Here is a 446,170-nt window from a genome sequence, read left to right as displayed (position 1 = left end):
GACACGACGTCGTGTGTGGCTCTGTGAGTGTGCGTAACTGCTCCCGGATCTGGGCCTGTGAGTCCGCTTTCTCTGGGAGTATCTGTTCGCCGATCGCCTGTGACTCTGCGTTCTCGGGTGGTATCTGACTCATCACCAATCAGGTTGCTCCCTGTCGTTTCCAGCGCCTTTCTCGGGCAGCTCGCCAGCCCGGCCGATGCGCACGCGGACGCCGGCTCTGAACTTCGGGAGGAGGTGCGTGGCCGCGAAGAGCCGCCGCGACCGCTCGTGCTCCGGCCTGTCGCCGGTCAGCACGTCGACGGTCGCGCCCTCCTGGTAGACGCGCCTACCCCACTCTGCGCCGAGTTCGCCGTGCGTGGCGTCCAGCACGTCGCTACTCCAGTCGATAACTGCCGCACTGTCGTCGAGGCCATCGAGTAACTCGGCCAGCACCGACTGTTGCAGCTGGTCGAGTTCCGTCAGCCCGGGCCGCATCCCGATGTGCTTCTGCTGGCGTGGGTCGTGCGTGTCACCCTCGTCAGCAGATTCGACGTATTCGGTCACGTCGTTCCGGAGTTTCCGGAACGCGTTGCGGTGGGCCGGCTGGACGTGGGTGACGAGGATGCGCTCGCGAACGTCCTTCGCAACCGCTTCGTCGAGGTCGCGCATCGGTCCACGGCGTTCCGACGGTCGGAGCATCGCGGCCAGCAGGAGACCCTGTCGGCCGCGAAACTGACGAGCCATGTCAGCGTACATCCGCTGGTCGAGACGACCGAGCGTCCGGACCGTCATCTCCTGTAGCCACTCCAGCACGCGGTCTTCCGAGCGGAGGCCGGTCCGGAGTTCGTCGGCGCGGTCGCGTACGTTCGTCTTGAGCGTGACCAATGCGGGCGTGTACGACGAGTCCTGCGTGTCACTCATCGTCGTCACCCCCATCGGAAGCCAGCGAGCCGTTCGCCGCGTCGCGGCGGTGATCGGTCACGCTCTCGTCGGTGTCGTCGTTCCGGATCGCCGCCGGCACCTCGCCGTCGGGATCGTAAGACTCCTCGATGAGCGTGCGGTCGTGGTCGGCGACCTTCTCGTCGATTGCGCGTTGCTTGCGGACGCGTTCGCGGTCGAGTTGGTCTTTGACCTCTTCGAGGTGCTTCGCGTCGTCGACGTCTTCCGCGAACTGGACCATCGTCCCGAACGCCGAGCGGAGATGCATCGGTGCCGGACGGACCGCTGCCTTCCCGTCGACGGGCGTCGCCAGCCACACGAGGAGACCCGTGATCGTCACCGTAACGACCGGCCAGAACGACGCCAGCCCGTAGTGTACTGACCCGACAGCCAGGGCGACAGCACCCACGATAGCCAGCCACTCACCGCCGTGGTCGCGGTCCAGCGGCGGCCAGTCGAGTGTCCAGTGTTCTGGCTCGTAGAACAGCAGTTTCTCGCTCTCTGGGTCGACGACGAACATCTCGTCCCACTTCGAATCATCTTTCAGCGGCACGCGTGTCCGGAGTTGTTCGACGTTCGCGAGTCGAGCGCTCTTGCCGAAGACGCGGGCGAGGAAGGGGAACAGACCCGATTTCACGACTGCGACGCCGTGCTCGGTTCGGACGATCTTCTCCACATCCATCTCGCCATCGATGATGTCGTAGGAGTTCTGCCCCTCACGGGTCGGGCTCTCGGCGTGTTCGAGTGTGGGGCGGAAGAACACTGCCTTGCTGACGTTGCTCGTGTACGTTTCGAGGAGGATGATCGCAAACAGCCCCACGACGTACAGTGAGACGACATACTGGGCGTTCACGACGAGCGACGCCACGCCCTCGTAGAAGAGCAGGCCACCGAGGCCAGTCCCCAGCGAGAGGGCGATGATCCACGGCAGATAGCCGTAGCCTGGCCCACTGCCCGCTATGTCCAGCCCCTTCTTACAGAGCCAGCCGACGGCGAACCCGCCGATGACGATTATCAGCAGGAAATCGACGATGACGCTCGCGATGTAGTCACCGGCGCTGTTGATGTCCACTGACTGCGTGGTGGCGATGCTCTTGTGTCCGAAGTTGGCCCATCGCGCGTATTCCTTGCCCTCGATCCACATCGTCACGCGGACTGCCTCGTCGTGCTGGCGGAGCGGGATCTTGACGGTGGGCCTGCCTCTCTCGAACGTGACGTCGTGCGTGACGTGGGTGACGTTCTTCGCGATCGGGACCGTCGTGGTCGTATTGCCGCGCTGGACCGTCTTCTGGCCTTTCTCCCAGTACGCGACGTGGACTGTCTCCTGCTGGTCGCCGTAGGTCCAGGTGCGGAGATAGACGGCGTTCCGGCCGACCGTGTGACCCGGCGGCAGGTACTCGCCGCCGTCGGTCGAACCGGGGTCGGCGAACGGATTGTTAGCTGGCCAGTAGACGACCCAGAAGAACTGGTCCTGTCCCATCCGAACGCTCGGTGGGGAGTTGGCCTGTCGCGGGCCAGTCTTCGTGAGGTCGTCGAGTGTGAGGTCGGAGTCGTCGGTGGCGCTGGCGTTCCCGGCCGTCTCGTTCCCGACCTGTTGGGCGTCGACGGCACCGACGATCGGCGAGAGGACCAGCAGGCCGACCAGCGCCAGCAGCGCGATGGACGCTCGCTTCATCGCTTGCTGAGGTCCTCCACCATGCGGGCACGTCTGTCGACCCGTTTCAACGCCACCAGCAGGCCCAGCACTGCGAGGACAGCGAAGCCGGCCAGCGCATACTGGCCCGCCGACGCGGTCGCCGCGCCGATGTATGCCGCCGCTCCGAGACTGGTGAGTGTCGCGACCGCTTCCGGTGCGACCTGTGGGTGGGTGAGTGTCGCCAGCGAGTACGGCGCGGTCATGTCGCTGCCTCCTGTGTGTCGGCTGTGGAGTCGACGGTCGCCAGCCCGTACCGGGGCACGTCTCGCCACCAGTCCGAGAACGGCTGTGTCAGCATCATCGCAACGACATTCACCATCCCGATCCACGCGAGTCCGAGCGCCGCAACACCTGGCGTCGTGATTGGGGCGCTCATTTCCGACCCGATGACAGCTACCGGCAGCAGTGCGATGAGCGCCGTCGGGATGAACAGCGCTCGCCAGTGCCATTTCGGACGCGGGTCGCCCCGCTTGACGTCGCTGAACTCCGGAATCGGTGGTGTCCCGCCGTACTGCTGATAAGCACGGATGTAGGCCACCAACGAGCCGTATTTCCCCGTCATGCAACCACCACCCCGACGTCGAGAGCGGTCGACACGGACTGTGCCGTCACTTCGGCTCCGTGCTCGATGATGATCGCCGGGCCGCCACCGATATCCTGTGCGAGGCCGTTCACGAACTCGCCGAACGCCCGGCCAGCGTCGCCGCCCCAGTTGAAGATCCCGTCCAGCAGGTTCTGGACGCCGCTCGGGACGGCGTCGGGGAGTGTCGGCGCCCCGCCAGGGCCGCCCTTAGGTTGCATCGTCTACCTCCGCCGCACGCACGGCTTCGGTCTCGACGTGGCTGACGAGGACGCGGCTCTCGGCGTCGGCGGCGGCACACTTGCCCGAACAGTAGACCCATCTGCCCGTATTCCGCTCCGTGACGACCGACAGCGGACCGAGACGGGCGCGGCGTGGCGTCCCCGACGCGCGGACCTCGACGAACTCACTGAGCCCGTCACGGCTCGACTGCGACCGGATGTGCTCGCCGCACGCGTCGCACGTCTCGTCGCACTCCGGTCGGCCGTTTTCGTAGGCCATGAAGGCGCCGAAAACCGCGAGGAATCCGCCGACTGCGAGACCGGCTACCGGGTTGTCGCCGAACATGTCCCACTCGACAGCCGTCTGACCGATTACGACGAGGCCGACGGTGATGAGTCCGAGTCCGAACCAGCCCTCCAGCGACAGGTCCGACAGCCGGACGCTGTCGACGTCGACGAGGTCAGACATACTCGTCCACCTCCACGACGATGAACACGAGGCCGATGATCGCCAGCGCGATACCGACGTACTGCGACACGGTGAGCGTGAACACGCCGGAGATGGCACCAGCGCCGAGGCCACCGACGGCGAAGTTCGAGACGAAGTACGGGTGACTGACGATGAACTCGATAGCCATGCCGACGAGGTCGCCGAACTGGACGAGGCCCATCATCACGGCGCCGCCGACAGCCATCGCGATGGCCGTCACCCACTGCGTGGTTCGGTCCCACGAGACGCTGAGGTCCTCACTCCGGGCGTACGCGACTGCGAACCGGAGGAGGAACACTGTGCCGAGGATGGCGACGAACGCGCCGATGCCGGCCACCGGATCCATCGTTGGCACTATCGGTCACCTCCCGGTCTGCTGTTGGTTCGCCTGCTCGAAGCAGGGCGTCGAGACGACTGGTCAGTGTGTGGATTTCGTATCATCTGTTGTCGAGAAAGGTCTGCACCCGGTCGACGAGGCGGTCCACCTGGACGCCGACGAACACGATGGCGGCGGCGACCAGCAGCGTCGTGCCCTCCGACCCGTAGCCGATCTCGGGTAGGAGCGTCGTCGCCGTCGTCGCGATCGCCGGGAACCAGTACGGCGACGTCGTCGAGATGAGTGCCCACGCCGGCTCGATCCAGCCGATGCTGAGTTGGCCGACGGCACTCACGACGACGGCGAGCGTCGTCAGCGGGTGCAGCAGTAGGTTCTTGAGTCGTTTCATGGTCAGGTCCCGGGAATCAGCATGTACAGCTTCCAGGCGATCGACGGCAGCCGTTTCAGCAGCTCCCAGCCGAGGTACACGAGTACGGCAGTGAACCCGACTGCGAGTATCGGTGCGGCCCATCCAGCGCTGGCTATTACCCCCGTAACCGCCTGCTGGACCGCCGAGTACGCACCGAGGAGGTCGACACCGAGCGTGCCGAACACGTTGATGAGCGTCACTCGGATGACGTCGAACGTGCCGGCGACGACGCCGAACATCGCCAGAATCGTGTTCACGCCGAAGGCGCCGACGTTCAGCACCGCGTTGATGATGTACGCCGAGATGATCGACCCGACGAACGCCACCGGATTCGTGGCGAACCGAAACAGCGTCTGTGCGACGCTCTTCGGCACCCGGAGCGTGAACAGCGTCTCGCCGTCGTCAGCGGACACGAGACACCACCCACGCTATCGGATACAGCGTCGCCAGCACGATGGTCAGCGCCACGACGTACCCCGCGAGTCCGGCGTCGGCGACGTACGGAACAGCCGCCGCGAACCCGCGGTTGATGACGACCGCCGGCAGGTCGTAGACGACGCCGACCGCCGTCGCAGCGAACTCGGTGAGGCCGGACAGCAATTCTAACGGGACGTTGACCAGCGACAGGAACGCCGAGATGGTGCCTTGAAAGTACGCGAACACGCCCGCCCCGAAGATGACGGTCAGCAGACGCCCCCAGCGTATCGAGACGCCGTTCTCGGCGATGTAGTCGCTGATTTCGACCATGCTATCCCTCGTCTTCCTCCTCGCTGTCGGTCCAGCCCGGCGTCGGCACGTCCCAACCAGTCCCGATGAGTGGGAAGAAGTTCGTCGTGTCTTCCTCGCTGATGTACGCCAGCAGGACGTAGAACGCCAACAGGACGATGACGAACGCGAAGACGAACGACAGCGGGCTGGCGAACCGACCGCCCGGCCCGATCGAGAGTGCGCTGGCGATAGCCCCGAAGTTGATGATCTGGGCCGCGCCGCCGAAGACGGCGTTGATGAGGTCGCCCGCGGCGGCGATGAACGCCTGTGTCGGGACGATGAACACGTCCGCCAGCGTGAAGATGCCGCTGGCGAGCGCCGCGCCGAACGCGAACAACACCGCGCCGATCCCCTGGAAGAGGACGGCGCCGATGCTCCCCGCGTCGGCTGCCCGGTCGAACAGACTCCGGACTCGTGGCCCACCAGCCGACACGATCAGGACCCTCCGAACTTCCGTTTCAGGCCGACAGCGCTCAGAATGGCAACGCCGATGCCGGCGACTTGTGCCCAGATGCTGCTGAAGAACCCGCCGCCGGACGTCCCGGTCGGGCCGCCGATCCCGGTCGCCTGGATCGTGTCGATCTCCTCGTCCTGGTAGAGGATGACCATGTGGACACGGTAGTTCGTGTCAGCGGATGCCGACGCGACGAAGGTCGCCGTCGACCCCTGCGATCCGAGCGTGTCCGTCACGCTGGAGTAGCTACCGTCGTCGGTGAGGTTGCCGAACGCCTCGGTCGTGTCAGCGCCGGTCGCCACCTCAGCGATGGCGTAGCGCGACTCGACGAGGCCCTGTTCGAACTCCAGGGTGATCGAGCCGTGGATCAGGTCGATAGCCGACGGCACTTCCATGTCGGCGTACAGTTCGAGCTTCTGCGGGTAGTTGTAGTCGTCCGCCGACGAGAAGTTCGTCGAGTATTCGTCCTCGTCGGTGATGTCCGAGAGCTGGTACTGGACGTCGTAGACGTGCAGGTCATTGATGACTGCGTTGTCGTAGATGCTGCCGAGCGTGTCCAGGCCGGTGATGTTCGCGACGCCGCCCTCGTAGTAGTTCGTGACCGTCGTCGTTTCGAGGTCGCCGTCACCGTCAGTGTCACGCTCGATCTCCGCGAGGTTGGCCTCGCTCTTCTTGTCCAGATCGAGCCCGGCGACGGTGACCGTCACGTCGTTGTCGACGCCGACGATTTCGACCTTCTGGATGCCGTCGAAGCTGCCGTCACCACTGCCGGCCAGCGGGAGGTTCGAGAGCTTCTCGGCGAACACGATACCGTTGCCAGTGCCGTTGGCAGCGATATCGTCAGCGGACGCGTCGGCCGAGCCGTTGATTTCGGCGTACCGGTAATCGCCGTCACCGTCGACAGCGCGAATCTCGGCAGTCCCCGAGAGCGTGTCGACGTTGAGGACCGTCGTCAGCACGCGCTTGTTGGGGTCCGAATCGATGGACACGTTGTCGGCGTACGTCGCCGTGGCCGTTTCGCCACTCGCGACGGTAGCCGCGAACTGCAGCTTGTCCACGCCGTCGGCGTCAGCGTCAGAGACGGTCATCCCCGAGTTCGATCCGGAGGATGTGGTCCAGTCCGATGCGACGGTCCAGTTCGCGGAGTTCTCGCTCTCCCCGTCAATGCGCGGAAACAAGTGGTAGGCATCGGCGTCGATCTGGTCGAAGCGAACGCCGACGGGCGTGTCCTGGGACTGGTTGACCGTCGCCGGGAGTTCGGTTAACTCACCGGAGTCGTTGTAGTACTGTGTCGCTGAGGACATCTCCGAGTTATCCCACTCGTCGATGACGAGTTCGTCCTCGACGGCGGTCGGGTTCGGCGATTTGTCCGAGTTGAAGTTCAGGCCGGGCGCCGCGGTGGCGGTCCCAGCGATGGGCGATGCGATAACGGTCAGGGTGAGAAATACGGCGAGTATTGTGCGTCTCATTCGTGTTCTGGGCGGTTCCGGCCGCTACCCGTGGTTGTCTGGTCGGTGCCGCCATCGGTCGCCGTCGACGGCGACGGCGCTGGCTGGTCCATATCGGCTTTCGCTCGGTCGACGGCGCTTCGGGCGCCCTGTCGGCCGGCAAACCAGAGCGTCCCCAGCACGAGCGGGAGTGCCAGCAGCACCGCCGACAGGCCAGCCCAGTTCGCCGTCGCGAGGATCGAGGCGATCGTCGCGTAGCCGGCCAGATGGACCAGCGTGGCGCGGTCGTTCATGTGCCACCCTCCATCGCTGCAGGATGGTCTTCCTGGTCGCTGCTGTCCTCGCCGTGGACGGCGTCGGCGATGAACGCGCCACCGACACCCATCGCCATCAGGACGAGGCCGGCGGACATGGCAAGGACGCCCGGGTCGGTGGTCGAGATTGCTGAGGAGGCGAAGCCGGCACCTACTGCGACGAAGCCGGTGCCCACCAGCCCGTCGGCCACGCGGTTACCGAGGCTCATGTGCCACCCGCGAGGAGTTCGGCGGCGAGGTCGCGGCTGGCGCCGGCCGCCTCGCGGCGGGCTCGCTCGCGCCGTCGCTCGTCGACGTTTCGCCACTCGGTTCGGTACGGTCGATTCGCGGTCTCGGCCGCGCTGTCCGGCGGTTCGTCGCCGCCGGACGTGTGGTCGGTCATGGGTAGGGGTACAGGCCCGCGGTTCGACCGCGGGTTGCCCGCTAACCCGTGGCTCTACCCATATACCCGCCGTTGAGATGGGGATTAGTTACCTCGAAGTATACCGAAAGTGCACCAGCGATTGCCCAGCGTCCACACAGAAGCTAATGTTATTAATTTAGAGAGTTCTCACCCACTATGCAGCAACTCCAGAACCACAGTGGGTCCGGCATGGTGACGGTGCCGAAAGACTTTCTCGATCGTGACGAACTCCTCGACGACGACGGCGACCCAGTGGACGCGCATCTGACCGTCGACCGCCTGGGCGAGCGCGCCTACGTCGTTCGCGTGTGTGACGGCGACGTGCCCGAACTGTCCGAGTGTGAGTTCATCAAGCGCATCGCCGCCGAGCGCGTGCTCAACGAGGACGCGTTCGGGCGACAGCAGGGCGAATGATGACTGACCGAAAACCCTCTGCGAGCGAGGAATCTGGGCGCGGTGCTGCTGGGAAATACATGGCGTGGTGCCCGATCTGCGGGGAGACGATGCCCTCACCGGAGTTGGCCGAGCACGTGACCGGTCACGGTGCGGCGTCAGAGAACGACGAACAAGCGGACGGTTCTGCATGACCACGCTGACAGAGATATTCACGAGCGAGGACACTGGCGGTCTCGACGAGGATGAGCTCGGAATGCTGGTCGTTCATCTCGTGGAGATTCACGATCTCTCCCCTTACGACGTCGCTCAGTGTCTCCCGCGTCGATCCCGCTGGGTGCGAGAGACGTACCGCGAGTACAAAGACGAGGACTCCGAAACCGTCGGAAACTCGGAGGGTTCTGAATGACGGCCCCACCCTACGCATACCGCGAGTCAGATGATACGTGGTATCGAATTGAGGAAACAGCCCGAGCCGGGGATGGTGAACTCGTCGTCAAATCGAAAAGCCCGGTCGCAGACGAGAGCGAGGTGCCGGCAGATTGGCGGCCTAACCGAATCGTACAGGATGGCGATTTCGAGGTGCTACGGTAGTGTCCGAGAATCAGATGAGACGGCCGCTGACGAAACTCGCGGACGCCGTGTTTGGGGCTCTCGAAAGTACTGTCATGGGATACGAGTGTCCCGAGTGCGGCGAGCGGAGTCACATGGATGACTACGAGCGAGAGGTCTTCGGGACTGGGTTGGATCTGTGGCGCTGTCCGGAGTGCCAGGAGTTGATAGCATGACCAATTCTGGAACGAATCGGATGGATTCAATGACTCGAAAAGACTGGTATATCACGCTATCAGTCCTTTCTGCTGTGTTCATCGCCGGCGTGGTAGCTGTCAGCCTTCAACCGTGTATGTGGGGCTGGGAGTGTCGCGGTCAGGCAGCTGTCTACGCGACAGTGAGGGCCGCCGGTGTCGCGCTGACGGCGATCGTTGCGTCGTTCGTCGCACATAGGGTGATTCTATGACCGCCGGCTCTCGAACGGCGACGGACGAAATCATGATTGAGTACGACCCAGAGAAGACCGACCGAGACGAGATAGCCGAGTACATCTCGGAATCGTTCCATCACGTCGATTACATCGAGGTGGACCTGTGACCGGTAACAGCGATAGACCGTCCGATACTACAGCCCGACGTCGGCGAACGCGTCGTCGATGACCTCCTCACTCGGGGCGTTCAGATACGGCTCGATAGCGGCGAAGCTCTCCCAGCCGCCGACGGCCATCACCACGCGCGGGTTCATCTGCTGGTCGACGAGGAGCCGCTGGGCGAACCGGCGGCGGAGATCGTGCGTGCTCACCTTCTCGAAGTCGGCGTCGCCGGTCTCGTCCGCCGCCCGCTTCGCGGTCCGGCGGACCACGGCCCGGACGCCCGGCTGTGTCAGGTCGACGTAGGCGTCTTTCGGCGCGATGTTGTGTTCGTTCTGGTAGCGCTGGAGATCGCGCTCGACGCTGTCGGGGAGGTAGGCGTCGCGTGGCTTCCCGCCGTTGCCCGACGTGTCTTTCCCCGAGCGAACGCGGAGGCGGTACTGGTCGCTCTCGGTTGCTTTGACGTCGACGGGCCGAACCTGTGGGATTTCGAAGGCGCGCAGGCCGACGAACGCGCCGAGTTGGATAATGAGGTCGTCGCGCTGGCTGGTGGTCGCCCGGCGAAGGTCCTCGATCTCGCTGTCGGTGAGCCAGACTTTGTGTTCGTTCCCTGCGGTGGCTTCGATTCGCATTACGATTCCTTAAGTTTCCGTTACTATAGTGTCTGTGGTCGGCGTGATCGAGCCGGGGACACCCCGTGTACCGAGTGAAAATCTGTGTGTCTGTTACGACTTTTAGAACAAGTCGTTATTACTGAGTCATTCTCTGCGTCTCCTCTGTTGAGCGACTTACTACCGTTACTCCCTGGTTAGCCTATTGTCAATGAATAACTAATTTGGGAAAACCTTATTACTATACACTATATAGAATCGAGTATACTCAGATACACCCAATGTATTTGCGTGTAGTTGGTAAACTATGGCAGAAAAAACCATCAAAACAGATGAGCTCGTTCATGAGCAGTTACAGGCTCTCAAAAGCAAGTATGGTGTTGACACGTTCAACGATGTGCTTCGTCTTGAGTTGGAGATAGACCCCGGGACGGATATTGAAAAGCTTTCAGCCTTCCTGAACGAACAGCTTAGAGATGATTTAGATAAAGTACTGAGAGATATCGAAGACATTGCCAACTTCGAACGTGGGTATAACCGAAGAAACAAGAAAGACATTCTTACATTTGAGGTTGCTGACACCAGAAGAAAAATTGCAGAAATCCGGTTCAGAAAGGGAGAGTTTTTCCTTTATTACCGGGGTAATAACGGTGAAATGGAGCGGTGTGTGCGGTGCTACGAATCCGGTGATGATGGCGTCTCTTACTTTATCGCTGACCAAGATAGTGACTCCAATGAGCTGGAGGATGCCAGAGAATCCGTCATCAAGAACGTCCAGCAGGCGTATCAACGCTGGAAATGAGATAGTCATCTCGATTTAACCCCACCACACCGAGACCGATTCGCCCATCTGAATAGCACAGCACTGCGATCCCTCGCTCTCAGCAGGAGCCGCCAGGGTATTCACGTGCAGTGCTGGTGTACATAATGAATGAGAAAAAGTCACTCACCGATGAATTACGTGCTACAAAAGAAGAATTGATCCGCAAAAAACGCCAGCAAGAGGGGCGTGGAGGGGTCCACCCTCCGTTAGATCCAGAATATCGGTACCTCAGCACACTCTCCGCTGATGAGTTGGACACCCACATTGAACGGCTTGAACGCGATCTGCACCATCTCGAAGTGGGACCAGAGGTGTGGGCCGACGCTGAAGAAGCAGAAAGAGCTGAAAGCAACCAGGCTGACAAGTCGTACAATAAGGACTCCCCTGACGAATAGCGGCTTATTGGACAAACCGTTACTACAGAACCACTTTCGTTCCAGCGTGGTCTGAGTGCATACTCCACTCAGTAGATGTGCATACTTAGCGTTGAGTGTCCCGACCAGTGCCGTTCTCTACTCCGATCCTGTGTCAGTACTCCTGACCTGGCGAGTCTTTAATAGGTCGCCGGAAGCACTGGTATGTGGTATGATACCACTCCAACAAGGGGTCCCGCTCGACCCACAGCAGTACGTGCCACCACTCGTCAGTGCGGCCACGACGGTCGTGTTATTCATCGTCGTGTTCGTCGTCATTTACTTGCTCGGGAAGTATTTCATGACCCGAGCGGTGGAACGTAGTCTCAGGCATCGGGACTTCGACGAGACGCTTGTTGGTCTGGCGGTAAGCACGACCGGAGTGGTCGTCGCCGTCGTGGCGGTGGCGCTGGCCGCTACGGTTGCCGGTTTCGGGGTTGTTCTGGCTGCGTTTGCAACCCTTGCCGGTGCGCTTGCGCTCGCCGTTGGCTTCGCTGCCCAAGATCTCATCGCCAACTTTGTCGCCGGCGTGTTCATCATTCAGGATGAACCGTTCACGGTTGGTGACTGGATCGAGTGGGACGGGAACAGCGGCGTGGTTCGAGACATCGAACTGCGGGTGACGAAACTGGACACGTTCGACAATCAAATGATCACCGTTCCGAACAGCGATCTCGCTAATGCAGCGGTGATCAATAACGTGGAGAACGATCAACGCCGGGTATCGGTTGACTTCGGTATCGGGTACGACGACGATATCGACCAAGCACGGGATGCCATCATCGACGAGGGGACACACATTGACGACGTTCTTGAAGAGCCCGTACCCACGGCACCCGTCACAGGACTCGGTGACTCGGCTGTCGTGCTCCAGGGGCGGATCTGGATCGACCCGAACGAGAGTAGCTACGGGGCAATACGTGCACAGTTCGTCGAGGCGGTCAAGCAGCGCTTCGATAGCGAAGGGATTGATATGCCGTATCCCAATACAGAACTCTCAGGCGGGATAGAGATCGCGAACGCCAGTGAGGTCGAGGGGGTTACTGGCGACTGAAGATGCGCTAATTGTGATCTACTGAACAAAGGCTCCGTATTTAGCACGGAGCCCTTTTCAAAATTCAGGTTGATTGTGAACAGGAGTGTTAGGTCGTTCCCCTGTACTGACCAATTCATGACTTTTGGGACAAGTCGTTATTTACGATTCAGGAACGTGGTTCAAGAGATGTAATTACCATTCAATTAATTACCATTCGCACACAGAAATATCTGTGAATCGACGGGAAATCCTTCTCTCAGTCGGCGCGACGGCCTCAGTGGCCGGTTGTTCGACCGGTGCACTCTCCGACCAGAACAGTTCTGGAAGTGGTACTACACCTGTCTCGAAAGCATCGAAAGGTAGCCAGCCAGTCGGTTCGTCGTCGAAACTCGACGGGTTGAAGGTTACCGTCACCGACGCACGCCTCGCCAGCAGGTTCGTGACTGAGCCACGTACGTACCGGAGTGTCGACGGTACTGCCTACCTTCTCGCCCATTTCCGTGCCGAAACTGTCGGCGGTGAAGCGACGAGTCACCCAACCGCGACCGACATTGTCGCAATCGTTGGAGACCAGCAGCGGCAGCCGATGGTACTCGGCTCAGACATCACTGAGCCTGTCTCGGGTAAATCGTATAGTGGTACTTCGGATGCACGGCCGGGTGTCGTTTCCGAGGGATGGCTTGCCTACGAGGTCTCACGAGATACCAGCAGCGCAGTTGTCTCGTGGAGTTCGCCGAATACCGCCGCATCTTCATCGTGGTCGGCCAAACTGTCGCCTGAGGACCTCCCGAACGTCAGTATCGCTGGATTCAACGGCCCGTCAAAACCAGAGAAGTACCGCACAATATCTCTCAGCGTTCAGGCAGAGAACACAGGCGGACAGACAGGACAGGTGAACGCCAGAATCGTCTCGGATATCTTGCGTACGGACATCCCTGTGAATTTCGAGGTGCCAGCCGGTGAGACAGTCGCGGAAAACATCGACGTTGAGTATCCGTCCGACAGCCCCGACAGTGCTAACTTCCGGCTCGTTCGTGCCGGCACAGAGAATCAACTGGCGAAGACGACAGTCAACTATCTGATTCCAGTTCGATCCTTCGGCAAGTCTATCAAGACGCCAGAGGGTGCCTCAGTCACGATATCTCCTCCGAGGTTTAGTGACAGACTTGAATACGAGGGTCGGTATAGGGATGCTGACAGAGCTGGCAGTAACCAGCAGTTCGCGCTGGTCCGTATCGACGCCGAAGCCAGTACTGAGTCGAGTGCTGCCGTCCCAATCGCTGACGCACTACGGGCAGAGGTAAACTCCAGTAGCTATAGCGCGTTCGACACGCCGTTCGATGCAAGTATTCAGTACCCTGTTAGCGGGGGGACCTACGACCGTGGCTTCGCATCAATTGAGGCAGGGCAATCCGACAGCGGCTGGATTGTGTTTCAGGTCCCTGATTCTGCCAGCGCAAGCAGTCTCTCGGTCGTCTGGGACCACAATCCTATGGCTTCACAGCCTCTTACCGTTCGCTGGTCTGAGTAGCAGGCTCACTCCACTTTCACTTTCACTCCGGACGTGGCTCGCCTTTTTAGTCCGTATCTGATAACCAGTTGGACTGTAATGATTACCGACGCCAGAGCGCTTCGGCCGGAGTTCGTGCCTCGTGACCTCCATCACCGCGAGGGTCACATAGACCACCTCTCGTCGATACTTGCGCCCCCATCACTCGAATACGCTGAGGATATCTGTATCTTCGGTCCCTCCGGGGCTGGCAAGACGACCATCGCGAAGTACACGCTTGGCCAGCTCGAACGCGAGATGTTGGACCTCCGGTGGGGTTACGTCAACTGCCTCCGAGACAACTCCGCTGGAGCGGTCGTCCACGCCTTCGCCCGAGAGGTCGGCGTCGGCGCGGACCTCCGGTCGGAGGGGACACCGACGTCGACGGTCATCCGACGTCTTCGGGACCGCGACGAGCAGTTCATCGCTGTCCTCGATGAGGTTGCCGTGCTGGATGAAGAACCACTGCTGGCACTGTACGAAGTCCCGAACGTCTCACTCATCTGTATCACGACTGCTGAAACGGAGTGGCTGAACTCGCTGAACCAAGCCGCAGCATCACGGATGCAAAGCGCTGCGACCATCCGGCTAGAAAAGTACAGTCACTCAGAACTGGTCGACATTCTCGACGCCCGTATCGTCCACGGTCTGATATCTTCTCGCGTTGCAGACGGTGCTGTCGAACACATCGCCGACCTCGCAGCTGGTGACGCTCGCGAGGGTATTGCACTACTCCGGAGGGCAGCGGTCTACGTCGAACAAAACGAGATGCGTGAATTGACTTCAGAGGTTGTCAACGCAGTCGTAGATGATGCCGAACAGGACATCCACCAACGACGTGTCCGGTCCCTGGGGACACATCAACGGCTCCTGTTTCGAATCATCGACGAGGCAGGCGAAATCGACGGCGGAACGCTTCACGCTCGATACGAGAACCGGGCAGACTCACCGAAATCCCAATCGTCGCGGAGTCGGTATCTCCGGCACCTCGAACGCTACGAACTCATCGAGTCTGAGGGGTCGACCCGAAACCGGTGCTACCGGTCGGTCGCGACTTTTACCCACTCGTAGAATCGCCAGAGGGGGTTCTTTTACCCACTTTCACCCATCATTTACCCATCGGCTGAGGCACTGGAAATCTGGCTTGTCACACCGAATTACGTGTCTGGATAGTCGAAATGCGACTTTTACCCACGCGCCGCCTCAGCGCTTTAGTCAGCCGTATCATCGCGTCGGATATGGCACGCAGTCAGACCCCTGACCGCATCGAGCGCGAGAAAGTCGACGACAAAGAGGCGAAGGCGTATTTCTACCACGACGACCCGACCACGGCGCGGTTATTGAGGTCGAGCGCGAGGAGCGCTGGAGTTCGGCATCGACGACGAGGCCGTCGCGACGCTCATCGAGACGACGGACGTCGCCGACGACCTCGCGGCCGACCCGGACATCCCCGAGTGGTTGGTCGAATCGCTCCACGGATTCGGTATCGAGGAGGTGTCGGTCTGAGCATGCCGGATGCGGTGTTTCCGTTCCCCGGCGGCAAGAGCCGGCTGGCGTCGTGGATTCTGGACCTCGTGCCGGAGCATCGGTGTTTCGTCGAAGGGTTCGGCGGCGCGGCTGGCGTGCTCGCCAACAAGGACCCGGACACGAGCACGGTGGAAGTCTACAACGATCTCGACGAGGACCTCGTACACTTCTTCGAGGTACTGCGTGAACGACCCGGCGAACTGGTCGAGTGGTTATCCAGCGTCCCGTATTCGCGGGCGGTACACAGCGACTGGGCCAAAGCGTACTATCGTGGTTATCGGCCGAAAGACGACCTCAAGCGAGCCGGCCAGTTCTTCTACCTCCGATACACGCAGTGGGGCGGCGGCTACGACTCGTTCAACGGCTTCGCTACGAGTAAAGTGTCCAGTCGGGCGGTCAGTTTCTCGAACAAGCTCGACCGTCTCAGAACGTTCGCTGACCGATTCAGCGATGTCGTCGTCGAGAACCTGCACTGGCGCGACCTCGTCGACAAGTACGACGACGCGGAGACTGTGTTCTACTTCGACCCACCGTACGTCGGCACCGAGGACTACTACCCGGCGAGCGACATCACACACAGTGAGTTCGTCGACGCGCTGGCCGACCTCGACGGTCACGTTCTTTGTTCGTATCAGGACCTGCCCGACGGCGCCGACGAGCTACATGTTCTCGCTCGCGACGGGAAGAATCACATCAACAGCGGCAAATCGGGCTCAGCGAACGAGACGACCGAACACCTGCTGCTCAACTTCGAGCCGGAGGGCAACGCGTGAGCGTCATAGGAAAACGGCCGTCGGCAGGGTGGGGTTGTGAGGGTGTGGGTGGATGGCAAGTGAAGGGCCGACGGCCTGTTTCGATACCCACAGTCACTCTTGAAAAACGTAGCAGCCGGGTCAGACGCGGCGGAGCGCGGTCGCGAACTCGCGTCCCATCTGGCTTACGAGGACTTGACGAATTCCTTCCCGTCTTCCGTAATCCACCACGCCTTCCCCTGACCGAACTTTTTGGAATCAATGAGGCCCCTTTCATCGAGGTCGCGGAGTCGCTTGTAAACTGCCGTTTTACTGATAGGCAATTCATCTGCCAACTCTGGCGCCGAGACAACTGGGTCGTCGGCCTCGATGAACAGTTCGAGAATCTGTTTGTCAGACACCACGGGCTTTCGACCCCCGGAGTTCTCCGACTCGCCCGTGTCGTCCATACGCTTCCTCGTCCCGACTCGTGCTTAAAGCCTCATATCCCATACATTTGTTACTGTGGAAACCTTAGGGTCCCCACAATAACTAAGTTACTCCGGAATAACTTTGCAGTTACGGCTGACGCGACGCTCCCTCGGGGGTCCACTCGTTCGGAAAACGGGTGCGACGCCGTGTCTCCAGCACGGGCGTCGCGTCGGTCAGGAGTGACCGTATGAACACACACGCTACGCGGGTTGAAAAACGCCCCGCACGGTTCACGCAGGGAACGCGCAGTAAAGACAACGTTACTGGACATTATCTGGCCACTAAGGGTAGCTGTCCGACCTGTGGCGAGCCCATCGACGGGTTCGACGCCGACGGACGGACGACCATCACCTCGTGCGGCCACAGTGCCGCCGAGCGAACGCGAGACGCGATTTTGGAGCAAGCATGACTGAGACCACCAACACCGACGAGCGTAGCGACGAGGAACAGCACACCGACGACACCGATATCTACGAGGTGTCAGTCGAACTCCGAAAGACCGCCATGGTCGCAGTTGAGGCGGAGTCCTGCGAAGCCGCGTGGGATGCGCTACGGATGCCGCATAACCGCTACGTGTCCGAACAACTCCGTCAGATGCGCTTCACCGGGTCGGAGTACCAGCCCGTGGATGTCATCACGGTCAACGACGTGTCGGAGGCAGATATCTCGCTAACTGGCAGCGAGGGTGACGATGCCTGAGAACACTTCGATAGCGGTGAGTAGCGACGACGACCAGCCCGAGACGGTGCTGGCCTGCCCGGACTGTGACTCGACGGGTATCCGGTCGCGTGTCCAGAACGGCTACGGCGCACCGACGCACGACAAGGACTACTACTGTCGGGACTGTGGGCACAGTTTCGACGAGCCGGTCGAGCGCGAACCGTACGATCAGTCCGGGCTTCCCGGGCTCGCCGGCCGACTAGACCGGATGGACCCCGACGACGTCGACGACCAGCTCGTCACCGACGGCGGGCAGGACATGGTCACGTGTTGCCCGCACTGTCAGGCCACGCAGTTTTTCGCGGTCAACGGTTCGCACGTCGGCGAACCCGCACGGCACGACGATGATTACTGTTGCGGGCGCTGTGGTGAGACGTTCGACGATCCCGATGAACGGGCGCGCCGGAGTGACACGGACACTCGCCGCGGCCTTGCAGGCAAGCTGGCCCGGATGGGCGAGGAGAAACAGCCCATGACCGACGGCGGGGAAGCCGTCGTCTACTACGCGACTGGGCAGTACGACGTCTATCACGAGTGTCGCGACTGTCGATATCTCAAACAGGCCGATTCCATCCGGGAGATCGCGGTTTCGACGCTGAACGGCACGCGTGACCCGTGTGGTGCGTGTGTCGAGATGCCCGATGATGTCACCACCGGCGAGATCGTCACGGACGGCGGGACGCCGACCGCCGCCGAGTCCGAGTACTATGAGGACGGCTCGTTCGTCACGTGTCCGGACTGTGGCGGCGAGTTGCAGTACCAGAACCGGGCGGCGGTCCTGTGTCTGGACTGCGAGGCGAATTTCGGCCACTACTACTCCGACAACGGCAGGAACCAGCTCCTGTGGGCGCCCGGTAACGAGATCACCGCGTCGGTCTATGACCCGGCCGACGACGAACGGGACGAGCGGGTCGCGACGGACGGCGGGCAGTCACCCGGTGAACCGGTCGACATCGGACTGTTCGCTACGTGGCACCACAAGGCCGCCGAGAACGTCCAGCGGTGGGGCCTGCAAGACACCGAGACACTCCTCCTGGCGATGCAAGAGGAGATGGGCGAACTGACGCAGGCCCATCTCGAAGCCACCCACGAGGACGGCGACCACGAGCGCATCGAGGCGGAACTGGCCGACCTCGGGGCGTTGCTCCTCCAGTTGCACATGCGTCTCGTTCGGGACCAGCGTGACGAACCGGTCGCGACCGACGGCGGCCAGCCTACCGACGACGCGTTGCTCTCGCTGGCGTCCCGGCTTCGGTCGACGGCCGACCGCATCGAACAGACCATCGGTGACGACGTCGAGTACGAGGGCGCGACGGACGCCGAAGTTCGGGCGGCACTGGATGGTGAGTCGGCATGAGTGGGCGCTGTCGCATCTGTGGAGACAGCGACAAAGAGACTCGTGAGGCCAGTCCCGGCGAGATTGGACAGGGATTGCTCTGCACCCCGGTGTCGCTCTGTGAGTTCTGCGAGCAGCTCGTCGACGCGCCCCACCAGGACGGCTGTCTCGTCTGTGGCGACGACGACACGCACTTCTCGTTCGAAATCGAGGGCGTCTCCGGCGCCGACTCGCTGGACACGTACTACGGCGGTAGTCTCTGTACCGAGTGTTCACACGATCTCCTCCTCGAGGTCCAGACGCGGGCGATGGACTCGCAGGCTAGCGAGGATATCGACAAAGAGGAGGTGGTCAGTGCGTGAGGTCCGCGCACGACCGCGCCGAGCGCAAGCTCGATCGGCTCGTCGACCGCTACGCAGAGGACGTCGGTCTCGTGGAGTTCGAGTTGCTCCTCCAGCAGCACGCCCAGGACCTCCACGAGCGGGCCGCCGACGAGGGCGAGTTGCGGACCGTCGACGTCGACGATATCGAGGGGTGGTCGGCGTGACGGCGATCGACTGGCCCGCAAGGTTTGATCGGACTGACCCCGCCCGCCGTTCGAAGAACCGGAACTTCGAGGCGACGCTGGCGAAGACGACGAAGGACCTCGCGACGGAGATGGACCGCCTCGACCCCGAAGAGTGGCGCGCTTCGATCGGGAACAGTCACACGAAGACGAACACGTTGCCACGAAGCAACGCCAACCCCGATGATCCGGGATTCGTCCTCCGGTGGACCAAGGACGGCCAGCAGTTCGCGGTCGCCTGTGACGCCTATTCCCGACTGCGTGACAACGTGCGGGAGGTGTACCTGTGGGTCCACGAGACACGAATGCGCGGGAACCGCGCGGTCGTGACCGGCGAGAGTGAGTTCACGGCCGCCCGGCTCCCGAACGGGGACGGCGAGGCCGTGGTTGCGTCCCCGCCACCCCACGACGTGCTGGACGTCGCGCCGGACGCGCCCGACGGCGTCGTCGAGGCCGCCTATCGCGAGAAGACGAAGGAGATGCACCCGGACCACGGCGGGTCAACCGAGGCGTTTCAGCGACTGAAGCGGGCGAAGGAGGCGATGCTCGATGCGTGAGGTCACGCAGTATCAGGCTGGCGGTCCGCATCCAGCAGTCTCGTACGGTCCAACCGACGAGGGTGACGAGTGGCTCCTCGCGGTCACGACCGAGTCCGAGGGTCGCGTCGAGATCGTCCTCGACGAGGTGATGATGTACGACCTCTGGACGGAGGTCCGAAACGTTCCGTGGCCGAGCGCGGCTCACCACACCGAGGAGCGCGGTCGCCTGGTCCGACAGGTCGTCCACGCGGCGAACGGCGCCGACGAGGCGATGCTTCGGGACGCGCTTCGGGCGCTGGGGGTGCGCGATGACTGAGGACCGCGCCGCGCGGACGGCCGCCCAGTGTCTCGACGAGGCGCGGGACGTGCTGGGGAAGGATCGCCCGCACGACGCGCTCGAAGCCATCGGGAACGCCGCACACTTCGCGGCGCAGGCCGCTCGGAACGACGGGCCTGTGGCGACGGCGCGGGTCGAGCGAGCTAGTGACGCACAGGACTCCTGGACCGAACTCTACCCGGGCCAGACGAAGGAGATCGATATCCACGGCAAGGCGACGGTTCGCATCCAGTCGGAGGTTGGGGGCGGTGACGATGATGAGTAGCGCCGACAGCGGTGATGATCTCCCCGAGGCGATCGTCTACGCGCCGGACATCGACACAGTCCACAAGCCCAGCGATAGCGGTCTCGTCCCGGCCTGTGACGATCGCCTCCACAACTGCGACGCCGACTGGCGGCTGGCGACGGCGGCCCGTGCCGACGGTGAGCGCTGTCGGCATCCGGAGTGTTTCGGAGGTCGCGATGACTGAGAGCGAGATCGAGGTCGACCGGTCGGCGCCGTTGCGAACCCAACTTGTACAGGCGTACCTCCGGTCGTTCGAGGAGGTCGGCATCTGGGTCTTCGCGATACTCCTCCTCGCGCTGACGGTCGCACTCGGTGCGGTCGTTCCGCTCGCGACGGGCTACGCCGCCTACTTCTGGACGCTGGGGCAGGTCACTGGCTCTGGGCCAGTCGCTCAGGGGATCGCATGGATCGCTGCCGCGTTGTCGTTCGCGACGGTGTTCACGGTGAACGGGTCGGCTGGCCTCGCGCTATTGATACTGACCGATAGCGGCGACGCTGACGAGGAGTAGCGAGACGGCGGTTTCGGCGGTTCGGACCCACAGGTGGCAGCTCGGTTCGAGTCCGAGCGGGTCTCTCGACAGCGGGCGCGTCTAGCTTGGAACCCTGGTCGCGCTTGCTGTCATCAGGAGAGACCCATGCAAACGTACACAGAGACACGTGTTGGTTGTTTCGTATATAGATCGGGAGGTGTTGGCGTCGCGTGAGCTCGCCATCGAAGCCGGAGGAAATGCCGGTCAGCCACGCGGTCAACCGCTTCCTGCGGAAGCGTCAGACGGATGCGACCGACCGAACGCTACGGTCGTATCGGAATCGACTGGACCCGTTCGTTGAGTGGTGCGAAGACAACGGTATTGAGTGCCTCGGTGACTTGACGGCGTGGCACATCGACGAGTATGATCTCGCTCGGCGCGAGGCCGATCTCGCTCCGACGACGATCAAAGGGCATCTCTCGACACTGCGCGTGTTCTTGAAATACACTGCCAGCGTCGGTGCTGTCGACGACGACCTTCCCGAAGCGGTGGACGTGCCGCCCCTCGACGCTACCGAGGAACAGAGTGAGGAGCGTCTCTCGGCTGAGGACGCTACGAGTGCGCTGTCGTTCTTCCGGAGCTCGCGGAAGTACTTCGGAGTCTCTATGCACGCGTTTCTGGAGGTAGCGTGGCACACTGGCGCTCGGATGGGCGGCCTTCGCGGGCTTGACCTCGATGATTACAACGCCGATGACCAGTACCTTGAATTTCGGCACCGGCCGTCCTCCGGGACGCCGTTGAAGAACAAGGGGGACGGTGAACGCTACGTCGGAATCGCTGACCCGGTCTGCGAGGCACTGGAGACGTACATCGCTCGTGAGCGTTCGGACAAGCGCGACGAGTACGGCCGAGAACCGTTGTTCTGTGGGCGTCAGGGTCGCCCGTCGTTCACGACGTTGCGGGCGTGGAGTTACCAGGCAACTCAGCCGTGTCTGTGGACCGAATGTCCGCACGGACGACGGCGTTCCTCGTGCGACTGGACACAACGGAGTGAGGCTTCGAAGTGTCCGTCCTCACGGTCACCACACCGGATTCGCACTGGGAGCATCACGTGGCAACTCAATCGTAGTCTAAGCATCGAGGTCGTCGCTGAGCGAGTTAACGCGACGCCGTCGGTCATCCGTCGTTACTACGATCAGGCCACCGCTGAGGAAGAATTCGAGAAACGCCGCCGCGCTGCGGAGACAGCGCTCGATATTGACACGGAGTCAGATTCATGAGTACGCAATATCAGAAGCCGAGGAATCGCTACCAGGGAACCGGAAATTCGCAGTCGTTTCACTCCCTCCGACCCCACTCCGTATAAAAGTAAAGCGGCCTATTTCGCCGCTTTCGCTTCACCACTCCAGAGCGGGTAGTGTCGGTCTCCCCAGGTGGTCACGGTGAGCCTTGACCGCCGCTCCACGGAGAGGCTGCCACTCATCTGTGAGTTCTGCGGTGAGGTCATTGAGGACGCTGACCAGCGCTGTCCAGCAACCGACGACGGCCGGAGGTGCCGTCCATGACCATCACGCTGGAGACGCCGTGTCTCACCGACGGCAACTGGGTCCGCCGATCGGCCGACTCTCGAGGCGTCGACGGGCACGATCTCCTGAGACAACCTCCACTGGACTTCGACACATCCGCTCGGCCCGGGTGCGTCAGTTTGGCTGGTGTTCTGCATATCGTGAAGTTCGGTCGGCCACGAACCATCGCCGGGGCCGTTGGAGGAGTCGGATGCGAGGCCCTCGGCGCAGGAAATGTCACCGGGGCGTGGACCCTCGTTTGGATCGTCAACGATGTCGGAGCATCCGCCGAGTGATGGCGTCCCGCAGGCAGCCACGTATGCTCGCCGGTCCATACAAGGATGTATCACCGGACGCTCAAGATTAGTTGGCCCTTTCCGTATTTACCCTCTCGCAGTGATCAGAGTAATATTCAATAAGCAGGTCTACTGAACGGCGTATTCTCTTAATTGACCCTGAAACGAAATGACTTTGGCAGTTACGACTTTTTGAATACGCCGCAAAATCGATCAATACATAGGAGAGTGTTGTCAGACTGGTGTCAGCTGGACGTTAGACGGTTTGTAGGTGTTCGGTCTGAAGTTCGTCGTCAGTGTAGTCCTTTCCGTGAACTTCCTTCATGTGCTTCTGGGCCAATTCGATTGCTTCTGCTTTGTTTTCTGATTGGATAATGAACCGGCAATCGGCCTCAGCCGCTTCGCAATCGAGTTTGTGAGCTTCTGGCATGTGGAACCATTCCCTTTCGGGACATTACATTAGTGAAGAATCCAATTATAGGTTGGTACCAGATGATACTGAAAACGTCCCAGTTAGCATCGTACAGAACGGGAGCGGACGCTTTTCGTGATGAATACGCAGGTTTACTGAACGGCGTATTCTCTTAATTGACTCTGAAACGAAGTGATTGAGGCAGTAACGACTTGTTCTAAAGTCGTGAATCGGTCAGTATAGTGAGTGCATTCATCACTCTGGAACGCTCCGAATCCCTGCTTCCTCGGTAGTGCTTAAGCGGTGCTGACCTGTACAATACAATGTGGGCTGATATCATAGAACAAATCGGCCACTAGAACACCCATGGCACCAGATACACCGCAAGCGGTCACCCAGCAGGACCTTGAGGAAGCCGAAGGCACACCAGGTATCACCCGGAAGGTGGCCTTCCAAACGGACAATAACACGCTCGTCCAAGCGCATGCGGAGGCCGGCGTTTCGTCGGGCTGGCACCATCACGGTGACAGGCACGTCTATGCCTACCTCGTCGAGGGGGCGGCAGTCATCGAGTACGGCCCGGATGGGAGCGAACGACTCGAACTCGAGACGGGGAGTTCTTCCACCTGCCCCTGGGTAGTCCATCGCGATGTCAATCCCAGCAATGAGCCCCAGCAGTGGATAATCAGCTTCGTCGGCACTGGTCCCCTCGTCGAGAACGTCGACGGGCCAGATCCCGAGTAATGGTTTCGCCGGAGAGACTGTTGAGGAGCTACCATCCGCTTCAAGAGCCAGCCACTGCTCAACGCGGAACACTCACAGGGTACAGTGTCCCATAGGCAGGTCTACTGAACGTCGTCTTCTCTTAATTGACCCTGAAACGAGGTGACTGAGGTAGTAACGGCTTCATTTACTTATCGACAGACGGCGATACCGTCGGTGCGATGTTCTGGTTTAGGCGGAACAGGTTCTCTGCGTCGTACTCGTCTTTCAGCGTGACCAGCCGGTCGAAGTTCTCTCGGCCGGCCGCCGACCGCACTAATTCTTCGCCTTCCTCGCCGAAGCCGGGGAAGTTCAAGTACAGACTGCCGTCGGAGAAGCGGTGCATGTCTGCCCAGCGCTCGCGCGTCCACGCGACGATTTCCTCGGTGTCCGCAGGGTCTTTCCACGTCGAATCCAGGCTCAGCATATACTCCATACTCCGGTCCCCGTAGGCAGTCTCGGTTGCGTCCACTCGGCCCATTTTGCCGCCCTGATGCCAGATCGGAATGAGGATTCGTGGGTCGGGACGGTCCTCGGCGATCGTGACGACCGCCTCGATGATCTCGTCATCGAGGCGGTCGAGATTGATCGACTTCCAGTAGTGACACAGTTCGCCCTCGGGAAAGAACGGATCGAACATCGTCTGGACCTGCGTGTACGGCGCGGCGACGCTCAAATCCAGAAGTGGCTCGGCGAGTTCGCGCAGCGGCTGGAGCACGCGCCGTCCCTCCTCGACCGGGCCGCAGTGCATGGCGGCGACGGTGATGATGGGCTCACCGTGCGTCTCGTCGGGGAAATCGGGAACGGCAGGAACAGACCAGAAAATCACCTCCGAGGATACCTCCTCGGGGGCCTCCGCCATGAAGTCACGCCACGAAACCAGTACATCGTGGGCCGTCCCGAGCGGGTACATCGTCGCAACGAACATCACCTCGGGGCCGACCGGATGGAGCCGATACTCGAAGCTGGTGACGACCCCGAAGTTGCCACCCCCACCGCGAATACCCCAGAACAGCTCGGGGTTCTGGGTCTCGCTCGCGGTGAGGAACTCGCCATCGGCGGTCACGATGTCCACCGAGATGAGGTTGTCGATGGAGAGCCCGTACTTCCGGCGGAGCCACCCCATCCCGCCGTTAAGGGTCAGCCCCGCAATGCCAGTTATCGAAACGACCCCACCGGGCGTCGCCAGCCCGAAGACCTGCGTTTCCCTGTCGAGCTCGCCCCACGTTACGCCCCCTTCAGCTCGAACGGTACCGGCGTCGAGGTCAACGTGAATGCCCTTCATCTGGGAAAGGTCGATCACCAACCCGCCATCACAGACAGCCGTCCCGGCAACGTTGTGGCCACCGCCACGGACGGCAACCAGCAGGTCGTTCTCCCGTGCGAAGTCAACGGCATCGATGACGTCCGCCACGCCGGTACACCGGGCGATGAGGGCCGGATACTTGTCGATCACGCGGTTCCAGACGGCGCGTGCCTCGTCGTACTCGCCGTCGCCCGGGCGAATCACGTCGCCTTGAAACCCTTCGACGAAAGCGTCCACGGTGGCGTCGGAGAGTAGCGTCCCCGACCACTCCACGATGGACCCGTCCTCGAAGCTGAGGACTTCGAGGCCTGAGAACGTGACCGCTCCGTCCTTGCTGTCGGGATCACGGCCTAGGAAGTGACTCTCTGGGGTGGCGTTCCCGGATACCTGAATCGCTAGCGTTCCGTTTGCGACGGTAGTGTCGTCTATTGTAAGTTCCAGTTCAGATGCGGCGTTCGTGTGGCGCGTGACGTACCGTTCGTACGCGTCAGGGCCGGTTCCGGCGATGGGCTCTGACGGGTCGTTGATGACGCTGTCGTCGGCATACAGGTCGTCAATTCGGTCACGGTCGTTCTCGTTCCAGGCCGCATCAATGAGGGTGCGGCCGAGCGTTTCGTGGTCGGTCGGTGTGGTCGTGTCTCGGTGAGACATAATTGGGGCTACGGCTGGGGGAAACATGTAATCAATCAGTGATATTTTCGGCCGAGCTGAGACCGTCTCATTGCCTGAGACAGACCTATCGTAGAGGACGGTGAATTCATGAGTATGATGACGGCTGAGTCCGAGGAAACCGACCGGCTGATCGATCTGCTCCGGCGCTCGGCGCTGCTTGAGGAGCTCCAGCAGGAGGCACTCGACCGAGGCGACCTCCAAGATCGGCTGGGCGTATCGAGGGCCACCTGCCACCGCCATACGCGCACACTCGACGAGTTCGGCGTTATCGAACGAGTTGATGGTCGCTTTCAGCTTACCGAGGCGGGGCGACTCCTCACAGACGCGCTCACCACGTTCAAACGAGACGCCGGGTCGGCACTCCAGCTCGCACCCGTCTTGGACGCGGTGAAGGATGCACCAGTCGAGATCGACGCCGAGGCGTTCGCTGACGCGACCGTGACGAGCGCCAAACGTGGCGATCCCTACAGCCCAGTGGCAAGATTCGTTACCCTTGTGCAAGAGACGGAGACGCTCTATGGGTTCGACGTAGACGGGATCGCCCCGCTCTATATGGAGGAGATCAAGGACCGAATTGTCAGTGGGATGGAAACGGAGGATCTCGTTATGCCCGAAGTCGCCAAGAACACCCTCGACGAGTATCCGGAGAAGTGCAGAGAAGCGTGTATGAGCGGCTATCTCACGATCCAGCTGCACGACAGTCTCCCGTTTGGCCTTGCTGTGTTCGACGACCGCGTCGGGATAGGAGTCTGTGAACCTGACGCCAGGCAGCTTCGCGTCTTCGTCGATACGGGTTCACGGGAAGTGCGAGAATGGGCCGAGGCCGTCTATGGGGTGTATGAATCCGAAGCATTCCTGATGGAGGAGTTTACGCATCAGGGGTTCCATGAGGCCATGGAGCGGGGAGGGCTGGAGCTCACGATGTGAACCGAGGTCTGTACTCGGCTTCGTCGAACGACGCGTTCTCTCCCACGCTTACGACCTGTCAAGAGATTCTTTAGAAATTGAGCCAAGTTGCTGCAGACATCCTCAGTATTCAGCACGTGATTTCTAACGTAATGCGGATAGGTTCGAGACTGGAGCGCTATTTCGCCCCTCTATATCGGACAGAGCGTTCCGACAGGCAAGTCAACTCGGGAACGGGTTACCGAAAACGACGCCACTACGGTCTACACCCCATTTATGTCTACATTCCGAACATATAGCAATATCAAAGGCCACGTTTTCAGGACGTCACCCATACTCTGGGCATCGGATAATACCTTTGTCGTGGCCTATGTTAACTTGTTTAACGATAGTCATAATAAATATAATTATTTTATTCTAACACTATGATGGTGAGCTGAATCTCGAACAGACGCAATCCTCGCCCTCCCGAGCGCACCTGCCGCCGTTCCACCAGAACTCCGATATCGTGGGTATACATACATGTCGTGGATCTGATTTCACAAACCAGTGGTATCTCGCCGAAAGCACTGCAGTGCTCGATACACCCTTCTGTATTGAGCGATTTTGCGACCTATTTGAAAAGTCGTTACTGTAGTAGTTACTTTGTTTCAAACCTATGTGGGAGAATACACTGTTCAGTGTGCATGTGTATTCACCAGATTAGTACTGTTTGAAGGATATCTATTTACCACAATATGCAAAACCCTAAACTAATTCAACCATATGACTACCCTGAATGATACTCGGCGCGACCAGTTGAAAACGGTCTGTGGACTCAGTATTATCCTGGTTGCAGGCGCTCTAATGGGAGTTGTTGAATTCCGCCATATCCAGAAGATGTCGTCGTCCCTTGGTGTTGCCGTCTTCGCTCTCCTTCCGTTCATGATCAATCTCGGGCTCATTGGTGCCGGCATCGTCTTATGGCGCAGTCGTTTCAACGGAGATGACATTTTGCGAGTCGCTGGCTGGGTTGTTCTTGGGATGACGGTCATTGGCCTGTTGGCGACGTGGACCATTACCCACCAGAACATCCGTGGCCGACCGTTCGCCCACGCACCATTCGTGACGGTAAACAACCTCAGTGCTGGCGGCGTGATCGGGTTCGTGATCGGCTGGTACGACATCCTCCGTCGTCGACACTGGCAGCAGGTCGAGACGGAGCGAGCCCGGATCAAGTTCCTCCACAGTTCGTTGCGGCACAACGTCCTGAATGGATTGACCGTCATCCTCGGGAACGTCGAATTCCTCGAGGCGCATGTGGATGAAACCGCCACCGAGCTTGAATCGATTCGCAACCGAGGTCAGGAACTGAAGCGGTTCGCCGAGGCGACCAGCGCGTTGATGCAGAACTTCCACGAGGTATCCGATATCTCTCTCCGACCGCTCGTCCTGTCGGACACGCTCACTGAAGAGATCGAGAAGGCTAGGGAGCAATTCGACCACGCCGAGTTCACTGTGGAGTGCCCCGCTGACATATATATCGAAGGGGACGACTTCGTGGCCGAGTTAATCTCGAACCTCCTTTCGAATGCCGTTTTGCACAACGATAAGCCGACTCCGGAAGTCTCCGTAACGGCGCGCCGAGCTGATGACACAGTGGTCGTTCGCGTGGCTGATAATGGACAGGGGATACCCGACGAGGAAAAAGCTCGCATGCTAGAATGGAACGTAAAAGGGGTCGACAGTGCCGGAGCCGGACTGGGGTTAGCAATTGCGAACACAGTCGCAGAACGCTACGATGGAACACTTTGGATCGAGGACAACGATCCCGAGGGGACGGTCGTAAACGTCGAACTTCCTGTAGCATCTCACAATGCCTCCGCCGCCTCTCCAGAAGACATTCCGACAACGTGAGTGACCGATACACAACTTGCGCTCTATACTTTGCTCGTCCCGATGGTTTCGAGTAGGATACCGGTGTTTGTACGATCTATACTGACCGATTGACGACTTGTGGAAGAAGTCGTCACTACCTTAGCCACTGCGTTTCAGAGATAATTAAGAGAATACGACGTTCAGTAGATCTGCATATTATTCGGCGCTACCACTGTTGCGAAGGTGAACGGTATTCCCTCAGCCTTTGTGTGTAAATCTCTAGCAACCCTTTTGACTTCGTGTCCCCTCTACTCAAGAAGTAATTCCTATGACGACGCCGGAAGAGAACAAGAAGATTGTTTACCAACTAAACGATATATGGCAGGGTGATTTGGAAATTGTAAATGAGCTAGTCGCGGAAAGCTACAAAAACCATAATCCGATTGTGCCTGATGCTCCTCCCGGACCAGAAGGATTTAAGCAAAACGTCACTGCGCTCCTGACGGCGTTTCCGGACCTCAACTGGACTCTTGAGGATGTCATCGCAGAAGATGATAAGGTAGTGTTCCGTGCCATCGGTCACGGTACACACGAGGGAGAATTGATGGGGATTGAACCGACTGGCCGAGAGGTAACGCTTTCAGGCATCGTGATTTTCCGCATCGATGATGGACGAGTCGTCGAACGGTGGGCACAGTTCGATACGACGGGGATGCTCAGCCAGCTCGGTGTATCTACCTATCCCAGCGAACTATCCAGAAGTTCGTAATCGCCACGCGGACTTTTTCCGCGAGAAACTCAACTTCGATACCGGTGATTCGTAACTTCACCACCACGCTGAGTCGCATCGCAGATAACCTCACGAATTCTTCGAGTTCCGTTATCCCTCCGACCCAACCCCCTTACTCAAACACCTACAACCGCAAGACTGTGATGTGTCTCGCGCTTCCCGATGTTACCAGTGTCGCGGTTTCGAGGGGGTGTATTCAGATACCGAAGCACGTCATCAGCGTGGCAAGCCGAAGTACGTCGTCGCGCCGGAGACGGAACACGCCTTCCAGCGGCGGTCCCGGGCCGCTAGCTACGAGGACAAGACGGCTGAGTCGGTCCCAAATCGAAGGGGTGCTCCAGTCCCGAAATCGCTTTGGGCGTCTCGTGGCGACAGTGACCCGATGACCACTATCAGAGACTCACTCCCGGCGCGACCGCTGTCGACGGCGGAAGTCAAGGCTCTCGAAGCCCAGCACGACGAGTACGGCGTCGCGCCGGTCGGATTCTTCCCGGACCTCGACATCGTGACGGCGTTCGTCGTCATCGTCGAGGGCGAACGCGGCTACAGTCTCGGGTTCGACAGAACCGGGGAACAGTGGGTACTCGTCGAACAGTTCGAAGACGGCGACGACTTTGCAGGCGTCACCGACCGCCTCCGTAAGTGGATGGGCGACGACTGGGACGACGTCGACGAAGACACCGTCGAACTCGACGACGTCGTCTGATACGGCTCGCCACCTGTCACTCTGCCTGAGTAAGGTTGAAGTGCAATCGTGTGTAACGTTATCATGGAGCCCCCGAGCTCCCAGCGGGAACGACCGCTGTAGCTTCCGGGATTGGCATCGGCGGCCAACTGTCGTCGGCGGGCTAGGCCACCCCGCCGACTTCGCTTCGTTTTACTGCGACGACGACAGGTTGAGGTGACAGTCGCGTGTCCTCGTACGCATGAGTGTACTGGCCGCGGTTCTCAGAGTCGGCGAGACGCCGCCGATAGGGCCGGCATGGCCCGCGCGTCGAGGCACACCTGTACGACGGGGGCCTGCCCAGACTCGTCGCCTATCGAGTGAGGGAGGGCCCGGAACTGGAGCGCCACCCGGGCGCGTACGCACCAGATTTCGCGGCGGAGCCGGCCTACCCCGTGACCGACGTCCTACTGGCACTCCCAGACGCCCGTGGACTCTCGTCCATCGGCCAGCGACTCGACACGCTTTCTACGAAGGCCGAGGCGAACTACGGCCGCGATTTCGGCGCGATGGTGTTCAAGACCGACGTCGAGTGGGGGAGCGACGGCTACGGTCGTCTCTTCGAGGCCCGGAGCCAACTGGAGGCCCACCCGTTCGACGGGCAAGTTACGGTCACGCTGACGCCCGCAGTGACGGACGAACAGGCGGCGGCGCTTCGCGCGAACCTCGACCGGATCGCCGGGCCGACGCGCGTGTACGTCGCTGACTCTGACGCCGAGTGACCGCGACTCGTCGTCGGGCGGAGACGTTTTGGGCCCGCGTGTGTACCTTCAAACATGGACGCCGCGCGGCTTCCCGGGACCTCGGCGACCGACCAAGTGGTCGCACACGTCGACATGGACTGTTTCTACGCGGCCTGTGAACGCCGACGGGAACCCGCCCTCGAAGGCGAACCGCTCGTCGTCGGCATGGGCTACGAGAACGGGGAGGTCCACGGCGCCGTCGCGACGGCGAGTTACGAAGCCCGCGAGTACGGCGTCGAATCCGCGATGGCTATCTCCGAGGCACTGGAGCGCCTCCCTCGGAAAGTCGCGGCCGCCGACGACCCCGACCTGTCCGTCGACGAGGCGGGATTCTACCGCCCGGTCGACATGGACCACTACGAGGCCGTCGCGAGCGAGGTCAAAACTATCCTCCACGACGCCGCCGAGGTGGTCCGCGAGGTCAGCATCGACGAGGCGTATCTGGACGTCACCGACGACGTGGCGTGGGACGAGGCCGAGTCGTGGGCCGCCACGCTGAAGTCGACCATCGAGTCCGAAGTGGGCGTCGTCGCGAGCGTCGGCGTCGCCCCGACGATGAGCGCCGCGAAAGTCGCGAGCGACTACGACAAGCCCGACGGCCTCGTCGTCGTCCGGCCGGGGGACGTCCGGGAGTTCTTCGCGGACCTCCCCGTGGAAGAAGTCCACGGCGTCGGCCCGGTGACGGCCCGTGAACTCGCGGCGCTGGACATCGAGACGGCGGGGGACCTCGCCGCTGCGGACCCGGAGACGTTAGACGCTCGCTTCGGCGAGCGCGGATTGGAGATACGGCGCTACGCTCGCGGCGAGGACACACGCTCGGTCACGCCCAGAGGCGACCCGAAGAGCCTCTCACGCGAGTCCGCGTTCACCGAGGCCGTCGAAGACAGTGAGGAGAAGCGCCGGAAGGTCCGCACCCTCGCGTCGGCCGTCGCCGACCGTGCCCATCGCAAAGAGGCCCGCTACCAGACTATCGGCATCAAGGTCGTCGAACCGCCGTTCGACGTGAACACCCGCGCGCGGTCCCTGCCCGGTCCGGTCGACGACGCGGACCTCGTCGAGTCGGTGGCGCTGGACCTCTTGACGGAGTTCGAAGACGCCGCGGTCCGGAAGGTCGGCGTCCGCGTCTCGAACCTAGACTTCTCGGTGGGCGAACAGGCACGTCTCAGCGGCTTCGACGGGGCGGACGCGTCGACGGGCGACAGCGAGACGACGGCGGACGGAGCGGTACCCGAGAGCGACTCGGAGGGGCAGGTCTCTCTCACCGAATTCGAAGGTGCGGCGGCGGAACGAGAGCGAGCGGACGACGCGACGACACAAGAACGAGCGGGACAGGCGTCGCTGGGTGATTTCAACTGACGGCCGAGCGCTCAGGCGACGCCGTTCTCTAAGTTCTCCAGTAACTTGCCGACGAACAGTCCCGCGCGCGGCGATATCGTGTCTGCATCGGGTACCGTCGTCGGATGGGCCGCGAGCGTCTGGACGAACTGTTCGCTATGGGTCATCGCGTTGAGCATATCCACCACGTCGACGACCAGTCCCTCGTCGTCCGTCTCCATCTCGGGGTACCGATCTTTCTCGGCGTCGGTGTAGGTAATCGTCCACGCCGGGCCGCCGACGGCGGCAAGAACGTCCGAGAGCGGCGCCACCTCCAGTGGCCCGTCGCCCGTGCCGACGTAGACGATGCCGTCCTCGACGTGGGTGTCGTAGCGGGTCATGTGGTCGTTACTGCCACTCGGTGGCACGGAGGAGGGCCAGCACAATAGCCCTTGCTCACCTCTCACCGATACGACTGGTCGAATGACTGACTGGCGTCTGACGGAGAGTTATGGGCGGTGAGATGCTCAGTCCCGACAAGAACGCATGGCAGAGACTGAACACATCACCGTCGCGGACACGAGCGCGGGTCCCGGTGGCACCGAAGACCCGGGTCTGTCCGTCGACATTCCGGTGGTCGAACTGCTGACCGGGCGGGGGTTCATCACCGGCAAGTCCGGGTCGGGGAAGTCCAACACCGCGAGCGTCGTCGCCGAGAAGTTGCTGGACAACGGCTTTGGCCTCCTCATCGTCGATATCGACGGCGAGTACTACGGCCTGAAAGAGGAGTACGAGATTCTCCACGTCGGCGGCGACGAGGAGTGTGACATACAGGTCACCGAGGAACACGCGGGCAAGATAGCGTCGTTGGCCCTCGAACAGAACGTCCCCATCATCCTCGACGTCTCGTCGTTTCTAGACGAGGAGGAAGCAGAGGCCCTGCTGACGGCCGTCGCCAGACAACTGTTCGCCAAGGCGAAGAAGCAAAAGCAGCCGTTCCTGATGCTCGTCGAGGAATGCCACGAGTGGATTCCCGAGAAGGGTGGGATGGGCGAAGTCGGGAAGATGCTCATCAAAATCGGCAAGCGGGGTCGCAAACACGGCCTCGGTATCGTCGGCATCAGCCAGCGACCCGCCGACGTCAAGAAGGACTACATCACCCAGTGCGACTGGCTGGTATGGCACAGACTCACGTGGAACAACGACACCAAAGTCGTTGGGCGCATCCTCGACAACAACTACGCCGACGCCGTCGAGGACTTAGACGACGGCGAGGCGTTCATGATGACCGACTGGGCCGAACAGGTCCGCCGGGTCCAGTTCCACCGCAAGCAGACGTTCGACGCGGGTGCCACGCCCGGCCTCGACGACTTCGAGCGGCCCGAACTGAAGTCCGTCAGCGACGACCTCGTCTCGGAACTGGAGACCATCAGCGAAGAGAAGCAGGCCACGGAGAACCGCATCAAGGAACTCCGCGAGGAACTGGACAAGAAGAACTCACGCATCGCCGAACTGGAAACCGAACTGCAAGACGCCAGAGACCTCCAACGGATGGCCGAGCAGTTCACCGAGGCACTGGTGGGCCACGTCGAGGGCTACAACCCCGGTCGTACCGCACAGGAGGAGATGCGTCGGCAGCGAGAGCGGTTCTCGGAACCCTCGGAGGACGGAACCGACGGGGTACAGACCGACGCCACGTCGGGCGGCGGGTTCGGCGACGCGTTCAGCGCCTTCAGCGACGACGGCGTAGCGATGAACGGTGGGAGCGACGACGGCGTCGCCACGAACGGGTCCGCGCCGGCGGCGAACGGTGCGTCGGCGAACGGTGCGTCGGCGAACGGTGCGTCGACGAACGGCACAGCGACGAGCGGACACGCCGAGGACGACGGCGACGCCGACGCGGCCCTCGCGGCGGCGATGGCTGCAGTCGAGGACGAGGAGAGCGCCGACGACCCGGCAGACGGCGACGCGACCGACCGGCCCGCCGTCGTCGCCGACGTCGTCGCAGACCTCGCAGAGATGAGCGACAAGACGCTGCGGATGCTGGCCTACTACCGGGAACACGGCCCGGGCACGCCGCTGAACGCCCAGTTCTCCGCCGGCGGGGACGGGGACCGAACCGCCGCGTACGCCCGGAATCGAACCTTGCGCCTCCGCGGCCTCGTCGAACACGTCGGTCGCGGGAAGTACGACTACCGACTCCGTGCGCTGGTCAGCGAGGAGAGCGACGAGACGCTCGACGAGTCGACGGTAGAAGATTACGCCACGCGAATCGAACGCGACGTACTCGACGGTCACGGCGAGGCGTGACCGCGTTCGACGGTTAGTTCAGCGGTGCGACGAGGTCTTCGAGCGCGGCCCGCGGGTCGTCGGCCTTCGCGACGCCGCTCGCGAGGAGGACGCCGCTCGCGCCGAGGTCCGACGCGGAGACGAGGTCTTCGCCCGTCGAGATACCGGCGCCACAGAGGACGTCGACGTCACCGTCGACGCGTGCCGCGGCGTCGACAGCGCCGGTGACGATGTCGGGGTCGGCCTTGCTGACCGGGGTGCCGGTACCGATGAGTTCCGGCGGTTCGACGGCGACGGCATCGGGGCCAAGCGCCGCGGCGGCGCCGATCTGGTCGGGGTTGTTCGCACAGACGATGGTTTCGAGGTCGGCGCGCTCGGCCGCGTCCAGCGAGGCGTCGATGTCGGCGAGTTTGAGACGGTTCTCGGAGTGGTTCAGCATGGTCCCGACCGCGCCGGCGTCGGCGACGGCCTCGGCGAGCGTACTGCCGGTGTGGCTCCCGTGTTCGTTGGGGCTGACGTGCTGGGCCCACGTCTCGACGCCCGTCTCGGCCACCGTACTCAGGTGGGCGGCCTGCGGCGCGACGGCTATACGGACGCCGGAATCGTCGGCGACGTCGGCCGCGGCGGTCGCTACTTCGATTGGGTCGCACGGATACGCTTTCAGGTTGACGAGGACGAACATACACCATCCACCGGGGCCCGCCGGCAAATAGGTTGCGAGAGCGTACGCACCACAGGAACGACGGATGAGTGAGGATTAAGATACTGGACTGTAAACACCCGCAGAGACAAGTCGTGACCGCCGAGGACGAGACGCCGACCGTACTCATCGTCGAAGACGAACAGCACCTCGCCGACCTCTATACGGACTACCTCTCGGACCAGTTCGACGTCGAGACGGCCTACAGCGGTGAGGAGGGCATCGAGATGCTCTCACCTACCGTCGACGTCGTCTTGCTGGACCGTCGGATGCCGGTCGTCTCCGGCAACGAGGTGCTCGCCGAGATCGAGGAGCGGAGCCTCGACTGTCGGGTTGCCATGGTGACAGCGGTCAATCCCGACTTCGACATCATCGACATGGGCGTCGACGACTACCTCGTAAAGCCGGTCACGCGCGAGGACCTGACCGACGTCGTCGACCGGCTCGACAAAATCGCGACGTACAACGAAGAACTCCAGCGACTCACGTCCCGGAAACTGAAGCGAAACGTCCTGCAGGTAGAGAAGACCCGGACCGAACTCGACGGAAGCGAACAGTATCGACGGCTCCAGTCGGAGATCGCCGACATCGAAGAACGGGTCGATACGCTGGCCGCCGAGTTAGACGTCGAAGAGAAGGATCTGCGTCTCTAGTCTTTCCGTTCGACGACGTCGCCGAGGGTGTACTCGCCGCTACTGGACCCACCGGACCACTCGGCTTCGTCGGTGCTGCCGCCCGCGCTCAGGTCGATGCCGAGCGCGCGTTCCAGTTTCTTTCGCACGTCGTCGCTCGGGAGCGAGTTGCCCTGTTCGAGCTTTCGGATGAGGCTCGCCTTCTCGTTGAGTTGCTGGGCGAGGTCCTTCTGGCTCAGCCCCTTCGACTCGCGGGCCTGCCGAATCTGGTCGTCGAAGTCCTGGGCTATCTCGTCCATCTCGTCGAACATGTCCCGGCGTCGGCCGCCGCTCGACGAGGAAGACGACGAACTCGACGACGAGGACGACCCCTCGGAACTACTCGACGACGTCGAGTACTTCGTCGACGTAGACGACGAGGAGTCCTGCGTCTTCACCTCGGTCCCGAAGTCAGTACACTCGTCGCAGACGTCGAGTTCTGCCCCCTCGATTTTGACACGGTTGGGAGCGGAGACCTCCTTGCCGCACATCTCGCACTGTACCATAGCGCAGGGTTGGAGAGGGCGCGGTATAAATGGTGCGTTGCCCCTACTCCAGCGCCTGCATCGAGTAGTAAAACCGCTGGAGCGCGGTGAAGTGTCCGACGACGGCGAAGACGACGAGCAGCCACCCGACGAGCGTGACGTTCAGCGCCGTTGGGTTCGCGAACGCGGCGATACCGGTGACGATTCCCACGAGGGCGAGGCGGTCCGCGCGGCCCAGTAGGCCGCCGTAGACGCGGTCGAGGCCGACTGCTTGCGCCTGCGTGCCGAGGTACGAGGTCATCAGGACACCCGTGACGGCGGCGATGCCCAGCGCCCACCGACCGAGGCCGGCCGCGAGGCCGACGATGATGACGATGTCCGCATAGCGGTCCAGCACGTGATCGAGCAGGTCGCCCGCGTCGGAGGCGACGTTCATCTCGCGGGCCAGCGCCCCGTCGACGAGGTCCAGCCACCCGTTCAGGAACACGAGGACGGCCCCGGCGAGGTACAGCAGGGGGTCCTGCGAGGCGACGGCGTAGACGCCGCCGGCCGCCCCGGCGAGCAGGAACGCGAGGACGCTGACGCCGTTGGGCGAGAGACCGACGGTCTTTGCGGCCCCGACGAACGGCCCGAGCGCTCGGTCTGCGACCGAGCGGAACCTGTCCAGCGTCATAGCCAGTCGACGTAGGAGACGGTGCCAGCGCTCGGTTCGACCTCGCCGGCGACGACGGCCGAGATGGCGTCGGCCACCGCGTCCGGGTCCCGGTCGGTCGTGTCTATCTCGTAGACGCTGTCGGTGCCGTGATGGTGGACGGCCTCGGAGAGGACGACGTCGAGCGCTTCTGACTCCGCATTTTCGTACGCCTTCGAGTCCGAGTCGCCGCGCCCGCGCAGGCGGTCGACGACGGTGTCGGGATGGGCCCGCAGGACGGCCACGCGGTCGGCCTCGAAGTTGTGGGCCAGGTGTGACTCGAAGAGGACGTCGTCACGGCCGTCCAGCCACTCCGCGACGGCGTCCATGTCGGCGACCAGACTCCCGCGTTCCTCGTCGACGCCGGTCGAGAACCCCTCGGATTTGATTACGTCGTTGAGGTGGACGACGTCGAGGTCGGTGTCCAGTCGCGCTGTCGCGGTGGTCTTGCCCGTCCCGGGCGTCCCGGTGACTGCGACTCTCACGCCTCGACCACCTCGATGATGTCGTTCAGGACCGAGACGGCGTGCTCGGTGTCTTCCTCTGTGCCACAGGTGATGCGGATGCACTCGGGGAGTCCAAACGAAGAACAGTCGCGGACGATGACGCCCTGTTCCTGTGCGGCCTCGGCGACGGCGGCGGCGTCACCGACTTCGGCGAGCACGAAGTTGCCCGCGCTGTCCCACGTATCGGCCGCGAGTTCGTCGTGGATGTACTCGCGCGCCCACGCGGCTGTCTCGACGGAGCGTTCGACGTGGTCGTCGTCGGAGAGCGCCGCGAGGCCGGCCCGACAGGCCAGTTCGCTCGCCGAGAACGGGGTGTTGATGCGGGCGTAGGCGTCGGCCCACTCCTCGGGGACGAGGGCGTAGCCCAGACGGACTCCCGCGAGGCCGTAGGCTTTCGAGAACGTCCGCAGGAGCGCCACGTCGTCGCGCTCGGCGAGCAGGGGCCGCTTGCTCGGTGAGTCGGCGAACTCGCCGTAGGCCTCGTCTACGAGGACCAGCGTCTCCTCGTCCGTCTCCTCGGCGATGGTCCGCACGGCTTCGGTGGTGAACTCCGCGCCGGTCGGGTTGTGTGGGCTGGTGAGATAGACGATACGCTCGCCGTCGTAGTCTTTCAGCACCGTTTCTGCGGTCTGTGCGAAGTCGTCGGCCTTCGAGAGCGTGTACTCGTTGACCTCGCCGTGGTGGTAGCGGGCGCTCATCGCGTAGTAGGCGAAGCCGGGTTTCGGCACGAGCACCTCGTCGCCGGGTTCCAGCATCGCGCGAGCGAGACAGTCGAGGGCCCCGTCGCCGCCGTTGCCCAACCACACCTGTTCGGGGTCGGCGTCCCACATCGACGCCAGTTCCTCGACGAGGTCGGCGTGGGAGGACTTCGGATAGGAGTGCATGCGCGCGGCCGAGTCCCGGATGGCCTCGACGGCCAGCGGACTCGGGCCGAACATGTTCTCGTTCGACGCGAGCTTTACCATCTCGTCCGGGTCGAGACCGAGTTCCCGGGCGACTTCCTCGATACCGCGACCCGCCCTATAGACAGTGTGAGCGGAGAGGTCCCGTGGTTGCATGGATGTGCCAAGCGGGTGGGGCGGCTTAAGCGTGCCCACCTACAGAGGCCGGGAAGGCGGTCAGTCGGGCGCACACCGCCGCTGGGATTCGGTTCACTACCACCGAAAAGTAATAATACGGTGTGCTATGACGTGCCGGTAGGCGATGCCACTTCTCATCGACATCCGCAAACTGACGGTCATCAACCGGCTCATCAAGGAGGGGTCGGAGAGCGTCGCGGACTCGCTCTCGACGCTGGCCGGGGTCGACGCGTCCGTGGAAATAAAGAGCCTCTCGTTCGTGCAACCGGGCGACATCCCCACCGAGATGGGTACTGGCGAGATATACAGCGCTCGCGTCAGACTCGCCGAACCACCCTACGGCGTCTTCATGATGACGTTCTCGACGGAGACGGCCGCCGAGATCGCCCAGTTGATGACCGGGATGGACGTCGAGTCCGAGTTCACGCAACTCCACGAGTCGGCCTTACAGGAGATGTGTAACATCCTCACCTCCGGGTTCATCGACGGCATCGCGAACACGCTGGAGACGACTATCGATATGGGGACGCCAACCCTCGAGCAAGCCCAAGCGATGACCGTCGCCGACGACGCGCTCTCACACGTCCGCCGTGACTCGCTGACCATCGTCCTCGACTCGCTGGTCGACATCGCGGACAGCGACGTGGCCTTCTCGCTCCGTATCTTCCTCGTTCCAGACCCCGGGTCGTTCGTCCACCTCATCGACCAGTTAGACCGCGACGCCGAGACGGGCGACCCGACGAGCGCGGACGCCCCGGACGTCTCGGAACTGGACATGTCGAGCGAAGTGCAGGCGTTCGAGGACGCGTTCGACGGCTCCTGACGCACCGTCGCCTGCCTGTTTCGGGGCGTTCAAGAGGCCCGCGTCCAACCCACGGGCATGAGCACAGTCGATGCCGCGATTTTCGCGACACACCTTCTCTTCGCGGGCCTCTGGTCCGGCAGCGTCCTGTTCACCACCTACGCCGTCCTCCCGACGGCGATGGACGGCGACACCCGTCCCGGTCCGCTCTCGGCGATAACCGGGAAACTCCGAACCGTCTCGCGGGCGAGCGCACTGCTCCTGTTCGTCACGGGCGGGCACCTCGCGGCGACGCGGTACACCACCGAGTCGCTGACCGGGACCGGCCGCGGCCACCTCGTCGTCACGATGGTCGTCCTCTGGTTCGCGCTGGCCGGCCTCGTCGAAGTCGGGGCCTCGAAACTCGCCGACGGGTTCGCCCAGAAGAAGGTCCGCGAACCCGCCCGTAACGCCCGGCCGTTCCTGCTGGGCGCGTCGCTGGTCGCCGTCCTCCTGCTGGTCAACGCCGGCGCCATCCTCGGCCTCTACTACTAGAGCCGTTCGCCGACGTGGTCGGCACACTTCAGCGCGAGCGCCGCGATGGTCAGCGTCGGGTTCATCGACCCGGCGGTGACGAACACCGACGAGGACGCCACCGAGAGATTCTCGACGTCGTGGGTCCGTAACTGCGGGTTCACGACGCTCGCTTCCGGATCTATCCCCATTCGTGTCGTTCCCATGTGATGGTAGGCCGGGCCGGACCCCTCGCCGTCGGGGCCGGCGGTCCACGAGACGTCGACGCCCAACTCGCCGAGAATCGCGTGCTGGATGTCGTTGGCCCGCCGCATGGAGCGCTCGGCGCGTGGTCCCCACGACCACTGGACGTCGGGCACGGGGTTGCCGTGGTCGTCGGTGGTCGAGGTGTCGAGGGTCACCCGGTTCTCCTTTCGCGGTGGCTGGCCGACCAGTCCACCCATCGCGATGCTGTTGCCGTAGGCGTCTCTGAGACCGTCCAGCAGGGCATCGCCCCACTCGTCGGCCGACAGGGCGAGTTCCACCGGCGACGGGCCGGCGTAGTTGAGGAACTCCAGTTTGATGGGCGACAGTGGCTCGTCGGTGGCCGGAACGACCGTCTCGCCGTCGGCAACCCGTTCGACGGTCTGCCCCGGGTCGTCGTAGAACTGGTGGCACTCGCTGGTGAGAAAGCCGACGTGGTTCTGCCGGGTCCGGTCGTCCAGCGTGCCGCCCGCGCCGGCGAAGAGGTGATCCATGAAGTACCGCCCGACGAGGCCAGAGGCGTTCGCGAGGCCGTCGGGGTGGTGTTCGGACTGGGAGAGCAAGAGGAGGCGCGGAATCTCGACGCCGCCCGCCGCGAGGACGAACTCGCGGGCTTCCTGTGCGTGTTCGGTGCCCTCTGGCGTCGCGTAGACGGCCCTCGTCACCCGGCCGCCGCCGTCGGTTTCGAGGCGCTGGACCGGCACCCGGTCGAGGACCGTCGCGCCCTCGGCCTCGGCGGCCTCGACGTGGACGCTCGCGTCGTATTTCGCACCGGAGGGACAGACTGGCTGACAGGTACCGTAGCCGACACAGGGGCCGCGCCCGTCGTAGGACTCCGAGTTGCGAGCGTTGGGGACGCCGTGCATCGAGATGCCAAGCGACTCGCAGGCCTCGGCGAACAGCGAATCGCTGTACGAGGGCGGGAACCCGGGCAGCGGGTACGGGCCGTCCCGCGGCGGTGCGAACGGGTTGTCGGCGTCGCCGGCCACGCCCATCGCCCGTTCGGCGTCGGCGTAGTACGGCCGCAGGTCGTCGTAGTCGATGGGCCACGCCGGGTCGTCGTTGTCGTGGCCGCCGTCGAAGTCACTGGGGTGGAGTCGCATCACCATCCCCTGCCAGTGGAGCGTCGACCCGCCGACGCCCTTCACGCGAGCGGCGTTGAGCGGGTAGTATCGGTCACCGCTGGCGGAGAACGCGTCTCGCTCGCCGCCCATGTCCCAGACGGACCCGTCGTGGGCGGGCCGGATTGCCGCCTCCATCCGACGCTCTCGCTCCGCGAAGTCGAACCGTGGACCGGCCTCTAGAACGACCACGTCGTGGCCGTCGCTGGCGAGTCTGCTCGCGACGAGCGCGCCCGCCGGCCCCGCGCCGACGACGCAAACGTCCGCCCGTGATGCCGGCGTCCGGTCCATCTCGGCGTCGATTAGGTGACCCTAAACTTAGGCGTTGCCATCGACGTACGGCCGACAGGAGCAGGAAACCGCGGGTCAGGGAATCTTCACGGAGTGTTTCAGCGTCCCGATACCCTCTATCTCTATCTCCACCTCGTCGCCGTCTTCGAGCGGACCGACGCCCTCGGGGGTGCCGGTGGCGATGACGTCGCCGGGTTCCAGCGTCATGTACTCGGTGATCTCGGCGATGAGTTCCTCGACGGAGAAGATGAGGTGGTCCCGTGACGAGGACTGTTTGACCTCGCCGTTGACGCGACTTTCGATGGTGGCGTCGTCGGGGACGTGTTCCGGCGTCGCCACGAGGGGGCCGATGGGACAGGCGTTGTCGAACGCCTTCCCGCGGACCCAGTTCTGTTCTATCTCTTGATCGTCGCGGTTCGAGATGTCGTTGAGGCAGGTGTACCCCGCGACGACGTCCATCGCACCGGACTCGCTGACGTTCTTGCACTGTTCGCCGATGACGACGCCGAGTTCCGCCTCGAAGTCGATGCGTTCTTTCCCCGACGGCAGGGTGAGGTGGCTCCCGTGGGAGGCGACGGCGTTTGGCGCCTTCAGGAACAGCATCGGCCGGTCCGGCAGGTCGTTGCCCATCTCGTCGGCGTGGTCGGCGTAGTTGCGGCCGATGCAGACGATTTTGGTCGGTTCACACGGTGGAAGGATATCCACCTCGTCGGGAGCGTACGTCTCGTCGCCGAAGGCGATTCGCCCGTATGGACCGGCGGCCGCCGTGACGACCGGTTCCCCGTCCTCGACGGTCCATCGGCCGCCACGGACGTTCCCCGCGGTGTCGCGGAATCGAACGCGCTTCATGCCTCGGACGACTCGGGGCCGACGGATAAGCGTTTAGGAGGGATGAGTCGCCTGCCGGGTAGCGATTCGACGGCCGTCTACGCCACCTTCGTCAGTCGTCACATACGAGCGTGCCGGCAGTGACCGAACGGCTTTTGAGAGGCGCCGGGCTACGCTCGTCGCATGAACTGTCTCGTCGTCGGCGCCGGGTCTATGGGCCGTTGGTTCGGCCGGACCCTCCGGGACCACGCCGACGCGACACTTGCGTTCACGGACCTCGATACGGACGCGGCACGCCGGGCCGCCGACGCCGTCGGCGGCCGCGCCGTCCCCAGTGACACGGAGGACCGATTCGACGTGGTCTGCGTCGCCGTGCCGATGCCCGTCGCCGAGGAGGCCGTCGGCGAGTACGCGCCGCTGGCGACCGACGCCGTGGTCGACGTGACCGGGAGTATGGCCGGACCGCTCGCGGCGATGGAAACAGCGGCCCCCGACATCGGTCGGGCGAGCGTCCACCCCCTGTTCGCACCGGAGAACGCCCCCGGTAACGTCGCCGTCGTCACGGCCGCCGGCGGCGATGCCGTCGACGTGGTCCTCGGTGCCATCGCGGCGGCCGGCAACGACACCTTCGAGACGACGGCGGTCGAGCACGACGAAGCGATGGAGACGGTGCAGGCCGGCGCCCACGCGGCGGTCCTCGCCTACGCCATGGCTGCCGACGACGTGCCCGAACGCTTCCACACGCCGGTCTCGGGCGGACTCGCCGACCTCGTCGGACAGGTCACCGGCGGCGACGCCCACGTCTACGCCGACATACAGGCGACCTTCGAGGGGGCCGACAGCGTCGCCGAGGCCGCCCGAGAAATCGCGGACGCGGACGCGGAGACGTTCACCGCGCTGTACGAGGAGCTCTCATGAACCCCGAGACGCGCCAGCAGATACGCGAGAACGCCCAGTATCTCCGAAACGTCCGGCCGATAGACCCCGAAGAGATATTCGAGTACGTGGACGGCCAGCCACACCCGGCCGTCGTCCGACAGGTGCTCCGCGAGGAGGCCGTCGACCTCGCGCTCGTCGAACAGGACGACGGCACGTTCGTCCCGGCGCCGGAGGGACCGCTCTCCCCGACGGGTCCGTTCCACGGCGTCGAGCGCTTCCCCGAGGCGTACGGCCGGCGGGTCGAGAGCCTGCTCACCGACGCGTACGGCCCGGACTGGGAGCGTGGCGACAGCGGCGAGCAGTTGCGCGAGCGCATCCGCGACGTGAAAGAGCGCTACCTCCGGCGCGACGACGTGGCCTACGACGACCTGACGGCCCACGGCTACGCCGTCTACCACCTGCCCGACTACTACGCGGTCACGCAGTACGTCCTCTCGGACCTGTTGGCAGAGGGCTTGCTCCCCACCAGACTCCGCGTTCTCGACGTCGGCGCCGGCGTCGGGGGGCCGGCACTGGGACTGCTCGACCTCCTGCCGGACGAGGCGCTCGTGGACTACCACGCTCTCGAACCGAGCGCCGCCGCCGACGTACTCGAGACGATGCTCGACGACCCCGGGCCGAACGTCGACGTCTCGATACATCGGGAGACCGCGGAGGCGTTCGACCTCGACGCCGCCGTCGCGGACGGCGGCCCGTTCGACCTCGTGCTGTTCGGCAACGTCCTCAACGAACTCGACGACCCGGTGGCCGTCGTGGAACGCTATCTCGACGCGCTTGCCGACGACGGGACGGTGGTGGCGCTGGAACCCGCCGACCGGAACACCGCGACTGGCCTGCGCGAGATAGAGCGCGCCGTCACCGACGACGGTCCGGCGAACGTGTACGCGCCCACGGTCCGCCTGTGGCCCCACCAGACGCCCGAGAGCGAGTCGTGGTCGTTCGACCGCAAGCCCGACCTCGAAATCCCGTCGATGCAGAAACGGCTGGACGACGCCGCAGGCGGCACCCGCGAGTTCGTCAACGTCGACGTCCAGTACGCCTACAGCGTCCTCCGGAAAGACGGCAAACGGGCCATCGAGATGACGCCGGACCGTGGCACGCACGCGCCGATGGCCGACGCCGAGAACTACGTCACCGACCGGGTGAACCTGCTTGCAATCAAACTCAGTCACGACCTCTCCGAGGGAGACTCGAACCCGCTGTATCTGCTGGGTGACGGGAGCCAGCAGGTCGATCACTTCGCCGTCGTCACCGAACCCTCGCTGTTGAACGACGACCTGCGGGACGCCGACTACGGCGACCTGCTCTCGCTACAGAACGCGCTGGTCCTCTGGAACGACGACGAGGCGGCGTACAACGTCGTCGTCGACGGCGAGACGACCGTCGACCGGGCGCGATAACGAGGCGTACGCGAATCACGAGCAATCGGCAGGCGGGACGCCCGGGCAGTGGGTTTTTCTCGCCGACGGCCCCAGACGGCGTATGGACGAGCCGACCATCCTGCTGACGAACGACGACGGCATCGAGAGCGTCGGGTTGCGAGCGGTGTACGACGGACTCTCCGAGGTCGGCGACGTGACCGCGGTGGCGCCCGCAGAGGACCAGAGCGCCGTCGGACGCGCTATCTCCCACGAGGTCGACGTGCGGGACCACGAGATGGGCTACGTCGTCGACGGGACGCCGGCCGACTGCGTGGTCGCTGGACTGGAGGCGCTCATCCCCGAGACGGACCTCGTCGTCGCCGGCTGTAACCGCGGTGCGAATCTCGGCGCGTACGTGCTTGGTCGCTCGGGTACGGTGAGCGCCGCCGTCGAGGCGACGTTCTTCGACGTGCCCGCTATCGCCGTCTCGATGTACATTCCGGTCCGCGAAGACGCCGCGTTCTCGGACATCGAGGCCAACGGCGAGAGCTACGGCGAGGCGGTCAGGGCCACCTCGTATCTCGCGGATCACGCACTCGGTGCCGGCGTCTTCGAGCAGTGTGACTACCTCAACGTGAACGCGCCCGTCGCCGAGTGGGGGCCGGCCCCGCTCGAAGTCACGCGCCCCTCGCGACTGTACGAGATGGACGCCGTCCGCGAGGACGACGCCGTCACGCTCCACGACCGCATCTGGGAGCACATGGCCGACGGCGACATCCCCGATCCCGAGGGGACCGACCGCCGTGCCGTCGTCGACGGCAAGGTGAGCGTCTCGCCGCTTACCGCACCCCACACGACCGAACACCACGAGGCGCTGGACGCGCTGGCAGAGACCTACGAGAGCGAAGAGCGCCCGTAGATTGATACGGATCGGCGGCCCAACACAACGCGATGGCGACTGCCAGAGCCGAACGAGCGGGGTACGAACGCTTGGCGCTGGGCGCTGGTGTCGCACTCGCGTTGTTTGGCCTGCTGTTCCTGTCGCTCGACGTCTCCGCTACGGTCGCGGCCCTGGCCGGTGCCGACGTCCGATTCGTCGCGCTCGCGGGCCTGATGGCACTGCTCGCACAGTTCTGCTGGAGCCTGACCACCGTGGCCGTCATAGACGGCATCGACGGGTCGCTCCCGCGACGACGCGTCCAGTTGGGTTATCTCACGGGGACGTTCGGGAAGCAGGTGCTCCCGCTGGGCAACGTCGGTGGGTCGGCGATTCTGGCGTACGTCCTCGCCGAAGACCTCGATCGGCGGTTCCAAGAGGTGTTCGCGGCCGTCACAGCGAGTGAACTGCTCGTGTTCGCGGGGTCGCTCGGCGTCGCGACGCTTGGACTGGTGGCGCTGCTCGTCAGTCCGCTCCCCGGCCTCGATGGCCCCGTCGTCCTCGCGATGTTGGCGCTCGTCGCCTTCGCCCTCGTCGTCGGTGGGGCCGTTCTCGCGTACAGGCGTCACGTGGTCGCGACGCTCGTCGAACGGACGGCTGCACTCGTCAGGGCAACCGTCGGCCGCATCTCGATGCGCGTGCACCGCTCGTTGGCGCCCCGCCGCGTCACCAACGGCGTCGATTCCTTTCTCGTGTCCTTCGGTACCGCGACGGGTGACACGCGACGACTCGTCCTCGCGTCGGCGCTCGCCGTCGCGGGGTGGCTGGCGTTCTCGTCTGCGCTCTTACTCGGTTGTAGCGCCGTCGGCGTCGCGCTCCCGATCGGTCTCGCCCTGTTCCTGTCGCCGGCCAGCGGTCTCGCGACGCTTCTCCCGACGCCGGGTGGGCTGGGCGGAACCGAAATCGGACTCACCGCGGTGCTTTCCGTCCTGACTGGTGCGCCGCCGGAACTGGCCGCCGCTGGCGTCGTCGTCTACCGCCTCGCGACGTACTGGCTGGTCGTCTCGGTGGGCGCCCTCTCCTCGCTGTACCTCTCGGCGACGGTGTGGCACGCACTCGACTGAGGTGAGTGATGACCAGCGTTATACCCTCGCCGTCGTACACCTCGATATGAGCGAGCGACGGTCGGCACTCCTGTTTCTCTTGCTTGCCGCGGTGTGGGGCACGTCGTTCATGGCTATCAAGGCCGGACTGGAAGCGTTCCCGCCAGTGCTGTTTGCCGCCCTTCGATACGATCTCGCCGCCGTACTGATGCTCGGGTACGCCGCGGTCACCTGCGACTACTGGCTTCCGCGGACGCGCTCGGACTGGCTGACGCTGGTGGTCGAGGGGGTCCTCATCATCGCGCTGTACAACGCCTTCCTCTTCGTCGGCGAGACGGGCGTCACCAGCGGCGTCGCGGCCATCCTCGTCGGGATGAGCCCCATCCTCTCGACGGTGTTCTCCCGGCTGTTCCTCCCGGACCAGCGACTGACCGCCGTCGGCACTATCGGCCTGTTACTCGGGTTCGTCGGCGTCGCGATGGTCGCCCGTCCGAAGTCGTCGAACCTGCTGGGAAGCGAGGCGATCTGGCCGGGGCTGGTACTGCTCGCGGCGGCTTCGGTCGCCCTCGGGAGCGTCCTCGTCCAGCGCCTCGACGGCGACATCTCCCCCGAGGGGATGGTGGCGTGGTCGAATGTTCTCGGGGCCGCCCTGCTCCACGCCATCAGCCTCGGCCTGCCGTCCGAGTCGTTCGCGGACGCGCAGTTCTCCGTCGACGGCGTCGCCGCCCTCGTCTATCTGGCGGTGTTCGCGAGCGCCATCGGCTACGTCGTCTACTTCGACCTGCTGGCTCGCCTCGGCGCTATCGAGATAAACCTCGTCTCCTACGCCGCACCGATATTCGCGGCCGTCTCGGGGTGGCTGGTGCTGGACGAGACGCTCGAATTACTGGACGTGGCCGGTTTCGTGGTCATCTTCACCGGGTTCGTCCTGCTGAAGCGGCAGGCCCTCGCGACGGAGTTGTCGCCGGTCCTCGATCGGGTCGAGGGACTGCTCCCCGGCCGTTGAGTCGATCCCGCTTCCCGGCAAGCTATTTGTCCGCGTCCAGTGAACGAATAGCCGTGAACGCCGACATCCTCCGCGTCGTCCGACTCACCGTCCTGTTTCTCGTCGCCGGGACGCTGCTGGGGGCCGGCATCTGGACCTACTGGCGGCTGGGGCTGGTCGTCGGATTGGCCGGCATCCTCGCGAGCGTCTTTCTCGTCTCCTACGCCGGCTATGACACCTACCGGTTCGCGACGACGTAGTCAGAACAGCCCTGTCACGAACCCGAGTCCCATGGCACAGAGGACGACGGCCGAGAACACCGGGAGGTACCCCGTGTACTGCTCGACCGTCTCCTCGAAGTGCTGATAGCCGGCGAGCAAGAGCACGGTCAGGCCGACGATGCCGACGACGACGGTCACCGCGTACGCCGTCATCAGTTCGAGACAGTGTGCCGACCCGTAGCAGAGTGCGATTATCTCGAACTCCTCCTCGTGGGCGAACCCCAGTAGGAAGGCGAACCACGCGATACCGAGTAGGCCGCGGTCGGTCGCGTCCTCGAAGTCGTCGCGGTCGTGGCTGTGACCGCCGCGGAACGGGAGTCTGGCGGTCACCCTCCCGAGCAGACCACCGCCGCCGTGGGCGTGCCCGCCTGCGTGACTGTGGTCCTCGTCGACGTGCGCGTGCCCGTCGTCGAATTTCGAGAGGGCACCGTCACGGTCGTGCGTGTGACCCTCGTGGTCGTGGCCGTCCCCTCCGTGGCCGCGTGAGCGGCCGTGTCGGTACTCACGGACCCCCATGAGTAACAGGAGGACGCCGGCGACGATGCTCACCGGGCCGCCTATCTCGACGCCCGGTGCCACCACCACGGGTTCGTTGACCTGCGTCAGTCGGAAGTACGACTTCGCGTAGAAGAACACGGCCACCATCGCGATACTGCTGACGAGGTGGCCGACGCCGATGAGGACGCTCGCCGCGAGGCCGTAGAGCCACTTGTTCGACTGGTCGAGGGCGTAGGAGGCGGCGACTGGCCACCCGTGCCCCGGTTCGATACCGTGGACGGCACCGAGTGCGACCGCACCGAGGAACAACCCGAGGGCATCGCCGTGTAACGGCATCGTCTGGGGTTCGACGATGTGGCGCTTAGTGGTTGTTAATACTCGACCGGGTGCTCGCTCATACTGTCACCACCGGACAGACGGTTGCACGAGAGGGAACTACTATACAGACGGGCGTTGCGATGTTTTGTATGAACGACACGCTTCTCGACTTGCTCGAGGGGAACGCGGACCACGCCGCGAGGTTCGACGACCGCTTCGACGACGTACAGGACGCACAGCACCCCGAGGCAGTCACGGTCTGCTGTTCTGACTCCCGGGTGCTGCAGGACGCCATGTTCGGCAACGAGGATCCGGGCCACCTCTTTACGTGTGGTAACATCGGCAACCGCGTCGTCCAACGGACCGACGCGGGCGAAGTCGTCTCGGGCGACGTCCTCTATCCGCTCGCACACACCGGCACCGAGACGGCCGTCGTCGTCGGCCACACCGGGTGTGGCGCCGTCACGGCGACGTACGACGACCTGACCGACGGCATCTCGGAACCACCGGGCATCGAACACTGCATCGGTCTCCTGAAGCCACACCTCGAAGGCGGCGTCGAGTCGCTGCCGGACGACGTGGACAGGGCGGGGGCTATCAACCGCCTCGTCGAGTACAACGTCGACCGGCAGGTGGAGTTCCTCGTCGAGAGCGACGACGTGGGCGAGGACGTCGATGTGGTCGGCGCGGTCTACGACTTTCAGGACGTCTACGGCGGCAGCCGTGGGGAGCTCCACGTGGTCAACGTCGACGGCGAGACGAGCGTCGAGACCCTGCGGGCGGAGTACCCCGACGTCGCGGACCGAGTGCATCGCCTCTGGGAGTACTGAACGCGGTCCGAATCCCCCTTCAGAATCGCTGGACGCGTGTCTTCGAGAAGGATAGAGACCGAATACCCGGATAAGCGGGACGTACTGGTCCGCTGAATCGGTCGCTGCCGGACTACACCCCGATGCGTGTGCCCCTCGATTTTATACAGCTTCGCTGTCACGACGAGATGTGTTACGACGTGACTTCCTCCGAGCGGGCGCGACTGCCGGCGTGGTCGCCGGTGCTGGCTGTCTCGGCGGCGATAACGGTCCGGCATTCAGGGAGGGCTTCGAGGACGGCCTCGGTGACTGGGAGGCCGGGGCCGCCATCGGGCCGGAGGTGGACCTCGCGGCGTTCGAGTGGGAGGTCGACACCGGCAGCGACGAGGCGGTCGCCGGCGAGCGGTCCCTGCGTATCTGGAACGAGGGCGACTACGACGACGGCGTGACGTGGGTCGTCCATCCGGTTCCAGCGACCGCCGGGCAGGCCTACACCGCCACGGTGACGGCACAAATCTGGAGCGAGTCGGAGTCGTTCAACACGCTCCGAGACGCCGTGATGCGACTCGGCCCCGAGCCACCCGAGGTCGAGGCGGACTTCCCACATCCGGGCGTCAACACCAGCGCACTCGGTCAGACGCCCTACGGCGGCCTGCGAGAACCCCTCTGGCTCGCCGACGGCTGGCGCGAGTACACCTTCGAGTGGACGACGCCAGAACTGTCGTCGGAGACGCTGTATCTGGCCGTCGGGACAGCCGTCATCTGGGAGGGCGACGCGACGCACTACGTCGACGAACTGACGGTCACCCTCGAACCGCGATGACGACAGTTCTCAACGGGCTGCTCGGCGGTCTGGTCGTGGGGCTGGTCGCCACGACGGCCACGGCGGCAGCGTCAAATCAGGGGCTGGCAGACGCGATTGGGGTCCCACGGTGGGTCGTGCTCTCGGCCGAGGTGGTCTACGGGGCCGTCGCGGGTGGGGCGCTCGTCGCACTGGAGTTGTACGTCTTCGGGGTCCTCGGTGTCCCGCCGAGCGCCGTCGACGTGCTGGGCCTCACGCTCGGGTGGAGCGTGACCCTACTGCTCGCCACACTCGCGGGTGTCACTGTCCTCGCCGGGCGAGGGGTCGGCCGGTCGGCGGCCGTGCCACTGGCCGTGTACCATCTCGTCTACGCGCTCGGACTGTGGGTCTGGGTCCGGGCTACGTGGATAACCTGAGTCCCGGCCAGCGCTGGACCGTCAGCGTCGTCGGCTACCGGTTCTCGCGCTGTTCGACCTCGTTCAGGTAGCTGCAATCCAGCACGGATTGGTGTGAAACGGACTCGCTTTCGAGAACTCAAACCCCCGTAACCTCGCTATACAGGCCCACAGTCGAGGTCGGATATAAATTGACGAACGAGATCGAGGTCACGGCGGAAGAGTCATCCCTGTCATCTGCACCCGAGCGACGACAGCGATGAAACGAGGTGCATCCGTAACGAAGTGCTCACGACGAAACTGGCCGACTCAACCGGCTCGTATTTGCTTCTGTCACGGAGTGTCGGGTCAGTCACAGGACGACCTCCCTCGAAGATATTCGCCTCCCCATTCGTCCATCGCCTCGATTACGGGCTCTAGTGACGTCCCTTGCTCGGTCAAGGAGTACTCGACGCGAAACGGCTTCTCGCTCACGATTGCGCGATTCACAAGCCCGTTCTCTTCTAAATCTTCCAGACTATTCGAGAGGACGGTACTGGAGACGGCGTCGATCTCGGCTTTGAGTGCGTTGAACCCGAGCGGGCCGTGCTCGAGCAATCGGTGCACGATGACCGGATGCCATTTCTTCCCGATGATGTGGGCTGCACACGTTACTGAACACCAGTCATCGTCAGCACACCATGACGCGACGCATTCTTCCTCGGTTGCGTTGCTCATTTGTGTCTGCCAGTATTGGGTGCGGAGATGTTATTATCGGGCTGCTAAGTTGCCTATCCACAGTTGATGCTATACACTGAGTTGGTTAGTGAACAGTACTACCTCAGCACAGCCTTCGCTTACGCTTATTCGATTCCTCGGCCACCGATTACTATGGAAAACGCATCTGCGGATCGTGTTCGGTCGATTCGTCAGTCGATTCCGGATTGGGTCATGGTAGGTCTTCGTCTCGTAATCGCCGCCCTCGTCGCGAAGCCAGCGCTGAGCAAATTCCTCACCTACGGGGATTCCGTTGCCTTCTTCGACGCAATCGGGATGCCGGCTCCGACTTTCATGGTCGTCGTTGCTGGAGTCATCGAAGTGGGGGCGGTCGTGCTGCTACTCGTCGGGGTCGGCGAGCGACTCGCAGCACTTTCGCTCATCTCTGTGATGCTCGTTGCAATGCTGTACGTTGGACCGGACTGGAAGAATTTGACCGTTCTAGTCGGCGCTCTCGCGATAACGGTGTTAGGGACCGATTCGGATTCGTTCACGTGGTCGCCCAGGAAGTACCTGGGTTAGGTCGCCCTCACCCGGTCTGGTTCGCTGAGTCCGTCAGTCCCGCCTTGTCGTAGCCTTATTGGGTCGCTCGTGGTCGCTTCGGATGTGACACAACACAGACTGAGAAAGGGATTCGTCTACGGTGTCGCCGCAACGATCGCGATGTCCATCCTCATGCTGCTGGCACTGGTATCGGAGGTGTCGCCGGTGCCCCAACCGATTCCGAAAGCGGTCGTTACGCAGTTCTTCGGAAGTGGCATCCCGAAACCGCTGCTGATGGCGCTCGCGGTGGGCCTGCACCTCGGCTACGGTGGGCTGTTTGGCGCTGTCCTCGCACGAGTCGCTCGCCCCGTGACGATTCAGCAGGGCCTCGCTCTCAGCATCGGCCTCTGGGCAGTAATGCAAGTCACGTTCCTCCCGTTTCTCGGGTGGGGGGTGTTCGGGACGGCAATCACACCGAAGATTGCGGGTGCCACGCTCGTTCTGCACCTCGTCTACGGTGGTGTACTCGGGTGTGCGATGGACCGCGACACATCCTCCGCGGCTGGTGCGTCACCGACGACCACGGATTGATAGAGAGAGGATTAGGGCAGGCTAACCTGGTCAGGAATCTCTTGTCTTAGCTTTACACCGATATCACCCCAAGAGTGTGGTATGACGTCAGTCGAAATCGAATACTGTGTGCCGTGTGGTCTACTCGAACCAGCAGTCGAAGCCCAGACCCGCCTCCTCAACGAATTCGGCCAGGAGTTGGATGGTGTGACGCTTACTCCGGGCCACGGCGGGGTGTTCATCGTACGAGCCGATGGCGAGACGGTCTGGGACAAGGGCGTCCACGGTGCCGATCTCGACCTGGAACTACTCGTTGAGGCCGTTGGTGACCGTCTCCCCGCGGAAGTATAACCCCTCCTCACACTCGTACCCGAACTCTACCAGGCAGAGGGCTGTGGATACTCGCAGACGGTACGCGAAACGTTGACCGAACTGGGTGTGTCGTACGTCCTTCACAACCCACGTCCAGCAGAGGTGCTCTGGACGCTGGTCAGGGGGTCGATGGTACGGCGTACAACGGTGCAGGAACTCGATACGGACCTGTTCCGAGCCGAAGTCGACCGCGTCCTCCGTGCGCACCTCTTCACAGACGACTCGAAAGTCGAATCACCCGACGCGTTCTCAGGATCGGCAAGGCTCGATGTGCTGACTCTGCCCTACTGCCAGCAGGACGAACAACTACCGGAAGCGGATTCGACCGTCAGGACGGAGACAGAAGCCTTGAAACACCAGAATTCGGCTACCGACTCTCTCGCTGCTCGACCTTGTTCAACTCGATGAGGAGCCGGAACATCGCCTTCACGAGGTTGGCGTCGACGTCGAACTGCTCGGCGTTCTGGCCGGCGCGGTCCATCACGGCCTGTTCTTGCTCCTCGTCGGTGGTCGGCAGGCCCTTCTCGGCTTTGACCTCCGCGATGGTGTCGGCCACGTAGGTCCGCTGGGCTATCTTCTCGACTATCTCGCGGTCGATAGTGCGAATCTCGTCGCGCAGTTCATCTAGCGACATATCCTCCGGGCTCGTATTCGAGTTCGAACTCATACTGTGTGGGTTCCCTCCGTCTGTGTGGTGGTCAACAGCGTCGTGCCGGGTCGTTCCGCCCAGTACTCGCGTACCTGTTCGAGCGCGTCGCGGTCGCCGACGGCGGTGAACGAGGGGGCAGTCCCAGACAGCGAGACGCCCTCGACGTGTCGCAGCCCCTCGACGAGCGGTTCGGTGTCGAACTGCAGAGCCGCACAGAACGCGAGGCCGTTGACCGTCATCGCTCGCTCGTATGCCCCGTCCAGCGCGAGGTCCTCGACGAGGCGGGCCATGGGCGCTATCTGGCGACAGCGCTCCACGTCGGCGTCCGCCGAGAACGACTGTTCCGGCGGCGTCCAGACCAGCACGTCCCAGTCCACCTCGTCGCGGGCCAACAGGTCGTCGGCGTCGTTGTCGGTGACGGTGACGCCGCCGAGCATCGACGCCGAGGCGTCGTCGAACGCGCCGGTGATAGTCACGCCCGCGTCCCGGGCGGCCATCACGCCGAGTCGCGCCATGTCTTCCCGTGTCATCCGCTCGGTGGCGCCGAGGGCGTCGAGCGTCGCCATCACGGTGGCGTTGGCCGCCGCGCTCGAACTCTTGAGCCCGGAGGCCATCGGCACCTCGCTCTCCGTGCGGACGTGGCCGCCGACGGCCGGCGGGGTCCCGACTGCGCCGCCGTGGGCGTCGAGGACGTACTCGACGCAGCGCTCCACGAGGCGCGTATCGGCGTCCGGGGCACCGGCTACCTCGCCGGTCACGCTCTCGTCGTCCGTCGACACTTCGACGGTCGCCGTCGTGTACTCGTCGATGGCGAACGCCGACCCGCGGCCGGTCGCCAGCGCGTTGAGCACCGTCCCAGCGGCCGGTGCTGCTGCCGTGCCTTCCATCGCTCAGTTCTCCTGTCCGGGGCTATTTACCATCTGCGGAACCGGCCACGACAACGAGCCGTTTTTCCACCGGCGAGGGCAAGGGAGCGTATGAGCAACCGTTCCGACGTGCCGCCGGACACCCTCTCTGTCGAACTGAGCGAAGACGGCATCGCTGTCGAGTACCTCGACGGACGGACCGCCTTCTACCACGGCGTTCCCGCGAAAGCCGAGGAGCGCGTCCGGACGGCCCCGGGCAAAGACACGCACGTCCTCATCACCGACTCGACGGAGACGTCGGGCATCCTCGTCTACGTCAACGACCTGCGGACCCACGACGACATCATTGAGGAGAGCGGCGTCGGTCGAGTCATCTTGACGGACGGCGAAGAAGACGAACTGTTCCCCGGCGTGACGGTGCGAGACCACCAGATGCGCGTCGAGGTCGACGTCGACTTCTCGGTGGCCGACGGCCGCGTGTTCGTCTTCGAAGAGGACGAGATGGGCGAGCGGAGTTACGAAATCGTTCCGGAGGGTGCGTAACGCGAACGAACGCAACGTCTCCGGACACCGCTACTCGAACCGAAACAGCCCGTCAGGGCCTGCCCGCTGCAAAACCGACTCGGTCGCTATTGGATGTACGACGGGTCCTCGTCGTCGCAGTTGGCTTCGTGTTGTCGCGCGTCGTCTTGGTCGTCGAACATTAGCCCGCACGTCTCGCATTTGTACCATGTCATCTCGTCGCGCTCGGTAGTGACAACCATGTGAGTCTGTCCGACGGCCGAGCGTAAATTGTTTTCCCGCGACACAACGGGAACCCTCAAGAGGACCGGACGGCTAGCCGACGGCATGAGCGGGTCCAGCGACGGCGGTATCGAACTCACTGTCGAGGGAGCGCACAAACGCGACGCCGGCCGCGGCATCGCGCGCCTCCCCGAGTCCGTGCGGAGCGAACTCGGCGTGCTGAGCGGGTCGCCGGTCATCATCGAGGGCGAGCGGATGACCGTCGTCAAGGTGTGGCCCGGCGACGACGACGGATCGACGGTCCGCATCGACTCCGATACGCGGGCCAACGCCGGGGTCAACATCGGCGACACGGTGACAGTCCGCGTCGGATCCGTCACCGAAGCGAACACCATCAGCATCCAGCCCATGGAGCCGCTGCCGGGCACCGACGAGTACGAACACATGGTGCGGACGCGACTGGTCGACCAGATGGTGCAGGCCGACGAGCGGACCCACATCGACGGCCTCGGGACGTTCCGCGTCCTCTCGACCGACCCGGGCGGGCCGGTCCGCGTCACCGACCGGACCGACGTCTCTCTTCTCCCGCGCACCGAGGACTCCGGCGGTGACACGAGCGACCCCCAGACTGGCGCTACGGAGCCACAGAACGCCGGACCGGCGGCGACGGAGACCGGCGTGAGCTACGAGGACATCGGTGGCTTAGACGAGGAACTCGACCGCATCCGGGAGATGATAGAGATGCCCCTCTCGGAACCCGACGAGTTCCGACGGCTGGGTATCGACCCGCCCAGCGGCGTCCTCCTGCACGGCCCGCCGGGCACCGGGAAGACGCTCATCGCCCGCGCCGTCGCCAACGAGGTGGACGCGTACTTCGATACTATCTCCGGCCCGGAAATCGTCTCGAAGTACAAGGGCGAGAGCGAGGAGCGACTACGCGAGGCGTTCGACCGCGCCGAGGAGAACTCTCCCGCGATTCTGTTCGTCGACGAAATCGACTCCATCGCTGGCTCCCGGGACGACGACGCCGACATGGAGAACCGCGTCGTCGCCCAACTCCTGACGTTGATGGACGGCCTCGAAGACCGGGGCCGGGTAGTCGTCATCGGCGCGACCAACCGCGTCGACGCCGTCGACCCCGCCCTGCGCCGCGGCGGCCGCTTCGACCGCGAGATCGAAATCGGCGTCCCCGACGAGGGCGGCCGGCGGGAGATTCTCGACGTCCACACGCGGGATATGCCTATCGCCGACGGCGTTGATCTAGACCGCATCGCCGCCCAGACCCATGGCTTCGTCGGGGCCGACCTCGCGTCGTTGACGACGGAGGCCGCGATGTCGGCGCTGCGGGCCAAACGCGAGCGCGAACCGCGTGAGCGCTCGGACCGGGAGGGCGGTGACACCGAGCGCAGCGAGGACGCCAAGGTGACACAGAGCGACTTCGACGCGGCGTTGGCGACGGTCGAACCCAGCGCGATGCGGGAGTACGTCGCCGAGTCGCCGGCGGTGTCGTTCGACGACGTGGGCGGACTCGGCGAGGTCAAACAGACGCTCACCGAGGCCATCGAGTGGCCCCTCGAGTACGGCGACCTGTTCTCCGTGACGAAGACGGACCCGCCGAGCGGCATCCTGCTCTATGGCCCGCCGGGAACCGGGAAGACCCTGCTCGCGCGCGCCGTCGCGGGCGAAAGCGACGTGAACTTCATCCACGTCGCCGGGCCGGAGATAATGGACCGCTACGTCGGCGAGAGCGAGGAAGCGGTGCGAGAACTGTTCGAGCGCGCCCGTCAGACCGCACCGAGCATCATCTTCTTAGACGAAATCGACGCCATCGCCAGCCACCGCGGACAGGGCAACGAGGTGACCGAACGGGTCGTCTCCCAGTTGCTCGCAGAACTGGACGGCATCACCGAGAACCCGAACCTCGTCGTCCTCGCGGCGACGAACCGGCGGGACATGATAGACGACGCCCTCCTCCGGCCGGGCCGACTCGAACAGCACGTCGAAGTGCCGAATCCCGATCACGACGCCCGCGAGGCGATTCTCGCCGTGCACACGGACGGCAAACCGCTCGCCGACGGCATCTCCCTGTCTGCCCTCGCGGCCGAGACGGAGGGGTTCTCCGGGGCGGAACTGGAAGCGGTGGTCCGCGAAGCGTCGATGCTCGCCATCCGCGAGGCCGCCGAAGAGATGGGGCCAGCGGAAGCCAGCGAACGTGCCGACGACGTGACCATCACTGCCGAGCACTTCCAGCGAGCGCTAGCGCACAAAGCGGAGCGTTGAAAGACGGGACGTCTGTTGGACTCGTCGCTACTGTATCGAACACCCAGAGAGCGGAACGGTGGATTGGGCGCCGCCGGCGAGGAGTGACGTGAAAGGCTGTCCGGACAGCCTTTGGCGGACGAGCGACGCCATGTGGCCGAGCAGCGAGACGGACTGTTGTACCGGCATCGACGTGAAAAGCGCCTTGCCGGCGAACATACGTAGCGGAGCCACCGATAAAAAAGGCCCGGTGTCCGGCCCTTATCGCTCGTCGTCGGCCGCCGACTCCGTCTCGTCGTCCGACGCAGTGGCCGCTGTGCGTACGTCCTTCTCGTCACTCCCGCTATCGCCGTCGCCGCTGCTCTCGTGTTCGCTACTGTTCTCGCTCCCGCCGACGAACGGGAGTCGACGCCCACGGAGGACTCGACGCAGGCCGAACGCCGGAACGGCCAGCACGCCCAGCCACGGTGCCGCCGCGGCTAGCGTCACCAGGGTCGCCCGCCCGAAGACGTAGACGTCGTTCACTGACTGGAGGAAGACGGCCGCCAGCGACTGCTCGTGGTACTGGGTCCGAATCTGGCTGATGCCCGGTTCCGGTTCCTGCAGTTCCACCCGGATGGTGGAGTACGCCACGCGCTGTTCGAGCGAGCGCTGTTTGGCTTCGAGTTGTTCTATCTGGCCCTGCACCTCGGAGAGTTGTTCTTCGATGCGGAGCAGTTCCTCCGTGTCGTTGGCCTCGTCGTAGAACGTCCGGAGGCGGTCCCGGCGCTGTCGCAGGTTCTCCAGTCGCGCCTCCAAGTCGACCAACTGGTCGGTCACGTCGTCCGTCTGGGTCTCCTCGCTCAGGACCGTCCCTTCCGCGGCGATGTCGTCTTGCATCGCCCGATACTGCTCGTTGGGCACTCTGACGACGACGTAGCCGGAGATCCACGTCTCGTTGCCCGAGCGGTGAAGTCGCTGGTTCGACCCGCTCACGTACCCGCCGTACTGTCGGGCCTGTGACGCGATGGCTGTACGACTCTGCGAGAAGTTCTCCACCTCGACGACCATCCGGCCGGTCTTGATTATCGCCCGCTGCTGGACTGCCGCGTCGACCTGTGCGCTCCCCCCGCCGCTCGTATCGGCGCTCTGTTGGTTTGCACCCTCTGCGGCAGGCGCGGACCCGTCACCGCCGTCGGCAGACAGTTCGGCACCGTCGCCGCCGGCCGGGTTCCCGCCCATGCCCGCACACCCGGCGAGCAGGAGGGTCAGGGCCAGCGCGACGACGAGTGAGTTCCTCGACATGACGACTACGTATCGTCGTCGCCAGCGTATAGTGTCGCCGGACGCTCAAAGCGCGCTTTGTGTGAAAGAGCGACTGAACCTATCGGAACTCTGTCCGTCGGTCGTCGAGCGCCGGGAACTCCTCGCGGATGGCCGTGACTCGCTCCGGGTCGACGGTCGCACTCACGAGCGCCGGGTCGTCGGCGGAACTGGCCAGTGCCGTCCCCCACGGGTCGTACACCGTGGACCGGCCCAGCAGTTCCGCGTCCTCGAACGACCCGACGCCGTTGGCCGCCGCGACGTACAGCTGATTCTCGACGGCGCGGGCCTTCGGAAACAGCTTCCAGTGCTCGACGCGGGGGTAGGGCCACGCGCTCGGGACGAGCGTCAGCGTCACGCCGTCGTCGACGAGTCTACGGTACAGTTCCGGGAACCGGAGGTCGTAACACGTCGTCACGCCGACGGTGAACCCGGCGAAGTCGACGGTCGGGAGGTGTTGGCCCGGTTCGAGGAGGTCCGTCTCGGCGGACCCGTAGCCGAAGAGGTGGTGTTTCCGGTAGATGGCGCGACGCGTCCCGTCCCTGTCGAAGAACACCGCGGTGTTGGCGAGACCGTCCTCGACGGGCACGTCGATTCCGGCGGTGGCGCTCGCGGCGAGGTCCTCGACGACGCTCCCGGCGAGAACCGCCACGCCGTGTTCGGCGGCCGCCTCGCGCACGGCGGTCAGCGTCTCACCCTCGACCCCTTCCGCGTGCCGTGCGTAGCTATCGAACGCGAAGTACCCGACGTTGAACAACTCCGGCAGGACCACGAGGTCGGCTCCGTTCGCGGCCGCGCGGTCGATGGCGTCGATGGCCCGTCCGACGTTCGTGCTCACGGCCGCGGGTTCGACCGCAATCTGGGCGAGTGTGAGCCTCATGCTTCGACTTCGAGATAGTCACGCAGTGCCTGTTCGAGGTTCTCCATCTCACCGTCGAGATTCCGCTTGAAGAACCGTTCGACGCCGGGAAGTTTGCCGTCGACGACGAACCGGTTGGTCAGTTTCGTCCCGCCGCTCTCGGTCTGTTCGAGTTCGTGTTCGCCCTGTACCTGCATCACTTTCGACCGACCGACGAAACGGACGTACTCGGGCTCACGCCGCTCTACGTCCCGCGTCTCGATGCGGATCGTCCGATCGATGATCGGAATCGGCAACGAAATGTGCCATGTCGCTTCCTCGTCGTTCGTGACCTCCCAGTCCTTGACGACGCTAATCGGGCGTGCCCGCTGGTCCGGGTCGGCGATGAACGCCCAGACTCGCTCGGGAGGTGCCGACACAGTCATCGACCGCTCGACCCGGACAGTCATGCACGTAGCTCAGGTTTCCGCCGGAATGAATCCACCGACTAGCTCGTCGTCACGCGCCACGTCGTCGAGCGGGCGCGGCCCCATTTCTCGATGTCTACCTCGTCTGCCTCCTCTGCCAGACGGGGTAACCGAGCGCCGACCTGTTTCGAGGACAGGCCGAGCTGTGAGGCGATGTTCTTGGCGCGGAAGTAACTCTCACCCCGCGAGACGCTCTCCCGGAGGTACTCCAGAATGCGTCTGTCCTCCTCGCTGAAATCGACCATAGAAGAGGTACGTTCTGAACGGTTTTAATCGTTCCTTTCGGCACCCACCCGCGATCTTCAGGCGTCGTAGACGTGTATCGCTACGAGCGCCAGGCTCGCTGCGAGCATGGCCACGCCGAAGCCGACGCCGCTGTTCAACAACAGTCCGCTCGTATCGAGTTCCTGTGCGTGCCTGATGGCGTAGTTGTAGCTGTTGACGGCCGTCAACACTGCGGCGCCGACGGCGACCACCCCGAACAGGACGCCGAGCCCGATACCCATATCAGTCTGCGATTCCGTCGCCATGCGAGTGGGTTTCCGTGTTGCCCACTTAGTTCATTCGGGCCAGTCACCAGCCACAGGACATATAGCGACAGACGAGAGAGCGCCGTGTAATGTTTAGACTCGGACACCTGAAACTGCTCGTCGTCGTCGTGCTCGCCCTCGGCATCGCTGGCGGTGCCGCGTTCGCCCTCGGCGCCGTCGGCGCACCGACCGTCGAATCCGTAGACAACCACTTTGCGGGCGTCTCGAACGAGACGACGGCGGTCCACACGAACCTCACGGTGAACAACCCCAACCCCGTCGGGGTGCAACTCGGCGGGACGGCTGTCGACTACACTGTCGCGATGAACGGCGTCCCGATCGCCAGCGGTGACAAGAGCGGGCTGGCGCTGGCGAAGGGGAACTCGACGCTCGCGTTCGCCACCCAGATGCAGAACGGACAGATTCCGCCGTGGTGGCACACCCACATCGAGAACGGCGAGACCACCGAAGTGACCATCGACGCCGACGTCTCCTCGTCGATGCTCGGCGGTCGCTCTCTCTCGGTGACGCAGGACAAGACCATCGAGACGGACATCATCGGCCAGTTCAACTCCACCGAGACGCGGCCAGTGAACGCGAACCAGCCATTCGTTTCGGACCCGGTGCTGTACATCAACGAGACTCGCGGGTCGTGGGACCGGGCGAACCTCACGGAGTCCGAGACGCCGATGGACCTCGCCTTTACCGTCTACAATCCGAAACCCTACCCCTACACGGTCTCGAAAATCGGCTACGAGATATCGATGAACGACGTTACCGTCGGGGAGGGTGAGACAGAGCGCGGCTACACCATCGGGCCGGGCCAGACGGAGACTATCGAAGCGGACACTGCCATCCAGAACGGGAACCTCGACCGGTGGTGGGTCACCCACCTCGAACGCAATCAGGTGACGGACCTCTCCATCGACTTCTACGTCGTCCTCGAAGGGGGCGGCGAGCAGTTCCGCATCGACCTAGACGCCATCGACTACGAGACGACCATCGAGACGGACATCTTCGGCAACAAGGCACAGTACCCGACCGGCGAGAACGCGACGACGGCGTCCGACTCGGCGAACGAGTCCGAGTCTGCGACCGAGACGCCGACGCCTACCCCAACGGAAACTGACGACGGGATACTGGGCGGTGACGGCACCGAAACGACGACGGCTACCGAGACGGCGACGGACGACGGCGTCCTCGGTGGGAGCGACAGCACCGACACTGCGACGGCCACCGAGACGGAGACGACGACCGCCACTCCGACGGCGACCAGTACCGAGACGGCGACGGACGACGGCGGCATCCTCGCGCTCGGTCGCTGAGCGCCGCGGTCCCACTATTCGACCCAGACGGTCTTCCTGTCGACGAACTCCCGGATACCGGGACCCGAGAGTTCGCGGCCGTAGCCGGATTGTTTGATGCCGCCGAAGGGAGCCCGCGGGTCCGACTTGACGAGTTGGTTGACGTAGACACAGCCAGCGCCGACGCGGCGCGCCAGTCGCTCGCCACGTACTCTGTCCTCGGTCCAGATGCTGGCACCGAGGCCGAACGCCGTGTCGTTGGCTTTCCGAATCGCCGCGTCCTCGTCGTCGATTTCGTACACCGCGGCGACGGGGCCAAACACCTTCTCGGTGTCCACGGGACACCCCGCTGGAACGTCGGTCAAGACCGTCGGCGGGTAGAACGAGCCGTCGCCGTCCAGCGGTTCGCCGCCGGTCTGGACCGTTCGTTCTCCGGCGGCATAAGCGCCCGCGCCGTCGCGGCGAAAATCGGTCGATTCCGACGACCGTTACTGGATGGTCGTGTGTTCGGACTCCTCGTCCAGCGCGAGGTTGGTCGCTATCTCCGCGTTCCTGACGGCGTACTCGGCGGTCTGCTGGAGGCTGACGAGCACTTCGCGGACCTGCAGCAGTTTCTGGTTGTCCATCTCCGGCAGGTCGTTGAGGATATCGTGTTCCTTATCGCCGATATCGGAGTACGCCTCACTGACCTCGATGGCGGTGTCGTAGTTCCGGTTGACGGCGGCCTGTACGGCCATCGCGGTTATCTCGTTGACCTCGTCGGTGAAGTCACGGATGCGCCGCATCGTCGAACTGTCGACGTCGAGGGCGTGGTCGGGCGCTTCCAGCGCGATCTCCGCGATGTCCTCGGCGTTGTCGGCGGTCAGTTCGAGGTTCTTCGCGATAGAGCGGTACCCGATGAGCGGGAAGCCGTCTTCGAGCCCCACCGCCCGCGCGAGATTGGGGTTCTGATAGGAGGTGAAGATGAGGCGAAGCAACAGGACGAAAATCTTGTTGGCCTGCCGTTCCCGATTCAGCGCCCGCTGGGCGAGGTCGGGGTTGCCGTGGGCGAGCGCCTTGACCGCCTCGTTACGCATGGTCGACCCGGTCGACTCCAGTCGTTCCAGTAGGTTGTCGAGCGTGAAGTCCTCGGGGTCGACCGAACAGCGGATGGTGATGCGCTGGGGGGTCTCCTCGATGACACCCAGCCCCATCAACTGCGTCTCTGCGTTGTAGACGGCGTTGATGTGGGCCGAATCGAGCGTCTGCCCCTCGGGGGCTTCGACGTGGATGATGCGCCGACCGAGGACGTACTGGGCGACGATGGCCCGTTCGACGGCGTCGGCATCGAGGTTCTGGGCGTGGATTATCGCTTCTGACTCCTCGGTCTGGACGGACTCGGGCATCACAGTCAGCGTGCCTTTCCCGCCCATCCGGAGTGACACTTCGTCGCCTTTTTCGACGTCGTGTGCGCTCGCCCACTCCGCCGGTAACGTCATAGCGAGGGTGGAGGGGCCGAGGCGCTGGACTTTCCGCGTTTCCATATGACCTTTCTTATACGTCACCGACCTTAATCTTCACTATACACCAATTAATGCCGACAGTCGAATACAATCACTTGATGTGGCCGGCTGTCGATCCACGTCTGTCAGGCGACGACTTCGACGAGGCGCCGTTCGTACCGTCCGACGCGGACTTTGAGCCACCCCTCTAGTTCGGCGTCTAACGCCGAGTCGCCGGTGTCGACACGGAGCGTCCCGATGTCGTCGAGTTTTCGACGGGACGCGACGACTTCGACGTCGCATTGACGGATGACTGCCGGCGAGAGCTGCTGGTTGCCCCGTCCGAAGACGAACCCTTGCCCGCCGATGGGCGAGACGACGATGACGTTCTCCTCGCCGAGTGCGTCCAGAATGTCCGACTCGGCGGCGTCCGCGACGAGGAGGTCCCCGTCCCGCCAGACGTCGACGCCCAGCGTCGTTCCGTCGAACCCCAGTTTCTCTTTGATTGCCCCGACGGTACTCCCGGGCCCAAGCACGTACGTGACGCCCGGGCGAACGCCCTCGGCGACCCCCTCGGACAGCGTCTCGACGGTGCCGCCGCCCAACTGCTTGGCCGATTGGCGCTGGTCGGCGACCGGGACGGTGGCGACGGCCCGCAGTTCGGTCACCACCTCGCCCCCTCTGAACGCGTCCTCGTCGATGTCGTTGACCTCGGCGGGTTCCGTCTCTGAGAAGGAACCGAGGATGCGTCCGGCCGCGCGGGGCGAGACGCCGAACACCGACGAGTACACCTTGACGCCCGCCGGAACGCCGAGAATCGGCGTCTCGTCGTCCAGTTCGTCGAGCGTCTCTGCCACGTCGACGGCGGTGCCGTCCCCGCCCACGAACCCGATGACGTCGACGCCGTGGTCGACGAAGGCCCGGACCGCTGCTCTGGTGTCCGCACTCGAAGTCACGTCCGGGTTCTCGGGGTGGCCGACGACCACCGGGTCGAACCCCGCCTCGCGGGCGAGCGAGGCACCCATCGGGTCGCCGTAGGTGAGGAGTTCGACGTCCGCACCCGTGGCTGCAAGTGCTTCGAGCGCTTCGTGTGCCCGGTCCGGTGCGCGCTGCTCGGCCCCGCGCTCGCGTGCTTCGGCGACCTTGCCGTCGGTTCCCTTCAGTCCCACGCGGCCACCCATGCCGGCGATGGGGTTGACCACGACACCGATACGTCGCATAGCAGTCGGTTGGATACCCGGCGGCAAAAGGCACCCGGGAGCGTGTCTTTCAAGCCACCCGCCACTGAAGTGCCGGTATGCTCGAACTACTGCAGGCGAACGTCCAGACCGGCGTCATCAGTGCCGCCGGGGCGGTCATCACGCTCGGCGGGCTCTTGCTTACAGCACTCTGGCTCCAGTACCTCTACCGCTGAGGCTCGGTGCTCACTCGCTCTCGGGTGCGTCGACTCGCTCGTGTAGCCACGCCGCCGCTTCTTCGACGACGGCCTCGTCAGGCCCCTCGAACCGCACTGTGACGGTCTCGCCGGGATAGCTCCCGACCTTGACGGGGAACCGCTCTTGTACCGCCGCGAGTCTGTCGAGGAGCGCGCTCTCGGGTTCGGCGGCGTCGACGGTCCGGACGTACTGTTTCTGGCCGCTGAACTCCCCGGCCACCTCCTCGAACATCCGCTTCATCTCGTCGGGAACGCCGGGAAGCACGTAACACTGCTCGACTACACATCCGGGAGCGACTCCCTCGTGATTCGGGAGGACGCGGCTCCCCTCAGGCACCTCGCCCGTGCCGTCGGTGAGGTCGTCGCGGGTGTAGCCGCCGTGTTCTTCGAGCCACGCCAGAGCCTCCTCGCTCTCGACCACGTCACGACCGAACGCGGCCGCGACACCGTCTATCGTCACGTCGTCGTGGGTCGGACCGAGGCCGCCGGTCACGATGACCGCGTCGTACTCGGCGTGATACTCGTTGACGACCCGTGCGATGTCGGCGATTCGGTCCGGGACGACGGTCGTTCGCTCGACGGTGACGCCGCGGTCGGCTAGCTGTCGGCCCAGCCACGCCGCGTTCGTGTTGACCGTCTCTCCGGCGAGCAGTTCGTCCCCGACCGTGACCACCGCGACGCGCATACACCGGGGTACGGTGTGGCGATACAAATACTGTTTGTCGTCCGTCAGCGCATTCCCGGCGGCGGACCGCGGTCCCGCGGGTCGTCGTCCTCCTGCTCTTCTTCGAGGTCGATGCCAGCCTCCTTGCGCTTTCGTTTGACCGCCTGCAACTGTCGGTAGTAGTACAGCGTGCCGCCGCCACCGATCAGGATAGCCACGAGGGCGAGGCCACCGAAGATGAGCAGGTCGCGTTCGAGGTAGTACCTGACACTCACCTGTCGGGCGTCGACCGGTTGGGACCACCGCACGGTCATTCGGTTGGTCTCCTCGTCGACGCCAGTCTCGTAGCCGCCGGGGCTGACCTGCGAGAGCATCGGGATACCGACCCGAGCCCCCGGTGGCAGTGTCACCTGATAGGTCGCACCATCGAGGTGGGTCGGTGTCGCGTAGGACTTCCCGCTGCGCGGGGCGCTGTAGGCGACCTGTCCGGTGACGTTACCCGGGAACCGGATGGTCGTTTGACTCCCGCCGCGGGTCGCGTTGAGCGACGAGTTGGCCTCCGTGATGACGGTGCCGTTCGCGTAACGGAACTTCAGCGCCCGAATCGGGACGGCCTGTTCGCGCCCGAGGCCGTCGCGGTCGTACACCTCGAAGGTGTCGTTGTTTCGGACGTCGTAGACCGCTCTGTACGACGATCGGTCGAGGACGACAGACGCGTTTGACTGTGTGTCCCAGTCGTAGGTGGCGTTCTGGTTGAGTTGGTTCGGGTCGATGTTCTGTTGCCCGAATATACCACTACAGCCAGAGAGCGCGACCAGCGCGACGATACCGAGGAGAGCGAGGTGGCGGCGTTGCATAGCTCAGGGAACGACGGCGAGGAGTTCCGATTGCATGAACCGGCCGATGTCGGACAGGATGCCCGGCGCGTCGGTGTCGGGGTTACAGACGATGCTCTGTTCGAGGAGGCCGATGCGCTCGACGGTCACGATGTCCTGTGCGTGGCCGGCCCGGTTGACCGTCGCACGGGCGTTCGACCGGGTGACGCTGTTGGCGTTGACCCGACCGTTCCCGCGCGACCAGTCGTAGAGGCGGTCGACTTCCTCGTCGGCGAGTCGCGGGTCGTCGCCGGCGACGAAGCGAAGCGGCATGTGCTGGACGATGCCGAACCGCTTGCGAATCTGGGCGGGCGACCCCTGTCCGAGGTTCAGGTTGTCCGCGGGGATGCGGACCTCCTGTCCGAACCCGACGTCTAAGACGAACCCGTCGTCGTCCCACGAGTCGAGGGTCCCGACGTACGTCTCGCCGTCCTCGTGGGAGGTGACCATCTCGCCGAACTCCTCACGCAGGAGGTTCCGGGCGACGGTGGCGTCGGGGCCGTCGACGGTGACCGTCGGGAAGTCGTCCTCCCGGTGGCCGATGTCGAACGTCACGTCCAGGTCGCCGAGTTCGTTGGCGACCAGCGACCGCAGGCCGTCGAGCGCACGGTCACGGGTATCGCCCGTGACGTACACTTTGGTTCCGAGGACGACCATCAGGCCTCAGCTTCCGTCTCGACGTTCAGTTCGTCGCGCAGTTCGTCGATGCGCTCCTCCATGGCGGTCACGAGGCGGGTGTTCTCCATGGCGTCGATTTGGTTGCCACACTCGGGGCACTCGAAGCCGAACTCCATCGCTTCCCCGAACTCGAAGCGGATGCCGCAGTGCTCACAGAGATAGAACTCGTTGTCGCGCTCGTACTGACGGCGCTCTTCGAGGCCGTCGAGCAGGCGGTACATCTCCTCCTCTAGTTGTTCGGGTATCTTGTCGTACTCGAACGTCCAGAGGTAGGTGAGCCACCCCGAGTCCTCGTCGCGGAGGCGTCGATACGACGCCAGATCGTTCTCGTAGAGGATGAACAGCGCTCGGCGAACGTCGTTGAGTTCGAGTCCGAGCTCCTCGGCCAGTTCCTCGTCGGTCACTTCGCCGTCCGGCGGCGCGGCGGCAACCGGCATCCCTTTCGGTCCGACTAGCTCGTGGAGGTACTTCTGTATAACCGGGTCCTCCAGGAGATCCTCAAAAGCCATTATCCGTGTCTCGGTGGGTCACGTGGTTAAAACCTCCGGCTCGCTCGCTGGTGATCGCACCCGGGAATTCGTAAACGCGGTGCGTTTGCGCACCATCGGTCGCTCGCTACTCGTCGGCATCGGCCTCATCGGGGTCGACCACGCGCTTGCCCGTCTCCATCGGGACGACGACCCGGTCCGGGTCGTCCCACTCCCGGTCGAGTTCCCGCCCCTCGAACAGGCGGTCTAAGAACACCGCGAGCGAGGCCACTTCCGAGTGGGGTTGGTTCGTCACGCCGACGTTGTAGTCCGCGTTCTCGTACACCTCGAAGGGGACCTTCTCGGCGCCGACGACCAGCAAGAGCGGCCCCTCAGCGTGTGCCTCGCGGACGTCGTCTTCCACGTCCTGGACCGGTTCGCCGTACATCGTGAGGTGGACGACGGTGCCCTCGAAGTCGCGGATGAGCCGTTTGGGTTCCTGCGTGACGTCTACCTCGAAGGGGCCGCCGAACCGCTCGGTGATGTCGACGATGGTGTCGGTTCGGTCGCGGGCCGACCCCGCCATCACCACGCGGTCGGCGCCCAGCGCACGGGCGGTGAGGCCGACGTGGGTCGTCATGCGCTCGTCACGGCCGGGACGGTGGCCCAGTCGCAGCACCGTGACTTCGTGGTCGTCGCTCATCCGTTCAGCGCCGACTGGATGGCGTCCCGGACGGGTGCGTAGGCTATCTCCTGCCACTCGACCGGTTGGTCGTTCACGAGGACCGTCGGGGTGCCGCGCAGCCCCTTCTCGACGGCCCTGTCGCGGTCGGCCTGTACCGTCGGGTCGTAGGTCCGACCCGTAGCGGCCTTGCGGACGGCGTCGCCGCCGACGTCGAGGCCGTCGGTGAGTTCGGCGTACACGTCCGGACCGAGACGGCTCTGGTTCTCGAACAGTCGCTTCGAGTAGGTGAAGTAGGCGGCGTCGCCCGCCGCGTCCTGCACCTTGCGGGCGGCGTTTGCCGCCTGCCACGAGGCGGTCTCGTCGACCGGAATCGGGAAGTCGTGGAACTCGTAGCGAACCGTCCCGTCGGCGAGGAAGTTCTCTTGAACCTTCGGAAAGACCGTCTGAGAGTACGTCTTGCAGTGGGGACAGGCGTAGTCCTCGTAGGCGGCGACGGTCACGTCGGCGTCGGGGTTGCCGGCGACGGGTGCCGAGAGGGGTTGTCCGCTCGCAGTGGGGACCGAACGGCCGTCGGACCCGTCGTCTCCGGACTCCCCGGACCCTCCGGAGAGACAGCCAGCAGTCGCGCCGGTGAGGGCGACGCTTCCGGCGAGGAATCCGCGGCGGCTGAGTCGCGTCATATCCCCTACTCGCCCCGGCAGCTATAAAACGGCGTTCATCGCAGTACCGGAACGCTATTTGACTGCCCGCGTCGACTCCGAGTATGCACCTCGAAGGCCAGCACATCGTCGTCACGGGCGGTGCGGGCTTCATCGGCTCTCACCTCGTCGAACGCCTCGTCACGGACAACGACGTCCTCGTCGTCGACGACGGCTCGAACGGCCGGCGCGAGTGGGTCCACGACGACGCGACGTTCGTCGAGGGGGACCTGACCGACCCCGCCGTCGTCGCGGACACAGTCACGGCTGACACCGACCTCGTGGTCCACCTCGCCGCCTCGAAACTCGTCGACACCGACACGCCGCGCCGTCAGTTCACGGACAACAGCGAGATCACGTACAACCTCCTCGAACGGATGGACGAGGTGGGCGTCGAACGCCTCGTGTTTACGTCGTCTTCGACTGTGTACGGCGAGGCGCCGCGGCCGACGCCGGAGGACTACGCGCCGCTGGAACCCATTAGCGTCTACGGCGCGACGAAACTCGCAGAGGAGTCGCTCGTCTCCACGTACGCCCACAGTCACGACCTGCAGTCGTGGGTGTTCCGCTTTGCCAACATCGTCGGCCCGCGCCTGCGCGGTGCGGTCATCCCGGACTTCGTCGAGAAGTTGCGAGAGAACCCCGAGTCGCTGACCATCCTCGGCGACGGCCGCCAGCAGAAGTCCTACATGCACGTCTCGGAGTGTATCGAGGCCATGGAGTACGCCGTCGAACACGCCGACGCCGACCACAACGTGTTCAACCTCGGCACGCGCACGACGACTTCCGTCGACCGCATCGCCGACATCGTCGCCGACGAGATGGGCGTCGACCCCGACTACGAGTACACCGGTGGTGACCGTGGCTGGACCGGTGACGTTCCCCGGATGCGCCTCTCCATCGACAAACTCGCCGCGCTGGGCTGGGAGCCGTCCCAGTCGAGCGACGACGCGGTGCGGCAGTGCGCCCGCGAACTCCTCGACGAACTCTAGTTCGCGGGATAGGTCCCGGTCAGTTCGGCTTTCCCGACCATGTGGCCGCTGGCGGCGTCGTAGACGTCGTCCTTGCTCGCGCCGCGTTTGAGGTCAAGCGTCGTATCGAGTGCGTACAGGAGAAACCGGTAGGTGTGTTCGCGGTCCGGCGGGTTCGGCCCACCCCACCCGACTTCGCCGAAGTCGTTCTGCCCCTCTAGTGCGCCGCCGGGCGTCGTGCCCTCGGGAATCTCGCCGACGTCGGGTGGAATGTTCCAAACGACCCAGTGGTCCCACACTTTCCCGGCCGGTTCCTTCGCGTCGGGGTCGTCGACGACGAGGACCAGCGACTCGGCCCCGTCGGGGACGTTGTGTATCTCCAGTGGCGGACTCGTGTTCGCCGCCGCGTAGCCGTACTCCTCGGGGATGCGCTCGCCGTCGTCGAACACCGGACTGGTGAGTTCGAGGTCTGCCATAGCGTAGATTTCTCACTCGAACGACAAAAGCGTCATCCCGGTAGCCCTTTGCCGGTCGCTCGCCAACGCCCGGCCGTGCAGGTCGTCGGGTACCACTCTCGTATCGAAGACCACGCCGCACTGCTCCTCGCCGACGAGGGGGCGGTCACCGTCGAGCGACTGGAACCGGGGACCGAACTCATGTACGCACTGGGCGAGCGCCACTGTGCCGGTGCCGTCGACGGCGAGCGACACTACGCTTGCGACGGGGCGGACGCGCCGTACTGCCCGGAACACACGAGCAGGTGGCCCTGCGCCCGGTGTACCGGCGACTGCAACAAACCTATCGAGGCCTGCGACGAGGAACATGCCGTCTATCTGGCGGTGTTCGCGCCGGACACCGTCAAAGTGGGCGTCACGCGGTCGTGGCGCCTCGAAACCCGGTTGCGAGAGCAGGGGGCCGACCGAGCGGCCCACCTTCGGACCGTCGCCGACGGCCGCATCGCCCGCCAGATAGAGGCCGACGTCGCCACCGACCTCGGTGACCGGGTCCGCGTCCCGACGAAGATCGCCGGCCTCCACGAGTCCGTCGACGAACAGTTCTGGTCGACCCTCTTAGACGAGTACGAGACGCTTGCGACCTACGACTTCGACTACGGTCTCGCCCTCACCGAGCGACCGATGGCGGAGACGCTCGCCACGGGGACGGTCCGCGGGACGAAAGGTCGCGTCGCCGTCCTCGACAACAACGGGAGCACGTACGCCGTCGACTTGCGTGCCCTCGTCGGCTACGAGGTGACTGACGGCGGCACCGACCGGGACCTCCAGTCGAGTCTCGGCGCGTTCGGGTGAGTTCAATCCGCGCCAGTCGAGTCACACACAAAACATATACCGGGCGGTGTCGCGCTTCCACTCGTGCGACGCGAAGTACTACTCGCTGGGGCCATCGCCCTCCTCACGCTGACGATGGTCGCCAGTGCGACAGCGGTCCCCGGCATCCTCTCGGAACCCACCGAGGACGTACGTCCGAGTCACCTCGACCTCCGGGAGTCCTACGTCGATGCCCCAGACGTCTCCGGCGAGACGGTGACGCTCTCGCTCACGTCCAGCCTCGAACACCGAGGTGGGATGGCCGAGAACGTCACCGTCGTGACGCGGGCTATCGACACCGACACCGGACTGGTAGCGACGACGGAACGACAGTCACTCGGTAACGTCAGCGGCGACCGAGACGTCTCCTTCACCCGGAACCTCACCGTCGAGCGCGACGGTGACTACCGCATCGAGACGACGGTGTACGAGGACGGCCGCCGCGTATCCGTCCAGCGGCGGATGGTCAGGAACGTCGACGCCCTGACGCCGGCGTACGCTCGCTCGACGGTCTCGTTCCACCGGTTCGAGAACACCAACACGCCGCTCCGGGCCATCTCGTACCGTATCGCCGACGTCGAGAACAACGAGACGACGCTGAACGTGACGGCGTATCTCACCAACAGCGGCGACGATTCGGCCGGCGGCCTCTCGCTCCGGATGCGCGCCCGGCAGGCGGAGTCGAACGTCGTCGCCGACGCGTCGGCGCTCGAAGTGGGGCAGATTCGCCCCGGCCGGACTCGGACGGTCAGTACGGAGTTGACCGTCCCGGACGGCTACAACTACTGGCTGGACGGCATCCTCCAGTCGGACGGCGTCATCGTCGCCACGGAGAGCGCACCCGCGAACCTCGACCCGCAGGAGACGCTGACCGAAAACGAGACGCGCCGCGACGTCGGGTTCGACTCCGGCGACTTCGAGGAGGCGACGGAGGCACCGGAACGGATGACTGAACGAGCGGAGGCGACGACTGTCGGCGGGAGCGGTCCCGGATTCACCGCACTCGCCGCGCTGGTTGCACTCGTCGTCGCGACGCTCGGACTCGCACGGAGACACGCATGACCGAGGAACCCACCACCGACCCGACTGCACCGACCGACCAGAAACGGGGCGGCCCCTCTGCACCCTCTGGGTCGCCCGAGAACCGAAATCCGTCGGACGACGAGGGTCGCTCAGCCGTCGAGTACCTCGAGTGGGCGGCGCTGACCGTCCTCGTCGTCGTCGCCCTCATCGCCACGTTGCGGTTCTACTTTTCGGTGTCGGCGGCCGTCGATACGTTCGTCACCCACCGGTACCGACCGCTGTTCATGGCGGGATTCAACCTCGTCGTCCTGCTGGGCTGTGGTATCGGCCTCTCGGCGCTCGTGCGCCGGCTGGCCTGACACGACAACCCTTTTCAGCGGGCCAGCCGAACCCGGAGGCATGGCAGACGACGAACCCGAGAACGCCGACGAGACGGCCGAATCGAGCGAGAACGGCGACGAAGAGAAGTCCTTCCGCGAGCGCGTCGAGGAGATTCGCCAGAAGCGCGCCGAGGAGCGCGAAGAAGGCGAAGAGGGCGAGATGAGCCGCGAAGAGCGCATGGAAGAGATGATGGGCGGTGGCGGCGGCCCCGGCGGCATGGGCGGCGGGGGCAACCCCTTCGCACAGATGATGGGCGGCATGATGGGCGGCGGCCCAGGCGGCCCCGGCGGCATGGGCGGCGGGCCGCCCGGACGCGGCCGCGAGGAAGAGAGCGGGAGCGACAACGAGGAACTCACCCGCGAAATCCGGAAGCTCCGCGACGAGGTCCACGACGTTCGGCGCTCGCTGGACCGCATCGCCGACGCGCTCGAAGAGTAGTCGCGACGGCGTTTCTCTCTTTCACCGTTCGGATAGCCGCTGCTCGGCCTGTGGTCTCGTGTACCGAGGAAAACGGGAACCGGCCGGTCAGTTCTGGTACGCGAGGTTCATGACCCACTGGGAGAAGGCGTCGTCGTGTGGGTCGACCTCCTCGTCGCCGATGAACGGCGACAACTGGTCGCCGGCCATCAGCAGCGAGAAGTTGAGGTCGCGGGCCGCGGGCGTGAGATGGTACGTGTTGTGGCCCTCGTAGACCGTCTCCTCGCGCTGGATGAGCCCCTTCTCGAAGAGGGATTCGACGATACGACTGCCCTTCCGGGAGGAGACGTCTAACTCCTTCCAGAAGTCGCTCTGATGGATACCGCCGGACTCGCGGATGAGTTCTAACCCGGCTCGTTCGTCCTCAGAGAGGTCCGCCTCCGACGCTGCCGAACTCATTATGTTACCAACACCGACGGTCGGGCGCTTAAATCTGGCCTTCGACCGGGTGGTACTCGGTAGTGCAGGGCGGCCCCGCCGCGAACTCGTAGCGGCGGTGCTCCCCTAGCGTGATGAGCGACGACGAGCGGGTACCGAAGCCGTCGCCGTGGACGCAGACGCCGTAGTCGTGGTCGGCGATGGTCTCGCTCGTGCGGTCCAGCCACGCGGCGACCCCCTCGCCGGGGTCGACCTGTATCGCCTCGCGGAGGCGGTCGGCGTTGACGGCCTGCTGTTCGCCCACGTCGGGACGGTGGCCCGGGATACGGTAGTCGCCGTCGGCGCCGACGTTGACGACCACGTGGACGCCGGGCTGGAAGTTCCGCACCGCGAGTTGCCCGTCCCACTCCAGCAAGAGGGCGGCGTTCTCGTCGGCCAGCAGGAGGTTGAAGCCGTCGTACTCCGCCTCGCGGGTCGCCCGCTCGACGGCGCGGGCGGCGTCCTCGGCCGTCTCGTGGCTCAGGCAGTCCCGGACCAGCAGGCCGCGGGAGCGCTCACCGGCGAGGTCGGCGTCGACCCAGCGGTTGGTTACCGCGGCCAGCAGGCCGTGCTCGTTGTAGCCGACCCACGTTCCCCCCGCTTCGGCGTCGGCCGGCGCGACCACGCGGGTCCCCCACTGGCGCACCGCCGGCGGTTCGGCGGGTCGGTCGACGCGTTCGTCACGGTTGGCCGCGAAGGCCACGGGCGTTCCCTCGAACACCTGCCACGCGAGGACGATGGTGCACACGACCGTCTGTAGACGGTACGAGTAGAAAACGGCTTGGCCGGACCGGTGGCTACGCCTGCAACCGCTCACGCACTGCGTCCCGGTCGACCGTTCCGGAGGCCGTTCTCGGAAGCCCTTCGACCACTTCCACCGTCTTCGGCACCTCGTAGGGTGCAAGTTCGTCTCGGCAGTAGTCGCTGACGCGCTCGGCTGTCACGTCGCCGACCACCAGCGCCGCGACGCGTTGGCCCCACTCCTCGTCGGCCAGGCCGACGACGGCGGCGTCCTCGACGCCCGGACAGTCCCTGATAGCGTCGGCGACGACGCTGGCGTCGACGTTCTCCCCGCCCGTGACGATGCGGTCGTCCACGCGGCCGAGGACCCACAGCCGTCCGTCCTCGTCGCGATAGCCGATGTCCCCCGTGTGGAAGCCGTATTCGCCGAACGCCGCCTCGGTCCGGTCCGCGTCGAGGTAGCCCGGCGTGACTGTCGGTCCGTCGACGACGAGTTCGCCCCGTTCGCCGGGGCCGACCGGGTCGCCGTCGTCGACGACGGTCACGTCGGTACAGACGAGTGGCTGGCCGACGGTGTCCCGATGCTCGAACGCCGTCTCGGGGAGCGCGGTAGCTATCTGCGAGGCGGTTTCGGTCATGCCGTAGGTCGGACAGACCGGGACGCCGCGCTCGCGGCAGCGGTCTATCAACGCTGGACTCGCCGGACCGCCACCGAGCAACACGAACCGGAGTTCGGAAGCGGGCGTCCACCCGGAGTCGACTAACCGTCGGAGCATCGTCGGCACGAGCGAGACGCCGGTCACGCCGAACTCGGACAGCACGCGGGCCGTCTCGCTCGGGTCGAACTCGCGCTGGACGACCACCGTCGACCCGTAGAGCGCGGTCCGGACGAACGGTGCCAGCCCGCCCATGTGGTAGGTCGGCAGGCAGACGAGCCACCGGTCCGACGGCGTCACGCCGAGGCGGAACGCCGAGGCCGTGGCGCTGGCGACGAGGTTGCCGACGGTCAGCCGCACGCCCTTCGGGTCGCTCGTCGTCCCCGAGGTGAAGAGGACGAGTTGCGTCGTATCGCGGTCGACTTCGACCGGGTCGACTCCGCTAGTGTCCGACTGCATGGCGTTCACGCCGGTCCGTTCCGGGTCGTCGACGGAGACCACGGGGCAGTCTGCGACCCGAGCGGCCAGCTCTTCCGTCTCGCGTTCACAGACGAGGAGGTCGGCATCGAGTGTCGTCAGTTGCGCAGAGAGGCTGCTCGGGTCGAGGTCGACGTTCAGCGGCGCGAGGGTGGCACCGACCCGCATCGCGCCGAACAACAGGCGACCGACCGCGGGACGGGTGCCGACCAGCGTCGCGACCGTGTCGCCGGGGGTATCACAGCGCGCGGCGACCGCCGCGGCGGCGTCGCCCGCCCGGGCGTCCAGTTCGCGGTAGGTCGTCGCCTCGCCCGTATCGGCGTCGATCGTCGCGGTGCGCTCCGGCGTCGTCCGGACTCTGTGGGTCAGCAAGTCGCGAATCGGCCACTCGACCGGGTCACGCATCGGGACCCACCTCCGCGGGGTCGACGCCGAGTCCGATCGATTGTGGGACCGACATCCGGCCGTCCGACACCGTCGCGGGGTCGGGCGCGAGGTCCGTCGCCAACCGGTCGCCGGTGGCGAGGCCGCACGCGCTCACGTCGGGTATCGCGGCGGCGACGTGGAGCGCTGCGAGGCGGGCGACGACGCCGTCGATGGTCGTCGTGACGACGGGGTCGACGCCCCGTTCGCGGGCCCGCATCGCCAGCGTGTGGGCGTTGCCGGGTCCACCTAGCACCATCGGTTTGAGAACCAACACGTCGGCGGCGTCCGCATCGAGTATCGCGTGGACGCGCCGGTCGACCAGCGACTCGTCCAGCGCGACGCCGACCGACCCGCCGCGAAGGCTCGCGTGCCCTTCGATGTCGTCGGCAGCGAGTGGCTGTTCGACGTACTCGACGCCGAACGACGCTAACTCCTCGAAGGCCGTCTCGGCCTCGTCCCGGGACCACGCGCCGTTCGCGTCGGCCCGGAGCGTCACGTCGTCGCCGACGCAGTCCCTGACCGCCCGGATTCGCTCGACGTCGTCAGCGACCGGTCTGGCGCCGACCTTCACCTTACAGCAATCAAAGCCGGCGTCGACGGCGTCGGCGACGGCGTCGGCCGTCTCCTGTGGTCGGCCGTCCCCGACGGTGGCGTTGACTGGGACGGACTGGCAGCGCCTGTCGGGGTCGAACCACCGATACAGCGGCACCCCGTCGGCGCGGGCGTCGGCGTCAAGCAGTGCCGTGGCGAACCCGTGACGAGCAGCGGGCACCGCCGTAGCGTCGAGGGCCAGCAGCGCGGCGGTGTGGCCGCCGTCCGCTTCGGCCGCGGTGGCGTCCGCCAACCCCGAGCGACACGCGTTGAGCGACTCCGTCCACCCCGGGAGCGGCGTCGACTCCCCGACGCCCGTCTCCCCGCGGTGGTCGTAGCGGACGACGACACCCTCGCGTTCGGCGATGGTTCCGTCGGCGGTGGCAAGCGGCCGCTTCAACCGGAGCGAGAACGGGGTCGTCCTCATAGTAGCGTCGGGAGCGCGAGGCCGGCCGCAAAGAGGAGCGAGTGGAGAAACAGCGTCTGTCCGATTCGCTCTAGGGCCGGGTTGAGTGCGGTTCCGTCGGTGTTTGTCAGGACCGTCTTCCCCGTCTTCGCGGCCAGTGGCAACGAGAGCAGCGGTGCCAGTGCCGGTAGTCCGTAGGTCGGGTCGAGGGCGAAGACCACCGGGACGACGTAGGCCATGCCGACGAGAGCGAGGAACTCGACGCGGCTCCACCGATAGCCCATGTAGACGGCCAGGGTCTTCTTGCCGGCGGCCATGTCCGTCTCCCGGTCGCGGACGTTGTTGACCACGAGAATGGCTGTCGAAAGGCCGGCGGCGGGCAGACTTGCGACGACTGCGGCCACTGTGAGACTCCCGTCGGGAAGGGCCATCGGGAACACGCCGACGTCCGGTATACGCGACACCGCTTGCACGTAATACGTCCCAGTGACGGCGACGAGGCCGAAGTAGAGGAAGACGAACAAGTCGCCCAGACCGCGGTAGCCGTAGGGGAACGGGCCGCCGGTGTAGAGGATGCCGGCGGCGATGCCCGAGAGGCCGACGACGACGATGGGGAGGCCACCGATGGCGACGAGGTAGACGCCGACGACGACGGCCAGGGCGTACGTCAGTATCATCGCCCGCTTGACCGCGTCGGGTTCGATGAGACCGCCCGCCGTCACCCGGGTGAACCCCTCTCGCTCGTCCGTGTCGGCGCCTTTGATGGCGTCGTAGTAGTCGTTCGCGAAGTTCGTCCCCACCTGTATGAGGAGGGCCCCGACGAGCGCCGCAAGCGCCGGGAACAGTGCGAAGACGTCGGCGTGGACCGCGAGTCCGGTCCCGACGACGACCGGGGCGGCCCCGGCTGGGAGCGTCTGTGGCCGGGCGGCCATCAGCCACGCCTTCCGCTTCGAGACGTCGGCCGTCGCTGTACTCATTGTCGCGAACTCGGGACGCTATCCTCAAAGCGACTGTGGTTCACACCGTTTCGTCCGACGCCTCGAACCGTGTGCTTTCCGGAGGAATCGACAACCAAATGCTACAAAATGGCTACACTTTTGCCGCCTGCCCCGATATCGTAAGTGTGACCGACGCCGATACCGACTGCGTCTCGTCCGGCGTCCCCAGCCTCAGCGAGATACTGTCCCGCGGGCGATACGGTATCACGGTCGGCGAACTATCCGGCGACTGCCGCGGTAGCCTGACCGGGGCCCCGACCAATCGGATCGAGTAACAAACAGATGCCCTACCACCCGCTCACAGCGACGTTCGACCGGGGGCCGGTGCGGGTGGCGTTGCTCGTCGAGAACGACGAGGACCGGGAGTTACTCGCGGACCGACTCGAAGACCACGAGGTGGTGACACCGGAGTCGCTGGCGGACCTCCCCAGTTCGACGTCTGTCTGGTCGATACCGCGACGTATCCCGAATCGAGGACCAACTCGCCCGTCGGAAGGCCGACGCGGACCCGAAGTTCGTCCCAGTGTTGCTTGTGGTCGGGGCCGCTGTCCCCGAACACGCGGTCCAGACGCTGCCGGAGGCCGTCGACGAGGTGCTGGTGATGCCGGCGTCGAAGGCGGTGTTCCGGGGCCGTCTCGGGTCGCTGCTGCGTATCAGGCGCCAGTCGGAAGACCTGACGCTGTTCCGTCGAGCGATGGACGACGCGCTTACGGGCATCACTATCGCTTCGGCCCGAGACGACCAGCCATTGCGGTACGCCAACGACGCGTTCGTCGAGATGACTGGCTACGACCGCTCGGAGATACTCGGCCGGAACTGCCGGTTCTTGCAGGGGCCAGACACCGACCCGGACCCGGTCCGGGAGATGCGCGAGGCCATAGAGCGAGGAGAGGGCGTTACTGTCGAACTCCAAAACTACCGGCAGGACGGCACGCCGTTCTGGAACCACGTCGAGATAGTCCCGGTGTACGGTCCCTCGGGGCTGACACACTTCGTCGGCTTCCAGCAGGACATCACCGGCCGAGTCGAGCAAGCCCGGAACCTCCGCCAGTACGAACAGATAGTCCGTGCGGCGAGCGACCCGATATACTCGCTCGACGCCGACCTCCGGTTTACGCTGTTGAACGAGGCGACCGCAGAACTCTGTGGCCGCGCTCCGAACGAACTGACCGGCGAACACGTCCGGTCGGTGCTGGGACGGACACACGCCGCTGCGCTCTCCAGTGCCATCCTCAACTTGGGCGCGGAAGACACACCACAGACGACCATCGAAACGACGATACGGAACGCCGAGGGTCGAGACAGGCGGTTCCAGACGGCCGTCGCGATACGTCCGGCGTCCGAGTTCGACGGCGTCGTCTGCGTGAGTCGTGACGTGACCAGCCACCGCGAACGGGGGTACCGCCTGTCGGTGTTGGACCGCGTCCTCCGGCACAACCTGCGCAACAAACTCCACGTGGTCCTCGCACAGGTGGAGTTTATCAGAGAGGCCAGCGACGACGGGGTGGTCCGGACGTCGGCGGCGGCGATCGAGCGAGTGACCGCTGAACTGCTAGACCTCGGTGACACTGCCAGAGAGTTCCACGACACGCTCGACCCGAATTCGACCGACCACGTCGGGCCGATAGACGTCGTTCCACACGTCGACCACGTCGTCGAAGAGGCGGGGTTGAGTCACGCCAACGGCACTATCCTCGCGAACACGCCCGAGGAAGCGTGGGCACGGGCCCACGGCTCGCTGGAACTCGCACTCAGCGAACTGGTGGAAAACGCCTTCGAGTACGGCCACCCGGGCGTCACCGTCGTGGTCGACGTGACCGTCGAATCCGACACCGTCGTCGTCACCGTCACCGATGACGGACCGGGGATGCCCGACGAGGAGCGAGAGGTTCTCGCCGCCGGGATGGAGTCAGACCTCAAGCACACGTCGGGACTGGGTCTGTGGTTCGTCCGCTGGATGGTGATAAACAGCGAGGGCTCTTTCGACATCCGCGACAACGACCCGACCGGGACCGTCGTCGAACTCACGTTCCCGCGTACAGAGCCACCGACGTGACTCGCCGCCGGAACCGGCAACTGTTACACGTTCCCTGACACCTCTCACTGGACCGGCCGACAGACCCGGTGTGTCCCCGAACCGTACCGCCTCCTCCGACCTGACGCTGGACCTCGAACTCGGATTCACGCTCGGTCTCGGCCTCGACTTCGAGCGGGCAGTCGCCTGGGCCGCAGACGAGGGGTTCGACTTCGTCGAACTGTTACTGGACGGGCCGTACGCCCGCGAGCGAATCGTCGACCGGCGAGCGCAGATGGCCGAGACGCTCGCCGATCACGGCCTCGACGTCGTCGTTCACCTCCCGTTCGCCGTCGACCTCGGCTCCCCGTTTACTCCCGTCCGCGAGGGAGCCGTCACGGAACTGACCGCCGGCATGGACCTCGCTGCGGACCTCGGTGCCGAGCGGGTCGTCTTCCACCCGTCCTCGGACGCCTGGGACCTCGGCTGGACCGAGTCCGACTGTCGCGGGTTCGTCCACGAGAGCCTGAACGACCTCGTCCCTGCCGCCCAGAAGCGTGACCTGAACCCCTGTCTGGAGAACGTCGTGAACAGCTACTACGACGCCGCTTCCTTCCCGGAACTCCTCGAACGGTACCCCGACGCGTCGATGACGTTCGACACCAGCCACGCCATCCTGACCGGAATGGACGAATCCGAGATGGGTGAGTTCACAGAGCGATACGCCGACCGAATCGACCACCTCCACCTCGTCGACACGCGCGGCGGCAGCGACGAACACCTCCCGGTCGGGATGGGCAGACTCGACTTCACGAGAGCGCTGTCCGGGCTGGCCGACGCCGGGTGGTCTGGTACCGCCACGCTCGAAATCGGGACGGAGGACTACGGGGTTATCGCGCTCGGGAAATCCAACACCGAAGCGCTGCTGTCGACGCGGTAGCCGTTTGCGGCCCACGGACGCTGTCGCAGTCGGTGCGGCGGTCGCGACCGCTCGGGAACGGTGGGCTAGTAGTGCCAGGGTACGTCGCCGAAGTCCGGCCTCCGGCCTTCGTTGAACGCGTCCCGTCCCTCTCGGGCTTCGTCGGTCATGTAGGCCAGACGCGTCGCCTCACCGGCGAAGACCTGCTGACCGACCATCCCATCGGAGTCGAGGTTGAAAGCGTACTTCAGCATCCGCATCGCCGTCGGCGACTTCTCGTTCATCCGCTCGGCCCAGTCGATGGCCACGTCTTCTAGTTCCTCGTGGCGGACCACTTCGTTGACCATGCCCATGTCGGCGGCCTCCTCGGCGTCGTACGTCTTCCCGAGGAAGAACACCTCGCGGGCCTTCTTCTGGCCGACCTGTCTGGCGAGGTACGCGGAGCCGAACCCGCCGTCGAAACTCCCCACGTCGGGGTCAGTCTGGAGGAACTTCGCGTGCTCTTCGCTGGCGAGCGTGAGGTCACAGACGACGTGTAGCGAGTGGCCACCGCCGACGGCCCACCCCGGAACGACGGCGACGACGGGTTTGGGAATGTGTCGAATCTGGCGCTGGACTTCGAGGATGTGGAGGCGGCCGACGTTCTCCGGCGCATCTTCGTTCCCGATGTCTCGCGGGTCGCGCTGCTCCCCGCTCGCCTGTTCCGAGTCGCGTGGCGACTCGCTGTCCGCATCGGCCTCGTACTCGTACCCGCTCTCGCCCCTGATGCGCTGGTCGCCGCCGGAACAGAACGCCCACCCGCCGTCTTTCGGCGACGGGCCGTTCCCGGTGAGGAGGACACAGCCGACGTCGGTGAGTCGTTTGGCGTGGTCTAACGCCTCGGAGAGTTCGTCGACCGTCTCCGGTCGGAAGGCGTTGCGGACCTCGGGGCGGTCGAAGGCGATTCGGACCGCACCCGTCTCGGTAGAGCGGTGGTAGGTGATGTCGGTGAAGTCGAACCGCTCGATGGGTTCCCAGCGGTCCGGGTCGAATAGCTCTGAGACCATACCGGGCATGACGGTGGGCGGCGCAAAAAGATTCGTAGTGACGGCGAAACGCTTTCCTCACGGCCGTCCGTCACCGAACGTATGCCCTCCAGCATGAACGACCGGACCCTGAGAGCCGGCTTGACCGTGTTCTCGGTGCTGGTCCTCGCCTACAGTCTCGTCATCGTACAGCAGATACTGCTCGGCTTGGTCGTCATTGTGGCGCTGTGGTCCGTCTACCTGTTTTATCACTTCATCCTCGTGCTGGCCCGTATCGCGTCGTCGCTGGAGCAGTTGGCCTACCAGCGCGCCGACGGCGGCCGACAGACCCAGTCGACGGACCGGAGCAGCGAGCGCGAACCCGAACGTGAATACTGAGAACTGGGCACGAGGAGTTATACGTCACAGTAGCCGACTTACCGTTCGTCCAGCACCTGCATGACTGAGACGTTCTACGACGTCCTCGGCGTCCCGACGGACGCGACGACCGACGAGATTGAGGCCGCCTATCGGGAGCGTCTGAAAGAGACGCACCCGGACGTGAGCGACGCCGACGACGCCCGTGAGGTGACACAGGCACTCGTCGAGGCACGCGACGTTCTCGTCGACGAGGCCGCTCGCGAGCGCTACGACCGACTCGGTCACGAGGCGTACGTAAGGCACGAGTCCTCGGTGGCCGAGAGCGACGTCGCCGCGGCGGCGCGTCGGGCTGGCTACGCCGAGTCCGAGGGCGGCCAGACCGAGTCGTCGGACGCTTCGTCGACAGCGTCCGACGCCGGTGACCCACGCCAGCGAGCGCGCGAACGCGCCGAACGGGAGCGACGCGCCAGCGAACGGGTGCGAGCGGACCGTGAGGAGCGAACCGGGACGAAGCGCGGCGACGACGGCCGGACGGCACGGGCCGACAGCGACCCGACTGGTGGCTGGAGCGCCGACACAGACGCGCCCGGCGGATACGCCGGTGCCGGCGAGACAAGCGCGTGGACCGCCACCAGCAGCTACGCGGTCAGAGAGAACGTCCAGCCCGGGCCGAGATACGAGCGGCTGGTGCCGACCGGCCGGGAACTCACGCTGCTCGGTCTCACCTTCGCGCTCTATCCCGTCTTGCTGTTCAGCGCGCTCGTTCCGGCGTTCCCACTGTTCGTCAACCTCGTGCTCGGCGTCTGTCTGGTCCTCGTCGTCGGGTACCTCCAGTCAGTGCCCAACGTCGCGATACTGGTCTTTGGCATCTGGAGCCTCCTCACGCCGCTAGTGCTGCTGTGGGTGAACGTCAGTTTCTTCTCGCTCCTCGGGGTCGTCGCCCTGTGTGGGACGTGGCTCCCGTTCGGGTTCTCGATACTCACGTACTCGGTCCTGCGGCTGTAGATGCAGGTTTTTGTAGGGCGGACTAGTCCCAAGCGTATGGACCGTTCTCGCCGGTCGTTTCTCGCGTCGGTCGCCGCAACTGCCGGCCTGTCTGGGTGCAGTGGGGTCATCGACTCCGCGCCACCGTCGACGGATGGCTCGGCGGGGGCAGCGACAAACCCGCAGTCGGCCACAGAGCGGGCGGACTCGTCCCGGTCCCGACTCACCAGAACCGACGGCGAGCCGGTCGAGACGGAGTTTACGCGGGCCACCCGAGAGCGCGCGTCCGAGGTCGGAACGTCGGTGCGGGAGTCGGTAGTCGTGCTTCGGGACGGGAACCGCGGCGGCACGGGGTGGTTCGTCGGCGAGGGCGAAATCGTGACGAACGCACACGTCGCCGACGGGTCCCGAACGCTGTCGGTCGAGACGTTCGACGGAGCGACTGGGACAGGCGAGCGGGTCGGCTACCACGAAGAGCTACAACCGGACCTCGCGCTGCTGGAGACAGACCTGTCTGTGCCCCCGCTCTCGCTGGGGAGTCTTGACGACCTCTCACGGGGGGACCCGCTCGTCACTGTTGGCCACCCCGGCCGACTCGGCCAGTGGATACTCAGTCTCGGTCGCTATCTGCGGGTTCTGGACGGTATCGACTGGCTCCTCTCGACCGTTCCGACGCGAAACGGGAACAGCGGTGGCCCGCTGGTCACCCTCGATGGCGACGTCGTCGGCGTCGTCTCTGGGGCGACGACCGGGACCGCGGGCAATCGACCGGACTACAGTAGAAACGAGACGGCTTACACGGAGCTCCCGGAGATAGCAGAACAAACCACGTCCGTTCCGGTCGACACGCTGGAAGCGTCACTCAGCGACTGGCGATAGCGTCTCGCACGCGAGCGGTCAGGTCGTCTCTGACGGCGTGGCTCGCTTCGGCGTCGAAACACACTTCGACGACCTGCGTTCCGTCGCTCTCGACGGACTCCGTGAAGGCATCGACGAACGAATCACGGCCGTCGACGCGGCGATACGCCAGTCCGTAGAGGTCGCCGGTCGGCCCGAAGTCCAGTCCGTGTGGCGTCTTGAACTGTTCCTCGAACGCGTCGTGGTCCTCGATGGGGAGCACGTGGAAGATGCCGCCGCCGTCGTTGTTCAGGAGGACGATTGTCGCGTCGACGCCACACCGGGAGAGTGCCAGCAGTCCGTTCATGTCGTGGTAGTACGCGAGGTCGCCGGTGACGAGGACGAGCGGGTCCGTTGTCGCGCTGCCCGCCCCCAGCGCCGTCGAGGTGATACCGTCGATACCGCTCGCCCCACGGTTGCCGAGGACGGTGAGGTCGGCCGCACGCGGTTCCCCGAACCTGTCGAGGTCACGCACCGGCATACTGTTCGAGACGAACACCGTCGTCGGGTCCGGCGCGTGCGCTGTCACGTCCGCCAGTACGCCGCCCTCCCAGTAGCGGTCGGTGACGGCGTCGCTCACGCTGTCCCAGTGGACTCGCTCGGCAGTCTCGAAGCGGTCACGCCACGTCTGCGCCCCCGACCCAGTCACTCGCTCGGCGACTGCCCGGGCGACGGCGCCCTCGTCGGCGACGAGATGGTCCGTCGCGGTGAACTCCGCTTCGGACCACCCGCCAGACCGGTCGACGAGGATCTGCCGGCAGTCGGCGTCCCTGAGGTAGTGTCGGAGCGGTTTCGAGGTCGGTGACGCGCCGAACCGGAGGACGACCTCCGGGTCGGCCCACGACTCCGTCGCCTCGCTCCCGAGATAGGCGTCGTAGCCGCCACACACCGGCGGGTCGATGCGGTCGACGTGGGGGCCGTACCGGAGGTCCGAGAGCGGGTCCGCGAGCACCGGGAAGCCAGTCGCGTTCGCGAGCGACGTCAACGCCTCGGCCCCGAGGCCGTCGTCCGCCGGACCGGCGACGACGAGGCCACGGTCGGCCGATTCGACGGCCCGAGCGATTCGCGCCACGTCGCCAGAGGGCGGTTCGCTGGTCCCCTGACTCGTCCGGACGAACGGCCCGTCACGGCCCTCCGCGGCGAGTCGGTCGCCGTCGGCCCAGTCGTCCGGGACGCCGTCCGGGCCGTCCTCGGGGGCCGGCGTCGGTTCGAGCGGTTTCTGAAACCGGCAGTTGAGGTGGACCGGTCCGGGGTCGCTGCCGGTCGCTTCTGTGAGCGCACGGGCCATCGTCGTCCGGAGCATCCGGACCGTCCGTGGTCTGGCCGCCGGTTCCGGCATGTCCCGGTACCACCGGACCGCATCGCCGTACAGTTTCTCCTGGTCGACGGTCTGGTTCGCGCCGCTGTCTATGAGTTCTGGCGGGCGGTCGGCCGTCAGGAGGAGCATCGGGACGCCCGACTGGGCGGCTTCTATGACTGCGGGGTGGAAGTTCGCCGCGGCCGTACCGGAGGTACAGACCAGCGGCGTCGGCTCACCGGTCCGCTTCGCGCGGCCGAGCGCGAAAAACGCCGACGACCGCTCGTCGAGGTGGGAGTATACGGTCACGTCGGGGTGCTCCGCGAACGCGACGGTCAGCGGCGTCGACCGACTGCCCGGCGAGACACAGACCGCGTCGACGCCGCCTGCGACCAGTTCCGCCACGAGCGTCTCGGCCCACAGCGTGTTGACGTTGGGATAGCTCACGTCGGTCACTCCAGTTCGTCGAGCATCGGTCGGTACTTCAGTTGGACCTCGTCCCACTCCCTGTCGGGGTCGCTGTCGGCGACGATGCCCGCCCCGGCAAACAGCGTGGCGAGTCGTCCCTTCGCGACGGCCGAGCGGATGCCGACGGCGAACGTGCCGTTGCCGGCGGCGTCGACCCACCCGATAGGCGCGGCGTACCACCCGCGGTCGAACGCCTCCGTCTCGCGGATGGTCCGCAGTGCCTCGTCCGGCGGGAGGCCGCCCACGGCGGGCGTCGGGTGCAGGGCCTCGACGAGCGAGAGGACGTGTTCGTCCCGTTCGAGTTCGGCCGTGATAGACGTCCGGAGGTGCTGGACCGTCGCCAGCCGTCTCACAGTCCGGTCGCCGATGCGTACCGAACTCGCGAACGGTTCTAGCTGGTCGCGGATGGCGTCGGCGACGAGTGTGTGTTCGTGCGTGTCCTTCTCGCTGTCCAGTAGTTCGGCGGCCAGCCACTCGTCCTCGGCCGGCGTGTCACCGCGACCGGTCGACCCCGCGAGCGCCTCGGTTCGTACCGTTCGCCCTCGCAGGGAGACCAGTCGCTCCGGCGTCGCGCCGAAGAAGGTCCCGCCGTCTTCCGGCGAGAGCAGGAATCGGTAACAGTCCGGATACGTCACTGCCAACCGGTCCAGTACGTCCGGGACAGAGAGGTCCGCGCGCAGACGCACGTGGAGTGCCTGCGCGAGGACCACCTTCTGTAAGTTCCCGTCTTCGACGCTCTCCAGTGCGGCCCCCACTTGGTCGCGCCACGTCGCCTGTGACGGCGTCCGCTCTCGGGATTCGACGCCCGGCGGCCCCCTCGGAGCGGACTCTGGCACGTCGGCAAGCCGGTCGGCCCACTCGTCGAGCCGCTGATCGGCGTCGGCCGCCGCCGTCGGCCCGGTGCCGGTCGTCGTGAGCCACGTCCCGCCGTCCGTCCGGGTCACCTGCACCTCGGGGAGGAAGAACGCGGCCCCCGGAAACCCGTCCCACGGCGACTCTGTGCTCTCGGTGTCGCCCTCGTGGAATGCAAAGCCACCGAACAGGCGGGGGCGCGCGACACTCGGGAGGTCTGTCGGGACGTCACAGCGGTCGAACAGCGCCGTCGCGGCCGCCTGTACGTCCGCGAATCGGGACGCACCGGACGCGGTCACGGTGGCGGCGGCGCCGCTCGCCGCGATGGACTCAGAGCCCGTCGCCCACGCGAATCGTGGTCGCGTCCCGGTGTCGAGGACGGTTCGGGGTGTACCGCTCTCGACTCGACAGCCGCGTGTGACGACCGATGTCTCACCCACCGTCGACTCGTCGCCACGCAGTGGTTCCATCACCCCCGTCTTAGGATTCCGACCCTTTGAGCCTGACTATACCCACGACCGCTGTCCCCGCGGTGGGCGTGCCCAGCGCGCCACTTCCGATTTTCAAAAATTAATATCTGGTTTCGAGAAGTAGATGCCGCGTACTATGTACTATCGGTTTGCGAAATACGCAACTACCCCCGTCAAATTTAAATGTGACTTACTCAAAGGGGCCAACGTTGCGATGCCAAAGGTAGAGATCAACATCCCGGAACACCTCGAAATGCAGATCGCCCAGCTCGTCGAGCAAGGCGAGTTCCTCAATCGCGAAGAAGCCATCGAAGACCTCCTCTCGACCGGTCTGAAGGCGTACAAGACTTCAGGTCCCCAAGACGAGGACGAAGAGCCAGGGTTCGAAGACGACGGTATGATGGGACACGACGACGAGTACGTCTTCTGAATCTCGAACAGTGAGTCTGGTACCTGTTCTCAGGCAATTCTTATAGGAGTCCCGTCACATAGCACACGACAATGCACAAAGACGAGCTGTTAGAGCTACACGAACAGATGGTGACTATCATGGAGTTCTTCCGCGACGAGATGGACAGCGTCGACCCAGGCCTGTTCGATCCATACCAGGAACTGGACGTACGCCCCTCGGACGTTCACAAGTCAAAGAGCGAACACAAACACGCCGTCTTCGTCCTCGGGAACGCACTGGCGACGGCCATGAGCGAAGACGAGTTCTCCGATGCGGGTCGGGTCGGAAAGCGCATGAAGGAACTGGCCGAGGACGCCGAGCGGAAACTGTAACCGGGCGGTACTGCCGACACTCCCCTTTCTGTCTTCTCTATCTGTCGTCTGCGTGTAGCTCTGTGAATATCTCGGGGTCCGTCTGGAACTTCAACACGTTGTGGACGACGGAGTTGCGGACGTTCTGGACGACCCTGCCGTGTTCCTTGTAGAACTCGTGAATCCACCGCGATTCGGCGGCGCGCGTCTGGAACATCATCACGGACTTCCACTGGTACTCCCCGTCCGAGAGGAAGTAAAACAGGGTGTGTTCGTCGTCCCGGATGGAGACCATCGCCTCGTACCACTCGTCGGCGAAGTGTTCGGGGTTGAACTTGAACTCGAACAGCGCGAAGTTGAACAGCGATTCGTTGGGGACGATGGCCTCACGAAACACTTCCTCCTCGCGCATCTTCCGAATCGACTCGCTGACAGTGACGTGCGAGACGTCGATGTCGTACTCGCTTTCGAGGATACCGGCCAGTTGGCGGGAGGACCGCTGTGGCTCGTCGGCGAGTTCACGGAGGATGTGTACGTCTCGCTCTTTGAACTCCCAGTCCGGCGTCTCGTCTACCATATCGGTACTCATTTGCCTGCGGATTTGACAGTTTCGCCTCTCACAGTTATTTCTCCTGTACGGGAGTCGAATTACCGTCCGAAAACGTGGCGTCGACGAGCGTCCGGTCTTCGTGACGGTGTCTACTGGTACCGCTGGTGACACGTGCGCACGGTCAGCGCCCCTCGAACTCCGGGGAGCGGTGTTCCATGAACGCCGTCGCACCTTCCTCGTGGTCGGCCGTCGTGAACGCGAGGCCCTGTGCGGTCGCCTCGTCGTCGAGGGCTTGCTCGAACGTCGACTCGGTCCCCCGGTCCAGCAACCGTTTGGCCTGTGTCAGCGCGACGGTCGGTCCCTCCGCGATCGTCGTGACGATGTTCTCGACGCCGTCTTCGAACTGATCGGCTTCGAACAGTCGGGTGAAGATGCCCAGTTCGCGGGCCGTATCGGCGTCCAGCAGTTCGCCGGTGAAGACGAGTTCCTTGGCCTTGTTCGGGCCCACGAGACGTGGCAGGAAGTACGAGACGCCCGAATCGATGGCGAGGCCGACCCGCCGGAACCCGAACCCTATCTTCGCGTCGGGACTGGCCAACTGCACGTCACAGGCCAGGGCGAGTCCGGCCCCGGCGCCGAACGTCGCCCCGTCTATCTTCGCCACGACCGGGAGGCGACAGTCGTGGACCGCCTCGATAGCGCCGTGGATGGCGGCGACGACGAGTTCGACGCGTTCGGCCGGTGGCTGGTCGCCCGCGACGCCCTCTACCATCGCCTCGACGTCGCCGCCGGCACAGAACGCCGGGCCGGCCCCTTCGAGGACGACACAGCGAGCGCCGCTGTCGGCGATAGTGTCGAAGCGCTCCGTCAGTCGCTCCGCCGTGTCCGCGGCGAGCGCGTTTCGCACGTCGGGCCGGTTCAGCGTCACCGTCGCCACGTCGTCTTCGACGGTCAGGAGAACGGCATCGTCTGACATACCCGCGACCACCGGGCCCGCCGAGATAACTCTGCCGCCAGTCGGAGCCAAACCCTGTTGGGTACGGCTTTTTGCCTGCGGCGGGCGACCACCGGATATGCGCCTTCACTGGCACCGTCGAGACCTGCGGGCGGCCGACAACGCGGGCCTCGCCCGAGCGAGCGCCGGAGACCCCGCGGTCCCGGTGTTCGTCTTCGACTCGGACGCGCTCACGCACGCCGGCCCGCCGCGGGTGGCGTTCATGCTCGACGCACTCGACAGCCTCCGGTCGTGGTACCGAGAGAACGGGTCCGACCTTGTCGTCGCGCACGGTGACCCCCGAACGGTCCTCCCCGAACTCGCCGAGGAGTACGGTGCCGAGACGGTGACGTGGGGGAAAGACTACTCCGGCCTCGCCCGCGAACGGGACGCCGCCGTCCGTCGCGCACTGGACGACGCAGGGGTCGCCCGTGAGGCCGTCCAGAACGCCGTCCTCCACGAACCCGGCGAGATAACGACCAACGACGGCGACCCCTACAGCGTGTTCACCTACTTCGGCCGGAAGTGGCACGACCGGGAGAAGGCCGACCCGTACGATACCCCCGCCGCGGACGCACTGGCCGACGTCGACGGCGACGACCTGCCGACGCTCCCGGACCTCGGGTTCGATACCCCCGAGGCCGACGTGCCGCCTGCCGGCACCGACCACGCTCGCGAGTTGCTCGACGCGTTCCTCGACGAGAACGTCTACCGCTACGAGGACCGACGGGACTACCCGGCAGAGGACTGTACGTCTCGCCTCTCAGCCCACCTCAAGTTCGGCACCGTCGGCATCCGGGAGGTGTACGCGGCCACTGCCGAGGCCCGCGACGTCGTCGAACCGGGCAGTGCCGACGCGGAGTCCGTCGAGGAGTTCCTGTCCCAACTCGCGTGGCGCGAGTTCTACACGCAGGTACTGTTCGCGAACCCGAACGTCGTCACGGAGAACTACAAGACGTACGACCACGACATCGAGTGGAACTACGACGAGGACCACTTGCAGGCGTGGAAGGACGGCGAGACGGGCTATCCAATCGTCGACGCCGGGATGCGCCAGCTCCGCGAGGAGGCGTTCATGCACAACCGCGTCCGGATGATAGTGGCCTCGTTCCTCACGAAGGACCTCCTCATCGACTGGCGACACGGCTACGAGTGGTTCCGGGAGAAACTGGTCGACCACGACACGGCCAACGACAACGGCGGGTGGCAGTGGGCCGCATCGACGGGCACGGACGCCCAACCGTACTTCCGGGTGTTCAATCCCATGACGCAGGGCGAGCGCTACGACCCCGACGCCGAGTACATCAAGCGCTACGTCCCGGAATTCGAAGACGCCGCGCCCGAGATTATCCACGAGTGGCACGAGGCGTCGCTGACCCAGCGCCGGAACGCGGCCCCGGACTACCCGGACCCCATCGTGGACCACAGCGAGCGCCGGGAGGAAGCTATCGAGATGTTCGAGGTAGCGAGAGGCGACAGCTGAAACGCGACGCTGTCCCCTCTCGGCAGAGCGGGGAACGCGGTGACCAGCGAGTACCCGGCGTGCGAGGGTCGGCTCAGTGAGACATGGTGTGAACGATGAGTGACGACGGGTGACGGGGCTCGTCCTCGAACACGGCAGCTGACATCTCGCCGCGATATCATTGGATACGTGTCACAAACACTCGCCTCACGGCATATTACGCCGCCGGTGGCTGGTCCCTGCGGTGTGGTACCGTCCTGCTCCTAAACGTTTAACAGTCGCGCGCTCGACCGTTCATGTGGAGGCGATTTCATATGTCCGAACACTCCGAACCCGAACTGCCACCGCTTCCGTACGACTACGATGCCCTGGAGCCACACATCTCCGAACAGGTGCTCACGTGGCACCACGACACCCACCATCAGGGGTACGTAAACGGGCTGGAGTCGGCGGAGGAAACGCTGGCCGAGAACCGCGAGTCGGGGGACTTCTCCTCGTCCGCCGGTGCGCTGGGTAACGTGACCCACAACGGCTGTGGCCACTATCTCCACACGCTGTTCTGGAACAACATGGACCCCAACGGCGGCGGCGAACCCGACGGCGACCTTCGTGCCCGCATCGAGGAGGACTTCGGGTCCTACGAAGGCTGGAAGGGCGAGTTCGAGGCCGCCGCGTCCGCTGCCGGTGGCTGGGCGCTACTGGTCTACGACCCCGTTGCGAAGCAACTGCGCAACGTCAAGGTCGACAAGCACGACCAGGGCGCGCTCTGGGGCGCACACCCCATCCTGGCCCTCGACGTCTGGGAGCACTCGTACTACTACGACTACGGTCCGGCCCGCGGCGACTTCATCGACGCCTTCTTCGAGGTCGTCGACTGGAGCGAGGTCGCCGAGGAGTACCAGACCGCAGTCGGTCACTTCGAGTAACGCTCCCGAACCGCACATTTCTTCGAGCGCCTCCCCGTAGCGGCGGCTCTCTCCGGTCCGAGGGATTTACCCACTCCCTCGGCGTAGCCGCGGCTATGCCAGCCGACAAGGCCGAATTCGACGACGTTCGCTCCTTCGAGTTGCACGAACCGGCAGACATCCTCGACCCGGACCTGCTGTATACGATCCCCGAACTGGCCCGTCTCCTGCAAGGACTACCCGTCGACGCCGAGTTGAGCGACTTCAACGAGTCCGTCTTCATCGACTGGGCCATCCCGTGGATGATCTACAATCAGGACAGTCTGGTGTTCGCCGAACCCGACGCCGAAGACGTGGTCGGCCTCTACGGTCTCGACGACAGATGAACCTCCTCGTGGCCGGTGCCGACCGCGTCGACGCCGGGAAGACGACGTTCTCCGTCGGGTTGCTGGCCCACACCGGCGCTCGCGGGTTCAAGCCGCGGGCCGGCAACAACTACTGGTTCGACCACGACGACTTCCGCTATGCGACCGAACAGGGCCGGTTGTTCGGCAAGGACGCCAGGCGACTGGCCGACGCCTCGCCGGGCGACGTGCGGCCCGAGGCCATCAACCCGATTCATCGGCTCTGGCACCCCTCGCCGGGCGCGGGAACTGGGATCCTCGGAAGCGACCGCCGGCAGTTCGTCGTGGACCGCGTCGGCGGCCGAGACGGGGCCGGCGAGTTCGTCGTCAACGGCACCGTCGACCTGCCGCAGTCGGTCACCGACTCGCTCCCCGTCGCCGACGCGCCGCGTGTCACCTCGCTGCCTGACTTCAACGACCTCATGAGCGTGATGCACGCCGAGGCGCTGGGAGCAATCGCCGAGGATATCGCCGGCGCCGACCGCGCCGTCGTCGAGTCCTACGGCGACGTGGCCCGACCGTTAGACGGGTTCGAACCGGACGCCGTCGCCGTCGTCGAACCCGGCCGGGCCCGCTTCTACGACGGGCGTCGCTACGCGAAGGCCTGTGAGATCGCCACCGGGAGCCCCGGTGACGGACAGTTAGAGGAACGGGTCGGCAGCGTGGTCGACCTCATCGACCGGACGGGCGCGGTCAGATTGCCAGCCCTCGACACCGAGACGCGGGCCGACCCCGAGGCCGTCGCCGACGCCTACGACCACGCCTACGACGCACTGCTGGCGACGGCGTTCGACTGAACCGCTGTCTCACTCGACGCTGTCGAGGTTGCCGAACGCCTCGTCGACGAGTTCGCCGGTGTCGGCGACGATGTCGGCCATCACGTCGTCGTCGGGGGCCATCCCGAGGAGTCGAGCGGCGCGCATGATGCTGATGTGGTACACAGTCTGGACGCCCGGTTCCTCCTGCCAGACGACGACGTTACAGGGAAAGAGCGCGCCGATGCGGTTCTCGGAGGCGTCGAGCGCCCGGTCGGCCATGTTCGGGTTACAGGCCCCGAGCACGTAGTACGGGTCCCGGTCGGCGTCGACCTTCTCGTTGAGCAGCTCCGAGGGGGAGAACTCGGTCGGGACGCCGAACCCCGCCTCGGTGAACACCTCGCGGACGTGTTCGATGGCTTCCTCGTGGTCCATCTCCAGCGTGGCTCGTTTCTCACCGATGTCCGCTGCGTCGAGCGCCGATGGGTCTATGGGGAGCGTCATGCTCGAATCGACGCGCTGTCCGGACAAAGAGGTTTGGTCGAGACTCAGAACCGCGCGGCCTGCCACGCCAGTTCGACGTCGTGATAGGGGTCGTCCGTGACGCTGGGGCCGTGGCCCGTGTGCATCTCACCGAGGTCCTCGTCGACGACGTCGAGGACGCGGTCGATGCTCTCGACGAGCAACGCTCGGTCCCCCTCTTCGAGGTCCGTCCGGCCGAAACTCCCGTTGGCGAAGACGAGGTCGCCCGCAAAGAGAACGCTCGCCGCCGCCGAGTAAAAGCAGAGGTGGTCGTTCTTGTGGCCCGGCGTGTGGAGCGCCCGGTAGTCGTGGTCGCCAAGCGTCACCGTCTCGCCGTCGGCGACGGCACGGGTGACGCCCTCCTGATCCGTGTCGAACCCCCAGACGTCGACGTCGTAGGCCGAGACGACGTCGCCGAGGTTGCCGACGTGGTCGTAGTGGGTGTGGGTCAGGACGACGGCGTCGAGATCGTCCGCGTGGTCGGTGACTTTCGAGACGACGTCGAACTCGTTGCCGACGTCTACGAGCACGGTCCGGTCTCCCGTGACGAGGAAGGTGTTGCTGGTAAACGACTGGGCGCCGCGAGCCAGGTTCCGTATCATGCTCTCTCGTTGTCGGTGGCCGGCAATGTCGGTGTCGCTCTGTGGCGAAATGGACAGTCGATTGCCGGTACGAAACGCCCGCTCGCGCCCGCACCCACAGGGCTATGTAGGTGGGTACTAAAAACGGGGATAGTAAGTAAAGTATGTCCGAATCGGACCCGCCTGTCGTACTCATCGTCGAAGACGAACCGGACGTCGCAGAGACGTACAAACTGTGGCTGGAGGGTGATTACGAGGTCCGGATGGCCCAGAACGGGGACGAGGGGCTCGAACTGTTGGACGATACAGTCGACGTCGTCCTCTTAGACCGGATGATGCCCGGGCTCTCCGGAGACGAAGTCCTCAGCCGAATCCGCGAGCGCGAGTTGGGATGTCGCGTGGCGATGGTGACGGCCGTCGAACCGGACTTCGACATCCTCGAGATGGGATTCGACGCGTACCTCTCGAAGCCGATTCGGAGCGAGCAGCTCCACGACACGGTATCGAACCTCTTAGAACGGTCCGAGTACGACTCGTTACTGCAGGACTACTACGCATTGGTCGAGAAACAGGCGACACTGGAAGCGACGAAGTCGAACGCGGAACTCGCCGACAGCGAGGAGTACGCCGAACTCAAAGAGCAGGTGGCAGAGATGCGGGAGGGACTCTCCGATACGCTCGGCGGCATCGAAGACGATGACGACTTCATCGCGACACTGCGTGGACTGAGCAATGGCGAAGAGAACTGAGGTGATGGAAGATATGTACGACCTCTCATCTGTGCTCGATTTCGACGCTCTGTCCGAGGTCCGTCCCGGGTCCAGTATCCTCATCTCTGGCCCCGCGATGACCGGGAAACAACGGCTGGCCTACGATATCTTGGCCGACGGTGCTCGCGACGGGGACGGCACCGTCGTCGTGACGACGAGCGACGACGCGACAGACGTCGTCGCAGAGTTCCGCGAGAGAGTGCCGGAACTCGAAGAGTCCCAACTCGGCGTCGTCGACTGTCGCCGCGAAGGCGGGTCAGACAGCAGCTCGGTCGACGGTGCCTACGTCCATCAGGTGTCCTCGCCGGGCGACCTGACGGGTATCGGTATCGGCATCACCAAGACGCTCGAAGGGCTGCACAACTCCGGCCGCGACCGCGGGCGTCTCGCGCTCGTCTCCCTGTCGACGATGCTCACGTACACCGACAAAAAGACCGTCTTCAAGTTCTGTCACGTCCTCTCGTCCCGTCTCGACGCGGCGGACTACATCGGCGTGTTCACCATCGACTCCGGGGCGCACGACCAGCAGACGATTCAGGTCATCAAGCAGGCGTTCGACGGACTCATCGAGGTCCGCGACGCGGACGGTGGCGGGCGCGAATCGCGCGTCCTCGGTCTCTCCGGCGAACCGACGGACTGGAAGCGAATCTGAGTACTCTCGCGAACCGACGCGGCGGGTCCCGGTTCGTGCGGTGGGGAGGAAGTATTTTCACGCTCCGGTGTTCCCACCCGGTATGGAAGTCACGCTGCTGGAAGCCACTGAGGACCCCGAGGACCTCGTTTGTAAAGCCGCTCGCAACGACTACAGCGGAGATTTCGTCGGCGGGCAGTCCCTCGAAGCGACGATGGAGACAGTCGAGGGCGACACGCTCGAAGCGAAAAAGGAGACTCTCATCGGCCACCTGCTGGACCACGGCCACTTCGGTCCGTTCGAACATCCACAGATTACGTTCGCCATCGAGGGCGTCTCCCGGTCCTGTATGGCACAGATTACGCGCCATCGCCACGTCTCTTTCGACGTCCAGTCGATGCGGTACGTCTCTTTCGACGACGTGGACCCGGCCGACGTGCGCGAGGGCGAGATGGTGGTCATCCCGCCATCGGCGACGGACCCCGAGTGGGTGGGTCGCAACCAGAAGCAAGGGGCGGTCGACGAGGCGGACGTCGAGAAGCGTGCGGAGATCTTCCGCGACACCATCGAGGACGCCGTCGAGTCGTATCAGGAACTGCTCGACCTCGGGATGCCGCCCGAAGACGCCCGGTTCGTTCTCCCGATCGGGACGAAGGTCAACATCGTGATGTCGATGAACGCCCGGATGTTGATGCACGTCGCCGATATGCGGGCCGCCGCCGACGCACAGTGGGAGATTCGCGAGATGACCGAGGAACTGCTCGACATCGCGGGCGACTGGTGTCCGATTACCTTCGACCACTACGAACGTGAGATGAAAAACCGGAAGAACCGACTCGCACCCTGATAGGTCTGGTACTCGATAGAACCGTCACACCGTTTCTCCGTGTCACGCCGTCGTACAGCGTCCCACCACGGACAACATATTTCTACTAGTAGGTTCAATGAACGATAGGTATGAGTCGTGATAACAGCCGACGAACATTCCTCAAGCGTACCGGTGCGCTCAGTACACTGAGTCTGATCGGACTAGCAGGGTGTTCGACAGAACCGAGCGACGGCGGTGGGGACGGTGGCGGCGACGGCGGCGGTGACGGTGACGGTGGCGGCGACGGCGAGACCACCGGTGATGGCGGTGGCGGTGCGGACACGCCCGACGTCCTGATGGTCGTCGGGTACCCGCAGAGTGGCGTCCAGTTGTTCAAGGACTACTACTCGGACTACGGCGACGACACCGTCGACATCCTCGTAACAGACGGCCTACAAGACGGCAGCCTCCCGGGTGACGTTGGCAACGACATGTCAAACGTCCTCGGATCGGCACCGTCCGCCGCCGGTCCGGGCGTGGACACCTTCACGAACCTGTTCACCGAGGAGTTCGACTACGACGAGGCCGGCGTGTTCACCTCGCAGGCCTACGACGCCTCGGCGGTCCAGATTCTGGCCAACCTGATGGCCGGCGAGAACGACGGGGCCGCGATTCGCGACCACATGCGCGTCGTCGCCAACCCCGGTGGGACGACGTACACCCCGTCGGAACTGCCCGCGGCGGCCGAGGCCGCCGCGGCCGGCGAGAACATTCAGTACGAGGGGGCCTCCAGCAACGTCAACTTCGACGACGCAGGGGACATCACTTCCGCGCAGTATCAGGTGTTCGGGTTTACCCAGAGCGGCGTCGAGACCCAGCAGACCATCGACTTCGGCGGGAACGCAGACCTCGCGCAACCGGAACCCGCCGGGAGCGGCAGCGGCGCCGACCGGACGGTCCGACTCGGTGTCCTCCAGCCGGAGACAGGCGACCTCGGCCCGCTCGGAAAGCCGATTCGAGACGCCGCGCTCCTCCCGGCGATTCAGCTCCGAGACCAAATCGACCAGGGCATCGAGACGCAGGTCGGTGACACACAGTCGACGGCACAGGCCGCCGTCAACGCCGCCAACTCGCTCGTCAGCGCCGGGTACCCCTCCATCACGGGGGCGGCCTCGTCCGAAGCGACGATTCAGGTGGCGAACAACGTCCTCGTGGACAATCAGGTCGTCGGGTGTTCGCCTGCGTCCACTTCCCCTGCCATCACGGGTCTCGAAGACGACGACTTCGTGTTCCGGACCCCGCCGAGCGACGCCCTGCAGGGGCAGGTGCTCGCGCAGTTGGCGACCGAGGAACTCGGCGCGTCGACGGCCTCGACGCTGTACCTGAACAACAGCTACGGGCAGGCGCTCCAGCAGAGCTTCGTCGCCGCGTTCGAAGAGCAGGGCGGCACCGTCGTCAAGCAGGTGGGTTTCGAGTCCCAGCAGTCGTCTTACACCTCCCAAATCAACAGCGCGCTGAACCAGTAGGCCACCACGTCCCGTTTTAGCCGCCGAGGAAGTCCTGTCGGACCTGCTGGTCCGCGAGCAGGGTGTCGCCGGCGTCCTGATAGCGGTTCTGACCCTGTACGAGGACGTAGCCGCGGTCACAGCGCCGGAGGGCCTCCTTCGCGTTCTGTTCGACCATCAGGACGGCGGTGCCGTCGTCGTTGATGCTGTCGATGCGGTCGAACATCTCGTCGACGAGGTCCGGTGCCAGCCCCGCCGACGGTTCATCGAGCAAGAGCAAGTCGGGGTCTAACATCAACGCCCGGCCCATCGCCAGCATCTGTTGCTGGCCGCCCGAGAGCGTCCCGGCCTTCTGGGTCGAGCGCTCTTCGAGGATGGGAAACCGGTCGTAGATATCCCGAATCCGGTCTTCTGGCACTTCGTCGAGGATGTACGCCCCCATCTCAAGGTTCTCGCGAACCGTGAGCGACCCGAACACGTTGTCGTTCTGCGGGACGTAGCCGATGCCTTCGTGGATAATCTCGTCCGGGCGGCGTTGGCTGATGTCCTCGCCGTCGAAGACGACGGTCCCACCCATGTACGTCGTCAGACCGAAGACGGACTTCATCACCGTCGACTTCCCCGCGCCGTTCGGGCCGACGATGACGACGTACTCGCCGTCGGCGACGTCCATGTCGACGCCGTCGAGCACCTGCAGGTCGCCGTAGCCGGCGTCTAGATCGCGCACCGCGAGCAGGCTCTCCGAAGGGTCCGACAGCGTCGCGTCCGTGGACCGCTGGGCCTGCTTCATACGTCGCCTCCCAGATACGCTTCGAGAACGCGCTCGTCCGACTGAATCGTGTCGGCGTCCCCCTCGGCCAGCACCCGTCCCTGATGCATGACGATGATGTGTTCGCAGTGGTTCATGATGACGTCCATGTCGTGTTCGACCAGCAGGAAGGTCAGCCCGTCCCGCCGCAGTTCGTCGATTCTGTCCAGCAGTTTCTCTTCTAGCGTCGGATTGACGCCGGCCAGCGGTTCGTCCAACAGCACCATCTCTGGGTCGGTCATCAGGACACGCGCCATCTCCAACAGTTTGCGCTGGCCGCCCGAGAGGTTGCCGGCGTTCTCGTGTGCGAGGTGGTCGATCTCGAAGAACTCCAGCGTCTCCCATGCCTCCTCGACCACGTCGGCCTCGTCTCGCTGGACCTGTTCGCGCAGGCCCGGCAGGACCGACCGAAGCGCCGATTCCCCCATCTGGGCGGGCGGGGCGAGCATCACGTTCTCTAGCACCGTCATCTCGGAGAGTTCGCGGGCTATCTGGAACGTCCGGACGAGGCCGCGCTTCGCGAGCGTGTAGGGTGCCAGCCCGGTCACGTCGTGGCCGTCGAACCTGACCGTCCCGTCGGTGGGTTCGTGGATGCCGGTGATGCAGTTGAACGTCGTCGACTTCCCCGCGCCGTTCGGACCGATGAGCCCGGTGAGCGCGCCCGTCCCGACTTTGAACGAGGTTCCGTCGACGGCCGTGACGCCGCCGAACTCCTTCCTGAGTCCCTGTACTTCCAGAAGCGGGGAGTCGATGGCGTCGCTCGTCGTCGGCACCTCGCTCTCGGGCGTCCGTTCCGTACCGACGGGTTCGGCGTCACTCATCGGCCTCACCTCCGTCGGCGGCGTGCGGGCGTGTCAGGTCCACGCTCGTCGCCGGTTCGTTGCGGTGGCCCAGCAGTCCCTCCGGCTGATTCTGGATGATGTACACGAGGACCACTCCGATGAGGACGAACCGAAGCGTGCTGACGTTGCTGACCGTGTAGGCGACGAGCGGTGTCGGGTCCAGCGACCCGAGGGCGGCGACGGCCTCGAAGACGTTGCCCGGGGCGCTCTGGCCGAACGTCGGGACGTACTCGCCTAACCGCGCCGGCAGGTAGAACAGCAGGGCCGAGAACGTCGCGGCACCGAGGATGCTCCCGGTGTTGGACCCGGAGCCACCGATGATGAGCGCCGCGAAGACGTAGAAGGTGATGACGGGGCGGAACTGCGCGGGACTGATGTACCCCGCGCTACCGCGGAACAGCGCGCCGGCCAGCCCCATCAGCGCACAGCCGATCATGAACGCCTTGATCTTGAACAGGCGGGTGTCCTTGCCGAGTGACTGCGTGACCGTCTCGTCCTCGCGGATGGCCTTCAGCACGCGGCCGAACGGGGAGTTGACGAGGCGACTGAGCACCCAGTAGCTCCCGGCGGCGATAGCCAGCAGACTCAGGCCGTACGCCATGTTGACGACGTTCGGTCCGGAGATGCCGACGCTCTCGGCGGCCGTAACGAGCGGTTGGCCGGGACCGTTGACCAGCGTCGCGACGATTTCGTCCGGCGACTCGAACGAGATACCCGTCGCGCCGCCCGTGCCGAACCGCTTCCCGAACACCTGCACCTCGGCGACGCCGCCCCAGTTGACGAACAGGCGGATTATCTCCGAGAGGGCGACGGTGACGATGGCGAGGTAGTCCGCGCGAAGTCGCAGCGCGGGGAGGGCGGCGATGGCCCCAACGATGGCGGCCATCACCATCCCGCCCAGCAGGCCGACCCACAGCGGCAGCCCGAACCCCGGGACGCCGCCCGCCCCGGGGTCGATTGGCGCCGTCAGGATGGCCGTCGTGTACGCGCCGACGGCCATGAATCCCGCGATGCCGATGTTGAACAGGCCGGTGTACCCCCACTGGAGGTTCAGCGCGAGGGTGAGGATGGCATACGCCCCGACCAGCACCGTCACGCTACCGACGAACCCGGCGGCGAGGTTGGCCGACTGCGCGCCGCCGACGCTGAACGCGAGCGCGGTCAGTAGCAGCCAGATACCGACGAGGAAGGAAACGACGAGCGCGGCGTCCGGCAGTTCCTCCAGTCGGTCCCGTACGTCTTCGAAGCCCGTCATGCCGTACTTACCCCCCCGAAGATACCGGACGGGCGCAGGAGCAAGACGACGATGAGGACGGCGAAGGCGGCGGCCCGCGTCAGTCCCGACGGGAGCCAGATGAGCGCCAGACTGTCGACGAGGCCGATGAGAACCCCCCCGGCCATCGCCCCGTAGATAGAGCCGATGCCGCCGACGATGACGGCCGCGAAGATGAGCAAGAGGAGAATCCAGCCGAAGTTAAACGAGATGGTGCCACTCTCTAAGACGAGGAGATAGCCGCTCGTCCCGGCCAGCGCACCGCCCAGCACCCACGTGAGACGGACGACGCGTTCGGTCGGGATACCGGTGACGCGAGCGAGGTCTTCGTTGTCGGCCATCGCCCGCATCGCCTTCCCGAGTTTCGTCCGCTGGAGCAGGAGGTGAACCCCGAGCATCAGGACGACGGAGACGACCAGCAGCGCGATTTCGTTGTCGGTGATAGCGACGCCCGCAAACAGTTGGAGGCGGGCGCCGCTGGTGGCGACGCCGCTGGTCTGGGTGCTGAAGACGAAGGCGATGAGATAGCGGAGTGCCAGTGCTACACCGATAGAGGCGATGAGCAAGGAGATGTTCCCCGAGTTACGCATGGGCCGATAGACGAGACGGTCGACGACGAGGACGACGGCGACGGTTCCGAGGGCGGCGACGACGAGGCCGAACAGGACGAGCGCCCACGACGCGGACGCACTCAGTTGTGTGCCGCCGTTGAACAGGAACAGGTCGGTCAGGGGTACGCTGACGGCCAGATTCGCCGTGACGTACGCGGCGACCCAGCCGAGAAAGGCGCCGACAGTGACCGTATCGCCGTGGGCGAAGTTGGCGAAGTCGAGGATGCTGTAGGTCATCGAAAGGCCGATGCCGGCCAGTCCGACGGCGAGGCCCACGAGGAGGCCGTCTACCGCCATCGATGCCAGCGACCCGACGGTCAGCGACCCGCCCATGACCCTGAATCCGAGGGCGTACACTGTCGTTCCGAGCAGTTTCGTCGTGAGGTCTGCGACGAGGTAGAGGAGGACGGCGGCGACTGCGCCGGCGTCCGGCCGCTCTATCGCCAGTCGTCGGCCATCCGAGACGGTCTCAGCGATACCCATTGGTTAGCAATGGTTGGACACTGGAACGTAAATAACGCTCCGGTGGTTTTCGCCGATGAATTGGGAAGACGCGCTCGGAATGCCTTCGTGCGTCAGGTTAACGTCGAACCGCTCGAACGTCCGACTATGGATGCTACCGAACAGGGACCGAGCGAGGACCCGGCCGCCGACGCGCGGGCGGACTACGACTATCGGACCGACACCGTGGACCGGCCCGGGCTAGTCGCCGACATCGTCGACCGGGTCGACGGTGACGTACGGTTCGACGAGTACTCGCGACAACTCTACGCGACGGACGCGAGCGCGTACGAGGTGACGCCGGTCGGCGTCGTCTACCCCGAGTCGACGGCAGACGTCGCCGCCGTGATGGACTACTGCGCACGACGGGAGATACCCGTCCTGCCGCGGGGCGGCGGAACCAGTCTGGCCGGCCAGACGGTCAACGAGGCCGTCGTCCTCGACTTCACTCGTCACATGGACGCACTACTCGACGTCGACCCGGACGCTGCCCGCGCCACCGCGCAGGTCGGGACGACACTCGGTGACCTGAACGCCGAACTCGCGCCCCACGACCTGAAGTTCGCGCCGGACCCCGCGTGGGGCGAGAAGTCGGCGCTCGGCGGCGCCATCGGTAACAACTCGACCGGGGCCCACTCGCTGCAGTACGGCAAGACGGACCACTACGTCGAGGAGTGCGAAGTGGTCCTCGCCGACGGGACGGTGACGACGTTCGGCGACGTCGAGGTCGAGACGCTTCGCGAGAACGCCGACACGGACGGCGACCTCGAAGCCCGTATTCACGCCGCCGTCGTCCGCATACTCGACGAGGAGCGAGACGACGTCGCCGCCGCCTTCCCGGACCTAAAGCGGAACGTCTCCGGATACAACTTAGACCGGTTGGTCGCCGAGGCCGAGGGTGAGTACGGCGAGGCCGGGACGGTCAACCTCGCTCGACTGCTCGCGGGGAGCGAAGGGACGCTCGGTATCGTGACCGAGGCGACCGTCTCGCTGGAACCCATCCCCGAGACCAAGTCGCTCGCGCTGCTGGCCTACGACGACCTCATCTCGGCGATGGAGGACGTCTCGCCCATCCTCGAACACGACCCGGCGGCACTCGAAGTCTTAGACGACGTGTTGCTCGACCTCGCCGCAGGGACCGAGGAGTTCGGTGACCTCGTCGACGAGATCCTCCCCGAGGGGACGGGTGCCGTCCTCCTCGTGGAGTTCTACGCCGAGAACGACCCACAGGGCAAGCAGAAGGTGGCGGACCTCCTCACCGACCGCGTCGGTGACCTCTCGACAGAGGCCGTCCCACAGGAGAACGCCGAAGAACTGACCGCCGAGCCGATTCGGGCCTTCCACGGCCGCGAGGCCCACGAGGAAGCCGAGCGGGCACGGTTCTGGAAACTCAGGAAGTCCGGCCTCCCCATCCTGCTGGGACGGACCAGCGACGCAAAACACATCAGTTTCATCGAAGACACGGCCGTGCCCCCGGAGAACCTTCCGGAGTACGTCGCGGACTTTCAGGACCTTCTCGAACGGGAGGGGACGTTCGCTTCCTTCTACGCCCACGCTGGACCGGGATGTCTCCACATCCGACCGCTCGTCGACACGAAGACGCTGGAGGGCGTCGAGCAGATGGAAGCCATCGCCGACGGTGCGACGGACCTCATAACGGCGTACGGCGGGAGCGTCTCCGGCGAGCACGGCGACGGGCGCGCACGCACGCAGTGGAACCACAAGTTGTACGGCGACGACGTCTGGGCGGTCTTTCAGGACCTCAAGCGCTCGTTCGACCCGGACTGGTTGTTGAACCCGGGACAGGTCGTCGGCGTCGACGAGGCGGCCGTCGAGGCGGGCGAAGCCCCGCCCCGGGCCCGCACCGTCGACATGACGGAGAACCTGCGGTTCTCGCCGGAGTACGAGTTCGAGTTCGACTTCGACCCGCAACTCTCGTGGGACAACGAGAACGGGATGCAGGGGATGGTCGAACTCTGTCACGGCTGTGGCGGCTGTCGCGGCCCGCAGGAGACCACCGGCGGCGTGATGTGTCCGACCTACCGGGCGGCCGACGAGGAGATAACCGCCACGCGTGGCCGTGCGAACATGCTCCGGCAGGCGATGAGCGGCGACCTGCCCGACGACCCCACGGACGACGAGTTCGTCTCCGAGGTGATGGACCTCTGTATCGGCTGTAAGGGGTGTGCCAAGGACTGTCCGAGCGAGGTGGACATGGCGAAACTCAAGACGGAGGTCGAACACGCCCACCACCAGAAACACGGCGCGAGCCTTCGCGAGAAGGTGTTCGCGAACGTCGAGACGGTGAGCAAGGTCGGGAGCGCGCTCGCACCCGTCTCGAACTGGACACAGAAGCTTCCGGGGAGCGACTACCTCGGGGAGAAACTGCTCGGCATCGCCAGCGAACGCGACCTACCGACGTTCGAACGGGAGTCCTTCGAGGACTGGTGGGCCGACCGCGGACCGCAGGTGTCCGAACGGGACGCCGAACGGACGGCACTGCTGTTTCCCGACACCTACAACAACTACAGCCACCCCGAAGTCCTGCAGGCCGCCGTCGAGGTGCTGGAAGCCGCCAACGTCCACGTACAGGTTCCAGAGGACGTTGCCGACTCTGGACGGGCGCCCTACTCGAAGGGGTTCGTCGACGCCGCCCGCGACCGGGCAGCGACAAACGTCGAGGCCCTCGAACCGAAGGTAGCGGAGGGCTGGGACGTCGTCGTCGTGGAACCGTCTGACGCCGTGATGTTCCAGTCGGACTATCTGGATCTGCTGGGCCACGACCACGACGGGGCGAGGACGGTGGCGACCAACGCCTTCGGCGTCTGTGAGTACCTCGACCGGTTCGCGCTGGACGCGAACGTCGACTGGGCAGACTCGTCGGCGTCGCTGACCTACCACGGCCACTGCCACCAGAAGGCGACGAAGAAAGACCACCACGCGGTCGGCGTCCTCCGGCGTGCCGGCTACGCCGTCGACCCGTTGGACTCTAGCTGTTGTGGCATGGCCGGCAGTTTCGGCTACGAGGCCGAACATTACTCGATGAGTAAGGCTATCGCCGGTATCCTCTACGACCAGATAGCCGACAGCGACGGGGAGGAAGTCGTCGCGCCCGGCGCGTCCTGTCGGACACAGATAGGTGAGCGGCCGGCCGGCGAGGAACCCCCACATCCAGTGGAAAAACTCGCAGACGCCGTCGGTCCGACGAAGCGATAGCACCACTATTCATAGCGCTTTTATGCTGTCCTCGGGTCATACGACGTAGATGTCTCGCGCGGTCGCCGTCGTCGTCACTCTCCTGCTGACTACCAGCCTCGCCGCTGGCCCCGCACTCGGGTCGCAGCCGTCCACACTCGTCCAGACTCCCGACGGGTTCGAAGAGACCACGTTCCGGATCACCGTCTACGAGAACGGCTCTGCGACGTGGGCCATCGAACACCAGACGCCGCTGACCAACGAGACGGAGGAACAGCGCTTCGAGGACTTCGCTCGGAACTTCGAGCGGAACGAGACGGCGTTGTACGTCAACTTCGTCGAGCAGGCCGGCCTGCTCACCCAGTACGGAGCCAACGAGACTGGACGCCAGATGGACGCCCGGAACTTCCACCGCTCGGCGGCGGCGAATCCGGTTCAGAGCACTGGCACCGTCCGCATGGCGTTCCTGTGGACGAACTTCGCCAACGTCTCGGATGGCCGTGTCGTCGTCGGCGACGTGTTCGAAGGCGGGTTCTACATCGCCCAGAGCCAGTCGCTCGTCTTCGAGCGCGGGCCGTCGCTGGCGTTCGCACAGGTCCGTCCGACGCCGGATGCACGGAGTCAACCCGACTCGCTGGCCCGCAGCGAGAGCGTCAGTTGGATGGGCGAGCAGTCTTTCGGTGACCGCCGTCCGTACGTCGAACTCGGACAGCGGTCCGCCGTCCTCGACGGCGACACGACGGCCCAGACCGACGCGACGACGACCGTCGGACCCAGTTCCGAGAACGGGATGTGGCCACTGGCCGTCGTCGCGATAGTCGTCGCGCTCGGTGCCGTGGCCGCCGCTGCGTGGCGCTCCGGGGCCGCGGCGGCCGCACTGGGCGACGACAGTGGGGAGACGGCTGCCGAATCACCCACCGACCCAGAGCCCTCCACGGAGGAACGCGAGCAACCCGCCCCCGAACCCGCAGTCTCCGACGAGGAGTTGCTGAGCGACAGCGACCGCGTCATCAACCTCCTCGAAGAGAACGGGGGTCGGATGAAGCAAGTCGACATCGTCGATACGACCGACTGGTCGAAGTCCAAGGTCAGTATGCTCCTCTCAGACATGGAGGAGGACGGCGACATCAGCAAACTCCGAGTCGGCCGCGAGAACATAATCAGCCTCTCCGGACAGGAGCCAGACGCCGCCGGTTCGCCGTTCGACGAGGAGTGAGAAACCCACACAGGGCGCTCCCGAAACGCAATCATTATACGTTCCACCACCCTCCGATTCAATGTACGCTCCGTTGGTGTAGTCCGGCCAATCATATCACCCTCTCACGGTGATGACTAGGGTTCAAATCCCTGACGGAGCATTCTTCGACTCTCGTCTCGTCCAGCAGTGCGCCGGTTCTTTGCCGTCGGGGGTGCGAGGACGCGTATGTCCACACATCTCCTCCCGACGCTCGGAATCGTCGTCGCGCTGCTCGGGTGTAGTGCCTTCTTCTCCAGTAGCGAGACCGCGCTGTTCTCGCTCTCGCGGGAGTGGGTCGCCGAAGCGGCGGCTACGGACCCGCGTGCGGCGGCCGTCGAAGACCTACTGGCCGACCCACACCGACTGCTCGTGACGATTCTCGTCGGAAACAACGTCGTCAACATCGCTCTATCGAGTCTGCTGACGGCGCTGTTCGTCGACCGATTCCAGTCGGGGACCGCCGTGGTCGTCACGACAGTCGTCGCCACCAGCGTCATCCTCGTCGCCGGCGAGATAGTCCCGAAGTCCTACGGTCTCGGCCACGCGCAGTCGTTCGCACTCCGGGTCGTGCGTCCGCTACGATACGTCGAACTCCTCCTGTACCCGGTGGTCACCGTCTTCGATGTCCTCACCCGAACGGTGGCGGCTGGCCTCGGTGGCCAGCAGGCCATCGAGCAGGCGTACGACGACGAGCCACCGACGGAGACTATCGACGACGGATAGCCGCGAAGGCACGGCGACCCACGACTGTCGCTCGTCGTGCGAGTCCCGCCAGCGAGTACTGCGACCAGTAGAACTCCGAGACGCTCCAGACGATGCCGGTCGAGACGGCGGTGGTCGCGAACGCGAGGTCGCTGAACCGGACCCACGAGGGGGCGACGTACAGCGCACCGTTCGCGAGGAGACTCGGGACGAGCGTCTTGAGGCCGAGCCAGAACCGGTCGGCGAGCGACCGACGGGGTTCCGACCCCGAACCGACGCCAGACGCGTTCGTGACGTTCGCGACGACGCTGGCGGCGTCGCCGGGCCGCTCGCCCACGACGGCACGATACGGCGCGGCGGGGCCGCCCGAACTCTCGTCGCCGGTGCCCAGTCGCTCGACGTCGTAGGGCATCCCGACGTCGGCGCTCCAGACGACGGTGTCGTTTACGCCCACTTCGGCGACCCGGTCGCCGTGGGAGTCGACGACGAGCGTGTTCCCATCGGGGAGCCGGTCGGCGTCGCGGGGCCACTGGAGGCGGACGTCACGCCACTTCCAAGTCCGGTTCCACCCCTCGGCCGTGCGTTCGTACTCGACGATGCGGCCGTTCTCCGAGTCGGCGACGAGGACCGCCGGGCCGCCGCGGTCGGCGGGAATGTAATCGGGATTGTGCTGTTCGTAGAGGACATCGTGGTTTTCGGCCGTCCCGAGCGTCCGACTCTCGTTGACCGCCCATCCGTCGGGGCCGGGTTCGAGGAAGACGACTTCGTCCATGTTCCGGGGACTGACCACGACGCTCCCGTCCGCGAGGGCCTCCACGTCGTTGATGTGCGTCCAGTCGCCCTCGGAGCCACCCTGCTCGCGGTCGTAGTGGGCGGACGCGTTCCAGCGCCACGCGACGCTTCCGTCTCGCGTATCGACGGCGTAGACGCCGTCGTCGACGATGTCGGCCACGAGGAGGTGCGTCTCGTTGATTCGGTCGACGTCGTGCCAGCGGGCGGAGTAGACGCGCTCTGTCACCTCGCTGTAGACCTGCTCTTCCTCCCCGGTCGTGAGGTTGACCCGCGTGACGACGTTGCGGGTACAGGGCTCGCCACCGACCGGGCCGCAGGCGTCGCCCGTCAGGTGCTCGGCGGCGATGTACTCGACGGTGTAGCGTTCCGCTTCGACCGGGTCGACGTCGAAGTAGACGCGGTAACGGTCGTCGTAGTACACGACGGTTCCGTTGGCGAGGAACGCGGCCAGTTCGGCCCGTTCGTCACTGACGTAAAACCCCTGTGTCGCGACGACGGTGACGTTCCGGTCGAGCGTCGCGACGGCTTCGGTGACGCGCGGCGTCGACCAGTTCTCACCGCGCGTCGGTCGGTCGCTCGCCGATTCGAAACGCGACTCGACGTCGAGCGTCTGGCCGGTCGTCAATACTGTCGACACGTGGGCGGGGCTGTTCGAGTCGGTCTGTGCGGTCTCCGTTGCGTCGGCGACACCCGTCGTAGTCACGTAGGAATGTCCGACAGCGACCGTCGCGGAGAGGAGTATCGCCAGGAAGGCGACGCGGGCGACCGCACTACCTCGTCGGCACATATGTCATCTGGTCGCCAGAGCGAGCCACCGCACAAAAGGCCTTCTGTAGACGCTAGCCGGGATCGAAGTTATCTACGCACCGTCCCACTGTTGTCGACACTCGTCGTCACAGAAGTGTGCGGTCTGGACGCTGTCGTCCTCTATCCATGTGATGACGCGATGGGTCACTTCGTTCGCAATCGCCGCGCCACATACCTCACAGTTCGGTGCATCCGCCTCGTCGATGTCCTCGTGGTGATCTGAAGTCGGGTCGACCATCTTACCTGAGGGTCGTTTTCACCCTACTTAATCCCACATAATCGGCGCGCGCTCTCGGGTGTGCGTCAGCGGTCGCGCGTGACGCTCTCGCCCGGGGCCGTCGTCGCACCGGCCGAGAGGACGACGCCGGCGTTGAGGCTGGTATTGATGCCCGTGTGGACGCCGTCGCCGGCGACGATGCCGAACTTCCGCCGCCCGGTCGAGACGCGGTCGCCCTTGACGGTTATCTTCACGTCGCCGCCGTCGTGGCGGAGGTTCGCTACCTGCGTCCCCGCACCGAGGTTCACGTCGGTGCCGAGGACGCTGTCACCGAGATAGGAGACGTGCGGGACCGCCGAACCGGCCATGACGACGCTGTTCTTGACTTCGACGCCGTGACCCACGTGCGTGTCCTCTCCCAGCACCGTCGCGCCGCGAACGTAGGCGTTCGGGCCGACCTCGGCGCCAGAGCGGACGAGAACCGGACCCTCGATGGTGACGCCGGGTTCGACGACGGCGCCCTCTTCGACGACGACGGTCCCGCGCAGGTCGGCGTCGCCGCGAACCTCGCCGTCGACGCGGCGGGTCATCTGGTCGAGTTTCCACTCGTTGGCTTCGAGCAGTTCCCACGGGCGGCCCACGTCTAACCAGCGATCTACCTCGACGGCCGTGACCGACCGCTCCTCGATGACCCGGGCTAGCACGTCGGTGATCTCGTGCTCGCCGCGGTCGCTGAGCGGGACGTCGAGCCAGTTGCGCGCTTCGGCGGGGAAGACGTACGCGCCGGCATTGGCGAGTCGCGTCGGCGGGTCCGCGGGTTTCTCGACGATGCCGGTGACGCGGTCGCCGTCCGTCGAGAGGACGCCGTAGTTCGAGGGGTCGGGCACGCGGTACGCGGCGATGGAGGGGGCCGCATCGAACAGCGCCGTGAGGCTCGCCTCGTCGTAGAGGTTGTCCCCGTTCAACACGGCGAACGGACCGTCTATGTACTCGCTCGCGGCGTCGACGGCGTGGGCCGTCCCGAGTTGCTCCTCTTGGACGGCAAACGAGACCGGGCGCCCGCGATAGGAGTCGCCGAAGTACTCTCTGACGGCGTCGGCCTCGTACCCGACGACGAATATCAGTTCGTCCGCGCCGGCCTCGATGGCGGTGTCCGCAGTGTGTGCGACGAGGGGTCGGTCGGCGACAGGGAGCATCGGCTTCGGCGTGTTCACGGTCAGCGGCCGCATCCGTGTCCCTTCGCCGGCCGCGAGTACGATTGCTTGCATGGTTTAGCGCTGGCGCCCGCCGGAAAAATAGCTACTGGCATCCTAACCCGGCCGTGTCACTGGCCCTCTCGGGATATTATCCCACGTCTAAACTGGAGTCACGTGCGGCACCTTGACGAGCAAAAATGCCGGAATCAGTCGCGTATCCCTCCGCTACGCCGAATGAGAACCGTCTCCGACGCATATCCCAGCGTCGTCACTTCCGAACTCGTTCGCGGCAGGAATGTGCTCGGTATGGGATTTGAACCCATGTCCTCGGCTCGAAAGGCCAAGATGATTGGCCGGACTACACCAACCGAGCGCATTCCTGCGTTTCGGGTGCTCCAATTTAACCCCATCGAAATACGAGCTATCTGTGGCGCGGTCACACGGTACGTCCGGACCGCATAGCTGGTCACGCAGGAACCAAGCCCTGAATCGGAAGCAGAACGATCAGCGAGGTGGTCTGGGCTTACTTCCCTTGGAACTCGGGGTCGCCGTCACCCATGAACGCCGTGATGCCCTCCATTACGTCCTCGGTGCCGATGAGGTGGCCGAAGGCCTGTGACTCGACTTCGAGGCCGGCGTCTTTGTCGTCGCGGCCGGCGTGCATCGCACGTTTCGTGAACTTCTGGGCGACCGGCGGCCCGGCCGCGAGGTCCCGGGCCAGTTCGAAGGCCCGGTCCGCCAGTTCGTCGTTCTCGACGACTTCGTTGACGAAGCCGTAGTCGGCCATCTCCGCGGCGTCGTAGCGCTCGGCGGTGAAGATGATCTCCTTCGCGCGGCCTTCGCCGACGATGTTGGCGAGGCGGACGGTACCGCCCCATCCGGGCAGCAGACCGAGGTTGTGTTCTGGTTGGCCGAGCTCCGAGCGTTCAGAGGCGACCCGGAGGTCGGCACACGTCGCCAGTTCCATCCCGCCGCCGAGCGCGTAGCCGTCGATGCCGGCGACGACGGGCATCGAGCACTGCTCCAGTTTGCCGAACGTCTCTTGGCCCTTCTTCGAGAGTTCGACGGCTTCCAGCGGCGTCGCGTTCGAGGCCATCGACTGGACGTCGGCCCCGGCGGAGAACGCCTTCTCGCCAGCCCCCGTGATGAGAATGGACCGCACCTCGTCGTCGTCCTCTAGCAGGTCGATGGCCTCGCTCAGTTCGTCCATCAGGTCGGGACTGACCGTGTTCATCCGGTGTGGACGGTCCAGTACGATGTGCCCGACCATCTCGCCCGGATACTCGAGAGCGATGTTCTCGAACTCGGCGGCCGTCTCGTCGTCGCTGCCGTAGAATCCACCGGACTCGGCGGCCTCACGCAGGCCGTAAGAGACGGCGTAGCGGGCCTCGCCGGTCGCATCGTGGACCTCCTCCAGCGTCTCGACGAGCGTGTCGAGACCGGCTTTGTCGGCCAGTTTCGCCGGGCCTTCGGGGAAGCCACCGCCGAGCATCACGGCCTCGTCGATGTCGGCGACTGGCGCGACGTCGTTCTCGACGAGTTTGCCGACCTCGTTGGCCATCACGGCCAGCAGACGGCGCTCGACGTCCTCGCGGCCGGCGTCCGTCGGGATGTCGACGCCGCCGTCCTCGTAGTCGTAGAAGCCCTCGCCGGTCTTCTTGCCCAACTGTTCGTTCTCGACTTTCTCTTCTAAGAGCGGACACGGGGCGTACGGTTCGCCCAGCACCTCGTGCATGTATTCGAGGACGTGCAGGCCGACGTCGTTGCCAACCTGATCGGAGAGTTCGAACGACCCCATCGGGAGGCCCATGTCGAACTTCGCCGTCGAGTCGACTTCGGCGATGGTGGCGACGTCGTCGTGGACCAGCCAACAGGCCTCGTTCATCAGGGGGACGAGGATGCGGTTGACGATGAATCCGGGCGAGTCCTTGCGGACGCGGACGGGCGTCTTATCGAAGTCCTCGGCGAGTTGCTCGATCGTTTCGAGGGTCGCTTCGCTCGTGTGTTCCCCGGAGATGACCTCCACGAGTTGCATCCGCACCGGCGGGTTGAAAAAGTGCATCCCGCAGAACTGCTCGGGGCGCTCGGTGACTTCGGAGAGTTCCGTAATCGAGAGGCTGGAGGTGTTCGTCGCGAAGATGGCGTCTTCTGGGGCGTACTTCTCGACGTCGGTGTAGACGTCTTTCTTTATCTCCATCTTCTCGGGGACGGCCTCGATGACCACGTCGGCGTCGCCGACGGCCGCGTCGACGTCGACCAGTGCAGTGACGCGTTCGAGCGCTTCCTCGGCCGCCTCATCGGAGAGGTGGTCTTTCTCGGCGAGTTTGTTCAGCGACCACTCGATGTTGTCGTAGCCGTTCTGGACGAACTCCTCTTTGATGTCGCGCATCCGAACCTCGTAGCCCGCGAGGGCGGCCACCTCCGCGATACCGTGGCCCATGTTGCCCGCGCCGAGCACTGCCACCGTCTCGATGTCCTCGAAATCCATGACATGTATCCCCACTGTCGGCCCACGTTTCAACGTTTCTCTCGGTGAACAACATCTCTGCAGTTTATTTCGGATTACGAACCATTAATGCGTAGTCACGTCAACACGTCGCACATGGATTTCGAACTGTCCGACGAGCAACGCCAGATCCGAGACGAGGTCCAGCGCTTCGCCGAGAACGAGATCAGACCGGTTGCATCGGAGTACGACCGCGAGGAGAAGTTCCCACACGAGGTGGTCGAAAATGCCGCCGAGATGGGGCTGACGGGGGCGAACATCCCGCTTGAGTACGGCGGCGTCGGCTACGACACGCTGACCAACGCCATCATCGCGGAGGAACTGTTCGCGGCCGACCCCGGCATCGGCCTCTCCATCCAGTCGGCGGCCTTCGGCGCCGACGCCATCGTCGGCTTTGGGACAGCGGAACAGAAAGAGGAGTATCTGGAACCGGTGGCGGCGGGCGACGCCATCATGGGGACGGCCATCTCCGAACCGGACACCGGCTCGGACGTCTCCTCCGTATCCACACGGGCCCGCAAGGACGGCGACGAGTGGGTCATCGACGGCAACAAGATGTGGATCACCAACGGGACCGTCGGCGATTACTTCGTCGTCCTCTGTCAGACCGACCCCGACGCTGAGGGGCGATACAACGGGTTCTCACAGATTCTCGTCGAGGCCGACCGGGACGGCTTCGAAGCGGAGAAAATAACTGGCAAACTGGGTATCCGTGCCTCGGACACGGCCGAACTCGTCTTGCACGACGTGCGCGTGCCCGAGGAGAACCTCGTCGGGACGCGGGGCGCCGGGTTCCTCCAGATAATGCAGTTTTTCGACGAGACGCGGACCGGCGTCGCCGCTCAGGGGGTCGGCATCGCCCGCGGCGCGGCCGAGCGAGCGCTCGAGTACGCACAGGAGCGCGAGCAGTTCGGCCAGTCCATCTCCGAGTTTCAGGCCATCCAGCACAAACTCGCGGAGATGTTCACCGAAATCGAGGCCGCCCGGCAGTTGACCTACAAATCGGCGTGGAGCGTCGACAACGCCGACGACCAACTCACCCAACTGGCGTCGATGGCCAAGGAGAAAGCCTCCCGCGTCGCCGTCGAGACGGCCGACGAGGCGGTCCAGATTCACGGCGGCGCGGGCTACGTCGACGACTTCGACGTCGAGCGGTTCTACCGCGACGCGAAGATTACCCAGATCTACGAGGGGACTACCGAGATTCAGAAGAACATCATCGCACGCGAACTGCTCGGTAAGGGGATGGTCTGAGACTGGGGTCCGACAAAGGGCGGCTTACCGCTCGGACGGACGCGCCGAAACCCGGACGCAGCGAGCTTTCTCGGCGTACTGACTGGCTAACTAAGCACCAGTCACGAGACGATGCCACCGATGACTCGAAAGCTTCCGCTCGACAACATGGAATCGTGGTTCGACCAGATGAGCCGGCAGTTCGAGGAGGCCGCCGAGCGGTGGGGGACGGGGTTCGAATCGTGGACGCCGGAGATGGGGTCCCCCCGCGTCGACGTCGTAGACGAGGACGACGCGTTCGTGGTGACCGCCGACCTCCCCGGGTTCGACAAGGACGACCTCGAGGTGTACATCAGCGACCAGACGCTCGCCATCGAGGCCGACCACAGCCGCGAGGCCGAGGAGACAGACGTCAACTACGTCCGTCGTGAACGGTCACACCGGTCGATCTCACGTCGGGTTCGGCTTCCGGGAAGTGTCGACGAGGAGGACGTCTCGGCCTCGATGGACAACGGCGTCCTCACGGTCCGCATCGGGAAGGCCGAACCCACCACGGACGGCCACCACATCGACATCGAGTAGCGGTCCCAGTACTGGACTGCCCGTCCGAGGGCCGACAGACAGGTTCTTTCTCCGCCAGTCACTACCGTGGGCCGATGACGGACTCGCCACACGAGACGCTCCGCGAGGACCCGGACCTCGGACCGTTGGTCGACGCACACGGCGAACTCACGCTGGACCCTGCGGGCGACCTCTTCGAACGTCTGGTCGTCTCTATCCTCCGGCAACAGGTGTCCATGGCCTCCGCGGCCGCGACGCGAGAGCGCCTGTTCGACGCCGTCGAAGTGACGCCCACCGGTATCCGTACGGCCGACGACGAGGTGTTGCGCGACGCCGGTCTCTCCCGACAGAAGACGCGGTACGTCAACGAGGTGGCGGCGGCGTTCGAGGAGGAGGGGTACAGCATCGACTACTTCGAGGGGCTGACCGACGAGGCCGTCCGCGAGGAACTGACGGCCATCACCGGGGTCGGCGACTGGACCGCGAATATGCAACTGCTGTTCTCGCTGGGCCGCGAGGACGTGTTCCCGGTCGGTGACCTCGGGGTCCGGAAGGGGTTTGGCAACGTCGTCGGCGAGGGGTACGACCGGTCGGAGATGGTCGAGTACGCGAAACGATGGGCACCGTACCGGAGTTACGCCACGCTGTACCTCTGGCGGGCACAGGAGGACATCGCCGAGGGCGTCGCCGAAGTCACAGAAGAGTAGTCGGCCGACGGTGTACTTACTCCAGCGTCTGCTCCTCTTCCTCGGTGTCGGATTCGTACTCGTCGTCCGCCCGACGGTTGACGTTCACCTGATAGTGCTTGAGGATGTCCCGCCCGAGCAACAGCGGGTAGTCCATGTGTGAACGGTCCTCGACGCTGGCCGTGACGGTGTGCTGGGTGCCGCCGATACCGACGACGAGGTCGACGACGGGTCGCGAACGGCCGGATTTGACGCTGCCGGACTTGATCTTCACGATGTCGAGGATGGGGCCGGTCCCGATTTCGGCGGCCAGTTCGGCGTCGATGCTCGTTCGGGTGGCGCCGGTGTCGGATTTCGCGAGTACGGTCTTGTGGCCGCGGGTTCCCGAGACGACGACTTCCTCGATGTAGCCGATGGTGACGTTCTCGGGCATCGTCGAGGTCGGTTTGCGCGGCATCGCGGTTGGTTGGGAGTCGTCCAGTCGGTCGGAGAGGCGCTCGACTTCCGCGTCGTCGACGCTGCCGCCGGCCTTCTCGATAGCACGCTGTGCGATGTACGGCGCGGGGCTGATGCCACAGGCTTTGAACAGCCCTCGGAACCCTGCCGTCGGGTTCACTTCGAGGACGTAGTAGCCGTCTTCGCCCTGTACGATGTCGACGCCCGCGTAGTCGAGGCCGACGGCTTCGACGGAGTCGAGGGCCATCTCCCGAACTTCGGCGGGAAGGTCCTCGGTCATGTCTTCGACTTCCCCACCGAGGGCGACGTTCGTGCGCCACTCGCCTTCGGGCGCATAGCGGTTCATCGCCCCGATGATCTGACCTCCGACGACGTAGACGCGCAGGTCGTGGTGGCGCGTGTCGTCGTGTTCGAGGAACTCCTGTAAGAACGCGTGGCGCTCGCCGACCTGTGCGTTGACTGGTTCGTCTAACTCGACCATCCACGTCCCGCCGCCGTGGGTCCCGATAGCCGTCTTGTAGACGGCCCGGTCGCCGAACCGGCCGCGTTCCTTGTTGAGTTGCTCGGTCGACAGTGCGAGGACGGCGTCGGGGATGCTGATTCCGGCGTCCGCGAGGGCCGCAGCGGTGGCGAACTTGTGGAGTGCAGTCATCGCCGGCGTCGGTTCGTTCAACATCGGCGCCGCCTTGTTGAGCGTTAGCGCGAGCCCCGCACCCTCCATCGGATGCTCGTCACTGGAGAGCAAGAGTCGGTTGGCGATGACGTCCACGTCGGGGTAGAGATTCAGTTCGCCGTCTTCGGTCGTCACCGTGGTGTTCTCCTCTCGGAGCCACTCGGTGTCACAGCCCATCTCTTCGGCGGCGTTCAGAATCGCCTTCGTCTCCTTGCTAGAGTGGAGACTGAGAACACCGACCGTGATGTCTTCGGTACGCATACCGCGGTAGTTCTGAGGGCGTCAGCAAAACCCTGATGGGTCGCTGGCCTGCGAGTGTGTCTCTCCCGAGCGATGGCGTGGCAATCGTTCGCCAGACACCCTTTTACCGGCCGTCGTGTTTGTACGGGCATGGACGAGGCCGAACCGTTCACCTACGACGGTGGACGGGTAGACCCCGGCGAGACACAGAACGTCCGGTACACGGTCAGCGAGACGTACATGGGCGACCCGGTCCGGATTCCGGTCACCATCGTGAACGGCGAGCGCCCGGGTCCGACGGGCTTCCTCTCGGCGGCGGCCCACGGCGACGAACTGAACGGCATCGAAGTCGTCAGAGAAGTCGCACACGAGTGGAACCACGAGCATCTGGCGGGGACGCTGGTCTGTCTGCCAGTCCTCAACGTCCCGGCGTTTCTCGCACAGGAGCGGTACCTCCCCATCTACGACCGGGACCTCAACCGCTCGTTCCCGGGGAACCCCGACTCGACGAGCGCCAAGCGGATGGCCGACCGCATCTTCCGGAACTTCCTCGAACCCTGTGACTTCGGACTGGACTTTCATACGTCGACGCGTGGCCGGACCAACATGCTCCACGTTCGGGCCGACATGGACGACCCCGCGGTAGCGCGAGTGGCGAAGGCTTTCGCGTCGAACGTCATCATCTCCTCGGAGGGTCCGTCGGGGTCGCTCCGTCGGGAAGCCAGCGCCGTCGGTGCCTCCGCAATCACCATCGAGATGGGCGAAGCACACCGGTTCCAGCGACCGCTCATCGACAGCGCGCTGGAAAGCGTCCGCTCCGTGCTGGCCGAGTTCGGGATGCTCGCCTCGGAAGTCGTCCAGTGGCCGGGGTGGCGAACCGTCATCGAGAACAGTGGCGAAAAGACGTGGATACGCGCCGACGCCGGCGGACTGGTCGACATGCACCACCAACGCGGTGCCCTCGTGTACGAAGGCGACGTCATCTGTACCATCGCGAATCCGTTCAAGACCGAAGACACGACAGTCCGGGCGCCGTTCACCGGCCTCCTCGTCGGTATTCTCGAGAACCCACTGGTCTATCCCGGGAACCCGCTCTGTCACCTCGTCCGACTCGACGAACGGACCCGCCGGGCACTGGAGCGGACACGGGAGTTCCCAGACGAGAGCCTGTGACGGGGCCCGTATCGACACCGGACCCATCGGTTCGAGCCAGCGGTGTACACGCCGACGTCAGCCCACGCCGAGGCCGCCCGAGTCGGGCCGCGAAAACCGGTCAACGAGCGAAGATATTCGGCGATTCCGGCGATACACGCACGCGGTAGTAACTACTATTTGTCCCCGGACTAACCCCCCAGTGTATGAGTCAGTCTTACAATCGCGGCACCGTCGAGGACTTCGGACGGTGGCGGGAGTTCTCGGCCGGGATGTGGGCCTGGATATTCCACAAGTTCACCGGCTGGGTGCTCGTGGGCTATCTGTTCACCCACATCGCCGTCCTCAGTACCTCGCTCGGTGGCTCCGAACTCTATACGAACACACTGCAGGGGCTCGAAGCCCTGCTCGTCGTTCGCTTCCTCGAGGTCGGCCTGCTCGCCGTCGCCGTGTTCCACATCCTCAACGGCATCCGCCTGCTGATGGTCGACCTCGGTGTCGGCCTCGAAGCACAGGACAAGAGCTTCTACGCGTCGCTCGTCCTGACCGGCGCTATCGTCGTCGCAAGCATTCCGACGTTCCTCGGGGGGCCGCTCGCATAATGGCAGAACACTACTCCTCCTTCGAGCGGGGTGGCCGCCGCTGGCTCTTCCAGCGGTTGACGGCCGTGTTCCTCATCGGCGTCCTCGCGTTCCACTTCATGCTGTTGCACTTCGTCAACCACGCCGCCGACATCACCTTCGCCGGGACGCAGGCCCGTATGGGGCAGTGGAGCTACTTCGCCACGATGTGGCTGTTCCTCGTCACGGCGACGTTCCACGGCGTCAACGGCGTCTACAACGCCCTCATCAATCAGGGTATCAGCGGCTCACAGAAGACCGCAGTCAAGTACGTCCTCGTCATCGCGGGGCTCCTCCTCGTCGCACAGGGCACGCGGGTCGCACTCGCGATGAACGGGCTGATCTAACAATGAGTACACAGATCGAACAACAGGAGACGGAGACGGAGGCCGAGGAAGAAGAGACCGAACCGGCGGTCGAATCGCCCGGCGACCAGCGTCGGGCGACCAAACGCCAGCGGCAGGCCGAGCGGGAGGCCGAGCGGGAGACAGAGGAAGCGAGCCTCGACGACGAGGAGACGGTCTCACTGAAGGTGTTCCGCTACGACCCCGAAGTCGAGGGCAAGCAGGAACCCCGCTTTGACGACTTCACCGTGCCGTACCACAAGGGGATGACCGTCCTCGACGCGCTCATCTACGCGCGGGACCGCTACGACTCCTCGCTGACCTTCCGACACTCCTGTCGACAGGCCGTCTGTGGCTCCGACGCGCTGTTCGTCAACGGCCGGCAGCGACTCGGCTGTAAGACCCAGCTCTCGGAGCTCGACAACCCGGTTCGCATCGAACCGCTCCCCCATCAGGAGGTCGTCAAGGACCTCGTCGTGGACATGGAGCACTTCTACGACCAGATGGAGGCCGTCGAACCGTACTTCGACGCCGACGAACTACCGGCAGACGACTTAGAAGAACAGCGCCAGAGCCGAGAGAACCGCGAGAAGGTCAAGATGTCGACGCGGTGTATCTGGTGTGGCGCCTGCATGTCCTCGTGTAACATCGCCGCCGGGGACAACGAGTACCTCGGTCCCGCGGCCATCAACAAGGCCTACCGCTTTGCGATGGACGAACGCGAGGGGGAGAACCGCAAACAGGAACGCCTCCGCATCATCGAACAGGAACACGGCGTCTGGCGGTGCCAGACCATGTTCTCCTGTACCGAGGTGTGTCCGAAGGACATCCCCCTGACCGAGCACATCCAGGAACTCAAGCGCGAAGCAGTGAAGAACAACCTCAAGTTCTGGTAGTCCTAAGCGAAGCCAGACATACGTTACTACTTCCCACTATGTACGAACACGACGTTATCGTGGTCGGCGCGGGTGGCGCCGGCCTCCGAGCGGCTATCGCAGCGGACGAAGAGGGTGCAGACGTCGCCCTCGTCACAAAACTCCATCCTGTCCGCAGTCACACGGGCGCGGCAGAAGGGGGCATCAACGCCTCTCTCCGGGACGGCGACTCCTGGGACCTGCACGCCTACGATACAATGAAAGGCTCCGACTACCTCGGAGACGCGCCGGCTATCGACACGTTCGCAAAGACGGCGCCCGAAGAGGTCATCCAACTGGAACACTGGGGGATGCCGTTCTCTCGCGAGGACGACGGCCGCGTCTCCCAGCGTCCGTTCGGCGGAATGTCGTTCCCCCGGACCACCTACGCCGGTGCCGAGACGGGACACCACCTGCTGCACACGATGTACGAGCAGGCGGTCAAGCGCGGCATCGAGGTGTACGACGAGTGGTACGTCACCAACCTCGCGGTGACCGACCACGACGACCCCGAAGACCGGGAGTGTCACGGCTGTGTCGCCTACGACATCAAGTCCGGGAAGATAGAAGGGTTCCGCGCCACCGGCGGGGTCGTCCTCGCGACCGGCGGTCTGGGGCAGGCGTTCGACCACACCACCAACGCCGTCGCCAACACCGGCGACGGGTGTGCAATGGCCTATCGGGCCGGCGTCCCGATGGAGGACATGGAGATGATCCAGTTCCACCCGACGACGCTCCCGTCGACGGGCGTGCTCATCTCCGAAGGTGTCCGCGGCGAGGGTGGCATCCTCTACAACGACGAGGAGGAGCGGTTCATGTTCGAGTACGGCTACGCGAACAACGACGGCGAACTCGCCTCGCGTGACGTCGTCTCCCGTGCCGAACTCACGGAGGTCAACGAGGGCCGCGGCATCGAGGACGAGTACGTCGACCTCGACATGCGCCACCTCGGTGAGGAGCGCATCCTCGACCGACTGGAGAACATCCTCCACCTCGCGGAGGACTTCGAGGGCGTCGACGGCCTCGACGAACCGATGCCCGTCAAGCCCGGCCAACACTACGCGATGGGTGGCGTCGAGTGCGACGAGAACGGCGAGACGTGTATCGAGGGGCTGTACGCCGCCGGCGAGACGGCCTGTGTCTCGCTGCACGGCGCCAACCGACTCGGCGGGAACGCCCTGCCCGAACTGCTCGTCTTCGGTGCCCGCGCCGGCTACCACGCCGCAGGCAGGGACATGAAGACCGCGGAGATTCAGACCGGCCCCTCCGCGAAGAGCGAAGACGGGGACGTCGAACCGCCCGTCACTCCCGGGGCAATCGACAGCGGTAGCGAAGACGTCGCCGCCGACGGCGCCGCCGTCGAACCGACCGGCGTCATCGAGAACGCCGTCGAACGAGAGCGCGAACGCGTCGAGACGCTGCTCGAGGAAGACGGCATCAACCACGCCGAGGTCCGGGCAGACGTGCAAGTGACGATGACCGAGAACGTCAACGTCTTCCGCAAGGAGGAGGGCCTGAAGACGGCACTCCGAGACCTCCGAGAGGCACGCGAGGCCTACGAGGACGTCGCCGTCTCGGACCCCTCTCGCACGTACAACACGGACCTCATCCACACCATCGAGACGCGCAACATCCTCGACGTGGCCGAAGCCATCACGCTCGGTGCGCTGGCCCGCGAGGAGTTCCGCGGCGCTCACTGGCGTGCGGAGCATCAAGAGCGGAAAGACAACGAGTGGATCAAACACACCATGCTCGCGTGGAACGACGGCACGCCGGAACTGTACTACAAGCCGGTCATCCTCGAGGGCGACGAAGAGACCTACGAACCGAAAGAGCGCAGCTACTAGGGCGCTCCGACGAGGACGAACTGACTCTCTCCGTCTCCGTTCTGTATCTGTCGTTCCGATTCGGGGTCGATTCTGAGCGCGTCGCCGGCCGTCATCGCTACGTCCTCGCCGTCGACGGTCACGGTGGCCTCGCCCTCGACTAGCACGTACACTTCTTCGTGGTTCTGGTCGGCGTGGTTGTGAGGTTTGCCCGTCCAGCCCGGACCACAGTCGACGACGGTGACGCCCAGTTGCTCACACTCCAGCGGGTCTCGCAGGAAGTGCATCGCGTCGGCGACCGGGTCGGTGTCGGTGTAGTCGACTTTGGTGTAGCTCACGGTGTCACATTCGCGCTGCTCGCTTGAGTAAGTACGGCCGGCACGACCAGAGCGGCGTCGGGACGAACGCGGTCGGTAGGTCAGTCGGCGGCGGTGGGATCTGGGCCGATAAAGCCGACTTCGCGAGGCAATTTTCGCCGAGTCAGTGCCACTGCCGTCACATATTTGGGGAGCGGGGCCGTACCAAAGTCCGTCTGGAAGGGTGGCTCAGTGGTAGAGCGCTGCCAGCCAACGTGCCAGAACTCGGCCTGGCAGTTTCCCATGCAGGGCTCCGCGTGGTTCGAATCCCGCCCCTTCCATCTTGCGAGGAGTGGACACGACGAGCAGATGGCCGACTAGGGATTCGAGCACGCAAGACACAGTGACCGAGCGACGCGAGGTCGCCCGTCTTGCCTCGGTTCGAATCCCGCCCCTCCACTCTGTCGCGGACACTCCGTGAGCGACGCGTGGCGAAAGCGGGAATACGAACGCGGCAGGCGCATACGACGGACGTGCGTCTGACCTCGGCTCGAACTCTGGACGGCTAGTGTGCCGCGAACGAGGCGTCGAAAACGGTAGGAAAGTAGGGGGTGGGGGTGTGGATGGCACCGGAGCGGTGCCTATTTGTACTTTGGTTTGAGCACATATAAATTCTTGCGTCCGAGTTATCAGTGGTGATACCTGGCGGCCGAAACAGCGTCCAGTGTCCGTGTTCGGCGTTACGGATTGTGCGACTGCGGTCCGTGGTATATCGCTCGACGACGAAGCAGTGGCTCGTGAAGATTGCGTCGAAAGGATGTGCGTGGGTGCAGTCCCAAGGGAGTGCACCTGCATCGTCTTCGGCGGCATCGCCGCCTCGGTATCGGTGGACATCGTCCACCCGTGCGATGCGTGGGACCGGATTTGAACCGGCGGACCCCTACGGGACAGCGCCCTCAACGCTGCGCCGTTGGCCTGGCTTGGCTACCCACGCTCGCGCTGTCTTACTGCAATCAATCGTATCCCGCGGTCCAATAAAAGGGCTTTCGTTTGCGATGGCCCGCGGGACAGTGTGCCATTCGAGCGAACCGGACGTTTGAAATACGACGAAACCGCTACCGGGGGCATGGCCAAATACTCGACCGGCGGCGGGGGCGCCAGCGCCGGCGGGAGCTGCGAACTCTGCGGTGCCGACGGTGGCGACTTGCAGACCGCCGACGTCGCGGGCGCGACCCTTCAGGTCTGTGCTGACTGTGCGAAGAACCACGGCGAGAACGACCGGACGACGTCGTCGAACGACAGCTCGCGCGACGAGACGGACAGACGCCGTCGGGCCGCACAGAACACGGCGAGGCTACAGGACTCACAGACGCCCGACGCCTCCCACTGGGAGGAGGGAGCCGACTACGACACCGACCAACTGCCCTACCTCATCAGCGACTACGGGAGCACCGTGACGGAAGCCCGACAGGAGAAGGGACTCCAAACGAGCGAACTCGCCGACGAACTCGACCTCGACGAGAGCGACGTGCTGGCCGTAGAGCAGGGGCGCGCGACGCAGGCGGGCGTCGGCGGGTCCACTATCGCTGTCCTCGAAGAATTCCTCGACGTCGACCTGGTCGACGAACGCTGATATCGTCGCCCGCTGTTGCCGTCAGCAGGACTTTGGTAGTGCCATCCATACTGTCGGTATGGAGCGCTCGCCGGAACAGGAGGCCATCAGAGCGACCGTCAGGGAGTTCGCGACCGAACAGGTACGCCCGACCGCGCGCGAGGCCGACGAGACGGAGTCGTTCCCCGAGGACGTCTGGGACCGCCTCGCCGACATCGACCTCACTGGCCTGACGACGCCAGCCGAGTACGGCGGTTTCGACGCCGACCGTCGGACCTACGCCATCGTCAACGAGGAACTGGCCTACGGGTCGCTGGCCGTCGCGACGGCGCTTTCCGTCCACTGTCTCGCCACCGCCTGTATCGCGGCGTTCGGCGACGAACCCGTTCGTGACGAGTGGCTTCCCGAGATGGTCGACGGTCGGCCGGTCGGCGCGTTCGCCCTCTCTGAACCGCAGGCCGGGTCGAACCCGCGTGAGATGACGACCGTCGCGCGGAAAGACGGCGACGAGTACGTCGTCGACGGGGAGAAACAGTGGATAACGAACGGCGAGCGCTCGGGCGTCGTGGTCCTGTTTGCGAAGACGGCGCGTAACGACCCGGACTCCATCACACAGTTTCTCGTCCCGAAAGACAGCGATGGCCTCTCTGTCGGCGAGAAAGAGGACAAACTCGGCCTGCGCGCAAGCGACACCACGTCGCTGACCTTCGACGGGGTCAGGATTCCCGAACGGTACCGACTGACCGAGGAGGGGGCGGGACTGGCCGCCGCGCTGTCGATTCTGAACGGGGGGCGAGTCGCCATCGCCGCACAGGCCGTCGGACTCGCGCAGGCGGCGCTGGACGAGGCCATCGAGTACGCACAGGACCGCGACCAGTTCGACCAGCCGATATCGGCGTTCCAGACGATACGCCACAAACTCGCGGACATGGCGACGACCGTGCAGGCGGGTCGTCTCCTCACGTGGGACGCGGCGAGTCGGATGGACCGCGGCGAGGACGCCCGACAGGCCGCGAGCATGGCGAAGTACTTCGCGAGCGAGGGTGCCGTCGACGTGACCAACGAGGCGGTCCAGATTCACGGCGGCTACGGCTACACCACGGACTTCCCGGTCGAGCGCCTCTATCGCGACGCGAAGGTGACGACCATCTACGAGGGGACCAGCGAGATTCAGAAGAACGTCGTCGCCCGGTCGCTGTTGGACGGCCGCTGAGTGCCGACACACATTTTTGGCCCGCTGGCGTACGCTCTCGCGTGACGTACGACGCTGTGGTCTACGACCTCGACGGGACGCTCGTGCGGTTGGCTGTCGACTGGGACGCGGTCGCTAGCGACGTCGCAGACGTCCTCAGAGCGCGTGGCGTGGACCCCCAGAGCGCAGGCCTCTGGGGGATGTTGGAACTATCAGACGAGACCGGCCACCGCGACGCCGTCGAGGCGACGATAACCGACTACGAGCGCGAGGGCGCGCGGAACTCCGACCGCCTCACGCTCGCCGACGGGTTGCCCCACGACGTGCCCGTCGGCGTCTGCTCGCTGAACGCGGAGGTGGCCTGTCGCCTCGCGCTGGAGACGCACGACCTCACGCGGTCGGTGGGGCCGGTCGTCGGCCGGGACTCGGTCGGGTCCGCCAAGCCCGACCCCGAAGGGTTGTTGGCGGTCGTCGACGAGATGGACGCGACTCCCTCCGAGACGGTGTTCGTCGGCGATTCGGAGCGAGACGCAGAGACCGCCCGCCGTGCCGGCACCGACTTCGCGTGGGCGAGCGAGTTCGATCAGCGCCGATATCGGGCATAGAGGTAGACGCCGATAGCGGTGAGAAACCAGACGACGGCGCCCACCCGGACCGCGAAGAGGGCGCGACTCGTCCACGTCGGCAGCACCGTCCCGAACGACGCGAGGACGACGATGGGCGATCCGACGAGGATGGTCGTCACGAACGTAACCTGCATGACCCACCCGAAGTCGACGCCGTCGGGGTCGGTCTGTTCGACTGCTGGCACGGTCGGTGTTTCCCGGAGGACCGGCAAGCCGTTTCCGGTTTCGTCGGCGACCAGACGATATTTCCACCCCCGGTGCAAACCGGCTGTCGATGACAGAGGACGACGAACTGCCGGAGATTCCGGTCGTCTGTACGGCCTGTGACACCCGGACGCGCGTGCCGTTCGAAGACGTCGAGTCGGCCGTCGACCGCCACAACGAGCAACTCCACGACGGCGACCCCGTCGCGGAGGTCGACCCCGACGTCCTCGACCAACTCGTTGACCGGCTGGGCCGTGACCTCGGTCTGTTGGACGGGGAATGATACGGCCCTACGAGCCGAGTGACGCCGCGGGCCGGTAGGAGTCTAAGCAGGCCGTCGGCCCCGAACCGAGCGAGCGACGGTCTTCGACGACCGCTGGGGGGTCGAGTCGTGGAGCGAGATGGTGGCTCGTCCGCTGTAACCGGGACCCGAACACGTAATAGCACGGCGCACCCGGCCACGGATATGACTACCGTCCGGGACCTGCAGGCGATGGCAGGGGACGAACAGATAACGATGCTGACGGCCTACGACGCCGTGACGGCCGGTATTGCCGAGGGCGCGGGCGTCGACGTCATCCTCGTCGGTGACAGCATGGGCAACGCCGTCCTCGGCTACGACGATACGCTCCCGGTCACCGTAGACGAGATGGCCTCTCGCGTCGCCGCCGTCGCCCGCGGGACGGACGAGACGCTGGTCGTCGCGGACATGCCGTTCCTCTCTTTCGGCGCGGACGAGGGCGAGAGCGTGCGGAACTGCGGCCGGATGCTCAAGGAAGCCGGCGCGAACGCCGTCAAACTCGAATCCGGCCCGCACACCCTCTCGTTGACGGAGCGGCTCTCGGACCTCGGCATCCCGGTCATGGCCCACCTCGGCCTGACGCCACAGAGCGTCAACCAGACGGGATACACCCAGCAAGCCAACGACCGCGAGGAGGCCGAAGTGATTCTCGAACTCGCGCGGGCCCACGAGGACGCCGGTGCCTTCGCCCTCGTCGTAGAACACGTGCCGGCGAACCTCGCCGCGCAGGTCACCGAGGCCATCGACATCCCCACCATCGGTATCGGCGCCGGCGGCGATTGTGACGGGCAGGTGCTCGTCTTCACCGACGTCGTGGGACTGGCAGAGTCGAGTCCGCCCTTCGCCGAGCAGTTCGGCGACGTCCGAAGCGAGATGCACGGGGCTATCAGCGACTACGTCGACGCCGTGGAGTCCGGTGAGTTCCCCGGGGACGAACACGCGAGTACGAGCGAGGAACTGGACGACCTGTACTGACGGACGGACGGACGCGTCCACACACCGACCGCTGACACCGTCCGCGGCATGATTCGCGCTCTTTGACAGGAACCTGTGGCACGGAGTATCCGAAGCTACCGCCGGATAATTCCTGATTATGTGCGGTTAGCGGGTGAACAATCATACGGCGTTCTCGTGAACGATAGGTTATATGTCCGGGACGGGTACCGACACTGCTGACGAAGAGCAGATACCGAGCGAGGACATCCTCGACATCCAGATAGAGCGGGGGCTGAGTGAGCTTCGGCGCCCGGTCACGGGACTCTCGCTGTCGGCGCTGTCGGCCGGTCTCGACATCGGATTCGGACCGCTGTTGATGGCCGTCGTCTTGACCTCGGCCGGAGTCTCGGGGACCGGGGACCTCCCGAAAGAACTCCTGTTGGGGCTGGCGTACGGCGTCGGATTCATTCTGGTCGTCCTCGGCCGGTCGGAACTGTTCACCGAACACACGACGCTCGCGGTACTCCCGGTGCTTGACGACCAGGCCGGCGTCGCTCGACTCGGACGTCTGTGGGGGACCGTCTACGCTAGCAACATCGTCGGGGCCGTCCTCTTCGCGTGGTTCGCCGTGGCTATCGGGCCGGCGGTGGGCGTCGTCGAACCGGCAACGTTCGTCGAACTGGCGAAGACGTACACCGAGCAGTCACCGGCAGTGCTGGTCGGCGCGGGCGTCATGGCCGGATGGCTGATGGGGCTGCTCTCGTGGCTCGTCGCCGCGGCGGACAGTACCGTCTCGCGGATGCTGATCGTCTGGCTCATCGCGGCGTCTATTGGCTTTGCGCACCTGCCACACTGTATCGCCGGGTCTGTCGAAGTCGTCGCCGGCGTCATCGTGGCCCCGGAGATGACCGTCCTCGACTACGGTAGGTTCCTCGTGTTCTCGACGGTCGGAAACACCATCGGCGGCGTCGTCTTCGTCGCGCTTCTGAAGTACGGACACGTGGTCCGTAGTGGCCCTTCCCACACCGAGGTTCATCGAGAGTAGTCGAGGACCGGACGACGTGACCTACCACTCACCCGAAGTTTTATTCACTCGTCAACTGTCGTTGGTCGTGTGGTTTACGAGACGGGCAACCGCACGGTAGACGACGCCGTCACACGCGTGCTGGACGGCGAGCGCTTAGACCGCCGGGACGGTCTGGCGCTCATCGCACAGCCAGTCGACGCCCTCGCGGCGGGGGCCGACTACGTCCGCACGCAACTCGGGGACGGTACCGTCGACGCGTGTTCCATCGTGAACGCCAAGGCCGGTAACTGCGCGGAGGACTGTGGGTTCTGTGCCCAGTCAGTGCACTTCGACACCGGCATCGACAACTACGGCTTCCTCGGTCCGGAGAAGATTCTGGAGGCCGCGAAACGCGCCGAGCGCGACGGCGCCCAGCGCTTTGGCATCGTCGTCGCGGAGAAGGGCGTCTCGAAGGAACAGCGGCCCGACGAGTGGGAGGAAGTACTGGAGGCCATCCGTCTGGTCCGCGACGAGACGGACGTGGAAGTGGACGCCAGCCTCGGCATCCTCACGGACGAGGAGGCCGCTATCCTCGCCGAGGAGGGGCTGAACCACTACAACCACAACATCGAGACGTCGCCCCGGTACTTCCCGGAAATCGTCCAGACGCACTCCTTCGAGGACCGCGTCAAGACGCTGGAAGTAGCGAAGGAGGCCGGCATGGACCTCTGTGCCGGCGTCATCCTCGGTATGGGCGAGACGCCCACCGACCGCGTCGACGCGGCGATAGCCCTGCAAGACATCGGCATCTCCTCGCTCCCGGTCAACATCTTGAATCCGGTCGAAGGGACGCCGATGGCCGAGCGCGGCCTCCCCGACATCACGACCGAAGCGGTCGTCAAGACCATCGCGGTGTACCGCCTGCTCCACCCAGAGGCCCGCGTGCGCCTGACCGGCGGACGCGAGGTGAACCTCGACACGGACGGGCAGGTGGCCGCGTTGGAGGCCGGCGCGGACGGCATCCTCACTGGCGACTACCTCACCACGGAGGGCCAGTCGGCGGCCGACGACCTCGAAATCATGGAAGCGGCGGGCCTCGAACCCAACACCGAGGCCAACGCCTTCGACCCCGACGAGGTCAAGACGCGCGCCGACGACGGCACCGACCCCGAGACGGCGGCAGGCACCGCACAGAGCAAATCAGAACTTCAATCCGACGACTGACTATGGACGACGTACGATTCGCAGTACTAGGTACGGGCGGTATCGGCCGACGAACACTCGAAGTCTCCCAGCACAAGGACGGCCTGACCGCCGTCGCGGCGTGTGACCGCAACGGCGTCGCCGTCGACCACGGCGGCTTGGACGTCGAGGAACTGCTGGAGGCGACGGAGGGCAATATCGCAAGCGGGCCGCAAGACGACATGGCGACTGACGGTGGCGCGGCAGCCGCGACAGAGGGCGTCAAGCAACACGGCGACCAAGCCGGCGTCGTCGCCAGCGAACAGGGCCGACCGACGGAGACGCCCATCGACGACGTCATCGCCGAGAGCGACGCCATCGACGCCGTCCTCATCGCGCTCCCGAACCTCGAACACGACTTCATCCCGCGGGTCGCAGAGCGCTTCGCCGAGGCCGACTACGAGGGCGTCCTCGTCGACGTGCTCAAGCGCTCGCGGGTCATCGGGATGCTCGACGACCGCGAGGAGCAACTGACGGAGTCGGGCATCACCTTCGTCTGTGGCGCCGGCGCGACGCCCGGGTTCCTGACCGGCGCGGCGGCGCTCGCCGCCCAATCGTTCGTCGAGGTCGAGGAAGTCGAAATCTGGTGGGGCGTCGGCTTGAAAAGCGGCTACGAGGACAACCGCGGCACCGTCCGCGAGGACATCGCACACCTCGACGGCTACGACATCGAGACGGCCCGCGAGATGAGCGAAGCGGAGATAGAGGAACTCATCGACGAACACGACGGCGTGCTGGAGTTCCACGACATGGAGCACGCCGACGACGTCCTCCTCGAACGAGCGGGCATCTGTGACGCCGAGGACGTCCACGTCGGCGGCGTTCTGGACGTCCGCTCGGACGAGAAGCCGACCACGACGACAGTCTCGGTGACGGGGACGACCTTCGACGGCGAGACGGGCACCAACACCTTCCAGCTAGACGATGTGACGAGCATGGAAGCGAACGTCAACGGCCCGGCGCTGGGCTACCTGAAAGCCGGCGTCCGGAACAACCGCGCGGGCCACTACGGCGTCTTCGGTCCCGCGGACCTGATGCCTAGGTTCTGAGCCGCGAGGCGCCGATTCAGACGCGCTCAGCGACTCGCGGCCCGGCGGAACGCGTCGACGGCCTGCGTAATCTCGCGTTCCCGAACGTCCAGCGGCGGCAGTAGTCTGAGCGTCCGGTGTCCGCAGGCGAGCGTCAGCAATCCTTCCTGCAGACACGCCTCGACCATCTCGTCCCGCCGCTCTCGGGTCTCGAACTCGACGGCGACCAACAGCCCGAGGTTTCTGACGTCTATCGCGCCCTCGACGGGGGCCTCGGAGAGCCGTCGGTTCAACTGGTCGCCCCGTTTGGCGGCGTGGTCGAGCAGTCCTCGCTCCTCGATGACGTCGAGCGTGAGCGCCCCGACCAGCGAGGAGAGCAAGTCGCCCGACCCCCACGTCGATGAGAGGCGACCCTCCTCGTCGGGGAACACCTCGTCTCGGCCCACCGTGGCACCCACTCGGAGTCCCTTCCCGACGGCGAGGACGTCCGGGTCGATGGCGTAGTGGTCGGCACCCCACCACTCCCCGGTTCGGCCGACGCCGGACTGAATCTCGTCGGCGACGAGTGGGATGTCGTACTCCGCACAGACCGCCGCCACGTCGTCCATGAACGCCTCGCTCGGAATCCGATAGCCGCCCTCGCCCTGCACCGGTTCGAGGATGACGTAGGCCACCTCGTCGGGGTCGACGTTCCCGCCGTCCCCGAGTTTGCGCCGCAGTTGCGAGGTGTCGCCCGCTGGAAAGTAGCCACAGCGACACGTCCTCGGGTCGCAGGTCCGGTCGTCGCAGTACGGGAGCGAGGTGACCCCGGTCACCTCGGGAAAGTTCCGTCGGTGGACGGCCTTCGAGCGGTTGAGCGAGAGCGCTCCCAGCGTCCGGCCGTGGAACGCGCCCTCGAAGGTGAGGCCGTACTTCGCGCCGTCGCGGTAGTCGTAACAGATTTTGATGGCGTTCTCGACGGCCTCGGCCCCGGAGTTCGAGAGGAAGACGGTGTCCAGACCGTCGGGAGCGACATCGACGAGGCGGTGCATCAGTTCGGTCGGGCCGGGGAGGTCCCCCGTACTCGCGTAGAAGTCCTGACCGGCGAACTTCAGCGGGTCGACGAGGTCGAACTCGTCGAGACGGTCGAGCAGGGAGGGGTTGTTGTAGCCCAGCGGTGCGCTGGCGACGTGGGACGTAAAGTCCAACAGGAGGTTCCCGTCGACATCCCGGCAGTACGGCCCCCGGGCGTCGGCGGTCGCGTCCCAGACGAAGTCGTAGACGTGCGTGGCCGGCGCGGCCACTTCGTGATGGTGGTCGACGCGCTCTCGGGCGCGCGTGCCGGGGAACTGGTCGACGCTCGGTTCGGCGCTGTCCCGGTCCATGCTGTCATTTCACACGGGACCGTAGTAAAAGTAAGTGAGGTGACTGATCTGGGGGCTGTCAGGGTCCCGCGTCCGTCACTATCGACCACTCCGTCCATCACCAATCGCTAAGGGGCGCTGGCTCGACACCACGAACGATGACGTATGGGTTCGACCTCGGCGACCGCCTCCACGAGCGTGAACGGCAGGACTTACGCCGCCACCTCGACGTGACCGAGCGAGTCGCGCGACGCACGCGCTTTGCCGACGACCCGAAAAGTGGTGCGGCCGACTTCGGCGAGGAGATGGTCGTCTTCGCGGCGAACAACTACCTCGGACTGGCCGACGACGGGCGCGTCCAGCGCGCGGCCGAACAGGGGGCGCGAACCGTCGGGACAGGTGCGGGGGCGTCTCGCCTCGTCACGGGCGATACGCATCTCCACCGCGCGCTCGAACGCGACCTCGCAGACTGCAAAGGGACCGAACGTGCGCTCGTCTTCTCCTCCGGGTACGCCGCCAACGTCGGTACCATCGACGCCCTCGCGCCGGACGTCGTCTTCTCGGACGAACTGAACCACGCCTCCATCATCGACGGTTGTCGGGTCGGCGCGACCGAGACGGTCGTGTACGACCACTGTGACGCCGCCGACCTGCGCGAGCAGATGGCCGAGCGGGCGTCGAAGGCCGGCGACGGCGAGCAGTGGTTGGTCGTCACCGACTCCGTCTTCTCGATGGACGGGGACGTCGCGCCACTCGCGGCGCTCTGTGACGCCGTCGACGAATACGGCGCGTGGCTGATGGTCGACGAGGCCCACGCCACCGGCCTCTTCGGGAACGGCGGTGGCGTCGTCCAACGCGAGGGACTCAGCGACCGCGTCGACGTCCAACTCGGGACGCTCTCGAAGGCGCTGGCGAGTCAGGGCGGGTACGTCGCCGGCGACGAGGAACTTGTCGAGTACCTCCTGAACGCAGCGCGGTCGTTCGTCTTCTCGACGGGGCTGGCACCGCCCGCGGCCGGTGCGGCCCGCGAGGCGCTTCGAATCGCTCGGGAGACAGACCAGACAGACCGTCTCTGGGAGAACGTCGAGACCCTCAGAGAGGGGCTGGAAGGGATGGGTTACGAGGTGCTGGGCGAGACGCACATCCTCCCGGTGCTGGTCGGCGACCGGGTAGACGCCCTCCGACTCGACGAGCGACTCCGCGACCACGGCGTCGTCGCCCCGGCCATCCGCCCGCCGACGGTTCCCGAGGGAACGTCCCGAATCCGCGTCGCCCCGATGGCAACTCACACCGACGCCGATCTGATGCAGTGTCTCGACGCCTTCGAGACGGCCGGGAAGGAGGTCGGTGTGCTGTGACCGACGCGGACCCCGGTGGGTTGTTCGTCGTCGGGACGGGTACCGGCGTCGGCAAGACCGTCGTCACCGCCGGCCTGACCGGGTGGCTCCGTGACCGCGGCGTGGACGCCGTCGCGGTCAAACCCTGCCAGACCGGCTATCCGCCGGACGACGACGCGGCGTTCGTCGCCGAGGCCTGTGGGAACGAGACGGCGTCGACCTGCCTCCGCCGACTCGCACCTGCGCTGGCCCCCGAGGTGGCCGCCGACGTGGCCGAGGCCGATCTCTCCTACGACGAGATTCTGTCCGGCGTTCGAACGGCGGTCAACGCCCACGAGGTCGGCGTCGTCGAGGGTATCGGCGGTCTCCGGGTCCCGCTGGCAGACGGCGCGGAGGTTCTGGACCTCGTCGCCGCCCTCGGCCTGCCGGCGGTCGTCGTCGCTCGGTCGGGCCTCGGCACGCTGAACCACACCGGGTTGACCGTCGATGCCCTGCGCGCCCACGGCGTCTCGGTCCACGGTATCGTCCTCAACGAGTACGAGGGCGCGACCGTCGCCGAGCGGACGAACCCCGACGTGTTGGAGGGGATGACGGACGCCCCGGTGTGGACGCTACCGCCGCTGGATCTCGCGGCGCCGTCCGAGGCAGTGAGCGGCGTCCGCGAGCACCTCCCGGCGGCGGCTCTCTCGGCAGTAACAGAGTTCTGACGCCGACTCTCGCACAAAGGGGGGTCGAATCGGGGAAGGGGGTCCCCGAGCGTGTGACACTACGGAGCCTCTCGGCTCCACTTTCACTATGGCGTCAGACATCCAAAAACCCTGAGGTGCATTTCCACTGGAGATTTGCAAATAATACGGCCAGATGTTCGAGTATCTACGTTTAAAATCGCAGGCGAAAGGGACCTTACTCCTCTAGCTGGAGCAGCGAGTGCACGTCGACACCGTCGTCCAGCAGCGTCTGCATCCGTTCGACGGTACTCTGGTCCCGCGTTCGGCCCGACCGAAGCACGTCTTCGACCCGGTCGATAGTCGTCCGCGTGTCGGACTGGACGAGCAGGATGGGGACGTTCTCGTCTTCGGCCCGGCCGAGCACGGCGCTCGCCGGGCGCAACCCGCCGGTCAGCAGGAGCGCTTTGATGCCCGAGGCTTCGAGCGCCGCCGTCTGGACCTCCGAGCGGTCGCCGCCGGTGACCATCACCGCGTCGCGGGTGCGCCGGAACTGGTCGAGGGCGCTGTTGCCGCCCATCGCACCGACGGTGAATCGCTCGACGTGGACGTCCGTCGACGCCTCGTTGGTGAGTACGTCCGCCCCGAGACTGCGAGCGAGGTCTTCGACCGTGATGCCGGCGAGTTCCTGCACGCGCGGGAGCGACCCGAACACCGGGACGCCACGCCCTTCGAGGAAGGGCAGGACGTCGTCGGTCAGTTCGTCCATCGCGGCGTCGGTGACGCCGTTGAACAGGACGCCGGCGAGGCGGTCACCGAGCGACCGGGCCGCAGCGAGCACTTCGTCGGCGTCGCCGACGGTCGCGTACCCGCAGACGAGGAGGACGCGCGCGTCGAGCGCTTCGGCGATGTCGGCGTCGGTCAGGTCGACGATACTGCCCGTCTCGAGACGGTCGCTCCCTTCGACGACCATCAGGTCTTTGCCCTCGGAGATGGCCTGGAAGTTGTCGACGACGCGCCCACGGAGTTCGTCTGAGTCCTCACGGCCGCGGATGGCCTCCTGCACGAACGTCGGCGAGTAGACGATTGGCTCCATCTCGTGGACCTCCGCGTCTAACCCGAGCAGTTCTCGGGCCAGCATCGGGTCCTCGTCCCGGGTTTTGCCGACCGCACTCTGGAGTCGGGTGCCTTTCGGCTTCATGTAGCCGACCTCCTTGCCGGCCTCCTGGGCCTCCTTTGCGAGTGCGAGGGTGATTGCCGTCTTGCCGATACCTTCCTCCGTAGACGTGACGAGTAGCGTGTTCGAGTCGGTCATAGTTCCTCCTGGTCGATGGTGAGTCGCAGGTCGACCGCCTGCACCCCGTCGGGGGTCGCGACGAGCGGGTTGATGTCCAGTTCGACGATGGCCGGGAAGTCCGTGACGAGCTGTGAGAGCCGCTGGACGGTCTCGACGAGGGCGTCCTCGTCCACGGGGTCACGGCCGCGGGCTCCGCGCAAGAGCGGCGCGGAGTCGATGTCGTCCAGCATTGCTCTGGCCTCGGGTTCGCTCACGGGAGCGACTCTGACAGTGTTGTCTTCGAGGACCTCCACGAAAATACCTCCGAGGCCGAACAGCAGGAGCGGGCCGAACTGCGGGTCCCGGTTCATCCCGAGGATGGTCTCGGTGCCCGAGTCGAGGTCGACCATCTCCTGGACCTGCACGCCGAGGACGGTCGCGTCCTGCTGGTAGTTGCGCGCGCGGACGACGAGGTCCTCGTAGGTGTCCCGAACCTCTTCTGGCGGGACGCCAACCTCCACGCCGCCGATGTCTGACTTGTGGAGGATGTCCGGGCTGACGATCTTCATGACCACCTCGTCGCCGATCTCCTCCGCGAGGTCCTGTGCCTCGCTGGGCGAGGAGACGACGCCGCCTCGTGGCGTCGGGATGCCGTAGGCGTCGAGCAGTTCCATCGCTTCGACCCCGAGGCGGTTCGTGTTCCGCCGGGCGGCGGACTCCAGAATCTCGCGGGCGCGCTCGCGGTCGACGTCGAAGGCCGTCGGCGCTTCGTACTCGCGGGCCTGTATCTCCCCGTAGTCGCGGAGGGCGTCCAAGCTATCGACCGCACGCGCGGGGTCGAAGTAGTTCGGGATGCCGGCCTCGCTCAGGATGTCCTGCCCTTCGCCGACGGACTTGCCGCCCATCAGCGTCGTCGCGATGGGCATCTCGGCCTCCTGTTGCTTCTCGGTGACGACTTCGGCGAGTTCCTCGAAGGAGAGGACCGCCGTCGGACAGGCGACCACGACGGCCATCGAGACGTTGTCGTCTTCGAGAACCGTCTCTAGGGCAATCTCGAATCGCTTCGCCGGGGCGTCTCCGATGATGTCGACCGGGTTGTAGATGTTCGCCTCGTCGGGCATCGTCTCGCCGAGTCGGTCGAGCGTCTCGTCCTCGAACTCCGCGAGCGAGAGGTCCGAGTCGCCGACGGCGTCGGTCGTCATCACGCCGGGGCCGCCGGCGTTCGTGACGATGGCTATCTCCTCGCCGTCGGGGAGTGGCTGGCCCGAGAGAATCTGTGCGAAGTCGAACAGTTCCTGTACGGACTCGACCCGCAGCGTACCGGCCTGTTCGAGGCCGGCCTCGTAGGCCCGTTCGGACCCGGCCATGGCTCCGGTGTGTGAGGCGGCGGCCGACGCCCCGGCGTCCGTCCGCCCGGACTTTACGAGGACGATAGGTGTGTCTTGTGTCACCTCGCGGGCGGTCTGGATGAACTTCTCGCCGTCTTCGATATCTTCCAGATAGCCGAGGATGACGTCCGTCTCGGGGTCGTCTCCCCACTCCGCGACGAAGTCACCCTCGTCTAAGATGGCCTTGTTCCCCAGCGAGACGATGTCCTTGAACCCGACGTCGCGTTCGGCGGCCCAGTCCAGAACGGCGGTGACGAACGCCCCCGACTGACTCATGAACGAGATGTCCCCTTCGGTGGCCATCTCGTTGCCGAACGTGGCGTTCAGCCCCTTCGGCGTCGACATGACGCCGAGGCTGTTGGGGCCGACGAGGTTGAGGTCGTACTCCTCGGCGGCCGCACGGAGGTCACGCTCCCGGGCCGCACCCTCGCTTCCGGTCTCGCCGAACCCGGCAGTGATGACGACGACGTTCTCGATGCCGGCCGCACCGGCCTCCCGTATCGCCTCTACGGCGACGTTCGGCGGTACGACGACCACGGCGACGTCGATGGTCTCCGGCGCGTCGACGTCGTCTACCGCGTCGTAACACCGGAGACCCAACACCACCTCCTTGTACGGGTTGACTGCTACGACCTCCCCGTCGAACGATTCGAGCAGGTTCGACGTGATGGCGCGACCGACCGAACCCTCCGAGTCGGTCGCACCGATCACGGCGACCCGTTCCGGCGCAAACAGCGTCGATAGTCGTCCCATTCCTCTAGTCGCCGGTAACGGATACTCGGGGAAATAACTGCCGAGGTAATCCCACAAAACGGGAATATGGGTGTTTAATCGGGTGATTATGGGGTTTTTGAGATGACAGGAGCGGCGAGACGGGCGCGCCACAGCGGGGTATTTTTCCCCGTCGACTGCCAACTCCGAGCGATGACCGATTCGGTGTCGCTGACCGTGTTCGACGACGCGGTGATTCGGGCTATCGCAGACGAGAACGACGTGCCTGAAACGGAACTGCGGGAGGCACTCGCGGACCACCAGCAGACGATGGCAACGAATCCCGGCGTCGAGGACCTCGTCTACGAGTGGCGAAAACGCTTCGACGACCCGGTACTCCACCGAACGCCCGAGGTGTTCGTCCTCGGCGTCCCACCGACCGTCTGGGAGGAGTTCCGCGACCACTTGGGCTTCGAAGAACACGTCTTCACGGCCGTCACGGCCGTCCATCAGGAACAGACGCTCCGGACAGACGAAGTCGCCGTCGAGGAGATAGCGCCGGACCACGTCGCCATCGTCGTGGCTCGGTAGCCCGCCGGCGCTAAGCCGCCGTTATCGACCGACAGGGTGAGCGCGTGTCTCGAACTTTTGAGGACGATAAGGCGACCGTAGCACACGGCAGGCCCGCGGTATCAGTTCTCGACGTCTGGGGGCCGCCGATACCGACGTAATTACAAACAGGCTCTGCTCCCTCGGCGTAGGCGGAGGTCAGCAATGGTACCAGCAGACACACGGCCCTATCGAGGGACCGCGCTATGACCGACGGACCGACCCTGACCAGACGACGAGCGCTCGCCCTCGGTGGCGGGACGCTCGGAGCGCTCGCCCTCGGCAGTTCGACGGTGCTCGGACAGCGCGACGACGGACGTGACGGCAACCGTACGTACCGCGTCACGGTCGCTAACTTGACGCGCGGCCAACCGTTCACGCCGCCCGCCGTCGCCGCACACCGGTCGAGCGTCGAAGTGTTCGCGGTGGGTAACGAGGCCAACAGACCGACCAGACAACTCGCGGAGAACGGGAACCTCGACCCGCTCGTGGACCTCATCGACGACACGAACGCCATCCGTGGCGCCGCGGTCGGTGAGTCACCTCTCGTGCCGGAATCGGACCCCGGCGATACGGGCCTCCCGTACTACGCGGAACTCGAACTGTCGGCGGACGCGAGCGCCGAGTACCTCACGTTCGTCAGCATGCTCGTGGCGACGAACGACGGAATCGTCGGACTGGACACCGTTCCGTTGCCCGCCCGGGTCAACGAGTCCCGGACGTACTACGCCAACGGGTACGACGTCGGAACCGAGGAGAACACCGAACTGTTCGAGGACCTCGTCCCGCCTGCAAAGACGCTCATCATCGGAGGCGAACCGGAGGGGACCACGCGGAGCGACTCCGACATCTCCGAGGACGGCGTCATCCGGCCACATCCCGGTATCGACGGCGTCGGGAACCTCCCGCCGTCGGTGTACGACTGGCGCGAACCGGCCGGCTATCTGCAGGTCGAACGAGTAGAGTCCTGACCGGTCGGACGGGGCACGACTCCGACTCGGGTATCGGGTGTTCCTCGGAGCACGAAAACGAATTCGAGTGTCTTATCAAAGAAATAGTTTTTCGGCAAACCAAAATTCTCTTTTCAGTGAGGGAAGTTTTAAGTATCATCCGTGAGTATGTAGAGATGCCTATGGCCACTCAGGAACACGTCCGGAAGCAGTTCGGTGAAGTCGAAGAGAACGAACTCCGACTCGAGAAAGAGAAGTCCGAACAGATTATCGACGCGCTGAACCAAGACCTCGCAGACGCGTACACGCTGTACCATCAGTTGAAGAAGCACCACTGGAACGTCGAAGGTGCGGAGTTCCGTGACCTGCACCTCTTCCTCGGCGAGGCCGCGGGCAACGTCGAGGCCGCCGCCGACGAAATCGCAGAACGGGCGCAGGCACTCGGTGGCGCACCTATCGCCGGTGGGGCCGAACAGGCGGAACACGCGAGCGTCGAGTACGAGGGGCAGGACGTCTACGATATCCGCACGTCACTGCACAACGACCTCCAGATGTACGGCGACGTCATCGAGTCGCTCCGCGACCACATCGAACTCGCCGAGAACCTCGGGGACCACGCGACGGCCCAGATTCTCCGCGAGATTCTGGTCGAGACGGAAGAAGACGCCCACCACATCGAACACTACCTCGAAGACGACACGCTCGTGTTCGAGGGCGCGATGGACTGAGACGGACGGTTCTGTTGCGTAGCAGTCGTCCCCAGCATCGAAACGACACAAAACGCGTCGAGAACTGGTTTTTGCGGGAGAACTACCGGCGTAGGTCGACGGTGAGGTCGGTGGCTATCCACCCCTCTTGATTGCCGTCTTCGGTGAACACTGTCCTGTCTTTGACGCTCTCGTGGGTAGTGACGGTCGGGCGGTCCTCGTCGGCGTCCGCGACCTCGCCGTCGTCCGTCTGCGATGGCATTAGCAGAGATTAGGTCCCCCTAAAGCAAAAAGGGTTTTGGTTGGCCTAATCGTCGCGGCGAACTTTTGTACCTCTCCCCGCAAGGTGGGAGTATGAGTGCCAGTTCCGGCGACGACATCACTGCCCTCCTCACAGACCTCGTCCGGACGCTTCGAGACCTAGAGACGGAAATGGAACCGACCACGGAGAGCGGTCGGCCCCGACCACCGACGCCGAAGGAGTTGCTCCGGTTTACGAGCGACGTGACCATACCGGCCGCTATCCTCGTCCTGAAGACGAACGTCGAGGCGCTGAAACTCCTCCGGCGCGCCCTCCGGATGGCCGAAGGGCGCCCGACGTCGACCGGGTCTGGTGCGAGCGAGGTCCGTCGGCGCGCGACGACGTTGAGCAAAGCGACGCTCACGCGCCTGGACGACGCCCTCACCGACTTGCAGGACGCCGTGGAGGGGCGACCACAGGACGAGGACGCTCGGGAACTCCTCGAAGAGGCCCGTGAGTTACGCTCGGACCTCGCCGAGCAGTTGGCCGAGACGCAGGACGATGATACCCTCGAAGGTGGTATCGACGAAGTCCCCGTCGACGTCGACGCGGAACTCGAGTCTATCAAGGACGACCTCGAAGACGCCGAAAACGGACGCGACGACGACGGAGACGACGGAAACGGCGACGTGTGAAGAGCGACACTAATAGTTGCATAATAAACATAATGTTTTATTATTGTACAGCTGTACCTACAGGTACCGATGCAGAACACAGAGTGTCCAAGGACGCGTCGGGCGGAACTGTTCGTCAGGACTGAGCTACCGGGGCCGTCCCGGAAGCGGCGGACGGCCGTCGAGACACGGTTACAGGAGCTACAGTGCAACGGCGTCATCGACGGGTTCGAGACGACGACGTGGGCAAAGCGCATCCCCATCAGCGGCGCCGGCGACTGTCTGGAGCGGACCCGATACAACGAGTTCGCCGACTGGGCCAGAGCGACGGGCGCCTGTCTCAGCCCGTTTTTCGGCGTCCGGACCTGTTACAGCACCGAGACGGGCGAGCGACGGAAGGAACTCGTCCTCCCGGCCATGTGTCTCGTTATCTACGAGGACGGCGAACTGATACAGGTCGCACCGTTCAGCGAGGACGGCACGCCGAGGTCTATCGACGACTGTCTCGGCGAACTCGGTAACGCCGAGAATCCGGCTCCTACCGGCCCGACGACTGCGTCCACGGCTGACTGACGATGAGGGATACGTACACCGATACGGCTATCTCTGCAACCGACCTAGGACACTCATCCGGTGTACGATACCATGACTCATACCCGTCGGATGACCGTCTACCTTCGGTCACCCGTTCCTGACGAAACCGAACGGCGACAGGCGAGCGTACTCGGGCGAACCGACTCGCTTCGCCAGCAGGGCCTTCTCGACGACGTCTCCGTCAAGTACTGGCACCGGCTATCGACGGGAACCGACCCGCGTGAGACCGAGGACATCGCCGCGATGGCGGCGTGGGCCGAGGCCAACGACTGCTCGCTCACGCCGACGTTCGACCGCCACGACCGACACAGCGCGTTCACTGGTGACGATTCGGTGGTGACGCTCCCGGTCGTTTGTCTGTCCTACTGGGAAGACGGCGAACTCGTCGGCGTCTACCCCCACCGGGGGTCGTGTGGCCACTGTACCGTAGCCGACGGACTCGATAGAATCGAAGCGGCGTTACAGTCCGGTGAGGCGTTAGCTCACACTGGGTCCCAGCGGTAGCCGCCCCACTCCTGGCTCTCCGGGTTCTCGCTCTTGAGGCCGACGTCGGGGTCCCGCAACTCCTCGACGTAGACTGGCTCCACCTCCTCACCCGTCTCGATTTCCTCCGTCGTCACCTGTCCGAGCGCACGGACCACGTCGCCGTCCACCTCGAACTCGACGATGGCGAGCGTGTTCGGTTGGCGGACGCCCGGCGGCGTCGCCGTGGACTTCGTCCACGTGATGACTTCGCCGCGCTGGTTGGAGAAGTCGAACGTTTCTTCCTGCGGTTCGCCACACTCCGGACAGCGCGGGTGCGTGGGGTACGAGACGTGACCGTTCGGGCATTTGCCTGCAACGAGAGTCATTCTGCGGCCTCCATGATGGTCGTGATGACACAGTTCCCGAACCCGCCGACGTTACACGCAAGCGCCGTCTCCGCGTCGACCTGTCGCGGGCCGGCCTCGCCGACGAGTTGCTCGTAAATTTCGACGCCCTGTGCGACGCCGCTGGCACCCAGCGGGTGGCCCTTCGACTTCAGGCCGCCCGAGGTGTTGATCGGCAGGTCGCCGTCTTTCGCCGTGGTGCCGTCCATCGCCAGCTCCCACGCAGTCCCTTGGTCGGCGACGCCGATCCCCTCCAACTGGAGGAACTCGAGGATGGTGAACATATCGTGAAGTTCGGCCACGTCGAGGTCGGCTGGACCGAGACCGGCCATCTCGTAGGCCTGCTTACTCGACTCCACGACGCCGCCCATGACAGTGGGGTCGTCGCGTTCGTGGACCACGTGGGTGTCCGTCGCCCCGCCGATACCGGAGACGACGGCGTACTCGTCGGCGATCTCCTTCGCTCGCTCTTCCGTGGTGAACATCATCGCGGCGCTCCCGTCCGTGATGGGACAGAAGTCATAGAGCCGAAGCGGATCCGCGATGATTGGCGAGTCGAGTGCCTGCTCGACGGTGATCTCCTTCTGGAACTGCGCGTTCGGGTTGTCGACGCCGTTCTTGTGGTTCTTCACCGCCACGCGCGCGAGCGACTCCCTCGGGGCCTCGAACCGTTCGAGGTAGTGGCGGGCAGTCATCCCGGCGAACGACGGCAGAGTCACGCCGTGTTTGTACTCCGCTGGATGTGTGATGGAGGCGATGATGTCCGTCGCCTCACCCGTCGTCTTGTGGGTCATCTTCTCCCCACCGACGAGCAGCGTCATCTCGCTTGCGCCGGAGGCGACCGATTGCCACGCCTCGTAGATGCCCGCGCCGCCCGATGAGGACGTCTGGTCGACCCGTTCGCTGTACGCCGGCAAGACGCCGAGGTCGTGGGCCAGCGCGTTCATCACGCCCGTCTGGCCCTCGAACTCGCCACTCGCCATGTTCGAGACGTACAGATGCTCTACGTCGGTCGGTGTGACACCGGCATCGTCGAGGCACTCTTCGCCCGCTTGGGCGAGGAGTTCCTGTATCCAGGCGTCACGCTGCCCGAACTTCGTCATCGACGCACCGATTACTGCGACTCCCATGTGTGGCCACACTCAGGGGGGTAGTGTATTCGTTACGGTCCCACCAATTGAATGAGACGACGCTACGCCGAGGGCGCGACCGCGAGGCCGCTCCCAGACACCGTCGATACAGTCGACACGCGGAGTCGCCACCCGTCGCCGAAACGGCTGGCGGACACGATAGCTGGCGGAACGCCGGTCCGCCGGAGTAGTTCCACGGCCACGGGGAGGACTGGACACCGGTCACCGTCCAGCGACGGCCGATACCCGGCGAGCGTGATGCGGTACTGGCTTTCCCCGTGGTCTGGCGTCGGTTCGATGCTGAACGAGCGCACGAGGTCACAGGACCGGAGCGTGGTGAGCGCGCTCCGAAGCGGCCGGTCGGCGGTCGACCGCCGCGGCAACCGACCGGCGGCCGCCGAGAGGACCGTCGCCTGCTCGTCCGGCGGTAACGCCTCGTCGATGGCCGTCGCGGTGCTCTCTAGCATCGATAGACAGAGTCGGGTCCTGTTCTCGGTCGTCTCCGCGGCGTCGAGGTAGGTGTCCATGACCCGGCGCTCGATGCGTCCGTACCGGTTCGAGAGCGTCTCGAACAGCGCGCCGGCCACCCGGTGACAGTACGCCGGAAGGGACTGTGTCACCGTGGCCGTGGTCGACTCCGCAGTGGTCTGGGAGACGACAAGGCCGTGGACGGCGACGTACGGGTCGTACCGCCGGAGTGCGGTTCGGTAGGCGGTCGCGACGCTCGCGGCCTCCGCCGCCGTCTCTCTGTCCGGGAACTGCTTTCCGGTCACCGGCACCGGCGAGTCGCCGGTCCGAGCGCTGCGGACGCGGTAGGGACCGACGGCGACGCTCAGTTCGCCGATTCGCGCTCGGATGTCCGCGAGTGTCCGTCCGACCATGTCACAGTGAGTGTTTCGGCACTATCTCGGGGTCAGGCGTGTACCTGACGGCAGCCTCGACGTCGAACACGTCCCGGAGAAGTGCCTCGGTCACCACGTCGGTCGGCGGCCCCCAGTCGTACACGTCGCCGTCGTCGAGCGCGATGAGGTAGTCGGCGAACCGCGCGGCCTGCGCGATGTCGTGGAGGACGACGACGACGGTCACGTCTCGTTCCTCGTTCAGCCGCGTCACCGTCTCCATCACCCGTAGCTGGTGGTGTAGGTCGAGGAACGTCGTCGGTTCGTCGAGCAAGAGGACGTCGGTGTCTTGGGCCAGCACCATCGCGATGAAGACCAACTGCTTCTGGCCGCCCGAGAGGTTCCCGACGGGCTCTCCCCGGAGGTCCTCGACGCCAGCGAGGTCGATGGCGCGGGTGATGGCTTCGGCGTCGGATTCACCGAGCGATTCGAAGAAACCGCGATACGGGTAGCGACCGTGGGCGACGAGGTTCTCCACGGTGACCGTCTCGGGCGCGTCGTTCTCCTGTGAGAGATGCCCAAGCTCACGGGCGAGGGCCTTCTGGTCGTAGGTCTGGACGTCTTTGCCCTCCAACAAGACCTCGCCCTCGTCGGGACCGAGTTGCCGAGCGAGCGTCTTCAGGAGGGTGCTCTTGCCACTGCCGTTCGGGCCGACCAGCGCCGTTATCTCGCCACGTGGTACGTCGATGCGGTCGACGGTGACGACCGGTTCGTCGGTACTCGCGTAGCCGATTTCGAGGTCGGACCCGACCACGGCACTGTCGGCGGGCTGTTCCTCCGAAGCCGAGTTCGCCAACGGGTCGTTCGTATCGGGTGTCTGCATCAGAGTTCACCGAGTTGTCGTTGCTTTTGCATCAGGTAGAGGAAGTACGGGCCACCGAGCAACCCGGTGACGATACCGACCGGGAGCTGGATGGGCGAGAGCGCGAGGCGCGCGCCGACGTCGGCGGCGGTCACGAGCGCGGGGCCGGCGAAGACACAGCCGATGACGAGCCGTCGGTAGTCGGTCCCGACGATGTTGCGTACGAGGTGTGGCACGACGAGGCCGACGAAACCGACCAGCCCAGCCACGGCGACGGAGATGGCCGTCGCGGCGATAGCGAGCGCCGAGAGCCCAAACCGAACGCGCTCGACCCGCATCCCGAGCGAACTCGCGGCCTGTTCGCCGAGCAGGAGGACGTTCAGTTGGCGTGACCCCGCGACAGCCAGCGTGAGCGCGAGGACCGTCCACGGCAGTGCCAGCCGGACCTCGCTCCAACTCGTCCCCGTCAGCGACCCCGTTAGCCACGACAGCGCCGTCTGGACGACGCCGGTGTTGCCGGCAAAGAAGAACAGCCCGGTCTGTAACGACTGGCCGATGGTCGCGACGACGATGCCGGCGAGGATGAGGCGCACCGGGCTGGTCCCGTTCTGCCAGGCGATGGCGTACACGAGCAGAAACGCCGCCGTACCGCCCGCCGCGGCGACGAACGGGAGGTACGACGTGAGGACGGGCACGAGAATGAGGACGACGAGCACCGCGAGGCCCGCGCCTGCCGAGACGCCGAGGACGTAGGGGCTGGCGAGTTCGTTGCGCGTGACCGCCTGAAAGATGGCGCCGGCCACGGCGAGGTTCGCACCCACCATGACGCCCACGAGGACGCGCGGGAGCCGTATCTTCCAGAGGATGAGCGTCGTGTTCGCTACGTCCGGGAACTCGCCGCCGAGGAGGAGTCCTGCCAGAACCCGCGGGTCCGCCACGATAGCGGGGTCCGTCAGCCCGGCGATCACCTCTGCCGGGGTCATCGGGTACGAGCCGTACCGTAGTTGAACGAACGACGCGACGACGAACACGACGGTGCTCCCGAGAGCGAGGAGCCCGAGTTGGCGGTCGAGCAGGGCGTGCCAGCCGTCGGAGACGCCACTCAAGTTGTCGCGTCCGGGCCCGCTGTCGCCGTGGGACTCGTGGGTCATCTGGTGGTGCGTCTCGGTATCAGAAGTTCCCGTTTACGATTTCGGAGACGCGACCCCGGTCGAACAGCGTCTCGTCGCTCGTCACCTCGCCGAACGTCTCGGGGAACAGCTGTTGTGCCGCCCGTTCGGTGAGGAAGAGGTTCTGAATCGGCCCCTGATGGAGGAACCCGCCGCGGTAGACGCGCCCGTTCTGGACGCACGAGAGTTTGCTCGCGACGTCGTGGTCTCGCATGTGGGCGAGGACCGTGCTGCGGAACTCCTCGGGGGACTTCCGCTCGTGTCCTCTGACCAGTAGTACGTCGGGGTCGACGTCGAGCATCGATTCGTAGTCGATTTTGCCCCTGTCGGACGTGCTCAGGCCGTCGATACCCGTGCCGGCGAGCGCGTCCCCGACGCCGAGGTCGTGCCACTGCTTCTTGCTGGTTCCCTTGTCCGTGATGCGGTACGGCGAGAACTGCTCGGGTTGGTCCGCGCCGGCGTACGTCAACAGGACGTTCGGGCGCTCGCCGGCCGACGGGAGTTGCGTCTGTACCTTCGTGATGAACTCGTCGTGGAACGAGGCGAACTGCTCGTAGCGCTCGTTCTCCTTGAACAGGTTCGCCAGTTTCCCGAACGCCTCGTACATCGTGTAGTAGCGGTAGTCGTGCCACTTGTCCTCGCGTCGGAAGTTGAGGTTCCCGAAGAACGGCGCGACGTTCTCGCGAATCTCCTCGACGTCGCTCTCGGACCACCCGAACCAGTTGATGAGCATCTTCGGGTCCATCAGGTGGACGTCGTTCTCCAGCGCGTAGAACGGCTCTTTGGGGATGGTGTCGCCCAGTAGTTCGTTCTCGGTGAGCGTCGAGCGGTCGACGTTCACACCGTCCAGTTCGTCGTAGACGTAGGTGTAGTACCGGTCTGCGTACCCGATGCCGGTGATGCCGTCGGCCTGTCCGAGCGCGACGGCCATGTCGGCGTACGCGCCGTCGTAGGCGATCCACTTCTCGGGGACGGACTCGAACGTCACCTCGCCCATCGGTGCCATCGAAACCGAGTAGGAACTGCTTTCGGTGGTGGTCGTCGACCCTGCCGTTCCGTTCTCCGAGTTCGTTCCCTCCGTCTCGCTGCTACCCTGCGAACAGCCAGCGAGAAGTCCTGTGAGTGCGATGCCGCCAGTCTTCACGAAGTCGCGACGATCCATGCTTAGGTTTAGGCCGCCCTAATCGTGATAAAGGTTCCTATCTTTAGGCACCCCTAAACAGCCCCGGAGTACGTTGTCAGCTGGTGCCAACCCGCACAAAGTATATCACTGCGCCCTGTCCAGATTACCCTATGCAGGAGGCATGGGTCCAACTGCAGTGTCCCGACTGCGAGGAGAACTGGGAAGCGAACGTCACCGACCTCTCCAGCCCCGATACGACGTTCGCGTGCAAAGACTGCGGCCACGAACGGCGCCTCGCGGAGTTCATGAAGACGGCCCGTGACCTCGAAGTGTTAGAACAGTTCGAGTAATCAGTACCGCGCTCGCGCCGCTGCTTTCCACTCGTCGCCCCGTTCGACGTTCTCGGGGCGACGCCGTTTTCCGAAGCGCTCCAGTCGGCCGGCCAGTTTCCAGTCGTCGACGTACTCGACGGTCTGGCTACTGGCGGCCGCCGCGGCGGCCGCGCGCTGCCGGTCGGTGACGTGGGCGCCGACGGCGGCGGTGATGGCCGCAGCCTCCGATGCCGTCGCGTCGTCGGGTATCGAGACAGCCACTTCGCCGCCCTCGACGCCGACTGTCACCTCCTCGGGGGCCTCGTCGACGGATTGCTCGGCCGCTTCGGGTTGTTCGAGCGACGACATCAGAGTGGGATGTTACCGTGGTCTTTCGGCGGGGTGTCTTCACGCTTGCGCTGGAGGAGGTCGAGGTCGTCGATGAGGCGCTTGCGCGTGTCCTTCGGTTCGATGACGTCGTCGAGGTAGCCGCGCTTGGCCGGGCCGTAGGGGTGGGCGAACTCCTCGCGGAAGTCGTCCATCAGCGCCTGCCGTTTGGCGTCGGGGTCGTCGGCGTTGGCTATCTCCTTGCGGTAGAGAATGTTGACAGCCCCGCGCGGGCCGAGAACGGCCATCTCCGACCCCGGCCACGCGTAGTTGACGTCGCTGCCGAGGAACTTCGAGGACATCACGATGTAGGCGCCACCGTAGGCTTTGCGGACGACCACCGAGAGGAGTGGGACCGTCGCTTCGGCGTAGGCGTAGATGAGTTTCGCCCCCCGTCGAATGATGCCGTTGTGCTCTTGGTCGGTGCCGGGCATGAACCCGGGGACGTCGACGAAGGTGAGGATAGGGATGTTGAACGAGTCACAGAACCGGACGAAGCGAGCGGCCTTCTCGGCGGCGTCGATGTCCAGCGTTCCGGCGCTCACTCGTGGCTGGTTCGCGACGACGCCGACCGACTGGCCGTCCATCCGAGCGAACCCGGTGATGACGTTGCGCGCCCAGTTACCGTGGACCTCGAACAGCGACTCCTCGTCGACGATGCGCCCGAGGACCTGACTCATGTCGTAGGGCTTGCGCGGCGCCGAGGGGACGATGTCGGTTATTTCCGGCACTTCGCGGTCCGGTTCGTCCCACGGCTTGACCCGCGGCGGGTCCTCCATGTTGTTCTGTGGGAGATAGGAGAGGAGTCGGCGGATGTTCTCTAGTACCTCCTCCTCGGACGGATAGGAGAAGTGGGCGACGCCGGACTTCGTCGAGTGGGAACTGGCCCCGCCCAGTTCCTCTTTGGACACCTGCTCTCCGGTAACCGTCTCGATGACGTCCGGCCCGGTGATGAACATGTGGCTGGTGTCCTGCACCATGAAGGTAAAGTCCGTCAGCGCCGGGGAGTACGTCGCACCGCCGGCACACGGCCCCATGATGGCCGAAATCTGTGGAATGAGGCCGCTCGCCTTCGTGTTGCGCTCGAAAATCTTCGCGAACCCGACCAGCGAGTCGACGCCCTCCTGAATGCGTGCGCCACCGGAGTCGTTCAGGCCGATGACGGGGACGCCGTTCTCGATGGCCTTGTCCATCACCTTGCATATCTTATCGGCGACGACTTCGCCGACTGAGCCACCGAGGACGGTGAAGTCGTGCGCGAAGAGGAACACCTTCCGTCCGTCGACTTCGCCGTAGCCGGTGACGACGGCGTCGCCGGCGTAGCGCTTCTCCTCCATCCCGAAGTTCGTCGAGCGGTGTTCGACGAACGGGTCGACCTCGTTGAACGTCCCCTCGTCGACGAGGAAGTCGATACGCTCGCGGGCGGTCATCTTCCCCTTCTCGTGTTGGGCCTCGATGCGCGCCTCGCCGCCGCCGAGTTCGGCCTGCCGGCGCTTCTCGCGCAGTTCCTCGACTGGGTCGCTGGCCGATTCGCTCTCGTCTGCGTCCGGGTCTTCCTGTTTGCTCATGTTACCACTCCATCCCGCCGTTGACGCCGAGTACCTGTCCGGTCATGTAACTGGACTCCTCGCTGGCGACGAACCGCACGATGCCCGCGATGTCTTCGACAGTGGCAAAGCGGTCGAGCGGAATCTCGCGGAGGATCTTCTCCTGTACACGCTCTGGCACTTCCTCTAGCATGTCCGTCTCGACGAATCCCGGTGCGACGCAGTTGGCCGTCGCCCCGGTGTGTGCGAGTTCGAGAGCGAGCGTCCGCGTGAAACCGAACAGGCCTGATTTCGTCGTCGCGTAGTTGGCTTGCCCGATGTTACCCTGCTGACCGACGACGCTAGAGATGTTGATGAGACGGCCGTGTTCGGCCTGTTTGATGTCGTCGTAGAACGCGTCGGTACAGTTGAACACCCCGCCGAGGTTGACGTCGATGACCGTATCCCAGTCCTCGCGGGTCATGTTCTCGAACTTCTTATCGATGGTGATGCCCGCGTTGTTGACGAGGACGTCGGCCGGTCCGTACTCGTCGACCACCTTCTCTCGCATGGCCTGCACTTCGGTAGATTTGGCGACGTCTGCCTGTGCGGCGATGGCTTCGCCGCCCTCCTCTCGGATGCTCTCGACGACGGCCCGCGCTTCCGCCTCGGAAGACCGGTAGTTGACGACGACGTTGGCCCCGTTTCTGCCGAGGTCCTTCGCGATGCCACGTCCGATGCCTCGTGATGACCCTGTAACCACGCAGGTCTGGTTATCGAGGTTCATGGTTCTTCGATGTGACCCCCGTTGCTTGATGCACTCATCTCTCGACTAGGAGGGCAAAGCACAGCCAAATAATAGTTCGCCTTAGACGCCTTTAATCGTCGTCGCGTGAATATAATCACCTTGGGTGACAGTACCATCGTGATGCTGGAGTTACAGACTCACGAAGGAACCAAATCGTGAAGCCGGTGGCTCCTCCGTCTAAACGATAACGACACGCTCTTTAGGGCGGCCTAAAGATGTTCGGGCACGATGAGCGAGGACATCTGTGTCGTGGTGCCGACGATACGCAACCACGAGTGTATGCGCCAGTACTTCGAAAACGCCCGAGAACACGGCTTCGATCTGAACAGGCTGTTCGTCGTTCTGGTCACCGAGGACTTCTGTGACACCGACGCGATGGCGGAGATGCTCTCCGATGCGGGCGTCTCCGGTGCCGTCTTCGACGGCGAGGCCCGTGCCGAGTGGTTCGACCAACAGGGCATAGCCGAGTACGACCACCTCATTCCCGAGGCCAGTCACGCACAGACATCGTTCGGCCTCCTGTACCTCTGGGCCAACGACTTCGAGTACGGCGTGTTCATCGACGACGACACGCTCCCCCACGAGGACGTCGACTTCTTCGGGAGGCACATGGCGAACCTCGCTTTCGAGGGCGAGATCGAGACCGTCAGTTCCGACGAGGACTGGGTGAACGTCCTCTACCAGAACGAGGACGACCACGGCCTGTACCCCCGCGGGTACCCCTACGCGGCGATGGACGAGACGGTCGAGACGGCGACCACGTACGTCGACGACGTGGTCGCCTCGCAGGGCCTCTGGACGAACGTCCCCGACCTCGACGCCGTCCGCATCCTGATGGACGGCGACCTGCAGGGGCAGGCCCAGACCCGAACCGACGAGACGGACTTCGGCGAGGACTTCGTCGCCGCCGAAGGGAACTACCTCACGGTCTGTTCGATGAACCTCGCCTTCCGCCGGGAGGTCGTCCCGGCGTTCTACCAGTTGCCGATGGACGACAACGAGTGGGACGTCGGCCGCTTCGACGACATCTGGTCGGGCCTGTTCCTCAAGCGGGCCTGTGACGTCCTCGGCAAGCAGATTTACAACGGCGACCCGCTCTGTGAGCACAACAAGGCCCCGCGCTCGACGTTCTCGGACCTTACCAACGAGGTCCACGGCCTCGAACTCAACGAACACGTCTACGAGGAGATAGACGCCGTCGGCGACGACGCCGACTCCTACGCCGACGTGTTCGAGGCGATGGGCGAACGACTCACAGAGGGAGATTTCAGTGACTGGGAAAACGGTGCCTTCCTTAACTACTGTGGGGAGTTCATGCTCGACTGGCTGGACTGCCTCGACGAACTGGCGGCCAACGAGGCGGGCCGTGTCCCGGCGACGGCGGACGACTAGAAACGCAACTATTTAGGCAAACCTAAAACAATATTGACAACGATGACTGACTCTCACGACGACGCGTCCGGCCGGGCTGTCGCCCCCGCGTCTCGGCGGCGATTCCTCGCGCTCGGTGGCGCGTCGCTTGCCACTGCGCTCACTGGCTGTTCCGGTGTTCTCAACAACGACGGCGGAAGTTCGAGTGGTGCCGTCTCACTGGCCGACTTCCGCGGCTCCGGCCCGTTGGTCGAACAGCGGGAGTCGCCAAGTGGGACTTCTATCGAGGACCTTCCGGACCTGGAGGGCGAACTGACCCTGTACCTCGGCGGCGGCGAAGGCGGCCTCTATCTCGACCTCATCGAACTGCTGGAACGAAAGTACGAGAACTTCTCGGCGAGCCACCGCCTCGAACCCTCCAGCGACCTCGCGAACACTATCATCGAGGAGTACGAGGCAGACGCGACGCAGGCCGACGTGTTCATGGCCGTCGACGCCGGGTCGCTCGGCGCGGTTGCGAACGCCGGTGCGACCGCGCCCCTACCGGAGGAGGCGCTCTCTGCCGTCCCGGACGACTTCCAGGACGGGCAGGGCCGCTGGGTCGGTATCGCCGGCCGCGCCCGCTCGATTCCGTACAACACGGACCAGTTCTCGGCGTCGGAGATTCCGTCGACGGTCCAGCAGTTCCCCGAGACGGCGGCGTTACAGGGGACGGTGGGCTGGGCACCGACCTACAGCGCGTTCCAGTCGTTCGTCACCGCGATGCGTCTCCTCCGTGGCGACGACGAGACGAGGACGTGGCTGCAGGCGATGCTCGACCACGGCATCACGGAGTACAACAACGAGTTCGTCGTCTCGAACACCGTGGCCGACGGCACCATCGGGGCCGGCTTTGCCAACCACTACTACGCGCTTCGCGTACAGTCGGGCCGTCCCGACGCCCCCATCGCGCTGGCGTTCACCGAGGGCGACGCGGGCGCACTCGTCAACGTCTCCGGCCTCGAGATCGTACAAGGGACGGACAACAGCGAACTGGCCGCGAACTTCGTCAGGCACGTCCTCTCCGCGGAGGCACAGGAGTTCTTCGCCACCCGGACGTTCGCCTATCCGATGATACCCGGCGTCGCCCCGGTCGGCGATCTCCCGCGAATCGACGAGCTGAATCCGCCGGACATCGACCTCACGGAACTGGCCGACGTCTCGGGCACCGTCGACCTGATGCGGGACGCCGGCGTCCTCTAACATGGGCGCGAGTGACCGCTTCGAGCAACTACGGGAGCAGGCAAACGGGACGGCGAGCGACGCGTCGTCACAGACCCCGCCGGTGCTCACGGTGGTCACTATCGCACTCTCGTTGCTGTTGGTGTCGCCGCTGGTCTGGCTCGCTATCCACGCAAGCGAGATGCCGACGGCACGCATCGTCGGCCTCCTCACTGGTGAGACGGCCAGTAGCGTCACGATAAACACGCTCGTACTCGTCACGGCGGTCACTGGCGTCTCGATACTCGTCGGCGTCCCGCTGGCGATTCTCACGGTACAGACCGACCTCCCGTTCCGGCGGTTCTGGACAGTCACGTCGGCGCTCCCGCTGGTCGTCCCGAGTTACATCGGCGCGTTCGCCTTCGTCTCGGCGTTCGGCCCGCGCGGGGAACTCGCCGACCTGCTCGCACCGTTCGGCGTCGAGCAGATTCCGCCGATATTCGGGCTCCACGGGACGGTGCTGGTGCTGACGCTGTTTACGTACCCGTACGTGTTTCTCACGACGCGCGCGTCGTTGCTCTCGTTCGACGGCACCGTCGTCGAGGCGGCCCGGACGCTGAACCACACGCGCTGGGAGGCGTTCAAGCGTGTCACGTTCCCCCAGATTGCGCCGGGTATCGCGGCGGGGGCCCTGTTGGTGGCGCTGTACACGCTGTCTGACTTCGGGACGCCGGCCATCATGCAGTACGACGTGTTCACGCGGATGATATTCACGGAACAACAGGCGCGGAACCTAGACTCCGCCGCCGTGCTCTCGATACTGCTGCTCGTGATGGCGATGGGCATCCTCGGCGTCGAGTCGCGCATCAGCGCCGGCCGCGACGGCGCCTACGTCAGCAGCGGCGACCGCAGGCCCGGCACCATCCGGTTGGGCTACTGGAAACTGCCGGCGACGCTGTTCTGTGCGGCCATCGCCACGCTCTGTCTGGCGCTCCCGATCGGGATTCTCACGCAGTGGCTCCTCCGGTCCGAGTCGACGGCGCCGGGGCAGTTCACGTTCGGCCTGACTCCGATACTCAACTCCGTCGGACTGGCGGCCGCGGCGGCGGCCATCTGTGTCGTGGTCGCGCTCCCTATCGCGTACCTCGCTGCTCGCGGTGACAGCGGCCTGTCCTCGCTCCCCGAACGCATATCCTACGTCGGCTATGCCGTTCCGGGCGTGGTCATCGGTCTCTCGCTCATCTACCTCGCGCTCCGGTTCGTCCCGTTTCTCTATCAGAGCGTCATCGTGCTGGTGTTCGCGTACGTCGTCCGGTTCCTCCCGCAGGCCGTCGGGACGACGGAATCGTCGATCCTACAGGTCGACCCGAGCTACATCGAGGCCGCCCGGTCGCTGGGCTACGCGCCGCTCTCGGCGTTTCGCGAAGTAGTGTTGCCACTGGTCGCACCGGGTATCGCGGCCGGCGCGGCGCTGGTGTTCCTGACGACGATGAAGGAATTGCCGGCAACGCTGATGTTACGCCCCACGGGCTTCGAGACTATCGTCACGTACATCTGGCTCGTTCGGGGCGCGGCGTATCAGGGACAGGCGGCGGTCCCCGCCCTGATTCTGGTCGGCGTGTCGGGACTCTCGATGCTCATTATCCTCAGACAGGAGCGAAGGTAACATGGCAAAACAACAGACATCACAGCAACTCTCGGAGTTCGAAACGGTCGAAACGTCGGTATCTGACCCCGATCACACGGTCTTAGAGATGAGCGGCGTCAGTAAAGACTACGCACAGGAGGAGGCCGTCTCGGACCTCTCGCTCGAAGTCAAGGAGGGCGAACTCCTGACACTGCTTGGCCCCTCCGGCTGTGGGAAGACGACCACGCTCAGGATGATCGCGGGTCTTGAGGAACCGACGAGTGGCACCATCGCTATCGCCGACGAGAGGGTGGCCGGTGACCCCGACGGGACGTTCCGCAAGCCGGAGGAACGCGACGTCGGCATCGTCTTTCAGGACTACGCCCTCTTTCCGCACCTCTCGGTCGCCGAGAACATCGCCTTTGGCCTGACCGACATGGACGACGCCGACACCGACCAGCGGGTCGATGACCTCCTCGAACTCGTGGACCTCGAAGCCCACCACGACAAGATGCCGAGTCAGCTCTCGGGCGGCCAGCAACAGCGCGTCGCACTCGCGCGCTCGCTGGCCCCCGAACCGGACGTCCTCCTGCTGGACGAACCCTTCTCGAACCTCGACGTCCGCCTCCGGGTCGAGATGCGCGAAGAGGTTCGCAAGATTCTGAAGCGGGCGGGCGTCACCGCCATCTCGGTGACCCACGATCAGGAGGAGGCGCTGTCCATCAGCGACCGGGTGGCCATCATGAACGACGGCAACATCGCGCAGGTCGGCGACCCGGCGAAGGTGTTCGAGAACCCCGAGAGCCGCTTCGTCGCCAGTTTCCTCGGACAGGCGAGTTTCCTCTCCGCCCGCGTCACCGACGAGCAGTTGGAGACCGGACTGGGCTCGTTCGACCTCGAACTGCTGAACGGCCCCATCGAGGCCTACGACGGCGCGATGATAGACGTCCTCGTCCGCCCGGACGACTTACAGGCGGTCCCGACCAGTGAACCGAAAGCCGACGGCTACGTCGTCCACCGACAGTACAACGGCCCCTCGTTCATCTACCGGGTCGAACTCCACAGTGGCGACGTCGTCCACTGTATGCACAACCACGTCGAGACGTTCGAGGCCGGCCAGCCAGTCGAAGTCGACCTCGCCGCCGACCACGAACTGGCCTGGTACCCCGCGGAATGAACCGTCTGCGGCGGCCACGGGTCCAGGCTGCCGTCGTCGCCCTGCTGGGTGGCGCCCTCGTCTTCGCCGTCTCGCACCTCGTCTTTCCGTACCACACGAGCAACCACGACGAAGCGGTGTACCTCCAGCAAGCCGCGATGCTGCTGGAGGGGCGGTTGTTCCTCCAGCCACCCGTCGACGGCGTCTTCCGCCCGTGGTTCTTCGTCGAGAGCGAGCGCGGCCTCTACTCGAAGTACACGCCGGTTCCGGCCGCGATGTTCGCCGCTGGCAAACTGCTCGGGGGATACCGAGTCACGCTCGGACTCGTCGCCACGGGCGTCCTCGCGGGCACCTACCACACCGTCCGCGAGGCCTTCGACCAGCGGACGGGCGTCGTCGCCAGCGTCCTCATGCTCGCGTCGCCGCTGTTCCTCGTCGACGCCTCGGTGTTTCTCTCCTACGTCCCGACGACGTTCTGGAACCTCGGGTTCGCCGCGAGTTACCTCTACGCCGACCGGACCGGGAGTCGCCGGACCGGCGCGCTCGCCGGCGTCTGCGTCGGCATCGCGTTCTTCGCCCGACCGTTCACGGCAGTCCTGTTCGCGACGCCGTTCATCCTGCACGCGCTCTGGTCGCTCCGGTCGCTGGACCGCACGGTCGTCGAACGCGTCGGTCTCACTGCGGTGTTCGGCCTCGGGGGCGTCCTGTTAGCGCTGAGCTATAACACCCTCACCACCGGAGACCCGCTCGTCTTCCCGTATCAGGCGTTCGCCCCGAACGACGGCCTCGGGTTCGGTGAGCGGTCCATTCTGGGTTACTCCCGGGAGTTCACGCCCGCGCTCTCGATTACGGCCAACGTCGAACTGCTCTGGAAGTTCGCGACGCAGTGGGCCGTCGCTGGACCGCTCGGAACCCTCGCGGCCGCAATCGGCGTCGCTGTCGCACGTCGACGGGGGTTCGACGCCCGGCAGCTGGCGCTCGCCGGCGTGTTTCTGACAGTGCCGCTCGGGAACCTCTACTTCTGGGGGACGGTCAACATGCTCGGCGCCCTCTCGGACCCGACGGACGGTCTCGTTCGCTTCCTCGGCCCGTACTACCACGTCGACCTGCTCGTCCCGACGGTCGCGTTCGGTGCCGTCGGCGTCCTGTGGACCGCTGACCGCATTCGAACGGCAGTCGAAGGAGGCGTATCCGAAGACCGCGTCCGTCCGGCACTCGCGGCGCTCACGCTCGTCTGTGCGGCGGTCGGTGGCGGGGCGGCCGCCTTCGCACTCGGGGAACCCATACAGGACAACTACACCGTCACCCAGCAGTACGAGCAGGCCTACGACCCCTTCGAGGAGCGACCTCTCTCGAACAGCGTCGTGTTCCTCCCGACGCCGTACGGCGACTGGCTGAACCACCCGTTTCAGCCCCTTCGTAACGACCCGGGATTCGACGGCGACACCGTCTACGCCATGCAGGACCGACAGTTCGACGTCGTCGAGAGCTATCCGGACCGGCAGTACTACCGCTACGGCTATCGGGGCGAGTGGATACCGTACCTCGGCCAACCGGTCGAACCGACGCTCCAACGCGTCCGCCACGCCGAGGGCGAGTCGGTGACGACGAGGGTCGACGCCACGGTCCCGGACCAGGCACTTCTCACGTCGATTCGACTCACGAACGGCGAGCAGAACGCTTACACCACGATTAGCGGGACCGAACCGCTGGACCTCAGACTGGTGACCGACGGCAACAGCACGCGCCTTCGCGGCACGGGCGTAAACGGCACCGTCGCGGTCCCGACGCCCGAGCGCGGCACCGTGACGCTGGTCGCGTTCGTAGATTACGGCACCGGATCGGGGTTCAAGTATCGGGTGGTCCTCCCCGTCGACCAGCACAACGGTACGGTGCAGGCGCTCACGCCCCGACTCGAAGTGTGCTGGTCCGAACGACGGTGTGGTGGGCAGGCGGCCTACGTGCCCGGCAGTCACCGGTACGGCATCGAGATGAACGTGACGCTGGAGGCAACAGCATGACCGAGTACGAACTGACGAGGCGAGACGCATTGAAAGCCCTCGGTGCGGCGGGTATCACCGTCGCGGGCGGTGTTACCGCACTGTCGTGGAGCGACCGGAGTACCGACGCGGAGAGCGAGTTCGGGGACCACGAACGGCGGACGGTCTACGCCGTCGCCGCGACCGTCTATCCCAGCGAGTTAGCGGGCATCGAAGACTTCGTCGACGCCTACGTCGCGGGTCGGCTGAACGCCGATTCGACGCGCGCCGCGGCGATGGCCGACGCCGTCGCCGCCCTCGACGAGTACGCCAGCGAGTGGGAAGGCGACGAGTTCGTCGCGCTCGACCCGGCCACGCAGGACGAGACGCTCGGTGCGATGGGCGTCCGGATAGCGACGCCGGACCCCGACGGCGACCCGCGCCAGCGAGTTCGGTACTACCTCGTCAACGACCTCCTGTTCGCGCTGTACAGTTCGCCGACGGGCGGGCGACTCGTCGGCATCGAGAACCCGCAGGGCCACCCCGGCGGGACGCGAAGTTACCGCCGGCCGCCCGAGTAACGTTACCGGAACCGCTCTTCGAGCGCGACACGGACGATGGACCCGGCGATTTCGAGGCCGCCTGAGAACGGGTCGAGTTTCGTCTCCCCCTTTCGCTCATCGTACTCGATGGGTCGTTCCCGAACGTCGTAGCCGCGCATCAGCGGCCGCATCAGCAGTTCTGCCGAGAGGCCCGTGTTCTCCGTCCAGCGAATCTTCTGGACGACCTCGCGCCGGTAGGCACGCATCCCCGTCGTCGTGTCGTGGACGCGCTTGTTCATGAGGACGCTCGCGAGCAGTGCGAACAGTTCGTTGCCGAGTTTGTTGACGCCGGGCATCTCCTCGGCGCCGTAGTAGAGGCGGTCACCGCTGACCACGTCGGCACCGTCGTTTATCTCCGCGAGGAAGTCCGGCAGGCGCTCCATCGGGTACGTGTCGTCACAGTCCGTCGTGACCACGACCGACCGGTCGGGTGCCAAGATGGCCTCTCGGACGGCGACGCCGTAGCCTTGCGGTTCCTGTTCGATGACGGTCGCCCCGTGGTCGCGCGCTATCTCTGGCGTCCGGTCGCTCGACCCGTCGACGCAGACGACTTCCGCCCGACCGTCGGTCACGTCGTCGATATCCGAGAGCACCGTCCCGATAGCTTCCGCCTCGTTGTACGTGCCCATCACGACCGCCAGATCGTCGAACGTGTACTCGGACGCACTCGCCGTGACGCCCTGCTGTGTACTCATTACCGAGCACTCTCTGCTGGTCCCTCTTGAGCTTTTAGGTTCGCCAAAATCTACTCGTCCGACAGGTACGCGGGTAACGGCGTCCCGTCCTTCCAGACAGCGTCGAACAGCGCCCGTCCCCACTGGACGGCCGAGTCGGCCGTCGAGAACACCTTCGCGTCCGGCCAGTGTCCGTCGTGGTCCGGGAGCGTGAGGATGACCCACTCCTCTGAGACGCCCAGCGCGAACGGCACCGACGACACGCGGACGGGCGTCTCGTCGTACGTTCGCGGGAACGGACCCTCGTCCATCTCTAGCAGTACGTCGTCGACGACGTGTTGCCCGACGAGGAGTCGCGAGTCGGCGTTGTCGGGCATCACCTCCTGATACTCTCGGTGGTACATCGGCGAGATTATCTCACAGCTCTCGACAGCGTCGACTTTCGATACCACCCACGGGACGAGGCCTCTGAGGTCGTGCTCCGCCCGCTCTATGACCTCGTAGGCACCGAGCTGGGGGAGGCGACACCGAAACGCCTGTGGCAGGACGCTGGTGTCGTGACGCTCCCAGTAGCACGGGTTCGTGGCGAGCAGTCTGTCTGTCGCTCGCTGTCGTTCCAACGTATCTCCGACGAGACGCCCGGACCCGGTCAACCGCCACCCGTCGGGCGTCTCGGTCACCAGCCCCCGGGATTCGAGGTTCGACAGTGCATCGTACACTGCTGACTCACTCGCGTTCAGCGTCGATAACAGCGCGTCCGTCGGCCGGGGCTGTTCGTGGAGCGAGTCGACGACGTCGGACCGAACCGAGGACGAACCGACGTAGCTAACGAGAGAGTCAGTGCCCATACTTCCTACGGGCCGTTAGTGAAATCGAACACACATATCAGTTTCCATCACGCTCGGAAACTTCCGCGAGACGTGAGTCACTGACCACGCGGCGGAAATTTCCGCTCGGAGATACTCGCATCTTTTTGTTTCGGTGGCGAGGATACCACATGCTGTCTGTCCGGGTTGTGTCCCTGCTGACAGTGCCGTCGCGTACGGCATCACCACCGACAATGCCGGTCAGTGTTGCCGGAAAGCGACTTTCGACGCCGTCTGCCCGACGCCGTCCCGTCGTGGGCGACCGCCCACGACACTCATTGTCCTTCGACCCAGTCAGGCAGTCGGTGGTTCGTCCCGGCCGATCTGTATCTCGTAGGCCTCGATGTCCTCGTAGGTGGCCACCTGCCCACCGACGTCGACTAGCCCGTCGGCGGTTTCGACGACCAGCGTCGCTATCTCGCGGTTGGGACCGAACGAGGCTTCCTTGACCTTGCCCTGGGCGACCCAGTGGTCACCGGTCTCCACGTCACGACCCTCGATAGTGGCGTAGAACTCGCCGTCGAGCGCCGTCAAGTCCGATATACACCGCCGAATCGTCCCGTACCGGCGGGGGAACGGCAGTTCCATGCCGTCGGAGGCGATAACTTCCGCGGTGGTCCAGAGGACCGTGTTGAGGAACCCGGAGACGAGAAAGCCGAGTTCCGAGCGGTTGAAGATGACACCGTAGCGGTCGGTGTCACCGCGGATGGATTCGCGCGTGGCGTACATCGAGTAGTTCCCGTCGGCGACGGCGACCACCGGCGTCGTGATACCACGGCGCCCCTTCACCGTCGTCGCGACGGAGTTGTAGTCGAACTCGTCCGGGTTCGGTGCCGCCGAGGCAGGAGACAGGAGGATTTCGATGGCGATACCGGCGTCGCGTCGCTCGGCCAGTTGCGACTCGAACCGGTCTAACAGCGACGGTGTCAGCGAGAGAGTCAGTTCGTACTCCGCCGTCTCGATGATGTCGTCTAGGTACCGGAGGATAGTGGGACGGGACTTCACGAGAGAGACGGCTTCCGGTTCGCGGGCCGGTGCAGTGTACCGCGTCGAGAGGTCGTCGACCAAGTCGTCGAGAGAGTCCTGTATGTCGCCGAACGCTTCCCGGGGGTCGATGGCGAGGACCTTCATCGGCCGGGACTCCTTGAGTTCGACGAGGCCGACGTCGCTCAGACTCCTGACGGTGTCGTACACTCGTGGTTGCGGGATATCGGTATTCTCCGATATCTCAGAGGCTGTCAGTTCGCCGTGTTGGAGGACGGCCAGATACGCGGCAATCTCGTATTCGCCGAGATTGAAGCGTGTAATGACCTGCTCGAGTGACGCCTCCAGGTCGTCACTGGACATATCACGGCGTTCTCTAGACGACTACAAAGAAGTTCGGCTATCGCCGCGCTACCGTACAGGCGGCGACTCAGCCGCTTCCAGTTCGCGGTTGCGAAGCGCCTCGCCGGACTTCCGGTCGAAGAGGTGAATCGCCTCCTCGGGGAACTCTGCGACGAGGTTCTGCTTGGCGTCGACGCTTTTCATCCCGTCCAGCACTGCGGTAAAGAGGTCGTCCTCGCTGACCTCGTTCCCTTCGAAGACGAGGTGGACGACGTTCTCATCACCCATCGGTTCGACGACGTCGACCACGGTCCGATAGTCGTGGTTCGACTCGACAGCGGACTTGAGCGTGACGTCCTCCGGCCGGATACCGAACACGAGATCCGTCTCCCCACCGAGAGACGAGATGGTCTCCTCCGAGAGTTCGTACTCGAAATCGTCGGTGACCAGCATCGAACCCTGTCGTTCGGCGTCGAAGAAGTTCATCGACGGTTCGCCGATGAACCCGGCGACGAACAGGTTGTTCGGCTGATGGTAGCACTCCAGCGGCGTCGCACACTGCTGGAGGATGCCGTCGTTGAGGATCGCGACCCGGTCGGACATCGTCATCGCCTCCACCTGATTGTGCGTGACGTACACCGTGGTCACGCCGAGGTCCTCCTGTAGTTGCTGGAGTTCGGTGCGCATCTCCGCCCGGAGCTTGGCGTCTAAGTTCGCCAGTGGCTCGTCCATCAGGAACACTTCGGGGTCTCGGACGATAGCACGCCCGAGCGCGACGCGCTGTTGTTGCCCACCAGAGAGGTCACTCGGCGGCCGCTCCAGAAGCTCGGGAATGCCGAGGAGTTCTGCGGCCTCCTCGACTCGCATGTCGATTTCGTCGTCGGGCATATCCGTCGACTCCTCGAGCCCGAAGGCCATGTTCTCCCGCACGGTCATGTGCGGATAGAGGGCGTAGGACTGGAATACCATCGCCACGTCCCGTTTGGTCGGTGGGATGTCGTTCATCACCGTCTCACCGAGACGGATTTCGCCCTCTGAAATCTCTTCGAGACCCGCGATCATCCGGAGCGTCGTGGACTTCCCACAGCCGGACGGGCCGACCAATACGAGAAACTCGCCGTCGTCGATGTCGATGGAGACATCGTCGACGGCGACTATCTCCTCACCGTCGTCGTCGAATATTTTCGTTACGTTGTCGAGTGTCAGACCTGCCATCGCTTACTTCCCCATTGAGTTACTGCCGTATGTAATCTTTCGATGCTATCTGGGTACTTCCAGACCTGTACCGTCTGAAGCCCCCACAGGATAGCGTATGCCCATGCTATCCAACCGCGCCGAAAGAATCGTAGTTCGAGACGGCCTTACAGGTTGCTGTAGGCGTCCTTGAGCTGGCTGATGACTTTGTCGTTTGCGGAGCCAGTGATGAACGAGCTGAACGCCGACGAGACACCGGTCTTGACCGAGGGCTTGACAGCCAGGCCGTGCTGCAGGGACGGCGGCTGCGCGTCGGAGTCGCTGAAGTCCTCGATCTGGTCCTGTGAGAACGCCGAGAACGGCTCGGTGCTCGCGTCGGTGCGCGGCGGGATGGACCCTTTCTTGGGGTTGAACAGCTCCTGTCCCTCGGTGGTACCACAGTACCGACACCACTTCGTCGTCGCTTCGGGCGACGGGTTGGCGGTCGGGTACGGGAACGAGTCCATGTTCAGCATGTAGTTACCGGACGTACCCGGGAACGGGACGTAGTCCCAGTCTTCCTTGTACTTGAAGCCGTCCGTGCCGACGTAGGTCCCTGCCGCCCAGTCACCCTGGTGGAGGAAGCCGGTCTCCCCGTTGATGACGCCGGAGTTCGCCTCGGTCCACGAGATGGAACCGGAGTCGCTCGGGTAGAACTCGCTGTATTCTCGGACGACATCGAGCGCGGACGCGATAGCGTCGCGGTTGGCCTCGATGTTGCCCTCGACCCAGGTCGCGTTGTACGTCTCGGCGTCGGTCTGGCCGAGGAAGATGGTCGCGAACATCTGGACCGTCGACCACGCGGAGCCGGTCTGGTGCGCCATGCCCGTGTAGCCGGCGTCGGAGACGGCCTTGAGGGCGTCAGTCACGTCCGACGGCGTCTCGAGCGAGGTCGGGTCGACGCCCGCGTCCTCGACGACGCTGACGTTGTAGAACAGGTTGTTGATGCGGTGGATGTTTAGCGGGACGGTAACGTAGTTACCGGCCGGCTGTGCCGCGTCCTTGACGCCCTGCAGGTAGGCGTCTTTCATGCCGTTCTCGTTCCAGACGGAGTCCTCGATGTCTTCGAGGAGGTTCGCGTCCGTAAACGGAATGAGGTTCTTGCCCGGCCACGCCTGCCACGTGCTGGGGTGGCTGCCGTTCTGGATACGCGTCCGGATGTTCGTCCGGAGGTTGCTTCCCGCACCACCGGCGACGAGGTTGTCGTCGGTCGAGACGTTCGGGTACTTCTCCTTGAAGCCCTCGAAGAGGGCGTTGATGGCCGCGTTCCCGTCACCCTCGCCCCACCAGTGAGCGACTTCGAGAGTGCTGGTCGCGGTGGTCGTGTTGCTCCCACCGTCGCCGCTGCCGCTGCCGTCGCTGCCGTCGCTGCTGCCGTCGCCGCCATCGCCACCGTCACCACCACAGCCAGCGAGCGATGCGGCACCTGCCGCACCAGCGATCCGAAGAGCGTTACGCCTTGTCAGCCGTTTGTCAGAGTTGTCGTCAGTCATGGTTGCACCAATACCTCACCATTTCTTATTGAGGATTCGCACTTAATACTTCTGTATGACAACAGCGCTCGTTTCACCATCCGAAAGTGGCGGAAAATCCGCTCGCAGTCTGGCGATTATGACTTAATTCGGATGTGGATGAATTATTCAATCGGCCGGATATGTAAAATTATTGTCGGCTAATTACTCCGGTCAGAGTCCGGAATTTGTCGATTTCTGCCCTGATATTCCAAGTCGAAAATCGGCCGCGTCGGATTTCGAGAGCCAGTCCCGAACTACAGCGTGTCGAACTCGACGACCGCCTTTATCTGGTCGTCGTCGTCGACGAACGCCGGTGTGACGTTCTCCGGTTCGGCAACCGTCGTGATGAGGTCCTCCAGCAACCACTCGGGCATATCCTCCAGCGTATCGATGGCGTACTCGAAGTGCTTGACGTGGGAGTTGACCGTCCCGACGAGGCACTTGTTGTGGAGGACGAGTTCGTTGTGCAGCGATCCGCCGTCGACTTCGAAGTCCCACGGTTCCGGGATGCCAAGCAGGGCGCCGACGCCGTTGGGGGCGAGTGCGTGAACCGTCTCGATGGCGTGGGGGGCAAAGCCCGTGGCCTCGTACATGTAGTCGATGGCCTCGTGGGCCTCGGGTATCTCGTCGACGGACGTCTGTCGGGAGTCGACGTAGGTCGCACCGAGTTCCTCGATGACGTCTATCGTCGGGTCCGGTCGGTCGCGACGGCCGACGCAGTAGGTCCGGTCGAACTGCTGTCCGAGCATCCACAGCGTCAGCAGACCGAGCGACCCGTTGCCCAGCACGCAGGCCGTCTCGGGACGCCACTCGAAGGGTTCCCGCGTCGCGAAGGCGTGTTCGTTCGCCTTCTCCGTAATGGAGATGGGTTCGACGAACAGGCCGTACTCCGCGAGGTCCTCGGAGATGGGGACGAGATAGTCAGCCGGCGAGGTGAAGTACTCGGCCATGTAGCCGTGAGCGCCCACGATACCCCGCTCGAAGTACTCGCCGTCAGGTGCCATGTCCGGTTCGCCGCGCCGGAAGTACTCGTTCGTCTCGCCGTCAGGTTTCCGTCGGACAGTCGGGACGACGACCTGACCTTCCTCTAGCCCCGTGCCGTTCGGGTCCGCGACGACACCCACCGCCTCGTGACCCAGAATCATGTAGTCCTCGCCTTCGGGGTACCCACCATGTGCCCCGGCGATAACTTCGTGATCGGTCCCGTCGACGCCCACGCGGAGCGTTCTGACGAGCGCCTCTCCGTCGGCCGGTTCGGGTCGCTCTATCTCAAGTAACTCAGGTTCGTCACCGTCCCGTGTCACACCAATCGCTTTCATAACCTACCGGACTGTGAGAGTACTCGGGATTAAGTCTTTCTTCACCGTAATTCGACCACTAGTCTAGGGATACAGCGCGCTCCTGCTCGCTCGACCGATAGATGGCGTCCATCACTCGCTGGACGGTCAGGGCCTGTTCGACTGTGTTGGTCGCCGGGGGGTCTCCGGACGCGACTGCCTCGACGAACCGTTGCTGTTCGATGGCGTGTGGTGCCTCGTCGCGGGTCTCTATCTCGCTCGTTCGGTGGTGCATCACGCCCGTCGACGCCGTTTCGTACAGTTCGAGCGTTCCGTCGGCGAGATTCAGCCCCGCGCCGGCCTCGTTGCCGCGGACGTAGTACTGCTGGCTGTCCGGCCGGTTGGTCGCCCACGCCACTTCCAGATTGACCGTCGACCCGTCTGCACAGCGGATGAACGCGCTCGCGGAGTCGTCGACGCTGAACTCGTCGGCACCCCGATCTTCGCCCCACATCGTGACGTAGGCGTAGTCGTCTTCGGTCCCGAACTGGGCCCGCGTCTCGCCACACACCTCGACCACGTCTGGGTAGCCGAGGAGATACAGCGAGAGGTCGATGGCGTGTGCGCCGATGTCGATGAGCGATCCGCCGCCAGCGATTGGCTGACGGGTGAACCACGACCCTCTCCCCGGGACGCCGCGTCGGCGGATGTAGTCGGCCTCGACGTGCGATACGTCGCCGAGAGTCCCAGCCTCGCAGTAGCCGACGAGGGCCTGCACCGGATTCGCAAACCGGTTGTGGAACCCGACCATACAGAACCCCGGCGCGTCGGCGGCGGCCGCGGCGATACGTTCGGCACTTTCCAGTGAGTGTGCGAGCGGTTTCTCGACGAACACGTCCAGCCCCGCTTCGAGCGCTCCGACGACGTACTCCTCGTGGAACTTGTTCGGCGTGGTCACGAGGACGGCGTCGACGCTCGCGTACAGTTCTTCTGTGTCCTCGTACACTGTCGCGTCGTATTCTTCGGCGAACGACTGTCGAGCGTCGGGGTCTACGTCCATGCCCGCGGCCACGACGTCGCCGAGACCCGCGTCTTGGAGTCGGTCACAGTGGAGTTGTGCGATGTTGCCGAGGCCAACGAATCCGAGTTGGACTGTCGAGAAGTCGGTCATATGTCTGCTGTCACTGTTGTAGGACAGCGGGTGCGACGAGAAAAGGGTCCCGGGTTAGTACAGCTGCTTCTCGCGTTCTTCCCGCTCTTCTTCGCGCTCCTGCTTGGCCTTCTCGGCGCGGCGGCCGCGCCGGTACTCGATGATACCGGGGAGTATCTTGTTCTTCAGGTCCAGAACGAACGACCCGATGCCGTACGCCCAGAAGAAGAACAGGACCAGCATGAGGCTGAACCAGACGAGGCCGGGTAGCTGGTCTAGCATCGCTGTTCAGTCGTCTGATTCGGCTTCCTTGCCGGTCACGCCGGCATCACTGCCGATCGGTTCGAGTTTGTGGACGAGCGCGTCACCCGTCGCCGAATCGAATATGTGGACGTTGCGTCGGTCGATGGCGACCTCGATGTCCTCTTCCTCCTGAATCTCCGAGTCCGGCTCGATGCTCATCAGGAGTTGGTTGTTCGTCGTCTGCTTCTGGTCCATCGATGTCTCGCCCTCGGCCAACAACATGTAGGCAAATATCTCATCGCCCATCGGTTCGAGGATGTCCACGCGGGCGGAGATGAGCGAGGACGGGTCTCTGATCTCGTTTCGGAACTCGCCGGGATAGATGTCCTCCGGGCGGATACCGATGGTGACCTCGTCGCCGACGCCGAGGCCCTCGACCGTCGTAGGGTCGAACGCCAGCGAGAAGTTCGGCGTCTCGATGGCGCTCTCGCCGACGGTCCCCGAGACGAAGTTCATCGACGGCGATCCGATGAAGCCGGCGACGAACAGGTTGTCGGGCTCGTTGTAGCAGGTAAGCGGCGGGTCTATCTGCTGGAGGCTCCCGCTGTTGAGGACGGCGATGCGGTCCGAGAGGGTCATCGCCTCCTCTTGGTCGTGCGTGACGTAGATGATGGTGGTGTCCAGTTCCTTGTGCAGGCGCTGGAGTTCGGTCCGCATGTGGACTTTCAGCTTCGCGTCTAAGTTCGCCAGCGGTTCGTCCATCAGGAACACGTCCGGTTCACGGACGATTGCGCGTGCGATGGCGACGCGCTGGCGCTGGCCGCCGGACATCTCGTCGGGCATCCGGTCGAGCATCCCCTCTAGCTGGACGATTTCGGAGGCTCGCTCGACCCGACGGTCGATCTCGTCTTGCGGGTAGTCCCGCAGACGGAGGCCGAACGAGATGTTGTCGTAGACGTCCATGTGCGGGAACAGCGCGATGTTCTGGAACACCATCGCGATGCCGCGGTCCTTCGGCGGGAGGTTCGTCACCTCGCGGTCACCGATGTGGACTTCGCCCTCCGTCGGGATGGTGAGTCCGGCGATGGTCTCCATCGTCGTCGACTTCCCACAGCCGGAGGGGCCGACAAAGCAGATGAATTCGCCGTGGTCGATGTCTAAGTTCATGTCGTCGACCGCGGTGACAATCTCACCCTGGTCGTCGTAGCGTTTCGTGACGTGTTCGAGTCTTACTCGTGCCATTGTATTACTCCTTGAGTGCGCCTGAGGTCAGTCCGCTGACGATGCGTTCCTGTGCGACGATGACGAGGATGACGACGGGGAGGACCCCGACGATGCTCGCGGCCGCCATGAGGTTGTACTGCGTAGTGTACTGGGTCTGGTAGCTCAGAATCCCACCGACGATGGGCGACCACTTCGCCGCCTCGGGCGACGTCGCCATGATGGAACTGAAGAAGTACTCGTTGTACACTGCGATAAAGGTGAGCACCGACGCAGTCGCGACGCCGGGCGCCGATAGGGGCATGATGACCCGGAACAGCGCGCCCAGTCGCGTGGTCCCTTCGACGCGTGCGGCGTCCTCCAACCCGTCGGGAATCTGGCCGTAGAACGTCGTCAGGATGAAGATGGACAGCGGCATGAACAGCGCGCTGAACGGTAGCACCATCGATCCCGGCGTGTTCAGCAGGCGCGGCGGCGTGAACAGCGGGATGTCCGTGAACGGCACGGTGATCGGCGCGTTCCCGGCGAACGCCTGAAACAGCGGGATGACGAACGCGGCCGGCGGGAAGTAACTAATCGCGAGGATACCCAGCATCAGCAGGGCGCGGCCGGGGAAGCGGAGTCGGCCGAACACGTAGCCGGCCAGACTCGCGACGAACAGCACGATGACGGTCGTCGTGACCGCCAGTGCGAAGCTGTTCAGCATGTAGAGGTGGAACGGCACCTGTTCGAACACCGTGACGAACGCAACGGGATTGAATCCCTTCGGCACCGGGAGCGGGAACGTCCCGCTGACTCCGAACAGGTTGATGGTCGGGAGGAAGCTCCCGGCAAGCAGGTTCCCCTCCGGCGTCACCGCGAGGACGGCGAGCCAGTAGAACGGGAACAGCGTCGTCACGAGGAAGAACGCCATCGCTGCGTAGAACAGCGCACGGTACACTCTCTCTGGGTTCTGGATAGCTCGCTGGGTCCAGCGTGCGAGTGGACCACCGCTATCGTCTGTGTCTGTCGTTGTCGTAGCCATGTTAGATCGCGTCCTCCCCCTGCCACAGGATGATGCCCATCACGACGATGCCGATGATGGCGGCGGTCACGAACGCGATGGCCGCCGACGTCCCCTCACGAGTGTTGAACGTCGCGACGACCATGCAAGACAGCGACGGCACGACGGCACAACTCGAGACGGTGTCGATGATACCGTACACGCGCATCGCCTGCACGGAGCGGAAAAGCACCGCGACGCCGATAGTCGGCAGGATGAGCGGGAGCGTGATGAGTTTGAACTGCTGCCACTTCGTGGCGCCGGCGACCTTCGCGACGTCGTAGAGGCCCCGGTCGATGCTCTGGAGGCCCGCGAGGATGAGCAGGGCCATGAACGCCGACGTCTTCCAGATGTCCGCGACGATGATGATGAACGTCGCACTGGCCGTGTCGTTCAGCGTGTTGGTGGGTGCCAGCAGGCCGAGGTCGGCAAGCGGCGGCGTCGCGAATCCGACGTTCGAGTTAAACATCAGGAAGAAGATCATCCCCTGGATGACGATCGGCACCGCCCACGGGATGATGATGGCCGCACGAACCCACCGTCGACCGTAGAAGTCCTGGTCGAGGATGAGCGCCTGTCCGAGGCCGATGAGAGTCTCGAACAGGACGCTCACGACGGCGAAGATTATCGTGATGACCAGCGCGCTGTTGAGCAGGCTGCTGAACGCAAAGCTGTTCGGGAGGAACGTGGTCCCACCCGGGAGGTACCGGTTTTTCTCCCCCGTAAACAGCCCGATGTAGTTGTCGATACCGACGAACTTGATGCTGGTCAGGTCCGTCGAGACGGCGTATAGCGACAGTTCGAACGTCCGTAACAGCGGATAGAGGGCGACGACACCCAGCAACACGAACACAGGTACCAACAACAGGTACGCGTACTGCGTATCGCTCAGGTTCTCCATCCACCGCATCAGGTTGACGAGTGCCCCCGAGCGTTGTGACTCCCTCCCTGTTTCTGTGCTCATTCGTGTACCTCCCTCCTGGTTGGGGTCCACTCCATAATCAATAATAGCTTAGGTTTATTGTAAAACTAGGCTGCAGACGTTACGAGGACTCGGTGGCCTGCAGGTCCTTCTCGAGAGTCTGCATCGCGCTCTTCGAGGACGCCTCCTGCCCGACGGCACGGTTCGCCTGTTGGGCGATCTTACTCGACTGGTCGCTCCAGACGGCGGTCACCGGACGCGGCATCGTGTTGTTCCCTGCGACCTGCAGGGTGTCCATGTAACGGCCGACGACGGGCACGTTCTGGGCCTCGTCGGAGTTGAACAGTTCGGGGCGCGGCGGCAGCCAGCCCTGGATGGACAGCAGCTTGAGCTGGAAGTCCGGCTGCATGGCGGCGCGGATGACCTCCGTAACGGCGTCATCCTTCTGGCTGTTGGGGTTGACCGTCATGTGCCAGCCACCGAGGGCGGCCGTCGTGCCGCCGGTCCCGGGCTGTGCGGCATCGCTCTCGGACACGGCATACGGGATGGGCATCGCGCCGAGGTTCTCACCGAGCGCGGGGTCTTCGGTCTCCTCCGGGTTCCGGCCGGTGAGCGCGAGCGAGTAGGGCCAGTTGCGGTGGAAGATAGCGTTGCCGTTCGCGAACGGTGCGCGTGCGTCTTCCTCCTTCCAGCCGAGGATGTTGGTCGGCGTGAAGCCGCCGCCGTAGCTGCTGAACTGCCCGCCGAAGTCCTCGTCGTGGACGAACTTCCGCATCATGTTCAGCGAGTCGACGACTTCGGGGCGGTTGACCGTGATAGGTCGATCACCGACCGGTCCGAAGAGGTTGTCGCGGCCGCCGAAGTAGGCGCCGCCCCACGAGGACATGACCTCGTTGAACGTACAGCAGGAGGTCCCCTCGTAGATGTCCCACTGGGTCGTAAAGCCAAAGTCCGTATCGGAGTTGTCGTAGACGTCGGCGGCGATGTTCGACCACTTCTCCCACGTCATCGGTTCGGTGGCCCAGTTATCGGACTCGGGGTTGTAGCCGGCTTCCTCGACGAGGTCCTTGCGGTACTGCATCGTCGGGAAGTCCGGGAACACCGGGACACCGTAGAGGTCCCCGCTGCTGGGGTCACGTGCGGTGTCGGTGAACGCGGTGAAGTAGTTCTCCGAGACGTCCGTGAGTAGCTCCTCGGGGAGCGTCTCCGAGAGGCTCTGGAGCTGACCGCGCTGGATGAAGATGTTCGTCCACCCGTTGTCCATCAGGAACATGTCCGGTTCCGTCTCGCCGGCGTTCAGAAGCCGGTTGTAGTTCGCCCGGGCCTGTCCAGTGTCCTGGTTGCGCGGGACGAACTCGATCTCGATGTTCTCGGGGAGCCCGTTCTCGCGGAGGGCGTCCTTGATAGCCGGGCCGTTGTTCTGGACTGCGACCGGATCGAAGCCCCACTTGACCGTGGTGGTATCGCCACCGCCACCGCCACCGCCGTCGCTCCCGTCGCCGGTCGAGCCACCGTCGCCACCATCGCCACCGACGAAGTCTGCACACCCCGCGATACCTGCTGCGACACCCGTCGCACCCGCTGCCCGAACGAATCGTCGCCGGGAAACGCTTGATGAGCTGTCGCCATCTCTCGTGCCATTGTCCGACATGTCTACTCTGTGGTTGCCGGCGCACCACTTAAAGGTTATCCATAATTAACCACAGGTGTAGTTAATCGCCTGTGAGATGGCCGTCAAACACAAAAGTTCCTGACAGTTTTGATGCGTAGCGAACGCCACCAATGTAAACGTTCGGTAATGCCAAACAGTGGTTTGTGACTCCAGAGCGCTCAAACGCGTAAACTGAGGTACTATTTATTCGGCGCCGGTTCGACCGATAGGGAGCCACTACTCGAACTCGACGCTCTCGACGGTAATCTCGTCGATCTCGATTTGCTCGAGGACGGCACCCCATCCACCGATATCGTACGTCTCGCCGTCGACGTCCAGAGTGGCACTGATTCGTCCAGCGAGTTGGGCCAGCGGGACTGGCTCCGTCTGTCCGAGGGAACTCCCGGTGTAGTCGACGTCGGTGATATAGCCGGTCAACTCCACCTCGGCTTTCGTGTCCGTTTCGTGTCCGCGTACTGTCGCTTTGATAGACGCCCCTTCCTGCAAGAGTGGGTCGATGTCTCGGACGGCGTGCCGGAGGTCTACGTACGTCGTCGGCGTCTCGGGAGTCCGCTCGGTGTGGAGGGTGTCCCAGATCTCCCAGAGACAGGTGAGGAAAAACCAGTGGAAGAGGTAGGTGTGGGACCGGTCGTTCACGAGGACGCCGTACTCGTTGACCGAGTGTCTGTGGGGTGCGAAACAGGTCCACGTGCGGTCGACGAGAACGAGGAACGGTGACGGGATGTCACGGTGTCGCGCCTCCGTACACGCGCCCTCTATGTCGGCCACGTCTGGGACCTCGTCGTCGGGTTCGGTACAGATACTCAGTTTGATGTTGACGCCGCGCTCGTAGGCGTCTCGCAGTTCGGGCCGGAGTTCGTAGAACTGCGCCGGCGCCACGCCCAGTTGTATCTGGTTCTCCGCCGCCCCGATGAGTTCGCGGGCGCGGTTGAGGACCGTATCGAACCGCTTGACGATACTGACCTCGTGGTCGGATATCTCGGGTTGGTTCCAGCGGTCCTCTATCGTCTCCGCGGCGTTGAGGTACTTGTTCGACCGAGAGCGGAGGTCTTCGAGTACGCCGTCGGGGTTGCGCGCGCGAGCGGAGAGGCTGTCCTGCTGGAACGTCTCGATGTAGTCTTTCGACTCGAGGTCACGGAGGACGTCGTAGATTCGGGGGTCCGGCACGTCACACGACTCCGCGACGTCCGTCGCCGAGGCCGTCCCGAGTTCGAGTAAGGTCACGTACGCCTCGGCCTGATAGGGGGAGAGCCCGGCGTCCTCCAGTATCGATGTCAGTTCTTCGTCGTCCATGGGTCTATAGCGCGTCTGTGTTCGGGTTGGGTGTCCATCGGAATGCTCTCAGTCCTTGCCTTCCACAGGCCATTGAGGGTACTTCGGCCCTTCGATACGAGCGAGTTCGTCCGCAGCGAGGTCGATATCGACCGCGGAGACGTTCTCCTCGAGGTGGTCCATTTTCCGAGGACCGATTATCGGGGCGTCGACGACGTCCTTCTGGAGTAGCCACGCGAGACTGATCTGTGCAGGTGTGGCGTCCTTCTCGTCAGCGATAGCCCGTATCTCGTCTAACACCGCCCAGTTTTCCTCGGTGAACCGGTTGGCGGTGTACTCGTCCTCGCTCGCGCGCCCGGACGTCGGCGCGCTGTCGCGGTCGTACTTGCCCGCGAGGAACCCACCGGCAAGCGGCGACCACGGGACGACGCCGACGCCTTCCTCGGCACACACCGGCAGGAGGTTCGCCTCCTCGTGTCTGTCGACGGCGTTGTACTCCGGTTGCATACAGACGAACCGCTCGTAGTCCTCGATGTCTGCCGTGTACAGCGCCTTCTGGAACTGCCAGTTGGCCATCGTACTCGCGCCGATGTACCGGACGTACCCCTCGTCGACGAGGTAACTGAGTGCGTCGAGTGTCTCTTCTATCGGGGTGTCGTCGTCCCAGCGGTGTATCTGATAGAGGTCGATGTAGTCGACGCCCAGTCGGTCCATGCTCTCGTGACACTGGTCGATGACGTGCTTCTTCGAGAGGCCGCCGCCGTTCGGGCCGTCGAACATATCGAAGTACACCTTCGTCGCGAGGACGAGTTCCGACCGTCGGCGGGAGTCGACGACGCTCCCGACGATCTCCTCGCTCTCGCCCGCGGAGTAAGCGTTGGCCGTGTCGACGAAGTTGATACCGAGGTCGAGTGCCCGTTCGAGTATCGCTCGACTCCGTTCGACGTCGTCGAGCATCCACGGTTCACTGCTGCCGAAGTTCATCGTCCCGAGACAGAGTTCCGAGACCTCCAGTCCCGTCGAACCCAGCGTCGTGTACGACATCTCCGCGTCGTTCATGCGAGTATCCAACAACACCTGTTGTTAAAAAGTTTAGTGGGTAGTAACAAGCCTATCCGCCTGAAGAGAAGGCTAATACAGTGGGGGCGATAGGATTCTCGTGATGGCCGAACTGGACTCGCTCCGTGAACCTGACTACACCGGGTCGAACAGATGCTGGCCGTGTACGCTCGTAAACGTGCTCCTCCTCGCGCTCTTCGTCCTCTGGTTGGACGTCCGGAACCGGCGGCTGATGGGTCTCACCGTCGCGACGCTGGGTGTCGCGGGGATATACCTCCGTGGGTACGTCGTCCCGTACACGCCACAGTTCGCCCCCCGACTCGTCGCCGCCTCGCCCCTCCCGAACGACCTGTTCTACGACGCCGGCGTCGACACACCCGAGGCGGAGCGACCGTCGCTGACCGAGACTGACCTCGACGGGGAGACGGTGCTGTCGGAACTCGCGACGGCCGGCGTCGTCGAGTCCGACGGCGAGATGCTTCTGTTGACCGACGCCGTCGACGCGGCGTGGCACGAGGAGATGGATCGCCTGTCGGCCCTGTCGCTGTCGACCCTTGCGGCGGAGACGCGCCGGACCCTTGCTACCGTCTCCGAGGCGGACACCTTCACCGACGGGGCCGAGTGGGTCGTCCTCGGCGGCGAACTGGTCGGTCGGCCCGTCGTCGTCGCCGAACTGGCCGCGTACCGCGTCCTCGACGAGTACGTCGACGACGAGTCCGTTCGGCTGGCCGGGGCACAGTCGTTCCGGATGTTCCTCGACGAGTGTCCGATGTGTGAGACGGCGCTGGTAGAGTCCTCGGAAGTCTCCTGCTGTGGCGGCTACACGAAACCGAACCAGTCGCCCGACGAGACGCTCGTCTGTCCGGAGTGCGAGCAACGGCTCTTTACGTTCCCGAGTGAGTGAGCGGTCGAAAATCGGCGGGAGCGTCCCGCCTGTGCGTCGACTGGTGACAACCATGCTCGCCGGTCTGACAACCGGGATTGGTGGGTGGTGGTTGGCCGGGCGTGCGACGGTGGTGGGAAGTGAGCGCGTCGTGGTGCGATGGCGACCACGGTCGCCCTCTGTGGTGCCGTCTGCGCCGTTCGGCCACGAACGACGGGTACGACCCAGCCACTACACTCTAACAACGACTGTTGTAAAAACATTTCGGCGGGCAAATCGGCCGAGAGCATTGCCTATTAAGTCGTGCCACTCGGAGTGGCCTGTATGAAGAACATCGACGACCTCGTCGACAGCGCCGCCGACCTTGCCGAGCGCGGCCTGTCGAAGGGCGAAATCGCCGACGAACTGAACGTCTCCCGGGAGACCGCCAGTTGGTTGGTCGAGCGTAGCGGGACCGGGACGACGCCAAAGAGCACGACGGCGAGCGGTCCCCACGACATCCACGTCGACTGGTCGGCCGTCGGCCGCGACAGCAACCGACTCCACCACGTCGGGTGTGCGATGGCCGACCTGCTCTCGAAGCAGGGCGACGACGTGGATCTGACCATCGGTATCGAGAAGGCGGGCGCGCCGCTGGCGACGACGGTGGCCCGAGAACTCGACACCGACCTCGGCACGTACGCCCCGACCAAACATCAGTGGGACGACGACGACAGCGGCACCAGCGACGGGACGTTCTCCCGGAACTTCGCGCAGATTCGCGGTCGGGACTGCTACGTCGTCGACGACACGATAACGAGCGGCAACACGATGACCGAGACGGTCGACGCGATTCGCGAACAGGGCGGCAACCCCGTCGCCTGCGTCGTCCTCGCGGATAAGCGCGGTATCGAAGACATCCGCGGCGTTCCGGTCTACTCGCTCCTGCAGGTCATCCGCGTAGGCAGCGACGACGAGGCATCAGAAGAGTAGCCGGTCAGCCGAGGTCGTAGACTCGCGCCTCGTAGGGCCGGAGCGTCGTCTCGTCTGTCGTCTGTCCGTCGTAGTTGCCAAACAGTACCGGGCTGTCGACGCCGTCGATACCCGCGACGTCCCGCTTTTCGGCCTGCCAGTTCAGTACCACCAGTACCGAGTCTTCGCCAAGCGTCCGCCGGTGGGCCCAGACGTTCGGGTACTCGTCGTCGGGCAGGACGTACGCCGTGTCGCCGTAGACGAGGACGTCCGACTCGGATCTGTGGTCGAGGAGTCGCCGGTAGTAGTGAAAGATGGAGTCCGGGTCGGCCATCGCTCGCTCGACGTTGATGCGGTCGTAGTCGTCGTTGACCTGAATCCACGGGTCGCCGTCGGTGAACCCGGCGTTCTCGGAGTCGTCCCACTGCATCGGGGTACGGGCGTTGTCACGCGAGCGGTTCCGGACGAACGGCGCGATTGTCTCGTAGGGGACGTCGTGTTCGTCGGTCAGGATGTCGACCTGCCCGCGGGCCTCGACGTCCCGGATGTCGTCTCTGTCCCAGTCGGTGTTGGTCATCCCGATCTCGTCACCCTGATAGAGAAACGGGGTCGCTCGCTGGGTCAGCAGGAAGGTGGCGACGAGCGTCGCCGACTCGCGGTGGTACTCGTGGTCGTCGCCGAACCGAGAGACGGCCCGGGTCTGGTCGTGACTACCCATGTAGAGGCAGTTCCACTCGTCGCCGACGCCCTCGTCCCAGTGGCGGATGGCCTCCTGCAGGTCCGCGAGGTCCATCGTGTTCAGCATCTCGTCGAGTTCCTCGTCGCCGGCGCTGGCGAGCGTCTCCATGCCCACGTAGTCGGGGCTCCACTTCCCGCCCGGGCCGTAGGTGACGTCCATGTGGTCGAAGTAGACCACCACGTCGACGCCGTCCTCGTAGTACTGCTTTGCCTCCTCTGGGTCGGTACCGGGCGTCTCGCCGATGAGCATGACGTCGTAGTTCTCGTACGTCTCGGCGGCCATCTCCTGCATGAACTCGTGGATTCGCGGCCCGTTGAAGTACAGGTCCATGTCGAACCAGTCCTCGCCGGTGTCGGCGTCCGGCAGGCCGTGTGGTTTCGAGATACAGGAGATGGCGTCCATCCGGAAGCCGTCGATGCCCTTCTCCAACCAGAAGGTCATCATGTCGTAGATAGCCTCGCGGATGTCGGGGTTCTCCCAGTTGAGGTCCGGTTGCTTCTCGTCGAAGAGGTGGAGATACCACGCCTCGCGTCGCTCGTCGTACGTCCACGCCGGGCCGCCGAACAGCGAAATCCAGTTGTTCGGCGGTTCGTCCGGGCCGCCGTCGCGCCAGATGTACCAGTCGTCCTTCCCGCCATCGGGGTCACGTGACTCGACGAACCACGCGTGCTCGTCGGAGGTGTGGTTGACGACGAGGTCCATCACGAGTTTCATGTCCCGGTCGTGGACGTCGTCGAGGAGGCCTTCCCAGTCGGCCATCGTCCCCATCTCGTCCATGATCGAGCGATAGTCACGGATGTCATAGCCCATGTCGGCGTTCGGAGAGTCATAGACCGGACAGAGCCACACCACGTCGACGCCCAGTTCGTCGAAGTAGTCGGCGCGGTTCCGGATGCCCTGTAGGTCACCGAGACCGTCGCCGTCGCTGTCGTTGAAGCTCCGGGGGTACACCTGATAGACGGACGCCTCTTTCCACCACGCGCGGTCGACGTCAGTACTCATCGCCGGCGTGGGTGTGAATGTGTATCATATGCCGTATCTGTACTGCTAGTGGAGCGGCTCCCCGAAAAAACTGCGCTCAGTCGAGTTGATAGATCCGCGCCTCGTACGGCGCGAGCGAGACGGTGTCGGGGGCGTCGTCCGCACGGTCGTAGTTCGACAGGAGGAGCGTCGCCTCGTCGTACTCGACGGGCAGTTCGACGGTCGGCCGCTCGTCGAAGAAGTTGAGCACTACGAGGACCTGTTCGGTGTCGCCGTTCTCGGTCATCGTGCGCGTGTACGCGTAAACGGACTTATGATCGGGCAGCAGGTCGTCGTACGCCCCGTAGACGAGGACGTCCTTGCGCTCGCGCAGGTCGACGAGGTCACGGTAGTAGTTCAACACGGAGTCGTCGTCGTCCTCGGCGGCGGCGACGTTGATAGCCTCGTAGTTGGGGTTGACCTGAATCCACGGGTCACCGTCGGTGAACCCGGCGTTCTCGGAGTCGTCCCACTGCATCGGAGTGCGGGCGTTGTCACGCGAGCGGTAGGAGACGACGTCTTTTACGTCCTCGTAGCTCTCGTGGCCCGCTGATTCGATGAGTTCCCGTGCGTGGTTGATCGCATCGACGTCGCGCATCTCGTCCATCGACTCCCACGGGGCGTTGGTCATGCCGAGTTCCTGCCCCTGATAGATGTAGGGCGTTCCACAGAGCGTGAGCATGAAGGTACCGAGCAGTTTCGCGGATTCACGGCGGTAGTTGACTGGGTCGCCGTAGCGGGAGACGACGCGTGGCTGGTCGTGGTTCTCCCAGTACAGGGCGTTCCACCCCTCGTCTTGCAGGCCGTTCTGCCAGCGGCCGATTATCTCCTTGAGTTCGGTCAGGTCCCACTCGCCGACGGCCCAGCGCTCGTCGCCGTCGTAGTCGAGTTTCGTGTGCTGGAAGTGAAATGCCATGTCGAGTGGCCCGTCGGCGTCGGCGTACTCTCTGGCCTCCTCGACGGTCAACTGGGGCATCTCGCCGACGGTCATGATGTCGTAGTTCGAGAGGACTTGCTCGTCCATCGCCTCCAGATACTCGGTCATCTCCGGGCCGTCGATGAAGTGCTCGGAGCCGACCCACTCGCTGTCGGGGTCGCCGTCCGGTAGTCCGTCGACCTTCGAGAGGAGGTTGATGACGTCCATCCGGAAGCCGTCGATGCCCTTCTCCAGCCACCACTCGATGGTGTCGAAGACGTCCTGTCGGACGTCCTCGTTCGACCAGTCGAGGTCTGGCTGGGAGGTGTCATAGAGGTGGAGGTAGTACGCCTCGCGTTCCTCGTCGTACTCCCACGCAGACCCGCCGAAAAAGGACTCCCAGTTGTTCGGCAGGTCGTCTCCGTCACCCTCGCGCCAGATGTAGTACTCCTCGTACTCCGGGTTGCCCTGCCGGGACTCGACGAACCACTCGTGGTCTCTGGAAGTGTGGTTGACGACGAGGTCCATGATGAGCTTCATGTCCCGGTCGTGGACCTCCTCCAGCAACGTCTCCCAGTCGTCCATCGTCCCGAACTCCTCGTAGATGGCCTGATAGTCGCTGATGTCGTAGCCGTTGTCCTCCTGCGGAGAGTCGTAGACCGGGTTGAGCCAGATGACGTCGACGCCGAGCGACGCGACGTAGTCGAGTCGGTCGACCAAGCCCTGCAGGTCGCCGACGCCGTCGCCGTCGCTGTCGTTGAAGCTTCGTGGGTACACCTGGTAGACGACCGCTTCTTTCCACCAGGCTCGTTCGTCGTCCGATACGGTGTCGTCGGGTTGTGTCCGTTTGATAGCCATGATTCAGGTAAGGGAGTGAACGCGTGCCTCGTAGGGCCGCAGCGTCAGGTTTGCGTCGGTCACGGTCGGGGCGTCGTCGTAGTTCGCGACGAGGAGATCGCTGGTCCGGGCCGCATCGTCGATGGTTACGCTCGTCTCGGTGGCAGAGAAGTTCAGCGTGACGAGGACGGCCTCGCCGTCGAGTTCCATCCGGTAGGCCCAGACGGACTCGTGGTCGGGGAGGAGGAGGGTGTACTCACCGTAGACGAACACCTCGTTGTCCTCGCGAAGGTCGACGAGGTCGCGGTAGTAGTTGAGGATAGAGTCGTCGTCGGCCTCGGCGGCGGCGACGTTGATGGCCTCGTAGTTGGGGTTGACCGAGAGCCACGGGTCGCCGTCGGTGAACCCGGCGTTCTCGGAGTCGTCCCACTGCATCGGGGTGCGGGCGTTGTCCCGCGAACGGTCCCGGACGATGTCTGCGACCTCCTCGAACTCGTCTATCTCGCCCGCCTCGATGGCCTCCTCGACCTTTCCGATGGACTGGAGGTCGTCGAGTTCGTCGAGACTGCGCCACGGGTAGTTGGTCATCCCTATCTCCTGACCCTGATAGACGTAAGGCGTCCCGGAGAGGGTAAACAGCAACGTCCCGAGGAGTTTGCCGGACTCGCGGCGGTACTCGCCGTCGTCGGCGAACCGCGAGACGATGCGCGGTTGGTCGTGGTTGGTGAGATACAGCGAGTTCCAGCCGTCCAGTTCGGTCTGCCAGTGGGACATGACGGCTTTCAGGTCGGTGAGGTCCCACTCCGCCGGCGAGAGCCACTTCTCGCCCATGTCGACGTGCATGTGTTCGAAGTGAAACACCATGTCCATCGGCCCCTCCTCGGAGACGTAGTCGCTGGCCGTCTCGACGTCGATGTCGACACACTCGCCGACGGTCATCGTGTCGTAGTCGTCGTAGGTCGCCTCGGCCATCTCTTCGAGGTACTCTTGGGCGCGGGGCCCGTCGGCGAAGTGTTCGATGCCGACCCAGTCCTGCGAGGGGTCGCCGTCCGGTAGCCCCTCCGGCTTCGAGACGAGGTTGATGACGTCCATCCGGAAGCCGTCGATGCCCTTCTCCAGCCACCAGTTCATCATCTCGTAGACGTCCGCCCGGACGGCCTCGACGTCCCAGTCGAGGTCGGCCTGCGTCTCGTCGAACAGGTGGAGGTACTGCATCCCGACCTCCTCGTCGAACTCCCAGGCGGACCCGCCGAACCCGCTCTTCCAGTTGTTCGGCGGCGTCTCGCCCTCGCGCCAGAAGTAGTACTCGCGGTACCCGTCCTCGTCTCGCCGGGACTGCTCGAACCACTCGTGCTCCGTCGAGGTGTGGTTGACCACGAGGTCCATGATGAGCTTCATGTCCCGGTCGTGGACCTCCTCCAGCAACGTCTCCCAGTCGGCCATGGTGCCGTACTCTTCGTGGATGGCCCGGTAGTCACTGATGTCGTAGCCGTTGTCTGCCTGTGGGGATTCGTAGACGGGGTTGAGCCAGATGACGTCGACGCCGAGCGATGCGACGTGGTCTAACTTATCGATGATCCCTTGCAGGTCACCGACGCCGTCGCCGTCGCTATCGTTGAAACTCCGCGGATAGATCTGGTAGACGACCGCCTCTTTCCACCACGTGCGCCGCTCGTCCATAGTACCACAGGCTAGTCTAATCCGACACTTAAATCTATGCTTTGTACAACAACGGGTGTTGTAAACAGTTTCTCCGTCCGTGGCTTCTGGCCCGAATAGCCCCGCTACCGCGGACAGAGGGCCGCTCGTACGGTTACCGTTCGAGGACGCCGTGTCGCTCCAGTTCGAGGTCGTAGTCGACCGCCTCGACCGTGACCGACGGCCAGTCGCCGGTCGTCGAGAGCGTCTCCACGCCGGCACCGGTGACGAGGTGGGTGTCTTCGCTCTTTGCCCCCTGTACCGTCGGATTCCACGCGTAGGCCTGCGGCAGGACGACGGGCGCTTCGCTTTCCGGCGTCGCTATCCACTCCCGTCCGGCGAACCCCGCGGCACCGCCCTGATGGTGGTTCCGCCACTCGCCGTCCCACCCGACGGCGTCGTACGCCGTCTGGAGCGCCGCGAAGACGTCACCCGCTGTGCCGCCGACGGACCCGACGGCCCGTGTCGCGGCCAGTGCCGTCGCCTCGACGCGCATCGCCGCTCGCGTCCGGTCTTCGAGCCACTCCGGCGGGTCGAACGCGACTGTCCGGGTACAACTCGTGTACAGGCCGTCGCGTTCTGCCGTCACCGAGAGCAGGGCGTAGGGCCCCAGTTCCTCGTCTTTCGGCGTGTAGTGTCGGTACCGCGGGGCGCGTTCACCACCGCCGACGAGGGCGACCGGCGAGTCGATGTTTCGAGCAGAGAGTTCGCCGCGCAACTCTGCGGCGACCGCTTGTTCCGTGTCCGTCGCGGTAATCTCGCGCGCGACAGATTCGACCGCTTCGGCGGTCTCTTCGCTCAGGTCACGATACAGGTCGGTCTGCGCGTCGGTCAGCGGTTGCCGCAGCGCCGTCGCGGCCACGCGTTCGAACCCCGGAACGTCGAAGTCGGCGGCTGCCGGCGTCGGACTCACGGACGCGACGGCGTCGGCGAGGCCACCGTCGTACCACTGGAACGTCTCGACGTCGACGTCGTCGTCGAGTTCCTCGTCGCTAAGCCGCGGCGCTTCGATGTTGTCTGTCACCACGGTCACGCCGTCGCCGTCGTACCCCGCGGCAGCGACGCCGACGTCGCCCGCTCTATCGACGACGTTGTCGCCGCCGGTGAGCCAGGCGAAACTGTTCGGTCGTGCGAACCACACGGCTTCGAGTCCTTCGTCGGCCAGGTACGCGTCGAGACGTGAATGCTCGGACATACCGCTCCAACCGAAGGCGGAGATTAAAAATGGATGGGGCTACCTGCGAGCGAAGCGTCAGGCCGCCCTCGGTGCCTCGTCGTGGTCGGGTCAGGCCACGTCGACCCACTCGCCGCTGGCGTCGCTTCGCTCGACGGCGTCGAGTACTCGCTGGACGGCCAGTCCGTCGGCGAAGCTGGGCTCGTAGGCGACGTCTTCGGCGACCGCCGAGAGGAACTCGTAGTTCTCGTGGACGAACGTGTGCTCCCACCCGATGACGTGGCCCGGCGGCCACCAGTGTTCGACGTATGGGTCCTCGGCCTCGGTCATCAGGATGGTCTCGAAGCCGCGCCCGTCCTCGCGCAACAGTTCCAGTTCGTTCAGCCGTTCGAGCGAGAAGCGGAGGCTGCCCTTCGTCCCCTCTATCTCTATGGTGTGGTCGTTCTTGTGGCCGTTGGCGAACCGCGAGGCTTCCAGCGTCCCCATCACGCCGTTCTCGAAGGCCACCTGTGCCGAGTACGCGTCGTCGACCGTGACCGGGCGCGTCTCGCTCCCGTCTTCGACGGGACGCTCCTCTACGAACGTCCGCAGGTGCCCACTTAGTTCGGCGATGTCGCCGACGAGGAACCGCGCTAAGTCCACCGTGTGCGCGCCCAAATCACCGAGCGCACCGCTGCCGGCCATCTCTTCGTCGTTGCGCCACGACCACGGCGCTTCCGGGTCGGTCAGCCAGTCCTGTAGGTACCGCCCGCGGAAGTGCCGAATCTCGCCTAACTCCCCTGCGTCGATGAGGTTCTTCGCGTACTGGATGGCCGGGATGAACCGGTAGTTGAACGCGACACCCGCCGGTACGTCCGCGCCCGCGGCGGCCGCTGCCATCGACTCCGCACCGTCGAGCGTCGGCGCGAGCGGCTTCTCGCAGAAGACCGGCGTGCCGGCTTCCAACGCCGCGATAGACGGCTCGGCGTGGACGTGATTCGGCCCGAGGTTGTAGAACACGTCCACGTCGTCTATCACCTCGCGCCAATCGGTCGCCGTCCGCGCGAACCCGAGGCTGTCTGCGGCGTCTTCGAGCGCTTCCTCGTCGCGCCCGACCAGTACGTCGCGGTTGAGTTCGGGCGCGTCCTCGAAGAACATGGGTAAGCGCGCGAACGCGTTCGCGTGCGCCTTGCCCATGAAGCGATACCCCAGTACGCCGATGTCGAGTGGTTCAGTTGTCATTGGTCGTAGTTATTCGGCCCAGTAGGCGTCGCCGGGTTGCGTTTCGAAGACCGCACGGTCGAGTACGTCGACGGCTTTCTCTAGCCCTTCGCGGGCGCTGGTGAGCGAGTCCTCGTGTTCGATGGAGAGCGCGCCATCGTAGCCGACCATCCGCAGGGTCGAGACGACGTCTTTCCAGTGTTGTTCGCCGTGGCCGTAGCCGATGGAGCGGAACAGCCACGAGCGGTCCGCTTCTTCGGTGTAGCCGGTCGTATCGAGGACGCCCTTCTCGCGGGCCTTGTCCTCGTAGACTTTGGTGTCTTTGGCGTGGAAGTGATGGATGGCGTCGTGGTCGCCGAGCAGTCGGATGGCGGCGGTGACGTCGATGCCCTGCCAGTAGAGGTGCGAGGGTCGAAGTTCGCGCCGATGTACTCGTTCGTCGCCTCCCTGAGTTCGAGCATTCCGTGTGGCTCGTAGACGAGCATGTTGGGGTGCATCTCGATGGCGACGTCGACGTCGTGGGCGGCGGCGTGTTCGGCGAGGTCAGACCAGTACTCGACGGCGACCTCCCACTGGTACTCGTGGGCGTCGGCGTGTTCGCTGGGCCACGGCGCGGTCACCCAGTTGGGCACTTCGTCGTTTGGTCCGCCAGCGGGGAGTCCGGAGAAGCAGGTGACCGTGTCGACGCCGAGTTGGTCGGCCAGTTCGATGGCCTCCCGCAGTTCCGTGTCCGCTTCGGCCGCCCGCTCCTCGTCGGGGTGGAGCGGGTTGTTGTGCGTCGCCAACGCGCTCACGTCCATCCCGTGTTCGTCGAGCAGTTCGTGGAGGTCGACCTGTGCGTCCTCGTCGCCGAGGTACTCCTCGCGCGGGAGGTGGTCGTCACCGGGGAACCCGCCACAGCCGAGTTCCACCGCTCCGACGCCGATGTCGTCGAGATAGGACAGTGCATCCGAGAGCGGTTGACCACCGAGTGGGACAGTCAAGACACCGATTTGCATACGGCGATTTACAACAGGTGTTGCGATAAAAATTCGGGGACTCAGTCGGCCGTCTCGTACCGATCGAACAGCGTGCTGAGTTGCTGTGCGCGCATGGTGAGCATCCGGACGTTGACGTACATCTCGCCGAGTGCGAGGTTCTGCTCCTCGGCGATGGCGGCGACGTGTTCGGCCTCCTCGACGTTCTTGCGGGAGGTCTTTGCCACGTCGTCGGCGATGGAGGCGACCTCCTCGGAGGTGGCCGCCTGATCGTCGGTGGCGTTGCTGATCTCCTTGACGCCGGAACTGGTCTCCTGGACGTGCTCCATGATCGATTCGAGGGCTTCCAGTCCCTCGTCGACGGCTTCCTGTCCGTCCTCGACGGAGTCCTGCATCTCGGTTATCTCGTCGACGGCGTCCTCGGTCTGCTCTTGGATGTCCTCGATACGGTTCTCTATCTGGTTCGTGGCGTCTTTGGTCTCCTCGGCGAGCGATTTCACCTCGTCGGCGACGACGCCGAAGCCGTTGTTCTCGGCCCCGGAGGAGGCGTGTGCGGCCTCGATCGAGGCGTTGAGCGCGAGGATGTTCGTCTGCTCGGCGATGTTGTCGATGAGGTCGACGATATTCCCGACCTCCTCCATCTGGTCGTCGAGCGTCTGGACCGTCTCGACGACGTCGTCGGTCTGGTCGACGGTCGTCTCCATGGTCTCGTGGGCCTCTCGGCCCGCCTCGATACCTTCGACGGTCCGCTTTTCGGTCTTCTTGGCCATCTCCGTGACCTCGTTCGAGGAGGCGGCTATCTCCTCGATGGTCGCGGACATGTCGGACATCTCTTGGCTGATCGTCGATATCTGCTGGTGCTGTTCGTGGAACACGTCCGCGATCTCCTGGACGGTCCCGGCGACGCTCTCGGAGGCCTCTTTGACCGCGTCGGTCGCGGCAGACACCTGCTCTGACGAGCCGGCGACGTCCTCGGAGAACTCACTCGCCGTGTCGATAGTCTGTTCGAAGGCGTCCGCAAGCTCGTTGAACTCCCGTGCGAGGTCGTTGAGCGAGGCCGACGGCGTCTCGGCGTCCATCCGCTGCCGGAGGTCGCCTTCGCTTGCCGCATCGAGCGTCTGACAGCAGGAGTCGAGATAGCCGTTCAGGTCGTCGACCGTCACGCTACCCGCGACGCCACCGTCAGCCAGCGGTGCTAGCTGCGTGCCCGCCGTCGACGGGCCCTGCTCGCGACGTTCGGCCCGCGCCGAGGCGAAGTCTGCAACGAGTTCGTCCCGCGTCAGCCGGGTCCGTTCCAGTTCGTCTTCGAGACGGGCGCGGTCGCGTTCCAGCGCGTCCCGCTCGGTCGCGAGACGGATGTATCCGGCGCGCACGCGCCGGACGGAGACGACCGCCGCCGTCGCAGCGACGGCGAACCCCGTGATGGAGAGAACCGGTACCAGCCCCCCGGGTGCGAACCAGAACACGAGCCCCTGAAATATCGCGTGGCCGAACTGTCCCACCACGGCCAGTCCCACGCCTCGTTGTTGCCAGTCAACCATACGCCTCCATTTGACATGGGGCATATAAATCATCATGCCCAGAAAATCATGACTGAGAACGGGCGGGGAAATTTCATAACGACTCGATAGCGACTGCACGACATGTCACAGTCTACGTCCATGGGTGGGGGCGAGAGTGGGGAGTTGCTACACCGGTTGGTCGGTGGCGACGGCGGCGCGGCACTCGACGCGTTGCTCGACGGCTTCAGCCAGCGACATCCGGGGGTTTCGATACAGGACGTTGCGGACGAGAACCTGAGTCTGGAGGTCAAAAGCCGCATCCTCAAGGAGAGTCCGCCGGACGTCTGGATAGAGTGGCCGGGCAAGAACCTCAAACCGTACGACGACGCTTCCGTTCTGGGGGACGTCACGGCCGTCTGGGAGGACAGCGACATGGAGCAGTACTACCTCGACGGCCCACGAGAAGCCGCGAGGTTCGACGGCACGTACCGTGCGGTGCCGCTGAACATCCACCGCATCAACAACCTCTTTTACGACGTGCGGCAAGCGGAGGAACTGGGACTTGACCCCGCCACTATCGATAGTCCGCGCGCGTTCGCGGAGGAACTCCAGCGCATCGACGCCGAAACCGACCACACCGGGATGCTGTTCCCGATGAAGAACCCGTGGACAGTCTTACAGATGTGGGAGACGGTGTTGCTGGGCGAACACGGCCACGAGACGTTCCGCGGTGTCACGGACGACGCTGCGGCGGCCCACCGTCGAGCGATCGTCGACGCCCTCGACATCGTCAGACAGTACGCCGAAGTGGCGACCGAGGACAAACTCTACCTGTCGCTTACGGGCGCCAACGAGCGGTTCATCGACGGCGAGTCTGTCTTCTTCCACCAGGGCGACTGGGCGGCCGGGGCGTACACCGAGTCCGCGCAGTTCGACTACGGAACCCACTGGGACCACGTGCCGTTCCCCGGGACCGACGGGCTCTACACGATGAACATGGACGCGGTCATCGCCGCTAACGCGACCGACAACCCGGAGACTGTCTCGACGTTCCTCTCCTACGTTGGCTCTGCCGACGGTCAGAAGCGGTTCAATCAGAAGAAGGGGTCCATCCCACCCCGTACCGACGTGGACACGTCCGCGTTCACGCCGTTCCTGCAGGAACAGCAGACCGCGTTCCAGCAGTCGACGGCGCAACCGTTGTCGATAACCCACGGACTGGGCGTCCGGCCGGACCAACTCATCGAACTCAAGACGGCCATGTCGTCGTTCGTCTCGTCGTGGGACCCCGAAGCCGTCGCCGACGAAGTCGTCGCCGCGCTGGACACGTCCGCGTAGTCGGAACCGATTCCTCTACACTTTTGTAACGGGCCTAGCAAGCCACCATCATGGGATTGGCGAACGACGTAGACTACGCTGACCTGCACGACCCCAACGCTGAGTATACGATGCGCGAACTCTCCTCGGAGACGATGGGCGTCACGGCGAAACGCGGCGGTGGCCGCGACGTCGAGATTACGGACGTCCAGACGACGATGGTCGACGGGAACTTCCCGTGGACGCTCGTGCGCATCTACACCGACGCCGGTATCGTGGGTACCGGCGAGGCCTACTGGGGGGCCGGTGTCCCGGAACTCATCGAGCGCATGAAGCCGTTCGTGGTGGGCGAGAACCCACTCGACATCGACCGACTCTACGAACACCTCATCCAGAAGATGTCCGGCGAGGGCTCCGTCGAGGGCGTCACCGTCACCGCCATCGCGGGTATCGAGGTCGCTCTCCACGACCTCGCTGGGAAGATTCTGGAGATTCCGGCCTACCAGTTGCTCGGCGGCAAGTACCGCGACGAGATGCGCGTCTACTGTGACTGTCACACCGAGGAGGAGGCCGACGCCGAGGCCTGCGCCGACGAGGCAGAGCGCGTCGTCGAGGAACTGGGCTACGACGCCCTCAAGTTCGACCTCGACGTGCCCAGCGGACTGGAGAAGGACCGAGCGAACCGTCACCTCCGCCCGGGCGAGATCCGCCACAAAGCCGAAATCGTCGAGAAGGTCACCGAACGCGTCAAGGACCGCGCCGACGTGGCCTTCGACTGTCACTGGACGTTCTCCGGTGGCTCCGGGAAGCGTCTGGCCGACGCCATCGAGGAGTACGACGTCTGGTGGCTCGAAGACCCCGTCCCGCCGGAGAACCTCGAAGTGCAGGAGGAGGTCACGAAGTCGACGACGACGCCCATCACCGTCGGTGAGAACCGCTACCGCGTGACCGAGGAGCGCCGCCTCATCGAGAATCAGGCGGTCGACATGATCGCGCCCGACATGCCGAAGGTCGGCGGGATGCGTGAGACCCGGAAGGTCGCCGACGTCGCCAACCAGTACTACATCCCGGTGGCGATGCACAACGTCTCCTCGCCCATCGCGACGATGGCGAGCGCCCACGTCGGCGCCGCCGTGCCGAACTCGCTGGCCGTCGAGTACCACTCCTACGAACTCGGCTGGTGGGAGGACCTCGTCGAGGAGGACGTCATCGAAGGTGGCTACATCGAGATTCCCGAAGAGCCGGGTCTCGGCCTCACCCTCGACATGGACGCCGTCGAGGAACACATGGTCGACGGCGACACCCTCTTCGACGAGGCGTAACGGCCGCTTCGACCCGTTTCTGCGTCGCTCTCTCGACCGCTGTGTACCCGGACGACTGCTGTGTCCCGGACCTGTTCGTCGTCACCTCCGAATATCATATGATAAAATGTGACGATAGCTACTTGTCCACACAAATGAACTATGTGGCATGGATGACGGGGTTACCGTCCTCTACGTGAATGACGACGCGCAACTCGCGGAGTCGACGGCTAATCGGCTCGAGCGGACCGATGGGCGGCTTTCCGTCCGAACGGCGACGACCGTATCGGGGGGGATGGAAGTACTCGATGCGGCCACTATCGACTGTGTCGTCTCGGCGTTCGAGATGACAAATCGCGACGGATTGGAATTCCTCGATGCGGTTCGTACAGCGTATCCAGACCTTCCGTTCGTCCTGTTCGCCGCCGACGGGTCCGAGGCGGTGGCGAGCGAGGCGATGACAATGGGTGCAACGGCCTATCTGCGGAACCAGGGCGGCAGCGAACGCTACGAGGTGCTGTCAGATCGCATACGGACCGCCGTCGAGAAGCACCGGGCTGCTCGGCGGGCGGCGGAGCAAAAGCGTGTGAGCCGTGTGATGAGGGGGGTCAATCAGGCGCTGGTCCGCGCCGACTCGCGAAAGGAGATAGAGCGCCGCGTCTGTGAGTTACTCAGCGACGCGGAGCCGTACCGGTTCGCGTGGGTGGGTCGGCACGACCCCGAGACTGAGACCATCGAACCGACGAACTGGGCGGGCGTCGATGCCTCGTATCTCGACGACGTGACGATCACTGTCGACGAGACGCCGACCGGACAGGGTCCGGCAGGCAGAGCGTTCAGAACGGGGCAGATAGCCGTCTCGCAGGACACCCGTCGCGACCCGGCGTTCGAACCGTGGCGAGAGGATGCATTGACCCACGGGTTCCGCGCCGTCGCCGCGATTCCGTTGTCGTACGAGGGAACCTGCTACGGCCTCCTCGCCGTCTACGCCGACCGGCCGAGTGCCTTCGACGATTCGGAACGGACGCTCCTGTCCGAACTCGGGGACGACATCGCACACGCGATACAGGCACAGCAGACACGGACGGAACTCGAACGGACGACCACGCGTCTGGAAAGCCTCTTCGACAACTCGCCGGACATGATAAACGTCCACGACGAGGGCGGTCGGATAGTCGACGCGAACCCAACGCTCTGTGCGGAGTTGGGGTACGAGGAGTCCGAACTGGTCGGAATGCACGTCTGGGACATCGACGTGAACGCCGACCCGGACACCGCCAAACGTGTCTGGGACTCACTCGGCAACGGTGACCGGCACCAGCTGGAGACGGAGTTCCGGCGCAGCGACGGGTCGACGTTCCCCGTCGAAGTCCACCTTCGGCGCATCAGCACCGAAAGCGAGGAGCGGTTCGTCGTGAGTAGCCGCGACATCTCAGACCACAAGGCGCGCCAGCAACAACTCGAGGCCCGATCGAAGGCCCTGGCGTCGGCCACCGACGGCATGGCGATTCTCGACGAGAACGGCGAGTACGCGTTCGCCAATCAGGCCCACGCCGACGTCTACGGGTACGACGACCCGTCGGCGTTCCTCGGCGAGAGCTGGCGCATGTGCTACTCCGAGGCGGAGGCCGAGCGGTTCGAACGCGAGGTGTTCCCCGAATTCCGAGCGTCGGGCGAGTGGTTGGGCGAGGCCACTGGACGACGAGCGGACGGCGAGACGTTCCCGCAGGAGGTGTCGCTGACGCGCCTCGACGACGGGGGCCTCATCTGCGTGGTTCGCGACGTCACCGAACGGAAGGAGTACCGCAAGAACCTCGAACTGGTCCAGCGGCGGACGCGGATGCTGATGACGACACAGACGGTCGAAGACAGCGCGCAGGTCGCCGTCGACACGGCGCACGACGTCATCGGAGCCGAGATAAGCGGCTATCACGCGCTGGGCGAGGACGGACAGCGACTGCGACTGCTGACCGAGACGGAGCCGATGAACGCCGCGTTCGAGACGTTACCCGAGTACCACCGTGACAGCGACGACCCCGTCGCCTCGGTGGTCTGGGAGGTCTTCGAGGGATCGGACCCGCTCTACATCGAGGACACGACCGACCACGACCGGTTGGCGGGGAACACCCCGGCCGGGAGCGCCATCGTGTATCCGGTCGCAGACCACGGCGTGTTCATCGTCTCCGCCACGGCAGCCAACGCTTTCGACGAGACGGACCGGGCGCTGGTCGACATCCTCACCTCGACGCTCACCGTGGCGCTCCAGCGAGTCGAGCGCGAGTCCCTCCTCCGCGAGCGAGAGGCAGAACTCACCCGACAGAACGAGCGGTTGGAGGAGTTCGCCAGCGTCGTGAGCCACGACCTGCGGAACCCACTCGGCGTCCTCGAAGGCTCGCTCGAACTCGCCGAGTCGACCGGCGCCACGGAGCACTTCGAGCGCGCGAGACGTGCGCTCGACCGCATGGACCAACTCATCGAGGAACTGCTCTCGCTGGCCCGGAGCTGCGAGAGCGTCGAGGAGATGGACCCGGTCGACGTCGAGAGTCTCGTCGCGGGATGCTGGCAGAACGTCGAGACGGGCGAGGCCTCCCTCCACGCCGAACCGACCGGCCGCATCTACGCCTCCGAGAGTCGGTTCAAACAACTGCTCGAGAACCTCTTCCGGAACGCCGTCGAACACGGGTCGACCGTGCCACGCCCGCAGGACCACGAGGGCGGCGTGGAACACGACGAGTCGACGGAGGGCGACGACGGAACCACCGGCGGGTCGGTGGCCGTCCGGGTCGGGCCGCTGGACGACAGGACGGGGTTCTACGTCGAGGACGACGGTCCGGGGGTGCCCCCGTCCGAGCGAGCGGCCGTCTTCGACAGCGGCTACTCGACGGACCCCGACGGGACAGGGTTCGGACTCGCCATCGTCGACCGCATCGCCGACGCCCACGGGTGGGACGTGACCCTCTCCGAGAGCGCCGAGGGCGGGGCGAGGTTCGAAATAGCCGGCGTCGAGCGCGTCGAGTGAGGTCGACGTCGAGACGGGGCCCGAGGGTACCTACGACGCCTTGACCCACCCGGGCACTTGGTCCATCTCGGACTTGTCCTCCCACCCGTGGGCACGGAGGTAGGTTTCGAGGTCGGTGAACTCGAAGCCGAACGTCGCTTCGAGCGCCGCCACGTCGGCGTCGTAGCCGACCTCGTTGAACCACTCGCACATGACGGCGAACTCCTCGCCGAACTGGGCGGCGGCCTCGTCGATGGGGACGTGATACGCCTCGACGTCGAGGCCAGACACCTCGGAGACGAGTGCGGCGGTCTCGTCGAGCGTCTTCTCGTCGCCAGCCAGTTCGTAGCGCTCGCCGACGAACTCGTCCGGCCGTTCGAAGGCGACGGCCGCGGCGTGGCCGATGTCGGCCACGTCGACCATCTGCAACCCCACGCCCGCTTCGAGGGGGAACGCGAGCGTCCGGTCCTCGACGATGCTCTCGACGAACCCCTCCAGGTTCTGGTAGAAGAACGTCGGTTGGAGGACCGTCATCGGGAGTCCGCGGTCCCGCGCGTACTGCTCTATCTCCCACGCGGATTCGAAGTGCGGGATGCCGGTGTCACGCTCGTGGCCGCCCACGCCGCTGAAGACGAACTGCTCGACGCCCTCTTCGGCGGCCACGTCGGCGAGGTTCTGGCCCTGCTGGACCTGTCCGTCGTACCCCTCGGTCCAGAAGTTGGTGACGGCGAAGACGCCGTCGACGGCCGCGACGTGGTCGCGGAAGCTCTCGGGGTCGTAGAGGTCACCCTCGACCATCGTCACGCCCCGGGCCGCGAGTGCGCGCGCGGCGTCGCTGTCTGTGTCTCTGGTCAATCCGTACACCTCGAAGTCGGTGTCGGCGGCGAGGAGGTGGTCAACGACCGCGCCACCCTGATTCCCGGTCGCACCGACGACGAGAACGCTCGACACTGAAACCATAGCCAGCTAACACTTCGGCGCCGGTCGGTATGAGTGTACCCGGTACTCGACGTAACTAGGTGGTGTCGCCGCCACCGGGTAACGAGACCTCACTCGCCGAACCGCTCGGTGACGGCTTGTCGGTCTATCTTGTCGGGGCCGCTCGTCGGCATCTCGTCGACGAACGCGAGGTGATGGGGGTGTTTGAACCGGGCGAGGCGGCCGTCGAGGAACGAGCGCAGGGCGTCTAGCGAGAACGCTTCGGCACCCCCGGCCAGTTCGATGACGGCCTTCCCGACCTGCCCCCACTGGTCGTCGGAGACGGGGACGACCACGCACTCGGCGACGGCGTCGTAGTCGGCGATGGCGTCTTCGACTTCCGCCGGATAGACGTTCTCGCCGCCGCTGACGAACAGATCTTTCTTTCGCCCCTCGATGTGGTAGTAGCCGTCCTCGTCGACGCGAGCGAGGTCACCCGTCGCGACCCACCCGCTTCCGAACGTCGCCTCGGTCTCGTCGGGATTGTCGAGGTAGCCGTCGGCGGCGTGGGGCGAGCGCAGTTGGAGTTCCCCGATGGCGCCGGTCTCGACTGCCTCGCCGTCCTCGACGACTCGCGCGTCGACGTGCATCGCCGGTGTCCCGACGGCGTCGGCCTTCTCGCGGGGCCACCCCTCGGGCATCGCGAAGTTGTTCGGGCCGCACTCGGTGAGGCCATAGCCCTGCGAGAGGTCGATACCGCGGTCCCACCACGTCTCCATCACCGACTGACGACAGGGGCCGCCGCCGGACTTAGCAAAGCGGAGCGAAGAGAGATCGGTGTCCGCCCACCGCTCGTGGTCGGTCATCATCCGCAGGACGGCCGGCACCGCCACCAGCACCGACCCGCCTTCCTCGTCTATCACGCGGAGCAACTCGCCGGGGTCGAACTCCCGCGCGATGACGACGGTGCCACCCATGTGCCAGAGCGGGACCGTGATGACGTTCCATCCGCCCGTGTGGAACATCGGGAACACCATCGGCGTCACGTCGCCGTCGCGCAGACCCCACGCGGTGATGGTGTTCAGCGAGTTCCAGACGACGCCGCGGTGAGTGATGACCGTCTCCTTCGGGGTCCCGGTCGACCCCCCGGTGTGGAGCAGCAGATGAGGGTCTTCGGGCGAGAGCGTGGCCGTCTCGATGGGTGAGTCGGGTGCCGGCAGGGACTCGGCGTAGGTCGGCGCGTCGACGTCGTCCCCGTCGCCTGCTCCGTCGCTCGCCTCGACAGCGAGCACGTCCGTATCGAGGCTGTCTGTCCCGGCCATCGCCCCGCGCACGTCGGCGAGGAACGGCGTCTCGACGACGAGCAACGCGGGGTCGACGCGTTCGAGGAGTTCACCCAGTTCCGGCGGCGCGAGGCGATGTGAGAGCGGTGCGAGGACGCCGCCGGTCTTGCCCGTCGCAAAGAACAGGTCGACGACTTCGGGACAGTTGCGCGAGACGACGGCGACCCGACCGCTGTCTTCGACGCCGTGTTCCCGGAGGAGTCGCGCGGTCCGGTTCGCCCGGCGGTCGAGGTCGGCGTAGGTGAACCGAGCGCCCGTCGTCGCGTCGACGAGGCCGTCGCGGTCCGGCGTCAGGGCGGCCCGTTTCTCGCTCCACGCGCCCACCCACTCCTGCGGACCGCTGGCGAACTCAGACATCCTCTAAGAACTCCGTGAGGTAGTCGTTCACGTCCTCGGCGCGTTCGACGAACAGGAGGTGGGGTGCGCCCTCTAGCCGATGGAACTCGGCGTCGGGTAGCCCCTCGGCCAGCAGTTCGCCGTTCTCGACGGGCACGACGCGGTCGGCGGTGCCGTGGAGAACCAGCGCCGGAAGCCGAATCTCGTCGAGTCGGTCCGAGACGTCGAACTCGGCGACGGCCGCGCCCTGCAACTCTCTGGCCCGGTCGCTGGCGTCGCTGTCGAGTCGCCAGTCGACGATTCGCTCTATCAGGTCGGGGTTCTCGTCGGCGAACGCGTCCGTCAGGGCGGGGGCCATCTTGTGCCGGATAGCTTCCCGTTCGTCGTAGCCCTCGGGGACCTCGTACATCCGCGCCTGTGTCTCCTCGGGCACCGGAACGGCGTCGGGACCGCCCGGTGACGTACACATGAGCGTCAGCGACTCGGCGCGGTCGTCGTCTAACGCGAACTGCTGGGCTATCATTCCGCCCATGCTCGCGCCGACGACGTGTGCCGCGTCGACGCCGGCGTCGTCCAGCACTGCCGAGAGGTCGCCCGCCATCTGCTCGACGGTGTACGGTCCTTCCGGTTCGCTGGACGCACCCGTACCGCGGTTGTCCCACAGAATCGTCTCGTAGTCGTCGACGGCCCGCCGGGTCCAGCGCCACATCCACCGGCCGTAGCCCAGTCCCTCGACGAACACCACTGTCTCGGCGTCGACGGGTCCCTCGCGTTCGTAGGCGAGGCGGACGCCGTCGTTGTACGCGTCTGGCATATCGTAGAATAGTCACGGAACCCCTTTCAAGGGAAACGTTACCATGTGAACGTCGTCAGGCACACCACACCAGCACCGAGGCCGCCCACGTGTATCCGGTTCCGGCGGCGAGACAGAGGACGACGTCGCCGGCGGTGAGGTCGTCACGCGCCTCGTCGAGCGCCAGCCCTTGGTCACAGCTCTGGACGTGGCCGTACTGGTCGAGATACAGGTGGTCGTCCGGGCCGAGCCCGAAGTTCTCACACAGCGTCTCGTGGAAGGACCGCTTCATGTGTGTGATGGCGGCGAAGTCGACGTCGGCGCGGTCGTAGCCCGAGCGGTCGAGCGCCTCGTCGGCCACCTGCCTGAAGTTCGGCAGACTCACCTCACTGAGGCGGCGTTTCATCCGCTCGTGGTCCGGGACGCGGAGCGCGTGGTCGCCGTTCTCGACGGTGGACTCGGTCGGCGGTCGCCGCGTCCCGCCGGCCGGCATCACCACGTCCTCGCTGAAGCTGCCGTCCGTCAGCGAGGCGCTTTCGCGGACGCGAGCGAGCGCGCGGTCCGGCACGTCCGCCTCCAGTACCAGCGCCGTCGCGCCGCTGCCGAAGTTGAACATGAACGAGGTGTCGGGGTCGTCGTAGTCGACGAGGTCCTCCTCGCGGCTGGCGGCGACGAGCAGGATTCGGTCCATCCCGGCGTCCGCGTCGAGCAGTGCGCGGGCCTCCCGCAGAGCGACGGGCAGGCCGGCACACAGGGCGTAGCTCTCGGTGGCCGACGCGCCGTCCGCACCGAGGGTGTGGGCGACGGCCGCGGCGGCGTTCCAGACGACGTAGTCCTTGAACTCGCTGCCGTGATAGCGCACCGCATCGAGTTCGTCGGGCCGGAGGGCCGCGTCAGCGAGGGCGTCCTCGGCGGCGGCGACGCACATCTCCGCGGGGTGGTCCTCGTCGGGCGGACAGACGTGCTTCTGCCTGACACCCATCTTCTCGACGACCACCGCCTCGGGGATGTCGGTCCGAGCGGCGACGTCCGCGCCGGTGAGGACCACGTCCGGGAGGTACGTTCCGAGACCGGTGACGTGAACCGTCATTCCTCCTCCCCGGTCGCGTCGTCGGTGGTCGCGTTCGCGGTCGACCCGTCACCGAACCGCACAGCCGAGACGTGCGCGAGCCTTCCGCCGACGCGCTGTCGGACGGTCCCGAGCAGTCCGTCTGGGACGTAGAGGACGAACAGGACGAACACGATACCGATGTAGAGGCTCGCGTGGCCGTTGAGCAGGGTGTCGATGAGCGTCCCGAGGCTCGTGTTCCCCACGACGGGGGTCGACAGCGTCTCCTCGCCGAGACCGGCCCGGAGGTACGGGAGGAGGCCGCCGCCCTGTCCGGACTTCGAGAGGAACTCGCGAACCGTCTCGTCGAACAGGCGGCCAAACAGCGGGCCGGCGAGGGTGCCGAATCCGCCGATGATGCTCGCCAGCAGGGCGTCACCGGTCGTCAGGAAGTAAAAGGAGTTCTCGGGGCTGGCAGAGCGGCGGAAGCCGGCGAACAGGCCGCCGGCGATGGCGGCGAAGAAGCCGCTGACCGCGAAGGCCGCCAGTTTGTAGCGATAGGTGTCGTAGCCGATGGCGACGGCGCGCTCCTCGTTCTCCCGGATGGCGATCATCACGCGACCGAACGGGGAGTGGATGATGCGCTGCATGGCGAAGTAACACAACAGGACCACCGCGCCGATGGCGTAGTAGGAGACGGCGGTGCCACCGAGCGTGTGGCCCAGCATCGTCACTTCGTCGCCGGTGAGGACGCCGATGGCGACGTTCAACTGGTCGACGCCGGGGACGCCTAGCTGGAACCCCTCGGGGTGGGTGGAGGACACCGACGGACCGTCCCGCGGGTTCGACGCTACGTAGTCCCACCCGCGGATGAACACGTACAGCACCTGCGCGAAGCCGAGCGTAATCATGGCGAAGTAGACTCCCGAGAGGCGAAAGGAGACGAGGCCGACGACCAGCGCCAGCAGGACCGCCAGAAGACCGGCGACGAGCAGCGACACGACGAACGGCGTCCCCGGCCCGAGCAGCGGCACGGCCCCGTTCGCGACGAGGATGACCGTGTACGCGCCGGTGCCGTAGAACGCCGCGTGGCCGAAAGAGAGGTAGCCGGTGTAGCCGCTGACGAAGTCGAACGACATCGCGAACAGGCCGAAGTACAGGACGGCTGTCATCGTCTCCACGCCCGGCAGGAGAATCTCCGCCTCGTAGAGGCCCAGCGAGTTCGCAAGCAGGTGGTATATGGTGGGGTACAGCGCCAGCAGAGACACTATCGCCAGATGTGGAACGTGCGCACGGAGGTAGTCGGTCGGCCAGTCGAGCCCAGTCACGGCGGCGGACTGGGTGTCGGTGTCGGTGCTAATGGCCGCCCACCTCCTCGACGCCGAACAGTCCCTGTGGCCGCACGATGAGCGTGACGACCAGCACGAGGAACAACATCAGTTCGGGGAGGCCGGTGAACGTGACGTAGTTCTGGAACCACCACGTCATCGTCGAATCGGTCATCCCGACGACGAGCGAGGCGACGACGGTGCCACGGAACGTGCCGAGGCCACCGACGATGACGACGATGAACGCCGGCAGCAGCGTCTCGGCGGCGAGGGGAACGCTTGCGCCCCACGCCACGTCCCACATCAGGAGCGTGCCGGCCGCGCCAGCGAGGCCGATACCCAGCGCGAAGACGACGGTGAACACCTGTCGCACGTCGATTCCGAGCGCCGACGCCATCTCCGTGTCCTCACTGCCGGCGCGGATGTACAGTCCGTATCGTGTGCGCGTGAGGAACGCCCAGATGGCGGCGACGGTGAGCACGCCGAGCAGAATCTCGAAGACGGAGAGCCACCGCACCTCGATGGGGCCGAGCGCCGCCGGCTCCCGGAGCAACTGTGGCTTGGTCGCAAGCGCCGCCTGCCAGTCCGAGAGCGGTTGCATCCCGTACAGACCGAGAACGATGCGGACCACTTCGTCGACGACGAGCGTCAGGCCGAAGGTGAGCAGAATCTGGTAGATCGGCGGGCGGTCGTACAGCGGTCTGATGATAGTCGTCTCGATGGCGCCGCCCAGCAGCGTCAGCGCACCGAAGACGAGGACGATGGCGACGAAAAAGAGGCCGAGGCGGCCGACCAGTCCCGTCGACTGGCTGACCGTGAGGACCATGACCAGCCCGCCGAGGTACGCGCCGACCATCGTCAGCGACCCGTGTGCGAAGTTCAACACGCCCATCAGGCCGAAGATGAGGGTCAGCCCGCTCGCGATCATCACGTACAGTGCGGACTTCGCGAGGCCCTCGACGAGCACGCTCCCGAGTTCGGAGACGGTGAGGAAGTCCGCGAGCGTTTCCAAAATCATGCCGAGAGGTACCTCCTGAACCGTTCGTCGTCGGCACTCACCGCGTCGGCGTCGCCAGTGTCTACGACGCGGCCGTTGTCGACGATGTAGAACCGGTCGGCGAGGTCCAGCGCCAGCGGGAGGTTCTGCTCGACGAGGAGCATCGTCGCGTCCTCGCTTGCGTCCGACAGCGCCTCAGCGACGTCGGCGACGATCTGCGGGGCGAGTCCCTCGCTCGGTTCGTCCACCAAGAGCAGGTCGTTCTCGCCGACGAGGCCGCGGGCGATGGCGAGCATCTGCTGTTGGCCGCCCGAGAGCGTCCCGGCCTCCTGTCGACGGCGTTCTTCGAGGATCGGGAACGAGTCGAAGGCGAGTGCCAGTCCGTCAGAGACACCGTCGGATTCGGGAATCGCCGCGCGGAGGTTCTCCTCGACGGTCAACTGCGAGAAGACCCGACGGTCCTCGGGAATCCACCCGACGCCCTGCTGGGCTACCTCGTGGGTCTCCAGTCCGACCAGCGACGCCTCCCGGAAACGAATATCGCCCTCGCGAGGCGGCGTCAACTGGAGAATCGAACGGAGCGTCGTCGTCTTGCCGACGCCGTTGCGGCCGACGAGGGCGACGACTTCGCCGTCCTCGACCGAGAGGTCGACCCCTTCGAGGATGTGGCTGTCGCCGTAGTAGGCGTGGACGCCGTCGAGTTCGAGGAGACTCACGAGAATCCCCCCTCCGGGTCCCCGGACGCCGCGCCGTCGTCGAGGCTCCCCGGTTCGTAGCCGCCGAGATACGCAGACTGCACGTCCGGGTTCGACCGAACGTCCTCCGGCGGGCCGTCGGCGATGACGGCCCCCTGATGGAGGACGACGACGCGTTCGGAGACGTCCATCACGATGTCCATGTTGTGTTCGACCAGCAGGACGGCGTGGTCCTCGGCGACGTCCTCGATGAGGTCACGTACCTCGTCGACGCTCTCCGAGGAGACGCCGGCGTTCGGTTCGTCCAACAGGAGGACCGCCGGGTCGCCTGCCAGTGCGACCGCGACCTCCAGTTTCCGCTTGGCGCCGTGGCTCAGCGTACTCGCGGCCTCTTCGGCCCGGTGGGACAGCCCCACCCGGTCGAGTTTCGCGTAGGCGCGTTCGGCGTACGCCTCGAAGTGGTCGACGTTCCGCCAGAGCGCCGTCGAGTCGTTGCCGGCGGCTTGCTCGGCGATGCGGACGTTCTCTAACACCGTAGAGTTCGGGAAGACGTTCGTCACCTGATACGAGCGGTGGATGCCTCGCTGGGCCGTCTCGTGTGGTGGCGCGTCGGTGATGTCGTCCCACGCGTCGTCACGACGGAGTTCGACGGTCCCCGCCGTCGGTTCGAGTACCCCCGTGAGGAGGTTGAAGAACGTGGTCTTGCCGGCGCCGTTGGGACCGATGAGCGAGCACAGTTCGGTCCCCAGTTCGAAGTCCACGTCGTCGACGGCGACGAGGCCGCCGAACGATTTCGTCAGTCCCCGCGTACGGAGCATGTTACAGCGAGCAACCCATCTGGTCGCTGTCTCTCGGAATCGTCGCCTCGCTCCCGTCGATGCGTGCGAGTGGCTGGCCGGGCATGATGGCCGCACCCCAGCTATCGGCCCACTCGTCGGTGGTCGGGATGGGGTTCGCGACGGTCATCGCCGAGCGAGCCTGGTTGTTGTACTCCTGGAAGGTGTAGCCGTTCTCGCCTTTCGGCGTGTCCGTGACGGTCATGCCTTTCAGGGCGCCCGCGATGTCGGCGCCGGCCGTCGACCCGCTCTCGGTGATAGCCTGATGGATAGCCGACGCGCCGGTGAACGTCCCCGAGGTGAAGAGGTCCGGGACGACGCCGTAGGTGCTGGTGTAACTGTCGACGAAGGCGTCGTTGACGTCGTTGTCGTACTGGTTCCAGTGGTATCGGGTCGTGAACGGCCCGAGTTGGGAGTTCCGTATCTTCTGCTTCGTGAGCGGTTCGCCCAGCACGCTCTGCATCGTCCCGCCGACGACGCTGTTGGTGATGCGCGTCGCGAACCCCCCGAAGACGCGGTAGGAGTACTCCCCCGAGAGGAAGGCGTTGAACATGCTCGGGAGCGTCGCGACGGTGAACCCGCCGACGACGCCCTCGGCGCCCGATTCCTCGGCGTTGTCGAGCAACCCTTCCCACTCGGCGTAGCCGCTCTCTACGAACCGCTTGCCGACGATGTCGACGCCCTCGTCCTGCAGGACGGCCTCGTAGTTGTTGACGACGGCCCGGCCAAAGGAGTAGTCCGCGCCGAACAGGTACACCGTCGAGACGTCCGTCTCGTTGGCGACGTACTTCCCGCCAGAGCGAGCGTCCATGGCCGTGTTCTCGCTGGCGCGGTAGACGAGGTCGCTACAGGTCTCGCTGTTCGACGTGATGCCGGCCGAGGCCGCCGGGCCGACCATCATCGGGACGCTGGCCTGATTGGCCACGTTGGTGACGACGCGACTGGCCGCCCCAGAGGAGGAACACCCGGCCAGCATGTCGACCTGCTGGTTCTCGACGAGGTTCGTCGCGGCCGTCTGTGCCACGTCGGCTTTGAACTCCGAGTCGCGGACGTAGACGGTGTACTCGACGTCGCCGACGGTCATCGACAGTTGGCCGGTGCTAGTGTCGGTGGGTGGGTCCTCGCCAGCCTTGTACGCGAGGCCGGAGAGAAAGCCCCAGAGGGCCTGCTTGCCGTAGTACGATAGGTCCCCGGAGAGCGGCTGGAGCATTCCGATACTGACCGATTGCGTGCTGTCCGACCCGTCGCCCGTGGCAGTGCCGTCGCCTGTCATGCTGGAGTTGCCGTCGCCGCCGTCGGCTCCACCGTCGCCGCCGTCGCTTCCGCTCTCGTTTACGCACCCGCTGAGACCGGCGATACCGACCCCGAGCGAGCCGATAACACGACGCCGTGTTACTTTGTCTCGCATACGGAGTTATCTACACGAACGATAACCATAGTGTCCGACGTTAACATGTTAACGCCGGCGGGCGTCGTTCAGGAGTCGATATCTTCGAGCGCTTCGACGGCCCGCTCTATCATCTTGCGCTCGCCGCGCCGGAGGTTCTTCGAGACGGCCGGCTTCGAGACGCCGAACTCGTCGGCCAGCGACCCCAACGTCGTGTCGCGAGGGCTCTCGAAGTAGCCCGACGAGACGGCTTCCTCCAGTGTCTCGCGTTCCGTCGCCGAGAGGTCACGACACCCTTCGACGAGCGTCATCGCCGCCCCGGCGTTCTGGACGACGTCCTGTAATCGGGGGAGGCTTTCGGCCGACCGTTCGATGACGTCGAACTCGTTGTCCCGGTCCAGCTCCGAGAGGGTGTCGTCGGCGTCCCGTCCCCTATCGAACCCGACGTGCCACACCTCGCTCCCGGCTTCGATGTGGAACGGGCCGGTGATGTACCCGCCGTTGTTCCGGATCGTCTCCATCGCTGCCGTCTCCTCGATGACTGTGCGGACGTGGGCCACCTCGCCCTGCCGACGGAGCAGTGCGACGTCGTTCATGTTGGTGTGGGCCCGCAGCGCATCGAGGCCAGTATCCAGCACGTCCCCGTCGTCCGCTTCGACGACCATCCGCGTCTCCAGTTCGCGGTTTGCACTGTCGAACTCCCAGTGAACGGCAGCGAATGCCACCCCATGGTCTGCCGTCGTGTCGATGAACGGGCAGTCGTACTGTTCCATGTCCATGGCGATGTCAATCATTGACCAGGTACGTTATCTTATAACCCACTCGCCACACGTATAAATAATTCTTCCTTTGTGTGCGATAGGTTGGGTGGCGACACGGCACCCGCCGCTACTCGACCCCATACCACAACTAATTGTCAAATTCGGTTCGTAGACGGCCGGAGAGTCGGATTCTGTCACGAACGAACACGGACGACGAGGGTGCTGTGCCACCCCGTTTCAATAGTGTTTTAGGCCTCCACTCGGGAGGGACTGGTATGACTTTGCACGCCAGAGAGATAAACCAGGACGTGCGGGAGTTGGGCGAACTCCTAGGTGACGTTCTCGAGGCACAATCGTCGACCGAGGCGTTCGAGATTGTCGAACGAATCCGGACCGCTTCTATCGAGTACCGACGCGGGGATTCCGAGACACGAGCGGACGTCGGACAGACCCTCGACCGTCTCAACCCGGAGATGCAGGACATCGTCGCTCGGGCGTTTACGACCTACTTCGAACTCATCAACCTCGCAGAAGAGCGCCAGCGCGTCCGCGAGATTCGGGAGGGGAGTCAGGAGGGCGTCCTCGAAGACAGCGTCCTCGACGCGGTGAAGAAACTCTCCGACCGAGGGGCAGACGCCGAGGAGGTCGCCGACGTGCTCGACGACGTGCTCATCCAGCCGACCTTTACCGCTCACCCGACCGAGGCCCGTCGGAAGACGGTCAAGGCCAAACTCCGCTCGGTCGCGAACGACCTCGAAGCGCTCGACGAGATCCGACTGACCGACCGCGAGGAGGCGCGTATCGAGCGCGACCTCGACGCCGAAGTCACCAGCCTCTGGCAGACGCCGCAGGTCCGTGACCGCCGCCCGGAGGTCACCGACGAGGCGCTCAACGTCCAGTGGTACCTCGAAAACGTCCTCTTCGACGTCATCGACGAGGTGTACGACGAACTCGAACGCGCCCTCGACGAGGAGTACGAGGGTGACATCGAGGTTCCGCGGCTGTACGAGTTCCGCTCGTGGGCCGGGTCGGACCGCGACGGCAACCCCTTCGTCACGCCGGAAGTCACCGAGGAGACGCTGGAACGACAGCGTGATACGATTCTCCCGCTCTACCGCGACCGTCTGAAGTCGCTCTCCGGCGTGCTGAGTCAGGACGCCTCGAACATCACGACCGACGCCACCTTCGACGAGCGACTGCGCGACCACAAGGAGCGCCTGCCCGGCGTCGCGAGCGAGGCCGAAGAACGGTACCCCGACGAGCCGTACCGCCAGAAGCTCAAACTGATGCGCGAGTCGGTACTGCGCGTCAGCGACGTACGACAGGGCGGCTACGACGGGCCCGAGGAACTGCTGAAGGACCTCCGGGCTATCGCCGAGAGCCTCCGCGACAACGACGCCGAGGTCATCGCCGAGTCCCACGTCGACCCGCTCGTCCGGAAGGTGGACACGTTCGGCTTCTCGCTTGCCAGTCTGGACCTGCGGGACCACCGCAAGATGCACACCGACGCCATCGCGGAGGCCGTCGAACGACAGGGCATCGACTACGCCGGGATGGACGAGGACGAACGCGTCGAGTTCCTCACCGAGGCCATCCTGCAGGACGGCACCGTCATCGACACGGAAGACACCGACGGACTCTCGGACGACTCGGCCCGCGTCCTCCGTCGCTTCCGCGAGACGGCCGACTGGCAAAACGAGTTCGGTGTCGACGCCATCGACACCTACGCGATTAGCTGGTGTGAGGAGTCCAGTCACGTGCTGGAAGTCCTCTTCCTCGCCGACCAGGTCGGCATCGTCGACCTGCCCGGCTACTGCGGCCTCGATATCGTCCCGCTGCTCGAATCGGAGTACGCGCTCTCCGGTGCCCGCCGCATCATGGGGACGCTGTTCGAGAACGAGGCCTACTCGCAGGCGCTTGAGGCCCGCAACGGCGTCCAGGAGATCATGCTCGGCTACTCCGACTCCAACAAGGAGAACGGGTTCCTCGCCGCCAACTGGTCGCTGTACAACAACCAGAAGCGACTGGCGAACATCACCGACGACTACGACGTCGAGATGCGCCTGTTCCACGGTCGCGGTGGCTCCATCTCCCGCGGCGGCGGCCCGATGAACGACGCGATGCTGGCCCTGCCCAACGAGACGGTGACCGGACAGATCAAGTTCACCGAGCAAGGCGAGGCCATCGCCGAGAAGTACGCCAACCACGACATCGCCGAGCGCAACCTCGAACAGATGCTCAACGCGCAGGTTCGGGCCCGGCACAACTCCATGCACGAACCCGTCGAGGAGATTCCCGACGAGTGGATGGAGGCCATGGAGACGGCCTCCGACGCCGCCCGCGACGAGTATCAGGATCTGCTGGAGACCGACGGCTTCGTCGATTACTTCGAGCAGGCGACGCCTATCACGGTCATCGAGAACCTCAACATGGGGTCGCGTCCGGCCTCCCGGAGCGAGGATCGTAGCGTCGACGACCTGCGGGCCATCCCGTGGGTGTTCTCGTGGACGCAGGCCCGCTGTATCATCCCCGGCTGGTACTCCATCGCGACGGGGCTGAACGCCTATCTGGAGGACGGCGGCGACATCGAGACGCTCGAACAGATGTACGAGGAGTGGCCGTTCTTCCGGACGAAGCTCGACAACGCGTCGCTGGCGCTTGCCCGCACCGAGATGGGCATCGCCGAGGAGTACGCCGACCTCGCCGACGACGACCTGCGCGAGCGAATCTTCCCGCGCATCCGCGAGGAGTACGAGGAGACGGTCGACCTCGTGCTGGAGATCACCGGCCGTGATAGCCTCCTCGCACGCGATTGGCTCGAACAGAACCTCGAACGACGGAACCCCTACGTGGACCCGCTGAACCTCCTGCAGGTCCGCTTACTCGCCCAGTCGCACCTGACGGAGACCGAAAAGCGCACGCTCCGCCTGACGGTGCAAGGTATCGCGGCAGGGATGAAAAACACCGGATAACCCGCCCGCGACCACCGGTTTCCGATTGTCAATCGGTAACAACACCAGTTGTATCCACCGAAGCATTTACTGTGGTCCCCTGTGGAATCCCGCTATGGCACTTCAGAAGATTCTCCTCGCCGTCGGCCCGAACGACAAGGACCGTATCGACGAACTCGCAGAGACAGTCACCGACATCGCCGGCCCGACCGGGGCCGAGGTCGTCATTGCCCACGTCTTCACCGACGACGAGTACGAGAACGTCGTCGACCGACTGGAGTTCGAGTCCGCCGCCGAGGCCGACCCCGACGAGGTCGCCGACCGACACACCACCGTCCGGGAACTGGAAAAGCGACTCAACGACGCCGGTATCGAACTCAGCGTCCGCGGGGCCGTCGGTAACCACGGCCAACAGATCGTCGACCTCGCCGAGGAGGTCAGTGCGGACCTCGTCGTCGTCGGCGGTCGCAAGCGCTCCCCGACCGGAAAGGCCGTCTTCGGTTCGACCGCACAGGAGGTCATGCTCAACGCGCCGTGCCCGGTCACCTTCGTTCGCGGCGAGTAACCGCTCTCGAATCGTTCTACCACTGTTTCTGGACGTGACGACAGCGTAGCTACGGCACTGTCGAGACGGCACGGCCGTCGGCGGTGTGAAAACGAGGCCGGGACAGACGCCGATCCGACGGCCGGTTCCGTTACTCGACTACCGCTGCTTCGACGAGTTCGAGGGGGTGTCGAATCTCGTAGCCGGTGCCGTGTTCCATCTGCATCGCACAGGTTGGACACTCGGTCATGCCCGTCTCGCCCTCGGCGTGTTCCATGTGCTCGAACATCTCGTCGCCGATCTCCATGGACTTCTCGTACTTCTCCTCCTTCCAGCCGTAGGTGCCGGAGATGCCCGAGCAGGAGTCGCCGACGTCCTCGACGCCGACGCCGTCTAAGTCGCGGAACAGTTCGACGGCCTGCCGTTCGAGGCCCTGATTGCGGGCGTGACACGGCGCGTGGTAGGCGAACTCCTCGGCCAACTCGCCGGACACCTCGGCCGACTCTATCTCGTCTTTCACGTCCTCGTGGATGCGAAGGTACTCGATGGCCTCGTAGGTGTTCGACGCGACGTCCTCGATGCCGTCGATGTCGAACAGTTCGGGGTACTCCTGTCGGAGCGCCATCGAACAGGAGGTGCAGGACGCGATGGCGTCGTACCCTTCGTCGACGAGGTCCGACATCGACGAGACGTTGACCTCGGCGTGGCGGCGGGCGTCGTCCAACATCCCGTTTGCGAACATCGGCGTCCCCGAGCACTTCTGCTCGGGTGCGACGACTTCGTAGCCGAAGTGCTCGAAGACGTGGACCATGGCCTTGCCGACTTCCGGCGTGTTGTAGTTGGAGTAACAGCCGTGGAAGTACGCCACCTTCTTGTCGGCGTCGGCCGGTTCGCCGCGGCGTTCGCGGCTCTCTATCGCGTTCTCTCGGGAGGCGTCGGCACCCCCGCGGGCGGCCCACCACTGGCGGAACGTCTGCTGGGCGAACTCGGGGAAGTCACGCTCGCTGGTGACGCCCATCGTCTTCTCCATCACCCACCGGGCCGGCCCGAAGTTCATGGCGAAGTTCGCCAGTCGGGGTACATTGCTGGCGATGCTGGCCGACAGGCGGTAGTTCGAGAGGATGCGGTTGCGGACGTACTCCACGGAGAGTTTGTCCATCTGCTCTTCGACGTACTCCCCGCGGGCGGTGTTGTGCATCTGGCTGAGGGGGACACCGGAGGGACAGGCCGAGTCACAGCGCATGCAGTTCGAACACGACATGACCGAGTCGTCTATCTCGTAGCCGTCGTCGGTCTGTTTCAGGCGCCACTGCTCGGGGCCCTGGAACTTCGGTCCGGGGAAGTCGTCGTCGACTTCCGCCACCGGACAGTTCGTATCACAGACCGAGCACTTGTAGCAGGAGTCAGCACCCGGCCGCAGGTCGAAATCGTCGCTGTCGGGGAACACTTCGACCGGTTCGAAGTCCTCGCCCGTGTTCGGTTCAACTGGGTCGAAGTCTGTAGGTTGTGCGTCGCTCATCGTACCTCCGCTGCGGCGCTCGTGCCCGCCGCGTAGCCTGTCGCAATCGAGACGCCGCTACCGGACTTCTCGGCCGCAAAGTCGTAGCCGCCGAGCACACTACCCGCGGCCCGTAAGTTGTCGAACTCCACGTCGCCGTCCGCAGACAGCGGACGCAGGTCGTCGTCGGTCTCGACGCCGAACCCGGCGAACGGATGGTCGCCGAAGACGTCCGTGTCGAACCAGTCGTACCGGTCGTCGCTGTGGGGGACGTGACAGTCGAAGACGGGTTCTCTGACCCCGTCGCGGTCGGATTCGACGCCCTTCCCGACGAGGCCGCCGGTGGCGAGGACGTACTGGTCGGCCGACAGTGGGATTCGGGCGCCGTTTTTCTCCATGAAGACGCGCTCTACGTGGCCCTCGCCGTCGAAGTCCACGATGGGATTGCCGGTCTCGAAACTCGCGCCGCTCTCGTCTAACGCCTCGAACAGTTTGTCTTCGAGTCGCAGGCCCGGAAGCGATGGCGGGCCCATCGGTACCTCGAACACGTCGACGCCCATCTGCTCGCCGAGGGCGTCTCGGATGGCGCCGGGGTTGTCGTCGCCCAGAATCGCGGGGAAGCCCACGCGCTCCTCGTCGTCGACGAGTGGGTTCACTCGCTGGGCCAGCGCCTCGCGTGCCGGCACCTTTCGACCGCGCACCGCTACCTCGCCGTTCGTGTCCAGCAGTTTCGCGTAGCGGGTGACCTTCGCGTCCGCGCGCAGGTCGCCCGGGAACCGGATGGTCTCGCCGCGCACGTCGAACGGGACGCCGACGGCGTCGAGGTGGTCGGCGACGTGTGGCGCGTCGAAGTCCGTCATCGCCTCGATGCCGACAAGCAGGGTGTCCCGGTCGTCGCTCGCCAGCCCTGCCGCCGCGCCGCGTGGGTAGCGGGCGGTGGGTTTGATACTCCCGCCGTGGGTGGGCAGGAGGGCGTTGGTGTCGGTGTGGCCGCCCTCGTAGCCGCTGACCTCGTCGAACATCGCCATCGCCTCCCTGACTGTCTCGACGCCGACGGTCTGGTACGGGTGGGAGGCGGGCAGGTCGGACATCGCGGCGTAGGGGTCTGTCAACGGCCCCTCGCCGTCGGGCGTGTATCCGAGGAGGTCGACCAGCCCGGACGCTTGCCGGAGCGTGCTCTGCTTGTAGGAGACGAGGCGGACGTCGGCACCGTCGCGTGCGGCCGCGAGGGCGCTTGAGAGACCGGCTAGCCCACCGCCGACGACGAGAACCTCTGACTCAATCGCCATCGGGCGTCCCTCCGTCGGCGGCGACGTCGGCCGGGCCGGAATCGCCGGTGTGGTCGACGCCGGTGTCAAACGCGGCGAAGTCGACCGGGTCCCCTCCGGCGGGGTCGTTGTCGCGGTTCTGGGTCGTCGCGTGCAGCGCGTAGTTCAGCGCCGCCTGCGAGAGTTGCTCGCCCCAGAGGGCGTGCCGTTGGCCCTTCCAGCGTTCCTGTAGTAGTTCGTCCCACGCGTCGCGGACGACGCTCTCGTCGTACTCGCCGTGGAGTTCGCTGGCCATCCGGTGGGTACAGATGCCGCCCTGACAGTTCCCCATCGAGGCGCGAGTGCGAATACGGACGGCGTTGAGGTCCGAGCCAGACTGACTGATGGCGTCCTGAATCTCGGCGCGAGTGACGCCCTCACACTCACAGACAGTCGGGTTCGGGCCGTCGGTCTTGAGCACCTCGTCGGCCCGGGAGCCGAGGCGTTCGACGCTTCGGCGGCCGATGGGCGACCGGAGGCCGAACTCGTCCATGTAGTCCCGGAGGACGGAGAAGTCCTCGCTGCCGGGCAGCGGAACGTCTGCGGTTCGACACTCGGCGTCGATACCGAACTTCCCGCAGACGTGGTCGGATATCTGCTCGCCCATCATCCGGTAGGTGGTGAACTTCCCGCCGACGATGCTGGTCATGCCCGGCAGGTCGTCGCGTTCCTCGTGGTCCAGCAGGAAGAAATCCCGCGTGATGTCGGTCGGGTCCTCGCTGCCGACGTCCGGCGGTTCGTACAGCGGTCGGACGCCCCAGAACGAGCGAATCGTCCGGGCCTGTTCGAGCATCGGAATCAGTTCCGAGAGCGTCTCTATCATCAGGTCCACTTCCCACTGCTCCTCGGGGTAGTCTTCGGGGTCCTCGACTTCCTCGTCCGTCGTCCCGAGGATGGCCGTCGTCTCGTGGGGGACCACGATGTCGGCGTCGCCCTTCGGCCGGCAACGGTTGATGACCGTGTCGACCTGCCGGACGTTCATGATGGTCATCACACCCTTCGATGGGCGGACGGCGATGTCGAGGCCGGCCATGTCACCGATTCGACCGGCCCACGCGCCCGTCGCGTTGACGACGTAGTCCGCACGGATCTCCTCGGTGCCGCCCTCGGTGCCGTGGACGCGCTTGCCCGGTCCGGAAGCGTGTTCGACTTCGAGGCCGACCACTTCGTCGTCCTCGACGAGGAGGTCCGTCACCTTCGAGTGCGTCTCGATGCGCGCGCCGTGTTCCTGTGCGCTGGCGGCGTTGGCGACGACGAGGCGGAACGGGTCGATAGCCCCGTCGGGGACGGTGATCGCCTTCTCGACGTCTTTCGCGAGGTGTGGCTCCATCTGCCGGGCTTCCGCACCGGAGACGACTTCCGCGGGGATACCGCACTCCTTGCACCCCTGTAACTTCTCCTGAAAGTACTCCTCGGAGTCTTCGGGGCGCTTGACGAACATCCCGCCGGTCATCTCGACGCAGTGGCTCGCGATGTCCCGGAGGACCCGGTTCTCTTCGATACACTCCGTAGCGCTGGCCTGGTCGGAGACGGCGTATCGCCCGCCGCTGTGAAGCAGGCCGTGCATCCGACCGGTCGTCCCGTGTGTGAGGTTCCCCTGCTCGACGAGCGTCACGTCGAGCCCTCGCATCGCGAGGTCACGGGCGATGCCCACGCCGGTCGAACCGCCGCCGATGACGGCGATGTGTGGTGTCGATACCATCTGTTATACCTGCGTTTTGGAGCGCACCCACTTTATTTTACCGTTGAACCGGGGTTCGCCAGTAAATTTTATTGGTAATCATGATTGTCTCGGCTGTAGTGTGTGTTGTAGACACGCATAACCCGTCTCACCCCAACGTCGACTCCCAACGGACTATATCGGCGTCCAATCGTCTACACAGACCGAATACGTCCAAATGAGGCCATGAGTACGACAATCACACAATAATTACTAACACCGCGGCCCCACCAGTAACTATTATATACGATTGTGTCTGATTACTGAGGCACGGATTGACATGGTATGGTACGATACACAGGAGGACAAACTGGTATGACTGGCGGGAACTCGTTCCGGAGCGAACCCGCCGTCGAAACCGACGGCGGGACGGCAGACCACCGCTCGGACCGCCGAGCCAACGACTCGGCGACAGACGCCGACGAGTCGGGGACCGCGGCCGACAAATCGGTCGGCGAGACTGCAACCGAACCAGAGTCGGCTGCGACACGAGAGATAGCGCGTCTCGAAGACGAACTCGCAGCCGAGCGTGCCAGACGGAACGACCTCGAAGCGGCCGTCGAGCAACTGGCGACCGTCGCCGAGGCGAACGCAGACGGTGACCTCACTGCGACGCCCGGGACGCCACCGACCGACCGCGCAGCGGGCCTCTACGACGCGTACGACGACCTCGTCTCGGAGTGGCGCGAGACGGTCGACCGGATGGCGTCGTTCAGCGAACAGGTCTCTTCGGCCACCGAACGGGTCGACGACCGACTCGATAGCGTGAAAGGCTCCAGCAGGGACGTCAGCGGTGCCGTCGACGAGATTTCGGCGGGGTCCCGAACCCAGAGCGAGCGCATTCGGGACATCTCCGACGAGATGCGGAGTCTCTCGGCCACTATCGAGGAAATCGCCGCGTCCGCCAACGAGGTGGCCGACACCTCGAAGGAGGCGAGCAGTCGGGGTTCGACGGCACAGGAGGCCGCCGGCGACGCGATGGCGGAACTCGACCAACTGACGAGCCACGCCGAGGAGACGGCCCAGAAGGTCGAACGGCTGAACGAACTCATGACCGACATCGAGGACATCGTCGAGTTCATCACCGACGTCGCGGACCAGACCAACATACTGGCGCTCAACGCCAACATCGAGGCCGCCCGTGCCGGGGCCGAGGGAGACGGGTTCACCGTCGTCGCCAACGAGGTGAAGAACCTCGCCAGCGAGACGAAGCGGGCGACCGACGAGATAGCGGCCTCCATCGACAGGGTACACGACCACGCCGAGGCGACGGTCGAGGAGATGCACCACACCCGGACCACGGTCGAGAGCACGCACGAGGCCGTCGACCGGGCGCTCGACGAACTCGACGCCGTCGTCCAGCGTGTAGACGACGTGGACGCGAGCGTCCAGGAGATAGACGACGCGACCGACACGCAGGCCCAGTCGACCCAGGAAGTCGTCTCGATGGTCGACGAAGTCGGCGAGATCAGCGACCGGACCGCCGAGGAGGCAGACACGGCGGCCGACGCCGCACAGGAACAGACGACGGAACTAGCGGAGGTCTCGACTCGGGTCTCGACGCTCACCGACCGGGCCGAGTCACTGGAGCGCACCCTCGACCGGTTCGAACTCGCCGGAGCGGAGTCGACGGCGGGCACGGACGAGACCGTCGTCGAGTTCTGGCACGCGATGGGCGGCGAGAAGGCTTTGGTACTCGAATCGCTCGCGAGCGAGTTCGAATCGGAGACCGAGAGCATCAGCATCTCGCTGACCTCGAAGGGGAGCTATCGCGGGACGCTCGAAGCGACGCTGGACGCCGCCGCTGCCGGGGCCGGCCCCACCATCGCGCAGATTTTCGAGATCGGCAGTACGCGCGCACGCGAGAGTGGATACTTCGTGCCCGTCGAACAGTTGCTCCCGTCGGACCACCTCGACTCGCTCCTCGACCCCGTCTCGAACTACTACCGCATGGACGGCCAGTTGCAGTCGCTCCCGTTCAACGCATCGAACCCCGTCCTCGCGTACAACCGGGACGTATTCCGCAAAGCGGGGCTCGATCCAGACTCGCCGCCCCAGACGTTCGATGCGGTCCGCAGCGCCGCCGAGCAACTCGTCTCACAGACCGACGCGGACTACGGCATCACGTTCGCGAACTACTCGTGGTTCGTCGAGCAGTGGTTCGCGGAGGCAGACGAACTGCTGGTGGACAACGAGAACGGCCGTACCGGCGTGCCACGGTCGACGAACCTCGACGGCGAGTTCGGCCAGTCGCTCGTCGAGTGGTGGGTCGGCATGGCGGACGACGGCCTCTATCTGGACCCCGGCATCGAGGCCCGGGGCAAGGCGAGGAACGCGTTCCACGACGGAAAAGCCGCGATGCTCGTCGGGTCCTCGTCGTCGTTACAGGCCATCGAGTCTGGGGCGGATTTCGACGTGGGGACCGGGAGGCTCCCGGTCGAGGACGAGCGGACCGGTGTCCTCGTCGGCGGGGCGTCGCTGTGGGTCAGCGACGACTTGCCCCGAGAGACGCAGAACGCGGTCAGTCGGTTCCTGACGTGGCTCACCCGACCGGAACAGCAGATGCGCTGGCACCGCGAGACGGGGTACTTCCCGGTCAGCGAGGCGGCGATTCCGAAGCTACGTTCCGACGGGTGGTTCGAACGGAACCCGCACTACGCCACCGCGTTCGACCAGTTGGTCGCCACGACGGACACGACGGCGACCCGTGGCGCCCAGATAGGCCCCTTCGACAGCGTGCGGACGATTATCGAAGAGGGTATCGACCACATTACGACTGTCGAAGAAGTGAGTGCAGCGTTGGCACGTATCGACGCACAGGTAGAGAAACAACTCCGAACGTACGCATCGAAGTGAAAGAAGAATCATTTCGTATTTTTTATCTCCGGCCCGGCATTGTGAGTAATCTTTATAATGATTCACCATATTGTTTACTCACAAGGCGGAGTCTTGGATAAACAAGACTCGCCCGAACGGAGAACACACCAATGGCAGACACATACGTCGGCTCGATCGACCAAGGTACGACCGGTACGCGCTTCATGGTATTCGACCACAGCGGTCAGGTGGTCGCCAACGCGTACGAGAAGCACGAACAGATCTATCCGGAGCCGGGCTGGGTAGAACACGACCCGCTCGAAATCTGGGAGAACACGCAGGAAGTCGTCAGGCGGGGCCTCGACGAGGGCGGCCTCGAAGCCAGCCAGCTAGAGGCGCTGGGTATCACGAACCAGCGAGAGACGACGGTCGTGTGGGACAAAGAGACCGGAAAGCCGGTCCACAACGCCCTCGTCTGGCAGGACCGCCGGACGACCGACCGCGTCGAGGAGATTCAGGAGGCCGGCAAGGTCGAGGAGATTCGCGAAAAGACCGGCCTCGAGTGTGACGCGTACTTCTCTGCGACGAAGACCGAGTGGATTCTCCAGAACGCAGAGCCGCTCAAGATGCAGGCCTCCCGCGGCGAGGACCTCAAAGACCGCGCCGAAGCGGGCGAACTCCTCATGGGAACCATCGACGCGTGGCTCATCTACAACCTGACTGGCAACCACATCACGGACGTCACGAACGCGTCCCGGACGATGCTGTACAACATCCGGGACCTCGAGTGGGACGACGAACTCTTAGACGAGTTCGGCGTGCCCGAGTCCATGGTGCCGGAAGTCCGTCCGTCCTCCGACGAGGAGTACTACGGGACCACGGACCCCGACGGCTTCCTCGGTGAGGAGATTCCCGTCGCGGGCGCGCTGGGCGACCAGCAGGCCGCGTTGTTCGGCCAGACCTGTTTCGACGAGGGTGACGCGAAGAACACCTACGGAACTGGGTCGTTCTACCTGATGAACACCGGCACCGAGGCCGTCAAGTCCGACCACGGCCTCCTGACGACCATCGGGTTCCAGATGTCCGGCGAACCCGTCCAGTACGCGCTGGAGGGCGCTATCTTCATCACCGGTGCCGCCATCGAGTGGCTCGAAGACGTCGACCTCATCAACAACGCCGCCCAGACGGCGGAACTGGCCCGCTCGGTCGACTCGACCGACGGCGTCTACATGGTGCCGGCCTTTACGGGCCTCGGCGCCCCGCACTGGGACGGCCGCGCCCGCGGGACCATCGTCGGCATGACGCGTGGGACCCGGAAGGAACACATCGTACGTGCCACCCTCGAATCCATCGCGTACCAGACGCGCGACGTGGCCGAGGCCATGGAGGCCGACTCCGGCGTCGAGACGACGACGCTCCGCGTCGACGGTGGTGCGGTCAAGAACAACTTCCTCTGTCAACTGCAGTCCGACATCATCCAGACGGACATCGCCCGGCCGGAGGTCGACGAAACCACCGCGCTCGGCTCTGCCTACGCCGCGGGTCTGGCCGTCGGCTACTGGGACACGGTGGACGAACTCCGAGACAACTGGCAGGTCGACCGCGAGTTCAGTCCCGAGAAGGATGCCGACGAAGTCGACAAACTGTACAGCCGGTGGGACGACGCCGTCGACCGCTCGCTGGACTGGGCCAAGGAGGACTAACGGATGGCGGCCGACCTGCTCCTTCAGATTCCGCTGTTCGGCGTCGAAGTGCCGCGCTTCATCGCGCTCCTGCTTGCCGCCTTCGCGGGCGGCGCGTTCGGGGCCGCTATCGGGGCGCTGCCGGCGTTCTGTTTCACCGGCTTCATGGTCATCGCTGGCGAGGCGGTGAACATCCTCGTCGCCGAACTCGGGACGGTCTCCGATATCCCTGCCGGGGAAATCGGCGTCGGCGTCACTGGCTCTATCGCCTTCGGTCCGGTCTTTGGCCCACACATCTCCTTTGCGGCCGGTGCGGCGGCGGCCGCCTACGCCGCGAAGAACGATGGACTCCCGGAACCGGCCGACGGTGACTACCACCCCGCGAAGGACATCGCGTACGCGCTGGGCACCCGCCCGGACATCCTCGCAGTCGGTGGTCTCTTTGGCATCCTCGGTCTCGTCATCACTCGCGTCTCGGGTGCCATCGGTGCGCCGTGGGACCCCATCGCAATCGCGGTGGTCCTCTCGGCCGTTGCCCACCGACTCGTCTTTGGCTACCCTATCGTGGGTGCCGGCAACCGCAACGTCCTCGACATGTCGCCCTTCGAGAAGGGTGAAGAGCGCGTCGCCACCGACGGCGGCACGGTCAACGCCACGCGTCTGGCCGTCGAACCGTGGCTCCCCCACCAGTACAAGTGGGCCAACGTCGCCACGATAGGCATCGTCGCTGGCCTGCTCGGCGGCTGGATCGCCATCGTCACCGGGAGCGCGTTCCTCGGATTCGGCATCTCCGCGGCGTCGCTGACGTTCCTGAACCTCGGCGTCGAGAAGATTCCGGTCACTCACCACATGACCTTGCCCGCCAGCACGGCGGCGCTCGCCGTCGCACCCCTCGGTGGCGAACCAGTCCAGATAATCGCCGCAGCGGTGTTCGGACTCATCGGCGCGCTCGCCGGTGAGACCATCCAGCGTATCTTCTACGCGCACTCGGACACCCACTTTGACCCACCCGCGGCAGCTATCGTCATCGCGACGTTCATCATCGGCGTGCTGGCCATCGTCGGCGTCTTCCCGACGTCCGTCTGGATCCCGCTGCCGTAAGTCACACGCCTTTTTGTTTCCCAGAACGAGCGGTACATACCGAACACCCGAACTAAAGCATGGATATCGAAGCGCGAATCAAGCGTCGGCAGCGCCGTGGCGACGAGCCACGGCTGGTTCAAGACTACGAGTCGCTGTCTCCGGTGACCCACATCGAGGAACCGGCCGACCGTGGCCCCGTCCTCGAGCGACTGCTCGACCACCTCGACCCCGTTTTCGACGGCAAACTACCGCCGAACGCATACGTCTACGGTCCGAAGGGGTCGGGGAAGTCCGCGGTCGTGACGGCGCTCTTTACACACCTCGAACGTCTCCCCACCGAGAACCGGGCGGTCATCCACACCAGTACCCGTGCCCAGTCCCCGACCTCCCCGGCGTTCGTCTACGTTGACGCACGCCAGACCACCAGCGAGTTCGCGTTCTACCACGCGGTACTCGATGCGCTCGTCGACGAGTCGGTGCCCGAACACGGCATCGGGACGGAGACGCTCCGGTCGCGCCTGCACGAGGTACTGGGCGGCACCCGGACCGGCGTCGTGGTCACGGTCGACCACGTCGGGGAGCCACGAAGCACCAACGAAAGCGACCTCGTCACCCTCTTTGCCGGCCTGCCGAGCAACGTCAGTTGGATGGCAATCGGTCGGTTGAACCCGACCGAGACGGTGCTCACGGAGTACACCGCCGAATCGATTCACGTCGACCACTACCAGCGCCAGATGCTGGTGGACGTGTTGATGACGCGGTCGTCTGTCGGGCTGGCACAGCAAGCGCTGGACCACGGGCTGGCCCGCGACATCGCCGAGTGGGCCGACGGCGATGCGCACGACGCACTCGCGGCGCTGTTTATCGCCACCGACCGGGCGACCGAAGCCGGACGGACGCAGTTGACGCCGGCCGACGTCGAAGCGGCGTTCGAAGAGATACCGAACCCCTGTGTCTCGCTGGGCGTCGTGCTCTCACTGCCGCCGAACCGACAGGCTGTCCTGCGCGAACTGGTCGACCTCGGTCCGGAGGAACGCTCCTCGGTCACCGCGACGACGGAGGCCATCGGTGGGTCGCCCGCCGTGGACCTCTCGGCCGGGACGGTCAAGCGATTCCTCTACGAGATGGCCGAGGCCGGCGTCGTCGAACGCGTCCAGTCCGAGGCACAGAGCGGGCAGGGACGACCGCCGAGCAGAGTCGACCCGCGGTTCCCGCCGACGGTGTTCCGTCGGCTCTACGACCTGCAGCAGTAGCGAGGCGCGCTACGCGCGCCCTTCGAAGTGACGCGGTGAGCGAAGCGAACCGCAGAGCAGTAGCGAGAGGCGCTCAGTTTTCTCAGTACGGAGCGGCTACAGCGGTATCGACCCGAAAAACGCGACCTCAGACGCCTCTGGACGGGTCGCCGGTCCCCTCGGTCAGCGCCGACGCGAGGGCACCGCGGACGACCACGTCGTCGCCGAGCGTCGTCAACTGGATGTCGGGGATGTTCGACATGACCATCTGGTCGAGTCGGTCCCGAATCGGGTCGAGAATCCGTTCGGGGTTGTTGATAGCGACGGCCCCGCCGACGTAGATGACCAGCGGTGCGTAGGAGTGGACGATGTTTGCGACGCCGATAGCGTTCCAGTGACAGATTTGGTCTAACACGTGTGAGGCAAAGTCGTCCTCGCCGGCGTACTCGAAGACGTCGGCCGCGTCGAATCCCTCGGTGTCGATGGGAAGTGCCGTCTCGACGGGGTCCTCGCGGTGGAGTTGGGTGGCATAGCGCGGGATGTTCTCGCCCGAGCAGTACGCTTCCCAGTGGCCGTCGTGGCCACAGCCACAGGTCATGAACCCGTGGGGGTCGATGGTCAGGTGGCCGACCTCGCCCGCGTTGCCGTCCCACCCGCTGAGGATGTTGCCGTCGACGGCGACGCCCGCACCGATACCCGAGGAGATGGTCAGATACACCATGTCGTCCGGGTTCCGGTCCGAGTTGTAGCGCTCGCCGATGACGCCCGCGTTGGCGTCGTTGTGGAGGTACACCTGTGACGTGCCGAGCAGGTTCTCGACGGGACCAGTCAGCGGGATGCGGTCGATGGTGTCGGGGAGGTTCGCGGGGTTTTCGACGACGCCCTCGGCGAGGTCGAGTGGGCCGAACGAACCGATGCCGGCCGCTTTCACGTCGGTCGGTTCCACGTCGGCGGCGGCACACGCCTCGCGTAGCGCATCGAGTACTGCTTCGGTGACCGCGATGCCGTTCGGACCGCGCGGGGTTTCGCGCTTGAACGACGCTATCGACGTTCCGGACGCGTCACCGATGACCGCACGGATGTGTGTCGCACCGAGGTCGACCCCTGCGTATACGCCCATGTTGGTGGGAAGGTCGCCCTTCCGCTACTTAATAACACAGATTCGAGTACGTCCGTGTTACCGTGCGTCGTCGTCGAGTCGTTCGCGGCCGACAGCCTCCTCGTAGACGACGCCGCGTTCGGCGTCGAGCGTCACGACAGCCCCGTCCTCCATGTCGCCGGGTAACTTCGCGTCCGAGACCATCGGGATAGAGAGTTCACGAGCGATGATAGCGGCGTAACTCGTGATGCCCTCGTGGGCGTCGATGATGCCGCCGAGGCGGGTGGTATCGCCGGTGAACTCGCCGTCGAACCCCTCGGAGACGGCGATGATGGCACCGTCGGGCACGTCGGTGATGTCGCCGTCCTCGACGTGGTACACCGGCCCAGTCACCAGTCCGTCCACGACGGACCTGCCGTTCGCAACCGTTTCGGCGGCGACGTGAACTTTCAGCATGTTGGCCGTGTTCATGCCTTCGAGTTCCGTCATCATCCCAGAGAGGACGACGACGGTGTCACCGCCGTCGGCGGCCCCCGTATCGAGGGCGGACTGGACCGCGTTCTGGATGATGGCGTCGGCCCCGTCGGTGGTGTACTGAGTCGTGATGGGGATGATGCCCCACGAGAGTGCGAGTCGGCGGCGGACCCGTTCGCTGGGCGTCGACGCCACGATCGGTATCGAGGGGCGGTACTTCGCGGCCTTCAGTGCGGTGTACCCGGACTCGGAGGCGGCGACGACGGCCGACGCGCCGATGTCTCGGGCGAGGTACCGGGCCGACCGCGCGAGCGCGTCCGTCCGGGTGCTGCCCGCGGCGGGGACACGCTGTTCGCGGGACTCGGCGTACTCCTCGCTGGACTCGACGTCTCGCACGATGCGGTCCATCGTCTCGACGACCCGAATGGGGTGATCGCCGATGGCCGTCTCGCCCGACAGCATCACGGCGTCGGTGCCGTCGAGGACGGCGTTTGCCACGTCCGAGGCTTCTGCGCGGGTCGGCCGGCGGGAGTGGACCATCGAGTCGAGCATCTCCGTCGCGGTGATGACCGGGACGCCCTCCTGGTGGCACTTCCGAATGATGCGCTTTTGGATGATCGGGACATCTTCGAGCGGACACTCGACGCCGAGGTCACCGCGGGCCACCATGATCCCGTAGGCGGCGTCGATGATGGACTCTAAGTTCTCGACGGCCCCCGCACGCTCGATCTTCGCGATGATGGGGATGTCGACGCCGCGGTCTTCGAGCGCCTGGTTGATCTCGTAGATGGCCTCGCCGTCGCGGACGAACGAGGCGGCGACGAAGTCCGGTTCCATCTCTGCGGCGACGTCGAGTTCCTGCTTGTCGTTCTCGGTGATGGTGGGCAGGCCCAGCTCGACGCCGGGGACGTTGACGCCCTTGCGAGCGCCGAGTTCGCCGCCGTTCTCGACGTCCGCGTACACCACGTCGTCCTCGACGCGGTCCACCGTGGTCTCGATGCGGCCGTCGTCTAAGAGCACGCGGTCGCCCGGTTCGACGCTGGTGATAGACTGAGAGAGGCCGACCTCCTCGGGGGTCGCTTCTTCGCCCACCACGAAGCGGATGGTCGACCCCTCGACGAGGTCGATAGGCTCACGGATTGGCGCGGTCCGGACTTCCGGGCCGGGCATGTCGAGCATGGAGGCGACCGGCGAGTCGACTATGTCGTCGACCTCCCGGATGCGTTCTATCATCGTACGCCGGTGTTCCGGCGACCCGTGACTGGCGTTGAGTCGGGCGACGGACATCCCCGCCTCCGCGAGCGACGCTATCTGGTCGACGGACTCGCTGGCCGGGCCGAGCGTACAGACGATTTTCGCGCTACGCATCGGTCGATACTCCCGACAGCTCTCGTGAACGCACCGTTCGATGAATCATACTCGCCCGTACCGAGCCAGGGGATAAGAAGCTTGTCGGACGCCGCCAGTATCGCCGCCCTCACGCGACTTCAGCGCGTGATTTCCTCGGTGTCGCCGGCGATGACTTCGCGGACTTCGTGCGGGGAGACGACGGCGATGTCGCCGGGGACAGACCGCTTGAGAGCGGCGGTAGCCGCACCCCACGCCAGCCCCTCGGCGACGGACTCGCCGGCGAGGTACTGCGAGAGGAAGCCACCGACGAAGGAGTCGCCGGTCCCGACCGGGTGTGCACTGGAGGCCTCGTAGGTCGGTTGTTCGTACACCTCGCCGCCGGAGAGCGCGAGCGCACCCTCGGCCCCACGGGTGACGATAGTCACGTCGAACCCGTAGTCGTCTGTCAGGCCGCGAGCGACCGACTCGGCGTCACCGGTCCGGTCAAGCACCGTCTCCGCGTCTCGACGGGCGACGACGAGGACGTCGACGTCGGGGAACAGGTCCGTCAGAACCGCCTTCGCTTTGGCTGGCTCCCAGAGCTTCGAGCGGTAGTTGAGGTCGAAACTCGTCACGGTGTTGGCCTCCTGTGCCCGGGCGAGCAGATCAGCCGTCGTCGTTTCGAGCGTCTCGGAGAGGGCCGGCGTGATACCGGTCGTGTGGAACCCGGTCGCGCTCTCGACGGTCTCGGTCGGGAGTTCGGCCGTCGACGCCGAGGTCACGCTCGCACCCGCGCGGTCGTAGATGACCTCGTTCCCGCGCGGTGGCTGGCCCTGTTCGAGGTAGTAGGTACCCTGTCTGGCGTCGTCGGCGTCGTCCCACACCACGTCGACGGTGACGTCGTGGGTCCGGAGTTCGCCGGCCACTCGTCGGCCCACGGAAGAGTCGGGGAGTTTCGAGGTCCAGACGGCGTCGAGTCCCAGACGCTGTGCGGCGACGGCGACGTTCGATTCGGCGCCGGCGGCCCGGACGTTGTACTGGTCTGCCGTCTCTAGGCGTTCCTCGTCCGGCGGTGACAACCGGAGCATCGTTTCTCCGAACGTGACCAGGTCAGTCATATGGCCCTCTCGTCGCCCGGTAGGTATAAATCCACGAGAGTTGTCCGCAGCCCATACGGCCCGGTCGACGGACTGTGCCGTTCGTGTACAACTGCTTCCCAGTTGATATATATACATTGATAATCTCCAAAGATTTTTGTACCCATATTTTACACATCATGCTATGAATCGGAGGCAAGTGAGAAACGAGTCGTCGGTTTCTCGGCGCTCCTTCCTCGGGACAGTGGGAGTGTCGGGAATCGCCGGTCTCGCCGGGTGTGGTGGGGGTTCCGGGGGTGGTACACCGACTGGAGAACGTGTCGGAAATTTTCCAATTTCTGGGGATACGGTCACGTTCGGGTTCAACGTCGCACGGTCGGGTCCGTTCTCTACGACTGGTGAGGAGGAACTCCGTGGCCACCGTCTCGCCGTCAAACACATCAACGAAGGAGGCGGGTGGGTTTCGAACCGGTACTTTCCACGGCTCTCCGGGGACGGGTTACTGAACAAGACCGTCGAAGCGGCGGTAAGCGACACCGAAAGCGACCCCGAAGTGGCGCGTCGTTCGGCCAAAGCGATGATAGAAAACGATGGCGCCATCATGCTCTCCGGGGGGGCGACGAGCGATACTGGACTCGCACATCAGGCGGTGGCCGCCGAGACGGAGACCATCTATATGGCGACGATGACCCACGTCGACAGACTGACCGGCGCGGGCTGTAACCGCTGGACTTTTCGAGAGCTGTTCAACTCCTATATGACCGCGAAGGCGCTCCGACCAGTCCTCGTCGAAGAGTACGGCAAAGACGTCGAGTTCTTTCAGGTGTACTCCGACGACGACTGGGGGAAAGCCCAGACCCAACTAATGGAGCGGTTCCTCAGCGACGTCGGGTGGCAACCGGTCGGCAGTCTGAGTGCGCAACTCGGGACGCGTGATTTCGGTCAGTACATCGACGACATCGACAATGCCAGCGAGGACGTCCTGATACTCAACCTCCGAGGGCTGGACGCGGCCAACGCCGTGCGGACGGTTCGGGAGTCGTTCCCCGACGAGAACGTCGTCATCCCGCTGTATACCCGCGCAGTGGCACAGACGGCCGGGGGCGCTATAGAGGACGTCATCGGGACTATCGCCTGGGACCCGTCAATCGAGACGCCGCTGTCGAAGCAGTTCCGGTCGGCGTTCAGCAACGAGTACGAAGGGGGAACCGGGTCGGCGTCGTCGTCGATACCGTCGGGTCCGGCCCACGTCGCGTACACGCAAACGCTCCAGTACGCTCACGCGGTGGCCCGAGCGGGAACGTTCGATCCCGAGGCGGTCATCCCGGCTCTCGAAGGGTGGGAGTACGGGGCCGGAATCGGCGCACAGACGATGCGGGCGTGTGACCACCAGTCGATGCGTCCGGTCCCCATCGTCAGAGGACGACCGGGGGACCAACAGGACTTCGGGCGGTACTACGATCTGATAAACATCACGCGGGAGACGGCCTACCCGTGCTCTACAGGACCAGCGGCGAACTGCTCGCTGGGCGGTAACTGACAATGAGCAGACAAGACACATCTTCGGCAGGGGTATCGGATACAGACGACACGAGCGGCGGTCTCCTCGCGACGATCGTACCGGACGCGATTCGGCGCAACTTCGCGCTGAAGTTCGGTATCGTGCTGGTCGTGATGGCGCTGTCCGTCGGTGCGATTGGACTGTTAGCTACCGACCAAGTCCGGACCTACACCGAAAATCAGGTGACCGACGAGTACCGCGGTGTCGCCGCACAGGAGGGCGACATCATCGAGCAGTGGTTCGAACGGAACCGACTCTCCGTCCAGTTCGTCTCCTCCAGCAGCGTCTGGACGTCCGACGACGCGGCGGACCTACGGGCGGAACTCCGGAACCGAAAGGCTGGCCTGTCCGCCGACGTGGCGAACGTCCATCTAGTCGAACGGCAGGTAGTCGAGTCCAACATCGTCGCGAGTACTTCGCTGTCCGCTGGAACGAACGTCTCGACGGTCGACCGTGGTTGGACGACTGATACGGAGTTCAACCGGGCGGGTGAGGTCGTCCACTCCAGCGTCTACCAGACACAGGCCGGCCCCGTCGTCGGCTTCATGAGTCCCGTCGACGCGAGCCAGAACCGATACATCGTCATCGAGTACTCGATTGCAGGTATCACCGAGTCCCTGCAGGGCACCGAGCGGTCCGCAGGCGGGTTCACGCAGGTGGTCAACGCCTCGAACGTCGTGATGTTCGACGAGGGGCCGGACGGCGGCGTTGGCGACGCGCTCCTCGAACCGTACGCGTCCGGTAGCGGGGCGACGAAACCCATCAGTGACGCAAACGACCTCCGGAGTCGGGACCGGGAAGCGGGCGTCGTCGCGACCATGCCCGCAAACAGCGTCTTAGACGAGAAGTACACCGTCGGCTACTCGCCCATCGAGGGGACCGACTGGGTCGTGCTGGTCCACGCACCCTACTCGGCCGTGTTCGGGTTCGTCGAGAACGTCCAACTGTACGGACTCGCCGGGACCGCGCTGATGGTCCTGCTCATCGGTGGCGTCGGCGCGGCACTGGGGTACAACACGGCGACGTCCATCGACCGACTCACCCGCAAGACCGACCAGATGCGACAGGGGAACTTAGACGTCGACATATCGACGAGTCGCATCGACAACATCGGCCGACTCTACGACGGGTTCGGCGACATGCGCGACGCGCTCAAACAGCAGATCGACGAGGCCGAACGCGCCCAGAAAGAGGCGGAGGTCTCTCGCGCCGAGGCGATGGAGGTCAACAACTACCTCCAGGAGAAAGCAGCGGAGTTCTCCGACGTGATGGAGGCGGCCGCCGCCGGCAACCTGACCCAGCGCATGGAGACGGACGGCGAGAACGAGTCGATGGACCGCATCGCCAGCGAGTTCAACGGCATGATAAACGAACTCGAGAAGACCGTCGGCCAGTTGAAGAGTTTCGCCGACGACGTGGCCGACTCCGGTGACGTCGTGCTCACGAGCGCCGAGTCTGTGCGCGATGCGTCCGAGCAGGTCGCCGAGTCCGTCCAGAAGATATCCGACGACGCCTACGACCAGAAGGATCGGCTACAGACGCTCTCCGAGGACCTCGACCACCTCGTCGAGACGCTCGAACAGTTAGAAGCCGAGAACCCCGAGGTCGACATGGGCGACTCGCTGTCGGAGTTCCGGACCACGGCGACGACGTTGCAGGAAGCCGCCGACACCAGCGAGGACATGATGTCCGAGTCAGAGACTGTCGCGGGCGCCGCCGAAGAGCAGGCGGCGGAACTCAACGAGGTTTCTTCCCGCGCGGAACGGCTCAAGCGGTACGCCCAGCCACTGGGTGACATCCTGAATCGATTCGAGACGGAGGCCGAACACGAGTTCGTCTTCTCCGGCGGTCCCTCGCAGGGGCTGGCCGAGCACGACGACGAGTAGTCGCCGTCCGTTGGCGGCACTCGACGGTCGTTGTTGTGCGCTTCTGAACGTAGAGCCACGGGGACGGCGATTCAGCCGTCGGAGGTGCCGATGATGTCACGGACCCGCGTGGCCGCAGTCAGGACGGGGAACGTCCACGGTTCGTCGTCGTAGAGTATCGAACAGAGGCTAGTCCGGTTCTCACCGGGGAGCGACTCCTGTCTGTCGAGGTGCGCCTGTCGGGTGGCGACGACGCCGTCGAGCGTCTCGGTGAACGTCGATTCGTACCACTGCGGAACCGACATCCCGTCGAGTTCGACGACGAGGTCCGACAGCGACTGCTTTGCGTCCGAGAGCGAGTCGGCTTCGTCCGCCAACGTATCGGAGAACTGCCGCCGCTCCGATGCGGTGTCGCGAGCGGTCCTGACGAGCGCCTGTTTGTACGGCGCCGTGAACCCCCCCTGTTTGGTCCGGAGACCCTCGGCCATCTCTTCGCCGAGTTCCAGCATCACGTTCTCTACGAGCGACTCGCCGTACACCTCGTCGTAGTGAGGCACGCTCATGACCGTCTCGCGGTACGCGTCACAGACGCGTTCGAGTTGCTTACACTCCTGTCGTGGCGTGTGAAACGACACTGGTTGCCACGCCTGCGGGCCCGCGGTGGGGATGTCCTCGACGGCGTCCGCGAAGGCGTCGAAGGCCTCGGCCTCGGCCTCGACCTCGGCCTCTTCGCGTTCGACCACCTCCAGGGCCGTCGTCACCGGAGAAAGGACGTATTGGCGGAAGGACCGGAGGTAATGGGTCGCGGGGACGTTTGTGTCAATCATTACCACGGCGTTCGTGTCCCGATAACTAAAATGTTTGTTTCACATACAAGGGTTGCACCGTGTCGGCACAGGTTTCGGAGTATCCCGATGGTTGATAGTTGATTACCGTAATACTGTCGCAATCGTGCTATCCAATATATTAGCAGAATTGCGTATCGCAATCGTATTCGGTTGATTTCGGTGCTTATCGGAACTCATCGAGAGATAGCAAGGCCGAAGCCGCTGGCGTCCGTCGTAAAACCATGATTCGTGTTGACACGCCCGCGTTCCTCGTCGCCTGTGTCGCGCTCGTCGCACTGGCCGGGTGTGGCACGTTCTTCGGTGCCGGCGGCAGCGACTCCGGTGGCGGAGAACCCGTCACACCGGCCCCGGTTCCCGACGGGGCTATGCCGTCGCCGACGCCCGACCCGAACGGTCGGTCACTGGCCGACAGCACTGGCCGACGCGACTACTGGGGTGGCATCACCGCGCCGGACAACCGCACCGGCTCAGCCCAGCCACGCTACCTCTCGCTTCGGCCGACCTGCGAGCGGCCGCCCGGACTCGTCGTCCACATACAGGTCAACGCCCTCCGCAACAACGACCCGGTGACCAACGAGGGTATCAACACGACGTGGCGGTTCGCCGCCCCGTCAAATCGGCGGGCTGTCGGGTCCTACGAGGCGTTCGTCGACGTACTCACGACCCAGTACCGGCCCCTGTTGAACGCGTCGACGGTGACGTACGGACCGCTCGAACGAGACGGCGGCTGGGCCCACCAGCGAGTGACGGTGTCCACCGGCGAGACGTCGGCGACGTACCTGTGGCACCTCAAACTCCAGACGGTGCAGACTACGGAGCCCTACGGCGGGTGCTGGATGACGACCGGCGTCACGTCCGAATAAGACTGCGTGACTGATCGCCGGTCGGCCAGACGGCTGACTCACTCGCGGTCCGCGCCGCTGTGCCCGGACCGATCGGTCTTGTCGGTCCGCGTCGTCGGTAGCGACGAAACGAAGTCGATGTCGCGCGGGCGCTTGTGCGGGCCGAGGGACTCGGCGACAGATACCCTGAGGGCCGACGCGAGGTCGTCGTCCGGCGTCACGTCCGGCGACGGGACGACGGTGGCGACGACCCGCTGTCCTCGTCCGGGGTCCGGTTCGCCGCGTACCAACGCCGCCGAGACAGCGGGGTGGGCCTCCAGCGCGGACTCCACTTCGAGGGGGCTGACGCGGTAGCCGGCGGTGAGGATGAGGTCGTCCGCCCGCCCGAGGTGGGTGAGCACGCCGTCGTCGAACCGACCGATGTCGCCCGTCCTGAGCAGGTCGTCGTCGAGGACGGCCGCCGTCGCCGCCGGGTCGTCGACGTACTCCTGCATGACCACGGGGTCCGGGCGGACGACGGCTATCTCTCCTCCCTCGCCGGTCGGCACCGGGGCGCCGTCCTCGTCGACGACGACTATCTCGTGGCCGGGGTACGGGCGGCCGAGTCCGTCCGGTGCCGCGGGGTAGACGCCGTTCGATTCGCCCGCGAGCGCGTTCGCTTCGGTCTGTCCGTACGCCTCGTTGACAGTCACGGCGAGCCGGTCGGTCGCCCACTCCGCCAAGTCATTGGGGAGGTGTTCGCCGCCGCACAGCATCGTCTCCAGCGTGGGCACGTCGTCAGGGTCCGGGTCGGTCTCGCGGCGTATCGCCCGGAGCGCGGTCGGCGGGAGAAACGCGTGTGTGACTCCCTGTCCGGCGACGACGTCGAGTGCTCGCTCCGGGTCAAACCCCGCCCGCCGGACCGAGGAGACGACGGTCCCGCCCAGCGCGAGCGTCGGGAACACCACGTCGAACAGCGCCCCCGCCCACGCCCACTCGGAGGGCGTCCAGACCCGCGCCCGTCGGGCCGACGACGGGTCAAAGAGGTCGAACCAGCAGTGATAGCCCGGCAACGACCCCAGTAGGTACTGGTGGCCCTGCACCACGCCCTTCGGGTCGCTCGTCGTCCCGGAGGTGTACAGCACCAGCGCGGGGTCGTCCGGACGTGTCTCGACAGCCGTCGGGCCCGTCGAGGAAGGGGCGTCCCCGGCGAATTCGGTGAGACCGCCCAGTGGTGCCGTCCCGGACCCGACGTCGACGGGCACCGTCTCGGTCGGCGCGGCAGTCCGCACGTCGCCCGCCGCGTTCCAACGCTCCGAATCCACGACGAGCGCCGACGCGTCGCTGTGGTCGAGGACGTACCCGAACGAGTTCTCGCCGAGGAGCATCGACACCGGAACGACGACACCGCCGAGGCGGTAGACTGCGAGGTGCGCGACGACGAGTTCGGGACACTGTGGGAGGCAGACGGCGACCCTGTCACCCGCGGCGATGCCTACGTCCGCGAGGCGGGCCGCGAGGGCTCGCGTCGCGGCCGCCAGTTCGCCGTACGTCACCGTCGTCCCGGCGTAGGGTTCGTCCTCGGCGGCAACGTGCCTGAGCGCCACAGCGTCTCCGTCACCCGACAGCGCGTGGTCGGCGATGTTGTAGCGGCCGGGAATCTGCCACTCGAACCCGTCGCGGAGGTCGCCGTAACTCGTCGGCGACGCCGGCAACTCGTAGCCGGTCCACGGCCCGGTCATCCGTCGCCCGCCACCTGTGCGAGCGTGGACGCCAGATAATACTGCGTCCAGACGAGTTCCGTGTCGACGGCGTAGTCGCCGGGTCGGTTGAAACAGCCGTGCTGGACCTGTCCGTAGCGTGGGTCCGACGGGTCCGTCACGAGGTACGAGTCGACGAGCGACGAGAGGACGTCGTGCCCCAACGCACGCAGGTCGGCGACCGGAGGGGCGTCCGGCAACAGGGCGACCAACCCGTAGGCCACGAGGGCGGCGGCACTGGTGTCGCGTGGCTCACCGTCGGGGTCCGGTATCTCGAAGTCCCAGTGTGGGACGTGGTCGGGCGGCGTGTGGGTCCGGTAGTACTCGACGGCGTCGGCGAGCGCTCGACGGTAGCGCTCGGCACCGGTGGCCGCGTAAGCGTTCGCGAGACCGGCGACGTGCCAGCCCTGTCCGCGCGCCCAGCACGTCTCGTCGCTGTGAGCCAGTTCGTTGTACTGACGTTCGAGCGTGCCCGTCTCGTCGAAGACGGCGTGGTGCCACGTCCGGCCGTCCTCGCGGACGTACCAGTCCAGATGGCGGTCGGCGTGTGAGACGGCCACGTCGCGGAACTGCGGGTCCTTGGTCGCCTCGTAGGCCCGCCAGAGCACCGAGACGGCCGTGTAGAGGTTGTCGACGGCGCCGATGCGGTCGCCGGGCGGTCCGTGGTTGGACTCCGGACCGCGGAACTGCTCCGGCCCACGGATAGCCAGTTTTCCGAGGGGTATCTGGCGGGCACCCTCGTGGAACGCCGCGGCCATCGCGTCGGCCCCTTCGAGTCCGAGACCGAACAGCGACCGGTCGCCGCTGTGGTCGTACCCGCGGAACCCGGCGTACAGGAAGTTCATCCCGCAGAACATCGAGTCCCGGGGAATGTACGCCCGCATCGTCTCGGTGTGGTCGCGGGCCGCCCGTTCGAACCGCTCGGCGGGGGTCGGGTCGTCGGCGTGTGCGGCCGCAAGCCAGAGCAGACCGATCCAGTGTCCGCCACACCAGTTCCCGTCGTCCGTCGTCTCCCATCCGTCCGTCTCCCGGTCGTAGACGTAGGGGAACCGGTCACCCGTCGCGTCGAGGGTCGTCTCCACCCGTGCGAGCACGGCTTCCAATCCTCGGCGGTACTGGTCGCTCTCGCCGGTCATACTGGCTGTTGCCGGCCGTAGGTATTCAAGCTAGTGTCGGCGGTCGCCGTCACGGGAATCGGGACGGCCTCACTGGACGGTTCCGCCGACGACGCCCTCCTCCGCGAGTCGTTCACGTTCGGCGGTGTCGTACCCGATTTCGGCGAGAATCTCGCCCGTGTGCTGGCCGGGGAGCGGCGGTGGCGAGCGGATGTCACCCGGTGTCTCGGACATCTCCACCGGCACACCGACGGTGGTGAACGTCCCGTCCTCCGGGTGGGCCAGTTCGACGAGCGTCTCGTTGTGCTGGACCTGTGGGTCGGCGGCGACCTCCTGAAAGTCGTTGACCTCGGCCGCCCAGACGTCGGCGTCGAGCAGCGTCTCCAGCAGTTCGTCGGTGGGCCGTTCGCGGGTGGAGGCCTCCAGCGTCCGCTTTATCTCGTCGCGGTGGTCGAAGGTCGCCTGCGGCGTGTCGTAGTCGGCGAGTTCGGGCAGCGAGAGCGTCTCCGCGAGCGCCGCCATCGGTGCCATCGCGATGGCGACGTGCCCGTCGGCCGTCTCGTAGATGCCGTAGGGCCCGCCGAGCCACGCCTGTGCGATGCCCGCCTCGCTTCGCTCGAACTCGACGTCCATGTTCAGCGCGGCGGTTAGCTCCTGACACTGGAAGTCGATGGCGGCGTCGAAGAGGTTCACGTCGACGCGCTGGCCGGCCCCGGTCCGCTCCCGGTGGAACAGCGCGACCATCGTGTGGAAGGCGATGAGCATGGCGGCGTGTTCGTCGACGACGGCGGTCCCGGCCGGCGTCGGTGGGTCGCCCTTCCGACCGGTGTAGTTCGCCAGCCCGCTCATCGACTGGAGGAGCAGGTCCTGTCCGGGCCGGTCGACGTAGGGGCCGTCGCGACCGAACCCGGTGGCCGAGACGTAGATTATCTCCGGGTTGACCGCCTGCACGTCGTCGTAGCCGAGGCCGAACGAGTCCATCACGCCGGGTCGGAAGTTCTCGACGAGGACGTCCGCCTCGCGGGCGACGTCGAGGGCCACGTCCCGGCCCGCCTCGGCCTTCAAGTCGACCGTGATGCTCCGCTTGTTGCGGTTCATCGCGAGGAAGAAGGGGCTGGTCCCGTCGAGTAACTCGCCGCCGGCACGCAGGTCACGCTCCCACTCGCCGCCGAGTCGCTCTACCTTGCGGACGTCGGCCCCCATGTCGCCGAGTTTCTGCGTCGCCCACGGTCCCTGCATCATCTGTGTGAAGTCCGCGATTGTCACACCGTCGAGTGCCCGCTGCATACCAACAGACGTCCCCGAGACCCGATAAACGTTCGTGCGACCGTACACTTAATGTCCAGAGCGTGGTCAGTTCTCCCATGCCGACGCTACGACTCGTCGGGCGACCGTTCGAGGGGTTCGAGAACGCCCTGAAGCGTCAGATGGACGCCTTCGCCGAGACGACAGACGCAGACGTGACCTTCGAGCGTGATCACCGCCCGCTCCCCGAGATTCACGAGGACCTGCTCGTGACGGGTGACATCGCCGACGGGACCTACGACCTCTTTCTCTGTCTGAGCGACTGGCTCCCGATGGTCGCCGAGGCGGGGTACGTCCACCCGCTGGACGGCTACCTGTCACGGGACCCGCCGGACGACTGGCCGGACGGGTGGGCCGAGAGCCTACGCGACCTGATGGCCTACGACGGAACCATCTACGGGATACCGTACCACGACGGCCCCGAAATCTTCCACTACCGCGAGGACTGCTTCGAGGACGTCGCGGAGCAACGGGCGTTCCGCGAGGCGTACGGACGGCCGCTCTCGGTCCCGCGGACGTGGGACGAGTTTCTGGAGGTCGCCGACTTCTTTACGCGGCCAGAGGAGGACCTGTGGGGGACCGTCGTCGCGGCGAAACCCGACGGCCACAACGACGTCTACGACTTCGCCATCCAACTGTGGAGCCGCGGCGGGCAGTTGCTCGACGGCGACGGCACCCCCGCCTTCGACAGCCCCGAGGGACGCGACGCGCTCCAGTACTACCACGACCTGATTCACGAACACGAGGTGGTCCCGCCCGAGGCCGTCGAGATGGAGAGCGTCGAGGCCGGGCAGTTCTACGCCGACGGGAAGGCCGCGATGATGTGGAACTGGTCTGGCTTCGGGGCGATGGCCGAGCGTCCCGACTCGGCGGTGTTCGGACACACGAACTACGGCCTCATCCCTCGGGGTGACGCGCCCGACGGCGAACACACTTCACTCACCGTCTGCTACGGCCTGACCGTTCCGGCGGGGAGCGACCACCCCGACCTCGCGTACGACTTCGTCCGCCACGCCGCCTCGCCCGAGAGCGACAGAATCACCACGCTGGAAGGGGCCTCTGGCACGCGGTTCTCGACGTGGCGCGACCCGGAGATACGCCGGTCGAACCAGTTCTACTCGATGCTCGAAGCCGTCAACACCGGCCCGGTCAACACGCTCCCACAGATTCCGGCGTACACCGAGTTGAACGAGATACTGAACGAGATGGTCGAGGCCGCCGTCGTCGAGCGGTCGACGTCCGTTGAGGACGCCCTGACGGACGCCTCCGAGCAAGCGGCCGACCTCCTCGACTGAACGGTCGCGAGTGTCCTGCGAGTAACACTTATGCTCGTCTTCGGGCTGGTCTATGTATGAACCAGACAGTCGACAGCGAGCGCGCTGGCGAGTCCGCCGACTTCGACGCGCTGCCGATGCGGGTCGGCCTCGGGCAGTTCATGGACCCCACCGAGGAGAAACTCCGCTTCTGCAAGCAGTTGGGCGTCGACGACGTTCTGCTGAACATGTACCGCTACTCGCCGGACTACCCGCACATGCCGGACGACGAGCGGATTCCCCTCGAAGGCGACGCAGAGTGGACCTACGAGAACCTCGTGGAACTCCGCGAACGCGTCGAGTCGGCGGGCCTGCGACTGAACGCCATCGAGAACATCCCCATCTCGTTCTACGACAAAATCATGCTCGGGAAAGAGGGCAAGGAGGACCAGATGGAACACGTCAAGACGACCATCCGCAACATCGGTCGGGCGGGCATCCCGATGTTCGGCTACCACTGGATGCCCAGCGGCGTCTGGCGCAACACCGACGTCACCGTCCGCGGCGGCGCCGGTGCGTCGGGGTTCGACATGGACGCTGTCACCGACGAACTCACCCACGACAGGGAGTACACCGAGGCCGAACTGTGGGACAACTACGAGTATTTCCTCAGAGAACTCCTCCCAGTCGCCGAGGAGGCGGGCGTCAAGATGTGTCTCCACCCCAACGACCCGCCGGTCCCCTCGCTCGGCGGCATCCCCCAACTGTTCCGTAACTTCGAGAACTTCAAGCGGGCGATGGAACTGGTCCCGAGCGAGAACCACGGACTGGAGTTCTGTTTCGGGTGCTGGTCAGAGATGGGAGAGAATCTGGAAGAGGTCGTCCGGTACTTCGGCGAGCGAGGGAAGATATTCTACGTCCACTTCCGGGACGTGGAGGGGACCGTCCCGACGTTCACCGAGACGTTCGTCGACCAAGGGAACTACGACGCCTACGAGATGCTCTCGCTGCTCGACGAGGTCGGCTTCCGCGGCCTCCTCATCCCTGACCACGTCCCGCACGTCGAGGGCGACACCGACTGGGAACACCGCGGGCGCGCACACGCCGTCGGCTACTTGAACGGGCTTCTCACCGCGATTCGCCGCGAGACGGGACGCTGACCCATCAGAACCGGCGGGACCTACTGTTAAGTCGCTGGCCGGTGAGTGACACCTATGGCGGCTGAGAGACACGTCGACCGAACGGTCGTAGTGACAGGTGCGGCAAGCGGCATCGGCCGCGGCATCGCAAAGCGCTTCGGTGAGGAGGGCGCCAACGTCGTCGTCGCCGACGTGCGTCGCGACCCGAAACAGGGCGAGAAGTACGACACCGACGTGACGACACCGACGGACGAACTCGTCAGCGAGGAGACCAGCGGCGACGCGACGTACGTCGAGACGGACGTCGGCGACCCCGAAAACGTCGAGGCGATGGTCGAGACGGCGGTCGATACCTACGACGGTATCGACGTCCTCGTGAACAACGCCGGCATCCAGATCGTCGGTGACTCACAGACCACGAGCGTCGAGGAGTGGCAGCGCTCCATCGACATCGACCTGAGCGGCGCGTTCTACTGCGCGAAGTACGCGATACCCCACCTCGTCGAACGCGAGGGCCAGATTATCAACGTCGGGTCCGTCCGCGGGTTCGAGGGCGGCGGCGGCCCGCCCTACGCCGCCGCGAAGGGCGGCGTCGTCAACATGACCCGCGATTTGGCGATGGAACTGGGCGAGGAGAACGTCCGGGTGAACTGCATCAACCCGGGCTACGTCGAGACGCCGCTACAGGACATCGTCACCGAGGAGGACATGGCCAAATCCCGCGAACAGACGCTCCTTCCCCGGTTTGGCAAACCCGAGGACGTCGGCGACGCCGCGGTCTTCCTCGCGAGCGACGAGGCGGGGTTCATCACCGGCGCGAACCTCCCCGTCGACGGCGGTTGGTTGGCACACAGCGGCCTCTGAGGCGACTCAGAACACGCCGTACTCGTCGTAGGCGTCCAGCGGTGCCGTCCCCGACCGGACGGCCTCCCGGACCTCGTTCTCCGTGTCGGCCAGTTCCTCGGCTTCTTCGAGGACGGACGCCCGGATGGCTTCGGGGACGACTACGACGCCGTCGTGGTCCCCGAGGACGACGTCGCCGGCCGACACCTCGACGCCGCCGACGACGGCATCGGTCCCCCACTCCAGAATCTCCCAGCGAGGGACTGCGTCCGCGGGGGTCCGGTACCGCGAGAAGACCGGGAACGCCTCGTCGAGGATGTAGGCCACGTCGCGGACGCCGCCGTCGATGACCGCGCCACGGGCGCCCTGTGCTTTCAGCGAGACGACCGAGAGTTCGCCGAGGTGGGCCGCCCTGTCGTCGTTCGTCTGGTAGGTCAAGACGGCGTGTTCCGGCGCGTCGCCGAGCATTCGCAGAATCGCCCGCATGTTCTCGTCCGGGTCCACGCTCCGGTTCGGTCGACCGACCACTGGGTAGGCGATGCCCGCCGTGGTCATTCCGTCTCGGAGCGGCGCGATGTCGGGTGAGAGCGTCTGGTCTTCGTACCCCCTGTCGTCTAGCACGTCGACGACGGCGCCGGGATATAGCTGTTCGTAGCGGTCACAGAGATCACCGAGTGCCGGGTCGCTCATACCGATTCGGTCGGTGCCCAGCGACATAAGCTATCCCCGCGAAGCGACACCGCCCAAACAATTATTCGACTCGCCGCCGCAGTGAGGCTATGCAATTCGACTGGATGGTGCAGTGTTACGCAGGTGCTGGCGTCCACCGGGACACGCCGATGCTCGAAACGGTCGAACGCGAGACGGTACTTCGGGGCGTCGACGCCGCAGTCGAGACGGGGCTGGAAGGACTCTGGGCCCCGGACCACTTCATGCTCGGGCCGAAAGCCGAAGAGTACGAGGTGTGGACGCTCCTCTCGGCGCTGGCCGAACGGACCGACGACGTCGACCTCGGCCCACTCGTCGGGTCCATCACCTACCGCAACCCCGCCCTGTTGGCGAAGATGGCGACGACGGTGGACATCCTCTCGGAAGGCCGCCTCCGCCTCGGCCTCGGCGCCGGGTGGCACGAGGAGGAACACCGCGCCTACGGCTTCGATTTCCCTGACATCGGGACGCGCATCGAGATGCTGGAGGAGGGGGTGCAGGTCGTCAAGTCGATGTTCACCGAGGAGCATCCTACCTTCGAGGGTGAGCACTTCACCATCGACGACGCGCTGAACAACCCCAAGCCCGTCAGCGACCCGCACCCGCCCATCGTCGTCGGCGGCGCCGGCCCGAAGATGCTCAGACTCATCGCCCGCCACGCCGACGAGTGGAACGTCGAAATCAGCGCCCGGGCGCGTGGCAAGCCAATCGAGTTCAAAGTCAGGAAGTTCGAGGAGTACCTCGAAAACGAGGGGCGAGACCCGGACGACGTCGAACGCTCGTGGCTCGCTCACGTCCTCGTTCGGGAGGACGAGGCCGCCGTCGAGGAGGCCGTCGACGACATCTTCCCCCTCCCGTGGGGCGAGGAGTCCGATATGGACGAGACGCTGGACGACGCCGAGGACGCCCGCGAGAAGGGGAGCATGCTCATCGGGACGCCCTCGCAGGTGGCGACCCAAATCGAGGGCATCCGCGACCTCGGCTTCGAGAAACTCCAGTTGATGTTTCTTGACTTCCCAGACACCCGGGGGATGGAACTGTTCGGCGACGAAGTGGCACCACAGTTCCGGTAATCGCGGACCGGCACCGACGCTTATGTGGCGGTGCGCCGAACCGTCGCCATGACCTGCACGGTCACCGACGAGTACCAACGTCGCGGCATCGACGCGCTCTTTCTGGAGAACGACCTCCTCCGAGTGGAGTTGCTCCCCGGCAAGGGCGGCGACCTCACCCGGATAGTCGACAAGCGGACGGACACGAACGTGCTGTTCGAAGCGCCACACGAGTGGCGCGCGCCGGCCGCCGGTCCCGTCGGCGCGCCGGACGGGGCGTTCTCCTTCCTCGACCACTACCCCGGCGGGTGGCAGAGCGTCCTCCCGGGCGCGGGTGGCCCCTCCGAGGCCCACGGCGCGCCGCTGGGGCTGCACGGCGAGTCCACCCTCGTCCCCTTCGAGACGGAGATACTCGCGGACTCTGCCGAGCGGGTGTCTGTGCGACTGACCGCATCGCTCACCAGATACCCGTTCGACGTCGAACGGGACGTGACCCTCTCGGCGGGCGAGTCCGCCGTCGAGGTGTCCGAACGGGTCACCAACACGGGCGAGGTACCGGTGGACTACTCGTGGTTACAGCACGTCGCCCTCGGTGAACCGCTCGTCGCGCCGGAGGCGACCCTGACGGTCCCCTGTGAGACGGTCCACGTCGACCCCGACCAGACCGCGGACACCGCGCGACTGCCGCCCGGCGAGACGTTCGAGTGGCCGGTCTGTGAGACCGACGGCGGGCCGGTAGACCTCCGGGAGTTCCCGCCAGCGGACGACCGGGTTCACGACCTCGTCGCCCTCGCCGACCTCGACGAGGGCCGGTACACCGTCTCCAACCCCGAACTGGACCTCGGCGTCACCGTCGAGTTTCCAGCGTCGCTGTACGAGTACCTCTGGTACTGGCAACCGTTCGGCGGGTTCGAAGACGCGCCGTTCTTCGGCCGGAACTACAACGTCGGCCTCGAACCCTGCACCTCGATACCGAACGCGGGACTCGCCGAGGCCGTCGAGAACGGGACGGCCGAGGAACTCGCCCCGGGCGAGACCCAGTCGTCGACCGTCCGGCTACGGACGCACGGCACCGACTGAACGGCCGGCGCGTAGTTTTATGCACGCTGTGTCCGTACAACGACCGATGCAAGCACCGTCGAAGGACACCGACCGTTACTTCGAGGACATCGAGGAGGGAGAGACGTTCACCGTCGAGTCGGCCCGCACGATAACCGAGGCGGACGTCGTCAACTTCGCCGGCCTCTCCGGGGACTTCCACCCGCTACACGTGAGCACGACGCGGGCCGCGGAGTCGGACTTCGGGGAACGAATCGCCCACGGCAACCTCGTGTTCTCGGTGGCCGAAGCGCTCGTCGCCGACATGAACCCGCGCTCGTTCTCGTACGGATACGACTCCTTACGGTTCGTCAACCCGGTCGGCATCGGAACGACGCTGACCGTCCACCGAGAGGTGGTCGAGACCGAGGAGTACAACGACACGCTCGGCCGCGTCGTCTACGAGTACGAGGTGACGGACGACGACGGGACGACCCTGCTCGTCTGTCAGCACATCACGCTGGTCGAGCGACGCGACGCCGAGTCGTAGTCCGGAGTCGACCCGTCCTCAGTCGGACTGGGGCCTGACGTAGGTCACCGGACACGGCGAGTTGATGAGGACGTTCTGGGCGGTGCTCCCGAAGACGGCTTTGCCGACCGGCGACCGAGACCCGCCGGAGATAACGACGCGGTCCGCGTCCGCCTTCTCGGCGGTTTTGACGATGCCGTCGCTGACGTTCCCGACCACGCCGTCCACCTCGTAGTCGACGCCGTGGTCGTCGAAGAGGCCTTCGAGGTACTGGACCGACTGGTGGCGTTCGAGTATCACGTCGACGTCTTCGGCCGTCGCGCTCGGATAGTCCAGTTCAGCGGCCACCTCGTCGAACTCGTCTCTGGTGAAGACGTGCGTGAGGGCGACCGTCGCACCGGTCGGTTTCGCGACCTGCATCGAGACGCGTGCGAGTTGGTCGAGTCGGTCGTCGTCTGCCGGGCCGATAGCGAGTACGATGGTGTCGAACGAGAGGTCCATCGCCGTCACCTTCGACGGCGTGTGAAAAAACACCATCGGTCGGCGAAACCCGGCTCTCAGGACTCCTCGGGTTCGAACCGCCAGATGCACTCCATAAACGGGATACCGGACTCGGGATCCGCGTCGGCGTCGACGCCCGACTGTTTGAACTGGCCCGTGTACCGTTCCCACTCTGCGACCGCCTCGTCGCCGTCGACGGCGTCGAGGTAGGCGTCCAAGTCGTCGCACTCCAGAATGCAGACTGCCACGTCGTCCCGGACGTACAGTTCGAACTCCTCGACGCCGCCCCGCTCCATCGCGTCGGTGACCGCTTCGGGCACGTCGTCGTGGGCATCGACGTACGCCTCGCGCTGGTCGGGGTCGAGTCGCTGGACGTACACCGCTCGCTCGGTATCCTCGGGCATAGCTGATAGCTCTCGTGACGACGCAATGAGTGTTGCGCCCGCCGCTACCCGCGCGACCCCGAGAGTATTAGTACCGGGCCGACGGCAGATGGGCTATGGTCTCGCCTGCACTCATCCTGCCGCCGGAGCCGGACGAACGCTGGCAGTTAGCCAAACAGATGGGCGTCGAGAAAGCGGTCGTCCACCCGCTCGAAATCGGGGACGGTCGGACCCACTGGACCTACGACGACCTGCAGGGACTCGACAACTGGCTCACCGACGCCGGCCTCGAATTCTCGGTTCTGGAGGGGTCGGTCCCAATCTCCGACCGGGTCCGACTCGGGCGCGAGGGCCGCGACGAGGACATCGCGGTGTTCAAACAGTTCCTCCGGAACTGCGGGGAAGTCGGCATTCCGGTCGTCTGCTACGACTGGATGGCCGGGGTCAGGTGGGCACGGACCGCCGCCCACGTCGAGTCGCGCGGTGGCTCCTACGTCACCGAGTTCGACGTCGAGAAGGTGCAGGGCGGCCCCGAGCAGTTCGCCGACGTGACTCACGAGGACGTCTGGGAGGCTATCGAGTACTTCCTGCGAGAGGTGACCCCGGTCGCCGAGGAGGCGGGCGTGAAACTCGGTCTGCATCCCGACGACCCGCCACGGGAGTCCCTGCGCGGGACCCCCCGAATCGTCGACAGCGTCGAGGCCTACGACCGCGTCCTCTCGGCCTACGACAGCGAGTACAACGGCGTCACCTTCTGTCAGGGGAACTTCGCCGCCATGGGTGCGGACATCCCAGCGGCCATCGAACACTTCGGCGACCGCATCAACTTCGTTCACTTCCGCGACGTCGAGGGCGACGCAGACAACTTCGTCGAGACGTGGCACGACGACGGCCCGACGGACATGCTGGCCGCGATGCGGGCCTACGAAGAGCACGTCGGCGAGGACGTGCCGATGCGGCCCGACCACGTCCCGACGATGGCCGGCGAGGACAACTCGAATCCGGGCTACCACACGAAGGGTCGGCTGTTCGCCATCGGTTACATGCGCGGGCTACGCGAGCAAGCGCAGGCGGAGTAGCTCAGACGTCGACGCTCGACCGGAACTCTTCGCGGCCGGTCACGCCGAGGTCGACGCGGTAGAGGCTCCCCGCCCCCTCACCCTCCACGTCTCGCGTCTCGACGCAGGCCGTCGTGACGTACGCCGTGTCGTAGTCCTCGCCGGCGAACGTGAGCGAGGACACCTTCCGCGGGTCGAATGCGACTGTCTCCTCGCGAGTGCCGTCCGGCGCGAACCGAATCAGTTTGTGGCCGTCCCAGAACGCCGACCAGAGGTGGCCCTCGCTGTCGACGGTCATCCCGTCGGGCAGACCCTCGATGCCGCTCGCGTCGACCACCGTCTTCGGGTTCGAGATGTCACCCGTGGCGCGGTCGTAGTCGTACCGGTAGATGTACCCCGGACAGTCCGGGTCGACTTCGCCGGTGTCGGTGAAGTAGAACCCCGACTGGTCGAGGGTGAACCCCATGCCGTTGGGGAGCACACACTCCTCGCGGACGAGGTCGAACGACCCGTCAGTGTCCAGTCTGTACAGTTGGCCCGGCAGGTCACGGTCGGTATCCGGCATCACGCCGGCGAAGACGCGACCCTCCGGGTCGGCGATGACGTCGTTGAATCGCTCGTGGAACCGGTCGGGGTCCGGGTCGGCGACGGTGTCGACGTCACCTGTCTGCTGGTCGAGTCGGCGGACCGCGCCGGCCTCCTGAAACAGGAGCAGCGTGCCGTCGGTCTGGATGGTGAACCCGCCGATGCGCTCCTCGGTGTCCTCGTAGACGAGTTCGTGGTCGTCCGTGGACGGGTCGTATCGGTAGAGTCGACCCCGCGGGATGTCGACCCAGTAGAGCAGTTCCTCGTCGGGGTGCCAGAGCGGTCCCTCTCCGGTCTCACAGGCGATATCGACGACGAGTTCGGGTGTCGGCATACTGTACCCTCCGACCCCGTGTCCCGTAAAATTATGCGCCGAAACGTCCCGCCTCTCAGTCGTCGTCCAGCAGTCCCGCGTCCAGCGTCCCCGTCGTCATCAGTTCGTTCAGTTCTTCGAGGTCGGTCTCCTCGGGTTGCTTGATGTCTACCAGCCCCCCCTGATAGAGGACGCCGATGCGGTCTGCGTGGGCGAGGACGGACTCGATGTTGTGGCTGACGATGACGATGGTGATTCCCTCCTCGGCAAGTCGGTCGAGCGTGTCCTGCACGAGGCGGGTCGCATCGACCGAAAGCGCGCTCGTCGGTTCGTCGAGGATGATGACGTCCGGGTCGAACGCGAGGGCCCGACCGACGGCGACGAGTTGGCGCTGGCCGCCGGAGAGGAACTCGACCTCGGTCTTGATGTCGACGTCCCGTCCGAGCTGGTCCATCATTATCGCCCGAGACCGTTCGTACGTGGTCTCCCAGTCGATGAACGAGAAGGGTCCGAGACCGCGCTTTGGGAACTGGCCCATGAAGATGTTCGTCGCGATGTCTAAGTCGTCCATCAGCGCGAGGTCCTGATACACCGTCTCGATGCCGTTGTCGCGAGCGTCCGAGGGGTTCGAGAAGTGGACCTCACGACCGTCCTTGTAGATGGTTCCCTTCGTCGCTGAGTGGACGCCACTGAGGATGTTCATCAGCGTCGACTTGCCTGCGCCGTTGTCGCCGACGAGGGCGAATATCTCGGCCTCCTGAATGTCCAGCGTCACGTCGTCGAGGGCGACGATGCGACCGAACTGCTTGGTGATGTTCTCGACGCGAAGCTTCGGTTCCCCGGCCTCGTCGGTGGCTGGGCTGCTCGCGGCCTCCTGCTCGGCCGTCCCGCTGTCCTCGACGCTCATACCGCACCACTCGCGAGGATGCGAGCCCGGAGTTTGGCCTGCGTGCTGTACAGCAGTATCGCCGCCAGTAACACGAATCCGTTGACCATCTGTATCTGGGTTGCCCCGACAACGGGGCTGTTGTTCAGTGCCGACTGCACTAACTGGATGAGGACGACGCCGCCGAGCGCGCCGGTTATCTTCCCGCGGCCGCCAAAGAGGCTGATGCCGCCGATGACTGCCCCGGCGAACGCCTGAAACACCAGCCCCTCGCCGATGAGCGGCGGGACGACGCCGACGAACCCGGTCAGCATCAGGCCGGCGATTGCCGCCAGCAGACCGCTGATAGTGTAGACGACGATGATGAGGCGCTCGGTGTCGATGCCGACCTCTCTTGCGGACTTCTCGGAACTCCCCAGCGCGTACACCGCCTGCCCGAACGTCGTAAAGCGCATGATCAGGCCGAAGACGAGGAACGCGAACAGGAGCACCCCGATGGCGAACTCCGGCGTCCCGCCGACGTCTACGTAGAGTCGCGGGAGGCCCGTCACCGGTTGGGTCTGCATCGCCGTCTTGGCGCCCTCGAAGATGATGAGGAAGGCCAGCGTCTGCAGGAACGGGTTCAGTCCCATCTTCGCGATCATGATGCCGTTGACGAGGCCGATGAGCGACCCGGTCACGAGGATGATGCCGAACCCGGCCCACGGGTTCGTGGTGACGCCCCAGCAACTCGGACAGGTCCCGAGAAGCATCCCGGTGAACATCGCCGAGAACCCGGCTATCGACCCGATTGAGAGGTCGAAGTGTCCCGACAGAAGACACAGGCTCTCCGCGAGGACGAGCAGGCCGATCGGAACCGCGGCCCAGAGAACGAGTCTGATGGCGTTGGTGTTCCGCAGCGTCTGTGGGACGAACACGAGGACGCCGAGGATGACGATAGCCAGTATCGGCCAGATCATGTTGTCCAACAGGGTCAGTATTACGTCGTCTCTATCGCCGAACGTTCGCCCGAGGAATCCTTGTTCCGTAGACATAGTGTAGGGGAGTGGTGTGTCGTTAGATACCGCGCTCAGCCCCAGACGTTACCCCAGAGGAACGGCTGGTCGTAGTTCTCTTGGGTGATGACGATGCTGTTGGTCCGGAACCACGGGTGGCCGTTCTGCTCGCGCATGATGCCGGGTTCCCAGATGGGTTCGGACCACATCTCGACGCCTTTGTGCTGGCCAGGTTCGATGGTCAACTGGTCCGAAGTGACTTCCGACCCCACTTCGGGAATGACGCTGTCGTCCATCCCCGACTCCACGTACTGCTTCATGTACTGCATCGCGATGGGGTTGTAGAAGTAGTTGGGCTGGTCGACGGCGGCGTCGATAGTCCCGTCCCCGACGAGGGGGTTGACCTCCGGACTGCCGTCCATCTGCGTCAGGACGATGTGTCCCTCGTCGCCTTTCGACACCAGCATGTTGAGGTTGCGAAGCGCCTGCACGACGCCGAGGCCCATCGAGAGGTTGCCCGAGTAGATGCCGTCGACGCGCCCGTTCGCGTTGATCCACTCCTGTACGGTGGACTGGGCCACGTCACGGGCGTACTCGCCGTTGAGCGTCTGGACGACCTCGATGTTGTCCTGTTCGGCCATCACGTCGAGGAATCCCTGTGAGCGCTGGTTGGCCGACTGGTTGCCCTGAATCCCGCGGACGTTGAGGACGCGGTAGTTGTCCTTGTTCGGGTACTGCTCGCCGAGTGCTTTGACCATCTCCTCGGCCGAACTCGCGCCGCCGTCGTAGTTGCTGAATCCGACGTACAGCGGAATCTCCGAACTGGACGTGTCGGCGTTGGTCGCGAACACCGGTTTCCCGGCGTTCATCGCCTCGTTGATAGCGCCCTCCGCGGCACCGGTCGACCACACGCCGACGAGGATGGCGTCGTGGTCACTGTTCGTGAAGTCGCGGATGTCCTGCACCTGTTTCTGGGCGCTCTGCTGGTTCGGTCGGACGTCGAGTTCGATGCCGAGGTCCTCCGCGTAGAACTCGGCGGCCTCGATGTATGCCGTAATCCACGACCCCCCGCGGACGTACGCAGACATCCCGACTTTCTCGAGCGTGTTACCGCCGCCGCCGTTGCCGCCGGTGGTGGTGCCGGTGCCGTCACCCCCGCCGTCGCCGCCGTCGCCGCCGTCTCCACCGCCGCCGTCGCCGCCGTCGCCGCCGTCGCCGTTCCCGCCACAGCCTGCAAGTGACACTGTGGTAATCGCAGCACCGGTCGTCTTGATAAATCTGCGCCTGGTATTCTCTGCCATACAGAGGTGAGATTGAGAGTGTATATACATAAAGGTTGTCGAAAATATGCGTTTGACTCACACACTATTCCGACAGACGAACTCTCAGTGGAGATATCGACAGGAATCGAAAACTGGCCGGAGCACTAGTCGAGTCCGCCGAGGCGAGGAGTGAATCACTCGGTTGCACGGAAGGCGTTCTGTCGTGAACGAGACGATGTGAAACAAAAGCGACAAACGATGAGCTCCGATAGAGAACAAATACCCGATCGCACTACATTTCTGTGAGAGTAATCCTATTCTGGCACGGGCAGGAGGAATATAACTATTATTCGTGCTTATTTGGGGCGGATCTGTGCACACATTTACACGAGAGTCCGGATGGTCATCACTCGGTGTGGTGGTCGGGTGTCGGTAGCTTCTTTTTACCACATCGAGGATATGCGTGGTATGAAGCTCTACCTCGACACGGCTGACCGTGACCGCATTACCGAAGCCGCGAGACTTGGTGTCGTAGACGGTGTCACCACCAACCCGTCTATCGTGGCAGCGGCCGAACTCGGGTACAGAGAGGCGGTCACCGCCATCGCCGACGTCGTCGACGGACCGGTGTTTGCACAGGTTCTCGCCGACGACGTCGAGGGGATTGTCCGCGAAGCGCGCGGCTATCAGGAGTGGGCCGACGACGTCGTGGCGAAGATTCCGGCGACCCGTCCGGGGTTCGAAGCGCTCGCACGCCTGCGTGACGAGGATGTGCCCGCCGGCACGACAGTGGTCTTCTCCATCGAGCAGGCCGTGCTCGCGGCGAAAAACGACGCCTCGTTCGTCGCGCCGTACGTGGGCCGACTCGACGACGCCGGCGAGGACGGCGTCGACACCGTGCGGCGAATCCAGCACATCTACGACACCTACGGCTTCGAGACAGAGGTGCTGGCCGCGAGCGTCCGGAACACCACACAGGCCGTTTCACTCTACGAGGCCGGCGTCGACGCGGTGACGCTGTCGCCCGACGTCCTCGACGACCACGTCCCGCACCCGAAGACCGATGAGGGCGTCGCCGGGTTCGAGGCGGCGTGGGGCGACCGGGGCAGTCCCATCGACGAGTGACGTCGGAGCAGTAACGAAACGGTCAGACGGCGACCGTGATAGGGCCGGTCGCCCCCGTCGACACTATCACCGGTTCCGTCGGACGGTATAAGTACGGGGCCGCTGAATCCTGTGCCATGACGTCCGACCCGACAGTCCTCGTGGCAGGCGACACGCTCGTCGACTTCGTTCCCGAACGGCCGGGACCCCCGGGTGACGCCGGGGGGTATCAGCCGAAGTTCGGCGGGTCAGGGGCGAACGTCGCCCTCGCACTCGACCGCATCGGCGCGTCACCGCTGTTCTGGACGCGACTGGCGACGGACGACTTCGGTGACTTCCTGCGCTCACACCTCGACGACTCGACGATTCCGGACGAGTTCGTCGTACCGGACCCGGACGCCCGGACGACGCTCGCCGTCGTCACGCACGACGAATTCGGTGACCGCTCGTTCACCTTCTACCGCGAGGACGGGGCGGATACGCGTCTCCAGACCGGCACTGTCCCCGACGAGACGCTGGACGCGGTGTCGTGGGTCCACACGACGGGCGTCACCGAGAGCGCAGAGCCCAGTCGGTCGGCGACGCTCGAACTCCAGGCCCGCGCGAGCGAGCGCTGTACGGTGTCACTCGACCCCAACTGGCGGCCGGAGCTGTGGGAGAGCCACCACGAGTTCCGTGCGGTCATCCGCGGATCGTTGGAGGCCGTCGACGTGGTGAAAGCCACGCCCGAGGACCTCGCCGCGGCCGGGTTCGAGCACGACGACCCCGAGCAACTCGCTCGGGATGTCGTCGACCACGGGCCACACACCGTCGTGCTGACGATGGGCGACGAAGGGGCGCTGTGCTACGGGACCGACGTGAGCCCGGTAGCCGGATTGGGTCGGCATCCCGGCTACGACGTCGACGTCGTCGACACGACCGGGGCCGGAGACGCGTTCCTCGCGGCGTTCATCGCCGCCCTGACCAACGGTGTCCGAGACGTCGAAGATGCGCTCTCGCTCGCGAACGCGGCGGGTGCCGTCGCCACGACGCAGGCGGGTGCCGTATCGGCGCTGACCGGGTTCGAACAGATACGCCAGTTCCACGACGAGATTCCGTGGGCCGTCTAACCGTCCCGGACAGGCGGACACTTGTTCCGTCGTGGTGAACAAGTCTATATGCGAGGGTTCCGTAGCGTTTCTATGGCCACACAGAACAACACCATCGACGCCACCAAGACGTCGCTGCGAATCATCGAGGAACTGAAACGTCTCGATGGGGCGGGGGTCACCACCGTCGCGAACGAACTCGGCATCGCAAAGAGCACCGTCCACAACCACTTGCAGACGCTCACCGAAGAAGAGTACATTAACTGCGAGGACGGCATCTACCGTGTCGGCCTGCGCTTTCTCGAACTCGGAGAGTACACGCGAAACCGAATGGACATCTACGAGAAAGCCCGTCCTGAAGTGCTCTCACTGGCCGAAGAGACTGGTGAGATGGCCAACGCCGCCGTCGAGGAACACGGGACGGGCGTCTACATCACACGTGCCGAGGGGACCGAAGCGGTCAGCGTCGACACCTACGCCGGAAAGCGCGTGAAACTTCACTGTACCGCCCTCGGGAAGACGATTCTCGCCGAACTCCCGGAGCAACGCGTCGACGAAATCATCGAGACGCACGGACTCCCCGAACGGACGGAGAACACCATCACCGACACGGACGAACTGAAAGCGGAACTCGACGCGATTCGTGACCGGGGCTACGCGTACGACCGTGAGGAACGACTTCCGGGCCTCCGGTGTGTGGCGGCGCCGGTCGTCGCGGAGGACGGACGCGTCGTCGCAGCGCTCAGCGTCTCCGGACCGACGACCCGTATCAAAGGCGACCTGTTCCACGAGAAGATTCCGGAACTGCTTCGCTCGTCTGCCAACGTCATCGAGATAAACATGGCGTACTCGTAGGCGTCCTCACCGGACAGAACGAGACACCGGCCGTTCGTTTCTGCCGAAGTAGATGAAGCATATAAAGTAGCGGCTCGGCACATATATGTCTAACAGAGGTACCTTCGTTAGAATATCCGGCGCACGGCGTTCGGTAGAGAGAAACTATCGTTCGTCTGAGCGGAACGACACTGTCGCCGCTCTGCCGCCGTCGCGACCGTCCTCCCCCGTGAGAAAAGCTAGTTTCAAGTGACACGAAGCCCGTTGTACGGTATGGCTCCCCCGTCTCTCAGAGCGCGGTTACTGGACGGCGAGACGCTGCTCGGGACGTTCCAACTCATCGACTCCCCGATGGCCGCGGAGATGGCAGGCGTCGCCGGGTTGGACTTCACCATCCTCGATCAGGAGCACGGTCCACTGAGCGCCGAGTCCTGCGTCGCCATGTGTGCGGCCGCCGAGCGCGGGGGTGCTGCCCCCGTGATTCGGGTCCGGAACAACTCCGAGTCGGAGATACAGCGAGCGCTGGACATCGGCGCGGCCGGCGTCGAGATCCCGCAGGTCGAGACGGGCGCGGACGCTCGGGCGGCCGTCGACCACGCACGCTTCGATCCACTCGGGTCCCGCGGATTCTCGCCGTACGTCCGTGCCGGGCGGTACACGGGGTACGACGACTACACCGACCGGCAGAACGAGACGACGGCGGTCATCATCCACATCGAGGGCGAACGCGGTGTGGAGAACCTCGACGACATCGTCGCCGTCGAAGGTATCGACGTGTTGTTCCTCGGACCGTACGATATGTCACAGTCCATCGGCATCCCCGGTCAGGTGCGAGACGACCGTGTCGAAGCTCTGATGCAGGACGTGTGCGACCGGGCCGTGGACGCGGGGAAAGTCGTCGGGACGTACGCAGACGACCCCGAGATGGCTCGGCAGTGGATAGATGCCGGGGCGCAGTACGTCGCCGTCGGCGTCGACGGTGCTATCCTCACGCGGGCGTTCGAGGACATCGCCGAGGCCGTCACCGAGTAGTCCCGCCCCCGGACCGCCGGTAGCTCTTTTGTCACTGCGATTGAACGTCCTCTATGGAACTGACCGCGCTGACCGAGGCGTTCGACCGACGCGACTGGCAAGACGTGACCGAGACGGCCGACCCCATCCGGTTCGCGATGGTGGGGCTCGGGTGGTGGACCCGGGAGCAGGCGATGCCGGCCGTCGCCGCCGGGGACCTCTGTGAGACGACGGTGCTGGTCAGCGGCGACCGCGAGAAAGCCATGTCGGTCGCGGACACCTCGGAAACGGTCGCGCGCTCCATCACCTACGAGGAGTTCCACGACGGCGCCGCCAGCGAGGCCTACGACGCCGTCTACGTCGTCACGCCGAACGCGCGCCACCTCCCGTTCGTGGAGAGCGCCGCCGAACTCGGCAAGGACGTCCTCTGTGAGAAACCGATGGAGGCGACGATCAACCGGGCCGAACAGATGGTCGCTGCCTGCAACGAACACGACGTGACGCTGATGATCGCCTACCGGATGCACACCGAGCCCGCGATTCGGCGGGCGAGAGACATCATCGAGGCGGGCTACGTCGGCGACCCGGTGTTCGTCCACGGCAACATGAGCGAACCCATCCTCGAACTCGTCCCGGACCCGGACCAGTGGCGTCTCGACTGGGAGCTATCCGGCGGGTGTGCGACGATGGACATCGGCATCTACTCGCTGAACACCGCTCGGTTCCTGCTCGACGCCGACCCGGTGCGCGTGCAGGGGTCGGTCGCGTCGGTACAGGAGGAGTTCGCGGACGTCCCCGACGAACACGCCGCGTTTCAGGTCGACTTCCCCGACCACACCTTCGCCGTCTGCACCGCCAGTCAGAACGCCACGATGGCGAGTCACATCCGAGTGACCGGCACCAAGGGCGAAGTCCGCGTCGAACCCGCCTTCTACCCGTGGGACGAGCGCCGACTTCACGTCTCACACGGCGGGTCCGACATCGACGTCTCCTTCGAGCAGAGCGACCAGATGGAAGAGGAGTTCGAGTACTTCTCGCACTGCCTGTTGACGGGCGAGGACCCGTACGCCGACGGCGAACACGGACTCGTCGACATCCGGGCGCTGAAAGGCGTCTACGAGGCGGCGGAGGACGGGCGGGCGGTCGAACTCGGATGAGCGACTCAGCGGTGCGTCGACGGCGGGACGACGCCCGATGACCCGAGATCGACCCGGTCGCCGATTCTGACGACTTCGAGTTCACGGGGATAACGGTACGACGAGACGTGTTCGTGCAGGGCTTTCGGGTCGCCGGTGACGCCCTTCCACATGTCGAAGTGCGACGGGAGTAGTCGGTCCAGTTGGAGGGCGTTTGCGGCCTCGACGACTTCGTTCTCGGTCATGTACCACTTCGTCGGTCTGGTCTCTCCGTCCTCGGTGTGGTGGATTCGGCCGACGGACCCGAACGCGAGGACGCCGAGTTCGACGTCGAATTCGTCACCGATGCGCTCGAATGCCGCTGCTGGCTTGCTGTCGCCCGGGTGGAAGAACGTCCCCGCGTCGTGTTCGACGACGTAGGAGACCGGTTCGATGGCGTCGCCGTCGTCGGCGTCCCGGACGTGGACCGTGAAGTCGCCGACGGCGAACGAGTCCCCTTCGCTGACGACCGACCGCTTGCCAGACCCGACTCGCAGGTCGCCCACGTAGTCGGGCGAATCGTAGGACGCCCGTGGGGCGTAGAGTGTCCCGCCGTCGTCGAGGAGCGGTCCGTAGGATGGCGGGTGCATGTGGTCGATGTGTTCGTGCGTGACGAGGACGGCGTCGGCCGCTCCGTCGGCGGGGTCCATCGGCACCGGAATCATCCGAATCAGTTTCGGCGGGTCGCCGTCGCCGAAGTACGGGTCGACGTACAGCGTCGTCGTCGGAGATTTGAGGACGAACCCGTTACAGCCGAGGTACCAGACGGCGACGCCGTCGGGTTCGGCCTGCGCTATCTCCGCTGTGAGCCAGTCACCCCACGTCGCGTGAATCGTATCCTGTGTCATGTGTGGTGTCGGTATCTGGTGGTGAGTACACCCCGGTTAGTAAGCGACTACCGCGGCCAGCGACCCCGGAGTGACGGGGAACCGGACGCGTCAGCCGAAGTACTGGCCGAGGTAGTCGGCGGCGTTGTCCTGCGTGACTTCCAGCCCGTCGATGACGACAGTCTCCTGTACGTCCTCGCCGGCGAGGTGGGCCTTCCCCGTCTCGATGGCAGTGTTGACCATCTCCTCGGGTAACTGCGCGATGGTCCCGTAGTACTGGTTGTCCGAGAACAACTGGACCCACGCCTCGGTGCCGTCGATACCGGTGACGGGGACCGACATGTTCGCGTTCTGAAGTGCCCGATGCGCACCGAGCGCCATCAGGTCGTTCTGACAGAACACGCCGTCTATCTCGTCGCCGTACTGCGTGATGAAGTCCTCCATGACGCTCAGGGCGTTCTGCGTGGAGAACTCGCCCGTCTGACTGGCGAGACGACTCAGGCTGTCGTTGTTGCTCACGGCGTTGCTGAACCCTTCTCCCCGATCGTTCGTCACGCTCGCCCCGGGCGTCCCCTCCAACTGGAGGACGTTGTAGGTGTCTTTTTGCTCCATCTCCTGCATGAAACTCAGACACAGTTCCGTCGACCGGCGGCCGAGCTGGACGTTGTCGGAGGCGACGTAGCTCACAGTGTCGCCCTCGGCGACGTTGCGGTCGATAGCGACGACGGGGATGCCCGCGTCGTTGGCCTGCTGGATGGCGCTGATGACGCCCTCGGCCGTGATTGCCGAGATGAGCAGGAGGTCGACCTCGTTCGAGATGGCCGTCTCGACGTCCGAGACCTGCGTGCTCTGTGAGTTGCCGGCGTCGTAGAACGTCGAATCCGAGGCGATGGTCCCCTCGCTCTTGGCCGCGTCGAACGCGTTCTGCATCCGGGCGAAGAAAGTGAACTCAAGCGACGGGACGGAGAGTGCGACAGACGGCGCGTCTGTCGACTGCGTCGTCTCTTCGGTTTCGGTCCCGCCGTCGCCGTCACCGTCGCCTCCGTCGCCAGTCGTCTCGGTGGTTCCGGTGGCGCCGTCACCGCCACCGTCGCCACCGTCGCCACCGTCACCGCCACAACCGGCGATGAGGGCCGTTCCGGCTATCGCACTGGTACGGATAAACCGCCGTCTGGGAATGTCTCTTGGCATACACCCACACGGTTCGAACCCCCGCATCAAAGAAGTATCGATGAGAAGGAATTATATTTCAGTTATCAATATCTACTCCTGCCCGACGACGTTCGCGAGGACGGCCAACATCAGGACGATGCCCTGCGCGACCAGTTGTCCCGACGGGCCGACGCCCATGAGGTTCAGGCCGTTCTGGAGGATGCCGAGGATGAGGACGCCGATGAGCGTCCCGACCATGTTGCCGGACCCGCCAAAGAGGTTGGCGCCACCGAGGATGACCGCTGCGATCGGCGGGAGCAAGAGCCCGGACCCCATCGTCGGGATGGCGCTCCCGAGGCGGCCAAGCGTCACGAGTCCGGCGATAGCCGCGAACGCGCCGGAGATGACGAGCGTTCCGAGGCGCACGAGTCGGACGTTGATGCCCATGCGCTCGGCAGACTGGCGGTCGCCCCCGATGGCGTAGATGTAGAGGCCGAACTTCGTATACGAGAGGAGCAGTTGCGAGAAGACGAGCAGTGAGAGAAAGACGATGACGATACTCGGGAAACCGAACACTCTCGACCCGCCGAGTCCGGTCAACGATGGAGGTAACCCGATGATAGGCCGGTTCCCCGAGACGATGAGGCCGAGGCCGTCGGCGAGAAACAGCATCGCCAGCGTCGTCATGAACGAGGGGACGCCGAAGCGGGCGGTGACGAACCCCGACACCGCGCCGAACGTCGCACCCAGCAACACGCCGACGAGGATAGCCGCAGGGACGGGGACGGCGACCCCTTCGAAAAGCCGGGCGCCCACGGCGAGCGTCGCTATGGTCAACCCGCACACCTCCATCACCTGCGCGATGCTCAGGTCTATCTCCGCACAGAGAATCGGGAAGGTGACGCCGATAGCCATGATACCGATTATCGACACCTGTTGGAGGACGTTCACCTGATTGCCGACGGTGAGAAACCGGTCGTTCAGCAGGGTGAACGCAGCGTACAGACCGACGAGGCCGATGATCGGTCCGTACTGGCTCACCCGTTCGAGCGTCACCTGCTCCCGAGCAGCGCCGAAGTCGACGGCCGTGCGCGCCATGCCGTATCGGTTCTGTCGACGCGATATTATGTCTTTGGGACAGTTGACAGTTTCGGGTAGTGAGGCGGCCGTTGTCACCCCGGTCCGTGACGGGGCGAACTATTTTATTGCCCCACCGATATTTCACACGCATGGCCGAGGCCACACAGAGCGACGACGACCACATCGTCGAGATGGAGGGTATCACGAAGACGTTCGGCGAGGTGGTCGCGCTGGAGGACGTCACGTTCCGACTCCGGCGCAACGAGATTCTCGCGCTGGCGGGCGACAACGGTGCCGGGAAGTCGACGCTCATCAAGTGTCTCGCCGGGGCGCTCCAGCCGGATTCGGGGACAATCCGCGTCGACGGCGAGGTCGTCGAGATTCCCAACCCGCGCGTCTCGAAGGACCTGGGTATCGAGACGACGTTTCAGGACCTCGCCGTCGCGGGGAACCTCACCGTCACGCAGAACATCTTCCTCGGCCGCGAGACGGTCTCCGGTCCGGACACCCTCTTTGGCGTCCTCGACAAGCCGGCGATGCGCAAGCGCGCACAGGAACTGCTCGACGACCTCGAAATCCACGTCGATGTCGCCGAGAAAGTGTCGAACCTCTCGGGCGGCGAACGCCAACTCGTCAGTATCTCGCGGACGCTCCTCTCTGACCCGAAAATCGTCATCATGGACGAACCGACCAGCGCCCTCTCCGTGGAGGGGGCCGACCGCGTCCTCGAACTCATCGACCGGATGCAAAAGCAGGGTATTTCCATCGTCCTCATCTCGCACAACCTCGACTACATCAGGCGGGCCGCCGACCGCATCCACGTCCTCCATCAGGGCCGGAGCGCCGGTATCATCGACGCCGCCGACTTCGATCAGGACGAGATAGTCAAGCGGATGGTCGGCGGGCTGCCCGAGACAGAGCGCGGCGAACAGACCGCCGACGTCTGAGTGCCGCGGTTCCCGTCACTCGTACGTCCGCCGGCCTGTCTGGTTGGCCTCGATGTAGTCCCAGTCGTAGTCGACGCCCAGTCCCGGGCCGTCTGGGACGGGCACGGTCCCCGCGTCGTCGACGGCGTCGATGTCGTCGCGATAGCCGCCGTCGTACACCGGCGGCGTCGTGTTCGGCGCGTCGGGGTGGACCAGCGCCATCTCGTAGTAGTTCGCGTTCCGCGTCGCGGCGATGCAGTGGCGTTGGGCGGGACCGGGCGCGTGGAACTCCACGTCCAACCCGAATCCTTCGGCGACGTTCGCAATCTTCGTCGCCCCGGTGATGCCGGCGTCGTACTCCGGGTCAGCCCGGACGAAATCCGTCGCTTCCGTCGCCACGAAGTCGGTGTGGGGTTCCAGCCCGCGGATATGCTCGGTCTGGAGGATGGGCGTGTCGAGGGCTTGCCGCAACTTCCGGTGGCCGTGCTGGGAGATGCCGCCGTCCCGGTACGGGTCCTCGTACCAGAGGTAGCCGTGGTCGTCACACGCCCGTCCGACCTGCAGGGCCTCGGCGAAGGTGTCGAGGTCACAGGCCGGATCGACCATCAGGTCCATCTCGTCGCCGACTCGCTCGCCCACCGCGCGGACCGTCGCTTCGAGCAGGTCCGGGTCGCGCCAGTTGCCGTCCCAGCCGTGGACCTTGTAGCCGGGATACCCCATCTCCAGACACGTCTCGGCGAAGTCAGCGTAGGCCGCCGCCGAGTCCAGCCCCCCGCTCCGGTCGCCCTGATACGTCGAGGCGTACGCTGGGAGTCGGTCGCGATAGCTCCCGAGCAGTTCGTGGATGGGCGCGCCGTACTGCTTGCCCGCGTAGTCCCACAGCGCAATGTCCAGCGGCCCGATACCCATTCGGTCGTACTTCCGGAGCGCTCGCTTGAGTTCGGACCAGTGGTGTTCGCGCCGCGTCGGGTCACGGCCGATGAGGTAGTCCGCGACGGTGTTTATCTGGGCGGCGCCGGGCGAATTGCTCCCGACGTACTCACCAGTTAGTCCATCACTAACGTCGACTCTGACCCCGAACAGGCGCCGCTCCATCGTGTTGCCGGGGTCGTAGACGACGTCGAACCCACCCGGCGGCGTTCCCACGTCCGGCAAGGTGTAGCTGAATTCGATGACCTCGATGGACTCTATCGTCGGGGACATACCCGTGTGACTCGCCGCCGCGGGATAAACATCTAGGGGGAGTAACTGGTCTACGTCTCGTGGACCGACTCGAAGGTCCGGTGGGCCATGTACGAGTAGTCCCGCGCGGAGAGGAACGGGACTTCCTCGACCCACGAGAGACACGCCTCGTAGCCGGCCCAGTCGTCCATCCACGGGTAGTCCGACCCGAGCATCAGTCGCTCGGTACCGAACCAGTCGGCGAGGTGTCGGACGTACTCCCAGAGGTCCTCGTAGGGCCAGGACTCGTCGCTGGACCGGGGAAGCGAACTCACTTTGACGGCGACGTTGTCGTGGTCGGCCAGCGACTCGAAGTCGGTCCACGGTGCCTCACTCGGGTCCGTCGTCTCGTCGGGGTAGGCCATGTGGTCGACGACGAGTTGCACGTTCGGATACCGCTCCGCGAGCGTCTCCAGCATCGAAATCTGTTCGGCCTTGGGGAAGACGAATATCGAGGTGTCCTGCGTGGCCGCCTCGTCCCAGACGGGTTCGAGCGCGTCGTCGAGTATCCAGTCGGCCGTCCGGTCCAGTTCGGAGGCGTGTTCCTCGTAGGCCAGACAGGCGTGCATCCTGACGCCGAGCATCCGGTCGTGGCCGACGACGCGGCGGAGGGCCGAACGGACCTGTTCGGGGTCGTCGCCGAAGAAGTCCATCAGGCCGACGCCCCACAGGCGGTCTGGATAGGCCTCGATAGAGCGCATCGTGTACTCGTTGGCACGCACGCCGCGGCCGTACAGCGGCGTCGTGACCATGACGCTCTCCTCGACTCCGGCGGCGTCCATGTCGGCGATCAGGTCGTGAGCGGTGTAGGCCCCCTCCCATCCCGGTGGCAGGAGTTCGGCGGACCACGGCAGTTCCTCGGTGTCGGGGCCCCACGTGTGCGTGTGTGTGTCTACAAATCGCATCGAATCACTCCAGATTTCCCCCGCCGCTCACTCTGACGATGTCGCCGACGACGTAGTCGGCCCGGTCGCTGGCCAGCCACAACACCGCGTCCGCGAGGTCTTCGGGTTGACCGAGTCGACCGAGTGGCCGCGTCTCGCCGCGTTCGTGGAGAATCTCCTCGGCGGTCCGGTCGGGGTCGTCCCTCGCTTCCATCTCGGCCTCGTAGCGGGTCTGGGCCGTCTCTGTGACGTCCGTCGAGATGGCGTTCATCCGGATGCCGTGTTCGGCCAGTTCCTGTGCCATCCGCCACGTCAGACCGTTTATCGACGTCTTCGAGATGCCGTACAGGCCGAACGAGCCGGTACGCCGGTCGCCCGCCTGACTGGTGTGGTTGACGATACAGCCCTCGATGCCCTCCGCTATCATGTGCTCGGCGACGAGTTTCGCGGCGTAGTACTGCGACCGGACGTTGACGTTCATCGTCGTGTCCCACGTTTCGACGTCGGACTCGACCAGCGATTCCTCACGGGGCCACATGGCGGCGTTGTTGACGAGCAAATCTATTTGCTCGAAGGCGTCGATGGACTCCTCTACGAGCCGTTCGAGAGCCCCCGGGTCGCCTACGTCCGCCGCGACGCCGATGGCGTCACCCGGCCCTCGCTCGTCGAGTTCGTCGGCGGCGTCAGTCACGTCGGCCTCGTTCCGCGCGTTGACGACGACGTTCGCCCCGGCGTCGGCGAGCCCCTCCGCGATGCCCCGGCCGATGCCCTTCGTCGACCCGGTGACGATTGCGGACTCGCCGGTGTAGTCGTACTCGGTATGCCCTACCATGACACAGTAATCGTCTCGCTATACCGTCAAGAATCCACCGGTAGGCCCCATCGCGACGAGACGTCGACCCCGCGGTCGGACGCTCCCGACCCGGCAATCGCCCGTGGAAGCACGCAGGTTTATTGGGATGGTCTCTCATGATACTGCTATGGCTCCGGAAATTACCAGCATCGAGTCAGTGGAGTTCTCCTATCCTATCGAGGACGTGGGTACCGACCAGCACGGGTTCAACCTCGTCTACGAACCCGGGTCGGTGACCGAGCGAAAGCTGTTCGGCCTCAAGATTCACACGGACGAGGACATCACGGGCGAGTACGTCGGCGGCAACTCGCCGGGTGCGGCCCAGATCAACATGTTCGCGAACTACCTCGTCGGCAAGAACCCGCTGGAACGGGAGAAACACTGGAGCGAAGTGAAGCGGGCGCTCCGGAAGTACGACCGGATGGGGATGGGACCCATCGACATCGCCCTCTGGGACTTCGCCGGGAAGTACCACGACGCCCCCATCCACGAACTGCTGGGTACTTACCGCACGAAGTTCCCCGCCTACGCGTCGACGTACCACGGCGACGAGAACGGCGGCCTCGACACGCCCGAGGCCTTCGCGGACTTCGCAGAGGAGTGTCTGGAGATGGGTTACGGCGCGTTCAAGATTCACGGCTGGGGCGGAAGCGAGGGGTCACGTGACCTCGACAGAGAGATAGCCGCGGTCCACGCCGTCGGCGACCGCGTGGGCGACGAGATGGACCTGATGCACGACCCGGCCTGCGAACTGGAGACGTTCGCCGACGCGCTGAAACTCGGCCGCGCGCTGGACGAGGTTGGCTTCTTCTGGTACGAGGACCCGTACCGGGACGGCGGCATCTCACAGCACGGCCACCGGAAGTTGCGGCAAGCGCTGGACACGCCCATCCTCCAGACCGAACACGTCCGCGGCCTGGAACCGGCGACAGATTTCGTCGCCAACGAAGCGACGGATTTCCTCCGGGCGGACCCGGAGTACGACGCCGGCATCACGGGCGCGATGAAACGCGCCAGCGTGGCGGAGGGATTCGGCCTCGACGTGGAGTTCCACGCGCCCGGCCCCGCCCAACGCCACTGCATCGCTGCCATCCGCAACACCAACTACTACGAGATGGCGCTGGTCCACCCCGACGCGCCGAACACCACGGCGCCCATCTACGCCGGGAAGTACGAAGACCAACTCGACACCGTCGACGAGAACGGGATGGTCGAAGTCCCGGACGGCCCGGGACTGGGCGTCGACTACGACTGGGACTACATCGAGGCCAACCAGACGGGAAGCCTCCACACCTACGAGTGAGATGACCTACACAGCCGGTATCATCGGAACGGGCGGTATCGCCGGGATGGGCATCCTCGGGATGCACGACGCGGAGGACATCGGGCAGAAGAAGGTCCGAGCGAGTCACGCGGGCGGGTACGACGCGACGGAAGGCATCGAACTCGTGGCGGTGGCCGACGTCGACGAGGAGAAACTCGACCGCTTCGGCGAGGCGTGGGACATTCCCTCGGACCGGCGCTACGTCGGCCACGAGGCGATGCTCGACGCCGAGGACTTAGACGTCGTCTCTGTGTGTACCCCGTCGTATCTGCACGCGGACCACGTCGTCGACGCGGCGCGGTCGGCGGCCGACCCGTCGCTCGTCTGGTGCGAGAAACCAATCGCCTCCTCGGTGACCGACGCCGAGGAGATGGTCGACGTCTGCGCGGAGACGAACACGGAGTTGCTGGTGAACCACTCGTTCCGGTTCACGACCAAACTGCAGCGACTCCGCGACCTCGTGCAGGACGAGGACATCATCGGCGAGGTGCACTCCGTCGCGACCCAATTCCGGATGGAACTGCTGCGTAACTCCACGCACCTCCTCGATACCCTCGTCTATCTGCTCGACGACCGAGCAGACACCGTCTCGGGGTACATCACCGGCGAGAACGAGGCCGTCGACTCGCTTGAGGCCGCCGAACGGGTCGACGACGCGGGCGGCGGCGGGTTCGTCGTGATGGACGACGGCACGTTCGTCACCATCGACTGCACCATCCCGCGGGCGGAGTCCTCGATGACGCTGCAGTTCATCGGGAGCGAGGGGAAACTCTACCTCAACAATGACGATGGCGAGTGGCGCTATTGGCGGTTAGAGGACGGAGACCACGTCGAGGAGTCTCTCCCGGGCATCGACGGCGCGTGGACGTGGGACGAGGACTACCGCGACGCCTTTGCCAACGCTGCCGGCGACATCGTCTCCGTCCTCGACGGGGACGTACCGAACCCGTCGACGGGCGAGGAAGCGACCCGGTCGCTGGAGATCATCGCCGGGTTCTACATCTCGCACTACACCGGCGGCCAAGTGTCCATCCCGCTGGACCGCCCGCTGAAAGACGTGACAATCACGTCGTGGTGAGTCGGGTCGAGCGAAGTAGTGTTCCGCGTACCTGAACGACGGTTCCCCGGAACCGGCCGTCCCGTTTTTCTGCTCGGAATGCCAAGGAATGGTATGGACGACGACGACGCCGACGTGGTCACGCTGACGTACAGATCGACCGGTTCGGCCGACGTAGCGTCGTCGCTACGCGACGAGACGTTCGAGCGATACCTCCGCCGGTCGAAGGAAGGCCCCGTCTCCGCCGGCGAGAAGTGGGACGAGGTAGTCAACGACGGATGCGGGACGACGACCGACGTCACACTCACTGTGGCCCGAGTAAGCGGCGGTGAGGCCATCGGAGGGGCGACACAGTTCGAGTTCACCCCGGCGACGGAGTCATAACGGGTTTTCGTCGTCGGGCTGTTCAGTTGAAGTGAACGCGGCGTAGCGTCCCTGTCCCGGCCCGTCGTCCGAATGTATAACATAAGTACGTCCGTTATAATACCGAGAGTAATCCGTTTTCCTTGGCCGTCACCGTGTTCCCCAGAGTGGAACAACTGTCTCACCCGTCCGGATAGCGACCGCGAAAGTCGGTCGACGTGTCGGGAGTGTCTGCCGGATAGGCGACGAGGGATGCGACTCCGGAGTCAGACGGTCGTCACCGTGTTCGAGAGGCGGCCGATAGCCTCGATGTCGACGTCGATGCGGTCGCCCGGCCGGAGCGTGAACCCCTCTTCGGGGACAAGTGACGTGCCGGTCAACAACACCGTCGCCTCCGGAATCGTGTTGTGACGCGTGAGAAACGAGACGAGTTCCTCGCAGGTGCGGACCATCTCACTGGTAGACGTGGCGCCCTCGTACTGTCGCTCGCCGTCGCGTTCGACGGTCATGGTCATCTCCAGATCGTGTGGGTCGCCGACGGACTCGGGGGTCACGACACAGGGGCCGAGCGAACAGGACCGATGGTAAATCTTCGCCTGCGGGAGGTAGAGCGGGTTCGCGCCCTCGATGGACCGACTGCTCACGTCGTTGCCGACCGTGTAGCCCACGACGTCGCCATCGTGAAGTACGATGCCGAGTTCGGGTTCGGGGACGTTCCACTCGGAGTCGCCGCGGACGCCGACCGCTTCGCCCGGACCGACCACGCGCGAGGGCGTCGCTTTGAAGAATATCTCCGGTCGCTCGGCCTCGTAGACGTCGAGGTACATCTCGGGCATCCCGCTCTCGGCCTCGCGGGCCTGTTCGCTTATCTCGTAGGTGACGCCGGCGGCCCACACCTCGTCGACGACCGGTGCGGTACAGTCGGCGGCGTCGGGTGGTTCGACCGCCGCCGCGTCGTCGAACAGCCCCGTAGCCACGTCGTCGACAACCATCCCAGCGACGTCGGCGACGTGTGCGAGGTCGGTGAACGACGTCACGCTCGACCGGGCGGCAGTGAGGTCGTAGGCGGTGTCGTCCGCACGGGCGAGTAGCCGTGGCTGTCCGTCCGTGACTGTGCGATAGTATCGCATACGTAGTTACTGCACGCCCGAGGTTCTTGTCGGTTCCGGTGGCCCCACCAAAACTTTCTCGTAGCCCCGGTGTGTCGGTTGATTCGATGGCCGAAACATACCACAACTACGTCGACGGCGAGTGGGTGGCTGCCGAGACGGGCGAGACGTTCGAGAACCGAAACCCCGCGGACCGGAGCGACGTGGTCGGCGAGTTCCAGCAGTCCGGCGTCGAAGACGCCGAACGTGCCGTCGAGGCCGCGGCGGCCGCAAGCGACGAGTGGGCCGACACGCCGGGGCCCGAGCGCGGGGCGATTCTTCGGGCCACGTCACAGGCGCTCGAAGCGCGCAAGGACGAACTGACCGAGACGCTCGTCCGCGAGGAAGGGAAGGCCCGGCCCGAAGCGGCCGGTGAGGTCCAGCGCGCCATCGACATCTTCTCGTACTACGGGGCGAAGGCCAGCGACATCGGCGGGACGGTCAAGTCCTCCAGCAGTCGGGATACGACGCTGTACACGGTGAACGAACCCGTCGGCGTCGCCGGCCTCATCACGCCGTGGAACTACCCCATCGCGATTCCGGCCTGGAAGATCGCGCCGGCACTGGCCACCGGAACGACCGTCGTCTTCAAGCCCGCCTCCGCCGCGCCGAACGTCGCCCGGAAACTCGTCGAGTGTCTAGACGAGGCCGGCCTCCCAGACGGCGCCCTCAACTTCGTTACCGGACCGGGCCGCTCCGTCGGCAAGACGTTCACTACGCACGAAGCCGTCGACGCCGTCTCCTTCACCGGCAGTTCCGCCGTCGGAAACACCGTCGGTGAACAGGCCAACGAGACGGGCAAACGCGTCCAGCTAGAGATGGGCGGGAAGAACCCCGTGGTCGTGATGGACAGCGCGGACGTCGACGAGGCGGTCGACATCGCCGCGAGCGGCGCGTTCGGCGTCACCGGGCAGGCCTGTACGGCCACCTCCCGGGCCATCGTCCACGAAGACGTCTACGACGAGTTCGTCGCGGGCGTCGTCGAAGCCGCCGAGGCTATCGAGGTCGGTCCAGGCCTCGACGGTGCGGACATGGGCCCGCAGGTTAACCAGAGCGAACTCGACAGCACGCTGGAGTACGTCGACGTCGGTCAATCGGAGGGCGCGACGCTCGAAACCGGCGGCAACGCGGTCGACGTCGGCGACGGCTTCTTCGTCGAACCGGCGGTGTTCTCGGACGTGGAACCGGACATGCGAATCGCACAGGAGGAGATATTCGGCCCCGTCCTCGCAGTGCTCCCCGTCAGCAGCTACGAGGAGGCCCTCGACGTCGCCAACGGCGTCCCGTACGGCCTCTCGGCGAGCATCGTCACGCAGGACCTCACGGAGGCCCACGACTTCGTGGACGAGTCCGAATCCGGCGTCGTGAAGGTAAACGAGAAGACGACCGGACTGGAACTCCACGTACCCTTCGGCGGTATGAAAGACTCTTCCAGCGAGACGTACCGCGAACAGGGTGACGCCGGCCTCGACTTCTACACCCTCTCGAAGACGGTGTATCTGAACTACTGAGGCCGCGATCCGGTTGCACCACCACTTTTTGGCGCCAGCAGTTCGACAGGATGCCGGGGCTTGCGCTCTAGCAGGGCGTCAATCTGTTCGAGACAGGAGGTGCCGCTGGCGACGACCGGTCGCTCACTGACGCCCTCGGCGTCGAGTTGCGCGGCCAATCGGCCACCGACGTCCATGCTGAGTTCGTAGTAATCGCTCTTGTAGCCGAAACTCCCGGCCATGCCACAACACTCCACGTCGGAGGTGACTACGTCGTATCCCAGTCGTTCGAGGACGGCGACGGTGTGGGCTTCGAGGCCGAGCGTCCGCTGCTGGCAGTGGGCGTGGTAGGCGATGTCCGCGTCGTCACCGGACGCCAGCGGGTCCTCGTCCGCACCGTTTTGGAGAAGTCCGAAGACGTACTCCAGCACCTCGTAGCTGTTCTCCGTGAGGGTGTCGGAGGGCGATTCCGGGAGCAGCCTCTCGTACTCGGAGACGAACATCGCGTGGTCGCTCGGTTCGATGACGACCACGTCCCGTCCGTCCGCTATGTGTGGCGAGAGCGTCTCGTAGACTCGTTCGGCGTGGTCCGTCGCCGTCGCGACCATCCCCTGTGAGAACGGGGCCCGGCCGCTTGACGACACCTCGGGTACCACGACGTCGACGCCGAGCGCTTCGAGGACTTCGACGGCCGCTTTCCCCCGCTCGACCTGCACGTGGTTGGTGTAGAGGTCCGGGTAGACGACGGCCCGCCTCACGGGGTCCGTGACAGTCGACGCCCGGTTCGCGAACCACTCGACGAGCGTCTCACGCTGGAACTGCGGGAGGTCGCGGCGCGGGTCCACGCCCAGCACCCGGTCCATGAACCACCGCGCAGTCTGCGTGTCGGCCAGCCAGTTCGAGACGGGCGCGGTTGCGCTCCCGAGTCTCGCGACCGTCTCGAAGTTGCCGAAAAAGCGCTTCTGGAGTGGGGCGCCGTCGGCTTCCGCGTCGGGCGTCAACCCGTCGACCAGCCACTCCGCGGGTCGCTCTCCCTCGCGGTTGATGCGGTCCCGAACGACCGTGTTTATCCACGGGATGTCGATTTTGACCGGGCAGGCGTTGACACACCGGGTACACCCCGTACAGAGGTCGTTGAACTCGGCGGCGGTGTCCAAGCCTTCGATGCCGGCCTCCCACCCGGTCGCGATGCCGCCCGAGTACGTCTCACCGCCGAACGCGTGGCCGCCGACGCTCTGGAAGTTCGCACACGAGTTCGAACAGGCCGAACAGCGGATGCAGTACAGCGTCTCCCGCAGGTCGTCGTCCTCGCGCATCGCCAGCCGGCCGTTGTCGACGAGGACCAGATGGAAGTCCCGGTCGTTTGCGAACGCAGAGAGGGGCGTCTCGTCGTCCGCGAAGTCGACGACGGGCGTCTCGACCGGCGGCGTCAGCAAGGAAACGTAGGAGGTGATGTCCTGCCCGGTGCCCGACCGACCGATGAGTTCGACGAACGGCTGGAAGTCGCCGACGCTCGGGACGATCTTCTCGACGCCGGCGACGGCGACGTGGGTGTCCGTCGCCGCCACCGTCTTCCGGGCGTTGCCCTCGCTCGTCACGAGCGCCATCGTCCCCGACTCGGCGGCGAGGAAGTTCGCGCCCGTGATGCCCACCTCGCTGTCGACGATGCGCTCGCCCAGTTTCTCGCGGGCGAACATCGTCAGTTCCTCGGCCGTCTCCAGCGGTTCCTCGGGGTCGAACAGTTCGTTGAACAGGTCGGCGATAGACTCCCGGGACTTGTGGATAGCCGGCGCGACGATGTGGGAGGGCGCTTCCTCGGCCAACTGCAGGACCCATTCGCCGAGGTCCGTCTCCAGGACGTCCACCCCGTCGGCTTCCAGCGCTTCGTTGACCTCCAGTTCCTCGCTGGTCATCGACTTGCTCTTGACCACGCGGGAGGCGTCTCGCTCGGCCACGACCGACCGGATGTACTCGTTGGCGTCCGCGGCGTCCTCGGCGACGTACACCGTGCCGCCGTTCTCGACGACGGACGTCTCCAGTCGGTCGACGAGTTCTGGCAACCGCTCGATAGCGTCTTCCTTGATAGCTCTCGCCTCGCTCTTGAGCGCCTCGTAGTCTTTGAGGTCGGCCACCGACGCGTACCGGCCCTCGTTGAACCCCTGCGTGTTCGCTGCGATGGCCGCCCCCTCGGTCCGCATCAGGTCGCGGATGTCGTCGGCTCTCGACATTCAGGCGTCCTCCGTGACGACGATGGCTCTGACGTCTTTCGGCCCGTGGGCCCCTCGGACGAGTGCGCCCATGTCAGCCGTCGCGCTCGGTCCGGTCGCCAGTATCGCGCTTCCTCGCGACTCGCCGAACTCGCTATCCAGCGTCTCGATAGCCGACTCCATCTCGGTGACGAGGTCTGTCTCACGGACGACGACGACGTGGGTGTCGACGAAGAGACTCACCAGTTCGCTCCCGCGGTCGGTCTGTTCGAGCGCGACCGTCCCGTAGTCAGCCACGCCGAGACGCGCACCAGTCACCCCCGTTCTTGCCTCCCTGAGTTCGACCGGGGTGGGGTCTACGACCACGTCGGTATCGGCGAGCGAGAACGCGTCGTCGGCGAACGTCTCGTCCAGTGCGACGCCGACCGCTGGCGGTTCCACGACGTCGTTCACCCGTGATGCGACAGCCGCTCGGCCGACGCGGGTCACCGGCACGTCGTACTCGGCGAGCGACGACTCGAACGTAGCGAGTGTATCTGAGGTCATTGGTATTCGAACACATGGTGCACACGAGTATAAAATTTCGAACCGAAAGCGCCGCACCGTCGACGACGGCGTCCGGCCGTTATTCCCCGACGACGGGGTTTTCGAGGACCCCGATGCCCTCTATCTCTACCTCGACGGTGTCGCCCGGTTCCATCAGTTCCGGTGGATCGCGGAAGATGCCGACGCCGCCCGGGGTCCCCGTGGAGATGACGTCGCCGGGACGCAGCGTCATCGCGTCGCTGATGTACGCGACGAGTTCGTCGACGTCGAAGATGAACTGCTCCGTGTTCGAGGACTGTTTGGTCTCGCCGTTGAGGCGACAGGCCACGTCGACGCCGTTGGGGTCGAACCCGTCGCCAGCGACGAGCGTCGGCCCCATCGGCGAGAACGTGTCGTAGCTCTTCCCGCGGAAGAACTGTCCGTCGTCGAACTGCGCGTCGCGTCCGCTCACGTCGTTGATGACTGTATAGCCGGCCACGTGGTCTCTGACTTCGTCGGGGTCGAGGCTACTGGCCGTCTGGCCGATGACGACGCCCAGTTCGACCTCGTAGTCGACGTCGTCGAGGTCGGCGGGGTGGACGATCGGGTCACCGGGGTTCGTGACGGACGTCGCCGCCTTCGAGAACAGCAGTGGTTTCTCGGGGATCTCCTCGTCCTGTTCCTCGGCGTGGTCGCGGTAGTTCAGACCGGCACAGACGATTTTTCCCGGGGCTTCGACCGGCGCGAGCAGTGAAACGTCGCCGTCGACGGCCGTCAGCGACCCCGCCCCGAGCGCTTCGCGGACTCTACGTCGGTAGCCCGCCGACCCGATATCGGCGAGCGTCGGATCGCTGCCGGGCCAGTCGGCGAGCGAGTAGACCCGCTCGTCTGCTCGGATGCCCCACTCCGGACCTGTACCTGCGACTGTGTAGCGGACGAACTGCATACCAGTTAACGCTTGCCGCGCCAGTATTTAAACGTTCCACGTTCAGCGCTGGTCGGGTCTGTTGGCGACCGCGGTGCCGTCGACGGGTCGCTTCGGTCGAGCGTCGAAATCGAGGTGGCAAAACCGGAAGCGCTCTTCCCGATTCCACTACGGGAGGCCAGCCGCCTCACCCCATATTCAATATAGCGACATACGGTTCATCAGACTGAGGTCGCCCACCGAAACACACGCCTCTTTGACACTACTGGGCGACGGGCGCTTCGCCGACCCTCGAATCAGGACTCGAAGGTTCGCTCGATGAGGTACTTCACGAGATACATCGACGCGACGATGCTCACGAGCATCACCACGATGACGATGAGAATCATGAACAGACGGACGAGTCCGGGGTCTGCCATGCTATGTTGCCCTCCCTTCGACCCGTTCGTAGCGGTTGGGGGCCATGTCCATATCCACGCCAAGCCAATCCAGCGTCAAGCCGTTTTGGATTCGCCAACCGCCGTCGGCTTTCGTGGGGGATCGATAGCGAATCAGACGTCGGTGGCGGTGGGTTATCGACACTGGCCGGGTCGACTGAAGGCACGTTCCCACCGCATCCCGCCCGTCCAGTAGCGGCCGAGAGTCACTTCTGGTGGCATTTCGGGACGCGTTCGTCGCCATATCGGACTCGTCCTCGGGTAGCCGTCGCGTAGGAGACGGCTAACCTTACGGTCCGTTATCGACCCTCGCATATGGGGATTGACTCGGGCGCAGAAGGCGGCGAACACCCGGACCGGGAGAACAATCCGTATCAGCGAGACGGGCTTCAAGGTGTGGTGCAGGCCCTCTACAACAGAGTGCGGCCGCACTTACCGCGAAAGATGGGCGTGTACAACGGTGTGCACGCACGGGGACCGAGGCTCTTCGACGTCTCCGACGTGCTCCCGGACTACGAAGACGACTTGCTCGGACTGGTGCGAGAAGCCGTCGACGACGGTGACCACGTGACACTCGTCGGCGGAGGACTAGGGATATCGACTATCGTCGCAGCGAGGCAGGGGGCGGCGTCGCTCACCGTCTACGAGCCAGCAGCAGACCGTGCGCGCCTCGTCGCGGAGAACGCAGCCCTCCACGACATCCAACGCATCGAAGTCCATCACGCGGCCGTCGGGGACGCCGCAAACGCGGCCGGCCCCGTTGCCGGAGCAGACAGAATCGCACCCGCGGACCTGCCGGACGGTGACGTACTCGTCCTCGACTGTGAGGGTACGGAGGTAGACGTCATCACCGAGATGCCGAACGGGTACCGGGCCATCGTCGTCGAGACGCACGGCGCGTTAGGTACGTCGAAAGACGACGTCCACAGCGCGCTGGAGGCTCACGACGCCGAGGTTCTGGCAGTCAGCGAAGACAACCCCGCGGCTGGGATATACACGATACTCGCACGGCTGTAGGCTGTCTGCCGAGACGGCTCGTAGTAGCTCCGTCGAGTCCTGCTCAAAGCGCTCTGGCGAACGTCGATACAGTGACCGAGCGGGGTTGGCCGAGTTTAACACACCAGCTAGTGAGGATTGGCGAATCATCACCGACGACCCCGCACCGAACGCTACCCATCCTGACCGGGCGAGTCTATCGAGATACGTTCGAACGGACCCACAATTGGTGGCCCGACGGTACCAACCGCGAGGTACTGGGAGTCATTCAGGGACAGGCCACTGCCGATCCGGCCCGCACGGAATTCCGCACCGAGCGAGCCGCAAATTTATATCCGTGAATGTAGTCCTTCGGTGGCGACGACGCTTCGCCAGCTCGTGGATAGATGCGTATAGGTGTACTCATATTGGGGCAGATTGCGGGCCCATTGGCACAAATAAGTGTCTTTATCCGGTAAGGTAGGACTACTTTGAAGTGCGCGGGGTGAGAGGGGAGTGGTATGGCAGCGGACAACGATGGGACCGAGCGAACGTCCGTTCGGACGTACGTCCCAGCCTATCAGAAAGAGCGGTGGCGCGAACACGCCGACGAACTCGACATGAGTCAGAGTGAGTTCGTCCGGACGATGGTGCAGGCGGGTCGGAGCGATTTCGAGCCACCGGAATCGGCATCGACGGGTGACGTCCCGGCTAGCGGCGGCCGAGAGGAACCCACTTCTCCGGACACAACCCCTGGGGTCGACGGCCTGAAGACGCGGGTGCAGGACGTTCTCGCTGACGGGGGCCACTACGACTGGGACGAGTTGCTCGCGGAACTCACTGACGACATCGAACAGCGACTCGACGAGACGTTACAGGAACTCCAGTCGTCGGGTCGGGTCCGATACAGCGGCCGGCACGGAGGGTACGTGCTGGACGAATGAGTTCAGACGCCACCACGCCGGACGCGAGCGAGGACCCGGTCGGGTACTTCCTCGACGACATCACCTATCACGGCAAGAGCGACCGGACGCGGTCGTTCTACGAACGCGTCCTCCGTGACTTCGAATCGTTTCTCTCTGAGGGCGGGCGTCCGATCCCAGTCGCCGAGGCGTCCCACCGCGACTGCATGGCGTACGTCCACGGCCTCCGAGGGGAGAAAAGCGAGAGCACGGTCGCTACCTACGCCTCCTACCTCCACCGATTCTACGCGTACATGACGCAGGTCGGGACCTTCGACTCGAACCCGATGACGCTGGTGATGGAGGAGATGGACGAATCCATCAATACCGATCCGACTCGCCGGGAAATCGGAATACCGGCGATGCGTGCGTTCGTCGCCGGCGTGACCCATCCGCTCGAACGGGCCGTCGTCGTCACGTTGCTCAAGACCGGGATGCGTGTCGGCGAGCTCTGCAACCTCGACGTGCGTGACCTGAACCTCGCTGATGCAGGTCCGCGGCCCGACATCCCTGTCCGTGCGAGCCTCGACGGCCGGGCGGATTCACTGTACGTCTCGGCGGCCCCGGCCCGTGCCAGCGTCGTCAATGGTGAGGAACGCACGGCCTCGAACAAGCGAAAGCGGGATACGACCGTCCCCGTCGACGACGAATTAGCCGCTGTCCTCCGTCGTTGGCTCGCGATACGCCCGGATACGCAATCGCCGGCCGCGCCGCTTTTCGTCTCGACGAGCGGCGACTGGGGACAGCGATTGACGCCGGACATGGTCCACCACGTCGTCGAGACGCACGCTCGAAGGCACGGTTGGTACCGCGACGGCGGCGGCGCCGAAGAGAACGTCACGCCCCACTACTTCCGGCACTTTTTCACCACACATCTCCGGGACCGCACCGGGGACCGGGGGGTCGTGAAGTATCTCAGAGGTGACGTCGCCCAAGACGTCATCGACACCTACACCCACGAGTGGGGCGACCGGGTCAGGGACGTCTACACGGCGAATATCTACTCACTGCTGTAGCCAACTCGAATTTTGTTGTCATCGAAACGACAGTACTGTGGCTGCTGTCAGTCTCATAAACTCCATAGTGCTATATCGAAGCTCGGAGGTAATTCACCACGAATGGCCCAACGAACTCAGGTAATCTGGCTGAACACACCAGTCCCTGATCAACCGATTTGACAGAACGTCATAACATCGGTACCTCTGTTAGAAACGTTCGCCTACATCGGCGTTCGTACCCAAGTCAGTTCGCATCTACCGAACGCCCCACGATGGTGATTCGGACAGACGGGTCCGCGGCATCCCGCAGTTTCTGGCGAGGTGGACACGCGAAGGCGTACCGCTCTACCGCAATAGACGCGAGATTGTTTGTAGGTGACGAACGCGAGGTGGGGGAGCCAGCACACCGCCGTCCCGCGACAGCCGTATCGGCGGCTCGTGAGACAGCGACCCATCCGTTCGGCGTCCGCAAACGACCCCGGAAGCAGTCAAACGGTGGCGTCAGAACGCGATCCAACGACCGTCTACGCATACCGTTCTCAATCGTGTAGCTCACGTTCTCGCTGGCGAGGACGGGAACGGTCGGAGCAACTTTCCGGATAGCCGCGCCAGTCAACAGGATGGGCTCGACGGGGTCACCCGACGCGACGGCGGTCTCCTTCGCCGCGCCACCGTGAGTCCAGTGTACTCGGACCGGTCCGCGGTATCGGTCGGCCGTCAGAAGTGAGTGTGTCTCGCCCGCGACAACCGGAGAGCGAAACCGAGGACAACGGGGCTGTCGGCCGGAGGCCGGTGGCTAGGTGCCTCGTCCGTGGACGCTGGGGAAAGATATATGTATAGTGTGAATGAATTAACATGTGCATTAGGCCCATGGTAAGCGATAGCCATTCAGACGAGCGTTTCTCACGACGGAAGTATATCACAGCAGTCGGCCTCGGCGTGAGTGTGGGACTTGCCGGGTGTGGCGGCGACGGCGGTGACGGCGGTGGGGACGGAGGCGGAGACGGTGAGACGCCGGCGGGCGACGGCGGTGGTGGTGACGGCGAGACGACGGCCGGTGATGGGACGACGACGGGCGGCGACCAGCAACAGACCTACCAGTTCGGGTTCTCCATCAAGAACATGAACAACCCGTGGCTACAGGTGTTCCGCAAAATCGGGGAGATCTACGCGGAGGAGCTGGGTCACGAGATACAGGTCACGCAGGCGGGCGGGGACGCACAGACGCAGATTCAGAACGTTCGGAGTATGCTAAACAGCGGCATCGACGGCCTGCTCATCAGCCCCTACTCCTCGGACGCCGCCGTCGGCGTCATCGAACGGGCGACCGAACAGGGCGTCCCGGTGTACACGGCCAACTCCTCGGCCCCGACGGACGCCATCCCGATGTTCACCGGATTCGGGAGCTTCAATGCCGGCTATCGGGCCGGCCAGCTGATGGTCGAGGCACTGAACGACACCTACGGCGGGAGTCGCGTCGTCGACCTCGTGGGCGACCAGGCGGACCAGTCGGCGGTTCGCCGGAGCGAAGGGTTCCGACAGGCTATCAGCGAGGCCGACGGCATCGAGATAGCACGGGTCATCTACAACAAGGGGTGGAGTCAGCAACGGGCCACCCAGAACCTCAGTGCGTTCCTCCAGAGCGACAAGGACATCCACGGTATCTACGCTGTCTGGGGCGGGGGCGCGTTGGCGGCGGTCAACGTGCTGGACCAGATGGGGATGCTCGCGACGCGGGACGACACGGAGAACTACATCCCCATCATGAACATCGACGGGTTCCCGGGCGTCATCGACGCCATCAGGCAGGGGTACGTCCACACCACCCTCCAGCAACCGATGCCGTTCTACGCCCCGATTTCGCTGGAGTACATGATCCACCACCTCGACACCGGGAGCCCTGCGGTGCCACAACCCGGAGACGAGGTCAAGGCGGGAAGCTCCGCGAGCCTTCCCGGAACGGTCGCCGTCGAGAACATCGAGTACAACGGTGTTCGGCCCCTCTCGGAGCCGTACTGGTCGCCCGGGACGGTGACGGAGTGGACGTCGAACGACACCGCCTACTACCCGTGGCTGAAGCCCAAGACGGTCGCCATCACGCAGGAGAACGCCGACGCTGGCTACCTCTGGGGGAACTACGCGAGCGAGATACTGAACTGATGCAGGCACCCATCGAGAGACCGCATTTATGAGTATCCGAGACAGAGATTGGGCGGACGTACTGGACCGGACGAGCGGCGAGAGTACCAAGTGGTTGCTCTGGGGCCTCGACAACATGATCTGGCCCATCGTCATCGTGACCTTCGCCGTCTTCGCGGTGTTGATGCCAGAGGTGTTCACCTCGGCCAGCAACATCCAGTTCATGCTGTACTCCAGTGCGGGACTGGGTGCGCTGGTACTGGCCGAGTCGCTCTGTCTCCTGAGCGGGAACTTCGACCTGTCGATCGGTTCTATCGCCGGCTTCTCGGCGATGGTCACTGCGCTCTTCCTGAACACGTGGTTCCCGTCGACCCCCGGTCTCGTCGGCGTCGTGTTGGTGCTCGCAATCGGTGGCGCTATCGGATTCGTCAACGGCGTCTCCATCGGCTACTTCGGCATCAACCCCTTCCTGCAGACGCTGGCCTTCTTCATCATCTTCCGGGGCGCGGTGTTCCTGCTGTCGACCATTACCGTTGCACCGCTGCCCGAGTCGTACCTGTTCATCGGCGGCGCGCTCGTCGGTGACCTGCCACTCATCGGTGAAGCGGGGTCTATCTGGTTGGTCGATTCGATACCTATCGCGGTGCTGTTGATAGTGGGGCTGTACGCCGCGACGTGGTTCGTCATGAACTACCGGCGCATCGGGCTGGCCATCATGGCCGTCGGCGGCGACGAGAACGCCGCCGAGGAAGCCGGGATTCCGCGCGAGCGAGTCCTGCTCATCGTCTTCACCACCTCGGGCGTCCTGAGTGGCCTCGCGGGCCTGCTGTACACCGGCTATCTCAGCGCCGCGCCGCCGGGTCTCGCGGAGGGTGACCTCTTCCCGGCGTTCGCGGGGGCCGTCATCGGCGGCATCAGCCTCACCGGGGGTCGCGGCGACATCGAGAACGCCTTCGGCGGGATGTTCCTGCTGACGATGATTCAGGTCGGCCTCGTGCAGGTCGGCGTCGGCGGCGACGCCATCCAGTTCATCAACGGACTGGTGTTGTTGCTGGCTATCTACCTCTACACCACCGAAGCGAAGATTCGGCGTCGCCTCCTGTCGACCTGAGCGGTCGGCTTTCTCTCCGGTCGTTGCTGTCACGCGAACCGCTATCGGACAGTGAGTGACCAGCAGAACGCCCGACGCTCCTCGTGTGTGAACCGACACCAACCTATAAGCTATCTGTCTGCGAAGTGAACTGTATGCCACGGCTGAACGGCAGTGAAATCATCGCCGAGTACCTCGAACGGGAGGGTGTCGAGTACATCGTCGGCATCCCGGGTCACGGGAGCACTCTGCTGATAGACGCGTTCAACGACGCCTCGGTCGACGTCGTCCAACCTCGCCACGAACAGGGGGCGACACACTTAGCGGACGGCTACGCCCGCGCGAGCGGCGATCCGCTCGTCGTGTTCACCTCCATCGGCCCCGGTGCGACTAACACCGTCACTGGGGTGGCGACGGCGTTCGTCGACTCCATCCCGATGGTCGTGTTGACCGGCGGGCCACAGACCCACGAGTACGGACAGGGTATCTTACAGGAAATAGAACGAAAGCACCCCGGTGATTTCCCGAGCGTGATGGAACCGATAACGAAGGAGACGTTTCAGGTCCACGCCGTCGAACACCTCCCACGCACGCTCCGACGGGCGTTTCAGGAGGCCGTGACCGGCCGTCCGGCCCCGGTACACATCGAGATTCCGATGGACGTGCAGGCCGCCGAGGCGGACGTCGAAATCCCGGACCCGGCACAGTCGAGAGCGCAGTACCGCCCCGCCGGCGACCCGCGGGCCGTCTCCGAGGCCGCCGAACTGCTCGTAAACGCCGAGCGCCCGGTCATCGTCCCCGGCGGCGGCGCGATGCTCGCGGAGGCGTGGGACGAAGTGCAGGCCCTCGCCGAGTACGTACAGGCCCCGGTCAGTCCGACGTTTCAGGGTAAAGGCATCGTCCCGGAGGACCACGATCTGTTCGTCGGGTACGCGGGCGCGTGGGGGACGACGGCCGGCAACGAACTCTGTAGCAGCGCCGACGTGATTCTCGCGCTCGGGGTCAGGTTCTCGGACCTGCACACGTCGTCGTTCGACCCCGGCGTGAGCTTCGAGATTCCGCCCACGAAGCTGATTCACGTCGACATCGACACCCACGAAATCGGGAAGAACTACCCCGTCGAGATCGGCGTACAGGGTGACGCGAAGGTGGTCGCTCGACAGATTCGCGACGAAATCGAGGAGCGAATGGACCCCGTCGGCACGGAGGAAAACGAGTACTACGAGGAGGTAAAGCGTCGCTGGGCCGAGTGGGCGGACCGCATCGAGGACCGCCACACCGAGGACTCGGTGCCCCTGTCGATGGCCCGCGTTCTCGGTGCGCTACGGAACGTCCTCGAGAGGGACGCCATCGTCACGTCGGGTGCCGGCCACCCACAGGACATCACGAACCCCGAGTTCCCGGTGTACGAACCGCGGTCGAACATCTCCGCGGGCGGGTTCTCCACCATGGGGTTCTCGCTCCCGGCCTCGATGGGCGCGAAACTCGCCGCACCGGACAGACAGGTGGTCTCCATACAGGGCGACGGCAGTTTCCTCCACTGCAACCAGGAGCTAATCGCGGCGGTTCAGGAAGACATCGACGTGAACGTCCTCGTCCTCAACAACCACGCGTGGCTCTCGATACGGAACCTGCAGGTCACACAGTCCGGATGGGACCGCGTCCTCGCGACGGAGTTCGACGAGGCACACGACTACGACGCCGTCGGCATGGCCGAGTCGATGGGCGTCGAGTACGCAGACCGGGTGTTCGAACCTGACGACCTCGAACCGTCGCTGTCCGGGATGGTCGAACACGACGGGCCGGCGCTCGTCGAGGCCGTCGTCCAGCGAGAGACGACCGAGACGGGCGGCATCATGACCGGCGCGTGGCACCTGCCCGGCCTCGGCGAAGGCTACGAATCCGACGAGCGGCCCGGCGACGAGTCGGCAGAGGTAACAGAGGACGCGGCCGGCGACGACTGAGCGCACCCCGGCGTCGACGTCGGGGAAATACTTTTGTAACCTAGCTGATTATTATTGTCTATGTCAGAGAGTGGCACGACGAACCTCATCGAAATGCGCGGCATCGAGAAACACTTCGGCCGCGTCGTGGCGCTGAACGGCGTCGACCTCGAAGTGCGGGAGGGCGAGATAATGGGGCTGCTCGGTGACAACGGGTCGGGCAAGTCCACGCTCATCAAGACGCTCGTCGGCGTCCACCAACCCGACGCCGGCGAGGTCTTCATCCGCGGCGAGCAGGTCCACATCTCGAATCCCAAAGAGGCCCGGAAGTACGGTATCTCGACGGTGTATCAGGACCTCGCGCTCGTCGACACCCTCTCGGTGTCGGCCAACATGTTCCTCGCGCGCAACCCGATGAAGCGGTACGCCGGCATCTCGGTGGTCGACTGGGAGACGATGAACGAACAGGCTGAAGAGATAATCCGGAGCCGTCTGAACCTCGAAATCGACCCGACGGCGCGCGTCGAGTTTCTCTCCGGCGGTGAGCGGCAGGCCGTCGCCATCGCACGGTCGCTCGTCACCGAACCGGACCTCGTCATCATGGACGAACCGACCTCCGCCCTCTCTGCTGACTCCGCTCGACGGGTCCGTGACCTCATCCAGACGCTCAACGACGAGGGCATCACGGTGCTGCTCATCACGCACAACATGGACGAGGTGTTCGCGCTCACCGACCGCGTGACCATCCTCGACAGCGGCGACCTCGTCGGCACCGTCGACACCGACCGCGTGACCAAAGAGGACATCGTCCAGATGATGGTCTCCGGCGAGATGCCCGCCAGCATTCAGGACACGACGGGCGACACCGAAGCCCACGCCTGAGCGGGCCGATAGGTCCGTCGCTGAATCGTACGGCCACCGCTCTCGACGGCAGGCCCCTACTCAACCCATCACGAGCGTCACCGGTACGTCGACGCTTAGAATCACGTCCTGTGTCGTGTCGCCGAAGACGGCCTTGCCGGTCGGCGTCCGTTGCCGACCGGTGAGGAACACGTGGTCACAGTCGAACTCCTCGGTGGCGGCGACGATTCGGTCCGCCGAGTTCCCGAACGCCCCCTCGACGCTGAAGCGAACGTCCTCGGGGAGAAGCGCCTCACCGAGGTCCGTCGCGAACGACTCCGCACCCTCGATGCCGGCCCGATAGTTGTGGTCGGCGCCGGTCAACTCGCGCATCTTGTCACGGACGGCGCCGCTGTCGAAGGTGTCCGTGACGTGGAACAGTAGCAGTTCGCTGCCCGACCCGCGGGCGAAGTCGGTGGCGACGTCAAGCAGTTCGAGTACCTGTTGCTCCGGTTCGACGACGACGAGCGCACGCGTCATATCCGACTAGACGGGCCAGCAACGCAAAAACCCACGTGCCGGTCAGGGCTCGACGAGGACCTTCACGAGGTCCGTCGACTCGTCCGTGATGGCGTCGAACCCCGCCGAAACGATGTCGTCGAGGTCGATAGTCGCCGAGATGAACGCGTCCGTATCGACGTCGCCGGCGGCCAGCGACTGGATGACGGCGTCGAACTCGCCGCGGTGTGACAGCGGGGGATAGGCGTAGGTCTGACTCCCCTGTACCGTTCGCTCGGTGGTGACGACCTCCTTTAGGTCCGTCTCCGTCGTCTCCTCGAAGACGGCCCCGACGGTGACGACGCCGCCGCGGCGGGTGCTCCGGAGCGCCGCGTTGAAGGAGGGGTCGACGCCCGCGTACTCGAAGGCGTGGTCGACGCCGCCCGCCGTCTCGGCCCGAATGCGCTCGACGGGGTCCGCGGCGGTCGGGTCTATCGTCACGTCGGCCCCCAGTCGGTCCGCGATAGCCCGTCGGCCGTCCTGCGGTTCGGAGACGAACAGCCGTTTCACGCCGGCGTCGACGGCGGCGTGGACCGCCGTGAGGCCGATGGGGCCGGCCCCGAACACGGCGGCGGTGTCGCCGGGGCGCAGGTTCGCCCGGCGGACGGCGTGGAGGCCGACCGCCAGCGGTTCGACCAGTGCGCCGTCTTTCAGCGATACGTCGTCGGGCAGTTCGTGGACCTGTGGTTCGGGGACGACGACGTTCTCCGCGAACCCGCCCGTGTCTGTCTGGAGGCCGATGGCGGCGGCGTTCTCACAGCGGTTGTGGTGCCCTTCCTCGCAGTAGTAGCAGTCGTGACACGGGATGTTCGGCTCGACGACGACACGGGCGCCCTCGGAGAGTCGCGTCACGTCCTCGCCGACCTCGGAGACGACGCCGGAGAGCTCGTGGCCGATGGTCACTGGCAGTGACTCGCCGGTCCGTGGATGGGGCTCTGCGGGCGTGAAAATCGGCCCCCCGAGGTACTCGTGTAAGTCGGTGCCACAGATGCCACACCACGCGACGTCGATGCGAACGTCGTCCGGGCCGACGTCGTCGGTCGGTACGTCTTCGACGCGAACGTCTCCCGGACCGTAGTACACTGCTGCTTTCATGGCTGGATTCGTGTTGTATGCCCTCGCAAGGCACTACCAGAACGTTCGCCAGCGGTCGACAAAAGCGTTCTCCCGCCCCGTTACCTACGAACGAACGTGTCCGAACACTATTGTCGACCGCCGCCGAACGTGTAGGTGTCACGATGGTTCCACGACTTCCGACCGGTGAGAGCGACGATTCGAGCGGGCAGTCGCGGCCGACGCGGACCCCGAGGAGGGCGCGTTGATGCTCCCGTTCTCCGTCTGCCTCGAGATGCTGTACACCGACCGCCAGTTTATCGACCGGTTTCAGCCGGTCGCGTCCCTCGGTGCCGAAGCCGTGGAGTTCTGGACGTGGGCGGACAAGAACCTCGACGCAGTCGAGCGGACGCTGGCGTCGACCGACCTCGACCTCGTCGGGATGGTCGGCACCGAGGGCCCGCTAACCGACCCAGACAGACTCGACGAGACGGTCGCGGAGATAGAGCGGTCGGTCGCGGTCGCCGAGCGTCTCGACTGTCCGACCCTCTTCGTCCTCACCGGCGACGACCAACCGGGCGTGACCGAGGAGCGACAGCGCGAACTGGTCGCCGAGGGGTTGCGTGCCGCCGCACCGACCGCCGAGGACGCGGGCGTCACGCTGGTCCTCGAACCGCTGAACACCGCCGTCGACCATCCCGGCTACTTCCTCGAAGCGGCCGACGTCGGGTTCGACGTCGTGCGGTCCGTCGACAGCCCCGCCGTCGCCCTCCTGTACGACGTCTACCACCAGCAGGTGACCGAAGGCAACATCATCGAAACGATGACCGAGAACGTCGAGGACATCGGCCACGTCCACATCGCAGACGTGCCCGGTCGGTACGAACCGGGGACGGGAGAACTCAACTACCCGAACATCCTCGACGCTGTCGACGAGGCGGGATTCGACGGCTACGTCGGGTTCGAGTACCGGGCCCGAACGGACCCCGGAAGCGCGATTCGCGCCGGCCTCTCGCTGGAAGAGCTACGACCGGGCCGAGACGTGTCGTAAGCAGTTCATTACTAAGACGATGAGCGCCCCGTAACGTTGGAAGAGCCGGTCGGACGGCCCCGGCCGTCCCGTTCCCCCCGGTTGTGCGTCGACGCCTCGGGTTGCCGATTGTCCGCCCGCGTTTAGCGGTGAGATAAGCGCGGTCACCGACGATAAAGAATCACAATAGTACGTGTGTTATCCAAATCGTCCGTCGGCTATCGGCGGAGCCGTCTGAGCGCTCGGAAGTGGACTAACAAAGAAGATTTATTACACTACAACGTTAGAGTTGGTGTATGTCGACCCCAGAAGAAGTTACTAACTCGGCACGGTTCTCCGTCGAGAACATCGGCGGAATAGACGAAGCCGAACTCGACATCTCGCCCGGCGTAACCATCCTCTCGGGCGAGAACGCGACGAACAGAACGTCGTTCCTCCAGTCGATCATGGCTGCGATGGGAAGCCGTCAGGCGACGCTCAAGGGCGACGCCGACGAGGGGCGCGTCACGTTCGAGTACGAGGACGAAGTGTACGAGCGCACGCTGAAGCGTGCTGGCGACAGCGTGCAGTTCTCGGGAGAGAGCTACCTCGACGACTCCGAGGTCGCGGACCTCTTTGCCTTCCTCCTCGAAACCAACGAGGCCAGGCAGTCCGTCGCCCGCGGCGACGACCTCCGCGACGTCATCATGCGTCCGGTCGACACCGAGGCCATCAAAGAGGAGATACAGCGCCTCGAAGCGGAGAAAGACGACATCAACGACGAACTCGCGACGATCGAGTCCAGAAAACGGGACCTTCCGGACCTCGAACAGCGGCGGAACTCCCTGCGCGAACAGATAGAGGACAAGCGCGAGGAACTCGCCGAGAAAGAAAAAGAGATAGACGAGAGCAGTCACGACATCCAGGAGAGCCGTCGGGAACAGGAGAAACTCGAAGAGCGACTCGACGACCTGCGCAGTACCCGGTCGGACCTCGAATCCCTCCGCCAGAAGATAGAGTCCCGTGAAACGAGCATCCGTTCGCTCAAGCAGGAACGGAGCGACCTCTCCGACGAACTGGCGGACCTGCCCGAGACCCCGATGGGGGACATGGAACACTTAGAGAGCGAAATCGAACGGCTCCGAGGAAAGCGACAGACCCTCAACAACGACATCTCGGACCTCCAGAGCCTGATCCAGTACAACGAGGAACGCCTCGAATCCGAGGACTACGAGGTCCTCGGAACGCTCGAAGACAGCGGCGACGAGGCCGCAAACGGGTCCGTTACGGAACAGCTCCTCGAAGGCGACGACGAGACGGTCGTCTGCTGGACCTGTGGCTCCTCGGTCGAACGCGAACAGATCGAGGACACCGTCGACCGCCTCCAGAGCCTCCGGGAGGAGAAACTGAGCGACCTCTCGGAGATAAAGAGCGACCTCGAGGATCTCAAAAGCGACAAGCGCGAGGCCGAGCAGAAACAGCACCGGCGTGAGGAGGTCGAACGGAAACTAAACGACGTCGAAGACGAACTCGAACAGCGGACCGAGCAGGTCGACTCGCTGAAGGACCAGCGCGAAGAACTCACCGACGAGGTCGAAACGCTGGAGTCGGCCGTCGAAGAACTCGAATCGGAGGACTTCGAGGACATCCTCGACCTCCACCGCGAGGCCAACCAGCTAGAGTTCGACATCGACCGTCTCGAATCCGACCTCGACGACGTCAGCGAGGAGATAGCGGAGATAGAGGCGATGGTCGAACGCGCCGAGGACCTCCGCGAGGAACGCGACGAACTCGTCGACGAACTCACCGACAAGCGCACGAAGGTCGGCCAGATAGAGACCGAAGCCGTCGAGGCGTTCAACGAGCACATGGACGCCGTGCTCGACATCCTCGGATACGAGAACTTAGACCGCGTCTGGATAGAACGCATCGAACGCACGGTCCGAGAGGGGCGGCGAAAGGTCGATAAGAGCGCCTTCGAACTCCACATCGTCCGAACCACGGAGAACGGGGCGGCCTACGAGGACACCATCGACCACCTAAGCGAGAGCGAACGAGAAGTCGTGGGCCTCATCTTCGCGCTGGCCGGCTACCTCGTCCACGACCTCCACGAGACGGTGCCGTTCATGCTGCTGGACTCGCTCGAGGCCATCGACGCCGACCGAATCGCCGCGCTCGTCGACTACTTCGCCGACGCCGCGGACTTCCTCGTCATCGCGCTGCTCGAAGAGGACGCACAGGCCCTCGACGACGACTACGCTCGCGTCACCACCATCTGAGCCCAGTAGCCTTTTTACGCCCAGTTGCGAAAGGGGAGATAGAGAATGAGTTCAAGCACCGACGACCGCCCGTCGAGTAAGGTGGCACGGCTCCTCGACGAGTACGGCCTCGACGAGATGGGGGCGGAATTAGAGCTACGGTGGACCGGCGACGGCTACGAGCGGATGAGTCTCAGGGACCTCGCCGACTACTTCAACAAGCAACTCCTCGAACAGGCGCTCAGAGACGCGGGACAGGCCGCCCTCGACAGTGACGTGGAGACGACCTACCGGAACCTCACGGCCGACGACGTCAGCACGGGGGTCCGGACGGACACCCGGACCCGACTGGAACGAGAGGGACTCGACGTCGAGTCGCTCGAACGGGACTTCGTCACCTATCAGGCGATCCGCTCGTACCTCAAGGAGTGGCGGGGCGCCGAGTATCAAAAACCCTCCGACGAGGAAAAGCGGGCGAACGACCGCGAGAGCATCCAGCGGTTACTGACCCGGACGCTCTCGGTGACCGAAGACCGCATCGAGAAGCTACGGGACACCGACCGCATCGCCGTCGAGGAGTTCGAGGTGTTCGTCGACGCGCAGGTTCTCTGTCAGCGGTGTGGTACACAGTACGCCGTCACAGAGTTCATCGACAACGGTGGCTGTGACTGTCTCATGGACACTGCATAACAGGCTGTCGTCGGCCGGTATGTTATGCTTATACAACTTGACTGACAGATTACTCGTCGGACGGCGATAGTGCCGTCTGAGACGAGTGACCGCCGTGGTGACTCAGCCGTCGCCGTAGTCGCCACCGTACTTGAGCAAGAAGAACGCAAACCCGACGACCAGTAGTGCGAGTGCCGTCGCACCGATGGAGAGAGTCCGTACTGATTCGGGAACCTGTGGGACGCCGTCAGGTCCACTACCACCACTGCCGTCGCCCGCCGTACCGACGGTAAGGGTAGCGACCATGCCAGCGCCTTCGTGGGGGATACAAAAGTATCCGTACTCGCCGGGGACGTCGAACGTGTGCTCGAACGTCGCACCGCCGGGGACGTTCCCCTGATCGGGGTAGGCTGACCGGGCCGCCTCCTCGTTCGATACGCCACCCGACGCGAAGAAATCGGCTTCGTCCGGAATGTCGTCCCCGTAGGCCGTCACCGTGTGGCCGACGTCACCGACGTTCTCCCAGACGACAGTGGTTCCGGGTTCGACGGTCGTTTCGTCGGGGTCGAACACGAGGTCGTCCGTCATCGCGATGGTGACCGTGCCACCCCCGCTATCCGTCGTTTCGCCACCCGTCTGTGGTCCCTCGGTCGCTGTAGCGTTCCCCGTCGGCGTCTCGGTACCCCTCCGAGTGCCAGTCTCGTCTGTCCGTGCCGACCCGGCCGTAGATGCGGGCCCGACACCGCCGGCTACAGTGATACCGCGAAGGAGGCCTCGTCGAGTCACCTGTAGAGAATCGTGGACACGTCCCATACGATATCTTTCGGTTCCAGCGATAAAGCCACCTGTGACCGTTACCGAGACAGGCAGAAAAGGGGCTTAGATTGCGTTTATCGGCCGATTACGTGTTCGCTACGGTGATGGCTGCCGAGAGCGCGAGGGATAGGTCGTTCCTAGCAGGGTGTGGGCGGTACATACTAAATACGCGGTCCCGTGTGCCGCGAAATATGTTGTATGATAATATGGATCGACAGTGGTGGAGAGTGTCGGGTGGTGACCGATGAGTAACAGGCAGTCGACCTCGAAACGAGATAGTGGAGAAACGACCCAGCACGACCATCTAGAAGCCATCTTCGTGAAGGTGACCGGCACCGACGAACTGGTCGAAGAACAGGCACGGAGCGCCTCGGTGTCCCGAGAGATCACGTTCGAGGCCGACGGTCGGTCACAGACGCTCTCGGAGTCCGTCTCGGCCATGATCAGAGACGACGGCCTCGGCGAGACGTTCGCTGACCCGGAGACCGATATGTCCTCAGACTGACCGCTCTCTCGGGGGGAGACGTACGCTTATTACGTATGCGGAGCAACGTGTTATCGGAACGTCATGACGGTCCAAGACATCGCACGAACGGCGGTAATGACCGCACAGCGCGACCAGACCACCGGAAACCTCGCCACGGTGATGAAAGAAGAGGACGTCGGGAGCGTCGTCGTCGTCGAGGGCCGGCACCCAGTCGGTATCGTCACCGACCGGGACCTGACACTCCACGTCGTCGAACCGCGCGCCGACCCGGCCGACGTCACCGCCGAAGAGGTCATGACCGAAACGCCGGCGACGATTCACACCGACGCGGGCGTCTTCGAGGCGACGGCGGCGATGTTCGAACACGCCGTCCGCAGGATGCCGATAGTCGACGGGGAGGGGAACCTCACGGGAATCGTGACGCTCGACGACCTCGTCGTGTTGCTCACCGACGAACTGGACAACCTCGCCGGCGTTATCGAGGCGGAGTCGCCGCCGTACTGAGTGTGAGATGGAGGGTGGAGAGACCGACGGTGGTCTCTCACTCGTCGTGGAGTAACTGGCCGTGGACGTCTATCTCACCGTTTCGAATCCGGGTGCTACTAATTCGCTTGCCGTCCTCGGCGACGACGAACGGGGAGGTGTGAATCTCGAGCGGTCGATATCCGCGCTCGATTCGCACGTCGTTGAGTTCGTGGGCCCGTCGCTGGGCCTTGCCCTCCGGTGCGACGACGAGTGCGTCGGCGTCTTCTCGCGTCGCGGCCGGGCCGAAGGTGTCGGTTATCTTCACTACCTCGTGGCTCGCCGTGTACGCGTCCCCGACCCGGTCTAGCGTCGCCGTGAGGGCGTCTTGCCGGTCGTCGAACGACCCGAGGAGTTCGGCGTGTGCGGGGTCGCTCCGCGTCTCGCTGGCGAGGTCGGTGGAGGTGAGGCCGACGATGACGTGGCCGTCGCCCTCGCCGTCGTGACTCGCTGTTTGAAAAGCGCTGTGGAGGAGCGCACGGTGGCCGTTGTGTAGCGGGGTGAACGTCCCACCGAGGATGGCGATGCGGTCTGTGTCGGACATGGACAGGCGTTCGACCGCCACCGTGGTATAAGTGCGGGGCTCCCAGCGGCGCCAGCAGGGCCGGACTCGAGCACTGCACAGAAGTGACATAATTATAACTATCGTCGGCGCGAAGTTCGACTATGGAGAGTATCCTGTTAGCTACGGATGGGAGCGAGTACGCTCGTGCGGCCGCCGAACGCGCAATCGACATCGCGGCCGAGGAGGGAGCGCGGTTGCACGTCATCTGCGTCGTCGACGAACGACGGTTCAACGAACCGGCGCTCAGTTCGGCCGAACTGGCGACCATCTTCGCCGAGGACCACGCCCACATGTGCGTCGCCGACGTGCGCGAGATGGCCGAAGACACCGGCGTGGAGGTGGAGGGGACGACTCGCCACGGCCTGCCGCAGGACGTTATCCTCGACTACGCCGACGAGGTGGACGCCGGCATTATCGTCATCGGCGAACACGGCTCGCACGAAGAACACTTCTCCGGCGTCGGCCGGAAAGTCACCGAGCAAGCCGACCGCGAGGTGCTCATCGTCGAAGCGGCACCGCAACCCTGAGTCTGGGGACCCACTCCATTGATTACCTGTCGTGTCGTTGACCCGACTGTATGGAGTTCGACGAGTTCACCGGAACGATACAGCACCGACTGGAACTACCCGATACGGGCAGGACCCTTCGAGCGATTCGGGCGACGCTGCTGACACTCGGGGAGCGCATCCCGGCGGACGCGGCCGAGGATTTGGCCGCATCACTCCCGATGGAGATACGCTGGTACATGACCGGCGCCGTCCACGAACACGGCCAGCGGTTCGATTGGGCCGAGTTCGTCACGCGGGTCAGCGACATCGAGAACGCAGACCGGGCGGACGCCGCGTACCACGCGCGGGTCGTCGTCGACCTCGTCGAGTCGGTCGTGCCGCCGTCGGACTTCCGGCAACTCCGCGACCAACTCCCCGAGAGCGACGACGACGAAGGCTGGGGCAACCTGTTCGAAGTCGTCGACGCCGGCGGGTGGGGTGACGCACAGGAGGGCCAGACCGGGGGCGGGTCACAGGAGTGAATGGCGCGACAGGACCGACTCATGACGCTTCGACTCGGTCTGACCGGCGACGTAATGCTCGGCCGTCTCGTCGACGAACAGCAACTGGCCCGGGCGCCGGGGGCGGTGTGGGGCGATATGCTGGACCGGATACAGACCCTCGACGGCCTCTGTATCAATCTCGAATGTTGTCTCTCGGCGCGCGGGCAACAGTGGCGTCGCACTCGGCGGACGTTCCACTTCCGAGCGACGCCGGACTGGGCGGTTCCCGCGCTGGAGGCCGCGGGCGTGGACTGCTGTGCGCTGGCGAACAATCACGTCCTCGACTACGAGGAACCGGCGCTCCTCGACACACTCGACGAGTTGGACGACGCAGACATCGCCCACGCCGGCGCCGGTCGGACCGAATCGGCTGCACTCGAACCCGCGTTCTTCCCCGTCGGTGACCGCACCGTCGCCGTCGTCTCCCTGACCGACAACACGCCCGAGTACGCAGCGACGGCGACCACGCCCGGGACGGCCTACGTCGAGATAGACGTCGACGACGCCGAGACGCGCCGGACCGTCGAGACGGCGCTCGGACAGGCGCGCTCCCGGGACCCGGACCTGCTGATCGTCTCCCTGCACTGGGGGCCGAACATGGAGACGGAACCCCCCGAAGCGTTCCAGCAGTTCGCCCACTGGCTCGTCGACGACGGCGTCGACGTAATCCACGGCCACAGCGCCCACGTCTTCCAGGGGATCGAGGTGTACGACGGCCGTCCGATTCTCTACGACACGGGCGACTTCGTCGACGACTACGCCGTCGACCCGTCACTGCGAAACGACCGAAGTTTCCTGTTCGAGCTATCGCTGACGCCGTCGGGGAGTCCCGCCGAACTCCGTCTGTACCCGACCGAGATAGCCGACTTCGCGGTCCACGAGGCCAGCGACGAGGCGGCGTCGTGGAGTCGCGAGCGAATGCGTACCCTGTCCGAACCGTTCGGCACCGCCTTCGACCGGGCCGGCGAGGCGCTCGTCTGTGCGCTCGGCGGTTAGCTTCATCATCGGGGGTCGTCTATCGGTGACCATGCGTCTCCAGATAGACACTGACGAACGCGTCACGGTGGTCGACGTCACCGACGACGTGGCCGCGGCCGTCCCGGACGACGTTGAAGAAGGCGTCTGTACGGTGTTCGTCCGCCACACGACCGCCGGCGTCTGTGTCAACGAACGCGAGCAACGACTGCTTACCGACCTCGAAGACGCGCTCGAATGCCTCGTGCCGGCAGACGAGCAGTACAGCCACGACAGACTCGACGGCAACGCCGACGCCCACCTGCGAGCGATGCTCCTCGGGTGCAGCGTCGCCGTCCCGGTGCGTGACGGTGACCTCGCACTTGGCACGTGGCAGTCCGTCCTGTTCGTGGAGTGTGACGGTCCACGTACGCGCACAGTGGACGTGACGACGACGCCGTCGTAGTGAGCGTCGGTTGGCCTTATCCATCGCCATACGGGTGACCGCGTGCGCGTCGACGGCACACGCGGCGTCGTCGAACTACTGGACGAGAGCGACCCGGAGGCGACCGAGGTATAGACTTAGGGACGGCCCGGCCCAACTACGAACCATGCCGACAGGTACCGTCAGGTTCGTGCACGACGAGGAGGGGTACGGATTCATCGAAACCGAGGCACGCGAGGAGGACGTTTTCTTCCATCAGTCGGCCATCGACCCGGACCTCACTGAAGGGGAGGAGGTCAAGTTCGACGTCGAACAGAGCGACCGGGGCCCGCGTGCCGCCAACCTCCGGCGCGTCTAGTCACGAAACGTCGACGCGCCGTCGTCGCGCTCGTTTCCGTAGCGTCAGTCGAAGGACGCCGTCCTCGTCGTAGGAGGCCTCGACGGCGTCGTGTTCCACCTCTTCGGGGAGGTGAACGACTCTGCTTCGGCCGGGAAGTCCCCGCTCGCGGCGGAGATACGTCCCCTCTGTCACGTCACCGTCGGTGTCGGCGACGATGCGGACCCGGTTCCGCCAGACGGTGACGTCGATGTCCTGTTTCCTGATACCGGGCAGTTCGGCGGCGACGAAGTACTCGTCGCCGTGGTCGACGACGTCTACCGGGAAGGGGACGCCGGTCGTCGGTGGTCTCGTGGTCGCCCGTCGCCGGGACGGACTGGTCTCTCGTCGTGGCGTCATGCTGGCACGTAGGCTGAGGAGTCGGAGCGTCTTAACGATAAGCGTGGCGACGAAGCGGACGCTCAGTGGCCATCCACCCGCCGTCGACGGGACGGCGCGCCGGTTCTGTAGCGTCCACGCCCCGACGCCGACACTCCCGACGAGTCCTCACACGGCCCGAAGTGATACCGTGCGGCCACGTGGCGCAGACGCCGTTTACCGACGTTGTTCGGCCGTTACTCGGCCGCCGGCACGCCGGAGTCGGCCCACACTGGTCCCGTGCCACTCCACGCCCGGCAAACGCCGACTTACCTCGTCAAGCAGCCTCGAACGCCGCCGATTACATTCCCTTACCGGACCTTCGAGGGAAGTAATTCGCGTATGCTCATATGAGTGACTGTACAAAGTGAATCCGTCGCAGTCCTGGTCGAGGCCTCCACTGGTCCTGACCTCGGCCACGACGCGACGATACCGACACTCGCGACCCAGGTCGGAAGCGAGTCTCGACGGCCAAAGCGGAGCGCAGTGGTGCACGTCCGAACCCAAGACCGGGCCGCGTGTCTGGGAGTCACCGGTCCGTGTGTGCCACCGCCTTCCGGGCGGCGCAGTCAGCGTGTGTACTGCACCGCCGACCCACACTCGTCCGAGCGGACGCGCCGGAACTGGCACCGGTCGGCTGTCGGTTCACTCGTCGGCCGCGCGTTCTGCCGACGCTTTTTCCTCGTGTCGTTCCGGTGCCGCTCGTTCTTCCAGTTCCTCGTCCGGTTCCCGCTCCCGCTGTCGTTCGTTCTCGTCACGACTCTCTTTGGTATCGGCCATACACGCGGATAGAGACGCCCCAGCACCACGATGGTGGTGCGCTGTCACGGCTGTGGCCGACGACTGTCGTTCTCCAGTCCTGTCGTGGGTACTCCACCGAGAACCGTCGCTACGACCCCGTTCGCCGCCTGAAAGTCCAACTTGTCGCCGGCGACGACACTGTGGGACGCGGTAGCACCGCTATACTATTACCACGTCACGCCGACGAACACAGCACCAGAGGTACCTCTGGTGATACCCAATGGCACACCAATATAGCTGTAGCACCTGTGACTTCATGGTCCGGTCGGAGAGTGAGGACGAAGTCGTGGAGCTAGTACAGAACCACGCCGGCGAGAAACACGACATGACCGTCGGCGAAAACGACGTGCGGGACGGGATAGAGAGCGTCGACGTCACCGCTGACGCCGGGTGACACCGAAGCTACCCGTGGTGGTCGTGACCGCCGTGCGTAAACGGCCCGGCGAACGCACGCTGGACCACCTCGGGCAAGGCCGGGTGGACGTGGACGGACTCGCGGATGTCGCTCACTGTCCCGGACCCGGACTTCATCGCGACGACGACTTCCTGAATCAGCGCTGAGGCGTCCGGGCCGACGATGTGTGTCCCCAGTATCTCACCGTCCGGCGCGACGAGTGCCTTCACGAGTCCCTCGGTTTTCATCGCGTTGCCGCGGGCGGTGTCCTCGTATCGGTACGTCGAGGTGGCGTACTCCCGGTTCGCGGCCCGGAGGTCCGACTCGCGGTCGCCGACGCCGGCCACCTCCGGCGAGGCGAACACGGCGAACGGCATCGCGGTGTAGTCGACGGGCGAGCGGTCCTCGCCGAACAGGTTGCGGATGACCGCTCGCGCCTCGTGGTTGGCGCTGTGTTTCAGGAGGTACTCGCCGACGACGTCGCCCAGCCCCCAGACGCCGTCGGCGGTGGTCCGGAGGTACTCGTCCGTCTCGACGAAGCCGTCGTCGTCCACCTCGACGCCGGCGGCGTCGACGTTCAAGATGTCCGTGTTGGGCCGCCGGCCGGCCGCGAGGAGCAACGCGTCGCCGGTCGTCGTCACGGCGTCGGCGCTCTCGTCGACGCTCCCTGATCCGCCGTCGGGGCCGTACTCGAAGGGCCGGGCCGTCAGCGTCACCTCGCCGTCGGACTGTGAGACGGCCGTCGCCGCGTGACCCGTGTGGACGGTGAAGCGGTCGGCGTAGCGGTCGGTGAACCACGCCGCCACCTGTTCGTCGGCCTCCGGAAGCAGGTGCGGGCGGCGGCCGACGATAGTCACGTCGCTCCCGAACGTTCCGAAGAAGTGGCCGAGTTCGGCGGCGATGTAGCCGCCGCCGACGACGAGCAGATGGTCCGGCGGCGTCTCTAGCCGGAGCGCGTCGGTACTCGTCAGGTAGTCCACGTCCTCGATACCGTCGATGGGCGGTATCGACGGTCTGGTGCCCGCGGCTAGCAGGACCGTCTCGCCCCGGAGACGGGTCCCGGTGTCGGTCCCGTCGACTATCTCTATCGTTCGCTCGTCGACGAACCGGCCCTCGCCTTCGAACAGCGTGTGCTGGTCCGAGTGGCGCAGGCCCCGTCGGATGGCCGCCGCGTCCTCGCTGACCGTCTCGTTCACCTCCCTGACGATGGTCTCGAAGTCGATGCCGTCGACCGTCGCGTCGACGTGGAACTCGTCGGCGCGGCGGACCGTCTCCACGACGTCGGCGTGGTACAGCAGCATCTTCGAGGGGATACAGCCACGGTTGAGACAGGTCCCACCCAGCGGTCCCTTCTCGACGACGGCGACGGACTGGCCCCGGTCGGCCGCCACGCTCGCCACGCTGAGACCGGACCCGGACCCGACGACCACGAAATCGAACGTTTCCATACCGTTGATTGTTTGCCACACACTATCAATGTCCGTCCCGTCGGCACCGGTCGGCGCTGTCGACCATCGAACCGGTACCTCGGAGGCACTGTCGCCGACGTGCCAGAGGACGCGACCGTCACGTGGGCGCGCGAGGGACTCGCCAAAGCGGCCGAACTAGACGTCGCCTCGGGCCGCTACGGGAACGTCCCCGGGTTCGGCGAGGACCCGGCCACGATGCTGTACGGCCGGAACTACGACCGACTCGTCGGCGCTCGTCCTGTTCGTCGTGACCGGCGGGGCGAGCGCGCTGTTGACAGCGCCGGCGGGCGACCTCTCGCTTGCGGACCGTCGGGCCACGACGACCGGACTGCTCGAAAGCGGTGCGCCAATCGAGGCCGTCAACGCCGTCCGCAAGCACCTCTCGGCCACCAAGGGCGGCCAACTCGCTCGCCTCGCCGCGCCCGCGACCGTCGTCACGTTCGCGCTCAGCGACGTGGTGGGCAACGACCTGTCCGTCGTCGGGAGCGAGCCGACCGTCCCCGACGGGACGACGCACGCGGACACGCTCGACGTGCTCGACCGCTACGACGTAGCCGTACCCGCCGCCGTCAGGACCCCTCTGGAGGCCGGCGCGGCGGGCGACGTTCGGGAGATGCCCGGCGCCGGCGACGCGGCGTTCGATAGGGCCGAGACACACCTCGTCGGGACGAACTCGGAGGCGCTTGAAGCGGCGGCAGCGGCGGCCGCGGACGCCGGTTACAATCCGCTCTTGTAGGCGTTGCGTGGACACGACGCTGGCGGCTATCTCGACGGCGTCGCGGCGACGCTCTACACCGGGCCGACTGGAACAAACGTCAACGACGTTGTGGTTGATGTAATTCCTGAGACAGGATTGGTCACACCGGCGGCGAATCGTTCACAACCGTTCGTAAGCACCACCTACCACGAGACGGGTCGTCGCTCGACCACTCCCCGCTCAGACTTCGATATCGAGCCACAGCCATCGATTCGACCGGTTGTAAGGTGATTTTAACAATGCCGATGGCTCCCATCGCCTCTGGTGCCGGCACGATGTCGCGCCGTTGTGACGGTGCGCTATCAGTCGGCGTACTGCAAACACCATCCGAAGGTACACCACCCACTTGTGTCCGACGCAGACCACCGAGGGGTCAGCTAGCCTACCCGTGTACCCCATCCGACTCGTACAACCCGGCTGGCCGACCCCGTCTTCACTCTGACTCGACTGCCCGCCGAGACGCGTCTTTCTGTGTCGCCGGTTACGCTGTCCAGTGACCGACGAACCGGTCGTCGACCGCCCTCTCGCGTCGCCGTGGTACGACCTCTCCGATCGGAGACCGACGAGAAGTGGTGTCCCGGTGCAGTAACGAACGGCGGCGTCAGTCGTCGGTTCGGGCGTCGACTAACCAGTGAACGCCGGAACAGAACGCGAACGTCGCCACCACCAGACCCAGCAGCGTCAGCAACACACCGTCGGTGAATCCCACGATGGCCGATAGTCCGAGGATGGCGATGCCGATACCGGAGACGACGGCGTAGTAGTGGTGCCAGTCGACGACGGCCTCGTCGCTCGGCCGATCCAGGTACTCCATCAGGTGTTCTGCGGCCGGTGCCAGCGCCACGTGGCCGCGGTCCTGATTGAAGTCGACGACGCCCATGTCGTCCATCTTCGGGAGATGGCACTGGTAGAGACCGACGTAGACACGTTTGCGCTGGCTCGACGTCAGCGCGTCCATCGTCGTGTCGTTCTCTATCGCAGCGACGTGTTCGGCCAGTTTCCCGAGCGCGACGCGCTCGTCGGAATCGAGATCGCGGAGGTAGTGAAGTACTTCGCGTCGCCGACTGTTCTTCAGAATCTCGAATATCAGATCCAGCGATAAGTCGTCTGGTTCGCTCTGTTCGGTCTCGGTGCCGCTCGCCTCTGTCTCCACTGATTCGGTGTCGTCGGGAGTCGGGTCCTCTATGCCAGCGCCGGTGGTGGGTTGGTCCTGCGTGCTCATGTTGAAGCCCTCCTCGGTCCGGCAAACGGGCGGCGGTGTCAGCCACGCCGACGGCAGTGCGCTGGCCACACCCCCAGATGTAGCCGCGACAGTTGCGCCCGTCCGAACCCAAGAGCGTGTCAAATGACACACGCTTTTGGCACTTAATACTTTGTTACTTATTATATCTGATACATTGTGGGGATCGTTACGCGTCGAGAACACACCCACTATACTGTGGTAGTGACCGATTGCCAGTTCGCTGGCGAATCGCGCTACGAACGCCCACGTCCGATAGTGTAAACGGGTATCGACGCGTTTTCGACGACGTCGCGCGTGTCGACCACGATACCGTTCTCGAACGCGTCGTACGCTATCGTGTCGTACGCCTCGTGGGCCGTGACGAGGACAACCGCGTCGAACTGCGAAGCGGTCGATTCGATGGCGTCGTGGTCGAGGGGCGTCGCTTCGAGGTCCGGAACGTCGCCGACGTCGACCACGGGGTCTGTCGCGTAGACGGACGCACCGAGTTTCGAGAGGTAGCGCGCGATTTGACTGGCCGGTGCCTTTCGCGTCTCGTCGACGCCCGCGCGGTAGGCGACCCCGAGCAACAACACGTCGGCGTCCGCGACATCGAGGCCGCGGTCACCGAGCAACTGCACGACTGAACTCGTGACGAAGGCCGGCATCGCGTCGTTGACGGAGCGACTGGTCTCTATCAGCGGGAGGTCCGTCTCGACCTGTGACGTGAGAAAGTGGGGGTACAGCGGGATGCAGTGCCCGCCGACGCCGGGCCCCGGTTCGTGGATGTCACAGAACGGTTGCGTGTTGGCCACCTCGATGGCCCGACTCACGTCGACGTCGAGTGGGTCGACCACGCGTGCGAGTTCGTTCGCCAGCGCGATGTTGACGTCGCGGTAGATGCCCTCGAACACTTTCACGCACTCGGCGGTCGTCGCGTCGCCCGCCCGGACGACCTCGTTGCTCGTCACCTCGTCGTAGAGCAGACTCGCGACGCGTTCGCTCTCGGCGTCGACGCCGCCGACGACTTTCGGATACGCGCCGCGGATGTCTTCGAGCGCGCGACCGCTGGCCGTCCGTTCCGGACAGAACGCGACGCCGAACTCGCCGGGGTCCAGTCCGCTCCGCTCGGCGAGTCGCGGCGCGACCACGTCGCGAGTGGTCCCCGGGGGAACCGTCGATTCGACGACCACGAGGTCACCGTGTGAGAGCCCCTCTGCGATGGCGTCGACGGCCGCAAGCAGCGCCGAGAGGTCCGGGTCCTTCGTCTCGTCCAACAGCGTCGGAACGATGACGACGTGTAACCGTGCGTCGGCGGCCGCGCCGGCAGGGTCGCTCGTCGCCCGGAGCGACCCGTCCGCGGTCGTCTCGGCGACCAACTCCGCGAGCCCCGGTTCGCCCTCGACCGGCGACTCGCCACGCTGGACGGCGGAAACGACGTCGGGGTCGATGTCGACGCCGGTGACGTTCCCGGTGAGATCGGCGAAGACGGCTGCAAGCGGGAGCCCCATCTTCCCGAGGCCGTAGACCGCGACCGGAAACGCGCCCTCGACGAACGCCTCCTGGAGCGCCCGGTCACCGCTGTCGGCGGCGTACAGCGAGCGCTCAGGTCGTACTGCAGTCACTGATACTCACCTCCTCCAGACCCAGGTTCCGAGAGGACGCGACGTTGCTGATATCGCGGGCTATCGACAGCGCTCGGAGACCGTCTTCGCCGGTGATGCGCGGCGTGGTGCCGTCGCTGACGCACTCGACGAACGACCGGAGTTCCCGCTTGAGCGGTTCGTCGCTCTCGACGGCCGGCCGTTCGATGATGCTCTCCTGCGTGTACCGAACGTCGCCGTTCTCGGTGTGGTAGGACGGGTCCGAGTGGCGGTAGATGCGCATCGACTGGTCCATGAAGTCGACGGCGACGTGACACTCGCGGGTCGTCACGGAGAGGTCGCGGATGCGCTCTTGGGTGATTCGACTCGCAGTCAGCGAGCAGACGGTCCCACCCGCGAACTCCATCTGCGCGTCGGCGTAGTCCCCGTCGCAGGCCCCGACGGCCGTCACGCCCACTACCTCGTCGTCGAACAGCGAACAGACCACGTCGATGTCGTGTATCATCAGGTCCATCACCACATCGTCGTTCACGTCCCGGGAGACGGGGGGTCCGAGTCTGCGCGCGGAAGCGGCTATCGGTTCGACGTCCGCGAGGACGTCCTGCAACACGTCGACGACGGGATTGAAGCGCTCGATGTGGCCGACCTGTAACTTGACGCCCACCTCCGCGGCGCGGTCGATGAGTTCCTGCCCGTTCTGTAGGTCACGGACGAACGGTTTCTCGATGAGGACCGAGACGCCGGCCTCGATTGCCTCCATCGCGACGTCGTAGTGGAACCGCGTGGGGACGGCGACGGAGACGAGGTCGACGGCCTGCAGCAGATCGGAGGGGTCGGCGACGGACGTACCGTACTCCGCGGCCGTCTCGGCGGCGGACACGGGGTCGGCGTCCGCGACGCCGACGAGGTCGACGCCCGGTATCTCGTTGTACACGCGGGCGTGATGTGTCCCCATGCTTCCGACGCCGACGACGCCAGCGGCGAGTGGTTCTGTGCTGTTCATCGTGGGACCTCTCTGAGGGCGATAATCATTGTCTGAGTTCGGTGAGAGCGAGGGTGATAGCACGAACGTCCCGTGACGACAGGCCGGGGTGTACAGGGAGCGACAGCACCTCCTCTGCGGCCCGTTCCGCCTCCGGGAGCGACGCGTCCACGTCGTCGTAGGCCGGTTCCTCGTGAATCGGCGTCGGGTAGTACACGGTAGAGGGCACGCCGTAGTCGTCGAGGTGGGCCCGCAAGGCGTCCCGGTCGGCACAGCGGACCGTGTACTGGTGATAGGAGTGTCGACAGTCGTCCGGTTCGACGGGCGCGACGAGGTCGGTGTCCTCGACAGCGTCGTCGAACGCCGCGGCGTGGTCGCGTCTCGCCGCGACGTACTCGTCGAGTTTCTCCAGTTGCACTCGCCCGATAGCCGCACACACGTCCGTCATCCGGAAGTTGTGGCCGACGGTGGTGTGGTTCCCGTCGCCGTCGCGGCCGTGGTCGATGAACTGCCAGAGGCGGTCCGCGACGGCGCCGTCGTCGGTGACCACCATGCCGCCCTCCCCGGTGGTCATGTTCTTCGTCGGGTAGAAGCTGAAGCAGGCGGCGTCGCCGAGACTCCCGACGGGGTCGCCGCGGTAAGTCGCCCCGTGGGCCTGCGCAGCGTCTTCGATGAGTACGGCGTCGTGTCGGTCGGCGATGGCCCGCAACTCCGCCATCGGGGCGGGACAGCCATAGAGGTGGACGGCGAGGATGGCGTCGACGCCGTCGACCGCTTCGGCCGTCGTCTCGACGCTCGCGGGGTCCAAGTTGTACGTCTGCGGATCGACGTCGGCGAACACCGGCGTCGCTCCGACGTGTCTGATTGCGTTCGCCGTCGCGACGAACGAAAACGGCGTGGTCACGACGGTGTCGCCGTCACCGACCCCGAGCGCTTCGAGGGCCGCGTGGAGCGCCGTCGTACCGTTACTCGTCGGCACGCCGTATGCAACTGTACAGTACGTCGCGAACTCGTCACCGAAGGCGTCTACCTCGTCGCCGCCGCTCAACTGGCCGGACTGCAACACGGACCGAATACGGCGCAACTCGGCCTCACCGACGTCCGGTGCAGCTATCGACATCCCGGTGTCGATCGAGCGGGCGTCGGTCACGTCCGCTCACCGCCAACAGGCGACCAGTGCCGACGCCGCTCGGTCAGCTTCGATTGTACAGCTATCACGGTTTGCGGCAGGCAAAGTGAAGTCATTGTTATGCGCGCCCTGTGTCACGAAGGTGCAGACTTCACTCGGGCCCGGGGGTGACCGTATCCGCCGCCGAGGAGGGCTGGATACTACGTGGCTACCCACTCGTTTCGCCCGGGATACCGAGCGAACTCCGTATGATATGTGATACGTAACAAAGGTCGGTGCCTGTGATGGTCTCTCAACAGTGGCCTCACGACCCAGACGCCCGAACCCTCGACGTCGTCAAGTCCGGAGGGAGTGATGACAGGACAGCACCAGCGGATATCACGCGATACCGTCTTCGAGGTGCTGAGCAACAGCCGTCGCCGCTTCATCCTCGCGACGCTCAGGCAGTCCGAGTCTCCGATGAAGGTAACGCGCCTCGCCCGACTTATCGGTGCGTACGAGGACGACGTCCCGCCGTCGGAGATAAGCGCGACCGAGGAGAAACGCGTCTACGTCTCCCTGTATCAGTCACACATCCCGAAACTGGAAGCCACCGGGTTCGTCGAGTACGACGAGGAGGCGCGGTCGGTCGCCGAGACGGACGCGACAGGCGAGATCGACCGCTATCTCGGTTCGGTCCCGCCCGCGGTACACTGGCCGCGACTCAACGGCATCGTCTCGCTCGTCGCCGGGACCGCCTTCCTCGCCTCGGCCGTCGACGTCGGCGTGCTGACGGGGCTGTCGCCGCACACGCTCGGCAGCGTCGTGGTCCTCGTTTTCCTCTCGGTCACAGTCGCACAGTACGCCGACCACAGACGGCGCAGTACCGCCCGTCCCCCCGAGCTCAGAGAACAGTAATGGCACGATACACCACACACCAGACCGGGTCACACGCGGCAATCGACGCGATTGGACGACCGTACGGACCCGACCGAACCAGACGAATAGCGTCCCGAGAGCACGTCCCGCCGGTTCTGCCGTCGCCGACCGGGGACCCGGTGGCGACCAACGGGGTGCGTCCCGATGACTGAGTCGGACCCGTGGGACGAGGTCAGCTACGTGATAAGCTCCCGGTACCGCGTCGAGACGCTCCGTCGATTGGCAGAGGGGCCGGCGACGCCATCGCTCATCGCAGACGAGACTGAACTCAGCATCGCACACGTCTCCCGGGCGCTGCAAGAGCTACGGGACGCCGACCTCGTGACGCTGCTCGTCTCCGAAGACCGCCGGAAGGGGCGGGTCTACGGTATCACGGACCCGGGTCTCGACGTCTGGAACACTATCGAGACTGAGAACATGCTGTGAGCGGGTCAGGTGGTCGGCGAATCCGACTCCTCCTCAGCGTCGGCTATCGCCTCTTTTGGGAGTAGCTGTTCCGGACGCCGCCGGTGTTTCGGGGTGTGTGCGAACTCCGTGATGCGTTGCCACTCGTCCGACGTCAGATGACCACTCATGCAGTATGCTACTGACTCGCACACGCACTTCGTAATTTATCGGTTAGCCCTAGAAAGGGGAACTTTCCCCGGAGGATTCGGGTCAGTTCTGCTGGACGGTGATGCCCGCCTTGGAGACGCGGACGGTGGCCCCCTCGTGTTCGAAACGGAACTCTATATCCGTATCACCGTTCTGGAACAACTTATCGAGTGCATCCGGATCGATAGATTCCGCGATCGGTGTCATCTCTATTGGGTTTTTGCCGATGGTCGATGCGAGCCGTCGCGCGACTGCGGTACTGACGTCCTCTTCAGGCCGAATTTCGATGGTGTCGTCGACACCCCCAGTGTCACATATCTCCATACGAAACGACACACAGTATCGCTATTTATAATTTTTGTCGTGTTTGTAAATCATACAACTATTCATTCGCGCTCACGGCTCGGGAGAAACGACCGCCCCGTGTTCCACAGGTCGCGGACGAAAGGGCCCGGGTCGTCCCTGTCGAGGACGTCGAAGTGGGGCTGGGTGACCAGCGACGAGAGCATCGCCGCCGCCGTCCGGCCCAGCGACGGTCTGGGGACGAACGGGTACGTCTCGGTGACGACGCTGAGGAGGTGGACCGCTTCGCCACGCAGGAGGTGTGACGCCGTTCCCGGGGTGTACGGCGGGTGGAACGGCCCGCTCACGCCGTTTGCGAGGTGCCAGTAGTACAGCGGGTAGTCGACGCCCGCGTGATGGTCACAGGGCATCGACGACCAGAACCGAGGGTTTATTTCGAGCATCTTGAACGCACCAGTCTCCTCGTGGCGGATGAATCCGACGGAGGCCGGTCCGTGCCACTCCAGTTCGTCGAGCAGCGCCAGCGCCGCCTCCCGGAGGTCCGGGATGTCGACGGCCTCGTGGTAGATGCTCGGCCCGCGCGGGTACTTGTAGCCACGACGGAGCGCCTTCTGTGTCGTGAGAACACAGTCTCCCTCGTCGTAGAGCGCCCGGACAGTGTACTCCGTGCCCGGGACGAACTCCTGTACGATGGGGACGTGACCCATCCGTTCGATGAGATCCTCGACGTCGGGGGGTTCGCCCGGTTCGATGTATTGCGTGTTCGGTGTCGGATGAACCGCATCCGGTTGCATCCCATCGACGTAGTGGTCTGTGACCAGTCCGTACCGGGATTTCGAGATGAGCCGGCGGTCCCAGTCGCGTACCTCGTCGAGGAGCCACGTCTCTGGGGCGTCGACGCCAGCGCGCCGGGCCGCTTCGACGAGTGCCACCCTGTCGTGGGCGACTGTCAGCGTCTCAAGGTCCGGCCACACCGGACGAACGTGCTCTGCGAACGCCTCCCGGTGCTTCGAGAGGACGAACACGTCTTCTTCCCGCACGGGTGCGATGGTCTTGACCGACGGGCGAGCGGCTATATCCAGCAACACGTCACGGTAGTCGTGCAGGGAAGTGTGGGGGTCAGGAAGCGAGACGCGTTCGTCGACGTACTTCGAGGCGAACGTCGGCGGGGACGGACGCTCCGATGCAGCTATGGTTCTGATCCCTCGCTGACCGAGTGCTCTGACGAGACTCAGTGACGCGGCGGACGTGTTCGATACGACGACGGCCGAACCGCTTTGTCTCTCTGTCTCTTCCATAGCGATTCGACGGAACGACCAACAAAAGTAAGCAGCACAATATCCGGAATAAGCTCGACTTTCACAGCGGTGGCCTCACTCGTCGGCAGCGAGTGTCAGCGAGAGTCCCTCGCGGAGGTTCACCGACGCCTCGAAGCCGAGGTGGTCGCGGGCGTCTGCCACGGCGGCCTCGCTCCGGTCGATGTCTCCCTCCCGCGGCGGGACGTGCTCTATCGGTACGTTAGCACCCACCACGTCCCGCACCGTCTCGGCGAGGTGGGTGATGGTGACGCTCTCGCCCGTCCCGACGTTGAACGGGCGGCCGACGGTGTCGGTGGTCGCCGCCCGCAGGTTCGCACGTACCACGTCCCCGACGTAGACGAAGTCCCGGGTCTGCTCGCCGTCGCCTTCGACCGTGAGGGGGTCGCCGGCCTGTGCCTGTCGGACGAAGGTGCCGATGACGCCGGCGTACTCCCCGTCGAGGCCCCGCGGCCCGTAGACGTTGAAGTACCGGAGCGGCACCGTCGGCAGGCCGTACGTCTCTGCGTAGAAGGCGGCGTACTGTTCGTTGAGTCGTTTCTCGAAGCCGTACGGCGAGGCGGGATCGACCGAGGCGTCCTCCGAGACGGGGACAGAGGCCGGGTCCCCGTAGACGGCGGCACTGGAGGCCAGTACGACACGGGCGTCGTGGCGGCGCGCGCACTCGAGGACGCCGACGGTCGCCGATCCGTTCAGGTCGTGACAGGCGACCGGCCGCTCGACGGACTCGGGGACGCTGACCATCGCGGCTTCGTGGAACACCACGTCGGCCCCGGCCATCGCCTCGTCGACGGTCGATTCGTCCCGGACGTCTCCCTCGACGACGGTGACGCCGTCGGGGAGGTAGTCGCGTGACCCCGTCGAGAAGTCGTCTAAGACGGTCACGTCGTTCGTCGGCGCGAGGGCGGCGACGAGGTGGCTCCCGACGAACCCCGCACCGCCCGTGACGAGCACCTCTCGTTCGCTGAGCGAGTCCAGTGCCATCTCGACCGATGGGTGCGTGGACGCAGCGTAAGTTATGCGGTGGCGAACTCCGCATTGGGTGTGCCTACGGGTCCAGCGCGGCGGGACGCGGGCGTCGGTCACGTCGGCGTCCGACCGCCGCCCGCCGAACGGTGAGTATAACAATGACTGTCACTCTGAAAGTCGTCGCTGATGACGGAACAGGTCCCGTTCACGGACGTCTACGTCGACCGCGACATCGTCGACAGCGTCGTCGAGACGCTCGAATCGCGACGCTACGTCAAAGGCCCGCGAGTCGAGGAACTCGAAGCACAGTTTGCAGAGACGTGTGGCGTCGACCACGCCGTCGGCGTCAGTAGCGGGACGGCCGCACTGTATCTGGCGATGAAGAGCGCCGGCATCGGCGAGGGCGACGAGGTACTGGTCCCCGGCCACACCTTCTTCGCGACGGTCAGTCCGGTCGTCGAACTCGGCGCCGACCCGGTGTTCGTCGACGTAGACCCCGAGACGTACACGATGAGCGGGACAGACCTCGCGCGTACGGCCGCAGACGCCGAGAACCCGGTGGCCGTGGTCCCCGTCCACCTCTACGGGCACCCCGCCGAGATGCAGACCGTCCGGAGCGTCGCCGACGCCCACGACCTGACGGTCATCGAGGACGCCTGTCAGGCCCACGGGGCGACCTACCGCGGCGACCCCGTCGGGAGTCTCGGCGACGCCGCCTGCTTCAGCTTCTACCCGTCGAAGAACATGACCGTGGCCGGCGACGGCGGCATCCTCGTGACGGACGACGAAGACCTGGCCCGGACCGCCCGGGAGCTACGCAACCACGGCCGCGACACAGACGGCAACCACGTCCGACTCGGACTGAACCATCGACTGGACGAGGTCAGCGCCGCCGCCGGCCTCGAACAGCTATCGCATCTGGCCGACTGGAACGCCGACCGAGCGGCCGCCGCGGACCGCTACCGCGACCGACTGGCCGACGTCGAGACTGTCCAGCTTCCGGTCGAACGCGACGAGGCCACCCACGTCTATCACCTGTTCGTCGTGCAGGTGCCCGACAGAGACGGTCTTCGGGCCCATCTGGACGACGAAGGCATCCAGACCGGCATCCACTACGACCCGCCGGTCCACCTGACGCCGGCGATGCAAGACGTGTTATCGACGCACCCCTCCCTGCCGGAGACGGAACGGCTCTGTACACGCATCGTCTCGCTTCCGATGCACCCCCGCATCACGGACGAGGAGATAGACCGCGTCTGCGAGGCTATCCGGGGGTACTACGCATGAGGTACGGCGTCGTCGGCACGGGCTACTGGGGGAAAAACCACGTCCGGGTCGCCCGCGAACTGCTGGACGAGGGGCGACTTGACGAAGTGGTCATCTGCGATCAGGACGAGCGCCGCGTCGAGTCGCTCGCGGACTCCTACGACCTGCCCTACGTCACCGATATCGCGGAGATGGACGTCGACGCCGCGACGGTGGCGACGCCCTCGACGACCCACCGGGCCATCGGGACGGACATGCTGGAGCGTGGCATCGACCTCCTCGTCGAGAAACCACTCGCACTCAACGCCGAGGACGCGTGGGACATCGTCGAGACGGCCGAGGACAACGACTGTTCGCTCGGTGTGGGCCACATCTTCCGCTACCATCCCGCGCTCCGCGCCCTGAAACGACGCGTCGACCGGGGGGAACTCGGCCGCATCAAGTACCTCCAGACGCGACGCTTTTCGTTCCGGGTGCCGCGACGGACGACCGGCGTGCTGTACTCGCTCGCCGTCCACGACGTGGACGTCTACGACTACCTGCTGGACGCGCGCCCGGACACGGTCCACGGCCGGTTCGACTCGTTCGTCCGAGAGGGCATCGTCGAGACGTCGACGCTGACGCTGGGGTACGGTAACGTCACCGGCGTCATCAACTCGTCGTGGCAGATTCCCGTCTTCGATAAGACGCGTGACCTCGTCGTCGTCGGGTCGAACCGCTCGGCGTACATCGACTACCTGGAGAACACGAAACTGGAACTGTTCGACGCCGAGGTGTTCTCGGACCCCGAGGACGGCCTGAAGTCGAGAAACGACGGCGCTATCGTCCACACGACGGACGACGAGGAACCGTTAAAGACCGAGGTAGAGGCGTTCGTCGACGCCAGCGAGAGCGGCCAGCACCCACCTGCCAGCGGCGAGGTCGGGGCCCGCGCCGTCGAGACGCTGGAACACGCCGAGCGCTCGGCCGCGAAGAACGAAGTCGTCACGGTCGACCGGCCCGGACTCGCGAAGCAGTTCTGAGTGGCGCTGTGGAGGCCCGGACTCTCTGACGGGTCCGTGCCAGTCTGTCCGGTCCCTCGGCATTCACTGCTGTCGGCTTCTCCGAAGTCGGATGGGTCGTAGGGAACACCCGACGGAAACGAGATGGCCGCGAAGCCACTCCTACGATTCTAGCGGAAGGATTTCGATGGCGTTGATCTGCGGATTCTCGAAGACGTGTGCGAAGTCGACGTCGATGGTTCCGTCACTGGTGACCGTGAAGGACTTCATCGCGCCGGTTTGGTCACCGTACGCTTCGATAATGTCGAAGTTTTCGACGGTCTGGTCCTCGACGCTGATGTCGAACACCCGGTCGCCGACGGAACTCGTTCCGCCATAGCCGTCGTAAAAGTACAGGCGAACTTCGGCCTGTTCTCCCTCTGGCACCGGGAACTCGTATTGCATCTCGTTCCCATCGTCCGGGTCCCAGCGTTCTGTCTCCCATATCTGACTGGGCGTCCCGCTGGGGACCGAGCTATCTATGCCCGAAAGCGATTGGCCGAAGGAAGCCGTCTGGTCGCCTCCTGCGACCAGATAGTCCGTCAGCGGGTCCCACTGGTCTCCGTTCGAGGCAGTGAAGCCGCCGCCCGCGTTCGCCTGATACAGCGGGCGAATTACTGGCGCGGTCGCACAGAACCGGATATTACCGATAGCCTTTCCATTCGACGGAGTGACCGAACCGTGCATCTTCTGGTCGACCGACATGTGCTCGCAGTCCGGACCGGCTTTCACCACGATATCCGTTATCGTGTACGGATAGGAGTCCCACGCGAGCGATTTTATCTCGTCGTCCTCGTCGGGCGTAATAGCGAACGAGAAATTCGACGCCGGGTCCAACCCGGTATCGGTTTTCTCGAAGACGAGTTCGTTCTTTCCGTCGTCGTCGGTATCCGTTGCTTCGTATTTCGCTATGAGTTGGGTCCCATCGGGATTCGAACAGGTCCCCTTTCCATCATTTCGCGTTGCCGCAGCAGTCCCAGTAAGACCAGTAACACCAATTGCCCCGGCGACGGTCCCCTTGAGGACTGCACGGCGAGATGTCTTTCGGTTTTCTGTCATGAGTTGCACGCTACACGTCCTGTGTAACAACAACCAATCCAGTCCATCACCCGTTTGTTATACTGCTGTTTCGATAAGTATCTCGATACTAACGGCTATGTCGCTGAATTGGAACTCGAAACCACACACGCTATCTAACGGCCCAGATTGGCCGTAGACCCGGGGACGAGGGATGGGCAGCTCCCTTGTATCAGTCTTGCGTCAACGGTTGGTCCGCGGTTCGCTCGACGTCGAACTCCGGGACGGCTGCGTCGTCAAAGATGTCCGTGTACGAGGCGGCCGTCAACTGGACGCGGTGCCCGCCCAGTTCGGTATAAGCCGGTTGGAACGGCGGGAAGTCGAGGGCGCGAATCTTGTCGTACACCGCTAACTGAGTCGCCTCGTCGGCGGCGGCCAGCCGTTCGGGCGGGATCAGTTTCTCACCGTCCAGACTCTCCTTGGTGTAGAAGTACCGCTCGCCGTCGTAGGCTGCCTGCGGCGTCGCTAGCCGGCGAACGTCGCCGTCTTTGAGCGTCGGCAGGTGTTCGCGGAACATCGCGACGGAGGCCTCGGTGACGCGGTCGTACAGCGTGCGGGCGGTGTCCGTCTCGCGGATGGGGACGAAGTCCCGAGCGAGGACGTCGCCGGCGTCGACCGCCGGCGCCATGACGTGGAACGTCGTCCCGTACTTCCAATGGTCGTCCTCGCGGGCGTTCATGATGGCGTGGCTGAAGACGTTGCTCCCGCGATAGCGGGGCAGTTCCGCCTGATGGAGGTTCAGCGGCGCGACGTTCGGGTGGTCGAGCAGGTCCTCGCCGAGGATGTTCGGGTAGTAGACGCTCACGAGGTAGTCGACGTCGTAGTCGAGGACGTCACGCTCGTCCGCGCGCGTGACCACTGTGTGTCCGAGGCGCTCGGCCCGGTCGTACAGGCACCCGTCCCACCACGTGTCCTCGTCGGGGCCGTAGGTGACGACGAGTTTCACGTCGAAGTCGTCGTCGCCGGTGAGTCGTTCGAGACATCGTTCGCCGAGTGGGTGGCTCCCCATGAACGCGACCGAAGGCATGGCCCGTGCTAGCCCAACAGCAGTCGTAGTTATAGAGTGCCTGTTAGCTCATGAACGACAGGACGGCGCGCGGTTCGAGCAGACCGCTGGCGACCGAGAGCGCGGTCCAGATGGCCCCGCCGAGGACGATAGCGCCGGCGAGCGTGAACAGTCCCGTGACATACGGCATTACGGTGTAGACGACGCCGCCCATCACGACGGCGATGGCGGTGACGCGGGCGAGGTGGTTCACGACGGCCACCGCGTCGAACGGGAGTTCCTGATGGAGGTAGTAGATGTTGACCATCCCGTAGCCCGAGTACGTGATAACCGTCGCGATGCCTGCCCCCAGCGCCCCCAGCGACGGGATGAGCGCGAGGTTCAGGACGACGTTACCGACGGCGCTGGTCCCGCGAGCCACGGCCCGCACGCGGGCGAGGCCGAGGTAGTCGAGCGTGTTCGCGGTAATCTTCTCTATCGCGCGCATGATGACGAAGACGCCGTACAGTTGAATCAGCGGGACCGCACCGAGGTAGTCCGGCCCGACGACGAAGCGGACCATCGGTTCGGCGACGACGAAGAGACCGGCGGCGCCCGGGACGTACAGCAGGAGGATGTTCCGTAGCGACTGCTCGTAGATGTTCGCCGCCCGGTCGCTGTTCTCCGCGGCAGACTGCTCGCCGAGGGTGGGCGTGACGGCGTACCCCAGCGACTGGGCGGGGACGATGCAGAGGTCGGCGACCTGTCGGGCGAGCGTGTAGAACGCCACGGCCACCGGCGTCGCCAGCATCCCGACGAGGACGGTGTCTATCTTGCTGTCGAGGACGACGCTCGCTCGGGTGGCCGCCGTCGGGACGCTGTACCGGAGCAGTCGGCGTCGGAGACCGATCTCCGGATCGTCGGTCTTCGGGAGCCCCCGATAGAATCGAGTGTACAGAAGCACGAGGCCCAGCATCGCGGTCAGACCGAACCCGAGGACGTAGCCCGCCATCGCGCCGACGACGCCGTAGCCGAGAACGACCAGCGCCACGGCCGCACAGAGTCTGACGACGCTGTTCATCGCGGTGAGGACGGCACTGTACCTGACGGCGTTGAACGCCTGAAACACGGACCGCTCGTAGCTGATGAACGAGCGGCCGGCGACGTAGAGGCCGCCGACGGTCAGGACGGGTGCCACCTCGGGCCGGTTGAGCAGGGCCGCGAGCGGCGCGCTGGCGAGGGAGATGGCCGCGGAGACGCCGAAGGCCATCGCGAGGACGCCGTAGAACGACCACCGCATGATGTGGCGGACCTGCGTGTCGTCTTTCTCTAGGTATTCGTTGACGTAGCGGGCCGTCGCCTTCGTGAGGCCCAGCGTGCCGAACAGTTCGGCCACGCCGACCACCGAGACGGCGAAGTAGAGCAGTCCGTACTGCTCGGGGTCGAGCAGGTACCGCGTCAGGACGAGGAGGAGCGCCCCGTTAGCCGCGGCGTGGACGATCCGAGAGAGCAGCGTCGCTTTGAACCCCTTGGCGATGCGCTCCCGGAGCGTCATCGGAGACAGTCCTCACCCCTGACGAAGTAGAGTCGGTAGTCGCCGTTCGACTGGACTCGGTAGACGTCGGGGTTCTGCCGGAACGACCGGAACGCCTCGGCGGAGTATCGGAAGCCCTCGTACAGCCCTATCTCCTTCTTGTAGTCGCGGCTGGTCAGGGGGACGTACCGGCAGTGGGAGTAGTGCGTCGACTCGTTGTTGCCGAACACCGCGAAGGGTATCTTCTCCTCTTTCCCGGGGAAGTGCTCGCCGGTCGGCGTGTAGTCGGAGTAGGTCGTCCCGTAGTAGGCGTCGACGAACCGGCGCGGGCCGCCGCGCGGCCCCGCGAACCACACCGACGGGTCGCGGTTCTCGAACGTGGTGACGTGCCCCTCGTAGTACGTCTCCGGGACGTGGTCCGAGTCCTTGTACATGTGCGGGGACTGGTGGAGAGTCATCGCCTGTGGCACCACCATGAGGACGACGACGACGGCGACGGCAGCCCGCCAGTTCTCCGTCGAGAAGTCCAGTCCGAACGGGATACCGTCGGCGACGGCTACCGCGGCGAGGATGGTGACGAACACCATCATGAACCCGAGATAGCGGAACGGTTGTCGGGTGACGCTCGTGATGAAGAAGATGCCAAAGAGCACGAACACCGGCACGAACGCGAAGGTGAGATAGCGCAACAGCACGTTGCGGTCGGGGTACCGGTCGTCCAGTCGGTCGGTCGTCGCCGCGAGCATCACGAGGCCGGCGACTATCGAGAGGACAGTGCTGACGAGGAACACTTTGGCGAACAGGACGCCGATGCTGCTTCCGATGGCCGAGAGGGAACTACTTGATTGGGATATCTCGTCGGCCGGGTTCGCACCGTACAGCAGGCCACTGACGACGGTTCCCATCGTCCCCGTCGCACGCTCGAACCGGGGCGTCCACAGTGCGAAGAACAGCCCGACGACGACGGCTTGCGGCGCCAGCGAGCGATGGCCGGTGATGCGCTCCTCGAATCGGAAGTGGCCGTATAGCTGTGCGAGTACCTGGAGGCCTAACCCGGCGACGATGGCGAACAGGACGTTCGACCCGGCTTGCGGGTGGACGAGGATGGCTGCGATGCCGACGAGCGTCAGAATCACTCCCAGCGGCGTAACGACGCGCACCCCGCGAACGGTCAACAGCGACTCTCTGTCGCCGAGGTAGCGGAGAAGGACGTACAGGGCGAAGGGCGTGAAGAAGATGGCCTCGCTCGTCGGGTACGGGAAGATGTAGGTGTGGATGTTGTTGATGGGGAGAAAGAGCAGTGCGAAGAACGTCCCGACGGCGACGGCGTTCGAGCGGGCCGCGACGCGGGCGACGCACAGCGCGGTGAAGAGGACGTACAGGCCGACGAAGAAGAGGACCACCAACTGGAGCGAGCGGCGCGGCGGCAGTCCGGAGACGCTCGTCAGCGTGACGGCCGTGCTGTGGATGCCCGGATAGAGGAAGTTCACGGGGTTCAGCGACCCCTCGGCGATCATCCGGGTCCAGCCGAGGTAGCTGAGGGCGTCCCCGACGCCGTAGTAGTAGTAGTCGCGAATCATCGGTAGCATCGCCACGGAGAGACCGACGAGCGTCCCGAGGAGGAGCGCAAGCCGGTGGCGCGCCGTCGCGACTGGTGCGTTCAGACTGACGAGGATGGCGGTGACGAAGGCAACGACGACACCGACCCAGAACGGTGTCGGCGTCGCGTTGTAGATGGATATCTCGTAGCCGGTCGGTACGGCGCCCGCGGCCACGGAGACGCCGACGGTGAAGGCGATATACCCGACGAGGAGAGCGGCGACGTGACGTCGTCGTTTCGAGGACATGACGGCTATCTGGAACCTGCTCCGGAGTGTTTTGCCATTGTTATGGTCTCTCTGTGGGCGGTATGGTCGTACTTCTATTCATTATTCTGTCACGTCTTCGTAGACGGCGACGATGCGCTCGCCCATCCGTTCCAACGCGATAGCGTCGGCGTACTCGCGGCCGTTGGAGCGCTCGCGCCGGTCGAGGATCTCCGCGAGCGCGGCGGTCAACGCTGCGTCGTCGTCGCTGACCGCACTCGGCTCGACCGGTTCGAGGCGGGTGCGGACGTCGCCGACGTCCGTCGAGACGACGGGAAGGTTGCAGGCCATCGCCTCCTTGACCGTGTTCGGCGACCCCTCGCGGCGCGAGGTCATGATCATCGCGTCGGCAGCGTTGAGGTAGTAGGGCATCCGGTGGTGCGGGACGCCGGTCGCCGTCCGGATCGACACGTCGACGCCGATGCGGTCCCGGACGCTGTCGACGATGCGCTCCGCACGCGGGTAGTTCTTCACGTCCCGCTTTGGTGGGTACGGAAAGAGGACGATGCGTTCGTCCTGCGGCCAGCCGAGTTCCTCCCGTGCAGTCGACTGGTCCATGGGTCGGAAGACGGAGAGGTCGACGCCGTGTGGGATGACCAAACACTCCCCCTCGTATATCTCTGCCATCCCCTCGGACATGACGATGACCTCGTCACAGAAGCGAGCGAACCGCTGGGTGACCGGGCCGTACTTGCCCATGAGGTCAGACCCCCACAGCGAGAGGACGACCGGGAGCTTCGGTTGGGCGACGGCCATCGGCGCGGTGAGGCCGTAGTTGGCGTGGATGAGGTCGTAGTCGTCCAGCGAGTGTGCGAGTACCGAGGGATAGAACTTCGCGTAGTCGAAGACGGAGCGTTTCCCGTCCTCGTTGGCGTCGATAGACTCCGAGCGATTCCGGCCGGGGACCGAGAGCGTCGTCAGGTCGATCCCCCGTCGCTCTAGCTCCTGGACCTGTGCCCGGAAGAACTGGGCGTCCTCGTTCGTGACGAGGTTGAGAACCCGAATCTCGGTCACCGTGTCACCGCCGTGAAGGCCGACTTCGCGATGTTCATTGCCGCACTGTCCGTCTCGATAGCGTAGTACGGGACCAGTTCGCCGGCGAACTTGCCCTTGTAGTCACAGAGCCGTCTCGTGTTCGCCCCCATCAGGTCATACGCCGTGACGTCCTCGAAGGCCGGGTCGGTGAGGACGTCCTCGATGACTTGCCAGTGGACGAGGCTGTTGACGCTGATGCCGTCGTGGTCGGCCCGCGCACCCCCCTGCCAGAAGTACGCCGCGTCGGGCCCGTACAGGACCGTCACGCCGGAGATGAAGGTACCCTCGTCGTCCCGGGCGACGTAGGCCCGCGCCCGGTCGTCGAGGCCGGTGACGAGGTCACGGACGTAGGCCCACGTGAGGGGGAAGCCGCGGTTCTGGTCGACGTACCGCTTCCGGGTCGTCTCGAACACCTCCCTTATGGCGCCGAGGCCCTCGACCGAGACGGTGACGTCGCTCTCCCGCCCTCGCCGGATGTCCCGACGGAGGCTCTTGCTGAACGATTCGAGAACGCTGTCGGGGTCCGTATCGGCGAGGTCGACGACGTACGTGAACTGCGTCGACAGGTCGAAGTCGGCCCACTGGAAGGGGCGAGGGTCGCCGTACTGCCGGGGTGTCAGCAGGCGAACGAGCGACAGTGCGCTCGTCGCGCCGAGGTCGTCGAGAACCGCCTCGACGAACTGTTTGTTGACCCGCTCGCGCTTGCGCTGTTTCGGGCTGGTCGGCATCACGATGGGGCCCAGTCGCGGGATGTTCATACCGGGCGGCGGGGACATGAGCGTCCGGCCGACGGTCCGACGCGTCTCGACGATAGGAAGCAGGCCAACGGGTTCCTGCCCTTTGAAGCCGCCGAAGAGGATGAGGTTTCCGTCGACGTGTGTCTCGATAGCCGACAGCGCCGCTGGGAGATGAAAGACCTCGTACCCGCTCGACGGAAGTGCGTCCCCCCACTCTGGGAGTGACAGTCGTTCGACTCGCATCTTGCGCTCCTGAGTCACCTGTCGACGGTATTGGTTATCTAGTTCCTACGCACGCGGTGTACAGTTCGCCGGGTGCGCCGACCCACGCACCGCGGTCGAGTGCAGCCCGCACTAACCGACGGTAGAGGCGCCCATACCCCGGGTGATCGTGGCTGAAGTATCGCGGGTGCCACAGCACCGTCATCACCGCGCCGTTCGCTTCAGCCTCGTCGAGTAAGGACGCACAAGCGGCCCAGGCCTGGTCGAACGACGCCGCCGGGTCGGGGAGTGCGGCCTCCATCACCGTCAGCGGGAACACCACGAAATCGTCGTCGAACGGCCGGAACGGCCGGTAACCGTCGGTGAATCCGTACTCGGTGGGGCTCCCGAGCGTCGCATCGTACTTCAGACCGATGGCCCGGTAGTGCTCCCACGTCTCGGGGCGCTCCAGACGGAGGTAGTGCTGCCGGCCGCCGAGGACCGGTTCGCCCAGCACCGATTCGAGGTGTGCCTTCTCCGAGCGGAGGCGCTCTCGGTCGTCGACGGATTCGTAGGAGCCGTGGAGGCCGACCTCCCACCCGCCCGACTGCAGGGTTTCGAGGAGGTCCCGTATTCGCTCGTCCTCGATGTCGTACCGGCCGGCGTACAGTTGCCAGCCCGTCATCGTCAGCCACTCGCGCGGCGACCGGTCGGTAAAGAGCGACTGCTCGTCCAAGACGTAGAACGCCGACCTGACTCCCTGTTCTCGCTCGAAGTCGAGGAGGTCGTCGAACGTCCAGTACGGGGTCCTACTGGGGGCGATATCGAGCAGGTGACTCGGGTCACGCCGCGTGAGTGCGTAAAACAGCGACTGGTAGGTCTTGTACGGGCGGTCGATATCGTGGGTGAGACAGAGCGCGAACTCGTGACCGTCGGGCACCCACTCGGTTCGTTCGCGTTGGACGCTCATCGGCCCGCTTCCAGCGTCTCCTCGACGACGACGTCGGTGACGTCGACGCGGTCTGCGAGCAGTCGTTCCCGGCGCAGGTCCCACTGTGCCGCTGACTCCGGGTTCTCGGCGATGGCTTTCACGCGAGCCACCGCCTCTCGTTCGTCGGCCACGTTGACGATGAGGCCGCGCTCGTCCAGTTCCTTGAACATCGAGATGTCGTCGTCGCCGACAAACGAGTTAGACCGGACCGCGGGCGTTCCCAGCAACCCGGCTTCGAGCGCCATCGTCTGGGAGTCCCCGACGTAGCCGTCGGCGTAGTACAGCAGGTCGTGGATATCCTCCGGCGGGACCGGGAGTCGGTACGCCTCGAAGTAGGACGGGAGTTCGGACTCGCTGGTGATGTACACCCTCCCGCGCTCAGAGAGATAGTCCACGAGGTCGCGTTTGGCCTCGCGGCTGAAGCCCGAGCGACCCACGTCGTGATGGGCCGCCCACGAGACGAACCGGAGGACGTAGTACGGTTCGTCGACGGCGACGCCGTGGTCACGCAGGCTCGACGGGTCCGGATCGAAGCGGTCCGGGTGGAGGTAGGCGAGTTCGTGGTAGCCGTCGTAGCGGCGGTGTTTCTCCCCGAGGTCCATCTCGAAACACGCTGGCGTGCAGATACGCGACGTGAACGGGACCGTGAACCGTCGGAGCGAACGCGTCTCCACCTCGTCGTCGGTGAACGTGACACTCGGGGTTCCGGTCAGTCGGGCCGCCTGTGCGGCAACGGGGCTGAGGTGGCTGACGACGACGTCAGAGCCGAACGAGCGGATGGCCCGAATCAGTTTCAGTTCGCGCAGCGCCCACTCCAGAATGAGCCGCGGCGTCGAGTCCGCCTGCGTCGAGAGCACCCGATAGTCGATGTCGTATGCGTCCAGCAGGTCCGTCGTCACCTCCTTCTCGCGGGCGGTGACGTACGTCTCGTGGCCTCTCCCTTCCAGTTCCCAGATGGCGTGCTTGAACAGGTGGACGTGGGCCGGGTGACCAACCTCGAAGTGGACGTTCATCGCAGCAGCGTCAGCCCCCGTTTTCCGACGTTGGTGACGGCGTCCTTTGCTGCCTCTGCGACCAGTTCCGGCGTCGAGTCGGCCCATCGGTTGGGGTGTGTCAACAGACACGCCCGGTCGACCCGACGATTCCGAAGGAGCGTCTGGAGGTCCGCCGTCGAGTCGGCGCTGACGCGTTTCTCGCCTTCGCCCATCGTGTGGTCCTTTATCTTGAGCGCGCCGTCGCGCCACGTCCGCCCGGTGTCCGAGAAGTAGGTCACGTCGGTGAAGTCCATCGAGAGGTACGCCTCCCCGACGATGCCGTACGGTTCGAGGTCCGCCGGGTCGTCCCACATGTCTCGGTTGTCGTGGGCCGTCAGCGGGTTGCCGTGCATACAGACGGTGTCGACGGTGACGTGTTCGCGCAGGCGAGCGAGGTGGTCGGCGAAGGACGCTCTGGCGGCCTCGACGTCGCCGTCGGCGCGGTCTAAGTCCTCGTAGTGGTAGCCAACTTCGTGGCCGAGCGCTTCCAGACGGTCGAGTATCTCGGGGTCGAACACCTTCTCGATGGTGCGGACGTAGTACGTGCTCGAAACGTCCCGTTCGGCCTCGATGCGTGCGAACCGGACCGAGTTCTCGGGCTTGCGGTCCACGTCGTGGCGGAGAAGCAGGAACCGCTCTGGCAAGTCCTCGCGCAGAATGTACTCCCTGACCGTCAGGAAGTCGTATCCGGCCTCGATACCGGTGTCTAGCAACTCCGCGTAGGCATCGTCGGTGAAGTCACGCGTCATCGGTAGGCGTTCGCGGCGTCGAGGTGCTCGGGTAGCGGGCGATGTTTCGCCGGCGAACCGACCGCCAGCGTCCGGGGCGGCACGTCGTCGGTGACGACGGCACCAGCCGCGACGAACGAGCGCTCGCCGACGGTGACGCCGGGCAGGAGCGTCGCGTTCGCGCCGATAGAGACGTCGTCTTCGAGGGTCGGGCCGACGAGGTCGACGCCCATTCGGAGGGGATACGGGTCGTTCGTCAGCGTCGCTCGCGGGCCGAGGAACACCCGGTCGCCGACGACCGTCTTCGGCGGGACGTAGACGCCGGTCTGCATACTCACTTCGTCACCGACGTCTGTCTGCCCGTCGATGACCGTCTGCGTGCCGACGACCACGCCGTGGCCGAGCGTCGTCTCCTCGCGGATGACGGCGTTGTGTCCCGTCTGTAACCCGTCACCGATGACGACGTCGGGGTATATCACCGACCCGGAGCGGACGACGCCGTCGTCGCCGATGCTGACAGGGGTCTGCTCGCCCTCCGGCGGCAGGATGTGTGCCGATTCGGCGATGCGGCACCCGTTCCCGAGCTGACACTTACTCATGGGCTCGGCCTCCGTGAGGGCTGTCGGTACGTCTCGAATCGGTCGACGCTGTGGGACCCGGTCATCTACGCTCTGTCGGAGATTTCCGCCAGTTCCGGGCTTTGTTATGGGCGTCCTGTGAATCCGACAGTCGCTATCGGCCGCCGTCGGCGTGTCGTAACCTGACGCTACAGACGGCTTACCGGCCCGTCACCGTCGCATAACCAAGGTGGGTGACCGCCACTCGGGAACAAATGGGAACTGTCGTCGTCTCCGTCGATGCGGAACTCGGCTGGGGCTTCCACGACTATCCGGCCGAGGACCGTCCGATAGAACGTATCGAGCGGGCACGCTGGGGCTGGCAGCGCCTCGTCGACCTGTTCGAGGAGTTCGACGTCCCGGCGACGTGGGCCGTCGTCGGCCACCTGTTCGAGGAGTCGTGTAACGGAGCCCACGTCGGTCACCCGTCGCCGCCGGGGTGGTTCGAACACGAGCGGGACCCGGATCCGATGCCCGAAGAACTCCGTTTCGCGCCGGACCTGATTCGCCTGCTCGTCGAGGGACCGGTCGACCACGAGGTGGGCTGTCACACCTACTCGCACGTGCTGTTCGGCGCCGACTACGCGACGCCGGAACTCGCCGACGCGGAGTGTCGGCGGGCCGTCGAGGCCGCCGAGGCCGCCGGCGTCTCGTTACACTCCTTCGTGTTCCCGCGCAACCGAGTCGGCCATCGGGACGCCCTCGCGAACGCCGGATTCACCGCCTATCGTGGGACGGCACCCTCGCCCGGCGTCGACGGACCCGTCGTCGGCGCCGCTCGAAAGCTGGCGCGGGCGACGGTGGTCGAGGACCCGCCGCCGCTCGTGACCCCGACCGTCGACGAGTACGGCCTCGTGAACGTCCCGGCGTCGATGTACCTCTTCGAGTTCGAGGGAGTCGCCCGACAGGTGTTCTCCGCGACGGTCGGCGACCCAGTCGTCAAGCAGGCTCGCCTCGGTATCGACGCCGCGGCGAGAAAAGATGGCGTCTGTCACCTCTGGTTACACCCGAACAACGTCACCGAGGAGAGCGACGTCGTCCGCCTCCGTGCGATACTCGATTACCTCGACCGGACACGTGAGTCCGCCGACCTCACTGTCGAGACGATGTCCGACGTCGCGCGGCGGACGTTACGGGCCGAATCGCCGCCCGTCGCCGACGGTAACACGTCGTAGTACATCGAATACGCGACGTTGCGACGGCTCGCTCACTCGCTCCCGGACTGCGCTACCGACGCCGAGTCCTCGTCTACCGACCCCCCTTCTGCGGGGACCGCGTCCTCCTGTAACCGCTGTTCGGCCTCGTCGCGGTCCTCGGGATACCCCACGTCGACGCGCCAGCCGTCCATGCGGATGGCGTCGATGGTCCGGCCGGAGTGAAGCAGGAGGTCGATGGCGTCGCTGATCTCGTACTCGCCGCGGTTCGAAGGCTGGACGAGGTGGCAAGCGTGGAAGATAGCCGGCGTAAGGGTGTAGAAGCCGGTCATCACGAGATTGGAGGGAGGGTCCTCGGGTTTCTCGACGACTTCGGTTATCTCGCCGTACTTGTTGGTGTCACAGACGCCGTACCTGCTGGCTTCCTCCCACGGCACTTCCTCGACGAGGAAGGCGGCGTCGGCCCGGTCCTCGCGCTGGCGCGTTATCACGTCACAGAGGTTAGCCTCGAAGATGTTGTCCCCCAGCAGCAGCATGAAGTCGTCGTCGACGTGTTCCTCGACCGTGAGGAGGGCCTTCGCGAGGCCGTTCTGTTCGCGCTGGTGGGTGTACGTGATTGGCACGCCCTCGAACTCGTCTTCGTAGTAATCGATGATGGCTTGCTTCTTGTAGCCGACCACGACGTACAGTTCCTCGGCACCGAGGGCCAGTAACTGTTCGAAGCAGTGCGTGAGGATGGGCTTGCCCGCGACTTCGACCATCCCCTTCGGTTTGTCCTCGGTGAGCGGGCGGAGCCGCGTTCCCTGACCGGCAGCCAGTATCACAGCGTCCATCGTACCGGGGAGGCGGGGTCCCGAGAGAAAGGTATGGTGTGCCTTCACCCGGTAAGCGGCGTTTTCAGGCCTCGATGTCGTTGTCTCCCGTCTCGAGGCTGGGGAGTCCGAGCAGTTGGCGGGCCGCCGACGGGGTGGCGACGTCGCGGAGCGAGTAACGTGTCCGTTCGGCGGCCTGCCTGACGAGTTGGGCGTTGCGTTCGACCGGCGTCTCCGGGGCGACAAAGAGGTTGTCCTCCATCCCGACGACGGGGTGGGCCCCGAGGAAGAACGCCATGGCCGTCAGCGGATACTGGTTCGGGCCGGTCGCCCGCACGAGGCACGTCGCCCGCTCGGGGGCCGCATCCAGCAGCGAGATGACGGTCATCGGCGTCGCGACGGTCCCGCCCCCCGCCCCGAACAACAGCGTCAGGACCGGTGGGTCGTCGAGGGCGGACTGCTCAAGCAGTCGGAAGACCTCCTGCAGGTCGCGGCCGTTGGTCACCAGCAGGTTCGGTCGGATGTCGCGTTTCACCAGTTCCTCGACGAGTCTGTCGACGTCACGACGGGACGTCTCGGAGCCGTCGCGGTAGCCGTACTGCGCCGGACCGACCCGGACGGACGCCAAATCCGGTGCCGGCCCCTCGTCTATGATTGTGAGGAAGTCGCCCGCCGAACACGCCGGTTCGACGGCGTACTCGACGAGCACGTCGTCCTGACAGAGGTCTCTGACCGCCGAGCCAAACGCCGGTAGCCGTGACGGGGACGGGTTGCCGTCTGCGCCACGCCCGTGGAGGTGGGCCAGCGTCGCGCCGAACGAGGCGGATTCGTACACCTGTTCTGCGACGTCCTCGGGTGTGACTGGAAGCGAGTCGTTCACGTCTGTCGAATACCGGTAGCCCGTCGGCGCGACACCGAGTATCGTCTCGTGGCCGCGAATGTAGTCGTCGTATGTCATCGTCACCCACACCTATAGTGGTGTGTGTGAGCACACCACCTTCCGGTGGATAGTTATGGAGTTCTTTAATTCGGCCTCATTCGCGCAATTCCACGAGGGCGTCGGCGCTTGCGACGATGAACGCATCCTCCAGCAGATGGGACTCCTCTGCGGGCAGGAAGACGTACTTCTCGTCAGTCTCCGACTGGATGACGGTGAGTTCCTCCATCTCGTAGTCTAAGTTCTCGTGGGGTCGGGTCGTCGGGACGTCGTCCCACTCGTTGTTCGAGAACATGATCAGCCGTGGTAGATGTACAGTTCACCGTCGCCCTGCACGTCGACGTCGCGGAGGCGTCCGCTGTAGTAGTAGGCATCGACGCCGTTACCGACGTGTCCGGCGACGACTCTGCAACCGATGCTGTCTTCTCTCTCGTCGGCCGCCGTTCCGCTGTTGACGACTTTCGTCCGCTCCTCGTCGACGACGACGTCGCCGGTGACGGAGAACGTGTAGGTGGCCGCTTCCTCGGCGTCGCCGGTCCCGTCTATCTCGATGCGGTTGGGGTATCCCTCCGGAGCCGAGGACTTCTCGGTGCCGGTGTCGCTTCGCGAGTCGCTCGCGTTGGACGACGACTGGCTTCGCTGCTGACTGGCTGCCTCGGTGCTGTCCGTGGTACTCGTCTCGGTGGATTCGGACGTAGCGGTCTCAGTTGGTTCGGGAGTGGCGGTCTCTGTAGGTTTGGGAGTGGCCGTTTCGGTCTCCGTGGGTTCGGGCGTCGCCGTCTCCGTGGGTTCGGGCGTCGCCGTTTCGGTCTCCGTGGGTTCGGGCGTCGCCGTTTCGGTCTCCGTGGGTTCGGGCGTCGCCGTTTCGGTCTCCGTGGGTTCGGGCGTCGCCGTCTCCGTGGGTTCGGGAGTAGCCGTTTCGGTCTCCGTGCTCTCCTCGGTCGAGTTCTCGGTACTCGTCTCCGTAGTGGTCGCCGTCTCGGTCTCCGTACTCGTCGTCGATTCGCTATCGACCGTCGTGCTCGCGGATTCGCCGCCGACGGGCGTCCAGATGGCGTAGTCCGTATTCGCGGGCGTGGCCTCACTCCCGGTGACGGCCTCGAACCCGTCGGGCACGTCCGTCGGACCGCTGCCTGTGAGTTGGATGTTCTCGCCGGTCCAGTTGCCCGAGACGCCCCACTCCGTGTCGAACGGTTCGTTGTCGCCCTCGTTCGTGATGCGGCAGTTCCGGACGACGCCGGAGCCACCCTCCCCGCGCTCGTGGAAGTCGATGCAGGGACCGCCGATGTCGCTCCAGTTGAAGTCACAGTCCTCGATGACGACGCTCTGGCCCGCGTCGTCGATTTTGATGCCTCGCTGTGCGACGCCGCCGCCGGTCTCGGAGGGCGCCTCCTCGGTCGCTTCGAAGTAACAGCCGCGGACGACGCTGTCGCCCGGCGCGAAGCGCACGCCGGCCGAGTTGGTGTTCCGGAAGACGCAGTCTTCGACGATTACCGTCCCGTTGCCACCCGTGTAGGGGTCAGAGACGTAGCAGGCGACGTTACCGAGTTGCGCGAAGTAGCAGGCCTTTATGAGGAGGGTCCCGGCGTGGTCGGACCCGGCGTAGACGCCGGTCGAGTCCGAGTTCTCGACGGTGCCGTCGGGGACGTTGACGTTGACGACTTCCATCGTCGCACCCTCGTCGGCGCCGACGCGCCAGCGGGACTGCTCCTCGCCGCGCTTGCCGCGGATGGTGATGTTCTCGACGCGGACGGTCCCGCTCGTCGCCCGTATGGTGGGCCTAACTGTCGTCTCGGGGTCGTCCGGGCGGTTGAAGGTGACGCCGTCGGTGGACCCGACGAGCGCGGCGTTGGCGACGTCGCCGCCGAGGCCGTCACCCGTGTATTCGTACTCGCCGGCCGGAATCAGCACTTCGTTCCCGTCGACGAAGAACTCCTCCAGATAGGGGTCGATAAGCTCCCCGTTCTGCAGGCCTTCGTCGGCGAGGTCGACGGTCGTATCGGCCGCGAACGCACCGGTGACCGCCGTACTCCCGACGGCAGCCGTCGCGGCGACGCCGACGGTCTTCATGAATGTGCGGCGATTCGTACGATGTCCTTTCTCGGCTGTGTCGTCGTCGTGGCTTCCTGCCATATCTCGGCAGGCACAACCTACCTGAAAAGGTGTTCTGACCACCTGCTGCGTAGGGTACTCCTACTTACCCGAGAATACTCACCAATTACGTTCGGCCTCCTTACCACCCGTAGTTGGTTCCTCGTAGAGAACCGTTAATTCAGGTCGTTGCGGAACACGCGAAGAAATAGTTCGATAAGATGAATCTACTCTTGAGTAACGTGTGTCTAGGAATCACATACCGTGGCTCGGTGGCGGTAAGGCTCAGATAACAAAGCCCGCAGCCGCGAGAGTCGGCCACGATGCGGACACTGCTGTTGGGGTTGGATGGGACTTGTCGCTCCGTACTCGACCCGCTGTTCGAGGCGGACGTAACGCCGACGCTTTCGGGACTCTTCGAGGAGAGCGCCAGCGGTCCCCTGACCTCGCAACTCCCGCCGTGGACGCCGAGCGCGTGGCCGTCGCTGTACACCGGCGTCAACCCCGGGAAACACGGCGTCTACGGCTTCCTCCGCTTCGACGGCTACGACCACGACGTCGTGGACGCGACGGACGTTCGCGCCCACGCGCTCTGGGAGCTGCTCGACCACCACGGGCACAGCAGCGTCGTCGTGAACGTCCCGGTGACAGCCCCCGCGAGCGCAGTCGAGGGGGCGGTAATCCCGGGTTACGTCTCCCCGGAGGACCCGCCGGGCCACCCCGAGGGAGTCCTCGACGACGTGCGTGAAGCCATCGGATCGTACACCGTCTACGGACCGATGGACACGCCGGGCGAGGCCGAACTGGCGGACGTGGCCGCCCACGCGAAGACCAGAGGCGACGCCTTCGCCTACCTCATCGACCGATTCGACCCCGACTTCGGCTTTCTGGAATTCCAGCAGACCGACACGGTGTTCCACCGCCGACCGGAGGACACCGAGGCCGTCGAGTGCGTGTTCGGGGCCGTCGACGACGCCGTGGCGACGGCCCTCGACGCGGCGGCCCCGGACAACGTACTCGTGGTCAGCGACCACGGCATCGGCCCCTACGACGGGCACGAAATCCGCGTTAACGAGTGCTTACGGGACTGGAACCTGCTGGAGACGACGACTGGCGGAGAGGGGATGCCATCGTGGGACGCCATCGCCCGCCGCCGCCTCCAGCAGGGTGAGAGCGGCGGGACGCCCGACCCCGGCCTGTTGGAACGAGGCGTGGGCCTCCTCGCTCGCGCCGGCGTGACGAGTCAGCGCGTCGAGGCCGTCCTCGAACCGCTGGGCCTCGCCGAGGTCGTCGCTCGAATCGCACCGACCGACGCCGTCAGAGCGGGGACGGAGCAAGTCGACTTCCGGGCCTCGCAGGCGTACATGCGCGACCGCATCGAACTGGGCGTGCGTCTCAATCTCGCCGGCCGCGAACCCGATGGCGTCGTCCAGCCAGACGCGTACGAGTCGACGCGCCGCGACGTCATCGATCGACTCGCGACCCTCGAAGACCCCGACGGGAACCCGGTCTTCGAGGAGGTGCTCCCCAGAGAGGCCGTCTTCGACGGGCCCTACGTCGAGGACGCGCCGGACGTGCTGGTCGTCCCCCGGGCGTTCGAGAACTTCCTCAACGGCTCCCTGCTCGGCGAGTGGTTCGGGACGCCGCGAGAGCCGTGGAACCACAAACGCGACGGCGTCCTCGCCGCGACGGGCCCGGCCGTCGATACGTCGGCGTCGCTCGCTGACGCACACCTGTTCGACGTGGCACCGACAGTCCTGAGTACGTTCGGGGTCCCGCGGGACGAGCGGATGGACGGGACCCCCCTCCCGATAGTCGACCCGACACCGGTCGAGCAGTACCCCGACTACGAGACGACGGAGCGACGGGTTCGGGACGACCACGACGTGGCCGACCGACTCGCCAACCTCGGCTATCTCTCGGACGGAGAGTGACCACCGCCGCGGTCACGAACAGTCACACGCGCCGGTACTCACGCGGCTGGGATTCTCGAGCGACTGGAGGCGGAGGTCACGCCGGTCGAGTTGTGCCCGTTCGGTCACCAGTGGCGTCCCCGTGACGGTGATGGACGACCGACGGAGGGCGGAGCCGGCCGACTGGACGACGGTGACACCGTTCCGCCCCCGTCCGGTCTGGCAGACACAGAGACCGTCGAGGAGCGTCCCGTCCCGTTCGTGTATCATGACCGCCGTGTTCCCGGCGGCGGACCCGTCGACGGTGAGGTTCCGAATCTGCAACGGGAATCGACGCTGTGCGCTGCTGCCGTTCTTCGGTGCTTTCGCCCAGAGCGCCCGGACGCCGTCGGCCCGGACGGTGACGTGGGTGTTCCGAATCGTGGCCGATTCGAGCCAGTTGGCGCAGGTGATGGCACCGTCGCTGCCCGTCACTCGGTCCATCACGACGCGACAGCCATCAACGAGGACGTCCGCTCCCTCGCGGAGGCGGATGCCGCGCATGTTCTGGACGCCGCGACGGGCCTCGGTACAGCGGACGGTCACGCCCCTGACGGTCGCCGGGCCGCTCACCCGGACGTTCGAGATACCACTGTTCTCGTAGTGACCGCCGACGACGTCGACGCGCCCCCTCGCGGGGGAGGCGTAGAGGCCGTTGTCCGGGAACCTGCTAACGACGCAGTCTTCGAACCGGAGGTGGCCGCGATGGTCCTCGCCGACGTAACAGCCGGTGTTCCGGTACTGCGGGGCACCGCCGTCCGGCATACTGAGCCGTCGGATGACGCCTGTCCCGTCGGGGTCCGTGACGCCGAACCGCATCCCGTCCTGGTTCATATCGAACTCGCCACGCACGGAGACGTCCGAGACGTACAGGCCGTCGGCGACGGTCAGATGGAGCGGTCGTGGCCCGGTGTTCCCCTGTCGGAAGTCGAACGTCAACCCCTCGACGGCGAGATCGGTGGCGTCTCCGCTGCGACCCAGTCCGAACAGCGGCCCGCCGAAGTTCGGGACGGTGGTGATGGTCGCCTCCGGGCCGACGATGCCCAACTGGTGGAACTCATCGACGTACCAGTGTTCGTCCAGCAGGTACTCGCCGGGCGGGAACCGGACCAGCGTGTGGTCGGCGTCTATCGACTGGAGCGTCGAGTGGATAGAGACGGACCCCGTCGGGTCGGCACCTTCCTCGACGACGTCGACGACCTGCTCGTAGTCCGCTGGTTCGGGCGTCGACGTTACCGGGTCGGCCGACGTCGGCGTCTCGTACGAAACTGCCGTATCGGCGGTGGTCGGCCGCGGCGTCTCTGCTGTCGGCGTCTCTGTCCTCGGCTCGCCGTCCTCGCGCGGACAGCCGGCGAGGGCGCCGAGCAGCCCCGCGGTTCCCAGCCGAGCGAGTAGCCGACGGCGCGTCCACTCCCTTGACATACCGTCCCTGACGGCGAGTATCGAATTGTTATGGTGACTGTATCCCGGGTAAGCCCTCGTTTCTCTCAGTCGTCGCCGACAGCGGTCGAGACAGGGGCCGAAGACGCCTCGCCGTCGGTCGGCGGGCTCTCGGTGACGGACGGGTCGAGGCGGTCATCGAGATGCTGTTCGTAGTCGCGGTCCACTAACAGCGCCCCGACGAGGAAGACGGTGCCGACGAGTAGCGACCCGAGCAGCCGCGGCAGCGCTTCGAGGAGAGACCGGTCGCTCCGTATCGTATCGACGACGCCGCCGAGGACGGTCGTCGCCGCGGCGGCAAACAGCGCGAGCATCGAGTACGGCCCCTCGTAGAGGTGTTTGGTCCGCAGGCGCCAGAGGTAGTTCCGCAGGAGCATCCCCGACACCTTCGGGATGTACGAGCGATAGGCGATGTGGCTCTCCTCGTCCCCGTAGTTCGCCGGCCGCGGAACGTCGACGACCCGGAGGCCCGCGACGTTCAACCTGACGAGGAGGTCGTTGCAGTAGCCGTAGTACTCGTACATGTCCTCGATACCGGCCTCCTCGAGGGCGTGCAGCGAGATGGCGGTGTAGCCGTTCTGCGGGTCGCCAATAGTCCAGTAGCCGCTCGCGATGCGAGTCAGCCACGTGAGGATGCGGTTGCCGACGTAGCGAAAGCGGGGCATCCCGCTCTGATGGGCCTCGTTCAGGAGTCGGTTCCCCTTGACGTAGTCGGCCTCGCCCTCGACGACCGGACGGATGACGCCTTCGAGCAGTTCCGGTTGCATCTGTGCGTCCCCGCCCATGACCGCAGTCACGTCGATGCCGTCCTCGCGGGCGGCGAGGTACCCGGTCTTTATCGCGCCACCGACGCCACGGTTGGCGTCGTGCCTGATGGGAACGACCCGACGAGAGAAGCCGTTTCTGGAGGCGCTCGCAGCGTTGATTCGCTCTGCTGTCCGGCATATCTCCTCCCAGGTACCGTCGGTCGACCCGTCCTCGACGGCGTATATCCGGTCGACGTAGCCGGGGATGGTCGCTATCGTCTCGCCGACGAAGCCTTCTTCGTTGTACGCCGGCACTACGACGGCGACGGTTGCGTCACGGTACATCGTCACCACGCTCCGACTCGCCGCGGACTTTCGGGACCCATTCTCGCCGGAAACTGGTGCTGTCTCGTCCATTGTTATGCTCGGCTTGTGTCACGCGTTCGGCCGGCGCGACGGGCGTCGACAGGAGACCGCCGTCGGTGTCCGGTAGCGTGGTCGTGTCGACGGCAGTAGCAGGCGCGTACCGCGGCACACAGCGCCTATAACAATACCGACAGCAGCGAGGGGATGTGACGATGACGCTGAACAGTGCGGTCGTCGGCGGCGGCATGGTGTCCGACGTACACCTCTCTGGCCTCCAGAAGTGTCCACTGACGAATCTGGTCGCGATCTGTGATGTAGACGAGTCCCGCGCCCGAGCGAAAGCGACCGAGTACGACATCGGCGCCTTCGCCGACTTCGAGGGGATGCTCGCCCGCGAGGATCTCGACTGGATTCACCTCTGTACGCCCGTCCAGACGCATCTCGATCTGGCACGAATGGCCATCGAGGACGGCATCGCAGTCCAGATAGAGAAACCCGTGACGACGTCTGCCGTCGAGGCGGAAGAACTGGAGGCGCTCGCCGACGAGCAAGACGTCCCGGTATCGGTCGTCCACAACCACAACTTCGCCCCCGCGGTCCGGAAGGCGTCTCGCCTCATCGACGGCGGGGCTATCGGCGACGTTCGGTCGGTGAACATCCTCTATACGGGCGAGACGTATCCCGACGACGTGCGCCGGGGTGCGTGGGCGTTCGACCTCCCCGGCGGCGAGTTCGAGGAGGGGCTGCCACACCCGATCTACATCGTACTGAAACTCGGCGGCTACCCGGTCGCCGAAGACGCGATTCAGGCCCAGACCGCACTCACACGGGAGTACGAGCAGGGGTTCGACTACGACAGCGTCCAGTTCCAGTACACCAGCGAGACTGACGTCCTCTGTAACGCCACCATACTGGCGAGCGATGTCCCACACAAGTCCGTCCGCATCCACGGCGAACGCGGCAGTCTCCTCGTCGACATCGTCTCCCAGACGGTGACGGTCCTCGACCGGGACTACGAAGCCTCCACGAAGGCCCGTGCGCTCACCAACGTCGACCACGTCCTCGGGCGCATCGAGGGGACGCTGGAGAACGTCGTCGCGGTCGCCCGCCGGACCCTCACCGACGACTGGGCGGCAGAACGCGACCTCGACTCGCACTACTACCAGTTCGACGTCGAGGCCAGGGCGATTCACAATGGCGACCCGATGCCGGTCCCCGTGTCCGAAGGGACGTGGACGCTCCGCATCATGGAGGAGATACGACGGGCCGCGGCGCGACCGGACGCCGGCGAGCAGATTCAACTGAACACTGATTCGCTGTAAGTGACCGTTACTGAAAGACGGTACTCCATAACAAAGCCGTACTCTTCTGAAACCCGGCCATACTCAGTCGGGCACCAGCCCGTCGGACCATCATGGAACGGGAGACACTCGCAGTCAGGAGTATCGCTCTGGTACTGCTCGTCGTCGGCGCCAGTATCGGTCCCTTAGGACCGGTCGGCTCGGCCGCGGGAAACGTCGAGAACGTCGACGACAGGCCGACCGCCTACAGCGTCGTGCAGGGTGAGCAATGTATCCCGCTTACCATCGTCGGGGACGCCTCGGAGAACGTGTCGTCGTACTACGACTACCGCGGTGGCAACGGGACGGACTACAGTTCCCACGGGACCGACGACCGGCAGGTGTCACAGGTAAGCCAGTTCTACGTCTACCGTGGGACCAACGGCGACAGCCTGCTCTTCCTCCACGACGCACGCAACGACGGTACCGGCAACGGGTCGGTGTCGATGAACATAACGAACGTCCCGGAACAGGCGTCCTGGCCCGTCGAGGACGACACCTACGACGGGCGCGACGACAACTTCGTTCACGGGGACACGAGCAGTCAGATAGACTGGATGTGGGCGGAAAACCGGACCGACGGGGCGGCGATGGTCGGCCTCGGGCACCTGAACGAGACGGCCATCCGTATCGACCCGGCCTTCGGCGAGGAGAGCTACGCCGCACAGGAGCGGGACTGGCCGTACGACCCCCTCGACTGGCGCGTCAGGAGCGGGCCGGACGAGGAACTCGTGGCGCTCGACAAAGACAGTCCAGTCGAGGTGCAGGCGGGGACCTGTCTCGACGCGGCCGTGGAGGCGAACGCGACGACGGTGAGTAGCGGCGAGACGGTGCAGTTCGACGGCGGGAACTCCACGGTCGGCCCGTCCGCGGAGTACAACTGGACGTTCGGCGACAACACGAGTGCGACGGGCGTCACGACGACGCACACGTACAACCAGACGGGGACGTTCACCGTCACGCTGACTGTCAGCAACCGGTTCGGTCGCTCCGGCACGGCGAACGTGACCATCGAAATCGTCGACGACAGCCCACCGGACGCCAGACTCGACGCACCGGCGACGGCCACGCCGAACGAGACGGTCGTCCTCGACGCCAGCAACTCCACCGACGACACGGGCATCAGCGAGTATCGGTGGGACGTGGACGGCGACGGCACGGTCGACCGGACGACGACGGCGGCCAGAACGGAGACGACGTTCGACACGGTCGGGAACCAGACGGTCGCTGTCACAGCCGTCGATACGCTGGGCCAGACTGACAGCGCGAACGCGACGATCGAAGTCGAGGCGAACGAGAGCAACGACCCGACGGCGGCCATCGACGGGCCGGCGACGGCGACGGTGAACCAGGAAGTCACCTTCGACGCTTCGAACTCGACGGTGCCCCGCGGCGGGGCAACCTACGAGTGGGACCTGAACGGCGACGGCACCGCCGAGAACGTGACCACGACCCCCTCGCTGACCACCTCGTTTGCCACTATCGGCAACCGGACCGTCCGCGTGACGATGGTCGACGCCATCGGCCGGAACGATAGCGCGAACGCGACTCTCACGGTCCAGCGCAACGCGAGCAACGACCCGGTCGCCAGACTCGACGCGCCCGCGACCGCACGCGTCGATACTGCGGTCACCTTCGACGCCTCGAACTCGACGGTGCCTCGCGGCGGGGCAACCTACGAGTGGGACCTGAACGGCGACGGCACCGCCGAGAACGTGACCACGACCCCCTCGCTGACGGCGACGTTCGATACCGCCGGCGACCGGACCATCCGCCTGACGGTCACCGACAGCACGAACGTGACGGCGACGGACAGCGCGCAAGTGACCGTCGAGCGCGCTTCACAGAGCGGTGGCGGGGGCAGTGGTGGCGGCGGCGGCAGCGACAGCGGCGGAGGCGGAGCGGGGGCCGCTCCGCCGCCTGAGCCCGACGAGGACGAACCGGCCGCGACGGCGAGCAGCGACGGGAACACCGTCACCGTCGAGAGCAACGTCGACGCCGACGTCGTCGGTGTTGGCCTCGACGACGGGACGCTCGGAAGCGGTTCGGTGAGGGTCCAGCGCATCGCGCTGGCCGACGTGGAATCGGGGAGTGCGGTGGCGGTGACCGACGAGTGGAACGGCAGCGACGGGCCGCCCCCCGGGAGCGACGAGACGATGCTGGCGCTCGGACCGAGCGTCGCGTCGGGGCCCGCCCCGTCCTCGGTCACCTACCAGTTAGCTATCGACCGGGAGGCGGTCAGAAACCGCGGTGGGTCGGTCGACTCGCTCGCCGTCGCGACGTGGAACGGGTCCGGGTGGGAGACGGCCGAGACGACGCTGGTCCGGAACGACTCGACCGTCGTCATCAACGCGACTGCCGGCCCGGAGGAACCGCTGGCCGTCGGTCTCCCGACAGCGCAGGTCGTCGGCACCGACCTCGCCATCGCCGAGTCTCCGGTCGTGAACCAGTCGGTAAACGTCTCGGTGACGCTGTCCAACAACGGGCACCGGGACGGGTCCGAGACGGTGACCACCGTCCTCGGCGGCCGCGTCGTCGCCTCCGAGCGCGTGACGATTCGAGCGGGCGAGACCGGACGCCTCACGTTCACCGTCGTCCCGACGAGGGCCGGACAGCAGCGACTCACCGTCGCCGGCCTCCAGACGACAGTCGACGTCGCGCCGGCGAGAGCCGACATCGGCCCCCCATCGGTCGACGTCGAACGCGAGACGGTCGGCACCGGGGAGTCCGTGCAAGTGCGTGCGACGTTCCGTAACGACGGGACTGTCACCGGCACCGAGAACGCCTCCTTCGTCGTCTTCGGAGAGGTGGTCGACCGGCAGTCCGTGACCGTCGCGCCCGGCGAGACGAAGACGGTCACCTTCGAGCAGCGAATCGAACATCCCGGTCAGTACACCGTCGGTGTCAACGGACAGAACGCGTCGGTGACCGTCGACGGCGAAGCGAAGACCGCCCAGACCGAGTCGTGGGTCGACACCGGCGCGGGCGGCGGCGGGTCGACGTCCCCGCTCCTGTTGGGTCTCCTCGCACTCGGTAGTATCGGGCTCGTCGCGGGCAGTATCGCCGTCCTCAGTCGACAGCTCTGAGACGAGGTCGGTCGGCGGTTCGCTCACTCGGCGCTGTCGAAGTGTGGGTGGGCAATCGAACGACCACGCTCACTGAGACACAGCGATAGTCCGTCGCCGGGTCGACCCGACACACGAGAGTTGCGACCGTTTTCGACGGCGTACGCGCCGATAGTTAGTGACGCCGTGGTCCGCATGCGGTTGCTCTCGACGCTCAGTTCGGACGTCCCCGTCGCCTGACGCCTGCTGCGACGACTGCCGATTCGCCAGACGAGAGTGTCATCGTTTCCTCGACGACTACTGACGAGTCAGCCGACACGGTGGCGCTGACCGACTGGTCCGTCGAGGTGGTGTCGGTGACCGTCACGTCCACCGCTGTTCCGTCGGTGGATGGCTCACGGGTCGCGTTCGACTCGGGTGGCACACATCCCGTGAAAGCTACCGACTAGACCGTAGACCGCTCGCGACGAGCGCACTCGCCCATCCCAAAACCTGTAGAAAGGGCGATGCGTGTGTGCTGTCCGGTGCAGACGGGTCCCACAGTGCCGGACAGCCACACTATCTGAGGGTTATCGAATGGAATCGGCTCCGACGGTGCCGGTCACTGCGGCGCGACGTCGAGTCGCAGATAGAGGACCTTGTCGGCAGACCCGTCGTCGACGGTCTCCGGCATCGGTCCGCGGACGACGTAGTACACCAATCGGAGGTCCTGACCGGCCATCGTCGGCGTGACGGTGTGGTCGTACGTCCACGTCTCGTTCACGGCGACGCGCTGTGATTGCTGGCGTAACGTCTCGCTCGCCAGTACCGTCCCGCCGTCGACGCGCTGTAGCTTCGCGACGATAGTGTAGGTGGCCGCGCTGTCGTGGTGGTTGGTCACCTCGACGACGAGCGGTTGTGACTCGCCGACGGTGCCGTTCGTCGGGTAGCCGCCGGCGACGTACTCGCCGGACTGTGACTCGGTCAGTAGCGACGCGCTGGTGTAGGACATCGACTGCGTCGGGCCGGCCAGCGCGACGGTGAGCGACCCGAGTGCGGCAACCACGGCGACACAGAGACAGACGGTCAGCGCCCGGGTCACAGCGTCGCCGCCGAGAAACCGTTCGGTCCCGGTCTGTCGGGCGATCGCGAGCGGATCGAACCGCTCGTGGGACGGGACGGCGAGGCGGCGAGCAGTCCCGACGACCACACCGACTCCGACGACGACCCACACCGTCGCGAGCACCGACTCCGTCGTCAGTCTGACACCTAGCGCCCCGAGCGTGACGGCCATCAGCGGAATCAGCGCCACGCTGACGCCGAACGCAAGCGCCAGTCGCTCACGCGCGAGGACGCCGTCGTGTGCCGCGGTCAGCGAGAGGCCGATAGCGCCCTCGCCAGCGTCCCGGTTCTGTGGCCTGCGGGGAAACAGGGCAGCGACCACGGCGTACCCCGGCGCGAAGAACACGAGGACGGACCCGATCAGAAAGCCGACCACCGTCCCGCCGACGCCGATAGTCACCGTCGCGCTGGCGAAGACGACGTACGTAAGTACGGCTATGAGGTCGACCGGGACCACGTCGAGTGTGGACGCCGCCAGACGGCGAGCGGTCTCGGTGACGCTCACGCCGCGGACCTCCGCCGGTCTGTCGTCCACTCACGGATTGCCAGAACGCTCGCCCCAGACATTGTTCGATACGGGCTATCCGGTTACATCGCTTTGTTATGGCGTTCGTACCGCCGACGTGGCGGTCTCGGACACCCGCGGGCGACGTGATTCCGTGAACAGGTAGGACGGGTATAACTTACCCCCCGGGGTCGTCAGTACGAAGCGAGCGATGTTGGCGTCTACCGGTCTCCAGAACGGGGGTTCACGAAGAGGGATGGACGTATGAGCATGGACATAATCACGCTCGCTGCGAGCGACAGCGACGTCTGGAACGACACACTCGAACAGGCGGACGAACGCACGCCGTTTCACCGCTTCGAGGCGCTCGAAGTGTTCGCCGACCACGCCGACGCGGAGTTACACCCCCTGATAGGGTACAAAGGCGAGGAACCCGTCGGTCTATTCCCCCTGTTCACCATCCAGAAGGGCCCGATAACGACGGCGTTCTCGCCACCGCCCGACCTCAAGGTGAGCTACCTCGGCCCGGTCATCCTGACCAGTCCCGCGATGAAGTCCAACACGGTCGAGCGCCGCCGCCGCCGGTTCGTCGAGCGGTGTCTCGACTGGCTATACCGAACACACGCACCGCGATACGTCCACGTCCGGACGTCGATCACGACGCCCGATACGCGACCGTTCGACTGGGAGATGTTCGAGGAGACGCCGCGCTTTACCTACGTGGTCGACCTCGAAACCGGTCCGGAGGCGCTGTTCGACCGATTCAGTCGCGACGCCCGCTCGAACGTCAGGGAGGCCGAAGACGCCTGTTCGGTCTCGGAGTCCGGACAGGCGGCCGCCCGGAGTATCATCGCGCAGGTTCGTAACCGCCACGCGGAGCAGGACCTCCGATTCCCTGTGACCGTCGAACTCGTCGAGGACCTCTACGAGGCGCTTCCGGAGGGCTACCTCCGGCCGTACGTCTGTACCATCGATGGCGTGTTCGTCGGCGGGAGCCTCGTCCTCGACGACGGTCAGCGAGCCTACGGCTGGCAGGGGACCGTCAAGACAGATCTCGAGTACGACGTCAACGATCTGCTGCACTGGTACATCATCCGCGATGCGGCCGAGCGGGACGTCGTGGCGTACGACCTCGTCGGGGCGAACAACCCGCGGCTCTCCCGGTACAAGTCGAAGTTCGCCCCGACGCTGACCCGGTATCACTCCCTGGAGCGGAGTGCCCCCGGGTTCGGGACGGTGGCGCGGCTCTACCGACGGCTCAAGTGAGACAGTCGCTCTAGTCGTCGCGCATGGTCGCTAACCACGTCTCGATACGGTCGCTGCCGTAGAACCGGACGGTGTTTGTCTCTCGATCGTAGTCGAGGACGTCGGTGTCGTCGAGTCTCGGGAGGTGGACGTGGTGGAGTGAGACGCAGATGCGGTGGGTCGCGACGTCTCCGAGGTCCGTCCCCTGCTCCGTCTGTGCGACGGTCGCCGCCAGCGCCTCCAGCGAGTGCTCCCGCTCCTCGGCGTCACAGAGCGCCCGGAGCAGTATCCGCCGTCGGTTCGACGAGAGCAGGTCGATACACTCGGCGTCCGGTAGCAGGCCGGTATCGCTGTCGGCGTCGGCCATGGGGGACGTATCGTCCTCACTCGTCATGGATGCGTGACGGACGCGTGGTCGAGGGCCGCCGCACGCCGCCGCTCATTGCTCGTCGTGGCCGGACCGCAGGGTCCGGTAAGCCAGACCAACCGTGAGGATGACGATGCTGATAACCAGGAACCGTTTCAATGCGAACATCACACCAGTCAACTAGTTGTCACGCAGGTAGTTATGAACTTCCTTCACTGTACCGCTCGGTCGATACACGGGGGAATCCGACGAACGGAACGCCCGGACGCGAACCGTCGAGCGCACTGCCTACCGCCGATAACCACGGAATAACAATACACGGCCACGCCGTCCCGCTTGACGCGGGGAGAGCGAACACCTGCGCGTACTGGCCCACACCGGTCCATCCCTTGCCAACTCACCCACCCCACCCCCACTCAGGCCACACGAGACGGCGGCCGCGTCGTCCCGGCTGCGCTGTCCGCTCTCCCCCAACGCGACCCTTATTCGACGTTATTCCGTGATACAAGCGCTGTAGGGCGGTCTTATGAGTAAAAAACGTCCTGTGTATTTAATACGTCACTCCGGGCATCGCTACGTGATATACATGAGTTCAGGTGAGTCCGCGCTCCCCCTCGAGGAACTACTGCCTTCCAGAGAGGTGACACTGAGCGCCGAAGTGTTCGTCCATTCGCTGGCGCCTGTTGGCAGCAAGCAACAGCAAGACGCGCTCGTCGAGCGGCTCTCGGGACTCGTAGAGGAGGGGACGTTAGAGGAGCTGGATCTACTGGTCTGGGGTGACAGCATCTGTACGGGGAGTTTACTCGCGAGCATCGGCAGCGGGAAACGTATCGTCTCGACTATCGGTGAGTTCTACGCGCTCGCGGCCAAGCGCGGTATCTCCATCTCGCCGTTCTTTCGAATCACCAAAGTCACGTCCAGTTTCGCCGACGAGTCGTTCCGGCGTATCGTGCCGCCGTGTCGGTGCCTGGCGCTCTATGCGGAACGAGAACTCGTCGCCGTCTTCCCGTGTCTGATCGACGGCGTCGCGTACACGCCCGAAGACGCCGTCGCGGCCCTCGAACGGACCCGCGAGTCGTCAGTGTCATCGCGCGCGCTCGCAGACGAGTCGACCTGACTCAGAGACAGGCCGGGCCGTACTGGACGAGCAACAGGCTGTTGTGCCCGACTGCGAACAGTTGTGGGAGCGAGAACGCCGTCAGCGCCGCCCGTCGATAGGCCGGTCGGACCAGTCGGTAGACGACGAACAGAGCCCCGAGCGCGGCGAGTTTCAACCCCAGTAACCCGACGCCGCCCGCTGCGTCCATCGCCGCGCGTGCCACCGGGTTGGCTTCGCTGAAACACATCGATACGCCGACGAGCGTCAGGAGGACGTCGGCCGCGGCGGCGACGACGACCACGCCCCAGAGTAAGTGATCGTAGCTGGGGCCGCTCTCCCCGACGAACGCCACCTCTGCAGTGAAATCGGACGCCACTCGTGAGACCAGCGGTCCACAGACCATGGTAACGAACTGGATAACCGACAGGATGCCGGAGGTAAGGACGGAATTACCGCCAGAAATCCACGCCTATGTCACGAATCGGCGGTACGAGCAGTGCTGACCGGTGCTCGGGCCGCAGCCCCCTCGTACAGAGCGGGTAACTATACCATAGTCTAGTCACCTCTCGCAGTGATGCCCGAACAGACACAGCAGAACACGGTCCGTCGACGGCGGGGTGTCCGTCTGGTCGCCGTAGTGGTGGCCGTCCTCGTCGCCGTCGCCGGTCCGATCGGAGGGGTGGGTGTCATCGCCTCAGCACCGGCGACGGACGACACCCGAGAAATCGCGTACGGCGAGACGGTGTCCGGTGCAGTCGACAGCGTCGACCCGATACGGTCGAACCCCACGGAGAACAGCCACACCGGAGACTTCTACTACGAGCCAGTCTCCTTCGAGGGCGAGGCCGGCGACCTCGTCGACGTACAGGTCTTTGCGCCCACGGACACCGCGCTCGTCCTCGTGGGTCCGGACGGCCAACAACTGGCCCACAACGAGGACGGCGGAGAGGGCAACAACTCACAGATAACGCACCGTCTCCCGTCGGACGGCACCTACACGATACAGGTGACCAGTCACTTCTCCGAGGACCACTTCGAGTACCTCCTCTCGCTGGACCAACTCGAAGAGAGCGAGGACCTAGAGATGACCGTCGGTGACACCGTCGCCGGTACCGTCGACGAGACGAACGACGAGAGCTACCAGTACAACGGCCGGTACGAAACGGTCCAAATCGACGGAACCGTCGGACAGGAAGTCGAATTGTCGCTGTCCTCCTCCGAGGACTCTGCCCTGTATATCATCGCGCCAAACGGGAAGATCGCCGCCGAGGAGGTCGCACCATACTCCGGGCGTGACGCCACCATCCAGTACACGTTCGGTAACGACTTACCGCACACCGTCGTCGTCGCCACCGGCGATTCCAACGACCAGTTCTCGTACGTACTGACCGCCGAAGACGTCACGAACGTCACCGAAAACGAGACCGACACCGAGAGCGAGGAGAACGCCAGCAACAACTCGACGGCGTCGAGCACCGACGACGGGGACGACCAGCACGCCGGGACCAGCCACGGACAGACCGAGCCGGCCGAGTCCACCATCGAAATCCTCGATTCGGGTCTCAACCGAACGTCGGCGACGCTGGGGTCGTCGGTCGAGTACACCGTCTCCGTCGCGAACTACGGCGACAAGACGGGGACCTTCGACCGACCGGTGGTCGTTGACGGACAGACCGTGGCGCGACTCAACGGAACGGTCGAACCCTATCAGATGCGAACGATAACGACCGAGGTGACACTCGACCGAACCGGACAGTTCCAAGTGTCGCTGGACAACGAGTCCGCAGAGACGCTGACGGCCGTTCCGCCGACCGCCCCCGAGGGCAACACCGTCGCCATCAGCAACGACACGCAGGTCGGATTCGAGCCGAACGCGACCACCGGCGAGGCGGTTCAGTTCACCTTCGATACGACGAGCACTGACGCGACGCTCCGGTCGGTCTCAATCGATTCGGCCGGGTCCGGGACGCTGTGGCTCGAAGCCGTTCGGACGCAGAACCTCTCTGCCGGCGGCCCGCCGGCCAACGGCGTGACGGTAGCACATGGCTTCGTCCTCAGTCCCTCGCTCCAGACCGCCGGGAACACCACCCAGTCGCCCGTCCAGAACGGGACCGTGACTCTCGCCGTCGACCGGACCGCCCTCGGTGACACGCCCGAGGCGAGCGTCGTCCTCTACCGATACGACGAGGCGTCGAGTTCCTGGATACCGCTGCACACGACGCGCGTGGCCTCGGCGGCCGATACCGTCACCTACCGCGCCCAGACGACGACGTTCTCGACGATAGCCGTGGGAACGGTCGACCCGGTCAGTACGACTGGGTCCCTCTCGAAGACGGCCATCAGCGCCGACGAGACGGTGACCGTCAGCGCGACGCTACGGAACGACGGCTCTGCCGCGGTCGAACGAACCGTCCCGATAACCGTCGACGGGAACACGGTGACCGAGCGGACGGTTTCGGTGCCGGCAGGTGGTGAACGAACCGTCTCCGCATCGCTGTCCCCGGCGGCCGGGACGCACGACGTCGGCGTGGGCGGCACGTCCGTGGGCACGCTCACGGTCGAGGCCGTGACGACGGAAGCCGAGGTGACGACCAGCGAAGCGGCGACCGAAGCGACGACGACCGGCGGGAGCGGCGCAGGGTTCGGCGTCCTCGCCGCGCTACTGGCCGTGACCATCGCGCTCCTGACGGCCGCCAGACGACGAGCCTAAGCGGGCAGAGCAGGGTCGCCCCCTCTTTTGAGATGTGTTTCGAGCGGTCTTGCGCTCACTCGGGCGGTGTCACTTCGATGCGACCCGTACTGGAGACGAGGACGCCGAACCCGTCCAGCGAGAAGCGGACCTGCACGGACGACTCCGCGGACTCGACGAGCGCGTCGAGCGCGTCGGTGTCCAACGTGTCATAGAGCGGTTCGAGGTCAGCCGTCGAACAGTGCCGGACGTCGGTCAGAGCGTCCACGATCGCGATACTCGTCGACGTCTCCGCTGGCGAAAACGTCGTTCTGTACGAGTCCGTCTTCGGGTCGTACGAAAGGCGCTGCTCGGTCGCGTTCGAGCCGTCGGCTGGCTGGTCGTCTACCTGTGCTTCGGTCGAGTGGGGGCCACCCTGATGAGCCATCTGCTAAGAATGTTAACGAGATAGCAGTATTAAAGTCTTCGTCAGACAACTGTCTAGCAGCAGCGCGAACGGACGCCCTCAGCCGTCTCCGAGGGAGTCACCGGTCAGTGGGTGACGGGCGGAGCAGTTCCAGTCCCGGGAGGCCGTCCGCGTGCCAGAGCAAGAGCGTCGCACCGAGCAGGAACGCTTCGAGAAAGAGGAATCTGAGCCCCGCCTGCGTCGAGACGACGCCGAGGAAGTCGGTGAACAGTTCGCTCACGCGGGCGACGATATTCGTCGGTGGCATCGGGTCGACCGGGACGAGCGGCCAGAGCAGGAACCCGATCCGCAGTTCCTCTCCCAGCACGACCGGGTAAAGCACGTCGCTAGGGATGTGTGCGAGATAGGCGACCGCGAAGGCGGTGCCCGTCGACGACCGGCGGTACCGAGCGACGAGGACGACGAGCGTCGCGATGGGAATCGCGAACAACAACGAGTGTGCGAGCGACGTTCCCGATGGCAACAGCGTCGTTCCCCAGCCGAGTGGCTTATCGACGAGGTCGGGAAACTGAGAGCCGAGGCCGACCGCGAGGACGTCACGCCCCCGTGGCCGCGACCGACCGGTAGCCCGCACTAACAGCGAGTAGAGGAGGTAACCGACGGCGAGATGTTCCCAGGGCCACATCGGGCTAGACACTCCCCACGACGACTGCGCTGGTCTGTCTCACGGCCGTGGCTCGGGCCCTGCTCCGTATTGTTATGCTGTCCGTATCCGTTCGTGGTCGCTCGTCGTCCGGCGGTTCTGATTCGAGGCTCGCGTCGCTATCGACCCCAGCGTTGCCGGTAGTATAAACGTCATTCTCGGAGCTATGGGCTCAATTACTAACCCCGAATAGGGGAAGGTCGTGTATGTGATGTCCCGACATATCACGGACCAGGAGTTGGAACGGATGGTCGAGTTCGCGAACACACCGACGTACCTGCGAAAACCGGAGCAACTGCTCCCCGAAGGGGAAGAGTAGTCGCGGGGGAGGGTCACTCGCTGAACTCCGACGGTGGGGGTCGCTGACGCCATCGGTATACTGCGTGTATCGCAGTCAGTGCGACGAAGGCGCCGACGACGACCACCGCGACTACCCCTTGTCCGATTCCCAAACCGAGCGCGGAGGCGACGATGAGGAGCGTACTCAGTACGGCGAGTCCGAGATAGTACAGATACCACGTCGGTTCCTCGTGGTGGTCGCCGAGGTACGGATCTATCTCGCTCGCCTTGCGAGCTATCGACACGTCGCCGGACTCGTCGTCGTAGTTGACGAGGCCGGCGTCGGCCAGTTTGGGAAGATGCGTCTGGTACAAAGACACGTACACGCGCTTGCGCTGCTGTGTCGAGAGTTCCTCGACCGTCGTGTCGTTCTCCCAGGCGGCGACGTGTTCGGCGAGGTCGGTCAACTGGATCGGATTCGGTTCGGTCCTGAGAAAGTACAGGACGTATCGACGGCGAGGGCTACTGAGGATGTCGAAGACACGGTCGCGTGAGAGTTCGGTATTGTTTTGTTCCATCGCATCCGTCGCCGCGGTTGGTGAGTAGACGGTTCATCTAGCTGCCGTCGAAGACGACACGGCCGTACCGAAAGTCGGATACACATTTGTTACAGCGTCGTTACCCCCGAGACAGGAGAGATTACTGCCTTCGGCGGGGCATTGAACGATAGTTCATCGCTTTGGAGCTAGCCGTCACAGATCGGTGCGATTTCAGCGACTGAAACGGTAAGCAAACGGGAAAGAACTATATACGTCGGCTGTCAGGTTACGAATGCGACAGCATCTATACCGACCACCTCGACCACTCCCCCGGTACTGAGAGAACTCGTGAGAAACCAGCAAAACGGCCGCCGAGACGATGACACGGACGAGCCACGGACAGACGACAGTGGGTTTCTCCGAACGTTCTGTAACGGCGACAGAACAGCTACAGACCCGCAGTCCTCGTTGGGAGACGGGGTGATATTCGACGTCCTCCGTAACGACCGGCGCCGCGCAGCGCTGCGAGTTCTCCAGCCTGACACGGAGGTGACCGTTAGTTTACTAGCCGAACAGGTCGCTGCCTGGGAGAACGACACGACGCCAGATGCGCTCAGAGAGCGACAGCGCAAGCGGGTGTACGTCTCACTGCATCAGAGTCACCTCCCGAAGATGGACGACCTCGGTATCGTCGAGTTCGACCGCGAGGCGGCGACTGTCTCGCTGGGCTCGGCCGGCGACGACGTCCTCCGATACGTGGACGGTGAAGCGGACGGGACGAGAGCGTGGTATCGGTACTACGCTGCTATCGCACTCACGGGGGCTGCCCTGCTCGCCGCACAGGTGACGCTCCTACCGTCGGCGTCGTCGGCACCGATTACCGTGGCCGTGCTCATCGCCGTCGGTGCCTGTACGGCCCTCTACTGGGCCTGTGACAGCAGCTAGAAAAGGCGATGGGATACTCAGACCGACTGGAGCGCCGTCTCTTCGGGTTCGGCGAACAAGTCGCCGACGGCATCGGTCATCGCGTCGCGTTCGCGCGCGTTCTCTAGGAGTACGGTCTCGCTGGGGAACAACCGCTCACCCAGTTCGAGGTCGTGGTCTCGCGCCGTCGACCCCGTGACGGTCAGGTAGACACCGATGCCGGTGGCCGCGATGTCGGCTTCCTCCTCGTTGCCGTTTTCGGGGTACGTGAACGTGATGCCGTCTAACGCCGCCGTCCCGAGGACGGCCTCGACGAGTCGCTCGTACCGGGGCGAGATACAGAACTCGCCGTCGTAGTTGCGGACGAACTCCCGTCCGAGCGGGCGGTCCTGTGCGTCGACGACGTCCGGCGTCGCGAGCAGGGTGTGGTACACCGTGTCTCCGAGGCCCGTGACCACGCGAACGTCGGTGTCCAGCGGATCGATACGGTCGTTGATCTCCTCGATACTCGTCAGCGCGTCGCCACGGAGTTGCACGACCTCCTCTAGGACGAGGTCTGCGCTGTCGAACCCGAGGGCGAACTCGTGGGTACGGAGCGCGCGGAACGGCTCTTCCCGCCCTATCAACTGGACGTCGCCGTGGTCGGTCGGCACGGTGACGCTGTCGAAGACGACGCGACGGGGCATTCCATCCCTGTCGTCGCGAAGGAGGGTGTACTCCGGCCGGTGTGGGTCGTCGAGACTGGAGTACTCGGCGAGACGATGGTAGACGTCGGCATCGGCGGTCTGATTGCCTTTGGTAATCGCTTTCTCGTAGCGTAGGGTCGAGATGATGTCGTCCGCCAGTTCGGTCGTCCCGGTTCGGGCGGCGAGGCGTTCCAACACCGCCTCGAGGGGCCGCCCCTTCCGGGGAACGGCCACTCTGGTCGTCGTCATTAGGGATGTCCACTGGCGGGACGGATAAAACCAGTTCGATTAGTTGCCGCCGCCGATGACCGACGAAAGCTGTTCGCGCCACTCCTTGAGGTCCTCGATTTCGCCCTCCAGATCGGAGAGGCGCTCGTCGATTTCGCCGTCGCCGAGTTCCTCGCGAACGTCGTCGATTTCGGCTTCGAGGTCGCCGAGGTGAGACTCCATCTCGTCTAGCTCTTCGTCCATCGAGTCGACGGTCTCTTCGACCACCTGCACCTCCTCCGTTGCCGTCTCCGCCGCGGACTTCGCGCTCCGGATGTCGTCCTCGAAGGTCGCCAGTTCGGTCTCGAAGGCGTCCAGACGCTCGCTGAAGTCCTCGATCATCTCGTCGCCGGTGCCGTTTTCTTCGAGGAACTCCTCCAGCGCGTCGGTGTAGGCTCGCAGGTCGGAGATGTCGGACTGGATGCGCTTGATACGGGCCTCGTTGACCCCACCGGCAGCGTCGTCGTCATCGTCCTCGGAGACGGCGTCGAGCGCTCGCTTCAACAGTTTCACGTCCTCGGCCGAGACGTTGTTCTGGCGAATCTCGTTTGCCATCGCCGCGATGACGTTGCCGGTCTCTACGTCGACGTCCACCTGTTCGACGCCGTCCGTGTCCCTGCCCTCGCCGCCGGGGCCGTTGGGGTCTTTGAGGTCTAGCGTCTCGATGTCGTCGTCGGCGTCGTCCTCCAGACCCGGCACGCTGTCGCTGTCGCCGGCGATGACGTCCTTTACGGCGTCGTCACCGCTGCCGACGATGTCAGCGTCGTCGTCGAGGGGTGGGTCGACCGTCTCGATTTCCGGTTCCGTGAGGAACTTCTCGACGTCTTCGGTCCCGGTGGCTCGGATGCCGTAGACTGTCGTGTAGTCGGCGTCGGGTTCTATCTCCTTCTCGAACGCGATGCGGTCGTCGTTGATGTCCCAGTATTCGGACCCGTACTCGGGGTGGAACCCGAGATCTTCGACGGCGACGTCCTCCGGGACGGCGTCGACCAGACGGAGCGTGACTGGCTCCGAGCGCTGTGACCGGACGTTGAACGCTATCGCGGGTACCGGGAACTCGTCAGCCTCGAACCGTTTGGTAACGGTCACTCCATCCGAGGCGACGGTAACCTCTTTGTAAGCTTGCGAATCGCTCATGTATGTCACTCCATACCCCGCCAGTATTAAAGGTACTTCGTCTGTCCTACTTGACTGAAACGTAACACTACTGCGGTTCTGCTCAGAGGTCCACGCGGTCGCCGATTTCGACGATCTCCAGCGAACGCGGGTACTCGAAGCTGGCGGCGTGGTTGTGGAGGACGGTCGGTTCGGTCGTCATCCCTTTCCACATGTCCCAGTGACTCGGCAGTAGTGTGTCTAACTGGAGTTCGTTGGCGGCCTCGATTATCATGTTCTCGTCGTTGTACCACTTGGTTCGCTTTGGCTCGCCGGTGTCGCTGTCGGGAATCATCCCGACGGTTCCGAACGCGAGGACGCCGAGGTCGATGTCGTAGGCCTCACCGACCGCCTCGAAGTCGCCGGGTCGCGCGTCGCCACCGTGGAAGAACGTTCCCGACTCGTGCTCGAAGACGTACGAGACGGGGTGCTCGGCGTCGGGGTCGTTGGCCGGTTCGACGTGGATCGTGAGGTCGCCTATCTCGACAGTGTCGCCCTCCGTGACCTCGTTGAGTTGGTCGTCGGTGACCGACCAGTTCTCCAGCCACGCCTCGTCGCTGACGACGTCGTGGCCGCTGTCTGTAGTGTAGTAGTCCGCGCCGGTGCTGGCGAGGATAGGGGCCTGTGACGGCCCGTGGACGTGGTCGGTGTGTTCGTGCGTGCCGAGGACGGCGTCGGCTTCCTGCACTTCGCTCGGTTCGAACGGGACCGGCACCATCCGCACGGTCCGCGGCGGGTCGCCGATACCGAGGTACGGGTCGATGAACACCGTCGTGTCGCCGCTCGTCTTGAGAACGAAACCGTTACAGCCCAGATACCAGATAGCCAGTCCGTCCGGGTCGGCGTCTTCGACAGCGCGCAAGAGCCAATCGTCCCAGTCTGAATCGACCGTCATAGTTCGGACTGTGAGTGGACGTGGCTAAGTCGTTACGGACCGTCGCGGAACCGCTCGATACGGTCGTCACAGACGGTGGTGACGAGACGCGCGACGAGCGTCGCGGCGGAACGGCCGATTGGAGCGCAGTTCACACACAGACCGACTCGACCAGTCGGGTAGAGCTGTGTTAGGTGCGACAGACGTCCGCGTGTGCGCTTCCGACGGAGAGACGATAGTCGATAGCGAGTCGGCCACTGTCGATACGCCTGATTCGAAAGTAAAACGGGGATTCGAAGACCGAATCGGCGTCGATACGTCAGTCTTCGCAGCAACCGCCGGCCTTCTGGCCGAAGTCGACGGCGAGCTCCTCGGAGACGATCTCGTTGAGCTCCTGCAGACGGAGTTCGAGTTCGTTCTGGACCGCCAGATAGTCGCTCATGACTGGAATCTCGTGAAGCTCCTCCTGTGCGTTCTGGAGTTGGCGCAGGTCCTCTTGACTCGCGCGACCGGTCTGACGGGCGAGCTGGAACTCCTCGCGAATCTGTTCGAACTCCTGGATGGCCTCCTGTGCCTCGTCGTCGTTCTCGACGGCCTCCTTTGCCTCGACGAAACGCTTGTAGACCGGGAGTTCGGCGATGGCCTCGCCGAACGCCGTCGCGAGTTCGTCGACTCGGTCGCCGGTCGGGTCGGCGGCGGTGTCGCTGTCGATGCTCATCGCCGTTCGGTTAGGACTCGCGCGGTATAGGCTTGCCGAAACCCCGGGTCGAAGCGCGGAGGTTTTACCCCGCGAGCAAGTACGCAGGTCCAATGAGCCAAGAGCGTACCGAGGGTGACCTCCGAAACACGGGCCTCTCGCTGAAACACGACCGCGAGTGGGATTACGAACTCGACCGCATCGTCGACGCCGTCGACGAACGGGACGCAGAGACGGTCGGACTACAGTTCCCCGAGGGGCTGAAACGACGCGGCCCCGCCGTCGCCGACGACCTGCGCGAGGAACTCCCCGACGACGTCTCCGTGATGATCTCCGGGCAGCCGTGTTACGGTGCCTGCGACCTCGACACCTATCTGATGCGCCGCACCGACGTGTTCGTCCACTTCGGCCACTCCCCGATGAAGGAATCGGACAAGATCATCTACGTCCCCCTCTTCTCTAACGTCGACGTCTTCCCGATGATGGAACAGGCCGCCGAGGAGGAACTGGCAGACCCCGACGAGGACCCCGACGTCGGCCTCGTGACGACGGCCCAGCACATGAACAAGTTCGACGAGATGCGCTCGTGGCTGGAACAGCGGGGCTACGAGGTGCACGTCCGGAAGGGCGACGACCGACTGACACACGAGGGGCAGGTCCTCGGGTGTAACTACGCATCTGCGGACGTCGACGCCGACACGATTCTCTACGTCGGCGGCGGCAAGTTCCACCCGCTCGGACTGGCGATGGAACACCCGGACAAGAAGGTCATCATCGCCGACCCGGTCAACAACGCACTGACCGTTGCGGATACGGAACAGTTCATGAAACAGCGCTACGCCTCGGTCCACAAGGCGATGGACGCCGAGACGTGGGGCGTCATCTTCTGTACCAAAATCGGACAGGGCCGCTGGGACCAGGCCCAGGAGATCGTCGAGAACAACGACGACGCCTATCTCATCACGATGGACGAGGTGACACCGGACCGCCTGACGAACTTCGGGATGGACGCCTACGTCAACACCGGGTGTCCGCGTATCACCACCGACGACGGCCCGCAGTTCAAGAAGCCGATGCTCACCCCCGGCGAGTACGAGATCGCTATCGGCGAGGAACCGCTGGAGTCGCTGGAGTTCGATACTTTCCACGGCACCTGGTGACCAGCCGACCCGGTCCGTGTCCGACGGCGACAGATTACCGCCAGACATGTGCAAACCTTTTTGCATGATTCTGGCGTATTGCCACTGATGCCGACAAAGAGTGCGCTCGCCCAGCAACTCGGTGTCGTGGCGGGGTTCGACAACCCACTGGCCAGTCTCGAACAGTACCGGACACCGCCAGACCTGGCGGCCCATCTCGTCCACACGGCCGACCTGCAAGGTGACATCCAAGACCGGACCGTGGTGGACCTCGGGTGTGGGACCGGGATGCTCGCACTGGGCGCGGCACTCAGGGGTCCGGACACCGTCGTCGGTCTCGACATCGACCCCGCACCGCTGTCGACGGCACGGGACAACGAGCGGAAAGTCGGGTCGACGACGTCCGTCTCGTGGGTGCGCGCGGACGCGACGCAGGTACCCCTCTGCCCACCCGAGGACACCACTGTCGTGATGAACCCGCCGTTCGGGGCGCAGTCGGGCAACGAACACGCCGACCGGGAGTTCCTCGCGACCGCCGCCGAGGTCGCCGCCGTCTCTTACTCCGTCCACAACGAGGGGAGTCAGGCGTTCGTCGAGTCCTTCGCCGCCGACAACGGCGGCGAGGTGACCCACGCCTTCGAGACGGCGTTCGACCTCCCCAAGCAGTTTGACTTCCACGACGAGGACTCCCGAACCATCACGGCGGAAGTGTACCGTATCCGCTGGGACTGAGCCCACAGCGCCGACTCACTTCGGTGGCTGTCGCTGCTCTGCGATTTTCACGCGGGTGTCGTTGACACCGGCGTACAGTCGCGTCCTGTTTCTCTCGAACCGCAGTCCGCCGATGGTCCGTGCGGTCGCGTTCGGCGGCATCCGGTCGACGTCTACCGTCGCGTTGCCGCGACGAACCGCGATCATGAACCCATCGTCGTCGGGCCTGAAGGTGACGTTCCGCCCGCCGATGGTGGTGTCGGCCGTCGACGGCGGCGAGGTGAAGACGGTCCGGCGCTCACCGCCCTCGCGACGGAGTTGGACGCGATAGATGGTCTTGTTGCCGAGGACGTTCCACCCCGTTCGGTTGGCGTACACCGTCTCGCGCCACCCGGGGCCGCCGACGACGACCGAGGCACGCTGGTTCAGCGCGAGTTGGCCCTTCTGGACCTGTACAATCCATATCTCCCGGTCGTCGCTGGCGACGATGACGCCGCTCTCGGTGACGTTCGTCCGGTCGCCCGCGAGGTCAAACGGCAGCGAGATGCCGGCGACGTACTCGTTGCGGACGTTCTCGTCGTAGGTGACGACGTAGTCGCGGACTTCGACGCCGTCCGCGGGCACGTCGTCCGGGCCGATGGCCGCGGTGTTCGCGGGGACGGAGGCGAGACAGAGGGCCCCGAAGGCGACGACGAGGGCGAGGCCCGCGATAGACTGCCAGTCGCGTTCGAACGTCGGAAGGAGTCCCCGGTCCATCCGCGCGGTGGCGGCCGCCACGAGGAGGGCGAGGACGAACACCAGCGCCGTCCCGAGCCATCGGAACAGCGTGAACCGACCGCCACCGACCGGGACGTAAACCGCCCACAAGCCGTTCGAGACCCCGAAGACCAGCGTCGCGAAGAACACCCGCGTCGTCGCGGGGCGTTCGCGCCGTGCCCACAGGAAGACGGCACCGGAGACGACGCCCGCGAGGAGGCCGACCGCGTGGCCCTGAATCGCGATGTTCGCCCACCACGGCGTGACGAATCGGGCGCTTCCGCCGACGGTCGGTTGGGGGAACAGCAGCGCCCTGTACACCTGTTCGACGACGCGACTCCCCAGCAATGCGCCGAGAAACAGGAACGGGCGGGTGACCAGCGCGAACCCCGCCAGTGCGAACACGACGCCGGAGAACCCGACGACGGGGCCGACAGCGAACAGGCCGGAGAACACGCCGACGACGGTCATCGCCGCTGGGACGGCGAGGATACGAGCGAACGGGTTCGTCGACGGGGACGAGAACGTCTGGGAACCACGGCTCCGGGGATAGTGGCCCCAGGCGTATTCGACCACGGTACCGTACGCGACGGTGCCGAGGAGGTTCCCGGTGATGTGTGCGTCGCCGCCGTGGGTGAACGCCCCGGTCAGCATCCCGAGGGGATAAAAGTACGACCACGTCCGGAACGGCGTGACGAGGGGGCGTGAATGCCACCACGCCCCCTGTACGAACAGATAGATAGCGAGGACGCCGACCGTCGTCAGGAGCGTCCCCCACGGCACACCGAGGAGGAGTCGACGGCGGAGGGCGGTCGTGAGTCGCTCGCCGGCGAGGCGGCGCACGCCGACGAGTACCACGGCGACTGTGACGACGACGGTGAGCGACCGGACCGGCACCGCGTCCAACACGCCCGGCAACGACGACTGCATCATGCACTCCTACCTCTGGACGGTGGCGGCTTATGAGTGGCGCCGAAACGTGTGCTTCTGCCGACATCGCCGCGTCTGGAGGCGGTGGCACTGCTCGCCAGTACGGTTCGGAAAAACGGGCTTCGAACGACCGAGGGAAAGAACGGTCCGTCTTCAGACGAGACCGATGCCGACGCTGTAGGGCCACGTGGTACCTGCGACGGTCAGCAGAGTGAACGCGCCGCCGGCCAGCGCGACGTTCTTCAGGAACTGCGTCAGCTCGTCCTGTCGCTGGTCCGCCGGGACGGCCCAGAAGTCGTGCATGATGACGGCCGACGCCAGCAGGAACGTGGCGAGTGCGCCCGCCGCGACGACGGGGTACGCGCCGACGACGAGCAAGAGGCCGCTGAACACGAGGAGGCCACCACTGGCGTAGACGGACGCCGCTGGGGCCGGCAGCCCCTTCATTTCGGCGTAGGGGACCATCTGGTCGGCGTTCGTGAAGTGATTCAGGCCCGTGAAAGCGAGGACCCCACCGAAGAGAATCCGCCCGAGCAGGAACAGTTCGGCCGCACCGGCAGTGTCGAACACCATCAGGCGACCACCTCCGTCACGACGGCGGTCGTCTTGCGGGCGGGCCGGACAGCGAGTAGTAGTTTCATTACGTTACTTGGTTCGAATGCGAACCTATATATCGCTTCCCGGACATAGGAGATACCAGATATCACCGATGTCATCAGAAGTCTTCTCAGAGGCAGGCGAAACCGAGGACGAGGGCCCCTGTGCGGTCATCGAGTCGCTCGAACAGATCGGATCGAAGTGGCGACTGGTCGTCCTCCACGAACTGCAGAACGGCGAGCGCCGATTCAACGAACTCAAGCGGGCCACTGACGCCAGTTCTCGGACGCTCTCGCGCGTCCTCGATGACCTACAGGAGATGGACTTCGTCGAGCGGCGACTGGAGGAAGACGCACCCGTCGCCACGTACTATCGCCTCACCGACAAGGGTGAATCGCTCTGTCCGGTGTTCGACGAGATAGCGTGCTGGGCCGAGGAGTGGCTCGCTTCCTGCAACGACTGAGCCGAGCAGAACACAGGATTTTCCATCCCCTAGGCCGTGACACCAACCAATGGGAGTACGGCCACCAGCCGACGACAGCGACGAGCCGGACGTCATCGAGTTCGGCATCGCGGCACTCGACGCCAGACTGAGCGAGATAGCCATCGAGTACCCCGCGGACGCTCGTACGGTCCGTGAGCGCGCCGGCCACGTCGAGGTGCCGTACGACGTAACGGGACATAGCGTGACGGTCGCCGACGCGCTCGAAGAGGCGGACGTCCGCGAGTTCGAGAACGAACAGGAACTGCTCAACGCGCTCCACCCCGTGTTCGAGCGCAAGCGGGAGGCGACGGGTACGAGCCTCCTCTCACAACTCCGCTCGCTGGTCCCCTTCTAGCCCTGCCGGTCCCGAGCCGAGACGGCCGTCTCGGCGTCGTCCTCCGCAGACGCGTTTTCGACGCTGTCGTCAGTCTCGACGCCCGCCGACGGCGGTTGCTGGCCGCCGAGTCGGTGGGCGATGTCCTCCAGCCGTCGCGTCTGCTCCCGGTTGACGGTCACTATCATGTCCGAGAGGACGCCGAACATCAGCAACTGGATACCCAGTATGATGGCGACGCCGCCGACCATCGCGATGACTTCGTGTGAGATGCTGTTGACGACCCAGTCGTAGACGACGAAGGCGCCGAGCGCGACGCCGACGCCGATGGTGCCGAACCCGACGCTCCCGAAGTAAAACAGCGGGTTGTTGGTCTTCGCCATTCGGTAGAGCGTGACGATGATCGTCCCGCCGTCCCGGAACGGCCGGAGGTTCGTCTCCGACTCGTCGGGCCGTGGCTCGTAGGTGATGGGGACGACTTCCGTCCGGACGCCGTGTTTGACGCATTCGACGGCCATCTCCGTTTCGATGCCGAACCCTTCCGAGGAGAGCGCGAGGCGCTCGAAGGACTCGCGGGTGAACGCCCGGTAGCCCGAGAGGATGTCGGTGAGATAGTGGCCGTGGATGACCGAGAACGACCAGTTGATTATCTTGTTCCCGACCTGATTCAGCCGAGTCATTGCGCCGGGTTGCATGTCGGCAAAGCGGTTGCCGATGACGTGTTCGGCCCGGCCCTCGAACAGCGGTTCGAGCATCCGGTCGGCCTCGTCAGGGCGATACGTCTCGTCGGCGTCGGCCATCAGCACGAACTCGGCGTCGACGTGGCGGGAGACGGCCTCGCGGACGGCCTGTCCCTTGCCGCTGCCTCGCTGTTTGGCGATGCGAGCGCCGGCCTCGGCGGCGAGGTCCCGAGTCCCGTCGGTCGACCCGCCGTCTATCACGAGTACGTTGTCGAACCCTTGGTCGCGAAACCCCCTGACGACGCTCTCGATAGTCTCGGCCTCGTTGTAAGCGGGAAGCAACACGCAGACGTCGTCGCGGTCGGCCATTACCCGAAGTCTACCCCGCTCGCCCAAATAAATACGGGTCCGCGGTCGGCGGAGAGAGCACAGCGGTCTCCGACCGGAAGGACGAACGGAGACGAGTGCAGTCGGGCCGTCGCAAGCGAGGCGGTTACTCGTCTCGCTGCTCGCTCACGTGTTCCCACACCTCGACACAGCCACACCCGTCCGCTACGTCCGCCAGATGCGCGTCGTCACGGTCGACCGCTGTTGTCTCTTGGTTACTCACGTTACGAGTAACTATGTGGCACATTCGGTAAATACTTTCCGGCGCTGCTCCCGCGTGTTTTAGGTGCCCGGAAGCGAACGAGGGCCTATGACCGATGCGTCCGACGTGTTCGAAAGCGTTGGGCTGACCGAGTACGAGACGACGGCCCTTGAGGAGTTGCTGTCGCTCGGCCGGACCACGGCCCCGAACCTCGCCGAAGCGACCGGCATCCCGAAGGCACGCATCTACGGCGTCCTCGATGCCCTCGCCGACCGCGGGTTCATCAAAGTGATTCCCGGCCGGCCGAAAGAGTACCAGCCGAAAGCGCCCGAGGAGATTCTGGACCGAACGGTCGAGAACCGCCGGCAGGAGTTCGAGGGCTTTGCCAGCGACATCGAGGCCCACCGCGACGCGTTCCTCGCGGAGTATCGACCTCGATACGAGCGTGCGAGCGAGGACATCTCGCCGACGGCCGAACTGTTCTACGTGGTCGACGTGGGCGCGCCGAGCGAACGCGAGACGCGTCGCCTCTACGACGACGCCGCGGAGACGCTCCGGGTCATCACCAACAGTTTCGCGTACCTCGACAGCGTCGAGCGAGCGCTCGAAGACGCCGTCGACAGGGGTATCGACGTCGCCGTCCTCTTTCTCCATCCCGAGATGTTGCCGGCCGAGAAGGCCGCGGTGCAGGCGGACGTGGTGGAGCGCCTCGCCGCGGAGTATCCCTCTGTCGGCGTCCGGTTCAGCACGGAGAAACTGCCGTGGCGCGGCACGCTGGTCGACCCGAGCATGGACTACGAGGGCGGCGAGGCCATCCTCCTCGTCGAGGAACCCGACGTGCCCGACCACATGCGACAGGCGGCGCTCACCGAGAACGGGTCGTTCGTCGCCGGCATGAAGCGGTACTTCGATCTGGTGTGGGAGTACGAGAGCGTCGCCGACCCTCAGCGGTAGCCCAGTTCCTCTAACCGCTGTTCGACGGACTCCTTCTCGACGTCGGTCACGTCCGTATCCGGTTCCTCCGGGACGATACGTCGACGCGACCCGTTGGTCGACTCGTACCACGGGACCTCGACCAGTTGGTCGACGTAGAGACCGACGTGATGGCCGTAGTCTCTCACGGGGACCGGAGCAGTGCGGTCGCCGAGCAATTCGCCGTGGTCTGCGGTGACGACCGTCTTCCCGTCGAGTTCCGAGAGGAGGCGCTCGACTTCCGGGAGGACCCACTCGAGGTTCTCGACGTAGGCCTGTCGGAGCGTCTCGTCGTCGATGTCGAGGTCCCCCCGCTGGATACGCTCGAAGAGGGCGTCCGATTGGTCTTCGTAGGAGGGGAAGTGCTCGTCGGCGGTCGGTCCCTTGAACGGGTGGTGTGGCGGGATGTAGTGGACAGCGAGGCGCTTGTTCGGATACTCTTCGGCGGCGTCGAGAGCTTTCTCGGTCAGCACCTCGGGTCGCGGTCGGGGCATACAGCGCCGCGTGGACCTCGGCGTCTATCTCGTCTTCGAGTTCGAAGTACCACGTGTTCGCCGTGGCGTACACCACGTCGTGGCGCTGTGTACCGGTGAAGTTCCCTCTGACGAACTCGGGGGTCGCCCCGCCACGGGAGGTGCGCGTCTCGACGCCCTCGAAGTCGGTGTGTTCACAGAAGACGTCGTAGCGACACGCGTCGAGGATAACGAGGTTGTCCCAGTCGGCCTCGAAGACGTCGATACCGGCGGTGTTGTACGGTCTGGTGTAGAGCCGTCGGTGGTAGGCCCGGTTCAGTTCTCGCAGTACCAGATGGGGGTTAGAGAGCGCCTCACGGAGTTCTTCGAGGCCGTACATTCGACGTGGTGTGGTCCTCGGCAAACCGTGTTAAGTCCGTCGAACCCCGCCAGCGGTGCCGCGCGGCGATTCGACCGGCGGCATTGGCGTGTATACCAACGCTTTATTACCGCGGTGGGGAAGGGACACCCAATGTGTGGAATCGGCGGGAAGGTGTCGTTCGGCGACCGACCGTCGGCGGACCTCGGCGACCGGATGGCCGAGCAGATGACCCACCGCGGTCCGGACGCCGACGGCGTGTACGCGAACGGCCCCGCGATGCTGGCACACCGGCGACTCTCGATTCTCGATCTCTCGGCGGCCGGCAGGCAACCGATGGCCAACGCCGACGGGACGGTCCACATCGTCTTCAACGGTGAGATATACAACTACCGCGAACTCCGTGACGGCCTCGGCGACTACTCGTTCCGGTCGGAGACGGACACGGAAGTTCTGCTCCACCTCTACGAGGAACACGGCCTCGACTGCCTCTCGATGCTCCGCGGGATGTTCGCGTTCGGCATCTGGGACGAACGCGAAGAGCGCCTCGTCCTCGCACGCGACAGACTCGGACAGAAGCCCCTGTTCTATCACGACGGCGACGACGGCTTCACGTTCTCCTCGACCATCTCGGCGCTGCTTGCCGACGACGACGTCCCCCGCCGACCCGACCTGCCTGCCATCCGGGCGTACCTCACCTACCAGTACGTCCCCAGTCCGGCGACCGGGTTCGACGAGATTCGGCAACTCGAACCGGGCGAGTACGCCGTCGTCGACGACGACGGGATGCGGATAGACACCTACTGGTCGCTGTCCTACCGCGACCAGTTCACCGCCGGACCGGGCGAACTGGCCGACAAACTCCGGAAGAAACTGACGGAGGCGACGCGCCTGCGAATGCGAAGCGACGTGCCACTCGGCGTGTTCCTCTCCGGCGGCGTCGACTCGACAATCGTCACCGGCCTGATGGACGAGGTGGCCGAGACGGACATCGAGACGTACTCTATCGGGTTCGGCGAGTACGACGAACTCGACTACGCACGTGCGGTGGCCCGAGAGTACGACACCGACCACACGGAGTACACAGTCACGCCGGACGCGATGGCGGTGCTACCGGAACTTGTCCGCCAGTACGAGATGCCCTTCGGCGACCCGTCCGCGATTCCGACCTACTACGTCTCGCAGGTGGCGAGCGACGACATCACCGTCGCCGTCACCGGCGACGCGGGCGACGAGAACTTCGCCGGCTACGACCGCTACACGTACGACTGGCTGACCCAGCGTGCGGGGGCCGTGCCGGAACCGGTCCGCGAGGCCGGCCGAACCGTCCTCGACGCCGTCCCCCACGAGAGCGCGGACCGCGCTATCGGGTTGCTCACGAACGCCGACGGCGACGCAGTCGAGCGATACGCACCATACATCTGTCACATGCAGGGCGAGGACGCCGACGAGGTGTGGACCGGTCCCGAACCGGCCGACGAACTGGCGGCGCTCCGGCGGGCCTACGAGAACGCCGACGGGCCGACCCACCTGGACAGGATTCTCCACACGGACGTACAGACGTACCTCCCCGACGACCTGTTGGTGAAAGCCGACCGGGCGAGCATGGCCCACTCGCTGGAACTTCGCTCGCCGTTTCTGGACCACGAACTCGTCGAGTTCGCCGCGCGGATTCCGGCGAAGTACAAGTGGCGGCGGGGCGAGAAGAAGTGGCTCCTCAAGCGGGCCTTCGAGGACTACATCCCCGAGGCCGTACAGGGGCGGAGCAAGCAGGGCTTTGCGGTGCCCGTCAACGCGTGGTTCCGCGGGGCGTTGCGGGAGTACGCCCGCGAGAAGTTCGACGCCCTCGGGTCGCGGGACCCGTTCGACCGGCGGGGACTCGACGCGAAGTTGGACAGACACACGCGCGGCGAGGCAGATCTGGGCTACCACATCTGGGACCTCGTCCTGCTGGAACAGTGGTACGAGACCTTTATCGACCGATGAACGTCGCACTACTCGTCAAGGAGTTCCCGCCGAACGTCGTCGGCGGCACGGAGACACAGACGATGCGGATGGCCGACGCTCTGCAATCGCGGGGCCACGAGGTGACCGTCTACACGAAAGACTACGGCGAGGAGACGCCGACCGACGACCACCCGTACGACGTGGTTCGAGTCCCGAACGTCCGGTCGTCGCCGTTCGTCAGCACCCTCACGTTCGTCCTCGGCGCGACGCTGTTGCTCCTGCGGGACGCAAAGCAGTACGACGTCCTCCAGTGTATGATGGTGTACCCCAACGGCTTCGTCGGCTACCTCGTCTCCAGACTGCGCGGCCTGCCCTACTTCGCGTGGATTCGCGGCGGCGACTACTACTTCATGAAGGACACGCCCGGGAAACGGTGGAGCATCGACGCCGTCCTCCGCGATACGACGGTCCTCGTACAGGGTTCGGACATCGCCGCCGACGTCGAGTCGGAGTTCGACCCGACCGACGTTCGGGTCCTCGGCAACGGCGTCGAACTGCCAGTGGCGCGAGCGGACGGCGACGACGTGGTGTTCGTCGCCCGCCTCGAACGCTGGAAGGGACTCGACGTCCTGCTCGAAGCACTCGCTGGCACTGACTACTCGCTGACCGTCGTCGGCGACGGGCCGGAACGCGAGGCACTGGGGGCACAGGCCGACTCGCTGGGCGTCGACGCCGAGTTCGTCGGCCTCGTCGACCCCGAAGCGGTCGTCGAGTACCTCGTCGACGGACGGGTGTTCGTCCAGCCGTCCCGCGAGGGCGAGGGGCTTCCGAACACCGTCCTAGAAGCGATGGCGGTGGGCCTGCCGCCAGTCGTCACCGACTCGGGTGGCCTGCCCGACCTCGTCACCGACGGTGAGACTGGCTACGTCGTCCCGATGGACGACCCAGCGGCGCTTCGTGACCGCATCGAGACGCTGTTCGCCGAGGACGACACCCGCGACAGACTCGGTGAGAACGCCAGAACGTACGTCGAGGAGCACCATAGCTGGGACGCCATCGTCGACTCGCTGGAGACGGTGTACGACGACGTCCGCGCCGGAGGTGCCCGCTGATGTGTGGCATCGCCGGGGTCTACGGGTGGGTCGACGAGAACCGCTTAGACGAGATGCTCGCCTGCATCCGCCACCGGGGCCCGGACGAGGGTGGCCGGCACGTAGACGAGCGCGCGGGCGTGATGCTCGGAATGCGCCGACTCTCAATCGTGGACCTCGCAGGCGGCAGTCAGCCGATCTACAACGAGGACGACACCGTCGCCGTCGTCTTCAACGGCGAGATATACAACCGCGACTCGCTGCGGGCGGAACTGGAGTCGTCGGGCCATACGTTCACCACCGACAGCGACACCGAGGTACTGGTCCACGGGTGGGAGGAGTGGGGCCAGTCCCTCCCCGAACGCCTCAACGGCATGTTCGCCTTCGCCGTCTACGACGAGGCCGACGAGTCGGTGTTCCTCGCACGCGACCGCGTGGGAATCAAACCCCTGTACGTCGCCACCGTCGACGACGGCCTCGCCTTCGCCAGCGAACTCCGGCAGTTGCTCCGTGCCGGAGTCAGTCGGGACGTGGACCCGCGGGCGGTCCACAACTTCTTCTCTGTCCGGTACACGCCGGGGTCCGAGACGCTGCTCTCGGCCGTCGAGAAGGTCGAACCCGGTACCTCGCTGCTCGTCACCGACGACGGGGTAGAGCGTCGTCGGTACTGGGAACTCTCGCCGTCGCCGGTGACGGGGACCCGAGACGCTATCGCCGACCGTATCCGCGATTTGCTCGATACGTCCGTCCAGCGACGTCTGATGGCCGACGTGCCGGTCGGCGCGTTCCTCTCCGGTGGGCTGGACTCCTCGGCCATCGTCGGCCTCGCCAACGAACACTACGACGGCGACTTGCAGACGTTCTCCGTGGGGTTCCAGCAGGCCGAGGCCGACGAGAGCGAGGAGGCCCGCTTCGTCGCCGACCACTTCGGTACGGACCACCACGAACTGACCGTCGACATCGACGACATGGACGTGTTCTCGGATCTCGTCGCCCACTACGGCGAACCGCTGGCAGACGCCGCGGCCCTGCCGACGATGCTCGTCTCGGCGTACGCCGCCGACGAGGTCAAGTGCGTCCTCACCGGCGAGGGTGCCGACGAACTGTTCGCAGGCTACCACCGACACCGACTCCTCCCGAAACACCGGCAGTACGCGCGCTATCTCCCTCGGTTCGCGTTCGACGCCGCCGACGCCGTGAGCGAGTACACCGGCCCGCTCCGCCGGCCGGTCCGCTACGCCGCGAGTCTGGAGAGCGACCGCCGGGCCATCCTCGAATCGGCCCGGCGGTACGACGACGAACGCCCCGAGACCTACCTCGAAACCGATCACGACACCGAGTCGAGCGGTCTGACCGAGAAAGTCGAGACGGCGACGGCGCGGGCGAACGACGACACGCTCCAGCGACTGACGGCCTACGACATCAGCTACTGGCTCCCCGACGACCTGCTGTACAAGGTCGACCGGGCGAGCATGGCCGCGTCGCTGGAGGCGCGGGTCCCGTTTTTGGACCACGAACTCGTCGAGTACGCCTACAACGTCCCCAGCGACTACAAACTGGCCGGCTACAAGCGCGCGCTCACCGACGCCGTCGACGACGTGGTCCCGGCACGTATCTTAGAGCGGGACAAACACGGCTTCAACGTCCCCGTCAGCGAGTGGTTCCGCCGGGACCACGACGCCATCGCGGGATGGTTGACCGAAGCGTACGTCGGTGCGACCCCGTACCTCGACACCGACGCCGTCTTCGCCCTCCGACGGGCCCACCGCCGCGGGAACGCCGACCACGGGATGACTCTCTGGAAGGTGCTGACCTACGTCGCGTGGTACGACGAGTTCGTCCGAGCGGATTGAACGGCAAGTGTTTAACTGTCCGGTAGTGAACGGTACGCTGATTGGATGTCTCGCCGCCCGAACGTCATCTGGATAACGCTCGACTCGGTCCGAGCGGACCACACGACACTCGCGGGATACGACCGCGATACGACGCCGGAACTGGAACGCATCGCCCGGTCCGGAACAGCCTTCTCTAACTGTTTCGCCCACGGCAACTACACCCTCTCGTCGAGTGGCGCGATACTGACCGGAACCTACCCGCAGCACAACACCGTCGGTATAACCGGCGAGCGGTTGCCCGACGAACTCCCGACGGTGGCCGAACGCTTCGCCGACGCCGGGTATCGGACGGCCTGTCTCTCGCGTAACAGCTACCTCTCCGAGGCGACGGGGTTGGACCGAGGGTTCGACCGCTTTAGCTGGATCGCCGGGCACAACATCCACCGAGCGGCCGGCCTCCGAACCCTGCTCAAGTTCGCGCCCAACCTGTGGACTCACTCCGCAGGACTGACCACAGACACCGGGAAGCACGCGACGCCGTTCGTGATGAACGACGTCGCGAAGCGGTGGCTCGGCGACCTGCAGGGCGATGACCCCTTTTTCTTCTATCTCCACTACAACGAACCGCACCGGCCCTACTACCCGCCGGGGATGACCCGCGACCAGTTCGCAGACGAGTTAGCCGTCGATGGCGAGACGGCCGCCGAGATAGCGATGGACTCGCACACCGACGTCACCGACTACGTCGCCGGGTCGAAGTCGGTCGACCCGGACGTGCTCGACGTCCTCGTCGCGATGTACGACGCGGAGGTGTCCTACACCGACTACATGGTCGGGCAGTTGTACGACCACATCCGCTCGCTCCCGCTCTCGGACACTATCGTCGTCGTCACCGCCGACCACGGCGAACTGTTCGGCGAGCGAGGGCTGTTCGCACACAAGATCGGCCTCGACGACCCGTTGTTGCACGTCCCGCTGATAGTCGACGGCATCGACGACTTCGCGGCCGACGCCGACGACATCGTCCAGCACATGGACGTCATGGAGACGCTCTTGGGACTCGCTGGGGCCGACCGACAGGGGACACACGGCGTCGACGTCCGTGAGGAAACCCGAGAGTACGCGTTCGCTGGCAGGGGCCCGGCCGACTTCGAGCAGTACATCGAGCGAAACCCCGACTTCGATACGGATCGGTACTTCGGCGGCCTCCTGACCGCGGTCAGGACCCACGACTACAAGTACCTCTCCGAGGAGGGCGGCAGCGACGCGCTCTACGCGATGGCGCCCGACGCCCACGACGGGCCGGTCGTCTACCCGGACGAGGAGACCGACGTGAGCGCTGCTTTCGAGGACGACTACGCCGAACTCGCGGCCGTCGTCGAGGAGTTCCGGGAGACCGAGGGGCTCCCGGTAGGGGAAGGTGGCTCTGCCGCCTTCGACGACGCCATGCAACGCCAGCTATCCGACCTGGGCTATCTCGACTGATGCGACTCGGTAAGACGACGATACTGCACTTCGGGACGCAGGTCCTCACCTCGGTCTCCGGGTTCGCCGCGACGTTCGTCATCGCGTATCTGCTCGGGGCCGAAGGGCTCGGGAGCTATTCTATCATCGTCGCCATCGGGTTCTTCTGGCTGGGGATTCCGGCCAACGCCGTCTCGACGGCGGTCCGCAAGCGGATGAGCGAGGGCGAGCGAGTTCGGGAGTACTTCTCTGCGGGGTTCGCCATCAACGTCGCGGGCGGGGTGCTCCTCGGAGCGCTCGTGTTGCTCGCGAGTCGCGTGCTACAGGCGACGCTGCCCCAGTCGGAACGGGAGTTCGTCGCCATCCTCTCGACGCACCCGCTGGCAATCGCGGGCCTCGTCGTCGGCGGCGTCGTCCTCCGGAGTTCGATGGCGGGGCTGGACGGACAGAAGCGAGTCGCCGCCTCGGGCGGATTGCAGGCCATCGAGCGGACGGGCAGGACGATGCTACAGGTGGTCGTGCTACTGCTCGGACTCGGTGTGGCCGGACTGGCGTTCGGCCACGCCGTCTCGCTCCTCGTCGTCGGCCTCGCCGGCCTCGCGCTCGTCCGCGTCCGGCCGACGATACCCCCGCTCAGTCTGGTTCGCGACCTGCTCGGGTTCGCTCGCTACGCGTGGATGGGGGCGCTCAGGTCCCGCGTCTTCGGGTGGATGGACACCATCGTCCTCTCGTTTTTCGTCACTGCGTCGCTCATCGGCATCTACGAGGCGGCGTGGGGGCTGGCGTCACTGCTGGGCATGGTGTCCGGGTCCATCAGCAGGACGCTGTTCCCGGAGGTGAGCGACCTGAGCACCGACCGGAACTACGAACGTATCAAGCACTATCTCGACGAAGGGCTGGTGTTTGCTGGGGTGTTCGTCATCCCCGGGTTGCTCGGCGTGGCGGTCATCGGTGGCCGTGTGTTGGCCTTTTATCGGCCGGAGTTCGCGAAGGGGGCCGAAATCCTCATGATACTCATCGCGGCCTACGGCGCTGACGTGTACGCGAGCCAGTTCGTCAGCGTCATCAACGCCGTCGACGAGCCGAAGGTCGCCTACCGAATCAACCTCGCGTTCGTGACGATTAACGTCGTGCTGAACGTCGTGTTGGTCTGGCAGTTCGGGTGGTACGGGGCGGCGGTCGCGACGGCCGTCGCGTCGTGGTTCCGCGCCGTCGGCGGCTACTGGTCGCTCCGTCGGATTATCGGCGATCTGTCGGTCCCGACGCGCGAAATCGCGTTCGAGGGGCTTGCCGCACTGCTCATGGTCGCCGTACTGGTCCCGCTTCACGGGCGGGCACCGTCCGGGCGACTCTGGACGCTCCTCCTCGTGTTGGCCGGTGCCGGCGTCTACGTCACGGCGTTGCTCGCGGTATCCACGCGCGTGCGGACCAAAGCGACTGGTCTCGTCCCGGTTCTGTGACCGCAGACGGGTCGAATAGCAAACCTTACGAACGAAAGGGGGGCACATGGGCACATGCAGAACGTCCTCCTCATCACTATCGACTCTCTCAGGGCAGACCACGTCGGGTACCACGGCTACGACCGCGACGTGACGCCGAACATCGACCGCATCGCCGGGGACGGCGCCCGCTTTACGAACGCCTTCGCACACGTCGGCGGCACCGTCTTCTCGTTTCCCTCGATTCTGACCGGGGTCACGCCGCTCATGTACGGCGGCCACGACCGCGTCTCGAACCGTCAGACCATCGTCTCGGAGGTCTTCGACGACGCCGGCTACCGGACCGGCGGCTTCCACTCGAACCTCTATCTCTCCGCCCAGTTCGGCTACGATCGGGGCTGGGACGAGTTCTTCGACTCGGCACCGGACGAGTCGGCGATGACGAAAGCCCGGAAGTTCGCGAAGTCCAATCTGGAAGGGACCCCCATCTTCCCGCTCCTCCAGCGCGGGTACGACCTCCTCGAATCCAGCGGGGGCATCAACGTCGGGAACTACCACGTGCCAGCAGACGAGATAACCGACAAGGCTATCCAGTTCCTCAGGTCCGGCGGCGACGCCGACGACCCCGAGTTCCTGTGGGTCCACTACATGGACGTCCACCACCCGTTCCTGCCGCCGGAGGAGTACCAACTGGAGTTCCGTGACGAACCCATCGGCGACCGCGAGTCCATCAAACTGCGCCGGAAGTTCATCGAGGAACCCGAGAACGTCACCGAGGAGGAGTACCAGACGTTCATCGACCTCTACGACGCGGAGATACTGTTCAACGACGAGGAGATCGGCCGACTGTTCGACGTCGTCGAGGAGGAGTGGGGCGACGAGTACGTCGCAGCCCTCACCGCGGACCACGGGGAACACTTCCTCGAACACGACTACTTCAGCGGCGCAAAGCCCTACGACGTGAAGACCCACGTCCCGCTGTTCTTCACCGGCGTCGGCGAGACCGGCGAGTACGACGACATCGTCGGCCTCACGGACCTCCCGCCGACGCTCGTCGACGTCGCCGGTCTCGACCGACCCGACAGTTGGCAGGGCCACAGCCTCCTCGGCTTGCTCGAAGGCGGCGAGTACCCCCGGACAGACGTCGTCGGTGGCTGGGACGACGGCGAGAACGAGGAAGACTACGTCGTCCGCGAGGACGAATGGAAACTCATCCGGCGGCACGAGGGCGGCGACGAGTTGTACGACCTCGTGGCCGACCCCGAGGAGCAGACGAACGTCATCGACGACGAACCCGCGGAGGCGCGCCGCCTCCAGAAGCGCGTCGACCAGCACGTCGAACTCGTCCGTGCGACGGCCGACGACGACGTCGAACGGCCGGACATGGACGAAGACGTAAAAGAGCGACTGCGCCGCCTCGGCTACTCCGAGTAGTCAGGCCGACGCCGCGAACAGGATCTGTCGGTAGCGCTCGCAGGCCGCTTCGAAACTGTACTCCGACTCTATCAGGTCCCGTCCGGTCTCGCTGACAGTGGCTAAGTCGTCCCGGCCGAGGATGGCCTCGATGCCGTCGGCGAGCGCCGCCGGGTCACGAGAGTCGATGAGGAACCCCGTCTCACCCTCGCGAACCACGTCGGGGACGCCCGACACCGGCGAGGCGTACACGGGCGTCCCGCAGGCAAGCGCCTCCAGAATCGTCGTCGGCAGACCCTCAGTCGGTTGCGAGGGGAGGACCAGCAGGGACAGGTCGTTCAACTGCGCGGGCACGTCGTCGTGGTCGACCCACCCGGTGAGTTCGACGCGGCCGGCGTCGATGTCGTCCGCGAGTTCGGCTTCGAGCCACCCCCGAAGGTCGCCGTCGCCGATGAACCGGAACGTCACGTCCTCGGGGAGTCGCTTCGCCACCTCGGCCAGTTCGCGGATACCCTTCTCCTCGTCGAGGCGGCCGAGAAAGCCGACGACTCTCTCCCGGTCCTCGTAGGGTCGGGAGACGGCGAACTCGTCGGTACGGACGTATCGGGCACCGGTCGGGTAGACGGTCGGGGCCTCCGGGTGCAGGTCCAGTTGCCGAGCCATCTCGGGGGTGTAGGTGACGACGCCGTCGGCGACGGAAAAGCCCGCGCGTTCGAGCGTGCGGACGAGACCCGCGAGGCCGCTGGCGAGCGGGGCTGGCATCCGCTGTTCCCAGTTGAGACGGAGCGTCAGCGGCACGTCGCCGCGCGGTTCGACGAGGACCGTCTTGCCGAGCAGTCGAGCGGCGACAATCGGCAGGACGTACGACGTCGCCCCGTAGAACAGGACGACGTCCTCGTCACGCTCTGCCAGCACGCGACACATCCGCAGTTGGTTCAGCAGGAATCTGACGGCGGCGACGGCGACCGAGTCACCGGCCCCTTTCCGCGTGAGTTCGACGAGTTCCCGGCGCTCGCGTATCTCCGAGTCCGTCGGGAGGTCGGCCGTCACCAGCGCCACGTTGGTGACCGCCGCGAGGATGTCGAGCAGACTCCGTGTGGCGTTCTCCCCCGCCGCGGCGAGGGGGTGCGTGACGACACAGACGTCGGGAAGTTCTGTCTCCGTCATCTGCTCACCCCCAGACGTACATCCCGTAGAGGTACCCGACACCGACGGCCCCGGTCAGGACGAACAGGAAGACCAGTTGGAGGACGCCAGCGACCGAGGGCGACCGGACGAGGCCGCCGAGTCGGTCGGGCGCGAACGAGAACAGGAGGTCGCGGAGGAAGTCGGACTCCGCGCCGGTCGACTCGGGGACGAACACCTCCATCCCGCGTTTCGAGTAGCCCTGCCAGAACGCGCGGTCGACGAGCCATCCCGGGTCCGTCCGGTAGTCGAATATCTTGTGTGCGACGAGCGCGTCGGGGACGTAGTAGACGCCGGTGTCGTACTCGCTCTGTAACCGGGCACATAGCTCCGTTTCGCCGCCCTGTAGGTTCTTTTCTCCCTGCCGGCCGCCGATGTCGTCCTCGAACCCGCCCAGTTCGAGGAACACGTCGCGCCGGAACGAGATGTTCGACCCGAACGTGTTGCGGACCTCGCCGGCCTCGTCGGGGTCGCCGTCGGGGCCGAACCCGCGGTTGGTGACGCCGACGAGCCAGTAGAACTCCTCTGGGAGGAACGAGGGCTTGCCGGCCACCCACGCGGGGACCATCCGACCACCGACCGCGAGGCGGTCGTCGTCGGCCTCGTAGGCCGCGACGAGTTTCTCGACCCACTCCTCGTCGGCGACGGCGTCGTCGTCGAGGAACGCGACCACGTCGCCGGTCGCGATTTCGGCGCCGTTGTTCCGGCTTTCGAGCAGGCCGACGTTCTCGTCGTTACAGTAGGTCAGAACGTCGTCACGATCACCGAACGCCGCCTCGTACTGTTCGTATACGTCCTCGTCACCGTCGGAGACGAGGACGAGTTCGACGCTATCGTACGACTGGTCGAGGACGCTCTCGGCCGCCGCCCGACAGTCGTCGTAGCGTTCCATCGTATGCGTACACAGGACGACCGAGACGCGCATGCACGCAGGTCCAGCACGGGTGCTGTTAGGCGTTTCCATCCTGCGGTCGAGGAGAGGTCAAAAGGCTTATGCGCGCGTTGGCAGTGGTTCGGACCAATGAGTCAATCGCGGGGCTATCTCGACGACAACCCCGAACTCGAGTCCGCCCTGGACTGGGTACAGGAGTGGTACCATATCCCGACACTCCTGGTACTACTCGGGTTCATGCTGTGGAACAGAGTCAGAAACTTCTCGAACTTCGTCGTCGACGGCGAGGTGCTGTTCAGCGGGCAGGACCCGTGGTACCACTTCCGTTCGACCATGTACGTGGTCGAGAACTGGCCGGCGACGATGCCGTTCGACCCGTGGACGTACTTCCCGAACGGGACCGCCTCGGGGCAGTTCGGGACGCTGTTCGACCAAGTGTTTGCGACGGTCGCGCTCATCGTCGGTCTGGGGTCGCCCTCCGAACAGACCGTCGGGATGGTCGCACTCGTCGCCCCCGCCGTCCTCGGGACGGTCGCGGCGATTCCGACGTACTTCGTGGGTCGTCGCCTCAGCGGCCGACTCGGGGGTGTCACGGCCGTCGTCGTCCTCGCGCTCTCGGCCGGGACGTTCCTCCAGCGAAGCCTCGTCGGCACGTACGACCACCAGGTCGCAGAGGGGCTCCTGCAGGTGACGGCCGTCTTCGCCGTGATGGTGGCCATCAGCGTCGCCGAGCGCGACAAACCAGTCTACGAGCAGTTCGGCGAACGAGACGTCGCCGCGCTCCGAGACACGGTCGGATACTCCGTGCTCGCCGGCGTGGCCATTGCGCTGTACCTCTGGACGTGGCCGCCCGCCGTGCTCTTGCTCGGCATCCTCGGCGTCTTCTTCCTCCTCTGGCTCACTATCGAGTTCGTCCGGGGGAAGAGCCCCGAACACGTCGCCATCGCTGGCGCCGTGATGATGGGGTCGGTCACCGTCTTCGAACTCGCCGTCATCAGCACGCTCTCGATTACGGCGACCGACCACTCGCTGCTCCAGCCGTTGCTCGCGCTCTCTATCGGTGCGGGCACCGTTTTCATGGCGTGGCTCGCCCGCTACATGGAGTCGGAAGGGTACGACCGCAACCTCTATCCGGTCACCGTCGGCGGTATCATCGCCGTCGTCGCGGTCCTGATGGCGATTCTCACGCCGGACCTCCTGAACTACTTCGTCGATCAGGTGCTCCGCGTCGTCGGATTCACGTCCAGTCCCTCTGCGACCCAGACCTCGGTCGGTGAGGCGACGCCGCTCCGAAATCCCGGCGTACTCTACCGATACTACGGGCTCGCGCTGTTCGTCGCTATCGCCGGGGCGCTGTACATCGCCGGTAAGCAACTGTTCGACCGAGACGCCCCCGCAGAGCAGTTCCTCATGCTCGTCTGGGGCGCGTTCATCCTCGCGGCGTCGTTCACCCAGATTCGGTTCGGCGTCTATCTGGTGTTCCCGGTGGCCGCACTGACGGCCTTCGTCGTCGGCCGCGTCGTCAAGTGGGTCGACTTCTCTGCGGACGACGGCGTGGAAGTCTATCAGATTCTCACCGTCATCGCACTCGTGTTCACCATCGTCGGCCCGCTCGTCTTCGTCGCGCCGTCCGCGGCTGCCGTCGGCGCGAGCGCAGCGCCCGGTGACGAAGCACAAGGGTGGAACGACGGCCTGGACTGGATGCAGGAGAACACGCCCGCCGAAGGTGCGTACGGAACCGGCGGCGACGGCAGCCTAGAGTACTACGGAACCTACGAGAACCGCGACAACTACGACTATCAGCCCGGTGAGTACGGCGTGATGTCGTGGTGGGACTACGGGCACCTCATCACCGTCGAAGGGGAGCGCATCCCGAACGCCAACCCGTTCCAGCAGGGAGCGACGAGCGCCGCGAACTTCCTGTTGGCGCCCAACGAGAGTCAGGCGAACGACGTGCTCCAGAACATCGACGAGGACGACGCACACACCCGGTACGTAGCCGTCGACTGGAAGATGACGAGCGTCTACGGCGGGTACAACGGGAAGTTCTTCGCCCCGCCCCGGTTCTACGACGTCTCGAACGTCTCGGCTACCGACTACTACCGCACTATCTACACCAACCCACAGACGGGTCAGCGATTCAAGTACCGCACGCAGGAGTACTACAACACCACGGTCGTCAGACTCTACGAGTTCCACGGGAGCGCCGTCGAACCGAAACCGGTCGTACTCGACTGGCGAATCGCCCAGCAGAACGGCCAGCAGTACCGCGCCCCGCCGTCCGACGGACAAACTATCAAGTCGTTCAACACGATGGAGCAGGCACGCGCCTACGTCGAGAACGACAGCACCGCGCAGGTCGGCGGCTTCGGAACCGTTCCGAGCCAACGGGTGCCCGCGATGGAGCAGTACCGCTATGTCGGCTCTAGCGAGCGCTCCGCCTACGAATCGAGTTCCCACAACCGGGGGATGCTCGTAGAGTCACAGAGCATCGGTGCTCGGTTCCGACCGGCGACGAACGGAACCTGTTCGGCCAACGCGACTACCCTGCCGCTCAACGGGCAGACGTTCTGTATGCCCGAGGCATCGGCCGACCTGATGAGCCAGAACAACCCCGCGTGGACGAAGATATTCGAACGGGTCCCCGGCGCGACTATCGAAGGCACCGGACCCGCGAACACGACGGTCACCGCGTCCGTCCGGATGCGCAACCACCAGACCAACGAGACGTTCGTCTACCGCCAGCAGGTCCAGACGGACGCGAACGGGGACTTCGAGATGACGGTCCCGTACTCCACTACCGGCTACGATAAGTGGGGGACCGAGGAAGGGTACACGAACGTCAGTGTTCGCGCTGACTCGCAGTATCAACTGACTGCGAGGGGAACACAGAACGGCAGTCCGATGGTGTTTACGGGGACGACGGCCGTCTCCGAAGGACAGGTCATCGGCGAGAACGAGACGGCGTCGACTGTGGACCTAACGCCGCTCTTCGAGCGCCAGCCGAACAACCAGACGACCACCAACGAGTCCTCGACAGACGACGCCCTGACCAACGAGACGGCGACGAACGAAACGTCGAACGGGGAGTCGACCAACGAGACAGCGACGGCGACCAGTACGGAGACGGCCACGAGTACGCCCGGCGCACTCACAGAGCCGACACAGGTTCAGGCACGTCCCTGACCGCTCCGCGTTCTCACTCCGCCCCGTCCGAACCGACGGCGTCAGCGCGCCAGTCACCGAAGTTTTCGGTCACCGCCGTCTCGTCGAATCGTTCGATACACGGCACCTCGTACGGGTGGAGTTCGTCGACGCGGTCGGCGAGCGCGGCATATCGCGCGTCGGTCGTCTTCGCAAGCAGTATCACCTCGTCGTCTTCGTGTACGTCACCGTCCCATCGGTAGACAGACGTACAGTCGACTCGGTTGACACAGGCCGCGAGGCCGTCGTCGACCAGTGTTCTGGCGAGGTCACTCGCGGCGTCTGGCGGTGCAGTGATGAACGCAGTCGGCATACACTCACGGATTGTCGCCGCCGGGAAGAACGTTCGGTCGGTTACTCCGCGAGCGGATTGAACGTGCCGTTGATGTCCCACTCGTGGAGGCAGTGGGGATTGCCCGAGCGCTTTTCGCCGTCTTCGACGCTGATGCGCCAGGTGTTCATGTCCTCGTCCCATACGTCACGTCGGCCACAGCGTTCACACTCCCGTTCGCTGGGCGAGACGATAGCTACCATACCCGAGGGATGTACGTGAGCGGTTATCAGCGTGCCGGTCCCGTACGGGGGTGAGTGTTTTGACGCTCGGTCTACTACTACGACCAGATGGGATTCCACACCTTCGACGTCGACCGTGCCGAGGAACTCGAAGACCCGAGTCGCTACGAGTACGTCTCCGTCGACGAGTTACTCGCGCTGTTCGACCCCGGTCCCGACGACGTGGTCGTGGACCTCGGGAGCGGGACCGGGTTCTACACGGACGACGTGGCCGCCGCCGCGGGGACAGTGTACGCGCTGGACGTTCAAGAGGAGATGCACGACCTGTACCGCGAGAAAGGGATGCCCGACAACGTGGTCCCGGTCACCGGTGACGTCGAGTCGATGCCGGTCGAAGGACCGGTCGACGCCGTCGTCTCGACGATGACGTTCCACGAGTTCGCGACGCCGGCCGCGATGGAGGCCGTGGCAGACGTGCTTGCACCCGGCGGCCGGGTCGGGTTCGCAGACTGGACGCGGGCCGGGGCCGGTGCGGACGGCCCCCCGGTCGACGAACGGTACGCCGCGGCCGACGCCGCCGAGATGTGCGAGGCCGTCGGTATCGAGATCCACCGTTCCGAGGACCGTCGCGAGACGTTCGTCCTCGAAGGGTCGATCTAGAAGTCCGGGAGGTCGCCGGCGTCGACCTCGTCGGGTTCCCAGTCGACGTACTCGTCTTTGATGACGTCACAGACGACCTGTCCGAGTTCCGTGAGTCCCGCATTGATAGACGACACCGTCTCCCACGATTCGATGTCCGGATGAACCTCTCGCTCGCGCCAGTTCTCGGGTAGGCCCGGGGCGTGATAGCCGACACGGCCCGCAAAGGAGTCCCAGAAGAAGTCGAACTCCGCTATCAGGTCGAGGTCCGTGACGATGTCCCAGGCCGATTCGTCCAGCGAGGTGTCGACCGCCCAGCGTTCGAACGCGTCGGCCCACGCTCCCTCGTCCAGTACCTCTGCCAGTTCGTCACGCCGGTACTCGTCTCCCTGTACCTCCACGTCCTCGTAGTCCGCCGTGTCCATCGAACCGGAGAGCGCCGGGCGGTCGGGGACTGGTACGTCCAGTGCCATAGGCCGTCTTCGACACGGAGGGGGATAAACGTCAACGCTCGCCGTCGAGGGCGGCCGACCGTAGCTCCCGACCGCGCTCTGAGTCCACCGTCAAGTCGGGAACGGGACGTGGGTCGCCGTCGTCGTCGACGGCGACGTAGACCGAGTACGACTCCGTCGTCGGTTCGCGTTCGCCGGTCCGAGGGTTCTCACGGGCCGCTTTCAGACGAGCCTTGATACTCGTCGTTCCGGCGTCGTAGACGTACGCTTCGACGACGGCCGTGTCACCGACTGGAATCGGCCGCTTGAAGTTGACTTGGTCCATACGGGCGGTGACACAGCTCTCGCCGGCGAAGCGCATCGCGGCCATCGCCCCCAGTTCGTCCATCCACTTCAGCACGTTCCCGCCGTGCGTGGTGCCGAGGTGGTTGGCGTGGTTCGGCTGGACCATCCAGCGGTTCTCCAGACGCGTCTCTAGAAGGTCGACCATACGAACTGTCCCCTGCCCAGTCAGTTCAGTGTACCGGCGTTCACCAGTTCTCAGGCCGTGACGTACTGCGACTCCCAGTCCTGTCGGGCGTCGAGTTCGCGCTGGCCACGGCGTGTCAGTGTATAGAAGTTCGTCCGTCGGTCGCGTTCGCCCTTCTCTACGAGCCCCTTCTCTACGAGCGTATCGAGGTTGGGGTAGAGTCGGCCGTGGTTGACCTCGCTCTCGTAGTAGTCTTCGAGTTCGTCTTTGATCGCGAGGCCGTGCGGTTCGTCCAGTCCTGCAATCACGTACAGCAAGTCGCGCTGAAACCCAGTCAAGTCGTGCATGTTTCCCGATAGTTTAGTCGGACCCGAGACGTATCATTATTGCTGATTAAAGAGTGAGTAGATTACTATCAAGTAAGTTCTTTGTGTCGGGTATTTACACCCAAGATGCCGTCGTAAGTTAACAAAGACCCCATAGATAGCTGAGATGTATCGTTTGCGTATCTGTTTCTACAGCTACATTCGATGGCCCCGGTCGTGCGGTACCCTCGGTGACCCGACAAGGGTAAAGGAAGCGACTGTGTAACGCGGGTGATGACCGAACACGCGGCGTCGGCGGGGGACGACCCGCCGGACCAGTCCGGTGACGGATCCGTCACCGTCGTCGGGACGGCGCACGTCTCCGAACACAGCGTCGAAGAGGTCCAGTCGACGATAGCGGAACGACGGCCGGACATGGTGGCCGTCGAACTGGACGAAGGCCGCTACCAGCAGATGAAGGGCGAGACGCCCGACGACCTCGACGCGAGCGACCTCCTCCGTGGGAACACCGTCTTCCAGTTTCTCGCCTACTGGATGCTGTCGTACGTGCAGACGCGTCTCGGCGAGCGATTCGACATCGAACCCGGGGCGGACATGAAAGCGGCTATCGACACCGCCGAGGAACTGGGTTTGGGGGTCGCACTGGTCGACCGAGACATCCAGACCACCGTCCAGCGGTTCTGGGCCCGGCTGACGCTCCGCGAGAAACTCACGCTCGTCGGGAGCCTGTTGGCCGAACTCGGGCCGCCACTCACCGTCGGCTTCACCGTCGGGTCCGTCTTCGGCTTGCTCGGTGCCGTCCTCGCGACGACGCTCGGCGGCCCGTTCATCGTCCCCGCCGGCATCCTCGCCGGGGCCATCGGTGGCACCGTCGTGGGCGTACTGGACGCAGTCCTCGTCGGCGTCGTCGTCACGTCACTCGTCGGGTTGCCGATTGCGGCGTTGCTGACCCGAATCAGGGCCGGCGGCGAGGACGTCGAGGCGTTCGATCTGGAAGAACTGACCGACACCGACGTCGTCGGCGCGATGATGGAGGAGTTTCGTCGGTTCTCCCCCGGCGGCGCGGAGGCGCTCATCGACGAGCGAGACGCCTACATCGCCCACCGTCTGGTCGGCCTCCGTGAGGCGGGCTACGACGTGGTGGCCGTCGTCGGCGCGGGCCATCGGGCCGGCATCGAGCGCTACCTCGAACACCCCGAGGAACTCCCGCCGCTCGACTCCCTCACCGGGAAAGAGACCGGCAGTCGGTTCTCGCTGTACAAACTCGTCGGCTACCTCATCACGCTGGGCTTTCTGGCCTTCTTCGTGTTGCTGGCGATGGCGGGCGTGCGCGATACCTTCCTCCTGCAGGTCTTCGCCGCGTGGTTCCTCATGAACGGCATCGCCGCCGCGGGCCTCGCTCGACTCGCGGGCGCCCACTGGAGCAGTTCGCTCGTCGGCGGCGGCATCGCGTGGATGACCAGCGTCAACCCGCTCTTAGCGCCCGGGTGGTTCGCCGGGTACGTCGAGTTACGCTACATCACGGTCAACGTCGGCGACATCGGTAAACTCAACGAGATACTCGCCGACGAGGAGGCACCGATTCTGGACCTCGTCAAGCGCCTGCGGGCCGTCCCGCTGTTCCGACTCATCCTCATCGTCGCCATGACCAACGTCGGGAGTATGATAGCGAGTTTCGCGTTCCCCGTCGTGGCGTTGCCGTATCTGGCTACGCAGGACCGCGACGTGGCCTGGGTCGTCTCGAAGATGGTCGAGGGCGCACAGAACAGCGCCGACCTCGTCTGGGGGCTCGTGGTATGAACCTCACGTTCAGTCGGGACGAGGTGCAGGACCTCCTGATAGCGTGGCTCGCGCTCGGGGTGGCCTTCACGCTCCTCTTAGAACGCGAGTTACGGTCCGCACTGCTCGGGCAGGTGGGCGGACTGACCCTCTCGGCCGTCGCCCAGACGCTCGTCGTCTCCCTGTTGACCGTCGGCGTCGGCTTCCTCCTGCACGAACTCGCCCACAAGGTCGTCGCAGTCAGGTTCGGACAGGTCGCGGCGTTCAAAGCCGACTACCGGATGCTCGGGTTCGCTATCGTCGGTGCCCTCGTCGGATTCCTCTTTGCGGCACCCGGTGCCGTCGTCCACCGTGGTCGCATCTCGAAGCGAGAGAACGGCCTCATCGCCTTGGCTGGACCGGTGACGAACATCCTTCTCGCCGTCGTGTTTGTGGTGCCGTTTGCCGTCGCCCTCCTCGGGTACACCGGGGGTATCGTCTGGGAAATCGCCCGCCGCGGCCTCCAGATCAATCTCCTGCTCGCAGGGTTCAACATGCTCCCGTTCGGACCGCTCGACGGACGGAAAGTCCGCGCGTGGAGCAACGTCGTCTTCTTTGCGGTTGCCATCCCGTCGGTGCTACTCGGCGTCGGTGCACTCGTCCTCCTCTGAAAGCGGGGAACGATGGTCTTTTGCCCGACCCACGCACCCTCTCGGATATGACCGACGACGCGAGCGAGGGCGACGATTCGGAGAGCGAGGGACTGACCTACGCCGAGACGGGCGTCGACATCGACGCGAGCGAGGCCGCGACGAAGGCGCTCATCGGTGCCGCCGGCGAGTTCGAGGGCGACTACGCCGGCCTCGTCGACATCGGCGACCAGTACCTCGCACTGGCGACTGATGGGGTCGGGACGAAACTGCTCGTCGCCGAGGCCATCGGCGACTACTCCACTATCGGCATCGACTGCATGGCGATGAACGCGAACGACCTGCTTGCGGCCGGCGTCGAACCGGTGGCGTTCGTCGACTACCTCGCCGTCGAGAACCCCGACGAGGAGACCAGCGAGGAGATCGGCGCGGGCCTCCGAGAGGGAGCGAAACGGGCAGGCGTCGCCCTCGTCGGCGGCGAGACGGCGGTGATGCCAGACGTCATCAAAGGGCTGGACATCGCCGGCACCTGTGCCGGTCTCGCACCGAAAGACGCCGTCTTCCCCGGCGAAGCCGAGGTCGGCGACGTCATCGTCGGGTGGCCATCCTCTGGTATCCACTCCAACGGCCTCACGCTGGCACGCGAGGCCGTGACGCGAAACCACGAGTACACCGACGCGTTCCCGCCGAACCCGGAGGTGACCATCGCAGAGGAACTGCTGACGCCGACGCGCATCTACAGCGAGGTACTGGGTCCGCTTCGGGACGCAGAGACGCACGCGGCGGCCCACGTCACCGGCGGTGGCTGGACCAACCTCACGCGGATGGGCGACCTGCACTTCGAGATTACGGACCCGTTCGACCCGCAAGCGGTCTTCGAGTTCGTACAGGAGGAGGGGAACGTCGGCGACGAGGAGATGCACCGGACGTTCAACATGGGTACCGGGTTCGTCGCGGCACTGCCGGAGAGCGACGCCGAAGCGGTCGTCGACGCCTCCGAGGACGCGCGGGTCATCGGCCACGTCGAGGACGGCGACGGCGACGGCGTCGTCGCGGTACGCGGACTGGAACTGAGCGAGTGACTACTTAGACCGAGATACGGTCGGAATCCGTCTCTTTCTCTGCGATGCGTAACTGGAGCGCTTGTCGGAGGTGGTACCGAGTAGTGTCGTCGTCGGCCGCTTCGAGCGCCGCTTCGAGATGCGAATCGAGGGCGTCCTGCGTTGGTTCCATGGGTGTGTTGCTCGTGAGTGCAGCCAGCATAGACATATAATGGTACGACCGTTTTACCGACGTACACCGTTCTTAGGCTCCGTATAATGTTTCCAGACGGGGTTTCAGGGCCGCGATGGAGAGCAAAACGCGGCCGACTCGTCAGTCATCAGCTAACCGTACGGGCGATATCGGCTTCCGTGATGACACCGACCGTCTCGCCGTCTTCGACGACCATCACGGCGGCGTTGTGATTGAGGTAGGCGTCTACCTCGTCGATAGTGGCGTCGGGTTCGACGGTGGCGATAGACTCGTGCATCACCTCGGCGACGGGGAGGTCGCCGACGTTCTCCTCGGGTCGCTGGCGGATGTCGGAGTTGCCGATGAGGCCTTGCGGAGACCCGTCGCGGATCACCGGCACCTGCGAGTACCCCTTCTCGTCCATCAATTGCTTGCTCTCGTGGACGGAGTCGTCGGGTTCGACGCTGACGACCGGCGAGTTCATCACGTCACGCGCTCTGACGATGCCGCCTTCGGCCTCGTCGAGTGCGTTGACGATGCGCCGCAGGGTCGACAGTCGCGGGTCGACGTCTTCGCCTTCGATGCGTGCGATGAGCGGTTGCGAGACGTCCGCTCGTTCGGCGAGTTCGCTCTGGGTCAACTCCAGTTCGTTGCGCCGTTCCCGCAAGTCCTCGGGCGTCGGTAACTCCATGCACTGCTATAACTAGAGGTTATACAAAAAGCCACCGCCTCTCCGACCCGATCAGGCCTCGGCCTCGCTCTCGTCGCCTTCCTCGGTCTCGAACACTTCGATGACCTTCAGCGGGACGTCACGGAGCGCGCCACCGATTTCGCTCTTCGCGATGCGCTGGGCGTGCTCCATGGACTCGGCGTTGAACACGTCCATCTCAAGCACCAGACCCACGAGCGCGGTGTCTGCGGCGATGAACGCCGAGTCGAACGGTTCGCCGCAGGCGGGACAGCCAGTCGCACCCACCTCCACCTCGACGTAGTCCATCTCTGCCTCGTTGAGGCGCTTTCCTGCTTCGCTCACCGCGACGCCGATGGCGTCGTCGATGTCGTCTACGTCACGGACCAGCCAGGCTGCTTCCATCGCAACGAGGTAGTTCATACACGTACTCAGGCGACCCGACTATTCGGTAGTTTTGGTTCGCACTCGGCGCGCACCTCACCGTTACTATCGCGATAAGTTATGCGAACGTCGAGTCGTTCCAACGCACCTGTTACGGTCGACCGGTCGATTCGCTCACATATAGTTGCTTCTCGTACAAGTTGGCTTTAATCGCCATACTGCGGCCCATCGGTCTGTCACGAACGATACGACACTCTGGTGAGCTGGTCCGAAGAGTTATATATCGGCTGCTACCTGCCATTTGGCGAGGGACGATGGAATCCCGACTGTACACCGCAACGCTGCTCGCACTGTATCAACTCGCGCTGATAGCCGGCATCCTGCTGCTACCGGTCGCGATGGTTACCGAACGGGTCGGACTCAGCCTCCCGATTGACCGGGCCGTGGAGGGGCTCAACGACGCGTACGAACGGGCGAGCGCGTAAGCGTACTCGGTGACGGTGGCCCTCGGAGGCGGTCAGCCTCACCACAAAAAGAGGTTTTATCAGCGCCGGAGTGGTATCGGGCGGTAATGAGAGACACGACTCCCGACTTCTCACGCCCCCCGACGGCAGACGAGTTCCAGACCGACCCCTACGAACCGGAGGTCGGGTCCTTGCCCCAGCAGTCCGGGCAGGACGAGGAGAAGGTCAACAAGACGGGGACGACTACCATCGGCATCTCGACGAGCGAAGGCGTCGTCATCGCGACGGACATGCGCGCGTCCCTCGGCGGCCGCTTCGTCTCCAACAAGAACGTCCAGAAGGTAGAACAGATTCACCCCAACGCCGCGCTCACTCTCGTCGGCAGCGTCGGCGGCGCTCAGTCGTTCATCCGGTCGCTCCGTGCCGAAGTCAACCTCTACGAGGCCCGCCGTGGCGAGGACATGAGCATGCAGGCGCTCTCGACGCTCGCGGGTAACTTCGCCCGCGGCGGTCCGTTCTTCGCTATCAACCCCATCCTCGGCGGCGTCGACGACGACGGCCACCACGTCTACTCTATCGACCCCGCCGGTGGCGTCATGAAAGACGACTACACCGTCACCGGATCGGGCCTCACCGTCGCCTACGGGACGCTCGAAGACCGTTACGAGGACGACATGACCAACGAGGAAGCCCGCGAAGTGGCCGCCGCGTCCATTAAGGCCGCCGCAGAGCGCGACACTGGCTCCGGCAACGGCATCTTCCTCGCCGACGTGACCAGCGAGGGCGTCGACATTCAGGGCTACGACTTCGGCGACCTGCTATAGTACCGGTTTGTGACGCGGGCGTCTTCGGTCGCGGAGCGACCTGCGGGTGCCCATCGCTCGCGCCGTTCGCTCGGATACTTGTTCACCGCCACACGCCTTCTCTCCGCGTCGCCACTCGCAGTGGGTGTGCGCCACCGCTCTACTCGCCGTGAGAGCGGGAGAACTATACACGGACCGGACCAGTGACCGATATGGAGCTGTTCGGGACCGCCGGAATCCGAGGTGACGTCGTCGAGCGAGTGACGCCCGAACTCGCCCTCGCGGTGGGCCGGGCCGCGGGGCGAGACGCCGACGAGTTCGCCCTCGGACACGATGGACGGGTGAGTTCACCGGCGCTCGCCGACGCACTCGCGTCGGGACTGGCGAGTGCTGGTGCAGACGTGGTCCGTATCGGGGCGGTCCCGACGCCGGCGCTGGCCTACGCGTCGCGAGGCCGCCGGGGAGTGATGGTGACCGCGAGCCACAACCCGCCGAGCGACAACGGTATCAAACTGTTCGACGACGGCGAGGAGTACGACGGCGACGCGGAGGGCGCTATCGAACGCCGGGTCGACGCGGCGGAGAGCGCTGCTCAGTGGGGCGAGTGGGGGCAGTCGACAGCGGCCGACGTCCTGCCGGAGTACCGAACCGCCGTAGCCGAGTACGCTCGCGGCCACGGAGCGGCGCCCGACGGACTGACCGTCGCCGTGGACTGTGGCAACGGGATGGCGGGCGTCGCGACGCCACAGGTGCTCCGGGAACTCGGTGCGAACGTGGTCGCGACGGAGGCCAACGTCGACGGCTACTTCCCCGGCCGCGAGAGCAAACCGACGCCGGAGTCACTCGCGAACTTCCGGTCGTTCGTCGGCGCGACGGACGCCGCGTTCGGCATCGGTCACGACGGGGACGCCGACCGCATCGTCGTCGTCGACGGCGACGGCGACGTGGTCCACGAGGACACAATCCTGGCGATACTGGCCGAACACTACACGCGGGCCTCGGCGGCTGCCGACCCCGTCGTGGTCACCACGCCGAACGCGTCGGGCCGCATCGACGAACGCGTCGCGGACGCTGGCGGCCGCGTCGAGCGAGTCCACCTCGGTGCACTCCACGAAGGCGTCGCACGAGAGCGGGCGGCCGGCGACGAGGAGACGGCCGTCGTCTTCGCGGCGGAGCCCTGGAAGCACATCCACACCGCGTTCAGCGGGTGGATAGACGGCGTCGCCAGCGCGGCCGTGCTCACTCGATTGTTCGCCGCCGAGAGCCTCACGGAGCGCAGAGCAACAGTCACCGAGCGCCCGTACCGAAAGGTCAGCGTGGAGTACCCCGACGAACGAAAGGCCGAAGCGATGGCGACGCTGGGCCAGACGCTGCCCGACGCCTTCCCGGACGCCGAGGTGTCGACGGAGTACGGCGTCCGCCTCACTTTCCCCGACGACTCGTGGACGCTCGTTCGCCCGAGCGGTACCGAACCGTACGTCCGCATCTACGCCGAGAGCGACGACGTCGACACGCTCGTCGACGAGGTTCGGGACGTCGTCACGTCGGCCGTCGATGCCGTGTCGGCGGAGTGACCACGCCGCCGGTGCCTATTTGCCGTGGCCACTCGACCCGTCGGTATGGACGACCTGATGGACGCAGCGCGAGAGGCGGTCGAGGCCTCCTACGCCCCGTACTCGGAGTACCGCGTCGGCGCCGCCATCGAGACGGTAGACGGCACCGTCTACACCGGGTGTAACATCGAGAACGCGAACTACAGCAACAGCCTCCACGCCGAGGAGGTGGCTATCGGGTCGGCGGTCAGGGACGGCCACCGCGAGTTCGTCCGTCTCGCCGTCTCCTCGGACAAGCGCGACGGCGTGACCCCCTGCGGGATGTGCCGACAGACGCTCGCGGAGTTCTGTGACGACGACCTTCCTATCTACACCGACGGCGAGGCGGGGGCGGAGTACACGTTGGGTGAACTGCTCCCGACGACGATTACCCCGGGCCACCTCGACAGATGACGGGCGACAGCGAGGACCCGAACGACGACGAGCAGTACCACCTCGCCGTCGGTCCCGACGACGTGGCAGACAGCGTGCTCTTACCGGGCAACCCGGAACGCGTCGAGAAGGTCGTCGCCGACTGGGACGACTACGAGGTGACCGGCGAGCACCGGGAGTACCGGACCGCGACCGGAACGCACGACGGGACACCCATCTCCGTGACCTCGACCGGCATCGGGTCGCCGTCGGCGGCCATCGCCGTCGAGGAGTTGGCCCGCGTCGGCGTCGACACCCTGCTTCGGGTCGGGTCCTGCGGGAGCATCCAACCGGAGGCCAGCGTCGGGGATTTGGTCATCACCACGGGCGCCGTCAGACAGGAGGGAACGAGCAAGGAGTACGTCCGCGAGGACTACCCCGCGAGCGCCGACCACCGCGTCGTCTCGGCGCTGGTCGCCGCCGCCGAGGAACTGGGCTACGACTACCACCTCGGCGTCACCTGCTCGACCGACAGCTTCTACGCCGGCCAGTCACGCCCCGGGTTCGACGGCTTCGAGGCCCGCGACAGCGACGCCAAACTCGACGAACTCCGGCAGGCCGGCGTCGTCAACTTCGAGATGGAGGCGGCGAGCATCCTCACACTCGCCAGCATCTACGGCCTCCGGGCCGGCGCGGTCTGTACGGTCTACGCCAACCGCGAGACGGGGGAGTTCCGAACCGAAGGCGAGCGCAAAGCGACAAAGTGTGCGAGTCGTGCCGTCACCTACCTCGAACGGATGGACGAGGCCGTCGAAGAAGCGGGTGTCGACCAGTGGCACGCCGGTCTCTCTATCGAGCGGTAGCCCCGCTGGTACGCGTTCGCACGCTACCCGAACGCTCATTTTCGAGCCCGCTGGTACGACCCGTATGGGGAATTCGGACCGGGAGAACCGGAAACTGTGGGACGCGTGGAGCGACGATCATCAGGCGCTGTGGAACGCGGCTACTGCCGAGGGTGGGCTTCCACCGGTGTACTCGCCGTTGCCCGATCCAGCGTCGATGGCGGACTGGCAGGCCGACCGGTTGCCTGCTCGCGAAGACACGGCGTTCGTCGAACTGGGCTGTGGGGGTGGACAGGGAACGGTCGGCGTCGCCCGCGAAGGCGTCGAGACGGCCGTCGGTGTCGACTTCTCCATCGAGCAACTCCGCCACGCGGTTCGCCTCCGAAACCTGTACGGCGTCGACGCTCGGTTCGTCACGGGCGACGTGACGGACGTACCGCTCGCCGACGGCGCGTTCGACGTGGCGTACTCGGGGTTCGTCTACTTCATGGTCGAAGACCTCGACGCGGCGCTCACAGAGGCACACCGTCTGCTCCGGGACGGAGGCGTTCTCACCTTCGACGTGCCCCACCCGTTTCACGAACTGTTCGACCCCGAGACGCTGACCCTCGAACGGAGCTACCACGTCACCGGTCCTCGACGCGACAAGCACGACGACGTACTCCACGACGACATCGTCGTGTTCGACCGAACGGTCGGTGACCTCCACGGTGCGCTCGTCGACGCCGGGTTCACGGTGAAAGAGGTGTACGAAGCCTCGCGAAGCGACGACCCCGACGACTACGACGAGGACCCCGGCGGCAGTACGTCGCCGGAACTGCAAGCGAAAGTCCCGCGGACGCTCGGGTTCTGGGCCGTCGCGGGCTGAGTCACCGGCGGTGGGCCGGGAGCGGCCTCCGTGCCGCGACGACGGGGAAGGGCAGGCCCGGTAGAGAGCATCCGACGGCGACGCCGCCGGTTCACGGCCACGAACGGAGTGAGTGGCCGCCTTTTTCGCCCACGTTTTTCAAGGAGCGGTTCGTGCGAAGCGCGAACCTGACGCCGAAAAAGGTGGTCTCACATGTCCGGCCACGCCTTCGCGGCGCGACCGATGCCAGTGACGTCGGCGATCCAGCGGGCGGCGATGCCCTTCTTCAGCATCTTCGCCGGGAAGCCACCGAAGGTGTCGATGGGCATGCCCATCACGTCGTGGGCGACGGCTTCCTCGCCGACGGAGATGACGGTCCCCTTGTCCTTGTGGGTCCACGTCTTGAGGGGCTGGCCGCGGACCGCACGGGCCAGGTTCTGCCCGGCGACCTCGGCGGCCTGCCACGCGGCCTGTGCCGTCGGCGGGGCGGGCTGTTCGCCCGGCTGGTCGATGAGGGCGCAGTCGCCGATGGCGAAGACGCGCTCGTCCTCGGTCTGGAAGTCGCCCTCGGAGTGGATGCGGTGGTTGCGCTCGTCTTTCTCTAAGTCGACGTCGCGCACGCAGTCGCGACCGGTGATACCGCCGGTCCAGATGAGAGTGTCGTAGTCGAGTTCCTCGTCGTCGCCGATGTACACCGTCTCCTCGTCGACTTCGCCGATGAAGTCGCCGGTCAGGATGTTCACGTCGGCGTCTTCCAGACGCTTACGCAGGGCACCCTGTAGTTCGGGGTCGTTGCCGGGGAAAATCTCGTCGAGGCCTTCGACGAGGTGGATGTCGATGGGGGCGCGGTGGTTGTCGCGGAACTCGGCGATTTCGCCGGCCGTCTGGATGCCAGAGAGGCCGGCACCGCCGACGATGACCTGTGCCGGGTCGCTCTGGGAGGCGTCACGGGCGGCCTGCTGAATCGCGTCGTGGATGCCCAGCGCGTCGTCTAAGCTCTTTAGGGTGTGGGCGTACTCTTCGAGGCCGTCGATACCGAAGAAAGCCGTCTGAGAGCCCAAGCCGACGAGGAGGTAGTCGTACTCGACGTCGTCGCCGGATTCGAGTTCGACGAGTCGGTCCTCGGTGTCGATGTCGACGACGGTATCCTGAAGGAAGTTGGTCGTCGGCTGCTTGATCTCGTGGATCGGGATGGCGATCTTCTCCTGAACGGACGGGTCCCGGATGCACCGGTGGGACTCGTGCAAGACGAGGTGGTAGTCCGTGTCGGAGATCCAGGTGACGTCGGCTTCACCGTTCAGTTCGTCTTCGAGGCTCTTGATGGCGCCTGCACCGGCATATCCCGCACCGAGTACGACGACCTTGTCGCTCATACTGGCGAGTCGGGGACCGGGTGATACAAAGGCTACGAAATCGCCGTCAGAGAACTGGTCGGTTCAGTAATCAATCTCTGATGACCCATCGGGAGGGCCGCTGCTTACGGGGTAGTCGGGAAACGCCGACAGACAGAGAGGACCGTAAAAAGAACCGGCTGCCGAGTCAGTGCTCGGGTTCGCCGGCCGGGGCTCGCATGTCGTCGATAGCGAGGATGAGTTTGTTGTTCGTGTCGTCTTTGCCCTCGAGTGTCCCGATAATCTGGAGTTTCGAGAGCGGCGTCGGGCCGACGGTGACCGAGTCGCCCTCGTGGAACTCCGAGAGCGACCCCTGAAGCTGAATCTCGGCGCGACACTCCTCGGGGTGGTGGACACTGGTTAGGTCGATCTCCTCGACGTTCGCGTGCTCGACGAGGTCGCCGTTGTGCCGAAGGGGCACCTCGGCGGCCTGGTCCATGTCCTGAATCTGGAGCGCGTCGTAGGCCGTCGCGGTCGGCTTGTAGCCGCCCTTCGGTCCGGGGACGCCCTCGACCAGTTGCAGGGCCTTCAGGCTCTGCATCTGGTTCCGGATGGTACCGGGGTTGCGGTCGACCTTCTCTGCGATATCTTCACCTTTGACTGCGCTCTCGCTCTCCCTGTACAGGTTTACGAGTTCCTGCAGAATATTTTTCTGACTGGGTGTCAGCTCGATTGAAGACATAATAGGTCGTTCGGTACAGCCGTTCTTAAAAGCGACGGTGCTGCGTACCGTTCCCGGCCCTCGTCCCCGAATTTTTGTTCACTACTGAGAAGAATAAAACGACACCCATTTACTGGTTGGTGGGCCTGCCAAAGGTATGGACGGACAACGTGTTCTCGTGACCGGCGGCGGCGGGTTCATCGGGTCGAATCTCGCGAACGCGCTCGCGGCCGACAACGACGTCGTCGCGCTCGACGACGGCTATCTCGGCACCGAGGAAAACGTCGACGACGCGGTCGAGTACGTCGACCGGAGCGTCCTCGAAGACGACCTGCCGACAGACGTCGACGTGGTGTTCCACCTCGCAGCGTTGTCCTCGTACGCGATGCACGAAGACGACCCGACCCACGGCGCCCGCATCAACGTCGAAGGGTTCGTCAACGTCGTCGAACAAGCCCGTGACGACGGGTGTGATACCGTCGTCTATGCCTCGACCTCTTCTATCTACGGCGACCGAACGGAACCGTCGCCCGAGGACATGGACGTGACCGCGAACAGCGGGTACGAGGCGTCGAAACTCGCCCGGGAGGCGTACGCCGAGTACTTCCACAACCACTACGACATGTCGATGGCCGGTATGCGCTTTTTCTCGGTGTATCAGGGCATGGAAGAGGGCGCCGAGGAGCACAAAGGCGAGTACGCGAACCTCATCGCCCAGTTCGCCGACGACATCGCCAACGGGCGACGACCGGTCATCTGGGGCGATGGCAGCCACACGCGTGATTTCACCCACGTCGACGACGTCGTGCGCGGCCTCGAACTGGCCGCCGACCACGAACTCACCGGCGTCTACAACCTCGGGACCGGCGAGCAGTACAGTATCACCCATCTCGTCGAGCAACTCAACGAGGCGTTGGGGACCGACGTCGAGCCGGTGTACGAGGAGAACCCGATTCCCGAGGACGTCTTCGTCCACGACACCTGTGCCGACGCCTCGAAGATGCGAGCGGCGACGGGGTGGGAACCGGAGATCTCCTTCGACGAGGGCGTCGAACTCGTCTGTGCACAGTACGAGTAGGCACCGACACTCCGACCGCTACGAGTCCGGGCGCTCGACGCCGGTGAATTCGATGCGGGCGCCGCCGTCCGTCCCGTTCGTGGCCGACACCATCCAGTCGTGGGCCGCTGCGATCTCGCGGACGATAGAGAGTCCGAACCCCGTCCCGTCCGAAGACGTGGTGTACCCGGCATCGAACAGGTCGTCGCCGCCGGCATCCGGAAACCCGGGCCCGTCGTCCTCGACGTAGAACCCGGTGGCGCTGGTCAGGGGGCCGACCCGAACGGTGACCGACGCGCCGCCGTGTTCGATGGCGTTTCTAAAGACGTTGGCCATCAACTGTCTGAGGCGGCTCTCGTCACCGAGTATCGTCCCGAGTGCGCCGTCGCGTTCGACGGTCGCATCGGGTGCGTCGACCGACGACCACGTCACGTTCACGACGTCGTCTAAATCGACGGGCGACATCGTCACGACCTGCGCCCCCTGTCTGGCGAGAGTCAGCACGTCGTCGATGAGTTCGTCGATTCGTTCGAGGGCACGCTCGATGCTGTCGAGGTTCTCGGCGACCGCCTCGAAGTCGTCGGCGTCTCGGGCGAGTTCGAGGCGCAACAGCGCCAACTGGAGCGGGTTTCGCAGGTCGTGGCTCACCATGTTAGCAAAGCGACGCAACCGTTCGTTCTGCCGTCTGACCTGTTCTTGGCGCGCCTTCCGTTCGGATATGTCGCGCGTGACACCGATGAGGCCGACCACGTCGCCGTCCGGACCTCGCCACGGCACCTTCGACGTGAGGTTCCACTGGTCGAGCATCGGGAGGTACTCGACCTTGTCGATGACCGACTCGTCCTCCTCGATGACGTGCATATCCTCGACGTAGGCCCGCCGTGCGTGACGATTGGCTACCATGCCGATTTCGGGGTCCGTCTTGCCGAGGAACTCGTCCAGTGTGTCTTCGAAGTAGCCGGCACTGACGTACCGGTGGCGGGCCTGTTCGTCTTTGACGTAGAGGTGGACGGGGATGGAGTCGAAAATCGAGTCGAACAGCCTGCTCTTGTGGAGAAGTTCCTCTAGCCGGCCACGGTCGATACCGTCTCGGCGCAACCGGTCGACTGTCGCCGCGTCGACGTTCGCGACGAACGGTCCCTCGGGGTCCGCCGTGTGTACGTCGCCGATGTCGTCGTCGAAGCTCAGGTCCGATATCACAGTCGCCAGGGTGTCGAAGGCCCCGGGACCCTCGTGGACGACGAACTCGTCGACGGCGGTTCCGACCGCACGTGTGGCCGCCGACTCGCTGTCGGGACTCGCAAACAAAATCACGGGGAGACAGGGATGGGTCTCACAGACCCGTTCAGCGGCCTCGATACCGTCGAACTGGTCGGTTCGGTGAGCGACGACCAGACAGTCGATGTCGGGCCACGCCAGCCGTTCGAGTGCGTCCTCGGTCGACGTGGTGGCGTAGACGGTCACGTCCGCTCGCGATTCGAGTTCCCGTTCCACGGTGTTGGTGCGGGACTCGACGGCACCCAGATAGAGAACGTGGGAAGTCGCAGCGCTTTCGTCGTGCCCCATTGACGGGTACGATTTGTCGTGATGGTAACTTAACCGTGCCCCTGTCCTTTATTCGCTGGACCGACAACGGCCTGTATGGACAGAACAGTTCGTGTGCTCGGGGTCCCGATGGACCTCGGGGCGGACCGGCGGGGCGTCGATATGGGCCCGTCGGCGATCAGATACGGCGGTCTGGCGGACCAATTCGAGAAGCTGGGAATGTCCTGCATCGACAGCGGCGACCTCGCAGTCCCACGGCCCGAGGAGCGCGACCCCGACGCCGACGAGCCAAGCGGCGGGCGGGCGAAGTTCCGCCGGGAGACCAGAGAGGTCTGTGAGGACGTCCGGACCGCCGTCCGAGGGACTATCGACGACGGCGAATTTCCGCTCGTCCTCGGTGGCGACCACTCCATCGCCATCGGGACCGTCGCCGGCGCCGCCGACCCCGACGAGTCGCTGGGAATCGTCTGGTTCGACGCCCACGGTGATTTCAATACGCCGCAGACGACGCCGAGTGGCAACATCCACGGGATGTCCCTCGCCGGCATCCTCGGGAAGGGATCGTTCGGGGACGAACCGTGGGCGCACACGCCCGCGGTCAGTGAGGAGAACGTCGTGTTGGTCGGGCTGCGCGACGTCGACGACGAGGAGCGCGAACTCATCAACGAGAGCGACGTGACCGCCTACACGATGTCGGACATCGACGCAAGAAGCGTCCCGACAGTAGTCGACGAAGCGATCGACATCGCCACGGACGGGACCGACGCCATCCACGTCTCGCTGGACCTCGACTGGCTAGACCCGACGGAAGCGCCGGGCGTCGGAACGCCGGTTCGGGGCGGGGTCTCCTACCGCGAGGCCCACATCGCGATGGAGTACGTCGCGGAACGACGCGACCAGTTGCGCTCGATGGAGATGGTCGAGGTCAATCCGATCCTCGATGACCACAATCGAACGGCGGAACTCGCCTGCGAACTGGCCGGGAGCGCCTTCGGGAAAGTCGTCCTCTAGGTGCGCACGAAGGTATCGAGGTTGGCGTAGTCGGCGATGATACCGTCCGCGCCGCAATCGAGCGCTCGACGGGCGTCCTGCCAGTCGCAGACGGTCCAGCAGTAAAGCGGTGCGTCGACGTCGGCAGCGGTGGCGACCAACCGCTCGCTACCGTCCTCGCTGAGCGTCGATACCGGGACGTTGACCCCGTCGACGTCGTAGCGCCGGGCGACCGTCACGCCGGCGTCGACACACTCCGGTGCGACGAGGACGGCCACGGAAGCATCGGGTGCCTGCTCTGCCGCGGTCGCGAGGGCCCCCTCGTAAAACGACGAGTAGACGACGTCGTTCTGGAACTGGTCGACGACTCGACACACCGACTCGACGAACGGGAGCCAGCGCTGCTTGGCCCGTTCTCGCTCCTCGCTGTTGAGCGCCTGTCCCGGCCGAACCGCGTCGCTGCCGGGGTTCTTCAGTTCGACGTTGACGGTGACGTGGTCCGGGACTGCGGCCAGCGCTGTCTCCAGTAACGGCACTCGCTCCTCGGTTCCGAGAACCCGCGCGGTGGTGACGACGTCCGTCGACTGCTTCCAGACGACACCCTCGCCGTCCGTGATGCCGCGACTCTCGCCTCGGCCGTCGAGTCGCCGGTCGTGGAAGACGACCACCTCGCCGTCGGCCGTCGGTTGGACGTCTATCTCGACGGCGTCGACGCCACTCTCGGCGGCCGCCCGCACCGCTGCGACGGTGTTCTCCGGATTCTGCCCGGCGAAGCCGCGATGAGCGACGACGGTCGGAGTCGTCACGGTGTCGCTCCGTCAGGATACTGGTCTCCGTGCTGTCGCATGGTCGTCGTTCTCGTCCACCGACCGTGAAAGTGTGGGGGTCGAAAAAGTCGCTCGGGACGCCCGCGGGCCGACTACTCGTCTGTCACCGCTGGGACGACGGTGACACTCGCCACGCTGTCGGCACCCTCGACGTCCATGATGGTGACACCTTTCGTGTTCCGGCCGACCTGCGAGACGTCGCCGGCGCGGATACGCATTATCTGACCGTTCTCGGACATGATGACGAGGTGGTCGTCGTCGCGGACCGCCTTGGCCGTCGACACCGGGCCGTTACGGTCGTCGGTCTTGATGTCGATGAGGCCCTGTCCGTAGCGGGACTGCGGCCGGTACTCCGTCAGTGGCGTCCGTTTGCCGTAGCCGTTCTTGGTGACTGTCAGCAACGACCGGTCGTCGTCGTCCGTCGTCGCGACCATCGCGGCGACGCGGTCGTCGTCCTGTAGTTTGATGCCGTGGACGCCGCGGGCCGAGCGCCCCATCTCGCTGACCTCGTTCTCGTCGAAGCGGATGGTCATCCCCTGCTCGGTGGCGATGACGAGGTCACCGGTGCCGTCGGTGACGTCCACGTCGACGAGTTCGTCGCCCGCTTCGAGTTTCGCGGCCCGGATACCCGTCGAGAGGATGTTCTCGAACTGGTCACAGCAGGTCCGCTTCACGTAGCCGTTCCGGGTGACCATCGTGATGCACTCGTCGGCCTCGAACTCGTCGGTCGAGACGACGGCAGTAATCTCCTCGCCGTCGTCCAGCGAGAGGAGGTTGATGGCCGATTTCCCGCGGGCGGTGCGGGACATCTCGGGCACCTCGTAGGTCTTCAGGCGGTAGACCTGTCCCTGATTGGTGAAACAGAGCAGGTAGTCGTGGCTGTTGGCTCTGAACACCTTCGAGACGCGGTCGCCCTCCTTGGGGTCGGCCCCGATGATGCCCTTCCCGCCGCGGTTTTGCGGGTCGAACTGCTCGACGGGCATCCGCTTGATGTAGTCGTCCTCCGTGACGACGACGACGCAGTCTTCCTCGGGGATGAGGTCCTCGTGGGTGACCTGCCCTTCGTCCTCGATGATGCTGGTCCGTCGGTCGTCGTCGTACTCGTCTTTGATCTCGCGGAGTTCGTCTTTGATGACGCCGTCGAGTTTCTCCGAACTCGCGAGGACGGCTTCGAGGTACTCGATGGTCTCTTGGACCTCCTCGTACTCGGCCTCTATCTCGGCCGACTCCATCGAGGTGAGCGAGCCCAGTTGCATCCGGACGATGTGGGCCGCCTGCGCCTCCGAGAAGTCGAACGACTCCTGCAGGCCAGCGCGGGCGGCGTCCCGGTCCTCGCTGTTGCGGATGAGTTCGACCACGTTCTCGACGTTCTCCAGCGCTTTCAGACGCCCTTCGAGGATGTGGGCGCGGTCCTCGGCCTCTTCGAGGTCGTGTTCGGAGCGTCGGCGAACGACCTCGCGGCGGTGTTCGACGTAGTATTCGAGCGTCTCCTTCAGGGAGAGGACCTTCGGTTGGCCGTCGACCAGCGAGAGGTTGATGACGCCGAAGGTGGATTCGAGGTGGTGGTCCAGCAGTCGGTTCTCGACGACGTCGACGTTCGCGCCGCGTTTGAGTTCGACCACGATGCGGACGCCGTTGCGGTCCGATTCGTCGCGCAGGTCAGAGATGCCCTCTATCTTCCCCTCGTTGACGTCGTCGGCGATACGCTCGACGACGCGGGCCTTGTTCTCCTGGTAGGGGAGTTCGCTGATGACGATTCGGCCCGCCTCGCGGTCGACTTCGTACTCGGCGCGGACTCGCAGTCGGCCTCGGCCGGTCGTGTACGCCGAGTAGATGGCGTCGCGGCCGACGATGTTCCCGCCGGTCGGGAAGTCCGGCCCCTTGACGTGTTCCATCAGGTCCTCGACGGTGCAGTCGGGGTTGTCGATGAGGTGGACCGTCGCGTCGACGAGTTCGCCGAGGTTGTGCGGCGGGATGTTGGTCGACATCCCGACGGCGATACCCGAAGAGCCGTTGAGCAGCAGACTCGGCACTTTCGCCGGGAGGACGTCCGGTTCCTGTAGTCGGTCGTCGTAGTTGCTGGAGAAGTCGACGGTGTCTTTCTCGATGTCTGCGAGCAGTTCCTCGGCGATGGGGGCCATGCGGGCCTCCGTGTATCGCATCGCCGCGGCCGGGTCGCCGTCCATCGACCCGAAGTTGCCCTGCCCGTCGACGAGGGGATAGCGCATCGAGAAGTCCTGTGCCATCCGGACGAGCGTGTCGTAGATGGCGCTGTCACCGTGGGGGTGGTAGTCACCCATCGTCTCGCCGACGATGGACGAGGACTTCCGGTGGCTAGAGCCGGAGGAGACGCCCATCTCGTGCATCGCATAGAGGATGCGTCGGTGGACGGGTTTCAGACCGTCGCGGACGTCCGGGAGCGCCCGACCCGCGATGACCGACATCGCGTAGTCGATGTAGGACTGCTCCATCTCGTCTTCGATACGGACGTGTTTGATCTGCTCTGCCGGCGCGTTGGCGTCGTCGGATACGTCTGAACTCATATGTCGACCCACTCCGCTTCAGGCGAGTGTTCCTTGATGAACTCCTTCCGTGGCTCGACGGCGTCGCCCATCAGGATGTTGAACATCCGGTCGGCGGCCGCCGCGTCTTCGATAGTTATCTGCTTCAGGATTCGGTGCTCCGGGTCCATCGTCGTCTCCCATAGCTGTTCGGGGTTCATCTCCCCGAGACCTTTGAACCGCTGGACTTGCGTCGGGTTGCCGTCGCATTTCTCCTCGACGATGCGGTCCCGTTCCTCCTCGGTCATCGCGTCGTACGTCTCACCCCGGTAGCGGATGCGATACAGCGGCGGTTGAGAGGCATAGACGTAGCCCGCTTCGATGAGCGGCTTCATGTGCCGATAGAGGAGCGTCAGCAAGAGGGTGCGGATGTGGGCGCCGTCGACGTCGGCGTCCGTCATCATGATTATCTTCTCGTAACGGAGGTCCTCGATGTCGAACTCGTCGCCGATGCCGGTACCCAGCGCCGTGATGAGGTTCCGAATCTCGTCGTTCTCCAGAATGCGGTCGAGACGGTGTTTCTCGACGTTCAGAATCTTCCCTTTGATGGGGAGGATGGCCTGGAACTCGGGATTCCGTCCCTGTTTGGCACTGCCGCCGGCGGAGTCGCCCTCCACGACGAACAGTTCGGCCTCCTCAGGGTCCCGCGTCTGGCAGTCGGCCAGCTTTCCGGGTAAGGCCGTCGAGTCCAGCGCGGACTTCCGACGCGTGAGTTCCTCGGCCTTCTTCGCGGCTTTGCGGGCCTTTGCCGCCTCGACGGCCTTTCCGATGATGGCCTCGGCGGTGTCGGGGTTCTCCTCGAAAAAGGTCGAGAGGCCGTCGTGCATGGCCGACTCGACGATGCCGCGGACCTCGCTGTTGCCGAGTTTCGTCTTCGTCTGGCCCTCGAACTGCGGGTCCGGGTGTTTCACGGAGATGACCGCCGTGAGGCCCTCGCGGATGTCGTCGCCTTTCAGCGTGTCGTCTAGATCTTTCAGCAGATTGTTGTCCGTGGCGTAGTCGTTGACCACGCGCGTCAGCGACGTTTTGAACCCGGTAAGGTGGCTCCCGCCCTCGCGAGTATTGATGTTGTTCGCGAAAGCGTGAATCGAGCCTTGCAGGTCCGCGGTCCCTTGCATCGCGATCTCGACCTGCACGACGCCGTCGGCTATCTCCTCCTCGTCCTCGAAGTAGACGACGTCCCGATGAAGCGGGTCTTTCGTCTCGTTGAGGAACTCGACGAACTCCTTGATTCCGCCCTGGTACTCGAAGGTCTCCTCGTTCCCGTCGCGTTCGTCGACGATAGTGATGGCGACACCGGAGTTGAGGAAGGCGAGTTCGCGGAGACGGGATTCGAGCGTGGAGAAGGTGAATTCGCCCGTCTCGAAGATGTCGTCGTCGGGCCAGAACCGGACCGTCGTTCCGGTCTCCTCGTCGGGTTCGAGGTCACGGACGCGTTTCAGTTCGTACTCGGGTTCGCCGTGGTCGAAGCGCTGTCGCCACAGCGCGCCGTCGCGCTTGACGTCGACTTCCAGCCACTTCGAGAGGGCGTTGACGACGCTCACACCGACGCCGTGGAGGCCGCCGGAGACTTGATAGGACTTGTTGTCGAACTTCCCGCCCGCGTGGAGGATGGTCATCACGACTTCGACGGCCGGGCGGCCGTGCTCTTCGTGTTCGTCGACGGGGATACCGCGTCCGTCGTCGCTGACAGAGACGGACCCGTCGTCGTGTATCGTTACCTCGATGGTGTCACAGTAGCCCGCGAGGGCCTCGTCGATAGCGTTGTCGACGACCTCGTAGACGAGATGGTGGAGACCTCGGGCATCGGTCGACCCGATGTACATCGCAGGCCGTTTGCGTACGGCCTCCAGCCCTTCTAAGGTCTGGATAGACTTTGCGCCGTACTCATCAGACTCTCCTGACATAGGAATTGATTCACCCTAGCAGGCCACCCTTCATAAAACTCCCGCACGCGCGTGTGCGCGCCGGCCGTAACACGTTTAATCCATCCCTACCACCGGGGTCGAAACGCGCTCTCGCGCTGCTCCACTTTCACCGTGGTGGCGATTACCTTTTAACCCCGACGGCGGTACCTACCGCACGACATGACCTCGTATCAGTCGCGACTCGGTGAAGGCGAGGGCATCGCCGAGGAGTTGGCCGAATCACAGCGGGCCATCTCCATCGCCGAGTTCTTCGAGAAGAACAAGCACATGCTGGGCTTCGACTCGGAGGCCCGAGCGCTCGTCACCGCCGTCAAGGAAGCGGTCGACAACGCGCTCGACGCCTGCGAGGAGGCCGGTATCAAGCCTGACATTTACGTCGAGATACAGGAGGCCGGTGACTACTACCGCCTCGTCGTAGAGGACAACGGACCCGGTATCACGAAAGAGCAGTTGCCGAAGATTTTCGGGAAGCTACTGTACGGCTCTCGGTTCCACGCACGCGAGCAGAACCGCGGGCAGCAGGGTATCGGTATCTCCGCCGCCGTTCTCTACTCTCAGCTCACCTCCGGGAAGCCCGCGAAGATCACGTCTCGACCGAAAGGGCAGGCAGACGCCCAGTACTTCGAACTCATCGTCGACACCGACACCAACGAACCCGAAATCAGCGTCGACGAGACCACCTCGTGGGAGCGTCCACACGGGACACGCATCGAACTGGAGATGGAGGCCAACATGCGCGCACGCAACAGCCTCCACGACTACATCCAGGACACGGCCGTCGTCAATCCGCACGCCCGCATCGAGTTCGACGAACCCGGTCTCGACGAACCGCTGAAGTTCGAACGCGTCGAGGGCGCGGAACTCCCCGACGAGACGGAGGAGATTCGCCCGCACCCCCACGGCGTCGAACTCGGGACGCTCCTGAAGATGCTCGAAGCCACCGATTCGTACTCTATCTCCGGCTTCGTGCAGGAAGAGTTCACCCGCGTCGGCGGGAAGACCGCAGACAGCATCATCGCCAACTTCAACGACCGGCACTTCGGCCGTGGGATGGCGTGGAAGCCCCCACAACTGCAGGAGGACGCGGACGTCGAGACGGCCGTCGAGGACGCCGTCGCCAACAAGGACGCCACCGCGACGGCCGAGTTCGCCGCCGCCGTCAACGAGGCCATCCACGACCGTGACCGCGTCGCCCATCACGAGATAGCGGCTATCGTCGACGAGGCTGCCGAGACGGTCGAGGCGAACCACGACACGACGTTCGGGTCGACGGTCCGGGAGAACGCCGTCGAGGCCGCGTGGCACTGCGTCACCGCCGAGCGGTCCAGTGACCTCTACGAACTGGTCGACGCCGCGACCACCGTCAGAAAAGACGACGCGGCCGTCGAGGGACTGGCGAGCAGACTCGCAGATAAATTCGACGACGGTCACCACCGACTCACCCGGGACGAGTTCCGTGCGTACGTCGACCGCGCCGCTGATATGACCGAAGACCACGACGACGCCACCTTCGGCGAGACGGCCCGCGAGAACGTCGTCGACGAACTGTGGAACGCGGCAGTCCCGATTCCGGACGACCCACCGAACGTCTCCGAAGTCGCCGACGACCGGGACACCGCCAGCCGACTGCTGGAGGCGATGCGCGAGACGGACATCATCGCGCCGCCGACGGACTGTCTGGCTCCTATCGGTGCGGAACTGGTCGAGGAGGGCCTGCGCAAGGAGTTCGACGCGGACTTCTATGCGGCCTCCACGCGCGATGCGTCGGTCCACGGCGGCGACCCGTTCATCGTCGAGGCCGGCATCGCCTACGGCGGCGACCTCCCGGCCGAGGGGAGCGTCGACGTGATGCGCTTTGCCAACCGGGTGCCGCTGGTCTATCAGCGCGGGGCCTGTGCGACCACGGACGTGGTCAAGACCATCAACTGGCGCAACTACAACCTGGACCAGCCCGGCGGCTCTGGCATCCCGAACGGGCCGGCGGTCATCATGGTCCACGTCGCCTCGACGAACGTCCCCTTCACGAGCGAGTCCAAAGACGCCATCGCGAACGTCCCCGAGATGGAAGACGAGATAGAACTCGCTATCCGGGAAGCCGCCCGCGAACTCAAGAGCTACCTCAACAAGCGCCGTTCGCTGCAACAGCGCCGGGAGAAGCAGGACAAACTCGCGACCATCCTCCCGGAGATGGCCGAGAAGTTGACCGAAGTGACCGCAAACGAGGAACTGGACATCGACGACTCGCTGGCCCGTATCATGAACAACGTCCTCGTCGAGCGAGAGGTCGAGGACGGCACCGTTCGACTCGCCGTCGAGAACAACGACGATACGAACGCAGACGTCGACCTGACCGACATCGTCACCGCCGAACCGCAGGTCACCAACGGCGCGACGGTGGTCGAGATGGACGGCGAGTGGTTCGTGAAGTGGTCGCCGACGGTGGCGGCCGGCGAGCGATCGGTCCTAGAGTACAGCGTGGCAGACGACGCCGAATTCACCGTCTCCGTCGACGGTGTCGAGGACGAGAAACTGACGGTGGACGCCTGATATGAGCACTGATAGCGACGATACACCCGACACTGAGGTAGCCCGCGAGAAACTCATCGACCTCGCAGCCGAGTTCTACGACCAGTTCGCCGAGGGCGACGTCCCGACGATGACGATTCCCACCCGGACGAAGTCCAACATCGAGTACGACGAGGACAAGGACGTCTGGGTGTACGGCGACCGTACCTCGACCCGGTCGGCCAAGACCGTCTCCGGAGCCGAGAAACTCCTGAAGGCGACCTATACCATCGACTTCCTCGCAAGGCAACTCGACGAGGACCGTTCGTCTACCCTGCGTGAACTGTACTACCTCTCGGAGTCGTGGGACGTCGAGGAAGCGCAGTTCAACAGTCAAGACGAGTCCAACGACCTCGTCGAGGACTTAGAAATCGTCTCGGACGTCACCCGCGAGGACTTCCACATGCGCCCCGAGGAGTCCGGGGCGACCATCATGGGGCCGCTGAAACTGCGCGAACAGACCCGGCGGGGCGAACGAGAGATTCACTGCCAGAAAGACGTCGGCGAAGGCGGCTACCAGATTCCGAACAACCCCGACACCATCGAGTTCCTGGAGAACGACGCCGACTTCGTCCTCTGTGTGGAGACCGGTGGGATGCGGGACCGCCTCGTCGAGAACGGGTTCGACGAGGAGTACAACGTCATCGTCGTCCACCTCAAGGGCCAACCGGCACGCGCGACCCGCCGCATCACCAAGCGACTCCACGACGAACTCGACCTGCCCGTCGTGGTGTTCACTGACGGTGACCCGTGGTCGTACCGCATCTACGGGTCCGTCGCGTACGGGTCCATCAAATCGGCCCACCTCTCGGAGTATCTGGCGACGCCGGCGGCGCAGTTCGTCGGCATCCGCCCGGAAGACATCGTGGAGTACGACCTGCCGACGGACCCACTCTCGGACTCGGACATCAACGCGTTAGAGTCCGAACTGGAGGACCCGCGCTTCCAGACCGAGTTCTGGAAAGAACAGATAGAACTCCAGCTAGACATCGGGAAGAAGGCCGAACAGCAGGCGCTCGCCTCGCGCGGCCTCGACTTCGTCACCGACACCTACCTGCCCGAGCGACTGAACGAGATGGACGTCATCTGAGGACCGCTGACACCGTGTGAAACGGAACTGTCAGTCGGTTTTGGAGCGGTCGCTCTCGTCGTCGAACACCGACCGTCCCGACGCGCGGGGCGGCAGGTCGACGCTCGTGCCGAGCAAGTCGGCGAGCGACGGTGCGACGGCGCGGGCGTCGACCGGGCCCCCGACCGACGCCGTCTGTGCAGCGGGCCCACCGAGGGCGAAGAGTCCCATCGTCTCCGGGTCGACGCGCCCGTGGGACCCGCCGACGACAGTGGGGTCGAGCGAGACCATCCCGTCGTCGCCGAGGAACAACTCGCACGGGTCGAACCCCGGTTTGTCGTGGATGTCGACGTCGGTCGCGTACGACGGGAGTCGGCCGTCAGGCTCCCACCAGTAGTACTGGAACCACGCCGACTCGTCGGCGACGAGGACGAAGTCACCGGCGTCGGGATGGTCGATACACCGGGCACTTTTCCCCGCGTCACCGAGGACGACGTCGACGCCGTCGAGCGCTTCGAGTTCCTCCCGAACCTCGGTTCGGATTCGCTGGTCGGCGTACACGTGGGCAACCTGATGGTCCACGACGGCGAACGCGTCGGAGTTCGGGAGGTCGACGTCGCCGTCCTCGCCGACAGTCAGATGTCCCTCCCGGGCCAGTAGTCTGTTCGGGAACACGGGGCTGTCGACGTCGTGAAAGCCGTACTCGCTCAGGACGGCGACCGCCGTCTCCGCCCATCGGTCGGTCGCTCGGAGGTCGGCGAGGAACGACCCGACCATCTCGTCTACCGTTTCGACGGCCGCAGTCATCTCGGTGGAGGACGGTCCGTGTCGCTGTGCATCGTAGTCCAGATGGGGGAGATACACCCAGAGCAAGTCCGGGTCGTACCGGTCGACGGCCTCGGTGGCGGCCGTCAGTATCCACTCGCTACTCTCAGCGTTCGCTCCGGGTCCCCAGTAGCGATGGAGGGGGAAGTGACCGTGTTCTGCTTCGAGCGCGTCGTAGAACCCGTCGGGATTCGTCCAGCAGTTCATCTCCAGCATGTCGTTGTTCTCGTCCTCGATGGGCGAGGGCGTCACGGCGACGTCCGCGTTCGTCCCGACGAGGTGCTGGAAGAACAGGACGCCAGTCGTCGCGCCGGCGTCGCTGGCCGACTCCCAGAGCCGTGTCCGGTCACCCCGCTCTCGACCCCAGAACGTCACCGTGTCGCGCTCGCGGTCGTAGCGGCCGTTCGCCACGTCGCCGTGGTCGGCGGGAGACAGTCCCGTTCCGAGCGTCGTCTGGCTCGTGACGGTGACGGCCGGGAACGGCGGACGGAGACGAGCGGTGGAGGGGGCGTCCGGGCCGCCGACGAGTCGGCTGATGTTCGGTGCAGCATCGAGATGAGACGGCTGGAGACCGACCACGTCCAGTACGATGACTCGACCGGCCGTCGTGGAGGGAGTCACGATAGAACCCCTCCGTCGACGACCGATAGTGCCGCGATAGTCGCTCCGGTCGGGTCGACGGGTTGTCGGCCACAGCGGGCCCTGACGACGGTCTCGTGCATACTGTATACCCCCTGAACGTCGGTACCGTCGGGTGAGCGTTGCTTAGTTAGTGCGTCTATTCTGTAAGTAGATGGGTCGTAGACGGGGAATAACTTCGTGTGGGTGTGCCGTCTCGCCCAGCGATGCGAATCATCGACCCACACATGCACATGGTCTCGCGCTCGACCGACGACTACGAGCGCGCCAGACGAGCAGGCGTCGAGTGCTGTATCGAACCGGCGTTCTGGAGCGGACAGGACAAGCACAACGCCGGTGCCTTCTTCGACTACTTCGAACAGATAATCGGACACGAGACCCGGCGGGCGGACCGCGTGGCCGGCATCGACCACTACGTCACTATCGGCCTCGAACCGAAGGAAGCCAACTACCGAGAGATGGCCGAAGCGGTCCTCGAACGCCTCCCCGAGTATCTCGACCGTGACCCGGTCGTCGGCGTCGGCGAAATCGGCCTCGATCAGGACACCGAGGACGAGGAGTGGGCGTTCCGGAAGCAACTCCGAATCGCCGACGAGCGCGAACTGCCCGTCATCGTCCACACGCCACACGAGAACAAGCCCGAAGGGACGCGCCGAATCGTCGATATGATAGAAGACGAGGACGTCACGCAGGAGCGAATCATCATCGACCACAACACGGAGCGGACGATCGACACCGCCCTCGAAACCGACTGTTGGCTCGGCTTCACGCTCTACCCCGGGAAGATAGCAATCGACGACGCTATCGACCTGCTCGAAGCGTACGGGACCGAGAAGATGATACTCAACAGCGCGGCCGACTGGGACCCGTCCGACCCGCTCGCGGTCCCGAAGGCCCGCGACGCGATGCTCGACCGGGGGTGGGACCGCGAGACGGTCCGACGGGTCGTCTTCGAGAACCCCTACGAGTTCTTCGACCAATCGCCGAACTTCGAGTACGCCCGCTAACATGCAGTTCGGATTCTCCACCAACGCGTTCCGCGACTACAGTTTGCCCGACGCCATCGACCACATCGGGGCCGCCGGCTACGACGGCGTCGAGGTACTGTTCGACGAACCACACCTCTATCCGGAGACCACGACCGAGGCCGACCTCGCCGCGGTTCGGACCGCACTCGCCGACGCAGACGTCGCCGTCAGCAACGCGAACGCGTTCATGCTGACGGCTATCGAGGGGTTCCACCACCCGTCGTTCGTCGAACCCGACGAGGCGTACCGACGGCGGCGCGTCGACTACACGCACGACGCACTGGCGCTCGCGGCGGCACTCGGCGTGGACACGGCGTCCATCGAGCCCGGCGGCCCGATACCGGACGGCAAGTCACGCGAGTGGGCCGAAGACCGATTCGTGGAAGGACTCAGAGAACTGGCCGAGACGGCGGAAGACGTCGGCGTCGACGTGCTGGTCGAACCGGAACCCGACCTGCTCGTCGAGACGAGTGTGCAGTTCCTCGACCTGTTGGACCGAGTCGACTCCGACAGGGTCGGCTGTAACTTCGACGCCGGACACCTCTTCTGCGTGGGTGAGGACCCGGCGACGGCGCTGGAAGAACTGCTTCCCTACGTCGAACACGTCCATCTCGAGGACATACCGGTCGACCGCAGTCACGAACACACGCAACTGGGCGACGGAGCGATGGACATCGATGGGTTCCTCGAAGCCCTCGAAGCGAGCGGGTACGACGGGTTCGTGACCGTGGAACTGTACCCCTACGGCGAGACGCCGGTCGCCACGGCCGAGGACGCGATGGCGTATCTGGAAGCCCACGGATGGGCCTGACGGTCGGTCCGACTACAGACTCGATGCGGGAGCGAGTGCTGGCGTACGCCGCGCTCGTCCGGCTACCGAACGTATTCACCGCTCCGCCGGACGTGCTGGCGGGCGCGGCGCTCGTCGCGGTGGTGGGGGCGAGGGCCGGTCCCGTGGAAGTGAGCGGACTAGCGCTGGCGTCCTGTTTCGTGTACGCTGGCGGAACCACGCTGAACGATTACGTCGACGCGGACGTCGACGCCGTAGAGCGCCCAGAACGCCCGATTCCCGCCGGACTCGTGTCTCGACCGCGAGCGTTCGCGCTCGGTGTGGTCCTCCTCGGGTGTGGCGTAGCCGTCGCACTGGTGGCTGGTGGCCCCCGGTCGAGCGTCGCGGCGGGAACGCCCGCGGCCCTCGTCGTGGTCTACGACGGGGTGGCGAAGGGGACGCCACTCGGGTGGGGCGTCATGGGGCTGACCCGGGGTGCGAACGTGATTCTCGGGACGACGGTCGGGAGCGGCGTTCTCTCGGACGGATGGTGGGTGGTCACGGTTCCCCTCGGCGTCACGGGGTACGTCGCCGCAGTGACGTGGATGGCTGACGACGAGGCCCACGGCACGGACCGGACCGCGGTCGCCGCCGTCGCGGGCCTCGCCGCGGTGTTGGCCGTGGTCCCACCGGCCATCACGGTCGTCGCGGGGCGCGACGTAGTCCTGACGACGATTGCCGCGGGCCTCGGCGTCGGCTTCCTCGCCTTCGTCGGCCCGCCACTCTTGGCGGCGTACCGCAGGCCGACGGCGTCTCGCGTCGGGCCCGCGGTCGGACGGTCGGTCCTCGGACTCGCGGTCGTGCAAGCCGCGGCGGCGACGATCGCCGGTCTCGCGTGGACGGCGACCGCACTCGGGTGCTTCGTCCTCGCTCGGTGGCTGTCCGGAGCGTTCGATGTCTCGTAGGCTCCTGTAGAACGTCACTAACGCGTGGTACGCGATTGGTAACTATGCGGAACTGTCCGTGACGGGAGGCATGGTCACCCTCGCGTTCTCGACGAACGCCTACACCGAACACTCGCTGTTGGAGGCCGCGGAACGCATCGCAGGACACGGATACGCTGGCGTCGAGATACTGGGCGACGAGCCCCACGCGTACTTTCCGTCGCTCGACACGCGGGAGGCGGACCGAATCGCGACGGCGCTCGCCGACATCGGCATCGCGGTGGCGAACGTCAACGCGAACACGGCGATGGGGTACTACGACGACGCGCCACCGACGCCGTTCTTCGAACCGAGCGTGATTCGCGCGGACGATTTCGCTCGTCGGTGGCGCATCGAGTACACCAAGTGCGCAATCGACCTCGCGGCAGCGACGGCAGCACCAGCTATCAGTCTCACGAGCGGCCAACCGGTGCCCGGGACACAGCCAGCGGAGGCCAAGCGGCACCTCCACGAATCGCTGCGGGAGATACTCGAATACGCCGACGGGAGGGACGTCGACGTCGGCATCGAGTACGAACCGGACCTCCTCGTGGGTGACACCGACGACGTACTCGAACTCGTGGAGACGGTCGGGCACGACCGACTAGGCGTCAACCTCGACGTTGGTCACGCCGCCGTCAGTGGCGAAGACGTGCCCACGGCGATTCGCCGGGCGGCGGGTCACATCACGGGTGTTCACCTCGAAGACATCGTCGGCGGCCGTGGCGGGACGCACTACCACCGAATCCCGGGGGATGGCGACCTCGATTTCAGAGCGATATTCGACGCGTTCGACGACGTCGGGTACGACGGCTACGCCACACTGGAGCTGTACACGTACCCCGACGAACCAGACCGGGCCGCGTCGGAGTCCTACGAGGCCCTCGTCCGGTACCTGTAACCGACTCCGAGGCCACTATCGGTCCAGCACGACCGGCACCCGACGGCTGGCGACATCGGCGGCGAACGCTTCGTCGTCGGCCTCCAGCGCCTCGAAGGTGTTGTAGTGCATCGGGAGGACGAGGTCGGGGTCCATCGCCTCGGCCAGTTCGGCCGCCTCGTGCCGGTTCATCGTGAAGCTCTGGGAGATAGAGGGAACGAACAGGGAGACGTCCAGTTCGGCGTGACCCGCCAGCACGTCCGTGTCGCCGGTCCAGAACACCCGCGTGTCGTCGATGGCGAGCAGGAAGCCACAGCCGATGCCCTTCGGGTGAATCGGTTCGCCGTCCGCGCCGACGTTCGGGCCGTCCGCGTGGTTGTACGCCGGCACTGTCCAGATAGGGACGCCGTCGACGAAGAGTTCGTCCTCCATGCTCACCTTGCGGACCTCGTAGTCGAGGTCAGAGAGGCGGTCGAGGTCGCGGTCGGTAGCGTGGACGTTGATGCCCTCGAACGCCACGACGGTGGCGTCGTCGGCCGCGACCCGACGGATGCCGTCCGGGTCGTAGTGGTGGACGTGCGTGACACAGACCACGTCGCCGTCTTTCGGCGCGTAGTCTCTCGTCTCGGGGTGGCCGACGCCCGGAGTGTCGGGTTCCCACTCGCCGGTCAGCACGCCGTACCGGCCGGGGTCGAGGTAGACGACGGTGTCGTCGCCTTCGAGTCTGAGCGTGGCGTAGCCGAGCCATTCGGCCGTGATGCCGTCGTGTCGGATGGTCATGTGCCGGGATAGCGCCACCGACGTGATACGGCTGTCGGTCAGCGCTGGTCTCACGCTGTCACGCGTTCTCGGCGAGGCGTTCGACCCGTGAGAGCGAGTCGGCGTCGGCTGGCGTCTTGTCCTCACGAACCGCCAGAAATCGCGGGAAGCGAAGCGCGTAACCCGAGTCGTACGTCGTCGAGGTCTGTATCTCCTCGTAGCCCACCTCGAAGACGATTTCGGGAGCGATTGCGACGCTCCGACCGTCCTCGGCGGTGACGTGGGGTTCGAGGCGGTCGGTCAGGTCGTCGAGTTCCGCGTCCGTGATGCCGGTGGCGACGTTGCCGACCTGTGCGTAGCCGTCGTCGGTGTGCACCGACAGTTCGAACGTCCCGAGGACGTTCGCTCGGCGGCCCTCTCCCCACTCGGCCCCGGTCACCACACAGTCGAGCGTCTCGACGTCGGGTTTGCGTTTCCGCCAGTTCTTCCCGCGCTTGCCCGGGGTGTAGGCCGCGTCGGGGTCTTTCAGCATGATGCCCTCGTGGCCGGCTTCGAGTGCGTCGGCCTCCACCTCGCCGATTTCGTCGGCGTCGGCCGAGAGCCACAGGTCCGAGACGACGTCGTCGTCGAACAGGGCAGCGAGGCGGTCGTGTCGCTCGCGGAGCGACGCGTCGAGCAAGTCCTCGCCGTCGACGTGCAGACAGTCGAACAGGTGGAGGCGGACGGTGACGTCTTCGCGGGTCGCCGCCACGTCGTGTTTCCGCCGGAACCGCCGCAACACCTCCTGAAACGGGAGCGGAGAGCCGTCGTCGGCCACCGCGACCACCTCGCCGTCGAGGATGGCGGGCACGTCGAGTGCATCCTCGACGGTGGCCACGACTTCGGGAAGCGGGTCGGTCACGTCCTCCATGTTCCGCGAGAACAGGCGGACGGCTTCGCCGTCGTAGTGGACCTGCACGCGAGCGCCGTCGTACTTCCACTCGACGGCGACTTGCTCCCAGTCCTCCAACGCACCGGTGACGGTGCCGGCCTGTGCGAGCATCGCCTGCACCGGACGGCCGACTTCGAGGTCGATTGCGTCGAGGCCCGTCTCGCCCTCGTCGCGGGCCACCTCGGCGACGTAGCCGTAGTCGTTCGACACCTGCAACGCGCGTTCGACGGCGTCGACCGGCACGTCGAACGCCGCGGCGACGGCGTCCCGAACTGTCCCGTCGCCCACGCCGATGCGCATCTCCGAGAGGACGAGTCGAGCGAGATAGCGCGCTTCGTCGGGGTCACAGCGGTTGAACAGGCCGAAGAGGACGTCGACCTTCGTCTCCTGACTGCCGTCGCCGGCGACGGCGGCGAGGTCGGTCAGTTCGCGTGCCACCTCGGCTACGGTGAGCGCGTCTGCCCCGCCACCGCCGAACGCCGCCAGTCCTCGCTGGCCGCCGAAGTCGTAGCTCGCGGCCACTTCGCCGATTTCCCCCCGCTCTGCGAGTCGCGCCTCCACGTCGTCGGCGCTCACGTTCCGGCCGGCGGCGCGGGCGATTGCCTCGTAGCAGAGACGTGGCCCGATGTCGAGGGTCGTCGACTCGTGGGCCGGGAACACGCGGCCCTGCACGAACCGGGCCAGCGTCGCGAGGTCGTCCCCGGCGTCGGCCAGCAGGTCGGTGACGCACTCGGTGATGGCGGTGTCGGCACTCTCGGCTTCGATAGTCGCGGCGCGGTCGGCGAAGGCGGCGAACTCCATCGGCCACCTCTACCCGATAGGTGACCGTAAAGCCAGCGTCACCGGAGTCGGACGCCGACGGCGACGACGTCGTCTTGTCCGGCGGCGGGGTAGGGGACGTCGCGCTCGCCGGGCGTGTCGAGGTCCAGTTGCTCGTTCCCGTTCGTGTCCTGATGTGCGACGAAGACGATAGACCGGCCGCTGGACGGTGGATCGGCTAACTGAATCGTCACGTCCCTGTGCGTTCCGGGTTCGAGATACCGGGACGTCCCGATGACCTCGCCGTCGGCGTCGTAGGCGTAGACGACGACGAACCCGCCAGCGGAGAGCGAGGCGGAGTCGACCGTGATTTGGCCGTCCTGTACCGTCGGTTCTGTCACCGTCAGCGACGCGACGGGCGAGGAGAGCAGAATGAACGCGACGTAGGCGACACCCAGCAAGACCGCGGCGTGTTTCGCCCCGTCCTTGAGCGTGCCCTCGCCCAGTTGGCCGCCGATGAATCCGGTCAGGACGGCCTGAATGAGCGCGGTGTGGAAAAAGACCAGCGTGTACGCGGCCTTGTCTATCTGCCCGAGGCGAGCGAACTGGTCGGTTCCCACGCCCAGTCTGTTCCCGGACGGCGGCGTCGGCACCGACGACGGGAGCGCTGGGACCAGCACCTCCTGGACGGCGACGATGATGACGAGGAAGACGAGAAAGGAGACGTAGATGACCACAAGATAGGTGAGCATCTGCTGGCGTCGACGGTTCCGAAGCCGCCGGTCCGCCCGGGACTGGGTCGCGGCGATACGCAGGACTGGCCCCAGTTGCCCGGACGCTCGCATCGCGTTCGTCAGCAGCGTCACGACGCGGGTGACAGACACCGTCCGGATGCGACGACCGAACCGAACGAGTGCGTCGTCGACGTTCGCGCCCATCTGGATGTCCGCCCAGATGCGGTCGATTTCCGGCGAGAGGACGCCGACGTCGCTGCCGCGCACCCTGCGGATGCTCTCTACGAACGTCATCCCCGCTTCGTTGAGGCTCGCGAGGCGTTCCAGTAGCTCCGGCGTCGCGTCCTCGATACGTCGGATGCGCCGGGAGTACAACGTCCGAACGACGGCAAAGGAACCGAGTACGAGCAACACCGATTGCACCACGAGGTCGTCCAGCAACCGGACGTTGACGACGCTCGTCTGGAATGCGACGGGGGCGCGAACGGCGAAGCTGACCACGGCCACCGGCACCGCCAGGTACAGCACGTGCGTCGGGTTCCAGAGGAGGGTCTGGGTCGGCGAGCGAAGTACCCGCCTGACCGACCGGAGTCGGTCGTGGAACTGGAGGCGGCCCCAGTTCTGGTCCGTCCCGGGGACGACGCCCCCGTCGGTCAGCCCGGTCCGGTCCCGTGGTGCCGCCGGGCGACCGAGTGTCGCCGTCTGCTCGCGGTCGAGGACGTCGGTGTTCCCACCGTCGCCGATACCGAGGGCGTCGAGGGTCTGGCTCAGATACACCATGAACCCGACGTTCGCGAGCGGGATGGCGAGATACGCGAGCATCTGGAGGAACCCGAGCGTGTCGGAGGTCGTCAGGCCGAACACGAGCAGAATGGTGATGAGGAACAGCACCCCGGCGACGAATATCGTCACGTACGCCTCGGCGATGGTCGCGAGCGATTCCAGCAGGTCGGCCTGCCGTTCGGCGGCCTCCTCGTGGTGACGCTCGTACTGGTTTCGGAGGAACGTCGAGAGCGACTGGCCGCTCTGGAGGACACTCGAGAGGTTCTCCGCGAACGTCTCGAACCGGTCGCTCGGCGTCCGGTCGGACATCCGCTCGATGGCCGATATCATGTCCCGGCCGAAGATATCCATCTCGCGGACGGCGACAGCCATCTCACGGGCCGTGTCCCCGTATATCTCGTCGTTCCGGGCGAGTAACCTCATCACTTCGGGGAACGCGATGCCACCCCGCGAGAGCGCGTACATGAACGCGATGGTCCGGGTCATCCCCTCGTCGATGTTCCGCTGTCGCACCTCGGCGGTGTTCTTCGGGAGTTCCCAGCGAAGGGTGTAGGTCAGCGCGGCGGTCAGGACGCCGCCAGCGACGCCGCTCCCGATGAGAACCAACAGCGTCTGATTCGAGGTGAGGACGAGTTCGAACCCGCGGATGCCGAACGCAGCGACCATCGTCGGCGGCAAGCCCATGAGCAGGTCGACGATGGCCGGGACGGCGAGCAAGAATCCACCGACGGTGTACGCCCCGACGACGGCGCCGCCGATGGCAGCTAGCCCGGTGTACAAGAGCGTCCGGGCGGCGTATCCCCGGTACGTCTGGCCGATGTACGCCGCCTCCAACTGGCGTTCGCGCTCGGGCGAGACGGTCACGTACCGTCCGAATAGCCGTCGCGAGAGGCGCGTCAGACGCCGGTCGACCCCCTCGTCGACCGACGCGAGGCCGACGAGACCGAGGATGCCGACGACGACGGCAAGCGGTGCCAGTCCCAGCGGGTTCAGCGCCATGTTAGGCCGTCACGTCGGACCCGATTCGGGCCAGCACCTCGTCCTTGTCGGCGTAGTACTTGTTGACCATCGCGGTAAATCGCCGGTAGTCGGAGACGCCCTGCTCGTGGAGGTATCGGAGGAAGCGCTTGCGGTAGTTCATCTCCCGGAGCAGTTCCGACTGGTTCCACCCGCGTTCCTGCCGGATCTCATCGAGGAGTTCGCTGTTGCGTTCGGCGAAACGGTCCTCGGTGGCCTGCCACGAGTAACTCGTCGAGTAGTCCAGTTCGCCGGTCCGCTGGTCGATGCCCTCTATCTCGGCGAGCGTCTTTGCACGGCGGACGCGTTCGTCACCCGACCGGGCAAGCACCTGCACACAGAGGATGTCGAGGCTCTGGACCATCGGCCGCGGAACGTTGATCGGTTCGTTTTCCAGCCTGTTGATGACGGTCTGGACGGAGTCGGCGTGCATCGTCGAAAACGTCGTGTGTCCCGTGTTCATCGCCTGAAACAGCGTGATTGCCTCCTCCCCGCGCACCTCGCCGACGATGATGTACTCCGGGCGGTGTCGGAGCGCAGAGCGCAGGAGGTCGTACATCGTGATGTCGGACTCGTCGAGACGTTCGCGAGTCACCGAGGAGAGCCAGTTGTCGTGGTACAGCGACAGTTCGCGGGTGTCCTCGATGGTCAGCACCTTCGAGCGCGGCGGGATGAACATCGCCAGCGCGTTCATCGAGGTGGTCTTGCCGGCCGCGGTCCCCCCGGCGAAGATGAGCGACTTGTTGGACTCGATAGCCAGCCAGAGGTACGCGAGCATCTCCAGCGAGAAGGTGCCATACTCCAGCAGGTCGATGGGCGTGAACGGTTCGTCGGCGTACTTCCGGATAGTGAACGCGGACCCGCGCGGGGTCACCTCCTGTCCCAGCGCGAGTTCGATACGCGACCCGTCGGGCAGCGTCGTCGAGACGACGGGGTCGGAGACGGAGACGTGCTGGCCCGAGCGCTGTGCCAACTGGACGACGAAGTCGTCCAGTTCCCCCCCGTCGTAGACGATGTTCGTCTCGATGTCGGTGTAGCCGTCGTGGTAGACGAAGATGGGGAGATTCGGCCCGTCACAGGAAATGTCCTCGATGTTGGGGTCGTGCATCAGCGGGTCGATGTGCCCGTACCCCTGAAAGGACCGATAGAGGTAGTAAAACAGGCGGTAGAACGTCTCGGCTTCGACGACGACGCCGTACTCTTCGAGTCGGTTACGCAACTCTTCTCGGAGTGCCCGTTCGGGGTCGCTGTCGACGTCGTTCCGGTAGATGAGCGGCCCCCTGATGTCTTCGAAGAGTCGGTCGAGCAGTTCCCGCTCGATGTCAGTCAGCGACGGTTCGACGACGTGATAGCGGTGTTCGTCGCTGTCGGGGTCGTAGTTGATAGAGACGAACGCGAACGGCGCGTTGAGCCAGTAGCGCTCTATCTCCTCGAGCCCGTCTAGCCCGTCGAAGCTCACGAGCGACCCGTGTCGACCGGGGTCGTAGTTCGACTCAGGGACGGCAGCGCCGGAGAGAATCGTCGCGGTTCGAGAGAGCCACGACTGGACGTGACCCAGTGGGTCCTTGACGACGTCGCCGGGGTCGGGAGTCTCGGGGTTAGACATCAGTGGTGAGAGACCGCACGCAGTCGCGATTTACGTGCCATAGTGTGGCCACCTACTTAAATTCGCTCGCCGGCTCGCCAGTCGTTACGTCCGGTCGACGGTGAGCAAGAGGTACGCGAGGACGGCGGCGACGAGGGCGCCGACGGGCAGGGAAAGCCCCGGGAAGTACCGGACGAACAGCACTGTCGCGGCGAGTGTCAAGAACGCTACGAGCGCGAGCAGTGCGCCGAAGACGCGGACGGGGTCGACTGGGAGCGCTGCAGCGAGGCGCCCCTCCTCGAAGTAGTAGAACAGGCTCAGAGCGAACGGGACCGAGGACGCGACGAAGGCGGCGAAGCCGAGATACCCGGCCAGCGTAAGTTCCGGCGACGACTGAAAGGCCGCCACTTCCCAGGCCCAGAGAAACGGCCGCTCGTTCTGGAGTGCCGCGCCGAAGATGAACTGGAACCGGAAGGGGAGAAAGCGAAGCGCGACCACGGTCAGTCCAGCGGCCTCGAACACCGACGCCGACCACGGCGCGAGGGTGACCAGCCACGTCGACAGCACCGCCAGTTCGCCAGCGTACTCAGATTTGACCCACGCCATCCTGTCTGCAGGGCCAGCAGGCAGGGGGTAAAAGCTACCGAAAGGGCGCCGATAAGACCCTTGCGGTGGTGGCACCGCCGTTACGTTCATGCCGGGCGGTCCCCAACCTATAATCACCCGAATGAGGCGCGACAACTTCACCGTCGACATCGACAGCAAACCCGACGACGACGGCACCCCGACCATCAGTATCGACTACGACGGCCCGTCGGGGGCACTCCGCGAGCGCCTCACAACGACCACAGACGGGACCCTCGATGCGGACGAGGTAGACGTCGCTTTCCGCAGACAGGCCGCGGCCGACAGCGGCGTCCTCTCCCTTACGAACCGCCTGACCGGGGAGTTCGTCCTCGAAGTGGCTGCCGCCGTCGACGAGATGCAAGCTCTCGTTACGGCCGCCGAGCGCCGGGACGACGACGGCGAGTACGAGGTCCGTCTGACCGACAGTGAGGGCAAATCGCTGGTCTACGAGAAGCGGACGCTCCTCGTCTACGACCACGACGGCAGCCTCCTCCGGCAGCAGAGCCTCATCCCCGGCGGGGTCGAACTCTAGAGTCGGTCGACGACGGCCGGCAGCACATCGGTCACGTCGGCCCGTATCACGTGGTCGGCCGCCGAATCTCGTGGCGTCTCCTCGAAGTTCACGACGACCAGCGTCGCCTCGGAGTCGGCCGCTATCTTCGGTAGCAGCGACGCGGGCCTGACCGACAGCGACGACCCGACGGCGAGGAACACGTCGCTGTCGCGGGCGAGTCGCTGGGCCTCGCTCATCGCCACGTCGGAGAGTGATTCGCCGAACAGCACGACGTCGGGTCGGTAGATACCCCCACAGGCACAGCGAGGCGGGAGGTCGCCGTCGGCCGCCCGCTCGAACGCCGCGTCGGCCGGCAGGCGGTTCCCGCAGTCGTCACAGCGGACGCGGCGGTTCGTCCCGTGGAGTTCGACCACGCGCTCGGACCCTGCCTCGTCGTGGAGGCCGTCGACGTTCTGCGTCACGACGGCGTCTAAGTGACCCCGCGACTCTAGCTCGGCGAGTGCCAGATGCGCGGCGTTCGGCGTCGGGTCCACGTCGCCGAAGAACTCCGCACGCAGTTCCAGTCGGTCGCGCCAGAACCCCTCCGGGTCGGCGTCGAGTCGCCGGCGGTGGAAGTCCGTCGGGTCGCGTCGCTCCCAGATACCGTCCTCGCCGCGGAACGACGGGATGCCCGAGGCCGTAGACACGCCCGCGCCGGTCAGCGCGACGGCTGTGTCGGCGTCTCTGAGCGCTCCGGTGATAGCGTCGACCGCGTCGTCGTAGGCCTCACTCATGGACGGCCGTTACGGGGCGGTGACCGTGTCTCTATCGGTCACTCGGCTGCGGTGTCCCGTCCCCCGCGGGCACGGCGTCGATACCGACTCGACTTCGACGCCCGTCTGACGACGTACCAGAACGCGGCCGCCTGCACCACCGCCGAGCAGAGATACAGCCACCAGTTGTCGCCGACGGTCCAGTCCCGGGCGCGGCGCCACGCGGCGTCCTTGTAGACGCAGGCCGCGAAAAACGGCCCGAACGGGAGCCAGAGCAACAGGCCGAGAATCTCGATGCCGCTCTCCGAGAGGGACGGGACGGCAACCGCCACCAGTAACACGAGGAGGAAGTACCCGCCGAAGAGGTACCCGGCGCGCCGGAACCACGGCGACCCCGGGACAGCGGGGTCGTCCTCGTCGTGGTCGCTGTCGAGCGTGAACGACGCCGTCGCGTCGACCGACTCGAAGGCATCGCGGCGCTTGTAGAGGTAGATGGCACCCACGACCACGTTGACGAACGGAATCGCCGCGCCGACGACGTAGCCTCGGGTGTTCGGTCGCCAGTCCGTGTAGCCGCGAACGCGGACGGCGTCCAGCAGTATCCCGACTGGCATCGCGACCCACGTCAGGAGGACGAACAGCGCCATCGCGTCGTAGAGCGGGTCAGGTATCGTCCCCCGCGGCAGGCCGTAGTCGAGGACGAGCGAAGCGACCCAGAAGCCCACGGACGCCGCTATCGCGGTCTCCCAGTGACGGGAGGGCGCTCGTCGACTCGCCGCGACGTAGCGCCGGAGGCAGTAGGCGGCGCCCACGGCGACGTTGACGAACCAGACCAGCGACCCGAGGACCCACAGCGTCGTCGTCGGGTCCCACGCTAACTCCGACCCGGCGGACCGCCGGTCGAGCGCAATCGAGAGGGGCATCACGAGCCACGCGAGGAGCATCGCGAGGGCGGTCGGCCCGCCCAGTCGACGGTCGAGCGGCGACCCCTCGGGGACCACACCGAGGACGACGACTCCCACCACCCAGACCAGCGTCGAGAGGACCACCCCGTACCACCACGCTGTGCGCATACCCACTATTTGCGCCCCGCTCCCTGAATAATCTACCCACGTTCGCGGTGACATTTTCCGGCACCACGATGGAAGCCACCGCAGTCCGCAGTCGGCCGCATGTGTTACGACCGACTGGTGACCGACGACGAAGTGGCCGAGACGAGCGCGCTCCGCAACGGAGCCATGGCCGGCTTCCTCGTTCTCGCGGTGTTGCTGGTCGAGGGCGCGCCGGCGTGGGTGGTTCTCGTGAGCGTCGCCGGCGGCGTCGCTCTCGGCACCGCGTTCCATCAGGCGCTCTTGCTCGTCGGTACAGGTGCGCTCAGAGTCCCGGCCCGCTTGCGCGACGGCGACGCCGGACCGGCCTCCGAACCGGCACGACCGGGCGGACGAGTGTGACATCGTTCAGTCCCGGGACGAATTTCCGGACGTTCTGCCACTTCTGTTCGGCCAGACTCCCGGCCACTGCGACCGAGAAAGACGGATTTAAAACGCCGCCGCGCGCCTCATAGTATGACATGCGATTGCACGAATACCAGGCGAAGCAGGTCTTCGCCGACGCGGGCGTTCCGACACCCGCCTCGCAGTTGGCCGAGACAGTTGACGAGGCCGTCGACGCGGCCGAGGACATCGGCTATCCCGTCGCCATCAAGGCGCAGGTCCACGTGGGTGGACGCGGGAAGGCCGGGGGCATCAAACTGGTCGAGAGCAAGGAGGAAGCCCGCGAGGCCGCCGACGCCATCCTCGGGATGGACCTCAAGGGCTATCACGTCTCGAAGGTCCTCGTCGAGGAGGCCGTCGACTTCGTCAACGAACTGTACGTGGGCGTGACCATGGACCGCGGCGAGGGCAAGCCCGTCGCCATGGTCTCGACGAAAGGCGGCGTCAACATCGAGGAGGTCGCCGAGGAGGACCCCGACGCCATCGCTCGCGAGCACATCGACCCCGCGTTCGGGATGCATCCCTATCAGGCCCGGAAGGTCGTCTACGAGGCCGGCGTCGACCGCGACGTCGCCAACGACGTGGCCTCGGTCCTGACGACGCTCTATCAGCTCTGGGACGACCGCGACGGCAGCGACGTCGAGGTCAACCCGCTGATGATCACGAGCGACGACGAGGTCATCGCCGCCGACGCCGTCATGAACATCGACGACGACGCCCTGTTCCGCCAGCCGGAACTCGCCGAGATGAGCGAGGAGGCCGCCGAGGGCGACGAACTCGAACAGAAGGCCGACGAGTACGGCTTCGACTACGTCCGCCTGTCGGGCAACGTCGGCATCATCGGTAACGGCGCGGGCCTCGTGATGACCACGCTGGACCTCGTCGACTACTACGGCGGCGAACCCGCCAACTTCCTCGACGTCGGTGGCGGCGCGAAGGCCGACCGCATCGCCAACGCGCTCGATATGGTCTTCTCCGACGACAACGTCGATTCCGTCGTGTTCAACATCTTCGGCGGCATCACCCGCGGTGACGAAGTCGCACAGGGCATCAATCAGGCCTTAGAACAGTTCGACGAGATTCCCAAGCCCGTCGTCGTCCGTCTGGCCGGCACGAACGCCGAGGAGGGGATGGAGATTCTGAACGAGGACCTCGTCACGGTAGAGTACACGCTGGAGGACGCCGTCCAGCGTGCCGTCGAGTACGCGAAGGAGGTGGAAGCATGAGTGTTCTAGTCGACGAAGACACGCGCGTCGTCGTGCAGGGTATCACCGGCGGTGAGGGCAAGTTCCACACCGAGCAGATGCTGGAGTACGGGACCAACGTGGTCGCCGGTGCCGTCCCCGGACGCGGTGGACAGGAAGTCGCCGGCGTCCCCGTCTACGACACCGTCCAGCAGGCCGCCCGCGAGGAGGACGCCAACGCCTCCGTCGTGTTCGTGCCGCCCGCGTTCGCGGCCGACGCCTGTTTCGAGGCCATGGACGCGAAGGGGCTGGACCTCGTCGTCGCCATCACCGAGGGCGTCCCGACCCAGGACATGGCTCGGGTCTACCGCAAACTGCAGGAGACCGACACCTACCTCGTCGGACCCAACTGCCCGGGTCTCATCACGCCCGGCGTCGCCAAACTCGGCATCCTGCCGGGCAACATCTTCTCGTCGGGCAACGTCGGCCTCGTCTCCCGCTCGGGCACCCTGACCTATCAGGTCGTCGACAACCTCACCGAGCGCGGTCTGGGCCAGTCCACCGCCATCGGCATCGGCGGCGACCCCATCATCGGGACTGACTTCATCGACGCGCTGGAACTGTTCGAGAACGACCCCGACACCCACGCCGTCGCTATGTGTGGCGAAATCGGCGGCGAGGACGAGGAAGAGGCCGCCCGTTACATCGGCGAGCACATGGACACGCCCGTCGCCGGGTTCATCGCCGGCCGCACGGCCCCGCCGGGCAAGCGCATGGGCCACGCCGGCGCCATCGTCTCCGGGAGCGGTACCGGCACCGCCGAGTCGAAGATTTCGGCGCTCGAAGACAACGGCGTCCCGGTCGGCGACACGCCCGAGGAAGTCGCGGACCACATCGAAGACCTGCTCTAGCGGGCCTTTCAACTCGATATCTTCCGATTTTATCTGCGCAACTCGAACCTCGCCGAGTCGAAGATTTCGGCGCTCGAAGACAACGGCGTCTTCGCGAGCGGAGCGAGCGAAGGCTCGATAGACGAGCAAGACGAGGGCGACCGGCGGAAGCCCTCGATGCGAAGCGGTGAGCGAAGTGAGCCGCGGAGCGAAGCGAGTCTATCGGCGTCCCGGTCGCCGACACCCCCGAGGAAGTCGCAGACCACATCGAAGACCTGCTGTAACCCGCCCTTTCTTATCCACGCTTTTCGTATGGCCGACGAATGACCGCGTGGGGACACACCAGACACGTCGCACTGACTGGACACGACACGGCCGGACTCGACGGCGTCTCCGCAGCCCTCGCCGACGTCGAGGGGCTCGACGTCGAAGAAGTCGGCCAGTCGGACCTGCTGGACCGCCTCGACGGCGGCGGGTTCGACGCCGTGGTCGTCGGGGACCGGCCACCGGAACGGGACGCCGTCGCGACGCTAGACGAGATTCGGGCGAACGCCATCACGCTCCCGGTCCTCGCTGTGGGTGCCGACGTCGACACCGACCGCGTCGAGACGGCGCTCGTGGCCGGCGTGAGCGACTACGTCCGCTGGCACGACGACAGCGGGCCGGAGTTGGCCGGTCGTCTCCGTGCGCTCCTCCGGCAACCGTGGCGCGACGGAACCATACAGGCCGCCCGGTGGGAGGACGCCCTCGGGTCGCTCGCCCACGACGCGAAGAACCCGCTCAACGTCGTCACCGGGCGACTGGAACTGCTGGACGTCGAGACGACGCACAGCGAGGCGATGAACCGGTCTATCAGCCGGGTGGAGGCGATGCTCGACGAGCTCTCGACGGTCGCCACCGTCTCGGGACCGGTCGGGGCGACGGAGTCAGTCTCGCTCGCGGACGTCGCCAACGAGGTCTGGGGCCGGCTCGATGCCCCCGATGCGACGCTCGACGTCGAACCCGACGGGACACTCACCGTCGACCCAGACCAGCTAGGCGTGGTTCTCGAACGCCTCCTCGAGAACACGCTGCTCCACGGCGGTGACGACGTATCCGTCACCGTCGGCGCGACAGACGAGGGGTTCTACGTGGCCGACGACGGGCCGGGAATCCCGGAAGCGGACTACGAACACGTGTTCGAACAGGGGTACGGGACGGCACGGACCGGAGAGGGGTACGGGTTGTTCGTCGTCGCACAGGCCGCGGCGGCACACGGCTGGAACGTCGACGTCGGGGAGAGCAACAGCGGCGGTGCACGGTTCGATGTGGCGGTCCGCTGACCCGTCGCGAGGTAGGGCCATCTGAACCGTGTGACCGAACGTCCACCGACAGCACGGGGAGATATCGAGACTGGACAGATGACCACCAAACAGCGGTCGGATAGTGTGAATCCATACCACATTCTCAGAGACGTGAACGTTCCGGTGTAGCTATAAGGCGTGAATATCAACGTTCGGGTATGCCCCACACCTGCCGGAACTGCAAGCGGACCTTCGGGACAGAACTCGAGCTCGAACTCCATCTCGACACCTGCTCGGCCGGCCAGTTGTACTGCGACGAGTGTGGCGACCGATTCACGGAGCGAGGGGCCACCGAGGACGGGTGGCACTATCGCTGTCCGAACGACGACTGCGACGGGGAAGGTATCGACGACGACATCCACCGCGTATCCGACGCTCGCGTCGCCAAACAGTAGTTCTCGACGTCGCCGTCTCGCTTACGCCCCCTCCCGAGCGGCTGCCGTCGCGATGTCCGCGATACGGGCACAGGCACGCGCACACACCGGCGCGTAGCCGGCCGCGAGGACGGGTATCTCGAAGCCGACGACTGCGCCGGCAGGGTGGACCTCGACGAAGTGGCCGGTCGCCGGGACGCCCGCGACCGACCACGTCCAGCGGTGGGCCGCACACGTCGTCACGCGGAACCGAGCCCAGAGGCCGCCGACGGTTTTCACACGGCCGGTCGTCCCCGCCTCGACGTAGCGGTCGTCACAGTCGACGGCGGTGATCGACGGGCCCCACTCGGGCCAACGCTCGGTGTCGGTCAGGACCTCCCACACAGTCTCGACTGGCGCGTCGACTGCCCGGCGGACGACGAGACGGCGACCGTCCGGTGTCTGTGCCAGTTCGACATCGGTGTCGCCCACTGAGACAACCATTATCAGTTGCAATAGGGCGGAGACAAGGTATAGGTTAGTTCGGTCGTTACGCATCGCCAGATGATCGACGCCCGCGACCTTCGCAAGGAGTACGGCGATTTCGTCGCCGTAGAGGGCAGCACGTTCTCGGTCGACCGGGGCGAAGTCTTCGGCATCATCGGCCCCAACGGGGCCGGCAAGACGACGACGCTGAAGATGCTCGCCGGTCTGCTGGAACCGACAGATGGCGAGGCCGAGATAGCGGGCCTCGACACGCAGACGACGGAGATGCGAGAGCAACTGGGCTTTCTCCCCGAGGAGTCACCGCTGTACGAGGAGATGACGCCCGTCTCGTATCTGGAGTTCTTCGCGGACCTCTACGACGTGCCAAGCGACGTGGCCCACCGGCGGATGCACGACACGCTGGACGAACTCGATTTGGAACACCGCGACCGGAAACTCGGCGACATGTCGAAGGGGATGAAGCGGAAAGTCGCCATCGCCCGGTCGCTCATCAACGACCCCGACGTGCTCATCTACGACGAACCGGCGTCGGGGCTGGACCCGCTGACGACGAACTACGTCATCGAGTTCACCGAGCAACTCGCCGCGGACGGCAAGACCATCGTCTTCTCCGCGCACAACCTCTTTCACGTCGAATCTATCTGCGACCGCGTCGTCATCATGAACGAGGGACAGATCGTCGCTCGCGGCGACCTCGAACAGTTACAGGCAGAGTACGGCGAGACGCGCTATCACGTCTACACGACCGTCGACGTGCCCGAGGCCGCGGCGGAGAACGGCCACTTCAAGCGGGTCGTCGGCAGCATGGACGCCGTCGAGGAGACGCGCGCGGCCGCCGAGTCCGCGGGCGGCACCGTCGTCGACATCCGTACCGAGGAGTCCAGCCTCGAAGAGGTGTTCCTCAACGTCGCGGAGGCGGGCACCCGCGGCACCCGCTACGTCGGGGAGGACGCGGAGTAGATGCAGTGGGACAAACTGCTCCGGGTCGCGAAGTGGGAGGTGACGAAGAACGCGGGCGGCGTCGATAGACGGACGCTCGCCATCATGGCCGTCGCCGTCGTCGCGATGGGCGGCGTCGCGGCGGTCGCCGTCGCGGGCGCGAGTCCCGGACTGGACGCCGACATCTACCGCATCGGTGTCGAGGAGTCGAGTCCGTACCACGGCGTCGCAGAGGCCGACGGGAGTTTCAGGATACAGGACCCGAACCCGAAGGCCGTCCGCCGCGGCGAGCAAGAGCTGGCCTTTGACGGTGACAGACTGCTGGTGCCCCCGCAGTCGGGGAAGCAGGCGGCCGCGCTGTCGGCGCTGCGTGACAGCACCGAGAACTACAACGACCGGACGCTCGCCCGTGACGACAACCAGACTGCGGCGTTCCCGGTGTCGGTGACGGTGGTGTATCAGAAGCAGGGCGGGCCGAACCCATTGGACCCACGCGACGACGCGGCGGGTGGCGACGGCGGGACAGACGAGAGCAGTGAGAGCGACGGTGGAACCACCGGTGGCGGTGACGGAGCGACCGATGGCGGTGGCGACGGCGCGGCTAGCGGTGGTGGCGACGGCGCGGCCGGCGGCGGCGGCGGTGCGAACCTCGGGAACATCGGCGCCCGGCTGACCGGCGACGTACAGGGCGGGACACCATCGGACATCGCCCCGCCGTTCCCCTTCGAGTCGCTGGTGCTTGCCTTCCTCTATGTCGTCCCGATGAACTTCGTCATCCAGGCGTACGGGTCGTCGATGCTGTCCGAACGGCTGAATCGACGCGGCGAACTGTTGCTCGTGACGCCGGCCTCGCGGGGCGACATCATCGGTGGGAAGACGCTCCCGTACTTCCTCGGCGCCGTCGGCGTCGCGGCGGCCATCACGGCGGCGCTCCGGTTCAGCGGCGTCGCGCCCGACGGCAGCGCCATCGCGGTGCTCGCAATCGTCCCCATCGCCATGCTCTTCCTCTCGGCGACGTTCTGCGGCGCGATGTTCGCGCGGTCGTTCAAGGAACTGACCTTCGTCACCGTCACCATCACCGTCTCGCTGACCTCCTACGCGTTCGTCCCGGCCATCTTCACCGACGTGACTCCCATCGCGCTCATCTCGCCGCTGACGCTCGTCGTGATGGACCTCACCGGACAGTCTATCTCGCTGGCGGAGTTCGCCTTCTCGACGGTGCCGCCGCTGCTGACGGCGCTGGTGCTGTTCGGCCTCGGTGCCGGCCTCTACCGCGAGGAAGACATGTTCACCCAGCGCGCCATTCCCCTGAAGGTGCTGGACGCGCTGGCGGGCCGCATCAAGTCCCGGAAGAGCGCCCTGAAGATGAGCGCCCTCCTCCTCCCGCTGGTCGTCGTCGCGGAACTGGTCGCCGTCGCGTTCCTGTTCGTGCTGGACTCGGTATCGCTGAACGTCTTCGGGACGAACCAGACGCTGGCCGTCGTCCTCGTCCTCGGCGTCGTCGCCGTCGTCGAGGAACTGGCGAAGAGCCTCCACCTCTATGCCGGGTACGCCAACGCACGCTACGAGCGCACGCTTCGGTCGGCTATCGGCCTCGGCGCCCTCTCGGGGCTCGGCTTCTTCATCGCGGAGAAGGGCCTGCTCATCGCCCGCCTCTCCAATCTGGAGAGCCTCCCGGTCGGGAACGCGGCCCTGCAGGGTGCCACCCCGCCGTCGGGCGTCCCGCTGTGGGTGGTGGCGCTCCTCTTCCTCTTCGCACCGCTGGCGCTACACTCGGTGACGGCGGCCATCTCCTCGGTCGGCGCACAGCGGAGTCGCGGGGCCTACGCCGCCGGCGTCGGCGTTGCCGTCCTCGTTCACATCGCGTACAACCTCACGGTGGTGGTCGGCCTTGCCTGAGGACCGGCCGTGGTACCGCGACCCCCGACTCGTCGTCGCGCGCCGCGACGTGGCCTCCCTCTCGCGGGAGAAGACCATCGTCCTAGCCTTGCTCATCCAGTTGTTCGTCGCGGGCTTTTCCTCGTTCCTCGTCGTCGGCCTCACCTCCCTGTACGACCCGGGTCCGTCTCCGCGGCGAGGTGGAGGTGGCCGTCACGGGCGACGCACGGGACGCGCTCCTCGACGCGGCCGCCGAACAGGAGGGGGCCGACGCCGTCGCCTACCGGAACCCCGACGCCGCGATACTCGCGTTCGAGGAGCGCCGCGTCGACGCGGTGTTGAACGCCCGGTACGTCGAGGCGGCGTCGGGCGACGGGAACCGGATAGCGGTGACCGCTCGCGTCCCCGAGGGGAGCGTCCGCTCGACGCTCATCGTCGTGGAGGTGCGGCGGGTCCTGAACGCGCTAGAGCGGCAGGAACGCGTCGAACGCGCCGGGTCGCTCGACACCGACCCGGTTCCGCTCCCGCCAGAAGCCAGCGCGAGTCCGTACTTCGGCTTCACGTACACCGTCCTCATCCCCCTGTTGCTCTTTCTCCCGGCGTTCATCAGCGGGTCGGTGGTCGTCGACACCATCACCGAAGAGATAGAGCGCGGGACGCTGGAACTCCTGCGGGTGGCCCCGGTGTCGCTACTCGACGTCGTCGACGGGAAGGCGCTCGGGATGGTCCTGCTCGCGCCCGCACAGGCGCTCCTGTGGGTCCTCCTCCTGATGGGCAACGGAATCCCGGTGGCGAACGTCCCGGCTATCCTCCTGTTCGTCGCGGCCGTCGCGATCGTCGTCGTCACCATCGGCGTCGTCCTCGGCGTGGCGATGCAGCGCCGCCGGCCCGCGCAGTTGCTGTACTCCGTCCTGACGCTCGTCGTCTTCGGGGCCGCCGTGGTACTGCCCGAGCACCCGGCGACGACGGTGGCGAAACTCGCCGTCGATAGCCCGACGCTGCTGACCTACGGGCACGTCGCCGGCAGCGTCGTGCTGGCGGTCGCCGGCTACGCGGTGGCCCGGCAGTACGTCGCCGGTGTCGACGCCGACGCGCTCTGACCGACGCGCAACTTTTTGTCCGCGGCGGCCGGCGCTCCGGTATGGAGTACACCACCCTCGGTTCGACCGGGATGGAAGTCAGCCGCCTCTGTCTCGGGTGTATGAGTTTCGGGACGCCGGAGTGGCGCGACTGGGTTCTAGACGAAGAGGAGAGCCGCGAGATTATCGAGCGGGCCATCGACCTCGGCATCACCTTCTTCGACACCGCGAACATGTACTCGAAGGGCGAGTCCGAACGCGTCCTCGGGAACGTCCTCGCAGACTACGAACGCGACGGGCAGGTCGTCGCGACGAAGGGATACTTCCAGATGGACGACCAGAACCCGAACTCCGGCGGCCTCTCGCGGAAGGCGCTGGAACAGGAACTGTCGAACTCGCTCGACAGACTGGGGATGGACACCGTCGACCTCTACCAGATTCACCGCTGGGACTACGACACGCCCATCGAGGAGACGCTGTGGACCCTCGACGATGCGGTCCGCCGCGGCGACATCCGGTACGCCGGCGCGTCCTCGATGTGGGCTCACCAGTTCGCCGACTCGCTGCGGACGAGCGAGCGCGAGGACCTCGAACGGTTCGAGACGATGCAGAACCACTACAATCTCCTCTACCGGGAGGAAGAGCGGGAGATGCTGCCGCTGTGCCAGAAGGAAGGTATCGGCGTCCTCCCGTGGAGTCCGCTGGCCCGTGGCTACCTCACCCGCCCCCACGAGGAGGTGGCGGCGACGGTCCGGGGCCAGACCGACGACTACGCCCGCGAACACCCCTACTACGAGGGCGGCGGCCGCACGGTCAACGAACGCGTACAGGAACTGGCCGAGGAGTACGACGCCACGATGGCCCAGATTGCGCTGGCGTGGCTGCTGGACAAGGAGTGGGTCGACGCGCCGATTATCGGGACGTCGAGCGTCGAACACCTCGAACAGGCCGTCGAAGCGCTGGACATCGACCTCTCGACGAGCGACGTCGAGTATCTGGAAGCACCGTACGAGCCGGTCCGGGTGTCGGGCCACGAGTAGCGAAGGGCACGAACGGAGTGAGCGCCCCGCAAAGCGCAACGGCGACCAGCGGGAGAGCCCTCGAACATGAGTGGGCGATACCCGCGACCGCTCACGGCACCCGCCCGCCGACAGTCCCGGACTCGCCGCTGTCGGACTGCTCGTGGGTATGGTGGAAAAAGCGGATGAGCGGCGTCCCCTCGTCGTCGCTGACCGGCTGGAAGCAGGCCCGCCGGAACCGCTCGTCGTCACGGAGTTTTACCATCAGTCCCTCCTCGTGGAGCGACATCGACTCGAAGTCCGCGCCACAGATGGGGCAGATGACCGGCCCGTCGGCGGCGTCGCTCACGCCTGCACCTCGTCGGCGACCCGCTGCATCGTCTCGAACCCCTCGTCGTCGTAGGCGATGAGGAACACGTCGGTCAGCGACTCGGGGTCGAACGCCGCTATCTCCTCGCAGATGATGCGGACGCCGTCCTCGAAGTCGTAGCCGGCGATGCCACACCCGATGGCCGGCAGGACCACGGACTCGCAGTTCAGCGCGTCGGCCTCCGCCAGCGCGTTCCGGGTGGCATCGCGGATGCTCTCGCCCGTCGACTCCCCGCCGGGCGGCATCGCTGCGGCGTGAATGACGTACTCGGCGTCTAAGTCGTAGGCGTCAGTCGTGGCGACGCCGCCGAGTTCCACGGGTCCCTTCGCGACGGCTTCGTCGTCGATGCCGGACCCAGCGGCGCGTTTGAGCGCGCCGGCGACGCCAGACCCCATCCGGAGACTCGTGTTCGCAGCGTTGACCAGTGCGTCCGCGGACTGGGCGGCGATGTCGCCCTGGATGACCTCGAATTCCATGCGAGAGGGTGGGACCGTCACCCTCAAAGAACTACGGGGGCATGCGATAGCGTCTCACGCCAGCCCGAAAGCCGTCCAGCCCCTATGCCGAGTATGGACCTCCTCAGGATGGACTGGCGGGACGTGGGGTTCGTCCACTGGTCGGTCGACCCGGGGACGGTGGCGGCGACGCTCCCCGATGGATTGACCGTCGACACCTACGATGGACGGGCGTGGCTGGGCGTCGTCCCGTTCGAGATGGCCGATATCCGGCCGCGGGGCAGTCCCATCGGCCGCTCGTTCGGGGAGTTGAACCTCCGGACGTACGTCACCGACGGCGAGACGCCGGGGGTGTACTTCTACAATCTGGACGCCGACGACAGACTGAGCGTCGGCATCGCCCGGCGGTTCTTCGAGTTGCCGTACTACCGCGCGTCGATGGAGATAGCCCGCCGGGCCGACGGCGAGGTGCGGTTCCGGAGTCGACGGACCGACGCCAGAGCGCCGTCGGCGAACTTCGACGCCACCTACGGCCCGCGGTGGGGCAGAGCCCACCCACCGGAACCGGGAGTCTGGAGGCGTTTCTCGTCTCCCGCTATCGGTTCTACGTCGCTGACGGCGACGGACGCATCTACTACGCCGACATCGACCACGATCCGTGGCCCTTGCAGGACGGCACCGCCGAACTCCGACGCAACGACCTGTTCGCGGCCAACGGGTTCGAGACGCCCGCTGGCGACCCCGTCGTCTACTACAGCCCCGGCATCCCGGTGACCGCGGGACGACTCCACCGCCGGTAGCGCCAGCGCTACACTGATTGTCCCACCGGCCCCACTGTGACATGTGTTCTCGGTTCGCCCGCTCACGGTGGTGCTCGCCGACGTCTGTTTCTGTCACTGGCCGGTCGACGCCGACGCCCTCTCGCGGTCGGTACCCGACTGGCTCACCGTCGAGACGGCCGACGGCGACGCGTGGGTGACGGCCGTCGCACACACGGTTAGCGGCGTCTCGTCGTTCGGCGTCGACCTGACCGGTCCCGTGGCGGCCGTCACCGTGCGGACCTACGTGCGCGGCCCGGACGGCCAGCGCGGGGTGCGCTTTCTCGCCGTGTACGCCGACGACGCGCTGACCGCGGCAGTCACGGAGCCAGCACTCCGCCTGCCCTACCGCGAGGGTCGACTCGGCCGACGAACGGACGACGGCGAGTACCGAACGCGGCGGACGCTCGACGTGGACGGGCGCCGCGTCCTCGACGTTCGCTACACGCCGGGCGACGGCGAGACGACCACCGCACCCCCGGACTCGCTCACCGCCTTCCTCGTCGAACGGCACCGCTACTTCACGACTGGCGGGTTCGGGACCCACCTCGTCGGCAACGTCGGCCACGACCCGTGGCCGCTGGGCACCGTCGACGCCGACGTTTCGGAGACACTCCTACCGACACTCGGTCTGCCGGACCACGACGGGTCACCGCTCGTCCACTACAGCCCCGGCACCGAACTCGGCCTCTCGCCGCCGCGGCCCCTGTGGCTGGACTGACCACGTGGCTTTAGAACTTGCCGCGCGTGGACAGTTGTATACCGTGACAGCCCTCGACAGGGCCAGCAGGTGGACCGGCGTCGGCTATCTCGCCGTCGCGGCGCTCTGGTTCCCCGTGGGCCACCGCGCCGGGCCGCGGTGGGAACGCCGACTCCGCACCGCGTGAGCGGGTTACCGACGTTCCCTCTAATTATAAGTGCCAGACCCTCTCGATAGAGACGTACGGATAGAGCCACGATGGCAAGGGGAGATATCAGGGCACTCGTCGTCGACGACAGCGAGTTCTTCGCCCGGATGACGGCCGAGACACTGACCGAAGAACACGACATCGAGGCCGTCGCCGTCAACGGGGGGGATGCGGCGCTAGATGCGATGGCAGACAACCACTTCGACTGTATCGTCAGCGACTACGAGATGCCGGATATGGACGGGTTAGAGCTGTTGGCGACGGTTCGAGAGTCGAACCCGACGCTGCCGTTCATCCTCCTCACCGGACGGGGCGACGAGGAGACGGCGAGCGAGGCTATCGCGGCGGGCGTCGCCGACTACCTCCTCAAACTGGAAGTCGTCGAGGACAAGCAGTACGGTCGACTGGCCAACCGCATCGAGAGCGTCGTCGAGCAGGAGCGGACGCGCAAGAAGTTCGAGTCCCTCGTCGAGAACTCGCCGGACGGCATCGCACAGGTGACCGGCGACGGTGTGTTGCTATCGGTGAACCCGGTGATGGCCGACCGACTGGGCGCGCCGGCGGACGAACTCGTCGGCGAACGCCTCACCGACGTGATGGACACCGAGGCGGCCCGGCGGCGCATCGCGTCGGTCCGCAGTGCGCTCGATAGCGGTGCGACCGAGAAGCAAGAGGACGCTATCGACGGTCGCCATTACCAGACGCAGTTCGTCCCCGTCGAGAGCCACCTCGACGGGCACACCGTCCAACTGGTCTCCCGCGACGTCACCGACCGCGTCGAGCGCGAACGGGAACTAAAGCGACAGAACGAGCGGCTAGAGGAGTTCGCGAGCGTCGTCAGCCACGACCTGCGGAACCCGCTCAACGTCGCACAGAGCGCCATCGAACTGCTCGACGTCTCCGACGAATCCGCCGACCTCGTAGCGAAAGCCGAGCGCTCGCTGGACCGCATGAGCGAGATAATCGAGGACGTGTTGACCCTCGCCCGGGAGGGGCGTACCGTGGACGACCCCGAAGCCGTCAGCATCGAGACGCTCGCCACCGACGCGTGGGCGTGGGTCGAGACGGGCGAGTCTGCCCTCGTGGTCGAGGACGACGTCGAGATAGTCGCCGACGCCACTCGGGTACAGGACCTCTTTGCGAACCTGTTTCGCAACGCCGTCGAACACAACGAAGCGCCCGTGACCGTCGAAGTCGGCGTCGGCGACGACGGGTTCTACGTGGCCGACGACGGGGTGGGCGTCGACGGCGACGCCGACGTCTTCGAGATGGGTCACTCCTCGACCAACGAGGGCACCGGTATCGGTCTGGCCATCGTCTCGCAGGTGGCACAGGCCCACGGGTGGAGCGTCGGCCTGACCGAGAGCGCCGACGGCGGCGCCCGGTTCGCCGTCCGCGGCGTCGAGACGACTGCCTGAGACGGGTTTTTCATGCCTGACTCCCTAGTCGGGTCGATGACAGTTCGGGGCGTTATCGTAGATTTGGATGGGACCGTCTATCACGGCGACCGCCTGTTGCCCGGCGCTGCCGCCGCCATCGACCGGGTTCGCGAGCGCGGATTGTCGCTGTGCTTTTTCTCGAACAATCCGCTGTACGACGGCACGGAGTACGTCGAGCGACTGGCCACGATGGGTGTCGACGTCCGGCCCGGCGAGGCCTGCTCGTCGGCCGTGGTCACCCGGGAGTACCTCGACGCGAACCACGCGGGCGACGGCGTCTTCGTCGTCGGAGCGCCCTCGCTCCGTGACCGGGTCCGAACGACGCGTGCGAAACTCGTCTCGGACCCACGCGCCGCCGACGCACTGCTCGCGTCGTGGACCGACGAGTTCCACTACCGCGACATGGTCGATGCCCTCCGAGCGCTCGACGACGAGACGGTGTTTCTCGGCACCGACCCGGACCGGACGTTCCCCGACGAGGACGGCAACCCGACGCCGGGGTCGGGCGCGATAATTCGAGCAATCAGCGGCGTCGTCGAACGGGACCCAGACCTCGTCCTCGGAAAGCCCTCCGACGTGGCCGTCGAGGCGGCCCTCGAACGGGTCGGCTGTTCGGCCGAGGAGTGTCTGGTCGTCGGCGACAGACTCGATACGGACGTCGCCATGGGCGAACGCGCGGGGATGCAGACCGTCCTCGTCAGGTCGGGCGTCAGCGACGACGCCGACGTCGAACGGAGCGAAGTGACGCCGGACCACGTCGTCGACTCGCTGGCGGACGTCGACGGCGTCCTCGATGCTATCCGCTGAGCCTTCGTGTAACCTCACCTACGACTTTATGACGCACGCGGTCGTACCGTCGGCCGGTGCTACCGATGAGCAAAGACATCCTGATGATAGTCGGTGACTTCGGCGAAGACTACGAGATAATGGTGCCGTATCAGACACTCCAGACCGTGGGCCACAGCGTCGACGCCGTCTGTCCGGACAAGGAATCGGGCGACACCATCAAGACGGCCATCCACGACTTCCGGGGCGACCAGACGTACATGGAGTCGCGGGGGCACAACTTCGAACTGAACGCGACGATGGCCGACGTAACCCCGAGCGACTACGACGCTCTCGTCGTCCCCGGCGGACGGGCACCGGAGTACCTCCGGACCTACGACGAGGTTATCGAGGCGGTCCAGCACTTCTTCGAGGCCGACAAACCGGTCGCGGCGCTCTGTCACGGCCCGCAGATACTCGCCGCCGCCGGGGTCCTCGACGGCTACGAGATGACGGCGTATCCGGCCTGCCGGGCCGAGTGTGAGGCCGCCGGGTGTTCGTGGGTCGACGGCGTCACCCGCGACCGGAACCTCGTCACCGGGCAGGCGTGGCCCGACCACCCCGAGTGGTTGAGCGAGTTCATGACCGTGCTCGGCGACGAGGTCAGTCACGGCGACGCGGCCGTGGCCGCCGACGACTGACCGACCGTTCGGGAATGGTTAGCAGGACAATATTTGTATAGCACACCATCCAACGATAGAGTGCAATGGTCGCAAACACCGCACTTCTCGGCCTGTTCGTGCTGGCCGGGGTTGCCCTCCCAGCGATACTCTACCTCCTGCTCGGAGGGGGCCGAGGACGGCGAATCGAGGCGAACCGATAGCGGTCCGACGTGGCGGGCCGAAGCCAGTGTGACGAGACGGCCCTTCCTCAATCTGTGGCCGGCCGAAGACGGTGGACGGCCCCGGTCTCGCCGGAGACGCCTTGTTTGTCCGTGGTACAGACGAGTAGTTCGCCGGCCGTCGCCCGGCCGAACGAGAGGACGTTCGACCCGAGTCCCTCGCCCTCGACCGGGACTGCCGTGACCGGCCAGCGGTCGTCGCCGCGGTCCGTCGCGACGAACAGATTGCCTCGGGCCCGCCAGTCGGCGAACACGTACCGCCCTTGCAGGGCCGGAATGTCCGCCCCGTCGTAGAGGTACCCCCCGATGACCGAGATGCCGGAGACGTCACCGCCCTCGTGCGGGTACTGGACGATAGGGTCCCGAAGGGGGGCACCGTCGGGCGTCTCCGTCGGGCAGTCGTCGACCCGGAAGCAGTTGGCACCTTCCCGGACGTTCCACCCGTAGTTGCCGCCGCGTTCGACGACGCTGACCTCCTCCCACTTCGACTGGCCGACGTCCGCGACGAAGAAGCGTCCGTCCGGCCCGAAGGAGAACCGCCACGGGTTCCGGAACCCCCACGCGAACTGTTCGGGTAAGCCGTCCTTATCGACCAGCGGATTCCCGGACGGAATGGCGTAGGGTCGACCGTCCTCACCCTCGCTATCCACGTCGATGCGGAGGATACTGCCCAACAGGTTCTCGGTGACGTCCTGTCCGTTGCCCCCGTCGACGGCGTCGTACCAGTCCTCGACGTGCCCCGGTCCCTGATCGTTCCCGGCCCCGCCGTCGCCGACGGCGACGTAGAGGTAGCCGTCCGGCCCGAAGGTGACGGCTCCCGCGTTGTGGTTGCTCTGCGGTTCCGGAATCTCCAGTATCGTCCGTTCGCTGTCGGGGTCGATGGTGCCGGACGACACGTCGAACTCCGAGAGGACGAACGTATGAGAGTAGTTCTCTGGCGTCGCCTCGCGCCGCGGAGCGCTGTAGCGGACGTACGCTCGACCGGTCCCGTCGTAGGAAGGGTGGAAGGCCAGTCCCAGCAATCCGCGTTCGTCGTACCCACTCACGTCCACCATTCGGTCGGTGACGTCGAGTGCGACCCGCGGGTCTGGGTCGGTGCCGTCGGCGACGTACACCTGTCCCGTCTGGTCGGCGACCCAGTACTCCTCGGCCCGCGGTACGACCACGTCGAGCGGTGAGGTGAATCCCGTCGCCACAGGCTCGGCTCCGAGTTCGAGCGAGTCGAGCGAGGGGTCACTGGTCGCCGACTCCGTCGCCTGTCCGCTCCCGGCACCGCCGTCTACACACCCGGAGAGCGCCGTGAGTGCGATACCGCTCGCTTTGAGGAAGCGCCGCCGCGTCGAATCGTCCATACTGTGTTGGCGGGTGCCACACGCAAGAATATTCGCCGGCAACGGATAAACTCAGAACAGCGGGGAAGTGTATCGATGTCGAACCCTTTATGAAACGGCTCACGCTATGGTCAAGACGAATCATGGTTGACAAAGCGGACCTCCGCGACCAGTTCACCGAGGCGTTCGAAGACGCAGACTACCCGATTGCCAGCCCGATGGACCTCGTCCCGGCCCTGCCGAACGGTCCGTCCACGAAGTTCGAGTCCGGCGACTTTTCGATGAGTGCGATGGAACTCAACACCAAACTCGACGGGGAGTTCCCCTACGAGAGCGTCGACGACTTCGTCGACGACGTGATGGATTCCCTCGAAGACCAAGACCTCATCTAAACCGTCAGCAGCGACGGGCGAGCGACGGCGACGACGAACGCTACGGCGAACACGCCCAGTGCGAGGAGGAGGTAGTTCGCTAGCGTGTTGTCCGCCCGAGTCAGCCCCAGCGTGTAATTCTTCCCCGAGAGTGGCCAGAACGGCGCGATGCCGGCCGGCGTGACGACGTCCGCGAGCAGGTGTGAGACGATACCGGTCAGGCCGACGACGACACCGAACGCCGCCAATCGCGTCGCCGTTCCGACGCCGTTCGCGGACCCGACCAGCCACCCGGCGCCGCCGAGCGCGAGGCCCACGACGGCGGCGAACAGCAACGTGTGGGTCACCCCGCGGTGGCTGACGAACGGCACGCGTTGGTCGTAGTCCGGGACGGGCGCGAGAGCGAGCGAGAGCGCCCCGCCGGCGACGGCGAGGCCCGGCGCGTCGACGAGGAGGAGTGCGAGGCCGAGCGGCGCGTACACGAGCAAGGCGGCACCGTAGTGGCCCGGTCGATACATGGCTGGCTCTCTGGGTCTCCAGTGGCTTGTAGCTGGCGTGTCCCAGTATCCTTGCGGTTTATGTGGGGCGCTGCCAAAGGCCGCGTATGTTCGTGACGCCGGGACTGGACCTGCTCATCGAGACGTTCGGCCCCTTCCTCATCCCGGCGACGCTGTTCGTCCTCGGCGCCATCGGCTATCTCTTCCTGTGGCTGCTGACTCGGTCACGACGCGAGACGTACATGGCCGACGACGACGAGTGAGAGCGGTGAGCGCAACAGTTTAGCACCGCCACGCTTTTGCATTAGACTCGTCTAATCTTCCCCATGCTGAGTGCGAAGATGGAAGACTACCTCAAGGCGATATATCGGCTCGAACGAGAGGGCGAGCCGCCGGTCGCCACGTCGACCATCGCCGAGACGCTGGACGTGACGCCGCCGACAGCGACGAGCATGGTAGAAAAACTCGAAGACCGTGAACTCGTCGAGCGGGAGAAGTACAAGGGTGTCACGCTCACTCCCGAGGGCGAGACAGTCGCACTGGAGGTCATCCGCCACCATCGCCTGTTGGAGACGTTCCTCACCGAGGAACTGGGCTACGACTGGTCGGAGGTCCACGAGGAGGCCGAGATCCTCGAACACCACATCAGCGAGGAGTTCGAGCGCCGCGTCGCCGCTGCGCTGGACGAACCGACCGTCGATCCGCACGGCGACCCGATTCCCAACGACGAACTCGAACCTATTGACGACCACTCGGCGTCGGCACTCGCAGACCACGGCGAGGGCGCACGGCTGGAGGTCGCCCGCGTCCGTGACCGCGATTCCGACGAACTGACGTATCTCGACGAGGCCGGCATCACGCCCGGGACCGACCTCGTCGTCGAGGAGGTCGCACCAATCGGGATGGTGACGGTCCGTCTCGACAGCGGTGAGAGCGTCGCGCTCCCGGACCACATCGCAGACGCGATTCAGGTCCGGACTCCCGACGACTCCGTCGCTGACGAGGTGAGCAAGGTGTGAGCGAGGCGACGTGGCTGACCGTCGTCTTCGTCGCCGCCGGGGCCCAACTTGCGGTTCTCCCCGGCGAGAAAGTGCAGTTCATCATCGCCGGCCTGTCGACCCGCTTCAGTCCGTACATGGTCGTCGCGGCCGCCGGCACGGCCTTTGCTGGCTGGACCGCGGTCGAAATCTGGCTCGGGCAGACGGTGACGACCATGCTCCCCGGCGCCTACTTAGACGCCATGACGGCGGTCCTGTTCCTCGCCTTCGCCGTATTGTTGGTCAGAACCGCTCCGGCGTCGGACGCCCCCGAGCGAGAACCGGCCAACGGCGTCCTGACCGATGGGGGCGAACTCGACGTGCGCGTTCCGGTCGCCGACTGGAAGGTGCCGAACAAGATGGGCGGGTTCCTCCCAATCTTCGCGATGATGGCCTTCGGCGAGTTCGGCGATAAGACCCAACTCGTCACCATCTCGTTGGCCGCCCAGTACGCCGCCTTCCCGACCGCTATCTGGACCGGCGAGATGCTCGCCATCATCCCCGTCAGTATCGCCAACGCCCTGTTCTTCTACCGCTTCTCCCACACGTTCGACGTGCGGAAGGCCCACTTCGCCGGGGCGGCGCTGTTCCTCTTCTTCGCCGGGGACTTCGCCGTGAACGTCCTCTTTGGCGTCTCGGTCTGGGAGACGCTCGTCGGCGCGGTATCGGGCGTGCTCCCGCTCTGACCGACGGGGACACTCATTAGGCAGGCCCGACGAATTCGGGTATGCGCGGACTCGACGACACCGACCGTGACATCGTCAGACTCCTGCTCGAAGACGCACGGCGCCCGTTCAGCGACATCGCCGAGTCGGTCGGCCTCTCGGCACCGGCCGTCTCGGACCGGGTCGACCGCCTCCAAGAGATGGGCATCGTCCGCGGGTTCACGCTCGACCTCGACCGCTCGCTGCTCCGCGCTGGCGTCCCCGTCCTCGTCGAAATCGACGCCGAACCGGGCCGTGCGGCCGCGGTTCGAGACGGACTGGCCGGCGCGGACGCAGTCGAGCACGTGTTTCGGACTGCTGATAGCAGAGTGACGGTGACGGCGACGGTTCCGCGGGCCGAAGTCAGCGACCTGCTCGACGCCCACGTCGACCTGAACGACGTCGACAGCTACGAGGTGCGACTCGTCGCCGACAGCGAGTGGACGCCGGGGCTGGGCACCGCCGAGTTCGCGCCGGAGTGCGCCGAGTGTGGCAACACCGTCGACGAGGAGGGCGAGAGCACTGTCCTCGACGGCGACAGCTACTACTTCTGCTGTGGGTCCTGCGAGTCGCGGTTCGTCGAGCAGTACGAGTCACTCAAAGAGGGAGCGTAAGTTCGTACACGAGGGTACCATTTGTGAAGGTAAGAACCCGTTTTCAGCTTTGGATCGAAATTTCGTAGGTGTATTCGGATTTGTTTTACAAGGACAAACCGCATCAACGAGTATCCCGTACTACTAGGCGAGATGACCGAACGGACAGTCCGCCTCGAACTGACGGGGATGAGTTGTGCGAACTGCTCGGCGACCATCGAGGAGCGTGTCGCCGAGTTAGACGGCGTCGAGTCCGTCGACGCGAACTACGCCACCGACGAGGGGAGCGTCACCTACGACCCCGACGTGGTGTCGCTGGGCGACGTGGTGGCGGCCGTCGAGGACGCGGGCTACGGCGTCGTCACGGAGACGGTGAGCGTCGCCATCACCGACATGTCGTGTGCGAACTGCGCCGAGACGAACGCCGAGGCGCTGGAACGCACCGAGGGCGTCGTCGCCGCCGACGTGAACTACGCCACCGACGAGGCGCAGGTGACCTATCTCCCGTCGGCGGCGTCGCTGTCGGACCTCTACGACGCCATCGAGTCGGCGGGGTACACGCCGGTTCGAGAGGACGAGACGAGCGGCGAGGGTAGCGACGGCGGCGGCGGCGGGGGCGAACAGTCCTCGACGGACCGCCGCGACGCCGCCCGCGACGCCGAGGTGAAAAAGCAACTCCGACTGACGCTGTTCGGCGCGGCCCTCTCGCTTCCGCTCCTCGTCTTCATGGCCGACCACCTGCTCTCGCTGGGACTGTTCGAGTCGACGTTGTTCGGGGTTCCGCTGGGCTGGGTGCAGTTCGCGCTCGCGACGCCCGTCCAGATAGCGCTCGGCAAGCCGTTCTACGAGAACGCGTACAAGGCGCTCGTCCGGAACAAGCGGGCCAACATGGACGTCCTCATCGCACTCGGCTCCTCGACGGCGTACGGCTACTCCGTCGTCGCCCTGCTGGACCTCATCGCCAGCACCGGCCTGTACTTCGACACGGCGGCGTTCATCCTCGTGTTCATCACGCTGGGGAACTACCTCGAAGCCCGCTCGAAGAGTCAGGCCGGCGCGGCCATCCGTCAACTGCTGGAGATGGAGGCGGACACGGCCACCGTCGTCCGCGAGGACGGCTCCGAGGAGGAGATTCCGCTGGACGAGGTCGAGGTCGGCGACCGCCTGAAGGTCCGCCCGGGCGAGAAGATACCGACGGACGGCGTCGTCGTCGACGGTGACTCCGCCGTCGACGAGTCGATGGTTACCGGCGAGTCCGTCCCCGTCGAGAAGGGCGAGGGCGACGAGGTCATCGGCGCGACGGTGAACCAGAACGGCGTCCTCGAAGTCGAGGCGACGAAGGTCGGGTCCGAGACGGCGCTCCAGCAGATCGTCGAGCGCGTCAAACAGGCCCAGTCCCGCCAGCCGGAGATTCAGAACGTCGCCGACCGCATCTCGGCGTACTTCGTGCCGGCGGTCATCGCCAACGCGCTGCTGTGGGCGGCGGTCTGGACCGTTGCGCCCGACGCGCTGGCGAGTTTCGTGAGCGGGTTGCCGGTGTGGGGACTGGCGGCCGGCGGTCCCGCCACCGTGGGCGTCACCGAATTCGCCGTCGTCGTCTTCGCGTCGGCGGTCCTCATCGCCTGCCCCTGTGCGCTGGGACTGGCGACGCCCGCCGCGACGATGGTCGGGACCACCATCGGCGCCCGCAACGGCGTCCTGTTCAAGGGCGGCGACGTGCTGGAACAGGTCCGCGACATCGACACCGTCGTCTTCGACAAGACGGGGACGCTGACCGAGGGCGAGATGGAACTGACCGACGTGGAAGTAGTCGAAGCGGCCGCGGACGGTGGCGAGCAGACTGCCGCCGACGGGGGCGAACTCCGTGAGGCCCCCGAACTCACCGAGGAGTACGTCCTCGAACTGGCCGCCAGCGCCGAGAGCGGGAGCGAACACCCCCTCGCACGGGCCATCGTCGAAGGTGCTCGGGAACGCGGTATCGACGTCCCGGACGCCGAGAGCTTCGAGAACGTCCCGGGTCACGGCGTGCGGGCGACGACGCCCCACGGCGAGGTGCTGGTCGGCAACCGGAAACTGCTCGAAGACAACGGTGTGGACACCTCGCCCGCCGAGGAGCAGATGGACGCCCTCGAACGCGAGGGGAAGACGGCTATGTTGGTCGCTGTGGACGACACGGACTCGGGATTCCGCCTCGCTGGCGTCGTCGCCGACGCGGACACCGTCAAGGAGAGCGCCGCCGACGCCGTTTCCGGCCTCCGCGAACGCGGGACCGACGTCTGGATGATTACGGGTGACAACGAGCGCACCGCTCGCGCCGTCGCCGAAGAGGTCGGCATCGACCCCGAGAACGTCCGCGCCGAGGTGTTACCAGAGGACAAGGCCGAAGCCGTCGAGGACATCCAGTCTGGCGGGAAGCGGGCGATGATGGTCGGCGACGGCGTCAACGACGCCCCGGCGCTCGCGACGGCCACGGTCGGGTGTGCGATCGGCTCTGGCACCGACGTGGCCATCGAAGCGGCCGACGTGACCCTGCTCCGTGATGACCCCGCGGACGTGCTGAAGGCCATCCGCATCTCCGAGGCGACGCTCCAGAAGATCAAGCAGAACCTCTTCTGGGCACTGGGGTACAACACCGTGATGATTCCGCTGGCCTCGCTGGGCCTGCTCCAACCGGCGCTCGCGGCGGCGGCGATGGCCGCCTCCTCGGTGTCGGTGCTGGCCAACAGCCTCGCGTTCAGGCGCTACACCCCTGACGACGACTACGAACTGCTGGGCTTCCTCCGGCCCTGACCGGGGGTTCCAGTACACTAATCTGGCACGAGACCCGAGTGGAGGCCAGTGAGCGATTCACAGCGCGTCGACCGGTCGGGAGCGGACAAACGGCCGACGGGACTGGGCGTCCGTCTGCGGGCGCTGTGGCGCGCCCTCGTCGTCGGCTGGCAGTTCGTCCCCTTCGTCCTCGCGTGGGCCCGCGACCGAAAACGGTTCCTGTTGTTCGGCCGCTCGCGCTCGGTCTCCAGCGACGACCGGACTCGGCGGGCGCGAAAACTGAAACAGACGTTCGTGGACCTCGGGCCGGCGTTCATCAAACTCGGACAGATGCTCTCGACGCGGCCCGACGCACTGCCGGCCGAGTACATCGAGGTGCTCTCGGAACTACAGGACAAAGTGCCGCCGGACCCGTGGGCCGACATCGAACCGCTGCTCGAACGGGAACTCGACGGCGCCGTCGACGACCGGTTCGCGGCGTTCGACACCTCGCCCATCAGCGGCGCGTCGCTCGGACAGGTGTACGAGGCAGAACTCGACGGCCAGCGAGTCGCCGTGAAGGTGTTGCGGCCCGGCATCCGCGAGCGCGTCGAGTCGGACCTGCGTGTGCTGGCCGCGCTGACGCCGATTTTGACCTCGGGGGCGGACCCCGGACAGGCGTTCACGCTGGAGAACCTCACAGCGGAGTTCTCGGCGACCATCCGCCGCGAGATGGACTACGCACACGAGGCCCGGATGCTCCGGGAGATCGGCGCCAGTTTCGCCCACGACGAGGGCGTCGCCATCCCGGACGTGATAGAGAGCCACACGACGGACCGCGTGGTGACGATGGAGTACGTCGACGGGGTGAAAATAGACGACGTGGCACGGATCGACGAGCTGGGTATCGACCGGGCTGACCTCGTCCAGCGCCTCGAAGAGGTGTACATCCAGATGATCGTCGAGGACGGGCGCTTCCACGCCGACCCGCACCCCGGCAATCTGGCGGTCCAACCCGACGGGACCCTCGTCTTCTATGACTTCGGGATGACGGGGCGACTCGGGTCACAGACGCGCGACCAGTTGATGGAGTTCTACGTCGGACTGGCGACGGACGACGTCGACCGGGTGATGGACGCGTTCGTGGCGATGGGGGCGCTCGACCCGATGGCCGACCGCGAGGTGATGCGCGAAGCGTTCGAGATCGTCATCGAGCAGTTCCGCGGCGAGGACATCAGCGAGTACCGAATCGAACAGCTCGTCGGCCAGTTCGAAGAACAACTGTACGAGTTCCCGATGCGACTCCCGCAGGACCTCGCGCTGGTCGTCCGCGTGACGACTGTACTCGAAGGCGTCTGTCGCACGCTGGACCCCGACTTCGACTTCATCGAGATAATCACCGAGTACGTGATGGAACAGGGTGCGGCCGACGCTGGCAAAGCCATCCGCGAGGAGGTGCAAGCGACGGTGAGTCGGGCGGGCCGGTCGCTCGTGACGACGGCCCCGAAGGCGGAGGCGGCGCTTGACACGGCGAGCCGTGGCGAGTTGGTGCTGGAGACGATACTGAAAGACAGCGACGGCCTCGCCCGGCAGATGGCCAGACGGCTCTTGCTCGGGATGGTCGCCGCCGCCGGCATCCCGGTGGCGGCGTTCTTCTACGTCGATGCGACGCTCCCCTCCACCGCGCTCGCGCTCGGCGGATCGGCCGCCACGCTCGGGCTACTGGCGTGGTCGTTCCGCCGACAGCGGCGGCCCGCGTTCACGACGCCGCAGTTCACGCGCCACGAGATGCGACGGCGGCGCGAGGAGTAATCAGAGGTCGCCCGAGCGGGCCAGCCGTCGAATCTCGTCGGCCCGCGCTCGTATCTCGGTCCACTCCTCCTCGTCCGTGTTGTCGACGTGGGTGTACAGCAGTCCCATCCGGTGGTTCGAGCGCAGCGCGTCCTCGTTCCGATCCAGAAAGTCCCAGTAGAGCGCGTTGAACGGACACGCACCCTCGCCGATGGTCTTCGTCTCGTCGTACGGACACCCCGAGCAGTAGTCGCTCATCTCGTCGAGGTAGTTCGCCGAGGCGGCGTACGGTTTCGTCGCGAAGACGCCCGCCCCGTAGAGGCCCATCTCGACGACGTTTGGCGTCGTCACCCAGTGGAAGGCATCGACGTAGCCAGCGTGGAACCAGCGGTTCAGTTGCGCCGGTTCCACGCCGTAGATGAGCCCGAAATTGGCGAGAACCATCAGGCGCTCGATGTGGTGGGAGTACCCCCGCGCCCGGACGCCATCGACCACGTCAGAGAGGCAGGCCATGTCTGTCTCGCCCGTCCAGTAGAACTCGGGCACGTCCTCTGTCGCGCCGAGTTGGTTCGCGTCGGCCAGCGCGGGCATCTCCCGACGGTAGACGTGCCGGAGAAACTCCCGCCAACCGAGGACCTGTCGCACGAACCCCTCGACGCTGTTGAGTGGAGCCTCGCCGCCCTCGTAGGCGGCTATCGCTCGCTCGACTACCTCGTCTGGAAGGAGCAGGCCGAGGTTCAGCGACGTCGACAGGAGACTGTGGCTCATGGCCCACTCGTCGCCGCGCATCGCGTCCTGATACGGCCCGAAGTCGGTGAGGCGGTGGGTGACGAAGTGGTCCAGCGCACGAACCGCCTGCCGTCGGGTCACCGGCCAGCAGAACGGGTCCGGGTCGGCCCAGTCGCCGCCGTACGGCGGGTCGTCGTAGCTACCGTCGAACGTCTCTCGGACCCACTCGGCGACGGCCTCGGTGGTCTCGTCTCGTTCGAAGGCGGGTGGGTCCGCCGGGGTCCAGTCGTCAGGCGGTGTCTCGCGGTTCTGGTCGTCGTAGTTCCACTCGCCGCCGACCGGGTCGCCGTCGTCCATCAGGTACCCCGTCGACCGGCGCATGAACCGGTAGAAGTCCTCGTGACGGTAGCGGCCGTCACTGGCCCACGCGTCGAACTGGCCGGGTGAGCAGAGAAACCGCTCGTCCGGGACGAACTCGACGGCGCCGCCCGCGTCGGCGACGATGCGCTCGATGCGCTCGCGTGCGCCGGGCGCCTGCGGCATCGTGGTCACCAGCGTGTCGTCCGGACGGGCCTCGAAGTGGGCGGTGAGTCCTTCCTCGAACGTGTCTACCTGTCGGTAGTCGACGGTCCGTCCCTCGGCGCGGAGGTCGTCTCTGAAGTGCCGCAACGCGGCGAACACCAGCGTCAATTTGTGTGGGTGATACGGCAGTTTTCGAGCGAACGACTCGGCTTCGACGAGGAGGACACGCTCGTCCGGTCGACGCGCCAGCGGCCCCCGCCGCCGAACCAGATGGTCGGCTCTGAGCCAGACCGTCACGACAGACACCTCACTCGCATATCGGGACACACGACAGCCACCGGAATGAACCCCCGTCCAAACTGTGTAGGTATCGAGTACTTGGTCCCGAGACCACCGATACGCAGAAGGGTCAAAGTTCTGTAACGAACTCGTTCGGCGCGGCAGTTTTATCTACCACCGAAACTGCCGAATTTCAGACTCTCGGACCCTCATGATTGTCTATTCTGTTGTCGTCGAAGCGACTACCTTTAGTGTCTGGAACTCGAAATTCGGGCGCATGACAGACCACCTCGATCGGCGGACGTTCATCCAGAGCACCGCGGCCGTGTCGGGCGCCGGACTCCTTGCTGGCTGTGGCGGGTCCGGCGGCGACAGCGGTGGGTCGGATGGCGAGTCCGGCGGCGACAGCGGTGGCACCGAGACGGCCGACAGTACGCCGACGGGCACCGAAGGCGAGAGCGGCGGTGACGTCCCGTCCGACGTGAGCGACTACCTCTCCGACGTCGGGAACTTCGACGGTACCGTCGCGGACGAGACCGGGACCGGGAACGTCGAAGTGACAGTCGGCGCCGAGGGCAACGGCGGCGCCTACGCCTTCGCCCCTGCGGCGGTCCGCATCGACGCCGGAACGGACGTCAACTGGTCCTGGACCGGCGAGGGTGGCTCCCACAACGTCGTCCACGAGGAAGGCGAGTTCGAGAGCGACCTCGTCGCCGAGTCCGGCAACGACTTCCAGCACACCTTCGAGTCCGCTGGCGTCTATCTCTACTACTGTCAGCCACACAAGAGCCTCGGCATGAAGGGCGCCATTATCGTCGAGTAACGGTTTCCGACTCGGTTCTCCGTTTTCACCGACCGCCCAGTGACGACCGCCCCGCGACGTACAGCGAGTACGCGACGACGGCGAACCCCACCATCGTCAGCGCGTTCTCGAACACCAGCGCCGTCTGGGTATCGAAGCCAAAGACCTGATCGGCCACGCCGGCCAGCAACGACCCGGACGTGACCGTCCCGAACCCGACGGCGAGATACGTCAGCCCCCGCGACCGGGATTTCACCGCCGCCTTGGCGGCGAAGTAGGTGATGAGACCGCCCAGTAGCAGCGTGACTGTCTTGAACCCGAGAACGACGAGTGGTATCTGTCCGTTCATAGTTCCTCACTGACGCGGGACCAGAGGCGTGCTAACCGCTCGTCCGGCGTCTCGCGGTCCCGCAAGACGTCGACGTCGAACGAGTCTCTCCCGTCGAGGGCGACGAACACGCCGGTACAGTCCCGGACGTACGTCGTCTCGTGGTGGCCGTCGGACCGGATGTCCGTCTCCTCGGAAACGAGTGCGGCGTCGCTCAACTGTTCGAGCTTTCGGTACGTACTCGTCAGTGGGAGTTCACAGGCGTCGGCCACTCGTTTCGCGGGGAGCGGTTCGTCGAGCGTCGCGAGGATGTCGCGACAGTCCGGGTCGGCCAACGCCTCGAACGTGGCCTGCTGGTCGGGCGGGTCGTCTCCTGACACGGGGGGACCTCCTGTGGGCGACAGTGGGGCGGGTGGAGTGGCACGCTCGGTTTCGTGACGGCGACTAGCGGTGGCTTTCCCACGGAGCGGCATTCAACGTGACGGTCGGGTCGGCGGTGCCCGTCCGGTCGGTGATAAACGACCATCAGATAAAGGGTGCCCGTTGATTTCCAGATTCTGGAAAGCACGCCCACGGTTTTCGGGTCGCCCTCGCGTAGCGGGACACGCAATGGAACGGCCCTCCACCCGCAGACGGTTCCTCGCGAGTACAGCACTGACCGGACTCGCCGCGACCGCCGGTTGTCTCTCGACCGGTGAGACGACACAGGCCGTCGGAGACGCGTCCGACGGTACAGCCACCGCGTCGACCGAGACAGCCGAACTGACGTCCCCTGACTCCCTCGAAGAGTGGCTCGCGGACGCCAACGGCTACGACGGCGAACCCCGAACGTTCGGACGGGGGTCCCGGCCGACGATCTCCGTCGGTCACGAGACGGACCGTGGCTGGGCGTTCGACCCACCGGTCATCGAAGTGACGCCGATGACCTTCGTCCGGTGGGACTGGACCGGTCACGGCGGCCAGCACAACGTCGTCGCCCTCGACGGGACGTTCGACAGCGGCCGCACGAACGCCCAGTCGGGCACTGGCTACCACTTCATCTTCGAGGAGACGGGCGAGTACCCCTTCGTCTGTGAACCCCACAGCGAAGCAGGGATGAAAGGCGCCGTCATCGTCCGCGAGGTGCCGACGACGGGCTACGAGACGGTCGACGAGTGGGTAGCCGAGGCCGGCAACTTCGAGGGGACCGTCGCCGACCGTACCGGCAGTGACACCGCCGCGGTCACCGTCGGTGCCGAGGGCAACGGCGGCGCCTTCGCGTTCGACCCGCCCGTCGTGCGAATCGACGCCGGGTCGACCGTCCGCTGGAAGTGGACCGGGGACGGCGGCGCTCACAACGTGGTGTTCGAGAACACCGACGTCAGTTCCGGCGACGTGGCGAGCGAACCCGGCACGACGTTCGAACACACGTTCGACGACCCGGGACAGTATCTCTACGCCTGTCTGCCGCACAAGGCACTCGGGATGCGGGGCGCTGTCGTCGTCGAGTAAACGACCACGCCACGGTACCGTCCCATACTTCGCCTCTCCGAGTCCGCGTCCCTCGCGTCCAGTCGTCGCAGAACCAGAATGGCGGGATTCGAACCCGAGGCACCCGCTCACTCCGTTCTCGTTTGCGTGATTCGAATCCTGCCATGCCGGTTCGCTCGTCGCCTCCGCTCCTCTCAGAACGGGCGTGGCGGGATTCGAACCCGCGCTCTAGGGGTTAGGAACCCCTCGCCCTCGTCCACTAGGCCACACGCCCTGCCCGGACGGTGGTGTGACTGCTGGAAAACGATTTCGTTCGGACGAAAGAGGAGAAATCCGGGGATTAGTTGTTCGACTCGGTCGCCGTCTCCTCGGTACTCGAGGTGTCCGTGCTGGCGTCGGCCGTCTCGCCAGCGCTGGTGTCAGTACCGCCCTGTTTCATCTCTTCGAGTTCCTGTTCGACCTCTGTCCGCCCTTTTTGGAACTCACCCATCGCCTCACCGGTCGAGCGTGCGAGTTTCGGAATCTTGTTCGCCCCGAAGAGGAGGACGGCGATGAGGAGGATGACCATCATCTCCGTCGTGCCCGGCATCCCCGGGAACAGTGGTACGAATGTCCCTGACATTGTAACCGAAGTTTACGTGGTTGCTATTATAGTCTTTTTGCTCATCGTCGGCGCGTGATACCGCGTTATAGGCCTTTTCACGCTTCGAGCATGGAATTCACTCCGACGCGGACAGCGACTGGATAGCAGGTGAGTTCGAAACAGGGACCTACTGCCGGGCTAAGCGTGCCGTAACGTCGTCTACCCACTCGGGGACGGCGACATCGGCGAGGGTGCCGTCGCGCCACGTCGTCACGACGTCTGTCTCGCCGTCGCGAGTCAGGTCGATACGCCACTTCCGGCCGTCCTCGGCGGTGATGTCGAAGCGAGCGCCGCCGGAGGACAGCGACTCGACGTGTTCGACAGTCACTTCCATTCCCGTATAGACCTCCATCGTGTCGGGCATGTCCGGGGAGACGGGTCCCGGGGTGTTAAAATGAACCGTCGAACTGGTCGGATAGATGTCTGATAGTCGCTAGTAGAGGCATCAGGGACGGCAGAACGGTCACAAGGGATTTCAGACAGGAGGCGAAAGCCACGGCCATGCTTACAGTCGGTGACGAGGCGCCCGATTTCACCGCACCGCTCGCCAACGGTGGCATCGGCGAACTGTCGCTGTCAGATGCCGTCGTCGACGGCCCTGTCGTCCTCGCGTTCTTTCCCGGCGCGTTCACGAGCGTCTGTGGCGACGAACTGGAAGTGTTCGACGAGCGTCGGGACGAACTGGTCGACGCGAGCGCGACGGTCTACGGCGTCAGCATCGACACGCCGTTCGCACAGAACGCCTTCCGCGACCAACTCGGCCTCGGTTTCGCTCTCGTCAGCGACAACGAGCGAGCGATAATCGACGCGTACGACGTCTCGATGGACTTCGAGGGACTCGGCGTCTACGACCTGGCGAAACGCTCCGTGTTCGTCGTCGACGACGAGCGACGGATAACCTACGCGTGGGCGACGGACGACCCCGGAGTCGAACCGAACTACGACGACGTCCTCGATGCGGTGCGGGCGACCTGACCGAACGGGGGCGGCCTTTTTCTCGCTGGCACGCTTTGTCGTATCTATGAGCGAGACAGAGAGTGCTGCCGCCGGGCGTATCTACGACCCCAGCCGGGACCACGCGTTTCCGGACGAACGGGTCAACGCCGTCCTCGAACTGTTGGCGAGCGACGACGAGGTACAGGCGTACCTCCACGCCCAAAACGTCAACCCGGTCATGCGAAAGCGGTACAACGACCACGGAAAGAAACACATCGACATCGTCCGCAACCGGGCGCTGTGTCTCTACGACCTGCTCAAACAGGGTGGTGTCGAGTTCAACGGTGCCGACGACCACGACCTAGACGAGGCCGACGAGGCCGTCATCATCGCCTTCGCCGCGACGCTTCACGACATCGGACACGTCGTCCACCGCGACGAACACCCGTACTACTCGATACCGCTCGCCGCGGACCTGTTGGACAGACTGCTAGCGGAGTTCTACGACGTGAACGAACTGGTTCGGGTGAAAGGCGAAGTGCTCCATGCCATTCTCTGTCACCACACCGAGGAGATCCCGCTGACGCTGGAAGCCGGCGTCGTCAGAGTCGCCGACGCGCTGGACATGGAGCGTGGTCGCTCGCGCATCCCCTACGAACGGGGCGGCCGCGGCATCAACACCGTCTCCAGTCAGGCTATCGAGACGGTGACACTCAGCAGCGGCGAGGACTACCCCGTGCTGGTCGAAATCGAGATGAACAACGCAGCGGGTGTCTATCAGGTCGACAACCTCCTGAAGGCGAAGTTGAACGACTCCGGCCTCGAAGAACACATCCGCATCGTCGCGTTGAACTCCCGCGAGGACGGCAACCAGATCGTCGAACGCATCGAGCTCTGAGACGCAAACCTGTATCTGACACAACCGTTTTGTAGCCCGCCGCCGTACCTCTGTGTATGAGTCTCACACCCATGGACGAGCCAAAGGGTGACCACACCGGTGCGCTCCCAGAGGTGGAGGACGACCCCGGCCTCGTCCAGCGGTTTCGGCTTCGGGCCCGTGGGTTCCTCCGCAGTCTCCCGGGTGGGAACCGACTTCTCTCGTGGGGCGACGACCGCGGCGGTGACCGTCCACAGTCTCGGGTCCACATCGACGGCCTCGCCGACCGGGCCGTAGAGCCACCCGAGTGTCCCCGTATCGGCGATCTGCCACGGCGCGACCGCCCGTTTACCTACCCTACTCGCAACCACAGCGAACGGAACCGGGTCGACCTCGTCTGCGTCGAGATGGACGACAGACTGACAGTTTCGCTGCCGGAGAACCCCGACGCAACGCTGACCTCCGACACCTGGGAGCGCGTCGAACCGTAACCGTCGCTCGCTCGTTTCTCACGTCTAGATCGGTGCGTCGAGCGACGGGCAGACCGGCTTACTCGAAGAACAGTTCGGTGCCCGGCACCGCGACGGCGTCGGCCGGTAGGTCGGTGACCCAACCCGTACGGACCGCGTCGCCGTCCGAACTCCGTGTCCCGACCGTCGACGCACCGAAAACGACGAAGTAACGCTCTGCCGTCCGATCGCTGTCGGCGCTCCGCACTTCGACGTGCCAGACGCCTTCGACGGCGGTGAGTTCGACGGCGTACCCAGCGTTCGTCTCGACCCACTTTCGAGCGGTCGCCGCGAAGTCCTCGTTCGGGCCGACGCTCGCCGACGGAATCTTCCAGTCACACGTCTCGGTGACCTGCATCACCAGCGTCTCGCCGTCGCCGTTGCGGACCCCGACTGGCGCCATGTCGTCCATCTTCTCGAGTTGGTCGACCGTGGCTGCGTCGACGGTATCCGTCTCCTCGTGGAACGTGACGTCGTCGCGGTCGCGTAGCGATTCGGCGTCGTAAATCGGGCCGGTCGTGGGCGCTGAGTCGGATGCAGTCATAACTGGATACTGTGGGTGGCGTCCTACCGGTGGTCGACAGCGGCCACGTGGTCCGTCGTCACCGCTGTGCGAACCGACCAACGACACCCGCTACTGTTGGAAAGTCGAACCGATAAAAGAAACTGTCGGTTTAATTGCGTCTATTTCTTCGCGTAATAATTCGGCCAGTGAGGTAATAAAACTTGCACCAGTATGCCGACATCCCATCGACGGTGGCCGGATGGGGCCGAGACAGTCCGGTGTCGGTACGCAGAGGGCAGTCAGAAAGAACGCAGCGGCCGGGATTTGAACCCTCCAAGTCGCAGTGCGCGTAGTGAACGAAGTGAGCGAGCACAACCGTCTTGGTCCGGTTCAAATCCCTCAATTCCGTATTTCTGACTCACGGTTTGTTTGTCGGAAAAGTGCGGCGGCCGGGATTTGAACCCGGGCCATGAGCTTGGAAGGCTCAGGTCCTACCACTAGACCACCGCCGCTCACTTCGGTCGCGTCGTCGTTCGCAAACCCCGCTGATTTGTTCACCACCGCCGCACGTACTACGGCACTGGTGCGCGAACGTATGCACTGATAGAGGGAAGGTCAATAAGGAACTTTCCTTTCTGGTTCGACCACGGCGTAGCAGTTCCCGCTCGATAGCTCCATCGAGCGGCGGGTCAGGCCGCTTGCGGCGACGTCGCGTTCGAACTCCGCCGGCGCGTAGATGTGATAGAAGCGTGGCACCGTCTCCCCGCCGGGGAGCGTCCAGTCGACTGTCGTGTCGAACCCCGTCTCGGCGTCGGCGGGCGCGTCGAAGCGGTCGTGGGCGGTGCTCCACGCGCTGACGAGCGCTCGGCCGTCCGGGCGGAGGACGCGGGCGAGTTCGTCGAGACTGGCACGGCGGTCGGCGGCCGTCGGGAGGTGATGCAGCGTCGCGACGTAGATGGCGAGGTCCACGCTGTCGGCACGGAGCGGGAGTCGCGTGGCGTCGCCCTGCAACAGGGAGACGCGAGGTCCGATACGGTCCCGTGCTTCACAGAGCAGCGTCCGGCTGGCGTCGAGGCCGAGGACCCGGTCGGCGACGTCGGCCAGTAGTTCTGCGTGCCGGCCGTTGCCACACCCTACGTCGAGCGCCGTCCCGACCCCGTCGGCGTCGTCGACGAACGACTCGACCTCCGGCCACGCGAACTCGCGAGTCTTCGAGAAGTGGTCGCCGATTCGCTCGTACGTTCGGCGAACGCCCACGCGGGAACGGTCGTCCATATGCAAGCCAGTGTGAACGACGGCTTACCCGTTTCGACCGCGCACCGCCTGTACAGCACATTTATTGTCCTGCTTACATAAATGTCCGTCCAAGAGGGATTGGATTTTGCCGAATATTCTGGACGGATGCTGACCTTATACTCATTATACTGTGCACTATATTGGACGTACGGTGTTTTTCACCCGCCCTAATCGGTCATTGTTTAGGTAAGATTCAAATAGGAGTCTTCCAACCCACCGGGTGATGCGAAATACGTTGACAAACGGACGCAGAATCGGGCTCATTTCAGACGAACAGTCACAAATGGAGGCAGACCCATGGTGAGTGTCGAGACGCTGGCCACGGGCGTGAACCTGCTGTGGGTCCTCATCGCGTCGTTTCTCATCTTCTTCATGAAGGCTGGATTCGCGATGCTGGAGGCCGGGCAGGTCCGTGCGAAGAACGTCTCGAACCAGTTGACACAGAGCCTCATCACACTGTGTGTCGGGCTGTTGGTGTTCTTCGTCGCCGGTGAGGCCGTCGCCCGCGGCGTCGCAGTCGCGACCGGGGCCGACGTTCCGACGCTGTTTGGCTACATCGGTGGGGACCTGACCACGTCGGTGAACTGGCTGATGGGCGGGATGTTCGCCATCGCCGCGGCGAACATCGTCTCCGGCGGCGTCGCCGGTCGCTGTCGGCCCCGGATGTACGTCATCTACACCGCGTTTATCACGGCCCTCGTCTATCCGATCGCCGTCGGTCTGACGTGGAAGGGGGGCCTACTCGCACAACTCGGCTTCACCGAGTTCGCCGGCGGGATGGTCATCCACGGGATGGGGGGTCTCTCCGGTCTGACCGCCGCCTACGTCCTCGGGCCGCGACTGGGACGCTACAACGAGGACGGGAGCGCAAACGTCATCCCCGGCCACTCCGTCACGCTGGCGGTGCTGGGGACGCTCATCCTCGCGTTCGGGTGGTACGGCTTTAACGTCGGGACGGCGGCGACGGTGTTCTCGCCAAACGGCGGCGAGATTTCGCTCGGCTCCTTTGCCGCCGCCGGCCGCGTCGCCATCGCGACGTCGCTCGGGATGGTCGCCGGTGGTCTCTCGGCCGGCGTCGTCGCGTGGTACAAGACCGGCAAGGTCGACACGCTCTACCTCGCCAACGGGATGCTCGCCGGTCTCGTCGGCGTCACCGGGGCCGCGAACGTACTGACGTGGGCCGGTGCGCTGTTCCTCGGCACCCTCGCTGGTGCGCAACTGCCCGTCGTCTTCGACGTCGTCGAGAAACGCCTCCAGATAGACGACGTCTGTGCCGTGTTCCCCGTCCACGGCTCTGCCGGTATCCTCGGTATCGTGCTGTACCCGCTCCCGTACGTCTCGACGGTCGGCTTCGACCCCGGCCAAATCGCCGTGCAGGCGCTCGGCGTCGTCGTCATCGGGAGTGTCAGTGTCGCCGCCACGTACGCGCTGTTCACCGTCACGACAGCACTCGGCTGGGCGCGCGTCGACGCCGACAGCGAGCGCGAGGGTCTCGACATCTCCGGCCACGGAGTCGAGACGTACCCCGAGTTCGCCAGTCCCGACACGCTGAACGACTCCGCCGTCCGCACCGACGGTGGGCACGCGTCCGACATCGAACTCGTGATGGCCGTCGTCCGTCCCGAGAAACTCGGCGCGGTCAAGGAGGCGCTCACCGACGTCGGCGCACCGTCACTGACCGTGACGAACGTCTCCGGTCGGGGCTCCCAACCCTCGAAGACGGGGCAGTGGCGCGGCGAGGAGTACGTCGTGGACCTCCACCAGAAGGTCAAGGTCGAGTGCGTCGTCGCCGACGTCCCCGGTCAGCAAGTCGCCGAAGCGGTTCGGGAGGCGGCTCACACGGGCGAGAAGGGCGACGGCAAGGTGTTCGTCGTCCCCGTCTCCGACGCAGTGCAGGTCCGTACCGGCAACCGCGGTCCGGAAGCGGTCTGAATCGAGCGCGCAGACACCGAAGTTTCGTTACTCGTCGCCGTACGTCTCGGGGTAGGCCTCGGCCAGCAGTTCTGGCCGGTCGAGGAGGCGCTCACGCACCGGGTCGATGACCTCTGAGATAGCGGTCCCGACTGCGGGCTTGAGGTCGGCGGGGTGGAGTTCGCCGCTGACGAAGTCCTCTTCGACGGCCTCGTAGCTCTCGTAGGTCAGGTCGCCGCCGTACTCCTCGGGGCGTTCGACGACGAACGGTTCGCCCTCGACGTCGAGTACCGGGAAGACGAGGTGGTTCAGGTACTCCAGCACGCCGTTGTCCTCGACGTCGCCGGCCGGACAGTACGCCTGTCCGATCTTCTCCTCGACTTCGTCGGGACCGTCCGTGAGGTTCACCTTCGAGGCGGCGTCCGAAGCGCTCATCTTCCCGCCGGAGAGGCCCGACAGGAGCGGCGCGAAGACGCAGACCGGCGAGTGACCGCCGTGGTCGGGGAGAATCTCGCGCGAGAGCATGTAGATGCCGCGCTGGTCGACGCCACCGTAGGCGATGTCGGCGTCTAAGGCCTTCACGTCGAGCGTCTGCATCAGGGGGTAGATGAGGCCGCCGAGGTTCGGGCTCTCGGACTCGCGGACGACTTCGCTGGCCGCGCGCTGGGTGCGGGCGATGGTCGTCTCCGCGGCCATGCGGTACATCTCCAGCGTGTACTCCTCGTCTAGCTGGAAGTCGGTGCCCCGGACGAACTCGACGTCGTCGGGGTCGGCACCGGCGGCGTCTATCATACCTTCGATGGCGACGCGGTAGTACTCAGAGCGGGCGTCCAGCAGGTCGAACGGGCTCTTGTTGTCGTCGAGATGGGCGTGCAGGTCGGCGATGAGCACCGTCACGTCGACGTCGGCCCGCAGGAAGTCCGCGAGCTTTCGCATCGTCGTGAAGTGGCCGATGTGCATCTCGCCGGTGGGCGCGTAGCCGATGTACGCCGACGGGTCGCCGTCCTCGAACAGTCCTTCAAGTTCGTCTTCCGTGACGACCTCCTGAGTGTGCCGGCTCACGAGGTCGAGTCGGTCGGCCGTATCCATACGCTCCGGTCCCCGCTCCGGCGAGTAAAACGTTCCTGTGTGGCCCCGTCGGTCGACTGCTTACTCGGCGGCAGTCTGCGGGCGGTGCATCGGGTCCTGCCCGTCGCCGGTCGCACCGGCGTACCCCCGCGCAAAGAGGTGATAGCCGACGACCTGCCCGTAGAAGGCGAACACCGCGCCGACGAGGATGAGGACGAGGACGCCGCCGAGGCCCGCAATCACGAACAGGGCGACGTACGCCTCGAGGACGGCGACGACGTAGACGGGTCGACGGGCCGCACCCGCGATGGCTCGAACCTCGAACGCCGCCGTGAGGCGGTCTGTCGTCGCCAGTCGTGTGAGCGCACCCGGCAGGAGATACGCCGAGGCGAGACCGACGACGGACGCGAGGACCAACAGAGCGCTCCCGAGCAACGGCGCGCCCGACACCCGAGCGAGGACGCCACCGAGCGTCACGAGGACCGGGACGAACAGATACGCTACCTGTACGGCGATGACCCGCGCGCCGTCGACGAACAGGTCCCCCCAGTCCTCGAACGCTGGCGGGTGTGGGCGACCCTCGGCCGTCGACCGCAGTACGCGGAGGAGGTACCCCTGTACGGGGATGAGCGGGACGAACAGCACCGCGCCCACGAGCGTCAGCAGACTCCCCGTTATCACGGTCCAGAGCCACCCCGGGCCTCGCTGCGGGTAGAACAGCGCGTCGCGCAACATTGCGGGGTACTGCCCGGCCCCGACACTTATACCCCCACGCTGCGGCCACGGCCGCGGGGGACCCGAGTACACAAACCCGTCGAGCCCAACTATCGGGTATGTACACGGGGAAGACGGAGAAGGCGTGTTGCCTGTGCGGGAACCCGAACACGAAGACGCGGTTGGACCTCCCGCCGCGGGCGGTGCCCCTGCTGAAACACTCCGAACCTATCGCGTGGCGGGACATCGTCGGGGAGGTGTCCATCTACTTCTGTGCGGCCGACTGGGACACGGTGCGTGACCTCGTACTGGAGACGGGGATGAGTCCGCTGTCGCGCTGTAACGTCGCCCGCGCGTCCTTCGACCTGCGGGAGGACTTCGAGGCCCTTCTCAACGACGTCCGGGACGAACCCGACCACAGCGACCTCGAAGCCGAGATGCTGGCCGATGCCGACGGGATACTCGAAAACCCCGAGGGCCCCTACGTCGAGGAGCGGGACGTGGTCGAAGCGCGGGTCGTCCAGTGGGTGTTCGAGGACACCGAAGCGGAAGCTTGACTGGGGGACAGCGGGGCGTATCCAAACTGTTTTGAACACCCACGGCCCTGTGTCAACCGATGACTGTACGCGTAGGCGTCCTCGGAGCAACCGGCGCGGTCGGACAGCGACTCATCCAGTTACTCGACCCGCACCCGGACTTCGAAATCGCCGCACTGACAGCCAGCGAATCGAGCGCCGGAAAGAGCTACCGCGAAGCCGCGAAGTGGCGCGTCGAGGCGCCCATCCCGGAGGACGTCGCCGACATCACCGTCGGCGCGACGACGCCCGACGACGTGCCGGACGACGTCGACCTCATCTTCTCCTCGCTGCCCTCTAGCATCGGCGCGGAGGTCGAACCCGAGTTCTGTGAGGAGGGCTACGTCGTCTCCTCGAACTCCTCGAACGGGCGGATGGACGAGGACGTTCCGCTGACGATTCCGGAGGTCAACGCCGACCACGTCGACCTCATCGAGGTCCAGCGAGACGAGCGCGGCTGGGACGGCGCACTGCTGAAGAACCCCAACTGCTCGACCATCACGATGGTCCCGCCGCTGGCCGCTCTCGACCGTGCCTTCGACCTGACCGACGTGCGCGTCTCGACGCTGCAGGCCGTCTCCGGGGCGGGCTACTCCGGCGTCTCTTCGATGGAGATTATCGACAACGCCATCCCGCACATCGGCGGCGAGGAGCAAAAGATGGAGACCGAGTCCCGAAAGCTGCTGGGCTCTTTCGACGGCGCCGAAGTCGAACTCAACGACATGGACGTCGCCGCCTCCTGTAACCGCATCGCGACGCTCGATGGCCACTTAGAGAACGTCTGGGCCGACACGGCCGAAGACGTCACCGTCGAAGAGGCCGAAGACGCGATGGCGTCGGTCACCGGAATCGACCTCCCGTCCTCGCCCGAACGCCTCATCACGGTGTTCGAGGAACCGGACCGGCCCCAGCCCCGACTCGACCGAAACATCGAGGACGGCATGGGTGTCGCAGTCGGCGGGTTCCGCGAGACCACCGACGGCGTCCAGTTCAACTGCCTCGCGCACAACACGATGCGCGGCGCGGCCGGGGCGAGCGTGCTGAACGGCGAACTGCTCGCCCAGCGCGGTTACATCTAAAGCGAAATCTGATTCTGTAGCCCGTCCCACGCGCCGGTCTCCTCGGCGCGGCGGACGTTCTCTGCGACGATGTCCGCGAGTCTGTCGAAGTAGCTCGGCGTGTGGCCGGCGTTGTGTGGCGTGACGAGGACGTTCTCGAAGTCCCACAGGCGGTGGTCGCTCGGGAGCGGTTCCGGGTCGGTAACGTCGAGCGCCGCCGCGCCGACGTGGTTGCGCTGGAGGGCGTCGACGAGGGCGTCGGTGTCGACCACGGGACCCCGAGCGACGTTCACGAGCACCGTCTCGGGGTGCATCGTCGTCAGGAGGTCGGCGTCGACCAACCCTCGCGTCCCCTCTGTCAGCGGGCAGGCGAGCGCCACGTAGCGAGCGTCCTCGACGGCTTCGTGGACGTCGTCGTAGCCGTACACCTCGTCGGTCGGGGTCTCCTTCTCGGGCGAGTGGCGCACGGCGACCGTCTCGACGTCGAAGCCGCCGAGTCTGTCGACGATAGCGGAGCCGATGGCCCCCATGCCGACGACGCAGACGCGGCTTCCGGCGAAATCGTTCGATTTGAACGACTGCCAGACGTGGTCGGCCTGTCGTCGCCGCGCCGTGAAAAAGCCGCGGGCGAACGAGAGCCACGCACCGACGACGTGTTCGGCGACGTTAGGGGCGTGGACGCCAGAGGCCGTCGTCAGCGCCACGTCGTGTGCGGCCAGTTCGTCGAGTGGGAGGTGGTCGTAGCCGGCGTACGTGGACGCGAACAGGCGGAGCGAGTCCGCCGCGTCGAGCAGGTCCTCGGAGACGGAACTGCCGGTGAGAACCGTCGCGTCGGCGACGAGGTCACGTTCGGCGGCCGGCGTGCGTGCCACCTCGACGTCGTGGTTTGGAAGTCGGTCGCGCAGTGCCGTCGCGTATCGGTCGACGGCCATGCCGTGGATGTTGTCTCGGCGGACGACGATGTCTGCCATACGGACACTGTGACACCGCGTATCAAAAACGGCACGGCAGCCACCGAGTTTCGCTGCCGGGCCTATCGTGGGCCACGGAGTCGCCATAGCGCGACGAGACAATAGGTTTTAGCCGTCGGGGTGGCACGGTAGCGCGTATGGAATACGTAGACGTGGCGATCGTCGGGGGTGGCCCGGCCGGGTCGTCCGCCGCCGAGGCCGCCGCCGCCCGAGGTGCGGATGCCGTCGTCTTAGAGAAGGGGGTTCCCCGGGCCGACCGCGACGGCCCGGGACCGGATTCGACGGACGCTGCCGGTCTGCTCGACTACTGGCTCGACATCATGGACATCCCGTTTGAGGAGTTCCCCGAGGACGTCGTGCTCAGCGAACTCGACGGGGCGAAGTTCTACGGCCCCGACTCCGAACTGGCGCTGACCGAGACCGGTATCGACGCGAGTTACGACGGATTCGGCTTTACGATGCACCGCGCGAAGTTCGACGATTGGCTTCGCCAGCGAGCGACCGACGCCGGTGCCGACTACCGCGTCGGCGTCAGCGTCACCGGCGTCGAGACGGACCTCGCGTCGAGTCCGCGCCACACGGTCCACCTCGCCAACGGCGAGGACATCGAGACGGACCACCTCGTGCTGGCCGACGGCCCCCAGCGAACCGTCACGGGCGGGGCCCTAGACCAGTTCCTCCCCGAGAGTCGGACGATGAGCGAGATTATGCCCTCCAACAAGGTCAACCACATCGCCTACCAGGAACACCGCCGGATGCCCGAGGAACTGTTCGACCCGGACTTCATCGAGTTCTGGTGGGGCATCATGCCCGGTCACACGGCGTACCCGTGGATCTTCCCGAACGACGAGCCAGTGGCCCGCATCGGCCTGACGATGCCCATCGGACTGGACATCGACGACTACGACACGCGCGAGTGGGACCTCCTGCGCGACGACGACGAGGGCATCCCCCGGGGCAACGAGTACGTCCGGCGACTGCTCGAACGGCAGTTCCCCGAGTACGACGTCGCGGACTTCCCGCTGGTCGAAGACCGCGGGAAGTCGAAGGGCACAGAGACCTATCCCATCTCCTCGACCCGCCCCATCGAGTCGCCCGCCCGCGCCGGCATCGCCGTCACCGGTGGCGCGATGGGTGCCACATCGGCGTTCCACGAGGGCGGCGACCACGTCGCGGTCCGCACCGGGAAGATAGCCGGTCGACTCGCCGCCGAGGGCGGCCTCGAACGCTACAACGACGAGTGGCACGCCGCCATCGGCGACGAAGTCCTGCGGAACGCCACGTTCGCGGACATGGTTCGCGACTGGCGGCCACGCGACTGGGACCGCGCGTTCACCACAGCGGGAGACCTGATGGACGCTCGCGGCATCAAGGCAGACGCCGCTCTCAGGGGCGGCCTCCACGGCATCGAACTCGTCGCCAAGTACAAATGGGGGAAGTTCGGCTACCGCAACGGGAAGTACGTCCAGTTGCGCGAAGACGAGTACGCACTCTGAACGCCACCCTTAGGTACGGGTGTCTCCTAGCCCGACTGCGTGCCTTTAATCCCCGGCCGAGACCCGTCACCGGGACGATGACGAACCGGAGAACCCGGGCACGGTACATACCGGCGGCTGACGCCGCCCGTTTGGCGAACGCACCCCGCCCGACTCGCGGTCGTAATCCGCCCGCCGAACCGGTCAACGCCGTTTCGGCACCAGGCGACAGTTCTGTCGCCCGCCCGGCACGAGGGTTTGCCGGCTGACCTGGCGCGCCGCCCAGGATGACGCCGGTCGTTAGTGTTCCGGGCGCACATTCCTTCATCACTCGATCGGGCGTCCGCTCGCGCTCCACAAAATCCAAAGCAATTCAGTCGCTACCACCGCTGAGGCGGCCGGTTTCTGGCACAGACAACCGAGAAAGTCTCCCGCCTCGATTGTGATGCGTAACGAAACACGGCCTGAGCAACCCTTCCAATCGACGTGCGAACGATATAACGACAGTCGTATCAGGACAATAGTCGCCGTAGCTGTTTTGACTGTCACCCACCAATTCGAGTACGTGAATCGAAAAACGCTCTCGGTTACCGGGATGTCCTGTAACGGCTGTGAACGGAACGTCGAGACTGCTCTCAAGAACGTCGGCGGCGTGACCCGAGTTGACGCAGACCATACCGGCGACACCGTCGAAGTTGTCGTCAATGAGGACGTGAAAGACGAGGACCTCCACGGTGCAATCGAACAAGCGGGCTACGAAGTATCGCCCTAATCGGCCGCTCCGTCGGGTATCGGTTCTCCCTCGTCGTTCTCGACCGAGAAGCCCGTATCGACGTCGTCGCCGGTGAGCAATTGCCCCGCGAAGCTGTTAGCGAGGACAGCCGACACCGACAGCACCATCACGCCCATCGCAAACACCGGGTGGACGAGACCAGTCGTCGCAGCGGCGACACCGACACCGTTGAACGAGAACGCTGCAACGAGGTTCTGACGGGTCTTTCGATAGCTCTCCGCGCCAATCTCGTACGCGTCCATCACGCCGCCGAGGCGCTCGCCCATCACCACGACGTCGGCCGACTCGATGGCGATGTCCGTCCCCGCGCCGATGGCGATGCCGATATCGGCCTGCGTGAGTGCTGGCGCATCGTTGATGCCGTCGCCGACCATCGCGACGCGTCGCCCCTCGTTTTGGAGACGCGCGATTTCCGCGCGTTTCTCGTCGGGGAGGACGTCGGCCAAGACTCGGCCGATACCCACGTCGCTGGCGACTGCTTCGGCGGTGCGTTCGTTGTCGCCGGTGAGTAGCACTGACGTGATTCCCGCGCCGTGTATCCGGTGGACGGTTTCCGTCGCGTCGTCTTTTACCTCGTCGCCGATGCCAATCAGGCCGACGAGAGTCCCGTCCCGGACGACGCCTGCGACCGTGAGGCCGCGCCGCTGGAGCCGCTGGATGTCGTCGTCGGCGGCGTCGTAACCGACCCCCTCCGCAGCCAGCCACCCGGGCTTGCCCACCAGCACGTCGGCCCCCTCGACCGTTGCTCGGACACCGTTCCCAGTCTCAGAATCGAACGACTCGGGATCGTCGAAATCCACGTCCCGGTCCTCGGCATCCGAGAGGATGGCGTCGGCGAGAGGATGTTCACTGAATGCCTCGGCGCTCGCTGCAATGGCGACCACGTCATCCTCGCCCCCGTCATACGCCATGACGTCGGAGACCGCTGGTTCACCGACCGTAACCGTCCCGGTCTTATCGAGGACGACGTGGTCGATGTCCGGGAAGATCTGGAACGCGTCGCCCGAACGCATCAGGACACCGCGGTTCGCGGCTTTCCCGCCACCACGAATCAAGGCCAGGGGTGTTGCCATCCCCAGCGCACACGGATAGCCGAGAACGAGAACGGCGAGAGCGGCGAATGCGCCACGCTGGACGTTCGGGCCAGCACCCCATGCCAGCGGCGCGACCAGCCAGAACCCGAAAGAAAGGAGCGCAATCGTGAGGACGCCCGGGACGAAATACGCGAGGACGCGGTCGGCAAGCTGGATGATGCCGGGTTTCATCGCCCTCGCTTCCTCGATTTCGCGGGCGACCTGATTCAGGAACGCGTCGTCACCGGTAGCGGTGACCTCGATCAGGAGCACCCCAGTCTCGTTGACGCACCCGCCGATCACGTCGTCGCCGGTGGTCTTTGCTTCCGGGATGGACTCCCCCGTGGCGACGGACTCATCGACAGTAGACGTGCCGTCCACGACCGCACCATCGATGGGGATAGTCTCGCCGGGCTTGACGCGCACCCGATCACCGACCTCGAGGTCACCGATCGGGACTTCCGCTACATCGCCGTCGTTGGTCACGCGCCGTGCGACGCCCGGCTGTCGGCTCAACAGGCTTTGTACTGCCTGTGAGGCACGTGTGCGGACGAAGAGGGTCGTGTACTCAGAGAGGATGTGATAGGTGGTGATAAAGACAGAGACGGCAAAGAAGTGGACGGTCGGAAAGCTCGGGAAGACGAACAGGCCGAGGAAGCCGCCGAGCAGACCGGCGAATGCGCCCGCTTCCAGCAGGACGTGTTGGTTGAAGATGCCGCGGCGGACGCTCTGGTAGGCCTTCTCGAGAATGTAGCGGCCCGGTCCAAACATCGTGCCGAGCGCGAGCGCGAGTGTAACGGAGTCTATCGCCAGCGATTCCGACTCGAACCGACCCATCACGAAGACCATCCACAGCATCAATGCGACTGTGACGATAGATGCACCGCCGGCGAGAAGCAGCCGTCGCTTCCCATCAGTGAGTTCGGCCTGCTGTTCTTCGTACCGCTTTTCCTTGTCAGGGTCGCGGATCGTATAGCCGAGGTCGCGGAGGGTATCTTTCACTTCGACCTCGCTTAGCCGGCTGTCGTCGTACTGGACGAGGACTTCTTCGTGGGCGAGGCTTACAGCTACGTCCTCGACGCCGTCAGTCCTGTCGTAGGCTTTCTCGATGCTCTCGGTGCAAAACGAGCAGGACATCCCACCGACGTTGAATTGTTCGTGTGTCGTTCCCATCTCGTGCTATTCTTGTGGTTCGGTGCGCATGACCGTTACGACAAAACTTAGAGCGCTACTATAGATAGTAAATCATAGTCGAGAGCATAGCCATACTCTTACTATCGTCGTGGTCATACCCTGTCTCAGGACAATGGCGCTGTTCGAATCCGACGTGCCAATCCGCGAGGTTGTCACCACCGACCCTGAGAAAGCAAAGGCGCTGGAAAACGACCTACGGGCGAAAGTTCTGGATATGCTCGCTGAGGAAGAGATGACGATTGAGGCGATCCAGCAGGAACTCGGACGCCGAGGTGAAACGAAAGCCGAGACGACGGTCCGTCACCACGTCAACGTCCTGAAAGAGGCGGACATGGTCGAAATTTCCCGACTCGAAGAAGCTGGCGGCGGCACGCGGAAATACTACAGATCGAACACGCGGGTGTTCTCGTACAACCTCCCGGAGGGGGCCGAGGAGACACTAGCCCCTGTACAGGAGACGGCAACAGAAGGGTTGTCAGCCCTCGTAGAATCGCTTTACGAGCACCACGGCGACGACATCAGATCAGTTGCCCGCACGATGAAGCCCTGTGAATACTGTGAAACGCAACACTACGAGGAATTCATCGTCCGTGAGCTACTCGAACGCGCTCTCATTGACCTGTGTGAGACGGGCGATAGTGACGAACGCCTGACTGGTGGGGCCTGACCGTTCCGATTTCACCGAACAAGGGATTGGCAACCGCCGGAGACGGCTCCCGTTTTGTTTCCGCTCAGCCTACGAGTGGATTCTCGCCCGGTAGTGTTCGGACGTGTCGGTATCTGGAGTCGGGAGACGCGGTGAGACCGGACGAACGCGTGACACGGCTGGCTCACGAGTTTGGACGGGGCACGCTGGCGCGGTCGACCGGACGGCACGGAAACGTCAAGAACGCGGTGTCGTCGAGGCGACTGACCCACCTTTTTGCCCGTCTGTCGCCACGTCCGTGGTATGACCGACGACGTCGACCCGGAGGCGAACCTGAAGGAGTGGCAAGCGGCGATGCAGGCCGAACACGAGGACGCCATCGCCAACCCCGACCCGAGCGAGGACCACCGCATCGAGGGCGTGACACAGGTGAGTTACCGCGTCACGTTCGAGTACGACCCGGAGACCGAGACGCTCGAACGCGACCAGCGAGAGCAGGTCGACGACCTCGCCGACCCAGAACTGCTCTCCTGTGACTGTGGTGTCCGCGGGATGACGTCCGACGAAGCGCGCGAACACGTGCGGGCGGCCCGCGAACAGGCGTCGGAGTAAGCCACAGTCGGTCTCAGACCCGCGAGAGGACGTCCTCGGCGAGACGCGTGAGTTCCCGGTCCGGGTCCTCGCCGGGCGTCGAGACGACGACGTGGTCGACGCCGACCGACGCGAGGTCACGGAAGTACTCGACGAACCACTCGCTGCCGGCCCGGTAGCCCTGATGGACCGGTTCGGGGTCGGCCGTCGGGTCGTCTGTGAGGTGGGTGCGAACGACCATCGCGTATGGTTTCTCGCCCGCGGCGGCGCGCCAGTCGTCGAGATACGACGCCAGCGTGTCTGTCGGGAGGTGATAGAACAACCAGCCGTCGCCGTGGTCGGCTATCCACTCGACGGACTGACGGGCGTTGCCCGTCGGCAGGAGCGGGATCGTCTCGCCCGCCGGTTTCGGGACCACGTCGAGGTCACCGTCTAAGGAGCCCCAGCGACCCTCTGCCGTCGGAAACTCGTCGCGCCAGGCGGTCCTGAGAAGGTCGACCGACTCACGGAACAGTACGCCGCGCTCGTCCGGGTCCACGCCGAACGCCGGGTACTCCGGGTCCCGATCACCGGTGGCGACGCCCAGCACGAGTCGCCCGTCGGCGAGGCGGTCGACGGAGGCGGCACTCTTTGCGACGTGCAACGGGTGTCTGAGTGGCAAGACGACGCTCGCCGTCCCCAGCGCCACGTCGTCGGTGTGGGCGGCCGCGTAACTGAGCCACGACCACGTATCGAACGTCTGGCCGGCGTCGCCGAACCGGGGCCAGTACAACGGGACGTCTCGCGCCCAGAGGGCGTCGAACCCGAGCGACTCGGCGTGGGACGCAAGGGTCATCTCCCTGTCGACGTCCGGGCGCGATTCGCTGGCGTCGGTCAGGGGAAAGCCGACGCCCACGGTGAGGCCGTCGCCCCCGAACAGGCGGTCGTACCCGGCGTTGAACTGCGCCATCGTGGCTCAGGCGAGGAGCGCTTGCTGGGGTAACTGGTCGCCGTACTTGACGACGACGAACAGCATCGTAAACAGCGTCGCGTTGTACAGACCGTGAATCAATGCCGGCACGACGATGTTGTCAGTGTACTCGTAG

The 446,170-nt window shown here is 65.1% G+C and carries 456 protein-coding genes, 6 tRNA genes and 5 pseudogenes (2 of these 467 cut by a window edge); 232 read left to right on the top strand and 235 right to left on the bottom strand.

Going from position 1 to position 446,170, the window contains the following annotated elements:
* The 16 genes from G9465_RS12360 to G9465_RS12285 form a co-directional block, all read right to left on the bottom strand.
* A protein-coding gene (locus tag G9465_RS12360; protein ID WP_166970401.1) for a hypothetical protein crosses the window boundary here: on the bottom strand, positions 1-133 show its 5' portion. The gene continues 1,265 nt to the left of window position 1, outside the view; 133 of the gene's 1,398 nt are visible here — the first part of the coding sequence; the start codon lies at positions 131-133; its stop codon lies beyond the left edge, outside the window.
* Positions 133-900, bottom strand: coding sequence for a hypothetical protein (locus tag G9465_RS12355; protein WP_166970399.1), 768 nt, complete (start codon positions 898-900; stop codon positions 133-135). The genes G9465_RS12360 and G9465_RS12355 overlap by 1 nt, the downstream gene beginning before the upstream one ends.
* The gene (locus G9465_RS12350; protein ID WP_166970397.1) at positions 893-2,593 is read right to left on the bottom strand and encodes a hypothetical protein; all 1,701 of its coding nucleotides are present in this window, start codon (positions 2,591-2,593) and stop codon (positions 893-895) included. The genes G9465_RS12355 and G9465_RS12350 overlap by 8 nt, the downstream gene beginning before the upstream one ends.
* Positions 2,590-2,817, bottom strand: coding sequence for a hypothetical protein (locus G9465_RS12345; protein WP_166970395.1), 228 nt, complete (start codon positions 2,815-2,817; stop codon positions 2,590-2,592). Before G9465_RS12345 ends, G9465_RS12350 begins: the two co-directional genes overlap by 4 nt.
* Positions 2,814-3,176: a hypothetical protein gene (locus G9465_RS12340; protein WP_166970393.1), complete on the bottom strand. Its 363-nt coding sequence runs from the start codon at positions 3,174-3,176 to the stop codon at positions 2,814-2,816. Before G9465_RS12340 ends, G9465_RS12345 begins: the two co-directional genes overlap by 4 nt.
* Complete coding sequence (locus G9465_RS12335) at positions 3,173-3,415, bottom strand: hypothetical protein (protein ID WP_166970391.1); 243 nt, start codon at positions 3,413-3,415, stop codon at positions 3,173-3,175. Before G9465_RS12335 ends, G9465_RS12340 begins: the two co-directional genes overlap by 4 nt.
* A complete protein-coding gene (locus G9465_RS12330; RefSeq protein WP_166970389.1) occupies positions 3,405-3,884 on the bottom strand; it encodes a hypothetical protein in 480 nt (159 codons plus the stop codon). The genes G9465_RS12335 and G9465_RS12330 overlap by 11 nt, the downstream gene beginning before the upstream one ends.
* Positions 3,877-4,260, bottom strand: coding sequence for a hypothetical protein (locus G9465_RS12325; protein WP_166970387.1), 384 nt, complete (start codon positions 4,258-4,260; stop codon positions 3,877-3,879). Before G9465_RS12325 ends, G9465_RS12330 begins: the two co-directional genes overlap by 8 nt.
* 82 nt (positions 4,261-4,342) lie before the next feature.
* Complete coding sequence (locus G9465_RS12320; protein ID WP_166970385.1) at positions 4,343-4,630, bottom strand: hypothetical protein; 288 nt, start codon at positions 4,628-4,630, stop codon at positions 4,343-4,345.
* A 2-nt stretch (positions 4,631-4,632) separates the two neighbouring features.
* Entirely contained in the window at positions 4,633-5,064 is a 432-nt protein-coding gene (locus G9465_RS12315) for a hypothetical protein (RefSeq protein WP_166970383.1), read from the bottom strand.
* The gene (locus tag G9465_RS12310) at positions 5,054-5,398 is read right to left on the bottom strand and encodes a hypothetical protein (RefSeq protein WP_166970381.1); all 345 of its coding nucleotides are present in this window, start codon (positions 5,396-5,398) and stop codon (positions 5,054-5,056) included. Before G9465_RS12310 ends, G9465_RS12315 begins: the two co-directional genes overlap by 11 nt.
* Position 5,399: 1 nt before the next feature.
* The gene (locus tag G9465_RS12305; RefSeq protein WP_166970379.1) at positions 5,400-5,852 is read right to left on the bottom strand and encodes a hypothetical protein; all 453 of its coding nucleotides are present in this window, start codon (positions 5,850-5,852) and stop codon (positions 5,400-5,402) included.
* Between the two features lie 2 nt (positions 5,853-5,854).
* Positions 5,855-7,342 carry a hypothetical protein gene (locus tag G9465_RS12300; protein ID WP_166970378.1) on the bottom strand — a complete coding sequence of 496 codons (1,488 nt, stop codon included), beginning with the start codon at positions 7,340-7,342 and terminating at the stop codon, positions 5,855-5,857.
* Positions 7,339-7,614: a hypothetical protein gene (locus tag G9465_RS12295; RefSeq protein ID WP_166970376.1), complete on the bottom strand. Its 276-nt coding sequence runs from the start codon at positions 7,612-7,614 to the stop codon at positions 7,339-7,341. The genes G9465_RS12300 and G9465_RS12295 overlap by 4 nt, the downstream gene beginning before the upstream one ends.
* Positions 7,611-7,844: a hypothetical protein gene (locus tag G9465_RS12290; protein ID WP_166970374.1), complete on the bottom strand. Its 234-nt coding sequence runs from the start codon at positions 7,842-7,844 to the stop codon at positions 7,611-7,613. Before G9465_RS12290 ends, G9465_RS12295 begins: the two co-directional genes overlap by 4 nt.
* Positions 7,841-8,017, bottom strand: coding sequence for a hypothetical protein (locus G9465_RS12285; protein ID WP_166970372.1), 177 nt, complete (start codon positions 8,015-8,017; stop codon positions 7,841-7,843). Before G9465_RS12285 ends, G9465_RS12290 begins: the two co-directional genes overlap by 4 nt.
* 177 nt (positions 8,018-8,194) lie before the next feature.
* Between G9465_RS12285 and G9465_RS12280 the strand changes: the two genes are divergently transcribed.
* The 4 genes from G9465_RS12280 to G9465_RS26095 all read left to right on the top strand — a co-directional run bounded on the left by G9465_RS12280 (position 8,195) and on the right by G9465_RS26095 (position 9,580).
* The gene (locus G9465_RS12280) at positions 8,195-8,452 is read left to right on the top strand and encodes a hypothetical protein (protein ID WP_166970370.1); all 258 of its coding nucleotides are present in this window, start codon (positions 8,195-8,197) and stop codon (positions 8,450-8,452) included.
* Positions 8,453-8,621: 169 nt separating this feature from the next.
* Positions 8,622-8,840 carry a hypothetical protein gene (locus G9465_RS12275; protein ID WP_166970368.1) on the top strand — a complete coding sequence of 73 codons (219 nt, stop codon included), beginning with the start codon at positions 8,622-8,624 and terminating at the stop codon, positions 8,838-8,840.
* Between the two features lie 184 nt (positions 8,841-9,024).
* Positions 9,025-9,219: a hypothetical protein gene (locus G9465_RS12270; RefSeq protein ID WP_166970366.1), complete on the top strand. Its 195-nt coding sequence runs from the start codon at positions 9,025-9,027 to the stop codon at positions 9,217-9,219.
* A gap of 226 nt (positions 9,220-9,445) precedes the next feature.
* Entirely contained in the window at positions 9,446-9,580 is a 135-nt protein-coding gene (locus tag G9465_RS26095) for a hypothetical protein (RefSeq protein WP_255491943.1), read from the top strand.
* Positions 9,581-9,607: 27 nt separating this feature from the next.
* Here the strand turns inward: G9465_RS26095 and G9465_RS12265 are convergent, their stop codons facing one another.
* Positions 9,608-10,204: a site-specific integrase gene (locus G9465_RS12265; protein WP_166970364.1), complete on the bottom strand. Its 597-nt coding sequence runs from the start codon at positions 10,202-10,204 to the stop codon at positions 9,608-9,610.
* Between the two features lie 286 nt (positions 10,205-10,490).
* Here G9465_RS12265 and G9465_RS12260 point away from each other — a divergent pair, with 286 nt between their 5' ends.
* From G9465_RS12260 to G9465_RS12235, 6 genes are all read left to right on the top strand, one after another.
* Complete coding sequence (locus G9465_RS12260) at positions 10,491-10,985, top strand: hypothetical protein (protein ID WP_166970362.1); 495 nt, start codon at positions 10,491-10,493, stop codon at positions 10,983-10,985.
* A gap of 125 nt (positions 10,986-11,110) precedes the next feature.
* Positions 11,111-11,401 carry a hypothetical protein gene (locus tag G9465_RS12255; RefSeq protein WP_193571703.1) on the top strand — a complete coding sequence of 97 codons (291 nt, stop codon included), beginning with the start codon at positions 11,111-11,113 and terminating at the stop codon, positions 11,399-11,401.
* 190 nt (positions 11,402-11,591) lie between these two features.
* Entirely contained in the window at positions 11,592-12,473 is an 882-nt protein-coding gene (locus tag G9465_RS12250) for a mechanosensitive ion channel family protein (RefSeq protein ID WP_166970360.1), read from the top strand.
* A 214-nt stretch (positions 12,474-12,687) separates the two neighbouring features.
* A complete protein-coding gene (locus G9465_RS12245; RefSeq protein WP_166970358.1) occupies positions 12,688-13,986 on the top strand; it encodes a hypothetical protein in 1,299 nt (432 codons plus the stop codon).
* 78 nt (positions 13,987-14,064) lie between these two features.
* On the top strand, positions 14,065-15,075 hold the full coding sequence (locus G9465_RS12240) for a Cdc6/Cdc18 family protein (protein ID WP_166970356.1): 1,011 nt from the start codon (positions 14,065-14,067) through the stop codon (positions 15,073-15,075).
* A gap of 437 nt (positions 15,076-15,512) precedes the next feature.
* Positions 15,513-16,304, top strand: coding sequence for a DNA adenine methylase (locus G9465_RS12235; protein WP_166970354.1), 792 nt, complete (start codon positions 15,513-15,515; stop codon positions 16,302-16,304).
* 164 nt (positions 16,305-16,468) lie between these two features.
* On the opposite strand, the gene G9465_RS12230 is transcribed toward G9465_RS12235, so the two are convergent.
* A complete protein-coding gene (locus G9465_RS12230; protein ID WP_166970352.1) occupies positions 16,469-16,732 on the bottom strand; it encodes a helix-turn-helix domain-containing protein in 264 nt (87 codons plus the stop codon).
* A 427-nt stretch (positions 16,733-17,159) separates the two neighbouring features.
* Between G9465_RS12230 and G9465_RS12225 the strand changes: the two genes are divergently transcribed.
* From G9465_RS12225 to G9465_RS12175, 11 genes are all read left to right on the top strand, one after another.
* Complete coding sequence (locus G9465_RS12225) at positions 17,160-17,453, top strand: hypothetical protein (RefSeq protein WP_166970350.1); 294 nt, start codon at positions 17,160-17,162, stop codon at positions 17,451-17,453.
* On the top strand, positions 17,446-18,831 hold the full coding sequence (locus G9465_RS25610; protein WP_227015548.1) for a hypothetical protein: 1,386 nt from the start codon (positions 17,446-17,448) through the stop codon (positions 18,829-18,831). The genes G9465_RS12225 and G9465_RS25610 overlap by 8 nt, the downstream gene beginning before the upstream one ends.
* Positions 18,828-19,172: a hypothetical protein gene (locus tag G9465_RS12215; protein ID WP_166970348.1), complete on the top strand. Its 345-nt coding sequence runs from the start codon at positions 18,828-18,830 to the stop codon at positions 19,170-19,172. Before G9465_RS25610 ends, G9465_RS12215 begins: the two co-directional genes overlap by 4 nt.
* Complete coding sequence (locus G9465_RS12210) at positions 19,169-19,357, top strand: hypothetical protein (RefSeq protein WP_166970346.1); 189 nt, start codon at positions 19,169-19,171, stop codon at positions 19,355-19,357. Before G9465_RS12215 ends, G9465_RS12210 begins: the two co-directional genes overlap by 4 nt.
* A complete protein-coding gene (locus tag G9465_RS12205; protein ID WP_166970344.1) occupies positions 19,354-19,932 on the top strand; it encodes a J domain-containing protein in 579 nt (192 codons plus the stop codon). The genes G9465_RS12210 and G9465_RS12205 overlap by 4 nt, the downstream gene beginning before the upstream one ends.
* Complete coding sequence (locus G9465_RS12200) at positions 19,925-20,230, top strand: hypothetical protein (protein WP_166970342.1); 306 nt, start codon at positions 19,925-19,927, stop codon at positions 20,228-20,230. The genes G9465_RS12205 and G9465_RS12200 overlap by 8 nt, the downstream gene beginning before the upstream one ends.
* Positions 20,223-20,516 carry a hypothetical protein gene (locus G9465_RS12195; RefSeq protein ID WP_166970340.1) on the top strand — a complete coding sequence of 98 codons (294 nt, stop codon included), beginning with the start codon at positions 20,223-20,225 and terminating at the stop codon, positions 20,514-20,516. Before G9465_RS12200 ends, G9465_RS12195 begins: the two co-directional genes overlap by 8 nt.
* Positions 20,509-20,721: a hypothetical protein gene (locus G9465_RS12190; RefSeq protein WP_166970338.1), complete on the top strand. Its 213-nt coding sequence runs from the start codon at positions 20,509-20,511 to the stop codon at positions 20,719-20,721. Before G9465_RS12195 ends, G9465_RS12190 begins: the two co-directional genes overlap by 8 nt.
* Positions 20,714-21,046 carry a hypothetical protein gene (locus G9465_RS12185; protein WP_166970336.1) on the top strand — a complete coding sequence of 111 codons (333 nt, stop codon included), beginning with the start codon at positions 20,714-20,716 and terminating at the stop codon, positions 21,044-21,046. The genes G9465_RS12190 and G9465_RS12185 overlap by 8 nt, the downstream gene beginning before the upstream one ends.
* Positions 21,047-21,264: 218 nt before the next feature.
* A complete protein-coding gene (locus G9465_RS12180; protein ID WP_166973036.1) occupies positions 21,265-22,287 on the top strand; it encodes a tyrosine-type recombinase/integrase in 1,023 nt (340 codons plus the stop codon).
* Positions 22,288-22,568: 281 nt separating this feature from the next.
* Complete coding sequence (locus tag G9465_RS12175) at positions 22,569-22,868, top strand: hypothetical protein (protein ID WP_166970334.1); 300 nt, start codon at positions 22,569-22,571, stop codon at positions 22,866-22,868.
* Between the two features lie 256 nt (positions 22,869-23,124).
* Here G9465_RS12175 and G9465_RS26280 read toward each other — a convergent pair whose 3' ends face one another.
* On the bottom strand, positions 23,125-23,298 hold the full coding sequence (locus G9465_RS26280; RefSeq protein WP_166970332.1) for a DUF1059 domain-containing protein: 174 nt from the start codon (positions 23,296-23,298) through the stop codon (positions 23,125-23,127).
* A gap of 348 nt (positions 23,299-23,646) precedes the next feature.
* On the opposite strand from G9465_RS26280, the gene G9465_RS12165 reads away from it, so the two are divergent.
* Positions 23,647-24,024 carry a cupin gene (locus tag G9465_RS12165; protein ID WP_166970330.1) on the top strand — a complete coding sequence of 126 codons (378 nt, stop codon included), beginning with the start codon at positions 23,647-23,649 and terminating at the stop codon, positions 24,022-24,024.
* Between the two features lie 166 nt (positions 24,025-24,190).
* Here the strand turns inward: G9465_RS12165 and G9465_RS12160 are convergent, their stop codons facing one another.
* A complete protein-coding gene (locus G9465_RS12160) occupies positions 24,191-25,999 on the bottom strand; it encodes an FAD-binding protein (protein ID WP_166970328.1) in 1,809 nt (602 codons plus the stop codon).
* A gap of 114 nt (positions 26,000-26,113) precedes the next feature.
* Between G9465_RS12160 and G9465_RS12155 the strand changes: the two genes are divergently transcribed.
* From G9465_RS12155 to dinB, 6 genes are all read left to right on the top strand, one after another.
* Positions 26,114-26,947 (top strand): winged helix-turn-helix domain-containing protein, encoded by an 834-nt coding sequence (locus G9465_RS12155; protein WP_227015545.1) that lies wholly within the window; start codon positions 26,114-26,116, stop codon positions 26,945-26,947.
* 744 nt (positions 26,948-27,691) lie between these two features.
* Entirely contained in the window at positions 27,692-28,822 is a 1,131-nt protein-coding gene (locus tag G9465_RS12150) for an ATP-binding protein (RefSeq protein ID WP_227015544.1), read from the top strand.
* A 289-nt stretch (positions 28,823-29,111) separates the two neighbouring features.
* On the top strand, positions 29,112-29,552 hold the full coding sequence (locus G9465_RS12145) for an ester cyclase (protein WP_166970322.1): 441 nt from the start codon (positions 29,112-29,114) through the stop codon (positions 29,550-29,552).
* 403 nt (positions 29,553-29,955) lie between these two features.
* Positions 29,956-30,279: a hypothetical protein gene (locus G9465_RS12140; protein WP_166970320.1), complete on the top strand. Its 324-nt coding sequence runs from the start codon at positions 29,956-29,958 to the stop codon at positions 30,277-30,279.
* A gap of 338 nt (positions 30,280-30,617) precedes the next feature.
* Positions 30,618-31,019 carry a hypothetical protein gene (locus G9465_RS12135; RefSeq protein WP_166970318.1) on the top strand — a complete coding sequence of 134 codons (402 nt, stop codon included), beginning with the start codon at positions 30,618-30,620 and terminating at the stop codon, positions 31,017-31,019.
* A 54-nt stretch (positions 31,020-31,073) separates the two neighbouring features.
* Positions 31,074-32,396: a DNA polymerase IV gene (gene dinB / locus G9465_RS12130; protein ID WP_166970316.1), complete on the top strand. Its 1,323-nt coding sequence runs from the start codon at positions 31,074-31,076 to the stop codon at positions 32,394-32,396.
* A gap of 11 nt (positions 32,397-32,407) precedes the next feature.
* On the opposite strand, the gene G9465_RS12125 is transcribed toward dinB, so the two are convergent.
* On the bottom strand, positions 32,408-32,755 hold the full coding sequence (locus G9465_RS12125) for a hypothetical protein (RefSeq protein ID WP_166970312.1): 348 nt from the start codon (positions 32,753-32,755) through the stop codon (positions 32,408-32,410).
* Between the two features lie 145 nt (positions 32,756-32,900).
* On the opposite strand from G9465_RS12125, the gene G9465_RS12120 reads away from it, so the two are divergent.
* Positions 32,901-34,664, top strand: coding sequence for a helicase HerA domain-containing protein (locus G9465_RS12120; RefSeq protein ID WP_166970309.1), 1,764 nt, complete (start codon positions 32,901-32,903; stop codon positions 34,662-34,664).
* 13 nt (positions 34,665-34,677) lie between these two features.
* Here G9465_RS12120 and tpiA read toward each other — a convergent pair whose 3' ends face one another.
* Positions 34,678-35,325, bottom strand: coding sequence for a triose-phosphate isomerase (gene tpiA / locus G9465_RS12115; protein WP_166970306.1), 648 nt, complete (start codon positions 35,323-35,325; stop codon positions 34,678-34,680).
* Positions 35,326-35,438: 113 nt separating this feature from the next.
* Here tpiA and G9465_RS12110 point away from each other — a divergent pair, with 113 nt between their 5' ends.
* Complete coding sequence (locus G9465_RS12110; protein ID WP_166970304.1) at positions 35,439-35,996, top strand: response regulator transcription factor; 558 nt, start codon at positions 35,439-35,441, stop codon at positions 35,994-35,996.
* On the opposite strand, the gene G9465_RS12105 is transcribed toward G9465_RS12110, so the two are convergent.
* From G9465_RS12105 to hisC, 4 genes are read right to left on the bottom strand one after another with little or no spacing between them, the layout of a single operon-like run.
* Positions 35,993-36,520: a multiprotein bridging factor aMBF1 gene (locus G9465_RS12105; protein ID WP_166970302.1), complete on the bottom strand. Its 528-nt coding sequence runs from the start codon at positions 36,518-36,520 to the stop codon at positions 35,993-35,995. The genes G9465_RS12110 and G9465_RS12105 overlap by 4 nt on opposite strands.
* A gap of 43 nt (positions 36,521-36,563) precedes the next feature.
* Positions 36,564-37,172 carry a CDP-alcohol phosphatidyltransferase family protein gene (locus G9465_RS12100; RefSeq protein WP_166970301.1) on the bottom strand — a complete coding sequence of 203 codons (609 nt, stop codon included), beginning with the start codon at positions 37,170-37,172 and terminating at the stop codon, positions 36,564-36,566.
* On the bottom strand, positions 37,169-37,675 hold the full coding sequence (locus G9465_RS12095; protein WP_166970299.1) for an adenylate kinase family protein: 507 nt from the start codon (positions 37,673-37,675) through the stop codon (positions 37,169-37,171). Before G9465_RS12095 ends, G9465_RS12100 begins: the two co-directional genes overlap by 4 nt.
* A complete protein-coding gene (hisC, locus tag G9465_RS12090; protein ID WP_166970297.1) occupies positions 37,672-38,754 on the bottom strand; it encodes a histidinol-phosphate transaminase in 1,083 nt (360 codons plus the stop codon). The genes G9465_RS12095 and hisC overlap by 4 nt, the downstream gene beginning before the upstream one ends.
* A gap of 145 nt (positions 38,755-38,899) precedes the next feature.
* Between hisC and G9465_RS12085 the strand changes: the two genes are divergently transcribed.
* Complete coding sequence (locus G9465_RS12085; RefSeq protein ID WP_166970295.1) at positions 38,900-39,598, top strand: chemotaxis protein CheC; 699 nt, start codon at positions 38,900-38,902, stop codon at positions 39,596-39,598.
* Positions 39,599-39,655: 57 nt separating this feature from the next.
* Positions 39,656-40,111: a transporter gene (locus tag G9465_RS12080; RefSeq protein ID WP_166970293.1), complete on the top strand. Its 456-nt coding sequence runs from the start codon at positions 39,656-39,658 to the stop codon at positions 40,109-40,111.
* Here the strand turns inward: G9465_RS12080 and G9465_RS12075 are convergent.
* Complete coding sequence (locus G9465_RS12075) at positions 40,108-41,745, bottom strand: GMC family oxidoreductase (protein ID WP_166970290.1); 1,638 nt, start codon at positions 41,743-41,745, stop codon at positions 40,108-40,110. The genes G9465_RS12080 and G9465_RS12075 overlap by 4 nt on opposite strands.
* Before the next feature lie 75 nt (positions 41,746-41,820).
* Entirely contained in the window at positions 41,821-42,594 is a 774-nt protein-coding gene (locus tag G9465_RS12070) for a fumarylacetoacetate hydrolase family protein (RefSeq protein WP_166970288.1), read from the bottom strand.
* Positions 42,595-42,756: 162 nt separating this feature from the next.
* Between G9465_RS12070 and G9465_RS12065 the strand changes: the two genes are divergently transcribed.
* The 6 genes from G9465_RS12065 (at position 42,757) to G9465_RS12040 (ending at position 48,098) form a co-directional block, all read left to right on the top strand.
* Entirely contained in the window at positions 42,757-43,491 is a 735-nt protein-coding gene (locus G9465_RS12065) for a prephenate dehydrogenase/arogenate dehydrogenase family protein (protein ID WP_166970286.1), read from the top strand.
* Positions 43,488-44,912 carry a small ribosomal subunit Rsm22 family protein gene (locus G9465_RS12060; RefSeq protein WP_166970284.1) on the top strand — a complete coding sequence of 475 codons (1,425 nt, stop codon included), beginning with the start codon at positions 43,488-43,490 and terminating at the stop codon, positions 44,910-44,912. The genes G9465_RS12065 and G9465_RS12060 overlap by 4 nt, the downstream gene beginning before the upstream one ends.
* An 82-nt stretch (positions 44,913-44,994) precedes the next feature.
* Entirely contained in the window at positions 44,995-45,792 is a 798-nt protein-coding gene (gene surE, locus G9465_RS12055; protein WP_166970282.1) for a 5'/3'-nucleotidase SurE, read from the top strand.
* A 32-nt stretch (positions 45,793-45,824) separates the two neighbouring features.
* Complete coding sequence (locus G9465_RS12050) at positions 45,825-46,874, top strand: lysylphosphatidylglycerol synthase transmembrane domain-containing protein (protein WP_166970280.1); 1,050 nt, start codon at positions 45,825-45,827, stop codon at positions 46,872-46,874.
* Positions 46,875-46,920: 46 nt separating this feature from the next.
* Entirely contained in the window at positions 46,921-47,859 is a 939-nt protein-coding gene (locus tag G9465_RS12045) for a DMT family transporter (RefSeq protein WP_166970278.1), read from the top strand.
* A gap of 53 nt (positions 47,860-47,912) precedes the next feature.
* On the top strand, positions 47,913-48,098 hold the full coding sequence (locus tag G9465_RS12040; protein ID WP_166970276.1) for a hypothetical protein: 186 nt from the start codon (positions 47,913-47,915) through the stop codon (positions 48,096-48,098).
* Here G9465_RS12040 and G9465_RS12035 read toward each other — a convergent pair whose 3' ends face one another.
* The gene (locus tag G9465_RS12035) at positions 48,099-48,953 is read right to left on the bottom strand and encodes a hypothetical protein (protein ID WP_166970274.1); all 855 of its coding nucleotides are present in this window, start codon (positions 48,951-48,953) and stop codon (positions 48,099-48,101) included. It lies immediately after the preceding gene.
* A 131-nt stretch (positions 48,954-49,084) separates the two neighbouring features.
* Between G9465_RS12035 and G9465_RS12030 the strand changes: the two genes are divergently transcribed.
* From G9465_RS12030 to G9465_RS12020, 3 genes are all read left to right on the top strand, one after another.
* A complete protein-coding gene (locus G9465_RS12030; protein ID WP_166970272.1) occupies positions 49,085-49,765 on the top strand; it encodes a carbonic anhydrase in 681 nt (226 codons plus the stop codon).
* A 169-nt stretch (positions 49,766-49,934) separates the two neighbouring features.
* A complete protein-coding gene (locus tag G9465_RS12025) occupies positions 49,935-50,567 on the top strand; it encodes a hypothetical protein (RefSeq protein ID WP_166970270.1) in 633 nt (210 codons plus the stop codon).
* Positions 50,564-50,962 carry a hypothetical protein gene (locus tag G9465_RS12020; RefSeq protein ID WP_166970268.1) on the top strand — a complete coding sequence of 133 codons (399 nt, stop codon included), beginning with the start codon at positions 50,564-50,566 and terminating at the stop codon, positions 50,960-50,962. Before G9465_RS12025 ends, G9465_RS12020 begins: the two co-directional genes overlap by 4 nt.
* Positions 50,963-51,289: 327 nt before the next feature.
* Here G9465_RS12020 and G9465_RS12015 read toward each other — a convergent pair whose 3' ends face one another.
* Positions 51,290-51,658 (bottom strand): helix-turn-helix domain-containing protein, encoded by a 369-nt coding sequence (locus tag G9465_RS12015; protein WP_166970266.1) that lies wholly within the window; start codon positions 51,656-51,658, stop codon positions 51,290-51,292.
* A gap of 153 nt (positions 51,659-51,811) precedes the next feature.
* On the opposite strand from G9465_RS12015, the gene G9465_RS12010 reads away from it, so the two are divergent.
* From G9465_RS12010 to G9465_RS26275, 4 genes and pseudogenes are all read left to right on the top strand, one after another.
* Positions 51,812-52,219 (top strand): DoxX family protein, encoded by a 408-nt coding sequence (locus G9465_RS12010; RefSeq protein WP_166970264.1) that lies wholly within the window; start codon positions 51,812-51,814, stop codon positions 52,217-52,219.
* Positions 52,220-52,303: 84 nt separating this feature from the next.
* Positions 52,304-52,771: a DUF6789 family protein gene (locus tag G9465_RS12005; RefSeq protein WP_227015543.1), complete on the top strand. Its 468-nt coding sequence runs from the start codon at positions 52,304-52,306 to the stop codon at positions 52,769-52,771.
* Between the two features lie 81 nt (positions 52,772-52,852).
* The gene (locus tag G9465_RS12000) at positions 52,853-53,101 is read left to right on the top strand and encodes a SelT/SelW/SelH family protein (RefSeq protein WP_166970262.1); all 249 of its coding nucleotides are present in this window, start codon (positions 52,853-52,855) and stop codon (positions 53,099-53,101) included.
* 21 nt (positions 53,102-53,122) lie between these two features.
* Positions 53,123-53,215 (top strand): annotated as a pseudogene (locus G9465_RS26275) (glutaredoxin domain-containing protein); the annotation flags it as partial.
* A 274-nt stretch (positions 53,216-53,489) separates the two neighbouring features.
* Here the strand turns inward: G9465_RS26275 and G9465_RS11990 are convergent.
* Together G9465_RS11990 and G9465_RS11985 are read right to left on the bottom strand one after the other, a co-directional pair.
* Complete coding sequence (locus tag G9465_RS11990) at positions 53,490-53,789, bottom strand: chorismate mutase (RefSeq protein WP_166970260.1); 300 nt, start codon at positions 53,787-53,789, stop codon at positions 53,490-53,492.
* Positions 53,786-54,658: a shikimate kinase gene (locus G9465_RS11985; protein WP_166970258.1), complete on the bottom strand. Its 873-nt coding sequence runs from the start codon at positions 54,656-54,658 to the stop codon at positions 53,786-53,788. The genes G9465_RS11990 and G9465_RS11985 overlap by 4 nt, the downstream gene beginning before the upstream one ends.
* Before the next feature lie 90 nt (positions 54,659-54,748).
* Between G9465_RS11985 and G9465_RS11980 the strand changes: the two genes are divergently transcribed.
* Entirely contained in the window at positions 54,749-55,180 is a 432-nt protein-coding gene (locus tag G9465_RS11980; RefSeq protein ID WP_166970256.1) for a DUF5796 family protein, read from the top strand.
* A gap of 86 nt (positions 55,181-55,266) precedes the next feature.
* Here the strand turns inward: G9465_RS11980 and G9465_RS26090 are convergent, their stop codons facing one another.
* Complete coding sequence (locus G9465_RS26090; protein ID WP_255491942.1) at positions 55,267-55,401, bottom strand: hypothetical protein; 135 nt, start codon at positions 55,399-55,401, stop codon at positions 55,267-55,269.
* 85 nt (positions 55,402-55,486) lie between these two features.
* Between G9465_RS26090 and G9465_RS11975 the strand changes: the two genes are divergently transcribed.
* On the top strand, positions 55,487-57,661 hold the full coding sequence (locus G9465_RS11975; protein ID WP_166970254.1) for a CDC48 family AAA ATPase: 2,175 nt from the start codon (positions 55,487-55,489) through the stop codon (positions 57,659-57,661).
* Positions 57,662-57,901: 240 nt separating this feature from the next.
* Here G9465_RS11975 and G9465_RS11970 read toward each other — a convergent pair whose 3' ends face one another.
* The 5 genes from G9465_RS11970 to G9465_RS11950 all read right to left on the bottom strand — a co-directional run bounded on the left by G9465_RS11970 (position 57,902) and on the right by G9465_RS11950 (position 60,798).
* Complete coding sequence (locus tag G9465_RS11970; protein WP_166970251.1) at positions 57,902-58,924, bottom strand: DUF4349 domain-containing protein; 1,023 nt, start codon at positions 58,922-58,924, stop codon at positions 57,902-57,904.
* A gap of 79 nt (positions 58,925-59,003) precedes the next feature.
* Positions 59,004-59,822, bottom strand: coding sequence for a nitrilase-related carbon-nitrogen hydrolase (locus G9465_RS11965; protein WP_166970249.1), 819 nt, complete (start codon positions 59,820-59,822; stop codon positions 59,004-59,006).
* Positions 59,819-60,250, bottom strand: a complete 432-nt coding sequence (locus tag G9465_RS11960) for an SRPBCC family protein (RefSeq protein WP_166970247.1) — start codon at positions 60,248-60,250, stop codon at positions 59,819-59,821. Before G9465_RS11960 ends, G9465_RS11965 begins: the two co-directional genes overlap by 4 nt.
* A gap of 38 nt (positions 60,251-60,288) precedes the next feature.
* On the bottom strand, positions 60,289-60,513 hold the full coding sequence (locus tag G9465_RS11955) for a hypothetical protein (RefSeq protein WP_166970245.1): 225 nt from the start codon (positions 60,511-60,513) through the stop codon (positions 60,289-60,291).
* Positions 60,514-60,570: 57 nt separating this feature from the next.
* Positions 60,571-60,798 carry a hypothetical protein gene (locus G9465_RS11950; RefSeq protein ID WP_227015542.1) on the bottom strand — a complete coding sequence of 76 codons (228 nt, stop codon included), beginning with the start codon at positions 60,796-60,798 and terminating at the stop codon, positions 60,571-60,573.
* 89 nt (positions 60,799-60,887) lie between these two features.
* Here G9465_RS11950 and G9465_RS11945 point away from each other — a divergent pair, with 89 nt between their 5' ends.
* The gene (locus G9465_RS11945) at positions 60,888-62,123 is read left to right on the top strand and encodes an LEA type 2 family protein (protein WP_166970243.1); all 1,236 of its coding nucleotides are present in this window, start codon (positions 60,888-60,890) and stop codon (positions 62,121-62,123) included.
* Positions 62,124-62,137: 14 nt separating this feature from the next.
* Here G9465_RS11945 and G9465_RS11940 read toward each other — a convergent pair.
* The 9 genes and pseudogenes from G9465_RS11940 to G9465_RS11900 form a co-directional block, all read right to left on the bottom strand.
* Positions 62,138-62,527 (bottom strand): annotated as a pseudogene (locus G9465_RS11940) (aldehyde dehydrogenase family protein); the annotation flags it as partial.
* 63 nt (positions 62,528-62,590) lie between these two features.
* The gene (locus tag G9465_RS11935) at positions 62,591-63,625 is read right to left on the bottom strand and encodes a phosphate uptake regulator PhoU (protein ID WP_166970241.1); all 1,035 of its coding nucleotides are present in this window, start codon (positions 63,623-63,625) and stop codon (positions 62,591-62,593) included.
* 104 nt (positions 63,626-63,729) lie between these two features.
* Positions 63,730-64,803 carry an ATP-NAD kinase family protein gene (locus G9465_RS11930; RefSeq protein ID WP_166970239.1) on the bottom strand — a complete coding sequence of 358 codons (1,074 nt, stop codon included), beginning with the start codon at positions 64,801-64,803 and terminating at the stop codon, positions 63,730-63,732.
* A gap of 204 nt (positions 64,804-65,007) precedes the next feature.
* A complete protein-coding gene (locus G9465_RS11925; protein WP_166970237.1) occupies positions 65,008-65,703 on the bottom strand; it encodes a molybdopterin-binding protein in 696 nt (231 codons plus the stop codon).
* 44 nt (positions 65,704-65,747) lie between these two features.
* Positions 65,748-66,539, bottom strand: coding sequence for a DUF5803 family protein (locus G9465_RS11920; protein WP_166970235.1), 792 nt, complete (start codon positions 66,537-66,539; stop codon positions 65,748-65,750).
* A 3-nt stretch (positions 66,540-66,542) separates the two neighbouring features.
* Positions 66,543-67,214 (bottom strand): DUF2110 family protein, encoded by a 672-nt coding sequence (locus G9465_RS11915; RefSeq protein WP_166970233.1) that lies wholly within the window; start codon positions 67,212-67,214, stop codon positions 66,543-66,545.
* Positions 67,214-67,744: a transcription factor E gene (tfe, locus tag G9465_RS11910; protein WP_166970231.1), complete on the bottom strand. Its 531-nt coding sequence runs from the start codon at positions 67,742-67,744 to the stop codon at positions 67,214-67,216. The genes G9465_RS11915 and tfe overlap by 1 nt, the downstream gene beginning before the upstream one ends.
* A 106-nt stretch (positions 67,745-67,850) precedes the next feature.
* Positions 67,851-68,405 (bottom strand): tRNA (cytidine(56)-2'-O)-methyltransferase, encoded by a 555-nt coding sequence (locus tag G9465_RS11905; RefSeq protein ID WP_166970229.1) that lies wholly within the window; start codon positions 68,403-68,405, stop codon positions 67,851-67,853.
* A complete protein-coding gene (locus tag G9465_RS11900) occupies positions 68,402-69,067 on the bottom strand; it encodes a thioredoxin domain-containing protein (RefSeq protein ID WP_166970227.1) in 666 nt (221 codons plus the stop codon). The genes G9465_RS11905 and G9465_RS11900 overlap by 4 nt, the downstream gene beginning before the upstream one ends.
* 83 nt (positions 69,068-69,150) lie before the next feature.
* On the opposite strand from G9465_RS11900, the gene G9465_RS11895 reads away from it, so the two are divergent.
* A complete protein-coding gene (locus G9465_RS11895) occupies positions 69,151-70,077 on the top strand; it encodes an NAD-dependent epimerase/dehydratase family protein (RefSeq protein WP_166970225.1) in 927 nt (308 codons plus the stop codon).
* Here the strand turns inward: G9465_RS11895 and G9465_RS11890 are convergent.
* Entirely contained in the window at positions 70,074-70,532 is a 459-nt protein-coding gene (locus G9465_RS11890) for a YbhB/YbcL family Raf kinase inhibitor-like protein (protein ID WP_166970223.1), read from the bottom strand. The genes G9465_RS11895 and G9465_RS11890 overlap by 4 nt on opposite strands.
* Before the next feature lie 75 nt (positions 70,533-70,607).
* On the opposite strand from G9465_RS11890, the gene G9465_RS11885 reads away from it, so the two are divergent.
* The 4 genes from G9465_RS11885 (at position 70,608) to G9465_RS11870 (ending at position 73,223) form a co-directional block, all read left to right on the top strand.
* Positions 70,608-71,363: a DUF2797 domain-containing protein gene (locus tag G9465_RS11885; RefSeq protein ID WP_394353967.1), complete on the top strand. Its 756-nt coding sequence runs from the start codon at positions 70,608-70,610 to the stop codon at positions 71,361-71,363.
* A gap of 63 nt (positions 71,364-71,426) precedes the next feature.
* A complete protein-coding gene (locus G9465_RS11880; RefSeq protein WP_166970219.1) occupies positions 71,427-72,443 on the top strand; it encodes a PGF-CTERM sorting domain-containing protein in 1,017 nt (338 codons plus the stop codon).
* Complete coding sequence (locus G9465_RS25605) at positions 72,440-72,763, top strand: hypothetical protein (RefSeq protein WP_227015541.1); 324 nt, start codon at positions 72,440-72,442, stop codon at positions 72,761-72,763. Before G9465_RS11880 ends, G9465_RS25605 begins: the two co-directional genes overlap by 4 nt.
* 40 nt (positions 72,764-72,803) lie before the next feature.
* Entirely contained in the window at positions 72,804-73,223 is a 420-nt protein-coding gene (locus tag G9465_RS11870; RefSeq protein ID WP_166970217.1) for a hypothetical protein, read from the top strand.
* A gap of 87 nt (positions 73,224-73,310) precedes the next feature.
* Here G9465_RS11870 and G9465_RS11865 read toward each other — a convergent pair whose 3' ends face one another.
* Genes G9465_RS11865 through G9465_RS11845 form a run of 5 tightly spaced genes read right to left on the bottom strand, consistent with a single transcriptional unit; the run spans position 73,311 to position 77,953 of the window.
* Positions 73,311-73,661, bottom strand: coding sequence for a MarR family transcriptional regulator (locus tag G9465_RS11865; protein ID WP_166970215.1), 351 nt, complete (start codon positions 73,659-73,661; stop codon positions 73,311-73,313).
* A gap of 28 nt (positions 73,662-73,689) precedes the next feature.
* A complete protein-coding gene (locus G9465_RS11860) occupies positions 73,690-74,427 on the bottom strand; it encodes an NRDE family protein (protein WP_166970213.1) in 738 nt (245 codons plus the stop codon).
* Between the two features lie 49 nt (positions 74,428-74,476).
* Positions 74,477-75,958 (bottom strand): class I adenylate-forming enzyme family protein, encoded by a 1,482-nt coding sequence (locus G9465_RS11855; protein ID WP_166970211.1) that lies wholly within the window; start codon positions 75,956-75,958, stop codon positions 74,477-74,479.
* Complete coding sequence (locus G9465_RS11850) at positions 75,951-76,997, bottom strand: mandelate racemase/muconate lactonizing enzyme family protein (RefSeq protein WP_166970209.1); 1,047 nt, start codon at positions 76,995-76,997, stop codon at positions 75,951-75,953. The genes G9465_RS11855 and G9465_RS11850 overlap by 8 nt, the downstream gene beginning before the upstream one ends.
* Positions 76,994-77,953: a 1,4-dihydroxy-2-naphthoate polyprenyltransferase gene (locus G9465_RS11845; protein WP_166970207.1), complete on the bottom strand. Its 960-nt coding sequence runs from the start codon at positions 77,951-77,953 to the stop codon at positions 76,994-76,996. The genes G9465_RS11850 and G9465_RS11845 overlap by 4 nt, the downstream gene beginning before the upstream one ends.
* Positions 77,954-78,099: 146 nt before the next feature.
* On the opposite strand from G9465_RS11845, the gene G9465_RS11840 reads away from it, so the two are divergent.
* The 3 genes from G9465_RS11840 (at position 78,100) to G9465_RS11830 (ending at position 80,928) form a co-directional block, all read left to right on the top strand.
* Positions 78,100-78,249 carry a hypothetical protein gene (locus G9465_RS11840; protein ID WP_166970205.1) on the top strand — a complete coding sequence of 50 codons (150 nt, stop codon included), beginning with the start codon at positions 78,100-78,102 and terminating at the stop codon, positions 78,247-78,249.
* Positions 78,250-78,497: 248 nt separating this feature from the next.
* A complete protein-coding gene (locus tag G9465_RS11835) occupies positions 78,498-80,030 on the top strand; it encodes a PAS domain S-box protein (protein WP_166970203.1) in 1,533 nt (510 codons plus the stop codon).
* Positions 80,031-80,100: 70 nt separating this feature from the next.
* Entirely contained in the window at positions 80,101-80,928 is an 828-nt protein-coding gene (locus tag G9465_RS11830) for a sugar phosphate isomerase/epimerase (protein WP_166970201.1), read from the top strand.
* Positions 80,929-80,993: 65 nt separating this feature from the next.
* On the opposite strand, the gene G9465_RS11825 is transcribed toward G9465_RS11830, so the two are convergent.
* Complete coding sequence (locus G9465_RS11825; protein ID WP_166970199.1) at positions 80,994-81,953, bottom strand: 1,4-dihydroxy-2-naphthoyl-CoA synthase; 960 nt, start codon at positions 81,951-81,953, stop codon at positions 80,994-80,996.
* Between the two features lie 81 nt (positions 81,954-82,034).
* Here G9465_RS11825 and G9465_RS11820 point away from each other — a divergent pair, with 81 nt between their 5' ends.
* From G9465_RS11820 to G9465_RS11810, 3 genes are read left to right on the top strand one after another with little or no spacing between them, the layout of a single operon-like run.
* Positions 82,035-82,310 carry a hypothetical protein gene (locus G9465_RS11820; RefSeq protein WP_166970197.1) on the top strand — a complete coding sequence of 92 codons (276 nt, stop codon included), beginning with the start codon at positions 82,035-82,037 and terminating at the stop codon, positions 82,308-82,310.
* A 60-nt stretch (positions 82,311-82,370) separates the two neighbouring features.
* The gene (locus G9465_RS11815) at positions 82,371-83,297 is read left to right on the top strand and encodes a J domain-containing protein (protein WP_166970195.1); all 927 of its coding nucleotides are present in this window, start codon (positions 82,371-82,373) and stop codon (positions 83,295-83,297) included.
* 36 nt (positions 83,298-83,333) lie between these two features.
* Positions 83,334-84,155, top strand: a complete 822-nt coding sequence (locus G9465_RS11810) for a S1C family serine protease (RefSeq protein ID WP_166970192.1) — start codon at positions 83,334-83,336, stop codon at positions 84,153-84,155.
* On the opposite strand, the gene menD is transcribed toward G9465_RS11810, so the two are convergent.
* A complete protein-coding gene (gene menD, locus G9465_RS11805; RefSeq protein WP_166973028.1) occupies positions 84,139-85,917 on the bottom strand; it encodes a 2-succinyl-5-enolpyruvyl-6-hydroxy-3-cyclohexene-1-carboxylic-acid synthase in 1,779 nt (592 codons plus the stop codon). The two genes, G9465_RS11810 and menD, sit on opposite strands and share 17 nt — an antisense overlap.
* 5 nt (positions 85,918-85,922) lie before the next feature.
* Complete coding sequence (locus G9465_RS11800) at positions 85,923-87,260, bottom strand: isochorismate synthase MenF (protein WP_166970190.1); 1,338 nt, start codon at positions 87,258-87,260, stop codon at positions 85,923-85,925.
* A 214-nt stretch (positions 87,261-87,474) separates the two neighbouring features.
* Here G9465_RS11800 and G9465_RS11795 point away from each other — a divergent pair, with 214 nt between their 5' ends.
* Positions 87,475-87,690 (top strand): ribbon-helix-helix domain-containing protein, encoded by a 216-nt coding sequence (locus tag G9465_RS11795; RefSeq protein WP_166970188.1) that lies wholly within the window; start codon positions 87,475-87,477, stop codon positions 87,688-87,690.
* Between the two features lie 71 nt (positions 87,691-87,761).
* On the top strand, positions 87,762-88,043 hold the full coding sequence (locus G9465_RS11790; RefSeq protein ID WP_166970186.1) for a UPF0058 family protein: 282 nt from the start codon (positions 87,762-87,764) through the stop codon (positions 88,041-88,043).
* A gap of 37 nt (positions 88,044-88,080) precedes the next feature.
* Here the strand turns inward: G9465_RS11790 and G9465_RS11785 are convergent, their stop codons facing one another.
* Positions 88,081-88,599: an Lrp/AsnC family transcriptional regulator gene (locus G9465_RS11785; RefSeq protein ID WP_166970184.1), complete on the bottom strand. Its 519-nt coding sequence runs from the start codon at positions 88,597-88,599 to the stop codon at positions 88,081-88,083.
* A gap of 154 nt (positions 88,600-88,753) precedes the next feature.
* Positions 88,754-89,548, bottom strand: coding sequence for an enoyl-CoA hydratase/isomerase family protein (locus tag G9465_RS11780; protein ID WP_166970182.1), 795 nt, complete (start codon positions 89,546-89,548; stop codon positions 88,754-88,756).
* A 97-nt stretch (positions 89,549-89,645) separates the two neighbouring features.
* Here G9465_RS11780 and G9465_RS11775 point away from each other — a divergent pair, with 97 nt between their 5' ends.
* From G9465_RS11775 to G9465_RS11760, 4 genes are all read left to right on the top strand, one after another.
* Positions 89,646-91,049 carry a deoxyribodipyrimidine photo-lyase gene (locus G9465_RS11775; RefSeq protein ID WP_166970179.1) on the top strand — a complete coding sequence of 468 codons (1,404 nt, stop codon included), beginning with the start codon at positions 89,646-89,648 and terminating at the stop codon, positions 91,047-91,049.
* Positions 91,050-91,342: 293 nt separating this feature from the next.
* The gene (gene sod / locus G9465_RS11770) at positions 91,343-91,954 is read left to right on the top strand and encodes a superoxide dismutase (protein WP_166970177.1); all 612 of its coding nucleotides are present in this window, start codon (positions 91,343-91,345) and stop codon (positions 91,952-91,954) included.
* Between the two features lie 95 nt (positions 91,955-92,049).
* Positions 92,050-92,319: a DUF5827 family protein gene (locus G9465_RS11765; protein ID WP_166970175.1), complete on the top strand. Its 270-nt coding sequence runs from the start codon at positions 92,050-92,052 to the stop codon at positions 92,317-92,319.
* Positions 92,316-93,134, top strand: a complete 819-nt coding sequence (locus G9465_RS11760; RefSeq protein WP_166970173.1) for an ATPase — start codon at positions 92,316-92,318, stop codon at positions 93,132-93,134. The genes G9465_RS11765 and G9465_RS11760 overlap by 4 nt, the downstream gene beginning before the upstream one ends.
* Before the next feature lie 9 nt (positions 93,135-93,143).
* On the opposite strand, the gene G9465_RS11755 is transcribed toward G9465_RS11760, so the two are convergent.
* Both G9465_RS11755 and G9465_RS11750 read right to left on the bottom strand, forming a co-directional pair.
* Positions 93,144-93,596 (bottom strand): DUF302 domain-containing protein, encoded by a 453-nt coding sequence (locus tag G9465_RS11755; RefSeq protein ID WP_166970171.1) that lies wholly within the window; start codon positions 93,594-93,596, stop codon positions 93,144-93,146.
* Between the two features lie 44 nt (positions 93,597-93,640).
* On the bottom strand, positions 93,641-94,216 hold the full coding sequence (locus tag G9465_RS11750; protein WP_166970169.1) for an MBL fold metallo-hydrolase: 576 nt from the start codon (positions 94,214-94,216) through the stop codon (positions 93,641-93,643).
* A gap of 143 nt (positions 94,217-94,359) precedes the next feature.
* Between G9465_RS11750 and G9465_RS11745 the strand changes: the two genes are divergently transcribed.
* From G9465_RS11745 to G9465_RS11730, 4 genes are all read left to right on the top strand, one after another.
* Positions 94,360-94,944 (top strand): response regulator transcription factor, encoded by a 585-nt coding sequence (locus tag G9465_RS11745; RefSeq protein WP_166970167.1) that lies wholly within the window; start codon positions 94,360-94,362, stop codon positions 94,942-94,944.
* A 13-nt stretch (positions 94,945-94,957) separates the two neighbouring features.
* Positions 94,958-95,617: a hypothetical protein gene (locus G9465_RS11740; protein WP_166973026.1), complete on the top strand. Its 660-nt coding sequence runs from the start codon at positions 94,958-94,960 to the stop codon at positions 95,615-95,617.
* Positions 95,618-95,699: 82 nt separating this feature from the next.
* Positions 95,700-96,443, top strand: coding sequence for an FAD-dependent thymidylate synthase (gene thyX / locus G9465_RS11735; RefSeq protein ID WP_166970165.1), 744 nt, complete (start codon positions 95,700-95,702; stop codon positions 96,441-96,443).
* A 110-nt stretch (positions 96,444-96,553) separates the two neighbouring features.
* On the top strand, positions 96,554-97,930 hold the full coding sequence (locus G9465_RS11730; RefSeq protein ID WP_166970163.1) for an ABC transporter substrate-binding protein: 1,377 nt from the start codon (positions 96,554-96,556) through the stop codon (positions 97,928-97,930).
* Between the two features lie 16 nt (positions 97,931-97,946).
* Here G9465_RS11730 and G9465_RS11725 read toward each other — a convergent pair whose 3' ends face one another.
* From G9465_RS11725 to G9465_RS11710, 4 genes are read right to left on the bottom strand one after another with little or no spacing between them, the layout of a single operon-like run.
* The gene (locus G9465_RS11725) at positions 97,947-98,699 is read right to left on the bottom strand and encodes an ABC transporter ATP-binding protein (protein WP_166970161.1); all 753 of its coding nucleotides are present in this window, start codon (positions 98,697-98,699) and stop codon (positions 97,947-97,949) included.
* On the bottom strand, positions 98,696-99,538 hold the full coding sequence (locus G9465_RS11720) for an ABC transporter ATP-binding protein (protein ID WP_166970159.1): 843 nt from the start codon (positions 99,536-99,538) through the stop codon (positions 98,696-98,698). Before G9465_RS11720 ends, G9465_RS11725 begins: the two co-directional genes overlap by 4 nt.
* Positions 99,531-100,814, bottom strand: a complete 1,284-nt coding sequence (locus tag G9465_RS11715) for a branched-chain amino acid ABC transporter permease (RefSeq protein ID WP_166970157.1) — start codon at positions 100,812-100,814, stop codon at positions 99,531-99,533. The genes G9465_RS11720 and G9465_RS11715 overlap by 8 nt, the downstream gene beginning before the upstream one ends.
* Complete coding sequence (locus G9465_RS11710) at positions 100,811-101,926, bottom strand: branched-chain amino acid ABC transporter permease (RefSeq protein ID WP_166970155.1); 1,116 nt, start codon at positions 101,924-101,926, stop codon at positions 100,811-100,813. Before G9465_RS11710 ends, G9465_RS11715 begins: the two co-directional genes overlap by 4 nt.
* Positions 101,927-102,052: 126 nt before the next feature.
* Between G9465_RS11710 and G9465_RS11705 the strand changes: the two genes are divergently transcribed.
* From G9465_RS11705 to G9465_RS11690, 4 genes are all read left to right on the top strand, one after another.
* Complete coding sequence (locus G9465_RS11705; protein WP_166970153.1) at positions 102,053-105,160, top strand: FAD-binding and (Fe-S)-binding domain-containing protein; 3,108 nt, start codon at positions 102,053-102,055, stop codon at positions 105,158-105,160.
* Positions 105,161-105,209: 49 nt separating this feature from the next.
* Complete coding sequence (locus G9465_RS11700) at positions 105,210-106,355, top strand: hypothetical protein (RefSeq protein ID WP_166970151.1); 1,146 nt, start codon at positions 105,210-105,212, stop codon at positions 106,353-106,355.
* A gap of 67 nt (positions 106,356-106,422) precedes the next feature.
* Positions 106,423-106,497: transfer RNA gene (locus G9465_RS11695), tRNA-Glu, on the top strand.
* 65 nt (positions 106,498-106,562) lie between these two features.
* Positions 106,563-107,099, top strand: a complete 537-nt coding sequence (locus G9465_RS11690) for a DUF21 domain-containing protein (RefSeq protein WP_166970149.1) — start codon at positions 106,563-106,565, stop codon at positions 107,097-107,099.
* Here G9465_RS11690 and G9465_RS11685 read toward each other — a convergent pair.
* From G9465_RS11685 to G9465_RS11665, 5 genes are all read right to left on the bottom strand, one after another.
* Positions 107,083-108,573, bottom strand: a complete 1,491-nt coding sequence (locus G9465_RS11685) for an aryl-sulfate sulfotransferase (protein WP_227015540.1) — start codon at positions 108,571-108,573, stop codon at positions 107,083-107,085. The genes G9465_RS11690 and G9465_RS11685 overlap by 17 nt on opposite strands.
* A 156-nt stretch (positions 108,574-108,729) precedes the next feature.
* Positions 108,730-108,915 carry a hypothetical protein gene (locus G9465_RS11680; protein WP_166970145.1) on the bottom strand — a complete coding sequence of 62 codons (186 nt, stop codon included), beginning with the start codon at positions 108,913-108,915 and terminating at the stop codon, positions 108,730-108,732.
* Positions 108,916-108,980: 65 nt separating this feature from the next.
* A complete protein-coding gene (gene glmU, locus G9465_RS11675) occupies positions 108,981-110,162 on the bottom strand; it encodes a bifunctional sugar-1-phosphate nucleotidylyltransferase/acetyltransferase (RefSeq protein WP_166970143.1) in 1,182 nt (393 codons plus the stop codon).
* 226 nt (positions 110,163-110,388) lie between these two features.
* Positions 110,389-110,463 (bottom strand) — tRNA-Glu (locus G9465_RS11670).
* 150 nt (positions 110,464-110,613) lie between these two features.
* Positions 110,614-112,578, bottom strand: coding sequence for a 3-hydroxyacyl-CoA dehydrogenase/enoyl-CoA hydratase family protein (locus tag G9465_RS11665; protein ID WP_166970141.1), 1,965 nt, complete (start codon positions 112,576-112,578; stop codon positions 110,614-110,616).
* A gap of 114 nt (positions 112,579-112,692) precedes the next feature.
* Here G9465_RS11665 and G9465_RS11660 point away from each other — a divergent pair, with 114 nt between their 5' ends.
* From G9465_RS11660 to G9465_RS11650, 3 genes are all read left to right on the top strand, one after another.
* Positions 112,693-113,850, top strand: coding sequence for an acyl-CoA dehydrogenase family protein (locus G9465_RS11660; RefSeq protein WP_166970139.1), 1,158 nt, complete (start codon positions 112,693-112,695; stop codon positions 113,848-113,850).
* Positions 113,851-113,970: 120 nt separating this feature from the next.
* A complete protein-coding gene (locus G9465_RS11655; protein WP_166970136.1) occupies positions 113,971-114,411 on the top strand; it encodes an Hsp20/alpha crystallin family protein in 441 nt (146 codons plus the stop codon).
* Between the two features lie 74 nt (positions 114,412-114,485).
* Complete coding sequence (locus G9465_RS11650) at positions 114,486-115,097, top strand: DNA-3-methyladenine glycosylase (RefSeq protein WP_166970134.1); 612 nt, start codon at positions 114,486-114,488, stop codon at positions 115,095-115,097.
* A 16-nt stretch (positions 115,098-115,113) separates the two neighbouring features.
* Here G9465_RS11650 and G9465_RS11645 read toward each other — a convergent pair whose 3' ends face one another.
* Entirely contained in the window at positions 115,114-116,466 is a 1,353-nt protein-coding gene (locus G9465_RS11645; RefSeq protein ID WP_166970132.1) for a RimK family alpha-L-glutamate ligase, read from the bottom strand.
* A gap of 129 nt (positions 116,467-116,595) precedes the next feature.
* On the opposite strand from G9465_RS11645, the gene G9465_RS11640 reads away from it, so the two are divergent.
* The 5 genes from G9465_RS11640 (at position 116,596) to G9465_RS11620 (ending at position 121,322) form a co-directional block, all read left to right on the top strand.
* Positions 116,596-117,618, top strand: a complete 1,023-nt coding sequence (locus G9465_RS11640) for a succinylglutamate desuccinylase/aspartoacylase family protein (RefSeq protein ID WP_166970130.1) — start codon at positions 116,596-116,598, stop codon at positions 117,616-117,618.
* Between the two features lie 185 nt (positions 117,619-117,803).
* Entirely contained in the window at positions 117,804-118,199 is a 396-nt protein-coding gene (gene sdhC / locus G9465_RS11635; protein ID WP_166970128.1) for a succinate dehydrogenase, cytochrome b556 subunit, read from the top strand.
* The gene (locus G9465_RS11630; RefSeq protein WP_166970126.1) at positions 118,199-118,564 is read left to right on the top strand and encodes a succinate dehydrogenase hydrophobic membrane anchor subunit; all 366 of its coding nucleotides are present in this window, start codon (positions 118,199-118,201) and stop codon (positions 118,562-118,564) included. Before sdhC ends, G9465_RS11630 begins: the two co-directional genes overlap by 1 nt.
* 2 nt (positions 118,565-118,566) lie before the next feature.
* Positions 118,567-119,457 (top strand): succinate dehydrogenase/fumarate reductase iron-sulfur subunit, encoded by an 891-nt coding sequence (locus G9465_RS11625; protein ID WP_166970124.1) that lies wholly within the window; start codon positions 118,567-118,569, stop codon positions 119,455-119,457.
* Between the two features lie 38 nt (positions 119,458-119,495).
* On the top strand, positions 119,496-121,322 hold the full coding sequence (locus G9465_RS11620) for an FAD-binding protein (protein ID WP_166970122.1): 1,827 nt from the start codon (positions 119,496-119,498) through the stop codon (positions 121,320-121,322).
* On the opposite strand, the gene G9465_RS11615 is transcribed toward G9465_RS11620, so the two are convergent.
* Positions 121,319-121,639 carry a cupin domain-containing protein gene (locus tag G9465_RS11615; RefSeq protein WP_166970120.1) on the bottom strand — a complete coding sequence of 107 codons (321 nt, stop codon included), beginning with the start codon at positions 121,637-121,639 and terminating at the stop codon, positions 121,319-121,321. The two genes, G9465_RS11620 and G9465_RS11615, sit on opposite strands and share 4 nt — an antisense overlap.
* A gap of 196 nt (positions 121,640-121,835) precedes the next feature.
* Here G9465_RS11615 and G9465_RS11610 point away from each other — a divergent pair.
* Positions 121,836-121,938, top strand: a tRNA-OTHER gene (locus tag G9465_RS11610).
* Positions 121,939-122,506: 568 nt separating this feature from the next.
* Here the strand turns inward: G9465_RS11610 and G9465_RS11605 are convergent.
* Positions 122,507-122,591, bottom strand: a tRNA-Leu gene (locus tag G9465_RS11605).
* Positions 122,592-122,723: 132 nt separating this feature from the next.
* On the opposite strand from G9465_RS11605, the gene G9465_RS11600 reads away from it, so the two are divergent.
* Genes G9465_RS11600 through G9465_RS11590 form a run of 3 tightly spaced genes read left to right on the top strand, consistent with a single transcriptional unit; the run spans position 122,724 to position 125,006 of the window.
* Entirely contained in the window at positions 122,724-123,230 is a 507-nt protein-coding gene (locus G9465_RS11600) for a multiprotein-bridging factor 1 family protein (protein ID WP_166970118.1), read from the top strand.
* A gap of 58 nt (positions 123,231-123,288) precedes the next feature.
* Entirely contained in the window at positions 123,289-124,422 is a 1,134-nt protein-coding gene (locus tag G9465_RS11595; RefSeq protein WP_166970116.1) for an acyl-CoA dehydrogenase family protein, read from the top strand.
* Positions 124,423-124,463: 41 nt separating this feature from the next.
* Complete coding sequence (locus tag G9465_RS11590) at positions 124,464-125,006, top strand: HAD family hydrolase (RefSeq protein WP_166970114.1); 543 nt, start codon at positions 124,464-124,466, stop codon at positions 125,004-125,006.
* Here the strand turns inward: G9465_RS11590 and G9465_RS11585 are convergent.
* The gene (locus tag G9465_RS11585) at positions 124,985-125,212 is read right to left on the bottom strand and encodes a DUF5822 domain-containing protein (RefSeq protein WP_166970112.1); all 228 of its coding nucleotides are present in this window, start codon (positions 125,210-125,212) and stop codon (positions 124,985-124,987) included. The genes G9465_RS11590 and G9465_RS11585 overlap by 22 nt on opposite strands.
* Before the next feature lie 89 nt (positions 125,213-125,301).
* On the opposite strand from G9465_RS11585, the gene G9465_RS11580 reads away from it, so the two are divergent.
* From G9465_RS11580 to G9465_RS11560, 5 genes are all read left to right on the top strand, one after another.
* Entirely contained in the window at positions 125,302-125,514 is a 213-nt protein-coding gene (locus G9465_RS11580) for a hypothetical protein (RefSeq protein WP_166970110.1), read from the top strand.
* A gap of 183 nt (positions 125,515-125,697) precedes the next feature.
* Positions 125,698-126,507: a 3-methyl-2-oxobutanoate hydroxymethyltransferase gene (panB, locus tag G9465_RS11575; RefSeq protein WP_166970108.1), complete on the top strand. Its 810-nt coding sequence runs from the start codon at positions 125,698-125,700 to the stop codon at positions 126,505-126,507.
* A 172-nt stretch (positions 126,508-126,679) separates the two neighbouring features.
* The gene (locus tag G9465_RS11570; protein WP_166970106.1) at positions 126,680-127,513 is read left to right on the top strand and encodes a formate/nitrite transporter family protein; all 834 of its coding nucleotides are present in this window, start codon (positions 126,680-126,682) and stop codon (positions 127,511-127,513) included.
* A 69-nt stretch (positions 127,514-127,582) separates the two neighbouring features.
* Positions 127,583-128,698, top strand: coding sequence for a biotin synthase BioB (gene bioB, locus G9465_RS11565; protein WP_166970104.1), 1,116 nt, complete (start codon positions 127,583-127,585; stop codon positions 128,696-128,698).
* Positions 128,699-128,700: 2 nt separating this feature from the next.
* Complete coding sequence (locus G9465_RS11560) at positions 128,701-129,765, top strand: transcriptional regulator (protein WP_166970102.1); 1,065 nt, start codon at positions 128,701-128,703, stop codon at positions 129,763-129,765.
* Between the two features lie 26 nt (positions 129,766-129,791).
* Here G9465_RS11560 and G9465_RS11555 read toward each other — a convergent pair whose 3' ends face one another.
* Complete coding sequence (locus tag G9465_RS11555) at positions 129,792-131,108, bottom strand: aspartate aminotransferase family protein (protein ID WP_166970100.1); 1,317 nt, start codon at positions 131,106-131,108, stop codon at positions 129,792-129,794.
* Between the two features lie 137 nt (positions 131,109-131,245).
* Here G9465_RS11555 and G9465_RS11550 point away from each other — a divergent pair, with 137 nt between their 5' ends.
* Together G9465_RS11550 and bioD are read left to right on the top strand one after the other, a co-directional pair.
* Complete coding sequence (locus tag G9465_RS11550) at positions 131,246-132,445, top strand: 8-amino-7-oxononanoate synthase (protein WP_166970098.1); 1,200 nt, start codon at positions 131,246-131,248, stop codon at positions 132,443-132,445.
* Positions 132,442-133,131 carry a dethiobiotin synthase gene (gene bioD / locus G9465_RS11545; protein WP_166970096.1) on the top strand — a complete coding sequence of 230 codons (690 nt, stop codon included), beginning with the start codon at positions 132,442-132,444 and terminating at the stop codon, positions 133,129-133,131. Before G9465_RS11550 ends, bioD begins: the two co-directional genes overlap by 4 nt.
* 196 nt (positions 133,132-133,327) lie before the next feature.
* Here bioD and G9465_RS11540 read toward each other — a convergent pair whose 3' ends face one another.
* Both G9465_RS11540 and acs read right to left on the bottom strand, forming a co-directional pair.
* On the bottom strand, positions 133,328-134,404 hold the full coding sequence (locus G9465_RS11540; protein ID WP_166970094.1) for a phosphotransacetylase family protein: 1,077 nt from the start codon (positions 134,402-134,404) through the stop codon (positions 133,328-133,330).
* On the bottom strand, positions 134,401-136,506 hold the full coding sequence (acs, locus tag G9465_RS11535) for an acetate--CoA ligase alpha subunit (protein WP_166970092.1): 2,106 nt from the start codon (positions 136,504-136,506) through the stop codon (positions 134,401-134,403). Before acs ends, G9465_RS11540 begins: the two co-directional genes overlap by 4 nt.
* A gap of 171 nt (positions 136,507-136,677) precedes the next feature.
* On the opposite strand from acs, the gene G9465_RS11530 reads away from it, so the two are divergent.
* From G9465_RS11530 to dpsA, 3 genes are all read left to right on the top strand, one after another.
* A complete protein-coding gene (locus tag G9465_RS11530) occupies positions 136,678-137,055 on the top strand; it encodes a hypothetical protein (protein WP_166970090.1) in 378 nt (125 codons plus the stop codon).
* A 224-nt stretch (positions 137,056-137,279) separates the two neighbouring features.
* Entirely contained in the window at positions 137,280-138,044 is a 765-nt protein-coding gene (locus tag G9465_RS11525; RefSeq protein WP_166970088.1) for a spondin domain-containing protein, read from the top strand.
* Between the two features lie 161 nt (positions 138,045-138,205).
* Positions 138,206-138,751, top strand: coding sequence for a DNA starvation/stationary phase protection protein DpsA (dpsA, locus tag G9465_RS11520; RefSeq protein ID WP_166970086.1), 546 nt, complete (start codon positions 138,206-138,208; stop codon positions 138,749-138,751).
* A gap of 82 nt (positions 138,752-138,833) precedes the next feature.
* On the opposite strand, the gene G9465_RS11515 is transcribed toward dpsA, so the two are convergent.
* Complete coding sequence (locus tag G9465_RS11515; RefSeq protein ID WP_166970084.1) at positions 138,834-138,992, bottom strand: hypothetical protein; 159 nt, start codon at positions 138,990-138,992, stop codon at positions 138,834-138,836.
* Positions 138,993-139,084: 92 nt separating this feature from the next.
* On the opposite strand from G9465_RS11515, the gene G9465_RS11510 reads away from it, so the two are divergent.
* From G9465_RS11510 to G9465_RS11500, 3 genes are all read left to right on the top strand, one after another.
* Positions 139,085-139,666 carry a hypothetical protein gene (locus G9465_RS11510; protein WP_166970082.1) on the top strand — a complete coding sequence of 194 codons (582 nt, stop codon included), beginning with the start codon at positions 139,085-139,087 and terminating at the stop codon, positions 139,664-139,666.
* A 69-nt stretch (positions 139,667-139,735) separates the two neighbouring features.
* On the top strand, positions 139,736-140,218 hold the full coding sequence (locus G9465_RS11505) for an HTH domain-containing protein (protein WP_166970080.1): 483 nt from the start codon (positions 139,736-139,738) through the stop codon (positions 140,216-140,218).
* A gap of 72 nt (positions 140,219-140,290) precedes the next feature.
* Positions 140,291-140,743, top strand: coding sequence for an HTH domain-containing protein (locus G9465_RS11500; RefSeq protein WP_166970078.1), 453 nt, complete (start codon positions 140,291-140,293; stop codon positions 140,741-140,743).
* Here the strand turns inward: G9465_RS11500 and G9465_RS11495 are convergent.
* The 6 genes from G9465_RS11495 to G9465_RS11470 form a co-directional block, all read right to left on the bottom strand.
* A complete protein-coding gene (locus tag G9465_RS11495) occupies positions 140,722-141,090 on the bottom strand; it encodes a Zn-ribbon domain-containing OB-fold protein (protein ID WP_166970076.1) in 369 nt (122 codons plus the stop codon). The two genes, G9465_RS11500 and G9465_RS11495, sit on opposite strands and share 22 nt — an antisense overlap.
* On the bottom strand, positions 141,087-142,238 hold the full coding sequence (locus G9465_RS11490) for a thiolase family protein (protein WP_166970075.1): 1,152 nt from the start codon (positions 142,236-142,238) through the stop codon (positions 141,087-141,089). Before G9465_RS11490 ends, G9465_RS11495 begins: the two co-directional genes overlap by 4 nt.
* A 62-nt stretch (positions 142,239-142,300) precedes the next feature.
* Positions 142,301-143,119 carry a hypothetical protein gene (locus tag G9465_RS11485; protein WP_166970073.1) on the bottom strand — a complete coding sequence of 273 codons (819 nt, stop codon included), beginning with the start codon at positions 143,117-143,119 and terminating at the stop codon, positions 142,301-142,303.
* Position 143,120: 1 nt separating this feature from the next.
* The gene (locus G9465_RS11480) at positions 143,121-143,960 is read right to left on the bottom strand and encodes an ABC transporter ATP-binding protein (protein ID WP_166970071.1); all 840 of its coding nucleotides are present in this window, start codon (positions 143,958-143,960) and stop codon (positions 143,121-143,123) included.
* Complete coding sequence (locus G9465_RS11475) at positions 143,960-145,090, bottom strand: iron ABC transporter permease (RefSeq protein ID WP_166970069.1); 1,131 nt, start codon at positions 145,088-145,090, stop codon at positions 143,960-143,962. The genes G9465_RS11480 and G9465_RS11475 overlap by 1 nt, the downstream gene beginning before the upstream one ends.
* 19 nt (positions 145,091-145,109) lie before the next feature.
* Positions 145,110-146,270, bottom strand: a complete 1,161-nt coding sequence (locus tag G9465_RS11470) for an ABC transporter substrate-binding protein (RefSeq protein ID WP_166970066.1) — start codon at positions 146,268-146,270, stop codon at positions 145,110-145,112.
* Between the two features lie 131 nt (positions 146,271-146,401).
* On the opposite strand from G9465_RS11470, the gene G9465_RS11465 reads away from it, so the two are divergent.
* Positions 146,402-146,581, top strand: a complete 180-nt coding sequence (locus G9465_RS11465; RefSeq protein WP_166970064.1) for a hypothetical protein — start codon at positions 146,402-146,404, stop codon at positions 146,579-146,581.
* Here the strand turns inward: G9465_RS11465 and G9465_RS11460 are convergent, their stop codons facing one another.
* From G9465_RS11460 to G9465_RS11450, 3 genes are read right to left on the bottom strand one after another with little or no spacing between them, the layout of a single operon-like run.
* A complete protein-coding gene (locus G9465_RS11460; RefSeq protein ID WP_166970062.1) occupies positions 146,582-146,911 on the bottom strand; it encodes a hypothetical protein in 330 nt (109 codons plus the stop codon).
* Positions 146,911-148,497, bottom strand: coding sequence for an acyl-CoA carboxylase subunit beta (locus G9465_RS11455; protein ID WP_166970060.1), 1,587 nt, complete (start codon positions 148,495-148,497; stop codon positions 146,911-146,913). The genes G9465_RS11460 and G9465_RS11455 overlap by 1 nt, the downstream gene beginning before the upstream one ends.
* 1 nt (position 148,498) lies before the next feature.
* Positions 148,499-149,242 carry a beta-ketoacyl-ACP reductase gene (locus G9465_RS11450; RefSeq protein ID WP_166970058.1) on the bottom strand — a complete coding sequence of 248 codons (744 nt, stop codon included), beginning with the start codon at positions 149,240-149,242 and terminating at the stop codon, positions 148,499-148,501.
* 249 nt (positions 149,243-149,491) lie between these two features.
* On the opposite strand from G9465_RS11450, the gene G9465_RS11445 reads away from it, so the two are divergent.
* The 6 genes from G9465_RS11445 to G9465_RS11420 are packed head-to-tail and all read left to right on the top strand — an operon-like array spanning position 149,492 to position 157,177.
* Entirely contained in the window at positions 149,492-150,655 is a 1,164-nt protein-coding gene (locus G9465_RS11445) for an alpha-1 4-glucan-protein synthase (RefSeq protein WP_166970056.1), read from the top strand.
* A gap of 42 nt (positions 150,656-150,697) precedes the next feature.
* Positions 150,698-151,876: an extracellular solute-binding protein gene (locus G9465_RS11440; protein ID WP_166970054.1), complete on the top strand. Its 1,179-nt coding sequence runs from the start codon at positions 150,698-150,700 to the stop codon at positions 151,874-151,876.
* A gap of 1 nt (position 151,877) precedes the next feature.
* Positions 151,878-153,500, top strand: a complete 1,623-nt coding sequence (locus G9465_RS11435; RefSeq protein WP_166970052.1) for an iron ABC transporter permease — start codon at positions 151,878-151,880, stop codon at positions 153,498-153,500.
* A gap of 1 nt (position 153,501) precedes the next feature.
* Positions 153,502-154,638: an ABC transporter ATP-binding protein gene (locus tag G9465_RS11430; RefSeq protein WP_166970050.1), complete on the top strand. Its 1,137-nt coding sequence runs from the start codon at positions 153,502-153,504 to the stop codon at positions 154,636-154,638.
* Positions 154,635-156,638, top strand: coding sequence for a glycosyltransferase family 39 protein (locus tag G9465_RS11425; RefSeq protein ID WP_166970048.1), 2,004 nt, complete (start codon positions 154,635-154,637; stop codon positions 156,636-156,638). Before G9465_RS11430 ends, G9465_RS11425 begins: the two co-directional genes overlap by 4 nt.
* Positions 156,635-157,177, top strand: coding sequence for a gluconate 2-dehydrogenase subunit 3 family protein (locus tag G9465_RS11420; RefSeq protein WP_166970046.1), 543 nt, complete (start codon positions 156,635-156,637; stop codon positions 157,175-157,177). Before G9465_RS11425 ends, G9465_RS11420 begins: the two co-directional genes overlap by 4 nt.
* A 2-nt stretch (positions 157,178-157,179) precedes the next feature.
* Here the strand turns inward: G9465_RS11420 and G9465_RS11415 are convergent, their stop codons facing one another.
* The 14 genes from G9465_RS11415 to G9465_RS11350 form a co-directional block, all read right to left on the bottom strand.
* Positions 157,180-157,893, bottom strand: a complete 714-nt coding sequence (locus tag G9465_RS11415) for a dolichyl-phosphate hexose transferase (RefSeq protein WP_166970044.1) — start codon at positions 157,891-157,893, stop codon at positions 157,180-157,182.
* A gap of 50 nt (positions 157,894-157,943) precedes the next feature.
* Entirely contained in the window at positions 157,944-158,720 is a 777-nt protein-coding gene (locus tag G9465_RS11410; protein WP_166970042.1) for a winged helix-turn-helix domain-containing protein, read from the bottom strand.
* A gap of 312 nt (positions 158,721-159,032) precedes the next feature.
* Entirely contained in the window at positions 159,033-160,085 is a 1,053-nt protein-coding gene (gene trmB / locus G9465_RS11405; protein WP_166970040.1) for an HTH-type sugar sensing transcriptional regulator TrmB, read from the bottom strand.
* A gap of 48 nt (positions 160,086-160,133) precedes the next feature.
* Positions 160,134-161,279: an ABC transporter ATP-binding protein gene (locus G9465_RS11400; protein ID WP_166970038.1), complete on the bottom strand. Its 1,146-nt coding sequence runs from the start codon at positions 161,277-161,279 to the stop codon at positions 160,134-160,136.
* A 146-nt stretch (positions 161,280-161,425) separates the two neighbouring features.
* The gene (locus G9465_RS11395; RefSeq protein WP_166970036.1) at positions 161,426-162,790 is read right to left on the bottom strand and encodes an ABC transporter substrate-binding protein; all 1,365 of its coding nucleotides are present in this window, start codon (positions 162,788-162,790) and stop codon (positions 161,426-161,428) included.
* A gap of 275 nt (positions 162,791-163,065) precedes the next feature.
* Positions 163,066-164,130, bottom strand: a complete 1,065-nt coding sequence (locus G9465_RS11390) for a glucose 1-dehydrogenase (RefSeq protein WP_166970034.1) — start codon at positions 164,128-164,130, stop codon at positions 163,066-163,068.
* A gap of 58 nt (positions 164,131-164,188) precedes the next feature.
* On the bottom strand, positions 164,189-165,259 hold the full coding sequence (locus tag G9465_RS11385; protein ID WP_166970032.1) for a Gfo/Idh/MocA family protein: 1,071 nt from the start codon (positions 165,257-165,259) through the stop codon (positions 164,189-164,191).
* Between the two features lie 54 nt (positions 165,260-165,313).
* Complete coding sequence (locus G9465_RS11380; protein WP_166970030.1) at positions 165,314-165,520, bottom strand: hypothetical protein; 207 nt, start codon at positions 165,518-165,520, stop codon at positions 165,314-165,316.
* A 6-nt stretch (positions 165,521-165,526) separates the two neighbouring features.
* Positions 165,527-166,723 carry an ABC transporter ATP-binding protein gene (locus G9465_RS11375; RefSeq protein ID WP_166970028.1) on the bottom strand — a complete coding sequence of 399 codons (1,197 nt, stop codon included), beginning with the start codon at positions 166,721-166,723 and terminating at the stop codon, positions 165,527-165,529.
* A gap of 4 nt (positions 166,724-166,727) precedes the next feature.
* Positions 166,728-167,726, bottom strand: a complete 999-nt coding sequence (locus G9465_RS11370; RefSeq protein ID WP_166970026.1) for a carbohydrate ABC transporter permease — start codon at positions 167,724-167,726, stop codon at positions 166,728-166,730.
* A gap of 1 nt (position 167,727) precedes the next feature.
* On the bottom strand, positions 167,728-168,708 hold the full coding sequence (locus tag G9465_RS11365) for a carbohydrate ABC transporter permease (protein WP_166970024.1): 981 nt from the start codon (positions 168,706-168,708) through the stop codon (positions 167,728-167,730).
* A gap of 79 nt (positions 168,709-168,787) precedes the next feature.
* Positions 168,788-170,317, bottom strand: coding sequence for an extracellular solute-binding protein (locus tag G9465_RS11360; RefSeq protein ID WP_166970022.1), 1,530 nt, complete (start codon positions 170,315-170,317; stop codon positions 168,788-168,790).
* A gap of 237 nt (positions 170,318-170,554) precedes the next feature.
* Positions 170,555-171,631 carry a TrmB family transcriptional regulator gene (locus G9465_RS11355; RefSeq protein ID WP_166970020.1) on the bottom strand — a complete coding sequence of 359 codons (1,077 nt, stop codon included), beginning with the start codon at positions 171,629-171,631 and terminating at the stop codon, positions 170,555-170,557.
* 48 nt (positions 171,632-171,679) lie between these two features.
* On the bottom strand, positions 171,680-172,654 hold the full coding sequence (locus tag G9465_RS11350) for an aldo/keto reductase (protein ID WP_394353979.1): 975 nt from the start codon (positions 172,652-172,654) through the stop codon (positions 171,680-171,682).
* 118 nt (positions 172,655-172,772) lie between these two features.
* Here G9465_RS11350 and G9465_RS11345 point away from each other — a divergent pair, with 118 nt between their 5' ends.
* Both G9465_RS11345 and gfcR read left to right on the top strand, forming a co-directional pair.
* A complete protein-coding gene (locus G9465_RS11345) occupies positions 172,773-173,573 on the top strand; it encodes a hypothetical protein (RefSeq protein WP_166970016.1) in 801 nt (266 codons plus the stop codon).
* 303 nt (positions 173,574-173,876) lie between these two features.
* A complete protein-coding gene (gene gfcR / locus G9465_RS11340; protein ID WP_166970014.1) occupies positions 173,877-174,524 on the top strand; it encodes a transcriptional regulator GfcR in 648 nt (215 codons plus the stop codon).
* Between the two features lie 4 nt (positions 174,525-174,528).
* Here the strand turns inward: gfcR and G9465_RS11335 are convergent, their stop codons facing one another.
* From G9465_RS11335 to G9465_RS11305, 7 genes and pseudogenes are all read right to left on the bottom strand, one after another.
* Positions 174,529-176,244 carry an alpha-glucosidase gene (locus G9465_RS11335; RefSeq protein ID WP_166970012.1) on the bottom strand — a complete coding sequence of 572 codons (1,716 nt, stop codon included), beginning with the start codon at positions 176,242-176,244 and terminating at the stop codon, positions 174,529-174,531.
* Positions 176,245-176,320: 76 nt separating this feature from the next.
* Complete coding sequence (locus tag G9465_RS11330; RefSeq protein WP_166970010.1) at positions 176,321-178,036, bottom strand: alpha-glucosidase; 1,716 nt, start codon at positions 178,034-178,036, stop codon at positions 176,321-176,323.
* Positions 178,037-178,039: 3 nt separating this feature from the next.
* On the bottom strand, positions 178,040-179,695 hold the full coding sequence (locus G9465_RS11325; RefSeq protein WP_166970008.1) for an alpha-glucosidase: 1,656 nt from the start codon (positions 179,693-179,695) through the stop codon (positions 178,040-178,042).
* A gap of 133 nt (positions 179,696-179,828) precedes the next feature.
* Positions 179,829-180,908, bottom strand: coding sequence for a Xaa-Pro peptidase family protein (locus tag G9465_RS11320; RefSeq protein ID WP_166970006.1), 1,080 nt, complete (start codon positions 180,906-180,908; stop codon positions 179,829-179,831).
* A 90-nt stretch (positions 180,909-180,998) separates the two neighbouring features.
* A complete protein-coding gene (locus G9465_RS11315) occupies positions 180,999-182,108 on the bottom strand; it encodes a Gfo/Idh/MocA family protein (protein ID WP_166970004.1) in 1,110 nt (369 codons plus the stop codon).
* A gap of 9 nt (positions 182,109-182,117) precedes the next feature.
* Positions 182,118-183,085: pseudogene (locus tag G9465_RS11310) on the bottom strand (sugar phosphate isomerase/epimerase family protein).
* Positions 183,086-183,126: 41 nt separating this feature from the next.
* Positions 183,127-184,605, bottom strand: a complete 1,479-nt coding sequence (locus tag G9465_RS11305) for a methyl-accepting chemotaxis protein (RefSeq protein ID WP_166970002.1) — start codon at positions 184,603-184,605, stop codon at positions 183,127-183,129.
* A gap of 102 nt (positions 184,606-184,707) precedes the next feature.
* Here G9465_RS11305 and G9465_RS11300 point away from each other — a divergent pair, with 102 nt between their 5' ends.
* From G9465_RS11300 to G9465_RS11290, 3 genes are all read left to right on the top strand, one after another.
* Positions 184,708-185,904, top strand: coding sequence for an ABC transporter substrate-binding protein (locus G9465_RS11300; protein ID WP_227015538.1), 1,197 nt, complete (start codon positions 184,708-184,710; stop codon positions 185,902-185,904).
* Between the two features lie 50 nt (positions 185,905-185,954).
* Positions 185,955-187,205, top strand: a complete 1,251-nt coding sequence (locus tag G9465_RS11295; RefSeq protein WP_166970000.1) for a mandelate racemase/muconate lactonizing enzyme family protein — start codon at positions 185,955-185,957, stop codon at positions 187,203-187,205.
* A 148-nt stretch (positions 187,206-187,353) separates the two neighbouring features.
* On the top strand, positions 187,354-190,203 hold the full coding sequence (locus G9465_RS11290) for a PAS domain S-box protein (protein WP_166969998.1): 2,850 nt from the start codon (positions 187,354-187,356) through the stop codon (positions 190,201-190,203).
* Positions 190,204-190,233: 30 nt separating this feature from the next.
* Here the strand turns inward: G9465_RS11290 and G9465_RS11285 are convergent, their stop codons facing one another.
* From G9465_RS11285 to G9465_RS11240, 10 genes are all read right to left on the bottom strand, one after another.
* Complete coding sequence (locus G9465_RS11285) at positions 190,234-191,142, bottom strand: NmrA/HSCARG family protein (protein ID WP_166969996.1); 909 nt, start codon at positions 191,140-191,142, stop codon at positions 190,234-190,236.
* Positions 191,143-191,231: 89 nt separating this feature from the next.
* Positions 191,232-192,800 (bottom strand): AMP-binding protein, encoded by a 1,569-nt coding sequence (locus G9465_RS11280; protein WP_166969994.1) that lies wholly within the window; start codon positions 192,798-192,800, stop codon positions 191,232-191,234.
* The gene (locus tag G9465_RS11275; protein ID WP_166969992.1) at positions 192,793-193,593 is read right to left on the bottom strand and encodes an alpha/beta fold hydrolase; all 801 of its coding nucleotides are present in this window, start codon (positions 193,591-193,593) and stop codon (positions 192,793-192,795) included. Before G9465_RS11275 ends, G9465_RS11280 begins: the two co-directional genes overlap by 8 nt.
* A 55-nt stretch (positions 193,594-193,648) precedes the next feature.
* On the bottom strand, positions 193,649-194,662 hold the full coding sequence (locus G9465_RS11270; RefSeq protein WP_166969990.1) for a 3-oxoacyl-ACP synthase: 1,014 nt from the start codon (positions 194,660-194,662) through the stop codon (positions 193,649-193,651).
* Entirely contained in the window at positions 194,659-195,861 is a 1,203-nt protein-coding gene (locus tag G9465_RS11265; RefSeq protein WP_394353978.1) for a branched-chain amino acid ABC transporter permease, read from the bottom strand. The genes G9465_RS11270 and G9465_RS11265 overlap by 4 nt, the downstream gene beginning before the upstream one ends.
* Before the next feature lie 115 nt (positions 195,862-195,976).
* Positions 195,977-196,966 carry a branched-chain amino acid ABC transporter permease gene (locus G9465_RS11260; RefSeq protein WP_166969986.1) on the bottom strand — a complete coding sequence of 330 codons (990 nt, stop codon included), beginning with the start codon at positions 196,964-196,966 and terminating at the stop codon, positions 195,977-195,979.
* Positions 196,963-197,661, bottom strand: a complete 699-nt coding sequence (locus tag G9465_RS11255) for an ABC transporter ATP-binding protein (protein ID WP_166969984.1) — start codon at positions 197,659-197,661, stop codon at positions 196,963-196,965. Before G9465_RS11255 ends, G9465_RS11260 begins: the two co-directional genes overlap by 4 nt.
* Entirely contained in the window at positions 197,658-198,458 is an 801-nt protein-coding gene (locus tag G9465_RS11250) for an ABC transporter ATP-binding protein (protein WP_166969982.1), read from the bottom strand. The genes G9465_RS11255 and G9465_RS11250 overlap by 4 nt, the downstream gene beginning before the upstream one ends.
* A 1-nt stretch (position 198,459) precedes the next feature.
* A complete protein-coding gene (locus tag G9465_RS11245; protein WP_166969980.1) occupies positions 198,460-199,884 on the bottom strand; it encodes an ABC transporter substrate-binding protein in 1,425 nt (474 codons plus the stop codon).
* A gap of 68 nt (positions 199,885-199,952) precedes the next feature.
* Positions 199,953-200,657, bottom strand: coding sequence for a helix-turn-helix domain-containing protein (locus tag G9465_RS11240; RefSeq protein ID WP_166969978.1), 705 nt, complete (start codon positions 200,655-200,657; stop codon positions 199,953-199,955).
* 242 nt (positions 200,658-200,899) lie between these two features.
* On the opposite strand from G9465_RS11240, the gene ppc reads away from it, so the two are divergent.
* Both ppc and G9465_RS11230 read left to right on the top strand, forming a co-directional pair.
* On the top strand, positions 200,900-203,596 hold the full coding sequence (gene ppc, locus G9465_RS11235) for a phosphoenolpyruvate carboxylase (protein WP_166969976.1): 2,697 nt from the start codon (positions 200,900-200,902) through the stop codon (positions 203,594-203,596).
* Between the two features lie 94 nt (positions 203,597-203,690).
* Positions 203,691-204,140 carry a universal stress protein gene (locus tag G9465_RS11230; RefSeq protein WP_166969974.1) on the top strand — a complete coding sequence of 150 codons (450 nt, stop codon included), beginning with the start codon at positions 203,691-203,693 and terminating at the stop codon, positions 204,138-204,140.
* A 130-nt stretch (positions 204,141-204,270) separates the two neighbouring features.
* Here the strand turns inward: G9465_RS11230 and G9465_RS11225 are convergent, their stop codons facing one another.
* The 3 genes from G9465_RS11225 to glpA are packed head-to-tail and all read right to left on the bottom strand — an operon-like array spanning position 204,271 to position 208,626.
* On the bottom strand, positions 204,271-205,638 hold the full coding sequence (locus tag G9465_RS11225) for an anaerobic glycerol-3-phosphate dehydrogenase subunit C (protein WP_166969972.1): 1,368 nt from the start codon (positions 205,636-205,638) through the stop codon (positions 204,271-204,273).
* Positions 205,635-206,906, bottom strand: coding sequence for a glycerol-3-phosphate dehydrogenase subunit GlpB (gene glpB / locus G9465_RS11220; RefSeq protein WP_166969970.1), 1,272 nt, complete (start codon positions 206,904-206,906; stop codon positions 205,635-205,637). The genes G9465_RS11225 and glpB overlap by 4 nt, the downstream gene beginning before the upstream one ends.
* A complete protein-coding gene (glpA, locus tag G9465_RS11215) occupies positions 206,896-208,626 on the bottom strand; it encodes an anaerobic glycerol-3-phosphate dehydrogenase subunit GlpA (RefSeq protein WP_166969968.1) in 1,731 nt (576 codons plus the stop codon). The genes glpB and glpA overlap by 11 nt, the downstream gene beginning before the upstream one ends.
* A 333-nt stretch (positions 208,627-208,959) precedes the next feature.
* Between glpA and G9465_RS11210 the strand changes: the two genes are divergently transcribed.
* The 4 genes from G9465_RS11210 (at position 208,960) to G9465_RS11195 (ending at position 215,479) form a co-directional block, all read left to right on the top strand.
* Entirely contained in the window at positions 208,960-211,500 is a 2,541-nt protein-coding gene (locus G9465_RS11210) for an extracellular solute-binding protein (protein ID WP_166969966.1), read from the top strand.
* Between the two features lie 131 nt (positions 211,501-211,631).
* On the top strand, positions 211,632-213,164 hold the full coding sequence (glpK, locus tag G9465_RS11205; protein WP_166969964.1) for a glycerol kinase GlpK: 1,533 nt from the start codon (positions 211,632-211,634) through the stop codon (positions 213,162-213,164).
* A gap of 3 nt (positions 213,165-213,167) precedes the next feature.
* Positions 213,168-214,244, top strand: coding sequence for a hypothetical protein (locus G9465_RS11200; protein WP_166969962.1), 1,077 nt, complete (start codon positions 213,168-213,170; stop codon positions 214,242-214,244).
* Positions 214,245-214,303: 59 nt separating this feature from the next.
* Complete coding sequence (locus G9465_RS11195; protein ID WP_166969960.1) at positions 214,304-215,479, top strand: Cdc6/Cdc18 family protein; 1,176 nt, start codon at positions 214,304-214,306, stop codon at positions 215,477-215,479.
* 127 nt (positions 215,480-215,606) lie between these two features.
* Here the strand turns inward: G9465_RS11195 and G9465_RS11190 are convergent, their stop codons facing one another.
* The 3 genes from G9465_RS11190 to kdgK1 form a co-directional block, all read right to left on the bottom strand.
* A complete protein-coding gene (locus tag G9465_RS11190) occupies positions 215,607-216,578 on the bottom strand; it encodes an ROK family protein (RefSeq protein WP_166969957.1) in 972 nt (323 codons plus the stop codon).
* A gap of 57 nt (positions 216,579-216,635) precedes the next feature.
* The gene (pyk, locus tag G9465_RS11185) at positions 216,636-218,399 is read right to left on the bottom strand and encodes a pyruvate kinase (protein WP_166969956.1); all 1,764 of its coding nucleotides are present in this window, start codon (positions 218,397-218,399) and stop codon (positions 216,636-216,638) included.
* 119 nt (positions 218,400-218,518) lie between these two features.
* A complete protein-coding gene (gene kdgK1 / locus G9465_RS11180; RefSeq protein ID WP_166969955.1) occupies positions 218,519-219,478 on the bottom strand; it encodes a bifunctional 2-dehydro-3-deoxygluconokinase/2-dehydro-3-deoxygalactonokinase in 960 nt (319 codons plus the stop codon).
* A gap of 313 nt (positions 219,479-219,791) precedes the next feature.
* Between kdgK1 and G9465_RS11175 the strand changes: the two genes are divergently transcribed.
* Both G9465_RS11175 and G9465_RS11170 read left to right on the top strand, forming a co-directional pair.
* Positions 219,792-220,997, top strand: coding sequence for an ABC transporter substrate-binding protein (locus G9465_RS11175; RefSeq protein WP_166973022.1), 1,206 nt, complete (start codon positions 219,792-219,794; stop codon positions 220,995-220,997).
* A gap of 2 nt (positions 220,998-220,999) precedes the next feature.
* The gene (locus tag G9465_RS11170; protein ID WP_166969954.1) at positions 221,000-222,904 is read left to right on the top strand and encodes a HAMP domain-containing protein; all 1,905 of its coding nucleotides are present in this window, start codon (positions 221,000-221,002) and stop codon (positions 222,902-222,904) included.
* Positions 222,905-222,975: 71 nt separating this feature from the next.
* Here G9465_RS11170 and G9465_RS11165 read toward each other — a convergent pair whose 3' ends face one another.
* A complete protein-coding gene (locus G9465_RS11165) occupies positions 222,976-223,710 on the bottom strand; it encodes a hypothetical protein (RefSeq protein ID WP_166969953.1) in 735 nt (244 codons plus the stop codon).
* 242 nt (positions 223,711-223,952) lie between these two features.
* Between G9465_RS11165 and G9465_RS11160 the strand changes: the two genes are divergently transcribed.
* Positions 223,953-224,594, top strand: a complete 642-nt coding sequence (locus G9465_RS11160; RefSeq protein WP_166969952.1) for a DUF4864 domain-containing protein — start codon at positions 223,953-223,955, stop codon at positions 224,592-224,594.
* A 38-nt stretch (positions 224,595-224,632) separates the two neighbouring features.
* On the opposite strand, the gene G9465_RS11155 is transcribed toward G9465_RS11160, so the two are convergent.
* The 3 genes from G9465_RS11155 to G9465_RS11145 form a co-directional block, all read right to left on the bottom strand.
* Positions 224,633-226,294: an acyl-CoA synthetase gene (locus G9465_RS11155; RefSeq protein WP_166969951.1), complete on the bottom strand. Its 1,662-nt coding sequence runs from the start codon at positions 226,292-226,294 to the stop codon at positions 224,633-224,635.
* Positions 226,291-227,448, bottom strand: a complete 1,158-nt coding sequence (locus tag G9465_RS11150; protein WP_166969950.1) for a glycoside hydrolase family 88 protein — start codon at positions 227,446-227,448, stop codon at positions 226,291-226,293. Before G9465_RS11150 ends, G9465_RS11155 begins: the two co-directional genes overlap by 4 nt.
* A 69-nt stretch (positions 227,449-227,517) precedes the next feature.
* Positions 227,518-228,714 carry a CaiB/BaiF CoA-transferase family protein gene (locus tag G9465_RS11145; protein WP_166969949.1) on the bottom strand — a complete coding sequence of 399 codons (1,197 nt, stop codon included), beginning with the start codon at positions 228,712-228,714 and terminating at the stop codon, positions 227,518-227,520.
* 77 nt (positions 228,715-228,791) lie between these two features.
* On the opposite strand from G9465_RS11145, the gene G9465_RS11140 reads away from it, so the two are divergent.
* Genes G9465_RS11140 through G9465_RS11130 form a run of 3 tightly spaced genes read left to right on the top strand, consistent with a single transcriptional unit; the run spans position 228,792 to position 231,988 of the window.
* Positions 228,792-230,027, top strand: a complete 1,236-nt coding sequence (locus G9465_RS11140) for a sugar ABC transporter substrate-binding protein (RefSeq protein WP_166969947.1) — start codon at positions 228,792-228,794, stop codon at positions 230,025-230,027.
* A gap of 56 nt (positions 230,028-230,083) precedes the next feature.
* The gene (locus tag G9465_RS11135; RefSeq protein ID WP_227015536.1) at positions 230,084-231,145 is read left to right on the top strand and encodes a mannonate dehydratase; all 1,062 of its coding nucleotides are present in this window, start codon (positions 230,084-230,086) and stop codon (positions 231,143-231,145) included.
* Positions 231,146-231,199: 54 nt separating this feature from the next.
* Entirely contained in the window at positions 231,200-231,988 is a 789-nt protein-coding gene (locus G9465_RS11130; protein WP_166969945.1) for an SDR family NAD(P)-dependent oxidoreductase, read from the top strand.
* Between the two features lie 6 nt (positions 231,989-231,994).
* Here G9465_RS11130 and G9465_RS11125 read toward each other — a convergent pair whose 3' ends face one another.
* Entirely contained in the window at positions 231,995-232,657 is a 663-nt protein-coding gene (locus G9465_RS11125) for an RraA family protein (RefSeq protein ID WP_166969943.1), read from the bottom strand.
* A gap of 89 nt (positions 232,658-232,746) precedes the next feature.
* Here G9465_RS11125 and G9465_RS11120 point away from each other — a divergent pair, with 89 nt between their 5' ends.
* Genes G9465_RS11120 through G9465_RS11110 form a run of 3 tightly spaced genes read left to right on the top strand, consistent with a single transcriptional unit; the run spans position 232,747 to position 235,315 of the window.
* Positions 232,747-233,748, top strand: a complete 1,002-nt coding sequence (locus G9465_RS11120) for an LLM class flavin-dependent oxidoreductase (protein WP_166969941.1) — start codon at positions 232,747-232,749, stop codon at positions 233,746-233,748.
* 48 nt (positions 233,749-233,796) lie between these two features.
* A complete protein-coding gene (locus tag G9465_RS11115; protein WP_166969939.1) occupies positions 233,797-234,807 on the top strand; it encodes an aldose 1-epimerase in 1,011 nt (336 codons plus the stop codon).
* A gap of 46 nt (positions 234,808-234,853) precedes the next feature.
* Positions 234,854-235,315, top strand: a complete 462-nt coding sequence (locus G9465_RS11110; RefSeq protein ID WP_166969937.1) for a MaoC/PaaZ C-terminal domain-containing protein — start codon at positions 234,854-234,856, stop codon at positions 235,313-235,315.
* Between the two features lie 18 nt (positions 235,316-235,333).
* On the opposite strand, the gene G9465_RS11105 is transcribed toward G9465_RS11110, so the two are convergent.
* Together G9465_RS11105 and G9465_RS11100 are read right to left on the bottom strand one after the other, a co-directional pair.
* The gene (locus G9465_RS11105; protein ID WP_227015534.1) at positions 235,334-235,831 is read right to left on the bottom strand and encodes a universal stress protein; all 498 of its coding nucleotides are present in this window, start codon (positions 235,829-235,831) and stop codon (positions 235,334-235,336) included.
* Positions 235,832-235,851: 20 nt separating this feature from the next.
* Positions 235,852-236,199, bottom strand: a complete 348-nt coding sequence (locus G9465_RS11100) for an L-rhamnose mutarotase (protein WP_166969935.1) — start codon at positions 236,197-236,199, stop codon at positions 235,852-235,854.
* Between the two features lie 95 nt (positions 236,200-236,294).
* Here G9465_RS11100 and G9465_RS11095 point away from each other — a divergent pair, with 95 nt between their 5' ends.
* Positions 236,295-237,257 carry a mannonate dehydratase gene (locus tag G9465_RS11095; protein WP_166969933.1) on the top strand — a complete coding sequence of 321 codons (963 nt, stop codon included), beginning with the start codon at positions 236,295-236,297 and terminating at the stop codon, positions 237,255-237,257.
* Between the two features lies 1 nt (position 237,258).
* On the opposite strand, the gene G9465_RS11090 is transcribed toward G9465_RS11095, so the two are convergent.
* The 4 genes from G9465_RS11090 to G9465_RS11075 are packed head-to-tail and all read right to left on the bottom strand — an operon-like array spanning position 237,259 to position 241,316.
* Complete coding sequence (locus G9465_RS11090; protein WP_166969931.1) at positions 237,259-238,155, bottom strand: SMP-30/gluconolactonase/LRE family protein; 897 nt, start codon at positions 238,153-238,155, stop codon at positions 237,259-237,261.
* A gap of 55 nt (positions 238,156-238,210) precedes the next feature.
* Positions 238,211-239,041: an ATP-binding cassette domain-containing protein gene (locus G9465_RS11085; RefSeq protein ID WP_166969929.1), complete on the bottom strand. Its 831-nt coding sequence runs from the start codon at positions 239,039-239,041 to the stop codon at positions 238,211-238,213.
* Positions 239,038-240,054 carry an ABC transporter permease gene (locus tag G9465_RS11080; protein WP_166969927.1) on the bottom strand — a complete coding sequence of 339 codons (1,017 nt, stop codon included), beginning with the start codon at positions 240,052-240,054 and terminating at the stop codon, positions 239,038-239,040. The genes G9465_RS11085 and G9465_RS11080 overlap by 4 nt, the downstream gene beginning before the upstream one ends.
* Positions 240,055-240,089: 35 nt before the next feature.
* Positions 240,090-241,316, bottom strand: coding sequence for a sugar ABC transporter substrate-binding protein (locus G9465_RS11075; protein ID WP_166969925.1), 1,227 nt, complete (start codon positions 241,314-241,316; stop codon positions 240,090-240,092).
* 429 nt (positions 241,317-241,745) lie between these two features.
* On the opposite strand from G9465_RS11075, the gene G9465_RS11070 reads away from it, so the two are divergent.
* The 5 genes from G9465_RS11070 (at position 241,746) to gfo6 (ending at position 246,471) form a co-directional block, all read left to right on the top strand.
* Entirely contained in the window at positions 241,746-242,402 is a 657-nt protein-coding gene (locus G9465_RS11070) for a transaldolase family protein (RefSeq protein WP_166969923.1), read from the top strand.
* A gap of 116 nt (positions 242,403-242,518) precedes the next feature.
* Positions 242,519-243,490 carry a carbohydrate kinase family protein gene (locus G9465_RS11065; protein ID WP_166969920.1) on the top strand — a complete coding sequence of 324 codons (972 nt, stop codon included), beginning with the start codon at positions 242,519-242,521 and terminating at the stop codon, positions 243,488-243,490.
* A gap of 72 nt (positions 243,491-243,562) precedes the next feature.
* Entirely contained in the window at positions 243,563-244,324 is a 762-nt protein-coding gene (locus tag G9465_RS11060) for an IclR family transcriptional regulator (RefSeq protein ID WP_166969918.1), read from the top strand.
* A gap of 252 nt (positions 244,325-244,576) precedes the next feature.
* The gene (locus tag G9465_RS11055) at positions 244,577-245,335 is read left to right on the top strand and encodes an HpcH/HpaI aldolase/citrate lyase family protein (RefSeq protein ID WP_166969916.1); all 759 of its coding nucleotides are present in this window, start codon (positions 244,577-244,579) and stop codon (positions 245,333-245,335) included.
* 53 nt (positions 245,336-245,388) lie between these two features.
* A complete protein-coding gene (gene gfo6, locus G9465_RS11050) occupies positions 245,389-246,471 on the top strand; it encodes a D-xylose 1-dehydrogenase Gfo6 (RefSeq protein WP_166969914.1) in 1,083 nt (360 codons plus the stop codon).
* A gap of 5 nt (positions 246,472-246,476) precedes the next feature.
* Here the strand turns inward: gfo6 and G9465_RS11045 are convergent, their stop codons facing one another.
* The 3 genes from G9465_RS11045 to G9465_RS11035 form a co-directional block, all read right to left on the bottom strand.
* Positions 246,477-247,337 (bottom strand): MBL fold metallo-hydrolase, encoded by an 861-nt coding sequence (locus tag G9465_RS11045; RefSeq protein ID WP_166969912.1) that lies wholly within the window; start codon positions 247,335-247,337, stop codon positions 246,477-246,479.
* A gap of 90 nt (positions 247,338-247,427) precedes the next feature.
* A complete protein-coding gene (locus G9465_RS11040) occupies positions 247,428-248,507 on the bottom strand; it encodes a substrate-binding domain-containing protein (protein ID WP_166969910.1) in 1,080 nt (359 codons plus the stop codon).
* A 72-nt stretch (positions 248,508-248,579) separates the two neighbouring features.
* Positions 248,580-249,566, bottom strand: coding sequence for an ABC transporter permease (locus tag G9465_RS11035; RefSeq protein WP_166969908.1), 987 nt, complete (start codon positions 249,564-249,566; stop codon positions 248,580-248,582).
* A 131-nt stretch (positions 249,567-249,697) separates the two neighbouring features.
* On the opposite strand from G9465_RS11035, the gene G9465_RS11030 reads away from it, so the two are divergent.
* Complete coding sequence (locus G9465_RS11030) at positions 249,698-250,495, top strand: ATP-binding cassette domain-containing protein (RefSeq protein WP_166969906.1); 798 nt, start codon at positions 249,698-249,700, stop codon at positions 250,493-250,495.
* A 15-nt stretch (positions 250,496-250,510) separates the two neighbouring features.
* On the opposite strand, the gene G9465_RS11025 is transcribed toward G9465_RS11030, so the two are convergent.
* From G9465_RS11025 to G9465_RS11015, 3 genes are read right to left on the bottom strand one after another with little or no spacing between them, the layout of a single operon-like run.
* Entirely contained in the window at positions 250,511-251,677 is a 1,167-nt protein-coding gene (locus tag G9465_RS11025; RefSeq protein ID WP_166969904.1) for an enolase C-terminal domain-like protein, read from the bottom strand.
* A 50-nt stretch (positions 251,678-251,727) separates the two neighbouring features.
* Positions 251,728-252,600 (bottom strand): amidohydrolase, encoded by an 873-nt coding sequence (locus G9465_RS11020; protein WP_166969902.1) that lies wholly within the window; start codon positions 252,598-252,600, stop codon positions 251,728-251,730.
* Between the two features lie 4 nt (positions 252,601-252,604).
* Positions 252,605-253,411 (bottom strand): SDR family NAD(P)-dependent oxidoreductase, encoded by an 807-nt coding sequence (locus G9465_RS11015; protein WP_166969900.1) that lies wholly within the window; start codon positions 253,409-253,411, stop codon positions 252,605-252,607.
* Between the two features lie 148 nt (positions 253,412-253,559).
* Between G9465_RS11015 and G9465_RS11010 the strand changes: the two genes are divergently transcribed.
* The 3 genes from G9465_RS11010 (at position 253,560) to G9465_RS11000 (ending at position 256,197) form a co-directional block, all read left to right on the top strand.
* A complete protein-coding gene (locus G9465_RS11010) occupies positions 253,560-254,735 on the top strand; it encodes a mandelate racemase family protein (RefSeq protein WP_166969898.1) in 1,176 nt (391 codons plus the stop codon).
* A gap of 1 nt (position 254,736) precedes the next feature.
* Entirely contained in the window at positions 254,737-255,834 is a 1,098-nt protein-coding gene (locus tag G9465_RS11005; RefSeq protein WP_166969896.1) for a Gfo/Idh/MocA family protein, read from the top strand.
* Positions 255,835-255,927: 93 nt separating this feature from the next.
* On the top strand, positions 255,928-256,197 hold the full coding sequence (locus G9465_RS11000; protein WP_166969894.1) for a hypothetical protein: 270 nt from the start codon (positions 255,928-255,930) through the stop codon (positions 256,195-256,197).
* A 245-nt stretch (positions 256,198-256,442) separates the two neighbouring features.
* On the opposite strand, the gene G9465_RS10995 is transcribed toward G9465_RS11000, so the two are convergent.
* Positions 256,443-257,306: a fumarylacetoacetate hydrolase family protein gene (locus G9465_RS10995; protein ID WP_166969892.1), complete on the bottom strand. Its 864-nt coding sequence runs from the start codon at positions 257,304-257,306 to the stop codon at positions 256,443-256,445.
* Between the two features lie 86 nt (positions 257,307-257,392).
* Between G9465_RS10995 and G9465_RS10990 the strand changes: the two genes are divergently transcribed.
* On the top strand, positions 257,393-258,835 hold the full coding sequence (locus G9465_RS10990; protein WP_166969890.1) for an aldehyde dehydrogenase family protein: 1,443 nt from the start codon (positions 257,393-257,395) through the stop codon (positions 258,833-258,835).
* Here G9465_RS10990 and G9465_RS10985 read toward each other — a convergent pair.
* The 4 genes from G9465_RS10985 to G9465_RS26085 all read right to left on the bottom strand — a co-directional run bounded on the left by G9465_RS10985 (position 258,829) and on the right by G9465_RS26085 (position 262,890).
* Entirely contained in the window at positions 258,829-261,042 is a 2,214-nt protein-coding gene (locus G9465_RS10985; protein WP_166969888.1) for an LUD domain-containing protein, read from the bottom strand. The two genes, G9465_RS10990 and G9465_RS10985, sit on opposite strands and share 7 nt — an antisense overlap.
* The gene (locus G9465_RS10980) at positions 261,043-261,567 is read right to left on the bottom strand and encodes an LUD domain-containing protein (RefSeq protein ID WP_166969886.1); all 525 of its coding nucleotides are present in this window, start codon (positions 261,565-261,567) and stop codon (positions 261,043-261,045) included.
* 79 nt (positions 261,568-261,646) lie between these two features.
* Entirely contained in the window at positions 261,647-262,492 is an 846-nt protein-coding gene (locus G9465_RS10975; protein ID WP_166969884.1) for a fumarylacetoacetate hydrolase family protein, read from the bottom strand.
* A gap of 275 nt (positions 262,493-262,767) precedes the next feature.
* Complete coding sequence (locus G9465_RS26085) at positions 262,768-262,890, bottom strand: hypothetical protein (RefSeq protein WP_255491937.1); 123 nt, start codon at positions 262,888-262,890, stop codon at positions 262,768-262,770.
* Between the two features lie 333 nt (positions 262,891-263,223).
* Here G9465_RS26085 and G9465_RS10970 point away from each other — a divergent pair, with 333 nt between their 5' ends.
* The 7 genes from G9465_RS10970 to G9465_RS10940 all read left to right on the top strand — a co-directional run bounded on the left by G9465_RS10970 (position 263,224) and on the right by G9465_RS10940 (position 271,897).
* Complete coding sequence (locus tag G9465_RS10970; RefSeq protein ID WP_166969882.1) at positions 263,224-263,925, top strand: hypothetical protein; 702 nt, start codon at positions 263,224-263,226, stop codon at positions 263,923-263,925.
* Between the two features lie 479 nt (positions 263,926-264,404).
* On the top strand, positions 264,405-264,827 hold the full coding sequence (locus G9465_RS10965) for a DUF5805 domain-containing protein (RefSeq protein WP_166969880.1): 423 nt from the start codon (positions 264,405-264,407) through the stop codon (positions 264,825-264,827).
* A complete protein-coding gene (locus G9465_RS10960) occupies positions 264,824-265,861 on the top strand; it encodes a tyrosine-type recombinase/integrase (protein WP_166969878.1) in 1,038 nt (345 codons plus the stop codon). The genes G9465_RS10965 and G9465_RS10960 overlap by 4 nt, the downstream gene beginning before the upstream one ends.
* A gap of 927 nt (positions 265,862-266,788) precedes the next feature.
* A complete protein-coding gene (locus G9465_RS10955; protein ID WP_166969875.1) occupies positions 266,789-268,003 on the top strand; it encodes a sugar ABC transporter substrate-binding protein in 1,215 nt (404 codons plus the stop codon).
* 28 nt (positions 268,004-268,031) lie between these two features.
* Positions 268,032-269,093, top strand: coding sequence for an ABC transporter permease (locus G9465_RS10950; protein ID WP_166969873.1), 1,062 nt, complete (start codon positions 268,032-268,034; stop codon positions 269,091-269,093).
* Positions 269,094-269,227: 134 nt separating this feature from the next.
* A complete protein-coding gene (locus G9465_RS10945; RefSeq protein WP_166969871.1) occupies positions 269,228-271,036 on the top strand; it encodes a thiamine pyrophosphate-binding protein in 1,809 nt (602 codons plus the stop codon).
* A gap of 60 nt (positions 271,037-271,096) precedes the next feature.
* Positions 271,097-271,897: an ATP-binding cassette domain-containing protein gene (locus G9465_RS10940; protein ID WP_166969868.1), complete on the top strand. Its 801-nt coding sequence runs from the start codon at positions 271,097-271,099 to the stop codon at positions 271,895-271,897.
* Positions 271,898-271,957: 60 nt separating this feature from the next.
* Here G9465_RS10940 and G9465_RS10935 read toward each other — a convergent pair whose 3' ends face one another.
* Positions 271,958-272,395 carry a universal stress protein gene (locus tag G9465_RS10935; RefSeq protein WP_166969866.1) on the bottom strand — a complete coding sequence of 146 codons (438 nt, stop codon included), beginning with the start codon at positions 272,393-272,395 and terminating at the stop codon, positions 271,958-271,960.
* Positions 272,396-272,437: 42 nt separating this feature from the next.
* On the bottom strand, positions 272,438-273,508 hold the full coding sequence (locus tag G9465_RS10930) for a 2,3-butanediol dehydrogenase (RefSeq protein ID WP_166969864.1): 1,071 nt from the start codon (positions 273,506-273,508) through the stop codon (positions 272,438-272,440).
* A gap of 226 nt (positions 273,509-273,734) precedes the next feature.
* Here G9465_RS10930 and G9465_RS10925 point away from each other — a divergent pair, with 226 nt between their 5' ends.
* The 3 genes from G9465_RS10925 to rdfA all read left to right on the top strand — a co-directional run bounded on the left by G9465_RS10925 (position 273,735) and on the right by rdfA (position 277,423).
* On the top strand, positions 273,735-274,517 hold the full coding sequence (locus G9465_RS10925; RefSeq protein WP_193571700.1) for a TIM barrel protein: 783 nt from the start codon (positions 273,735-273,737) through the stop codon (positions 274,515-274,517).
* Positions 274,518-274,792: 275 nt separating this feature from the next.
* Positions 274,793-276,754 (top strand): archaea-specific SMC-related protein, encoded by a 1,962-nt coding sequence (locus G9465_RS10920; RefSeq protein WP_166969862.1) that lies wholly within the window; start codon positions 274,793-274,795, stop codon positions 276,752-276,754.
* A 45-nt stretch (positions 276,755-276,799) separates the two neighbouring features.
* Positions 276,800-277,423 carry a rod-determining factor RdfA gene (gene rdfA / locus G9465_RS10915; RefSeq protein WP_166969860.1) on the top strand — a complete coding sequence of 208 codons (624 nt, stop codon included), beginning with the start codon at positions 276,800-276,802 and terminating at the stop codon, positions 277,421-277,423.
* Between the two features lie 102 nt (positions 277,424-277,525).
* Here rdfA and G9465_RS10910 read toward each other — a convergent pair whose 3' ends face one another.
* Complete coding sequence (locus tag G9465_RS10910; RefSeq protein WP_166969858.1) at positions 277,526-278,215, bottom strand: plastocyanin/azurin family copper-binding protein; 690 nt, start codon at positions 278,213-278,215, stop codon at positions 277,526-277,528.
* A gap of 247 nt (positions 278,216-278,462) precedes the next feature.
* Between G9465_RS10910 and G9465_RS10905 the strand changes: the two genes are divergently transcribed.
* A complete protein-coding gene (locus G9465_RS10905; protein ID WP_166969856.1) occupies positions 278,463-278,723 on the top strand; it encodes a hypothetical protein in 261 nt (86 codons plus the stop codon).
* Between the two features lie 63 nt (positions 278,724-278,786).
* Positions 278,787-279,209: a CBS domain-containing protein gene (locus G9465_RS10900; RefSeq protein WP_166969854.1), complete on the top strand. Its 423-nt coding sequence runs from the start codon at positions 278,787-278,789 to the stop codon at positions 279,207-279,209.
* Positions 279,210-279,246: 37 nt separating this feature from the next.
* Here G9465_RS10900 and G9465_RS10895 read toward each other — a convergent pair whose 3' ends face one another.
* A complete protein-coding gene (locus tag G9465_RS10895) occupies positions 279,247-279,771 on the bottom strand; it encodes a phosphopantetheine adenylyltransferase (protein WP_166969852.1) in 525 nt (174 codons plus the stop codon).
* A 122-nt stretch (positions 279,772-279,893) separates the two neighbouring features.
* Here G9465_RS10895 and G9465_RS10890 point away from each other — a divergent pair, with 122 nt between their 5' ends.
* From G9465_RS10890 to G9465_RS10870, 5 genes are all read left to right on the top strand, one after another.
* On the top strand, positions 279,894-280,319 hold the full coding sequence (locus G9465_RS10890; RefSeq protein ID WP_166969850.1) for a universal stress protein: 426 nt from the start codon (positions 279,894-279,896) through the stop codon (positions 280,317-280,319).
* Between the two features lie 50 nt (positions 280,320-280,369).
* A complete protein-coding gene (locus G9465_RS10885) occupies positions 280,370-280,822 on the top strand; it encodes a DUF2267 domain-containing protein (protein ID WP_166969848.1) in 453 nt (150 codons plus the stop codon).
* 21 nt (positions 280,823-280,843) lie between these two features.
* A complete protein-coding gene (locus G9465_RS10880) occupies positions 280,844-281,839 on the top strand; it encodes a CapA family protein (protein WP_166973014.1) in 996 nt (331 codons plus the stop codon).
* A 31-nt stretch (positions 281,840-281,870) separates the two neighbouring features.
* A complete protein-coding gene (locus G9465_RS10875) occupies positions 281,871-282,263 on the top strand; it encodes a secondary thiamine-phosphate synthase enzyme YjbQ (protein ID WP_166969846.1) in 393 nt (130 codons plus the stop codon).
* 145 nt (positions 282,264-282,408) lie between these two features.
* The gene (locus G9465_RS10870) at positions 282,409-282,600 is read left to right on the top strand and encodes a cold-shock protein (protein ID WP_166969844.1); all 192 of its coding nucleotides are present in this window, start codon (positions 282,409-282,411) and stop codon (positions 282,598-282,600) included.
* Here the strand turns inward: G9465_RS10870 and G9465_RS10865 are convergent, their stop codons facing one another.
* Both G9465_RS10865 and G9465_RS26080 read right to left on the bottom strand, forming a co-directional pair.
* A complete protein-coding gene (locus tag G9465_RS10865) occupies positions 282,601-282,978 on the bottom strand; it encodes an Hsp20/alpha crystallin family protein (RefSeq protein WP_166969842.1) in 378 nt (125 codons plus the stop codon).
* Between the two features lie 663 nt (positions 282,979-283,641).
* A complete protein-coding gene (locus tag G9465_RS26080; RefSeq protein ID WP_255491933.1) occupies positions 283,642-283,776 on the bottom strand; it encodes a hypothetical protein in 135 nt (44 codons plus the stop codon).
* A 241-nt stretch (positions 283,777-284,017) separates the two neighbouring features.
* Between G9465_RS26080 and G9465_RS10860 the strand changes: the two genes are divergently transcribed.
* The gene (locus tag G9465_RS10860; protein WP_166969840.1) at positions 284,018-284,191 is read left to right on the top strand and encodes a DUF1059 domain-containing protein; all 174 of its coding nucleotides are present in this window, start codon (positions 284,018-284,020) and stop codon (positions 284,189-284,191) included.
* Between the two features lie 8 nt (positions 284,192-284,199).
* Here the strand turns inward: G9465_RS10860 and G9465_RS10855 are convergent, their stop codons facing one another.
* On the bottom strand, positions 284,200-285,639 hold the full coding sequence (locus tag G9465_RS10855) for a dihydrolipoyl dehydrogenase (protein ID WP_166969838.1): 1,440 nt from the start codon (positions 285,637-285,639) through the stop codon (positions 284,200-284,202).
* A gap of 268 nt (positions 285,640-285,907) precedes the next feature.
* Between G9465_RS10855 and G9465_RS10850 the strand changes: the two genes are divergently transcribed.
* On the top strand, positions 285,908-286,396 hold the full coding sequence (locus tag G9465_RS10850; protein WP_349674901.1) for a DUF4147 domain-containing protein: 489 nt from the start codon (positions 285,908-285,910) through the stop codon (positions 286,394-286,396).
* A 622-nt stretch (positions 286,397-287,018) separates the two neighbouring features.
* Here G9465_RS10850 and G9465_RS10845 read toward each other — a convergent pair.
* From G9465_RS10845 to G9465_RS10830, 4 genes are all read right to left on the bottom strand, one after another.
* Positions 287,019-287,639: a hypothetical protein gene (locus G9465_RS10845; RefSeq protein WP_227015530.1), complete on the bottom strand. Its 621-nt coding sequence runs from the start codon at positions 287,637-287,639 to the stop codon at positions 287,019-287,021.
* Positions 287,640-287,893: 254 nt separating this feature from the next.
* Positions 287,894-289,264: a nucleotide sugar dehydrogenase gene (locus G9465_RS10840; RefSeq protein ID WP_166969836.1), complete on the bottom strand. Its 1,371-nt coding sequence runs from the start codon at positions 289,262-289,264 to the stop codon at positions 287,894-287,896.
* The gene (locus G9465_RS10835) at positions 289,245-290,246 is read right to left on the bottom strand and encodes a Gfo/Idh/MocA family protein (protein ID WP_166969834.1); all 1,002 of its coding nucleotides are present in this window, start codon (positions 290,244-290,246) and stop codon (positions 289,245-289,247) included. The genes G9465_RS10840 and G9465_RS10835 overlap by 20 nt, the downstream gene beginning before the upstream one ends.
* Positions 290,247-290,271: 25 nt before the next feature.
* A complete protein-coding gene (locus tag G9465_RS10830) occupies positions 290,272-291,345 on the bottom strand; it encodes a DegT/DnrJ/EryC1/StrS aminotransferase family protein (RefSeq protein ID WP_193571749.1) in 1,074 nt (357 codons plus the stop codon).
* 363 nt (positions 291,346-291,708) lie between these two features.
* Here G9465_RS10830 and G9465_RS10825 point away from each other — a divergent pair, with 363 nt between their 5' ends.
* Together G9465_RS10825 and G9465_RS10820 are read left to right on the top strand one after the other, a co-directional pair.
* On the top strand, positions 291,709-292,251 hold the full coding sequence (locus tag G9465_RS10825; protein WP_166969832.1) for a hypothetical protein: 543 nt from the start codon (positions 291,709-291,711) through the stop codon (positions 292,249-292,251).
* A 165-nt stretch (positions 292,252-292,416) separates the two neighbouring features.
* Complete coding sequence (locus tag G9465_RS10820; protein WP_166969830.1) at positions 292,417-292,698, top strand: ArsR family transcriptional regulator; 282 nt, start codon at positions 292,417-292,419, stop codon at positions 292,696-292,698.
* A gap of 5 nt (positions 292,699-292,703) precedes the next feature.
* Here the strand turns inward: G9465_RS10820 and G9465_RS10815 are convergent, their stop codons facing one another.
* The 4 genes from G9465_RS10815 to G9465_RS10800 all read right to left on the bottom strand — a co-directional run bounded on the left by G9465_RS10815 (position 292,704) and on the right by G9465_RS10800 (position 295,469).
* Entirely contained in the window at positions 292,704-292,847 is a 144-nt protein-coding gene (locus G9465_RS10815; RefSeq protein WP_166969828.1) for a hypothetical protein, read from the bottom strand.
* A gap of 82 nt (positions 292,848-292,929) precedes the next feature.
* Positions 292,930-293,190: a HalOD1 output domain-containing protein gene (locus G9465_RS10810; RefSeq protein ID WP_166969826.1), complete on the bottom strand. Its 261-nt coding sequence runs from the start codon at positions 293,188-293,190 to the stop codon at positions 292,930-292,932.
* A gap of 62 nt (positions 293,191-293,252) precedes the next feature.
* Complete coding sequence (locus G9465_RS10805; protein ID WP_166969824.1) at positions 293,253-294,467, bottom strand: ATP-grasp domain-containing protein; 1,215 nt, start codon at positions 294,465-294,467, stop codon at positions 293,253-293,255.
* A 75-nt stretch (positions 294,468-294,542) separates the two neighbouring features.
* Positions 294,543-295,469, bottom strand: a complete 927-nt coding sequence (locus tag G9465_RS10800) for an NAD-dependent epimerase/dehydratase family protein (protein ID WP_166969822.1) — start codon at positions 295,467-295,469, stop codon at positions 294,543-294,545.
* A 171-nt stretch (positions 295,470-295,640) separates the two neighbouring features.
* Here G9465_RS10800 and G9465_RS10795 point away from each other — a divergent pair, with 171 nt between their 5' ends.
* Positions 295,641-296,741, top strand: coding sequence for a DegT/DnrJ/EryC1/StrS aminotransferase family protein (locus G9465_RS10795; RefSeq protein ID WP_166969820.1), 1,101 nt, complete (start codon positions 295,641-295,643; stop codon positions 296,739-296,741).
* A complete protein-coding gene (locus G9465_RS10790; protein WP_166969818.1) occupies positions 296,738-297,742 on the top strand; it encodes a Gfo/Idh/MocA family protein in 1,005 nt (334 codons plus the stop codon). The genes G9465_RS10795 and G9465_RS10790 overlap by 4 nt, the downstream gene beginning before the upstream one ends.
* 141 nt (positions 297,743-297,883) lie before the next feature.
* Here G9465_RS10790 and G9465_RS10785 read toward each other — a convergent pair whose 3' ends face one another.
* The 10 genes from G9465_RS10785 to G9465_RS10740 form a co-directional block, all read right to left on the bottom strand.
* Positions 297,884-298,819, bottom strand: a complete 936-nt coding sequence (locus G9465_RS10785) for a malectin domain-containing carbohydrate-binding protein (RefSeq protein ID WP_166969816.1) — start codon at positions 298,817-298,819, stop codon at positions 297,884-297,886.
* A gap of 190 nt (positions 298,820-299,009) precedes the next feature.
* Entirely contained in the window at positions 299,010-299,864 is an 855-nt protein-coding gene (locus tag G9465_RS10780) for a methionyl-tRNA formyltransferase (RefSeq protein ID WP_166969814.1), read from the bottom strand.
* Between the two features lie 43 nt (positions 299,865-299,907).
* Positions 299,908-301,377: a flippase gene (locus tag G9465_RS10775; RefSeq protein ID WP_166969812.1), complete on the bottom strand. Its 1,470-nt coding sequence runs from the start codon at positions 301,375-301,377 to the stop codon at positions 299,908-299,910.
* Complete coding sequence (locus G9465_RS10770) at positions 301,374-303,203, bottom strand: hypothetical protein (protein WP_166969810.1); 1,830 nt, start codon at positions 303,201-303,203, stop codon at positions 301,374-301,376. The genes G9465_RS10775 and G9465_RS10770 overlap by 4 nt, the downstream gene beginning before the upstream one ends.
* Before the next feature lie 81 nt (positions 303,204-303,284).
* Positions 303,285-304,226 (bottom strand): glycosyltransferase family 4 protein, encoded by a 942-nt coding sequence (locus G9465_RS10765; RefSeq protein WP_166973008.1) that lies wholly within the window; start codon positions 304,224-304,226, stop codon positions 303,285-303,287.
* A 5-nt stretch (positions 304,227-304,231) separates the two neighbouring features.
* Positions 304,232-305,236, bottom strand: coding sequence for a GNAT family N-acetyltransferase (locus G9465_RS10760; protein WP_166969808.1), 1,005 nt, complete (start codon positions 305,234-305,236; stop codon positions 304,232-304,234).
* Positions 305,237-305,270: 34 nt separating this feature from the next.
* Positions 305,271-306,164 (bottom strand): polysaccharide deacetylase family protein, encoded by an 894-nt coding sequence (locus G9465_RS10755; protein WP_166969806.1) that lies wholly within the window; start codon positions 306,162-306,164, stop codon positions 305,271-305,273.
* Positions 306,161-307,198, bottom strand: coding sequence for a DUF354 domain-containing protein (locus G9465_RS10750; protein ID WP_166969804.1), 1,038 nt, complete (start codon positions 307,196-307,198; stop codon positions 306,161-306,163). Before G9465_RS10750 ends, G9465_RS10755 begins: the two co-directional genes overlap by 4 nt.
* Complete coding sequence (locus tag G9465_RS10745) at positions 307,195-307,968, bottom strand: hypothetical protein (protein ID WP_166969802.1); 774 nt, start codon at positions 307,966-307,968, stop codon at positions 307,195-307,197. The genes G9465_RS10750 and G9465_RS10745 overlap by 4 nt, the downstream gene beginning before the upstream one ends.
* Complete coding sequence (locus G9465_RS10740; RefSeq protein WP_166969800.1) at positions 307,965-308,546, bottom strand: acyltransferase; 582 nt, start codon at positions 308,544-308,546, stop codon at positions 307,965-307,967. Before G9465_RS10740 ends, G9465_RS10745 begins: the two co-directional genes overlap by 4 nt.
* Before the next feature lie 233 nt (positions 308,547-308,779).
* Between G9465_RS10740 and G9465_RS10735 the strand changes: the two genes are divergently transcribed.
* On the top strand, positions 308,780-309,739 hold the full coding sequence (locus G9465_RS10735) for a polysaccharide deacetylase family protein (RefSeq protein WP_166969798.1): 960 nt from the start codon (positions 308,780-308,782) through the stop codon (positions 309,737-309,739).
* Positions 309,740-309,771: 32 nt separating this feature from the next.
* On the opposite strand, the gene aglF is transcribed toward G9465_RS10735, so the two are convergent.
* The 4 genes from aglF to G9465_RS10715 all read right to left on the bottom strand — a co-directional run bounded on the left by aglF (position 309,772) and on the right by G9465_RS10715 (position 313,600).
* Positions 309,772-310,551, bottom strand: coding sequence for a UTP--glucose-1-phosphate uridylyltransferase AglF (gene aglF / locus G9465_RS10730; RefSeq protein WP_166969796.1), 780 nt, complete (start codon positions 310,549-310,551; stop codon positions 309,772-309,774).
* A gap of 64 nt (positions 310,552-310,615) precedes the next feature.
* Positions 310,616-311,488 (bottom strand): 3-keto-5-aminohexanoate cleavage protein, encoded by an 873-nt coding sequence (locus tag G9465_RS10725; RefSeq protein WP_166969794.1) that lies wholly within the window; start codon positions 311,486-311,488, stop codon positions 310,616-310,618.
* Positions 311,489-311,564: 76 nt separating this feature from the next.
* Positions 311,565-311,762, bottom strand: a complete 198-nt coding sequence (locus tag G9465_RS10720) for a hypothetical protein (RefSeq protein WP_166969792.1) — start codon at positions 311,760-311,762, stop codon at positions 311,565-311,567.
* 2 nt (positions 311,763-311,764) lie between these two features.
* Positions 311,765-313,600 carry a right-handed parallel beta-helix repeat-containing protein gene (locus G9465_RS10715; RefSeq protein ID WP_166969789.1) on the bottom strand — a complete coding sequence of 612 codons (1,836 nt, stop codon included), beginning with the start codon at positions 313,598-313,600 and terminating at the stop codon, positions 311,765-311,767.
* Between the two features lie 281 nt (positions 313,601-313,881).
* On the opposite strand from G9465_RS10715, the gene G9465_RS10710 reads away from it, so the two are divergent.
* Complete coding sequence (locus tag G9465_RS10710) at positions 313,882-315,492, top strand: alkaline phosphatase family protein (protein ID WP_166969787.1); 1,611 nt, start codon at positions 313,882-313,884, stop codon at positions 315,490-315,492.
* A 12-nt stretch (positions 315,493-315,504) separates the two neighbouring features.
* Here G9465_RS10710 and G9465_RS10705 read toward each other — a convergent pair whose 3' ends face one another.
* Both G9465_RS10705 and G9465_RS10700 read right to left on the bottom strand, forming a co-directional pair.
* Complete coding sequence (locus G9465_RS10705; protein WP_166969785.1) at positions 315,505-316,932, bottom strand: hypothetical protein; 1,428 nt, start codon at positions 316,930-316,932, stop codon at positions 315,505-315,507.
* Between the two features lie 65 nt (positions 316,933-316,997).
* A complete protein-coding gene (locus G9465_RS10700) occupies positions 316,998-318,041 on the bottom strand; it encodes a glycosyltransferase family 2 protein (RefSeq protein WP_166973006.1) in 1,044 nt (347 codons plus the stop codon).
* Between the two features lie 233 nt (positions 318,042-318,274).
* Here G9465_RS10700 and G9465_RS10695 point away from each other — a divergent pair, with 233 nt between their 5' ends.
* Together G9465_RS10695 and G9465_RS10690 are read left to right on the top strand one after the other, a co-directional pair.
* Entirely contained in the window at positions 318,275-319,384 is a 1,110-nt protein-coding gene (locus G9465_RS10695; protein ID WP_166969783.1) for a Gfo/Idh/MocA family protein, read from the top strand.
* Between the two features lie 92 nt (positions 319,385-319,476).
* Positions 319,477-322,488, top strand: coding sequence for a PKD domain-containing protein (locus tag G9465_RS10690; protein WP_166969781.1), 3,012 nt, complete (start codon positions 319,477-319,479; stop codon positions 322,486-322,488).
* Positions 322,489-322,681: 193 nt separating this feature from the next.
* On the opposite strand, the gene G9465_RS10685 is transcribed toward G9465_RS10690, so the two are convergent.
* Both G9465_RS10685 and G9465_RS10680 read right to left on the bottom strand, forming a co-directional pair.
* Entirely contained in the window at positions 322,682-322,891 is a 210-nt protein-coding gene (locus tag G9465_RS10685; RefSeq protein ID WP_166969779.1) for a hypothetical protein, read from the bottom strand.
* 177 nt (positions 322,892-323,068) lie between these two features.
* Complete coding sequence (locus G9465_RS10680; RefSeq protein WP_166969777.1) at positions 323,069-324,073, bottom strand: DUF1616 domain-containing protein; 1,005 nt, start codon at positions 324,071-324,073, stop codon at positions 323,069-323,071.
* A 264-nt stretch (positions 324,074-324,337) separates the two neighbouring features.
* Here G9465_RS10680 and G9465_RS10675 point away from each other — a divergent pair, with 264 nt between their 5' ends.
* The gene (locus G9465_RS10675) at positions 324,338-325,339 is read left to right on the top strand and encodes a GNAT family N-acetyltransferase (protein WP_166969775.1); all 1,002 of its coding nucleotides are present in this window, start codon (positions 324,338-324,340) and stop codon (positions 325,337-325,339) included.
* Between the two features lie 10 nt (positions 325,340-325,349).
* Here the strand turns inward: G9465_RS10675 and G9465_RS10670 are convergent, their stop codons facing one another.
* Positions 325,350-325,712, bottom strand: coding sequence for a hypothetical protein (locus tag G9465_RS10670; protein ID WP_166969773.1), 363 nt, complete (start codon positions 325,710-325,712; stop codon positions 325,350-325,352).
* A 559-nt stretch (positions 325,713-326,271) separates the two neighbouring features.
* Between G9465_RS10670 and G9465_RS10665 the strand changes: the two genes are divergently transcribed.
* On the top strand, positions 326,272-326,802 hold the full coding sequence (locus G9465_RS10665) for an HTH domain-containing protein (protein ID WP_166969771.1): 531 nt from the start codon (positions 326,272-326,274) through the stop codon (positions 326,800-326,802).
* 1 nt (position 326,803) lies between these two features.
* Here G9465_RS10665 and G9465_RS10660 read toward each other — a convergent pair whose 3' ends face one another.
* A complete protein-coding gene (locus G9465_RS10660; RefSeq protein ID WP_166969769.1) occupies positions 326,804-327,187 on the bottom strand; it encodes a DUF5658 family protein in 384 nt (127 codons plus the stop codon).
* A 171-nt stretch (positions 327,188-327,358) separates the two neighbouring features.
* Here G9465_RS10660 and G9465_RS10655 point away from each other — a divergent pair, with 171 nt between their 5' ends.
* On the top strand, positions 327,359-329,494 hold the full coding sequence (locus tag G9465_RS10655; RefSeq protein ID WP_166969767.1) for a pre-peptidase C-terminal domain-containing protein: 2,136 nt from the start codon (positions 327,359-327,361) through the stop codon (positions 329,492-329,494).
* Positions 329,495-329,549: 55 nt separating this feature from the next.
* Here the strand turns inward: G9465_RS10655 and G9465_RS10650 are convergent, their stop codons facing one another.
* The 3 genes from G9465_RS10650 to G9465_RS10640 all read right to left on the bottom strand — a co-directional run bounded on the left by G9465_RS10650 (position 329,550) and on the right by G9465_RS10640 (position 331,439).
* Positions 329,550-329,900 (bottom strand): HalOD1 output domain-containing protein, encoded by a 351-nt coding sequence (locus G9465_RS10650; RefSeq protein WP_166969765.1) that lies wholly within the window; start codon positions 329,898-329,900, stop codon positions 329,550-329,552.
* A gap of 97 nt (positions 329,901-329,997) precedes the next feature.
* Positions 329,998-330,564 (bottom strand): metal-dependent hydrolase, encoded by a 567-nt coding sequence (locus tag G9465_RS10645; protein ID WP_166969763.1) that lies wholly within the window; start codon positions 330,562-330,564, stop codon positions 329,998-330,000.
* A gap of 350 nt (positions 330,565-330,914) precedes the next feature.
* Positions 330,915-331,439, bottom strand: a complete 525-nt coding sequence (locus G9465_RS10640) for a hypothetical protein (RefSeq protein ID WP_166969761.1) — start codon at positions 331,437-331,439, stop codon at positions 330,915-330,917.
* Positions 331,440-331,748: 309 nt separating this feature from the next.
* Here G9465_RS10640 and G9465_RS10635 point away from each other — a divergent pair, with 309 nt between their 5' ends.
* Entirely contained in the window at positions 331,749-332,345 is a 597-nt protein-coding gene (locus G9465_RS10635) for an ArsR family transcriptional regulator (protein WP_166969759.1), read from the top strand.
* Between the two features lie 17 nt (positions 332,346-332,362).
* Here the strand turns inward: G9465_RS10635 and G9465_RS10630 are convergent, their stop codons facing one another.
* The 4 genes from G9465_RS10630 to G9465_RS10615 form a co-directional block, all read right to left on the bottom strand.
* Entirely contained in the window at positions 332,363-333,259 is an 897-nt protein-coding gene (locus tag G9465_RS10630; protein WP_166969757.1) for a hypothetical protein, read from the bottom strand.
* Positions 333,260-333,298: 39 nt separating this feature from the next.
* Positions 333,299-334,414 (bottom strand): hypothetical protein, encoded by a 1,116-nt coding sequence (locus G9465_RS10625; RefSeq protein ID WP_166969755.1) that lies wholly within the window; start codon positions 334,412-334,414, stop codon positions 333,299-333,301.
* 82 nt (positions 334,415-334,496) lie between these two features.
* A complete protein-coding gene (locus G9465_RS10620) occupies positions 334,497-335,327 on the bottom strand; it encodes an MBL fold metallo-hydrolase (RefSeq protein WP_166969753.1) in 831 nt (276 codons plus the stop codon).
* A 298-nt stretch (positions 335,328-335,625) separates the two neighbouring features.
* A complete protein-coding gene (locus G9465_RS10615; RefSeq protein ID WP_166969751.1) occupies positions 335,626-336,024 on the bottom strand; it encodes a YlbF family regulator in 399 nt (132 codons plus the stop codon).
* Positions 336,025-336,116: 92 nt separating this feature from the next.
* Between G9465_RS10615 and dph2 the strand changes: the two genes are divergently transcribed.
* Together dph2 and G9465_RS10605 are read left to right on the top strand one after the other, a co-directional pair.
* The gene (gene dph2, locus G9465_RS10610; RefSeq protein ID WP_166969749.1) at positions 336,117-337,163 is read left to right on the top strand and encodes a diphthamide biosynthesis enzyme Dph2; all 1,047 of its coding nucleotides are present in this window, start codon (positions 336,117-336,119) and stop codon (positions 337,161-337,163) included.
* Positions 337,164-337,250: 87 nt separating this feature from the next.
* Positions 337,251-337,874 carry an METTL5 family protein gene (locus tag G9465_RS10605; protein ID WP_166969747.1) on the top strand — a complete coding sequence of 208 codons (624 nt, stop codon included), beginning with the start codon at positions 337,251-337,253 and terminating at the stop codon, positions 337,872-337,874.
* Positions 337,875-337,889: 15 nt separating this feature from the next.
* Here the strand turns inward: G9465_RS10605 and G9465_RS10600 are convergent, their stop codons facing one another.
* Together G9465_RS10600 and G9465_RS10595 are read right to left on the bottom strand one after the other, a co-directional pair.
* Entirely contained in the window at positions 337,890-339,542 is a 1,653-nt protein-coding gene (locus G9465_RS10600) for a rhomboid family intramembrane serine protease (protein ID WP_166969745.1), read from the bottom strand.
* A 150-nt stretch (positions 339,543-339,692) separates the two neighbouring features.
* Entirely contained in the window at positions 339,693-340,112 is a 420-nt protein-coding gene (locus G9465_RS10595) for a DoxX family protein (RefSeq protein WP_166969743.1), read from the bottom strand.
* Positions 340,113-340,248: 136 nt separating this feature from the next.
* Between G9465_RS10595 and G9465_RS10590 the strand changes: the two genes are divergently transcribed.
* On the top strand, positions 340,249-340,599 hold the full coding sequence (locus G9465_RS10590; RefSeq protein WP_166969741.1) for a helix-turn-helix domain-containing protein: 351 nt from the start codon (positions 340,249-340,251) through the stop codon (positions 340,597-340,599).
* Positions 340,600-340,648: 49 nt separating this feature from the next.
* On the top strand, positions 340,649-340,975 hold the full coding sequence (locus tag G9465_RS10585; protein ID WP_166969739.1) for a hypothetical protein: 327 nt from the start codon (positions 340,649-340,651) through the stop codon (positions 340,973-340,975).
* Here the strand turns inward: G9465_RS10585 and aglJ are convergent.
* Positions 340,972-342,003: an S-layer glycoprotein N-glycosyltransferase AglJ gene (gene aglJ / locus G9465_RS10580; RefSeq protein WP_166969737.1), complete on the bottom strand. Its 1,032-nt coding sequence runs from the start codon at positions 342,001-342,003 to the stop codon at positions 340,972-340,974. The genes G9465_RS10585 and aglJ overlap by 4 nt on opposite strands.
* 328 nt (positions 342,004-342,331) lie before the next feature.
* Here aglJ and G9465_RS10575 point away from each other — a divergent pair, with 328 nt between their 5' ends.
* Positions 342,332-343,177 carry a TrmB family transcriptional regulator gene (locus tag G9465_RS10575; protein WP_166969735.1) on the top strand — a complete coding sequence of 282 codons (846 nt, stop codon included), beginning with the start codon at positions 342,332-342,334 and terminating at the stop codon, positions 343,175-343,177.
* On the opposite strand, the gene G9465_RS25600 is transcribed toward G9465_RS10575, so the two are convergent.
* Positions 343,168-343,689, bottom strand: coding sequence for a hypothetical protein (locus tag G9465_RS25600; RefSeq protein ID WP_227015524.1), 522 nt, complete (start codon positions 343,687-343,689; stop codon positions 343,168-343,170). The two genes, G9465_RS10575 and G9465_RS25600, sit on opposite strands and share 10 nt — an antisense overlap.
* A gap of 490 nt (positions 343,690-344,179) precedes the next feature.
* On the opposite strand from G9465_RS25600, the gene asnB (G9465_RS10565) reads away from it, so the two are divergent.
* Genes asnB (G9465_RS10565) through G9465_RS10540 form a run of 6 tightly spaced genes read left to right on the top strand, consistent with a single transcriptional unit; the run spans position 344,180 to position 353,236 of the window.
* Positions 344,180-346,012, top strand: a complete 1,833-nt coding sequence (gene asnB, locus G9465_RS10565) for an asparagine synthase (glutamine-hydrolyzing) (RefSeq protein WP_166969733.1) — start codon at positions 344,180-344,182, stop codon at positions 346,010-346,012.
* Positions 346,009-347,085: a glycosyltransferase family 4 protein gene (locus G9465_RS10560; RefSeq protein ID WP_166969731.1), complete on the top strand. Its 1,077-nt coding sequence runs from the start codon at positions 346,009-346,011 to the stop codon at positions 347,083-347,085. The genes asnB (G9465_RS10565) and G9465_RS10560 overlap by 4 nt, the downstream gene beginning before the upstream one ends.
* Positions 347,085-348,917, top strand: a complete 1,833-nt coding sequence (gene asnB, locus G9465_RS10555; protein WP_166969729.1) for an asparagine synthase (glutamine-hydrolyzing) — start codon at positions 347,085-347,087, stop codon at positions 348,915-348,917. Before G9465_RS10560 ends, asnB (G9465_RS10555) begins: the two co-directional genes overlap by 1 nt.
* Before the next feature lie 45 nt (positions 348,918-348,962).
* Positions 348,963-350,384, top strand: coding sequence for a sulfatase (locus tag G9465_RS10550; protein WP_166969727.1), 1,422 nt, complete (start codon positions 348,963-348,965; stop codon positions 350,382-350,384).
* On the top strand, positions 350,384-351,823 hold the full coding sequence (locus G9465_RS10545; protein WP_166969725.1) for an oligosaccharide flippase family protein: 1,440 nt from the start codon (positions 350,384-350,386) through the stop codon (positions 351,821-351,823). The genes G9465_RS10550 and G9465_RS10545 overlap by 1 nt, the downstream gene beginning before the upstream one ends.
* A gap of 54 nt (positions 351,824-351,877) precedes the next feature.
* A complete protein-coding gene (locus G9465_RS10540; protein ID WP_166969723.1) occupies positions 351,878-353,236 on the top strand; it encodes a sulfatase in 1,359 nt (452 codons plus the stop codon).
* On the opposite strand, the gene G9465_RS10535 is transcribed toward G9465_RS10540, so the two are convergent.
* Entirely contained in the window at positions 353,237-354,382 is a 1,146-nt protein-coding gene (locus tag G9465_RS10535) for a glycosyltransferase family 4 protein (protein WP_166969721.1), read from the bottom strand.
* 4 nt (positions 354,383-354,386) lie between these two features.
* Positions 354,387-355,325, bottom strand: a complete 939-nt coding sequence (gene aglG / locus G9465_RS10530) for a glucosyl-dolichyl phosphate glucuronosyltransferase (RefSeq protein ID WP_166969719.1) — start codon at positions 355,323-355,325, stop codon at positions 354,387-354,389.
* Between the two features lie 96 nt (positions 355,326-355,421).
* Here aglG and G9465_RS10525 point away from each other — a divergent pair, with 96 nt between their 5' ends.
* Entirely contained in the window at positions 355,422-358,478 is a 3,057-nt protein-coding gene (locus G9465_RS10525; protein WP_166969717.1) for an oligosaccharyl transferase, archaeosortase A system-associated, read from the top strand.
* A gap of 13 nt (positions 358,479-358,491) precedes the next feature.
* On the opposite strand, the gene cutA is transcribed toward G9465_RS10525, so the two are convergent.
* Positions 358,492-358,809: a divalent-cation tolerance protein CutA gene (cutA, locus tag G9465_RS10520; protein WP_166969715.1), complete on the bottom strand. Its 318-nt coding sequence runs from the start codon at positions 358,807-358,809 to the stop codon at positions 358,492-358,494.
* A gap of 41 nt (positions 358,810-358,850) precedes the next feature.
* Entirely contained in the window at positions 358,851-359,030 is a 180-nt protein-coding gene (locus tag G9465_RS10515; RefSeq protein WP_166969713.1) for an HEWD family protein, read from the bottom strand.
* Between the two features lie 87 nt (positions 359,031-359,117).
* Here G9465_RS10515 and G9465_RS10510 point away from each other — a divergent pair, with 87 nt between their 5' ends.
* The gene (locus G9465_RS10510) at positions 359,118-359,669 is read left to right on the top strand and encodes a class I SAM-dependent methyltransferase (protein WP_166969711.1); all 552 of its coding nucleotides are present in this window, start codon (positions 359,118-359,120) and stop codon (positions 359,667-359,669) included.
* Here the strand turns inward: G9465_RS10510 and G9465_RS10505 are convergent.
* The 3 genes from G9465_RS10505 to G9465_RS10495 are packed head-to-tail and all read right to left on the bottom strand — an operon-like array spanning position 359,666 to position 360,916.
* Positions 359,666-360,121, bottom strand: coding sequence for a hypothetical protein (locus tag G9465_RS10505; protein WP_166969709.1), 456 nt, complete (start codon positions 360,119-360,121; stop codon positions 359,666-359,668). The genes G9465_RS10510 and G9465_RS10505 overlap by 4 nt on opposite strands.
* A gap of 31 nt (positions 360,122-360,152) precedes the next feature.
* Positions 360,153-360,590 carry an acyl-CoA thioesterase gene (locus tag G9465_RS10500; RefSeq protein WP_166969706.1) on the bottom strand — a complete coding sequence of 146 codons (438 nt, stop codon included), beginning with the start codon at positions 360,588-360,590 and terminating at the stop codon, positions 360,153-360,155.
* Positions 360,591-360,640: 50 nt separating this feature from the next.
* The gene (locus tag G9465_RS10495) at positions 360,641-360,916 is read right to left on the bottom strand and encodes a PadR family transcriptional regulator (protein ID WP_166969704.1); all 276 of its coding nucleotides are present in this window, start codon (positions 360,914-360,916) and stop codon (positions 360,641-360,643) included.
* 252 nt (positions 360,917-361,168) lie between these two features.
* On the opposite strand from G9465_RS10495, the gene G9465_RS10490 reads away from it, so the two are divergent.
* Genes G9465_RS10490 through purM form a run of 3 tightly spaced genes read left to right on the top strand, consistent with a single transcriptional unit; the run spans position 361,169 to position 364,385 of the window.
* Complete coding sequence (locus tag G9465_RS10490) at positions 361,169-362,695, top strand: TraB/GumN family protein (protein ID WP_166969702.1); 1,527 nt, start codon at positions 361,169-361,171, stop codon at positions 362,693-362,695.
* Complete coding sequence (locus G9465_RS10485) at positions 362,692-363,324, top strand: metalloprotease (protein WP_166969700.1); 633 nt, start codon at positions 362,692-362,694, stop codon at positions 363,322-363,324. The genes G9465_RS10490 and G9465_RS10485 overlap by 4 nt, the downstream gene beginning before the upstream one ends.
* 47 nt (positions 363,325-363,371) lie before the next feature.
* Positions 363,372-364,385, top strand: a complete 1,014-nt coding sequence (purM, locus tag G9465_RS10480) for a phosphoribosylformylglycinamidine cyclo-ligase (RefSeq protein WP_166969698.1) — start codon at positions 363,372-363,374, stop codon at positions 364,383-364,385.
* Positions 364,386-364,389: 4 nt separating this feature from the next.
* Here the strand turns inward: purM and G9465_RS10475 are convergent, their stop codons facing one another.
* From G9465_RS10475 to G9465_RS10465, 3 genes are all read right to left on the bottom strand, one after another.
* A complete protein-coding gene (locus tag G9465_RS10475; protein ID WP_166969696.1) occupies positions 364,390-364,536 on the bottom strand; it encodes a hypothetical protein in 147 nt (48 codons plus the stop codon).
* Between the two features lie 148 nt (positions 364,537-364,684).
* A complete protein-coding gene (locus G9465_RS10470) occupies positions 364,685-365,227 on the bottom strand; it encodes a CBS domain-containing protein (protein ID WP_166969694.1) in 543 nt (180 codons plus the stop codon).
* A 51-nt stretch (positions 365,228-365,278) separates the two neighbouring features.
* The gene (locus G9465_RS10465) at positions 365,279-365,647 is read right to left on the bottom strand and encodes a DUF555 domain-containing protein (RefSeq protein ID WP_166969692.1); all 369 of its coding nucleotides are present in this window, start codon (positions 365,645-365,647) and stop codon (positions 365,279-365,281) included.
* A 275-nt stretch (positions 365,648-365,922) separates the two neighbouring features.
* Between G9465_RS10465 and G9465_RS10460 the strand changes: the two genes are divergently transcribed.
* The 6 genes from G9465_RS10460 to G9465_RS10435 all read left to right on the top strand — a co-directional run bounded on the left by G9465_RS10460 (position 365,923) and on the right by G9465_RS10435 (position 370,549).
* Entirely contained in the window at positions 365,923-366,093 is a 171-nt protein-coding gene (locus tag G9465_RS10460) for a hypothetical protein (RefSeq protein WP_166969690.1), read from the top strand.
* An 86-nt stretch (positions 366,094-366,179) separates the two neighbouring features.
* Positions 366,180-366,896 (top strand): archaeal proteasome endopeptidase complex subunit beta, encoded by a 717-nt coding sequence (psmB, locus tag G9465_RS10455; RefSeq protein WP_166969688.1) that lies wholly within the window; start codon positions 366,180-366,182, stop codon positions 366,894-366,896.
* A 191-nt stretch (positions 366,897-367,087) separates the two neighbouring features.
* A complete protein-coding gene (locus tag G9465_RS10450) occupies positions 367,088-368,449 on the top strand; it encodes a phosphomannomutase (RefSeq protein ID WP_166969686.1) in 1,362 nt (453 codons plus the stop codon).
* Positions 368,450-368,494: 45 nt separating this feature from the next.
* Positions 368,495-368,881 carry a cytidine deaminase gene (cdd, locus tag G9465_RS10445; RefSeq protein WP_166969683.1) on the top strand — a complete coding sequence of 129 codons (387 nt, stop codon included), beginning with the start codon at positions 368,495-368,497 and terminating at the stop codon, positions 368,879-368,881.
* Positions 368,878-369,702 (top strand): nucleoside phosphorylase, encoded by an 825-nt coding sequence (locus tag G9465_RS10440; protein WP_166969681.1) that lies wholly within the window; start codon positions 368,878-368,880, stop codon positions 369,700-369,702. The genes cdd and G9465_RS10440 overlap by 4 nt, the downstream gene beginning before the upstream one ends.
* 64 nt (positions 369,703-369,766) lie before the next feature.
* Positions 369,767-370,549 carry a class I SAM-dependent methyltransferase gene (locus G9465_RS10435; protein WP_166969679.1) on the top strand — a complete coding sequence of 261 codons (783 nt, stop codon included), beginning with the start codon at positions 369,767-369,769 and terminating at the stop codon, positions 370,547-370,549.
* A gap of 188 nt (positions 370,550-370,737) precedes the next feature.
* On the opposite strand, the gene G9465_RS10430 is transcribed toward G9465_RS10435, so the two are convergent.
* A complete protein-coding gene (locus tag G9465_RS10430) occupies positions 370,738-371,901 on the bottom strand; it encodes an NAD(P)/FAD-dependent oxidoreductase (protein ID WP_166969677.1) in 1,164 nt (387 codons plus the stop codon).
* A 166-nt stretch (positions 371,902-372,067) separates the two neighbouring features.
* Complete coding sequence (locus G9465_RS10425) at positions 372,068-372,601, bottom strand: Rrf2 family transcriptional regulator (protein ID WP_166969675.1); 534 nt, start codon at positions 372,599-372,601, stop codon at positions 372,068-372,070.
* A gap of 136 nt (positions 372,602-372,737) precedes the next feature.
* Here G9465_RS10425 and G9465_RS10420 point away from each other — a divergent pair, with 136 nt between their 5' ends.
* Positions 372,738-373,658, top strand: a complete 921-nt coding sequence (locus tag G9465_RS10420; RefSeq protein WP_166969673.1) for an NAD(P)-dependent oxidoreductase — start codon at positions 372,738-372,740, stop codon at positions 373,656-373,658.
* An 18-nt stretch (positions 373,659-373,676) separates the two neighbouring features.
* On the opposite strand, the gene G9465_RS10415 is transcribed toward G9465_RS10420, so the two are convergent.
* Positions 373,677-375,203: an ATP-binding protein gene (locus G9465_RS10415; RefSeq protein ID WP_166969671.1), complete on the bottom strand. Its 1,527-nt coding sequence runs from the start codon at positions 375,201-375,203 to the stop codon at positions 373,677-373,679.
* Positions 375,204-375,278: 75 nt separating this feature from the next.
* Between G9465_RS10415 and rocF the strand changes: the two genes are divergently transcribed.
* Complete coding sequence (gene rocF, locus G9465_RS10410) at positions 375,279-376,193, top strand: arginase (RefSeq protein ID WP_166969669.1); 915 nt, start codon at positions 375,279-375,281, stop codon at positions 376,191-376,193.
* On the opposite strand, the gene G9465_RS10405 is transcribed toward rocF, so the two are convergent.
* The 3 genes from G9465_RS10405 to gyrB form a co-directional block, all read right to left on the bottom strand.
* On the bottom strand, positions 376,190-376,978 hold the full coding sequence (locus G9465_RS10405) for a glycerophosphodiester phosphodiesterase (protein ID WP_166969667.1): 789 nt from the start codon (positions 376,976-376,978) through the stop codon (positions 376,190-376,192). The genes rocF and G9465_RS10405 overlap by 4 nt on opposite strands.
* 113 nt (positions 376,979-377,091) lie before the next feature.
* Positions 377,092-379,542 (bottom strand): DNA gyrase subunit A, encoded by a 2,451-nt coding sequence (gyrA, locus tag G9465_RS10400; protein WP_166969665.1) that lies wholly within the window; start codon positions 379,540-379,542, stop codon positions 377,092-377,094.
* On the bottom strand, positions 379,539-381,467 hold the full coding sequence (gene gyrB, locus G9465_RS10395) for a DNA topoisomerase (ATP-hydrolyzing) subunit B (protein ID WP_166969663.1): 1,929 nt from the start codon (positions 381,465-381,467) through the stop codon (positions 379,539-379,541). Before gyrB ends, gyrA begins: the two co-directional genes overlap by 4 nt.
* Before the next feature lie 180 nt (positions 381,468-381,647).
* Here gyrB and G9465_RS10390 point away from each other — a divergent pair, with 180 nt between their 5' ends.
* Both G9465_RS10390 and G9465_RS10385 read left to right on the top strand, forming a co-directional pair.
* A complete protein-coding gene (locus tag G9465_RS10390; RefSeq protein ID WP_166969661.1) occupies positions 381,648-384,035 on the top strand; it encodes a DNA topoisomerase VI subunit B in 2,388 nt (795 codons plus the stop codon).
* 1 nt (position 384,036) lies between these two features.
* Positions 384,037-385,143 (top strand): DNA topoisomerase IV subunit A, encoded by a 1,107-nt coding sequence (locus tag G9465_RS10385; protein ID WP_166969659.1) that lies wholly within the window; start codon positions 384,037-384,039, stop codon positions 385,141-385,143.
* A 30-nt stretch (positions 385,144-385,173) separates the two neighbouring features.
* On the opposite strand, the gene G9465_RS10380 is transcribed toward G9465_RS10385, so the two are convergent.
* A complete protein-coding gene (locus tag G9465_RS10380) occupies positions 385,174-386,568 on the bottom strand; it encodes an alkaline phosphatase family protein (RefSeq protein WP_166969657.1) in 1,395 nt (464 codons plus the stop codon).
* 224 nt (positions 386,569-386,792) lie between these two features.
* On the opposite strand from G9465_RS10380, the gene G9465_RS10375 reads away from it, so the two are divergent.
* The 4 genes from G9465_RS10375 to G9465_RS10360 all read left to right on the top strand — a co-directional run bounded on the left by G9465_RS10375 (position 386,793) and on the right by G9465_RS10360 (position 390,267).
* Positions 386,793-387,593: a TatD family hydrolase gene (locus G9465_RS10375; RefSeq protein WP_166969655.1), complete on the top strand. Its 801-nt coding sequence runs from the start codon at positions 386,793-386,795 to the stop codon at positions 387,591-387,593.
* Between the two features lies 1 nt (position 387,594).
* Positions 387,595-388,425 carry a sugar phosphate isomerase/epimerase gene (locus tag G9465_RS10370; protein WP_166969653.1) on the top strand — a complete coding sequence of 277 codons (831 nt, stop codon included), beginning with the start codon at positions 387,595-387,597 and terminating at the stop codon, positions 388,423-388,425.
* Entirely contained in the window at positions 388,416-389,348 is a 933-nt protein-coding gene (locus tag G9465_RS10365) for a UbiA family prenyltransferase (RefSeq protein WP_166969651.1), read from the top strand. Before G9465_RS10370 ends, G9465_RS10365 begins: the two co-directional genes overlap by 10 nt.
* A gap of 70 nt (positions 389,349-389,418) precedes the next feature.
* Positions 389,419-390,267, top strand: coding sequence for a sugar phosphate isomerase/epimerase (locus G9465_RS10360; RefSeq protein ID WP_166969649.1), 849 nt, complete (start codon positions 389,419-389,421; stop codon positions 390,265-390,267).
* Between the two features lie 15 nt (positions 390,268-390,282).
* Here the strand turns inward: G9465_RS10360 and G9465_RS10355 are convergent, their stop codons facing one another.
* From G9465_RS10355 to G9465_RS10335, 5 genes are all read right to left on the bottom strand, one after another.
* Positions 390,283-391,026 carry an MBL fold metallo-hydrolase gene (locus G9465_RS10355; protein ID WP_166969647.1) on the bottom strand — a complete coding sequence of 248 codons (744 nt, stop codon included), beginning with the start codon at positions 391,024-391,026 and terminating at the stop codon, positions 390,283-390,285.
* 58 nt (positions 391,027-391,084) lie between these two features.
* Positions 391,085-392,737, bottom strand: coding sequence for an ATP-dependent DNA ligase LigA (gene ligA / locus G9465_RS10350; protein WP_166969645.1), 1,653 nt, complete (start codon positions 392,735-392,737; stop codon positions 391,085-391,087).
* 38 nt (positions 392,738-392,775) lie between these two features.
* Positions 392,776-395,211 (bottom strand): type II secretion system F family protein, encoded by a 2,436-nt coding sequence (locus G9465_RS10345; protein WP_166969643.1) that lies wholly within the window; start codon positions 395,209-395,211, stop codon positions 392,776-392,778.
* A 1-nt stretch (position 395,212) separates the two neighbouring features.
* Entirely contained in the window at positions 395,213-396,835 is a 1,623-nt protein-coding gene (locus G9465_RS10340; protein WP_166969641.1) for a type II/IV secretion system ATPase subunit, read from the bottom strand.
* A gap of 84 nt (positions 396,836-396,919) precedes the next feature.
* On the bottom strand, positions 396,920-397,420 hold the full coding sequence (locus G9465_RS10335; protein WP_166969639.1) for a TIGR04206 family protein: 501 nt from the start codon (positions 397,418-397,420) through the stop codon (positions 396,920-396,922).
* Between the two features lie 121 nt (positions 397,421-397,541).
* On the opposite strand from G9465_RS10335, the gene G9465_RS10330 reads away from it, so the two are divergent.
* Entirely contained in the window at positions 397,542-397,973 is a 432-nt protein-coding gene (locus G9465_RS10330) for a DUF5793 family protein (RefSeq protein WP_166969637.1), read from the top strand.
* Here the strand turns inward: G9465_RS10330 and G9465_RS10325 are convergent.
* Both G9465_RS10325 and G9465_RS10320 read right to left on the bottom strand, forming a co-directional pair.
* Complete coding sequence (locus G9465_RS10325; protein ID WP_166969635.1) at positions 397,970-398,728, bottom strand: NAD-dependent deacylase; 759 nt, start codon at positions 398,726-398,728, stop codon at positions 397,970-397,972. The genes G9465_RS10330 and G9465_RS10325 overlap by 4 nt on opposite strands.
* A 38-nt stretch (positions 398,729-398,766) precedes the next feature.
* Positions 398,767-399,780: a hypothetical protein gene (locus G9465_RS10320; RefSeq protein ID WP_166969633.1), complete on the bottom strand. Its 1,014-nt coding sequence runs from the start codon at positions 399,778-399,780 to the stop codon at positions 398,767-398,769.
* Positions 399,781-399,879: 99 nt separating this feature from the next.
* Between G9465_RS10320 and G9465_RS10315 the strand changes: the two genes are divergently transcribed.
* The 5 genes from G9465_RS10315 (at position 399,880) to G9465_RS10295 (ending at position 404,012) form a co-directional block, all read left to right on the top strand.
* On the top strand, positions 399,880-400,158 hold the full coding sequence (locus G9465_RS10315; RefSeq protein ID WP_166969631.1) for a hypothetical protein: 279 nt from the start codon (positions 399,880-399,882) through the stop codon (positions 400,156-400,158).
* 119 nt (positions 400,159-400,277) lie between these two features.
* Complete coding sequence (sucC, locus tag G9465_RS10310) at positions 400,278-401,426, top strand: ADP-forming succinate--CoA ligase subunit beta (RefSeq protein WP_166969629.1); 1,149 nt, start codon at positions 400,278-400,280, stop codon at positions 401,424-401,426.
* Positions 401,423-402,295 (top strand): succinate--CoA ligase subunit alpha, encoded by an 873-nt coding sequence (gene sucD, locus G9465_RS10305; protein WP_166969626.1) that lies wholly within the window; start codon positions 401,423-401,425, stop codon positions 402,293-402,295. Before sucC ends, sucD begins: the two co-directional genes overlap by 4 nt.
* Positions 402,296-402,597: 302 nt before the next feature.
* Positions 402,598-403,596 carry a hybrid sensor histidine kinase/response regulator gene (locus G9465_RS10300; protein ID WP_166969624.1) on the top strand — a complete coding sequence of 333 codons (999 nt, stop codon included), beginning with the start codon at positions 402,598-402,600 and terminating at the stop codon, positions 403,594-403,596.
* Positions 403,597-403,775: 179 nt separating this feature from the next.
* Positions 403,776-404,012, top strand: coding sequence for a transcriptional regulator (locus G9465_RS10295; RefSeq protein WP_166969622.1), 237 nt, complete (start codon positions 403,776-403,778; stop codon positions 404,010-404,012).
* A gap of 21 nt (positions 404,013-404,033) precedes the next feature.
* Here G9465_RS10295 and G9465_RS10290 read toward each other — a convergent pair whose 3' ends face one another.
* Positions 404,034-404,474: an SRPBCC family protein gene (locus G9465_RS10290; RefSeq protein ID WP_166969620.1), complete on the bottom strand. Its 441-nt coding sequence runs from the start codon at positions 404,472-404,474 to the stop codon at positions 404,034-404,036.
* A 60-nt stretch (positions 404,475-404,534) separates the two neighbouring features.
* On the opposite strand from G9465_RS10290, the gene G9465_RS10285 reads away from it, so the two are divergent.
* The 4 genes and pseudogenes from G9465_RS10285 to G9465_RS10270 all read left to right on the top strand — a co-directional run bounded on the left by G9465_RS10285 (position 404,535) and on the right by G9465_RS10270 (position 409,413).
* Entirely contained in the window at positions 404,535-405,437 is a 903-nt protein-coding gene (locus tag G9465_RS10285; protein WP_166969618.1) for an ABC transporter ATP-binding protein, read from the top strand.
* Positions 405,438-407,315 (top strand): ABC transporter permease, encoded by a 1,878-nt coding sequence (locus G9465_RS10280; RefSeq protein ID WP_166969616.1) that lies wholly within the window; start codon positions 405,438-405,440, stop codon positions 407,313-407,315. It abuts the gene before it with no gap.
* Positions 407,308-408,394 (top strand): annotated as a pseudogene (locus G9465_RS10275) (ABC transporter permease). The gene G9465_RS10280 and the pseudogene G9465_RS10275 overlap by 8 nt, the downstream one beginning before the upstream one ends.
* 41 nt (positions 408,395-408,435) lie before the next feature.
* A complete protein-coding gene (locus tag G9465_RS10270; RefSeq protein WP_166969614.1) occupies positions 408,436-409,413 on the top strand; it encodes an aldo/keto reductase in 978 nt (325 codons plus the stop codon).
* A gap of 91 nt (positions 409,414-409,504) precedes the next feature.
* On the opposite strand, the gene G9465_RS10265 is transcribed toward G9465_RS10270, so the two are convergent.
* Together G9465_RS10265 and G9465_RS10260 are read right to left on the bottom strand one after the other, a co-directional pair.
* Positions 409,505-409,741, bottom strand: coding sequence for a hypothetical protein (locus G9465_RS10265; RefSeq protein ID WP_166966294.1), 237 nt, complete (start codon positions 409,739-409,741; stop codon positions 409,505-409,507).
* Positions 409,738-410,238, bottom strand: a complete 501-nt coding sequence (locus G9465_RS10260; RefSeq protein ID WP_166969612.1) for a macro domain-containing protein — start codon at positions 410,236-410,238, stop codon at positions 409,738-409,740. The genes G9465_RS10265 and G9465_RS10260 overlap by 4 nt, the downstream gene beginning before the upstream one ends.
* A gap of 93 nt (positions 410,239-410,331) precedes the next feature.
* Between G9465_RS10260 and G9465_RS26270 the strand changes: the two are divergent.
* The 6 genes and pseudogenes from G9465_RS26270 to G9465_RS10235 all read left to right on the top strand — a co-directional run bounded on the left by G9465_RS26270 (position 410,332) and on the right by G9465_RS10235 (position 414,848).
* Positions 410,332-411,017: pseudogene (locus tag G9465_RS26270) on the top strand (YqjF family protein).
* 43 nt (positions 411,018-411,060) lie between these two features.
* Positions 411,061-411,756: a DUF2071 domain-containing protein gene (locus G9465_RS10250; protein WP_166969610.1), complete on the top strand. Its 696-nt coding sequence runs from the start codon at positions 411,061-411,063 to the stop codon at positions 411,754-411,756.
* A 34-nt stretch (positions 411,757-411,790) separates the two neighbouring features.
* Complete coding sequence (locus tag G9465_RS26065) at positions 411,791-411,922, top strand: hypothetical protein (protein ID WP_255491930.1); 132 nt, start codon at positions 411,791-411,793, stop codon at positions 411,920-411,922.
* A 71-nt stretch (positions 411,923-411,993) separates the two neighbouring features.
* A complete protein-coding gene (locus G9465_RS10245) occupies positions 411,994-413,361 on the top strand; it encodes a response regulator (protein WP_166969608.1) in 1,368 nt (455 codons plus the stop codon).
* A 36-nt stretch (positions 413,362-413,397) separates the two neighbouring features.
* A complete protein-coding gene (locus tag G9465_RS10240) occupies positions 413,398-414,189 on the top strand; it encodes an HAD-IIA family hydrolase (protein WP_166973004.1) in 792 nt (263 codons plus the stop codon).
* 65 nt (positions 414,190-414,254) lie between these two features.
* Complete coding sequence (locus tag G9465_RS10235) at positions 414,255-414,848, top strand: DJ-1/PfpI family protein (protein ID WP_166969606.1); 594 nt, start codon at positions 414,255-414,257, stop codon at positions 414,846-414,848.
* 229 nt (positions 414,849-415,077) lie between these two features.
* On the opposite strand, the gene G9465_RS10230 is transcribed toward G9465_RS10235, so the two are convergent.
* On the bottom strand, positions 415,078-416,400 hold the full coding sequence (locus G9465_RS10230; protein ID WP_166969604.1) for a sorbosone dehydrogenase family protein: 1,323 nt from the start codon (positions 416,398-416,400) through the stop codon (positions 415,078-415,080).
* Positions 416,401-416,522: 122 nt separating this feature from the next.
* Here G9465_RS10230 and G9465_RS10225 point away from each other — a divergent pair, with 122 nt between their 5' ends.
* Positions 416,523-416,771 carry an MTH865 family protein gene (locus G9465_RS10225; protein WP_166969602.1) on the top strand — a complete coding sequence of 83 codons (249 nt, stop codon included), beginning with the start codon at positions 416,523-416,525 and terminating at the stop codon, positions 416,769-416,771.
* Here the strand turns inward: G9465_RS10225 and G9465_RS10220 are convergent.
* Complete coding sequence (locus tag G9465_RS10220; RefSeq protein ID WP_166969600.1) at positions 416,768-417,268, bottom strand: metal-dependent hydrolase; 501 nt, start codon at positions 417,266-417,268, stop codon at positions 416,768-416,770. The genes G9465_RS10225 and G9465_RS10220 overlap by 4 nt on opposite strands.
* Positions 417,269-417,354: 86 nt before the next feature.
* On the opposite strand from G9465_RS10220, the gene G9465_RS10215 reads away from it, so the two are divergent.
* The 6 genes from G9465_RS10215 (at position 417,355) to G9465_RS10190 (ending at position 424,141) form a co-directional block, all read left to right on the top strand.
* Positions 417,355-417,510, top strand: a complete 156-nt coding sequence (locus G9465_RS10215; protein ID WP_166969598.1) for a hypothetical protein — start codon at positions 417,355-417,357, stop codon at positions 417,508-417,510.
* A 63-nt stretch (positions 417,511-417,573) separates the two neighbouring features.
* Positions 417,574-418,266, top strand: coding sequence for a metal-dependent transcriptional regulator (locus tag G9465_RS10210; protein WP_166969596.1), 693 nt, complete (start codon positions 417,574-417,576; stop codon positions 418,264-418,266).
* Positions 418,263-418,970, top strand: a complete 708-nt coding sequence (locus tag G9465_RS10205; RefSeq protein WP_166969594.1) for a TMEM165/GDT1 family protein — start codon at positions 418,263-418,265, stop codon at positions 418,968-418,970. Before G9465_RS10210 ends, G9465_RS10205 begins: the two co-directional genes overlap by 4 nt.
* A 41-nt stretch (positions 418,971-419,011) precedes the next feature.
* Positions 419,012-419,602, top strand: a complete 591-nt coding sequence (locus G9465_RS10200) for an AsnC family transcriptional regulator (protein WP_166969592.1) — start codon at positions 419,012-419,014, stop codon at positions 419,600-419,602.
* Positions 419,603-419,734: 132 nt separating this feature from the next.
* On the top strand, positions 419,735-422,371 hold the full coding sequence (locus G9465_RS10195; RefSeq protein ID WP_166969590.1) for a heavy metal translocating P-type ATPase: 2,637 nt from the start codon (positions 419,735-419,737) through the stop codon (positions 422,369-422,371).
* Positions 422,372-422,419: 48 nt separating this feature from the next.
* Positions 422,420-424,141 carry an AarF/ABC1/UbiB kinase family protein gene (locus G9465_RS10190; protein ID WP_166969588.1) on the top strand — a complete coding sequence of 574 codons (1,722 nt, stop codon included), beginning with the start codon at positions 422,420-422,422 and terminating at the stop codon, positions 424,139-424,141.
* Here G9465_RS10190 and G9465_RS10185 read toward each other — a convergent pair whose 3' ends face one another.
* Positions 424,142-425,668 (bottom strand): cryptochrome/photolyase family protein, encoded by a 1,527-nt coding sequence (locus G9465_RS10185; RefSeq protein WP_166973002.1) that lies wholly within the window; start codon positions 425,666-425,668, stop codon positions 424,142-424,144.
* Between the two features lie 259 nt (positions 425,669-425,927).
* Between G9465_RS10185 and G9465_RS10180 the strand changes: the two genes are divergently transcribed.
* Positions 425,928-426,473 (top strand): halocyanin domain-containing protein, encoded by a 546-nt coding sequence (locus G9465_RS10180; protein WP_166969586.1) that lies wholly within the window; start codon positions 425,928-425,930, stop codon positions 426,471-426,473.
* Between the two features lie 25 nt (positions 426,474-426,498).
* Here G9465_RS10180 and G9465_RS10175 read toward each other — a convergent pair whose 3' ends face one another.
* Together G9465_RS10175 and G9465_RS10170 are read right to left on the bottom strand one after the other, a co-directional pair.
* On the bottom strand, positions 426,499-426,801 hold the full coding sequence (locus tag G9465_RS10175) for a hypothetical protein (RefSeq protein ID WP_166969584.1): 303 nt from the start codon (positions 426,799-426,801) through the stop codon (positions 426,499-426,501).
* Complete coding sequence (locus G9465_RS10170) at positions 426,798-427,160, bottom strand: helix-turn-helix domain-containing protein (RefSeq protein WP_227015522.1); 363 nt, start codon at positions 427,158-427,160, stop codon at positions 426,798-426,800. Before G9465_RS10170 ends, G9465_RS10175 begins: the two co-directional genes overlap by 4 nt.
* Positions 427,161-427,389: 229 nt before the next feature.
* On the opposite strand from G9465_RS10170, the gene G9465_RS10165 reads away from it, so the two are divergent.
* On the top strand, positions 427,390-428,271 hold the full coding sequence (locus tag G9465_RS10165) for a halocyanin domain-containing protein (RefSeq protein ID WP_166969580.1): 882 nt from the start codon (positions 427,390-427,392) through the stop codon (positions 428,269-428,271).
* A gap of 179 nt (positions 428,272-428,450) precedes the next feature.
* On the opposite strand, the gene G9465_RS10160 is transcribed toward G9465_RS10165, so the two are convergent.
* From G9465_RS10160 to G9465_RS10150, 3 genes are all read right to left on the bottom strand, one after another.
* A tRNA-Arg gene (locus tag G9465_RS10160) sits at positions 428,451-428,524 on the bottom strand.
* A 66-nt stretch (positions 428,525-428,590) separates the two neighbouring features.
* Positions 428,591-428,839: a twin-arginine translocase TatA/TatE family subunit gene (locus G9465_RS10155; protein WP_166973000.1), complete on the bottom strand. Its 249-nt coding sequence runs from the start codon at positions 428,837-428,839 to the stop codon at positions 428,591-428,593.
* Positions 428,840-429,020: 181 nt separating this feature from the next.
* Positions 429,021-429,257, bottom strand: a complete 237-nt coding sequence (locus G9465_RS10150; RefSeq protein WP_166969578.1) for a hypothetical protein — start codon at positions 429,255-429,257, stop codon at positions 429,021-429,023.
* Positions 429,258-429,394: 137 nt separating this feature from the next.
* Between G9465_RS10150 and G9465_RS10145 the strand changes: the two genes are divergently transcribed.
* From G9465_RS10145 to G9465_RS10135, 3 genes are read left to right on the top strand one after another with little or no spacing between them, the layout of a single operon-like run.
* Positions 429,395-429,868: a redoxin domain-containing protein gene (locus G9465_RS10145; protein ID WP_166969576.1), complete on the top strand. Its 474-nt coding sequence runs from the start codon at positions 429,395-429,397 to the stop codon at positions 429,866-429,868.
* 46 nt (positions 429,869-429,914) lie between these two features.
* On the top strand, positions 429,915-430,727 hold the full coding sequence (locus G9465_RS10140; protein WP_166969574.1) for an HD domain-containing protein: 813 nt from the start codon (positions 429,915-429,917) through the stop codon (positions 430,725-430,727).
* 56 nt (positions 430,728-430,783) lie between these two features.
* Positions 430,784-431,197, top strand: a complete 414-nt coding sequence (locus G9465_RS10135) for a hypothetical protein (RefSeq protein ID WP_227015520.1) — start codon at positions 430,784-430,786, stop codon at positions 431,195-431,197.
* Positions 431,198-431,255: 58 nt separating this feature from the next.
* Here the strand turns inward: G9465_RS10135 and G9465_RS10130 are convergent, their stop codons facing one another.
* The 3 genes from G9465_RS10130 to G9465_RS10120 all read right to left on the bottom strand — a co-directional run bounded on the left by G9465_RS10130 (position 431,256) and on the right by G9465_RS10120 (position 432,995).
* Positions 431,256-431,759 carry a hypothetical protein gene (locus G9465_RS10130; protein ID WP_166969572.1) on the bottom strand — a complete coding sequence of 168 codons (504 nt, stop codon included), beginning with the start codon at positions 431,757-431,759 and terminating at the stop codon, positions 431,256-431,258.
* A gap of 402 nt (positions 431,760-432,161) precedes the next feature.
* Positions 432,162-432,232: transfer RNA gene (locus tag G9465_RS10125), tRNA-Gly, on the bottom strand.
* Positions 432,233-432,335: 103 nt separating this feature from the next.
* Positions 432,336-432,995, bottom strand: a complete 660-nt coding sequence (locus tag G9465_RS10120; protein ID WP_166969570.1) for a class I SAM-dependent methyltransferase — start codon at positions 432,993-432,995, stop codon at positions 432,336-432,338.
* Between the two features lie 318 nt (positions 432,996-433,313).
* Between G9465_RS10120 and G9465_RS10115 the strand changes: the two genes are divergently transcribed.
* Entirely contained in the window at positions 433,314-434,948 is a 1,635-nt protein-coding gene (locus tag G9465_RS10115) for an ammonium transporter (protein WP_166969568.1), read from the top strand.
* A 27-nt stretch (positions 434,949-434,975) separates the two neighbouring features.
* Here the strand turns inward: G9465_RS10115 and G9465_RS10110 are convergent, their stop codons facing one another.
* The gene (locus G9465_RS10110; protein ID WP_166969566.1) at positions 434,976-436,016 is read right to left on the bottom strand and encodes a tyrosine--tRNA ligase; all 1,041 of its coding nucleotides are present in this window, start codon (positions 436,014-436,016) and stop codon (positions 434,976-434,978) included.
* A gap of 60 nt (positions 436,017-436,076) precedes the next feature.
* Positions 436,077-436,730, bottom strand: coding sequence for a DUF4013 domain-containing protein (locus G9465_RS10105; RefSeq protein WP_166969564.1), 654 nt, complete (start codon positions 436,728-436,730; stop codon positions 436,077-436,079).
* A 98-nt stretch (positions 436,731-436,828) separates the two neighbouring features.
* On the opposite strand from G9465_RS10105, the gene G9465_RS10100 reads away from it, so the two are divergent.
* Complete coding sequence (locus tag G9465_RS10100) at positions 436,829-437,266, top strand: hypothetical protein (RefSeq protein ID WP_166969562.1); 438 nt, start codon at positions 436,829-436,831, stop codon at positions 437,264-437,266.
* Positions 437,267-437,325: 59 nt separating this feature from the next.
* Positions 437,326-438,363 (top strand): aspartate-semialdehyde dehydrogenase, encoded by a 1,038-nt coding sequence (asd, locus tag G9465_RS10095; RefSeq protein WP_166969560.1) that lies wholly within the window; start codon positions 437,326-437,328, stop codon positions 438,361-438,363.
* On the opposite strand, the gene G9465_RS10090 is transcribed toward asd, so the two are convergent.
* Complete coding sequence (locus tag G9465_RS10090) at positions 438,360-439,313, bottom strand: D-2-hydroxyacid dehydrogenase (RefSeq protein ID WP_166969558.1); 954 nt, start codon at positions 439,311-439,313, stop codon at positions 438,360-438,362. The genes asd and G9465_RS10090 overlap by 4 nt on opposite strands.
* A 137-nt stretch (positions 439,314-439,450) precedes the next feature.
* Here G9465_RS10090 and G9465_RS10085 point away from each other — a divergent pair, with 137 nt between their 5' ends.
* Both G9465_RS10085 and G9465_RS10080 read left to right on the top strand, forming a co-directional pair.
* Entirely contained in the window at positions 439,451-440,809 is a 1,359-nt protein-coding gene (locus tag G9465_RS10085) for an NAD(P)/FAD-dependent oxidoreductase (protein ID WP_166969556.1), read from the top strand.
* Positions 440,810-441,353: 544 nt separating this feature from the next.
* Positions 441,354-441,560: a heavy-metal-associated domain-containing protein gene (locus G9465_RS10080; RefSeq protein WP_166969553.1), complete on the top strand. Its 207-nt coding sequence runs from the start codon at positions 441,354-441,356 to the stop codon at positions 441,558-441,560.
* Here G9465_RS10080 and G9465_RS10075 read toward each other — a convergent pair.
* Positions 441,557-443,827 (bottom strand): cation-translocating P-type ATPase, encoded by a 2,271-nt coding sequence (locus G9465_RS10075; RefSeq protein WP_166969551.1) that lies wholly within the window; start codon positions 443,825-443,827, stop codon positions 441,557-441,559. The two genes, G9465_RS10080 and G9465_RS10075, sit on opposite strands and share 4 nt — an antisense overlap.
* 133 nt (positions 443,828-443,960) lie before the next feature.
* Between G9465_RS10075 and G9465_RS10070 the strand changes: the two genes are divergently transcribed.
* Together G9465_RS10070 and G9465_RS10065 are read left to right on the top strand one after the other, a co-directional pair.
* Positions 443,961-444,515 carry a winged helix-turn-helix domain-containing protein gene (locus G9465_RS10070; protein WP_166969549.1) on the top strand — a complete coding sequence of 185 codons (555 nt, stop codon included), beginning with the start codon at positions 443,961-443,963 and terminating at the stop codon, positions 444,513-444,515.
* A gap of 282 nt (positions 444,516-444,797) precedes the next feature.
* Positions 444,798-445,106, top strand: a complete 309-nt coding sequence (locus tag G9465_RS10065) for a hypothetical protein (protein WP_166969547.1) — start codon at positions 444,798-444,800, stop codon at positions 445,104-445,106.
* A 13-nt stretch (positions 445,107-445,119) separates the two neighbouring features.
* Here the strand turns inward: G9465_RS10065 and G9465_RS10060 are convergent, their stop codons facing one another.
* Positions 445,120-446,034: an LLM class oxidoreductase gene (locus tag G9465_RS10060; protein WP_166969545.1), complete on the bottom strand. Its 915-nt coding sequence runs from the start codon at positions 446,032-446,034 to the stop codon at positions 445,120-445,122.
* Positions 446,035-446,040: 6 nt separating this feature from the next.
* Positions 446,041-446,170, bottom strand: partial view of a CPBP family intramembrane glutamic endopeptidase gene (locus G9465_RS10055; RefSeq protein ID WP_166969543.1) — the end only. The gene runs 713 nt beyond the window's last position; only the last 130 of its 843 coding nucleotides appear in the window; its start codon lies beyond the right edge, outside the window — the gene reads right to left on this strand; it ends in the stop codon at positions 446,041-446,043.

The organism is Haloarcula sp. JP-L23 (genome assembly GCF_011602445.1).
In the GTDB taxonomy this organism is placed as follows: domain Archaea; phylum Halobacteriota; class Halobacteria; order Halobacteriales; family Haloarculaceae; genus Haloarcula; species Haloarcula pellucida.
The sequence above is the reverse complement of the archived record's forward strand: the minus strand, read 5'-3'. Positions and strand labels throughout refer to the sequence as shown.

What these genes read in the sequence shown, in the direction of transcription:
- G9465_RS11155 (WP_166969951.1), bottom strand. Translation starts at nt 226,294, where the DNA reads ATGACCGGGCCGTGGACCGGCTACGAGTTGCCGGCGTCGCCGACGAGT.
- G9465_RS11725 (WP_166970161.1), bottom strand. Translation starts at nt 98,699, where the DNA reads ATGAAGCAGGCCCAGCGGTCCACGGACGCGACGCTGTCGGACCCTTCG.
- kdgK1 (WP_166969955.1), bottom strand. Translation starts at nt 219,478, where the DNA reads ATGACTGACCTGGTCACGTTCGGAGAAACGATGCTCCGGTTGTCACCG.
- G9465_RS11355 (WP_166970020.1), bottom strand. Translation starts at nt 171,631, where the DNA reads ATGGACGACGAAGAACTGACATCGATACTGGAGGACGCCGGGCTCTCC.
- G9465_RS11570 (WP_166970106.1), top strand. Translation starts at nt 126,680, where the DNA reads ATGTCCGGGACGGGTACCGACACTGCTGACGAAGAGCAGATACCGAGC.
- G9465_RS11680 (WP_166970145.1), bottom strand. Translation starts at nt 108,915, where the DNA reads ATGGTCGACCCGACTTCAGATCACCACGAGGACATCGACGAGGCGGAT.
- G9465_RS11460 (WP_166970062.1), bottom strand. Translation starts at nt 146,911, where the DNA reads ATGTCGTCGCTCGAACAACCCGAAGCGGCCGAGCAATCCGTCGACGAG.
- G9465_RS11950 (WP_227015542.1), bottom strand. Translation starts at nt 60,798, where the DNA reads ATGGCGACGGAATCGCAGACTGATATGGGTATCGGGCTCGGCGTCCTG.
- G9465_RS11065 (WP_166969920.1), top strand. Translation starts at nt 242,519, where the DNA reads ATGACGTCCGACCCGACAGTCCTCGTGGCAGGCGACACGCTCGTCGAC.
- G9465_RS10545 (WP_166969725.1), top strand. Translation starts at nt 350,384, where the DNA reads ATGCGACTCGGTAAGACGACGATACTGCACTTCGGGACGCAGGTCCTC.
- G9465_RS12355 (WP_166970399.1), bottom strand. Translation starts at nt 900, where the DNA reads ATGAGTGACACGCAGGACTCGTCGTACACGCCCGCATTGGTCACGCTC.
- G9465_RS11755 (WP_166970171.1), bottom strand. Translation starts at nt 93,596, where the DNA reads ATGACGCTCCCCATAGACCCATCGGCGCTCGACGCAGCGGACATCGGT.
- G9465_RS11345 (WP_166970016.1), top strand. Translation starts at nt 172,773, where the DNA reads ATGGCCGAACTGGACTCGCTCCGTGAACCTGACTACACCGGGTCGAAC.
- G9465_RS10175 (WP_166969584.1), bottom strand. Translation starts at nt 426,801, where the DNA reads ATGAACGGACAGATACCACTCGTCGTTCTCGGGTTCAAGACAGTCACG.
- G9465_RS10130 (WP_166969572.1), bottom strand. Translation starts at nt 431,759, where the DNA reads ATGACTGCATCCGACTCAGCGCCCACGACCGGCCCGATTTACGACGCC.
- G9465_RS11270 (WP_166969990.1), bottom strand. Translation starts at nt 194,662, where the DNA reads ATGACGGTTCACGTCACCGGTCTCGGAACGTACCTCCCGGACGTGGTC.
- G9465_RS10750 (WP_166969804.1), bottom strand. Translation starts at nt 307,198, where the DNA reads ATGAACGTCCACTTCGAGGTTGGTCACCCGGCCCACGTCCACCTGTTC.
- G9465_RS10620 (WP_166969753.1), bottom strand. Translation starts at nt 335,327, where the DNA reads ATGACGGTCGATTCAGACTGGGACGATTGGCTCTTGCGCGCTGTCGAA.
- G9465_RS11645 (WP_166970132.1), bottom strand. Translation starts at nt 116,466, where the DNA reads ATGCGTACCGAAGACATCACGGTCGGTGTTCTCAGTCTCCACTCTAGC.
- G9465_RS11900 (WP_166970227.1), bottom strand. Translation starts at nt 69,067, where the DNA reads ATGACGCGACTCAGCCGCCGCGGATTCCTCGCCGGAAGCGTCGCCCTC.
- G9465_RS10630 (WP_166969757.1), bottom strand. Translation starts at nt 333,259, where the DNA reads ATGACGACGACCAGAGTGGCCGTTCCCCGGAAGGGGCGGCCCCTCGAG.
- G9465_RS10120 (WP_166969570.1), bottom strand. Translation starts at nt 432,995, where the DNA reads ATGGACGACCGTTCCCGCGTGGGCGTTCGCCGAACGTACGAGCGAATC.
- glpB (WP_166969970.1), bottom strand. Translation starts at nt 206,906, where the DNA reads ATGGCGATTGAGTCAGAGGTTCTCGTCGTCGGCGGTGGGCTAGCCGGT.
- G9465_RS10925 (WP_193571700.1), top strand. Translation starts at nt 273,735, where the DNA reads ATGCTCCCGTTCTCCGTCTGCCTCGAGATGCTGTACACCGACCGCCAG.
- G9465_RS10195 (WP_166969590.1), top strand. Translation starts at nt 419,735, where the DNA reads ATGACCGAACGGACAGTCCGCCTCGAACTGACGGGGATGAGTTGTGCG.
- G9465_RS10225 (WP_166969602.1), top strand. Translation starts at nt 416,523, where the DNA reads ATGGTTGACAAAGCGGACCTCCGCGACCAGTTCACCGAGGCGTTCGAA.
- G9465_RS10140 (WP_166969574.1), top strand. Translation starts at nt 429,915, where the DNA reads ATGAGCGAGACAGAGAGTGCTGCCGCCGGGCGTATCTACGACCCCAGC.
- G9465_RS11595 (WP_166970116.1), top strand. Translation starts at nt 123,289, where the DNA reads ATGGAGCGCTCGCCGGAACAGGAGGCCATCAGAGCGACCGTCAGGGAG.
- G9465_RS10535 (WP_166969721.1), bottom strand. Translation starts at nt 354,382, where the DNA reads ATGACGGAGACAGAACTTCCCGACGTCTGTGTCGTCACGCACCCCCTC.
- G9465_RS11390 (WP_166970034.1), bottom strand. Translation starts at nt 164,130, where the DNA reads ATGAAAGCGATTGGTGTGACACGGGACGGTGACGAACCTGAGTTACTT.
- G9465_RS11730 (WP_166970163.1), top strand. Translation starts at nt 96,554, where the DNA reads ATGAGTCGTGATAACAGCCGACGAACATTCCTCAAGCGTACCGGTGCG.
- G9465_RS12000 (WP_166970262.1), top strand. Translation starts at nt 52,853, where the DNA reads ATGACGTCAGTCGAAATCGAATACTGTGTGCCGTGTGGTCTACTCGAA.
- G9465_RS11380 (WP_166970030.1), bottom strand. Translation starts at nt 165,520, where the DNA reads ATGCTAGACCAGCTACCCGGCCTCGTCTGGTTCAGCCTCATGCTGGTC.
- G9465_RS11350 (WP_394353979.1), bottom strand. Translation starts at nt 172,654, where the DNA reads ATGTCGTACACGACGCTGGGTTCGACGGGACTGGAGGTCTCGGAACTC.
- G9465_RS11960 (WP_166970247.1), bottom strand. Translation starts at nt 60,250, where the DNA reads ATGACTGTCCGGGTCGAGCGGTCGATGACTGTGTCGGCACCTCCCGAG.
- G9465_RS10235 (WP_166969606.1), top strand. Translation starts at nt 414,255, where the DNA reads ATGAGCAAAGACATCCTGATGATAGTCGGTGACTTCGGCGAAGACTAC.
- G9465_RS11630 (WP_166970126.1), top strand. Translation starts at nt 118,199, where the DNA reads ATGGCAGAACACTACTCCTCCTTCGAGCGGGGTGGCCGCCGCTGGCTC.
- G9465_RS11650 (WP_166970134.1), top strand. Translation starts at nt 114,486, where the DNA reads ATGACGGACTCGCCACACGAGACGCTCCGCGAGGACCCGGACCTCGGA.
- G9465_RS11395 (WP_166970036.1), bottom strand. Translation starts at nt 162,790, where the DNA reads ATGACTGACGACAACTCTGACAAACGGCTGACAAGGCGTAACGCTCTT.
- G9465_RS10370 (WP_166969653.1), top strand. Translation starts at nt 387,595, where the DNA reads ATGCAGTTCGGATTCTCCACCAACGCGTTCCGCGACTACAGTTTGCCC.
- G9465_RS11360 (WP_166970022.1), bottom strand. Translation starts at nt 170,317, where the DNA reads ATGTCGGACAATGGCACGAGAGATGGCGACAGCTCATCAAGCGTTTCC.
- G9465_RS11060 (WP_166969918.1), top strand. Translation starts at nt 243,563, where the DNA reads ATGGCCACACAGAACAACACCATCGACGCCACCAAGACGTCGCTGCGA.
- G9465_RS10670 (WP_166969773.1), bottom strand. Translation starts at nt 325,712, where the DNA reads ATGACGAGTGAGGACGATACGTCCCCCATGGCCGACGCCGACAGCGAT.
- G9465_RS11580 (WP_166970110.1), top strand. Translation starts at nt 125,302, where the DNA reads ATGACAGAGGACGACGAACTGCCGGAGATTCCGGTCGTCTGTACGGCC.
- glpK (WP_166969964.1), top strand. Translation starts at nt 211,632, where the DNA reads ATGGCAGACACATACGTCGGCTCGATCGACCAAGGTACGACCGGTACG.
- G9465_RS26090 (WP_255491942.1), bottom strand. Translation starts at nt 55,401, where the DNA reads ATGGTTGTCACTACCGAGCGCGACGAGATGACATGGTACAAATGCGAG.
- G9465_RS10110 (WP_166969566.1), bottom strand. Translation starts at nt 436,016, where the DNA reads ATGGATACGGCCGACCGACTCGACCTCGTGAGCCGGCACACTCAGGAG.
- G9465_RS11275 (WP_166969992.1), bottom strand. Translation starts at nt 193,593, where the DNA reads ATGCCAGACGCGTACAACGACGGCGTCCGCCTCGCCTACGAACGCGAG.
- ppc (WP_166969976.1), top strand. Translation starts at nt 200,900, where the DNA reads ATGACTTTGCACGCCAGAGAGATAAACCAGGACGTGCGGGAGTTGGGC.
- G9465_RS11760 (WP_166970173.1), top strand. Translation starts at nt 92,316, where the DNA reads ATGAACCTCCTCGTGGCCGGTGCCGACCGCGTCGACGCCGGGAAGACG.
- G9465_RS10860 (WP_166969840.1), top strand. Translation starts at nt 284,018, where the DNA reads ATGGCACACCAATATAGCTGTAGCACCTGTGACTTCATGGTCCGGTCG.
- G9465_RS11550 (WP_166970098.1), top strand. Translation starts at nt 131,246, where the DNA reads ATGACGTATGGGTTCGACCTCGGCGACCGCCTCCACGAGCGTGAACGG.
- G9465_RS10885 (WP_166969848.1), top strand. Translation starts at nt 280,370, where the DNA reads ATGGAGTTCGACGAGTTCACCGGAACGATACAGCACCGACTGGAACTA.
- G9465_RS10655 (WP_166969767.1), top strand. Translation starts at nt 327,359, where the DNA reads ATGCCCGAACAGACACAGCAGAACACGGTCCGTCGACGGCGGGGTGTC.
- G9465_RS11110 (WP_166969937.1), top strand. Translation starts at nt 234,854, where the DNA reads ATGCAAGCACCGTCGAAGGACACCGACCGTTACTTCGAGGACATCGAG.
- G9465_RS11600 (WP_166970118.1), top strand. Translation starts at nt 122,724, where the DNA reads ATGGCCAAATACTCGACCGGCGGCGGGGGCGCCAGCGCCGGCGGGAGC.
- G9465_RS10945 (WP_166969871.1), top strand. Translation starts at nt 269,228, where the DNA reads ATGCCACGGCTGAACGGCAGTGAAATCATCGCCGAGTACCTCGAACGG.
- G9465_RS12190 (WP_166970338.1), top strand. Translation starts at nt 20,509, where the DNA reads ATGAGTAGCGCCGACAGCGGTGATGATCTCCCCGAGGCGATCGTCTAC.
- G9465_RS10975 (WP_166969884.1), bottom strand. Translation starts at nt 262,492, where the DNA reads ATGCAGTTCGTCCGCTACACAGTCGCAGGTACAGGTCCGGAGTGGGGC.
- G9465_RS10485 (WP_166969700.1), top strand. Translation starts at nt 362,692, where the DNA reads ATGAACCTCACGTTCAGTCGGGACGAGGTGCAGGACCTCCTGATAGCG.
- G9465_RS12215 (WP_166970348.1), top strand. Translation starts at nt 18,828, where the DNA reads ATGAGTGGGCGCTGTCGCATCTGTGGAGACAGCGACAAAGAGACTCGT.
- G9465_RS11775 (WP_166970179.1), top strand. Translation starts at nt 89,646, where the DNA reads ATGCGCCTTCACTGGCACCGTCGAGACCTGCGGGCGGCCGACAACGCG.
- G9465_RS10690 (WP_166969781.1), top strand. Translation starts at nt 319,477, where the DNA reads ATGGAACGGGAGACACTCGCAGTCAGGAGTATCGCTCTGGTACTGCTC.
- G9465_RS11090 (WP_166969931.1), bottom strand. Translation starts at nt 238,155, where the DNA reads ATGCCGACACCCGAACTCGTCGTCGATATCGCCTGTGAGACCGGAGAG.
- G9465_RS12195 (WP_166970340.1), top strand. Translation starts at nt 20,223, where the DNA reads ATGACTGAGGACCGCGCCGCGCGGACGGCCGCCCAGTGTCTCGACGAG.
- G9465_RS11485 (WP_166970073.1), bottom strand. Translation starts at nt 143,119, where the DNA reads ATGGTCGGACGGACACTCGCGGACATCCGAGCGCGAATCGGCGAACTG.
- G9465_RS11070 (WP_166969923.1), top strand. Translation starts at nt 241,746, where the DNA reads ATGAAGCTCTACCTCGACACGGCTGACCGTGACCGCATTACCGAAGCC.
- G9465_RS10735 (WP_166969798.1), top strand. Translation starts at nt 308,780, where the DNA reads ATGGGAACTGTCGTCGTCTCCGTCGATGCGGAACTCGGCTGGGGCTTC.
- G9465_RS10490 (WP_166969702.1), top strand. Translation starts at nt 361,169, where the DNA reads ATGACCGAACACGCGGCGTCGGCGGGGGACGACCCGCCGGACCAGTCC.
- G9465_RS12320 (WP_166970385.1), bottom strand. Translation starts at nt 4,630, where the DNA reads ATGAAACGACTCAAGAACCTACTGCTGCACCCGCTGACGACGCTCGCC.
- G9465_RS10060 (WP_166969545.1), bottom strand. Translation starts at nt 446,034, where the DNA reads ATGGCGCAGTTCAACGCCGGGTACGACCGCCTGTTCGGGGGCGACGGC.
- G9465_RS11920 (WP_166970235.1), bottom strand. Translation starts at nt 66,539, where the DNA reads ATGCAACGCCGCCACCTCGCTCTCCTCGGTATCGTCGCGCTGGTCGCG.
- G9465_RS10320 (WP_166969633.1), bottom strand. Translation starts at nt 399,780, where the DNA reads ATGCGCACAGCGTGGTGGTACGGGGTGGTCCTCTCGACGCTGGTCTGG.
- aglG (WP_166969719.1), bottom strand. Translation starts at nt 355,325, where the DNA reads ATGCGCGTCTCGGTCGTCCTGTGTACGCATACGATGGAACGCTACGAC.
- G9465_RS11005 (WP_166969896.1), top strand. Translation starts at nt 254,737, where the DNA reads ATGACCTACACAGCCGGTATCATCGGAACGGGCGGTATCGCCGGGATG.
- G9465_RS10285 (WP_166969618.1), top strand. Translation starts at nt 404,535, where the DNA reads ATGATCGACGCCCGCGACCTTCGCAAGGAGTACGGCGATTTCGTCGCC.
- G9465_RS12020 (WP_166970268.1), top strand. Translation starts at nt 50,564, where the DNA reads ATGACGACAGTTCTCAACGGGCTGCTCGGCGGTCTGGTCGTGGGGCTG.
- gfo6 (WP_166969914.1), top strand. Translation starts at nt 245,389, where the DNA reads ATGGAACTGACCGCGCTGACCGAGGCGTTCGACCGACGCGACTGGCAA.
- G9465_RS10715 (WP_166969789.1), bottom strand. Translation starts at nt 313,600, where the DNA reads ATGGCAGGAAGCCACGACGACGACACAGCCGAGAAAGGACATCGTACG.
- G9465_RS11325 (WP_166970008.1), bottom strand. Translation starts at nt 179,695, where the DNA reads ATGGACGAGCGGCGCACGTGGTGGAAAGAGGCGGTCGTCTACCAGATC.
- G9465_RS10600 (WP_166969745.1), bottom strand. Translation starts at nt 339,542, where the DNA reads ATGATGCAGTCGTCGTTGCCGGGCGTGTTGGACGCGGTGCCGGTCCGG.
- G9465_RS11955 (WP_166970245.1), bottom strand. Translation starts at nt 60,513, where the DNA reads ATGGTCGATTTCAGCGAGGAGGACAGACGCATTCTGGAGTACCTCCGG.
- G9465_RS11195 (WP_166969960.1), top strand. Translation starts at nt 214,304, where the DNA reads ATGGATATCGAAGCGCGAATCAAGCGTCGGCAGCGCCGTGGCGACGAG.
- G9465_RS11970 (WP_166970251.1), bottom strand. Translation starts at nt 58,924, where the DNA reads ATGTCGAGGAACTCACTCGTCGTCGCGCTGGCCCTGACCCTCCTGCTC.
- G9465_RS11120 (WP_166969941.1), top strand. Translation starts at nt 232,747, where the DNA reads ATGCAATTCGACTGGATGGTGCAGTGTTACGCAGGTGCTGGCGTCCAC.
- sod (WP_166970177.1), top strand. Translation starts at nt 91,343, where the DNA reads ATGTCCGAACACTCCGAACCCGAACTGCCACCGCTTCCGTACGACTAC.
- G9465_RS12290 (WP_166970374.1), bottom strand. Translation starts at nt 7,844, where the DNA reads ATGAGCCTCGGTAACCGCGTGGCCGACGGGCTGGTGGGCACCGGCTTC.
- G9465_RS12150 (WP_227015544.1), top strand. Translation starts at nt 27,692, where the DNA reads ATGACTACCCTGAATGATACTCGGCGCGACCAGTTGAAAACGGTCTGT.
- G9465_RS10845 (WP_227015530.1), bottom strand. Translation starts at nt 287,639, where the DNA reads ATGAGCACGCAGGACCAACCCACCACCGGCGCTGGCATAGAGGACCCG.
- G9465_RS10640 (WP_166969761.1), bottom strand. Translation starts at nt 331,439, where the DNA reads ATGGAACAAAACAATACCGAACTCTCACGCGACCGTGTCTTCGACATC.
- G9465_RS12185 (WP_166970336.1), top strand. Translation starts at nt 20,714, where the DNA reads ATGACTGAGAGCGAGATCGAGGTCGACCGGTCGGCGCCGTTGCGAACC.
- G9465_RS10935 (WP_166969866.1), bottom strand. Translation starts at nt 272,395, where the DNA reads ATGACGCGTGCGCTCGTCGTCGTCGAACCGGAGCAACAGGTACTCGAA.
- G9465_RS10075 (WP_166969551.1), bottom strand. Translation starts at nt 443,827, where the DNA reads ATGGGAACGACACACGAACAATTCAACGTCGGTGGGATGTCCTGCTCG.
- G9465_RS12165 (WP_166970330.1), top strand. Translation starts at nt 23,647, where the DNA reads ATGGCACCAGATACACCGCAAGCGGTCACCCAGCAGGACCTTGAGGAA.
- G9465_RS10155 (WP_166973000.1), bottom strand. Translation starts at nt 428,839, where the DNA reads ATGCCGGGCACGACGGAGATGATGGTCATCCTCCTCATCGCCGTCCTC.
- G9465_RS10260 (WP_166969612.1), bottom strand. Translation starts at nt 410,238, where the DNA reads ATGGAATTCGAGGTCATCCAGGGCGACATCGCCGCCCAGTCCGCGGAC.
- G9465_RS12295 (WP_166970376.1), bottom strand. Translation starts at nt 7,614, where the DNA reads ATGAACGACCGCGCCACGCTGGTCCATCTGGCCGGCTACGCGACGATC.
- G9465_RS12200 (WP_166970342.1), top strand. Translation starts at nt 19,925, where the DNA reads ATGCGTGAGGTCACGCAGTATCAGGCTGGCGGTCCGCATCCAGCAGTC.
- G9465_RS11470 (WP_166970066.1), bottom strand. Translation starts at nt 146,270, where the DNA reads ATGGATCGTCGCGACTTCGTGAAGACTGGCGGCATCGCACTCACAGGA.
- G9465_RS10475 (WP_166969696.1), bottom strand. Translation starts at nt 364,536, where the DNA reads ATGGAACCAACGCAGGACGCCCTCGATTCGCATCTCGAAGCGGCGCTC.
- G9465_RS11290 (WP_166969998.1), top strand. Translation starts at nt 187,354, where the DNA reads ATGGATGACGGGGTTACCGTCCTCTACGTGAATGACGACGCGCAACTC.
- G9465_RS10360 (WP_166969649.1), top strand. Translation starts at nt 389,419, where the DNA reads ATGGTCACCCTCGCGTTCTCGACGAACGCCTACACCGAACACTCGCTG.
- G9465_RS11515 (WP_166970084.1), bottom strand. Translation starts at nt 138,992, where the DNA reads ATGCCATCGCAGACGGACGACGGCGAGGTCGCGGACGCCGACGAGGAC.
- G9465_RS11785 (WP_166970184.1), bottom strand. Translation starts at nt 88,599, where the DNA reads ATGGTAGACGAGACGCCGGACTGGGAGTTCAAAGAGCGAGACGTACAC.
- G9465_RS12300 (WP_166970378.1), bottom strand. Translation starts at nt 7,342, where the DNA reads ATGAGACGCACAATACTCGCCGTATTTCTCACCCTGACCGTTATCGCA.
- G9465_RS11625 (WP_166970124.1), top strand. Translation starts at nt 118,567, where the DNA reads ATGAGTACACAGATCGAACAACAGGAGACGGAGACGGAGGCCGAGGAA.
- G9465_RS11335 (WP_166970012.1), bottom strand. Translation starts at nt 176,244, where the DNA reads ATGAGTACTGACGTCGACCGCGCGTGGTGGAAAGAGGCGTCCGTCTAT.
- G9465_RS11990 (WP_166970260.1), bottom strand. Translation starts at nt 53,789, where the DNA reads ATGAGTTCGAACTCGAATACGAGCCCGGAGGATATGTCGCTAGATGAA.
- G9465_RS11745 (WP_166970167.1), top strand. Translation starts at nt 94,360, where the DNA reads ATGTCCGAATCGGACCCGCCTGTCGTACTCATCGTCGAAGACGAACCG.
- G9465_RS11245 (WP_166969980.1), bottom strand. Translation starts at nt 199,884, where the DNA reads ATGCGAGACAAAGTAACACGGCGTCGTGTTATCGGCTCGCTCGGGGTC.
- G9465_RS10230 (WP_166969604.1), bottom strand. Translation starts at nt 416,400, where the DNA reads ATGGACGATTCGACGCGGCGGCGCTTCCTCAAAGCGAGCGGTATCGCA.
- G9465_RS10790 (WP_166969818.1), top strand. Translation starts at nt 296,738, where the DNA reads ATGAGGTACGGCGTCGTCGGCACGGGCTACTGGGGGAAAAACCACGTC.
- G9465_RS11030 (WP_166969906.1), top strand. Translation starts at nt 249,698, where the DNA reads ATGGCCGAGGCCACACAGAGCGACGACGACCACATCGTCGAGATGGAG.
- G9465_RS11400 (WP_166970038.1), bottom strand. Translation starts at nt 161,279, where the DNA reads ATGGCAGGTCTGACACTCGACAACGTAACGAAAATATTCGACGACGAC.
- asnB (WP_166969729.1), top strand. Translation starts at nt 347,085, where the DNA reads ATGTGTGGCATCGCCGGGGTCTACGGGTGGGTCGACGAGAACCGCTTA.
- G9465_RS10560 (WP_166969731.1), top strand. Translation starts at nt 346,009, where the DNA reads ATGAACGTCGCACTACTCGTCAAGGAGTTCCCGCCGAACGTCGTCGGC.
- G9465_RS10300 (WP_166969624.1), top strand. Translation starts at nt 402,598, where the DNA reads ATGACCGCGTGGGGACACACCAGACACGTCGCACTGACTGGACACGAC.
- G9465_RS10585 (WP_166969739.1), top strand. Translation starts at nt 340,649, where the DNA reads ATGGGAGTACGGCCACCAGCCGACGACAGCGACGAGCCGGACGTCATC.
- G9465_RS11095 (WP_166969933.1), top strand. Translation starts at nt 236,295, where the DNA reads ATGGTCTCGCCTGCACTCATCCTGCCGCCGGAGCCGGACGAACGCTGG.
- G9465_RS10335 (WP_166969639.1), bottom strand. Translation starts at nt 397,420, where the DNA reads ATGGCGTGGGTCAAATCTGAGTACGCTGGCGAACTGGCGGTGCTGTCG.
- G9465_RS10770 (WP_166969810.1), bottom strand. Translation starts at nt 303,203, where the DNA reads ATGTCCTCGAAACGACGACGTCACGTCGCCGCTCTCCTCGTCGGGTAT.
- G9465_RS11765 (WP_166970175.1), top strand. Translation starts at nt 92,050, where the DNA reads ATGCCAGCCGACAAGGCCGAATTCGACGACGTTCGCTCCTTCGAGTTG.
- G9465_RS10430 (WP_166969677.1), bottom strand. Translation starts at nt 371,901, where the DNA reads ATGAGCGACAAGGTCGTCGTACTCGGTGCGGGATATGCCGGTGCAGGC.
- G9465_RS12280 (WP_166970370.1), top strand. Translation starts at nt 8,195, where the DNA reads ATGCAGCAACTCCAGAACCACAGTGGGTCCGGCATGGTGACGGTGCCG.
- G9465_RS10950 (WP_166969873.1), top strand. Translation starts at nt 268,032, where the DNA reads ATGAGTATCCGAGACAGAGATTGGGCGGACGTACTGGACCGGACGAGC.
- G9465_RS11315 (WP_166970004.1), bottom strand. Translation starts at nt 182,108, where the DNA reads ATGACAACTGAACCACTCGACATCGGCGTACTGGGGTATCGCTTCATG.
- dph2 (WP_166969749.1), top strand. Translation starts at nt 336,117, where the DNA reads ATGAGCCAAGAGCGTACCGAGGGTGACCTCCGAAACACGGGCCTCTCG.
- G9465_RS10355 (WP_166969647.1), bottom strand. Translation starts at nt 391,026, where the DNA reads ATGACCATCCGACACGACGGCATCACGGCCGAATGGCTCGGCTACGCC.
- G9465_RS10450 (WP_166969686.1), top strand. Translation starts at nt 367,088, where the DNA reads ATGGAGCTGTTCGGGACCGCCGGAATCCGAGGTGACGTCGTCGAGCGA.
- G9465_RS10085 (WP_166969556.1), top strand. Translation starts at nt 439,451, where the DNA reads ATGGAATACGTAGACGTGGCGATCGTCGGGGGTGGCCCGGCCGGGTCG.
- glpA (WP_166969968.1), bottom strand. Translation starts at nt 208,626, where the DNA reads ATGGTATCGACACCACACATCGCCGTCATCGGCGGCGGTTCGACCGGC.
- acs (WP_166970092.1), bottom strand. Translation starts at nt 136,506, where the DNA reads ATGGGACGACTATCGACGCTGTTTGCGCCGGAACGGGTCGCCGTGATC.
- G9465_RS11465 (WP_166970064.1), top strand. Translation starts at nt 146,402, where the DNA reads ATGCAGGAGGCATGGGTCCAACTGCAGTGTCCCGACTGCGAGGAGAAC.
- G9465_RS11320 (WP_166970006.1), bottom strand. Translation starts at nt 180,908, where the DNA reads ATGTCCGAGCATTCACGTCTCGACGCGTACCTGGCCGACGAAGGACTC.
- G9465_RS10985 (WP_166969888.1), bottom strand. Translation starts at nt 261,042, where the DNA reads ATGTCGAGAGCCGACGACATCCGCGACCTGATGCGGACCGAGGGGGCG.
- G9465_RS11810 (WP_166970192.1), top strand. Translation starts at nt 83,334, where the DNA reads ATGGACCGTTCTCGCCGGTCGTTTCTCGCGTCGGTCGCCGCAACTGCC.
- G9465_RS11495 (WP_166970076.1), bottom strand. Translation starts at nt 141,090, where the DNA reads ATGACTCTCGTTGCAGGCAAATGCCCGAACGGTCACGTCTCGTACCCC.
- G9465_RS11455 (WP_166970060.1), bottom strand. Translation starts at nt 148,497, where the DNA reads ATGAGCAAACAGGAAGACCCGGACGCAGACGAGAGCGAATCGGCCAGC.
- G9465_RS10105 (WP_166969564.1), bottom strand. Translation starts at nt 436,730, where the DNA reads ATGTTGCGCGACGCGCTGTTCTACCCGCAGCGAGGCCCGGGGTGGCTC.
- G9465_RS10800 (WP_166969822.1), bottom strand. Translation starts at nt 295,469, where the DNA reads ATGGCACTGGACTCGCTCAGCGAACGAGAGGTGCTCGTCACGGGCGGT.
- G9465_RS25605 (WP_227015541.1), top strand. Translation starts at nt 72,440, where the DNA reads ATGACCGAGGAACCCACCACCGACCCGACTGCACCGACCGACCAGAAA.
- G9465_RS11150 (WP_166969950.1), bottom strand. Translation starts at nt 227,448, where the DNA reads ATGACCGGCGAGAGCGACCAGTACCGCCGAGGATTGGAAGCCGTGCTC.
- G9465_RS11620 (WP_166970122.1), top strand. Translation starts at nt 119,496, where the DNA reads ATGTACGAACACGACGTTATCGTGGTCGGCGCGGGTGGCGCCGGCCTC.
- G9465_RS10700 (WP_166973006.1), bottom strand. Translation starts at nt 318,041, where the DNA reads ATGTACCGTGACGCAACCGTCGCCGTCGTAGTGCCGGCGTACAACGAA.
- rdfA (WP_166969860.1), top strand. Translation starts at nt 276,800, where the DNA reads ATGAGTTCAAGCACCGACGACCGCCCGTCGAGTAAGGTGGCACGGCTC.
- G9465_RS12330 (WP_166970389.1), bottom strand. Translation starts at nt 3,884, where the DNA reads ATGTCTGACCTCGTCGACGTCGACAGCGTCCGGCTGTCGGACCTGTCG.
- G9465_RS12065 (WP_166970286.1), top strand. Translation starts at nt 42,757, where the DNA reads ATGAACTGTCTCGTCGTCGGCGCCGGGTCTATGGGCCGTTGGTTCGGC.
- sucC (WP_166969629.1), top strand. Translation starts at nt 400,278, where the DNA reads ATGCGATTGCACGAATACCAGGCGAAGCAGGTCTTCGCCGACGCGGGC.
- G9465_RS10375 (WP_166969655.1), top strand. Translation starts at nt 386,793, where the DNA reads ATGCGAATCATCGACCCACACATGCACATGGTCTCGCGCTCGACCGAC.
- G9465_RS10460 (WP_166969690.1), top strand. Translation starts at nt 365,923, where the DNA reads ATGGAATCCCGACTGTACACCGCAACGCTGCTCGCACTGTATCAACTC.
- G9465_RS11025 (WP_166969904.1), bottom strand. Translation starts at nt 251,677, where the DNA reads ATGTCCCCGACGATAGAGTCCATCGAGGTCATCGAATTCAGCTACACC.
- G9465_RS10210 (WP_166969596.1), top strand. Translation starts at nt 417,574, where the DNA reads ATGCTGAGTGCGAAGATGGAAGACTACCTCAAGGCGATATATCGGCTC.
- G9465_RS10220 (WP_166969600.1), bottom strand. Translation starts at nt 417,268, where the DNA reads ATGTATCGACCGGGCCACTACGGTGCCGCCTTGCTCGTGTACGCGCCG.
- panB (WP_166970108.1), top strand. Translation starts at nt 125,698, where the DNA reads ATGACTACCGTCCGGGACCTGCAGGCGATGGCAGGGGACGAACAGATA.
- G9465_RS11370 (WP_166970026.1), bottom strand. Translation starts at nt 167,726, where the DNA reads ATGGCTACGACAACGACAGACACAGACGATAGCGGTGGTCCACTCGCA.
- G9465_RS12160 (WP_166970328.1), bottom strand. Translation starts at nt 25,999, where the DNA reads ATGTCTCACCGAGACACGACCACACCGACCGACCACGAAACGCTCGGC.
- G9465_RS11430 (WP_166970050.1), top strand. Translation starts at nt 153,502, where the DNA reads ATGGCAAAACAACAGACATCACAGCAACTCTCGGAGTTCGAAACGGTC.
- G9465_RS12230 (WP_166970352.1), bottom strand. Translation starts at nt 16,732, where the DNA reads ATGGACGACACGGGCGAGTCGGAGAACTCCGGGGGTCGAAAGCCCGTG.
- G9465_RS10420 (WP_166969673.1), top strand. Translation starts at nt 372,738, where the DNA reads ATGGACGGACAACGTGTTCTCGTGACCGGCGGCGGCGGGTTCATCGGG.
- G9465_RS11210 (WP_166969966.1), top strand. Translation starts at nt 208,960, where the DNA reads ATGACTGGCGGGAACTCGTTCCGGAGCGAACCCGCCGTCGAAACCGAC.
- G9465_RS26280 (WP_166970332.1), bottom strand. Translation starts at nt 23,298, where the DNA reads ATGCCAGAAGCTCACAAACTCGATTGCGAAGCGGCTGAGGCCGATTGC.
- G9465_RS11510 (WP_166970082.1), top strand. Translation starts at nt 139,085, where the DNA reads ATGAGTGCCAGTTCCGGCGACGACATCACTGCCCTCCTCACAGACCTC.
- G9465_RS10745 (WP_166969802.1), bottom strand. Translation starts at nt 307,968, where the DNA reads ATGACGCGTGACTTCACCGACGATGCCTACGCGGAGTTGCTAGACACC.
- G9465_RS12260 (WP_166970362.1), top strand. Translation starts at nt 10,491, where the DNA reads ATGGCAGAAAAAACCATCAAAACAGATGAGCTCGTTCATGAGCAGTTA.
- G9465_RS10165 (WP_166969580.1), top strand. Translation starts at nt 427,390, where the DNA reads ATGGAACGGCCCTCCACCCGCAGACGGTTCCTCGCGAGTACAGCACTG.
- G9465_RS10780 (WP_166969814.1), bottom strand. Translation starts at nt 299,864, where the DNA reads ATGCCTTCGGTCGCGTTCATGGGGAGCCACCCACTCGGCGAACGATGT.
- G9465_RS10830 (WP_193571749.1), bottom strand. Translation starts at nt 291,345, where the DNA reads ATGTCGATAGCTGCACCGGACGTCGGTGAGGCCGAGTTGCGCCGTATT.
- G9465_RS11280 (WP_166969994.1), bottom strand. Translation starts at nt 192,800, where the DNA reads ATGTCTGAGTTCGCCAGCGGTCCGCAGGAGTGGGTGGGCGCGTGGAGC.
- G9465_RS10425 (WP_166969675.1), bottom strand. Translation starts at nt 372,601, where the DNA reads ATGTCTTCAATCGAGCTGACACCCAGTCAGAAAAATATTCTGCAGGAA.
- asnB (WP_166969733.1), top strand. Translation starts at nt 344,180, where the DNA reads ATGTGTGGAATCGGCGGGAAGGTGTCGTTCGGCGACCGACCGTCGGCG.
- G9465_RS10525 (WP_166969717.1), top strand. Translation starts at nt 355,422, where the DNA reads ATGAGTCAATCGCGGGGCTATCTCGACGACAACCCCGAACTCGAGTCC.
- G9465_RS11190 (WP_166969957.1), bottom strand. Translation starts at nt 216,578, where the DNA reads ATGGGCGTATACGCAGGGGTCGACCTCGGTGCGACACACATCCGTGCG.
- G9465_RS12080 (WP_166970293.1), top strand. Translation starts at nt 39,656, where the DNA reads ATGAGCACAGTCGATGCCGCGATTTTCGCGACACACCTTCTCTTCGCG.
- G9465_RS10345 (WP_166969643.1), bottom strand. Translation starts at nt 395,211, where the DNA reads ATGGCGCTGAACCCGCTGGGACTGGCACCGCTTGCCGTCGTCGTCGGC.
- G9465_RS11740 (WP_166973026.1), top strand. Translation starts at nt 94,958, where the DNA reads ATGTACGACCTCTCATCTGTGCTCGATTTCGACGCTCTGTCCGAGGTC.
- rocF (WP_166969669.1), top strand. Translation starts at nt 375,279, where the DNA reads ATGGACAGAACAGTTCGTGTGCTCGGGGTCCCGATGGACCTCGGGGCG.
- dinB (WP_166970316.1), top strand. Translation starts at nt 31,074, where the DNA reads ATGGACGCCGCGCGGCTTCCCGGGACCTCGGCGACCGACCAAGTGGTC.
- G9465_RS11300 (WP_227015538.1), top strand. Translation starts at nt 184,708, where the DNA reads ATGTCACAGTCTACGTCCATGGGTGGGGGCGAGAGTGGGGAGTTGCTA.
- G9465_RS10070 (WP_166969549.1), top strand. Translation starts at nt 443,961, where the DNA reads ATGGCGCTGTTCGAATCCGACGTGCCAATCCGCGAGGTTGTCACCACC.
- G9465_RS10970 (WP_166969882.1), top strand. Translation starts at nt 263,224, where the DNA reads ATGGGGATTGACTCGGGCGCAGAAGGCGGCGAACACCCGGACCGGGAG.
- G9465_RS12125 (WP_166970312.1), bottom strand. Translation starts at nt 32,755, where the DNA reads ATGACCCGCTACGACACCCACGTCGAGGACGGCATCGTCTACGTCGGC.
- G9465_RS11040 (WP_166969910.1), bottom strand. Translation starts at nt 248,507, where the DNA reads ATGCCAAGAGACATTCCCAGACGGCGGTTTATCCGTACCAGTGCGATA.
- G9465_RS11490 (WP_166970075.1), bottom strand. Translation starts at nt 142,238, where the DNA reads ATGGGAGTCGCAGTAATCGGTGCGTCGATGACGAAGTTCGGGCAGCGT.
- G9465_RS10910 (WP_166969858.1), bottom strand. Translation starts at nt 278,215, where the DNA reads ATGGGACGTGTCCACGATTCTCTACAGGTGACTCGACGAGGCCTCCTT.
- G9465_RS10505 (WP_166969709.1), bottom strand. Translation starts at nt 360,121, where the DNA reads ATGGCACTGGACGTACCAGTCCCCGACCGCCCGGCGCTCTCCGGTTCG.
- G9465_RS11330 (WP_166970010.1), bottom strand. Translation starts at nt 178,036, where the DNA reads ATGGCTATCAAACGGACACAACCCGACGACACCGTATCGGACGACGAA.
- G9465_RS12285 (WP_166970372.1), bottom strand. Translation starts at nt 8,017, where the DNA reads ATGACCGACCACACGTCCGGCGGCGACGAACCGCCGGACAGCGCGGCC.
- G9465_RS12235 (WP_166970354.1), top strand. Translation starts at nt 15,513, where the DNA reads ATGCCGGATGCGGTGTTTCCGTTCCCCGGCGGCAAGAGCCGGCTGGCG.
- G9465_RS11135 (WP_227015536.1), top strand. Translation starts at nt 230,084, where the DNA reads ATGAACCAGACAGTCGACAGCGAGCGCGCTGGCGAGTCCGCCGACTTC.
- G9465_RS12255 (WP_193571703.1), top strand. Translation starts at nt 11,111, where the DNA reads ATGAATGAGAAAAAGTCACTCACCGATGAATTACGTGCTACAAAAGAA.
- G9465_RS10920 (WP_166969862.1), top strand. Translation starts at nt 274,793, where the DNA reads ATGTCGACCCCAGAAGAAGTTACTAACTCGGCACGGTTCTCCGTCGAG.
- G9465_RS10515 (WP_166969713.1), bottom strand. Translation starts at nt 359,030, where the DNA reads ATGGTAGCTATCGTCTCGCCCAGCGAACGGGAGTGTGAACGCTGTGGC.
- G9465_RS11415 (WP_166970044.1), bottom strand. Translation starts at nt 157,893, where the DNA reads ATGAGTACACAGCAGGGCGTCACGGCGAGTGCGTCCGAGTACACGTTC.
- G9465_RS11440 (WP_166970054.1), top strand. Translation starts at nt 150,698, where the DNA reads ATGACTGACTCTCACGACGACGCGTCCGGCCGGGCTGTCGCCCCCGCG.
- G9465_RS11080 (WP_166969927.1), bottom strand. Translation starts at nt 240,054, where the DNA reads ATGTCTACGGAACAAGGATTCCTCGGGCGAACGTTCGGCGATAGAGAC.
- G9465_RS10200 (WP_166969592.1), top strand. Translation starts at nt 419,012, where the DNA reads ATGCGCGGACTCGACGACACCGACCGTGACATCGTCAGACTCCTGCTC.
- G9465_RS10890 (WP_166969850.1), top strand. Translation starts at nt 279,894, where the DNA reads ATGGAGAGTATCCTGTTAGCTACGGATGGGAGCGAGTACGCTCGTGCG.
- G9465_RS11015 (WP_166969900.1), bottom strand. Translation starts at nt 253,411, where the DNA reads ATGGTAGGGCATACCGAGTACGACTACACCGGCGAGTCCGCAATCGTC.
- trmB (WP_166970040.1), bottom strand. Translation starts at nt 160,085, where the DNA reads ATGTCCAGTGACGACCTGGAGGCGTCACTCGAGCAGGTCATTACACGC.
- G9465_RS11020 (WP_166969902.1), bottom strand. Translation starts at nt 252,600, where the DNA reads ATGCGATTTGTAGACACACACACGCACACGTGGGGCCCCGACACCGAG.
- G9465_RS11705 (WP_166970153.1), top strand. Translation starts at nt 102,053, where the DNA reads ATGGATGCTACCGAACAGGGACCGAGCGAGGACCCGGCCGCCGACGCG.
- G9465_RS12060 (WP_166970284.1), top strand. Translation starts at nt 43,488, where the DNA reads ATGAACCCCGAGACGCGCCAGCAGATACGCGAGAACGCCCAGTATCTC.
- gyrB (WP_166969663.1), bottom strand. Translation starts at nt 381,467, where the DNA reads ATGTCAGGAGAGTCTGATGAGTACGGCGCAAAGTCTATCCAGACCTTA.
- G9465_RS10290 (WP_166969620.1), bottom strand. Translation starts at nt 404,474, where the DNA reads ATGGTTGTCTCAGTGGGCGACACCGATGTCGAACTGGCACAGACACCG.
- G9465_RS26085 (WP_255491937.1), bottom strand. Translation starts at nt 262,890, where the DNA reads ATGGCAGACCCCGGACTCGTCCGTCTGTTCATGATTCTCATCGTCATC.
- G9465_RS10270 (WP_166969614.1), top strand. Translation starts at nt 408,436, where the DNA reads ATGGAGTACACCACCCTCGGTTCGACCGGGATGGAAGTCAGCCGCCTC.
- G9465_RS11980 (WP_166970256.1), top strand. Translation starts at nt 54,749, where the DNA reads ATGAGCAACCGTTCCGACGTGCCGCCGGACACCCTCTCTGTCGAACTG.
- G9465_RS10495 (WP_166969704.1), bottom strand. Translation starts at nt 360,916, where the DNA reads ATGCACGACTTGACTGGGTTTCAGCGCGACTTGCTGTACGTGATTGCA.
- G9465_RS11170 (WP_166969954.1), top strand. Translation starts at nt 221,000, where the DNA reads ATGAGCAGACAAGACACATCTTCGGCAGGGGTATCGGATACAGACGAC.
- G9465_RS10150 (WP_166969578.1), bottom strand. Translation starts at nt 429,257, where the DNA reads ATGCCCGACACGATGGAGGTCTATACGGGAATGGAAGTGACTGTCGAA.
- G9465_RS11075 (WP_166969925.1), bottom strand. Translation starts at nt 241,316, where the DNA reads ATGGCAGAGAATACCAGGCGCAGATTTATCAAGACGACCGGTGCTGCG.
- G9465_RS11365 (WP_166970024.1), bottom strand. Translation starts at nt 168,708, where the DNA reads ATGAGCACAGAAACAGGGAGGGAGTCACAACGCTCGGGGGCACTCGTC.
- G9465_RS12015 (WP_166970266.1), bottom strand. Translation starts at nt 51,658, where the DNA reads ATGAGCAACGCAACCGAGGAAGAATGCGTCGCGTCATGGTGTGCTGAC.
- G9465_RS10675 (WP_166969775.1), top strand. Translation starts at nt 324,338, where the DNA reads ATGAGCATGGACATAATCACGCTCGCTGCGAGCGACAGCGACGTCTGG.
- asd (WP_166969560.1), top strand. Translation starts at nt 437,326, where the DNA reads ATGACTGTACGCGTAGGCGTCCTCGGAGCAACCGGCGCGGTCGGACAG.
- G9465_RS11800 (WP_166970190.1), bottom strand. Translation starts at nt 87,260, where the DNA reads ATGGAACCACTGCGTGGCGACGAGTCGACGGTGGGTGAGACATCGGTC.
- G9465_RS10785 (WP_166969816.1), bottom strand. Translation starts at nt 298,819, where the DNA reads ATGACAGAAAACCGAAAGACATCTCGCCGTGCAGTCCTCAAGGGGACC.
- G9465_RS11375 (WP_166970028.1), bottom strand. Translation starts at nt 166,723, where the DNA reads ATGGCACGAGTAAGACTCGAACACGTCACGAAACGCTACGACGACCAG.
- G9465_RS10695 (WP_166969783.1), top strand. Translation starts at nt 318,275, where the DNA reads ATGACGCTGAACAGTGCGGTCGTCGGCGGCGGCATGGTGTCCGACGTA.
- G9465_RS11445 (WP_166970056.1), top strand. Translation starts at nt 149,492, where the DNA reads ATGAGCGAGGACATCTGTGTCGTGGTGCCGACGATACGCAACCACGAG.
- G9465_RS10575 (WP_166969735.1), top strand. Translation starts at nt 342,332, where the DNA reads ATGACCGATGCGTCCGACGTGTTCGAAAGCGTTGGGCTGACCGAGTAC.
- G9465_RS10385 (WP_166969659.1), top strand. Translation starts at nt 384,037, where the DNA reads ATGAGCACTGATAGCGACGATACACCCGACACTGAGGTAGCCCGCGAG.
- G9465_RS10805 (WP_166969824.1), bottom strand. Translation starts at nt 294,467, where the DNA reads ATGGAAGAGACAGAGAGACAAAGCGGTTCGGCCGTCGTCGTATCGAAC.
- gfcR (WP_166970014.1), top strand. Translation starts at nt 173,877, where the DNA reads ATGAAGAACATCGACGACCTCGTCGACAGCGCCGCCGACCTTGCCGAG.
- G9465_RS10650 (WP_166969765.1), bottom strand. Translation starts at nt 329,900, where the DNA reads ATGGCTCATCAGGGTGGCCCCCACTCGACCGAAGCACAGGTAGACGAC.
- G9465_RS11285 (WP_166969996.1), bottom strand. Translation starts at nt 191,142, where the DNA reads ATGGTTTCAGTGTCGAGCGTTCTCGTCGTCGGTGCGACCGGGAATCAG.
- G9465_RS11710 (WP_166970155.1), bottom strand. Translation starts at nt 101,926, where the DNA reads ATGGGTATCGCTGAGACCGTCTCGGATGGCCGACGACTGGCGATAGAG.
- G9465_RS10470 (WP_166969694.1), bottom strand. Translation starts at nt 365,227, where the DNA reads ATGGAGTTACCGACGCCCGAGGACTTGCGGGAACGGCGCAACGAACTG.
- G9465_RS10705 (WP_166969785.1), bottom strand. Translation starts at nt 316,932, where the DNA reads ATGTCAAGGGAGTGGACGCGCCGTCGGCTACTCGCTCGGCTGGGAACC.
- G9465_RS11225 (WP_166969972.1), bottom strand. Translation starts at nt 205,638, where the DNA reads ATGAGCGACGCACAACCTACAGACTTCGACCCAGTTGAACCGAACACG.
- sdhC (WP_166970128.1), top strand. Translation starts at nt 117,804, where the DNA reads ATGAGTCAGTCTTACAATCGCGGCACCGTCGAGGACTTCGGACGGTGG.
- G9465_RS11540 (WP_166970094.1), bottom strand. Translation starts at nt 134,404, where the DNA reads ATGACCGACTCGAACACGCTACTCGTCACGTCTACGGAGGAAGGTATC.
- G9465_RS10180 (WP_166969586.1), top strand. Translation starts at nt 425,928, where the DNA reads ATGACAGACCACCTCGATCGGCGGACGTTCATCCAGAGCACCGCGGCC.
- G9465_RS11425 (WP_166970048.1), top strand. Translation starts at nt 154,635, where the DNA reads ATGAACCGTCTGCGGCGGCCACGGGTCCAGGCTGCCGTCGTCGCCCTG.
- G9465_RS10315 (WP_166969631.1), top strand. Translation starts at nt 399,880, where the DNA reads ATGTGTTACGACCGACTGGTGACCGACGACGAAGTGGCCGAGACGAGC.
- G9465_RS10815 (WP_166969828.1), bottom strand. Translation starts at nt 292,847, where the DNA reads ATGAGTGGTCATCTGACGTCGGACGAGTGGCAACGCATCACGGAGTTC.
- G9465_RS11165 (WP_166969953.1), bottom strand. Translation starts at nt 223,710, where the DNA reads ATGATTGACACAAACGTCCCCGCGACCCATTACCTCCGGTCCTTCCGC.
- G9465_RS11295 (WP_166970000.1), top strand. Translation starts at nt 185,955, where the DNA reads ATGGGATTGGCGAACGACGTAGACTACGCTGACCTGCACGACCCCAAC.
- cutA (WP_166969715.1), bottom strand. Translation starts at nt 358,809, where the DNA reads ATGCCGACTGCGTTCATCACTGCACCGCCAGACGCCGCGAGTGACCTC.
- G9465_RS10960 (WP_166969878.1), top strand. Translation starts at nt 264,824, where the DNA reads ATGAGTTCAGACGCCACCACGCCGGACGCGAGCGAGGACCCGGTCGGG.
- G9465_RS11105 (WP_227015534.1), bottom strand. Translation starts at nt 235,831, where the DNA reads ATGGTGTTTTTTCACACGCCGTCGAAGGTGACGGCGATGGACCTCTCG.
- tfe (WP_166970231.1), bottom strand. Translation starts at nt 67,744, where the DNA reads ATGGCTTTTGAGGATCTCCTGGAGGACCCGGTTATACAGAAGTACCTC.
- G9465_RS10760 (WP_166969808.1), bottom strand. Translation starts at nt 305,236, where the DNA reads ATGCGAGTCGAACGACTGTCACTCCCAGAGTGGGGGGACGCACTTCCG.
- G9465_RS10540 (WP_166969723.1), top strand. Translation starts at nt 351,878, where the DNA reads ATGCAGAACGTCCTCCTCATCACTATCGACTCTCTCAGGGCAGACCAC.
- G9465_RS12100 (WP_166970301.1), bottom strand. Translation starts at nt 37,172, where the DNA reads ATGACGCTGGACAGGTTCCGCTCGGTCGCAGACCGAGCGCTCGGGCCG.
- G9465_RS12310 (WP_166970381.1), bottom strand. Translation starts at nt 5,398, where the DNA reads ATGGTCGAAATCAGCGACTACATCGCCGAGAACGGCGTCTCGATACGC.
- G9465_RS11010 (WP_166969898.1), top strand. Translation starts at nt 253,560, where the DNA reads ATGGCTCCGGAAATTACCAGCATCGAGTCAGTGGAGTTCTCCTATCCT.
- G9465_RS10435 (WP_166969679.1), top strand. Translation starts at nt 369,767, where the DNA reads ATGGGGAATTCGGACCGGGAGAACCGGAAACTGTGGGACGCGTGGAGC.
- G9465_RS11820 (WP_166970197.1), top strand. Translation starts at nt 82,035, where the DNA reads ATGCCCTCCAGCATGAACGACCGGACCCTGAGAGCCGGCTTGACCGTG.
- G9465_RS11870 (WP_166970217.1), top strand. Translation starts at nt 72,804, where the DNA reads ATGGCAGACGACGAACCCGAGAACGCCGACGAGACGGCCGAATCGAGC.
- G9465_RS11085 (WP_166969929.1), bottom strand. Translation starts at nt 239,041, where the DNA reads ATGAGCGTCGAGGACAGCGGGACGGCCGAGCAGGAGGCCGCGAGCAGC.
- G9465_RS12265 (WP_166970364.1), bottom strand. Translation starts at nt 10,204, where the DNA reads ATGCGAATCGAAGCCACCGCAGGGAACGAACACAAAGTCTGGCTCACC.
- tpiA (WP_166970306.1), bottom strand. Translation starts at nt 35,325, where the DNA reads ATGTTCGTCCTCGTCAACCTGAAAGCGTATCCGTGCGACCCAATCGAA.
- G9465_RS11530 (WP_166970090.1), top strand. Translation starts at nt 136,678, where the DNA reads ATGACCGATTCGGTGTCGCTGACCGTGTTCGACGACGCGGTGATTCGG.
- surE (WP_166970282.1), top strand. Translation starts at nt 44,995, where the DNA reads ATGGACGAGCCGACCATCCTGCTGACGAACGACGACGGCATCGAGAGC.
- G9465_RS10115 (WP_166969568.1), top strand. Translation starts at nt 433,314, where the DNA reads ATGGTGAGTGTCGAGACGCTGGCCACGGGCGTGAACCTGCTGTGGGTC.
- G9465_RS10725 (WP_166969794.1), bottom strand. Translation starts at nt 311,488, where the DNA reads ATGACATACGACGACTACATTCGCGGCCACGAGACGATACTCGGTGTC.
- G9465_RS11825 (WP_166970199.1), bottom strand. Translation starts at nt 81,953, where the DNA reads ATGGTCTCAGAGCTATTCGACCCGGACCGCTGGGAACCCATCGAGCGG.
- G9465_RS12145 (WP_166970322.1), top strand. Translation starts at nt 29,112, where the DNA reads ATGACGACGCCGGAAGAGAACAAGAAGATTGTTTACCAACTAAACGAT.
- G9465_RS11855 (WP_166970211.1), bottom strand. Translation starts at nt 75,958, where the DNA reads ATGCGTGACCCGGTCGAGTGGCCGATTCGCGACTTGCTGACCCACAGA.
- G9465_RS11000 (WP_166969894.1), top strand. Translation starts at nt 255,928, where the DNA reads ATGGACGACGACGACGCCGACGTGGTCACGCTGACGTACAGATCGACC.
- G9465_RS12105 (WP_166970302.1), bottom strand. Translation starts at nt 36,520, where the DNA reads ATGGTACAGTGCGAGATGTGCGGCAAGGAGGTCTCCGCTCCCAACCGT.
- G9465_RS11935 (WP_166970241.1), bottom strand. Translation starts at nt 63,625, where the DNA reads ATGGAAACGCGGAAAGTCCAGCGCCTCGGCCCCTCCACCCTCGCTATG.
- psmB (WP_166969688.1), top strand. Translation starts at nt 366,180, where the DNA reads ATGAGAGACACGACTCCCGACTTCTCACGCCCCCCGACGGCAGACGAG.
- ligA (WP_166969645.1), bottom strand. Translation starts at nt 392,737, where the DNA reads ATGGAGTTCGCCGCCTTCGCCGACCGCGCCGCGACTATCGAAGCCGAG.
- G9465_RS10500 (WP_166969706.1), bottom strand. Translation starts at nt 360,590, where the DNA reads ATGGTCGACCTTCTAGAGACGCGTCTGGAGAACCGCTGGATGGTCCAG.
- G9465_RS10660 (WP_166969769.1), bottom strand. Translation starts at nt 327,187, where the DNA reads ATGGTCTGTGGACCGCTGGTCTCACGAGTGGCGTCCGATTTCACTGCA.
- G9465_RS11505 (WP_166970080.1), top strand. Translation starts at nt 139,736, where the DNA reads ATGCAGAACACAGAGTGTCCAAGGACGCGTCGGGCGGAACTGTTCGTC.
- G9465_RS10100 (WP_166969562.1), top strand. Translation starts at nt 436,829, where the DNA reads ATGTACACGGGGAAGACGGAGAAGGCGTGTTGCCTGTGCGGGAACCCG.
- gyrA (WP_166969665.1), bottom strand. Translation starts at nt 379,542, where the DNA reads ATGAGTTCAGACGTATCCGACGACGCCAACGCGCCGGCAGAGCAGATC.
- G9465_RS10605 (WP_166969747.1), top strand. Translation starts at nt 337,251, where the DNA reads ATGCCGACAAAGAGTGCGCTCGCCCAGCAACTCGGTGTCGTGGCGGGG.
- G9465_RS10980 (WP_166969886.1), bottom strand. Translation starts at nt 261,567, where the DNA reads ATGACCTCAGATACACTCGCTACGTTCGAGTCGTCGCTCGCCGAGTAC.
- G9465_RS11780 (WP_166970182.1), bottom strand. Translation starts at nt 89,548, where the DNA reads ATGTCAGACGATGCCGTTCTCCTGACCGTCGAAGACGACGTGGCGACG.
- G9465_RS25610 (WP_227015548.1), top strand. Translation starts at nt 17,446, where the DNA reads ATGCCTGAGAACACTTCGATAGCGGTGAGTAGCGACGACGACCAGCCC.
- G9465_RS10465 (WP_166969692.1), bottom strand. Translation starts at nt 365,647, where the DNA reads ATGAACTACCTCGTTGCGATGGAAGCAGCCTGGCTGGTCCGTGACGTA.
- G9465_RS10930 (WP_166969864.1), bottom strand. Translation starts at nt 273,508, where the DNA reads ATGAAAGCAGCAGTGTACTACGGTCCGGGAGACGTTCGCGTCGAAGAC.
- aglF (WP_166969796.1), bottom strand. Translation starts at nt 310,551, where the DNA reads ATGGACGCTGTGATACTGGCTGCCGGTCAGGGAACGCGGCTCCGCCCG.
- G9465_RS11845 (WP_166970207.1), bottom strand. Translation starts at nt 77,953, where the DNA reads ATGAGTACAGCGACGGCCGACGTCTCGAAGCGGAAGGCGTGGCTGATG.
- purM (WP_166969698.1), top strand. Translation starts at nt 363,372, where the DNA reads ATGACCGACGACGCGAGCGAGGGCGACGATTCGGAGAGCGAGGGACTG.
- G9465_RS10550 (WP_166969727.1), top strand. Translation starts at nt 348,963, where the DNA reads ATGTCTCGCCGCCCGAACGTCATCTGGATAACGCTCGACTCGGTCCGA.
- G9465_RS11720 (WP_166970159.1), bottom strand. Translation starts at nt 99,538, where the DNA reads ATGAGTGACGCCGAACCCGTCGGTACGGAACGGACGCCCGAGAGCGAG.
- pyk (WP_166969956.1), bottom strand. Translation starts at nt 218,399, where the DNA reads ATGCGTAGCGCGAAAATCGTCTGTACGCTCGGCCCGGCCAGCGAGTCC.
- G9465_RS10390 (WP_166969661.1), top strand. Translation starts at nt 381,648, where the DNA reads ATGACCTCGTATCAGTCGCGACTCGGTGAAGGCGAGGGCATCGCCGAG.
- G9465_RS26080 (WP_255491933.1), bottom strand. Translation starts at nt 283,776, where the DNA reads ATGGCCGATACCAAAGAGAGTCGTGACGAGAACGAACGACAGCGGGAG.
- G9465_RS10990 (WP_166969890.1), top strand. Translation starts at nt 257,393, where the DNA reads ATGGCCGAAACATACCACAACTACGTCGACGGCGAGTGGGTGGCTGCC.
- G9465_RS10900 (WP_166969854.1), top strand. Translation starts at nt 278,787, where the DNA reads ATGACGGTCCAAGACATCGCACGAACGGCGGTAATGACCGCACAGCGC.
- G9465_RS10820 (WP_166969830.1), top strand. Translation starts at nt 292,417, where the DNA reads ATGACTGAGTCGGACCCGTGGGACGAGGTCAGCTACGTGATAAGCTCC.
- G9465_RS12085 (WP_166970295.1), top strand. Translation starts at nt 38,900, where the DNA reads ATGCCACTTCTCATCGACATCCGCAAACTGACGGTCATCAACCGGCTC.
- G9465_RS11865 (WP_166970215.1), bottom strand. Translation starts at nt 73,661, where the DNA reads ATGAGTTCGGCAGCGTCGGAGGCGGACCTCTCTGAGGACGAACGAGCC.
- G9465_RS11985 (WP_166970258.1), bottom strand. Translation starts at nt 54,658, where the DNA reads ATGGAAGGCACGGCAGCAGCACCGGCCGCTGGGACGGTGCTCAACGCG.
- G9465_RS12045 (WP_166970278.1), top strand. Translation starts at nt 46,921, where the DNA reads ATGAGCGAGCGACGGTCGGCACTCCTGTTTCTCTTGCTTGCCGCGGTG.
- G9465_RS11045 (WP_166969912.1), bottom strand. Translation starts at nt 247,337, where the DNA reads ATGACACAGGATACGATTCACGCGACGTGGGGTGACTGGCTCACAGCG.
- G9465_RS10415 (WP_166969671.1), bottom strand. Translation starts at nt 375,203, where the DNA reads ATGGGGCACGACGAAAGCGCTGCGACTTCCCACGTTCTCTATCTGGGT.
- G9465_RS11250 (WP_166969982.1), bottom strand. Translation starts at nt 198,458, where the DNA reads ATGCTCCGTACGCGGGGACTGACGAAATCGTTCGGCGGCCTCGTCGCC.
- G9465_RS11480 (WP_166970071.1), bottom strand. Translation starts at nt 143,960, where the DNA reads ATGCAGACACCCGATACGAACGACCCGTTGGCGAACTCGGCTTCGGAG.
- G9465_RS11200 (WP_166969962.1), top strand. Translation starts at nt 213,168, where the DNA reads ATGGCGGCCGACCTGCTCCTTCAGATTCCGCTGTTCGGCGTCGAAGTG.
- G9465_RS11525 (WP_166970088.1), top strand. Translation starts at nt 137,280, where the DNA reads ATGACCGACGGACCGACCCTGACCAGACGACGAGCGCTCGCCCTCGGT.
- G9465_RS11655 (WP_166970136.1), top strand. Translation starts at nt 113,971, where the DNA reads ATGACTCGAAAGCTTCCGCTCGACAACATGGAATCGTGGTTCGACCAG.
- G9465_RS11915 (WP_166970233.1), bottom strand. Translation starts at nt 67,214, where the DNA reads ATGGTCGTCCTCGGAACCAAAGTGTACGTCACGGGCGATACCCGTGAC.
- G9465_RS11115 (WP_166969939.1), top strand. Translation starts at nt 233,797, where the DNA reads ATGACCTGCACGGTCACCGACGAGTACCAACGTCGCGGCATCGACGCG.
- hisC (WP_166970297.1), bottom strand. Translation starts at nt 38,754, where the DNA reads ATGCAACCACGGGACCTCTCCGCTCACACTGTCTATAGGGCGGGTCGC.
- G9465_RS11410 (WP_166970042.1), bottom strand. Translation starts at nt 158,720, where the DNA reads ATGGGCACTGACTCTCTCGTTAGCTACGTCGGTTCGTCCTCGGTTCGG.
- G9465_RS11945 (WP_166970243.1), top strand. Translation starts at nt 60,888, where the DNA reads ATGTTTAGACTCGGACACCTGAAACTGCTCGTCGTCGTCGTGCTCGCC.
- G9465_RS11560 (WP_166970102.1), top strand. Translation starts at nt 128,701, where the DNA reads ATGGACGACGTACGATTCGCAGTACTAGGTACGGGCGGTATCGGCCGA.
- G9465_RS25600 (WP_227015524.1), bottom strand. Translation starts at nt 343,689, where the DNA reads ATGCCCCGACCGCGACCCGAGGTGCTGACCGAGAAAGCTCTCGACGCC.
- G9465_RS11435 (WP_166970052.1), top strand. Translation starts at nt 151,878, where the DNA reads ATGGGCGCGAGTGACCGCTTCGAGCAACTACGGGAGCAGGCAAACGGG.
- G9465_RS10855 (WP_166969838.1), bottom strand. Translation starts at nt 285,639, where the DNA reads ATGGAAACGTTCGATTTCGTGGTCGTCGGGTCCGGGTCCGGTCTCAGC.
- G9465_RS11905 (WP_166970229.1), bottom strand. Translation starts at nt 68,405, where the DNA reads ATGAGCGACGACCACGAAGTCACGGTGCTGCGACTGGGCCACCGTCCC.
- G9465_RS11890 (WP_166970223.1), bottom strand. Translation starts at nt 70,532, where the DNA reads ATGGCAGACCTCGAACTCACCAGTCCGGTGTTCGACGACGGCGAGCGC.
- G9465_RS10835 (WP_166969834.1), bottom strand. Translation starts at nt 290,246, where the DNA reads ATGAACAGCACAGAACCACTCGCCGCTGGCGTCGTCGGCGTCGGAAGC.
- G9465_RS10740 (WP_166969800.1), bottom strand. Translation starts at nt 308,546, where the DNA reads ATGAGTAAGTGTCAGCTCGGGAACGGGTGCCGCATCGCCGAATCGGCA.
- G9465_RS10330 (WP_166969637.1), top strand. Translation starts at nt 397,542, where the DNA reads ATGAGGCGCGACAACTTCACCGTCGACATCGACAGCAAACCCGACGAC.
- G9465_RS12035 (WP_166970274.1), bottom strand. Translation starts at nt 48,953, where the DNA reads ATGCCGTTACACGGCGATGCCCTCGGGTTGTTCCTCGGTGCGGTCGCA.
- G9465_RS10870 (WP_166969844.1), top strand. Translation starts at nt 282,409, where the DNA reads ATGCCGACAGGTACCGTCAGGTTCGTGCACGACGAGGAGGGGTACGGA.
- G9465_RS10510 (WP_166969711.1), top strand. Translation starts at nt 359,118, where the DNA reads ATGGGATTCCACACCTTCGACGTCGACCGTGCCGAGGAACTCGAAGAC.
- G9465_RS12175 (WP_166970334.1), top strand. Translation starts at nt 22,569, where the DNA reads ATGACCATCACGCTGGAGACGCCGTGTCTCACCGACGGCAACTGGGTC.
- G9465_RS12350 (WP_166970397.1), bottom strand. Translation starts at nt 2,593, where the DNA reads ATGAAGCGAGCGTCCATCGCGCTGCTGGCGCTGGTCGGCCTGCTGGTC.
- G9465_RS12010 (WP_166970264.1), top strand. Translation starts at nt 51,812, where the DNA reads ATGGAAAACGCATCTGCGGATCGTGTTCGGTCGATTCGTCAGTCGATT.
- G9465_RS10240 (WP_166973004.1), top strand. Translation starts at nt 413,398, where the DNA reads ATGACAGTTCGGGGCGTTATCGTAGATTTGGATGGGACCGTCTATCAC.
- G9465_RS12335 (WP_166970391.1), bottom strand. Translation starts at nt 3,415, where the DNA reads ATGCAACCTAAGGGCGGCCCTGGCGGGGCGCCGACACTCCCCGACGCC.
- glmU (WP_166970143.1), bottom strand. Translation starts at nt 110,162, where the DNA reads ATGCAAGCAATCGTACTCGCGGCCGGCGAAGGGACACGGATGCGGCCG.
- G9465_RS10825 (WP_166969832.1), top strand. Translation starts at nt 291,709, where the DNA reads ATGACAGGACAGCACCAGCGGATATCACGCGATACCGTCTTCGAGGTG.
- G9465_RS10595 (WP_166969743.1), bottom strand. Translation starts at nt 340,112, where the DNA reads ATGGTGTTCGACACTGCCGGTGCGGCCGAACTGTTCCTGCTCGGGCGG.
- G9465_RS11260 (WP_166969986.1), bottom strand. Translation starts at nt 196,966, where the DNA reads ATGATTTTGGAAACGCTCGCGGACTTCCTCACCGTCTCCGAACTCGGG.
- G9465_RS12155 (WP_227015545.1), top strand. Translation starts at nt 26,114, where the DNA reads ATGATGACGGCTGAGTCCGAGGAAACCGACCGGCTGATCGATCTGCTC.
- G9465_RS11055 (WP_166969916.1), top strand. Translation starts at nt 244,577, where the DNA reads ATGGCTCCCCCGTCTCTCAGAGCGCGGTTACTGGACGGCGAGACGCTG.
- G9465_RS10895 (WP_166969852.1), bottom strand. Translation starts at nt 279,771, where the DNA reads ATGTCCGACACAGACCGCATCGCCATCCTCGGTGGGACGTTCACCCCG.
- G9465_RS10295 (WP_166969622.1), top strand. Translation starts at nt 403,776, where the DNA reads ATGCCCCACACCTGCCGGAACTGCAAGCGGACCTTCGGGACAGAACTC.
- G9465_RS10880 (WP_166973014.1), top strand. Translation starts at nt 280,844, where the DNA reads ATGACGCTTCGACTCGGTCTGACCGGCGACGTAATGCTCGGCCGTCTC.
- G9465_RS10135 (WP_227015520.1), top strand. Translation starts at nt 430,784, where the DNA reads ATGAGTCTCACACCCATGGACGAGCCAAAGGGTGACCACACCGGTGCG.
- G9465_RS10245 (WP_166969608.1), top strand. Translation starts at nt 411,994, where the DNA reads ATGGCAAGGGGAGATATCAGGGCACTCGTCGTCGACGACAGCGAGTTC.
- G9465_RS11795 (WP_166970188.1), top strand. Translation starts at nt 87,475, where the DNA reads ATGCCAAAGGTAGAGATCAACATCCCGGAACACCTCGAAATGCAGATC.
- G9465_RS10875 (WP_166969846.1), top strand. Translation starts at nt 281,871, where the DNA reads ATGCGTCTCCAGATAGACACTGACGAACGCGTCACGGTGGTCGACGTC.
- dpsA (WP_166970086.1), top strand. Translation starts at nt 138,206, where the DNA reads ATGGCCACTCAGGAACACGTCCGGAAGCAGTTCGGTGAAGTCGAAGAG.
- G9465_RS11690 (WP_166970149.1), top strand. Translation starts at nt 106,563, where the DNA reads ATGTCCACACATCTCCTCCCGACGCTCGGAATCGTCGTCGCGCTGCTC.
- G9465_RS12345 (WP_166970395.1), bottom strand. Translation starts at nt 2,817, where the DNA reads ATGACCGCGCCGTACTCGCTGGCGACACTCACCCACCCACAGGTCGCA.
- G9465_RS11125 (WP_166969943.1), bottom strand. Translation starts at nt 232,657, where the DNA reads ATGAGCGACCCGGCACTCGGTGATCTCTGTGACCGCTACGAACAGCTA.
- G9465_RS10865 (WP_166969842.1), bottom strand. Translation starts at nt 282,978, where the DNA reads ATGACGCCACGACGAGAGACCAGTCCGTCCCGGCGACGGGCGACCACG.
- G9465_RS12275 (WP_166970368.1), top strand. Translation starts at nt 8,622, where the DNA reads ATGACCACGCTGACAGAGATATTCACGAGCGAGGACACTGGCGGTCTC.
- G9465_RS10325 (WP_166969635.1), bottom strand. Translation starts at nt 398,728, where the DNA reads ATGAGTGAGGCCTACGACGACGCGGTCGACGCTATCACCGGAGCGCTC.
- G9465_RS10940 (WP_166969868.1), top strand. Translation starts at nt 271,097, where the DNA reads ATGTCAGAGAGTGGCACGACGAACCTCATCGAAATGCGCGGCATCGAG.
- G9465_RS11230 (WP_166969974.1), top strand. Translation starts at nt 203,691, where the DNA reads ATGGCACTTCAGAAGATTCTCCTCGCCGTCGGCCCGAACGACAAGGAC.
- G9465_RS10710 (WP_166969787.1), top strand. Translation starts at nt 313,882, where the DNA reads ATGCGGACACTGCTGTTGGGGTTGGATGGGACTTGTCGCTCCGTACTC.
- G9465_RS12140 (WP_166970320.1), top strand. Translation starts at nt 29,956, where the DNA reads ATGACCACTATCAGAGACTCACTCCCGGCGCGACCGCTGTCGACGGCG.
- G9465_RS11790 (WP_166970186.1), top strand. Translation starts at nt 87,762, where the DNA reads ATGCACAAAGACGAGCTGTTAGAGCTACACGAACAGATGGTGACTATC.
- G9465_RS11450 (WP_166970058.1), bottom strand. Translation starts at nt 149,242, where the DNA reads ATGAACCTCGATAACCAGACCTGCGTGGTTACAGGGTCATCACGAGGC.
- G9465_RS10665 (WP_166969771.1), top strand. Translation starts at nt 326,272, where the DNA reads ATGAGTTCAGGTGAGTCCGCGCTCCCCCTCGAGGAACTACTGCCTTCC.
- G9465_RS10065 (WP_166969547.1), top strand. Translation starts at nt 444,798, where the DNA reads ATGACCGACGACGTCGACCCGGAGGCGAACCTGAAGGAGTGGCAAGCG.
- sucD (WP_166969626.1), top strand. Translation starts at nt 401,423, where the DNA reads ATGAGTGTTCTAGTCGACGAAGACACGCGCGTCGTCGTGCAGGGTATC.
- G9465_RS11035 (WP_166969908.1), bottom strand. Translation starts at nt 249,566, where the DNA reads ATGGCGCGCACGGCCGTCGACTTCGGCGCTGCTCGGGAGCAGGTGACG.
- aglJ (WP_166969737.1), bottom strand. Translation starts at nt 342,003, where the DNA reads ATGGCCGACCGCGACGACGTCTGCGTGTTGCTTCCCGCTTACAACGAG.
- G9465_RS11715 (WP_166970157.1), bottom strand. Translation starts at nt 100,814, where the DNA reads ATGACGGGCTTCGAAGACGTACGGGACCGACTGGAGGAACTGCCGGAC.
- G9465_RS11160 (WP_166969952.1), top strand. Translation starts at nt 223,953, where the DNA reads ATGATTCGTGTTGACACGCCCGCGTTCCTCGTCGCCTGTGTCGCGCTC.
- G9465_RS11700 (WP_166970151.1), top strand. Translation starts at nt 105,210, where the DNA reads ATGTCTCGCGCGGTCGCCGTCGTCGTCACTCTCCTGCTGACTACCAGC.
- G9465_RS10795 (WP_166969820.1), top strand. Translation starts at nt 295,641, where the DNA reads ATGACGGAACAGGTCCCGTTCACGGACGTCTACGTCGACCGCGACATC.
- G9465_RS11100 (WP_166969935.1), bottom strand. Translation starts at nt 236,199, where the DNA reads ATGCCCGAGGATACCGAGCGAGCGGTGTACGTCCAGCGACTCGACCCC.
- G9465_RS11475 (WP_166970069.1), bottom strand. Translation starts at nt 145,090, where the DNA reads ATGACCCACGAGTCCCACGGCGACAGCGGGCCCGGACGCGACAACTTG.
- G9465_RS12070 (WP_166970288.1), bottom strand. Translation starts at nt 42,594, where the DNA reads ATGAAGCGCGTTCGATTCCGCGACACCGCGGGGAACGTCCGTGGCGGC.
- G9465_RS11420 (WP_166970046.1), top strand. Translation starts at nt 156,635, where the DNA reads ATGACCGAGTACGAACTGACGAGGCGAGACGCATTGAAAGCCCTCGGT.
- G9465_RS11385 (WP_166970032.1), bottom strand. Translation starts at nt 165,259, where the DNA reads ATGACCGACTTCTCGACAGTCCAACTCGGATTCGTTGGCCTCGGCAAC.
- G9465_RS11930 (WP_166970239.1), bottom strand. Translation starts at nt 64,803, where the DNA reads ATGCGACGTATCGGTGTCGTGGTCAACCCCATCGCCGGCATGGGTGGC.
- G9465_RS11640 (WP_166970130.1), top strand. Translation starts at nt 116,596, where the DNA reads ATGGACGAGGCCGAACCGTTCACCTACGACGGTGGACGGGTAGACCCC.
- G9465_RS11305 (WP_166970002.1), bottom strand. Translation starts at nt 184,605, where the DNA reads ATGGTTGACTGGCAACAACGAGGCGTGGGACTGGCCGTGGTGGGACAG.
- G9465_RS11665 (WP_166970141.1), bottom strand. Translation starts at nt 112,578, where the DNA reads ATGGATTTCGAGGACATCGAGACGGTGGCAGTGCTCGGCGCGGGCAAC.
- G9465_RS11555 (WP_166970100.1), bottom strand. Translation starts at nt 131,108, where the DNA reads ATGGACCGGGACAGCGCCGAACCGAGCGTCGACCAGTTCCCCGGCACG.
- G9465_RS10965 (WP_166969880.1), top strand. Translation starts at nt 264,405, where the DNA reads ATGGCAGCGGACAACGATGGGACCGAGCGAACGTCCGTTCGGACGTAC.
- G9465_RS11895 (WP_166970225.1), top strand. Translation starts at nt 69,151, where the DNA reads ATGCACCTCGAAGGCCAGCACATCGTCGTCACGGGCGGTGCGGGCTTC.
- G9465_RS26095 (WP_255491943.1), top strand. Translation starts at nt 9,446, where the DNA reads ATGACCGCCGGCTCTCGAACGGCGACGGACGAAATCATGATTGAGTAC.
- G9465_RS12250 (WP_166970360.1), top strand. Translation starts at nt 11,592, where the DNA reads ATGATACCACTCCAACAAGGGGTCCCGCTCGACCCACAGCAGTACGTG.
- G9465_RS11750 (WP_166970169.1), bottom strand. Translation starts at nt 94,216, where the DNA reads ATGATACGGAACCTGGCTCGCGGCGCCCAGTCGTTTACCAGCAACACC.
- G9465_RS10090 (WP_166969558.1), bottom strand. Translation starts at nt 439,313, where the DNA reads ATGGCAGACATCGTCGTCCGCCGAGACAACATCCACGGCATGGCCGTC.
- G9465_RS12075 (WP_166970290.1), bottom strand. Translation starts at nt 41,745, where the DNA reads ATGGACCGGACGCCGGCATCACGGGCGGACGTTTGCGTCGTCGGCGCG.
- G9465_RS12340 (WP_166970393.1), bottom strand. Translation starts at nt 3,176, where the DNA reads ATGACGGGGAAATACGGCTCGTTGGTGGCCTACATCCGTGCTTATCAG.
- G9465_RS10645 (WP_166969763.1), bottom strand. Translation starts at nt 330,564, where the DNA reads ATGTGGCCCTGGGAACATCTCGCCGTCGGTTACCTCCTCTACTCGCTG.
- G9465_RS10905 (WP_166969856.1), top strand. Translation starts at nt 278,463, where the DNA reads ATGAGTAACAGGCAGTCGACCTCGAAACGAGATAGTGGAGAAACGACC.
- G9465_RS10995 (WP_166969892.1), bottom strand. Translation starts at nt 257,306, where the DNA reads ATGCGATACTATCGCACAGTCACGGACGGACAGCCACGGCTACTCGCC.
- G9465_RS10590 (WP_166969741.1), top strand. Translation starts at nt 340,249, where the DNA reads ATGTCATCAGAAGTCTTCTCAGAGGCAGGCGAAACCGAGGACGAGGGC.
- G9465_RS11815 (WP_166970195.1), top strand. Translation starts at nt 82,371, where the DNA reads ATGACTGAGACGTTCTACGACGTCCTCGGCGTCCCGACGGACGCGACG.
- G9465_RS10365 (WP_166969651.1), top strand. Translation starts at nt 388,416, where the DNA reads ATGGGCCTGACGGTCGGTCCGACTACAGACTCGATGCGGGAGCGAGTG.
- G9465_RS10280 (WP_166969616.1), top strand. Translation starts at nt 405,438, where the DNA reads ATGCAGTGGGACAAACTGCTCCGGGTCGCGAAGTGGGAGGTGACGAAG.
- G9465_RS10145 (WP_166969576.1), top strand. Translation starts at nt 429,395, where the DNA reads ATGCTTACAGTCGGTGACGAGGCGCCCGATTTCACCGCACCGCTCGCC.
- G9465_RS10625 (WP_166969755.1), bottom strand. Translation starts at nt 334,414, where the DNA reads ATGAGCGATTCGCAAGCTTACAAAGAGGTTACCGTCGCCTCGGATGGA.
- G9465_RS11130 (WP_166969945.1), top strand. Translation starts at nt 231,200, where the DNA reads ATGGCGGCTGAGAGACACGTCGACCGAACGGTCGTAGTGACAGGTGCG.
- G9465_RS11925 (WP_166970237.1), bottom strand. Translation starts at nt 65,703, where the DNA reads ATGCGCGTCGCGGTGGTCACGGTCGGGGACGAACTGCTCGCCGGAGAG.
- G9465_RS10775 (WP_166969812.1), bottom strand. Translation starts at nt 301,377, where the DNA reads ATGACGCTCCGGGAGCGCATCGCCAAGGGGTTCAAAGCGACGCTGCTC.
- G9465_RS12050 (WP_166970280.1), top strand. Translation starts at nt 45,825, where the DNA reads ATGGCGACTGCCAGAGCCGAACGAGCGGGGTACGAACGCTTGGCGCTG.
- G9465_RS10615 (WP_166969751.1), bottom strand. Translation starts at nt 336,024, where the DNA reads ATGAGCATCGACAGCGACACCGCCGCCGACCCGACCGGCGACCGAGTC.
- G9465_RS11965 (WP_166970249.1), bottom strand. Translation starts at nt 59,822, where the DNA reads ATGAGGCTCACACTCGCCCAGATTGCGGTCGAACCCGCGGCCGTGAGC.
- G9465_RS12180 (WP_166973036.1), top strand. Translation starts at nt 21,265, where the DNA reads ATGCCGGTCAGCCACGCGGTCAACCGCTTCCTGCGGAAGCGTCAGACG.
- G9465_RS10810 (WP_166969826.1), bottom strand. Translation starts at nt 293,190, where the DNA reads ATGGAGATATGTGACACTGGGGGTGTCGACGACACCATCGAAATTCGG.
- G9465_RS10440 (WP_166969681.1), top strand. Translation starts at nt 368,878, where the DNA reads ATGACGGGCGACAGCGAGGACCCGAACGACGACGAGCAGTACCACCTC.
- thyX (WP_166970165.1), top strand. Translation starts at nt 95,700, where the DNA reads ATGGAAGTCACGCTGCTGGAAGCCACTGAGGACCCCGAGGACCTCGTT.
- G9465_RS12240 (WP_166970356.1), top strand. Translation starts at nt 14,065, where the DNA reads ATGATTACCGACGCCAGAGCGCTTCGGCCGGAGTTCGTGCCTCGTGAC.
- G9465_RS12030 (WP_166970272.1), top strand. Translation starts at nt 49,085, where the DNA reads ATGAACGACACGCTTCTCGACTTGCTCGAGGGGAACGCGGACCACGCC.
- G9465_RS12225 (WP_166970350.1), top strand. Translation starts at nt 17,160, where the DNA reads ATGACTGAGACCACCAACACCGACGAGCGTAGCGACGAGGAACAGCAC.
- G9465_RS11850 (WP_166970209.1), bottom strand. Translation starts at nt 76,997, where the DNA reads ATGAGGACGACCCCGTTCTCGCTCCGGTTGAAGCGGCCGCTTGCCACC.
- cdd (WP_166969683.1), top strand. Translation starts at nt 368,495, where the DNA reads ATGGACGACCTGATGGACGCAGCGCGAGAGGCGGTCGAGGCCTCCTAC.
- G9465_RS10755 (WP_166969806.1), bottom strand. Translation starts at nt 306,164, where the DNA reads ATGAGCGTCCAACGCGAACGAACCGAGTGGGTGCCCGACGGTCACGAG.
- G9465_RS11145 (WP_166969949.1), bottom strand. Translation starts at nt 228,714, where the DNA reads ATGCAGCGGGCACTCGACGGTGTGACAATCGCGGACTTCACACAGATG.
- G9465_RS10215 (WP_166969598.1), top strand. Translation starts at nt 417,355, where the DNA reads ATGTTCGTGACGCCGGGACTGGACCTGCTCATCGAGACGTTCGGCCCC.
- G9465_RS12120 (WP_166970309.1), top strand. Translation starts at nt 32,901, where the DNA reads ATGGCAGAGACTGAACACATCACCGTCGCGGACACGAGCGCGGGTCCC.
- G9465_RS10340 (WP_166969641.1), bottom strand. Translation starts at nt 396,835, where the DNA reads ATGTCTAACCCCGAGACTCCCGACCCCGGCGACGTCGTCAAGGACCCA.
- G9465_RS10720 (WP_166969792.1), bottom strand. Translation starts at nt 311,762, where the DNA reads ATGTTCTCGAACAACGAGTGGGACGACGTCCCGACGACCCGACCCCAC.
- G9465_RS11140 (WP_166969947.1), top strand. Translation starts at nt 228,792, where the DNA reads ATGCCGACGCTACGACTCGTCGGGCGACCGTTCGAGGGGTTCGAGAAC.
- G9465_RS11975 (WP_166970254.1), top strand. Translation starts at nt 55,487, where the DNA reads ATGAGCGGGTCCAGCGACGGCGGTATCGAACTCACTGTCGAGGGAGCG.
- G9465_RS11660 (WP_166970139.1), top strand. Translation starts at nt 112,693, where the DNA reads ATGGATTTCGAACTGTCCGACGAGCAACGCCAGATCCGAGACGAGGTC.
- G9465_RS11500 (WP_166970078.1), top strand. Translation starts at nt 140,291, where the DNA reads ATGACTCATACCCGTCGGATGACCGTCTACCTTCGGTCACCCGTTCCT.
- G9465_RS11240 (WP_166969978.1), bottom strand. Translation starts at nt 200,657, where the DNA reads ATGATTGACATCGCCATGGACATGGAACAGTACGACTGCCCGTTCATC.